Annotated in this window: 334 protein-coding genes and 39 pseudogenes (2 of these 373 only partly in view); 175 read left to right on the top strand and 198 right to left on the bottom strand. The window is 73.3% G+C overall.

Translation table 11 applies throughout. From position 1 onward, the window contains the following. The 12 genes and pseudogenes from D9753_RS32800 to D9753_RS32745 all read right to left on the bottom strand — a co-directional run. Positions 1 to 901: pseudogene (locus D9753_RS32800) on the bottom strand (glycosyltransferase family 2 protein); it reaches 37 nt to the left of the window's first position. Then, on the bottom strand, positions 898 to 1,839 hold the full coding sequence (locus D9753_RS32795) for a glycosyltransferase family 2 protein (protein ID WP_121790292.1): 942 nt from the start codon (positions 1,837 to 1,839) through the stop codon (positions 898 to 900). Before D9753_RS32795 ends, D9753_RS32800 begins: the two are co-directional and overlap by 4 nt. Continuing rightward, positions 1,829 to 2,833, bottom strand: coding sequence for a glycosyltransferase family 9 protein (locus tag D9753_RS32790; RefSeq protein ID WP_240468348.1), 1,005 nt, complete (start codon positions 2,831 to 2,833; stop codon positions 1,829 to 1,831). The genes D9753_RS32795 and D9753_RS32790 overlap by 11 nt, the downstream gene beginning before the upstream one ends. 229 nt (positions 2,834 to 3,062) lie before the next feature. After that, positions 3,063 to 4,481 (bottom strand): PfkB family carbohydrate kinase, encoded by a 1,419-nt coding sequence (locus D9753_RS32785; protein WP_121790291.1) that lies wholly within the window; start codon positions 4,479 to 4,481, stop codon positions 3,063 to 3,065. 49 nt (positions 4,482 to 4,530) lie between these two features. Then, a complete protein-coding gene (locus tag D9753_RS32780) occupies positions 4,531 to 5,271 on the bottom strand; it encodes a D-sedoheptulose-7-phosphate isomerase (protein WP_121790290.1) in 741 nt (246 codons plus the stop codon). Further along, positions 5,268 to 6,500 carry a glycosyltransferase gene (locus D9753_RS32775; protein ID WP_121790289.1) on the bottom strand — a complete coding sequence of 411 codons (1,233 nt, stop codon included), beginning with the start codon at positions 6,498 to 6,500 and terminating at the stop codon, positions 5,268 to 5,270. The genes D9753_RS32780 and D9753_RS32775 overlap by 4 nt, the downstream gene beginning before the upstream one ends. Further along, positions 6,497 to 7,460: pseudogene (locus tag D9753_RS32770) on the bottom strand (glycosyltransferase). The gene D9753_RS32775 and the pseudogene D9753_RS32770 overlap by 4 nt, the downstream one beginning before the upstream one ends. Further along, positions 7,457 to 8,468, bottom strand: a pseudogene (locus tag D9753_RS32765) (glycosyltransferase family 9 protein). The pseudogenes D9753_RS32770 and D9753_RS32765 overlap by 4 nt, the downstream one beginning before the upstream one ends. Further along, positions 8,465 to 9,133 (bottom strand): HAD-IIIA family hydrolase, encoded by a 669-nt coding sequence (locus D9753_RS32760; RefSeq protein WP_121790288.1) that lies wholly within the window; start codon positions 9,131 to 9,133, stop codon positions 8,465 to 8,467. The pseudogene D9753_RS32765 and the gene D9753_RS32760 overlap by 4 nt, the downstream one beginning before the upstream one ends. Next, entirely contained in the window at positions 9,130 to 10,125 is a 996-nt protein-coding gene (locus D9753_RS32755) for a glycosyltransferase family 2 protein (RefSeq protein ID WP_121790287.1), read from the bottom strand. The genes D9753_RS32760 and D9753_RS32755 overlap by 4 nt, the downstream gene beginning before the upstream one ends. Beyond that, on the bottom strand, positions 10,122 to 11,756 hold the full coding sequence (locus D9753_RS32750) for a carbamoyltransferase family protein (RefSeq protein ID WP_121790286.1): 1,635 nt from the start codon (positions 11,754 to 11,756) through the stop codon (positions 10,122 to 10,124). Before D9753_RS32750 ends, D9753_RS32755 begins: the two co-directional genes overlap by 4 nt. Positions 11,757 to 11,784: 28 nt before the next feature. Next, positions 11,785 to 12,792: an NAD-dependent epimerase/dehydratase family protein gene (locus D9753_RS32745; RefSeq protein WP_121790285.1), complete on the bottom strand. Its 1,008-nt coding sequence runs from the start codon at positions 12,790 to 12,792 to the stop codon at positions 11,785 to 11,787. Between the two features lie 713 nt (positions 12,793 to 13,505). On the opposite strand from D9753_RS32745, the gene D9753_RS32740 reads away from it, so the two are divergent. Next, positions 13,506 to 14,069 (top strand): hemerythrin domain-containing protein, encoded by a 564-nt coding sequence (locus D9753_RS32740; RefSeq protein WP_121790284.1) that lies wholly within the window; start codon positions 13,506 to 13,508, stop codon positions 14,067 to 14,069. 88 nt (positions 14,070 to 14,157) lie between these two features. Here the strand turns inward: D9753_RS32740 and D9753_RS32735 are convergent, their stop codons facing one another. Together D9753_RS32735 and D9753_RS32730 are read right to left on the bottom strand one after the other, a co-directional pair. Continuing rightward, positions 14,158 to 14,487, bottom strand: a complete 330-nt coding sequence (locus D9753_RS32735) for a DUF3040 domain-containing protein (protein ID WP_121790283.1) — start codon at positions 14,485 to 14,487, stop codon at positions 14,158 to 14,160. A gap of 523 nt (positions 14,488 to 15,010) precedes the next feature. Continuing rightward, the gene (locus D9753_RS32730; RefSeq protein WP_163010854.1) at positions 15,011 to 18,070 is read right to left on the bottom strand and encodes an nSTAND1 domain-containing NTPase; all 3,060 of its coding nucleotides are present in this window, start codon (positions 18,068 to 18,070) and stop codon (positions 15,011 to 15,013) included. Between the two features lie 182 nt (positions 18,071 to 18,252). Between D9753_RS32730 and D9753_RS32725 the strand changes: the two genes are divergently transcribed. The 5 genes from D9753_RS32725 to D9753_RS32705 all read left to right on the top strand — a co-directional run bounded on the left by D9753_RS32725 (position 18,253) and on the right by D9753_RS32705 (position 22,204). Then, positions 18,253 to 19,248: a hypothetical protein gene (locus tag D9753_RS32725; protein WP_121790281.1), complete on the top strand. Its 996-nt coding sequence runs from the start codon at positions 18,253 to 18,255 to the stop codon at positions 19,246 to 19,248. Beyond that, positions 19,241 to 19,669 carry a peptidase inhibitor family I36 protein gene (locus tag D9753_RS32720; protein ID WP_121790280.1) on the top strand — a complete coding sequence of 143 codons (429 nt, stop codon included), beginning with the start codon at positions 19,241 to 19,243 and terminating at the stop codon, positions 19,667 to 19,669. The genes D9753_RS32725 and D9753_RS32720 overlap by 8 nt, the downstream gene beginning before the upstream one ends. Positions 19,670 to 20,131: 462 nt before the next feature. Then, a complete protein-coding gene (dhaK, locus tag D9753_RS32715; RefSeq protein ID WP_121790279.1) occupies positions 20,132 to 21,124 on the top strand; it encodes a dihydroxyacetone kinase subunit DhaK in 993 nt (330 codons plus the stop codon). Positions 21,125 to 21,192: 68 nt separating this feature from the next. Further along, positions 21,193 to 21,801 (top strand): dihydroxyacetone kinase subunit DhaL, encoded by a 609-nt coding sequence (dhaL, locus tag D9753_RS32710; protein WP_121790278.1) that lies wholly within the window; start codon positions 21,193 to 21,195, stop codon positions 21,799 to 21,801. Continuing rightward, entirely contained in the window at positions 21,794 to 22,204 is a 411-nt protein-coding gene (locus D9753_RS32705; protein ID WP_121790277.1) for a PTS sugar transporter subunit IIA domain-containing protein, read from the top strand. The genes dhaL and D9753_RS32705 overlap by 8 nt, the downstream gene beginning before the upstream one ends. Before the next feature lie 181 nt (positions 22,205 to 22,385). Here D9753_RS32705 and D9753_RS32700 read toward each other — a convergent pair whose 3' ends face one another. After that, the gene (locus D9753_RS32700; RefSeq protein ID WP_121790276.1) at positions 22,386 to 23,135 is read right to left on the bottom strand and encodes a glycoside hydrolase family 75 protein; all 750 of its coding nucleotides are present in this window, start codon (positions 23,133 to 23,135) and stop codon (positions 22,386 to 22,388) included. A gap of 487 nt (positions 23,136 to 23,622) precedes the next feature. On the opposite strand from D9753_RS32700, the gene D9753_RS32695 reads away from it, so the two are divergent. Next, the gene (locus tag D9753_RS32695; protein WP_121790275.1) at positions 23,623 to 24,597 is read left to right on the top strand and encodes a fibronectin type III domain-containing protein; all 975 of its coding nucleotides are present in this window, start codon (positions 23,623 to 23,625) and stop codon (positions 24,595 to 24,597) included. Positions 24,598 to 24,816: 219 nt separating this feature from the next. Then, a complete protein-coding gene (locus D9753_RS32690; protein ID WP_121790274.1) occupies positions 24,817 to 25,356 on the top strand; it encodes a hypothetical protein in 540 nt (179 codons plus the stop codon). Between the two features lie 133 nt (positions 25,357 to 25,489). Here the strand turns inward: D9753_RS32690 and D9753_RS32685 are convergent, their stop codons facing one another. After that, the gene (locus D9753_RS32685) at positions 25,490 to 26,023 is read right to left on the bottom strand and encodes a DUF4188 domain-containing protein (protein ID WP_121790273.1); all 534 of its coding nucleotides are present in this window, start codon (positions 26,021 to 26,023) and stop codon (positions 25,490 to 25,492) included. 80 nt (positions 26,024 to 26,103) lie between these two features. On the opposite strand from D9753_RS32685, the pseudogene D9753_RS32680 reads away from it, so the two are divergent. After that, positions 26,104 to 26,741, top strand: a pseudogene (locus tag D9753_RS32680) (MerR family transcriptional regulator). 22 nt (positions 26,742 to 26,763) lie between these two features. Here D9753_RS32680 and D9753_RS32675 read toward each other — a convergent pair. Both D9753_RS32675 and D9753_RS32670 read right to left on the bottom strand, forming a co-directional pair. Beyond that, positions 26,764 to 27,345, bottom strand: coding sequence for a PadR family transcriptional regulator (locus D9753_RS32675; RefSeq protein WP_121790272.1), 582 nt, complete (start codon positions 27,343 to 27,345; stop codon positions 26,764 to 26,766). Between the two features lie 56 nt (positions 27,346 to 27,401). Beyond that, a complete protein-coding gene (locus tag D9753_RS32670) occupies positions 27,402 to 29,417 on the bottom strand; it encodes an NADPH-dependent 2,4-dienoyl-CoA reductase (protein ID WP_121790271.1) in 2,016 nt (671 codons plus the stop codon). A gap of 140 nt (positions 29,418 to 29,557) precedes the next feature. Between D9753_RS32670 and D9753_RS32665 the strand changes: the two are divergent. Continuing rightward, positions 29,558 to 29,866 (top strand): annotated as a pseudogene (locus D9753_RS32665) (tautomerase family protein); the annotation flags it as partial. A gap of 10 nt (positions 29,867 to 29,876) precedes the next feature. On the opposite strand, the gene D9753_RS32660 reads toward D9753_RS32665, so the two are convergent. Next, positions 29,877 to 30,248 (bottom strand): hypothetical protein, encoded by a 372-nt coding sequence (locus D9753_RS32660; RefSeq protein WP_121790269.1) that lies wholly within the window; start codon positions 30,246 to 30,248, stop codon positions 29,877 to 29,879. A gap of 96 nt (positions 30,249 to 30,344) precedes the next feature. After that, the gene (locus D9753_RS32655) at positions 30,345 to 31,226 is read right to left on the bottom strand and encodes a hypothetical protein (RefSeq protein ID WP_121790268.1); all 882 of its coding nucleotides are present in this window, start codon (positions 31,224 to 31,226) and stop codon (positions 30,345 to 30,347) included. Positions 31,227 to 31,538: 312 nt separating this feature from the next. On the opposite strand from D9753_RS32655, the gene D9753_RS32650 reads away from it, so the two are divergent. Further along, the gene (locus tag D9753_RS32650; RefSeq protein WP_121790267.1) at positions 31,539 to 33,608 is read left to right on the top strand and encodes a SpoIIE family protein phosphatase; all 2,070 of its coding nucleotides are present in this window, start codon (positions 31,539 to 31,541) and stop codon (positions 33,606 to 33,608) included. Positions 33,609 to 33,662: 54 nt separating this feature from the next. Here the strand turns inward: D9753_RS32650 and D9753_RS32645 are convergent. Together D9753_RS32645 and D9753_RS32640 are read right to left on the bottom strand one after the other, a co-directional pair. Then, positions 33,663 to 34,468, bottom strand: a pseudogene (locus D9753_RS32645) (putative protein N(5)-glutamine methyltransferase). 279 nt (positions 34,469 to 34,747) lie between these two features. Then, entirely contained in the window at positions 34,748 to 35,863 is a 1,116-nt protein-coding gene (locus D9753_RS32640; protein WP_121790266.1) for a hypothetical protein, read from the bottom strand. Between the two features lie 125 nt (positions 35,864 to 35,988). Here D9753_RS32640 and D9753_RS32635 point away from each other — a divergent pair, with 125 nt between their 5' ends. Further along, positions 35,989 to 36,393, top strand: coding sequence for a MarR family winged helix-turn-helix transcriptional regulator (locus D9753_RS32635; protein WP_276209469.1), 405 nt, complete (start codon positions 35,989 to 35,991; stop codon positions 36,391 to 36,393). A gap of 61 nt (positions 36,394 to 36,454) precedes the next feature. Here D9753_RS32635 and D9753_RS32630 read toward each other — a convergent pair whose 3' ends face one another. Then, positions 36,455 to 37,222, bottom strand: coding sequence for a GNAT family N-acetyltransferase (locus D9753_RS32630; RefSeq protein WP_121790264.1), 768 nt, complete (start codon positions 37,220 to 37,222; stop codon positions 36,455 to 36,457). 237 nt (positions 37,223 to 37,459) lie between these two features. Here D9753_RS32630 and D9753_RS32625 point away from each other — a divergent pair, with 237 nt between their 5' ends. The 5 genes from D9753_RS32625 to D9753_RS32605 all read left to right on the top strand — a co-directional run bounded on the left by D9753_RS32625 (position 37,460) and on the right by D9753_RS32605 (position 42,368). After that, the gene (locus D9753_RS32625) at positions 37,460 to 38,089 is read left to right on the top strand and encodes a sulfite oxidase-like oxidoreductase (RefSeq protein ID WP_121790263.1); all 630 of its coding nucleotides are present in this window, start codon (positions 37,460 to 37,462) and stop codon (positions 38,087 to 38,089) included. 64 nt (positions 38,090 to 38,153) lie between these two features. Further along, a complete protein-coding gene (locus D9753_RS32620) occupies positions 38,154 to 38,873 on the top strand; it encodes a ferredoxin reductase (RefSeq protein ID WP_121791414.1) in 720 nt (239 codons plus the stop codon). 295 nt (positions 38,874 to 39,168) lie between these two features. Then, positions 39,169 to 40,137 (top strand): acetylxylan esterase, encoded by a 969-nt coding sequence (locus D9753_RS32615; RefSeq protein WP_121790262.1) that lies wholly within the window; start codon positions 39,169 to 39,171, stop codon positions 40,135 to 40,137. A gap of 143 nt (positions 40,138 to 40,280) precedes the next feature. Further along, a complete protein-coding gene (locus D9753_RS32610) occupies positions 40,281 to 41,471 on the top strand; it encodes a serine hydrolase domain-containing protein (RefSeq protein ID WP_121790261.1) in 1,191 nt (396 codons plus the stop codon). 153 nt (positions 41,472 to 41,624) lie between these two features. Continuing rightward, entirely contained in the window at positions 41,625 to 42,368 is a 744-nt protein-coding gene (locus tag D9753_RS32605; protein WP_121790260.1) for a GntR family transcriptional regulator, read from the top strand. On the opposite strand, the gene D9753_RS32600 is transcribed toward D9753_RS32605, so the two are convergent. From D9753_RS32600 to D9753_RS32590, 3 genes are all read right to left on the bottom strand, one after another. Next, entirely contained in the window at positions 42,338 to 43,111 is a 774-nt protein-coding gene (locus D9753_RS32600) for a class I SAM-dependent methyltransferase (RefSeq protein ID WP_121790259.1), read from the bottom strand. The two genes, D9753_RS32605 and D9753_RS32600, sit on opposite strands and share 31 nt — an antisense overlap. A 60-nt stretch (positions 43,112 to 43,171) precedes the next feature. Beyond that, positions 43,172 to 43,666, bottom strand: a complete 495-nt coding sequence (locus D9753_RS32595; RefSeq protein WP_240468347.1) for a hypothetical protein — start codon at positions 43,664 to 43,666, stop codon at positions 43,172 to 43,174. A gap of 92 nt (positions 43,667 to 43,758) precedes the next feature. Further along, positions 43,759 to 44,352, bottom strand: coding sequence for a PadR family transcriptional regulator (locus tag D9753_RS32590; protein ID WP_121790257.1), 594 nt, complete (start codon positions 44,350 to 44,352; stop codon positions 43,759 to 43,761). 72 nt (positions 44,353 to 44,424) lie between these two features. Between D9753_RS32590 and D9753_RS32585 the strand changes: the two genes are divergently transcribed. Both D9753_RS32585 and D9753_RS32580 read left to right on the top strand, forming a co-directional pair. Continuing rightward, entirely contained in the window at positions 44,425 to 44,823 is a 399-nt protein-coding gene (locus D9753_RS32585) for a nuclear transport factor 2 family protein (protein ID WP_121790256.1), read from the top strand. Positions 44,824 to 45,162: 339 nt separating this feature from the next. After that, positions 45,163 to 46,653, top strand: coding sequence for an alpha/beta hydrolase family protein (locus tag D9753_RS32580; RefSeq protein ID WP_121790255.1), 1,491 nt, complete (start codon positions 45,163 to 45,165; stop codon positions 46,651 to 46,653). A 107-nt stretch (positions 46,654 to 46,760) separates the two neighbouring features. Here the strand turns inward: D9753_RS32580 and D9753_RS32575 are convergent, their stop codons facing one another. Both D9753_RS32575 and D9753_RS32570 read right to left on the bottom strand, forming a co-directional pair. Then, positions 46,761 to 47,642 (bottom strand): hypothetical protein, encoded by an 882-nt coding sequence (locus D9753_RS32575; protein WP_240468346.1) that lies wholly within the window; start codon positions 47,640 to 47,642, stop codon positions 46,761 to 46,763. A 105-nt stretch (positions 47,643 to 47,747) separates the two neighbouring features. Further along, positions 47,748 to 49,004, bottom strand: a complete 1,257-nt coding sequence (locus tag D9753_RS32570; protein WP_121790254.1) for a cytochrome P450 family protein — start codon at positions 49,002 to 49,004, stop codon at positions 47,748 to 47,750. A 427-nt stretch (positions 49,005 to 49,431) separates the two neighbouring features. Here D9753_RS32570 and rho point away from each other — a divergent pair, with 427 nt between their 5' ends. Together rho and D9753_RS32560 are read left to right on the top strand one after the other, a co-directional pair. Further along, on the top strand, positions 49,432 to 50,580 hold the full coding sequence (rho, locus tag D9753_RS32565) for a transcription termination factor Rho (RefSeq protein WP_121790253.1): 1,149 nt from the start codon (positions 49,432 to 49,434) through the stop codon (positions 50,578 to 50,580). Between the two features lie 103 nt (positions 50,581 to 50,683). Continuing rightward, positions 50,684 to 51,853 carry a D-alanyl-D-alanine carboxypeptidase family protein gene (locus tag D9753_RS32560; RefSeq protein ID WP_121790252.1) on the top strand — a complete coding sequence of 390 codons (1,170 nt, stop codon included), beginning with the start codon at positions 50,684 to 50,686 and terminating at the stop codon, positions 51,851 to 51,853. Between the two features lie 88 nt (positions 51,854 to 51,941). On the opposite strand, the gene D9753_RS32555 is transcribed toward D9753_RS32560, so the two are convergent. From D9753_RS32555 to D9753_RS32500, 12 genes and pseudogenes are all read right to left on the bottom strand, one after another. After that, on the bottom strand, positions 51,942 to 52,871 hold the full coding sequence (locus tag D9753_RS32555) for a glutaminase (RefSeq protein WP_394346782.1): 930 nt from the start codon (positions 52,869 to 52,871) through the stop codon (positions 51,942 to 51,944). Between the two features lie 121 nt (positions 52,872 to 52,992). After that, positions 52,993 to 54,417, bottom strand: a complete 1,425-nt coding sequence (gene aspA / locus D9753_RS32550) for an aspartate ammonia-lyase (protein ID WP_121790251.1) — start codon at positions 54,415 to 54,417, stop codon at positions 52,993 to 52,995. A gap of 278 nt (positions 54,418 to 54,695) precedes the next feature. After that, positions 54,696 to 55,712, bottom strand: a complete 1,017-nt coding sequence (locus D9753_RS32545; protein ID WP_121791411.1) for an asparaginase — start codon at positions 55,710 to 55,712, stop codon at positions 54,696 to 54,698. Between the two features lie 242 nt (positions 55,713 to 55,954). Further along, on the bottom strand, positions 55,955 to 56,686 hold the full coding sequence (locus D9753_RS32540; RefSeq protein ID WP_121790250.1) for a FadR/GntR family transcriptional regulator: 732 nt from the start codon (positions 56,684 to 56,686) through the stop codon (positions 55,955 to 55,957). A gap of 114 nt (positions 56,687 to 56,800) precedes the next feature. Next, complete coding sequence (locus D9753_RS32535; protein ID WP_121790249.1) at positions 56,801 to 57,637, bottom strand: undecaprenyl-diphosphate phosphatase; 837 nt, start codon at positions 57,635 to 57,637, stop codon at positions 56,801 to 56,803. Between the two features lie 76 nt (positions 57,638 to 57,713). Continuing rightward, positions 57,714 to 58,088: a fluoride efflux transporter CrcB gene (gene crcB, locus D9753_RS32530; protein WP_121790248.1), complete on the bottom strand. Its 375-nt coding sequence runs from the start codon at positions 58,086 to 58,088 to the stop codon at positions 57,714 to 57,716. Further along, a complete protein-coding gene (locus D9753_RS32525; protein WP_121790247.1) occupies positions 58,085 to 58,501 on the bottom strand; it encodes a DUF190 domain-containing protein in 417 nt (138 codons plus the stop codon). Before D9753_RS32525 ends, crcB (D9753_RS32530) begins: the two co-directional genes overlap by 4 nt. Continuing rightward, positions 58,498 to 58,959 carry a fluoride efflux transporter CrcB gene (gene crcB, locus D9753_RS32520; protein WP_121790246.1) on the bottom strand — a complete coding sequence of 154 codons (462 nt, stop codon included), beginning with the start codon at positions 58,957 to 58,959 and terminating at the stop codon, positions 58,498 to 58,500. The genes D9753_RS32525 and crcB (D9753_RS32520) overlap by 4 nt, the downstream gene beginning before the upstream one ends. A 67-nt stretch (positions 58,960 to 59,026) precedes the next feature. Beyond that, positions 59,027 to 59,984, bottom strand: a pseudogene (locus tag D9753_RS32515) (SMP-30/gluconolactonase/LRE family protein). A 14-nt stretch (positions 59,985 to 59,998) separates the two neighbouring features. Further along, positions 59,999 to 60,285 (bottom strand): annotated as a pseudogene (locus D9753_RS32510) (helix-turn-helix domain-containing protein). A gap of 221 nt (positions 60,286 to 60,506) precedes the next feature. Next, positions 60,507 to 62,070: pseudogene (locus D9753_RS32505) on the bottom strand (glycosyl hydrolase 53 family protein). Positions 62,071 to 62,178: 108 nt separating this feature from the next. Next, a complete protein-coding gene (locus D9753_RS32500; RefSeq protein WP_121790245.1) occupies positions 62,179 to 64,200 on the bottom strand; it encodes a beta-galactosidase in 2,022 nt (673 codons plus the stop codon). A 235-nt stretch (positions 64,201 to 64,435) separates the two neighbouring features. Here D9753_RS32500 and D9753_RS32495 point away from each other — a divergent pair, with 235 nt between their 5' ends. From D9753_RS32495 to D9753_RS32470, 6 genes are all read left to right on the top strand, one after another. Beyond that, a complete protein-coding gene (locus D9753_RS32495; RefSeq protein ID WP_121790244.1) occupies positions 64,436 to 65,752 on the top strand; it encodes an ABC transporter substrate-binding protein in 1,317 nt (438 codons plus the stop codon). Further along, positions 65,749 to 66,735 carry a carbohydrate ABC transporter permease gene (locus D9753_RS32490; protein WP_121790243.1) on the top strand — a complete coding sequence of 329 codons (987 nt, stop codon included), beginning with the start codon at positions 65,749 to 65,751 and terminating at the stop codon, positions 66,733 to 66,735. The genes D9753_RS32495 and D9753_RS32490 overlap by 4 nt, the downstream gene beginning before the upstream one ends. Further along, positions 66,732 to 67,637: a carbohydrate ABC transporter permease gene (locus D9753_RS32485; protein WP_121790242.1), complete on the top strand. Its 906-nt coding sequence runs from the start codon at positions 66,732 to 66,734 to the stop codon at positions 67,635 to 67,637. Before D9753_RS32490 ends, D9753_RS32485 begins: the two co-directional genes overlap by 4 nt. Continuing rightward, on the top strand, positions 67,634 to 68,665 hold the full coding sequence (locus D9753_RS32480; RefSeq protein WP_121790241.1) for a LacI family DNA-binding transcriptional regulator: 1,032 nt from the start codon (positions 67,634 to 67,636) through the stop codon (positions 68,663 to 68,665). Before D9753_RS32485 ends, D9753_RS32480 begins: the two co-directional genes overlap by 4 nt. A gap of 231 nt (positions 68,666 to 68,896) precedes the next feature. After that, on the top strand, positions 68,897 to 69,247 hold the full coding sequence (locus D9753_RS32475; protein ID WP_121790240.1) for a VOC family protein: 351 nt from the start codon (positions 68,897 to 68,899) through the stop codon (positions 69,245 to 69,247). 73 nt (positions 69,248 to 69,320) lie between these two features. Next, the gene (locus D9753_RS32470) at positions 69,321 to 69,731 is read left to right on the top strand and encodes a MarR family winged helix-turn-helix transcriptional regulator (protein WP_121790239.1); all 411 of its coding nucleotides are present in this window, start codon (positions 69,321 to 69,323) and stop codon (positions 69,729 to 69,731) included. A gap of 120 nt (positions 69,732 to 69,851) precedes the next feature. Here D9753_RS32470 and D9753_RS32465 read toward each other — a convergent pair whose 3' ends face one another. The 4 genes from D9753_RS32465 to D9753_RS38800 form a co-directional block, all read right to left on the bottom strand. Further along, complete coding sequence (locus D9753_RS32465; protein WP_121790238.1) at positions 69,852 to 70,256, bottom strand: SseB family protein; 405 nt, start codon at positions 70,254 to 70,256, stop codon at positions 69,852 to 69,854. A 317-nt stretch (positions 70,257 to 70,573) separates the two neighbouring features. After that, positions 70,574 to 70,825, bottom strand: a complete 252-nt coding sequence (locus tag D9753_RS32460; protein ID WP_163010853.1) for a hypothetical protein — start codon at positions 70,823 to 70,825, stop codon at positions 70,574 to 70,576. Positions 70,826 to 71,000: 175 nt separating this feature from the next. Next, positions 71,001 to 71,318, bottom strand: a complete 318-nt coding sequence (locus D9753_RS32455) for a DUF2795 domain-containing protein (RefSeq protein WP_121790236.1) — start codon at positions 71,316 to 71,318, stop codon at positions 71,001 to 71,003. Between the two features lie 10 nt (positions 71,319 to 71,328). Next, positions 71,329 to 71,463, bottom strand: a complete 135-nt coding sequence (locus D9753_RS38800; protein ID WP_276209450.1) for a hypothetical protein — start codon at positions 71,461 to 71,463, stop codon at positions 71,329 to 71,331. Between the two features lie 466 nt (positions 71,464 to 71,929). Between D9753_RS38800 and D9753_RS32450 the strand changes: the two genes are divergently transcribed. Further along, positions 71,930 to 72,745 carry a CAP domain-containing protein gene (locus tag D9753_RS32450; RefSeq protein WP_121790235.1) on the top strand — a complete coding sequence of 272 codons (816 nt, stop codon included), beginning with the start codon at positions 71,930 to 71,932 and terminating at the stop codon, positions 72,743 to 72,745. Between the two features lie 57 nt (positions 72,746 to 72,802). On the opposite strand, the gene D9753_RS32445 is transcribed toward D9753_RS32450, so the two are convergent. Next, positions 72,803 to 74,566: a sigma-70 family RNA polymerase sigma factor gene (locus D9753_RS32445; protein ID WP_121790234.1), complete on the bottom strand. Its 1,764-nt coding sequence runs from the start codon at positions 74,564 to 74,566 to the stop codon at positions 72,803 to 72,805. Between the two features lie 228 nt (positions 74,567 to 74,794). After that, positions 74,795 to 75,493 (bottom strand): DUF4232 domain-containing protein, encoded by a 699-nt coding sequence (locus D9753_RS32440; protein WP_121790233.1) that lies wholly within the window; start codon positions 75,491 to 75,493, stop codon positions 74,795 to 74,797. Positions 75,494 to 75,794: 301 nt separating this feature from the next. On the opposite strand from D9753_RS32440, the gene D9753_RS32435 reads away from it, so the two are divergent. Further along, the gene (locus D9753_RS32435; RefSeq protein ID WP_121790232.1) at positions 75,795 to 76,868 is read left to right on the top strand and encodes an NAD(+)/NADH kinase; all 1,074 of its coding nucleotides are present in this window, start codon (positions 75,795 to 75,797) and stop codon (positions 76,866 to 76,868) included. A gap of 217 nt (positions 76,869 to 77,085) precedes the next feature. Continuing rightward, positions 77,086 to 77,586 carry a peptidylprolyl isomerase gene (locus D9753_RS32430; protein WP_121790231.1) on the top strand — a complete coding sequence of 167 codons (501 nt, stop codon included), beginning with the start codon at positions 77,086 to 77,088 and terminating at the stop codon, positions 77,584 to 77,586. 66 nt (positions 77,587 to 77,652) lie between these two features. Here the strand turns inward: D9753_RS32430 and D9753_RS32425 are convergent, their stop codons facing one another. Next, positions 77,653 to 78,432, bottom strand: a complete 780-nt coding sequence (locus D9753_RS32425; RefSeq protein WP_121790230.1) for a thioesterase II family protein — start codon at positions 78,430 to 78,432, stop codon at positions 77,653 to 77,655. A gap of 180 nt (positions 78,433 to 78,612) precedes the next feature. Here D9753_RS32425 and D9753_RS32420 point away from each other — a divergent pair, with 180 nt between their 5' ends. The 9 genes from D9753_RS32420 (at position 78,613) to D9753_RS32380 (ending at position 86,685) form a co-directional block, all read left to right on the top strand. Next, a complete protein-coding gene (locus D9753_RS32420) occupies positions 78,613 to 79,260 on the top strand; it encodes a helix-turn-helix transcriptional regulator (RefSeq protein WP_121790229.1) in 648 nt (215 codons plus the stop codon). 10 nt (positions 79,261 to 79,270) lie between these two features. Further along, positions 79,271 to 80,293, top strand: coding sequence for an alanine racemase (locus tag D9753_RS32415; protein WP_121790228.1), 1,023 nt, complete (start codon positions 79,271 to 79,273; stop codon positions 80,291 to 80,293). A 55-nt stretch (positions 80,294 to 80,348) separates the two neighbouring features. Then, complete coding sequence (locus tag D9753_RS32410) at positions 80,349 to 81,317, top strand: pyridoxal-phosphate dependent enzyme (RefSeq protein ID WP_121790227.1); 969 nt, start codon at positions 80,349 to 80,351, stop codon at positions 81,315 to 81,317. Between the two features lie 189 nt (positions 81,318 to 81,506). Then, positions 81,507 to 81,767 (top strand): GlsB/YeaQ/YmgE family stress response membrane protein, encoded by a 261-nt coding sequence (locus tag D9753_RS32405; protein ID WP_121790226.1) that lies wholly within the window; start codon positions 81,507 to 81,509, stop codon positions 81,765 to 81,767. 125 nt (positions 81,768 to 81,892) lie between these two features. Further along, the gene (locus D9753_RS32400; RefSeq protein ID WP_121790225.1) at positions 81,893 to 82,135 is read left to right on the top strand and encodes an acyl carrier protein; all 243 of its coding nucleotides are present in this window, start codon (positions 81,893 to 81,895) and stop codon (positions 82,133 to 82,135) included. A 111-nt stretch (positions 82,136 to 82,246) separates the two neighbouring features. Next, on the top strand, positions 82,247 to 83,191 hold the full coding sequence (locus tag D9753_RS32395) for a Rieske 2Fe-2S domain-containing protein (protein ID WP_121790224.1): 945 nt from the start codon (positions 82,247 to 82,249) through the stop codon (positions 83,189 to 83,191). A 299-nt stretch (positions 83,192 to 83,490) separates the two neighbouring features. After that, positions 83,491 to 84,690, top strand: coding sequence for a hypothetical protein (locus D9753_RS32390; RefSeq protein ID WP_121790223.1), 1,200 nt, complete (start codon positions 83,491 to 83,493; stop codon positions 84,688 to 84,690). Between the two features lie 11 nt (positions 84,691 to 84,701). Beyond that, positions 84,702 to 85,292, top strand: coding sequence for a hemerythrin domain-containing protein (locus D9753_RS32385; protein WP_121790222.1), 591 nt, complete (start codon positions 84,702 to 84,704; stop codon positions 85,290 to 85,292). A 298-nt stretch (positions 85,293 to 85,590) separates the two neighbouring features. Further along, entirely contained in the window at positions 85,591 to 86,685 is a 1,095-nt protein-coding gene (locus D9753_RS32380) for a carboxylate-amine ligase (protein ID WP_121790221.1), read from the top strand. Positions 86,686 to 86,847: 162 nt separating this feature from the next. On the opposite strand, the gene D9753_RS32375 is transcribed toward D9753_RS32380, so the two are convergent. From D9753_RS32375 to D9753_RS32360, 4 genes are all read right to left on the bottom strand, one after another. Then, positions 86,848 to 87,312, bottom strand: a complete 465-nt coding sequence (locus D9753_RS32375) for an SPW repeat protein (RefSeq protein ID WP_121790220.1) — start codon at positions 87,310 to 87,312, stop codon at positions 86,848 to 86,850. Between the two features lie 108 nt (positions 87,313 to 87,420). After that, positions 87,421 to 88,119 (bottom strand): hemerythrin domain-containing protein, encoded by a 699-nt coding sequence (locus D9753_RS32370; protein ID WP_121790219.1) that lies wholly within the window; start codon positions 88,117 to 88,119, stop codon positions 87,421 to 87,423. Further along, complete coding sequence (locus D9753_RS36790) at positions 88,116 to 88,292, bottom strand: hypothetical protein (protein WP_163010852.1); 177 nt, start codon at positions 88,290 to 88,292, stop codon at positions 88,116 to 88,118. Before D9753_RS36790 ends, D9753_RS32370 begins: the two co-directional genes overlap by 4 nt. A gap of 999 nt (positions 88,293 to 89,291) precedes the next feature. Next, positions 89,292 to 90,326, bottom strand: coding sequence for a GlxA family transcriptional regulator (locus D9753_RS32360; RefSeq protein WP_121791410.1), 1,035 nt, complete (start codon positions 90,324 to 90,326; stop codon positions 89,292 to 89,294). Between the two features lie 132 nt (positions 90,327 to 90,458). Between D9753_RS32360 and D9753_RS32355 the strand changes: the two genes are divergently transcribed. The 6 genes from D9753_RS32355 (at position 90,459) to D9753_RS32330 (ending at position 95,997) form a co-directional block, all read left to right on the top strand. Continuing rightward, positions 90,459 to 91,385 carry an NADP-dependent oxidoreductase gene (locus D9753_RS32355; RefSeq protein WP_121790217.1) on the top strand — a complete coding sequence of 309 codons (927 nt, stop codon included), beginning with the start codon at positions 90,459 to 90,461 and terminating at the stop codon, positions 91,383 to 91,385. Positions 91,386 to 91,586: 201 nt separating this feature from the next. Beyond that, the gene (locus D9753_RS32350) at positions 91,587 to 92,390 is read left to right on the top strand and encodes an alpha/beta fold hydrolase (RefSeq protein ID WP_121790216.1); all 804 of its coding nucleotides are present in this window, start codon (positions 91,587 to 91,589) and stop codon (positions 92,388 to 92,390) included. Continuing rightward, positions 92,390 to 93,679, top strand: a complete 1,290-nt coding sequence (locus D9753_RS32345) for a PP2C family protein-serine/threonine phosphatase (protein WP_121790215.1) — start codon at positions 92,390 to 92,392, stop codon at positions 93,677 to 93,679. The genes D9753_RS32350 and D9753_RS32345 overlap by 1 nt, the downstream gene beginning before the upstream one ends. Then, entirely contained in the window at positions 93,676 to 94,032 is a 357-nt protein-coding gene (locus tag D9753_RS32340) for an STAS domain-containing protein (protein ID WP_121790214.1), read from the top strand. Before D9753_RS32345 ends, D9753_RS32340 begins: the two co-directional genes overlap by 4 nt. Before the next feature lie 124 nt (positions 94,033 to 94,156). Then, entirely contained in the window at positions 94,157 to 95,047 is an 891-nt protein-coding gene (locus tag D9753_RS32335) for an MEDS domain-containing protein (protein ID WP_121790213.1), read from the top strand. Then, entirely contained in the window at positions 95,044 to 95,997 is a 954-nt protein-coding gene (locus D9753_RS32330) for a sensor histidine kinase (protein WP_121790212.1), read from the top strand. Before D9753_RS32335 ends, D9753_RS32330 begins: the two co-directional genes overlap by 4 nt. Positions 95,998 to 96,313: 316 nt before the next feature. Here D9753_RS32330 and D9753_RS32325 read toward each other — a convergent pair whose 3' ends face one another. Next, positions 96,314 to 97,459, bottom strand: a complete 1,146-nt coding sequence (locus tag D9753_RS32325; protein WP_121790211.1) for an RNA polymerase sigma factor — start codon at positions 97,457 to 97,459, stop codon at positions 96,314 to 96,316. A gap of 8 nt (positions 97,460 to 97,467) precedes the next feature. Next, positions 97,468 to 97,875 carry a YciI family protein gene (locus tag D9753_RS32320; protein WP_121790210.1) on the bottom strand — a complete coding sequence of 136 codons (408 nt, stop codon included), beginning with the start codon at positions 97,873 to 97,875 and terminating at the stop codon, positions 97,468 to 97,470. Positions 97,876 to 98,166: 291 nt separating this feature from the next. Here D9753_RS32320 and D9753_RS32315 point away from each other — a divergent pair, with 291 nt between their 5' ends. Next, a complete protein-coding gene (locus tag D9753_RS32315; protein ID WP_121790209.1) occupies positions 98,167 to 99,012 on the top strand; it encodes an RNA polymerase sigma factor SigF in 846 nt (281 codons plus the stop codon). Positions 99,013 to 99,171: 159 nt separating this feature from the next. Here D9753_RS32315 and D9753_RS32310 read toward each other — a convergent pair whose 3' ends face one another. After that, on the bottom strand, positions 99,172 to 99,513 hold the full coding sequence (locus D9753_RS32310) for an STAS domain-containing protein (protein ID WP_121790208.1): 342 nt from the start codon (positions 99,511 to 99,513) through the stop codon (positions 99,172 to 99,174). 285 nt (positions 99,514 to 99,798) lie between these two features. On the opposite strand from D9753_RS32310, the pseudogene D9753_RS38395 reads away from it, so the two are divergent. Continuing rightward, positions 99,799 to 99,927: pseudogene (locus D9753_RS38395) on the top strand (GNAT family N-acetyltransferase); the annotation flags it as partial. A 67-nt stretch (positions 99,928 to 99,994) separates the two neighbouring features. Here the strand turns inward: D9753_RS38395 and D9753_RS32300 are convergent. Both D9753_RS32300 and D9753_RS32295 read right to left on the bottom strand, forming a co-directional pair. Then, positions 99,995 to 100,687: a helix-turn-helix domain-containing protein gene (locus D9753_RS32300; protein ID WP_121790207.1), complete on the bottom strand. Its 693-nt coding sequence runs from the start codon at positions 100,685 to 100,687 to the stop codon at positions 99,995 to 99,997. 145 nt (positions 100,688 to 100,832) lie between these two features. Then, positions 100,833 to 101,711: a universal stress protein gene (locus D9753_RS32295; RefSeq protein WP_121790206.1), complete on the bottom strand. Its 879-nt coding sequence runs from the start codon at positions 101,709 to 101,711 to the stop codon at positions 100,833 to 100,835. Positions 101,712 to 102,031: 320 nt separating this feature from the next. Here D9753_RS32295 and D9753_RS32290 point away from each other — a divergent pair, with 320 nt between their 5' ends. Continuing rightward, positions 102,032 to 102,490, top strand: coding sequence for a Crp/Fnr family transcriptional regulator (locus D9753_RS32290; RefSeq protein WP_121790205.1), 459 nt, complete (start codon positions 102,032 to 102,034; stop codon positions 102,488 to 102,490). 51 nt (positions 102,491 to 102,541) lie between these two features. Here D9753_RS32290 and D9753_RS32285 read toward each other — a convergent pair whose 3' ends face one another. Beyond that, the gene (locus D9753_RS32285) at positions 102,542 to 103,444 is read right to left on the bottom strand and encodes a universal stress protein (protein ID WP_121791409.1); all 903 of its coding nucleotides are present in this window, start codon (positions 103,442 to 103,444) and stop codon (positions 102,542 to 102,544) included. A 270-nt stretch (positions 103,445 to 103,714) separates the two neighbouring features. On the opposite strand from D9753_RS32285, the gene D9753_RS32280 reads away from it, so the two are divergent. Further along, a complete protein-coding gene (locus D9753_RS32280; RefSeq protein WP_121790204.1) occupies positions 103,715 to 105,667 on the top strand; it encodes a PAS domain S-box protein in 1,953 nt (650 codons plus the stop codon). Positions 105,668 to 105,698: 31 nt separating this feature from the next. On the opposite strand, the gene D9753_RS32275 is transcribed toward D9753_RS32280, so the two are convergent. After that, a complete protein-coding gene (locus tag D9753_RS32275) occupies positions 105,699 to 107,471 on the bottom strand; it encodes a sensor histidine kinase (RefSeq protein WP_394346781.1) in 1,773 nt (590 codons plus the stop codon). Between the two features lie 186 nt (positions 107,472 to 107,657). Here D9753_RS32275 and D9753_RS32270 point away from each other — a divergent pair, with 186 nt between their 5' ends. Beyond that, positions 107,658 to 108,071, top strand: coding sequence for a pyridoxamine 5'-phosphate oxidase family protein (locus tag D9753_RS32270; protein WP_121790202.1), 414 nt, complete (start codon positions 107,658 to 107,660; stop codon positions 108,069 to 108,071). A gap of 39 nt (positions 108,072 to 108,110) precedes the next feature. On the opposite strand, the gene D9753_RS32265 is transcribed toward D9753_RS32270, so the two are convergent. The 3 genes from D9753_RS32265 to D9753_RS32255 form a co-directional block, all read right to left on the bottom strand. Next, positions 108,111 to 108,800, bottom strand: a complete 690-nt coding sequence (locus tag D9753_RS32265; protein WP_121790201.1) for a response regulator — start codon at positions 108,798 to 108,800, stop codon at positions 108,111 to 108,113. A gap of 165 nt (positions 108,801 to 108,965) precedes the next feature. Continuing rightward, complete coding sequence (locus D9753_RS32260) at positions 108,966 to 111,350, bottom strand: phosphoketolase family protein (RefSeq protein WP_121790200.1); 2,385 nt, start codon at positions 111,348 to 111,350, stop codon at positions 108,966 to 108,968. A gap of 387 nt (positions 111,351 to 111,737) precedes the next feature. Beyond that, the gene (locus D9753_RS32255; protein ID WP_121790199.1) at positions 111,738 to 112,265 is read right to left on the bottom strand and encodes a winged helix-turn-helix transcriptional regulator; all 528 of its coding nucleotides are present in this window, start codon (positions 112,263 to 112,265) and stop codon (positions 111,738 to 111,740) included. Positions 112,266 to 112,365: 100 nt separating this feature from the next. Here D9753_RS32255 and D9753_RS32250 point away from each other — a divergent pair, with 100 nt between their 5' ends. After that, positions 112,366 to 113,166, top strand: a complete 801-nt coding sequence (locus tag D9753_RS32250; RefSeq protein ID WP_205614320.1) for a crotonase/enoyl-CoA hydratase family protein — start codon at positions 112,366 to 112,368, stop codon at positions 113,164 to 113,166. Positions 113,167 to 113,441: 275 nt separating this feature from the next. On the opposite strand, the gene D9753_RS32245 is transcribed toward D9753_RS32250, so the two are convergent. Together D9753_RS32245 and D9753_RS32240 are read right to left on the bottom strand one after the other, a co-directional pair. Continuing rightward, complete coding sequence (locus D9753_RS32245; RefSeq protein ID WP_121790197.1) at positions 113,442 to 114,371, bottom strand: M48 family metalloprotease; 930 nt, start codon at positions 114,369 to 114,371, stop codon at positions 113,442 to 113,444. Further along, a complete protein-coding gene (locus tag D9753_RS32240) occupies positions 114,368 to 114,739 on the bottom strand; it encodes a BlaI/MecI/CopY family transcriptional regulator (protein ID WP_121790196.1) in 372 nt (123 codons plus the stop codon). Before D9753_RS32240 ends, D9753_RS32245 begins: the two co-directional genes overlap by 4 nt. Positions 114,740 to 114,857: 118 nt before the next feature. Between D9753_RS32240 and D9753_RS32235 the strand changes: the two genes are divergently transcribed. The 6 genes from D9753_RS32235 to D9753_RS32210 all read left to right on the top strand — a co-directional run bounded on the left by D9753_RS32235 (position 114,858) and on the right by D9753_RS32210 (position 120,068). Continuing rightward, positions 114,858 to 115,523: a DedA family protein gene (locus D9753_RS32235; protein WP_121790195.1), complete on the top strand. Its 666-nt coding sequence runs from the start codon at positions 114,858 to 114,860 to the stop codon at positions 115,521 to 115,523. Next, a complete protein-coding gene (locus tag D9753_RS32230) occupies positions 115,520 to 116,125 on the top strand; it encodes a phosphatase PAP2 family protein (protein WP_121790194.1) in 606 nt (201 codons plus the stop codon). The genes D9753_RS32235 and D9753_RS32230 overlap by 4 nt, the downstream gene beginning before the upstream one ends. Continuing rightward, positions 116,122 to 116,850, top strand: a complete 729-nt coding sequence (locus tag D9753_RS32225) for a phosphatase PAP2 family protein (RefSeq protein ID WP_121790193.1) — start codon at positions 116,122 to 116,124, stop codon at positions 116,848 to 116,850. The genes D9753_RS32230 and D9753_RS32225 overlap by 4 nt, the downstream gene beginning before the upstream one ends. Next, positions 116,804 to 117,466: a response regulator transcription factor gene (locus tag D9753_RS32220; protein ID WP_121790192.1), complete on the top strand. Its 663-nt coding sequence runs from the start codon at positions 116,804 to 116,806 to the stop codon at positions 117,464 to 117,466. The genes D9753_RS32225 and D9753_RS32220 overlap by 47 nt, the downstream gene beginning before the upstream one ends. Then, positions 117,463 to 118,827: a sensor histidine kinase gene (locus D9753_RS32215; RefSeq protein WP_121790191.1), complete on the top strand. Its 1,365-nt coding sequence runs from the start codon at positions 117,463 to 117,465 to the stop codon at positions 118,825 to 118,827. The genes D9753_RS32220 and D9753_RS32215 overlap by 4 nt, the downstream gene beginning before the upstream one ends. A 167-nt stretch (positions 118,828 to 118,994) precedes the next feature. Continuing rightward, positions 118,995 to 120,068 (top strand): bile acid:sodium symporter family protein, encoded by a 1,074-nt coding sequence (locus D9753_RS32210; protein ID WP_121790190.1) that lies wholly within the window; start codon positions 118,995 to 118,997, stop codon positions 120,066 to 120,068. A gap of 115 nt (positions 120,069 to 120,183) precedes the next feature. Here D9753_RS32210 and D9753_RS32205 read toward each other — a convergent pair whose 3' ends face one another. The 4 genes from D9753_RS32205 to D9753_RS32190 are packed head-to-tail and all read right to left on the bottom strand — an operon-like array spanning position 120,184 to position 123,941. Next, the gene (locus D9753_RS32205; RefSeq protein ID WP_121790189.1) at positions 120,184 to 120,849 is read right to left on the bottom strand and encodes a response regulator; all 666 of its coding nucleotides are present in this window, start codon (positions 120,847 to 120,849) and stop codon (positions 120,184 to 120,186) included. Continuing rightward, on the bottom strand, positions 120,846 to 122,102 hold the full coding sequence (locus tag D9753_RS32200) for a sensor histidine kinase (protein ID WP_121791408.1): 1,257 nt from the start codon (positions 122,100 to 122,102) through the stop codon (positions 120,846 to 120,848). The genes D9753_RS32205 and D9753_RS32200 overlap by 4 nt, the downstream gene beginning before the upstream one ends. A gap of 58 nt (positions 122,103 to 122,160) precedes the next feature. After that, the gene (locus D9753_RS32195; RefSeq protein WP_121790188.1) at positions 122,161 to 123,000 is read right to left on the bottom strand and encodes an ABC transporter permease; all 840 of its coding nucleotides are present in this window, start codon (positions 122,998 to 123,000) and stop codon (positions 122,161 to 122,163) included. Next, the gene (locus tag D9753_RS32190; protein ID WP_121790187.1) at positions 122,997 to 123,941 is read right to left on the bottom strand and encodes an ABC transporter ATP-binding protein; all 945 of its coding nucleotides are present in this window, start codon (positions 123,939 to 123,941) and stop codon (positions 122,997 to 122,999) included. The genes D9753_RS32195 and D9753_RS32190 overlap by 4 nt, the downstream gene beginning before the upstream one ends. Positions 123,942 to 124,143: 202 nt before the next feature. On the opposite strand from D9753_RS32190, the gene D9753_RS32185 reads away from it, so the two are divergent. The 4 genes from D9753_RS32185 to D9753_RS32175 all read left to right on the top strand — a co-directional run bounded on the left by D9753_RS32185 (position 124,144) and on the right by D9753_RS32175 (position 128,446). Further along, a complete protein-coding gene (locus D9753_RS32185) occupies positions 124,144 to 124,932 on the top strand; it encodes a COG4705 family protein (RefSeq protein ID WP_121791407.1) in 789 nt (262 codons plus the stop codon). Positions 124,933 to 125,192: 260 nt separating this feature from the next. Continuing rightward, entirely contained in the window at positions 125,193 to 125,570 is a 378-nt protein-coding gene (locus D9753_RS32180) for an STAS domain-containing protein (RefSeq protein WP_121790186.1), read from the top strand. A gap of 42 nt (positions 125,571 to 125,612) precedes the next feature. Continuing rightward, complete coding sequence (locus D9753_RS39550; RefSeq protein ID WP_394346780.1) at positions 125,613 to 126,305, top strand: rhamnogalacturonan lyase family protein; 693 nt, start codon at positions 125,613 to 125,615, stop codon at positions 126,303 to 126,305. Further along, the gene (locus tag D9753_RS32175; protein WP_394346818.1) at positions 126,239 to 128,446 is read left to right on the top strand and encodes a beta-L-arabinofuranosidase domain-containing protein; all 2,208 of its coding nucleotides are present in this window, start codon (positions 126,239 to 126,241) and stop codon (positions 128,444 to 128,446) included. Before D9753_RS39550 ends, D9753_RS32175 begins: the two co-directional genes overlap by 67 nt. Positions 128,447 to 128,534: 88 nt before the next feature. Here the strand turns inward: D9753_RS32175 and D9753_RS32170 are convergent, their stop codons facing one another. Genes D9753_RS32170 through D9753_RS32155 form a run of 4 tightly spaced genes read right to left on the bottom strand, consistent with a single transcriptional unit; the run spans position 128,535 to position 132,788 of the window. Further along, the gene (locus D9753_RS32170; RefSeq protein ID WP_121791406.1) at positions 128,535 to 129,452 is read right to left on the bottom strand and encodes a class I SAM-dependent methyltransferase; all 918 of its coding nucleotides are present in this window, start codon (positions 129,450 to 129,452) and stop codon (positions 128,535 to 128,537) included. Positions 129,453 to 129,511: 59 nt separating this feature from the next. Beyond that, positions 129,512 to 130,618, bottom strand: coding sequence for an NAD(P)-dependent alcohol dehydrogenase (locus D9753_RS32165; protein ID WP_121790184.1), 1,107 nt, complete (start codon positions 130,616 to 130,618; stop codon positions 129,512 to 129,514). A 2-nt stretch (positions 130,619 to 130,620) separates the two neighbouring features. Beyond that, the gene (locus D9753_RS32160) at positions 130,621 to 132,024 is read right to left on the bottom strand and encodes an aldehyde dehydrogenase family protein (RefSeq protein ID WP_121790183.1); all 1,404 of its coding nucleotides are present in this window, start codon (positions 132,022 to 132,024) and stop codon (positions 130,621 to 130,623) included. 8 nt (positions 132,025 to 132,032) lie between these two features. Beyond that, positions 132,033 to 132,788, bottom strand: coding sequence for a (5-formylfuran-3-yl)methyl phosphate synthase (locus D9753_RS32155; protein ID WP_121791405.1), 756 nt, complete (start codon positions 132,786 to 132,788; stop codon positions 132,033 to 132,035). A gap of 292 nt (positions 132,789 to 133,080) precedes the next feature. Here D9753_RS32155 and D9753_RS32150 point away from each other — a divergent pair, with 292 nt between their 5' ends. Further along, the gene (locus D9753_RS32150; RefSeq protein WP_121790182.1) at positions 133,081 to 133,281 is read left to right on the top strand and encodes a hypothetical protein; all 201 of its coding nucleotides are present in this window, start codon (positions 133,081 to 133,083) and stop codon (positions 133,279 to 133,281) included. Positions 133,282 to 133,491: 210 nt separating this feature from the next. Here the strand turns inward: D9753_RS32150 and D9753_RS32145 are convergent, their stop codons facing one another. The 4 genes from D9753_RS32145 to D9753_RS32130 form a co-directional block, all read right to left on the bottom strand. Then, entirely contained in the window at positions 133,492 to 135,216 is a 1,725-nt protein-coding gene (locus D9753_RS32145; RefSeq protein WP_121790181.1) for an acyl-CoA dehydrogenase family protein, read from the bottom strand. 153 nt (positions 135,217 to 135,369) lie between these two features. Beyond that, positions 135,370 to 135,948 carry a PadR family transcriptional regulator gene (locus D9753_RS32140; protein WP_121790180.1) on the bottom strand — a complete coding sequence of 193 codons (579 nt, stop codon included), beginning with the start codon at positions 135,946 to 135,948 and terminating at the stop codon, positions 135,370 to 135,372. A 246-nt stretch (positions 135,949 to 136,194) separates the two neighbouring features. Continuing rightward, positions 136,195 to 136,683 carry a GNAT family N-acetyltransferase gene (locus tag D9753_RS32135; RefSeq protein WP_163010851.1) on the bottom strand — a complete coding sequence of 163 codons (489 nt, stop codon included), beginning with the start codon at positions 136,681 to 136,683 and terminating at the stop codon, positions 136,195 to 136,197. 533 nt (positions 136,684 to 137,216) lie between these two features. Next, on the bottom strand, positions 137,217 to 137,525 hold the full coding sequence (locus D9753_RS32130; RefSeq protein WP_121790178.1) for a hypothetical protein: 309 nt from the start codon (positions 137,523 to 137,525) through the stop codon (positions 137,217 to 137,219). A 387-nt stretch (positions 137,526 to 137,912) separates the two neighbouring features. On the opposite strand from D9753_RS32130, the gene D9753_RS32125 reads away from it, so the two are divergent. After that, positions 137,913 to 138,158 carry a WhiB family transcriptional regulator gene (locus D9753_RS32125; RefSeq protein ID WP_121790177.1) on the top strand — a complete coding sequence of 82 codons (246 nt, stop codon included), beginning with the start codon at positions 137,913 to 137,915 and terminating at the stop codon, positions 138,156 to 138,158. A 4-nt stretch (positions 138,159 to 138,162) separates the two neighbouring features. On the opposite strand, the gene D9753_RS39545 is transcribed toward D9753_RS32125, so the two are convergent. Genes D9753_RS39545 through D9753_RS32115 form a run of 3 tightly spaced genes read right to left on the bottom strand, consistent with a single transcriptional unit; the run spans position 138,163 to position 139,969 of the window. Continuing rightward, positions 138,163 to 138,666, bottom strand: coding sequence for a hypothetical protein (locus D9753_RS39545; protein WP_394346779.1), 504 nt, complete (start codon positions 138,664 to 138,666; stop codon positions 138,163 to 138,165). A gap of 32 nt (positions 138,667 to 138,698) precedes the next feature. Continuing rightward, entirely contained in the window at positions 138,699 to 139,547 is an 849-nt protein-coding gene (locus D9753_RS32120) for an NAD(P)H-binding protein (RefSeq protein ID WP_121790176.1), read from the bottom strand. Next, on the bottom strand, positions 139,544 to 139,969 hold the full coding sequence (locus D9753_RS32115; protein WP_121790175.1) for a nuclear transport factor 2 family protein: 426 nt from the start codon (positions 139,967 to 139,969) through the stop codon (positions 139,544 to 139,546). The genes D9753_RS32120 and D9753_RS32115 overlap by 4 nt, the downstream gene beginning before the upstream one ends. Before the next feature lie 87 nt (positions 139,970 to 140,056). Here D9753_RS32115 and D9753_RS32110 point away from each other — a divergent pair, with 87 nt between their 5' ends. The 4 genes from D9753_RS32110 (at position 140,057) to D9753_RS32095 (ending at position 143,932) form a co-directional block, all read left to right on the top strand. Beyond that, entirely contained in the window at positions 140,057 to 140,650 is a 594-nt protein-coding gene (locus D9753_RS32110; protein WP_121790174.1) for a TetR/AcrR family transcriptional regulator, read from the top strand. 422 nt (positions 140,651 to 141,072) lie between these two features. Continuing rightward, positions 141,073 to 141,270, top strand: a complete 198-nt coding sequence (locus D9753_RS32105) for a hypothetical protein (RefSeq protein WP_121790173.1) — start codon at positions 141,073 to 141,075, stop codon at positions 141,268 to 141,270. 461 nt (positions 141,271 to 141,731) lie between these two features. Next, a complete protein-coding gene (locus tag D9753_RS32100; RefSeq protein WP_121790172.1) occupies positions 141,732 to 143,717 on the top strand; it encodes an APC family permease in 1,986 nt (661 codons plus the stop codon). Positions 143,718 to 143,749: 32 nt separating this feature from the next. Further along, positions 143,750 to 143,932: a hypothetical protein gene (locus D9753_RS32095; RefSeq protein ID WP_121790171.1), complete on the top strand. Its 183-nt coding sequence runs from the start codon at positions 143,750 to 143,752 to the stop codon at positions 143,930 to 143,932. 359 nt (positions 143,933 to 144,291) lie between these two features. Here D9753_RS32095 and D9753_RS32090 read toward each other — a convergent pair. Further along, positions 144,292 to 144,582, bottom strand: a pseudogene (locus D9753_RS32090) (type III polyketide synthase); the annotation flags it as partial. 768 nt (positions 144,583 to 145,350) lie between these two features. Here D9753_RS32090 and D9753_RS32085 point away from each other — a divergent pair. After that, complete coding sequence (locus D9753_RS32085) at positions 145,351 to 148,137, top strand: AAA family ATPase (protein ID WP_121790170.1); 2,787 nt, start codon at positions 145,351 to 145,353, stop codon at positions 148,135 to 148,137. Positions 148,138 to 148,238: 101 nt separating this feature from the next. On the opposite strand, the pseudogene D9753_RS39755 reads toward D9753_RS32085, so the two are convergent. From D9753_RS39755 to D9753_RS32035, 10 genes and pseudogenes are all read right to left on the bottom strand, one after another. Next, positions 148,239 to 158,746 (bottom strand): annotated as a pseudogene (locus tag D9753_RS39755) (SDR family NAD(P)-dependent oxidoreductase). A gap of 110 nt (positions 158,747 to 158,856) precedes the next feature. After that, the gene (locus D9753_RS32075) at positions 158,857 to 169,554 is read right to left on the bottom strand and encodes a type I polyketide synthase (protein ID WP_121790169.1); all 10,698 of its coding nucleotides are present in this window, start codon (positions 169,552 to 169,554) and stop codon (positions 158,857 to 158,859) included. Positions 169,555 to 169,646: 92 nt separating this feature from the next. Beyond that, positions 169,647 to 170,927, bottom strand: a complete 1,281-nt coding sequence (locus D9753_RS32070) for a methylaspartate mutase (RefSeq protein WP_121790168.1) — start codon at positions 170,925 to 170,927, stop codon at positions 169,647 to 169,649. Then, complete coding sequence (locus D9753_RS32065; protein WP_121790167.1) at positions 170,924 to 171,376, bottom strand: cobalamin B12-binding domain-containing protein; 453 nt, start codon at positions 171,374 to 171,376, stop codon at positions 170,924 to 170,926. The genes D9753_RS32070 and D9753_RS32065 overlap by 4 nt, the downstream gene beginning before the upstream one ends. Then, positions 171,376 to 172,614: a type III PLP-dependent enzyme domain-containing protein gene (locus tag D9753_RS32060; RefSeq protein WP_121790166.1), complete on the bottom strand. Its 1,239-nt coding sequence runs from the start codon at positions 172,612 to 172,614 to the stop codon at positions 171,376 to 171,378. The genes D9753_RS32065 and D9753_RS32060 overlap by 1 nt, the downstream gene beginning before the upstream one ends. Further along, positions 172,611 to 174,137 carry a class I adenylate-forming enzyme family protein gene (locus D9753_RS32055; RefSeq protein WP_121790165.1) on the bottom strand — a complete coding sequence of 509 codons (1,527 nt, stop codon included), beginning with the start codon at positions 174,135 to 174,137 and terminating at the stop codon, positions 172,611 to 172,613. Before D9753_RS32055 ends, D9753_RS32060 begins: the two co-directional genes overlap by 4 nt. Then, a complete protein-coding gene (locus D9753_RS32050) occupies positions 174,134 to 175,696 on the bottom strand; it encodes an amino acid adenylation domain-containing protein (protein WP_121790164.1) in 1,563 nt (520 codons plus the stop codon). Before D9753_RS32050 ends, D9753_RS32055 begins: the two co-directional genes overlap by 4 nt. A gap of 25 nt (positions 175,697 to 175,721) precedes the next feature. Then, a complete protein-coding gene (locus D9753_RS32045; RefSeq protein WP_121790163.1) occupies positions 175,722 to 175,973 on the bottom strand; it encodes a phosphopantetheine-binding protein in 252 nt (83 codons plus the stop codon). Positions 175,974 to 176,000: 27 nt separating this feature from the next. Beyond that, entirely contained in the window at positions 176,001 to 176,936 is a 936-nt protein-coding gene (locus D9753_RS32040; protein WP_121790162.1) for an ACP S-malonyltransferase, read from the bottom strand. Between the two features lie 38 nt (positions 176,937 to 176,974). Further along, positions 176,975 to 177,871 carry a proline iminopeptidase-family hydrolase gene (locus D9753_RS32035; protein ID WP_121791404.1) on the bottom strand — a complete coding sequence of 299 codons (897 nt, stop codon included), beginning with the start codon at positions 177,869 to 177,871 and terminating at the stop codon, positions 176,975 to 176,977. A gap of 408 nt (positions 177,872 to 178,279) precedes the next feature. On the opposite strand from D9753_RS32035, the gene D9753_RS32030 reads away from it, so the two are divergent. From D9753_RS32030 to D9753_RS32020, 3 genes are read left to right on the top strand one after another with little or no spacing between them, the layout of a single operon-like run. Further along, positions 178,280 to 179,512, top strand: a complete 1,233-nt coding sequence (locus tag D9753_RS32030; protein WP_121790161.1) for a cytochrome P450 — start codon at positions 178,280 to 178,282, stop codon at positions 179,510 to 179,512. A gap of 55 nt (positions 179,513 to 179,567) precedes the next feature. Beyond that, positions 179,568 to 180,803 (top strand): cytochrome P450, encoded by a 1,236-nt coding sequence (locus tag D9753_RS32025; RefSeq protein WP_121790160.1) that lies wholly within the window; start codon positions 179,568 to 179,570, stop codon positions 180,801 to 180,803. A 25-nt stretch (positions 180,804 to 180,828) separates the two neighbouring features. After that, a complete protein-coding gene (locus D9753_RS32020; protein ID WP_121790159.1) occupies positions 180,829 to 181,020 on the top strand; it encodes a ferredoxin in 192 nt (63 codons plus the stop codon). 133 nt (positions 181,021 to 181,153) lie between these two features. Here the strand turns inward: D9753_RS32020 and D9753_RS32015 are convergent. The 15 genes and pseudogenes from D9753_RS32015 to D9753_RS31950 form a co-directional block, all read right to left on the bottom strand. Beyond that, positions 181,154 to 181,908: pseudogene (locus D9753_RS32015) on the bottom strand (thioesterase II family protein). A gap of 120 nt (positions 181,909 to 182,028) precedes the next feature. Continuing rightward, entirely contained in the window at positions 182,029 to 182,673 is a 645-nt protein-coding gene (locus D9753_RS32010; protein WP_121790158.1) for a response regulator transcription factor, read from the bottom strand. Beyond that, a complete protein-coding gene (locus D9753_RS32005) occupies positions 182,637 to 183,935 on the bottom strand; it encodes a sensor histidine kinase (RefSeq protein WP_205614319.1) in 1,299 nt (432 codons plus the stop codon). The genes D9753_RS32010 and D9753_RS32005 overlap by 37 nt, the downstream gene beginning before the upstream one ends. Before the next feature lie 86 nt (positions 183,936 to 184,021). Continuing rightward, the gene (locus tag D9753_RS38795) at positions 184,022 to 186,532 is read right to left on the bottom strand and encodes an FtsX-like permease family protein (RefSeq protein WP_121790157.1); all 2,511 of its coding nucleotides are present in this window, start codon (positions 186,530 to 186,532) and stop codon (positions 184,022 to 184,024) included. Next, the gene (locus D9753_RS31995) at positions 186,532 to 187,335 is read right to left on the bottom strand and encodes an ABC transporter ATP-binding protein (RefSeq protein WP_121790156.1); all 804 of its coding nucleotides are present in this window, start codon (positions 187,333 to 187,335) and stop codon (positions 186,532 to 186,534) included. Before D9753_RS31995 ends, D9753_RS38795 begins: the two co-directional genes overlap by 1 nt. Positions 187,336 to 187,940: 605 nt before the next feature. Then, complete coding sequence (locus D9753_RS31985; RefSeq protein ID WP_121790154.1) at positions 187,941 to 191,804, bottom strand: type I polyketide synthase; 3,864 nt, start codon at positions 191,802 to 191,804, stop codon at positions 187,941 to 187,943. Between the two features lie 26 nt (positions 191,805 to 191,830). Continuing rightward, positions 191,831 to 192,223, bottom strand: a pseudogene (locus D9753_RS39750) (acyl carrier protein); the annotation flags it as partial. Positions 192,224 to 192,502: 279 nt separating this feature from the next. After that, positions 192,503 to 198,299, bottom strand: a pseudogene (locus D9753_RS39745) (type I polyketide synthase); the annotation flags it as partial. 510 nt (positions 198,300 to 198,809) lie between these two features. Further along, positions 198,810 to 199,004: pseudogene (locus tag D9753_RS39740) on the bottom strand (polyketide synthase dehydratase domain-containing protein); the annotation flags it as partial. A 168-nt stretch (positions 199,005 to 199,172) separates the two neighbouring features. Continuing rightward, positions 199,173 to 202,167 (bottom strand): annotated as a pseudogene (locus D9753_RS39735) (type I polyketide synthase); the annotation flags it as partial. Positions 202,168 to 202,193: 26 nt separating this feature from the next. Beyond that, a complete protein-coding gene (locus D9753_RS38350; protein WP_240468539.1) occupies positions 202,194 to 202,400 on the bottom strand; it encodes a hypothetical protein in 207 nt (68 codons plus the stop codon). 386 nt (positions 202,401 to 202,786) lie between these two features. After that, positions 202,787 to 217,582, bottom strand: coding sequence for a type I polyketide synthase (locus tag D9753_RS31960; RefSeq protein ID WP_240468345.1), 14,796 nt, complete (start codon positions 217,580 to 217,582; stop codon positions 202,787 to 202,789). Positions 217,583 to 217,649: 67 nt separating this feature from the next. Then, positions 217,650 to 218,846 (bottom strand): beta-ketoacyl reductase, encoded by a 1,197-nt coding sequence (locus D9753_RS38340; RefSeq protein ID WP_240468344.1) that lies wholly within the window; start codon positions 218,844 to 218,846, stop codon positions 217,650 to 217,652. Positions 218,847 to 219,223: 377 nt separating this feature from the next. Then, positions 219,224 to 222,406: a type I polyketide synthase gene (locus D9753_RS31955; RefSeq protein ID WP_394346776.1), complete on the bottom strand. Its 3,183-nt coding sequence runs from the start codon at positions 222,404 to 222,406 to the stop codon at positions 219,224 to 219,226. Next, the gene (locus tag D9753_RS31950; protein ID WP_121790150.1) at positions 222,403 to 227,958 is read right to left on the bottom strand and encodes a type I polyketide synthase; all 5,556 of its coding nucleotides are present in this window, start codon (positions 227,956 to 227,958) and stop codon (positions 222,403 to 222,405) included. The genes D9753_RS31955 and D9753_RS31950 overlap by 4 nt, the downstream gene beginning before the upstream one ends. Positions 227,959 to 228,636: 678 nt before the next feature. On the opposite strand from D9753_RS31950, the gene D9753_RS31945 reads away from it, so the two are divergent. Beyond that, on the top strand, positions 228,637 to 229,359 hold the full coding sequence (locus D9753_RS31945) for an MFS transporter (RefSeq protein WP_163010849.1): 723 nt from the start codon (positions 228,637 to 228,639) through the stop codon (positions 229,357 to 229,359). Then, positions 229,266 to 229,727: an MFS transporter gene (locus D9753_RS31940; protein ID WP_163010848.1), complete on the top strand. Its 462-nt coding sequence runs from the start codon at positions 229,266 to 229,268 to the stop codon at positions 229,725 to 229,727. The genes D9753_RS31945 and D9753_RS31940 overlap by 94 nt, the downstream gene beginning before the upstream one ends. A 292-nt stretch (positions 229,728 to 230,019) precedes the next feature. Here D9753_RS31940 and D9753_RS38335 read toward each other — a convergent pair. Further along, positions 230,020 to 230,157 (bottom strand): annotated as a pseudogene (locus D9753_RS38335) (FAD-dependent monooxygenase); the annotation flags it as partial. Positions 230,158 to 230,382: 225 nt separating this feature from the next. On the opposite strand from D9753_RS38335, the pseudogene D9753_RS39730 reads away from it, so the two are divergent. From D9753_RS39730 to D9753_RS31920, 4 genes and pseudogenes are all read left to right on the top strand, one after another. Further along, positions 230,383 to 230,532 (top strand): annotated as a pseudogene (locus tag D9753_RS39730) (sensor histidine kinase); the annotation flags it as partial. A gap of 88 nt (positions 230,533 to 230,620) precedes the next feature. Further along, on the top strand, positions 230,621 to 231,562 hold the full coding sequence (locus D9753_RS31930) for a sensor histidine kinase (protein ID WP_240468342.1): 942 nt from the start codon (positions 230,621 to 230,623) through the stop codon (positions 231,560 to 231,562). Continuing rightward, positions 231,559 to 232,254 carry a response regulator transcription factor gene (locus tag D9753_RS31925; RefSeq protein WP_121790147.1) on the top strand — a complete coding sequence of 232 codons (696 nt, stop codon included), beginning with the start codon at positions 231,559 to 231,561 and terminating at the stop codon, positions 232,252 to 232,254. Before D9753_RS31930 ends, D9753_RS31925 begins: the two co-directional genes overlap by 4 nt. 292 nt (positions 232,255 to 232,546) lie before the next feature. After that, a complete protein-coding gene (locus D9753_RS31920; protein WP_121790146.1) occupies positions 232,547 to 232,894 on the top strand; it encodes an anti-sigma factor family protein in 348 nt (115 codons plus the stop codon). A gap of 180 nt (positions 232,895 to 233,074) precedes the next feature. On the opposite strand, the gene D9753_RS31915 is transcribed toward D9753_RS31920, so the two are convergent. Continuing rightward, positions 233,075 to 233,941 carry a COG4705 family protein gene (locus D9753_RS31915; protein WP_121790145.1) on the bottom strand — a complete coding sequence of 289 codons (867 nt, stop codon included), beginning with the start codon at positions 233,939 to 233,941 and terminating at the stop codon, positions 233,075 to 233,077. Between the two features lie 152 nt (positions 233,942 to 234,093). Beyond that, a complete protein-coding gene (locus tag D9753_RS31910) occupies positions 234,094 to 234,930 on the bottom strand; it encodes a COG4705 family protein (RefSeq protein ID WP_121790144.1) in 837 nt (278 codons plus the stop codon). A gap of 453 nt (positions 234,931 to 235,383) precedes the next feature. On the opposite strand from D9753_RS31910, the gene D9753_RS31905 reads away from it, so the two are divergent. Further along, positions 235,384 to 236,637, top strand: coding sequence for a L,D-transpeptidase (locus D9753_RS31905; RefSeq protein WP_205614318.1), 1,254 nt, complete (start codon positions 235,384 to 235,386; stop codon positions 236,635 to 236,637). A 257-nt stretch (positions 236,638 to 236,894) separates the two neighbouring features. Here D9753_RS31905 and D9753_RS31900 read toward each other — a convergent pair whose 3' ends face one another. The 6 genes from D9753_RS31900 to D9753_RS31875 all read right to left on the bottom strand — a co-directional run bounded on the left by D9753_RS31900 (position 236,895) and on the right by D9753_RS31875 (position 243,769). Then, positions 236,895 to 238,472 (bottom strand): PP2C family protein-serine/threonine phosphatase, encoded by a 1,578-nt coding sequence (locus D9753_RS31900; protein ID WP_121790142.1) that lies wholly within the window; start codon positions 238,470 to 238,472, stop codon positions 236,895 to 236,897. Next, positions 238,469 to 239,023 (bottom strand): methanogen output domain 1-containing protein, encoded by a 555-nt coding sequence (locus D9753_RS31895; RefSeq protein ID WP_205614317.1) that lies wholly within the window; start codon positions 239,021 to 239,023, stop codon positions 238,469 to 238,471. Before D9753_RS31895 ends, D9753_RS31900 begins: the two co-directional genes overlap by 4 nt. 146 nt (positions 239,024 to 239,169) lie before the next feature. Then, positions 239,170 to 239,613 (bottom strand): response regulator, encoded by a 444-nt coding sequence (locus D9753_RS31890; protein WP_121790141.1) that lies wholly within the window; start codon positions 239,611 to 239,613, stop codon positions 239,170 to 239,172. Continuing rightward, positions 239,552 to 241,159, bottom strand: coding sequence for a sensor histidine kinase (locus D9753_RS31885; RefSeq protein ID WP_121791402.1), 1,608 nt, complete (start codon positions 241,157 to 241,159; stop codon positions 239,552 to 239,554). Before D9753_RS31885 ends, D9753_RS31890 begins: the two co-directional genes overlap by 62 nt. A 120-nt stretch (positions 241,160 to 241,279) precedes the next feature. After that, positions 241,280 to 242,524 (bottom strand): PP2C family protein-serine/threonine phosphatase, encoded by a 1,245-nt coding sequence (locus D9753_RS31880; protein ID WP_240468341.1) that lies wholly within the window; start codon positions 242,522 to 242,524, stop codon positions 241,280 to 241,282. An 84-nt stretch (positions 242,525 to 242,608) separates the two neighbouring features. After that, the gene (locus D9753_RS31875) at positions 242,609 to 243,769 is read right to left on the bottom strand and encodes a PP2C family protein-serine/threonine phosphatase (RefSeq protein ID WP_240468340.1); all 1,161 of its coding nucleotides are present in this window, start codon (positions 243,767 to 243,769) and stop codon (positions 242,609 to 242,611) included. A gap of 144 nt (positions 243,770 to 243,913) precedes the next feature. On the opposite strand from D9753_RS31875, the gene D9753_RS31870 reads away from it, so the two are divergent. Continuing rightward, positions 243,914 to 244,360 (top strand): MarR family winged helix-turn-helix transcriptional regulator, encoded by a 447-nt coding sequence (locus D9753_RS31870; RefSeq protein ID WP_240468339.1) that lies wholly within the window; start codon positions 243,914 to 243,916, stop codon positions 244,358 to 244,360. 220 nt (positions 244,361 to 244,580) lie between these two features. Here D9753_RS31870 and D9753_RS31865 read toward each other — a convergent pair whose 3' ends face one another. Together D9753_RS31865 and D9753_RS31860 are read right to left on the bottom strand one after the other, a co-directional pair. Beyond that, a complete protein-coding gene (locus tag D9753_RS31865) occupies positions 244,581 to 245,003 on the bottom strand; it encodes a MarR family winged helix-turn-helix transcriptional regulator (RefSeq protein ID WP_163010847.1) in 423 nt (140 codons plus the stop codon). A gap of 381 nt (positions 245,004 to 245,384) precedes the next feature. Continuing rightward, positions 245,385 to 247,202, bottom strand: a complete 1,818-nt coding sequence (locus D9753_RS31860) for an acyltransferase family protein (RefSeq protein ID WP_205614316.1) — start codon at positions 247,200 to 247,202, stop codon at positions 245,385 to 245,387. A gap of 1,300 nt (positions 247,203 to 248,502) precedes the next feature. Between D9753_RS31860 and D9753_RS38325 the strand changes: the two genes are divergently transcribed. The 4 genes and pseudogenes from D9753_RS38325 to D9753_RS31835 all read left to right on the top strand — a co-directional run bounded on the left by D9753_RS38325 (position 248,503) and on the right by D9753_RS31835 (position 252,139). After that, positions 248,503 to 248,985 (top strand): hypothetical protein, encoded by a 483-nt coding sequence (locus D9753_RS38325; protein ID WP_240468338.1) that lies wholly within the window; start codon positions 248,503 to 248,505, stop codon positions 248,983 to 248,985. A gap of 45 nt (positions 248,986 to 249,030) precedes the next feature. After that, the gene (locus D9753_RS31845) at positions 249,031 to 249,372 is read left to right on the top strand and encodes a hypothetical protein (RefSeq protein ID WP_121790136.1); all 342 of its coding nucleotides are present in this window, start codon (positions 249,031 to 249,033) and stop codon (positions 249,370 to 249,372) included. A 296-nt stretch (positions 249,373 to 249,668) separates the two neighbouring features. After that, positions 249,669 to 250,399: pseudogene (locus tag D9753_RS31840) on the top strand (sensor histidine kinase); the annotation flags it as partial. Positions 250,400 to 250,750: 351 nt separating this feature from the next. After that, a complete protein-coding gene (locus tag D9753_RS31835) occupies positions 250,751 to 252,139 on the top strand; it encodes an MFS transporter (protein WP_121790135.1) in 1,389 nt (462 codons plus the stop codon). A 51-nt stretch (positions 252,140 to 252,190) separates the two neighbouring features. Here the strand turns inward: D9753_RS31835 and D9753_RS31830 are convergent, their stop codons facing one another. The 4 genes from D9753_RS31830 to lnt form a co-directional block, all read right to left on the bottom strand. Next, the gene (locus tag D9753_RS31830) at positions 252,191 to 254,110 is read right to left on the bottom strand and encodes a helix-turn-helix domain-containing protein (protein WP_121791398.1); all 1,920 of its coding nucleotides are present in this window, start codon (positions 254,108 to 254,110) and stop codon (positions 252,191 to 252,193) included. 76 nt (positions 254,111 to 254,186) lie between these two features. After that, on the bottom strand, positions 254,187 to 255,023 hold the full coding sequence (locus tag D9753_RS31825) for a 3-hydroxybutyrate dehydrogenase (RefSeq protein ID WP_121790134.1): 837 nt from the start codon (positions 255,021 to 255,023) through the stop codon (positions 254,187 to 254,189). 54 nt (positions 255,024 to 255,077) lie between these two features. Then, the gene (locus D9753_RS31820) at positions 255,078 to 255,557 is read right to left on the bottom strand and encodes an NUDIX hydrolase (RefSeq protein WP_121790133.1); all 480 of its coding nucleotides are present in this window, start codon (positions 255,555 to 255,557) and stop codon (positions 255,078 to 255,080) included. 146 nt (positions 255,558 to 255,703) lie between these two features. Further along, positions 255,704 to 257,314, bottom strand: a complete 1,611-nt coding sequence (gene lnt, locus D9753_RS31815) for an apolipoprotein N-acyltransferase (protein WP_121791397.1) — start codon at positions 257,312 to 257,314, stop codon at positions 255,704 to 255,706. 463 nt (positions 257,315 to 257,777) lie between these two features. Here lnt and D9753_RS31810 point away from each other — a divergent pair, with 463 nt between their 5' ends. After that, on the top strand, positions 257,778 to 258,746 hold the full coding sequence (locus tag D9753_RS31810) for an O-antigen ligase family protein (RefSeq protein ID WP_121790132.1): 969 nt from the start codon (positions 257,778 to 257,780) through the stop codon (positions 258,744 to 258,746). A 299-nt stretch (positions 258,747 to 259,045) separates the two neighbouring features. Here D9753_RS31810 and D9753_RS31805 read toward each other — a convergent pair whose 3' ends face one another. Both D9753_RS31805 and D9753_RS31800 read right to left on the bottom strand, forming a co-directional pair. Then, on the bottom strand, positions 259,046 to 259,591 hold the full coding sequence (locus D9753_RS31805) for a hypothetical protein (RefSeq protein ID WP_121791396.1): 546 nt from the start codon (positions 259,589 to 259,591) through the stop codon (positions 259,046 to 259,048). 177 nt (positions 259,592 to 259,768) lie between these two features. Continuing rightward, positions 259,769 to 260,566: a glutamate racemase gene (locus tag D9753_RS31800; RefSeq protein ID WP_121790131.1), complete on the bottom strand. Its 798-nt coding sequence runs from the start codon at positions 260,564 to 260,566 to the stop codon at positions 259,769 to 259,771. A gap of 39 nt (positions 260,567 to 260,605) precedes the next feature. Here D9753_RS31800 and D9753_RS31795 point away from each other — a divergent pair, with 39 nt between their 5' ends. Next, on the top strand, positions 260,606 to 261,799 hold the full coding sequence (locus D9753_RS31795) for a glycosyltransferase (RefSeq protein ID WP_121790130.1): 1,194 nt from the start codon (positions 260,606 to 260,608) through the stop codon (positions 261,797 to 261,799). A gap of 6 nt (positions 261,800 to 261,805) precedes the next feature. On the opposite strand, the gene D9753_RS31790 is transcribed toward D9753_RS31795, so the two are convergent. Next, the gene (locus tag D9753_RS31790) at positions 261,806 to 263,122 is read right to left on the bottom strand and encodes a TerD family protein (protein ID WP_121790129.1); all 1,317 of its coding nucleotides are present in this window, start codon (positions 263,120 to 263,122) and stop codon (positions 261,806 to 261,808) included. A gap of 279 nt (positions 263,123 to 263,401) precedes the next feature. Between D9753_RS31790 and D9753_RS31785 the strand changes: the two genes are divergently transcribed. The 4 genes from D9753_RS31785 to D9753_RS31770 all read left to right on the top strand — a co-directional run bounded on the left by D9753_RS31785 (position 263,402) and on the right by D9753_RS31770 (position 268,222). Then, positions 263,402 to 263,848 carry a DUF6643 family protein gene (locus tag D9753_RS31785; protein ID WP_121790128.1) on the top strand — a complete coding sequence of 149 codons (447 nt, stop codon included), beginning with the start codon at positions 263,402 to 263,404 and terminating at the stop codon, positions 263,846 to 263,848. 42 nt (positions 263,849 to 263,890) lie between these two features. Then, on the top strand, positions 263,891 to 264,715 hold the full coding sequence (locus D9753_RS31780) for an MOSC domain-containing protein (RefSeq protein ID WP_121790127.1): 825 nt from the start codon (positions 263,891 to 263,893) through the stop codon (positions 264,713 to 264,715). A gap of 228 nt (positions 264,716 to 264,943) precedes the next feature. Next, positions 264,944 to 265,549 (top strand): Rv1733c family protein, encoded by a 606-nt coding sequence (locus tag D9753_RS31775; protein ID WP_121790126.1) that lies wholly within the window; start codon positions 264,944 to 264,946, stop codon positions 265,547 to 265,549. A gap of 228 nt (positions 265,550 to 265,777) precedes the next feature. Further along, entirely contained in the window at positions 265,778 to 268,222 is a 2,445-nt protein-coding gene (locus D9753_RS31770; protein WP_163010846.1) for a right-handed parallel beta-helix repeat-containing protein, read from the top strand. Positions 268,223 to 268,275: 53 nt separating this feature from the next. On the opposite strand, the gene D9753_RS31765 is transcribed toward D9753_RS31770, so the two are convergent. Beyond that, positions 268,276 to 270,681 carry a hypothetical protein gene (locus tag D9753_RS31765; protein ID WP_121790124.1) on the bottom strand — a complete coding sequence of 802 codons (2,406 nt, stop codon included), beginning with the start codon at positions 270,679 to 270,681 and terminating at the stop codon, positions 268,276 to 268,278. Positions 270,682 to 270,970: 289 nt separating this feature from the next. On the opposite strand from D9753_RS31765, the gene D9753_RS31760 reads away from it, so the two are divergent. Beyond that, positions 270,971 to 271,801, top strand: coding sequence for a DeoR/GlpR family DNA-binding transcription regulator (locus D9753_RS31760; protein WP_121790123.1), 831 nt, complete (start codon positions 270,971 to 270,973; stop codon positions 271,799 to 271,801). Positions 271,802 to 271,969: 168 nt separating this feature from the next. On the opposite strand, the gene D9753_RS31755 is transcribed toward D9753_RS31760, so the two are convergent. The 8 genes from D9753_RS31755 to D9753_RS31720 all read right to left on the bottom strand — a co-directional run bounded on the left by D9753_RS31755 (position 271,970) and on the right by D9753_RS31720 (position 279,430). Beyond that, complete coding sequence (locus D9753_RS31755; RefSeq protein ID WP_121790122.1) at positions 271,970 to 272,761, bottom strand: enoyl-CoA hydratase/isomerase family protein; 792 nt, start codon at positions 272,759 to 272,761, stop codon at positions 271,970 to 271,972. Next, on the bottom strand, positions 272,758 to 274,020 hold the full coding sequence (locus D9753_RS31750) for a cytochrome P450 (protein ID WP_205614315.1): 1,263 nt from the start codon (positions 274,018 to 274,020) through the stop codon (positions 272,758 to 272,760). The genes D9753_RS31755 and D9753_RS31750 overlap by 4 nt, the downstream gene beginning before the upstream one ends. A 105-nt stretch (positions 274,021 to 274,125) precedes the next feature. Next, positions 274,126 to 275,475, bottom strand: coding sequence for a cytochrome P450 (locus tag D9753_RS31745; RefSeq protein ID WP_240468337.1), 1,350 nt, complete (start codon positions 275,473 to 275,475; stop codon positions 274,126 to 274,128). A 49-nt stretch (positions 275,476 to 275,524) separates the two neighbouring features. Further along, positions 275,525 to 276,127 carry a GTP-binding protein gene (locus tag D9753_RS31740; protein ID WP_121790120.1) on the bottom strand — a complete coding sequence of 201 codons (603 nt, stop codon included), beginning with the start codon at positions 276,125 to 276,127 and terminating at the stop codon, positions 275,525 to 275,527. Further along, positions 276,102 to 276,476 (bottom strand): DUF742 domain-containing protein, encoded by a 375-nt coding sequence (locus D9753_RS31735; protein ID WP_121790119.1) that lies wholly within the window; start codon positions 276,474 to 276,476, stop codon positions 276,102 to 276,104. Before D9753_RS31735 ends, D9753_RS31740 begins: the two co-directional genes overlap by 26 nt. Further along, positions 276,473 to 276,874 (bottom strand): roadblock/LC7 domain-containing protein, encoded by a 402-nt coding sequence (locus D9753_RS31730; RefSeq protein WP_121790118.1) that lies wholly within the window; start codon positions 276,872 to 276,874, stop codon positions 276,473 to 276,475. The genes D9753_RS31735 and D9753_RS31730 overlap by 4 nt, the downstream gene beginning before the upstream one ends. Beyond that, on the bottom strand, positions 276,871 to 278,073 hold the full coding sequence (locus tag D9753_RS31725; protein ID WP_205614314.1) for an ATP-binding protein: 1,203 nt from the start codon (positions 278,071 to 278,073) through the stop codon (positions 276,871 to 276,873). The genes D9753_RS31730 and D9753_RS31725 overlap by 4 nt, the downstream gene beginning before the upstream one ends. Before the next feature lie 232 nt (positions 278,074 to 278,305). Beyond that, positions 278,306 to 279,430, bottom strand: a complete 1,125-nt coding sequence (locus tag D9753_RS31720; protein ID WP_121790116.1) for an L-cysteine desulfhydrase Cds1 — start codon at positions 279,428 to 279,430, stop codon at positions 278,306 to 278,308. A 307-nt stretch (positions 279,431 to 279,737) separates the two neighbouring features. Between D9753_RS31720 and D9753_RS31715 the strand changes: the two genes are divergently transcribed. From D9753_RS31715 to D9753_RS31690, 6 genes and pseudogenes are all read left to right on the top strand, one after another. Further along, positions 279,738 to 280,061 (top strand): hypothetical protein, encoded by a 324-nt coding sequence (locus tag D9753_RS31715; protein ID WP_121790115.1) that lies wholly within the window; start codon positions 279,738 to 279,740, stop codon positions 280,059 to 280,061. Positions 280,062 to 280,266: 205 nt separating this feature from the next. Beyond that, a pseudogene (locus tag D9753_RS38320) lies at positions 280,267 to 280,746 on the top strand (ATP-binding protein); the annotation flags it as partial. An 815-nt stretch (positions 280,747 to 281,561) separates the two neighbouring features. Further along, the gene (locus tag D9753_RS31705; RefSeq protein WP_240468336.1) at positions 281,562 to 282,137 is read left to right on the top strand and encodes a TetR/AcrR family transcriptional regulator; all 576 of its coding nucleotides are present in this window, start codon (positions 281,562 to 281,564) and stop codon (positions 282,135 to 282,137) included. 5 nt (positions 282,138 to 282,142) lie between these two features. After that, on the top strand, positions 282,143 to 282,538 hold the full coding sequence (locus D9753_RS31700) for a (R)-mandelonitrile lyase (RefSeq protein ID WP_121790113.1): 396 nt from the start codon (positions 282,143 to 282,145) through the stop codon (positions 282,536 to 282,538). A 32-nt stretch (positions 282,539 to 282,570) separates the two neighbouring features. Next, the gene (locus tag D9753_RS31695; protein ID WP_121791393.1) at positions 282,571 to 283,149 is read left to right on the top strand and encodes a DUF4865 family protein; all 579 of its coding nucleotides are present in this window, start codon (positions 282,571 to 282,573) and stop codon (positions 283,147 to 283,149) included. Next, on the top strand, positions 283,146 to 284,069 hold the full coding sequence (locus D9753_RS31690) for a phosphotriesterase family protein (RefSeq protein ID WP_121791392.1): 924 nt from the start codon (positions 283,146 to 283,148) through the stop codon (positions 284,067 to 284,069). Before D9753_RS31695 ends, D9753_RS31690 begins: the two co-directional genes overlap by 4 nt. A gap of 98 nt (positions 284,070 to 284,167) precedes the next feature. Here the strand turns inward: D9753_RS31690 and D9753_RS31685 are convergent, their stop codons facing one another. Together D9753_RS31685 and D9753_RS31680 are read right to left on the bottom strand one after the other, a co-directional pair. Next, positions 284,168 to 285,415, bottom strand: a complete 1,248-nt coding sequence (locus D9753_RS31685) for an ROK family protein (RefSeq protein WP_121790112.1) — start codon at positions 285,413 to 285,415, stop codon at positions 284,168 to 284,170. 73 nt (positions 285,416 to 285,488) lie between these two features. Next, entirely contained in the window at positions 285,489 to 286,139 is a 651-nt protein-coding gene (locus tag D9753_RS31680; protein WP_121790111.1) for an alpha-ketoglutarate-dependent dioxygenase AlkB family protein, read from the bottom strand. Between the two features lie 79 nt (positions 286,140 to 286,218). On the opposite strand from D9753_RS31680, the gene D9753_RS31675 reads away from it, so the two are divergent. Then, on the top strand, positions 286,219 to 287,352 hold the full coding sequence (locus tag D9753_RS31675; protein WP_121790110.1) for a methyltransferase: 1,134 nt from the start codon (positions 286,219 to 286,221) through the stop codon (positions 287,350 to 287,352). A 72-nt stretch (positions 287,353 to 287,424) separates the two neighbouring features. Here the strand turns inward: D9753_RS31675 and D9753_RS31670 are convergent, their stop codons facing one another. After that, entirely contained in the window at positions 287,425 to 288,342 is a 918-nt protein-coding gene (locus tag D9753_RS31670; protein WP_121790109.1) for a class II fructose-bisphosphate aldolase, read from the bottom strand. A gap of 32 nt (positions 288,343 to 288,374) precedes the next feature. Further along, positions 288,375 to 289,256, bottom strand: a complete 882-nt coding sequence (locus D9753_RS31665) for an SIS domain-containing protein (protein ID WP_121790108.1) — start codon at positions 289,254 to 289,256, stop codon at positions 288,375 to 288,377. 134 nt (positions 289,257 to 289,390) lie between these two features. Between D9753_RS31665 and D9753_RS31660 the strand changes: the two genes are divergently transcribed. Then, positions 289,391 to 290,173 (top strand): DeoR/GlpR family DNA-binding transcription regulator, encoded by a 783-nt coding sequence (locus tag D9753_RS31660; protein WP_121790107.1) that lies wholly within the window; start codon positions 289,391 to 289,393, stop codon positions 290,171 to 290,173. Between the two features lie 70 nt (positions 290,174 to 290,243). On the opposite strand, the gene D9753_RS31655 is transcribed toward D9753_RS31660, so the two are convergent. Continuing rightward, the gene (locus tag D9753_RS31655; RefSeq protein WP_163010845.1) at positions 290,244 to 290,639 is read right to left on the bottom strand and encodes a luciferase domain-containing protein; all 396 of its coding nucleotides are present in this window, start codon (positions 290,637 to 290,639) and stop codon (positions 290,244 to 290,246) included. A 220-nt stretch (positions 290,640 to 290,859) separates the two neighbouring features. On the opposite strand from D9753_RS31655, the gene D9753_RS31650 reads away from it, so the two are divergent. Continuing rightward, positions 290,860 to 291,600 carry a maleylpyruvate isomerase family mycothiol-dependent enzyme gene (locus D9753_RS31650; protein WP_121790106.1) on the top strand — a complete coding sequence of 247 codons (741 nt, stop codon included), beginning with the start codon at positions 290,860 to 290,862 and terminating at the stop codon, positions 291,598 to 291,600. Between the two features lie 26 nt (positions 291,601 to 291,626). Here D9753_RS31650 and D9753_RS31645 read toward each other — a convergent pair whose 3' ends face one another. Next, the gene (locus D9753_RS31645; protein WP_121790105.1) at positions 291,627 to 292,025 is read right to left on the bottom strand and encodes a MarR family winged helix-turn-helix transcriptional regulator; all 399 of its coding nucleotides are present in this window, start codon (positions 292,023 to 292,025) and stop codon (positions 291,627 to 291,629) included. 190 nt (positions 292,026 to 292,215) lie between these two features. Here D9753_RS31645 and D9753_RS31640 point away from each other — a divergent pair, with 190 nt between their 5' ends. Beyond that, complete coding sequence (locus D9753_RS31640) at positions 292,216 to 292,497, top strand: DUF6332 family protein (RefSeq protein WP_121790104.1); 282 nt, start codon at positions 292,216 to 292,218, stop codon at positions 292,495 to 292,497. Between the two features lie 128 nt (positions 292,498 to 292,625). On the opposite strand, the gene D9753_RS31635 is transcribed toward D9753_RS31640, so the two are convergent. After that, complete coding sequence (locus D9753_RS31635) at positions 292,626 to 293,318, bottom strand: TetR/AcrR family transcriptional regulator (RefSeq protein WP_121790103.1); 693 nt, start codon at positions 293,316 to 293,318, stop codon at positions 292,626 to 292,628. 125 nt (positions 293,319 to 293,443) lie between these two features. Here D9753_RS31635 and D9753_RS31630 point away from each other — a divergent pair, with 125 nt between their 5' ends. Then, positions 293,444 to 293,899 (top strand): nitroreductase family deazaflavin-dependent oxidoreductase, encoded by a 456-nt coding sequence (locus tag D9753_RS31630; protein WP_121791390.1) that lies wholly within the window; start codon positions 293,444 to 293,446, stop codon positions 293,897 to 293,899. On the opposite strand, the gene D9753_RS31625 is transcribed toward D9753_RS31630, so the two are convergent. Further along, the gene (locus tag D9753_RS31625) at positions 293,883 to 295,136 is read right to left on the bottom strand and encodes a geranylgeranyl reductase family protein (RefSeq protein WP_121790102.1); all 1,254 of its coding nucleotides are present in this window, start codon (positions 295,134 to 295,136) and stop codon (positions 293,883 to 293,885) included. The two genes, D9753_RS31630 and D9753_RS31625, sit on opposite strands and share 17 nt — an antisense overlap. Before the next feature lie 133 nt (positions 295,137 to 295,269). Between D9753_RS31625 and D9753_RS31620 the strand changes: the two genes are divergently transcribed. Both D9753_RS31620 and D9753_RS31615 read left to right on the top strand, forming a co-directional pair. Then, positions 295,270 to 296,625, top strand: a complete 1,356-nt coding sequence (locus D9753_RS31620) for a dipeptidase (RefSeq protein WP_121790101.1) — start codon at positions 295,270 to 295,272, stop codon at positions 296,623 to 296,625. A 61-nt stretch (positions 296,626 to 296,686) separates the two neighbouring features. Next, a complete protein-coding gene (locus tag D9753_RS31615) occupies positions 296,687 to 297,391 on the top strand; it encodes an MBL fold metallo-hydrolase (RefSeq protein ID WP_121790100.1) in 705 nt (234 codons plus the stop codon). A 10-nt stretch (positions 297,392 to 297,401) separates the two neighbouring features. Here the strand turns inward: D9753_RS31615 and D9753_RS31610 are convergent, their stop codons facing one another. From D9753_RS31610 to D9753_RS31600, 3 genes are all read right to left on the bottom strand, one after another. Beyond that, a complete protein-coding gene (locus D9753_RS31610) occupies positions 297,402 to 298,445 on the bottom strand; it encodes an NUDIX hydrolase (protein ID WP_121790099.1) in 1,044 nt (347 codons plus the stop codon). 151 nt (positions 298,446 to 298,596) lie between these two features. Continuing rightward, complete coding sequence (locus D9753_RS31605) at positions 298,597 to 298,788, bottom strand: hypothetical protein (protein ID WP_121790098.1); 192 nt, start codon at positions 298,786 to 298,788, stop codon at positions 298,597 to 298,599. Positions 298,789 to 299,244: 456 nt separating this feature from the next. Then, complete coding sequence (locus D9753_RS31600) at positions 299,245 to 300,198, bottom strand: ROK family protein (RefSeq protein WP_121790097.1); 954 nt, start codon at positions 300,196 to 300,198, stop codon at positions 299,245 to 299,247. A gap of 210 nt (positions 300,199 to 300,408) precedes the next feature. Between D9753_RS31600 and D9753_RS31595 the strand changes: the two genes are divergently transcribed. Then, positions 300,409 to 301,458 (top strand): LacI family DNA-binding transcriptional regulator, encoded by a 1,050-nt coding sequence (locus D9753_RS31595; protein ID WP_121790096.1) that lies wholly within the window; start codon positions 300,409 to 300,411, stop codon positions 301,456 to 301,458. 66 nt (positions 301,459 to 301,524) lie between these two features. Here the strand turns inward: D9753_RS31595 and D9753_RS31590 are convergent, their stop codons facing one another. The 5 genes and pseudogenes from D9753_RS31590 to D9753_RS31570 form a co-directional block, all read right to left on the bottom strand. Beyond that, a complete protein-coding gene (locus D9753_RS31590; RefSeq protein WP_121790095.1) occupies positions 301,525 to 302,823 on the bottom strand; it encodes a DUF6986 family protein in 1,299 nt (432 codons plus the stop codon). Between the two features lie 159 nt (positions 302,824 to 302,982). Further along, the gene (locus D9753_RS31585) at positions 302,983 to 303,945 is read right to left on the bottom strand and encodes an electron transfer flavoprotein subunit alpha/FixB family protein (protein ID WP_121790094.1); all 963 of its coding nucleotides are present in this window, start codon (positions 303,943 to 303,945) and stop codon (positions 302,983 to 302,985) included. A gap of 53 nt (positions 303,946 to 303,998) precedes the next feature. Then, a complete protein-coding gene (locus tag D9753_RS31580; protein ID WP_121790093.1) occupies positions 303,999 to 304,784 on the bottom strand; it encodes an electron transfer flavoprotein subunit beta/FixA family protein in 786 nt (261 codons plus the stop codon). 218 nt (positions 304,785 to 305,002) lie between these two features. Further along, positions 305,003 to 305,512, bottom strand: a complete 510-nt coding sequence (locus tag D9753_RS31575; protein ID WP_121790092.1) for a flavin reductase family protein — start codon at positions 305,510 to 305,512, stop codon at positions 305,003 to 305,005. A gap of 221 nt (positions 305,513 to 305,733) precedes the next feature. After that, positions 305,734 to 306,109 (bottom strand): annotated as a pseudogene (locus D9753_RS31570) (TlpA family protein disulfide reductase); the annotation flags it as partial. Between the two features lie 353 nt (positions 306,110 to 306,462). On the opposite strand from D9753_RS31570, the gene D9753_RS31565 reads away from it, so the two are divergent. Further along, positions 306,463 to 307,188 (top strand): lysophospholipid acyltransferase family protein, encoded by a 726-nt coding sequence (locus tag D9753_RS31565; RefSeq protein ID WP_121790091.1) that lies wholly within the window; start codon positions 306,463 to 306,465, stop codon positions 307,186 to 307,188. A 120-nt stretch (positions 307,189 to 307,308) separates the two neighbouring features. Here the strand turns inward: D9753_RS31565 and D9753_RS31560 are convergent. The 4 genes and pseudogenes from D9753_RS31560 to D9753_RS31545 form a co-directional block, all read right to left on the bottom strand. Next, positions 307,309 to 307,788 (bottom strand): annotated as a pseudogene (locus D9753_RS31560) (transglutaminase-like domain-containing protein); the annotation flags it as partial. Positions 307,789 to 307,891: 103 nt separating this feature from the next. Next, positions 307,892 to 308,962 carry a threonine aldolase family protein gene (locus tag D9753_RS31555; RefSeq protein WP_121790090.1) on the bottom strand — a complete coding sequence of 357 codons (1,071 nt, stop codon included), beginning with the start codon at positions 308,960 to 308,962 and terminating at the stop codon, positions 307,892 to 307,894. Then, positions 308,959 to 309,714 (bottom strand): SDR family oxidoreductase, encoded by a 756-nt coding sequence (locus tag D9753_RS31550; RefSeq protein WP_121790089.1) that lies wholly within the window; start codon positions 309,712 to 309,714, stop codon positions 308,959 to 308,961. Before D9753_RS31550 ends, D9753_RS31555 begins: the two co-directional genes overlap by 4 nt. 38 nt (positions 309,715 to 309,752) lie before the next feature. Continuing rightward, a complete protein-coding gene (locus D9753_RS31545; protein ID WP_121790088.1) occupies positions 309,753 to 311,150 on the bottom strand; it encodes a DUF6421 family protein in 1,398 nt (465 codons plus the stop codon). Positions 311,151 to 311,564: 414 nt separating this feature from the next. Here D9753_RS31545 and D9753_RS31535 point away from each other — a divergent pair, with 414 nt between their 5' ends. Next, the gene (locus D9753_RS31535) at positions 311,565 to 312,248 is read left to right on the top strand and encodes a glycerophosphodiester phosphodiesterase (RefSeq protein ID WP_121790087.1); all 684 of its coding nucleotides are present in this window, start codon (positions 311,565 to 311,567) and stop codon (positions 312,246 to 312,248) included. 27 nt (positions 312,249 to 312,275) lie between these two features. On the opposite strand, the gene D9753_RS31530 is transcribed toward D9753_RS31535, so the two are convergent. Further along, positions 312,276 to 312,815 carry a GNAT family N-acetyltransferase gene (locus tag D9753_RS31530; RefSeq protein ID WP_121790086.1) on the bottom strand — a complete coding sequence of 180 codons (540 nt, stop codon included), beginning with the start codon at positions 312,813 to 312,815 and terminating at the stop codon, positions 312,276 to 312,278. 71 nt (positions 312,816 to 312,886) lie between these two features. Here D9753_RS31530 and D9753_RS31525 point away from each other — a divergent pair, with 71 nt between their 5' ends. Further along, a complete protein-coding gene (locus tag D9753_RS31525; RefSeq protein WP_121790085.1) occupies positions 312,887 to 313,279 on the top strand; it encodes a VOC family protein in 393 nt (130 codons plus the stop codon). Here the strand turns inward: D9753_RS31525 and D9753_RS31520 are convergent. After that, positions 313,276 to 313,884, bottom strand: coding sequence for a MarR family winged helix-turn-helix transcriptional regulator (locus tag D9753_RS31520; RefSeq protein WP_121790084.1), 609 nt, complete (start codon positions 313,882 to 313,884; stop codon positions 313,276 to 313,278). The genes D9753_RS31525 and D9753_RS31520 overlap by 4 nt on opposite strands. Beyond that, positions 313,881 to 315,551 carry an FUSC family protein gene (locus D9753_RS31515; RefSeq protein ID WP_121790083.1) on the bottom strand — a complete coding sequence of 557 codons (1,671 nt, stop codon included), beginning with the start codon at positions 315,549 to 315,551 and terminating at the stop codon, positions 313,881 to 313,883. The genes D9753_RS31520 and D9753_RS31515 overlap by 4 nt, the downstream gene beginning before the upstream one ends. Positions 315,552 to 315,738: 187 nt before the next feature. Here D9753_RS31515 and D9753_RS31510 point away from each other — a divergent pair, with 187 nt between their 5' ends. From D9753_RS31510 to D9753_RS31495, 4 genes and pseudogenes are all read left to right on the top strand, one after another. Then, positions 315,739 to 316,287, top strand: a complete 549-nt coding sequence (locus D9753_RS31510) for a DUF5134 domain-containing protein (protein ID WP_121791389.1) — start codon at positions 315,739 to 315,741, stop codon at positions 316,285 to 316,287. A gap of 224 nt (positions 316,288 to 316,511) precedes the next feature. Further along, positions 316,512 to 317,231, top strand: a complete 720-nt coding sequence (locus D9753_RS31505; RefSeq protein ID WP_205614313.1) for a phosphatase PAP2 family protein — start codon at positions 316,512 to 316,514, stop codon at positions 317,229 to 317,231. 414 nt (positions 317,232 to 317,645) lie between these two features. Next, complete coding sequence (locus tag D9753_RS31500; RefSeq protein WP_121790081.1) at positions 317,646 to 318,314, top strand: TetR/AcrR family transcriptional regulator; 669 nt, start codon at positions 317,646 to 317,648, stop codon at positions 318,312 to 318,314. Positions 318,315 to 318,580: 266 nt separating this feature from the next. Then, a pseudogene (locus D9753_RS31495) lies at positions 318,581 to 319,914 on the top strand (FAD-dependent oxidoreductase). Positions 319,915 to 319,942: 28 nt separating this feature from the next. Here the strand turns inward: D9753_RS31495 and D9753_RS31490 are convergent. Beyond that, the gene (locus D9753_RS31490; protein WP_121790080.1) at positions 319,943 to 320,299 is read right to left on the bottom strand and encodes an ArsR/SmtB family transcription factor; all 357 of its coding nucleotides are present in this window, start codon (positions 320,297 to 320,299) and stop codon (positions 319,943 to 319,945) included. 129 nt (positions 320,300 to 320,428) lie between these two features. On the opposite strand from D9753_RS31490, the gene D9753_RS31485 reads away from it, so the two are divergent. Continuing rightward, entirely contained in the window at positions 320,429 to 321,508 is a 1,080-nt protein-coding gene (locus tag D9753_RS31485; RefSeq protein ID WP_121791388.1) for an NADH:flavin oxidoreductase/NADH oxidase, read from the top strand. Positions 321,509 to 321,598: 90 nt separating this feature from the next. Here the strand turns inward: D9753_RS31485 and D9753_RS31480 are convergent, their stop codons facing one another. From D9753_RS31480 to D9753_RS31465, 3 genes are all read right to left on the bottom strand, one after another. Continuing rightward, entirely contained in the window at positions 321,599 to 325,891 is a 4,293-nt protein-coding gene (locus tag D9753_RS31480) for a cation-translocating P-type ATPase (RefSeq protein ID WP_121790079.1), read from the bottom strand. An 8-nt stretch (positions 325,892 to 325,899) separates the two neighbouring features. Next, complete coding sequence (locus D9753_RS36785) at positions 325,900 to 326,445, bottom strand: hypothetical protein (RefSeq protein ID WP_163010844.1); 546 nt, start codon at positions 326,443 to 326,445, stop codon at positions 325,900 to 325,902. Positions 326,446 to 326,649: 204 nt separating this feature from the next. Then, positions 326,650 to 328,008 (bottom strand): SGNH/GDSL hydrolase family protein, encoded by a 1,359-nt coding sequence (locus tag D9753_RS31465; RefSeq protein WP_121791387.1) that lies wholly within the window; start codon positions 328,006 to 328,008, stop codon positions 326,650 to 326,652. A 457-nt stretch (positions 328,009 to 328,465) separates the two neighbouring features. Between D9753_RS31465 and D9753_RS31460 the strand changes: the two genes are divergently transcribed. Beyond that, positions 328,466 to 329,254, top strand: coding sequence for a pectate lyase (locus D9753_RS31460; protein WP_121791386.1), 789 nt, complete (start codon positions 328,466 to 328,468; stop codon positions 329,252 to 329,254). Positions 329,255 to 329,390: 136 nt separating this feature from the next. Here D9753_RS31460 and D9753_RS31455 read toward each other — a convergent pair. Beyond that, positions 329,391 to 330,156, bottom strand: a pseudogene (locus tag D9753_RS31455) (PaaX family transcriptional regulator C-terminal domain-containing protein). A 71-nt stretch (positions 330,157 to 330,227) separates the two neighbouring features. Between D9753_RS31455 and D9753_RS31450 the strand changes: the two are divergent. Both D9753_RS31450 and D9753_RS31445 read left to right on the top strand, forming a co-directional pair. Then, positions 330,228 to 332,009, top strand: a complete 1,782-nt coding sequence (locus D9753_RS31450; RefSeq protein ID WP_240468335.1) for an acyl-CoA dehydrogenase family protein — start codon at positions 330,228 to 330,230, stop codon at positions 332,007 to 332,009. A 145-nt stretch (positions 332,010 to 332,154) separates the two neighbouring features. Next, positions 332,155 to 334,308, top strand: a complete 2,154-nt coding sequence (locus D9753_RS31445) for a HEAT repeat domain-containing protein (RefSeq protein ID WP_121790076.1) — start codon at positions 332,155 to 332,157, stop codon at positions 334,306 to 334,308. A 174-nt stretch (positions 334,309 to 334,482) separates the two neighbouring features. Here D9753_RS31445 and D9753_RS31440 read toward each other — a convergent pair whose 3' ends face one another. Next, positions 334,483 to 335,076 carry an Rv1733c family protein gene (locus D9753_RS31440; protein WP_205614312.1) on the bottom strand — a complete coding sequence of 198 codons (594 nt, stop codon included), beginning with the start codon at positions 335,074 to 335,076 and terminating at the stop codon, positions 334,483 to 334,485. 272 nt (positions 335,077 to 335,348) lie between these two features. On the opposite strand from D9753_RS31440, the gene D9753_RS31435 reads away from it, so the two are divergent. The 4 genes from D9753_RS31435 to D9753_RS31420 all read left to right on the top strand — a co-directional run bounded on the left by D9753_RS31435 (position 335,349) and on the right by D9753_RS31420 (position 339,442). Continuing rightward, positions 335,349 to 336,440: a WD40/YVTN/BNR-like repeat-containing protein gene (locus tag D9753_RS31435; protein WP_163010843.1), complete on the top strand. Its 1,092-nt coding sequence runs from the start codon at positions 335,349 to 335,351 to the stop codon at positions 336,438 to 336,440. A 206-nt stretch (positions 336,441 to 336,646) separates the two neighbouring features. Continuing rightward, positions 336,647 to 337,324 carry a uracil-DNA glycosylase gene (locus tag D9753_RS31430; RefSeq protein WP_121790074.1) on the top strand — a complete coding sequence of 226 codons (678 nt, stop codon included), beginning with the start codon at positions 336,647 to 336,649 and terminating at the stop codon, positions 337,322 to 337,324. Next, positions 337,321 to 338,289, top strand: coding sequence for an N-acetylglucosamine kinase (locus tag D9753_RS31425; protein ID WP_121790073.1), 969 nt, complete (start codon positions 337,321 to 337,323; stop codon positions 338,287 to 338,289). The genes D9753_RS31430 and D9753_RS31425 overlap by 4 nt, the downstream gene beginning before the upstream one ends. A gap of 226 nt (positions 338,290 to 338,515) precedes the next feature. Then, on the top strand, positions 338,516 to 339,442 hold the full coding sequence (locus D9753_RS31420) for a sirohydrochlorin chelatase (RefSeq protein WP_121790072.1): 927 nt from the start codon (positions 338,516 to 338,518) through the stop codon (positions 339,440 to 339,442). Positions 339,443 to 339,542: 100 nt separating this feature from the next. On the opposite strand, the gene D9753_RS31415 is transcribed toward D9753_RS31420, so the two are convergent. Together D9753_RS31415 and D9753_RS31410 are read right to left on the bottom strand one after the other, a co-directional pair. Continuing rightward, the gene (locus D9753_RS31415) at positions 339,543 to 340,580 is read right to left on the bottom strand and encodes a lactonase family protein (RefSeq protein WP_121790071.1); all 1,038 of its coding nucleotides are present in this window, start codon (positions 340,578 to 340,580) and stop codon (positions 339,543 to 339,545) included. A 215-nt stretch (positions 340,581 to 340,795) separates the two neighbouring features. Further along, the gene (locus D9753_RS31410; protein ID WP_121790070.1) at positions 340,796 to 342,316 is read right to left on the bottom strand and encodes an FUSC family protein; all 1,521 of its coding nucleotides are present in this window, start codon (positions 342,314 to 342,316) and stop codon (positions 340,796 to 340,798) included. Between the two features lie 231 nt (positions 342,317 to 342,547). Here D9753_RS31410 and D9753_RS31405 point away from each other — a divergent pair, with 231 nt between their 5' ends. Both D9753_RS31405 and D9753_RS31400 read left to right on the top strand, forming a co-directional pair. After that, positions 342,548 to 343,024: an Lrp/AsnC family transcriptional regulator gene (locus tag D9753_RS31405; RefSeq protein WP_121790069.1), complete on the top strand. Its 477-nt coding sequence runs from the start codon at positions 342,548 to 342,550 to the stop codon at positions 343,022 to 343,024. A gap of 168 nt (positions 343,025 to 343,192) precedes the next feature. After that, the gene (locus D9753_RS31400; protein ID WP_121790068.1) at positions 343,193 to 344,695 is read left to right on the top strand and encodes an MFS transporter; all 1,503 of its coding nucleotides are present in this window, start codon (positions 343,193 to 343,195) and stop codon (positions 344,693 to 344,695) included. A gap of 127 nt (positions 344,696 to 344,822) precedes the next feature. On the opposite strand, the gene D9753_RS31395 is transcribed toward D9753_RS31400, so the two are convergent. Beyond that, positions 344,823 to 345,605: a LysR family substrate-binding domain-containing protein gene (locus D9753_RS31395; protein WP_121791384.1), complete on the bottom strand. Its 783-nt coding sequence runs from the start codon at positions 345,603 to 345,605 to the stop codon at positions 344,823 to 344,825. A gap of 92 nt (positions 345,606 to 345,697) precedes the next feature. On the opposite strand from D9753_RS31395, the gene D9753_RS31390 reads away from it, so the two are divergent. Continuing rightward, a complete protein-coding gene (locus D9753_RS31390) occupies positions 345,698 to 346,096 on the top strand; it encodes a DUF5997 family protein (RefSeq protein ID WP_121790067.1) in 399 nt (132 codons plus the stop codon). 241 nt (positions 346,097 to 346,337) lie between these two features. Next, on the top strand, positions 346,338 to 347,153 hold the full coding sequence (locus tag D9753_RS31385) for a helix-turn-helix transcriptional regulator (protein ID WP_121790066.1): 816 nt from the start codon (positions 346,338 to 346,340) through the stop codon (positions 347,151 to 347,153). 54 nt (positions 347,154 to 347,207) lie between these two features. Here the strand turns inward: D9753_RS31385 and D9753_RS31380 are convergent, their stop codons facing one another. Then, a complete protein-coding gene (locus D9753_RS31380) occupies positions 347,208 to 347,630 on the bottom strand; it encodes a secondary thiamine-phosphate synthase enzyme YjbQ (RefSeq protein WP_121790065.1) in 423 nt (140 codons plus the stop codon). Between the two features lie 216 nt (positions 347,631 to 347,846). Between D9753_RS31380 and D9753_RS31375 the strand changes: the two genes are divergently transcribed. Then, on the top strand, positions 347,847 to 348,923 hold the full coding sequence (locus tag D9753_RS31375) for an NAD(P)-binding domain-containing protein (RefSeq protein ID WP_121790064.1): 1,077 nt from the start codon (positions 347,847 to 347,849) through the stop codon (positions 348,921 to 348,923). Between the two features lie 12 nt (positions 348,924 to 348,935). On the opposite strand, the gene mltG is transcribed toward D9753_RS31375, so the two are convergent. Both mltG and D9753_RS31365 read right to left on the bottom strand, forming a co-directional pair. Continuing rightward, complete coding sequence (gene mltG, locus D9753_RS31370) at positions 348,936 to 349,832, bottom strand: endolytic transglycosylase MltG (protein WP_121790063.1); 897 nt, start codon at positions 349,830 to 349,832, stop codon at positions 348,936 to 348,938. Between the two features lie 43 nt (positions 349,833 to 349,875). Beyond that, positions 349,876 to 351,678, bottom strand: a complete 1,803-nt coding sequence (locus D9753_RS31365; RefSeq protein WP_121790062.1) for an ABC transporter ATP-binding protein — start codon at positions 351,676 to 351,678, stop codon at positions 349,876 to 349,878. Positions 351,679 to 351,792: 114 nt separating this feature from the next. Here D9753_RS31365 and D9753_RS31360 point away from each other — a divergent pair, with 114 nt between their 5' ends. Next, positions 351,793 to 352,242 (top strand): MarR family winged helix-turn-helix transcriptional regulator, encoded by a 450-nt coding sequence (locus D9753_RS31360; RefSeq protein WP_121790061.1) that lies wholly within the window; start codon positions 351,793 to 351,795, stop codon positions 352,240 to 352,242. Between the two features lie 83 nt (positions 352,243 to 352,325). Here the strand turns inward: D9753_RS31360 and D9753_RS39500 are convergent. Together D9753_RS39500 and D9753_RS31355 are read right to left on the bottom strand one after the other, a co-directional pair. Continuing rightward, positions 352,326 to 352,661: pseudogene (locus D9753_RS39500) on the bottom strand (peptide-N4-asparagine amidase); the annotation flags it as partial. Positions 352,662 to 352,763: 102 nt separating this feature from the next. Further along, positions 352,764 to 354,038, bottom strand: a pseudogene (locus D9753_RS31355) (peptide-N4-asparagine amidase); the annotation flags it as partial. Between the two features lie 343 nt (positions 354,039 to 354,381). Here D9753_RS31355 and D9753_RS31350 point away from each other — a divergent pair. Both D9753_RS31350 and D9753_RS31345 read left to right on the top strand, forming a co-directional pair. Then, positions 354,382 to 355,878, top strand: coding sequence for a M1 family metallopeptidase (locus D9753_RS31350; RefSeq protein WP_240468334.1), 1,497 nt, complete (start codon positions 354,382 to 354,384; stop codon positions 355,876 to 355,878). 263 nt (positions 355,879 to 356,141) lie between these two features. After that, the gene (locus D9753_RS31345) at positions 356,142 to 358,088 is read left to right on the top strand and encodes an N-acetylmuramoyl-L-alanine amidase (protein WP_121790059.1); all 1,947 of its coding nucleotides are present in this window, start codon (positions 356,142 to 356,144) and stop codon (positions 358,086 to 358,088) included. Between the two features lie 156 nt (positions 358,089 to 358,244). On the opposite strand, the gene D9753_RS31340 is transcribed toward D9753_RS31345, so the two are convergent. Beyond that, complete coding sequence (locus D9753_RS31340) at positions 358,245 to 358,982, bottom strand: L,D-transpeptidase family protein (RefSeq protein WP_121791382.1); 738 nt, start codon at positions 358,980 to 358,982, stop codon at positions 358,245 to 358,247. A 266-nt stretch (positions 358,983 to 359,248) separates the two neighbouring features. Between D9753_RS31340 and D9753_RS31335 the strand changes: the two genes are divergently transcribed. From D9753_RS31335 to D9753_RS31320, 4 genes are all read left to right on the top strand, one after another. After that, the gene (locus tag D9753_RS31335; protein WP_121790058.1) at positions 359,249 to 361,117 is read left to right on the top strand and encodes an ABC transporter ATP-binding protein; all 1,869 of its coding nucleotides are present in this window, start codon (positions 359,249 to 359,251) and stop codon (positions 361,115 to 361,117) included. Further along, a complete protein-coding gene (locus D9753_RS31330; RefSeq protein WP_121790057.1) occupies positions 361,114 to 362,895 on the top strand; it encodes an ABC transporter ATP-binding protein in 1,782 nt (593 codons plus the stop codon). The genes D9753_RS31335 and D9753_RS31330 overlap by 4 nt, the downstream gene beginning before the upstream one ends. 408 nt (positions 362,896 to 363,303) lie before the next feature. Then, complete coding sequence (locus tag D9753_RS31325; protein WP_121790056.1) at positions 363,304 to 363,774, top strand: DUF5709 domain-containing protein; 471 nt, start codon at positions 363,304 to 363,306, stop codon at positions 363,772 to 363,774. A gap of 42 nt (positions 363,775 to 363,816) precedes the next feature. Further along, on the top strand, positions 363,817 to 364,080 hold the full coding sequence (locus tag D9753_RS31320) for a type B 50S ribosomal protein L31 (RefSeq protein WP_121790055.1): 264 nt from the start codon (positions 363,817 to 363,819) through the stop codon (positions 364,078 to 364,080). Between the two features lie 50 nt (positions 364,081 to 364,130). On the opposite strand, the gene D9753_RS31315 is transcribed toward D9753_RS31320, so the two are convergent. Next, the gene (locus D9753_RS31315) at positions 364,131 to 364,925 is read right to left on the bottom strand and encodes a metal-dependent hydrolase (protein WP_121790054.1); all 795 of its coding nucleotides are present in this window, start codon (positions 364,923 to 364,925) and stop codon (positions 364,131 to 364,133) included. A 145-nt stretch (positions 364,926 to 365,070) separates the two neighbouring features. On the opposite strand from D9753_RS31315, the gene D9753_RS31310 reads away from it, so the two are divergent. Both D9753_RS31310 and D9753_RS31305 read left to right on the top strand, forming a co-directional pair. Further along, positions 365,071 to 367,584 (top strand): DEAD/DEAH box helicase, encoded by a 2,514-nt coding sequence (locus D9753_RS31310; protein WP_121790053.1) that lies wholly within the window; start codon positions 365,071 to 365,073, stop codon positions 367,582 to 367,584. Between the two features lie 19 nt (positions 367,585 to 367,603). Then, positions 367,604 to 368,470 (top strand): acyl-CoA thioesterase, encoded by an 867-nt coding sequence (locus D9753_RS31305; RefSeq protein ID WP_121790052.1) that lies wholly within the window; start codon positions 367,604 to 367,606, stop codon positions 368,468 to 368,470. Between the two features lie 520 nt (positions 368,471 to 368,990). Here D9753_RS31305 and D9753_RS38315 read toward each other — a convergent pair. Both D9753_RS38315 and D9753_RS31295 read right to left on the bottom strand, forming a co-directional pair. Next, positions 368,991 to 369,827: pseudogene (locus tag D9753_RS38315) on the bottom strand (DUF6397 family protein); the annotation flags it as partial. A 126-nt stretch (positions 369,828 to 369,953) separates the two neighbouring features. Then, positions 369,954 to 370,367: a roadblock/LC7 domain-containing protein gene (locus D9753_RS31295; protein ID WP_121790051.1), complete on the bottom strand. Its 414-nt coding sequence runs from the start codon at positions 370,365 to 370,367 to the stop codon at positions 369,954 to 369,956. A 92-nt stretch (positions 370,368 to 370,459) separates the two neighbouring features. Between D9753_RS31295 and D9753_RS31290 the strand changes: the two genes are divergently transcribed. Then, positions 370,460 to 370,888 carry a PPOX class F420-dependent oxidoreductase gene (locus tag D9753_RS31290; RefSeq protein WP_121790050.1) on the top strand — a complete coding sequence of 143 codons (429 nt, stop codon included), beginning with the start codon at positions 370,460 to 370,462 and terminating at the stop codon, positions 370,886 to 370,888. A gap of 71 nt (positions 370,889 to 370,959) precedes the next feature. After that, positions 370,960 to 371,559 (top strand): class I SAM-dependent methyltransferase, encoded by a 600-nt coding sequence (locus D9753_RS31285; RefSeq protein WP_121790049.1) that lies wholly within the window; start codon positions 370,960 to 370,962, stop codon positions 371,557 to 371,559. Positions 371,560 to 371,573: 14 nt separating this feature from the next. Here D9753_RS31285 and D9753_RS31280 read toward each other — a convergent pair whose 3' ends face one another. Beyond that, positions 371,574 to 372,329, bottom strand: coding sequence for an alpha/beta fold hydrolase (locus D9753_RS31280; RefSeq protein ID WP_205614434.1), 756 nt, complete (start codon positions 372,327 to 372,329; stop codon positions 371,574 to 371,576). A 107-nt stretch (positions 372,330 to 372,436) separates the two neighbouring features. Here D9753_RS31280 and D9753_RS31275 point away from each other — a divergent pair, with 107 nt between their 5' ends. Beyond that, the gene (locus D9753_RS31275; protein ID WP_121790047.1) at positions 372,437 to 372,970 is read left to right on the top strand and encodes a PadR family transcriptional regulator; all 534 of its coding nucleotides are present in this window, start codon (positions 372,437 to 372,439) and stop codon (positions 372,968 to 372,970) included. Here the strand turns inward: D9753_RS31275 and D9753_RS31270 are convergent. Beyond that, the gene (locus D9753_RS31270) at positions 372,947 to 373,852 is read right to left on the bottom strand and encodes an oxygenase MpaB family protein (protein ID WP_121790046.1); all 906 of its coding nucleotides are present in this window, start codon (positions 373,850 to 373,852) and stop codon (positions 372,947 to 372,949) included. The two genes, D9753_RS31275 and D9753_RS31270, sit on opposite strands and share 24 nt — an antisense overlap. Before the next feature lie 107 nt (positions 373,853 to 373,959). On the opposite strand from D9753_RS31270, the pseudogene D9753_RS38310 reads away from it, so the two are divergent. Continuing rightward, positions 373,960 to 374,246, top strand: a pseudogene (locus tag D9753_RS38310) (hypothetical protein). Positions 374,247 to 374,390: 144 nt separating this feature from the next. Continuing rightward, positions 374,391 to 375,278 (top strand): hypothetical protein, encoded by an 888-nt coding sequence (locus D9753_RS31260; protein ID WP_121790045.1) that lies wholly within the window; start codon positions 374,391 to 374,393, stop codon positions 375,276 to 375,278. 130 nt (positions 375,279 to 375,408) lie between these two features. Here D9753_RS31260 and D9753_RS31255 read toward each other — a convergent pair whose 3' ends face one another. Further along, entirely contained in the window at positions 375,409 to 375,591 is a 183-nt protein-coding gene (locus tag D9753_RS31255) for a hypothetical protein (RefSeq protein WP_121791380.1), read from the bottom strand. A gap of 299 nt (positions 375,592 to 375,890) precedes the next feature. On the opposite strand from D9753_RS31255, the pseudogene D9753_RS31250 reads away from it, so the two are divergent. Then, positions 375,891 to 376,576 (top strand): annotated as a pseudogene (locus tag D9753_RS31250) (esterase-like activity of phytase family protein); the annotation flags it as partial. A 66-nt stretch (positions 376,577 to 376,642) separates the two neighbouring features. Here the strand turns inward: D9753_RS31250 and xylA are convergent. Continuing rightward, positions 376,643 to 377,809 (bottom strand): xylose isomerase, encoded by a 1,167-nt coding sequence (gene xylA, locus D9753_RS31245; protein WP_121790044.1) that lies wholly within the window; start codon positions 377,807 to 377,809, stop codon positions 376,643 to 376,645. Positions 377,810 to 377,963: 154 nt separating this feature from the next. On the opposite strand from xylA, the gene xylB reads away from it, so the two are divergent. The 11 genes and pseudogenes from xylB (at position 377,964) to D9753_RS39490 (ending at position 394,142) form a co-directional block, all read left to right on the top strand. Further along, entirely contained in the window at positions 377,964 to 379,409 is a 1,446-nt protein-coding gene (xylB, locus tag D9753_RS31240; RefSeq protein WP_121790043.1) for a xylulokinase, read from the top strand. 51 nt (positions 379,410 to 379,460) lie between these two features. Next, positions 379,461 to 380,669: an ROK family transcriptional regulator gene (locus D9753_RS31235; protein ID WP_121790042.1), complete on the top strand. Its 1,209-nt coding sequence runs from the start codon at positions 379,461 to 379,463 to the stop codon at positions 380,667 to 380,669. Between the two features lie 507 nt (positions 380,670 to 381,176). After that, complete coding sequence (locus tag D9753_RS38305) at positions 381,177 to 381,647, top strand: hypothetical protein (protein WP_240468333.1); 471 nt, start codon at positions 381,177 to 381,179, stop codon at positions 381,645 to 381,647. A 130-nt stretch (positions 381,648 to 381,777) separates the two neighbouring features. After that, positions 381,778 to 382,760: pseudogene (locus tag D9753_RS31225) on the top strand (acetamidase/formamidase family protein). A 47-nt stretch (positions 382,761 to 382,807) separates the two neighbouring features. Further along, a complete protein-coding gene (locus tag D9753_RS31220) occupies positions 382,808 to 383,407 on the top strand; it encodes an N-acetylmuramoyl-L-alanine amidase (protein WP_205614308.1) in 600 nt (199 codons plus the stop codon). An 81-nt stretch (positions 383,408 to 383,488) separates the two neighbouring features. Beyond that, positions 383,489 to 384,793 carry a GAF domain-containing protein gene (locus D9753_RS31215; protein WP_121790040.1) on the top strand — a complete coding sequence of 435 codons (1,305 nt, stop codon included), beginning with the start codon at positions 383,489 to 383,491 and terminating at the stop codon, positions 384,791 to 384,793. A gap of 53 nt (positions 384,794 to 384,846) precedes the next feature. Beyond that, positions 384,847 to 386,370 carry an aldehyde dehydrogenase gene (adh, locus tag D9753_RS31210; protein ID WP_121790039.1) on the top strand — a complete coding sequence of 508 codons (1,524 nt, stop codon included), beginning with the start codon at positions 384,847 to 384,849 and terminating at the stop codon, positions 386,368 to 386,370. Between the two features lie 435 nt (positions 386,371 to 386,805). Next, positions 386,806 to 392,763 (top strand): P-loop NTPase, encoded by a 5,958-nt coding sequence (locus D9753_RS31205; RefSeq protein WP_121790038.1) that lies wholly within the window; start codon positions 386,806 to 386,808, stop codon positions 392,761 to 392,763. Positions 392,764 to 393,025: 262 nt separating this feature from the next. After that, positions 393,026 to 393,298 (top strand): annotated as a pseudogene (locus tag D9753_RS39495) (hypothetical protein); the annotation flags it as partial. A 226-nt stretch (positions 393,299 to 393,524) separates the two neighbouring features. Continuing rightward, entirely contained in the window at positions 393,525 to 393,764 is a 240-nt protein-coding gene (locus D9753_RS38295) for a hypothetical protein (RefSeq protein WP_121790036.1), read from the top strand. A 66-nt stretch (positions 393,765 to 393,830) separates the two neighbouring features. Next, positions 393,831 to 394,142, top strand: coding sequence for a kynureninase/PvdN C-terminal domain-containing protein (locus tag D9753_RS39490; RefSeq protein ID WP_394346775.1), 312 nt, complete (start codon positions 393,831 to 393,833; stop codon positions 394,140 to 394,142). A 240-nt stretch (positions 394,143 to 394,382) separates the two neighbouring features. Here the strand turns inward: D9753_RS39490 and D9753_RS31185 are convergent, their stop codons facing one another. From D9753_RS31185 to D9753_RS31165, 4 genes and pseudogenes are all read right to left on the bottom strand, one after another. Next, positions 394,383 to 394,925 carry a DUF4232 domain-containing protein gene (locus D9753_RS31185; protein WP_121790035.1) on the bottom strand — a complete coding sequence of 181 codons (543 nt, stop codon included), beginning with the start codon at positions 394,923 to 394,925 and terminating at the stop codon, positions 394,383 to 394,385. A 201-nt stretch (positions 394,926 to 395,126) separates the two neighbouring features. Then, a pseudogene (locus tag D9753_RS31180) lies at positions 395,127 to 395,519 on the bottom strand (NAD(P)H-dependent oxidoreductase); the annotation flags it as partial. Positions 395,520 to 395,528: 9 nt separating this feature from the next. After that, positions 395,529 to 396,632: a PP2C family protein-serine/threonine phosphatase gene (locus D9753_RS31170; RefSeq protein WP_163010841.1), complete on the bottom strand. Its 1,104-nt coding sequence runs from the start codon at positions 396,630 to 396,632 to the stop codon at positions 395,529 to 395,531. Between the two features lie 191 nt (positions 396,633 to 396,823). Further along, positions 396,824 to 397,759 carry a LysR family transcriptional regulator gene (locus D9753_RS31165; RefSeq protein ID WP_121790033.1) on the bottom strand — a complete coding sequence of 312 codons (936 nt, stop codon included), beginning with the start codon at positions 397,757 to 397,759 and terminating at the stop codon, positions 396,824 to 396,826. Between the two features lie 132 nt (positions 397,760 to 397,891). On the opposite strand from D9753_RS31165, the gene D9753_RS31160 reads away from it, so the two are divergent. Next, positions 397,892 to 399,175 (top strand): MFS transporter, encoded by a 1,284-nt coding sequence (locus D9753_RS31160; RefSeq protein WP_121790032.1) that lies wholly within the window; start codon positions 397,892 to 397,894, stop codon positions 399,173 to 399,175. 90 nt (positions 399,176 to 399,265) lie between these two features. Here the strand turns inward: D9753_RS31160 and D9753_RS31155 are convergent, their stop codons facing one another. Beyond that, entirely contained in the window at positions 399,266 to 400,081 is an 816-nt protein-coding gene (locus D9753_RS31155; RefSeq protein WP_121790031.1) for a helix-turn-helix transcriptional regulator, read from the bottom strand. A 221-nt stretch (positions 400,082 to 400,302) separates the two neighbouring features. On the opposite strand from D9753_RS31155, the gene D9753_RS31150 reads away from it, so the two are divergent. Next, a complete protein-coding gene (locus D9753_RS31150; RefSeq protein ID WP_121790030.1) occupies positions 400,303 to 401,040 on the top strand; it encodes an SDR family oxidoreductase in 738 nt (245 codons plus the stop codon). 140 nt (positions 401,041 to 401,180) lie between these two features. Here the strand turns inward: D9753_RS31150 and D9753_RS31145 are convergent, their stop codons facing one another. The 4 genes from D9753_RS31145 to D9753_RS31130 form a co-directional block, all read right to left on the bottom strand. After that, positions 401,181 to 402,716 (bottom strand): carboxylesterase/lipase family protein, encoded by a 1,536-nt coding sequence (locus D9753_RS31145; protein WP_121790029.1) that lies wholly within the window; start codon positions 402,714 to 402,716, stop codon positions 401,181 to 401,183. Between the two features lies 1 nt (position 402,717). Further along, on the bottom strand, positions 402,718 to 403,362 hold the full coding sequence (locus D9753_RS31140) for a GOLPH3/VPS74 family protein (RefSeq protein ID WP_121790028.1): 645 nt from the start codon (positions 403,360 to 403,362) through the stop codon (positions 402,718 to 402,720). A gap of 132 nt (positions 403,363 to 403,494) precedes the next feature. Further along, the gene (locus D9753_RS31135) at positions 403,495 to 404,157 is read right to left on the bottom strand and encodes a response regulator (RefSeq protein ID WP_121790027.1); all 663 of its coding nucleotides are present in this window, start codon (positions 404,155 to 404,157) and stop codon (positions 403,495 to 403,497) included. Continuing rightward, positions 404,154 to 405,299, bottom strand: coding sequence for a sensor histidine kinase (locus tag D9753_RS31130; protein WP_205614307.1), 1,146 nt, complete (start codon positions 405,297 to 405,299; stop codon positions 404,154 to 404,156). The genes D9753_RS31135 and D9753_RS31130 overlap by 4 nt, the downstream gene beginning before the upstream one ends. A 518-nt stretch (positions 405,300 to 405,817) precedes the next feature. Here D9753_RS31130 and D9753_RS31125 point away from each other — a divergent pair. Beyond that, the gene (locus D9753_RS31125) at positions 405,818 to 406,162 is read left to right on the top strand and encodes a spore-associated protein A (protein WP_240468332.1); all 345 of its coding nucleotides are present in this window, start codon (positions 405,818 to 405,820) and stop codon (positions 406,160 to 406,162) included. Positions 406,163 to 406,236: 74 nt separating this feature from the next. On the opposite strand, the pseudogene D9753_RS31120 reads toward D9753_RS31125, so the two are convergent. Beyond that, positions 406,237 to 406,425: pseudogene (locus tag D9753_RS31120) on the bottom strand (coagulation factor 5/8 type domain-containing protein); the annotation flags it as partial. Between the two features lie 5 nt (positions 406,426 to 406,430). Here D9753_RS31120 and D9753_RS39725 point away from each other — a divergent pair. Continuing rightward, positions 406,431 to 406,556: pseudogene (locus tag D9753_RS39725) on the top strand (DUF1996 domain-containing protein); the annotation flags it as partial. Between the two features lie 93 nt (positions 406,557 to 406,649). Next, positions 406,650 to 408,145, top strand: a pseudogene (locus tag D9753_RS31115) (discoidin domain-containing protein). Positions 408,146 to 408,518: 373 nt separating this feature from the next. Here D9753_RS31115 and D9753_RS31110 read toward each other — a convergent pair. Next, entirely contained in the window at positions 408,519 to 409,526 is a 1,008-nt protein-coding gene (locus D9753_RS31110) for a YihY/virulence factor BrkB family protein (protein ID WP_121790025.1), read from the bottom strand. Positions 409,527 to 409,709: 183 nt separating this feature from the next. Between D9753_RS31110 and D9753_RS31105 the strand changes: the two genes are divergently transcribed. Beyond that, positions 409,710 to 410,771, top strand: a complete 1,062-nt coding sequence (locus D9753_RS31105) for a YihY/virulence factor BrkB family protein (protein ID WP_121790024.1) — start codon at positions 409,710 to 409,712, stop codon at positions 410,769 to 410,771. A gap of 47 nt (positions 410,772 to 410,818) precedes the next feature. Here D9753_RS31105 and D9753_RS31100 read toward each other — a convergent pair whose 3' ends face one another. The 3 genes from D9753_RS31100 to D9753_RS31090 all read right to left on the bottom strand — a co-directional run bounded on the left by D9753_RS31100 (position 410,819) and on the right by D9753_RS31090 (position 415,754). After that, the gene (locus D9753_RS31100; protein WP_205614306.1) at positions 410,819 to 411,862 is read right to left on the bottom strand and encodes a sodium:calcium antiporter; all 1,044 of its coding nucleotides are present in this window, start codon (positions 411,860 to 411,862) and stop codon (positions 410,819 to 410,821) included. A 180-nt stretch (positions 411,863 to 412,042) separates the two neighbouring features. After that, positions 412,043 to 414,169 (bottom strand): cellulose binding domain-containing protein, encoded by a 2,127-nt coding sequence (locus D9753_RS31095; protein WP_121790022.1) that lies wholly within the window; start codon positions 414,167 to 414,169, stop codon positions 412,043 to 412,045. Between the two features lie 361 nt (positions 414,170 to 414,530). Next, complete coding sequence (locus D9753_RS31090; RefSeq protein ID WP_121790021.1) at positions 414,531 to 415,754, bottom strand: MFS transporter; 1,224 nt, start codon at positions 415,752 to 415,754, stop codon at positions 414,531 to 414,533. A gap of 1,327 nt (positions 415,755 to 417,081) precedes the next feature. On the opposite strand from D9753_RS31090, the gene D9753_RS31080 reads away from it, so the two are divergent. From D9753_RS31080 to D9753_RS31035, 10 genes and pseudogenes are all read left to right on the top strand, one after another. Next, positions 417,082 to 417,705 (top strand): RNA polymerase sigma factor, encoded by a 624-nt coding sequence (locus tag D9753_RS31080; RefSeq protein WP_121790019.1) that lies wholly within the window; start codon positions 417,082 to 417,084, stop codon positions 417,703 to 417,705. Positions 417,706 to 417,710: 5 nt separating this feature from the next. Then, positions 417,711 to 418,118, top strand: a complete 408-nt coding sequence (locus D9753_RS31075) for a hypothetical protein (protein ID WP_240468506.1) — start codon at positions 417,711 to 417,713, stop codon at positions 418,116 to 418,118. Positions 418,119 to 418,565: 447 nt separating this feature from the next. Further along, positions 418,566 to 419,465, top strand: a complete 900-nt coding sequence (locus tag D9753_RS31070; protein ID WP_163010840.1) for a LysR family transcriptional regulator — start codon at positions 418,566 to 418,568, stop codon at positions 419,463 to 419,465. A 225-nt stretch (positions 419,466 to 419,690) separates the two neighbouring features. Then, positions 419,691 to 429,353: an SDR family NAD(P)-dependent oxidoreductase gene (locus D9753_RS31065; RefSeq protein WP_338057994.1), complete on the top strand. Its 9,663-nt coding sequence runs from the start codon at positions 419,691 to 419,693 to the stop codon at positions 429,351 to 429,353. A 215-nt stretch (positions 429,354 to 429,568) separates the two neighbouring features. Next, positions 429,569 to 429,625, top strand: a pseudogene (locus tag D9753_RS39720) (hypothetical protein); the annotation flags it as partial. A gap of 69 nt (positions 429,626 to 429,694) precedes the next feature. Further along, a pseudogene (locus D9753_RS39715) lies at positions 429,695 to 432,135 on the top strand (type I polyketide synthase); the annotation flags it as partial. Between the two features lie 222 nt (positions 432,136 to 432,357). Further along, on the top strand, positions 432,358 to 442,737 hold the full coding sequence (locus tag D9753_RS38285; protein ID WP_240468505.1) for a non-ribosomal peptide synthetase/type I polyketide synthase: 10,380 nt from the start codon (positions 432,358 to 432,360) through the stop codon (positions 442,735 to 442,737). A gap of 116 nt (positions 442,738 to 442,853) precedes the next feature. After that, positions 442,854 to 444,404, top strand: a complete 1,551-nt coding sequence (locus D9753_RS31045) for an MFS transporter (RefSeq protein ID WP_121790014.1) — start codon at positions 442,854 to 442,856, stop codon at positions 444,402 to 444,404. Beyond that, positions 444,401 to 445,483: a flavin-containing monooxygenase gene (locus D9753_RS31040; RefSeq protein ID WP_121790013.1), complete on the top strand. Its 1,083-nt coding sequence runs from the start codon at positions 444,401 to 444,403 to the stop codon at positions 445,481 to 445,483. The genes D9753_RS31045 and D9753_RS31040 overlap by 4 nt, the downstream gene beginning before the upstream one ends. Further along, entirely contained in the window at positions 445,480 to 445,914 is a 435-nt protein-coding gene (locus D9753_RS31035; protein WP_121790012.1) for a hypothetical protein, read from the top strand. Before D9753_RS31040 ends, D9753_RS31035 begins: the two co-directional genes overlap by 4 nt. A 263-nt stretch (positions 445,915 to 446,177) precedes the next feature. Here the strand turns inward: D9753_RS31035 and D9753_RS31030 are convergent, their stop codons facing one another. Next, entirely contained in the window at positions 446,178 to 447,887 is a 1,710-nt protein-coding gene (locus D9753_RS31030; RefSeq protein ID WP_121790011.1) for a long-chain fatty acid--CoA ligase, read from the bottom strand. 143 nt (positions 447,888 to 448,030) lie between these two features. After that, complete coding sequence (locus D9753_RS31025) at positions 448,031 to 448,552, bottom strand: hypothetical protein (RefSeq protein WP_121790010.1); 522 nt, start codon at positions 448,550 to 448,552, stop codon at positions 448,031 to 448,033. Between the two features lie 403 nt (positions 448,553 to 448,955). Here D9753_RS31025 and D9753_RS31020 point away from each other — a divergent pair, with 403 nt between their 5' ends. The 3 genes from D9753_RS31020 to D9753_RS31010 all read left to right on the top strand — a co-directional run bounded on the left by D9753_RS31020 (position 448,956) and on the right by D9753_RS31010 (position 451,357). Beyond that, the gene (locus D9753_RS31020) at positions 448,956 to 449,594 is read left to right on the top strand and encodes a DedA family protein (RefSeq protein WP_121790009.1); all 639 of its coding nucleotides are present in this window, start codon (positions 448,956 to 448,958) and stop codon (positions 449,592 to 449,594) included. A 69-nt stretch (positions 449,595 to 449,663) separates the two neighbouring features. After that, positions 449,664 to 450,131, top strand: a complete 468-nt coding sequence (locus D9753_RS39480) for a DUF779 domain-containing protein (protein ID WP_394346774.1) — start codon at positions 449,664 to 449,666, stop codon at positions 450,129 to 450,131. A 62-nt stretch (positions 450,132 to 450,193) separates the two neighbouring features. Further along, entirely contained in the window at positions 450,194 to 451,357 is a 1,164-nt protein-coding gene (locus D9753_RS31010) for a phosphodiester glycosidase family protein (protein WP_121790008.1), read from the top strand. A gap of 1 nt (position 451,358) precedes the next feature. Here D9753_RS31010 and D9753_RS31005 read toward each other — a convergent pair whose 3' ends face one another. The 6 genes and pseudogenes from D9753_RS31005 to D9753_RS30980 all read right to left on the bottom strand — a co-directional run bounded on the left by D9753_RS31005 (position 451,359) and on the right by D9753_RS30980 (position 455,879). Continuing rightward, positions 451,359 to 451,553: a hypothetical protein gene (locus D9753_RS31005; protein WP_121790007.1), complete on the bottom strand. Its 195-nt coding sequence runs from the start codon at positions 451,551 to 451,553 to the stop codon at positions 451,359 to 451,361. 101 nt (positions 451,554 to 451,654) lie between these two features. Then, positions 451,655 to 451,786: pseudogene (locus tag D9753_RS36770) on the bottom strand (hypothetical protein); the annotation flags it as partial. A gap of 205 nt (positions 451,787 to 451,991) precedes the next feature. Then, positions 451,992 to 453,074 (bottom strand): acyl-CoA dehydrogenase family protein, encoded by a 1,083-nt coding sequence (locus tag D9753_RS30995; protein WP_121790005.1) that lies wholly within the window; start codon positions 453,072 to 453,074, stop codon positions 451,992 to 451,994. Continuing rightward, entirely contained in the window at positions 453,071 to 454,252 is a 1,182-nt protein-coding gene (locus tag D9753_RS30990) for an acyl-CoA dehydrogenase family protein (RefSeq protein ID WP_121790004.1), read from the bottom strand. Before D9753_RS30990 ends, D9753_RS30995 begins: the two co-directional genes overlap by 4 nt. Continuing rightward, positions 454,249 to 455,220 carry an NADPH:quinone oxidoreductase family protein gene (locus D9753_RS30985; protein ID WP_121790003.1) on the bottom strand — a complete coding sequence of 324 codons (972 nt, stop codon included), beginning with the start codon at positions 455,218 to 455,220 and terminating at the stop codon, positions 454,249 to 454,251. Before D9753_RS30985 ends, D9753_RS30990 begins: the two co-directional genes overlap by 4 nt. Positions 455,221 to 455,306: 86 nt before the next feature. Next, the gene (locus D9753_RS30980) at positions 455,307 to 455,879 is read right to left on the bottom strand and encodes a helix-turn-helix domain-containing protein (RefSeq protein ID WP_121790002.1); all 573 of its coding nucleotides are present in this window, start codon (positions 455,877 to 455,879) and stop codon (positions 455,307 to 455,309) included. 164 nt (positions 455,880 to 456,043) lie between these two features. Here D9753_RS30980 and D9753_RS30975 point away from each other — a divergent pair, with 164 nt between their 5' ends. The 6 genes from D9753_RS30975 to D9753_RS30950 form a co-directional block, all read left to right on the top strand. Next, on the top strand, positions 456,044 to 457,582 hold the full coding sequence (locus D9753_RS30975; RefSeq protein WP_121790001.1) for an ATP-dependent DNA ligase: 1,539 nt from the start codon (positions 456,044 to 456,046) through the stop codon (positions 457,580 to 457,582). Further along, positions 457,579 to 458,052, top strand: a complete 474-nt coding sequence (locus D9753_RS30970; protein WP_121790000.1) for an NUDIX domain-containing protein — start codon at positions 457,579 to 457,581, stop codon at positions 458,050 to 458,052. Before D9753_RS30975 ends, D9753_RS30970 begins: the two co-directional genes overlap by 4 nt. A gap of 75 nt (positions 458,053 to 458,127) precedes the next feature. Beyond that, on the top strand, positions 458,128 to 459,513 hold the full coding sequence (locus D9753_RS30965) for an NADP-dependent succinic semialdehyde dehydrogenase (RefSeq protein WP_121789999.1): 1,386 nt from the start codon (positions 458,128 to 458,130) through the stop codon (positions 459,511 to 459,513). 26 nt (positions 459,514 to 459,539) lie between these two features. Further along, the gene (locus D9753_RS30960; protein ID WP_205614305.1) at positions 459,540 to 459,773 is read left to right on the top strand and encodes a DUF6213 family protein; all 234 of its coding nucleotides are present in this window, start codon (positions 459,540 to 459,542) and stop codon (positions 459,771 to 459,773) included. Positions 459,774 to 460,022: 249 nt separating this feature from the next. Beyond that, positions 460,023 to 461,087: a type III polyketide synthase gene (locus tag D9753_RS30955; protein WP_121789998.1), complete on the top strand. Its 1,065-nt coding sequence runs from the start codon at positions 460,023 to 460,025 to the stop codon at positions 461,085 to 461,087. After that, on the top strand, positions 461,084 to 461,373 hold the 5' portion of the coding sequence (locus D9753_RS30950; RefSeq protein ID WP_121789997.1) for a cytochrome P450. Its footprint extends 925 nt past the window's final position; 290 of the gene's 1,215 nt are visible here — the first part of the coding sequence; its start codon is at positions 461,084 to 461,086; its stop codon lies beyond the right edge, outside the window. The genes D9753_RS30955 and D9753_RS30950 overlap by 4 nt, the downstream gene beginning before the upstream one ends.

Raw genomic sequence — 461,373 nt, 5'->3', positions numbered from 1 at the left:
GGGCCCGTTCCAGTGCGGCCAGCCGGTGCTCCAGATCCGGCGGTACGGGGTCGCGGTGGCGCAGCACCCACGGCAGCCCGGCGGCGGCGTGGGCGAACGCCCGGACGGAGGCGGCGTCCCGGGGCACGGTCCGCGCGAGGTGCCCGGTGCGGCGCAGCGCCGGCAGCAGCGGGCGGCGCAGCCAGGTGAACCACAGCGTGTTGCGCAGCCCGAGGACGCGCCGGGCCGTGCTGTCCCGCAGCACGGAGGCGTGGTGGTGGACGGTGAGGTCCTCGGCGTAGGCCAGCCACCAGCCCCGGCGCTGCAGGTCGCAGGCGAGCAGCTCCTCCTCGCCGCCGAGCCACAGCCCGGGGTGGAAGCCGCCGCCCGCGCGGAACGCCTCGGTGCGCAGCACGGTGGCGCCGGCGAGGAAGGAGCCGAGGGCGGGGCCGGGCAGCCAGTCGGGGCCGGACAGCGGGGATTCGCGCAGTTCGCGCACGACCGGGTCCTCGGTACCGTCCGGTTCGACGATGATCCGCGCGGTGACGGCCGCGAGCCGGGGCCGGGTGTCCAGCAGGTCGGCGGCCCGGGGGAGGCTGCCCGGCTCCCACCAGGTGTCGTCGTCGCAGAAGGCGACGTAGGGGGTGCGCACCTGCTGGACGGCCAGGTTGCGGCCGATGGCGCCGAGGTTGCGGCCCGGGCGCAGCAGGATCATCTCGGGGAAGTCGCGGGCGACGGCTTCGGCGGTGCCGTCGGTGGAGCCGTTGTCGGTGACGATCACCCGTGGACGCTCGGGCAGCCGGCGCAGCAGGCCGAGGGTGCGCAGGAGCTCGTCGCGGCGGTTGTGGGTGATCACGACGACGGTCGTGCGGTCGTCGGGGACGGTACGGGCCCGGGTGTCTGGCGCGGTGCTGCCGGTCATCGCGGGGCGCCTCTCCTCGGGCCGCCGGCCGGTTCCCGGTCCAGCAGGCGGGCGGCGCGTTCGACGTGCGGGGGCAGGGTCCGGCGGCGGGCGAGGGCCGCAGGGAACCGGGTGAGGGTCTCCCTCAGGGCGTCGCGTGCGCCGGGACGGCCGGCCGCGGCGGCCAGTGCGAGTCCGGTTCCGGCGCGCACGGCGACCGGCCACGGGCGGCGCAGGCAGGTGGTGAGCACGGCATTGCGCCGGACGAGGGAGGAGCGGCCGGTGCGGCCGTGGTCCTCGGGGTGGTGGCACGCGCTGAGGGACGGCTCGTAGGTGACGCCCCAGCCGGCGGCGGCGAGGTCGTAGGCGAGCAGGGTCTCCTCACCGCCGAAGAAGAGCAGCGGGTGGTAGCCGCCGACACCGAGGAAGGCCTCCCGGCGGACCACGCAGGCGCAGCCGAGGAAGCCGAGCACCGGGCGGCCGGGCAGGTCCGGCTCGGGCGGCAGGGGTGAGGCGGCGAGTACGGCGTTGAGGGGGTCCTCGGTGGCCTCCGGGCCGACCAGGGTGCGGGCGGCGAGCAGGCCGAGCCGGGGATGCCGGTCCAGGAGGTCGGCGGCCCGGGCGAGGCTGCCCGGCTCCCACCAGGAGTCGTCGTCGCTGAAGGCGACGTAGGGGGTGCGGGCGTGCCGGGCGGCCAGGTTGCGGCCGAGGGCGCCGGTGTTGACGGCGGGCCGCAGCAGTCGGGTGATCGCCGGGTGGCCGGCCACGGCGCGGTACGTGGTGTCGTCCCGGGAGTTGTCGACGACGACGACCGGTGGGCGCTCGGGCAGCGCGGCCAGGGCGTCCAGGGTGCGCAGCAGACTGGCGCTGCGGTCCCGGGTGATGACGGCCACGGTGACCCGTGGATCGCGGCCGGCGGGCGTCCCGCGGACGCGGCCGGGAGCGTGCTCAGTGGACATGCGCCGCCTCCCCGTCCTGCCGCTGCCCGCCGCGGACGTCCCGCAGCAGCGTCAGGCAGGCCGCGGCGACCTCGCCGGTGCGGACGCGCAGCAGGCGGGCGTCCGGGGCGCGGCCGTGCGGGTCACCGGGCGGGCCGGGTTTCCACAGGGCGACGTGGTCCGGGCTCGGTGGCGGGCCCCACAGGCGCGGGGAGACGGGCCCGAACAGGGTGACCGAGCGGGTGCCGTGGGCCACCGCGAGATGGGCGAGGCCCGTGTCGCCGCTGAGCACCAGGGACGCCTCGGCGACCAGCGCGGACAGCCGGGCGAACGGCAGGCCGCCGGTCAGCACGTCACCGGCGCGCCGGCCACTGCGTTCGGCGACCGAGCGGACCAGGGCGTCCTCGCCGGGGCCGCCCGTGAGGACCACGTGGTGTCCGGCCGCCCGCAGGCACCGGACGACGGCGGCGAACCGCTCCCCCGGCCAGCGGCGCGAGCCCGAGGCGGCCCCCGGGTGCACGACGACCGCGCCCGGGGCCGGGGACGGCGTGGCGGGCCGGGGCAGCCGCAGGTCGAGGGGGTCGGCCGGGATGCCGTAACCGTGCAGGAAGGCGCACCAGCGGTCGCGTTCATTGGCCTGTGCCGGCCACGGCGGCCCGTCCGGGCAGGCGTGCGCGAGGAGCCGGCGCGGGTGCAGGGCGGCCAGCGCGTCGCGGCTCTCGGGGCCGTTGCCGTGCAGGTCGACGGCCACGTCGGGGGGCGGGCCGGACCAGTGGGTGAGCTGTGGCACCGCCCGGTCCGGTGCCTCGGCCGGGAGCACGGCGTCGACCGCCGCGGTGGCCAGGGCGAGTTCGGACAGGCCCGGCGGCTGGGCGAGGACGATCCGATGCCCGGGGAAGGCCCGGCGGATACCACGCAACGCGGGCACGCCGGCCAGCAGATCACCGAGGCCCAGCGCACGCAGGACCAGGACGCGTGGCGCGTCTGAGGGGCTCGCGAAGTGCTCAGTGCTCACCGAGGAGATCCTCCGGTGGAAGGGGACGTGGGTTCGGCGGGGGGCGGGACCGGGGCCGGGGCTGCCGTCCCCCGGCCGGCGCCGAAGCCGGGACCGGCCGGCGGGGCGTCCGCGCATCGGGCGCGGGCGGGCGGCGTGCCGGCCGCGCGCACCGGCCACGGGCGGGTGTCGCGTCCGAAGGGCCCCGGCACGCCGGCCGTGTGCGCGGTGTGGGAGGGCGGCGTGGAGGTCATCCCGGGTGGCCCGGGGTGGGGGTTCGGGCCGCGCGGCGGGCCAGGACGGTGGTGGAGCGGCCGTCGAGGTAGGGCAGGAGCAGGACCTGGCCGCCCCAGCTCTCCACGAGGGGCTGCTCGGGCAGCCGGGTCCGGGCGTAGTCGCCTCCCTTGGCCCAGATGTGCGGGCGGAGTTCGCCGAGGATGCGTTCGGGGGTGTCCTCGTCGAACACGGCGACCGCGTCCACGCACTCCAGGGCGCGCAGCACCCGCACCCGGTCGGCGGCCGGGACCAGGGGCCGGCCGTCGCCCTTGCGGCGGCGTACCGAGTCGTCGGAGTTGACGCAGACGATCAGGCAGTCGCCGGCCCGGCGGGCGGCCTGGAGCAGGGCGACGTGCCCGGCGTGCAGCAGGTCGAAGCAGCCGCCCGCGGCGACGACGGTGCCGCCCGCGGCCCGGACGCGGGCGGCGGTGCGCACGGCGTCGGCGGTGGTGTCGCCGTCGGCCGGGGCGTCGTCGGCCGGCTCGGTCCGCTCCGGGCCGGCGACCGCGCGGGCGCCGCCCTCGGCGACGTAGCGGGTGGCGGCGTGGACGGCGGCCTGGACGGCGGCCTCGGTGAGGGCGCCGTCGGCGAGCAGCCCGGCGGCGGCGGAGGCGAACCGGTCGCCGGCGCCGCAGGGGTCGCCGGAGGCGGCGGCCGGGGCCGGCACGAGCAGCGGTGTCTCGCCGTGGGACAGGAGGGCGCCGCGGTCGCCGAGGGTCACGGCCACGGCCTGCGCCCGCCAGGCGGCGACCAGGATGCGGGCGTCCCGGGCGGCGGTGCGCAGTCCGGCCGCGTCGCCGAAGTCGTCGCCGTCGGCCGGCTGCCGGGCGAAGGCGCGCGCCTCCTGTGCCGAGGGGGTGACCAGGCGGACGCCGGGCACGGGGGGCCGGCCGCGGACGTGGGGGTCCCAGACGACGGGCGCCGCGGTGTGTGTCAGCGCGGCCCGCAGGACGTCGGCGGTGCCGCGGCCGTAGTCGGCGACGAGGACGCCGTCGGCGGCCGCGACCGTGGACACCGCCTCCTGGGTGGCCTCGCGGGCGCGTCCCTCGCCGTCGTCTAGGCGCAGCAGCGGACGGTCCCCGGCCAGGACGCGGGTCTTGCTGCTGAGGCTGCCCTCCAGCGGCACCTCCACCAGGTCGACCCGGCCGGCGAGCAACTCGCGCAGGGTGTCGCTGGCGGGGTCCGTGCCGAGGGCGGTGACCAGGGTGACGCGGCGTCCGTCGCCCGCCGCGAGGCAGGCGGCGAGGGCGGCTCCGCCGGGGCGGGAGCTGCGCCGGGTGCCGTGGACGACGGGCACGGGGGCGTCGGGGGCCAGGCGTTCGGCCCGGCCGCACAGGTCGTGGTCGAGCAGGGCGTCGCCCACGACGACCAGGGGTGTGTACGAGGCGTTCACGCGTGTCCCTCCGTGCGGGCTACGACGACCAAGGGCGTGTGCGCGGCGTTCACGCGTGTTCCTCCGTGGGGGCCGCGGGCGCGCCGGACGCGGCGCGGCCGACGGTGCGGGCGCGGCCCACGAGCCGGCCGACGACACCCGGTCTGCCGTCGGCCGCGGGCTTGCCGTCGCCGTCGGGCCGGTGGTCGGTCTCGCCGTGCTCGACGGCCAGGTCGAAGGCCTCGCACAGCATGTGGACGGCGACCAGGTGCAGTTCCTGGACGGTGGCGGCGACGGGGGTGTCGACGCACAGGGCCTCGTCCGCGCCGAGGTGCAGCGGGTTGGGGGCCCGTCCGGTCAGCGCCCACACGGTCACGCCCATGCGGTGGGCGCGCTCGGCGGCGGCCAGCAGGTTGGCGCTCGCTCCGCTGGTGGACAGCAGCAGCAGGACGTCGCCGGGGCGGCCGTGGGCGGCGGTCTGGCGGGCGAACACCTCCTGGACGCCGTAGTCGTTGGCGATCGCGGTGGTGGAGGAGGTGTCGGCGTGCAGGGCGACCGCGGAGAACGGCGGCCGGTCGTCGCGGTAGCGGCCCACGAGTTCGGCGGTGAGGTGCTGTGCCTGTGCGGCGCTGCCGCCGTTGCCCGCGACGAGCAGCCGGGCGCCGGAGCCGAGCCGGCGGGCGAGGTCGGTGCCCCAGCGTTCGAGGAGCGGACCGTGGTCACGGAACGCCTCCAGGGCCTTCATCAGGTCGTCGCAGTGGGCGGTGTCGATTGCGGTGGTCCCGTTGGCGGTGCCGGTGGCGGTCTTCATCGGACGACTCCCGAGAGCGAGCGGACGGAGGACACGGCGCCGTACACCCCGGCCACGCCGTCGGCGACCCGGTCCCAGGTGTAGTGGCTGAGGACCCGTTCGCGGCCGGCGGCTCCGTACCGGGCGAGCCGGTCGGGGTCGGCGAGGAGGGTGCGGACGACGGCGCCGAGGTCGTGGTCGTCGTCGGCCGGGACGAGGACGCCGGTGGTGCCGTCCACGACGGTGTCGAGCTGGCCGCCGACGGCGGTGGCGACGACCGGGGTGGCGCAGGACATGGCCTCCAGCGGGACGATGCCGAACGGCTCGTACCGGGGCAGCGACAGCACCAGGTCGGCGCTGGACATCAGCCGGGGCATGCGGGCCCGGCCGACCCCGCCGAGCAGGGTGACCCGGTCGGCGACCCCGAGTTCGGCGGCTATGCCGTACAGGCGCGCGGCCTCGGGTTCGGTGCCGAGCAGGTCGGCCTCCGGTCCTCCGGCGACGAGGAGTTCGGCGTCGGGGACGCCGGCCAGGGCACGGATGGCACGGTCGTAGCCCTTGCGGGGGACGAGCCGGCCGACGGCCAGCAGCCGACGGCGGGTGCCGGCCCGGCGCGGGCGTCCGACGGGCGCGAACTGGTCGGGGTCCACTCCGCAGGGCACCACGCTGATCCGGTCCTCCGGCAGCCCCATGGCCTTCAGTTCGGCGACCTCGTCGCTGCACGTGGCGATGATCCGGGTGCACTCGTGGCCGATGGCCTCCTCGATGGCGAGGCGCTGCGGCGGGCTGGTGTCGGCGGCGCCCTGGTAACGCTGCTTGACCGTGCCGAGTGCGTGGTAGGTCTGCACGACGGGGATGCCGCGTTCGCGGGCGCCGGCCAGGGCGGCCAGGCCCGACATCCAGAAGTGGGCGTGGACCACGTCGGGCGGGTTCTGTGTCCACTGCCGGGCCAGGAAGTTCCCGAACTCGGTCATGTACGGCAGGAGTTCGTCCTTGGGGACGGCTGCGGGCGGTCCGGCGGGCACGTGCACGACCTGGACGCCGTCGATGAGGGTGACCCGGTCCGGCAGGCCCGCCGAGTCCCGCCGGGTGTACACCGTGACCCGGTATCCCTTTCTGGCGAGCTGCCGGGCGACCTGCGCCACGTACACGTTCTGGCCGCCCGCGTCCGGTCCGCCGAGCGCGGCCAGCGGGCTGGCGTGCTCGGAGACCATGGCGACGCGCCCGGCCGTGTGCGGAATGCGGCTCATCGGGTGACCTCCTTGATCAGGCGCTCCCAGTCCTCCAGGAAGCGCCGCTCTCCGTAACGGGCCCGGGCCGCCGCCCGGGCCGCCGCGCCGGTGCGGCGGGCCAGCTCGGGTTCGGCGAGGAAGGCCCGTACGGCGTCCTCCAGTACGTCGAGGCGGTTCGAGACCACCCCGGCGCCGTCGGGTACGGCTTCGCGGATCTCCGTGGTGTCCAGGGTGACCACGGGCATGCCGAGGAACATGGCCTCCAGCAGGGACAGGCCGAGGGAGGTCCAGCGCACGGGGTGCAGGTACAGACGGCAGCGGGCCATCTCGCGGTGCAGTTCGTGCTGCGGCAGATCGCGGGTGCGGCAGCGCCCCGGCGGCAGGCCGAGGTGCTCGGCGAGTCCTGCGGTGCGCATCCCGAAGACGTCCAGGGGCGCGGAGCGGGCGAACCGGGGCAGCAGGTCGGTGCCGGTGGTACGACCCCTGCGTACGGGTTCGTTGACGACGACGGCCGCGCGCCGCTCGGTGCCGGTCCACAGCGGGCCGGGGTCGATGATGCCGTGTTCGACGACCTCGGCCGGGGCCCGGCCGTTGTCCCACATCAGCCGGTTGAAGTGGGTGACGTGCACGACGGGGATCCGGGACTGTCCGGCCAGCGGGTGGGGCTGCCGTTCGGGCGAGGCGTCGGGGCTGTTGTGCTCGACGTACACGGCGGGCACGTCCACACCGGGCCTGCGGCCGGTCCAGCGCGCGGCCAGGCCGATCTCGTGGGGACGCTGCAGGACCATCAGGTCGATGCCGGTGCCCCGCAGTTCCCCGGGGGTGCGTTCCTGGACGGTGGCGGGCCAGTCCCAGGTCACGGCCCGGCCGAGCCCGTCCGGGCCGCGGTCCTCGGTGACCGGGACCAGGTAGGTGTGCGGGCCCCCGCACGAAGGCGGTGAGCCAGGATCCGTGCACGTGCCAGACGAGGATGTTCATGAGTGCCGCTCCTGGATGAGCTTGTGCACCGCGCGCACCACGTCCTGTCCGGTGACCTCGTCCAGGCAGGGGTGGCCGGGCACGGGGCAGGTGAGGGCCCGGGTGTCCGCGCAGGGCGCCGACTGGTCGCCGAGCAGGATGACGGGGACGCCGTACGGCGCCCAGCGGCCGGCCGGCACGACCGGCGCGAACAGCGAGACGACCGGGGTGCCGACGGCGGCGGCGAGGTGGGCGGGGCCGGTGTTGGCGCTGATCACGGCGTCGGCCATGCGCAGCACGCCGGCGAGGGTGCGGGGGGGAGGTCCGGCCGCCGAGGTCCACGGCGAGGTCGCCGCTCACCTGCCGGGTCAGGGCCGTCTCGTCGGAGCCGCCGGTGACGACGACGCGGTGCCCGGCATCGGTGAGCAGGGCGACGGCCTCCGCACAGCGGTACGGGCTCCAGGCGCGGGCGGGGGCGCTGGCGCCGGGGTGCAGGACGACGTAGGGGCCGTGGCCGGTGAGGCTGCCGGTGTCCGGGGGCGGCAGCACGCACAGCCGGCCGTCGTCCTCGGGCGGGAGCGGGAAGCCCAGGGCGGCGGCCGTCTCCAGGGCCGCCTCGGCCTCGTGCCGGCCCTGCTGCCGCCGGTGGCGTACGTCGAGCAGCCGGCCGGGGTGGTCGACGCTGTCGGCGCCGATCCGGCCGACGCCCGCGAGCCTCAGCAGCAGCGCGGTGGGCAGCGGGCTCTGGTGGAAGGAGGTGAGGACGAGCGCGGTGTCGTGGGCGCCGGCGCGCAGCCGTCCCAGCAGGACGTCGACGTCCGCCGGGACGACCGGCGGCGGGTCGAAGCCCTCCCAGGGCGCCGCCCATTCCAGTACCTCGTCGACACCGGGCAGCAGCCGGGCGGCGTCCGCGCCGCGCGGGCCGCAGAGCATCGTGACGTGGCAGGCGCGGGCGGCGACGGCCCGCACGGCGGGGCCGGCGAGCAGGACGTCGCCGAAGCTGTCGAGACGAACGACGAGAACCCTCACAGCGACCGCCTCCCGACGGGGGCCGCGGGGGTCGTGGGAGCCGCCGGGGATGCGGGAGGCGTGGGGGTGGGTCGGGGTTCTCGTGTGGGGGTCCGGCCGTCGGACGGGGGCCTTGCCGGGGTTCGTCCTCCGGCCGGGATGCCGGCCTCCGCCAGTGCCGCGCGTACGGCGGTGAGGACGTCGGGGGCGCTGTCCGTCGCGAAGCGCGCCGTCTCCGCCGGTGCGGTGGCCGCGTTCGGGACGAGCACGCCCCGGGCGCCCGCCGCGCGGGCGGCCAGCACGTCCGCGGCGATGTCGCCGATCACCAGGCACCCGGCGGGCTCGACGCCCAGCCGGGCGGCGGCGGTGCGGATCAGACCGGGCCGGGGTTTGCGGCAGACGCAGCCCGCGTCGGGGGTGTGCGGGCAGAACACCCAGGTGTCCAGGCCGCCCAGCAGTTCGTCGGCGCGCTCGTTGACGCGGCGCACCTGGTCGACGGTGAGCAGGCCGCGCCCGATGCCGGACTGGTTGCTGACGACCGCGGTCGGCAGCCCGGCGGACCGCGCCAGCGCGACGGCCGCGGCGGCGCCCGGCAGCAGCCGCACCCGGCCGGGGTCGCCGTTGTGCGGCACGTCCTGCACGAGGGTGCCGTCGCGGTCGAAAAGGATGGCGGACAGCCTGCTCACCGGGCACCTCCCAGGGGTTCGGCGTGCCGGTGGCGGACGACGCCGCGCACCCAGTGCCGGACGGCGAGGGGCGGGATGAGCACGCTGGTGCCGAGCATCCTGGCGATCTCGCGGGCGGTGCGCGGGCCGGGCAGGATGCGGGCGAGGGCGAACTCGGTGGTGCCCAGCGTCCACAGCGCGGCCCAGGCGGTCGCGGCCCGGCGCCGCCCGGTCAGGGCGCAGGAGGCGGCGGCGAGGGCGGCCGCGGTGACCGCGAGGTGGCGGGGCAGCCGGCCGCGGGGCGCCTGGGCGCGGTCCCACCAGTCGCGGCCGTGCAGCCGGTTCATCAGGGCGTCGTCGGCGTTGCCGCGCTGCACGGGCAGCGAGGCCCACCAGTGGGCCGGGCGGACCGGGTGCCGGGTGACCCGGCCGCCCCGGACCAGGGACCAGCCGGCCCGCTGCACGCGCAGGGCGAGGTCGGCGTCCTCGCGGAAGGCGCGCGGAAAGCGTTCGTCGAAGCCGCCGGTCCGTTTGAGGGCCTCGGTGCGGTAGGCCATGTCGGCCGTGGCCCAGGCGGCGTTCTCCAGGCCCTTGGTCGTGCGTTCCCAGTCGGTGGGCCGGCGGTCGGGGGGCAGGGGGACACGCAGGTGCCCCTGGATGCCGCCGACGTCGGGGCCTGCCTCGCGCAGGTCCTCGGCGAGCCGCCGGGACCAGTCGGGCAGCACCTGGACGTCGTCGTCCAGGAAGACGGTCCAGGGCGTACGGACGGTCTGCCAGCCGGCGTTGCGGGCGGCGGCCGGGCCCCGGCCGCCGGTGCGCAGGGTGCGCACGCGGTCGAGCAGTTGCCCGGCCGGCTCCAGTGGCAGGCCGCCGTCGGGCGCGGGCCGGTCGTCGACGACGACCACCTCGTGCGGCGGATGGTCGCCGGCCGCGGCGAGCGCGCGCAGGCACTCGGCGAGGCAGGGGCGGCCGATCGTGGGGACGACGACGGTGTAGGCGGGTGCGTCGGTCATGCGAACGCCTTCCCGCGGCGGATCGCGAACGGGCCGAGCACCAGCAGGTCCACGGGGGCGGAGCCGAAGCACTCCAGGGCGTCCCTGGGGTCGTCGACCATGGGCCGGCCGGCGGTGTTCAGGCTGGTGTTGACCACCACCGGCAGTCCGGTGCGCCGTTCGAAGCCCTCGATCATGCGGGCCACCAGGGGTTCCTGGGCCCGGTCCACGGTCTGGATGCGGGCCGTGCCGTCGACGTGGACCACGGCCGGGATGCGGGCCCTCCAGTCGGGGGCGACGTCGTGCACGAACAGCATGTGGGGGCTGGGCAGCGGCCCGTCGAAGATCTCGGCGGCGCGCTCGGCGAGGACCATGGGCGCGACGGGCCGGAACTCCTCGCGGCCCTTGACGGCGTTGAGCCGCTCCAGGTTGGCGGCCCGGCCCGGGTGGGCGAGCAGCGAGCGGTGTCCGAGGGCGCGTGGCCCGTACTCGCTGCGGCCCTGGAACCAGGCCACGATCCCGTCGGCGGCCAGCGCCTCGGCGGCCGTCTCGGCGATGTCGGCGGGCTCCTCGTACGGCACGGCCGCCCGCTCCAGCCACTCCCGCAGCTCGGCGTCGTTCCAGCCGCGGCCGAGCGCGGCGGTCGGCATGGGCTCCAGGGTGTCCTTCTGTCCGGCGACGTGCGCCGCCGCGCCCAGGGCGGTGCCGGCGTCGCCGGCGGCGGGCTGCACCCAGACGTGTGCGAAGCCGCTCTCCCGCCACAGCCGGGTGTTGGCCACGCAGTTCAGCGCGACACCGCCGGCCAGGGTGAGCACGTCCTCACCGGTGCGTTCGCGCAGCCACCGGGCGAGGGCCAGCATGGCTTCTTCCAGGCAGAGCTGGGCACTGGCGGCGAGGTCGGCGTGGTCCTGGTCCCAGGCGCCGTGGGCGGGACGCGGCGGGACGAACTCCGCCCAGGGCACCGGGCGGGCCCGGAACCCGCCGCCGTCCTCGGCGTGGACGTACTCGCGCAGCCGGCCGGCGAAGCGCGGGGTGCCGTGGGAGGCGAGGGCCATGACCTTGAACTCGTCGCTGCTGCGCAGGAATCCGAGGTGCTGGGTGAGGTCCTCGTAGAAGAGGCCGAGGGAGTCGGGCAGTTCCTGGGCGCCGAGTACGGTCAGTTCGCGGCCGGTGTAGCGGCCGGCCAGGTGGGAGCCGCACTCGCCGCGGCCGTCCAGGACGAGGACGGCGCAGTCCGGGTACGGCGAGACGGCCCCGGCGGAGGCGGCGTGGGCCACGTGGTGCGGGACGAACCTGACCTTGGCCGGGTCGAGTCCGGGCAGGGCCTCGGCGAGGAACTGCGGGGCCTGGCGGGCGTACTCCTGGCGCAGGTGGTCCCAGGGGTCGTGCAGCCCCAGCCGCTCGGCGGTACGGGCGAGTGCGGGGTCGTAGGAGTAGGCGACGGCGTCCAGGTCGGACGGGGTGAGGCCGGTCTGTGCCAGGCACCAGCGGGCCGACTGCTCGGGCAGCTCCCAGGCGGAGAACGGAACGGGCCGCTTGCCGTGCTTGCGGCGTGAGAAGCGTTCCTCCTCCGCTGCCGCCACGACCTTGCCGTCGGTGATCAGGGCGGCGGCGGGATCGTGGAAGAGTGCGTTGATACCGAGGACGTGCATGCGCTGTCTCCAGGGCCGGGGGCGGGGGTCAGGACTGCGGGGCCGGGACCTCCGTGCGCGGGGCCGGTTCCGGGGGGAGGGCGGAGAAGTAGGCGATGGTCTGCTTCAGGCCCTCCTCCCAGGGGGTCTGAGGGGACCAGCCGAGCAGCTCGCGCGCCAGGGTGGTGTCGGGGCGGCGCCGGCCGGGATCGTCCACGGGCCGGTCGATGAACGCGATCGGCGAACGGGAACCGGTCAGGGCGACCACCCGGCGGGCCAGGTCGGCGACGGTGATCTCCTCGCTGCCGCCGATGTTGACCGGCCGTACGGAGCGGCTGGCGGCCACCCGCAGGATGCCGTCGACGGTGTCGTCGACGTAGCACAGCGAGCGGGTCTGGCTGCCGTCACCGGTCACCGTGAGCGGTTCGCCGGCCAGGGCCTGGCAGATGAACGTCGGTACCGCGCGGCCGTCGTGGGCCCGCATGCGCGGCCCGTAGGTGTTGAACAGCCGTACTATCCCGGCGTTCGTGCCTCTGGTGCCGGCGTGCGCGGTCACCAGGGCCTCGCCGAACCGCTTGGACTCGTCGTACACACTGCGCGGTCCGACCGGGTTGACGTTGCCCCAGTAGCCCTCGTGCTGCGGGTGCACCAGCGGATCGCCGTACACCTCGGAGGTGGAGGCCAGCAGGAAGCGGGCGTCGTCGCGTTCGGCGATGGTCAGCGCGTTGCGGGTGCCGAGGCTGCCGACGTCCAGCGTCTCCAGGGGCATCCGCAGGTAGTCGGCGGGTGAGGCCGGGCAGGCGAAGTGCAGGACCAGGTCGTAGGGGCCCGGCAGCAGTGCGGTGCATCCGGCCGTGGAGACGTCGCAGTGCACGTACCGGAAGCCGGGCCGGTCCTCCAAGTGGGCGACGTTCTCGCGCCGCCCGCAGGCCAGGTTGTCGGCACAGTCGACTTCGGCGCCCGAATCCAGCAGCCGTTCGCACAGGTGGGAGCCGAGGAAACCGGCACCGCCGGTCACGAGGGCGCGCCGCCAGGAGAACGGTGTCTCAGCAGTCATGGGACCGTTCCTTCGTCCACGTCGTTCGCGCCCCGCAGATGCCCTGGCCGGGCACGGGCGCGTACTGCGTCGCCGGGCCGACGTCGTCGGCCCCTGGGAGGGAAGGGAAGGGGAGGGCCGGGTCCCCGCTCGTCCGGAGGACCGCCCTGGCCGGCCGCCGCTTGCCGGACGGCCTCTGGCAGCTTGGTGTCCCCTGCCAGTTGGGTTCACGCGTTGGATTCTGATTCTCCCGGATCACGGGTGCTCGCGCGACTCCGGCGTCCCTCGTACCACGCCGTGAGGGCCCCCGCACGGCGGCGGCCGGGCCCGGCCGCCGCCCGGAAGACCGGTCCCGTTCGGGGGGCCGCCGCCGGAGCCCTCCCGGCCGGGTGTCAGGCCGCACCACCGGCCCGCGCGTTCAGCCGCACGGCGGGCAGGCCACCGCGCCGTGAGACGGGTTCAGAACTTGCAGACGACTCGCGGCCGGAGTGATCGTGGGCGGCCGGTCCGAGGAAGGCCGGGCACCGGTGCGGGCGACCGGCGCGCCGTCCGTGGCGGGGTCCTGTACCACGGCGGGCGGACGCGCTCTGCGGAGCGGGGCCGGATGGCCGCCGCCCGCCACCCGATGTGCTGACCGGGCGGGGCGGACCGTGTAGTGCGCCGTCGCCGGGGCACCCGCCCGGACGACGGCCGGCCGTTCACGGGCCGCCGCGTGTCACTCAGGAGGTATGACGATGGGTCACGGCGGAAACGTCATCCAGGAGCTGACCACCGACCACCGTGAGGTCGAGGAGTTCTTCGGCCGGATCGAGGCGCTGCCGCCCGGTTCCAGCGAGCGCAAGAACCTGGCCGACCAGGCCACGATCGAGCTGGTCCGCCACTCGGTGGCGGAGGAGGCCTATCTGTACCCGGCGGTGCGCGAGCACCTGACGGGCGGGGACGCCCTGGCCGACAAGGAGCTGGAGGACCACGCCAAGGCCGAGCAGATCATGAAGGACCTGGAGGGCTGTCAGGCCGACGACCCCCGGTTCGACACGCTCATGGCGCAACTGATGACCGAGATCCGCTCCCACGTGGCCGACGAGGAGCAGAACCTCTTCCCGCGGCTGGAGGCCGCCTGTTCCGCCGATGCGCTGATGACCCTCGGTGACAAGGTCCGCCGGGCGAAGAAGACGGCGCCCACGCGTCCGCACCCGGCGGCACCGGACAAGCCCCCGGCCAACAAGCTGCTGGCCCCGGGCGCCGGCCTGGTCGACCGGATGCGCGACGCGCTGTCGGGACGGGGCAGGGAGAGCTGACTCGACACCGCCGGGGGGCGGAAGGCGGGGCGGAGTGACGTGCCTGGCCCCGCCTTCCGCCCCCCGGCGGTGCGGGGCCGGGCGGGACTCAGAGCCAGGGGGTGACCCGGGCGCCGGAGCGGGACCGGGTGCGGGTGGCCCGGCACAGCAGCCGGAACACCTGCAAGAGGGTCAGCGGCCACAGCCACGCGAAGCACCACAGCAGCGCCGGGTCCGAGGTGCGGATGCCCATGACGGCCACGAACACCGACGCGGCCGTCAGCAGCACGACGGCCGCCGGCAGCCAGCCCGGACCGCGCGGACAGCCCATCCGGCGCGCGAACCGGCGGTCCTGCCGTAGCCCCGACTCGATCTGCACCAGCGCGAGCCGCTCGCGCGGTGACAGCCGTACCTCGTCGTGCATCTCCCAGTCGTCCACGGCAACGGCACCTCCTCCGCCGGACGGCGGCCCGGTGTTCCGGACCGCCGAGTTCCCCGGACTGCGCGGGCGATGCCGGGCCGCCGCGGACCGCTGGGGCGGGGCCGGGGTGGAGAAAACTCCACCCCGGGGCCGGTGGCCACCCTGACTGAAGAGACGCTCGCGCGCGGCCACGATGGAGGCGGTCCAGTCCCGTCGTCCGCTCACAGGGAGCCACCGTGCCCGAGCCCACCGAGGTGCAGCCTGCCGAGGAACACCCGCTGTGGCCCTGGGTGGTGCTGGTGGCCGTGGTGGCGTGCGTCGTGATCGTTCTCCTCAACGTACTCGTGACGGCGTGACGGCGTGACCGCCTGTCCGCGTGACGACGGGACCGCGTGACGACGGGACGAATCCTCGGCGGCCCTCGATGCGGAAGGGGAGACGTTCTCCCGCGTCACCGGCCGGCCCTCGCCGTACCGGCCGGCCGACCGCCCGGCGGCGGCGGGACCGGCGGACGAAACGGCGCCTGGGAGCACCGTCGGTTTCACGGACGCCGGTCGCTGCCGTCGGCGTCGGGTCCGTGTCGTGGCCGGCTGATCGCTGCGGAGTCGTCCGGGCGGCCGCACGGGGGCGCGTAGGCGACGTACCGCAGGTGGGCGGCCCACTGGGCGCGCGTGATGCGGGGGCCGGTGTGCGCGCAGGCGTGCGCGATGACGCGGGCCCGGTCGGTTCCGGCGAGCCGGACGGTGGCGTCGAATCCGCCGGAGGCCAGCACGGTTCCGTCGGGGCTGAAGGCGACCGAACTGACCGCCGTGCTGTGGCCGGTCAGCGTGGTCAGCGCAGTCGGGTGCGCGGGCCGGACCACGTTCCACAGCCGCACCGTGCGGTCGTCGCTCGCGCTGGCGAGGGTGCGCCCGTCGGGACTGAACGCCACCGAGCCGACGACGTCGGTGTGCCCGGAGAGTCCGGCGAGCGGGGCGGGACGCCGCGGGTCGGCGAGGCCCCACAGCCGTACCGGGTCGTGCCCGCCGCCGGCCGTGGCGAGGGTGCGGCCGTCGGGGCTGAAGGCCACGGAGAACGCCCCGGTGCCGTGGCCGTCCAGTACGGCCAGCCGCCGTGGGCGGCGCGGGTCCGCGATGGCGGTCAGCCGTACGGCGCCGTCCTCGCCGGCACTGGCGAGCGTGCGGCCGTCCGGGCTGAACGCCACCGCACGGACCGCGTCACGGTGTCCGGTCACCCGCGTGAGCAGGGCGGGGGTGGCGGGGTCGGTGACGTCCCAGAGCCCCACGCTGCCGTCGGTGCCGGCGGTGGCGAGCGTACGGCCGTCCGGGTCGTAGGCGAGGGAGCGTACGTCTCCCCCCTGCCCGGTGAGTGAGGCGAGCAGGGCGGGCCGGGTGGGCGTCGCCGTGTCCCACAGCCGCACGCTACCGTCGGCGGACCCGGTGGCCAGCGCGCGGCCGTCCGGGCGGTAGACCACGGTCCGGACGTCGTCCCCGTGGCCGCTCAGAGTGGCTTCCGCGACGGGGCGGTCGGTACCGTGCACCCGCCACAGCCGCGCGGTGTGGTCGCCGCTCGCGGTCGCCAGTTGACGCCCGTCGGGGCGGTAGGCGATGGCGAGGACCTCCTTGGCATGCGCCCGCACGGTGGTCATCAGGGTGCTCACCAGGGCGTCGCGCGTCCTGGTGGTCGGCGCGAGGCGGTAGGCCGTCAGGCCGAGCTGCACCGCCAGCCCCGGATCGGTGTCGATGAGTCCCGTCGCGCTGTCCGCGATGATCTGGGCTACCGCGTCGTTGCGCTGCCGGGTGACCTCGTCCTCGGCGTGCCGGGCGTTGACGGTGGCGATGGCCGCCACCACGACGAGCACGGCCAGGAGGGCGACGAGGGTGCGCAGGCGCCGGGCACGCCGTCGGGCGGAGTTCCCGGCCGCGGCCTCGGCTGCCGTGCCGGCGTCGACGAAGGCCTGTTCCGACGGGGCCAGCCGGATGTCGCGGCTGGTGAGGAGGTCGCGGGCGAGGGCGAGCCGGGCGCCGCGGTAGAGGGCGCCGGGGTCCCGTCCCAGGGTCTCCCAGGTGCGGGCGGCGTCGGTGAGCTGGCGGTGGGTCCGTAACCGCTCCCGGTCGTCGGTCAGCCAGCCGCGCAGCCGGGGCCAGGCCCGGATGAGGGCCTCGTGGGTGAGTTCGACCCGTCCGTCGTCGAGGGTGAGCAGGCGCAGCGCCACGGCCCGGGCCAGCACGGTCGCGGTGTCGGCGTCCTCGCCGAGTTCCTCGCGGGAGACGGGTCGCTTGGTGTCCTCGGTGCCCTCCCCGAGGGCGATGAGGTGCACGAAGATCTGCCGGGCCGACCACTGCTGACGTTCCGTCAGCGAGGAGTGGAGACTCTCCGCGGACTGGGCGAGTGCGCCTTCGAATCCGCCGGCCGCGTGGAAGCCGTCCAGGGTGAGGGCGGCGCCGCGCCTCCTGCGCCAGGTCTCCAGCAGCGCGTGGGACAGCAGGGGGAGGACTCCGGCCTGCCCGTGGGCGTGGGCCACGAGGGTGGCCTGGAGGGCGCCTTCCACGGTCAGGCCGGCCCGCCGGGCGGGTTCCACGACGGCGCACCGCAGTTCGGCGGCGCTCATCGGTCCGACGACGACCTGCGCGTCGCGCAGGATGGCGACGAGGGGGGCGTGGCGGGTGCAGTGGGCGTAGAAGTCGGCGCGGACCCCGAGGACGATCCGGCAGCCGGATCCGGGCCGTTCCGCCTCCTCGACGAGGGCGGCGATGAAGCGGGCCCGCTCGTCGGCGTCGGTGCAGACGGTGAAGACCTCCTCGAACTGGTCCACGACGAGGACCAGTTCGCCCGCCTCGGATCCCGGCCCGGACACCGGCCCCCGGGCCGTCCCGGATTCCGACCCGGAGCCCGGTCCGGAGCCCGACCTGGAGCGCGACCCGGAGCCCATCCCAGAGCCCGACCCGCATCCCGGCCCGGAGCCCGGCTTCGCGGCGAGCGCCTTCTCCAGCCGCTCCCGTGGGTTCGGTCCGGGGGTGAGGACCCGCACCGTGCGGCGCGGTTCGTCGCCGGCCAGGCGCGGCAGCAGTCCGGCGCTCAGGAGGGAGGACTTGCCGGCCCCGGACGCGCCGACGAGGGCCACGGCCCGCCTCCGGGCCAGGGTGGCGAGGAGGTCCTCGACGAGACGCTCGCGGCCGAAGAACAGGTCGGCGTCCTCGGTCCGGAACGCCGCCAGACCGACGTACGGCCCCCGGAGCGGACCTTCCGGCACCTCCGGGCAGGGCTGTCCGTGCGGGCTCCCCGTCCCCTCCGGGCCGTTCCGCTCCTGCGGGGGGCCGGCGCAGGACTCGGTGCGCAGTTCGACGGCGACGGCATGCCAGCGCGCCTCCCACTCCCGTGGGTCGCCACCGCAGGCCCGTACGTACGACAGCGTGACGTCCAGGCTGGGCAGCCGCCGTCCGGAGGCGGCGCCGGACAGGGTGGCCACCGAGTAGTGGGCGCGGTGCGCCAGATCCCGGTACGGCGGGGATCCGGCCTCGTGGCGCAAGCGGCGCAGAGCCGCGGCGAACCGCAGCAGCGGTCCGTCCTCCCCCTCCAGCGGACGCTCCTTGCGGGCCATGCTCCCCATCCCCCGCCCGGACTTCCCCGCCCGAAGCGTTTTCCGCCCTCTGGTGTGGATTGTTCAGCAATTGTTTGTTCACTGCAACAGGCCCGACGGCGAACAACGGACAACGGCTAGACCTGGGTTCACGCACCACGACAGCGAGACCGAGAGCGAGAGCGAGAGGAGGGGCGTCGCCGATGAGGCGTCACCGTGCCACCGCCATGACCGCGGCCCACGCCGTGGCCGCCGGTCTGGCCACCGTCCTGCTGCTGGGCGGATGCGGAGCGGCCACGGGCGGCCCGGCGCCCGGGCCGCATCCGGCGGGTTCGTCCCGCGAGCCGAGCCCGCGGGAGACCCGGGTGCTGGACCGGGCGGAGCAGGTCCTGATCAGCAGGTGCATGGCCGCGCGGGGATGGCGGTACGAGGTCACGGAGGCCGGCGGGGCTTCCGGCGAGGGCGCGCGGTCCTTCCCGTACGCGGTCGACGACGTCGCCTGGGCCCGCGCCCACGGTTACGGCGGCCGGGAGGAGCGCCTCAGGACCGAGGCGCGGCGGGCCGACCCGAACCAGCGGTACTTCCACCGGCTGTCGCCGTCCGCGCGGGCGGCGGCCCGTACCGCGCTGATGGGGTCCTCCGCCGTGGGGCTCTCGGTGAAGGCGCCCACCGATATGACGATCACCGCGTCCACCGAGGGCTGCATCGCGGACGCCGAACGCACGCTCTACGGAGATCTCGAGGACTGGTTCCGCGTCAAGGTCGTCACCATGAACCTGCGTCCCGTCCGGGAGGCGCGCGTGCGCCGGGACCGGCGCTACGTGACCGCGGTGGGCCGGTGGGCCGCGTGCATGCGGGCGGCGGGCCGGCCGTACGCCGACCCCGACGAGTCCCGGCAGGCGGCGGCCCGCTACGGCGAGAGCCTGCCGGCGGCCGAGGCGGACGCGGCCGGGACCGCGCTCGCCGTCACCGAAGCGACCTGCGCGACCGGCACACCGCTGGCGCGGGTCTCCCGGGCCCTGGACCGCTCCTACGGCGAACGACTCCGCACGCAGTACCGGGAGGAACTCGTCGACAGGTGGAGGTTCCAGAACGCCGCGCTGCCGATGGCGCGGCGCCTCGCACCACCTTCTCCATCCGCACCACCGTCATCACACGAACCGGGTGAGACGGAAACCTCTGGAGGGTCCCATGCGTAAGTTCCGCACCATGCTGCTGGCCGGCACGTTCGTGCTGCCGCTGCTGGCCGTTCCCGCCACTCTGACCACAGCGCACGCCGCCACGGCGGACACCGCCGCGGCGAGTGCCTCCGGCCTGGCCGCCGACGGCGCCTACTGGGTGTGGGAGGACACCAATCGCGGCGGCCACTCCTGCGGGTGGAGCGGCAACGACGCCAACTGGAGCACCTGCGGCCCGAACGGCAGCTTCAACATGAACGACCGGGCCTCGGCCTGGTGGAACAACGGCTACGGCGGCGCCTACGGGGACGTCCGCGTCTACGAGGACATCAACTACGGCGGCGCCTCCACCTGCGCCCCCAACGGGGGCCAGGGCAACATCCCGTGGGAGTGGAACGACCGCATCTCCTCCCACAAGTGGGTGACCGCCTGCGGTTACTGACCGCCGCTCCCCCACTGCCGGGCCTCCCGGGCATCACGCCCGTGAGGCCTTCGGCGTGCCGGGCGCGGCCGTCCGCATCCCCACGTCGGCCGGGGGGCGGGACGCGAGAAGCGGCGTGGAGCCGGCCGGAACACCGAGGAGGGTGAGGTAGGACGCCGGCGCCCGACGGCACACATTGCGGGCAGCTCATGGGGCACTACGGAACGTGAGAGCGCCCAGCCGCAGGTGACCTTCACTGCCGCAAGGTCGATACTGCCAGTAGACGGGACGGACGATTCGGCGATCAAGGGGGCCCCAAGACCTGACGTCTCGTCACCGAAGCCGGCCCCGAGTCGGCACCCGACCCGCCGCGATCCGCCTCCGACCGCGCCCGACCGCCAAGACCAGATACCGCCCTCTACGCCGGTGACCTGCGAAGCAGCAGGTCCTGGGCCTAAGCGCCAAGCTCACGAGGAGACACCCATGAGGATGTTGATCAACGTGCCGGAGACCGTCGTGGCGGACGCGCTGCGCGGTTTCGCGGCCGCGTATCCCGACCTGACCGTCGACGTGGAGAACCGGGTGATCGTCCGCCGGGACGCTCCCGTGGCCGGGCAGGTCGGGCTGGTGTCGGGCGGCGGATCGGGGCACGAGCCGCTGCACGGCGGGTTCGTCGGCCCGGGCATGCTGTCCGCCGCCTGCCCCGGGGAGGTGTTCACCTCGCCGGTGCCGGACCAGATGGCGCGCGCCGCGGCGGCCGTGGACAGCGGTGCGGGCGTGCTGTTCGTGGTGAAGAACTACACCGGCGACGTGCTGAACTTCGACATGGCGGCCGAGCTGGCCGAGGACGAGGGCATCCAGATCGCCAAGGTGCTCGTCGACGACGACGTGGCGGTCACCGACAGCCTCTACACGGCCGGGCGGCGCGGTACCGGGGCCACCCTGTTCGTGGAGAAGATCGCGGGCGCCGCCGCGGCTGAGGGGCAGCCGCTGGAGCGGGTGGAGGCCATCGGCCGCAAGGTCAACGAGAACTCCCGCAGCTTCGGCGTGGCCCTCAGCGCCTGTACGACCCCGGCGAAGGGCAGCCCGACCTTCGATCTGCCGGACGGCGAACTGGAACTGGGCATCGGCATCCACGGCGAGCCGGGCCGCGAGCGGCGGCCCATGATGACCTCCGGGGAGATCGCCGACTTCGCGGTCAACGCCGTCCTGGAGGACATGCCGCCGCGCGATCCGGTGCTGCTGCTGGTCAACGGCTTGGGCGCCACGCCGCTGCTGGAGCTGTACGGCTTCCACGCCGAGGTGCAGCGGGTCCTGCGCGAACGGGGGGTCTCCGTGGCCCGCACCCTGGTCGGGAACTACGTGACCTCCCTGGACATGGCGGGCGCCTCGGTGACCCTGTGCCAGGCCGACGAGGAGTTGCTGCGGCTGTGGGACGCGCCGGTACGGACCCCGGCGCTGCGTTGGGGCATGTGAGCCGGGGGAAGCAGACGATCACCGCCCCGGCCGTACCGGCCGGCAGTCCTACCACGCAAGGAGACCCAGTGCTCGACGCCGACTTCTTCCGCCGTTGGATGACGGCGACCGCCGCCTCCGTCGACCGCGAGGCGGAGCGGCTCACCGCCCTCGACTCGGCCATCGGGGACGCCGACCACGGCAGCAACCTTCAGCGCGGGTTCACCGCGGTCACGGCCGTCCTGGAGAAGGAGGCCCCGCAGACCCCGGGGGCCGTCCTGACCCTGGCGGGACGGCAGTTGATCTCGACCGTCGGCGGTGCGTCCGGACCGCTGTACGGCACCTTGCTGCGCCGGACCGGGAAGGCGCTCGGCGACGCCGCCGAGGTCGGCACGGAGCGGCTGGCCGAGGCGCTGCGGGCGGGCGTCGACGGGGTGATGACGCTCGGCGGGGCGGCACCGGGCGACAAGACCATGATCGACGCGCTGGTGCCGGCCGTGGACGCGCTCGCCACGGGGTTCGCCGCCGCGCGGGCCGCCGCGGAGGAGGGCGCGCAGGCCACCACCCCGCTGCAGGCGCGCAAGGGCCGGGCGAGCTATCTGGGCGAGCGCAGCATCGGCCACCAGGATCCGGGGGCGACCTCGTCGGCCCTGCTGATCGCCGCGCTGGCCGACACGGCGGAGGCGGACGGTGAGTGAGGACAGGGCGGTCGGGATCGTACTGGTGTCGCACAGCGCGGAGGTGGCCGCGTCGGTCGCCGCGCTGGCCAAGGGTCTGTCGGGCGGGGCGGCGGCGGTGCCGGTGGCTCCGGCGGGCGGCACCGGGGACGGTGGGCTCGGAACCAGCGCCGAGCTGATCGCCGCCGCGGCGGCCTCGGTGGACCGCGGGGCCGGGGTGGCCGTCCTCACCGACCTGGGCAGCGCGGTGCTCACGGTGAAGGCGCTGCTCGCCGAGGGCGACGAACTCCCGGACGGTACGCGCCTGGTGGACGCGCCCTTCGTCGAGGGTGCGGTGGCCGCGGTGGTCACCGCCGCGGCGGGGGGAGACCTGGACGCCGTGGAAGCGGCGGCGGCGGAGGCGTACGCCTACCGCAAGGTGTGACGGCGGGGGCTGCGCGGGCCGAGTCGCCCGCGATCGCCCGGCCGGCCGCCACCCTGCGCCCCGCCCGGAGCCCCCGCCCACCGCACGACGGAAGGCCCGGGAACAGCCCGCCGGGGCCGCACGCCCTCGACCGGGCGCCGGGCCGGTCCTCCGTCACCTGCGGCGCCCATGAGGCGCGCGCCTACCGCACCATGGGGCGGCCGGAAGCTGTCCGCCAGGGCCCGCCCGTCAGGTCCTGCGTGATGAAGCGGCCGGCCAGTCGCCGGCCCTCCGCCACCGTCGCCGCGTAGTCCTCGATGGGGGTGACGCGGGAGTGGCGGAAGACGATGTAGGTGACGCCGGAGGGTACGCCGCCGGTGCGCGGGTCGGGCGGGATGCCGAGGCTGCGGGCGGTGGCGTAGGAGGCCTCGCCGATGAGGTCGCGCGGGCCGGTGTCGCCGACGACCGCGAACCGCACCCGGTCCCGGTAGACGACGGCCGCCACGGAGCCGCCCCGGACACCGTGCGCACGCTGGTTCCAGCGTCTGCTCGGCGCGGGGACCACGATGTAGGGCAGGCGTTCGGCGTTCAGATGGCGCCCGTCGGACTGCTGGAAGGCGGTGGTGGGGGCGAACAGCGGGTCGGTGCGGTGGTTGCAGCGTGCGGTGGGCCGGCCGTCGCAGTCGACGTCCAGGTCGGCCTTCCAGAAGACGGCGTCCCGGGTGCCGCAGACCCGGACGGTCGCGGCGGTGTCGGCGTCGGTGCGGTACCGGCCCCGGGAGACCGGGGTGCACGTGTCGGTGCGCGCCAGCAGGTCGGCGGCGGTGACCAGGCCCTCGTCGCGGGCCGCCGGCCGTTCCACGGGCGGGACGGCGGTGGCCGGGGCGGGCAGGGCCGCGGGGGCGAGCAGGGCGGCGCCGGCGGCGGCCAGCGTCAGCGACGGGACACGCACGATGAGGAACCCTCTCCTAGGGGACATAGCGGGCATTCAGCCCACTGTGGTGTGCGCCCGGGCGAGTGGACGTCGGGGCCGCTCCGAAGGGGCCGGATGGAGCACGCCCCTGACACCCCGTCAGGGGACACCGGGGCGGACGCCGGCCGGGTTGCGCGGAGCGGACAGCCGGGACAGAGGGGTCCGGGCCCCGCGGACGAGAGGGACAAAGAGGTTGGGCCCCGCGGCAGGGGCCGGGGGCCGGGCTTCCACCTGCCCCGACTCCCCGGCCACCCGCGCCGGCGCGGGATCGGCGACGACAGCGTGTCCGCGCGGACGGCACGAACTCCTGTTCGGGTGACGGGAGTTCGGCCACAGCGAAGCTCAGCTTACGTAACCGCCGGAAGCGGCCCCTCATGCGGCCCCCTTGCTGTGGCCGCACCCGCCGGGCATATTGGTCCGGACCTTTACCGTGCTGGCTCACGCCGTCCCCCGGGGAGGAACAGCCGTGCGACGCGTTCCCGTTCCGCTCGTGCTGGCCTGCGGGGCCCTGCTCCTGGCCGTGTCCTGCGGCTGGGGGCGGACCGGCGAGGCCGACGAGGGGCGCGCGCCGGGCGCTCCGGGCGGGGTCACCGCCGCGGCGGGCAGCGCCACCAGCGTGCACGTCATGTGGAACGCCCTGCCGGACGGTTCCGGGGTCCGCTCCTACGAGATATACCGCGGCACCACGAAAGTGGCGGATGTACCGGATTCGCAGCACATGGTGGACGTCACCAGGCTCAGGCCGTCCACCATGTACGCGTTCACCGTGCGCGCCCGGGACACCGCGGGCCGGCTGAGCCCGCCGAGCCGGTCGGTGCGGGCGCGGACGCCGGCCGCGGTGGCGGCGGACCGCTCGGCGCCGACCCGGCCGCGGGACACCGCCGGGCGGACCGTCGGCAGCCGCGCGGTAAAGCTGTCCTGGGGCGCGTCCCGGGACGACCGGGGCGTGGTGTCGTACGAGGTCTACCAGCGCGGTGTCAAGATCCACAGCGTGGGCGGCCGCCAGACCGCCACGGTGATCACCGGCCTGCGCCCCGGCAGCAGGTACGTGTTCACGGTGCGGGCCCGGGACGCCGCCGACAACCTCTCCCCCGCCGGCGCCCGGGTCCACCTGACCACCCCGGGCAGGGACGACGGCCGGGACACCGCGCCCACCGGGTTCACCGCGACCACCCACCGGTCCGGCGGGGCGTACTACATCGACCTGGCCTGGGATCCGCCGCGCACGGACGGCGTGGTCACCGAGTACCGGATCGAGCTGGACGGCGCCGCGGCCACCTCGCTCGTCTGGGGCGGCACACCGCCGCGCGGCCGGGCGCACCACAGCTTCTACACGGGCACGGCGGCCGGCGAGGAGCACCGGGTGCGGCTGCGGGCGCGGCTGCCGGACGGCACGTGGGGCGGCTACTCGGCGGAGCGGACGGTGACCACGGGCGGCTGACGGGCGGACCGGGCGGAGATGACGCCCGGTCCGCCGGACGGTCAGGCGTCACGAGGACGTCCGGGCGTCACCCGGACAGCGCAGCCGTCACCCGGCCGGGCGTCTCCGGCGTGCGGGCGGTCCCGGGGCGGCGTTGGCTGCGGTTGAGGCGCACGGACGTTTCCCGACCCCAGGCGGCGCATGGGACGTACCGCCAACCGTGCCGCCGGAGGCCAGCCCATGCACACCTCACGACTCCTGCTCCGCTCCGGCCTGACCCTGGCGGCCGCCGCCGCGCTTCCGGCCGGGTTCGCCGGGCCGTCCGCCGCCGCCTCGGGCATCTCGGTCAGCACCACCGGCTCCACCGTCTCGGTGGTCACCAGCGCGTGCACCCAGATCAACGGGAGCTGGGGCACCGCGGCCCTGCTCTCGAACCGTCAGGCGAGCTTCACCCAGGGCAGGCAGGTGGCCCTGTCGGGCACGTCCGTCAGCCAGTCCGCGGCCTGGTCGGCGGTGAGCCCGGGAACGTTCACCGTGGTGGTGGTCTGCTCCAGCGGCAGCACCGCGGGCAGCCAGTCGGTGATCGTCTCCGCCTCCACGCCGCCGACGATCTCGGCGACGTCCACCACGAGGCCCTCCCGTGGTGTGATGGGCGGCCTGGGCGGTGCCGCCCGGGACTACGGCCCGCTGACCCTGGGCGTCGGCGCGGCTCTGGTCGGCGCCGGCGTCGTCGCCACGGGCTGGGTACTGCGCCGCCGCTCGAAGCCCTACCGGCTCTGAGTCCCCCTCACGACGCCCCGGCGGCCGGGACCGGGTCCGGCCGCGCCGGAACGGCGGAGCGGCGGTTGCGCCGAGCGCGTGAACCCGGCCGGCCGCTCGGCCCGGTCCGTCGCGTGCGCACCCCTCGAGACGCTCACGGAGCCCCTTGACCGGAGCGTCCCTCCGGCCGCCGCCGGGCGGCCCCGCTCGCCAGCCGCTGCGCCGCCCGCTCCCCGCGCCGGCCCACGGGTTCCACTCCCCATGCCGCGCCCAGACCGGCCGGCGGCATGTCGACGTAGACCGACTCGTACGAACCGGCCGGGACGATGTACGTCTCGTGCCAGATGCCCACAGCGCCCTTGCCGGCCCGCACGCGGCGGTTGAACGCCGCCCAGGCGGGGTGGTGCTGCCCGGTCCGGTCGGAGGCGTAGGCGAGCAGCTTCTCGTGCGACTCCCAGTACTGCGCGACGGTGTACACGCGGGGACCGCCGCCCAGCCCCCGGTGGCCCAGCAGCCCGATGTCACTGTCCCGCGCGAGTTCCTTGAGCATGCGCGGCATCGCGGTCAGCGCGGGCAGCCAGTGGCGTACGGCCCGCCAACGGTTGATGCGCATCCCGATGAGGAAGACGACCACGTCGCCCTCCGCGGCGGCCGTGACCCGCCGCCCCGAAACAGGTGCAGTACCCATGGGATTCCCCCGTCCCTCGATTGGATAGCCGCGCTATCCATGCTTGGATAGTGCCACTCTTCAAGGGAGGGGGCAAGAGCATGCGGCTGGCGGAGTTGAGCGAGCGCAGCGGTGTGTCCACCGCCACGATCAAGTACTACCTGCGCGAGGGGCTGCTCCAGCCCGGGCGCCGGGTCTCCGCCACCCAGGCCGAGTACGGGGAGGACCACCTGCGGCGGCTGCGCCTGGTGCGGGCGCTCATCCAGATCGGCGGGGTTCCGGTGGCCGCCGCGCGCGAGGTGATCGCCGCAGCGGAGGACGAGTCGCTGGACCACCACCTGCGGCTGGGCGCGGCGACCTGGGCGCTGCCCTGCGCCGAGAGGCCCGCCGGGGACGACCCGGGGCCGTGGAGACCGCCAGCCGCTCGGTGGAGGCGCTGCTGGAGCGGCTGGGGTGGTCCCCCGACCCCGGCCCGGACATGCTCGATCCCGCCCACCGGCGGCTCATCGACTCGGTCGCCGCGCTGGCCCGGCTCGGCTACCCCTGCGACACCGAGCACCTGCTGCCGTACGGCCGGCTGGCCGTGCGGCTGGCGGTCACCGACCTGGACATGATCGAGGAGCAGCCGACCCCGACCGGGCAGATCGAGGCGGCCGTCGCCCTCACGGTGCTGTACGAACCGGTGCTGCTGAGCCTGCGGCGCATGGCCCACGCGCAGGAGTCGGCCCGCCGGTTCTGAGGCGCCCCGCCCCGCGGCGCGCCTATTCCTCCCCGGTGCCGAGGTCCTCCCCGGTGCCGAAGTCCTGACCGGGCGGTTCCGCGAACTCCGCCAGGGCCTGGGTGAGCCACTGGGTCCAGAAGGTCTCCAGGTCGATGCCCGCCCGCAGGACCAGGTGGCGCAGCCGGTCCCGGGGGGCGTCCCGGTCCGGCGGGAAGTCGCGCCGTTCGATCTCCTGGTACTCGGCCAGCTGCCGCCGGTGCAGCTCCAGATGGCGGCGCAGGTCCGGCTCCAGGCCCGCCGTGCCGACCACGGCCGCAGCGCGCAGCCGCAGCAGGAGGACGTCCCGCTGGGGCTTGGGGTCCTGCGCGGCGGCGGTCCAGCGGGCCAGCTCGGCGCGGCCCGCGGGGAGCACCTCGTAGTTCTTCCTCTGCCCGCGGGCCGGCTGCTCGGCCGGCAGCGCGCGGATGAGGCCCTCCGCCTCCAGTCTCCCCAGTTCGCGGTAGATCTGCTGGTGCGTCGCGGACCAGAAGTAGCCGATCGACTTGTCGAACCGGCGGGTCAGCTCCAGCCCCGACGACGGTCTTTCCAGCAGGGCGGTGAGGATCGCGTGCGGGAGTGACATGGGCTCATCCTAGGGACGGCCGTGGGGCGCGCCGGGGGCGCGCCCCACGGCCTCGGCTAGAGGGCCGCCGCCAGCTCGGTGCCCTGCTTGATGGCCCGCTTGGCGTCGAGTTCGGCCGCGACGTCCGCGCCGCCGATGAGGTGCGCGCTGCGCCCGGCGGCCACCAGCTCGTCGTACAGGTCGCGGCGCGGGTCCTGGCCGGTGCAGAGCACCACGGTGTCGACCTCCAGGACGGTGCTCTCCTCGCCGACGGTGATGTGCAGTCCGGCGTCGTCGATCCGGTCGTAGCGCACGCCCGGCACCATGGTGACGCCCCGGTGCTTCAACTCGGTGCGGTGGATCCAGCCGGTGGTCTTGCCGAGTCCGGCGCCGACCTTGGTGGTCTTGCGCTGGAGGAGGTGGACCTGGCGGGGCGGCGCGGGCCGTTCCGGTGCGGCGAGCCCGCCGGGCGCCTGGTAGGCGGTGTCGACGCCCCACTGACGGAAGTAGGTCTCCGGGTCCTCGTGCGCCTTGTCGCCGCCGTCGGTGAGGTACTCGGCGACGTCGAAGCCGATGCCGCCGGCGCCCAGGACGGCGACGCGCTCGCCGACGGGGGCGCCGTCACGCAGCACGTCGAGGTAGCCGAGGACGCGGGGGTGGTCGACGCCCGGGAGGTCCGGCACGCGCGGGGTGACGCCGGTGGCGACGACGACCTCGTCGTATCCCGCCACGGTCTCGGGGGCGACCCAGGTGTCGAGGCGTACGTCGACGCCGTGGGCCTGGAGCTGATGGCGGAAGTAGCGCAGGGTCTCGTCGAACTCCTGCTTGCCGGGCACCTTGCGGGCGACGTTGAGCTGGCCGCCGATCTCGCTCGCGGCGTCGAACAGGGTGACGGCGTGACCGCGTTCGGCGGCGGAGACCGCACAGGCGAGTCCGGCCGGGCCGGCGCCGACGACGGCGACGCGCTTCTTCAGCCGGGTCGGCGAGAGCACCAGCTCGGTCTCGTGGCAGGCGCGCGGGTTGACCAGGCAGGAGGTGATCTGCCCGCTGAACGTGTGGTCGAGGCAGGCCTGGTTGCAGCCGATGCAGGTGTTGATGGCCTCCGGGGTCCCGGCGGCGGCCTTGGCGACGAAGTCGGGGTCGGCGAGCATCGGGCGGGCCATGGAGACCATGTCGGCGTAGCCGCCGGCCAGCAGTTCCTCGGCCAGCTCCGGGGTGTTGATCCGGTTGGTGGTGACCAGCGGCACCGACACCCGGCCCATCAGTTTCTTGGTGACCCAGGTGTAGGCGCCGCGCGGCACGGAGGTGGCGATGGTCGGGATGCGGGCCTCGTGCCAGCCGATGCCGGTGTTGATGAGTGTCGCCCCGGCGGCCTCGACGGCCCTGCCGAGGGTGACGACCTCCTCCAGCGAGGAGCCGCCCGGGACCAGGTCCAGCATGGACAGCCGGTAGATGACGATGAAGTCCTCACCGACGGCCTCGCGCACCCGCCGGACGATCTCGACGGGGAACCGCATCCGGTTCTCGTACGCGCCGCCCCAGCGGTCGGTGCGCCGGTTGGTCTGCGCGGCGATGAACTCGTTGATCAGGTAGCCCTCGGAGCCCATGATCTCCACGCCGTCGTAGCCGGCCCGGCGGGCCAGGCGGGCGGCGCGGACGTAGTCGCCGATGGTCCGCTCGATGTCGGCCTCGGCCAGCTCGCGCGGCACGAAGGGGCTGATCGGCGCCTGGAGCGGACTCGGCGCGACGAGGTCCCGGTGGTACGCGTAGCGGCCGAAGTGGAGGATCTGCATGGCGATCCGGCCGCCCTCGCGGTGCACGGCCTCGGTGATCACCCGGTGCTGTCCGGCCTCCGCCTCGGTGGTGAGCTTGGCTCCGCCCTCGTACGGCCGTCCCTCCTCGTTGGGTGCGATGCCGCCGGTGACGATGAGGCCCACTCCCCCGCGCGCGCGGGCCGCGTAGAACGCCGCCATCCGCTCGAAGCCGTGCTCGGCCTCCTCCAGGCCGACGTGCATCGAGCCCATGAGCACGCGGTTGGGCAGGGTGGTGAACCCCAGGTCGAGCGGGGTCATCAGGTGCGGGTAACGGCTCATCGGGGCCCTCCGTGCGCGGTGACGTCACCTCTTGTTGTAGAGGAACCCCGACGCTTTATGCAACTAGTTGCACAACTGCCCGCACGTGACACCAGCCACTCTGTACCTACTAGTATGTACAGTCGGGGCCCTGGTGGACACCGCCCGAGGACCGCTTCCAGGTGCTGACCGGCCACGACGGCGTCCGCAGCACCCTGCTCCACGACGGCTGCCCGGGGGTGCTCCGGGACGACTCGGCGGTGTCCGTCGCGATCACCCTGCGCGCCGGGCGCGGCGCGGACCTCAAGCCCGCCCTGTACCGGCGGATCGCGGAGCTGGTGCACGAACGCACCGGCACCGAGCCGCGCAATGTGTTCGTCACCCTGACCGAGAACGGCTGCGCCGACTGGTCCTTCGGCCACGGCCTGGCGCGGTACGCCCCGGCCGGCGGCGAGCCGGCCGGGGCGTGACCGCGCCGGGTCAGCGGCTCTCCAGGCGCAGGTGGAGGTCCCGTTCCTGGTCGCCCGAGGCCGCGGAGGTCTCCTGCACGGTGAACATCGAGTCCAGGGTGGTGCGGAACCGGCTGACGGCCCAGGGGCCGCCCTGCACGTCCGCCTGGACGGCCGACCCCAGCCGGACCTCCGGGCAGTCACCCGCACGGGTGTCCGCGACGTCGTACGTGCCGGACCACACCATCGGGCGTGACGTGTGCAGTTGCTGAGGGCTCTCGTCCGCGCCCCGGTCGGAGGCGAAACACGACCCCAGCGCGTCGAAGACGATGCGGGCGTCCTCCGCGGAGCCGCTGAGCTCCACCGTGACGGTTTCCGGGTGCGACCGCTCCGTGTCTGTCATTGATGCCTGTCCTTTCGTAGCCGCGCTGCGGTGGAACGGGTATCCCACCGAACCGCGTCCATCCTCAGGAAAACATCACCGGCCGCCGCGCACACCTCAGCTCTCGGAGAACTTGTACGTCTTGCTGTCCGTCAGCACGCAGAAGCCGGGTGAGACCACGATGACGCGCAGGACGCCGCCGCGGCGGTCGTAGTCGATGCCCTCCGCCTCGAAGTTCCCGGAGCAGGAGCTGCGCAGCGGTAGCTGGCGCAGGGCGGTGACATGGCCGGAGACGTCCGCCGTGCCGTCCGGGGCGGCCGACAGATCGATGCGGAGCAGCGGCTTGGTGAGACCGAAGAGGGAACCGTCCGGGTCGTCGGAGGAGCACAGCAGGGTCGTCGGTCCGGAGAAGTCGCAGCCCTGGACGTCACGGACGGCGTGGTCCAGACGGACGGTCCCGGTCTGCGGGAGGTTCGCCGAGGGGGAGGTGGACGGGTTGACGCCCGGGGTGGGGAAGATCAGCAGGCGGGTCATCGTGCCCCACTCGCCGGACAGCATCCACCGGCCGTCGGGCGAGACGGCCGCCCAGGAGTTGTTCAGCGCCTCGTCCGGGCCGAGCGTGTGGACGTACTCCGACCAGGTGCCGCCGGGCGCCTGCACGCGGAACATCTTCGAGTTGCCGGAGTCCCGCTGGTAGGGCTCGATGTAGTAGCCGCCGTAGGTGGCGTCGGGGTCGCCCACGTGGTTCCAGCCCCGGGCGGACAGGCCGAGGGGGATGGTGCCGATGCCGGTGTAGCGGTTGGGGCTGTTCGCGGGCACCTCCACCGAGGCCAGGCCCTGGCTCTCGGTCAGCGGGTCGGCGCGGTCGGAGCCGGTCTCGGTCCAGGTGCCGGCCGCCGCGGCGGGCGTGGGCGCGATCAGGGACACGACGGCGGCGGTGGCGAGGGCGACGAGGCCGGCGAGAGCTGCGTGACGGCGTTCCCGGGCGGACGCGGGCATGGGCGACTCCTGGACGGGGGGTGGAGGCACTCGGTCGGCGGACAGTCTGGCGTGGCGCGATAGTCATGTACAGGCCAATGCAGCAACATGAGCGTGAACTCTCACGGCCCGCGGGACCGCGCGGTACGGTCCGGCAGCGAGCCCCGCACCGCGCGTCCGCCGGTGCCGGCGCCGGCGGACGCGCGGCGCCGTGTTGAGAGATGGTGGAGGTAGACGGCGAAGGCGGCGGAGACTCGGTGTGAGCGCGGTAGAACAAGGGGAGTCGGCACGGGGGACGACGTGCCGTGCGGACGGGCGAAGGCGGTGCGTGGCATGAGTGCAGCCGAGGCTCCGGTGGCCGAGGGCGACGGGCCGGTGCCCGGGCCGTTGCGGCCGGGCGGGCTGCTCGACGTGCTGGGCGTGGCGTCGGTGGTCCTGGACACGGACGGCCGCATCGTCCTGTGGAGTCCGCAGGCCGAGGAGCTGTTCGGATACACCGCGCGGGAGGCCCTCGGGCAGCACGCCGCCCGGCTGATGGTGCACGAACGGCACATGCGGCTGGTCGGCGCCCTCTTCGCCGACGTACTGCGCACCGGGCAGAGCTGGGCCGGCGGCTTCCCCGTCCGGCACAAGGACGGCAGCACCCGGCTGGTGGAGTTCCGCAACATGCGGCTGCTGGACGACCACGGGGACGTCTACGCGCTCGGCCTGGCCGCCGACCAGTCGACCGTACGGCGGCTGGAGCAGGACGTGGCGCTGTCCGAGCGGATGGTGAAGCAGTCCCCGATCGGGTACGGCGTCCTCGACACCCGGCTGCGGTTCGTCTCGGTCAACCCGGCCCTGGAGAGGATCAACGGTCTGCCGGCCGCCGAGCACGTGGGCCGGACCCTGCGCGAGATGCTGCCGCGGGTGGACGCCGACGCGCTGGAGGCCGCCACCCGGCGGGTGCTGGAGACGGGTGTGCCGCTGGTCGACGGCACACTCGTCGGCCGTACCGCGGCCGACCCGGACGCGGACCACACCTGGTCCCACTCGCTGTACCGGCTGGAGGACGCCATGGGCAACGTGCTCGGTGTGGCGGTCTCGCTGGTCGACATCACCGAGCAGCACCGGGCCTCCGTCGAGGCGGAGGCGGCCCGGCGCCGGCTCGCGGTCATCGCCGACGCCTCCACGCGGATCGGCACGACGCTCGAACTGGAGCGCACCGCCTGTGAACTGGCCGACGTCGCCGTGCCCGAACTGGCGGACGTGGCCGCCGTGGACCTGCTGGACGCGGTCGTGGAGGGACGGCCCAGCACTCTGGGCCCGTCGGAGTCCGCGGTGATCCGGGCGCTCGCGGTCCGCCCGGACGAGGACACGGAGGCGGTACGGGCCGCCGACCCGCCCGGCCAGATCGCCCGCTACGCCTCCGACCGCCTGGTCACCGAGTGTGTGCGCACGGGTGAGGCGGTGCTGGTCCCGCAGGTCAAGGACGACGACCTGCCGCGCATCGCCCGCTCCGCCGAGGCCGCCGTGCTGCTGGGCCGGGCGGGCCTGCACTCGTATCTCGCGGTGCCGCTGATCGCGCGCGGCGAGGTGCTGGGGGCGCTCGACCTCAAGCGCACCCGCAACCCGGCGCCGTTCGACGAGGACGACGTCCTGCTGGCGCGGGAGCTGGCCGCCCGCGCGGCCGTGCAGATCGACAACGCGCGCTGGTACCAGAACGCCCGCAACACCGCGCTCACCCTTCAGCGCAGCCTGCTGCCCGGCCGCCCGCCGGTCACCACCGGCCTGGAGGTCGCCTCCCGCTACCAGCCGGCGGGCGCCACCAGCGAGGTCGGCGGCGACTGGTTCGACGTCATCCCGCTGGACGGCGGCAAGACCGCGCTCGTCGTGGGCGACGTGATGGGCAGCGGCATCGACGCCGCCGCCACGATGGGCCGGCTGCGCACCGCGACCACCACCCTGGCCTCGCTCGACCTCGACCCGGCCCGGCTGCTGGAACACCTGGACAAGACCACGTCCGCCCTGGACCACTCCATCGCGACCTGCGTGTACGCCGTCCACGACCCGCATCTGCGGCAGTGCCGGATCGCCAACGCCGGCCATCTGCCGCCGGCCCGCGTCCGGCCCGGCCGCCCGCCGGAGCTGCTCGACCTGCCCACCGGGGTGCCCCTCGGAGTGGGCGGCGTCGGCTTCTCCACGGTCACCGTCGACTTCGCACCCGGCGACGAGCTGGTCTTCTACACCGACGGACTGGTCGAGACCCGCCGCCACTCGCTGGACGAACGCCTGGACTTCCTGCTGTCCCTGCTCGACGACCCCGAGCGCCCCCTGGAGGAGGTGTGCGACCTCCTCCTGCGCACCCTTCACCACCCGGACAACCACGACGACGTCGCCCTGCTCATCGCCCGCGCACAGTAACCGGGTCAGCGGCTTCCGGCGCGGGTGTGGCGCCGGGGCCGCGGACGCCACGGCCTAGCGGAGCAGACCGATCACCACGTGCGCGTACAGCTCCTCCGACACCGCCAGGCGGGTCGTGAGGCCCGCCCGGGTGAGCACCTCGGCGGCGTCCGCCGCCTGGCGCTCGCTGGTCTCGGTCAGGAGGCAGCCACCGGGTGCCAGCCAGTCGGGCGCCCCGGCGGCCACCCGGCGCAGCACCGGCGCAGCACGTCGAGGCCGTCCGCGCCGTCCGCGCCGCCGTCCAGGGCGACCAGCGGCTCGTGGTCGCGGGCCTCCGGCGGCAGCAGGGGCACGTCGGCGGTGGGGACGTACGGCACGTTCGCCATCAGCACGTCGACACGGCCCCGCAGACCGGCGGGCAGGGCGTCGTACAGGTCGCCCCGGTGGGCCAGGCCGCCGAAGGCGCCGAGGTTGCGGCGGGCGCAGCGTACGGCGGCCGGGTCGATGTCGGCCGCGTGCACCTCGGCACCCTCCAGGACGGCGGCGAGGGCCGCGCCCAGCGCGCCGGAACCACAGCACAGGTCCACGGCGACGGCCGCGTGCGGCGCCGCGGCGAGCGCCTGGTCGAGCAGGAACTCGGTTCGGCGGCGGGGCACGAAAACCCCGGGTTCGACGGTGATGCGCAGCCCGTGGAACCCGGCCCAGCCGAGGACCTGTTCGAGCGGCAGTCCGGTGGCGCGCCGGTCCACCATGGCGGCGGTGTCCTCGGGGGTACGGGCGGTGGCGAGGATCAACTCCGCCTCGTCCTCGGCGAACACGCACCCGGCGGCACGCAGCGCGGAGACGACGGCGGAGGGGGACAGCGGTACGGGAGTGGGCATGGAAGCCGAGAGCCTTTCGGGAGCGCGAAGCATCAGGGCGCTCCCGCGGTCACCGCTGCCGGTGCACCGCGCCGTCACGAGGAGCGAGCACCCCAGCCGACACAGCGGTAATGGGACTCACCTCCTCGTCATCGGGGCCGCGGACACCGCGGCCGGACGGTCACCATACCGCAACGCTCCGACACGGACTTCCCGCCGGGGGAACGGGAACGGCCGCGTGCGTCACGCGGCCGTTGATCCGTCTTCCGGGGGCGCCGGGCGCCCCGCGAGGGCGGTCGGTCAGACGCCGACCGTCTCCTCGATCTCCTCTTCCGCCTCTTCGGCCCCTCCCTTCACGTCAGCCCCGCTCTCGGCCTCGGCTTCGTCGCGGGCCACCGGTGCGGCGGGCGCGGTGCCGGCGCCGGCCCCGGTCTCGGCGCGAGCGGCCTGCTGAAGGGGGCGGCGGGAGCGCTCGTACAGCGCGGCGACCGCGGTCACCACGAGGCCGGCCAGCAGCCAGCCCACCAGGGTCCACACGTTGCGCGCGAGGCCGTCGCTGCCGAAGTAGAGCAGGCTGCGGGCGCCCTCGACGAAGCCGGCGCCGTTCCAGAAGGCGTGCAGGGTGCCGAAGAAGCCGTTCTGCAGCTCGGGCCGGAACAGGCCGCCGGAACTGGTGAAGTTCAGCATCACGAAGAGCACCATCATGGCCAGCGTGGTCCACCGCTTGAGGAACGTGTGCAGACCGACGCCGACGAGGAGGATGCCCGCCGAGTACAGCCAGGCCATGCCCCACATGCCCGCGAGGTCGTGGTGGGCGAGGTGGAACACCGGGCCGGCGAGCAGCGCGCCGATGCCGCCGACCACGGCGGAGACGCCGAGCGCGAGCAGCGCCCGGACGCGCATCGCGAGCGCGGCACCCGCGGCCCCGAGGGCGGCGACCGAGGCGTAGGAGCCGATGCTGACCGCGACCAGCAGGAAGAACAGGCCCTGACCGGTGGGGTCGTCGGCGACCGGGGCGGCCACGTCGGTGACCTTCAGCGGGGCACCCTGCTCGGCGGCGACCGGCGTGAACACCTTCTCGACGGCCGTCGCGCCCATGTCGGAGGCGGCGGTGGCGACCAGCAGCTCGGGCGCCTTCGCGCTCGGCACATAGGCGCCGGTGACATCCCGGGACTCGAGCAGCCGGACGGCGTCGGCGCGGGTGGCGACCGTACGGACGTCGAGCTTGTCCCCCGCGGTGTCCTTCACCGCCTGCGCGAAGACCTTCGTCTGCGGGGCGGTGCCGACGACCGCGACCGGCAGGTGGTGCGGCTCCGGGGTGACGAACGCACCCATGTACGCGAGCCCCATGCCTATGCACATCAGCAGCGGGGTGATCAGGTGCGTGAGCACATGGCGCAGTGCCGGTGACCTCATCGCGTGCGGCCCTCCAAAGGTTGGCTTATACAACTCACGTTCTAGTTGTATTGTACAACTGAACCACCGGAGGAGGTATTCCCGTGAGCGCAGCCGAGTCGGCCGTCGAGACGATCCAGCGCGAGATGACCATGTTCGCCCGCCGGGCCCGGGCCTCGGCGGGCCGTATGCATCCCGAGCTGTCCCTGGTGTCGTACACCTTGCTGGGCCACCTGGAGGAGCGCGGCGGCTGCCGGGCGACCGACCTGGCGGCGCACTACGCGCTGGACAAGTCCACGGTGAGCCGCCAGGTGGCCGCGCTGGAGCGGGCCGGGCTGATCGAACGCCGGCTGGACCCGGAGGACCACCGGGTCCAGGTGCTGCATCTGACCGAGGCGGGCGAGGACATCCTCGCCCAGGTCACCCGCAGCCGCCGGACCGCCTTCCGGGAGCGGCTCGCGGGCTGGCCCGAGGAGGACCTGGTGCGCTTCGCGGCCTACCTGGAGCGGTACAACGCGGCGCCGGGAGACACCGACTCCGACTCCGACTGAGCGCCCGCGGGGGGGGCGGCGCCGGGCCCTTACCGGGCGCCCGTCCCGGTCACGGCACCGGTCACGGCACCGGCACCGGCACCGCCGGCCGGCCGTCCACCAGCCGCTCCGGCACCCGGGCGGCCAGGAACAGGGTGTGGCGGCGCAGCCGGAAGCCCAGGGACTCGTACAGCCGGACGGCCCTGGTGTTCTGCGCGCCGGTGTGCAGGAACGGGGTCTCGCCGCGCTCCCGGATGCCGTGCGCGACGGCGAGGACCAGCCGGGTGGCCAGCCCCTCGCCGCGGAAGGCGGGGTCGGTGCAGACCGCGCTGATCTCGGTCCAGCCCGGCGGATGCAGCCGCTCCCCCGCCATGGCGACGAGCGCGCCGCCGCGCCGGATGCCGAGGTAGGTGCCGAGTTCCACGGTGCGCGGCAGGAACGGGCCCGGCTCGGTGCGGGCCACGAGGTCGAGCATCTCGGGGACGTCCGCCGGGCCCAGCCGGACCGCCTCCGCGTCCGGAGCGGCGGCGATGCCGTCGTCCACGAACTGCACGCCCTCCAGGCGGAAGGTGATCTCCCAGCCGTCCGGCACCTCCCCGCGGTATCCGGGCAGCGGGACCTCGGATCCCGGCCCCGCCAGTGCGGCGAGGTCCGCCCAGTCCCGCGCGTCCGGCGCGTCGGGCAGGGCCAGCCAGGGCGAGACGTCGACGGGGTAGCGCAGCACCCGGCCGCGCCGCTCGGCGAAGTGGGCGTGCGGGCCGGTCAGGGAGGCGAGGGCCGGGTTGTCGAGGACGTGCGGGACGCCGGCCGTGGCCGGACCGGGGCCGCTCGGGCTGCTCACGGTGCTCACGCGGCCACCTCGGTCACTGTCGTCGGGACGTACGGCTGGGGCATCCTCGTCTCCTCGCTCTCCTCGCGCTGTCGCCGGCACCGTCCTCGCGCTGTCACCGCGCGCCGAAGCCGACACTGAGCGCCAAGGAGGCGCGCCGGGCCGCGTATTCCCGGCCCCCGGAAGAGTTCATACCGCCGCAACGATCGGGGCGTGACCAGGGACGGGGCAGCCGGAACGACAGCGTACGGTTGAAGCATGAACGTCACGCGAGGCTTCACGGGCCGCCCGCGCGTCCACCGGCCCGGGCTGCCGCCCGGACAGTACGACGCGGGCGACGACTGGCCCGTCCTGTCCGCCGAGGTCACCCCGGACCTCGGGCCCGGCGACTGGTCCTTCCGGATCGACGGCCTGGTCGAACGGCCGCACACCTGGGACTGGGACGCCGCCCACGCCTTGCCTGCGTCGGCGTACGACGGTGACATCCACTGTGTGACCGGCTGGTCGAAGTTCGGCGTGCGGTTCGGCGGCGTCTCACTGGACGCCTTCTTCGATGTGGTGCGACCCCATGGGTCCGCCACCCATGCGGTCGCCTACTCCCACACGGGCTACACCACCAACCTGCCCCTCGCCGACCTCACCGGCGGCCGGGCCTGGATCGCCTGGGAGTACGGGGGCGGCCCCCTGCCGGCCGAGCACGGCGGCCCGGCGCGGCTGCTGGTGCCGCACCTCTACTTCTGGAAGAGCGCCAAGTGGATCGCGGGCATCACGCTCCTCGACCACGACGAGCCGGGCTTCTGGGAGCGCAACGGCTACCACGCCCGCGGCAACCCCTGGGACGAGCAGCGGTACTCCGGTGACCGAGACGGTGACTCGGACTGTGACTGAGAGGGCGACCGGGGCGCCGGCTGACGCGACGACCGGGACGACGACTCCCGTGACGCGGTTCACGGTGCCCGGGCGGATCGCCGTGAGCGAGGGCGCGGCGGCGGTGTGGCAGACCGCCACCCTGACGGAGATCCGGCGGGAGACACCCCGCGCGACCACGTTCCGCCTGGCCGTGCCGGAGTGGGCGGGGCACCTGCCCGGCCAGCACCTGATGCTGCGGCTGACCGCGGAGGACGGCTACGCGGCGCAGCGCCACTACTCGATCGCCTCGGCACCGGACGACTCCGGGCACATCGAGCTGACCCTCGACCACGTGCCGGACGGCGAGGTCTCCACCTGGTTCCACACCGTGGCCCGGCCCGGCGACACGGTCGAGGTGCGCGGTCCGGTCAGCGGTTTCTTCGCCTGGCCGGGCGACCGCCCGGCGTTGCTGCTCGGGGCCGGCTCCGGCGTCGTACCGCTGATGTCGATGGTCCGGCACCACCGGGCGCGCGGCCTCACCGTGCCGCTGCGGCTGCTGGTGTCCGCGCGCAGCCCGCAGGAGCTGATCTACGCTGCCGAGCTGGGCGCCGAGACGACGCCCGTGTTCACCCGCAGCGCCCCGAGGGGTGTGCCGGTGGGACGTATGGCGGCCGCACATGTGGCGCCGCTCCTGACCGAACCGCCGGAGGGTGGGTGGGAGGCCTATGTGTGCGGGTCCAACGCGTTCGCCGAGCACGCGTCCCGGCTGCTGGTCGCGGCGGGACAGCCGGTGGACCGCATCCGGATCGAGCGCTTCGGCTGAGCGCGGCGCAGGGCGGGGCCGGGCGGGCGTTGGCAGGCGCAGCCCGGCCGCGCACCTGGCCGACCGAAGGACCATCAGCCACTGGTGATCCGATCATCGGTGACCCGACCACTGGCGAAGCGGGCCCTTCCTTCTGCCCCTGGTAGGACAAGCGCTTACTCGCGTCCAGCCAGACCATCTGCCCCTGCCGCCCCGACTTCGGAGAGAACCCTTTCCCGCCCATGACCCTGGCGGGTCGTCCGACCACCCACGTACGGTGAGACGACGCAGTCCCCCTTCACCAAGGCGGTTGTTGATGGCCCTGTTCGATCTCCCCCTCGACGAACTCCGCGCGTATCGCAGTGACTCCCCCGTGCCCGCGGACTTCGACACCTTCTGGGACAAGACGCTCCAGGAGGCCCGCGAGCACGAACTGGACGCGCGGTTCGAGCCGGTGGACACGGGGCTGTCCACGGTCGAGGTGTACGACGTGACGTTCGCCGGGTTCGGCGGTCACCCCGTGAAGGGCTGGCTGCGCCTGCCGGCCGGGACCACCGAACCGCTGCCGCTGGTCGTGGAGTTCCTCGGCTACGGCGGCGGACGGGGCCTGGCGCACGAGAGTCTGCTGTGGGCGTCGACGGGCCGGGCGCACTTCCTGATGGACACCCGTGGCCAGGGCAGCGCCTGGGGCGGCGGGGGCGCCACGGCGGACCCGGTGGGCGCGGCGCCGGCGTATCCCGGTTACCTGACGCGGGGTATCGAGGCACCCGAGAACTACTACTACCGCCGGGTGTTCACGGATGCCGTGCGGGCGGTCGAGGCGGCCCGCTCGCATCCGCTGGCCGACGCGACACGGACCGTGGCGCTCGGTGCCAGCCAGGGCGGCGGGATCACGCTGGCCGTCGGCGCCCTGGTCCCCGACCTGGTCGCGGTGGCCCCGGACGTGCCGTTCCTGTGCGACTTCCCGCGCGCGGCGGTCCTGACGGACCGTCATCCTTACCGGGAGATCGGCCTGTTCCTCAAGACGCATCGTGGACGCCTGACGGACGCGCTGCGCACGCTGTCCTACTTCGACGGGGTGCACTTCGCGGCCCGCGGGCGGGTTCCGGCCCTGTTCTCGGCGGCGCTGGAGGACCAGACGTGTCCGCCGTCGACCGTGTTCGCGGCGTTCAACGCGTGGGCCGGCGACGACAAGACGATCGAGGTGTACGACTTCAACGACCACGAGGGCGGCGGCCCCTTCCACGAGGCGGCGAAGGTGCGCTGGCTGCGGTCGTACGCCTGATCCGCCCCCGCCGCCGTCCTCCCCGCGGACCGGGCGGTCGGGCGGCCGTACGGGCCCTTCCCCATGGTCCGACCAGTCGGTACGTTCGGAGCGCCCGGGTCGCGGTGTCGTGGCCCGGTCTTCCCGGCGACGACGGAGGCCATATGTCCGCGCAGCAGACACGGCAGTCACCCCAGCCGCACGCGATGATCCACGGGCACTGCGACCCGCGGTTCTCCGCGGTGCGGGAGGCGTTCGAGGAGAACTTCCGGGAGCGGGGCGAACTCGGAGCCGCGGTGGCGGTCACCGTCGCCGGGGAGACGGTGGTGGACCTGTGGGGCGGCTGGGCGGACGCGGCCCGCACCCGGCCCTGGGAGCGGGACACCGTGGTGAACGTGTGGTCGACCACCAAGGGCCCGGTGGCACTGTGCGCGCACATACTCGCCGACCGGGGACTCCTCGACCTCGACGCACCGGTGGCCGCGTACTGGCCGGAATTCGCCGCCGCCGGCAAGGAGAAGGTGCTCGTCCGGCATCTGCTGTCCCACCGGTCCGGGCTCTGCGGGCTGCGGGAGCCGCACACTCTGGAGGAGCTGTACGACTGGGAGCTGACCACCGCACGGCTCGCGGCCATGGCGCCCTGGTGGGAGCCGGGCACCCGGTCCGGGTACCACGCGCTGACGTACGGCTTCCTGGTCGGGGAGGTCGTACGCCGCGTCTCGGGGCTGCGGCCGGGGGCCTTTCTGGCGCGGGAGGTGACCGGGCCGCTCGGGATCGACTTCACCATCGGCCTGCCGGAGCGGGAAGCCGGCCGGGCGGCCGAGCTGGTGCGTGCGCCGATCGCGTCGAGCGGCCGGCAGATGGCCCTCTTCGGCCGACTGGCGCCGGCCGCGCTGGCCGCTCTGGCCAACCCCGTGGCCGGAGCGGCGGAGGCGAACAGCCCCGGCTGGCGGGCGGCGGAGATTCCCGCGGCCAACGGGCACGGCACCGCGCGAGCCGTCGCGGCACTGTACGGCGTCTTCGCCGGGCGCGGCACCCACGGCGGCCGGCGGATCCTGTCGCCCGAGGCGGCGGAACGCGTGCGCGAGGGACAGGGTAGCTGCCACGATCTGGTCCTCGGCGCGGGCTTCGAGGGCGAGACGGAGATCGGGCTCGGGCTGTGGCTGAGCGGACCACAGGGCTCGTACGGACCCGATGCGCGGGCTTTCGGCCATGACGGGTTCGGTGGTTCCTGCGGACTCGCCGACCCCGACGCCGGCGTGTCACTGGGTTACGTGATGAACCAGATGGGCCCGCACATAGCCAATGATCCACGGAAAGTCGCGCTGGTCGACGCCCTCTACGGCGCCCTGTGACCCGGTGCCGCGCCCCCGGGTGACCACGCAGCGTTGCGGGCGGGTTTCGGCCGAACCGGCAGACCACTCTTCCCTTGTGGTTTAGACCAATGCTAATTGTGGTCGCGCAACGAACCCGTACGGCTACGTTTTGTCACCGACAGGAGGCGCGGCATGGCCCGCACCACCCCCCACGATCCCCCGCCCAGCGACGGCCGGCCCCTGTACGGGCGGATCGCGGCGCTGCTGCTGGACGAACTGCGCGACGGCACCATCCCGCCCGGCGAACGGCTGCCGGGCGAGCGGCACCTGGCCGCCTATTTCGGGGTCAGCCGGGAGACCGTCCGGCAGGCACTGGATGTGCTGCGGCGCAACGGTGTGGTCACCACCGACCGGCGGGGCAGCCACGCCACGCTGCCCGGCCGACCGGTCGAGGTACCGCAGTCGCTCACCTTTCCGGTCGGCGCCCGGTCCGCGGACCCGTGTGCGCTGGACCGGGCCACGGTGACCTGGGAGGCTCCGCCGCCGGAGCACGCGATGGCGCTGGGGCTGGCCGCGCACCGGCCGACGCTGGTGCACCGCTACCGGTCGGTCGCACCGGACGGCCGGTCCCTGCGGACGGCCGTGACATCGTTTTCCGCGGTGGCGCTGGCCGAGGTGGCCGAGCTGGCCCGCTACCGGGACCGGGCCGACGGGGCCACGCCCGCGCAGTTGCGGCGGGCGTACGACTGGATGCGCAAGGCCGGGCTGACCCTGCACCACCGGGACGCCATCACCCAGGTCGGTGACGCCTCCTCGGTGCGGGTGACCCGGCGGGTGCACGACCAGTACGCGCGTCCGCTGGAGATCACCGACCTGGTGGTGAACGCTGAACAGGACGCACTGGTCTACGAGTTCACGTCGCCGGCCGCCGGCTGACCCGCCGCCTGCCGGGCGTCGGCCTTGCGGGCCACCACCAGTCGGGCCCGCGGGCTGCCGTCGGCTCGCCGGCCGAACCCGGGCAGCACACCCAGTTCGACCGTGAAACCGGCGCGTGTCAACTCCCTTGTCACCGTACCGAGCCGGAAGACCCGGTAGTACATGACGAACGGTGGCCGCCACAGCGCGTTGCGCACCCGCATCACCGCGTCGAAACCGGACAGCAGCCAGAAGTCGCGCCGCGTCGGGCGGGGCGGGGCCGGCACCGGGAAGACGAAGCGGCCCCCGGGGCGCAGCACGGAGTGGACCTGGGTGAAGAGCCCCGGAAGCTCCCGGGGCAGGAAGTGCCCGAAGGCCCCGAAGGAGACGACGAGATCGAAGGCCGCCGTGAAGGGCAGGGCCCGGGCGTCACCGCGTACCCAGGCGATGCCGGGGCCGCCGGCGGGGCGCGGCCGGTGCCGGGCGGCATCGAGCATGCCGGCGCTGAAGTCGACTCCGGTGACGCTGTGCCGGCACAGCCCGGCCAGCATCTCCGTGCCGGCGCCGGTGCCGCAGCACAGATCGAGTCCGTCCGCGAAGGGGCCGAGCGGCGCCAGCGCCCGCGCCGTGGCGTCCAGCACCCGGTCGGACGTCCGGAAGGGGGTGTGGTCGAACTTCGGGGCGAGCAGGTCGTAACCGTGCTCGACGGACGACAGTGCCTGAACGGCGAGTTCGCGGAGCGTGGGGCCTTCGGGACCGAACATCCCGTCAGCCTAGGCCCCGGGCCGGCGGGCGGGCGAGGCGTGCGGCGGGCGGCGCCCCCGTCAGCCGAAGGTCGAGCGGCAGAGCCCCACGACGTCCGGTGCGGCCACGCCGTCCGCCCGGCGGCACAGGTCACGCATCCGCTCCGTGGGCGGCCGGTGGGCGGGGCGGGGGGCGGGGGGCCATGCCGGGGATCGCCGCCTCGGGGGGTGGACCCGCGGGGCGGCGGGCCGCACCCGGTGGGGCACCGCGGGCGCCGCCTTGCGTACCGGCGCGGTGTCGCTCTCCGGGGCGGCGTCCTTCTCCGGGGCGACCGCCGGGGCGTGCCCTTCCCGGTGCCCGGGGCCCGTGCGCACGAGCGCGGCGGGTCCGGACGGGGGGCTGAGCGGCGCGTTCAGGGCCGAGGGTGTCGCCGCCGCGTCCGGTGCGAACGGGCGCTGGGAACGGGCGGGGTCCGGCAGGGCGCCGGGACGGACGGTGGTGCAGCCGGCGACGCTCACGAGCGCGGCGACCAGCAGCGGAAGTAGTCGGCGAGGCACATGACCACTGTGCTGCATGGGGAGCGGTATCGGTGGGCGGGACGCGCACGACCACTCCGACGAGCGAACCGCCGGGCACGGACTGGACGGCGCGGGCGGAGCGCCCGCCGTCAGCGGTCCGGCCCGGGTACGGCACCGCTCGGAGCGGTGTCGCGGCGGCGCGCCAGGACGGCGAGGACCCGCTCGCACCAGCGCAGGTTCTCCTCCTCCAGGGCGATCCCGCCCATGAGGGTGAGGTACGGCCCGACGCGCTCGGCCGTGCGCAGGAACTCCTCCTCCGTGCGCCCGTCGAGCAGCCGGTCGCGCACCCGCCGGTAGCGGCCGAGCTTGCCGCGCGCCCAGCCCATCCGCTCCTCGATCAGCGCCCGGGTGATCTCCGGGTCGCCGCCGTCCATCGCCTGGACCTTGATGAGGAGTTCGTCGCGCAGGGCGGCGGGCCGCTTGGGCATCTGCGCGGCGAAGGCGCTCAGCTCGGCCCGGCCGGCCTCGGTGAGGGTGAACATCCTCTTGTTGGGCCGGCGTTCCTGCTGCACCGTGCGGGCCCGGACCAGCCCGTCGCCGGCGAGGCGCTCCAGTTCCCGGTAGAGCTGCTGCGGGGTGGCGGGCCAGAAGTTGGCGAGCGAGACGTCGAACGTCTTCGACAGTTCGTAGCCCGAGGCCTCGCCCTCCAGGAGGGCGGCGAGAACGGCGTACCTGAGCGACATATGGACAGGCTAACAGTCATTGATTAATCTCATCCGCACTTATTCAACTAATTGACTATACGGAGGATCCGGATGCGCGCGTTCCGTGAGGCGGTCGAGGCCCGGGACATGGCCGCCGTCGAGGCGCTGCTGGCCGAGGACGTCGTCTTCACCAGCCCGGTCGTGTTCAGGCCGTACACCGGCAGGGCGATCACCGCGGCGATCCTGCGCGCGGTCGTGGAGGTGTTCGAGGACTTCCGCTACGTCCGGGAGATCGGCGACCCGGACGGTGCGGAACACGCGCTGGTCTTCCGGGCGGGGGTGGGCGGCCGGGAGCTGACCGGGTGCGACTTCCTGCACGTGAACGAGCACGGCCTGATCGACGAGTTCATGGTCATGGTCCGGCCGCTGTCGGGTGCGCAGGCCCTCGCCGAGGCCATGGGCGCGCGGTTCGGGGAGATCACCCGGGAGGCCGGGGCGCGGTCGGTGTGAGCGGCCGGTCCGCGCGCCCCGGCACGGCCGGGTCGGGGGATCGCCGGGACCAGCCCGAAAGGGGCCACGGCTGATCCCGCAGGGCGGCCGGAATACGCCGGAAGCGTGCCGTGGCCGGTGTGCTCGACGCCGACGGCGAGCGGCGGGGTCGTGCTCAGCGACGTGCCGGGCGTCACGGTAGGCCGCGGGCCCGCCAAGCACATGAGTCCACCGTCTGATGGCACCGCGCCGGGGTACGACCGCAGTCGCACAGGCGAGACGCCTGGATGCGACTCCGGTCGCACGGGGGACAGGCCTCGGATTGCGACTCAGGTTGCATGCGATGGCGACCCGGGATCGATGTGGCATCGCGTGGCCCGCCCTGAGGATGGCCGGGTGACCGAGATCATCGCGGGGCTGTACATGTCCCCTCCGGAATTGCTTGCCTTGCCAGGTGCCGTCGCGCTGGTGGTGGCGCGCTGGCTTCCCCCCGCCGCCCGCCCACGCGTCACGATCGGGGCGGCGGCGGTTCTCGCGCTGTCCGCGATCGTGCTGAGTGTGATGGGGATCCGCTGGCAGATGCTGCCGGTACTGGCAGGCGCTGCCGTCGCGTTGCCGTTCGCCCTCTCTCCCCTGCTGCGACGCCGTACCGGCCGGCCGGCGTGGCGGGCCCGATGGTGGCTGGCGTTGCCGGGGTCGGTGGCCTGCGTCGGCCTGATCGCCACGGGTCCGGTGGCCGCCTGGGCCTTTCCTGTACCCGTGTTCCCCGAGCCGTCGGGCCGTTTCGCGGTCGGCACCCGCGTGGTGCAGTGGACCGACCCACGCCGCCCCGAGAGCTTCAGCGCCGATCCGCACGACCGGCGCACGGTCGTTGTCCAGCTCTGGTATCCCGCGCGGAAGAGCCCCGCAGGCGCGCAGCGGGCCCAGTACCTCGGACGCACGGAGCACGAGGCGCGCACCGTTTCCGATGCCCTCGCCCGCGAGGTCGGCTTGCCTGGCTTCCTGGTCGACGGCGCCCCGCGTGCCCACACCCATGCGGTCTTCAACGCCCCGGTGGCCGGTGGGCGCGGACGGTTCCCGGTCGTGCTGTTCTCTCCCGGGTCGGGCGGAGTGCGTACCCAGAACACCGCCTGGGCGGAGGAACTGGCCAGCCACGGCTACGTGGTCGCCGCCCTGGACCACCCGTACGACTCCGCCGCCGTCGTCCTCGCCGACGGCCGAACGGTCCACGCCGAGATCGCCTCCACCGGAGACCGGGACAAGGACGACAAGCTGGCGGTTGGCTGGACGGCTGTTCGAGCCGCCGACCTCAGCTTCGTCCTCACCCAACTGGACCATCCAGGCCGAGGTGAGATCACCGGCCCGCTGACCGGACGCCTGGACACCGGTCGGGTCGCGGTCACCGGCCACTCCATGGGTGGTGCCGCCGCTCTGCAGGCAGCCCGGCAGGACCGCCGGTTCGACGCCGTCATCGATCTGGACGGCTCCCCCCACGGTCCCACCTCCCCCTCCCTCCACCAGCCGACGCTCGCGCTCACCCAGGCCATCACCCCCGGAACCGACCCGCGTTACATACCCCGCCTCACCAAGGCCCTCAAGCGCAGCACCGTGACGAGCTACCGGCTCACCATCCCCGGCGCCGCACACCTCACCTTCATGGACGGCCCCCTGTACCTGCCGCCTGTGCCCTCGATAGTCGGCTCCCTGGGCCGCACCGAGAGCCCGCGCGTCGTCGCCGCGACCACTCTCGCCTTCCTGGACACCACCCTGCGGCACAAATCCGGTGACCTGGCGGGCGTTCTGTCGGCCTACGGCGACCTCAGCGTCCACCACCCGGACAACAGCCGCTGATCGGCTGTGCCGCGGCAGCCGACGGCACGGCCGTTCCCCTCCCCAGCCGGAGTGCGGTCCGCGGTGCCGCCCCCGCCGCGGACGGCAGTTCAGGGACGGCTCACCGTTCAGTCCCTGAGCTGCCGCAGCGTCGCCTTGGCGTCGGTCTTCAGCCAGTCGGTGATGTCGGCGAGCGCGGGCGGGTTCTTGTCCTGGGAGTACGAGGTGAGGTAGAGGCTGTAGGTCATGATGTACGTCACCCAGCCGTCGCGGACGGCGAGCGTGGCGTAACGGGAACCGCCGGAGGAGCCGCTCACGGTGTCCTGGCTGACCAGGTAGGCCTCGTCACCGATGCCCTCGACCGGGTCGACGTCGTAACCGGAGTGGCTCTCCCCGTAGTTCTTCCAGTTGGCCGTGAACTCGGGTCCGGGGTCGGTCTTCTTGTGCAGGTCGAGCTGGAGCGTCAGGTAGGCGTCCGCGTACGACGATCCGGACTTCTTCAGTCCCAGGCTGCAATAGCCCTCGTCCAGCGCCTTGTCCTTGAGGGAGATGCGGGTCGGCGCGGAGTCCTCCTGGGTGTACTCGCCCTTGAAGGAGGAGTAGTCGGCGCCGGAACACAGGTTGGAGGGCGCCGAGTAGCCGCGCAGATCCGCGCCGTCGCCCCGGCCGCCGACCAGGAAGACACCGGCCGCCCATGCTGCGGAGGCCACGACGGCGCCGACGGCGGCCCACAGCACCGCGCGGCCGGCCCTGCCGCCACCGGACGGGGGAACGGGCGGTACGGGACGGAACGGCGGCGTCTGGGCGTAGGGGTTGCCCACCTGCGGCTGTCCGGGACCGGGCCGGCCGACCAGCGTGGGCTGTGCGTAGAAGGCACCGGCCGGGGGTGACTGCGGGTTGGGGTAGGGATAGGCCGTCGACTGCGGCGGGACGGCCGGTTGCGGGGCGGCCTGCTGGGGCTGTGGCGCGGGCTGGTCGGCCGGCTGCGGGGACTGCGGTGGCGTGGACATGCCGTGAAGGTAGTGCACGGTCGGCGGTCGAGTCCCCTGACGTCCGGGATTGTTATGGTCCAGGGACATCTGTTACGGATTCCGGTCCGACGGGCGGTACGCGGCTCAGGTCCCCGGTGGCGCGAGGCGCACCGGCAGGCTCCGCACGCTGTTGCCGACGAAGCCCGCGTGCGGTGCCAGGTCGTCGTCCGGTACGGCGAGACGCAGCGCCGGGAACCGGGTGAACAGCCGCTCCAGGGCGACCGTGGCCTCGAGCCGGGCCAGCGGCGCGCCCAGGCAGTAGTGGGCGCCGTGACCGAGGGAGAGATGCCGGGCGGCACCGGGCCGGGCGGCCCGGGTGAGGTCGAAGCGGTCCGCGTCCGGGCCGTGCGCCGCCGGGTCGCGGCCGGCGGCCGAGTATCCGGCGAGCACGGGCGTGCCGGCGGGGACGACCGTGCCGGCGACGGTCAGGTCCCGCACCGGGTAGCGGAACGGGAAGTAGCTGACCGGCGCGTCCCAGCGCAGTGTCTCCTCCACGACGTCCGCCCAGCTCGCCTCGCCCGCGCGGACGAGGGCGAGCTGGGCGGGGTGGGCGCACAGGGCGCGTACGGCGTTGGTGATGAGGTTGAGCGTGGTCTCGTGCCCGGCGATGATCATGAGCAGGAGGGTGCCGATCAGTTCCCGCGGGCCGAGCCGGTCGCCGTCCTCGTCCCGGGCGGCGATGAGCGCGCTGGTGAGGTCGTCGCCGGGGTGTGCGGTCCTGGCGGCGGCGATCTCCTCCAGTACGGCGAGCAGTTCACGGTTGGCGGCGACGGCCTCGGCGGGCGGGGTGTCGGTGGCGACGACCTTGCCGCCCAGGTCGTGCAGCCGGGCGCGGAACCGGACGTCCACACCGAGGAGTTCGCAGATCACACCCATCGGCAGCGGCAGGGCGAAGTGCCGTCGCAGATCAGCGACACCGTCGCCCGCGGCAGCGGCTCGCGCCAGAGCGTCGAGCAGCGAGCCGGTCAACCCCTCGATGCGCGGGCGCAGTCCGGCGACCCGTCGGGGAGTGAAGGCCCGGCTGACGAGGGACCGCAGCCGCCGGTGGTCGTCGCCGTCGGCGGTGGTCATGCCCGGGACGGTGGCGAACGTCAGCAGCGGCCACCCCGGGGCGATCCGGCCCTCCCGCAGCGCCGTGAAGTGGCAGGCGTCCTTCGCGACTTCAGGGTGCTGGAGGAACTCCTTCAGCGCCTCGTGCCCGAGCACGGCCATGCCCTCGATCCCGCCGGGCAGCTCGACCGGGGCCACGGCGCCCTGGGCCAGCAGCCGCGCGTTGACGGCGTGCGGGCAGCCGCCGGCGGGGTCCAGGCGGTGCGGGGTGCGCGCGGGTGTGGTCTCCACCGGAGTCTCCTGACGTTCCCCTGACAAGACGGTCGATCGTAGTCATGCGGCCGTACCCTCGTCCGCGCGCCCGCCCGCGACTGTGGACAGTGAGAACCGAGCGCCGGTCGGTCCGGTGGGGTGCGGCCCGGTGGCTCCTTGACATCAGCACGGACATGGCACCCCGGCGAGTGGTACCGTGCCGTCACCACTCGTGCAGGCCCTTCGTGGGCGCCGGTGCCAGTTTCTCTCCTTCACGCTGATCCGTCCGCCGTTCCCGGATTCCCGGCTCCCGGCCCGTCAGCTTCCCAGCACATCCGGCACAGGCGTTCCGTCCCGTGTCCGAGGTGTTCCTCCCGCCGCCCGGAGGCAGCCGTACGCGCCCTCCCTCTCGCGGCCTCATCCCTCCCTCGCAGTCTCGTTTCCGTCCGCGAAAGGACGTCCCCCCATGACCACCACACTCGAACACCCTCACGAGGTCCGGCAGCACCAGGCCGCCCCGACCGTCACCGGTGTCCTGGACATCGACGCGCGCGGCAAGGGACGTCTGAGGGCCGCCAGCCTCCTCTCCTCCCCCGCCGACCCCCAGGTCGCGCCGGCTCTGATCCGCCGGCACGGACTGCGCGCGGGCGACCTGGTCGAAGGCGTCAGGGGCGCACAGGGCGCGCTGGCCGAGGTGGCGCGCGTCGACGGACGCGTTCCCGGTGACCTCCGCTCCCGGCGGCACTTCCGCGACCTCACCCCGCTCCACCCCCACCGGCGCATCCGCCTCGAACACCCCGCCTCCGGGCTGGCCGGACGCGTCACCGACCTGCTCGCGCCCGTCGGCAGGGGCCAGCGCGGCCTGATCGTGGCGCCGCCGAAGAGCGGCAAGACCGTGCTGCTCCAGCAGTTGGCCGCCGCCGTGGCGGGCAACCACCCCGGGTGCCGGCTGATGGTCGTCCTGCTGGACGAGCGGCCCGAGGAGGTCACGGAGATGCGCCGCTCGGTGCGCGGCGAGGTGTACGCCTCCACGTTCGACCGCTCGCCCCGGGAGCACATCGCCCTCGCCGACCTGGTCGTGGAGCGGGCCGAACGCCTGGTGGAGGCCGGTGAGGACGTCGTCGTCCTGCTGGACTCGCTGACCCGGTTGTGCCGGGCCCACAACAACGCCTCCGCCGCGGGCGGCCGCACCCTGAGCGGCGGTGTCGACGCGGGCGCGCTGCTCGGCCCCAAGCGGTTCTTCGGCGCCGCCCGGCAGGCCGAGGAGGGCGGTTCGCTGACCATCCTCGCCACCGTGCTGGTGGATACCGGCTCCCGAGCCGACGGCTACTTCTTCGAGGAGCTGAAGGGCACGGGCAACATGGAACTCCGTCTCGACCGGGAGCCCGCCGCCCGCCGGGTCTTCCCCGCCGTGGACATCGGCGCCACCGGCACCCGTCGCGAGGAACTTCTCCTGACTCCGGCCGAGTTGACGGCTGTCACCGGCCTGCGCCGCGCCCTGCGCTCCCGGGAGTCCGGGCCCGCCGCTCTGGAGACCCTCCTGGCACGGCTGCGCGCCACCCCCGACAACGCCGCGTTCCTGCGGCAGGTCCGGCCCACCCTGCCGGCCGGCTGACACCGGCCCGCAGGACGGCCGGGTGCGGCATCCGGGTTGCTCCGTTGGGCCGAACGGCCCGGGCGGCGCGGCACACAGGGACCGTTCTTCGTACGTTGATCGTATGATCACCGGACTTGCTTATCGGGCAACTGTGTCGGCCTGCTCCCTGTGCGTGACGGGCCTGCTGGTGCTCACGCCGCCCGCTGCCGCCGGCGCCCGGACCGGGGAGCCCGCACCGCCCGCCCCCCGGGCGGCGACGCCCGGGCCCGCCCTGCTCTACCGCTCCGGCACCCAGGTACGGGCGCGCCCGGGCGCGCCCGGGGTGCCGGACGTCTCCGCGCTGTCCTGGCTGGTCGCCGACGCGGGCAGCGGGGAGGTGCTGGCCGCGGGCGACGCCCACCGCAAGCTGCCGCCCGCGAGCACCCTCAAGACCCTGTTCGCGCTCACCGTGCTGCCGACGCTGCCCGGCGACATGCGGCACACCGTGCGGTACGAGGAGCTGGAGGACGTCGCCGAGGGCAGCAGCCTGGTCGGCGTCGAGGAGGGGCACACCTACGAGGTGGCCGACCTGTGGCGCGGTGTCTTCCTCAGCTCGGGCAACGACGCCGTGCACGTCCTGGCGTCGCTGAACGGCGGCTGGGACGCCACGGCCGCGCGGATGCAGGCGAAGGCCCGCGACCTCGGCGCGCTGGACACCCACGTCGTCTCCCCGGACGGCTACGACACCCCCGGTCAGGTGTCCTCCGCCTACGACCTGGCGGTGTTCGGCCGGGCGGGACTGGCCGACCCCGCCTTCGCCCGGTACTGCGCCACTCCCGAGGCCCGCTTCCCCGGTGACGGGTCGCCGTACGAGATCGAGAACACCAACCGGCTGCTGACCGGCGAGGACGGCGTGGCGCCCTACCCGGGGCTCGTCGGCATCAAGAACGGCTACACCAGCAACGCGGGCAACACCCTCGTGGCCGCGGCCCGCCGGGGCGGGCGCACCCTGGTGGCGACCGTGATGAACCCGCAGTCCGGCGGCGGGTTCGCCGTGTACGAGGAAGCGCGTGCCCTGCTCGACTGGGGCTTCGCCGCGGCCGGGCAGGTGGATCCGGTCGGGTCGCTGGACGGGCTGCGCGCCGCACCCCGTACGGCGTCGTCCGCCAGGCCGGTTGCGGCGGCCACCGCGCCGGCTCCGGACGACGGCTCGGGCTGGTCCGGCACGGCCGTGGTCGCCGGGCTGGGGCTCGGCGCGGGAGCCGTGGCGCTGACGCTGCGCGCCAAGGGCGGCCGGACGTCCCGCGGCTGACCCGGCCGGCAGTCCGGGCGGCGCTTCCCGGAAGGAGGACGCGGAAGGCCCCCTGCTCCTCTCGGAAAGGCGCGCCCGGTACGAGCGCTCAGAACACCGACAGGCCGGTGAGCGTCGTGAACCGGTCCAGCGCCGCCACGCCGGCCACCGAGTTGCCGCGCTCGTCCAGGCCCGGGCTCCACACGCACAGCGTGCACCGGCCCGGTACGACCGCGATGATCCCGCCGCCGACCCCGCTCTTGCCGGGCAGGCCCACGCGGTAGGCGAAGTCACCGGCCGCGTCGTACGTGCCGCAGGTCAGCATGACCGCGTTGACCTGCTTGGCCTGGCTGCGACTGAGCAGCCGGCTGCCGTCGGCGCGGATGCCGTGCCGGGCGAGGAAGCCGGTGGCGAGGGCCAGGTCGGCGCAGGACGCGGCCACGGAGCACTGCCGGAAGTACTGGTCGAGCAGGACCGGCACGTCGTTGTCGATGTTGCCGTAGGACGCCATGAAGTGGGCGAGGGCGGCGTTCCGGTCGCCGTTGGCGGTCTCCGACGCGGCGACCTCCAGGTCGAAGTCGAGGGCGTCGTTGCCGCTCTCGGCGCGAAGGAAGGCCAGCAGCTCCCCGGCCGCGTCTCCGGTACGGGTCTGGAGGCGGTCGGTGACGACGAGGGCGCCCGCGTTGATGAAGGGGTTCCGCGGGATGCCGCTCTCGTACTCCAGCTGGACCAGCGAGTTGAACGGGTTGCCGGAGGGTTCGCGGCCCACGTGCTCCCACAGTTCGTCGCCCTCGCGGGCCAGGTCCAGGGCCAGCGTGAAGACCTTGGTGATCGACTGCGTGGAGAACGGCTGCCGCCACTCCCCCACCCCGTACACCGTGCCGTCCGGCTCGGCGACGGCCATGCCGAAACGGCGGGGGTCGCGGGCGGCGAGCGCCGGGATGTAGTCGGCTGACCGGCCGCGGCCGGGGGTGCGGTCGATCTCCGCCATGATGTGGTCGAGGACCGGTCGGAACTGCGAGGACATGATCGTCATCATGCCGCACCGCTGACGCGGGGGCGCCCGGGGCGCCGGCCGCCCCCCGCGGACTTCCGCATGCCCCCACGAAGCCGGCCTTCGCAGGACCGGGCGCGGGTACGGCGCGCGGGGTGCCGCCGCGTCAGAGCGCCGGTGCCGTTCCGGTGCCCGCCAGCACCTCCGGCCGCAGCAGGTCCGTGAGCCGTTCTGCGGGCAGCAGGCCCTTCTCCAGGACCAGTTCGGCCACGCCCCGGCCCGTCGCCAGGGCCTCCTTGGCGATCTCGGTCGCGGCCGTGTACCCGATGTGCGGGTTGAGCGCGGTGACCAGGCCGATGGAGTTCTCGACGGTCGCGCGCAACCGCTCGGTGTTGGCGGTGATGCCGGACACACAGCGCTCGGCGAGTGTGAGGCAGGCGTTCCGCAGGTGTGTGACGGACTCCGACAGGGAGTGCAGGATGACCGGCTCGAAGGCGTTGAGCTGGAGCTGCCCGGCCTCGGCGGCCATCGTGATGGCGACGTCGTTGCCGATCACCTCGAAGGCGACCTGGTTGACCACCTCGGGGATGACCGGGTTGACCTTCCCCGGCATGATCGACGAACCGGCCTGCACCGGCGGCAGGTTGATCTCGCCCAGGCCGGCGCGCGGACCGGAGGACAGCAGCCGCAGGTCGTTGCAGCTCTTGGAGAGCTTGACCGCGACGCGCTTGAGGACGCCGGACATCTGGACGAAGGCGCCGCAGTCCTGGGTGGCCTCGACCAGGTTGGCCGCGGTGACCAGCGGCAGCCCGGTCAGGGCGGACAGATGGCGGCGGGCGGCCTCGGCGTAGCCGGCGGGCGCGTTGAGGCCGGTGCCGATGGCCGTGGCGCCGAGGTTGATCTCATGGATCAGTTCGACGGCCTCGGCGAGACGGCTGCGGTCCTCCTCGATCATGACGGCGAACGCGGAGAACTCCTGGCCGAGCGTCATCGGCACCGCGTCCTGCAACTGTGTACGGCCCATCTTGAGCACGTCACGGAACTCGACGGCCTTACGGGCGAAAGCGTCCTGCAGTACGGACATCGCCCTGAGCAGTCCATGTACCGCGAACACCGTCGCTATCTTGACGGCGGTCGGATAGACGTCGTTGGTGGACTGGCCGAGGTTGACGTCCTCGTTGGGATGCAGGTGGGTGTACTGCCCCTTGGCGTGGCCCAGCAGTTCCAGCGCGCGGTTCGCCACGACCTCGTTGGCGTTCATGTTGGTGGACGTGCCGGCACCGCCCTGGATGACGTCCACGACGAACTGGTCGTGCAGCCGGCCGGCACGGATCTCCCGGCAGGCGGCGACGATCGCGGCGGCCTTCTCCGGTGCCAGCAGACCGAGTTCCTCGTTGGCGAGGGCGGCGGCCTCCTTGACGGCCGCGAGGGCGTCGATCAGGTGCGGGTAGGCGGAGATCGGGGTGCCGGTGATGGGGAAGTTCTCCGTGGCGCGCAGGGTGTGGATGCCCCAGTACGCGTCGGCGGGGACGTCGCGGTCGCCGAGCAGGTCGTGTTCGCTGCGGGTGGGTGCGGTCGTGGGAACGGTCATGAGGAGACGGTCCTCTTTCTGGGGTGCGGAGGTGGCGGAGGTGAGGGCGTCCCGCGAAGGGGCGCGGGGGCCCGCGCGCCGGGCGCGGGCCGTCCGGGGTCACGGAAACGGCCCGCGCGTGCGGTACCGGGGCGGCCCGGCCCGGGTGCCGGGGCAGCTTGGACCGCGGGCCGAGGCGGCTCTGCCCGCGTGCCGAGGCGGCCCGAACCGCGTGCCGGGCGGTCGGGCCCGCACGCGGGCTCCGACCCGCGTCCGTTGCGTGATCCGAGCGGCGGTCTCTAGACGCCGGCCACCGGGTGAACGGGGGCCAGGGCGTCCACCGGCCGCACGCAGCCGACCGGCTTGCCTCCCCCGAGCAGCGGCTCCCCCGCGAATTCGGTGAGCGCGGCCGGGTCTATGCCGGCCCGGGCCAGGGCCGCCGCGGCGACCGGGACACGGGCCCGGTTCGCCCCGTCGGCGATCTTGACGGCGACGGCGCGGCCGTCGGGCAGCGCGGCCACCTGCACGCCCTCGAAGCCGTCCTTGGCGAGCAGCCCGGGCACGGCCCGCATGAGCGCGGCGACGTCCCGGCCGGAGCCGGAGGCCATCTCGGCGTGTTCGCGCATCGCGTCGGCGACGCGCGCCTCGGGCGTGCCGGGTGCCGCGGAGGTGATCCGGGCGACGGCGCGGGCGAGGCCGTGCAGGGAGACGGCGAACAGCGGGGCGCCGCAGCCGTCCACGGTGACCCGGGCGACGCGCTGGCCGGTCAGTTCCTCGACGGTCTCGGCGACGGCCCGCTGGAGCGGGTGCGCCGGGTCGAGGTAGTCGTCCAGGGACCAGCCGTTGAGCCGGGCGGTCCACAGCATGGCGGCGTGCTTGCCGGAGCAGTTCTGGGCGAGGCGGGAGGGCGCCCGGCCCTCACGGACCCAGGTGTCGCGGACGGCCGGGTCGAACGGCATGTCGGGCACGTTGCGCAGGTCGTCCTCGCCGAGGCCGGCGAGTTCGAGGATGCGCCGGGTGCCGGCGAGGTGGCGCTCCTCGCCGGAGTGGCTCGCGGCGGCCAGCGACAGCAGCTCTCCGTCGAGCGGCAGCCCGGCCCGCACCATGGCCACGGCCTGGACGGGCTTGAGCGCGGAGCGCGGGTAGAAGGCCGCCTCGATGTCACCGAGCCGGAACCGTGTCCGGCCGTCGGCTTCGAGGACGACGACGGAGCCGTGGTGGACGCCCTCGACGATCCCGCCGCGGACGAGGTGGGCGACGGGAGCGTGGAGGGGTTCGCGGACGACGGGCGCGCCGGCGGGAGAACTGTCGTACATCACTGCCTGCATCATGGGGTCGGGGTCGGCCGGTACGCGGGTCACGCGTCGGCGCCGGTGGAGGTGTGGGTGGTGCGGGACATGCGGTCGCGGATGCCGCGGCGGACCGGGCACGGTGGTGCGTACGGCGCCGTCGTCGGCGTACCGGAGGACCGGGACGCGGGCGGATGTCGCCCGCCGCACGGCGCCGGTCCGGGGGGAGTCCGGCAGCCGGTACGACGGCCGGACCGGTTCGCCGTCGCTCACGTCCGGGTTCCGCCCTGGGTGGCGGGATCCGTCCGCTGGCGACGCAGGATGTCGGTGAGGGTGGTCTCGACGCGGTCCAGGTGGTGGCTCATGGCCTCCACCGCGTCGTGTTCGCTGCCGTCGGCCAGCGCCTCGAGGATCGCCCGGTGCTCGCGGTCGGACTGCTCACGGCGGCCGCCCAGCTCGTTGAGGAAGGCCGACTGACGCGCCAGCGCGTCGCGGATCTCCTCGATCACCCGGCGGAACACCGGGTTCTGGGCGGCCTCGGCCACGGCGAGATGGAAGACGGTGTCCATGGCGACCCAGGCGGTGGTGTCGGTCTCCCGCTCCATGCGGTCGAGCAGGTGGGCCAGGTGGTCCAGGTTCTCCGGGGTGCGGCGCAGAGCCGCGTAGCCGGCGACCGGGATCTCGATGTGGCGGCGCACTTCGAGCAGGTCGCTGGCCGCGTAGTCGCCGAAGGTGGGGTCCTCCACCGCGTCGGCGACGACGAAGGTGCCCTTGCCGGTCCGGGAGACGGTGAGCCCCATCGTCTGGAGCGCGCGCAGCGCCTCGCGCAGCACGGGCCGGGACACCTCGAGGGTGCGGCACAGCTCGGCCTCGGAGGGGAGCTTGTCGCCGATGGCGTAGGCGCCGCGTTCGATGGCGTCGCGGAGGTGGGCGAGGACCGCCTCCATGGCGCTCACGCGCCGGGGTCCACGTCCACCTGTCTGGCTGTCTGACAGGTTCACAGGACCGATCCTGCGCGGTACGGGCCGGGGCTGTCAAGGCGGGGCAGGAGAGCACGCGCGGGGTGCGGCGCCCGGACACGGGCGCCGCACCCCGTCGGTGACGTGCGTCGTCGTTCAGCTACTGAGCGTGCCGGTGCCGAGCAGGCCGAGCAGGAGGACGCCGACGACGATCCGGTAGATCACGAAGGCGTTGAAGGAGTGCTTGGCGACGAACTTCAGCAGCCAGGCGATGGAGGCGTAGGCGACCACGAACGACACGACGGTGCCGACGGCCAGCGGGGCCGCGCCCACGCCCGCGCCGAGGGCGTCCTTCAGCTCGTACAGCCCCGCGCCGGTCAGGGCGGGGATGCCGAGGAAGAAGGAGAGCCGGGTGGCGGCGACGCGGTCCAGGTCCAGGATGAGCGCGGTGGACATGGTGGCGCCGGAGCGGGAGAAGCCGGGGAAGAGCAGGGCGAGGATCTGGGAGCAGCCGACCCACATGGCGTCCTTGAAGGACGTGTCGTCCTCGCCGCGCTTGTGCCGGCCCATCTGGTCGGCGGCCCACATCACACCCGAGCCGGCGATCAGCGAGCCGGCGACCACCCACAGCGAGGCGAGCGGGCCGTCGATCAGCGGCTTCGCGGCCAGGCCCACCACGACGATCGGGACGGTGGCGGCGATGACCCACCAGGCGAACTTGTAGTCGTGGTGGTAGCGCTCCTCACGGTTGGTGAGGCCGCGGACCCAGGCGGTGACGATGCGCCGGATGTCCTTGAAGAAGTACACGAGCACGGCGGCGATGGCGCCGACCTGGATGACGGCGGAGAACCCGACCACGGACTTGTCGTCGACGGGGATGTCCATGAGCCCCTCGGCGATCTTGAGGTGGCCGGTGGAGGACACCGGGAGGAACTCGGTCACCCCCTCGACTACCCCGAGGAGGACGGCCTGACCGACGGAGATGGCGCTCATGGATTCCAGTTCTGAGGAGAGTTAGGTCGACAGTGCAGTAGACAGTACTGAGTCCGCCCGGCCGGGCGACAGGCGCCTAGGCCCACAGGGCGTCGGCCAGTGAGACCCCGGTAAGGGCCGCCGCGAGGCCCGCCGTCACACTCGCGACGACGTTCAGGGCGGCGTAGAGGCCGGAGCCGGCCTCGGTCAGCCGCAGGGTCTCGTAGGAGAACGTCGAGTACGTCGTCAGCGCACCGCACAGGCCCGTGCCGACCAGGAGCTGTACCGGGTGTCCGGCGGCCCCGGCGGAGACGGCTCCCGTGAGCAGCCCGAGGACCAGGCAGCCGGTCACGTTCACCACGAAGGTGCCCCACGGGAACGGCGAGTCGTGCCGGGCCTGCACGGCGCGGTCGGTGAGATAGCGCAGGGGGGCACCGACCGCGGCCCCCGCGGCGACCAGCAGCCAGTTCACAACGGCTTCTTACCCTCCGGGTCGGGGCGCGCCGTGCCCGGTCCGGGCGGGACTTCGGCGGCCGGGTCTCCCCCGGCCGGGCCGGATGTTGTCCGGGGGCGGACGACCTCGCACTCCTCCAGGGTCACCAGGCCCTCGCCGCTCAGCTTGTCGAGCCGGGGCAGGAAGGCCCGGACGCGCTCCTCGGTGTCCACGACGACCACCGCGACCGGCAGGTCCTCGCTCAGGGACAGCAGACGGGAGGTGTGGATGCGGGAGGAGGCGGCGAAACCCTCGACGCCCCGGAAGACGCCGGCGAGACCGGCGGCGTGCGCGCGGTGCACGATCTGGGAGTGGACGGGCCTGTGGTGCCAGGTGTCGTTCTCACCGGTGTGGACGGTCGGCCGGAGGGCGCGGTGGGTGGGTGATGTCATCGCTGCCTCCCGGTCAGCACACGGCGGGCGGCGGCCGAGGCCAGCCGGACCGCCGCGAGGGCCGCGCACAGGGTCGCGAGGAGGTACGCGGCCCCGAGGCCGGGGCGGCCGGCGTCGACCAGTCTGCGGATGTCCACCGCGTAGGTGGAGAAGGTGGTGAAGCCGCCGAGGACGCCGGTGCCGAAGAACGGCCGCAGCAGGCGGTGGGCGGACCACACGTCGGTGATGAGCATCATGAACACACCCATGACGGCGCAGCCGGAGACGTTGGTCCAGAAGGTCGCCCAGGGGAAGCCGCCCGGGGGTGTGGGCCAGGCGAGGGCGAGGGCATAGCGGGCCAGCGCGCCGAGCGCGCCGCCGGCCGCGACGACCGCGACGACGGGCCCCTGGGTACGCCACCCGGACCGCCGGCGTGCCGCGGAACGGACGCCTCGGGTCTCGGTGCCCGGCGCTGTCATGCTGGTGCCTCTCCTGTCCGGCCCGGTGCCCAGGGGCGGTCACGGCCCGGACCAGCGTACCGTCGGCTCAGCGGGCGGCGGGCCGGGCACAGACCGCCACACCGGGCTCCAGGAGACTGCCGAGCACCATGGGGTCACCGGTCGCGCACACGCTGGTGCCCATGCGGAAGCCGGAGCGGCGGCGGGTGAGGTGGTGGCGGTCCGGCCCCGGTCGTCGACGGCGACGACCCCGACGGTCCCGCTCGGCCGGTACGGCGCGGGGACGGCGGCCCGGGCGGCGCCGCGGCGCACGGCCCGCGGAGTGCGGTGCAGCAGGTCCAGCGGGGGCACGCGGGGGCCGGCCGGGGCGACCCGGACGGGCCCGTCCGGGCCTTCGCGCCAGAGGTTGTCCGGCATGCCGGGGAGGTCGGCGAAGCGGTCGGCGTGTCCGGCGCGGGGGCCGGTGAGCCGGTAGCGGGTGAGGCGGCAGGAGCCGGTCTCGGTGATCACCAGGAAGGAGCCGTCGGCGCTCGGGGCCAGTCCGTTGGCGAACCGCAGGCCGCCCAGCAGGACCTCGGGTTCGCCGCCGCCGGGGGCGAGTCGCAGCGGGCGCCCGGTGCCGCTGTGTTCGACGATGTCGCCGATCCACCGGTGCAGGGGGTGGCGGCGGCTGGAGACGGTGAAGTACACGGTGCCGTCGGGCAGGGTGACGGCGTTGCCGCAGAAGCGGAGCCGCTCCCCCGCCACCGAGTCGGCCAGCACACGGACGGTGCCGTCGTCCGTGCCGACGCGCAGCGGTCCGCGTTCCGCGTCGCACACCAGCAGGTCGCCGTCCGGCAGGAGTTCAGGCCCAGGGGACGGCCGCCGGTCCGGGCCAGCACCTCCGTGCGGGCCGCGCGCGGGCCGCCGGGGTGGTGGACGCGCAGGACGCGCCCGTCCGCCACCCCGGTCAGCACGCGTCCGTGCGGGTCGGCCACGACGTCCTCCGGCCCGCGGGCGCCCGGACGGATGTGGTGCAGCGGGACGAGGGCCGTGGGTCGGTCCATGTGCGGTCCCTTCATCACCAGCCCTTCTCGAACATCCGGGCCACCTCGGCGATGCGGATCTCGTCGCGCCGGTAGTAGGTGCGGCAGCAGACCCGGCGGGTGCGCAGGACGCCGAGGCGGGTGAGGAGGTCCAGGTGGGCGGTGGCGGTCCGGCGCGGCACGCCCAGCTTGGCGGCGACGGCCCGCGCGGTGACACCGGTGCCGCGGCGGCGGCGCGGCGGGAGGCGGGGAAGTGGGCCGCCGGGTCCTTGAGCCACTCCAGGATGGTCTGCCGCATCCGGCCCGAGGGAGTCCCCGTCACCGCCCGCCTCCGCTCCCCGGCCTCCGCCACGCAGTGTTCCCACTGTGACCCGGGGCGACTCCGGCGCGCCCGGGACTCGGCGCCCGTTGTCCGGTACCGGACGGCGGTGTGACCGGGAGCCGGACACACGACCCCGGCGGGACGGCACGGGCCCGGCGGGGGCGGCGGCGGGGACGGCGCGGGCCCGGTCGCCGCGTGCGGCCGGGCCCGCCCCGAACGGCTCAGCGGTGGCTGAACCACGACAGGGAGGGAAGCGCCCGGTCGTCGTAGCCGAACAGGGCCTGGTTCTCCCAGCCGTTGCCGGAGCCGGCGTCGGCCGGGTCCCAGCCGTTGCCGGTGACGGCGGTCCAGGTCGCCTCCCAGTAGAAGACGCCGAGACCCCGGCCGTTCGGCACGGCCTCCACGATGCTCGCCACGTCGTTCATCCACCCTGGCCTGGCCGGCCGTGGTCGCGGGATAGCCGGGGACCAGCTCCGCGGTGGTGTCGATCTGGTTGGTGAGCGGGTCGTCGCTGTCGAGGCGGAAGGGGTAGGCCGTCTCGGCGACGAAGACGGGCTTGCCGTAGCGGGCGGCCGCGTCGTCCAGGGTGGTCTGGAAGTCGGCGAGCGGGCCGTGCCAGTACCCGTAGTACGACAGGCCGATCGCGTCGAACCTCACTCCGGCGGCGAGTGCGTTGTCGAACCACCACTCGGTACCGGCCTTGTCCCCGCCCTTGGCCAGGTGCAGCGCGACGAGGGTGGAGGAGTTGACCGCCTTGACGGCGTCGTAGCCCGAGTTGATCAGTCCGGCGAGCTGGCTCCAGTTGTCCGTGGATCCCTCGGACCACAGCATGCCGCCGTTGATCTCGTTGCCCACCTGGACCATGTCGGCGGTGGTGCCCTGCGCCTTCAGGGCGCTCAGCACGTCGTACGTGTGGTTGTACACGTCCGTCTTCAGGCGGCTGTAGCTGTGGCCCGCCCATGCGGCCGGCTCGGTCTGGGCGCCGGGGTCGGCCCAGGTGTCCGAGTAGTGGAAGTCGACCAGGAGCTTCATGCCCTGCGCCTTGACGCGTTTGGCCATGGCCAGGACGTGGGCCTTGTCGTTGTAGCCGTCGGCCGGGTTCACCCACACCTTCAGGCGGGCGTAGTTCATGCCGGACGACCTGAGGACGGCCAGGGCGTCCCCGGCGGTGCCGGAGCCGGTCCGGTAGACGCCGCCTCTGGCCTCGCTCTTGGCGAGGGAGGAGATGTCGGCTCCGTGGACGGAGGTGCCGGTGGTGCCGGGCGTGAAGGTCACATCGTCGACGTTGATCCAGTTGCCCGCGTGGGCGTCACTGTTGACGCTGATGGTGCACTGGTTGCCGGTCACCTTGACCGGCGTGACGATCCGTATCCACCCACTGGACGAGACGGGCAGATCCGTGCGCTGTTCGGGGCTGCCGCAGTTCTTCAGGGCGAGGTAGGCCGCGTTCTGCCCGCCGCTGGAGCGGACCCACGCGGTGAGCGTGTAGTTGCCGTTGGCGAGTCCGGACAGGTACTGGTAGGTCGCCACCTTGTAGGCGGACGCCGAGTAGTGGCTGAGGCGGTAACTGCCGCCGTGGCCGCCGGACTCGGTGTACGAGGCGCCGGTGTCGCCGTACTCGGACCAGCCGGCGGGCGTGGCCGCGCCCGAACCGCCGGACTCGAAACCGCCGTTGGTGAGGGTGCTCGCGGCCCGGGCGGTCTGGGCGGGCAGGGCGGTGAAGGCGAGCCCGGCCGCGAGCGGCAGCAGCAGGGCCCTGATGGTGCGTCTGGGATGGAACTTCATCGTCCGTCGTCCCTTCGACGTAACTGGGGAGGGTGTCCTCCGGTGGGGCCGGAGGAGGACCCCTCCGCCCGCGGCTCTCGTGGCACACGCGGACGGAGGGGAGCCGGCTCAGCCGTCGAGTCGTACGACCCGGACGGCTCCCGCCGGGACCGCGAGGCGGCCCGCGGCGCGTTCGCCCGTCAGCAGTTCGGTGCCGGGCGTGTCCAGCGGCACCTCGGTGTCGCCGGCGGTGTGGTTGACGGCGAAGAGGTAGGTGCCCGACGTACCGCTGCGGCGCACGACCTCCACGTCGCGGGGCAGGTCGGCGCGCGGGGCGATCCCGGCGTCACCGGCCGCCCGGGCGAGGACCGCGTCCAGGCCCTGGGCGTCGAGGCGGGTGGAGACGTACCAGGCGGTGCCCCGGCCGGTCCGGTGCCGGGTGACGGCCGGGCGGCCCGCGGTGAGCCCGTCGGCGTACGTCCACACGGTCTCCGCGCCGCGCGGCACGACGAACTCGCTCCACACGTCCCCGGTGAGCGCGGGGCCGTCCGGCGCGGTCAGGCGTACGCGTTCGTCCTTGAGCAGCGGCGAGAACTCCTCCACGGTCAGCCCGAGGACGTCGCGCAGCACGCCCGGGCAGGCGCCCTCGTGCACGGCGTCGTGCTCGTCGACGATGCCGGAGAAGTAAGACACCACGAGCGTGCCGCCGTTCTCGGCGTACCTGCGGAGGTTGTCACCGGCCGCTTGCGTCATCAGGTACAGGGCGGGCACGACGACAAGGGGATAGGCCGACAGGTCGGCTTCCGGATGGGCGAAGTCGACGGTGAGGTGGTGGTCGTAGAGGGCCTCGTAGAAGGAGTCGGCGCGCTCGCGCGGGTCGTGGTCCTCGCTGGGGCGCCAGGCGAGGTTCTGCGCCCACCAGGACTGCCAGTCCCACAGCATGGCCACGTCGGCCTCGGTGCGGGTGCCCCCAAGGGCGCTCAACGTGTCGATGGAAGCGCCGAGTTCGACCACCTCGCGCCAGACGCGGGTGTCGGTGCCGCCGTGCGGCAGCATCGCCGAGTGGAACTTCTCGGCGCCGCGCCGGGACTGGCGCCACTGGAAGAACATCGCGCCCTCGGAGCCGCGGGCGACGTGCGCGAGGGAGTTGCGGGCCATCTCGCCGGGGGCCTTGGCGGGGTTGCGGGGCTGCCAGTTGACGCCCGAGGTGGAGTGTTCCAGCAGCAGCCAGGGGGCGCCGCCGGCGACCGAGCGGGTGAGGTCGGCGGCCATGGCGAGGTTGACGTGGGTGCGGCGGCCGTCGGTGATCAGGTAGTGGTCGTTGGTGACGAGGTCGACCTCGCGGCCCCAGGCCCAGTAGTCCATGGAGTCGCACTGGCTGAGGGCGGTCATGAAGTTGGTGGTGACCGGCACGCCCGGTGAGAGGCGGTGCAGGAGGTCCCGTTCGGCGCGGAAGTTCTCCCGGACGGTGGCGTCGGCGAAGCGCCGGTAGTCGAGCGCCTGGCCCGGGTTGCCGACGGTCGGGGTGGCCCGGGGCGGGTTGATCTGCTCGAAGCCGGTGTAGCGCTGGCCCCAGAAGGCGGTCCCCCAGGCCTCGTTGACGGCGTCGACCGTGCCGTAGGTGTCCGCGAGCCAGCGGCGGAAGTGGGCGGCGCAGGAGTCGCAGTAGCAGGCCGAGACGGGGACGCCGTACTCGTTGTGGACGTGCCACATCGCCAGCGCCGGGTGGTCGCCGTAGCGCTCGGCCAGTGCGGTGGTGATGGCCGCGGCGGCGGCCCGGTAGTCGGCGTTGCTGTGGCAGATCGCGCCGCGAGAGCCGAACTCGTAGCGCACGCCCTCCGCGGTGACCGGCAGCGCCTCGGGGTGCGCCCGGTAGAACCAGACCGGAGGTACCACGGTCGGTGTGCCGAGGTCGACGCGGATGCCGTGGTCGTGGAGGAGATCGATGACCCGGTCCAGCCAGCCGAAGTCGTACTCCCCCGGCGCGGGCTCCAGCAGGGCCCAGGAGAAGATCCCGACGCTGACCATCGTGACGCCGGCCTCGCGCATCAGCCGGACGTCCTCCTGCCAGACGGATTCAGGCCACTGCTCGGGGTTGTAGTCCCCGCCGAAGGCGAGCCTGGTGAGGCCCCTGGGGCTGATGTCAGGCATGGCTGCCTCCGGAAGATCGATCATTTGGGAACGTGCACACACATCGTCAGCGGCGCGAGCCCAACATAACCGCACAGCAACAACCATTGACAAGTGTCCGGGATGTTTCTCTACTGTGAACGCTCACAGAAGCATGGCAGGGGCTCTGGGAGTCAGAGCACCCGACTCATGTGAACGTGCACATCTGCATGGCAGGTCTCCGCAGTGGGCGGGGGCCCAGGTCAGGGGAGAAACCATGCCGCACACGAAGCGCCGCCGCCTCGTGACAACCGCCCTCGCCGTCTCTCTCGGTGCCACCGCCCTCGCCGGCTGCGGCTCCGAGGACGGCAGCAAGACCGAGTCGGGTCCCGTCTCACTGACGTACTGGACCTGGACCCCCGGCATGGACAAGGTCGTGGACCTGTGGAACAAGGGCCCGGGCAAGAAGAACCGGATCAGCGTCACCGTCAAGAAGCAGGCGTCCGGCGACACGCTGGTCACCAAGATCCTCACCGCCCACAAGGCGAAGAAGGCCCCCGACCTGGTGCAGGCCGAGTACCAGGCGCTGCCCACACTGGTCAGCAACGACGCCCTGGCCGACATCTCCCAGGAGGTCGGCGGCGCCAAGGACAAGTTCGCCGACGGCGTCTGGCAGCAGACCACGCTCGGCACGGACGCCGTCTACGCGGTGCCGCAGGACATCGGCCCGATGATGTTCTACTACCGCCAGGACCTGTTCGAGAAGTACGGCATGAAGGTTCCCACCACCTGGGAGCAGTTCGCCGAGACGGCCCGCGAACTGAAGAAGAAGGCGCCCGACAAGGACCTGACCACCTTCTCCGCCAACGACTCCGGACTCTTCGCGGGGCTCGCCCAGCAGGCCGGCGCCAAGTGGTGGACCACGTCGGGTGACAAGTGGAAGGTCGCGATCGACGACGCGGCCACCCGGAAGGTCGCCGGGTTCTGGGGCGGACTGGTCAAGGAGGGCGTCATCGACAACCAGCCGATGTACACCCCCTCCTGGAACAAGGCGCTCGACACCGGCAAGCAGATCGCCTGGGTGAGCGCCGTGTGGGCGCCGGGCACACTGACCACGGCCGCGCCGGACACCAAGGGCAAGTGGGCCATGGCCCCGCTCCCCCAGTGGTCGCTGGACCAGGACGCCACCGGTAGCTGGGGCGGCTCCTCGACGGCGGTCACCACCGACTCGGCGCACCAGAAGGCCGCCGCCGAGTTCGCGACCTGGCTGAACACCGACCACGACGCCCTCAACGCGCTGGCCGAGGAGAGCGGGATCTACCCGGCCTCCACCTCCGCCCAGCTCAGCGGCGCCTTCTCCAACCCGCCGGCGTTCTTCGCCAACCAGCCGGACTTCTACACCAGGGCCGCCGCCGTCGCGAAGACCACCGCGCCGTCCGCGTGGGGCCCGAACGTGAACGTCGCCTACACGTCCTTCAAGGACGCCTTCGGCGCCGCCGCGAAGAACAAGTCGGACTTCACCGCCGCCCTGAGGACGATGCAGGACGACACGGTCGCCGACATGAAGAAGCAGGGCTTCGAGGTCTCTCGGTGAGCAGCTCCGCAAGCCGGACGTCGTACGGGGCCGAGGGGGCCCCGTACGGCCACCCGTCTCCCCGCACCGTCCGCCGGGCGCGGAGCGCGCCCTACGTCTTCCTGGTCCCGGCCACCTTGCTGTTCGCCCTCTTCTTCGCGCTGCCCATCGGCTACGCGGTCTGGCTCAGCTTCCGCAAGGTGCACGTCTCGGGCCTGGGCCTCGGCTCGGGTGCCCGCACGGAGGTGTGGGCGGGCCTGCAGAACTACACCGAGGCATTCCAGGACAGCGAGCTGCTGCGGGGCGCGCTGCGCGTGCTCGGCTACGGCTGCGTCGTCGTCCCGGTGATGCTGGGCCTCGCGCTGCTGTTCGCACTGATGCTGGACTCCGAGAAGGTGCGCCTCGCCCCGGTCACCCGGCTCGCGATCTTCCTGCCGTACGCCATCCCCGGCGTGGTGGCCGCGCTGCTGTGGGGCTTCCTGTACCTGCCGGACGTCAGCCCGTTCTACTTCGTGCTCGACCGGCTGGGCCTGCCGCAGCCGGATCTGCTGGACGGCGGGCCGCTCTTCCTCGCCCTGTCGAACATCGCGGTATGGGGCGGCACCGGCTTCAACATGATCGTCATCTACACCTCGCTGCGGTCCATCCCGGCGGAGGTGTACGAGGCGGCGAAGCTGGACGGCGCCACCCCCACGCAGATCGCACTTCGGATCAAGATCCCGATGGTGGCGCCCTCGCTGGTGCTGACCTTCTTCTTCTCGATCATCGCGACGCTCCAGGTGTTCAACGAGCCGACCACCCTGAAGCCGCTCACCAACTCGGTCAGCACGACCTGGAGTCCGCTGATGAAGGTGTACCAGGACGCCTTCGGCCGGAACGACATCTACTCGGCGGCGGCCGAGGCGACGCTGGTCGCCGTCGTCACGCTGCTGCTGTCGTTCGGCTTCCTGCGGGCCGCGAACCGCCGCACCAAGCGGGACGTCAGTCAAGGAGAAGCAGGATGAGTACTCTTGCCGTCCGCAAGGCCGCCCCGGCCGCGGGCACCACCCCGGGTACGGCGCAGGGTCCGCCGCGGCGCCGCCGGATCGCGCTGGTTCCGACGGTCACCCTGCTGTGCGGCGCGGTCTACACCCTGCTGCCGGTCGCCTGGGTGGTGATCGCGTCCACCAAGTCCGGGCACGAGCTGTTCTCCACCTTCACCTTCCTGCCGGGCACCGGGTTCGCCGGCAACCTCGCGGACCTCAACGCCTACCGGGACGGCGTCTACTGGACGTGGATGGGCAACTCCGCGCTGTACGCCGGGCTGGGCGCCCTGCTGTCGGCCGCCGTGTCGGCGGTCAGCGGGTACGCGCTCGCGACCTACCGTTTCCGGGGCCGCGAGACGATGTTCAACGTCCTGCTCGCGGGCGTGCTGATGCCGCCGGTGATCCTCGCGATCCCGCAGTACCTGCTGCTGGCGAAGGCCGACCTCACGGACTCCTACCTGTCCGTGCTGCTGCCGCAGATCCTCTCCCCGTACGGCGTCTACCTCGCCCGTGTCTACGCGTCCGGCGCCGTGCCGGCCGACGTGGTGGAGGCCGGGCGGATGGACGGGGCGGGCGAGTGGCGGATCTTCACCCGGATCGCCCTGCCGATGATGATCCCCGGCATGGTCACCGTGTTCCTGTTCCAGTTCGTGGCGATCTGGAACAACTTCCTGCTGCCGTACATCATGCTCAGCGACGACGAGAAGTTCCCGCTCACGCTGGGGCTGTACACGCTGCTGGAGCAGGGCTCGAACACGCCCGCGCTGTACACCCTCGTGATCACGGGTGCCTTCCTCGCGGTCCTCCCGCTGATCGCCCTCTTCCTGGTCATTCAGCGGTTCTGGAGCCTGGACCTGCTGTCCGGGGCCGTAAAGTCATGACCATGAGCCATACGGGGGGCCGGCGCAGACCGCCGACGATCCACGACGTGGCGCGCGAGGCGGGTGTCTCGCGCGGCACCGTCTCACGGGTGCTCAACGGCGGCCACTACGTCAGCCCCGCGGCCCAGGAAGCGGTCGACGCCGCGATCCGCAGGACGGGTTACGTCGTCAACCGGCACGCCCGTTCCCTGATCACCGGACGGTCGGACTCCGTCGGCTTCCTGCTGACCGAGCCGCAGGAGCGGTTCTTCGAGGACCCCAACTTCAACGTTCTGCTGCGGGGTTGCACGCAGGCGCTGGCCGCGCACGACGTCCCGCTGCTGCTGATGCTGGCGGGCACGCAGGACGAACGGCGCCGGATCACGCGGTACATCACCGCCGGGCACGTCGACGGGGTGCTGCTGGTCTCCAGCCACTCCGGTGATCCGGTGGCCGAGGAGCTGCGGGAGGCGGGGGTTCCGCTGGTCGCCTGCGGCAAACCGATCGGCCTCGGCTCCAAGGTGAGTTACGTGGCCGCCGACGACCGGGACGGTGCCCGGGACATGGTCCGGCACCTGCTGTCGCTGGGCCGCCGCCGGATCGGCGTGGTCACCGGCCCGCTGGACACCCCCGGCGGTGTGGAGCGGCTCGCCGGTTACCGGGAGGTCCTGGCCGAGGCGGGCATCGCGGCCGACGAGCGGCTCGTCGTCTCCGGCGACTACAGCCGGGCCAGTGGTGAGGCGGGCGCGGAGCGGCTGCTGGCGCGGACGCCGGACATGGACGCCGTGTTCGTCGCCTCCGACCTGATGGCGCAGGGCGTGCTGGCGGCCCTGCACCGGGCCGGGAAGCGGGTGCCGGACGACGTAGCCGTCGGCGGTTTCGACGACTCGCCGGCGGCGACCGCCGCCAGTCCGGCGCTCACCACGATCCGGCAGCCGTGGGACCGGATCAGTACCGAGATGGTGCGGGTGCTGCTCGCGCAGCTAGGCGGTGAGGACCCGGCGGCGGTCATCCTGCCGACGGAGCTGGTCCGGCGCGACTCGACGTGACGGCCGGTGCCCGGCTCGGGCGCGCGTCCGCGGCGGCCGGCGCCGCCTACCGGGCGCGGGCGGGACGCCCGGCGTGCAGATCCGGGCGGAGGCCGGGGCTCCGCACCGACCGGCTGCCGCACCACGCCGGTGACCGGTCAGGATCGGAGAAGCCGTGGCGGGCACCGGGGCCCTACGTTGGGAGCACCGGCGGGATCCCGTCGGACCACACATCCCGAAGGAGTGAGTCCCATGACCGCGGGTCTCCAGACGATCATCTACCCCGTGCGGGACCTGGACCGGGCCAAGGCCCTGTTCTCCGCGCTGCTGGGCGTCGAGCCGTACGCCGACGAGCCCTACTACGTCGGTTACAAGGCCGCCGGGCAGGACGTCGGCCTGGACCCGAACGGGCACGCGAAGGGGATGACCGGGCCGGTGCCGTACTGGCACGTCACCGACCTCGACAAGCGCCTCGCTGCTCTGGTGGACGCCGGCGCGGAACTGCTCCAGGACGCGCAGGACGTCGGCGGCGGCCGGCTGATCGCCTCCGTGCGGGACAGCGACGGCAACCTGGTGGGACTCCTCCAGGACCCGGCCGCCTGAGGCCCACGACCGCCCGCTCCGGACCGTTAGTTGCATACTCAACAATTGGCCGGATCGGTGCTACGGTGCCGGTATGGCAGTCAAGACGGCCGAGACCCGGCTCGAGGAACGCTGGCGGGACATCCTCACGGTGCACGCGCGCACGATGTGCGAGATCGACCGCTCCCTGCATCCCCACGGTCTGGGCGCCAGCGACTTCGAGGTGCTGGACATCCTCGCCGCCGAGTCGACCGGAGCGGGCGACCAGTGCCGGGTGCAGAACCTGGTGGGCCGGGTCCATCTCAGCCAGAGCGCGCTGTCCCGGCTGATCGGGCGGCTGGAGAAGGACGGTCTGGTGGAACGCTCGGTGTGCGCGGAGGACCGGCGTGGGGTGTGGGTCGCGCTCACCCCCAGGGGCCGCGCGCTGCACGCCGAGGTGCTACCGCTCCAGCGGGCCGCGCTGCGGCGCATGCTGGCCGAGCAGGAGGTTCCGAGCGCCGGCTGAGCCCCGCCCGCCGGGATCTTCGCACCGCTGCGGGCGGTACGACGCCGGCGGCCGCTCCACGGCACCTCGTCCGGTGACGGGGCGTACCCGCGCCCCCTCCCGGGGAACCCGGGCGCGGGCTCAGCGGACGAGCAGGGTGCGGACGCCCTGCGAGGTGAGGGTCAGCCCGTGGGCGGAGCTGCCGTCGATCGCGAGGGAGAGGTCCTCCTCGGGCCACTGCGAGGCGAGTGCGCCGAGCGGGATCAGGCGGTAGCGCGACACGAACGGCAGCAGCTCGGCCATCTCGCCCTCCGAGGTGAACACCGGGACGATCGGGTCGCCCCCGGGCTGCTCGAGGACGGGCAGCGCCACCGTCGAGGCGTCGGCGCCCTCCCCGTTGACCGCGTCGTCCGGTACCGGGACCAGCACCTCACTCTGGGCGAGGGTGTCCAGGGCGGTCTGGTCCTCGGCGTTCACGGCGAGCGCGTCCAGTGCCCGCTGGGCCGGCGTCGGCGTCGGCAGGTCGTCGTGTGCGGGTGTCTCCATGGCGAATCCCCAGGTCGGCGGTGGTACGGGCCAGCCGGGCAGGCCGGTGCCCGAGCGTGCTCCGCCTCGCGTACCCGGTGGGGTGCGCGGCATGCGTGGGGAGCGACGGGGGGCCGGGCCAGGCGGGCCGGGCCGGGTGGACGTGGTCGCCCCCGGGCGGGCGGCCTGCTCGCGGGGGTCGGGCGCGGGCGGCGGGAAGACGCTTCGTACGCCACCACGGTCCCGTTCCCGACCAGCTCCCGGATCCGCTCCGCACAGACCGGATCTCCGGGGCGAGGATCCCCCGACCCACTGGAGCTCGAACGGGACGACGACGCTCACGGACCGGCCTCCGCGCGCAGGCCGGCGAGGCTGGTGACCCGGATCAGCGGCCGGTACAGCTCCATGGTGCGCAGCGTCCTGACAGGGAGGTCGTCGTCCACGCCGGTGCGGGCGTCCGCCACGACCAGCACCTCGGCGGCGACGGCGAGGGCGGCGAGGGCGGTGGACAGCACGCGGCAGCCGGGACTGTCGCCGGCCAGGAGCATACGGGCGTCCGGCCGACGCGTCGGGCCGGCTCGGGCGTCCACTTGCCGAACGTGGCGACGTCCAGGACGTGGTCCGGCGGCTGACGGGCGAACGACCACGCGTGGTAGTGGGGGCCCGCCCGGCGCCGGACTGCCGCGCGGGAGACAGGAAGCGGGTGACCGTGACGCGGCCGGCGAAGCCGGGCAGCGTCCTGCCCGTGCCCGCCGCGTGCGGGCTTCAGCGGTCGAACTCCTCGTGGATCGGGGTCTTCGGAGCGTCCCGCAGGTGCTGCGCGACCCCGGGTCTGCCGCCGTGCCGCGCCCGTTCCGCCCGCCGCGTCGCGTCGTGACCGAGGTCCGGGTCCGCCCGGACCGCCCGCGCCACGTGCTCCCGGCCGCCGTACTCCTCGGCGGGAATGCCACGCAGGGCCTCGACGACCTCGTCCGAGGCGCCCGCCTCCCGCGCGGCCGAGAGCAACCGGTCCTTGTCCGCCGGGAAGGACACGTCCTTCAGGGCGTCCAGTACGTCGGGGACGCCGCTGTGCGCCGTGCCCATGACGCCTCCCTCACGCGTCGTCCGCGTCCTCGTCGCCCGGGTCCTCCCCCTCGGCCTGGGACGGGGTGGTGCGCGGCGGCTGCTCCGTGTCGAGGTCGTCCTCCTCCCGCTCGCCCTCGGCCTGGGACGGGGTGTTCTCGCTCATCGGGTCTCCTCCCACAGGCGTCGCATACGTGTCACAGGCCCCCGGGTACCCATGGGCCACGCGTCCCTCACCTGGCGGCCTTCCCGTTCCGCTGCAGGCGGGCCGGCACCCCACCGGGCGGGCACGAAGGAGACATCCATCACACGCGAGTCGGCCACTAAGCGCTCCGCATAGTAGAAGCCACGCCCACGACATAAGGGATTTGACCGTCTTGCCGTGGACGCGTCCGCGGTTCGCGCGGAGACGCACCGGCCGCTCGGCACTTCGCCGCGTTCGCCGCCACCTACGTGTCTCTGACGGGCAGACACGAACGCGCAAACATCGCTGTCGCGAAGTCAGCACCTTCCGGCCCGTCTGACAAGGGTCGCCCGAACCTACTAGGCGAGGTAGTGAAAGGGCCTCTTTGCACTGTCTGTGAAGGCGTCCTGAGAATGAGCGCTCGGCGATCACCGAGTGAGGTTGACGTATGGGCCAGCACCGCAAGACGAAGCACTACCGGCGGATAGCCATCACCGCCGCCGCCATCGGCGCCGTGGGCGTACCTTCCGTCGCCCTGGCCTGTTCCGAGTGGCCGTACGGCCCGGACGGGCAGGCGCAGGCCGCCGCGACGAACGCACCCGTCGGGCAGTGGCAGTACGCGCACAGGCATCACCACCGCAACGGCCTCGACGCCGGAGTGCCCCAGACCACCCCGGCACCCGCGCCCCGGGCCACCATCCCTGCGAGCACCACCGAAATGACCACGGCCCGTCCGACGGCCCACCCGAGCACCACGAAGAAGGCCACCTCTCCCCAGCCCGAGAGGACCGCTGCCCCTGGGACCCCGGGGCCCACCACCACCCCCGCCGCTCCCGCGTCCGCGGTCCCTGCCGCGCCGAGCGCCCCGAAGCCCACCGCCACCGCGTCCGGGGCCACCGCCGAGATCGTGCGACTGGTCAACGCCGAGCGCGGCAAGGCCGGTTGCCAGGCCCTGACCCTCAACTCGACGCTGACCAAGGCCGCGCAGGCGCACAGCGCGGACATGGCGGCCCACCAGAACATGTCGCACACCGGCTCCGACGGGACCTCCCCGGGCGACCGCATCACGAGTGCCGGTTACGACTGGAGCAGCTACGGCGAGAACGTCGCCTACGGCTACAGCACGGCGGAGCAGGTCATGGCGGGCTGGATGGCCAGCCCGGGGCACCGGGCCAACATCCTCAACTGCTCGTTCCAGGAGATCGGCGTCGGTCTCGCGCAGCCCGGCAGTTACTGGACGCAGGACTTCGCGACCGCCCGGTGACGGATGCCGGGTGACGGCCGGGTGACGGGTGCCGGGGCCGGGTGCCGGGTGCCGGCCTCAGAGCCGGGCGCCGAAGTCCTGCGTCCACCACGGGCCGCCCGAGCCGTTGTGGACGCCCACGCCGAGGTTCTTGAACGAGCAGTTGAGGATGTTGGCGCGGTGACCGGGGCTGTGCATCCAGGAGTCCATCACCGCCTGCGGGGTCTGCTGGCCCTGGGCGATGTTCTCGCCGTACGTGGACCAGCGGTAGCCGGCCGCGGTGATGCGCTCGCCGGGGCCGGCGCCGTCCGGGTTGGTGTGGTCGAAGAAACCGCGGGCGGCCATGTCGTCGGAGTGTCCCTGTGCCGCCTTGTCGAGCTGCGCGTCCTCGGTGACCGGTCCGCACCCGGCCGCCGCGCGCTCCTTGTTCACCAGGGCGACCACCTGTGCCACCGTGCCCGCGGGCGCCGGGGCCGGCGCCGGCTGTGTCTGCGGCGGCGCCGTACGGGTGGCGCTGGGCTTGACGCGCGCGGTGCGCTCGGCCTTGGGCGTACTGCTGCCGCCGGTCGGACGCGGGCTCTTGGAGGCGCTCGCCTTCTTCGAGTGCGACGCGGACGGTGACGGGGACGCCGACGAGGACGGTGACGGGGACGGGGACGATGAGGTCTCGGCGGCGCGGGGGGCCGCCATGTCGACGACGGGAGCGCCGGTGGTGTGCGCGGCGGCGGCGTCCCCGGAGTGCGGCCCGGAGCCGGCGCCGAAGTACCAGAGGCCGCCGCCCGCCACACAGGCCGCCACCACGGCTCCCCCGACGGCCCGGCGCCGGTTCCGCCGGCGTCGCCGCGCCTCCTCGCGTGCCGTCGTACGCCGGCGAGCGCCCCGGAGTCCGGCCCGTTCCGCACTGGCGTCGCCCGCGCCACCCGCTCCCGATTCGGCGGGCCCCGCGTATCCGGCGTGTCCCGCGTCCGCGGCCGAGCGGGCGGTTTCCGTGTCCGGTGCGGCTGGTGCGGCCGAGCCGGTCGTGGTCATGCCGGCCGTGGTCGTGCCGGTCGTCGCGGACCGTGCCGCCGCGAGCAGCGCCGGTGACACGGCGACCAGCGCCAGTCCGGCCAGCAGCCCCTCCGCGGGCAGCAGACCGCTCCACAGCCCGCTGCACCGCGCGCAGTCGCGGGCGTGCCGGGCTATTCGCTTGCGCCACAGGGCGGACGGCAGACCGTCCCAGGAGTCGAGTACACCGCGCAGTTCCCCGCAGGCGGGCCGGGTGTCGAGGGCCCGTACGACCACACGGGCCGCCTCCAGTCTCGCTTTCATCCGCTGCACCCGTACGGCGGTGTGCTGCGGCGGCACGCCCAGCGCCGCGGTGACCTCGGCCCGGGTCAGTTCACCGGCGCACTCCAGCCACCACAGCGACAGCACCTCCCGGTCGTCCGGCTCCAGCCAGCGGGTGGCGCGCGCGGTCTCCTGGCGCTGGCCGGACAGTTGGAGCCGGACGATGGTCAGGTCCACGAAGTCGGCGCCCGGATCCGCGACGTCGGCGGCCTCCTCGACGGTGCCGGGGGCGAGCTGCCGGTCCTTCCAGTGCGCCCGGACCCGGTTCATCGCGATGGCCACGAGCCAGGAGCGGAAACTCTCGGGGGTCCGCAGGTCACCGAGGGCGTCGAGGGCGCGGAGCATGGTCTCCTGGACCACGTCGTCGACGTCGACCGAACCGTTGAGGGCCCGCCCCACGATGTTGTACACGAGCGGGAGGTAGGAGCTGACCAGGGCGTCCTGGGCGGCCGGGTCTCCCGCTCGGGCGGCGTTGACCAGTGCCGCCGTGTCCACCGTGTGCTGTGTCCTCATCAGAGCTTCCCTGTCGTCGACGCCGAACGATGCTGTCCGTCACCTGGGAGACCGCGGGGTGCGGTACCGATAACAGTTCTTCGGAAAATCGTTCGACGTGAGATTCGCAGGGGCGGTGTCACGACCGCAATGGAGAAGGTCACACGGCGGCCCCCGCCCGGCGGAGAGTGGCAGCCGGGCGGGGGCACCGCCGGGGTCAGGACACCGGTCGGTCAGGTGTCCGCCGGTTCAGGAAGGCTTCACCGACGACACCGCCGTCGCGGTGACCTTGTTGTCGCACTCGGCGAACTGCCCGTCGTCCAGGGCGACCTGGTGCGCTCCCGCACCGGGCAGGCCGACCACCAGCGTCGGGAAGACGGAGGGCGTCGCGCCGGACACGCAGTACCCGTCCCCCTCACCCTGTACCTGCACGAAGGTCAGCTTCAGCCACGCCTTGCCGCCCGGGGCCACCCGCACGGTGGACGCGGTGCCCTTACGGGTCACCGTCAGCGGGACGGAGTGCTGGGGCGAACCGTTGCCCGCCCCGGCCACCGTCGGGTGGCCCCGCAGCACGCACGCCTTCGCGGAGACGTTGGTGAACCGGACGACCGCCGCCCCGGTGCCGGTGCCGGTGGGGCGGTCGGCCGCCTGGTACGCCGTCACCTTCAGCGCCTTCGCCGCACAGACCGACGCGGTGGCGGCCGGGACCGGCACGGCTGACGTGGGCGCGGCTGACGAAGGGGTGGCTGACGCGGGCCGAGTGACGGCGGCGGGGCGGGTGACGGCGGCCGGTGCCGTGGTCGAAGTGGTGCTGGAAGCAGCGGCCTCGGCGGTCGGTGCACCGGCCGCCGGCGCCGCGCTCGCCGACTGACAGGCCGTCAGCGACAGGGTGGCGGCGACGGCGGCCAGGGCCGTCAGGGTGACGCGGCTGGTGTGTCGGTTCTGCATGGGGTCCCCCGAAGTGTGCGGTGTGCGTCCAGGCCGACCGGCGCTGCGCCGGTACTCAGGTGCACAGACCGGGCGCCGGGGCTCCGGGTTCCCGGGTGCCGGTTCTGTGACACGGCGGTGACGAGATCAGGGCCGGTCCGTCACAGCGGCCGAGCCGGGGCGGGAACAAGGTCCCGAGCCGCGTCCCGGGCTGCATGCCGAGCCCCCGGCGGCGTGGCGCGCGTCGGGTGGGCCCGGTCCGCGGCGAGGATGGCAGCCGCGGAGGAGCCGGCTGGGAGGCGGGTGTGCGGGTGTGGCGGGTATGACGGTGAACCGGGTCGGCCTGGTCGTGCACGGCGGACGCGCCGAAGCGGTGGCCGCCGCGCGGGCCGTGCGTGAGTGGTGCGACGAGCACGCGGTGGGCTGTACCGACATCGACGTGTGGCGGGAGGGCGCGCGGCACAGTGCCCGGGAGGAGGTCGACGCCGCGGGCGATCCCGACCTGGTCGTCACCCTGGGCGGCGACGGCACGTTCCTGCGCGGCGCCCGGCTGGCAGCCGAGAACGACGCCATGGTGCTCGGCGTCGACCTGGGCCGCGTCGGCTTCCTGACGGAGGTCCCGGCCACGGCGGTGCGGGCCGCGCTGGACGCCGTACGGGAGCGGCAGATCACCGTGGAGAGCCGGATGCTCCTCACCCTGCGGGCGTCGTGCCGGCTGGAGGTGCCGGCGCAGATGGAGGCGCTGCTGCGGTACGGCCGCGGCCCGCTGCTGCCCCCGCCCCGGGTACGGACGGACTGCCGGGCGGGCGGGGACTGGGGTGTGGCCCTGAACGTCACCGCGCTGAACGACGTGGTGGTGGAGAAGCTGGCGCGGGACCGGCAGGTGTCGGTCGGGGTCTATCTGGCCGGGCGGCTCCTGGCCGCCTACTCGGCCGACGCGCTGCTGGTGGCCACGCCCACGGGATCCACCGCGTACAGCTTCGCCGCGGGCGGCCCGGTGGTCTCGCCCCGGGTGGAGGGCCTCGTCTTCACGCCGGTCGCACCGCACATGGTGTTCAACCGCTCGGTCGTGGCGGCGCCGGATGAGCCGATCGCGCTGCGGGTGCTCGAACGGTCGGGCCAGGCGGCGGTCAGCATCGACGGCCAGCTACGCGGCGTGCTGAGCCCCGGGGACTGGATCGGTGTGTATGCCGCGCCCCGCCGGCTGAGGGCGGTCCGGCTGGGTCCGACGGACTTCTACGGCCGGCTGCGCGAGCGCATGAACCTCACCGACGCGCCGGCCGCGCTGGCCGACGGGGTCGCGGCTCCGCTGTGGCCGGTGACCACACCACCTCCGGACGACCTGGCCCACCTGGCCATGCCACCGGCGCCCGACGACGCGCCGTGGCCGTCCTGAGCTGCCGGTCCGGCCCGAGGTGCTGCGGCCGGCCCTGACCCGGATGGCCGTTCGACGCCCGGGGCGCTGCCGCGCCGGGTGTGCCCTCTGTGGTCATATATTCCCTGGTGTGCGCGAGCGTCCGATCATCGTGGTCGGTCCTCGGTCGCACCGGAGAAACGGCCGGCCGGCCGTACCCGTACGCGTGGGCGAGCCCCACGGGAACAAGGAGATTGTGATGTCGTCCGTCGAGCTGAACACCAACTTCGGCCGTATCGTGCTGGAGCTCAACGACGCCGAGGCGCCCAAGACCGTCGAGAACTTCCTGACGTACGTGCGCAACGGCCACTACGACGGCACGATCTTCCACCGGGTGATCCCCGGCTTCATGGTCCAGGGCGGCGGTTTCGCGCCGGACATGTCCCAGAAGCCCACCCTCGGCGCGATCCAGAACGAGGCCGACAACGGTCTGAAGAACAACGCCTACACGGTGGCGATGGCGCGGACGAGCGACCCGCACTCCGCGACGGCCCAGTTCTTCATCAACGTGTCGGACAACGCCTTCCTCAACTACACGGCGAAGACCCCGAACGGCTGGGGTTACGCGGTGTTCGGCCGGGTCACCGAGGGCCAGGACGTCGTCGACTCCATCAAGGGCGTCAAGACGGGCAGCCGGCAGGGGCACCAGGACGTTCCCGCCGAGCCCGTGGTGATCGAGTCCGCCAAGGTCCTGGGCTGACGCACACCACGCGGGCGGCACCGCTGCGCCGGTGCCGCCTGTGTCGTCCCCGGCCGCCGGCGCCGCTCAGGCCACCGCTCCCGTGGCGGGCCCCAGCCGCCGCAGCGCGGCCCTGACCTCGGCCAGTACGGCCTCCTGCTGCGCCACCAGGTAGAAGTGGGCGCCGGGGAAGACCCGCAGCTCGAACGCCCCGTCGGTCTCCTCCGCCCAGGTCCGGGCCTCATCGGGGGTCAGCCGGGGATCGGCGTCGCCGGTCATCGCGACGACGGGGCAGCTCAGCCGTGGTCCGGGGGCGCGCCGGTAGGTCTCCACCGCGCGGTAGTCGGCGCGCAGCACGGGCAGGACCATCCGCTGCAGCTCCTCGTCCTCCAGCAGGGCGGCGTCGGTGCCGTCGAGCTTGGTGACCTCGGCGATCAACTGCGCGTCGTCGCCCTGGTGGACGGTCTCGGTGCGCACGAGGGACGGGCCGCGGCGGCCGGAGGCGAAGAACGTCACGGGCGGTCGCCCGGCGGCCTCCAGGAGCCGGGCCAGTTCGAAGCCGACCATGGCGCCCATGCTGTGGCCGAACAGGGCCAGCGGTGTGTCCTGCCCGTCGTCCAGCGCACGGAACACCCCCTGCGCGAGTTCCTGGACGGAGCCGGCCAGGGGTTCGTCGTAGCGGTCCTGACGGCCGGGGTACTGCACCGCTCGCACTTCCACCGCGGGCGAGAGCGCCTTGGAGACGGCGAAGTAGAAGCTCGCCGAGCCGCCGGCGTGCGGCAGGCAGACCAGCCGCGGCGCGCCCGGCGTCGACTGGTGGAAACTGCGCAGCCACGACTGGTGTTGCGCGCCGGGCCGTTCGGCCATGGGTCCCCCTCGCTGGACTGTGCTGGAACGGGCTGTGCGAAACGTGCTCGTACAGACGGTACTTGGGCAACGGCTCCGGTGCGGCCGCCGTCCGGCGGGCTGGACACCGGCCGGAGGACTTCTTAGCCTTACTGTCCAGAGTTGGACGTTCGGTCGAAGGCCGAGGGGAGGAGAGCATCCGTGGGCGACCTCGCGGACAGCGCGGAGGAGGCGGACGAGCACCTCGTCCGGGAGGCCGAGAAGATCGCCGTGGCCCTGGGCCGCATGTTCCCGGGGCTGTGCGAGGTGGTACTGCACGACCTGCGGACCCCGCGCCACGCGGTCCGGGTGATCGAGAACAATCTGCCCGGCCGTCAGGTGGGCGATTCCGTCACGGAGTTGGGCCTGGCCCGCATCGCCGACCCGGAGTTCCCGAGCGTCCTGCAGAACTATCCCAACCGGTTCCCCGACGGCCGCCCCGCGAAGAGCACGTCCATCGGCATCAGGAACGCGGCCGGTGACTACATAGCGGCGCTGTGCCTGAACCTCGACGTGTCCGTCCTGTCCCCGGTGACCCTGGCGCTGTCGAACCTGGTGGCCACGGACACCGAGCACCGGGACGCGCCGCTGGAGACCCTGCGGGACCGCACCGCGCGCGAGCTTCGGCAAGCGGTGGAGGCGCACGCCGCCGAGCGGGCCGCGACGCCCCGCTCACTGGGCCGGGAGGACAAGAGGACGCTCGTACGGCAGCTTCAGCGCGACGGCTACTTCGCCTCGCGCGACGCCGCACGGACCATCGCGGACCTGCTCGGCGTGTCGCGGGCGACGGTTTACAACTACGCGAAGTGAAGGCCCGCCCATGACCGCCACCCCTTCCTCCACCACCTCCTCCTGCACCACCTCCAACGCCACCCCCTCTTCCGCCGCCCCGACCCTGGCCGGCCCCGACACCCCGTTCGCCGTGGTCGACGTCCACCGGACGCGGCACGACATCGCCCGCCTGCGGGCCAGGGCCGACCGGCTCGGCGTTCCGCTGCGCCCCCATGTGAAGACGGCCAAGAGCCTCGACGCCGCCGCCCTCCTGCACGACGGCGTCCCCGGCCCCGTCACCGTCTCCACCCTCGCCGAGACCGAGGTCTTCGCCGCCGCCGGCTACACCGACATCACCTACGCCGTCGCCATCGACCCCCACAAACTCCCCCGGGTCATCGCCCTGTCGCGCCGCGGGGTCACCCTGCGCGTCCTGCTGGACAGCACCGAGCAGGCGCGGTGCGTCGCCGCGGCGGCACGCGAGGCCGGTATCGCCGTCCCCGCCCAGATCGAGATCGACTGCGACGGTCATCGCGGTGGGCTGAAGCCGGACGCCCCCGAACTCACCGGCATCGGACGCGTCCTGGACGACGCGGGCTGCCTGGACGGCGTTCTGACCCACGCCGGCGAGTCGTACTTCGCGCACACCGACGAGGAGCGGCGCCTGGCGGCACGCAACGAACGTGACAGCGCCGTCGCCGCGGCCGGCCGGCTGCGCGCCGGCGGTCTGCCCGTGCGCACCGTCAGCGTGGGATCCACCCCCACCGCCCACGCCGCCGAGGACCTCACCGGCGTCACCGAACTGCGCGCCGGCAACTACGTCTTCTTCGACCTGGTGATGGCCGGCCTCGGCGTGTGCACCGTCGACGACCTCGCCCTGTCGGTCGTCGTCACCGTCATCGGCCACCGCCCCGAGTACGGGTGGATCATCACCGACGGCGGCTGGATGGCCATGTCCCGCGACCGGGGCACCGCCGCCCAGCACCGGGGCTACCACGTCGTGGACGGCTCCCGGAGCAGCGCCGGCGTCCCCGTGACCGAGGCGTTCTGGCCCCGCGTCACCGGCTGGTGACCCGTCACCGGCGTCACCCGGTACCCCCGCCCCCTCACCACTCCAAGGACCCCGAATGGCCGCCGTACCGCCCGTTTCGTTCGACGACGTCCGCGAGGCCGCCGCACGCCTGAAGGGCGTCGTCCACCGCACCCCCGTCCTCACCTCCCGCACCCTCAACTCCCTCGTCGGCGCCGAGGTGTTCATCAAGGCCGAGAACTTCCAGCGGGCCGGTGCCTTCAAGTTCCGCGGCGCCTACAACGCCGCCGCCCAACTGCCGCCCCGGCGGCTGGCGAAGGGAATCGCGGCCTATTCGTCCGGCAACCACGCGCAGGCCATCGCCCTGGCCGCCCGCGAACTGGGCACCACCGCGGTCATCCTGATGCCCGAGGACGCGCCCCGCTCCAAGCGGGAGGCGACCGCCGGGTACGGGGCGGAGGTGGTCACGTACGACCGGTACGCGCAGGACCGCACCGCCCTCGGTCACGCCCTGGCCGCGGACCGGGGCCTGGCCCTGATCCCGCCGTACGACGACCCGCACGTCATCGCCGGCCAGGGCACCGCGGCTCTCGAACTGCTGGAGGAGACCGGCCCGCTGGACGCCCTCGTGGTGCCCGTGGGAGGCGGCGGCCTGATCGCGGGCAGCGCCACCACCGCCACCGCGCTGCACCCGGGCATCCGTGTCATCGGCGTCGAGCCGGAGGCCGGGGACGACACCAAACGCTCACTGGAGAGCGGCACGCGCGTCACCGTCCCGGTCCCCCGCACCATCGCCGACGGGCAGGCGCTGGCCACGCCCGGTGAGATCACCTTCCCCGTCAACCAGCGCCTGGTCGACGGCATTTCCCTGGTCGGCGACGCCGAGATCGTCACCGCGATGCGCTTCGCCTTCGAGCGCCTGAAGATCGTCCTCGAACCGAGCGGCGCCACGCCCCTGGCCGCTCTTCTGGCCGGCCGTGTCGACAACCCCCCGCGGCGCATCGGTCTGATCGCGTCCGGCGGCAACATCGACACCCGGCGCTTCACCGAACTCCTCGGCTGCTGAGGGCCCCTGTGCGGGGAGGCGGACCGACCCCGGCCGGTCACGCGGTTCCTGTGCCGTCAGCGCGGGGAGACGTCTTCGAGGCAGCGCAGACATCTTCCCGACAGATGTCTGCGCGATACGCAGGCGTAAGCCTTCTTTCCAGGGGCACGTGAGGACCAACGGACTTCGTGCACTGTGGAAGGAGAAGTCGTGTCGTTCTTGTGGGCCATCATCGCGGGACTGATCATCGGACTGCTGGCCAAGCTGGTCCTCCCGGGGCGTCAGCCCATCCCGCTCTGGCTGACGGTCATCATGGGTATTATCGGGGCGGTCGCCGGTAATGCGCTCGCCACCGCCTTCGGCGTCGGCGACACCGGCGGCATCGACTGGATCCGCCACATCTTCCAGATAGGTGTCGCAGCCCTGCTCATCGCTTTCGTCACCCCGCTCTGGGCCCGACGACACGCGTGAAACCCCGCGTGAGAAGTCCCCGTCAGCGACCCGCTGCCGGGGACTTGCTCATGTACGGGGCGTTTCGGCCCCCGGAATGGTGAAACCCAACTGTTGTCCCATTCCGAAATGGCGCAGGAGGACTCATGGCGACTGGTGAAACCGGATTCAGTGACGTCGTGTTCGACCTCATCTCCGTGCAGTACCACTCCCTGAAGGCCGGACACGACTACGGCCAGTACGTGCGCGACGCGGAGAACGCGGGCAAGACGGAGATCGCCGAGTTCTTCCGCGGCGTGATGGAGCAGGACTCGGAGCGCGCCGCCCGTTGTCACCGGTTCCTGGCCGAACTGTCCGGCACGGAGGACGCCGGTCCGGCGGTGAGCTGACGGCACGGCGCTGCCCGCGCCACGGGCGGGGGGGACGGCGGACGGAAGGCGGCTGCCGGACCGGCAGCCGCCTTCCGTTTGCCGTCCGGACAGCGGGGGACCCGGCCGCTCATGAGCACTTCGCCTCGCCGCCGCGGCCGTTCCCCGCGGCAGAACGCATTCCTTCGGCTGCTGGACCGGCTGGAACGGGACCCGCGGGCCGACCGTGTGATCGACGCCCTGCGGACGGGGACGCGGTCCCTGCCGCTCGGCGCGGCACGGGACGCACTCCACGGCAGGTGGCTGGGCCACCCCGTGCATCCGTTGATGGTGCAGGTGCCGATCGGGAGCTGGCTGTCCGCCGCGGTACTCGATCTGCGGCCCGTCCGCTCCCCCGCGTCGGCGCTGCTGATCGGCGTCGGGCTGGCCACGGCCGCTCCCGCCGCCCTGGCCGGTGCCGTGGACTGGGCTGAACTGCACCCCGAGCAGCAGCGCGTCGGTCTGGTGCACGCCCTGGCGAACACGGCGGCCGTGGGCCTGTACGGCGCCTCGCTCGTCCACCGCGTCCAGGGGCGCGAAGCGGCGGGCCGCGCGTACGGGTTCCTGGGGCTGACCGCGGTCGGACTCGGCGGAGCCCTGGGCGGGCACCTGGCCTATCGCCAGGCCTCCGGTGCCAACCACACCGAAGAGGTGCCGCACATCGTCACCGAGGGCTGGCACCGCGTCGGCCCCGTAGACGCGTTCCCCGCCGGACAGCCCGTGCGGTGCAGCGTGGACGACGTCCCCGTGCTGGTCGTACGGGAGGACGGGGGGACGCTGCACGCGCTGGCGGAGCGGTGCAGCCATCTCGCCGGGCCGCTGTCGCAGGGCACGGTCGCCGACGGCTGTGTCCGGTGCCCCTGGCACGGCAGCGTCTTCCGGCTCTCGGACGGACTGAACGTACGCGGTCCCGCCACCGCCCCCCAGCCCGCGTTCGACACGCGGACCGTCGACGGCCACGTCGAGGTGCGGCTGCGCCGGCCGGGCCGGGACCACGGATCGCCGGCGGACCGGCAGGGGGACGGGCTGGAGACCTGACCCGGAGCGGACACGGGCCGCCGGCCGCGGCGGGTGACCGGCCTGGTGCGCGTACGCGCACCAGGTGCACCGCCCTCGGGCCGGCGGCCGAACCCCCGCACAGCAATCGATCCAGTCATCTCACACCCCGCTCACGCTGTCACCTCAACTGGCCCGGCTGGGCGAACCACGTGTCTCCCGAGCCCCACCGGTGGCTGAAACGCACTGGTAACACCGAGACTCGATGACGGGCCTGTGGCCCTTGTCCCCGGCGGGGTACCCGCCGGCCCACAACCCGCCCTGCCCCTGGAGGCACCTCCATGACGTTCAACCCACTCGAGCAGCGGGGCATCCCGCTCGACCGCCAGCTTCGCAGTTGGCGTGAGCTGAACGTGCAGCCGATCGACCCCGACCGCTGTGACCCCTACACCCGATGCCGGATCATCACGATGAACGGGATCGAGGTGGAGGCCATTCTCTTCAGCCACCAGCTCGCCCGCCACACGCCCGACCCGGAGCTGAAGCGGCAGCTCGCCCGGACCCGGTACATCGAGGCGCAGCAGCAGAAAGTGGTCAACTGGCTGCTGCCGGGGGTCTCCTCGGTGCTGGAGACGACGATCGCCTACGAGCAGGTCGCGGTGGACCTGACGGCGTGGGTGGCACGGATGGAGCCCGATCCGTACCTCAAGCAGGCGTACCAGTTCGGTGTGCTGGAGGACTTCGACCACCTGTACCGGTACGCGAACCTGTACGAGATGATCGAGCACCGCAAGGCGGAGTCGATCGTCGACAACCTCACCGAGGTCATGCCGGGCCGTCCCACCCGGTACCACCACCGCGACCCGGTCGACAACGTCCGTGACCCGTACGACAAGAACACCACGAACCCGCTGTCGAAGCTGCACGCGCTGACGATCATGTCGGCGGAGCAGCAGACGATGAACTTCTACATGAACACCGGCCCCACCTACATGGAGCCGATCGCCCGGCAGCTCTACCAGGAGATCGGGCTGATCGAGGAAGAACACGTCACCCACTACGAGTCCCTCGTCGACCCCGGCGAGACCTGGTGGGAGCAGCTCGTCAACCACGAGTACAACGAGTGTTACCTGTACTACTCCTTCATGGAGCAGGAGAGCGACCCCAGGGTGAAGGCGATCTGGGAGCTGCACCTGAACATGGAGCTGGAGCACCTGCACATCGCCTGCGACCTGATGCGCCGCCACGACGGCCGCGAACCGCAGGAGGTCCTGGCGCCGGAGCTGCCCGACGTACTCACCTTCGAGCCGAACAAGCAGTACCTGCGCGAGCTGCTCGACACCCAGATCGACCTGACCACCCTCGGGGCGGGCTACGTCCGCGAGGCCCACGAGCGGTTCGAGAAGATGCAGGAGCGGATCCACGGCGGCGAGGAGCCGCCGAGCGACCGGGTCATGGCCGAGCACGACGCGATGTTCGGGCGCGAGTACCGCGTGCAGTCCGAGGGCGAGCACCCCGACCCCGCCCAGCGCGAGAAGTGAGGCGGCCGCACATGTCCGAGCTGCACACCCCGCAGGCCGGTGACGACCGCGCGCCCGACATCGATGTCGTCGCCCTGCTGATGCGCCAGCACGGTGACATCCGCAATCTGTTCGACGAGGTCGAGCAGAGCGAGGGCGAGGAGCGCCGTGAGGCCTTCCGTCGCCTCGTACGGCTGCTCGCCGTGCACGAGACCGCCGAGGAGGAGGTGGTCCACCCCTTCGTCCGGCGGGCGGTGTCGGGTGGCGAGCAGGTCGTCGAGGACCGCCTCGCGGAGGAGAAGGCCGCCAAGGAGACCCTCGCGGCGCTGGACGGCATGGACACCGACGACCCGGCGTTCATGCCGCGGCTGAGGGAGCTGCGCACGGACGTGCAGCAGCACGCGCGGGCGGAGGAACGCTACGAGTTCTCCCACATCCGCCGCAGCACCGACGTCACCAACCTCGCCACCATGGCCAAGGCCGTCAAGGCCGCCGAGGCCATGGCCCCCACGCGGCCCCACCCCGGCGTCCAGTCGGGCGCGGCCAACGTGGCCCTCGGCCCGGTGGCCGCGCTCATGGACCGCACCAAGGACGCCGTCCGCAAGGCGATGGGCAAGCACTGAGCCACCTCGCGCACCCGCGGCACCGCGCGCCCGCGCCTGCCGACCGCTGACGGTGATCCAGTGGCCGGCAGGCGCTCTCGCGGTGCCCGGGGTGTCCGGCTGTGCCGGGGCGTCCGGGACCGCCGTTCGCCCGGCACCGGGTGCGCGGGCGGGTTTGAGGGCGAAACCATGGTGGCACTTGGATCGTCGCCCCCCGGACAGGATCGGGGCGGCGCCGGGGACGGAACGGCAGCGTCCCGGCCCGAAGGGCGTGCCCGTTGCCTTGCAGGCAGCGCGCCGCGGGAACGGGAGGCCCAGGATGACGACCGTCGGTGTCGAAGAGGAGTACCTGCTCGTGGAACCGGCCAGTGGCCGGCTGGCGGCGCGCGCGGAGAAGGTACGCGCCGCGGCCGGCCTCGAGCCGTTCGTCGCGCCGCGGGAGATCCAGCCCGAGCTGTTGCAGGCCCAGATCGAGGTGGCCACTCCGGTGTGCGAGTCGCTGGACGAGGTCGGCGGCCACCTGCTGCGTCTGCGGCACGCCGTGGCCGGGGCGGCCGAGGCGCACGGCTGCCGCCTGGTGGCCAGCGGGACACCGCCGCTGCGCCAGGCACTGCCCGTCCCCGTCACCGACCAGGCCCGCTACCGCGCCATGCAGCAGCAGGCACCGCAGCTTGTGGCCGAGCAGATGGTCAACGGCATGCACGTGCACGTCGCCATCCCCAGCCGGCAGGTGGGCGTCCAGGTGCTCAACCGGATCCGGGGCTGGCTTTCCGTCCTGACCGCCATGGCGGCGAACAGCCCGCTGTGGGAGGGGCACGACACCGGATTCGCAAGCTGGCGCACCGTGGTCTTCGACCGCTGGCCGGTCAGTGGCGTCCCGCCCTGCTTCACCGACGAGACGGACTACGACCTGCGGGTGCAGCGGCTGCTGTCGACGGGGGTGATCGGTGACACCGGCCAACTGTACTGGCAGGCCCGCATGTCCGAGACCTATCCCACCGTCGAGGTCCGTTGTCTGGACGTGCAGTTGCGCACGGACGAGGCCGCCATGTTCGCCGGGCTGGTGCGGGCTCTGGTCGACACCGCGAGGGAGGAGGCCGCGGCGGGCCGGGAGGCGCCGGACAGCCCTCCCGAGCTGGTGGATGTGGCGATGTGGCAGGCGGCGCGGTACGGGCTGAGCGGTGATCTGATCCTGCCCGGGGGCGAGCGCTGCCGGGCGGGCGATGCCGTGTACCGGCTGCTGGCGCACATCGGACCGGCTCTGGACGCGGCCGGTGACACCCGCGAGGTGACCTCGCTGGTCCACCGGCTGCTCCAGCAGGGAACCGGTGCGGACCGTCAGCGGCAGGCGCTGGCCGACGGCGGTCTCGACGGCGTCATCGACATGCTCGTCGAGACGAGCGGCATGCCCTGACGGAACGGCGCGTGCCCCGACGGTGCGTGCTTGCTGTATGCGTGCTTCCTACGTGCGTGGCCCATACGTGCGTTGCCCACACGTATGGGGCGCGTCCGCCGGGTGGTTCGCCCGGTTGACGCGCCCCGTGCCGTCAGCCGTGACCGGTCGGCCGGTCAGCGGTCAGCCGCGACCCGATGCGTAGGGCGCGGACATGTCGCGCCGGCCATGGGACGACTCCGCCGCCCGGGCGGCGGCGCTCGCGGCCAGCGCCAGCAGCAGGGCCAGCGCTCCGGCGATGATGTTGTTCACGATGGTCCTGGTGGTGCTGACGTCGCCGGCCACCACCCACGGCGCGACGATGGCCCACAGACCCAGGGCGCAGGCGGCCCAGGCCATGCTGTGGGTCCGCTCGTAGGCGCGGCCGAAGCCGCCGCTCATCAGCAGCGCGTAGGCGATACCGGTGACCAGATTGGTGACGGCCAGCGTCGACAGGTTGTTGAACCCGGTGATCCAGGGCGACGCGGCCAGGTACAGACCGGTGAGCAGTGCCAGTGTCTCGATGGCCTGGCCCTTGGGGGTGCTGGTCGCGCGCTCGGCCATCTCGTGGCGTTGACGCATGTCGATGATGTCCGGGTGCGTCTCCATCGACGGCTTGGGAGAAGTTGCCATGATCCTCACCTTCACAACGGGGGTCTGTCTGGTCTGTCGGGAGTTCCCAGGTCGCGGCCGTGACGGCGCGGGCCCGGCGGTCGGTCACGTGGAACCGCGTGCCCGCCTCGGCCGGCCCCGGACGGCGCGCACCACCAGGGCGACGACGACCGCGGCCACCGCCGTGCCGGTGAGCGTCAAGGCTGTCCGGACCGTGGGGCTGATGCCGGAGACGGCGTCGCGGACGCGGTCGAAGACGCTGAGGGGGACGCCTCGCACCACGTTGGCGGGCGGGCGGCGGGGCACGCCGGGGTGAGGGTGCGTCGGGGCGGTCGCCCGTACGGCTTCCCAGGCCGCGCCGATCCGTCGCAGCCGGCGGTCGTCGAAGGCCTCGCGCAGGCGCGGCAGGAGTTCGTCCTCCTCGTCCCGGATGTCCTGGCGGATGAGAGCGAACGCCTCCTCGATCCAGGCCGTGCGCCGGGGGTCGTCGACCGATTTCTCGACCTGTGCGATCAGATCGTTGATCGCCTGGTGTTCCTCCTCGACCCGGCCGGTGAGGCTCTCCCCGTCGGGGGCGACGCGGCGCAGCACCGGCCACAGAACGGTTTCCTCGGCGAAAGCGTGGCTGAACACGAGTTGCACGATGTCCTGCCACAGCCGCTCCAGGTCACGGCTCTGGCCCTCTGCGGCGGTGTAGCGCCGCATCATCGCGTCGAGCCGGGCGTGATCGCGGCGCTGGCGCATGAGGATGCTGCCGTCGCCTCCCAGCGCCGGGGCATCCTGCCGCGCGATCGAGACGGTCATGTCCCGGCCTGCGTGGACGTGTCCCCGGCGTCCGTGGCGCCGCCGTCCTCCTCGTCGCGGGACGTGCCGGACGCGGACTCGGGCTGCCGGCCCTCTTCCTCGGGGTGCACGTCCTTCTCTCCGGTGACCTCTTCCAGCGGGCTGGAGGCCTCGTTCTCCAGGGGACTGCTCATATCGACTCCTCGCAGAACGTTGTACTGGCGCTCGGGTCCCCACATTTCGGTCAATTCACCCCTGGCCTTCTCTAATTCGATGAGCGCTCTTCACCACCTGTTCCGACGCGCCCGAGCCGTCGCCCCTCTCCTTGCCGCTTCACCCGCGCGCCGACGCCCGGCGCGGGGCACGAGGCCGGGCGTGCGCGGGCCCGGGGGCCGGGTGTTTGCGAGTCCTCGCCGACCGGCAGCTTCACGAGGCCGCCCTCCGCATGCGGGACGCGGACCGCCTGCCTCGGCCTGGCCGCCGCAGCCGCTGCCGCTGCCGCCGCCGGGACCGAAGAAGCCGCCCCGGGGACAGAGGGTGTGCAGTACGTCCCGGCACAGCGCGCGGGTGTTGCCGGCGAACGCGAAGGGTGCCACCGCCAGGTCACCGCGCTGGAGGCCGGATGCCTCGGTGCGGTGGGCGGCCGGTCAGCGGTGCCGGCCGCCGGTCGGCACGGGCACGGCAGCCGGCTCCGGCCGGCCGCCGGCGGTCCGCGCCCTGGACCAGTACCCCGGTGGGCGCCGTCCGTGCCGGAACGGCCCCGCCGGTGCCCGCCCCTCGGAGGGAACTCAGAGCTTCCGGCGGCCGGCGCCGGCGCATGGACCCGACCACGCCGAGACCGTCATGTCCATGAAACGCTCTGCGCCTGTCACGGCCCGGCGTCCCTGTCCGGCGTGCCGTGCGGCGAACACAGGCGGCGGCACGGCGGCGGCACGGCGCCTGCCCTGTGATGGCCCGCGGCCATCGAGCTGACCGGAGGCGTTCTCGTGCGCCTGGGCCCGTTCACCCGCGGCGCGGCCGTCGCCCGCTCCGGCTCCATGGCCTACGCCTGCTTCAGCGTCCACCAGCCCCACGCCCTGTTCCCCATCGACAACGGAGGCGAGCCGGCCGTCCTGTTCTGCTGGCCGTTCCTCCTGATCCCCTGCCTGGGACCCGGTGCCTGCGGCGTCGACGCCCTCCCGAGGAATGCGCGGTCAGCCGCGGGTGCCGACGAGATCGTCGGGGCTGAAGGTCCGACGGTACGCGGCGGGTGACACCCCGAAGGACGTCCTCATGTGCGCGCGCAGGGAGTTCGCGGAGCCGAAGCCGGCCCGGTGCGCGACCAGGTCGATCGACAGGTCGGTGGTCTCCAGCAACTGCTTGGCCAGTTCCAGGCGTTGTGCGGTGAGCCACTGCACGGGGGTCATGCCGACCTCGTCGCGGAAGCGCCGGGAGAAGGAGCGCAGGCTCATCCGGGCGTGCCCGGCGAGCTGGGCCAGGGACAGCGGCTCGCCGAGGTGCTCCAGGGCCCAGGCACGGGTGGCGGTGGTGCTGGCGACGGTGGGCGCGGGGACCGGGCGGTCGATGTACTGGGCCTGCCCGCCGTCCCGCCAGGGCGGCACGACGCACATGCGGGCGGCCCGGTTGGCGGCGGCGGCGCCGTGGTCGCGGCGGATCATGTGCAGGCACAGGTCGACCCCGGCGGCCACGCCGGCGGAGGTCAGCACGTCGCCGTCGTCGACGAAGAGGACGTCCTCGTCGACCTTGACCTTCGGATAGGCCCGGCGGAACTCCGGGGCGAGGTTCCAGTGGGTCGTGGCCGGGCGGCCGTCGAGCAGCCCGGCCGCGGCCAGCACGTAGGAGCCGGTGCAGATGGACACCAGCCGGGTGCCGGGCCGGATGCCGGCGATGGCCGCGGTGACCTCGGGGGGCAGCGGGCCGCCGCGGCCCAGCTCGGGCATGGCGTGCGTGGGCGGGACGATCACCGTGTCGGCGGCGGCCAGGGCCTCGGGGCCGGCCGCGGGCTGCACGGTGAACCCGGCGTCGCTGAGCACGGGGGCGCCGTCGGCGGTGCAGACGGTGACGGCGTAGAGCGGGCGGCCCTCGGCGTCCTGGACGCTGCCGAAGACACGGGAGGGGATGCCCAGCTCGAAGGGCGGGACCCCGGGCAGGGCGAGCACCGCGATCCGGTGCCGCCGGGGCACCGCCTCCGCCGGTTCCGACCCGCCCTCCGCCACCACGCACCACATGTCACTCATGGCCAGATCCTGGCACACTATGGCCTAACGGCCAAAGCCACGGCGGGCCGCGGTGCCGGATCGTGGACCGCGTCGCGCCGGGGAGGTCCCGGCGCCGAGCGAGACGGGAACGAGGCGGACATCATGCGTGCGGTGGTCGTGGAGCGGTGGGGTGGACCGGAGAACCTGGTCGAGCGTGAGGTCGAGCGCCCGGAGCCGGGACTGAACGAGGTCCTGGTGCGCGTCCACGCGGCCGGGGTGAACCCGGTGGACTGGAAGACCCGGGCCGGCGGTGCCCTGATCGAGTGGGGTGCCGTGCCGGCGGTCGGCTGGGACGTCTCCGGCACGGTCGAGACCGTCGGCCCCGGTGTGGGCGTGCTGCGTCCCGGTGACGAGGTCTTCGGCATGCCGCTGTTCCCGCGCCAGGCGGGCGCCTACGCCGAGTACGTGGTGGCGCCGGCCCGGCACCTCGCCCCCAAGCCGGCGAGCCTGACGCACGTGGAGGCGGCGGCGCTGCCGCTCGCCGCGCTGACCGCCTGGCAGGCGCTGGTGGACACGGCGGACGTGCGTCCCGGCGAGCGGGTGCTGGTGCACGCGGCGGCCGGCGGGGTCGGCCATCTCGCGGTGCAGATCGCCAAGGCCCGCGGCGCGTACGTCATCGGCACCGCCAGCGCCGGCAAGCACGGCCTGGTGCGTGAGCTGGGCGCGGACGAGGTGGTCGACTACCGGGCCGTACGGTTCGAGGACGTGGTGTCCGACATCGACGTGGTGCTGGACGGACTCGGCGGGGAGACCGCCGAGCGTTCCCTGCGGGTGCTGCGGGCCGGCGGCCGGCTGATCACCCTGCCCGGCCCGGACGACGTCCCCGCCGCCGTGGAGGACGGGGTGCGGGCGGTGTGGATGCTGGTCGAGCCGGACCACCTCGGCCTGCGCGAGATCGCCGCCCTGGTGGAGCGCGGCGCGCTGCGGCCGGTGGTCGACACGGTCGTACCGCTGGCACAGGCCGCGAAGGCGCACGAGATCGGCGAACGGGGCCGCACCACCGGCAAGATCGTCCTGACGGTCGCCTGACCCGGAGCCGCAGGGGGGCGGCCGGCCCCCGAGCCCCCGGCCGCCCCCGAGCCCCTGTCTTACACGCCGGCGGCGTCCCCCACGCCCCTGCCGTAGAGGCATATGTGCAGGTGATCGGGTGCAGGTGTGAAGGTGTCGGGTGGGCACGTGGCGATCGGGGGCTCTGCGGCATCGGCCGTCGCGGCCTGAGACACTGATGGTATGGATATCGGTCGCAGGAACAACGTCACCATCACCGGCAACCCGCAGGGCCCGACGGTGGTGCTGGCCCACGGGTTCGGCTGTGACCAGAACATGTGGCGGCTCACGGTGCCCGCCCTGGCCGACGATTACCGGGTGGTGCTGTTCGACTACGTCGGCGCGGGCCGCTCGGACGCGTCCGCGTTCTCGGAGGACCGCTACGCCTCACTGGACGGGTACGCCCGGGACGTGGTGGAGGTGTGCGAGGAGCTCGACCTGCGCGACGCGACGTTCGTGGGGCACTCGGTCAGCGCGATGATCGGGGTCCTGGCCGCCGCGGCGGCTCCCGAGCGCATCGGGGCGCTGGTCATGGTCGCGCCGTCCCCGCGGTACATCGACGACGAGGGGTACCGCGGCGGCTTCAGCGCCGATGACATCGACGAGCTGCTGGGGTCGCTGGAGTCGAACTACCTCGGCTGGTCGGCGGTGATGGCACCGGTGATCATGGGGAACGCGGACCGGCCGGAACTGGGTGAGGAGCTGAAGAACAGCTTCTGCGCCACCGACCCGGACATGGCGCGCGTCTTCGCCCGGACCACCTTCCTGTCGGACTCGCGGAGCGACCTGAAGAGCGTGCGGGTGCCGACGCTGGTGCTGGAGTGCACCCAGGACGCCATCGCGCCTCGCGAGGTCGGCGCCTTCGTCCACCAGGCGATTCCCGGTTCGACGCTGGTCACGCTCGACGCGACCGGGCACTGCCCGCACCTGTCCGCGCCCGAGGCCACCAACAAAGCGCTCACCGAGTTCCTGGCGGGCCTGCGGTGATGTGCCGCACCGGGCAGCAGCCCGACCCCTACGAAACCGGTGACGACAAGGCGCCGGACGCCGCCTTCGCCGCCCTGCTGGAGGACAGCGCCGAGGAACTGTACGAGAGCGCGCCCTGCGGGTACCTGTCCACACTGATGGACGGCACCATCGCGAAGATCAACACCACGCTGCTGGACTGGCTGCGCCTGGAGCGGGAGGCGGTGGTGGGCCGGATGCGGTTCAGCGATCTGCTGACCGTGGGCGGCAAGCTTTACCACGAGACGCACTTCGCGCCACTGCTGCGGATGCAGGGCGAGATCAGCGGCATCGCCCTGGAGATCAAGCAGGCCGACGGCGGTCGCATCCCGGTGCTGGTCTCCTCCCTGGTCAAACAGGGCAGCACGGGTGAGCCGCTGTTGATCCGCACCACCGTCTTCGACGCCCGGGACCGCCGCGCCTACGAGGAGGAACTCCTGCGCGGCCGGAAGGTCGCCGAAGCGGCGCGCAAGCAGGCGGAGGCCGACAGGGCCCGGCTCCAGGACGCACTCGCCGTGCTCCAGCAGTCGCTGCTGCCCGACGCGCTGCCTCCCGTGCCCGGGATGGAAGCGGCCGCCTACTACCACACCGCGTCCCCCGACCGGCTCGGCGGCGACTTCTACGACGTCTTCCCCATCGGCGGCGAGCGCTACGCCTTCTTCCTCGGCGACGTGTGCGGCAAAGGCCCCCAGGCCGCCTCGGTGACCTCGCTGACCCGCTACACCCTGCGCGCCACAGCCCTGCACGACTCCGACCCCGTCGCCGCCCTGTCGACGCTGAACAAGGTACTGCACGAGCGTTACTCCGACAGCGGCGACCCGCGTTACTGCACCGCCGTCTTCGGCACGCTCGAACCCGATCCCGCCACCGGGCGGGTCACCGTCCAGTTGGCCTCGGGCGGTCATCCGCCGGTCGTCGTCCTGCGTTCCGACGGCGCAACCGACTTCCTGCCCACCCCGGGCGGTCTCCTCGTCGGCGTCCTCCCCGCCGCGCGCTTCGTCACCGCCTCCACCACCCTGGCCCCCGGCGACACCCTCCTGCTCTACACCGACGGCCTCACCGAAGCCCGTACCGGCGAGGACCGGACCGGCCTCTACGGGGACGAGGCGCTGCTCGCCTTCGCCGCCGGCCACGCGGGAAAGTCCCCGCAGGCCGTCATCGAAGCCCTGGCCGGACTGCTGGACAGCTTCGGCGACGGCCTCGACGACGACACCGCTCTGCTCGCGCTCGGCGTCCCCGCGCCCGGCCCCTGGACCGATGACGCACGATGAGCCCGCTCAAGATCACCGTCCGAGGCGCCGCGACCGGCCCAGTCGTGGAGATCAGCGGCGACCTGGACTACAGCAGCGCCACCGAGCTGCGTGAAACGCTCCCCACGCTCGCCCTGCGACCCGGCGGGCGCCTCGTCCTGGACCTGGCCCGCATGACGTTCTGCGACTCCAGCGGCATCACCGCCCTGATCGCCGCCCGCAACCACGCCCTCGACGCCGGCGCGGACATGGCGCTCGCCGCCGTCCCCGCCCACACCCTGCGCATCCTGCACATCGTCGGCCTCGACCAGATCTTCCCCCTCCTCCCCAGCAGCGACAGCGACAGCGGCAGCGAGAACGCGGCCCTGTCCTGAGCCCCCCCCGGCCGGTACGCGGGTCCCGGGCGTCCGCACGCCGGCTCCGGCATCCGGGGACAGGCGGTAGCCTGGGGAACCTGTGTGGCGGATCCGATCGCGCCATGAAGGGCAGGGTGGTCCGATGTACGCCACATCCGAGAGCGCGAGCGGTGGGACCGCGGCGGACCGGCATGCCGCCGTGGAGTACTCGACGGACGCGGAATGGGCCGGCCACCTCGTCAGCTTCGTCCGGGCCGGGCTCGACCGGGACGAACAGGTGCGGTACTTCGCGGACGCCACCACGCCTGGCCGCGTGACGCGCACGCTCGTCGACGGCGGCATCGACGCCCCCGCCGCCGTACGGCGGGGACAGCTCGTGGTGACCACCGCCGCGGAGACCTATCTGGCCGGGGACCGTTTCGACCCCGATGCGATGATCGGTCTGTGGTGGCAGTCCGTGCGGGACGCCGCGGCGCAGGGATACCGAGGACTGCGGGCGATCGGCGAGATGTCCTGGGGCACCCGGGAGATCGCCGGTGCCGAGCGTCTGCTGGAGTACGAGCTGCGCATCCACCACGAGGTCTTCGAGCGGCTGCCCCTGCGGGCCTGCTGCTTCTACGACCGGCGTCGGGTGCCCGCGGACGCCCTGGAGGTGCTGGCGGCGGCCCACCTGGCGCGGTCGGGCTCCGCCGCGTGCCCGGGCGAGCCGGGACTGTCGGTCGCGCCGCTGGCCGGCCCGCCGGGCTTCCGGCTGTCCGGATCGGCCGGCTGGGAGAACCGGCGCGTCACCGCCGCCGCGGCGGCGGCGCTCTCCGCGTCCCCGGCCGAAGACGTCACCCTGGACCTGTCGGCCCTCGACCACCTCGACGTCGGGGCGCTGACGGACATCGCCCGGGCGGCGCTGCGACGCCCCTCGGACACGCCCGTGCGGCTCCTCGGGGGCCCGCCCGCGCTCCACCGTCTGCTGGAACTCTTCCCGGAGCTGGGCGCCGGCACAGAGCTGGGCGCCGGCACAGAGACGACGGGCCGATGACCACGTACACGACACCGTCCTCCGAGCTGGACCGGTACGCGGCCTTCCACCATCCGGCCCTCTTCTACACCACGGAGGACGACTACCTGAAGGACGTCGGGGACTTCGTCCGCGCGGAGGCGGCCCGGGGCCGTCCCCGGCTGGTCGCCGTGCCCGACAAGCGCCTGAGTCTGCTCCGGGACGCCCTCGGCGCGGAGGCCGAGGACACCACCTGGGTCGACATGCGGCAGGCCGGACGCAACCCCGGGCGCATCCTGTCGATGCTCCAGGAGTTCGCCGACCGGCACGCGGACCGGCACCCGTCCATCGTGGGCGAGCCGATCTGGCCGGGCCGTACCCCCGCGGAGGCACGTGAGGCCACCCGCCACGAGGCGCTGATCAACCTGGCGTTCGCCGGACGTCCCGCGACCATACTGTGCCCCTACGACACCGCTCTGCCCGAGGAGGTACTGGCCCAGGCGCACCGGACGCACCCGGTCATCGGCAGCCCCGGCCACTACCGGCACAGTCCGGCGCACGTGGACCCGTGCGAGGTGGGGCGCGACTGCGACACCCCGCTGCCCGAACCGGCGGACGCGGTCGTCCTGCCCTTCGGTGAGCGGGATCTCGGGCGGGTACGCGACGCCGCCAGGGACTGGGCCGAGGCGGCGGGCCTGTCACCGCGGCGGCGCACCGACTGGCTGCTCGCCGTCAACGAGGCCACGGGCAACTCGGTGCGCCACGGCGGAGGACACGGCACCCTGCGGCTGTGGCGCTGGGACGACACCCTGATAGCCGAGACGCGGGACCGCGGCCGGCTCACGGATCCCCTCGTCGGCCGGCGCCGCCCCGACCCGCTCTCCCCCACCGGCGGCCGGGGCGTGTGGATGATGCACCAGCTCTGCGACCTGGTGGAGATCCGGACCCTGCCGACCGGCCTGACCGTGCGCCTGCACGTGACGGCGGACTGACCGGCGAAGCCCGCGCGACGCTCCGGCGGACCGATCGACTCGTGGGAGCGCCCCTCGGCCGTGCGCCCCAGCACCTCCCGTTCGCCACGTCGGGGCGTGACTCGGCGACCAGGGCGAGCAGCTCGTCCGCGGTGCCGCCTGGCCGACCGCGGCGACGGCGCCCGGCAGTAAGCTCCGCCTCGGGGAACATCTACGCGCGCGAGAGCAGCCAGTGGGATGTCCTGTACTACAGGGGGCTCCTGACGGGGCAGGCCGAAGGGTGCGGCGGGTCCTCGTGGACCGGCAGCGCCGGCGCGCACCGGCCGGCCGGGACGCGTCAGTGGGGCCGGCGGGCGTTGAGCCGGGCGGCCTGACGGGTCAGGTGGGCGCGCTCGGCGAGGTTGGGTGCCCTGCCGGCCGCCTCGGCGTACAGGCGGGCCGCCGTCGTCAGGTCGCCGTCGCGCTCGTGGAGGTACGCCGCCACCGCGGTGTGGCGGGGCAGCGAGTCGTCCAGCGCCGCGAGTGCCGCCAGGCCGGCGCGCGGTCCGTCGGCCTCACCGACGGCCACCGCGCGATTGAGCCGGACGACCGGACTGTCGGTCAGGCGCGTCAGCTCGTCGTACCACTCCACGATCTGCACCCAGTCGGTCTCCCCGGCGGTGGGCGCGTCGGCGTGGAGTGCCGCGATGGCGGCCTGGGCCTGGAACTCGCCCAGCCGGTCCCGCGCCAGGGCCGCCTGGAGGATACCGACGCCCTCGGCGATCGAAGCGGTGTCCCACCGGCCGCGGTCCTGCTCGGCGAGCGGCACCAGGCTGCCGTCGGGCGTGGTCCGGGTGGCGCGGCGGGCGTGGTGGAGCAGCATGAGGGCGAGCAGTCCCGCCACCTCGGGGTGGTCGATCGCGGCCGCGAGCTGCCGGGTGAGCCGGATGGCCTCGGCGGAGAGGTCGACGTCACCGGAGTAGCCCTCGTTGAAGACCAGGTAGAGGACGCGCAGCACGGTGGCGACGTCACCGGGCCGGTCGAACCGCACGCCCGAGACGGTGCGCTTGGCCCGGCTGATCCGCTGTCCCATGGTCGCCTCGGGCACCAGGTAGGCGTCGGCGATCTGGCGGGTGGTCAGCCCGCCGACGGCGCGGAGCGTGAGCGCGACCGCGGACGCCGGCGTCAGCGACGGGTGGGCGCACAGGAAGTAGAGCTGGAGGGTGTCGTCCGTCGCGGGCGTGGGCCCGGCCTCCGCTTCCGCGTCGACGCGGTCCTCACGCCGGCGGCGGGCGGCGTCCGCCCGGGTCGCGTCGAGGAACCGGCGCCAGGCGACGGTGACCAGCCAGCCCTTCGCGTCCCGCGGCGGGTCGGCCGGCCAGACGCGCACCGCCTCGACCAGCGCGTCCTGCACGGCGTCCTCGGCCGCCGCGAAGTCGGCTCCGCGGCGGACGAGGATCCCGAGCACGCTCGGTGTGAGACTCCTGAGCAGGGCCTCGTTCATCGCAGGGGTCACTCCGTGATGGTGGGCGGCGCCGCCATGAACGGGCGCAGCTCGATCCACTCGTGGATCGGCTTCCCGTCCGCCCCGGGGGCGGCCGACAGCTCCCCGGCCAGCTCGACGGCGCGCTCGTGGCTGTCGACGTCGATCATCATCCAGCCGGCGATCAGGTCCTTGGTCTCGGCGAACGGCCCGTCGGTGACCGGCGGGCGCCCCTCGCCGTCGTACCGGACGAACGTCCCCTCCGGGGCGAGCGCCTGGGCGTCGACGAACTCGCCGGTCCCCTCCAGCCGGGCCGCGAAGTCCTGCATGTAGCGGATGTGCGCCGTGACCTCCTCGGGCGTCCACCGGTGCATGGGGACGTTGTTGGCCGGAGCCGGAGCGCCGCGGTAGTGCTTCAGCAGCAGGTACTTGGCCATCGTGTCTCTCCTCGGTGCCGACGCGACCCATTGTGGCCGCGTTCACCTCGGGGACGGAGCCGGTCACGGGTTCTCGACATCGCCGTGCGAAGTTTTTTCGGGACCGGCCCGGGGGGCCGTCGGGCGGTCCGCCGCCGGGGGCGTGATCACACCCGGCACCACCTCGGGTCCCGGTACCCGAATATTGGTGCGGATGGCATGCATGGGTGCAGGATGAGGGGGTAAGCGCTGCGCCGACGGCCGTTCCAGGCGGGCGGCAGCCATGGATCCGAGTGTGGGAGGGGAAACAGTATGGCGCTCATGAGCGTGACGGCGACGGACATACGGACAGCCGGGGTGCCGGAGGTCGCCGACCCCTCCAAGGTGGCCCCGAGGGACGCCCGCGAGCTGTCGCGGCTGTTCTTCGAGCAGCTAGCGGTGCTGGAGGAGGGCACTGCGGCGTACAGCTACGCCCGTAACACGCTGATCGAGATGAACATGTCCCTGGTCCGCTTCGCGGCCGGCCGGTTCCGCAGCCGGGGGCCGGAGGAGATGGAGGACATCGTCCAGGTCGGCATGATCGGGCTGATCAAGGCGATCGACCGGTTCGAGCTGTCGCGGGAGGCGGAGTTCACCTCGTTCGCCATCCCTTACATCGTGGGGGAGATCAAGCGGTTCTTCCGGGACACCACCTGGGCCGTGCACGTGCCGCGGCGCCTTCAGGAGGCCCGGGTCCAGTTGGCCCGCGCCACGGAGGAACTCCGCAGCCGGCTGGGGCGTACCCCGACGGTCAGGGAGCTGTCGGAGCTGCTGAGCCTGCCCGAGGACGAGGTGCGGGAGGCCCGCCTGGCCGCCAACGGCTACAACTCCTCCTCGCTCGACGCCGCGCTCGGCACCAGCGAGGACGGCGAGACCGCCCTCCAGGACTTCATCGGCACCGAGGACGCGGCCCTGGAGCTGGTGGAGGACTTCCACGCGCTGGCCCCGCTGATCGCCGGACTGAACGAGCGCGACCGGCGAATCATCCACATGCGGTTCGTGGAGGAACTCACCCAGGCCCAGATCGGTGAGCGCCTGGGCGTGTCCCAGATGCACGTCTCCCGGCTGCTGTCCCGCACCCTGGCCCGCCTGCGTGAGGGCATGCTCACCAACGACTGACGGCCCCGTCCGCTCCGTCGTACGAAGCCCGCCGCCCCTGCGGCGGGCTTCGCCGTGTCTGCCGACCCGGGACGCCGGCGGGGCCGCCGGACATCGGTGAGGCCGTCGGCCGGGCGGGAGGACAGCTGACGCGTCGCCGGGCCGCCGCTCTCCGCGAGGTCAGCGACCCGAGCCGGCGAGGTTGTCGGCCGCCTCGGTGATGTCGAAGAGCGAATACGCCCCGGTCAGGCGGAGCAGGCCGGACGGCTGCTGGTGTACGCCGGTCAGCACCAGGCGGCCTCCGCTGTCCTCGAGGCGGCGCCGCAGGGTCAGGAGCAGATTGAGTCCCATGGAGTCCATGAACGATATGCCGGACAGATCGAGGCGCAGCGAGGTGTTGCCGGCGGGCAGGGCCGCGATGGCTTCCGCCACCTTCGGGCAGGTGCTCATGTCCAGCTCGCCGGCCGCGGCGATGACGGTTTCGTCGGCATCATGGGCGACTGTCACGGTGAAGTCGGGCATGGTTCGTCCCCAGTTCCGGGATCGAGCCTCTCACGGCTGCCGCCGGAGGGCGGGCCGTCGAGCGCGCGGCGTCGGGCCACGCACAGCCGAGCAAGACCACCCGTACCGTTCTGCGGTCACCGGGGTGGATGACCTGGAGACAGCGCGGGGTCTCTCACCAGACCAGGCTGGCTCCTCGCAGCGTCGCACACACCCTCCTGCTGTGGCCAGCCCGCGCGGGGCCCAGCGCCCGGCAGCGACAAGGATCACCCCTGAGCGCCGAACCGGCGCGTCAGTCTGACGATCATGGCGGATCGCGCGACACGGCCGGCTTCGGCTGCGGACGTCGAGGCCGTGGCGGAGTTGCGGGCCGTGGTGCTGCGGGCCGGTCCGGAGCGGCTCGGGCGGTACGACGGGCAGCGGATCCGGCAGCGGCCGGCTGGGCCCGGGCCGCGCCCCGCGGCGTGCCGCCTTCCGGTCCCCCGCCGGGGGCCGGACGGGCTCACCGGACGTCGATACGGCGGCCGGTCAGAGCGGTGATCCCGATGCGGACCCACACGTCACGCTCCCCGCCGGCCCAGGGCGTGCTGTAGGCGCGTTCGGCGAGACGTCGTACGGCGTCGGGATCGGTCACCGTCTCCGCGGGGCCCCGCACCACGACGCTCCAGCCCTGGCTGAGTGCGTCGTCCAAGCGGTCGACCTCGAAGGCCACCTCGCGGCCGAGTCCCTGGAGGGAGACCGTCCCCGGTCGGGTCCGGAAGACGACGGCGTCGTCGACGACGCTGTAGTTGACGGGCACGATGAGCGGGGCCGCCTCGGTGGACACCGCTATCCTCCCCACGCCGTGCGCCGCCAGCAGCCGGCGGCACTCCTGCTCGCCCAGTTCGCTCAGGCGGGGCGCCCGGGCGGCGTGGCCGATGCCCGGGGGCAGGTCGACGTGGCCGCCGCCGAGTTCCGCGGCGCTGGTCCGCAGCGCCCCGGCCAGCCTGAGGAGGGTGCCGGCTTCCGGTGCCGCCGTGCTGTGCTGCTCCAGGTGCGCCAAGTAGCTCGGGGCCATGGCCGCCCGGAAGGCCAGCTCCTCCTGGGTGAGGCCCAGCTCTGTCCGCCGCCGCTCGATGCGGCGTCCGAGGTCGCCCTGCGGGGGCCGGTCCGCCGCCGTCGACGGGGTCTGTTCCGGTGCTCTCTGTTCGGCCATCGTCCTTCACTCCCCGGTCTGCGGATCCACTGTCCGATGTCCCTCGGCCCATGTCCGACGTCGCCCCGTCTGTCCACCATGACCGATCCCGGTGCACCCGGCTCTGTCACCCCGCTCCCCACCCCAGTCGTAGGCCCCGGGCGGATCACGCCCGCTGCGGTACGACGGCCACCGGGCACAGGGCGTGGTGCAGCAGCGTGTGCGCCACCCGGCCGAGCTTGAGCCCGCGGCGGCCCTCCCGCCGGCGGGCACCGATGACGACGAGGTCGGCGGCGGCCGAACACTCCAAGAGCACTTTCCGGGCCGGGCCCTCCAGCACGGTGCGGTGCACACGGACGCCCGGCCGGCCGGCGGTCGCGTCCCGCAGCAGGGCGTCGAGCAGTGCGGAGGCCTGCTCCCCGTGCCGGTGCGCGGGGCCCCCGGCGAGCAGGCGCGAGCCGGTGCTCCCGTGCGCGGGGCAGCGCCAGGCCCGTACGACGTCCAGGACACAACCGCGGGTCTCGGCCTCCTGGCGGGCGAAGCGCGCGGCCTCGCCGCCGGCGTCCGGTTCCCCCGCGCCGAGCAGGACGCGCTCATGGGTGCCGGTCAGGGCGGCCCGGTCGCCGCGGACGACGATGACGGGACAGTGGGCGCGGGCGGCCACGGTGAGACCGACCGAGCCGAGGAGCATCCCTTTGATCCCGCCCCGTCCGCGTGCCCCGGTCACCAGGGCGAAGGCGTCGTCGCCCGCACGCAGCAGGGCGTCCACCGGTTCCTCGGGGAGGATGTCGGTGACGGTCTTGACGTCCGGGTCGCGCCGCCGGGCCCGCTCCGCCGCGGAGGCGACGAGGTTCTCGGCCATCATCTGCTCCGAGGGGCGGCCGGGATCGTCCGACGGCACGGCGCCCTCGTAGCGCTCCCAGAGGGAGGCGTACACCAGTCGCAGCGGCAGGCCGCGGCGGGCGGCCTCGGCCACCGCCCAGTCGACCGCCGTCAGGCTGGACGCCGATCCGTCCACGCCCACGACGAGGGGCAGTTCCGTCATCGGGCTCACCGCCTTCCGCCGGGCCGGCCACTCCGGCGTTCCGGACCTGCCATCCCACCGTGCCACGCGCCGCGGGCCACCGCGAAGGGGCCGGCCGGCCCGCCCCGCGAGGACCTTCGGCCCGGACCGAGTGGGGCGTTCTTGGCCGGCACGCCGCCACGGGGCCGCACCGGGACGGCCCCGTCGCCGGGCCGGTCGGCCCTCCGCGGGGGCCGGGCGGCCCGTGGCGTCCGGCGCCGGCCGCGCGGAAGCTGGAGAGCAGCAGCCTCGTCGCGTTCCGCCGGCCGGCAGCGGCGGCAGGAACGAAAGGAGCCGGAGTCATGACCTCCACCACCACTGTGTCCGCGGCCCTCCCGGTGGGCCACCGTGAGCGGCTGATGAACCTCGCCCGCGAGGTGTCCTTCCCCCTGGGCACGCGCCTGTTCGAGGAAGGGCGGCGGGCCGACCGCTTCTGGATCGTCCGCACCGGAACCGTCGCCCTGGACCTGCACGTACCCGGCCGCCGCGCCGCCGTGATCGAGACCCTCGGTCACGGTGAACTCGTCGGCTGGTCCTGGCACTTCACTCCGCACACCTGGCAGCTTGGAGCGGAGACCACCAGCCCGGTACGCGCCTGGGAGTTCGACGCGCAGACCGTGCGGGATCTGTGCGCGAGTGACGCCGAGTTCGGCCGCGCGGTCGCCGTGTGGGTCGGCCGCGTGGTGGCCCACCGCCTCCAGGCCGCCCGTATCCGTCTCCTCGACCTCTACGCCCCGTACGGCAGCGGCAGCCGCTCCTGACCGGTCACCGCGTGCGTCCGGACATCCGGTCGTGTGCGTCCGGACGTACGGTCAGTCGTACGGGACGACGGCGACCGGTGCCGTGGCGTGGTGCAGGACGGCGTGGGTGACCGGGCCGACGTGCGGGCCGAGCCGGCCGGAGCGCGCGCGGCGGCCCACGACCACCAGGGACGCCTCCCGCGAGGCGTCGACCAGACGCACCGACGCGCTTGCGGCCCCGCAGTCCTCGACGACCTCCACGGCGGGGTACTTCTCCCGCCAGGGCCGCAGCGTCTCGGACGGCGCGGCCGTCTCCTGCTGTGCGAGCTCCCGGTCGAACGCGGGGTCGACGGCGAGCCCGTAGACGTAGTACGGCGGTGTCGTCCAGGCGTGCACGGCCCGCACGGCCGTCTCGCGCCGGGCGGCCTCCTCGAAGGCGAACGCGAACACCGTGTCGTCCGACGCGGCGATGTCCACGCCCAGTGCGACGGGCCGGTAGGGCGTCGCGGCGGACGGTACGCCGGCGGGGTCCTGCTCGTGTTCGTCGGCGGCCTGTCCCCCGGCCCGTACGAGCACCACGGGGCGCCGGGCGTGTGCGACGACCGCCAGGCCCACGGAGCCCACCAGGAAGCCCCCGACGCCGCTCAGGCCCCGCAAGCCGAGCACCAGCAGTTCTGCCTCGTCGGCCATGGCCGTCAGTACGTCGCCGGGGCTGCCGACGCGCTGCTCGGCGACGACCTCCACCGCGGGATGGCGCAGCCGCAGGCCCTCGGCCGTCTCCGCCGGGATGCGTTCGGTCCAGTGCTGGTGCGTCTCCGCGCCCAGCAGCGGAGCCTCCGCCATGGGGGCCACCGGCTCCGGCACGTGCACCAGCCGCAGCGGCAGCCCGCGCAGCCGCGCTTCACGGGCCGCCCATTCGGCGGCGGTCCGGCTCTCCTGCGAACCGTCGAGGCCCACGGTGACGGTGCGGGACATGGTGTCCACCTCCTGGTGCAGGGATCCCCTCCAGCCTCACGGCCCGCGGGGACGCGGGGCAGGGCCCGCAGGTCCCTGTGCGGGACCGACCGGCCCTGCTCCCCGCCCCTCACGTGACCCAATGTGATCGACAGAGGACGGAGAACGAACATCTCCGTCATCGCTCGAAGCATTCGGCGCACCGTCCGGACAGGACGCGACAAGTCACGGCCGTCGCGTCCCGCATGCGCTGGGATGGCCGCAGCATCACGAACGAACTGGCGGATAGGTATGAACGCTTTCGTGTACGGGCCGGCGCGCTCCGCGGCACTTCCGGTCCCGGGGCAGTGCAAGTGCGGCGCCGACGTGCGGCAGGGTGGTCCGTCGGCGGCCGAGGAACGGTTCCGCGGGCTGCTGGAGGCGGCGCCGGACGCCATGATCATCGTCGACGACACCGGCACCATCAGGCTGATCAACGCGCAGACCGAGGCACTGTTCGGCTACCGGCGCGAGGAACTGCTCGGCCGGCCGGTGGAGTTGCTGGTGCCGCACCGCTTCCGGGGCCACCACACCCGCCACCGCGACGGTTACGCCGCCAACCGCCAGGTGCGTCCCATGGGGGCCGGGCTGGAACTGCACGGACTGCGCAAGAACGGCAGCGAGTTCCCCGTGGAGATCAGCCTCAGCCCGATGGAGACGGCGGACGGTCTGCTGGTGTCGGCCGCCGTGCGCGACGTCAGCGACCGCAGGGCGGCCGAGGCCCGCATCAACGAACTCGCCGCGCTCGTCGAGTCCTCGCAGGACGCGATCCTCGCCAAGACCCTGGACGGGTACATCACCTACTGGAACGCCGCCGCGGCACGGCTGTACGGCTACAGCGCCCAGGAGGCGATCGGCCGGCACGTCTCGCTGCTCGCCCCGGCCGAGATGCAGGACGACATCCGGGCCCTGCTGCGACGGCTGCGCGAGGGCGAGAAGGTCGAGCACTTCGAGACCCTGCGGGTCACCAGGAGCGGGGCCCTGCTGGACGTGGACGTCACGCTGTGGCCGACCCGGGACAGCCGCGGGAAGGTCGTCGGCGCCTGTGCCATCGTGCGGGACATCAGCGACCGCAAGCGCGCGGAGGCCGAACTCACGGCCCTGCTGGAGCAACAGCGGCACATCGCGCTCACGTTGCAGCGCAGTCTCATGGGGACCCCACCCGCCATCCCCGGCCTGGCCACCGCCAGCCGCTACCGGCCGGCGACCCAGGGCGCCGGCGTCGGCGGTGACTGGTTCGATCTCATACCACTGGGCGCGGGGCGGGTCGGGGTCCTCATCGGCGACGTGATGGGCCGGGGGCTGGAGGCGGCCGCCGTGATGGGCCAGCTACGCTCGGCCGCGCACGCGCTCGCCAAGACGGGCATGCAGCCCCGTCAGCTGATGCAGGCCCTCGACACGGTCGTCACGGACCTGGACGTGCCGGACCAGTTGGTCACCTGCTGCTATCTGATCATCGCCCCGGACGCCGGTACCGTGACGGTCTGCTCCGCCGGACATCTGCCGACCCTCGTCGTGGGGCCCTGGGACGGCGTCCGCGCGCTTCCCGCCCCGGTCAACGCCCCGCTCGGCGTGGGCGACGTCCTCTACGAGCAGTCCTGCGCCGACATGACGCCCGGCGCCACGCTCGTGCTGTACACCGACGGCCTGATCGAGACGCCGGACAGTGACATCGAGGCGCGGCTCGCCGAACTCACCACCGTCCTCGACGCCTTCTTCCTCCGGGCGGACGGGCTGGAGGCAGCCGCCGACCACGTGCTCGCCACGCTCCTGCCCGACGCCGAGGGCCACAACGACGACGTGACGCTCCTGCTGGCGCAGCTCCCGGCCGCCCCGCTGGCCGCCGTGACCACCGAGCTGCCCGCCACCGCGTCCTCCGTCCCCGAGGGCCGTGCCTTCCTCCGACGGACGCTGGCCTCGTGGGAGTGCGCGTCGTCGGCCGACGACGCCCTCCTGCTGCTCTCCGAGACCCTCACCAACGCCGTGCAGCACGCCGAGGGCCCGCTGGGCCTCCGTCTGTGCCGCACCGCCACCGACCTCACCGTGGAGGTCAGCGACCACAGCCCGCATCTGCCCCAGCCCCGCCTGGCGGCCGAGGACGAGCAGTCCGGCCGGGGCCTGCTGCTGGTCCGCACGCTCGCCCAGAGCTGGGGGGTGCGGCCGACCGACGAGGGGAAGACGACCTGGTTCACGCTGAAGGTCTGACACGGGCCCGGCCGTACGCCGGACACCCCGGCTAGCTACGCGAGGCCCGCGTCGTCCGCGGCAGAGGCGCGTGCCACACCAGTCGGGTGCCCCCGTCCTCAGGGCGGACCAGTTCCATGTCGCCGCCCAGGCCGCGCGCCCGCTCCGTCATGTTGCGCAGACCGCTGCGGCGGCCCCCGGCCGGGACGCCGACGCCGTTGTCGGTGACGGTGAGCCGCACCTCGTTCCCGTCGGTCCCCAGCGCCACGTCCGCGCGGTCGGCTTGCGCGTGCCGGGCGATGTTGGTCAGGGACTCGGACAGGACGGCCACGACGTGATCGGCGATCTCCGGCGGTACGTGGGTGTCGAGCAGGCCCTCCATCCGGACACTGGGCGCGAAGCCCAGCACCGGTGTCGCCTCGCCGGCCACCCGCACCGCACGGGCTCGCAGGCCGGGCGCCCCGTCACCGTCATGGGTGCGCAGACCGAAGATCGTCGACCTGATGATCCTGATGGTCTCGTCGAGGTCGTCCACGGCCCGCAGCACCCGCTCCGAGGCCTGGGTGTGCTCGATGAACCGGCCCGCGCTCTGGAGCGTCATACCGGTGGCGAACAGCCGCTGGATGGCCAGGTCGTGCAGGTCCCGGGCGATCCGGTCGCGGTCCTCCAGCAGCGCGATCTGTTCGGCGTCCCGACGGCGCTCGGCGAGTTCCATCGCGAGGGCGGCCTGCGCGGCGAACCCCTTGAGGGGCACGGTCTCCTTGTCGGAGAAGTCACCGGCACCCGCCTCCCGGGCCAGCAGGACCACGCCGCGCACGCGGTCCTCCCGGCCGATCGGGACGGCCACGGCCGGGCCCAGGCCGGCGAAGCGTGGCGGCCCCGCGCTGATGCGCTCGTCCCGGGCGACGTCGGGACTGCTCACGGACGCGCCGAGGGCGAAGGCCGCCCCGGTGAGGGTGCCCTCCACGGGGAGGAGGAGTCCACGGTGTGCCTCCGCCCCGCGGCCGATGGCCAGCTCCACCGCGAGGGTGCCGGTGTCCTGCACGGGGATGGCCAGCGTGGCGAGGGCCGCGCCGGTGATGTCGCGCGCCCGCTCGGCGATCAGCCCCAGCACCTCGTGCTGGTCCGCGCCGGACATCAGGCTGCTGGTGATCTCCGCGCTCGCCGCCAGCCAGCGCTCCCGCAGTCTGGACTCCTCGTACAGGCGGGCGTTGTCGATCGCCACGCCCGCCGCCACCGCCAGCGTGGACAGCAGCGACTCGTCGTCCTCGTCGAACTGCCGTCCGCCGCGCTTCTCGGTGAGGTAGAGGTTGCCGAAGACCTGGTCGCGCACCCGGATCGGCACGCCGAGGAAGCTGTTCATCGGCGGATGGCCGGGCGGGAAGCCGTACGACGCGGCGTGCTCGGAGAGCTTCGACAGCCGCAGGGGCTCGGGGTGGCGGATGAGTTCGCCGAGGATGCCGTGACCCTGCGGATAGGGGCCGATGCGGGCGATCTCCTCCTCGCCGACCCCGACCGTGATGAACGCCGACAGCCGTCTGCCGTCGGAGCCGATCACGCCGAGCGCCGCGTACTCGGCGTCGACCAGGGCCGCCGCCGCCTCCACGATGCCGCGGAGCGCCTGTTCCAGATCGAGTTCCCGGCCGACGGAGAGCACGGCCTCCAGCAGGCTGTGCACCCGGTCCTGGGTGCCGCGGGCCGCGTCCAGGCGGGCCTGCAACTCGGTCAGCAGCTCGTCCAGTCCAAGCTGCGGCAGTCGCACGCCTCCCGCGCGAACCTCCTCGGAGCTTCCCACGCCCGTTCCTCCCAGCCCCCCGTACGGCATACCTACGGCCGCCCCGCACCCTTCACGGTAGCCGGGGCCCAAGGGGGACGATACGGGGACCACGACGGGCGACGGCACGGTGATCGCACGCCGGTGCCTTCCCGTGCGGGCACGGCCCCTCTCCCCGGCGGAAGGAGGGCCGGTCGGCCCTACCCCTTACCGGGGGCCCGCGCAGACGATGGTGCGGTGCTTCAAGACGGCGACATCCACGTACTCGGCAGGCAGGCCTGCCTGCGTCTGCTGGGCGAGGTCCCCGTCGGCCGTGTCGTGTACACCAGACAGGCGCTCCCGGCCGTGCTGCCGGTCAGTTTCCGCCTCGACGGGGACGCCTCCGTGGTGCTGGGGACCTCGGCCGGCTCGGACCTGGTCCGGGCGGTCGACGGCGCCGTGGTCGCTTTCGAGGCGGACGAGTTCGACGCGGTGACCCACTCCGGCTGGAGTGTGGTCGTGACCGGCCGGGCCACAGTCGTGACGGATCCCGCCGAGCACGAGCGCCTGTCGCGGTGCGGCCCCGACTCCTGGATGCCCGTGCACGACCGGGTGTTCGTACGGATCGCCGCCGAGCTGGTCACGGGTCGCCGGCTGCCGGGCGGCGGATGAAGCCGGCGGGAGCCGCGACGCGGTCCGTGGCGGCGGCGCTCAGCGTCCCCGGGTACGCGACCGGTCCTGGGCCTGGGTGGCGATGACGGCGGCCTGGACACGGCGTTCGACCCCGAGCTTGGCGAGCAGCCGGGAGATGTGGTTCTTCACCGTCTTCTCGGCCAGATACAGCCGCTGGCCGATCTGCCGGTTGGTGAGGCCCTCGCCGATGAGCGCCAGGATCTGCCGCTCCCGCTCGGTCAGTCCGGGCAGCGCCTCCGGTTCGGCCTCCTGCTGTCCGCCCCGCAGCCTGGCCATGAGCCTGGTGGTGGCGCTCGGGTCCAGCAGCGACTGCCCGCGGGCCACCGTCCGCACGGCCGACACCAGGTCCGAGCCCTGGATCTGCTTGAGGACGTACCCGGAGGCACCGGCCATGATCGAGTCGAGCAGGGCATCCTCGTCGTCGAACGAGGTCAGCATCAGGCACGCCAGGTCCGGCAGGTCCGAGCGCAGTTCCCGGCAGACGGTGATCCCGTCGCCGTCCGGCAGGCGGACGTCGAGGACCGCCACGTCGGGACGGAGGGCGGGGACGCGGACGAGGGCCTGCTCGACGGTGGCCGCCTCGCCGACCACCGTGATGTCCGGCTCGTCGTCCAGCAGGTCGTGCACCCCGCGCCGTACCACCTCGTGGTCGTCGAGGAGGAAGACCCGGATCGGGTGGTCGGATCCGGCCGGCTCGTGCTCCGCCATCGGTCGCTCCTTGTGACGTGTGCGGTTCTCTCCGCCGATCCTTCCCCCATCGTGGGCCCGAGGACCAGGGCCGGTCGGCCCCGGTCCGCTCAACCGGGCCGACCCGGGGCGCGGGAGCCCGGCCCCCGCGCCCCGGGACCGGACGTACTCGCCCGGCCGGACCGTTCAGCCCTCCCAGGCCCAGTCGGCCACCTCGGGCAGGTCCGCCCCGTGCTCGCGGATCCAGACCTGGTGGCGCTGCCGGACGTCCTCCATGCGCTGGCGTACGGCCGCCGCCCGTACCGCCAGGCCGGGGACGCGGTCGATGACGTCCATGACGAGGCGGTAGCGGTCCAGGTCGTTGCGGACCACCATGTCGAACGGCGTGGTCGTGGTGCCGATCTCCTTGTAACCGCGCACGTGCAGGTGGGGGTGGCCGGTGCGGCGGTAGGCGAGGCGGTGGATCAGCCACGGGTAGCCGTGGTAGGCGAAGATCACCGGCCGGTCGGTGGTGAACAGTCCGTCGTACTCGAAGTCGCTCATGCCGTGCGGGTGTTCCCCGGCCGGCAGCAGCCGGGCGATGTCGACGACGTTCACCACGCGCACGGCCAGGTCGGGCAGGTGGCGGCGCAGCAACTGTGCGGCGGCCAGCACCTCCTGGGTGGGCACGTCGCCCGCGCAGGCCAGGACCACGTCCGGTTCGCGCGTGCCGTCCTCGGTGCCGGCCCACTGCCAGACGCCGGCGCCGCGGGCGCAGTGGACCTTCGCCTCCTCCATCGACAGCCAGTCGTAGCAGGGCTGTTTGCCCGCGACGATCACGTTGACGTAGTCGCGGCTGCGCAGCGCGTGGTCGGCGACCGACAGCAGGGTGTTGGCGTCCGGCGGCAGGTAGACCCGTACCACTTCCGGGCTCTTGTTGAGGACGTGGTCCACGAAGCCCGGGTCCTGATGGGAGAAGCCGTTGTGGTCCTGCCGCCACACGTGCGAGGTGAGCAGGTAGTTGAGGGAGGCGACGGGAGCCCGCCAGGACAGGCGGCGGGTGGTGCGAAGCCACTTGATGTGCTGGTTCACCATCGAGTCGACGATGTGGGCGAAGGCCTCGTAGCAGGAGAACAGCCCGTGCCGGCCGGTGAGCAGGTAGCCCTCCAGCCAGCCCTGGCAGGTGTGTTCGGAGAGGATCTCCATCACGCGGCCGTGCGGGTCGAGGTGTTCGTCGACATCGAGGACGTCGGCCTGCCAGGCCTTGCCGCTGGCCGTGTAGACCGCCTGGAGCCGGTTGGAGGCGGTCTCGTCGGGGCCCATGAGACGGAAGTCGCGCCGGTCCGCGGTGGCCGCCATGACGTCCGCCAGCATGTCACCGAGCACGCGGGTCGGCTCGTGCATGCTCGCACCGGGCTCGTCGACGGTCACGGCGTGCCGCTCCAGCGGAGGCAGGGGCAGCTCGCGCAGCAGCAGTCCCCCGTTGGCGTGCGGGGTGGCGCCGAGCCGCCGGTGACCGTGCGGGACGCACGCCAGCACGTCCGCGCGCGGAGCACCGTCCTCGTCGAACAGTTCCCCGGGCCGGTAGAAGCGCATCCACTGCTCCAGTTGCCGCAGGTGCTCGGGGTTGTCCCGTACGGCGGGAAGCGGTACCTGGTGGGCGCGCCAGGTGCCCTCGACCGGCACTCCGTCGACCTCGGCGGGACCGGTCCAGCCCTTGGGAGTGCGCAGGACGATCACCGGCCAGCGGGGCCGGTCCGTGCTCCCCTCCTCGCGCGCCGCGCGCTGGATCACCGCGATGCGGTCGAGCGCGGTGTCCATGGCCGCGGCCATCGCGCGGTGGACGGCCGGCGGGTCGTCGCCGGTGACGTGGATCGGGTCGTGGCCGTAACCGCGCAGCAGCTCGTCCAGCTCGGTCTCGGGGATCCGGGCCGACACGGTCGGGTTGGCGATCTTGTAGCCGTTCAGGTGCAGGACCGGCAGCACGGCACCGTCGTGCACGGGGTCGAGGAACTTGTTGGAGTGCCAGGAGGCGGCCAGCGGGCCGGTCTCCGCCTCACCGTCGCCGATCACGCAGGTGACCAGCAGGCCGGGGTTGTCGAGGGCGGCGCCGTAGGCGTGCGACAGCGAGTAGCCGAGTTCCCCGCCCTCGTGGATCGAGCCCGGGGTCTCGGGAGCGACATGGCTGGGCACCCCGCCCGGGAACGAGAACTGCCTGAACAGCCGGGCCATGCCCGCCGCGTCCCGGGTGACGTCGGGATAGGTCTCGGTGTACGAGCCCTCCAGCCAGGAGTTGGCCAGGACGGCGGGGCCGCCGTGGCCGGGCCCCCAGACGCAGACGGCGTCCAGACCGCGGTCCCTGACGACGCGGTTCAGATGGGTGTGGACCAGGTTGAGACCGGGAGAGGTGCCCCAGTGGCCGAGCAGCCGCGGCTTGACGTGCTCCGGGCGCAGCGGCTCGGTCAGCAGCGGGTTGGCCAGGAGGTAGATCTGGCCCACGGTGAGGTAGTTCGCGGCGCGCCAGTGGGCGTCCAGGGTGGCGAGCTCCTCGTCCGTGAGTCCGGCGGGCGCCTGCTGCGTGTCGACGGACATCTGGGTCCTTTCCCCGGGTCGGGAGGCGGTCGGTGGGTGACGACGCGTGCGGGGGGCACAGCACCTCACCCTCCGGCAGGCCGGCGGGTGGCCGGAAGGGCCGTCCGGCCCACGTCCCCGGGCCGAACCGTCCTCGCCGGGCGCGCGTTCACGGCGCGACGTCCACCCCGTCGAGCCTCCGCCCGCCGACCGGCCCGCGCCCGGTGACCACCTCCGGATGGCTGCGCACGAACACCTCCCCGGGGGACGGAGCGCGGGTGCGCGGGCGATCCGGGCCGGCCGCTGCCGGCACCGGCACGGCACCGGACCACACCGCAACGGCGCGCACCGGACGGCTGCGCGGGCAGGGGTGTGCGACCCGGCCGCGGGTCAGGGGCCCTCGGGGCGTCACCGGCCGGCGGTCGCCTCCGGGCGGCCGTTCCGGTCGAACCGGGCCCGTACCGCGGGGTCGTCGAGCAGGCGGACCGGGTAGCCGGGGCCGGTACGCACGTCGACGTCCTCGTGGCGCAGCGGCTCGCCGCACGCGGAGCAGACCACCTGGGCGTGGGTGTCGTGGTCGCAGGCCGTGTGCCGCATGACCACCGGCGCCCCGGAGTCGTCGGCCAGCCACCGGTCGCCCCAGGCGTTGATGGCGGCCAGGACACCGAAGAAGTCGCGGCCCTTGTCCGTCAGCAGGTACTCGTGGCGGACGGGGTCGGTCCGGTAGGCGCGCCGGTGCAGCAGGCCCGCGTCCTCCAGGCGCCGCAGCCGGTCGGTGAGGGTGTTGCGGGCGATGCCGAGCGAGGCGATGAAGCCGTCGAAGCGTGACTCGCCGTAGAAGACCTCGCGGAGCACGAGCAGTGTCCAGCCGTCGCCCAGGATGTCGACGGTGCGGGCGATCGAGCAGGGCCAGTTGTCGAAGGAGGTCCGCCTCATGCCTCTCACCCTATCGGTTTCATCATGAGATGGACTTGTCGCGGGCACGGCGGTCGACTACCGTCCAGCGAGTCTCATCATGCAACTGACTAGGAGCGCTGTGAATTCCACACCTGCCGACGCCGCCACGGTCACCGTCGAACGGGACGGGCACGTGCTGCTGATGGGCCTGAACCGCCCGGCGAAGCGCAACGCGTTCACCCGGGCCATGCTCGCCGAGCTGTCGGCCGCGTACGGTCTCCTGGAGTCCGACGACGACCTCTGGTGCGGAGTCCTCTTCGCCCACGGCGACCACTTCACGGGCGGCCTGGACATGGTCGACGTGGGCGCCGAACTGGCCTCCGGGAAATTCGACGCGCCCGAGGGCGGCCGGGACCCCTGGCGGCTGGACGGGACCTGGACCAAGCCCGTCGTCGCCGCAGCGCAGGGCTGGGTGATGACCCTGGGCATCGAGCTGCTGCTGGCCGCCGACATCCGGGTGGCCGCCCAGGACGCCCGCTTCGCCCAGTACGAGATCCGCCGCGGGATCTACCCCTTCGGAGGGGCCACCCTCCGCTTCCCCCGTGAAGCCGGCTGGGGCGACGCCATGCGCTGGATCCTCACCGGCGAGGAGTTCGACGCCGCGGAGGCCCACCGCATCGGCCTGGTGCAGGAGGTCGTGGCCGACGGACCGGCCGCCATCGAACGGGCGACCGGGATCGCCCGGGTGATCGCCGGGAAGTCGGCCCCGCTGGGGGTCCGGACCGCCCTGCGGTCCGCGCACCTGGCCCGCGAGCACGGCGACGGCGCCGCGATCGAGCGGCTGCGCCCCGACATCGCACGGCTGCTGTCGACCACCGACGGAGCCGAGGGAATCCGCTCCTTCATCGAACGCCGCGACGCCGTCTTCACCGGCCGCTGACCAGCCCCGCGCCCAGCAGAACCGCCGTGACCACCACCCGGACCCCCTCCGCTCCCTCCACTCCCCCTGCCCTCTTCGGCCTCCCGCCGGACACCGCGGCCGTGATCCCCGTCGACGGCGGGATTCCCGCCACTCGCCGAGACGGCCGAGCAGGGCGGTTGCGGGTGGCCGGCGTCGAGCCGGCCGTGCCGCAGCCGCCCGGCGGACCCCGCCAGACCACGGCCACGGCGTCCGTCGCTGACCGGGTCAACGCGCCCGGCGAGCGCCCGACCGGGTCAGGGACTCTCCTCGCCCTGGGCGACCTCCACCTCGTGATGGACGGCGAGCACGCCGGCGGTCGCGGCGGTGACGGAGAGAGCCGCGCAGGCGGCGAGGAGCAGGGCGATCCAGCGGGTGGCGCGCGGGCGGGAGCCGGGGGGCGCGAGGAGGGCGGCGACCCGGCGCGGGACGGGGCCGGTGGTCGCGGCGGGGGTGAAGGCCGGGCGCGTCGAGCGGGAGTCGTGGCCGGCGAGAGCCGCGCGGGCGATGGCCCGGGCGGTCAGGCGCCGGTCTCCGACAGCGGAGGCCGCAGCCTCGTCGGCGGCTCGTTCCGCGGCGAACCGGACGGTGGCGCGGGCCGCGCGCAGGGCGGGGTGGCAGTGGGCCGCGAGTTCGGCCGCGCCGAGGAAGTAGTGATGGCCACCGGCGTTGTGGGCGCGTTCGTGGGCGAAGAGGGCTTCGCGCTCGGCCGCGTCGAGGCTGCGCAGCATGGCGGTGGTGACGACAATGCGGTGCGGGCGGCCGGGCAGGGCGTAGGCGTCCGGATGGGGTGAGTCGACGACGCACAGGTCACCGGCGGCGGGGCGGCGGTCGGCCTGGCTGCGGGCGGTGCGGAAGGCGCCGACCTGTCGTACCGCCGAGCGCCCGAGGTTCCAGAGGCCGACGGTCAGCACACCGGCCGCTGCGGCGGCGGCGGGCACGAGGACGCCGTCCGAGAGGGTGCGCAGGGGATGGACGAGTTCACCGAGCGCGGCGAACGCCGGGATCTTGAGCAGGGCGGCCAGCACGACGACGCCCAGGGCTGTCACGCACGCCCCCGCCAGCGCGAGGGAGGAGGCGGTCAGTGCCCACAGCGCGGTGACGGGATCGAGACGGTCGAGGGCGTGCCGCGCCAGGGGCGGCGCCGCGAAAGGCGCCAGGAGCGGAACCAGCAGCAGAAGGATCATGCCTGGTCGGCCTCCAGCAGCCGGCGCAGCACCTGCTCGTCGTCCGGACTGAGCTGGGCGACGAATCGGGCCAGCACGGTCTCACGGTCGGTGTCCCGGTCGAGTTCGCCGTGCATGCGCCGGGCGGTGAGCCCCGCCGCGTCGTGGACGGGGTAGTAGGCGTAGCCGCGTCCCTGCTGCCGGCGGTCGACGGCGCCCTTCTCGTGCAGGCGGGACAGAATGGTCGTCACGGTCGTACGCGCCAGTTCGGCGGCGAGTTCCTGCTGCACCCGGCCCGGTGTGAGCGGTGTACCGGCGGCCCAGAGTGCGGCCATGACGGCGGCCTCCAGCTCGCCGGCCGGCCGTCGCTCGTCGTTGGTGTCGCTCATGGGAACGATCCTCACCCCATCATCGTCTACAGTTCAGTAGACCGTCTACAGAATTGTAGTCACCGGTCGGATGCCGTACCGCCGTTTCCGCCGCGTCAGCACGAAGGGCCCACCGACGATGACCACACCCATCCATCTATCGTCGCAGCTCGCTGTCAACGTGCTGGACGCCCGTTCGCTGCTGGCCGCGTTCGGCGTGCTGGGCGTCGGAGTGGTGCTCTTCGCCGAGACGGGCTTGCTGATCGGTTTCTTCCTGCCCGGTGACTCCCTGCTGTTCACGGCGGGTCTGCTGTGCACGGGCTCGGCCGGCCCGGTCAGATTGTCGCTCGGACCGCTGCTGGCCGCCGCCGCCGTGGGCGCGCTCGCCGGTGCGCAGTGCGGTTACCTGCTCGGCCGAAGAGCGGGGGGCGCGCTGCTCGCCCGCAGTTCCTCGGCCCGGCTGCACGAAGGGGCGCGCCGGGCCGAGGAACTGCTGGCCAAGTACGGGTACGCGAAGGCGATCGTGCTGGCCCGCTTCGTGCCGGTGGTGCGGACGGTGCTGAACCCGATGGCGGGAGCGCTTCAGGTGCCCGCGCGGACGTTCACCGTCTGGCAGGCGGCCGGCGGTCTCGTCTGGAGCCTTGGCCTGACGCTCGCCGGTTATGCGCTGGGGTCCTCGATCCCCGACGTGGACCGGTATCTGCTGCCCATCGTCGCGGTGATCGTCGTCGTGTCGCTGATTCCGCTGGCCGCCGAGGTGTACCGCTCCCGACGGGCCGCGAAGGCGAAGGAGGCCCGCGGATGACGCTCGCCCTCGGCGGCTCGGCGGTCGACGGCTCCGCCTACATCGACGTGGTGGATCTCGCCCACCGCTCCCCCGGCTGGCTGGACAGCGTGGTGTCGGCCTGGTCGACGTACGGTCTCGGGGCGTTCGCGCTGCTCATGGTCATCGGCTGGTGGCGGGCCCGGCGCACCGCCGCCGCGGCGGCGGTGCAGGCGCTGGCGGCTCCGGTGATCGTGGTCCTGGCGTACGGCGTGGACGCCGCCCTGAAGCTGGTGGTGCGCGAGGAGCGGCCCTGCCGGAGCCTGCACGTCAGCACGCTCGAGGCGTGTCCGGCACCGGGTGACTGGTCCTTCCCCAGCAACCACGCGGCCATCGCGTTCGCGGCCGCGGTGGCGCTGTTCTCCGTCAACCGTCGCCTCGGCTCGGTCGCGGCCGTCGCCGCCTGCGCGATGGCGGCGTCCCGGGTCTGGGTCGGCGTCCACTACCCGCACGACGTGGCGGTCGGTGCGGCCGTCGGGGCACTGGTCGCGCTGCTCGCCGTGGCCGTACTGCGCCACCCCTCGGACACGCTGGTCCGACAGCTCACGGCCACCCGCCTGCGCGCCCTGCTGGTGGCGTCGTGAGCCGGGACGAGGTGGCCGATGTGGCCGTGAGCGTCGGCCTCGGGGCCCTGGCGGGGTTCTGTGTGCTGACGCTGTGCGTGTCCGGCGACGGGGGCCCGTTGTTCACCGACGGGGGGCTGCACGCCTGGTCGGTGGCCCACCGTCCCGACGTGGCGGTGTCGCTGGCCCGCGGGCTCACCGCCACCGGGACGGGTCCGCTCCCGTACGCGCTCGCCGTGCTGGCCGGGATCGTCGCGGTCCGCCCCCCGCGTCACCGGCTGCTCGCCGCCGGCCTCGCCGTCCTGTGCCTGGCCTCGGGGCAGGCCGTGCGGTACGGCGTGATGACGCTGGTCGCCCGGGCCCGCCCGTCCCGGGCGGACTGGAGGACGCATGCTTCGGGCTGGGCCTTTCCCTCCGGGCACACCACCACGGCGGCTCTCGCCGCCGGACTGCTGGTCCTGGCGATATGCCTGCGCGGGCCGCGCGGGCGGACGCTGTTCGCCAGCGCCGTGGGCTGCTGGGGCGTGCTGGTCGGGCTGACCCGCGTCTACCTAGGAGTGCACTGGTTCACGGATGTGGCCGGCGGCTGGCTGCTGAGCGTCGGCTGGCTCGGCCTGTGGGTGTGCGCCATGGCCTGGTGGCTGCCCGACCGGTTCCTCACAGGCCCCGCGAACACCCCCATCGAGTCGACGGAGGACCATGCGCCACAGGATCCTGGTCGTGGAGGACGATCACATCCTGCGTGACCTGCTGCTGCGAGGGCTGCGGGACGAGGATTTCGACCCGGTGCCCGCCGCGGACGGTGCGACCGCGCTGCGGCTGGCCACGGGTGACGTGGGGGCGGCCGTGCTCGACGTGGGGCTCCCGGACGCGGACGGGCGGGACGTGTGCCAGGCGATGCGCGCGAACGGATTCCTCGCGCCCGTCATCTTCCTCACCGCCCGTCACCGCCTCACCGACCGTCTGGCGGGTTTCTCCGCCGGGGGCGACGACTACCTGCCCAAGCCCTTCCACATCGCCGAACTCGCCGCGCGGCTGCGCGCGGTCGTCCGACGCGCCGCGCCCGGCCCCGCGGTCTCGGCCGGGGACCTGGTCCTGGACCCGGTGGGGCACAGCCTCACCGTGCACGGCGGCCGCGTCGATCTGACCCCGACGGAGTTCCGGCTCCTGGCGCGGCTCATGACGGCGAGCGGGCAGGTGGTGCGCCGCCGCGAACTGGTGCGGGCCGGCTGGCCCGAGGGCGCCCAGGTCAGCGAGAACACCCTCGACCAGTATCTGACCCGGCTGCGCCGCAAACTGCGTGACAGCGGCAGTGCGCTGACCATCGGCACCGCCCGCGGGATCGGACACCGCCTGTCATGATCACGTTCCCGTCATTCGCCTCACGGCTGGCTCCGCGCACCCTGCGTGGCCGGCTCTCCCTCGTGGCGCTGACCACCGCCACGCTCCTGATGGTCGTCCTCACCGTCGTCTTCAACACCGTCGTCCGCCACCACCTGCGACGTCAGGCCGACGACGAACTGCGGGCCCGGGCCGCCGCCGTCGCGACGACCGTCGACACGAGCGGTCCGACGGTGCGTGTCCTGGAGACCTCCGACGACCAGCTCCTCGACGCGAACGTGTGGATCTACGCCGGTACCCGGCTGCTCGAACAACCACCCTCCCCCGCAGCCCCGCTGACCCAGGCCGCCGACGCGCTCGCCGGGCGCGGCGGGTCGCACTGCGTCACCGCCGCGAGGCCGGAACCGGTCCGGCTGTGCTCCCGCCCGGTGCCCGGGGGCAGTGGTGCGGCCACCGTCGTCACGGCCCTGGACCTCTCCCCGTACCGAAGCTCGGCCGACACCCTGCTGTTCGGATCGTTCGCCCTCGACGCGCTGATGCTCGCCTGCACCTACGCGCTGACACGTCTGGCGGTCGGCCGCGCTCTGCGTCCCGTGCGCACGATGACCGATCAGGCGGCCCGGTGGAGCGCCGTGGGGTCGGACGACCGCTTCGGCACCGTGCGACGGCCGGCCGAACTCGCCGGCCTCGGCCTCTCCCTGGACGCGCTGCTGGACCGCATCCGGGCCGTGCTGCGCCACGAGAGGCAGCTGACCGGGGAGCTGTCGCACGAACTGCGCACCCCGCTCAGCCGGATCATCGCCACACTCGACTGGTGGCAGGCCCGCCCGCGCTCGGCCGACGAGACCCACGCCGCCCACCGGGTCATCGCCGACGCCGCCGAGTCCATGCACACCATCTGCGACACGTTGCTGACCGACGCGCGTGAGGGCGCGGCCGTCGTGCCCGGCACGGCCGAGGTGCTGCCGACGCTGCGCCGGCTCACCGAGAGCCTCGACACGCCGGACCATCTGACGGTGACCGTCGTCGGCGAGGGCGCGCGACCGGAGGCAGGGGTCGCACCCGCCCTCCTCCAACGGATCGTCAGCCCGCTGCTGGCCAACGCCCTGCGGTACGCCCGCTCGGGCGTCGTCGTCCGTACGGGCCAGGAGCCCGGCCGCATACGCATCGACGTCACCGACGACGGGCCCGGTGTGCCGGACGCGTTCGTCGCGCGGCTCTTCCAGCCCGGACAGCGGGCCGACCCGGGCGACGGGCACGACGGGGCGGGCCTCGGACTGCCGCTCGCGCGACGCCTGGCCCGCTCCGCCGGCGGCGAGGTGTCCCACGACGCCGGGCACACCCCCGGGGCCCGGTTCGTGGTCACCCTGCCGGCCGGGTGACCTGGTCCCGCGCGGACCTGAACACGTCCTGACCGCCGCGCGGCCCCTCCCGCCCCGCCCGGCCCGGGCGGGAAACATGGGACCCATGTGCCCCCGCGCCCCTCGCCACGCCATAGCGACGCCCCGTCCGCGCCCCGCCCCCACGCCCCCGACGGAGGTACGCCCCTGTGGACACCACGCCCGCCGACCGCGACCGCGCCGATCACGCGACCATCTGGCTGCGCCGACGGCTGGGCCGGGCCGTCGCTCTCGCCTATCTCCTCGCCCTGCTCCTGCCGGCCCCGGGCCTGTGGCTGCGCCACGCTCCCGCCCTGCCGCTCGGCGACGGCGCCGGGCTCCCCCTGCCCGTGGCCCCGTCGCTGCTGGGCCTCGTGCTGTTCTCGGCCGGACTCCAGGTCCCGCCGCACGCGCTGGTCCGGCTGCTGCGCCGCCCGAGGGCACTGGTGGCGGGGCTCGTCCTGCACGTGACGGCCCCTTTGCTGATCATCCCGCTCGTCGCGTTCGCGTTGCACCGCTCTCCCGACGCCGACGGCGGCAGCGGACTGCTGACCGCCATGATCATGATCGTCGCCATGCCGGTCGCGGCCGGGGCCACGGTATGGACCGGCAAGGGCCAGGGCGACCAGCCGACCATGGTGGGACTGGTCCTCGTGTCCACCCTGCTCAGCCCGCTCTCCATCCCCGTCACCGTCGACGCACTGGCCCCACTGCTCGACGGCGGGTACGCCGGCACTCTGACCACGGCCGGGCACACACTGAGCGGCGGTTTCGCGCTGACCGGGGTGGTGGGGCCCTGTGCGGCGGGAGTGCTGTGCCGGCTCGTCCTACCGCGCCGCCTGCTGAACAGTGTGCTGGGCGTCGTCGTCCCGGTGGCCCTGGCCGGCTCGCTGGTCCTGACGTACGTCAACGCCAGCGGCGCCCTGGGTTCCTTCGTCGCCCGTCCACGGCCGCTCCTGCTCGGCGCTGCTCTGGCGGTGGCCACGGTCGTGTGCGCGCTGTCCTTCGCCACCGGCGGCATCGCGGCGCGCGTTTTGCGCCTCGACGCCCCCGTCTCCTCCTCCCTCACTCTCGCGTGCGGAATGAACAACAGCAGCGCCGGCGCGGTGCTGCTGACCACCACGCTGCCCGACAAGCCCCATCTGCTGCTGCCCGTCCTCGCGTACGGCCTGTTGCAGAAGACGGCCGCGAACCGGGTCGTGCGGATGCGCCCTCCGCCCTCGTCCCGCGCGGACCCCGTCTGACGGACGGGGCCGAACGGGGTGCGCGGCCGGATGGAGGCCGGCGAGAACGGCCCCGATGCCCGCCGTCCCGGCCTCCCACGACGCCCCGGAGCCGGCCGGCAGCGCCCCGCTCCGTTCATCCGGTGCCGGGGCGGGCGAGTCCCAGGTCGTAGGCGAAGATCACGGCCTGGATGCGGTCGCGGGCGCCGATCTTGGACAGGACGCGGCCGACATGTGTCTTGACGGTGGACTCGGACACGACGAAGTGGGCGGCGATCTCGCCGTTGGTCCAGCCCTTGCCGATGGCGACGAGGATCTCGCGCTCGCGGTCGGTGAGGGAGGCCAGTCTCGGGTCGTCGCTCCCGCCGCGGTGAGCGGGCACGTGCTGGGCGTACTCGTCCAGGAGGCGGCGGGTGAGGGCCGGCGCGATGACGGCGTCCCCGGCCGCGACGGCGCGGATGCCGGCGAGGAGTTCCTCCGGGCGCGCGTCCTTCAGGAGGAAACCGCCGGCTCCGGCCCGCAGGGCGGCGTGGACGTACTCGTCGAGGTCGAAGGTGGTCAGCACGAGGACACGGGAGCGGCCACCGGTGGCGGTGATCCGGCGGGTGGCCTCGATGCCGTCCATGCCGGGCATCCGCACATCCATCAGCACGACGTCGGGGCGCAGTTCGGCGGCCTTGCGGACGGCCTCGGCGCCGTGCGCGGCCTCGCCGACCACCTCGGTCTCCGGGACGGAGTCGAGCAGCACCCGGAAGCCGTAGCGCTGCAGGGGCTGGTCGTCCACGATGAGCACGGTGGTCACCGAGCGCCTGCCCGGGGTGTCAGGTCGAGGGTGGCCTCCACCGTCCATCCGCCGCCGGCCGCGGGTCCGGCGCTGACGTTCCCGCCGTAGAGCGCCGCTCGTTCTCGCATGCCCACCAGGCCGTGTCCTTCCTCGTTCGGCGGTCCGGGGCGTCCGGCCGGGCCGTCGTCCCGGACCCGGATGACCAGCCGGGTGTCCTCGACGACGACCGACAGGTTCACCCGTGTGCCGGGGCCGGCGTGCTTGAGGGTGTTCGTGAGGGCTTCCTGGACGATGCGGTAGACCGTCAACTGCACCCCGCTGTCCGATGCGTCCACCTCGCCGGCGGTCCGGTAGACGACGTCCAGGCCGGCGCCACGCACACCGTCGCACAGTGCCGCGAGATCCGCGACGCCGGGCTGCGGGCTGAGTTCCGGCGCCCTGGCGGGGTCGTCCGACGCCGCTCGCAGGACGCCGAGCACGCGCCGCAGCTCACCGAGGGCGGTCCGGCCGGTGTCGCCGATGAGTCGCAGGGCCTCCTTGCCGCGTTCGGGAGCGGTGTCCGTGGCGTACACACCGGCGTCGGCCAGAGTGATGATGACCGCCAGGTTGTGGCCGACGATGTCGTGCATCTCGCGGGCCACCCGGGCGCGTTCGGTGGCGGCCGCGAGTCTGCTGCGCTGGTCGCGTTCGATCTCCAGGCGGGCCGCCCGGTCCCGCAGCCCGGCGAGCTGGGCGCGGCGGATCCGTACCACCAGGCCGAGCGCCAGGGCCGCGGTCGCCGTGCTGAGCAGGAAGAACAGCGCGTCCCAGACGGACACCGCCGCCGACGCGCGCACCGCGACCAGCACCATCCCGGCCGATATGGCGCCGCAGGCCCACGGCAACTGCCGCAGCCGCCCGTGCAGGGCCAGGCTGTACAGGGCGATGAACAGGGCGACGTCCGCGCGCAGCGCGGCACCCAGGGACCACTGGAGGACGAAGACGGCCGTGATGACGCCGAAGGCCACCATGGGCCTGCGCCGGCGCCACAGCAGCGGCAGGACGAGACCGGCCTGAAGGAGCAGCGTGGCCGACGGTGGAAGCCGGGTGAAGGCGAGCCGGAACCGGCGCGGACCGTCGCCGTCCCCGGCACCGCCGTGCAGCAGGTCCGGCAGGCAGAACATCAGGAGGACCAGCACCACCACCGCGGTGTCCAGCACCCAGGGGTGCGCCCGGTCCGCGTGCCGCAGCCGCTGGCCGCCCCGGCCCAGCCGGGCGACCAGCGGTCCCATCCCGCTGACGTCTTCGGTGGTGGTGGTCAAGGTGGTCACCTGCCCATGGTGCGGGCGGTCAGACGTCGCTGCGCACCAGCCGGTACGCCGCCCCCGCCAGCGCGAGCGACGTCCACCCGAGGAAGACCAGCAGTCCGGCCGTGGGGGACAGGGCGGTGCTGTCGTGCGTCAGGGCGAACAGCGACCCGCCCGCATTGCTCGGCAGATACGGACCGATGCCGTCCTGCCAGGAACTGGGCAGCAGGGAGACCAGGCCCGGGATCAGCATGAACGTGGCGACCAGCACCGAGATACCGCCGGCCACCGATCGCAGCAGCGCGCCCAGCGCGACGCCGATGACCCCGACCAGACCGAGGTAGAGCCCGGCGCCCAGCAGGCTGCGCACCGCTCCGGCGTGCGACAGGGTCATCGCGGCGGGCGTGCCGGAGACGATGCCGCTGCCGAACCCGAAGGCGACGAACGCGCCCAGGGTGCCGACCACCAGCGCCACCAGCCCGAAGACGGCCGCCTTGGACCAGAGCACGGGCAGCCGGCGCGGTACGGCCGCGAGCGTCGAGCGGATCATGCCGGTGGAGTACTCCCCCGCCGTGACCAGCACGCCGAGCACGCCCAGGGCGAGCTGGGCGAAATTGGTGCCGAAGAGGGACAGGCTCACGGCCGTCGAGCGGGCGAAGTCCCCGTCCAGGTGCCCGGAGTGGATGCCGGACCGGTAGCGGCTCGATGCGATCAGCCCGAAGGCGACGAGGAAGAGCAGTCCGAGGCCCAGCGTGATCCAGGTCGAACGCAGTGACCACAGCTTGGCCCACTCCGAGGCCAGCACGCGCCGACCGGTCACCCGGTAGGCGGGGCGAGCGGGCGCCGCCGGGGGCGCCTCGGCGGTCGTCGTCAGCGTGCTCATGCGGGCCTCCCGGCGGATTCGGGGCTCTCGACGGTGGTGGTGCCGTGATACTCCACGGCATCCCTGGTCAGCTCCATGAACGCCTCCTCCAGCGATACCGTCCGCGCGCTCAGTTCGAACAGCGCGATCCCGTGCTCGGCCGCCTTCAGGCCGATCTCGCGGGCACTCAGCCCGCTCACCTGGAGTCCGTCGGATCCGATACGGCCGGTGATGTCGACGCCCGGACCGGCCAGTACGTCCCGCAGCCGCACCGGGTCCTGCGTGGCCACGTGCACCGTGTCGCCGCCCGCCTCGCGGATGAGGTCGGCCACGGTGGTGTCGGCCAGCAGCCGCCCCCGCCCGATGACGATCAGGTGATCCGCGACCAGGGCCATCTCGCTCATCAGATGGGACGACACGAACACGGTCCGGCCCTCGTCGGCGAGCGACTTCAGCAGGTTGCGGATCCACAGGACGCCTTCCGGGTCCAGCCCGTTGACCGGTTCGTCCAGCATCACCGTCTGCGGATCGCCCAGCAGCGCCGCCGCGATGCCGAGCCGCTGGCCCATGCCGAGGGAGAAGGCGCCGGCCCGCTTCCTCGCCACGCTGCCGAGCCCGGCGAGTTCGATGACCTCCTCGACCCGCCGTCGGGGGATCCCGTGCGTCAGCGCGAGCGCCTGGAGGTGGTTGTGGGCCGAGCGGCCCGGGTGGACCGACTTCGCCTCCAGCAAAGCCCCGACCTCCTGAAGGGGCGCCCGGTGCCGGGCGTAGTGGCGGCCGTTGACCGTCACGGACCCGCTCGTCGGGGCGTCCAGCCCGACGATCATGCGCATGGTCGTGGACTTGCCCGCGCCGTTTGGCCCGAGGAATCCGGTGACCGTGCCCGGTCTGACGGCGAAGTCCAGCCCGTCGACGGCCGTCTTCTCGCCGTACCTCTTCGTCAACCGCTGCGCGTCGATCATTCGCGACCCTTCCTGTCGGGCACCGGCGTCCATCGGTCGCCCCCGACGCCTCACTGACCACGCTAGGCACCGAACCGCCCCGAGCCGGTGGTACCGGGGGACTGATCCGCGGCCGTCGTGTCGTACCGCGGTACTACGTGGCGCCGCCACCGCGGCACGCTGTTCAGGTTGCTTTCAGGCGCGGAATGCCATCGTGCGGATCATGACCACAGAGCACGTCCTCGACGACCGCGCCCCTGCCCCCGTACGCCGGACGGCGGACAAGGTGCCGGAGGTGACCGTCTGCTTCTGGATCGTCAAGGTGCTGACCACCGGCATGGGCGAGACGGCGTCGGACCTGCTCGCCCGTCTGCTCGGACCGGTACCGGCGGTCGCGTTCGGCGGCCTCGCCCTGGTGGCCTCCCTGGCCGTCCAGTTCGCTCTGCGCCGCTACGCCGCCTGGGCCTACTGGACAGCGGTCGTCATGGTCAGCGTGTTCGGCACCATGGCCGCCGACGTCCTGCACGTCGGTCTCGGCGTGCCGTACGCGGTGTCGGCGCCGGCTTTCACGGCCGTACTGGCAGCGGTCCTCGTCCTCTGGTACGCGAGCGAGCGGACGCTGTCCGTCCACACGATCCGGACCCGCCGTCGCGAAGCGTTCTACTGGGCGGCCGTGCTCGCCACCTTCGCCCTCGGCACCGCCGCGGGCGACCTCACCGCCACGGTCGGCTTCGGCTACCTGGGGTCGGTGGTCCTCTTCGCCGCCGCCATCTGCGTCCCCGCGCTGGCCCACCGCTCCGGCGCCCTGAACGCGGTGACCGCCTTCTGGACCGCGTACGTCATCACCCGCCCCCTCGGCGCCTCCCTCGCCGACTGGACGGCACTCGGCCACACCCGCGGCGGCCTGGGCCTCGGCCTGACACCGGTCACCCTCGCGTGGACGGCCGCGATCATCGGCTTCGTGGCGTACCTGACCATGTCACAACGCGGCACACGCGCCGCCGCGGTCTGAACACCGGACCCGCCCAGGCCTGCTTCGCTGAACGAGTGGCTCCATCTGCTCATGGTCACCTCCGTGCGGTCGCCTCTCGAGCCGCGCCCTGCGTTCCGCCGCCCCGGAGCAAACCACCACGAGTCGCCCCAGGAGGTCACCGCACCCCACCTGGACGGCACCCCACCTGGACGGGCGCCTTGGGTGGGGGATCAGGTCCGGGGTAGGAGTTTCCGCGACACAAAGGGACCGAATGGGTTCGAGACGGGAGCGCGTTCAGCATGATCACGGTGCGGATGCAACACGGGGACACCACGGTGGCGCTGCTGCCGGAAGAGATCGACTACGACAACGCGTCCCTGGTCGGCGCCCAGTGCGGGGACCTGATCAGGCAGGGTTGCCGCACCCTGATCCTGGACGCCTCCACCGTCAAGTACCTCGACTCCTCAGCCATCAGCACGTTCATCCTGCTGTTGCGTCTCCTCGACGACCACGACGGCACCTTGCGGCTGGCCGCCCTCGACGACCATTACCGGCACAACCTGCGCATTCTCGGTCTCGACTCGTTGTTCCCCCTCTACCCCACCGTGGAAGCCGCCCACCGCCCCTACGCCATCAGCGAGAACACGGAGATGTCACAGCCCTCCCGCTCCGCCTGAACGGACGCCCTGGTCCAGGCACCCGAAGCGGCGCCGGACAGCGTGGAACCCCGGACGGGGACGGCCCGGGATTGCCTCGCGCTCCCGTGGCGCACGCCGGCGAGGACGCGCTCCCGGTGCCCGGTGCGTGCCGCGACCGCGCGGTTCTACGAGGCGAACAACGCCTCCGCCGGCGACCTGGACGGCACTCGGTTGTGGCGCATCGACCTGGGCCGCGACATCCGCTGCGGCGCGCACTGCACGCAGTTCCAGGTACGACTACGACGAGCCCTTTCAGGCGCCGTGGCGGAGTCGCGGGCCCGACGGGCACGGGCCGGATGCGCTCTCCCTACGCCACCGAGATCCAGGACCAGGCACCTCACGCGACCGCAACAGGGCCCATCCGCGCGGCAATTGGCCGTGTCGGCAACGTTGACTGCCCGCTACGCGCACAACTATCGTCTCGACGCTCGCACGAACGGCGTTCGAAATCACGAACCACAGAGTTGTCAGCCCACCATGCCTCACGGTGGAGCGCCGACAGGCCCCCTCGTCCGTACCGCCCGAACGGAAGGTGCGCCATGTCCTCCCACGTCAACAGACGACGGCTTCTCCAGATCGCCGGGGCCACCGTCGCCGCCTCCGCCGTCGGCCCCCTCTCCGGCAACGCCGCCGCCCGGGCGGCGGCGTTGCCGCCGGTCCGCACCGACATCGGGACCGGGGCGCTGCCCTTCGACCTCGGCCGGGTCCGGCTGACCGCGAGCCGGTGGCTCGACAACCAGAACCGCACCACGGCCTACCTCCGCTTCGTCGACGTCGACCGGCTGCTGTACAACTTCCGCGCCAACCACCGCCTGTCCACGGGCGGCGCAGCCGCCACCGGTGGCTGGGAGGCCCCCGACTTCCCCTTCCGCAGCCATGTGCAGGGCCATTTCCTCACCGCCTGGGCGCAGTCGTACGCCGTGACGGGCGATACGACGGTCCGCGACAAGGCGTTGCACATGGTCGCGGAGCTGGCCAGGTGCCAGGCCAACAACAGCGCAGCGGGCTTCACCCCGGGATACCTCTCCGGCTATCCCGAGTCCGACTTCACCGCACTCGAGGCCGGCACACTGAAGAACGGCAACGTGCCGTACTACACCGTCCACAAGACGATGGCCGGCCTGCTGGAGGTGTGGCGGCGCATCGGCAGCACCCAGGCCCGCGACGTACTGCTGGCCCTGGCGGGGTGGGTCGACACGCGCACCGGCCGGCTGACCACGGCGCAGACGCAGGCCATGCTGGCCACCGAGTTCGGCGGCATGAACGCCGTCCTGGCCGACCTCCACCAACAGACCGGCGACGAGCGGTGGCTCGCCGTCGCACAACGGTTCGACCATGCCGCGGTGTTCGACCCGTTGGCGGCGAACCGGGACGCGCTCGCCGGGTTGCACGCCAACACCCAGGTCCCCAAGTGGATCGGCGCGATCCGCGAGTACAAGGCCACCGGCAACACCCGCTACCGCGACATCGCCACGAATGCGTGGAACATCTGCGTCGGCGCGCACACCTACGCCATCGGCGGCAACAGCCAGGCCGAGCACTTCCACGCCCCGAACGCCATCGCCTCCTACCTCACCAACGACACCTGCGAGAGCTGCAACACCGTCAACATGCTCACCCTCACCCGGGAGCTGTTCACCGTGACGCCGGATCGGGCCGAACTGTTCGACTTCTATGAACAGGCCTGGCTCAACCACATCATCGGCAACCAGAACCCGGCCGATCCCCACGGGCACATCACCTACTTCACCCCGCTCCGACCGGGGGCCCGGCGCGGAGTGGGCCCGGCGTGGGGCGGCGGCACCTGGAGCACCGACTACACCACCTTCTGGTGCTGCCAGGGCACCGGCGTGGAAGCGCACACCCGGCTGATGGACTCCCTCTACTTCCACTCCGGCACCACCCTGACCGTCAACATGTTCGTGCCGTCGGTACTTTCCTGGACCGAGCGCGGTATCACCGTCACCCAGACCACCACGTACCCGGTCGGCGACACCACGAGCCTGCGCGTCACGGGCGAGGCCGGCGGCACCTGGGCGATGCGCGTCCGCATCCCCGGATGGGCGGCCGGGGCCACCATCAGCGTCAACGGCACCGTGCAGGACATCGCCGCCAGCCCTGGCAGTTACGCGACGCTGAACCGCACCTGGGCCTCCGGCGACACGGTCACCGTGCGGTTGCCCATGCGGACCGCCGTACGGACGGCGAACGACAACCCCGGCGTCGGCGCGGTCACCTACGGCCCGGTCGTCCTGTCCGGCGACTTCGGCGACGCCGCCCTGAGCGCCCTCCCCGCGCTGGACGTGGCATCGGTCAGGCGGACCAGCTCCACGACGCTCGCCTTCACCGCCACCGCGAACGGCTCCGCCGTCGGCCTCGGCCCCTTCTACGACGCTCAGGGCCACAACTACACCGTCTACTGGAACACCAGCGGTCTGACCACGGTCCACCTGGTCAACGTGGCCAGCGGCCTCCTGCTGGGCGTCGACAGGATGTCGACCACGGACGGCGCCCGGGCCCTCCAGTGGGACGACAACGGGACCGCCGACCACGGCTGGGAAATGGTCCCGGACGGGGACGCCTTCCGGTTCCGCAATGCCAACAGCGGCAAGGTCCTCGGTGTGTCGAACATGGCCACGGCCGACGGCGCCGCCGTCCTCCAGTGGTCCGACAACGGCACCGCCGACCATCGCTGGCTCCTGCTCGACCAGAACGACGGCACGTACAAGATCCGCAACGTGAACAGCGGCAAGTTGCTCGGCATGGAGAACGGCTCCACCGCCATCGGCGCCTTCGCGGTCCAGGACTCGGACAACGGCACGGCCGACAACCGCTGGCGCATCGTACGCGCCTGACACGGACACCCGCGCCCACAACCGGGGCCGGGCAACGGGTGGTGTCATGCCCGGCCCGGTGCGGATGCCGGCGTGAGCGCTGTGGGCGTCATGGCCGGGGCTTGTGCGCGAACACCCAGCGGTTCCCCTCCAGCGCGTCGTTCGGCTCGGGGAGGGGGCCGCGTCCGTACTGGTGGGTGAAGTCGAAGGGGGTGTGTACCGAGGTGGACCAGCCCTTGGCCGTCAGGTCGCCCGCGGAGTCGGGTCGTGGTCCCTTGTCGAAGAGGTGGAGCAGGTCGATGCCGATCTGTTCGCGTGTCGCCGTGTAGATCGCGCTGTCGCGGTACTCCAGCAGATCCTTCTCCAGCTTGGCCTCGAAGGCCAGCGCGCTGCCTTCCGTGGTCAGCCGGTCCACCGTGTCGATGAGGTACGTCTCCACGGGGCTCGGCAGGTAGAAGAGCAGTCCCTCGGCCAGCCAGACGCTCGGTGCGGCCGGGTCGAAGCCGGCGGTGGTCAACGCGGCGACCCAGTCGGCGCGCAGGTCGACCGGTACGGGGACGCGCTTCACCTTCGGGGTGGCCGGCAGGCCCGTGAGCACCTGGTGCTTGAACGCCAGCACGCCCGCCCTGTCGATCTCGAAGACCACGCAGTCGGACGGCCAGTCCAGCCGGAAGGCACGGGTGTCCAACCCCGCGCCCAGGAGCACCACTTGGCGAACGCTCGTACGGACCGACCGGAGGACGAAGTCGTCGAGGACCCTGGTCCGCAGGCCGAAGTAGCGGGCGAACCGCCCCCACAGCGGGTTGCCGTCCCCGTCCGGGACCCGCTGGAGGCGCACCGGCCAGTCCGCGCACGCCGGGGCGGCCCGCACGAAGTGTTCCGCGTAGACGTCCTGGGCCAGGCTGTCGTGGCGGTGGGTCTCGATCGCCCGTGCCGCGGCGACCAGGAGGGCGGTCAGCCCCACGCCTCCGTCCACGCCTGCGTCCGTGCCCTCCGCGTCCGTGTGCCGCTGCGCCGTGCCGGCCATGTTTCCTCCGTTGCCGGGGGTGGGGACGTGCGGTGGGTCCGCGGTGCCGTATGCCTCGCTCATCGGCTTCTTCCCTCCGGGAGCAGAACGGGTTTGACCACGCGGCCCGCGTCACAGTCGCGTTCGGCCTCGTTGATGTCGGCCAGCGGGTAGGTGCGGACAAGCTGGTCGAAGGGGAAGCGTCCGGCCTGCCACAACCCGGTCAGCAGGGGTATCAGCAGCCCGGGTACGGCGTCGCCCTCGCAGATGTGACGGATGCTGCGGCCTCGGTCGAGCGTGCCCGGTTCGAGCGGCAGCGCGGTGTGGAGGCGTGCCACCAGGCCGAGGCTGCCGGTGGGGCGCAGTGCCCGCAGCGCGTCGTTGATGAGCGGGGCCGAGGCCGTGGTGTCCAGCGCGTACCGCGCGCCGCCGTCGGTGAGCCGCCGGATCCGCTCGGGCAGTCCGGCCGTCCCGGCGGGCAGCGGGATCGCGCCGAACCGTTCGGCCAGCGCCAGCCGTCGGGGATGCCGGTCGACGGCCACGGTCAGCGCGCCGGCGGCGGTGGCCGCCATCACCGCGGCCAGGCCCACCGCTCCCGCGCCGAAGACCGCCAGGGTGTCGCCGGGGCCGGCGCCGAAGGCGTTCAGCACGGCTCCGGCGCCGGTGAGGAAGCCGCAGCCGAGCGGTCCGAGCAGTTCGACGGGCAGTGCGGGGTCGACCCGGACGGCGTTGCGGGCCGGGACGAGCGCGTACTCGGCGAACGAGGACTGGCCGAACCACCGGGGGGCCAGCGCTCCCCCGGTCGCGTCGGTGAGCCGCGGCGCCTCCTCCTTGCGTCCTCCGAAGAGGTTGAGGGAGGCGAAGGAGTCGCAGTAGGCGGGAGCCGCGCCACGGCAGTTCCCGCAGTGTCCGCAGGAGTCGAAGCTCAGCACGACGTGGTCACCGACGCCGATTCCGCTGTCCGGGCCGCCGCCCGCGTGCACCACGACCCCGGCACCCTCGTGGCCGAGCACCGCCGGCAGCGGGCTGGAGCCGGCCGACCGCCGGACCGCGAGGTCGGTCCGGCACATCCCGCAGCCCGCGATCTCGACCAGGATCTCGCCGACGGCGGGTTCCGTGCGCAGGGTCACCTCCTCGATCGCGAACGGGTCCTCGTACGCGCGCAGTACGGCCGCCTGGAACCTCATCGTCATGCCTCCTGCGGGCGGTGGACGACGAAGGGCCGGAGGTTGCCGTACAGCCCCCACGGTCCGCCCGCGACGCCGACACCGCTGTTCTTGACGCCCGCGAAGGGCTGGGCGAGGGACAGCTCCGCATGGTGGTTGATCCAGGCCGTGCCGCATTCGAGCCGGTCGGCCACCGCCTCGGCCCGGTCGGGATCGGTGCCCCAGACGGAGCCGCCCAGCCCGAAGCCGGTGCCGTTGGCCGCGTCGACGGCCTCGTCGAGGCTCCGGTACGGCAGCACCGGCAGGACCGGCCCGAACTGTTCCTGGGTCACCACCGGGCTGCCGGGCGGGACGTCGGTGAGGATCGTGGGAGCGAAGAAGTAGCCCGGCCGGTCCAGCCGGTGGCCGCCGGCCGCCGCCCGGGCGCCGTCCGCCAGGGCCTGCTCAGCGACCTGCTCGACCCGGGCGAGCTGGGGGGCGTTGTTGACCGGGCCCAGCCGGGTGTCCGGGTCGAGGCCGGCCCCGACGGTGACGGTCCTCGCGCGCTGGGCGAGGGCTTCGACGACCTCGGCGTGGAGCCGGGCCGGGGCGTAGACGCGCTTGACCGCCATGCAGACCTGACCGCAGTTGCGGAACGCGGCCCAGAACAGCCGGTCCGCGATCCGGTCCACCTCGACGTCGTCCAGCAGGACGGCGGCGTCGTTGCCGCCCAGTTCCAGGGTGACCCGGGCGAGCGAGGCCGCCGCCGCTGCGGCGACGGCCCGCCCGGTGGGCACCGAGCCGGTGAAGGTGACGTGGCGGATGCCCGGGTGGGAGGCCAGGCGGGCGCCGAGGGGTTCGCGGCCGGTGACGACGGTCAGTACGTCCGCGGGCAGGGCGGTGGCGAGGACGGAGCCGAGCAGTCGGGTGGCGAGGGGGGTGAACGGGGACGGTTTGAGGACCATGGTGTTGCCCGCCGCGAGCGCGGGCGCGAACTTCGCCGCCGCGAGCTGGAGGGGAAAGTTCCACGGCACGATCGCGGCGACGGGTCCGAGGGGGCGCCAGCGGATCTCGCTGTGCACGGGCCGGCCGTCGTCGATCCGCCGCGTTGCGGGGGCCAGGTCCGCGAAATAGCGCAGGCGGGCCGCCGTACGGGTGATCTCCGCGTACGACTCGGCCAGGGGCTTGCCCTGTTCCCGGGTGAGCAACCGGGCGAGGTCGTCGCCGGCCGTCTCCACGGCACCGGCCGCCACGCGCAGCGCGGTGGTGCGGGCGGCGGGGTCGGCGCGCCAGCCGTGCCAGGCCCGGTGGGCCCGGTCGACCACGGCGTCCAACTCGTCCGGCTGCTGGTCGGGGGCCTCGTCGAAGGTCTCCCCGGTGGCCGGGTCGACGACGGCGAAACGCGCGGCCCGGCGTCCGGGGACGCGGTGGGGCTCGGAGGTCGGCATACCGGTGGTCAGTTCACGGCGGGGACGCCGGCCGCGTGCTCCCAGGCCTGCCGGTCCATCTCCGCCCGGAAGGCGGCCACCAGATGCGGCCGGATCCTTCCGGCATTGCGGTCGCCGCCCTCGCAGACCGCTCCGCGTACGCCCACGATGTCCGTGCCGATGCGGGTCAGCGGACCGAGGTCGCTCTGTTTGACACTGCCCGCGAGGGCGGCGAGCAGACCGGAGGCGTGGGCCAGCCGGACGAACTCCGCGCAGGCGTCCGGCGCAACGTGGTCGAACAGTCCCGTCCCGTCCTTGACGGCGGTGTCGAGCATGGCCGCGTCGGCGCCGGAACGGGCGGCGATGTCGGGCAGGGCGAGCGGGTTGACGCAGCCGATGCGGTGGGCGTCGGCGTAGCCGGAGGCGACGACGAGTGCTTCGGGGCGGTGGTCCTTGACCGCCCGGACGACCGCGCGCATGACCTCGATGCCCTGCTCGGGCGTCGTGCATCCGTAGAGGCCGACCTTGATGTACGTGGCGCCGGAGACGACCGCGCCGAGCGCGGCCTGCGCCACCGTGCCCGGCTTGTACGGGACGTCTCCCACGGTGGCGGACACCGGTTTGTCCGCCGGGACCGCGTCGCGGATCTCCCGGATGACCCAGGGGAAGTTGGCGCCGAGGGAGCCCTCGTCGGGTTTCTTGACGTCGACGATGTCGAGGTGTTCCGCCGCCTTCGCACAGTCGAGGGCCTCCTCGACGCTGTCCGGGGAGATGAGAAGCAACACCGTGAGCTCCTTCCGCCGCATGTCCGCCTGGCCGAGGGACAGGGGTGCGGATCACCTGGTTCATGTGCGGTGCGCTCATCATTTCCGCCGCCCGTGGGCACCGGTAGAGCGTGCGGAGGTCTCATGAGGCGCTCGTGGCCACGCGTAACGCGCCGCGCGCACCGGCGTGAACCGGCTGCCCTGCTCCTCTCGACGTGGGTTCGGCTCAGGTTCTCGGTGGTTGTGGACATCCCTCCGCCCGCGTTCCTTCCCACGCCGGCCCGACACCGGGGCGGGGGTTTCTCCGGTCAGTGTGAACTTCTGGGCGGCAGAACCGTCGCAGTCCCGGATCGCCGCCTGCACCCAGATCTCGGACGTCGAGGGTGAGCTGAACGGGCTGACGACGTACGACCGCACGGTCGTCAAGCCCGGTGTGCGGTGGCTCGAAGCGGCCCAGACCGCGCTGACCGGCGACGCGTCACGGGCGACCCCGGCCGGCTGCTCGACCACCTGATGAGACGCAACACCCGTTCCCGTCACGCCGGATACGGTTCCTCTCCCGCTCCTGCATCCCGGAGCGGGAGAGCACGTCTCCGCCCTGCCGGCCCCGCCGCCCTGAACACTCGGTCACGTTGGACCGGCGGGCGGCGCTCCGGCGAGGCGGTGGGCCACTCGCGTCCCTGGGCGAGGGAACCCAGCGCCTCCGGTGATGTGCCCGGCCTGCCTACGGCGCCATCTCGTACGTGCCGGACAGCGCCTCGACCTGCTGCCAGACCCGCCCCGTGCGTGCCTCGTCGACGACCGGCCGCCGGACGGCACCCAGCGCCCACTCCTGCTGCGCCTCGGTCGCCGAGTCCTTGCCGTACAGCTCGACGGCGTGCGCGGAGAAGTCCCGCACGAGAACGGCGAAGAGTTCGTCGAGCACGTCCTCGTCGAGCCCGGTCAGGGCCGCCTGTTCCAGGACGAGCTGCCCGTGCACGACGAGGGCGAAGAGCTGACCGACCGAGAGGACGAGGTCGAGATCGCGGCTCTGCTCCGCGTCGGGGGCGGCGGTGGCGACGAATTCACAGAGCGCGTCGGCCTGTTCGCGGAGGCGGGCCACGTTGGGCAGGTGCGCGTAGGCCTCGAAGGCGGGTCGCCAGTCGTGGAAGCGCACCGCGCCGAGGCCGCGGGCCGGCCCCTGCCGGAACAGGAAGTCGTCGTCGGCCGCGTCGAGGCGGGTCGGCACGCCGGGGTACTCGACCGGGTCGAGGAGGTGGTTGCGCATGAACTTCAGGATCAGCGCCAGGTTGACGTGGACCGTACCCTCCAGCTTCGGCAGGCCGCGGATCTCCACCGCCGCCTGGGCGAAGTAGTTGTCCTTCTCGAAGCCCTTGGCCGCGACCACGTCCCACATCAGGTCGATGACCTTCTCGCCCTCCGTGGTCACCTTCATCTTCGTCATCGGGTTGAAGAGCAGGTAGCGGCGGTCGTCCGGGCCGGCGGAGCGGAAGTAGTCGACGGCACGGTCGCTGAACAGCTTCATGCCGACGAGCCTGACGTACGCGTCGGTCAGCTCGCGCCGCACGTGCGGGAAGGCGGTGACGGGGCGGCCGTACAGGACGCGGTTGTGGGCGTGGGTGACGGCCTCGTACATCGCGTGCTCGCAGATGCCGATCGACGCGGTGCACAGGTTGAACTTACCGACGTTGACGGTGTTGAGGGCGGCGTCGAAGGCGGCGCGGCCCGTGTGCAGGACGTCCTCGGCGGCTACGGGATACCCCTCCAGGCGGAACTCGCTGACGAACTTCGAGGAGTCGACGACGTTCTTGACCAGGTGGTAGGCGGGGTGACGGCTGTCGGCGGCGAAGAACACATAGCCGTCGGGGCCCTCGACGTCGGTGCGGCGGCCGAAGACGGAGACGAGTCCGGCGGCGTTGCCGTTGCCGATGTAGTACTTGGAGCCGGTGGCGCGGAAGCCTCCGTCGCCGTCGGGTTCGAGCAGCATGTCGGTGGAGTAGATGTCGGCGCCGTGGGCCTTCTCGGACAGGCCGAACGCGAACACCTCGCCCCGGTCGAGGAGTTGAGCGGCGCGGGCTCGGGCGGCGGCGTTGTCGCTCTGCCAGACCGGGCCGAGGCCGAGGATCGTCACCTGCCAGGCGTACCAGTAGTCCAGGCCGTAGAAGCCGAGGATCTCGTTGAGCGCGGCTATCCGGGCGGTGTCCCACCGCTTGTCCGGCTCCCCCTCCCCCGCGGTGGACGCAGGCGTCAGGAAGGTGGCGAACAGGTTCTCCTTCGCGGCGAAGTCGAGGAAGTCACCGAGCCACGCGCGGGTCCGGTAGTCCTCCAGCAGCCGCCGCTTCCCGCGCTCCTCGAACCAGTCGACGGTGGCACGCAGCAAGCGGCGCGTCTCGGGGTCGAAGTGCGCGGGGTCGTGGCCGCGCGGGTTGAACAGCAGCTTGTCAGCCATGGTGGGACGCCTTTCGGCTGGTGGACGGGCGGGAATCGGGAGGTCTGACGGCTGGGCGGGCCGGACCGGGAGGACCGGCGTAAGGTCTGGCGCATCGGGAGGACCGGCTAAGGGCCTGGCACATCGGGAGGACGGCGAAGGGCGCGGCGGTGCTCAGCGGCCCGGACCGAACCGGGCCAGCGTGGCGAGCACGTCGTCCAGCCAGTCGGTCATCATCCGCTCGTACGCGATGCCGCCGCGCAGGACGACGTGCTGAAGCTCTCGTTCCGCGTCGAGCGGCGTCTCGGTACCGGTCGCCTCCGCCTCCGCCTCCGGCCCGGTGAAATCGCGTGCCTCGCCCGCCAGATAGTGCGCCAGGCGGTTCCGGTGTGTCTGCCGGTGCCGCTGCACCTCGCGGATCAGAGCGGCCGGGTCGTCGAAGGCGGCACCCCGGATCTTCACGGCCAGGTCGTGGCGGACGCTCTCCGGCTCGATCGGATCGTGCAACCAGGAGGACAGTGCCGCCCGGCCGAGGCCGGCGACGGAGTACTCCTTCTTGTCCGGCCGGCCCTGCTGCGGAACGTCACGGACGTCGACCCAACCGTCGTTCTCCATGCGCTTGAGCACGCGATAGATCTGCTGGTGCGTCGCGGTCCAGAAATAGCCGATGGACCGCTCGAAACGCCGGGCCAGCTCATAGCCGGATCCGGGCTTCTCCAGGAGCGACACGAGAATCGCGTGTTCGAGCGCCATGACCCCGATCCTGCTATGCAACTCGTTGCATAGCAACCCTCGCCCACTCGGATGCGACGCGGCTCACCCCGTTCACCCACCGGGCCACCGGTCGCGCCACCGACCGGGGGGCGTGTGTCGCGCAGAGGGGAGCTGATCCTCACCGGCGAACTGCCCGCCGCAGTCGTCAAGAGCCCTCGGCGGACCGAGGAAACAGGCCGGCCGCCGTGTCGGCGAAGCCGGTGCCTCGCGAACCGGCACACCGCGTCATTCGGGAGTGATGCGGAACTCGAATTCGGGACGGTCCCACGGCACGGCGGGCGGGTTCGCGAACGCGGTCCCGGTACGCACCGCACCGACGCTGTGGTAGAAGTCCTCGGCGGGAAGGTGCGAGACGACCCTGACACGGTCGAGCCCGGCGGCACGGGCCTCGGACTGCATGTGCGCGACGAGCAGCCGTCCAATACCGCGTCGTTGCGCTTCGTCGGCGACGAACAGCAGGTCGAGCTCCGGTGGGGCGAGGATGAGCGAGTAGAACCCGAGGACCCGGCCTCCATGCTCGTCGGCGCCGACGGCTACGAAGGCGCGGTGGGCCTCGATGTAATCAGGACCGACCCGGTAGCCGGCGACTGCTGCTGCGTACTTGCCCTCGTAGGCGCTTGAGCCACGCACCAGCCGCGTGAGCCGTTTGGCATCCCGCGCGACGGCCCTCCGTATCGTGATCGGCAGGCTGACCGGGGAAGTGCGTGAACTCATCGGGAAAGTATTTCGCACCGGGGAGTGCCTTCGTGCGGCGGGTCCGGCCGAGCGGCCCTGCCGTCGCATCGTCCGGTGCCTCGGCCGGCAGCGGCTCCACGGGGATCAGCATGTGGTGTGCGCGGGGATCAGCGTGCTGAACGCCATTCTCGTGGTGCGGGCCGTACGCGGATGCCACGCCCCCTCGCCGCCTACTTCTCCAGCTCATGCAGGCACGGGGCGGCGTTCCATGGGGACATGCCGGTACGGCGGAACACCCTGGCGGCGAGCCGACGGTCAGCGGCGACGTCGACGGCGGGCGGCCGGTTGTCGCGGTGCGCGGCGGCCCACGCGGGGGTCGGCGGGGCAAGGACCGCGGGAGATGTCGGACCACTCCCCCGCCGAGCAGGTGGCCTCGCTCCCTGGGGCTACCCTTCCCGCCTCGTCGCGGCCCGAAGGGTGCCGGGGCTCCTGACGCTACGGGCGGGCGACGGAGCGCACGACTCGCTGGCCGCACGCCCGCCGACTCGTCGGTGGTACGGACGGCGCTGGGCTCAGGGCCGGGGGTTGGTGCGGTGCCACCGTGGGCGTGCGTCGCTGCCGCGGCGTCCGGCGACGGAGGCGCACCGCGGGCAGACGCGCTTCACCCGGTCCGCCGCGCCACCGGACTCCGGGAACGTGTCGACCCAGGTGATGTGCGGGAAGCGGGTCAGCTCGGAGCGGCTGAGAGACAGACCGCAGACCGTCTGGTTCCGGCCCGGTTCCCAGGCGTGGACCTCGCCGGCGGGCAGCCGACGGCGCCCCTCCTCCTCGTCGGTCCACTGTCCCGAGGCGGCGACGGCGTACTGCCTCGTGCGAGCCATGGCGTGCGGGGGCCGGCGGTCAGGCGGCCGGCTGGTCGGCACCGGGCCGGATCCGCCTCACGGCGGGGTCCGCACCATGGTCCGGCATGCGCGTTCGAATGGGGTCATCACGGCACCGTCCTCACTCGGGTCCACCAGGGTCCGTTCCGCGTCCCGCGTGCCCGGATCGCTGGAGTCAAGCACCCAGGGCACCTGTGCCGAGGCCACGCTCACTCGCCCCGCGAAAAGGGGCATTCTCTTGGCTCCCGGTCTGGAAAAATCCTACCGGACTGGCATATTTTGGTCAGCACTCTGCCGGGTCTGCGACGTGTTGCACACGCCGTGCGGTCCCGGCTGCCCGTGGGCTCCGGACCGCACGACCGTGCGTCCGACCAGGTGGAGGGCACTGTGGATTGGCATACATGGGCGGCCTGTCGGGGCGAGGATCCCGAGCTGTTCTTCCCGATCAGTGAGGAAGGCGCGTCTCTCGCGCAGATCGAGCAGGCCAGGCAGATCTGCTGCTTCAGGTGTGTGGTGGTGCGCGAGTGCCGCGCCTGGGCACTACGGCACCGAGAGGACGACGGCGTCTGGGGCGGCCTCACCGCGAAGCAGCGGCGTGCGCTGCGGGCACGGCGGAGCGAGGCCGACGGCTGAGCGCTCACCGGCACACCGGCGCCGTACCGTCCGGTGCACCGCCGAGTGCCGGTCGGGCGGGCAGCGTGCGCGCCCAGACGGCGGGAACTCGCCCGGGCCGCCGTCGGGGCATCCGGGCAGCCGGGCTTCGCCGCGGGGGAGAAGAATGGGCCGTCCGCCGGTGCTGCCGCGCTTCTCGCGGTTCGCGGCCTGGTCCGCCCTCCCCTCCGACCGGCCCGCGCGAGCGCCCGAGCCCGGCCGGTCTGAGCCGAGCGTGCCGCGCCGGCGCGACTGTTCGCGCAGGCGCTGCGGGTGGGAACCGTACCGGCCGATCGGCAAGGACAGCGGGGCCGCCCTGGACGCCCTGCACCGTGATCAGGGGAACCGGGAACTGGGTGTTGAACTCCGGAGCGTTCGCCCAGTCCTCAAGGTCTCGGCGCACCAGGCAGAGGCCGAGTCGACCGTTGCAGAAGGTGCTCGCGATGACGACCTCGGCGTCGAGCTCACCGGAATCATGGCGCCCAAGCACGCTCAGCGCATCCCGTCAGGAGTTCCCGGACATCAACTGTTGCATCCCATCTCCGCTGCCAGGAAGGCGCGGAAGGTCCGCGGGGGACGCCCGGTGATGCGCTGGACGGTGTCGGTGACGCGGTCCTCCGCCCCCTCGGCGATGGCACGGTCCATGCCGGCAAGCATGGTGGCGAACTCCGGTGGCATCAGTCCCGTGAGGCGATCACACATCTCCTCGTACGACAGCCGTTGGTGGACCACGGGTCGGCCGGTGGTCTCGGTGATGATCGCGGCGATGCTGTCGTAGCCGAGCGCCTCCGGTCCGGTCAGCACGAGGTCGGTGTCGGGGGCGCGGGCGTCGGTCAGGGCGTGGACGGCGACGGCCGCGATGTCCCCGGCGTCGATGAAGCCGACCCGGCCGCTCCCGGTCGCGGTCCGGACGACGCCCTCTTCGCGCATGCTCACCGCGTGCGGGTGGGTGCCGGTGAAGTTCTGCAGGAACCAGGAGGGCCGCAGCACCGCCCACTGGTCGAACAGCGCGGGCAGGGCCCGGTGCACCGCTCCTACCGCCGGGCCGCCCTCGGGGACGGCCGAGGAGCTGAGGAGCACCGCGCGCCTCACCCCCGCGGTCCTGGCCCGCCGGAGGAACGGCAGCATGATCGCCGCGGGATCGGGGTCTCCCGGGGGCGGTACGAGGTAGACGCGGTCGACACCGTCGAGCGCGGCGGCGTGGGTGTCGGGGCGGCGCCAGTCGAAGTGGACCGGTTCGGCGCCCGGCACCGGGGTGGCGTGACGGCTGGCGGCCTTGACGTGGTGACCGGCAGCCGTCAGCAGCGCGGTGACGCGGCTGCCGGTGGTGCCGGTGGCGCCGATGACGAGAGTGGTGCCGGTGGCGGTCATCGGTTGCTCCCGGTGAAGTCGGTGCCGGGTTGCAGGACGGCGAGGGGGTTCCAGTAATCGCGGTAGGAGGTGATGCGCCCGTCCCGGACGGCGACGACGGCGATGTAGGTCATCTCGAAGGGCTTGTCGGTCTGCAGCAGGCGGCCGACGCCGCGCATCTCGACCACGATGGTCTCCGGATCGGTGGTCCGGTGGATCCGCAGGCCGGGGAAGTCGTGCAGGTCGATGTGGTCGGGGTAGGGGCGCATGTAGGCGGCGATGGCCTCCCTGCCCTCCAGCCGCCCGGGCCGGCCCTCGGGGGCGAAGGGGAACTCCATGACGCCGTCCTCGGCCCACAGGTCGATCCAGCCGGCGATGTCCTTGGCCAGCAGCAGCCGCAGGCTGTGGCGATAGAGATCCGCCGGAGGAGTCGGTACGGACATGGGTGTCCTCCATCTCGTAAAATGTGGACCTCGGGTCCGCTTTGACGATACGGACCCATGGTCCGCTTTGCAAACAGGAGGAACCGCGTGGCCGAGCGCAAGTCCCGCAAGGACGCCGTCCGCAACCGGGAGGCCGTGCTCGCGGCCGCCGACGCCCTCTTCGCCCGCTGCGACAGTCCCGAGGACGTCACCATGGCCGGCATCGCGGCGGCGGCCGGCGTGGGCAAGGGCACGCTCTTCCGCGCGTTCGGCGATCGCACCGGGCTGCTGCGCGCCCTGTACGAGGCGCGGCTCGAGCCGGTCAGAGAGGCCGTCGAGACCGGCCCGCCGCCCCTGGGGCCCGCCACCCCGCCGGAGCGGCGCGTACCCGCGCTGCTCGACGCCGTCCTGTGTTTCAAGCTCGACAACCGCCGCCTCGCGCTGGCCCTGGAGGAGAGCGGGAGCGCCAGCCCGTACCAGGCAGAGCACTACGAGCGGTGGCACGGCCTGCTCCGAGCGGTACTCGATCAGATCCCCGGCATGGCCGACAGCGACTTCACCGCCCACGCCCTGCTCGCGGCCACCCGAGCCGATCTCGTCGAGCACCTGGCCGGGCAAGAGAGCGTGCCACGGGACGCGATGCGGGCCCAACTGCGGCACTTCGCCACCAGAGCCCTGACCCCAGTCCCCCACGGGGAATGACCGCCGGCGGCCCACACAGCCCCACGGAAGAGCTGTGGCAACGGGCCGTTCCATAGCCTCTGCGCCCTGCATCCGACCACCGGGCACGCGCCGATGTCTCCGGCCGGGCGCAGGGATCCCGCACAGGCATGTCCGGCACTCCGGGTTTTCCCCGGCAGGACAGGAAGGAAGTCCCGGTGCGCTCACTGTCCATCGCCGCCTCCGGCACTCCGCGTTGCCTGCGGTCTGGTCATCGCAACGGCCGCTCTCGCGACGGCAACTGCTTCTTCCGCCTCCGCGGCTCCGGCGGACGTTGCGTACAGGTCCGTGATCCGATCCAACTCCGGTGGAGCCTGGTGGCGGGCCGGCTCCATGTCGCCCGGATCCGTCACTCACCCGCCGGCGGCGAAAAGGTTCGGTCGGACAAGGCATGATCAGGTGCTATGACTGCTGGAGAGATATCTGAGCATCCGCCGATCTACGGCCGTTTGGTCGCGGAACGCGGCGACGTCCTGGCGGAGACACGCAGTGCGGCCGAGCAAGCGCAGCGTCGAGCGCGGCAGGCACTGGACTGGAGCGGTCTGCGGCCGCCCGTGCAGCGCCTGGAACAGGCAGGGGGCACCTTCTCGGCCTTCGGCTGAGTACCGATGACCCCACTCCCTCCCCTCCGTCGCCACCACCGGGTTCAGGCCGGGCGATGGATGGGGTAGGGCTTGCCCGCCGTCGATCTCGCGCTCGGTCAGGAAGCGGCCGAAGCGCGACTGCGCCCCTTGTTCGAGGAGGTCCCGCACCCGGGCGCCGACCCGTTGGCGGCGGGAAGAGGGCCTGCGGTTGCGCGCCGGCCCGGTGCTGCCCGACATCAGCGTCCGCACGTGGTCGGTGTGTGTTCCGCGGGCCAGTCCCACCAGGCGTCCGGACCGCCCGCAGCGACCGGACGGCGGCACGCGCGCTGTTGCCGAGCAGGGCGGAGACGCGGGCAGCCGCATGTGTTCCGGCCCGGTGGGCAGTGGCAGTACCCGGAAGGCCCATACTCGGTGATCGTCGTCCGTGCCGTCGCAGTGGTGGCCGGACCGTAGGGCAGGCAGGAAGGTTGTTGCGGGACATGCGGAACGCCAATGAGAAGTCAGCGGTGCCGGAAGTGGTGGAGAGTCCCGCTCTGCTGCCGCAGCCGAGCAGCAGGGTGGCCCGGTGGCTGCTTCGTCATCGCGTGCAACCGGTCGGCCGGGCAGCGGGCGAGAGTCACAGCGAGCAGCACGCCTGGTGGAAAGTGATGTGCCTGACCGGCGTCGACTATTTCTCCAGCCTGGCGTACGTCCCGGCGATCGCCGCGCTCGCGGCCGGGGCGGTCTCGCCCCTGGCGACGCTGTTGATCGTGGCGCTGACCCTGCTGGGAATGCTGCCGATGTACCGGCGGGTGGCCAAGGCGAGCCCGCGCGGCGCCGGGTCCGTGGCGATGCTGGAGGACCTGCTGCCGTTCTGGTGGGGCAAGCTCTTCGTGCTGGTCCTGCTCGGCTTCGTGGCCACGTCCTGGCTCATCACCATCACCTTGTCGACCGCGGACGCCTCCGTCCACGTGATGCAGAACCCCTTCTTCCCCGCCGCGCTGCACGGTCACGAGGTGGCTCTCACCGTGGCGCTCCTGCTGATCCTGGGAGGGGTGTTCCTGCTCGGGTTCAGCGAAGCGGTCAGCGTGGCCATCCCGTTGGTGGCCCTCTTCCTGGCCCTCAACGCGATAGTCATCGCTGTCGGCCTGGTGGACGTGTTCACCACGCCGGGGGCGTTCTCGGCATGGACGGACGCGCTCGTCGAGGGCGGTGGCGGCTTCGGCGACCTGATGACTCCCGCACTCCTGGCGTTCCCGCTGCTGGTCCTCGGACTGTCCGGCTTCGAGACCGGGGTGAGCATGATGCCGCTCATCTCCGCCGACGGCGCCGACGACGAGCAGCAATTGCGCTCGCGGATCCGCAACACCCGCAGGCTCCTTTCCACCGCCGCGCTCGTCATGAGCGTCTACCTGCTCTCCTCAAGCTTCGTGACGACCGTGCTGATCCCGCACAAGGAGTTCGAGGCCGGTGGTGACGCCAACGGCCGGGCCCTGGCCTGGCTGGCCCACGAACGCGTCGGGGAAGCGTTCGGAACGGTCTACGACATCAGCACCATCTTGATCCTGTGGTTCGCCGGCGCGTCCGCCATGGCAGGGCTGATCAACATCGTGCCCCGGTACCTGCCCGACTACGGCATGGCCCCCGAATGGGGACGTGCGGTACGCCCCGTCGTCCTCGTCTACACCGCCTTGTGCGTCCTCATCACCATCGCGTTCGACGCCGACGTCGACGCCCAGGCCGGCGCCTATGCCACCGGGATCCTGGCCATGATGGTCTCGGGGGCCCTCGCCGTCACCATCGCCGCCGCACGCCACGGCCGGCGGCCGGCCGCGGCCGGGTTCGGCCTGCTGACCCTGATCCTTCTCTACGCCCTGGTGTACAACATCGTCGACAAGCCCGACGGCATCGCCATCTCCGCCTGCTTCATCGGCGGCATCATCCTCGTGTCGCTGATATCCCGTGTCTCGCGCACCACCGAGCTGCGCGCGGACCGCATCGTCTTCGACGAGGCCGCCCGCCGGTTCATCACCGACACTCTCGACCACGACAACGCCATCAACATCATCGCCAACCGGCGTCAAGCCGGCGACAGCGCCGAATACAGCGCCAAGGAACGCGAACAGCGCGGCACCAACCCCGTGCCCGGCCCGGCCGATATCCTCTTCCTGGAGATCGACGTAGTCGACCCGTCCGACTTCAGCGAGACCCTCACCGTGCACGGCGTCGAAGTCGACACCTACCGCATCCTGCGCGCCGAGGCACCGGCTGCCCCGAACGCCATCGCCGCGATCCTGCTCGCCCTGCGCGATGCCACCGGAGTACGGCCGCACTGCTACTTCGCCTGGGCCGAAGGCAGCCCGCTGAGGCACATGTTCCGCTACTTCCTGCTCGGCCGCGGCGACACCGCACCGGTCACACGCGAAATCATCCGCAGCAACGAGGCCGACCCCGAAAAGCGTCCCGGCATCCACGTCGGAAGCTGACAACCCCTCAGAGCTGGTATTCCGGATCGACGGTGCCCGCACGCCGCGCCGTCGATCCGGCTTCGCCCCGGGGCTCCCCAGGCGGCCTGAGCAGCGACGACCACAGCGACGGCCGCCCACTCGCCTTCACACTCACCGGCGGCAACACCAACGACCGCTGCGCCCACTTCACCGCTGCGACGGAGGCGATCCGGGTGCCCCGCATCGGCCCGTGACGCCCCCGCGTGCGGCTCACCCATGTCCTGGGCGGCAAGGGCTACGGCTCCGGAGCAATCGGCGGCCGGCTCCGACGGCGGCCGGAGCCGCGCGGGCAGGTGAGCCGGCCGGCAGCGCACCTGCCGACCGGCACCGAGAGCAGTCACTCGGCGTAACGCACCGGTTCGGCGGCCGATCGGCCACCGAACTCGCGGCAACGACCGGCCGAAGCGACCCGGGCAGCAGTGCGGGCGCCCGCACACATTCCGCGTCGAGCAGGTCACCGACTCCCCGTACGGCGGATGGTCCCCCAGCGCGCGATCCGCCGGTGGGGGCGAAGCGGCCCCCCGGTGCTATTCAATGAGGTGTGCGGTCAGGGATCTCGGGGCCCCGCCGCCAGCCCGGCTGCCTGCGGGGCCCCGCGCGCCGCACGCTCCCCGTAGGACTGCACGGCCTCCCGGGCCGGCGCGGTACGCTCCTGGACCGTCTGCGACGCGGGTATCGCCTTCAGGGCGGCGATCACCCGGTTCACGTCCTGCTCGGTGAACCCGTCGCGTACCAGCGCCCTTCGGGCCGGCCCGACGCCGGCAGCCCGCAGGCCGCTGCCGTTGCCGGACGCCACGGCGGTCTCCACTGGCAGCATCCCGGAGCCGCCGTCCCCAGCACGCATGGACGCCAAACGGACATACACCCTCTGATTCAGATAATTTGGGTGGCCTTGGTGGACGCAATACGGCACACATCGCCAAAACAGCGGCTCCACAGGCCCTACCTGACTTACCGACAGCCGCCGGCGGTCGCTCCCCCTGCCCGACGAGTGATGTCCGGTTCCTTTCTTTAACCGTCCGGTAAATCAACGGACTGTAAATAGACGTCTCGGCGGACCGTCGAGACAGTAGGTAAGGGACATCGACATGACCGTAGTTGCCCCTCACTGACCACAGTTGACCCCTATCGGACGATGGTTGACAACGTTAACATAGACAGATACGGTTTCTACGTGCTATAAGCATCTAATCTTCAATTCGGGACTCGACCAGCAAAGCTGCGGACAATCGAATCAATCTCGGCCAGCAATTGGCTGAAACCGTTCGGTCCGTGGACTTCGGGCCGCTTCGCGGCCGTACCGGCGGTAAGCATCGGAACAACAATGTGACGCAGCATTGGGGTCCGCCCGCGGTACGCGGCATAAACGGGAGACCAGAGGATGCGACGCCTCTCGCGTGATGCGGGCACGGATCACTCCGGCGGACGCGCGCACGCTTCGCCGCCGGTCAGAAGCTGTGCGCCAGAGGCCGGACCGGTGCGGCGCGCCGCCTTTGCCGCGGCGCCGTCGTCCTCACAGACTCTCCCCGCAGCGTTGTGTGGCGCCGCGCCCGCGCGAGGGAAACGGCGCACGTTCCGGCTCGGGGAAAAAAATCCAGGGGGGGGACCCACGATGCACCTTTTCGGCCGTTCGAGAGAACTGCACGCCCTGTCCGAGGCGTTCACCGACACCAGGCGGGGAAACGGCCGACTCGTGATCATCACGGGCGGCCCCGGATCCGGCAAGACCCAGCTGATGCATGAATTCCTCACCACCCTGAACGGCACCGACGTGTGCGTACTGACGGCCACGGCCTCTTCGGCGGAACGAGAACAGCCGATGAGCCTGGTCGGGCAATTAATGCGCAACGCGGAGGCGGAGTGCGCAATATCACACCACGCGTCCTCGGCGGTGAACTCCCCGGCGCAGAACCGACGCTCCTGGGCCCCCGGGCCGCACGCCCTCCCGGCGCCCGCCGCACATGAGGCGACCGAAACGCTGCTGCACCTCGTCCCGGACGAACGTCCCCTGGTCATCGGCCTGGACGACGCCCACACCATGGACCAGGCCTCGCTCCGAACCGTCGTCCACCTGCTGCGCCGTAGCCGCTCCCGGCGGGTGCTCGTGGTGTGCGCCACCTCCGGCCATTTCGGCGAGATACGCTCGGCCGCCCACACCGAGCTGCTCCGCCAGCCGCACCGCCGGGTGCGGCTGGCCCCGCTGTCGGAGGCCGGCGTCGGCGAACTGCTCGCCGCCCAGGCCGGACGGGTCCTGCCGGGACACGTGCGCACCGCCTACCACCGGGCCACCGCCGGCAGCCCGCTGCTCGTGCACGCCCTGCTGGACGACAGCACCCGCTTCGGCCCCGAGATCGGCCGGCCCATCGCCGGCGCCGCCTACCGCCAGGCCGTGCTGTCGCTGCTGCACCGCGGCGAAGCGGGCCAGGTCCGGGTGGCCCGGGCCCTGGCCGCACTCGGCACCCTGGCGGAGACGGTGCCCGTCGGCGAGCTGGCCGGCACCACACCCGCCGGCACCCAGGAAGCCGTGGAGGTCCTCAACTCCTCCGGCCTGCTGGACGGTCACGCCTTCCGGCACCCGACCGCCGCCGCGGCCGTCCTGGAGGACATGGACGCCGCCGCCCGCGGCGAACTGCACGGCCGGATAGCCCACCTGCTGTATCGTTCCGGCGCCCGCGCCGTCGAGGTGGCACGTCACCTCCACGCCGCGGACCTCGTCCCGGCGCAATGGGGCGCCGCCGTCCTGCGCGCCGCCGCGGAACAGGCGCTGGCCGCTGACGACGTGGAGCGTTGCACCGACTATCTCGGTCTGGTCCTGCGCGACTGCGCCGACGAGCAGGAACGCCACGCCCTGTCGGTGGCCCTGGCGCGCGCGGAGTGGCGCACCAACCCGGCGGCGGCCGGCCCCCATCTGGAACCGCTGCGCGAGGCCGCGCTGGACGGCAAGCTGAGCATGCGGGACACCGCCACCGTCCTGCGGTACCTGCTGTGGCGGGGCGACACCGAGCTGGCCGCCCAGGCCGTGACCACGCTCGTCAACGCCCAGTCGCCCGCCGACGCCCAGATCGTCGCCGAGGTGGAATTCGTCCGTCAGTGGTTCTACGGCGTCGCGCTCCCCGGCAGGGGCGCCCCGGTCACCGGCCTCGGCCCACGACCCCGGCAGGTGCGCGCCCACTCCGGCGGACTGACCTCGCGGGTGGCCGCACTCATCGGCGGCGAGGCCACCGACGAGTCCGCGGCGGCCGTCGCCCAGGCCCTCCAAGGGCACCGACTGGACCATCTGAACCTCGAGCTGGTCGCGATGTCGCTGCTGGCGATCGCCCACGCGGACCGGCCCGCGATCGCCGCCGAGGCCTGCGACGGACTGCTGGAGTGCGCCGTGGAGCACCGGGCGACGACCTGGCAGGCCCTGCTCGGCTCCGTCCGGGCGGAGATCGCCCTGCTCCAGGGGGACGTGACCGCCGCATCGCAGGGCGCGCTCGCCGCGCTCGGCATTCTGGCCGCCCCGAGCTGGGGGGTGCTCATCGGCCTCCCGCTGGCGACGGCGATCTGCGCGCACACCGCCATGGGCTCCTACGCCGAGGCGGAGGAACTGCTCCGGCACGATGTGCCGGAACCCATGTTCCGCACCGTGTTCGGCATCCAGTACCTGCGTGCCCGCGGTCACCACTATCTCGCCACCGACCGGCCCTTCGCGGCACTGGGCGACTTCGAGACCTGCGGGCGGCTGCTGCGCGAGGGTAACCCCAGTCTGCAGAAGGGCATCCCCTGGCGGTCCGACCTGGCACTGGCGAACCTGCGGATCGGCAAGGCCCGCACGGCCCGCGAATGGGCCGAGGAGCAACTGCGGCTGCCCGGCGGCCACAGTTCCCGCGCCCGGGCCATGGCACTGCGCCTGCTGGCCGCGACCTGCAAGCCGCACCGCAGGGCCTCGCTGCTGCGCGAGTCGATCGACCTGCTCAAGGCGTGCGGCGACCGCTACGCGCTGTCCCAGGCGTACGCCGACCTGTCCGCGGCCCACTACGAGCTCGGTGAGTACGCCCGGGCCCGGCTGGTGGCGCGGCAGGCGGCCCGGGAGGCCGAGGCCTGCCGCATCGAGTCGCCGGTCGATGCCCACCTGCTGGAGGACCCGGTACGACCCGAGGCCCCCGAGTCCGAGGGCGGCCCCGCGATCCTCAGCGACGCCGAGTGCCGGGTCGCCGGGCTGGCCGCGCTCGGCTACACCAACCGCGAGATCAGTGCCCGCCTGCATGTCACGATCAGCACGGTGGAGCAGCACCTCACCCGGGTCTACCGCAAGCTGAACGTGGCCAGCCGTTCGGAGCTGCCGTCGAAGATGCTGGAGCATCGCATCCCGAAGCTGTCCGACCGCTGGGCCTGCACCAACTCGTCCGCGGGCTGAGCGGGCCCGGCGCCGCACCGGCCAGGGAACAGGGAGAACGGAACGGAGCGCGGCCGCACCGGTGGTGTCACCGGTGGGGCCGCGTCCTGTCCGCCGTACGGTCAGTTGAAGCTCCCGAGTTCGTCGTCCAGGATGTCGAAGAGCTCGTCGGCCGTGGCCGTCTCCAGACCCGTCCCGCCGGTGTGCCCGGTCCCGCTCTCCGGCGACTCCCCGGTGCCGTCCCACCGTGCGCTGAGGGTGCGCAGCCGGGCGGCCACCCGGGCCCGCTGCTCCTCGTCCAGCGCGGCCGAGTCCAGCGCCGCGCCCAGCGCCGCCTCCAGCCGCACCACTTCGGCCTCGATGTCGACCGGCCCGGCGGAGGTGTCGCCGCCCAGCTCCGCGAAGAGGTGCCGGGCGAGGGCGTCGGAGGTCGGGTAGTCGAAGGTGAGCGTGGTGGACAGGCGCAGGCCGGTGTCGGCGCCGAGCCGGTTGCGCAGCTCCAGGGCGGCCAGCGAGTCCACGCCCAGGTCGCCCAGGGAGCGCTGGGGGTCGACGGCGCTGCCGGAGCCGTGTCCGAGGACGTCGGCGACGTGTCCGCACACCGTCTCCACCAGCAGGCGAAGGGCGTCGGCGGCGCCCAGCCCGGCCAGCCGCCGCGGCAGCGGTTCGACGGACGCGGGCGCGGCGGTGGCCGCCACCCGGGCGGTGCGCCGTTCGGCCGCGGGGGCGAGACCCCGGACCAGAGCGGGAGCGTCCTCGGTGACCTGGACCCGGACCGGCAGCAGCAGGGCCCGGTCGGCGGCCGGGGGGCCCTGGGCGGTCAGCGCGCGGTCGAACAGGGCCAGCGCCCGGTCGGCGGGCAGCGGCAGGATGCCGTCGCGGGCCAGCCGGCGCAACTCGGGCTCGCCGAGCCCGGCCGCCATGCCCTGCCCCGTGTCCCACAGTCCCCAGCCCAGCGAGAGCGCCGGCAGCCCTTCGGTACGGCGCCGCGCGGCCAGGGCGTCCAGGAAGGCGTTCCCGGCGGCGTAGTTGGCCTGGCCCGCCGCACCCAGGGTGCCGGCGGCGGAGGAGAACAGGACGAACGCGGCGAGGTCGAGGTCGCGCGTCAGCTCGTGCAGGTGCCAGGCGGCGTCGGCCTTGGGCCGCAGCACCGCGGCCAGCCGCTCGGGGGTGAGGTCGGTGAGCAGTCCGTCGTCCAGGACGCCCGCGGCGTGCACCACGACGGTCAGCGGGTGCTCGGCCGGCACGGACGCCAGCAGGGCGCCGAGCGCGGTCCGGTCGGTGACGTCGCAGGCGGCCACGGTCACCGTCGCGCCCAGGGCGGCCAGTTCGTCCAGGGCGCCGGGCTCGGGAAGCCGCCCGCTCCGGCCTGCCAGCAGCAGATGGCGTACGCCGTGCCGGGTGACGAGGTGCCGGGCCAGCAGCCGGCCGAGGCTGCCGGTGCCGCCGGTGACGAGGACGGTTCCCGCCGGGTCCAGGGCGGGCGCCCGGCCCTGCTCCGGGTCGGTGACCCGTGCCAGCTCCGGCACGTACACCGTGCCGGAGCGCAGGGCCAGTTCGGGTGCGCCGGTGGCGACGGCGGCCGGGAGGGCGGCGGCCGAGGCGGGGTCGCCGTCGGTGTCGGCGAGCACGAACCGGCCGGGGTGCTCGACCGCCGCCGCCCGCACCATGCCCCAGATCACGGCCTGCGCCGGGTCGGGCGCGGCGTCGGCGTGGACGGTGACGGCGGATCGGGTCAGCACCACCAGCGGTGCGTCGTCCGGTGCGTCGGCGAGGTGGCGGCGCAGCGCGGTGAGGGCTTGTACGGCGGTCTCGCGGGCCGCCGCGGGCGGTGCGGCGCCGGGGTCGGTGTCCGCGGTGAGGGTGAGGGTGCGGGGTGCGGGTGCGGATCCGTCGGCGGCGACCGGGAGTTCGGTCCAGCGCACCTGGAACAGGTCGCCGGGCTCCGGCGTGGCCGCGGTCAACTGTTCGGCGGTCACCTGGCGGATGCGCAGCGAGCCCACCTCGGCCACGGGTGCGCCCGCGCCGTCGTACAGGCGCAGGGTCATGTGGTCGGTGCCGTGCGGGGTGAGGCGTAGCCGCACGGCCGTGGCGCCGGTCGCGTACAGGGTGACGCCCTCCCAGGAGAAGGGCAGGGTCAGCACGGTCGGATCCTGGCCGTCGAGCAGGTCGATGGCGTGCAGCGTGGAATCGAGCAGCGCCGGGTGCAGTGCGAACCCGTCGGCCGCGTCGGCGTCCGGCAGGGCGAGTTCGGCCCAGACCTCCTCGCCGAGCCGCCACGCACCGCGCAGGCAGCGGAACAACGGGCCGTATGCATAGCCCTGTTCGGCCAGGTGGTCGTAGGTGCCGGTGATGTCGACGGGGACGGCTCCGGCGGGTGGCCAGTGGGTCGCGGCGGCCGGTTCGGGCATGGTGCGCGGGGCGAGGACGCCGGTGGCGTGCCGGGTCCACGCGCCGTCCGCGCCCTCCGGGCGGGCGTGCACGGTGAGGCGCCGGCGGCCGTCGGCGTCCGGGGCCGCGGCGGCCACCTGGAGGTGGACGGCGCCGTGCTCGGGCAGGACCAGGGGGCGTTCCAGGGTGAGTTCCTCCACGTGCGGGCGGTGGGTGCGGTCGCCGGCGTGGAGGGCCAGTTCCACGAAGGCACTGCCCGGGACGAGGACGACACCCGCCACGGCGTGGTCGGCGAGCCAGGGGTGGGTGGCCAGGGAGAGGCGGCCGGTCAGGGCCACCCGGTCGTCGCCGGCCAGCTCCAGGGCCGCGCCGAGCAGCGGGTGCCCGGCCGGGGCCTGCCCGAGACCGCCCGCGTCCGCGACCGCGCCGGGCTCGTCGTCCAGCCACAGCCGCCGGCGCTGGAAGGCGTAGGTCGGCAGGTCGGTGCGGCGGGCGCCGGTGCCGGCGAACACCCGCCGCCAGTCGACGGGCACGCCACGCACGTGGGCGGTGCCGAGCAGGGCCGCGAAGGTCTGTTCCTCGTCGCGGTCGCGGCGCAGTGCCGGGACGAAGGCCGACCGTTCGGCGTCGGTGACGGCGTGCGCGGCCATGGCCGACAGGACGGCGTCGGGGCCGAGTTCGATGAAGTTGCGCACGCCGTCGGCCTCCAGCGCGCGGACGCCGTCGCCGAAGCGGACCGCCTCGCGGACGTGCCGGACCCAGTACGCGGGGTCGCACAGCTCGTGCTCGCCGGCGCGCGCGCCGGTCACGTTGGAGACGACGGGGCGGGCAGGCGGCGCGTACCGCAGTTCGCGGGCGGTCTTCTCGAACTCTGCCAGCATCGGGTCCATCAGCGGGGAGTGGAAGGCGTGGCTGACCCGCAGCCGTTTGGTGCGGCGGCCGGTGAAGGCCGCGGCGACCGCGTCCACGGCGGCCTCGGTGCCGGAGACGACGACGGCGCGGGGCCCGTTGACGGCGGCGACGGACACCTCGGGGCCGAGGTGGGGCAGCACCTCCTCCTCGGTGGCGTCGACGGCGAGCATCGCGCCCCCGGCGGGCAGTGCCTGCATCAGCCGGCCGCGCGCGGCGACCAGCCGGGCGGCGTCCGCCAGGTTCCAGACCCCGGCGGCGTGCGCGGCGGCCAGTTCGCCGATGGAGTGGCCGGCGAGCAGGTCGGGCCGTACGCCGTGCGACTCCAGCAGCCGGTACAGGGCCGTCTCGACGGCGAAGAGGGCGCTCTGCGTGTAGAGGGTGTGGTCGAGCGAGCCGGCCGCCTCGGTGCCGCGCTCGGCCCACATCACGTCCCGCAGCGGGCGGTCGAGGTGGGCGCCGAGCGCCTCGCAGGCCTCGTCCAGCGCCTGCCGGAAGACGGGGTGGGCGGCGTACAGGCCGCGGCCCATGCCCGGGCGCTGGGCGCCCTGGCCGGTGAAGAGGAAGGCGGTCCCGCCGGTGCCGGGCCGGCCGCGGACCACGCTGTCCGTGGCGGTGCCGTCGGCCAGCGCGGTGAGTGCGGCGAGGAGTTCGTCCCGGTCGCGGGCGACGACGGCGGCCCGGTGGGTGAGGGCGGCGCGCTCCGTGGCCAGGGAGCGGGCGAGGTCGGGCAGCGGCCGGTCGGCGACCGCGCGCAGCCGGGCGGCCTGGGCGGCCAGCGCCTCGGGGGTGGCGCCGGAGATCACGAGGGGCAGCAGCGGGGCCGGCGCCGGCCGCGGGTCCGGCACCGGCTCCTCGGACGGTGCCTCTTCGATGATCGTGTGGGCGTTGGTGCCGCTGATGCCGAAGGAGGAGACGCCCGCCCGGCGCGGGCGGCCGGCCACCGGCCAGTCCCGCTCCTCGGTCAGCAGCCGAACCTGCCCCGCCTCCCAGTCGACCTTCGTCGACGGCCGGTCCACGTGCAACGTCCTCGGCAGCACCCCGTGCCGCATCGCCAACACCATCTTGATGACACCCGCCACACCCGCAGCGGCCTGCGTGTGCCCGATATTGGACTTCACCGACCCCAGCCACAACGGGACACCCGATCCACGACCCTGACCATAGGTGGCGAGCAGCGCCTGCGCCTCGATCGGATCACCCAGCGTCGTCCCCGTCCCGTGCGCCTCCACCACATCCACGTCCGCGGCCGACAACCGGGCCGACGCCAACGCCTGCCGGATCACCCGCTGCTGCGACGGACCGTTCGGCGCCGTCAGCCCGTTGGACGCGCCGTCCTGGTTCACCGCGGAACCCCGCACCACCGCCAGCACCTCATGACCGTTGCGCCGGGCGTCCGACAGCCGCTCCAGGACGAGCATCCCGGCGCCCTCGGACAGGGCCGTGCCGTCCGCCGCGTCGGCGAAGGACTTGGCGTGGCCGTCGGCGGCGAGGTTGCGCTGCCTGCTGAAGTCCACGAACGTCTCCACGGTCGACATCACGGACACCCCGCCGGCCAGTGCGAGGGTGCACTCGCCCTGCCGCAGCGACTGGGCGGCCAGGTGCAGCGCCACCAGGGACGACGAGCAGGCGGTGTCGACAGAGAGCGTGGGGCCCTCCAGCCCGAGGGTGTAGGCGACCCGGCCGGAGGCCACGCTGCCGAGGCTGCCGTTGCCGAGGTAGTCGCGCACGGACTCGGGGACGCGGTGCAGGCGGCTGCCGTAGTCGTGGTACATCACGCCCGCGAACACGCCGGTACGGCTGCCGCGCACGGAGTGCGGGTCGATGCCGGCCCGCTCCAGCGCCTCCCAGGACGTCTCCAGCAGCAGCCGCTGCTGCGGGTCCATGGCCAGGGCCTCGCGCGGGCCGATGCCGAAGAAGTCCGGGTCGAAGTCGGCGGCGTCGTACAGGAATCCGCCCGACCGGGTGGAGGAGTGGCCGGCCTTGCCCGGCTCCGGGTCGTACAGGCCGTCCAGGTCCCAGCCGCGGTCGGCGGGGAAGGCGCCGATGCCGTCGCCGCCGTCGGCCAGCAGCCGCCACAGCTCCTCGGGGGTGCTGACGCCGCCGGGGTAGCGGCAGGCCATGGCGACGATGGCGATCGGCTCGTCCGCTTCCCGTTCCCGCACGGCGACTTCGGTCTCGGCCGGCGCGCCGAACAGTTCCGTCTTCAGGTGTCGCACGAGCGCGCCCGCGTCGGGGTGGTCGAAGACCAGGGTGGCGGGCAGGCGCAGGCCCACCGCGGTGCCGAGACGGTTGCGCAGTTCCACGGCGGTCAGCGAGTCGAAGCCCACCTCGCGGAAGGAGCGGCGCGGGTCGAGCGTCATGTCGCTGCCGTGGCCGAGGACGGCCGCGACCTGGGTGCGGACCAGCTCCAGCAGGGCCGCGTCGCGTTCGTCGGGGCCGAGCGCGGCGAGCCGGTCGGCGAGCGACGCGGAGTCCGTGCGGGAGGCCGCGGTACGGCGGGCACGAGCGGGCACCAGGGCGCGCAGCACGGCCGGGACCTCCGGGGCGCGGCGCAGGACGGCCAGGTCCAGGCCGATCGGGAGCAGCAGCGGCTCGTCGGCGGCCAGGGCGGCGTCGAACAGGCGCAGGCCCTCCTCGGTGGACAGGGGGCGGACGCCCGCGCGGGCCATGCGGGCCACGTCGGCGTCGGTGAGGTGGGCGGTCAGCCCGGTGCGCTGCTCCCAGAAGCCCCAGGCCAGCGAGTGCGCGGGCAGGCCGTGGTGCCTGCGGTGGGCGGCCAGCGCGTCGAGAGGAAGGCGTTGGCGGCGGCGTAGCCGGACTGGCCCGCGCCGTCGACCGTGCCGGCGGCGGAGGAGAACAGGACGAACGCGGTGAGACCGAGGTCGCGCGTCAGCTCGTGCAGATGCCATGCGGCGTCGGCCTTGGGCCGCAGGACGGCGTCCAGGCGGTCGGGCGTCTGGTCGGTCAGCAGGCCGTCGTCCAGGACGCCGGCGAGGTGGACGACCGCGGTCAGCGGGCGCTCGGGTGGTATCCCGGCGAGGAGGGTGGCGAGTTGTTCGCGGTCGGCGGCGTCGCAGCGGGCCACGACGATCTCCGCGTCGAGGCCGGCGAAGTCGTCGGCCGCGGTGCCGCTGCGCCCGGCCAGCACCAGGCGGCGCACGCCGTGTTCGGTGACCAGGTGCCGGGCGACCACGGCGCCGAGGACGCCGGTGCCGCCGGTGACGAGTACGGTGCCCTCGGGGTCGAGCGGCGGGACCCGGTCCGGCGGTGCGGTGCGGGCGAGCCGGGGGACGTGCGCGGTGCCGTCGCGCAGGGCGAGCTGGGGGTTCGCCGCCAGCCGCCGCGGCGGCCACCGCGGCGGCGGCATCGCCCCCGTCCACCAGCACGAACCGCCCGGGGTGCTCGCCCTGCGCGGCCCGGACCAGGCCCCACACGGCGGCGCCCGCCAGGTCGGTGACGTCCTCCTCCCCCACGGCCACGGCGCCCCGGGTGAGCACCACCAGGCTCGCGGAGGCGGTGCGTTCGTCCGCGAGCCAGTCCTGTACGGCGGCCAGCACCCGCTCGGTGGCCAGGCGGGCGCCGGTGACCGGGTCGTCGTGGCCGCCGGCCGCCAGCACCACCCAGTCGGGCACGGAGTCCAGTGCGGCCGGGCCCCGTTCGTCCAGCACGGCGTATTCCGGTGCGGGCGTGGCGGGTAGGGGCAGGGCGGGCCAGTCCAGGCGGTAGAGGTCGTCCACGCGGGCCGTGGAGGTGAGCGCCGCCGCGTCGACGGGCCGGGAGACCAGGGCCTCGACCTCGGCGACCGGGGCGCCCGTGGGGTCGGCGAGCTGGAGGGACAGCGTCTCGCCGCCGTGCAGCCGGACCCGCAGGGCGGTGGCGCCGGCCGCGTACAGCGAGACCCCGGTCCAGGAGAAGGGCAGCCGGGCGGTGTCCTGGCCGTCGGTGACGAGGCCGTCGGCGTGCAGGGCGGCGTCGAACAGGGCCGGGTGCAGGGCGAAGGCGTCGGCTTCCACGGGCAGTTCGACCTCGGCGAAGGTCTCGTCGCCGCGCCGCCAGAGCGCGCGCAGCCCCTGGAAGGCGGGCCCGTAGTCGTAGCCGAGGCCGGCCAGGCGGTCGTAGGCGTCCTCGACCGGTACCGGCTCCGCGCCCGGGGGCGGCCAGGCGGTGAGGTCGAAGCCGGGCGCGGTGGTCCGCGGGGCGAGCAGGCCGGTGGCGTGCCGGGTCCAGGCGGTGCCGTCGGCGCCCTCGGGGCGGGAGTGGACGGTCAGCGCGCGGTGTCCGGTGTCGTCGGGGGCGGCCACGTGCAACTGGAGCTGGATCGCGCCCCGGTCGGGCAGGGTCAGCGGTGCCTGGAGGGTGAGTTCGGCGAGGTGCCCGCAGCCGAGGTCGTGGCCGGCGCCGAGTGCCAGCTCCACCAGGGCGGTGCCGGGCAGCAGGGGGGTGTGCCGGACACGGCGTGGTCGGCCAGCCAGGGCGCGGTGGCGGTGGAGAGCCGGCCGGTGAACACGGTGCCGCCCTCGGCGACCGGGACGGCGGCGCCCAGCAGCGGGTGGCCGGTGGTCTCCAGGCCGGCGGCGGTGACGTCGCCGGTGGTGGCGGACCGGCCGAGCCAGTACCGCTCGCGCTGGAAGGGGTAGGTGGGCAGGTCGGCGGCGCGGACCGGCAGGTCGCCGAAGACGGGTGTCCAGTCCACCGGGACGCCGGCCACGAAGGCTTCGCCGAGGGCGGTCAGCAGGCGCTCGGGGCCACCGTCGTCGCGGTGCAGGGAGCCCAGGCCGGTGATGTCGGCGCCGGCGGCGTCGGCGGTCTCCTCGACGCTGTGCAGCAGCACGGGGTGCGGGCTGCACTCGACGAACACCCCGTACCCGGCGTCCAGCAGGGTCCGTGTGGTCGGTTCGAACAGCACGCTCTGCCGCAGGTTGGTGTACCAGTAGCCGGCGTCCAGGCCGGTGGTGTCGAGCCGGGCGCCGGTGACGGTGGAGTAGAACGGCACCTCGGCGGGCCGGCCCCGGACGTCCGCCAGGTCGGCGAGCAGCCGCTCCCGGATCGACTCGACGTGGGCGCTGTGCGAGGCGTAGTCCACCGGGAGCCGCTTGGCGCGGTCGCCGCCGGCCACGATCGTCTCGTGGAGTTCGTCCAGGGCGTCGGCGTCGCCGGACAGCACCACGGAGGAGGCACCGTTGACGGCGGCCACCGCGACCCGGCCCTCGTAGCGGGCGACGAGGTCGCGCACCCGGGCGTCGGGCAGGGCCACCGACATCATGCCGCCGCGGCCGGAGAGTTCCCGGGCGATGGCCTGGCTGCGCAGGGCCACGACGCGGGCGCCGTCGGCGAGGGAGAGCGCGCCGGCCACGCAGGCGGCGGCGATCTCGCCCTGGGAGTGGCCGATGACGGCGGCGGGCCGGACCCCGTGCGCGCGCCACACCTCGGCGAGTGACACCATGATCGCCCACAGCACGGGCTGGACGACGTCCACCCGCTCCAGCGGCTGCCGCGCCCGCACCGTCTCGACGAGGTCCCACTCGGTGACGGGCGCGAGGGCCGCGGCGCAGTCGGCCATGCGGGCGGCGAACACCGGTGATGTGTCGAGCAGGTCGGCGGCCATGCCGGGCCACTGGGAGCCCTGGCCGGGGAAGAGGAAGGCGATGCGGGACTCGCCGGCCGGCCGGCCGCGCACCACGTTCGGCGCGGTGTCGTCGCCCTCGGCGAGGGTGGTGAGGCCCGCGGTGAGGGCGGGCAGGCCGGCGCCGGTGACGACGGCCCGTTCGGCCAGTGCGGCGCGTCCGGTGGCGAGCGTGCGGGCGATGTCGGGGACGGGGCCGGCGCCGGTGGTGAGGTGGTCGAGGAGGCTGCGGGCCTGGGCGGCGAGGCCCTGGGTGCCGTTGCCGGACAGCACCAGCGGGAGCGGGCCGGTCCAGGCGGGTTCCGCGGTGCGGGGCTCGGTCTCGTCGGCGGCCTCCACGATGACGTGGGCGTTGGTGCCGCTGATGCCGAAGGAGGAGACGGCGGCACGGCGGGGCTCGCCGTCGGCGGGCCAGTCGCGGGCCTCGGTGAGGAGTTCGACGGCGCCGGCCTCCCAGTCGACCTGGGAGGTGGGCTGTTCGGCGTGCAGGGTCTTCGGCAGCCGGCCGTGCCGCAGGGCCATCACCATCTTGATGACGCCGGCCACCCCGGCGGCGGCCTGGGTGTGCCCGATGTTGGACTTCACCGAGCCCAGCCACAGCGGCTCGGCGCGGTCCTGGCCGTAGGCGGCGAGCAGGGCCTGCGCCTCGATCGGGTCGCCGAGCGGGGTGCCGGTGCCGTGGGCCTCGACGGCGTGCACCTGACGGGGCTCCAGGCGGGCGTCGGCGAGGGCGGCGCGGATGACGCGCTGCTGGGAGGGGCCGTTCGGGGCGGTCAGGCCGTTGGAGGCGCCGTCCTGGTTGACGGCGGTGCCGCGCACCACGGCCAGCACGCGGTGGCCGTTGCGCCGGGCGTCGCTGAGCCGTTCCAGCAGGAGCAGGCCGGCGCCCTCCCCCCAGCCGGTGCCGTCCGCGCCCTCCGCGAAGGACTTGCAGCGGCCGTCCAGCGCGAGGCCGCGCTGGCGGGAGAAGTCGATGAAGGTGTCGGGGGTGGACATCACCGTCACGCCGCCGGCGAGTGCCAGGCCGCACTCGCCGGTGCGCAGGGCCTGCACGGCGAGGTGGAGGGCGACGAGCGAGGAGGAGCAGGCGGTGTCGACGGTGACGGCGGGCCCCTCCAGGCCGAGGACGTAGGAGACGCGGCCGGAGGCGACACTGCCCAGGTTGCCGTTGCCGAGGTAGCCCTCGACGCCCTCCGGGACCTCGGTGAGCCAACTGCCGTAGTCGTGGTACATGACGCCCGCGTAGATGCCGGTGCGGCTGCCCTTGAGGGTGTGCGGGTCGATGCCGGCGCGTTCGAACGCCTCCCAGGCGGTCTCCAGCAGCAGCCGCTGCTGCGGGTCCATGGCGAGGGCCTCGCGCGGGCTGATGCCGAAGAAGCCGGGGTCGAACTCGGCCGCGTCGTACAGGAACCCGCCTTCGCGGACGTGGGTGCGGCCGGGGGCGTCGGGGTCGGGGTCGTAGATGCCGTCGACGTCCCAGCCGCGGTCGGCGGGGAAGTCGCCCACGGCGTCCGTGCCGGTGTCGACCAGCCGCCAAAGCTGCTCGGGCGTGCTGACGCCGCCGGGGTAGCGGCAGCTCATGGCGACGATCGCGACGGGCTCCCGCGCCGCCTCGGTGACCTGGTCGTGTCGTTGGCGCAGCCGCTCGTTCTCGAGCAATGACTCGCGCAGCGCCTCGACGATCTGCTCGACGGATGTGTCCACGGTCGGTGTCGCTCCCTGCTGGCTCGGCGGCGCTGGTGACGCGGTGGAGGGTGCGCCGGGTAGGGGTGGCCCGGTGCCGGACGCGGCGCGCCGTCCGGCACCGGATGAGGTCAGGTGCCGCTGCGGTCGAGCGCGGCGCGTACCAGGTCCGCCACGGCCATGGACTTGATGTCCAGGGCCCGGTCGGCGGGTGCCGGGTCCGCGGCGGGCTCGGACAGCTTCAGCAGGCTGTCGAGCAGGCCGGCTTCCCGGATGCGGGCGACGGGGATGCGGGCGAGGAGGGCGCGCAGTTCGTCGTCGCCGCCGGGCGCGGCCTCGACGGGCTCGGGTTCCGGTCGCAGCCGTTCGAGGAGATGGCCGGCGAGCGCGACCGGGGTGGCGTAGTCGAAGATGAGCGTGGACGGCAGGCGCAGTCCGCTGACCGTGTTCAGCCGGTTGCGCAGTTCCACGGCGGCGAGCGAGTCGAAGCCCAGCTCGGTGAAGGCGCGGCGCGGTTCGACGGCGGCGGGTCCGGCGTGCCCGAGGACGGCGGCGGCCTCGGTGCGGACCGCTTCCAGCACGGTGTGCTCGTGGTCGGCGGCGGGCAGTTCGGCCAGGTGCTCGCCGAGGGTGCGGGCGTGGTCGTCGCGGTCCGGGCGGGCGGTGACGCCGGCCAGGGTGCGCAGCACGGCCGGCACGTCGCCGCCGCGCCGGCGCAGGGCGGCGGTGTCCAGCCGTACGGGGACCAGGGCGGGGCTGCCGGAGGCCACGGCGGCGTCGAACAGCTCCAGGCCCTCGTCCGGGTCGAGCGCGCCGATGCCGGTGCGTTCGATGCGCCGGACCTCGGCCGCGTCGAGTGCGGCGCCCATGCCGCCGCCGGACCACAGGCCCCAGGCGAGGGAGGTGGCGGGCATGCCCAGGGCGGCGCGGTGGGCGGCCAGCGCGTCGAGGAAGGCGTTGGCGGCGGCGTAGTTGCCCTGGCCGGAGGCGTCGAGGGTGCCGGCGGCCGAGGAGAACAGCACGAAGTGGGCGAGGTCCCGGTCCCGGGTCAGCTCGTGCAGGTGCCAGGCGGCGTCCGCCTTGGGCCGCAGCACGGTGTCCAGCCGGGCCGGAGAGAGCGCGGTGACCAGTCCGTCGTCGAGGACGCCGGCGGTGTGCACGACGCTGTCGACGGGGTGCGTGGTGAGCAGGGCGTCGAGCGCGGCACGGTCGGACACGTCGCAGGCGACGATGTCGGCCTCGGCGCCCAGGTCCGCCAGGCCGGCGCGCAGTGCGGCGGCGCCGGGCGCGTCGGGGCCGCGACGGCTGGTCAGCAGCAGGCGGGTGACGCCGTGCCGGGCGGCCAGGTGGCGGGCGACCAGGGCGCCGAGCCCGCCGGTGCCGCCGGTGACGAGGACGGTGCCCCACGGGCGGTCCGTGCCCGGGGAGGCCTCGGCGCGGACCAGGCGGGGGGCGTGGGCGCGGCCGTCGCGCCACCGGATCTCCGGCTCCCCGGAGTCGATCAGCGCGGCGAGTGCGGCGCGGTCGGGTACGGGTGCGTCGGGCGCGGCCCGTGCCACGAGGAGGATCCGGCCGGGGTCCTCGGCCTGCGCGGCCCGTACCAGTCCGTGCACCGCGGTGTCGGCGAGGCCGCCGCCGGTGAGGACCACGAGCACCGAGCCGGCGTACCGGTCGTCGGCCGTCCAGGTCTTCAGGGTGTCCAGGGTGCGGCCGAGGGCGGCGCGCACGGCGCCGGGCAGGTGTCCGCCGTCGGCGGGCGGGGCGGTGACCGGCAGGATCACCACGTCGGGCACGGTGGCGCCGAGCGTGTCCGGGCCGGCGTGCACCGGGACGCCGAGGCCCAGGTCGTCGTCGCCGAGGACGGCCCAGCTACGGCGGTCGGGGCGTCCGGCGGCCTCGGGCAGCGGTGCGTCGGTGACGGTGTACAGGTGGCGGCGCCGCCGCGGGGTGAGCCGGTCGGCGGTGACGGGCCGGGTGACGTACGACTCCACGGTGGCGAGGGGCCGGCCGTCGGTGTCCGTCAGTTCGAGGCGGGTGCCGTCGGTGCCCGGGGTGATGCGGACGCGGGCGGTCAGGGACGCCTGGGCGTGCAGGGTGACGCCGGTCCAGGCGAAGGGCAGGGCGATGCCGTCGGACGGCTCGGCGGGCGCGGCCTCGCCGTCCAGGAGGGACGTGACGTGCAGGGCGGAGTCCAGCAGCGCGGGGTGCAGAGCGTGCCGGGCGGCGTCCTGGCGTGCGGGTGCGGGCAGTTCCAGCTCGGCGAGGAGGGTGTCGCCGTCCCGCCAGGCGGCCCGGACGCCGCGGAAGACGGGGCCGTAGTCGTAGCCCTCGGTGTGCAGGCGCGGGTAGAGGCCGGTGACGTCGAGCGGGGTGGCGCCGGGCGGCGGCCAGGCGCCGGACGCGGCCGGGGCCGGGGCGGCGGGTCCGGTGAGGGTGCCGGTGGCGTGCCGTGTCCAGCCCTCGTCGGCGGGGGCGTTCTCGGCGCGCGAGTGGATCTCGACGGTGCCGTCGGCGCCGGCGGAGACCTGGAGGCGTACGGCGGTGTCCGCGGGCAGCGCCAGCGGGGCCTGGAGGGTCAGCTCCTGGAGGACGGAGCGGCCGGTGAGGCGTCCGGCGTGCAGCGCGAGGTCGACGAGCGCGGCGCCGGGCACCAGGACCGTGCCCAGCACGGCGTGTTCGGTGAGGACCGGGTGGGTGGCGGTGGAGATCCGGCCGGTGAGCAGCACACCGGCGTCGCCGGGCAGGTCCAGGCGGGCGCTGACCAGCGGGTGGCCGGCGGCGGCGAGTCCGTGTCCGGCGGCGTCCCCGACGGCGGGGGCGGGCGTGGGGAGCCAGTACCTGCGGTGCTCGAAGGCGTAGGTGGGCAGGTCGACCCGGCGTCCCGCGTAGGTCTCGTACAGCACCGCCCAGTCGACGTCGAAGCCCCGGGTGTGGACGGTGGCCAGGGCGGCGAGCAGGCCGGGTAGCTGGGCGGTGTCCTTGCGGGCGGTGGGGACGAAAGCGGTGTCCTCGGCGTCCGGCAGGCAGTCGGGGCCCAGGGCCGTGAGCACGGGCGCGGCGCCGAGTTCGAGGAAGGTGCCGGCGCCCTGCGCGGCCAGGGTCGCGACCGCGTCGGCGAAGCGCACCGTCTGCCGCACATGCCGTACCCAGTAGTCGGCGGAGCCGAGTTCGGCGGCGGTGGCCGGGGCGCCGGTGAGGGTGGAGACGAGGGGCACGGCCGGCTCGGCCGCCCGGAGGCCGGCCATGACCTCCCGGAACGCGGCCAGTATGGGTTCCATGCGGGGCGAGTGGAAGGCGTGCGAGACGCGCAGCCTGCGGGTGGTCGTGAAGTGCGCGGCGACCTCGGTGACGGCGTCCTCGTCGCCGGAGACGACCACGGCGCGGGGGCCGTTGACGGCGGCGATCCCGCATCGGTCGCCGTCCAGCAGCGGGGTGACCTCCTCCTGCGACGCCTGCACGGCGACCATCGCGCCGCCCTCCGGCAGGGTCTGCATGAGCCGGCCCCGGGCGGCGACCGCGGTGACGGCGTCCTGCAGCGACCAGACCCCGGCGACGTGCGCGGCGGCGAACTCGCCGACGGAGTGCCCGGCCAGCCCGTCGGGGCGCAGCCCGAAGGACTCCAGCAGCCGGTAGAGGGCGACCTGGGTGGTGAACAGGGCGGCCTGGGTGTAGGCGGTCTGTTCCAGGGTCTCGGCGTCGTCACCGAGGACGACCTCGGCGAGGGGCCGTTCGAGGTGCTTGTCGAAGAGCGCGGCGGCGCGGTCGAAGTGCTCGGCGTAGACGGGGAAGGCGTCGTACCAGTCGCGGCCCATGCCGGGACGCTGGGCGCCCTGGCCGGAGAACAGGTAGGCGAGGGTGCCGTCGGTGGCGGAGCCGGTGACGAGCAGCCCGGGGGCCTCGGTGCCGTGGGCCAGGGCGGCCAACGCGGCAGCGGCCTGCTCCTCGCCGGTCGCGAGGAGCACGGCGCGGTGGGGGTGGGTGCCGCGGGTGGTGGCCAGGGCCAGGCCGAGATCGGCGGGGGCGGTGCCGGTCAGCTCCAGCAGGCGCCGGGCCTGGCCGCGCAGGGCCTCGGGCGAGCGGGCGGAGACCGGGAGGGCGAGCACCGGCGGGGCGGTGACGGGGTCCGGCTCCGGGGGTGCGGGCTCGGTGAAGTCCTCCAGTATGACGTGGGCGTTGGTGCCGCTGATACCGAACGAGGACACACCGGCCCGCCGGGCCCGGTCGGTCTCGGGCCACGGGCGTCGCTCGGTGAGCAGTCGCACGGCGCCGGCGCTCCAGTCGACCTGGTGGGACGGCGCGTCGACGTGCAGGGTCTTCGGCAGGACGCCCTGGCGCATCGCCATGACCATCTTGATGACGCCGGCGACACCGGCGGCGGCCTGGGTGTGCCCCATGTTGGACTTCACCGAGCCCAGCCACAGCGGCTCGGCCCGGTCCTGGCCGTAGGTGGCGAGCAGCGCCTGGGCCTCGATGGGGTCGCCGAGGGTGGTGCCGGTGCCGTGCGCCTCGACGGCGTCCACCTCGGCCGGGGTGAGCCCGGCGGCGGCGAGCGCGGCGTGGATGACGCGCTGCTGGGAGGGGCCGTTGGGGGCGGTCAGGCCGTTGGAGGCGCCGTCGGAGTTGACGGCGGAGCCGCGGACCAGGGCGAGCACCCGGTGGCCGTTGCGGCGCGCGTCGGAGAGGCGTTCGACGACGAGGATGCCGGCGCCCTCGCCCCAGCCGGTGCCGTCGGCGGCGGCGGCGAAGGACTTGCAGCGGCCGTCGGCGGCCAGCCCGCGCTGCCGGGCGAAGTCGACGAAGGTGTCCGGCGTCGACATGACGGTGACGCCGCCGGCCAGCGCGAGGTCACACTCGCCCTGCCGCAGCGCCTGGGCGGCCAGGTGCAGGGTGACCAGGGAGGAGGAGCAGGCGGTGTCGACGGTGACGGCCGGCCCCTCCAGGCCGAGGGCGTAGGCGACCCGGCCGGAGACGACGCTGCCGAGGCTGCCGTTGCCGAGGTAGGCGGCGAGGTCGTCGGGCACCTCGGCGAGCCAGGTGCCGTAGTCGTGGTACATGACGCCCGCGAACACGCCGGTGCGGGAACCGCGCAGGCGGTGCGGGTCGATGGCGGAGCGCTCCAGTGCCTCCCAGGACACCTCCAGCAGGAGCCGCTGCTGCGGGTCCATGGCGGTGGCCTCGCGCGGGCTGATGCCGAAGAAGCCGGGGTCGAACTCGGCCGCGTCGTACAGGAAGGCGCCTTCGCGGGCGTAGGTGCGGCCCGGGGTGCCCGGTTCGGGGTCGTAGAGCGCTTCCGTGTCCCAGCCGCGGTCCGACGGGAAGCCGCCGACCGCGTCGACGCCGTCGGCGACGAGCCGCCACAGGTCTTCCGGGGAGCGGACCTCGCCGGGGTAGCGGCAGCTCATGCCGACGATGGCGATCGGGTCGTCGTCAGGGGCGCTGCGGGCCGGGACGGCGGGGGTGTCCTGCGGGCCGGTGCCGAAGAGGGTGTCGCGGATGTGGCCGGCGAGGGCGCGGGAGGTGGGATGGTCGAACACGAGGGTGGCGGGCAGCCGCAGTCCGGTGGCGGTGCCCAGCCGGTTGCGCAGTTCGACGGCGGCGAGCGAGTCGAAGCCGAGGTCGGTGAAGGCCCGGCCGGGGTCGACGGAGTACGGCCCGTCGTGCCGGAGCACGGCCGCCACCTCGGTGCGCACCAGGTCGAGCAGGGCGCGGTCGCGGTCGGCGGCGGGCAGCGCGGCGAGTTGTCCGTCCGCGGCCCGGGCGGGTGCGGCGTTCGCCGTGGCCCGGCGGGTCACCGGCCGGACGAGGGCGGTCAGCAGCGGCGGTATGCCGTCGGGGCGGCGGCGTACGGCGGTCGCGTCGATCTCCACGGGTGCCAGGTGGGGGGCGCGGGAGCGGACGGCGGCGTCGAACAGCTCCAGGGAGCGTGCGGCGGACAGTCCGGGGATGCCGTAGGCCGCGATGCGCTGTCGGGCGGTGTCGTCCAGAGCGGCGCCCATGCCGCTGTCGGTGGCCCACAGGCCCCAGGCCAGGGAGGTGGCGGGCAGGCCGAGGGCGGCGCGGTGCTCGGCGAGGGCGTCGAGGTAGGCGTTGGCGGCTGCGTAGTTGCCCTGGCCGGGGCCGTCGAGGAGGGCGGCGAGGGAGGAGAACAGCACGAAGTGGGCGAGGTCGCGGTCCCGGGTCAGCTCGTGCAGGTGCCAGGCGCCCAGCGCCTTGGCGTGGAAGACCTCGTCCACCATCTCGTCGGTGAGGGTGTCCACGATGCCGTCGCGGACGGTGCCCGCCGCGTGGACGACGGAGTCGACGGGGTGTTCCTCCAGCAGGCGGCGCAGCGCCTCGCGGTCCCCCACGTCGCAGGCGGCGACGGTCACCTCGGCGCCCAGAGCGGTGAGTTCGGCGTGCAGGGCGGGGGCGGTGCCGCGGCGGCCGGCGAGCACCAGGCGTCGCACGCCGTGGGCGCGGACCAGGTGCCGGGCGAGGAGCGCGCCGAGGCCGCCGGTGCCGCCGGTGACGAGGACGGTGCCCCAGTCGGCGGCCTGTTCTTCGCCCGGGGGCCGCGCGGTCAGCCGGGGCACGCCGAACCCGCTGTCCGTGAGGGAGAGTTCGGGTTCGCCGGTGGCGAGGAGCTGACGCAGGTCGGCCTCGGAGGGCAGCGTCTCGTGCTCGACGAGGACGTAGCGGCCGGGGTTCTCGGCCTGGGCGGAGCGGACCAGGCCGCGGACGGCGGCGTGGGCGGGGCAGGCGGGCCGGGTGACGACGACGAGCCGGGTGCCGGCCAGCCGCTCGTCCGCCTGCCAGGTGCGCAGCAGCCGCAGGACGTGGTGGAGGTGGGCGCGTGCCTCGGTGGCGTCGGCGCCCGCCGGGCCGGGGACGCGGTGCACGACGGCGTCCGGGGCGGGGCCGTCGAGCAGCGCCTCCACGGAGTCCGTGAGCACGGCGGTGCGCAGGGGCGAGGTGGTCTCCGGCCGGGGGTGCGGCGACCACCGCACGGCGTACAGGACGTCGCCCGCCGGTACGGGGCGGGAGGTCAGGGCCTCGATGACGGCCACCGGGGCGCCGGTGGCGTCGGCGAGGTGCAGGGCGATGGTGTCGCCGCCGCCGTGGGTGATCCGCACGCGGAGGGCGGACGCGCCGGTGGCGTGGAGGGTGACGCCGTTCCAGGCGAACGGCACCAGCACCGCGGAGCGGGGCGGGGCGTCGACGTCGGCGGCGTGCAGCGCGGCGTCGAGCAGCGCCGGGTGCAGGCCGAACGCGCCGGCGTCGGCGGCGGTGTCCTCGGGCAGGGCGACCTCGGCGTAGACGTCGTCCCCGTGCCGCCAGGCGGCGCGCAGCCCCTGGAAGGCGGGTCCGTAGCCGTAGCCCTGGTCGGCGAGGTCCGGGTAGACACGCGTGATGTCGAGGGGCCGGGCGTCGCGCGGCGGCCATTCGGTCAGGCCGGCCGGAGCGGGCGGGGCGGTGGTGGTGAGGACGCCGGCGGCGTGCCGGGTCCAGGGTGCGGCCGCGTCGGCGCGGGTGTGGACGGTGACGTCGCGGCGTCCGGAGTCGTCGGGTTCGCCGACGGCGACCTGGACGGCGATGTCCTCGTCGGCGCGCAGCACGAGCGGGGCGCCGAGGGTCAGCTCCTCCAGGGTGGTGGCGCCGACGTGGTCGCCGGCGCGCAGGGCGAGTTCGACGAAGGCGGTGCCGGGGAACAGCACCCGGCCGGCGATGACGTGGTCGGCGAGCCAGGGCTGGGTCCGGGTGGACAGCCGGCCGGTGAGTACGACGCCCTCGGCGCCGACGGCGACCACGGCGGCGAGCAGCGGGTGGCCGGCGGGGAGCTGGCCGAGGCCCGCGGCGTCGGTGGCGGGGCGCTGCTCCAGCCAGAACCGGCGCCGCTGGAAGGGGTAGCCGGGCAGGTCGACATGGCGTCCGCCCAGGCCGGCGAAGTGCCGCCGCCAGTCGACGGGGACGCCCCGGGCGTGGGCGGCGGCGAGCGCGGTGAGGGCCTCCCGGGCCTCGGGCCGCTCGCGCCGCAGCACCGGCAGGAAGGCGGTGCCGGGTACGTCGGTGCAGTCCGGGCCCATGGCGGACAGCACCGCGTCCGGGCCGACCTCCAGGAACGTACGGACCCCGGCGTCGGCGAGCGCGCGGACGGCGTCGTGGAAGCGGACCCGGGCGCGGACGTGCTCCACCCAGTACTCGGGGTCGCGCAGCTCGGCGGTGACGGGGCCGCCGGTGACCGTGGAGACGACGGGCAGCGCCGGCTCCGCGTAGTCCAGGACGTGCGCGACGCGGCGGAACTCGGCCAGCATCGGTTCCATCAGCGGCGAGTGGAAGGCGTGGCTGACCCTGAGGCGCTTGGTGTCGTGGCCGCACGCGGCGAGTTCGGCGGCGATCCGCTCCACGTCGGCCGTGTCGCCGGAGACCACGACGGCGGCGGGCCCGTTGACCGCGGCGATGCCCGTGCGCGGGGTGAGCAGCCGTGCCACCTCGTCCTCGGCCGCGCGTACGGCGACCATCGCGCCGCTCTCGGGCAGCGCCTGCATGAGCCGGCCGCGGGCGGCGACCAGGATCGTGGCGTCGAGGAGGGTGAGGACCCCGGCCACGTGGGCGGCGGCGATCTCGCCGACGGAGTGCCCGGCGACCTGGTCAGGAGTGAGGCCCCAGCTCTCCAGGAGCCGGTACAGGGCGACTTCCACGGCGAACAGGGCGGGCTGCGCGTACTCGGTACGGTGCAGCAGCTCGGCCTCGGGGGTGCCGGGCCCGGCGAACAGGATCTTCTTCAGCGGCCGGGCGAGCTGAAGGTCGAAGTGGGCGCAGACGTCGTCCAGGGCGTCGGCGAACACGGGGTGGGTGGCGGCCAGTTCGCGGCCCATGCCGGCGCGCTGGCTGCCCTGCCCGGTGAACAGGAAGCCGAGTTCGCCGTCGGGGCGCGCGGTGAGCGGTGTGGTACCGGAGGCCAGGTCGTGGAGGGCGGCGCGTAGTTCGGCGCGGTCGGCGGCGACGAGGACGGCCCGGTCGGGCAGGGCGGCCCGGGTGGTGGCCAGCGCGTGGGCGAGGTCGAGCGGGTGGGCCTCGTCCACCAGGGGCAGCAGGTCGGCGGCGCGGGCCCGCAGGGCGGCCTCGCCCCGGGCGGACAGGGCGAACGGCAGCGGTGTCCCGGCGGGCGGGGCCGGGCGGCCGTCCGGGGCGGATTCCTCGGGCCCGGGTTCCGGCTGCTCCAGGATGACGTGCGCGTTGGTGCCGCTGATCCCGAACGACGACACGCCCGCCCGGCGGACCCGGCCGGTGTCGGGCCAGGCACGCTCCGCGGTGACGAGTTCCACGGCCCCGGACGACCAGTTGACGTGCGGGGTGGGCGCGTCGACGTGGAGGGTCGCCGGTATCCGCCCGTGCTCCATGGCGAGGATCGCCTTGATCAGCCCGGCGGCACCGGCGGCGGCCTGGGTGTGCCCGAGGTTGGACTTGACGGAGCCGAGCAGCAGCGGGGCGCCGGCGGGGCGGCCCTTGCCGTAGGTGGCGAGCAGCGCGGTGGCCTCGATGGGGTCGCCGAGCCGGGTGCCCGTGCCGTGGGCCTCGACCACGTCGACGTCGGCGGCGGTGAGTCCGGCGTCGGCGAGTGCCCGGTGGATCAGCCGTTGCTGGGCGGTGCCGTTGGGCGCGGTCAGGCCGTTGGAGGCGCCGTCCTGGTTGACGGCGGAGCCGCGCACCAGGGCCAGCACCCGGTGTCCGTTGCGGCGGGCGTCGCTCAGCCGTTCCAGGACGAGCACGCCGACGCCCTCGGCGAATCCGGTGCCGTCCGCGGCGGCGGCGAACGCCTTGCAGCGCCCGTCGGGTGCGAGGCCCCGCTGCCGGCTGAAGGCGGTGAACACGCCGGGACCGCCCATGACGGCCACGCCGCCCGCGAGGGCGAGGGAGGACTCTCCCTGCCGCAGCGAGCGGCACGCCAGATGGACGGCGACCAGGGAGCCGGAGCAGGCGGTGTCGACGGTGACCGCCGGGCCCTCGGCGCCCAGCACGTAGGCGACGCGGCCGGAGATGACACTGCCCGCGTTCCCGGCGAGCAGGTAGGCGTCGAGGCCGTCCGGGGCATCGTGCAGGCGCGGTCCGTACTCCTGGATCTCGGCGCCGAAGAACATGCCGGCCGGGGTGCCGCGCAGCGCCGTGGGGTCGATGCCGGCGGCCTCCAGAGCCTGCCAGGAGGTCTCCAGGACGAGCCGCTGCTGCGGGTCCATGCCGAGGGCCTCGCGCGGGCTGATGCCGAAGAAGTCGGCGTCGAACTCGGTGGCGGTGTCGAGGAAACCGCCGCTGCGGACGTAGGTGCTGCCGGGCACCTCGGGGTCCTCGTCGTACAGGGCGTCCAGGTCCCAGCCGCGGTCGCGCGGGAAGCCCGACAGGACCTCGCCGCCCTCGGTGAGCAGCCGCCACAGGTCGGCGGGCGAGGCGATGCCGCCGGGGAAGCGGCAGCCGATGCCGACGACGGCGATCGGTTCGTCGGCAATGCCGTCACCGGCCGGCTCGGCGGGGGTGTCCGCCCGGCCGTGGACCTCGGCGAGCAGGCGGGCGGCCAGGTCGTGGACGGTCGGGCAGTCGTAGGCGAGGCCGACCGGCAGGTCCAGGCCGGTGCGCTCGGTCAGCCGCCGGTGCAGGTCGACCGCCGCGAGCGAGTCGAGTCCCTGCGCGGCGAAGGGGGCGGCCGGGTCGAGTGCGTCGAGCGTGCCCGGCCGGGCCGTCTCGATCGCCTCGGTCACGGCTCGGCGTACCAGTTCGGTCACCAGCCTGCGGTGCCGGGACGGTACGGCCGTGGCGAGCCGTCGTGCCAGAGCTGAGTCGTGTCCGGGCCCGTTCATCCACGCATCTCCACTTTCGGCCGACACCGGTTTTCCTCACCTTTTTCCACACCGTAGTGACGGCCCCCTGAAGGCCACACCCTTAAGCACCCCTAGGGGCGGGCGGTCTCGCGGGCCCGGGTGTCCTCGGGGTCGCGCCGGTCGAACGAACGGCGCACATAGGACAGGGAGTCGAGCAGTTCCGCGGCGGTGACGGCCTGCGCCGGGCGTACGTCGGCGATGCCGTTCAGCGGCATCTTCCCGATGTCGGCCCAGGCCAGCCGGCCGTCCGCGGCGATATAACTCCGGCTGAATCCGGCGTTGTCCGGATGCAGACAGTAGGGAACGTCGAGACGTCCCTCGGCGAACGCCGTCAGCAGGGCCGTACCGAGGTCGTCGTCCAACTCCAGCACCCCGTTGACCAGGGCAGCGGCCTCGGCGTAGGTCTGGGTGCCGGTGGCGTCCAGCGGGGTGCGGGGGGTGCGCGCGGCGACCGCCGCCGCGTATTCGAGGGCGGCGATGTTCTCGGCCACCGTAGGAATGCGGCGGGATTCCGCGACGGTTTTCACGATGAGCCGTTCCGAGCCGGTGGTGACGGCGAGTTCGGCCGCTTTCCCGAGCAGCCGGTAGGCGCCGTGTTCCGTCTCCGGATACAGCCCCATGTAGGCGTACACGACGACGTGCCATTCGGTGTCCGGCAGGAATCGCGCGCACAGGCCGCGCAACGCGGCCACCGCTTCGGCGTCCTGGCGGGGATCGGTCTGCTGCGCGTAACTCACGGAAATGCTGCGGATGCCGTGCCGGTGGAAGAACAACGCCTCCAGGACGCTGACGGCGACGAGCAGGCTGGGCGGGCAGAGCTGGCCGAGGACGCAGCCGCCGAAGGTCTCCAGGTGCGGTTCGGCCCCCGCCCCGCGCAGGGCGGCGAGCCCTTCGCAGGAGGCGGTCCAGTGGGCGACGGACTCGCGCAGCGGGACCCGGCCGTAGGGCAGGCAGTAGGAGACCGGGCCGCCCTCGGAGGCGTCGAGTCCGACGGCCGTCAGCGCCCGGAAGATGTCCTGCGGCGCGGCCGAGCCGTGCCGGACCTGCACCGGGAAGCCGGGGCCGTGGATCCCGTCGAGCACCTGCCGGGTGGTGGCCGGCACGTGGCTCACGATCGGGTAGCCGTTGAGGGCCACGCCCTCCAGGACGGCGAGTTCGGCCGACTCCAGGTCACCGACCCGGGTGTAGCTGTCCAGGGTGATCGTGCCGACGGTGGTGGCCTCGGCGTCCCGGGTGGCGAGCAGCCCGGCCCGCATCCGTTCCGGGCTGCTCATCCCCATCCGGGGCTGGACCACCAGGTGGCCGGCGCCGTGAGCCCGGCGCACGAACGCGCCGAACCCGCCGCCGGTCACACCAGGGCCCGCTGCGGCAGCGTGCCGAGCATCCGCCGGAAGGCGGCGACGCTCTCGGCGCTGTCGTCGAACACCGCGTCGTATCCGGCGGCGCGCAGCGCGGCCACCTCGTCGGCGCCGCAGGGGCCGGCGATGCCGAGCTTGCCGCCGATGACGGCGGGCACCGCGGCGAGGCCGGGGTGCTCGCGCAGCCGGGTGACGGTCCGCATACCGTCGTGGTAGCCGTGGCCGTTGACGCTGCTGACCACGATGAGGGCGGGGCGGTGGGCGAGGGCCTCGGCGATGAGCAGGTCCTCGGGGACGCAGGGGCCGAGGTTGACCACGCGGTGCCCGTGCTCCTCCAGGAGGAGCTGGAGGTAGACGAGGTTCCAGGTGTGGGAGTCGGAGATCCCGCCGGCCACCAGCACGGGCTGGTCGCCGGGGGCGGGGCGGGCCGGGAAGGGGCTCATCACAGGGCCTGTCCGTGATCGTAGGTGCGGGTGTGCTCGATGCGGGAGACGGAGACGAGGTCGTCGCCGCGTACGACGATCTCGGCGGGGGCTGGCCTGCCGAGGAACATCAGCAGGCTGGCGGTGGGGCCGTAGGCGCCGGCGTTGGGGACGGTGAGCAGGTCGCCCGGTGCCAGTGGGGGCAGCGGGACGTTCCGGCCGAGCAGGTCGCCCGGGGTGCACAGCGGTCCGGCGAGGCTCGCGGGGGTGCCGTCCGCGCCGACGGACTCGTGCGGTTCGACGGACACGGGCAGGATGCGGCCGAGTCCGGACATGCCGCCGAAGGTGTTGATGCCGGCGTCGAGGACGAGATAGCGGTGGTCGCGGCTGTCCTTGACGTTGACGACGGAGGTGAGCAGGGTGCCGCTGTCGGCGACCAGGTAACGGCCGGACTCGCAGGCGATGTGCGGGGCGCCCGCGCGCCAGCCGGGGAAGTGCTCGTCCAGCGTCGCGGCCAGGGCGTCGCGCAGCTCGCCGTAGACGGGGCGTTCGCCCTGCACGGCGTAGGGCGCGGCGAACCCGCCGCCGATGTCGAGGAAGCGGAACGGGACGCCGAGGGCCTGCTGGAGGGTGGCGGCGGTGGCGATGGTGTGCCGGAACTCGGCGATGAGGCTCGCCTCGTCCTTGGCGCAGCTCAGCGGGAAGAAGTGCAGTCCGGCGATGCGGGTGCCGGGGACGTCGCGCAGGCGGGCGGCGAGGCCGGGCAGGGTCTCGCTGTCGAAGCCGAACTGCGAGGGCACGCCGGTCATGCGGATGCTGGTGGCGGCGGCGCCGGTGGCGTTGTTGACCCGGAGCAGGCAGTCGGCGGTGAGACCCAGCCCGAGTGCCGTATCGCCGACGCGGCGGAGGTCGCCGTAGGACTCGGTGGAGAACAGGCGGACGCCGCGGGTCAGCGCCTCGGTCAGTTCCCCGGTGGTCTTGCCGGGTCCGGTGTAGAGGATCCGGTCGCCGGGGAAGCCGGCTCGCAGCACGGCGTCGAGTTCGCCGACGGAGCTGATCTCGGCGCGGCAGCCGCGGGTGCCGCCGGTGCGCAGCTCGCGCAGCAGTTCTGGGTGCGGGTTGGCCTTGGCGGCGTAGAACACCTCGACCTCGTCGGGCAGTGCGGCGAACAGGTCGTCGCGGGCCGCCGCCACCCGGTCGAGGTCGTAGACGTAGGACGGGGTGCCGAAGCGCTCGGCGAGTTCGGTGGGGGCGGTCACGGGGTGGTTCCTTCCAGAAGGCGGGCGAGCCGCTTGCGGTCGTGCTTGCCGTGCGGGGTCAGCGGCAGCTCGGCGACGACGCGGCTCACCCCGGGCACCTTGGCGGGCTCCAGCCGCAGCGACAGCTCCTTGAGCAGGGTGTGCGGGTCGATGTCGCCCTCGGCGAACACGGCGAGGTCACGGCCTTCGGCGGGCGGCAGCACGGCGGCGGCGCGGACGCCGGGGACGTCGGCGGCGGCGGCCTCGATCTCGGTGGTGCTCATGCGCACGCCCTTGTGCTTGAACATGTCGTCGCGGCGGCCCTCGTAGTAGAGGAAGCCGTCCTCGTCCACATGGCCGTAGTCGCCGGTGTGCAGCCGGAGTCCGCCGTCGGGGGCGGGGCGGAAGGCGCGGGCGGTCTGTTCCGGGGCCTGCCAGTAGCCGGGCATGACGTGCGGTCCCTCGACCACGATCTCGCCGGTCTCCCAGGGCGGCAGCGGCCGGCCCCCGTCATCCACGACGAAGGCGCGGGTGCCGGGCAGCGGGCGGCCGACCGAGTCGGGTTTGGCGTCCTGGAAGGCGGGCGGCAGCACGGAGACGCGCTTGCACTCGGTCTGCCCGAACTGGATGACCACCTCCGCGCCGGGGAACGCGGCGCGCAGCCCGTCGGCGGTCGGCTTGGGCAGCGCGGCACCGGTGTTGGTGAACATGCGCACCCGGGACTCGTGGGCCGGTTCGCGTTCGGCGAGGGCGCAGATCATGGTGGCCAGGGACGGCACGACGGGGACGACGGTGGCGCCGGTCTCCCGGATGCGGCGCAGCAGCACCAGGTCCGACTCGCCGTCGGCGAGGACGAGTTCGCTGCGCCCGGCGGCGGTGAGCAGCACCTTGTACAGGCCGTAGTCCCAGGAGATCGGGAAGCGGCAGAACACCACGTCGTCGGGGCGGTAGCCGAGTTCCAGGTTGATGGCCTCGGTGGCGAAGACCATGCGGCCGTGCGGGCAGACGACCGCCTTGGGGGCCGCGGTCGAGCCGGAGGTGTAGACGAGGACGGCGTTGTCCTCGGGGTCGACCAGCGCTCCGCCGGAGCGGGCCCCGCGGTCGTGCAGGGCGGCGATGTCCGGCCACGCCTCGCCGAGCCCGAGGACCGGCACGCCGCCGGTGAGGGCGCCGATCCGCTCCACGGCGGTGTCGGTGACGACCACCAGGGAGGGGTCGGCGTTCTCGACGACCGCCCGCAGGTGGTAGTCCTTCATGCCGGTGTTGACGGGGACCAGGACCGCGCCCCGGCGCGCGGTGCCGTACAGCAGCGCGACCAGTTCCCGGGTGCTGGGCAACTGGACCAGGACCCGGTCGCCGTGGCCGATGCCGCGCGCTTCCAGCCAGACGTCGACGGCGTGGCTGTGGGCGGCGAGTTCCGCGTACGTCCAGCGGCCCGCGCCGTCGGCGACCGCCGGGGCGTCGGGGCGCTCGGCGGTGGCCTCGTCGAGCAGGTCGTGCACCCGGGCGTCGGTGCGGGCCGGCACTGTCGGTTGACCGTTCACTGCGACTCCTGCCGCCTTTCGTGTGTGCCGCCGGCGCCGGCGGACTGCCGCACGGCCGTGGCCTGGGAGGCGAGCTTCCTGCGGTCGGTCTTGCGGTTGGAGTTGAGCGGGAGTGCGTCCAGGTGGTGGTAGGCGCGCGGGACGACCGCGGCCGGCAGTAGCCGGCGCAGGTGGCGGGCGAACCGGGCGGGCGGCACGGGCGCGCCGGTGTGGAAGACGGCCAGTTCCACGGTGCCGTCCACGGGCACCGCCACGGTCACGGCGTCCTCGACGCCGGGGCAGGTGCGTGCGGCGGCGTCCACCTCGGCCAGTTCCACCCGTATCCCGTGCACCTGGACCTGCGCGTCCTGCCGGCCCAGATAGAGCCAGCCGCCGTCGGCGGCGCGGCGGACGCGGTCGCCGGTGCGGTAGAAGCGCCGGCCGTCCCGCTCCAGAAATCGTCCCCTGTCGTCGGCCGGGTCCAGATAGCCGGGGGTCAACTGCGGCCCTGCGATGCACAGTTCACCCTCGTCGGCGGCGGTGGGCGTGCCGGCGGGGTCGAGCAGCAGTGTCTCGTGGCCCGGGTGGACGGCGCCGATGGGCACCATGTCGTTCGGGTGCCGTCCCGGTGTCCAGCGGTGCGCGGTGACGGTGATGGTCAGCTCGGTCGGGCCGTACAGGTTCTCCAGTGCGGCGCCCGGAGCGGCGGCGGCCCAGTCCTCGGCGTCCCTGCAGCCGAGCGCCTCCCCCGCGAAGAAGCTCCAGCGCAGCGACGCCAGGGCGCCCGGCGCGAGCCCGCCGGTGCGGCGCACCAGGGTGATCGCGCTGGGCGTGGAGAACCACACGGTCATCCCCTGTTCGGCCAGGAAGTCCGGCAGGTGCGCGTAGGCCCGGGCCGGTACGGGGACGACGGTGGCGCCGGCGCCCCAGGCGCAGAACAGGTCGAACATCGCGCAGTCGAAGTTGAGGTCGAAGGTCTGCGAGAAGACGTCGTGCGGGCCGAAGTCGTAGCGCCGGTCGAGCAGTCGGAAGTAGTGGGCGGTGTTGGCGTGGGTGACGGGAACACCCTTGGGCCGGCCGGTGGAGCCGGAGGTGAACAGCACGTAGGCGATGTCGGAGGGCCGGGCGGGCATGGGGGCCTTCAGGGCGCTGTCCGGGTCGACGGCGAGCGCCGGCATCGGCTGCCCGCCGGGCGCGAACAGCGTCGGCAGGGTGACACCGGCCTCGTGCAGCGCGGTCAGGGCGGGCAGCGCGTCGTCGTCGGCGAGCAGCGCGCCGACCCCGGCGGCCTCGATCATCTGCCGGGTGCGGGCGGCGGGGAAGGCGGGCTGGAGCGGTACGACGGTGACGCCGCTGTACAGGCCGGCCAGCAGGGCGGTGTACGCCGTGGGTCCCTTGCCGGCCAGTACCCCCACGGCGGGCGGCGGGCCGGGGAGCCCGGCGAGCAGCGAGCCGGCCCGGACGAGGGCGCGTTCGTGCAGGTCGCGGTAGGTGAGGTCGACGCCGTCGGCGCGCAGCGCGGGCCGGTCCGGGGCGACGGCCAGGCCGCGCGCGAACCGGCCGGACAGCGTGCCGTCCATGGTGGGGTCCACGGTGGCCGCCCCGTCAGCTCGCGGTGCTCTGCAGCATGCCCCGCACGGTGTCCCACAGCACGCCGGCGGTGCGGAAGGTGTCCATGGTGAGCGCGCTGTCGCGGAAGCGGACCTGGTATCCCTCCTCCAGCGTGCCGAGGAGCTGGACCGTGCCGAGCGAGTCCAGGCCGAGGTCCTTCAGGTCGGACTCCGGGGTCAGCTCCTCCTGCGGCGGAAGGAACGGCAGGAAGGGGCGGAGTATCTGTTCGAACCGGTCGTCCCACATGGGAGCCTCCAACGGGTCGGGGGGGGGTCAGGCGGCGCGGGTACGGCGCCGGGGGGTCATCGCAAGCCGCGGCTGCGCGGCGACGACGTCGAAGTGGCGGGTGGTGCAGGGCACCCTGCCGAAGAGGCTGTCGGGTCCGGCGACGCACAGGCGGCGGGCGCCGGCGTCCTTCAGGGCCCGGGTGACGCTGGGCCAGTTCATCGGGTGGTCGAAGCCGTCGAGCAGCATGGTGCGCAGTTCCTCGCCCGTGTGCAGCAGCCGGCCGTCCTGGTCGGCGACGACGGGCAGCTCGGGGTCGGCGAAGGAGTAGCGGGACAGCACCTCGCGGGCGGCCTTGTCGCGCAGCGACCGGAACGCCGAGGCGTGCATGGGGGGCCGCATGGTGTACAGCGGGAGGCTGCCGATGGCGCGCAGCCGCTCCTCCATCCAGGCCACGCGGTGCTCGGAGAGGGAGACCATGTAGAAGCCGTCGTCGAGGTGGCAGGAGATCTCGTGCCACTCCCCCGCTTCGGCCAGCTCGGCGAGGACCGCGTCGAGGGCGTCGCGCGGGGCGCGGACGAAGGACAGGGTGACGATGTCCCGGTGCTCCGTGGCGAAGTACTCCTCCAGGCAACGGGCGATCTCGGCGGTCAGCCGGACGGCGTCGGGCAGTTCCAGGGCGCCGGTGTAGGCGAGGGCGGCCTTCTCGCCGAAACTGGGTCCGGCGACGATGTCCGGTTCCACGCCGAGGTGGTCCCGGGCCCAGTGGGCGCAGGCCAGGCAGTTGACGAAGAAGGCGACCTGGGCGGCCTCCGAGTAGTCACCCGGGGAGGTCCGGAAGGCGTCCACGAGCGAGTAGCCGAGGGCGTCGTCGGCGACGGCGACCAGCTCCCGGGCGATGGGGTTGGCCACCATGAACCTGCCCACCTCGGCGAACGGAACGGGTCCCATGCCGGGAAAGACCAGCGCGGTGTCGTGTGCCATGGCGGGCTCGCCGCCCCCTTTCACGAGGCTCCGGAGCGTCACAGGCTCTTGAGGAAGTCGGTCATCACCGCGAAGAACCGCTCCGGTTCCTCCAGGTGCGGAAGGTGGCTGGACTCCTCGAAGATCTCCCAGCGCGCTCCGGGGATCTCGTCGTGGTACGGCTGGACGACGGCCGGGGTGGCCTCGTCGTGGCGGCCGCTGATCAGCAGGGTGGGGGTGCGGATCCGGTGCAGCTCGCCGACGATCGACCAGTTCTTCAGGGAGCCGATGACATGGAACTCGTTGGGTCCGTTCATCGCGTAGTAGACGGTCGGATCGTTGTAGATCTCCATGAAGGAGGACAGGAAGTCCCGGGGCCAGGGCGTCAGGCGGCACACATGACGGTCGTAGAAGACCCGCATGGCGGCCAGGTACTCCTCGCTGTCGTACGTGCCGGCCGCCTCGTGCCGCAGCAGGGTCTCCTCCACGTCCGACGGCAGTTCGGCGCGCAGCCGGGCCATCTCCTTCAGCCACATCGGGTACGAGGCGGGCGCGTTGGCGATCACCAGTCCGCGCAGACCGGGCGGGGCGGTCATGGCGTGCCGGGCGCACAGGGGGCCGCCCCAGGACTGGCCGAACAGCACGTAGTCGTCGGCTATCCCCAGACGCTGGACGAGGTTGGACAGTTCGTCCTCGAAGAGCTCGACCGTCCAGAACTCGGGCCCCTTGCCGGGCAGATGGGTGGAGCCGCCGTTGCCGAGCTGGTCGTAGTGGACGACGGGCCATCCGTCGTCGGCGAGGCGGGCGAGCGGCAGCAGGTAGTCGTGGGTGCTGCCGGGCCCGCCGTGCACGGCGACGACCGCCGGCCGTCCCGCGCCGAGCCCACCGGTCACCCGGTACCAGGTCCGGTACTCCCCGAAGGGGACGGTGCCCTTCGCGCTGGCTTCCGGGGACACGCTGATCACCTCTGCTCGCTGCGGGACGTGGCGGCGGCCGGGACCAGGACACCGGCCGGGACCGGGAGAGCCGGGGCGCGGGGCGACCGCTGTCTCCGCCGTGGTCCGCAGCCGACGCTAACGGCCCCCGCGCCGTCACCGGACCCCTAACCGCCCCTAGGCGACGCACGGCGGACTGGGGGCACCCGGGGGCGCGTTCTCCACCGGCGCCGTGCCGGCACCAGCGGCACCGGCCGCACCCGGCCCCGCACCACGGCATCAGCGGTCTGCTAGGGGCGGCTAGGGGTTGGGGTCCGTCAGGGTGGCTGCCTAGCGTGCCAGGGACGGCCGACAGCGCCGCACCGGCGCCCAGCCCGGACCCGCTCCGATGCCGGCGCGTCCCGTTCCCTCCCGTGCGAAGAGGATCTGATGACTGCACCTGCCGAACCGGCCGACGAGGCCGCGCTGCCCGAGTTCCCGATGCGGCGGTCCTGCCCCTTCAGCCCGCCGGCCGCCTACGCCGAGCTGCGCGAGACCGCGCCGGTCTCCCGGGCGCGGCTGAAGGTCGACGGCAAGCCCGCGTGGCTGGTGACGCGGCACGACCTGTACAAGAAGCTGCTGGGTGACACGCGGGTCAGCGCGAACCTGAAGCTGCCCGGGTATCCCCTCCAGGTGCCGGTGCCGCAGGAGACGCTCCAGTCGGTGCCGCTGACCTTCCTCTCCATGGACCCCCCGGACCACACGGTCCAGCGCCGCATGCTGGCCCCGGAGTTCAGCGTCCGCCGGATGCGCGAGCTGCGCGGCCGGGTGCAGCAGATCGTGGACCAGCAGCTCGACCAGATGCTCGCCAAGGGGGCGGACGGTCCGGTCGACCTGGTCACCGGTCTCGCGCTGCCGGTGCCCTCGCTGGTGATCTGCGAACTGCTCGGCGTGCCCTACGAGGACCACGGCCGGTTCGAGGAGTGGGCGTGGGCCATCATGAACCACGACATCAGCGAGGAGGACCGGGGCCGCGCCCACTACGAGCTGGACCGGTACGTGGACGGGCTGGTCACCGCCAAGGAGAGCGAGCCGGGCGACGACATGATCAGCCGGCTGATCGAGTTCAACCGGCGGACACCGGCGGTGGAGCACTCCGACATCGTCAGCATGTCCAAGCTGATGCTGGTCACCGGGCACGAGACGACGGCCAACATGATCGCGCTGGGTGTGCTGGCGCTGCTGGAGCACCCCGAGCAGCTCGCCGCCGTCCGCGCGGAGCCGGAGCTGATGCCCAGGGCGGTGGAGGAGCTGCTGCGCTTCTTCTCCATCTCCGACGCGGGCACCGCCCGGGTCGCCCTGGAGGACGTCGAGCTGGGCGGGGTGACCATCCGGGCCGGCGAGGGCATCCTGCCACTGAACAACGCGGCCAACCACGACGAACGCGTCTTCCCCGACCCCGACCGCCTGGACGTGCGGCGCGAGGCCCGCAGTCAGCTGGCTTTCGGCTACGGCGTCCACCAGTGCATCGGCCAGAACCTGGCGCGCATGGAGCTGGACGTCGTCTATACGACGCTGTTCCGGCGGGTCCCGACGCTGCGCCTGGCCGCCCCGGTGGAGGAGCTGCGGTTCAAGGATGACGCGATCGTCTACGGCCTGTACGAGCTGCCCGTCACCTGGTGACGCCACGCCGCCCCCGTCCCCCACGTCCGGCACCGACTCCGTCAGAAAGGCAGCCATGACCCAGCCCGCCGAAGCCGCACCCGAGACGGGGTCGCCGCTCCCGCGGTTCCCGATGCGGCGCACCTGTCCGTTCAGCGAGCCGCGCGAATACGCCGAGATGCGCGCGGAGAACCCGGTCTCGCGCGCCGCCCTCAAGGTGAACGGCAAACCGGCCTGGCTGGTCACCCGGCACGAGCACGTTCGGCAGGTGCTGGGCGACAGCCGGGTGAGCTCCAATCTGAAACTGCCGGGCTATCCCCACCAGTTCCACATCCCCGAGGAGATGCTGGCGCAGGTCCGGCTGATGATGCTCAACCTGGACCCGCCGGAGCACACCGCGCACCGCCGCATGCTCATACCGGAGTTCACCGCCCGCCGGGTGCGGGAGATGCGCCCGCGGATCCAGCAGATCGTGGACGAGCACGTGGACGCGATGCTGGCGGCGGGCGGCCCGGTGGACCTGGTCACCGCCCTCGCGCTGCCGGTGCCCTCGCTGGTGATCTGCGAACTGCTCGGCGTGCCCTACGAGGACCACGCCCGGTTCGAGGAGTGGTCGGCGGCGATGATGAACCACGAGCTGAGCCCGGCGGAGTACGGGGCGGCCGTGCAGGCCCTGGACACCTACCTCGACAAGCTCGTCACCCTGAAGGAGAACGAGCCGGGCGACGACCTCATCAGCCGCTTCCTGGAGAAGAACCGCACCGAGCGGATCGCCGACCACGCCGACGTGGTGACGATGGCACGGCTGATGCTGGTCGGGGGCCACGAGACGACGGCCAACATGATCGCCCTCGGGGTGCTGGCCCTGCTGCGGCACCCGGACCAGATGGCCGAGCTGCGGGCCGATCCGTCCTTGCTTCCCCACGCCATCGAGGAGTTGCTGCGGGTCTTCTCCATCTCCGACTCCGGCACCGCCCGGGTCGCGGCGGAGGACATCGAGGTCGGTGACGTCACCATCCGCGCCGGCGAGGGCATCCTCGCCCTGAACAACGCGGCGAACCACGACGAGTCCGTCTTCCCCGACCCGGACACCCTCGACATCCGCCGCAAGGAGGCCCGAGGCCACCTGGCGTTCGGCTACGGCGTCCACCAGTGCATCGGCGCCAACCTCGCCCGGGTGGAGCTGGAAGCCGTCTACGGCACACTGCTGCGCCGCGTCCCCGGCCTCCGGCTGGCCGCCGAGCCGGACGAACTGCGGTTCAAGGACGACGCCATGGTCTACGGCGTCCACGAACTCCCCGTCACCTGGTGACGGCCGACCGAACGGACTCCCCCTCATGCGTGTCACCACCGAACGCGCCCGGTGCGTGGGCTCCGGCCAGTGCGCGCTGCTCAGCCCCGAGGTGTTCGACCAGGACGACGACGGCCTGGTGACGGTTCTGCGGGAGGAGCCGGCCGAGGAGCTGCGCGAGCAGGTCCTGCAGGCCGCCGACCTGTGCCCGTCGCGCACCATCCGCGTGCGCGACTGACACCCTGGCGAACGCGACGGCGGCGGGAGCGTGCGGTACGCTCCCGCCGCCGTCGGGTCAGCGGGAGCCGGCGGGCCGGAATCCGGCCGGGGTGAGCTTCTGCGCGGGCCGTGGCCGGTGTCGACGACCTGCCTCACGACCGCGCCGCCTCCTCCGTCAGCAGGCCGAACACCTGCCGCTGGTGGGACGTGAGGTAGAAGTGGCCGCCCGGGAACACATGGAACTCGGACGACGCGTCCGTGTGGCGTGACCGGGCGCGCGCCTCCTCCACGGTGACCTTGGGGTCGTCGTCGCCGACCAGGGCGCCGACGGGGCACCGCAGGTTCGGCCCCGGCTCGTGGACGTAGGTCTCCGCGGCGCGGTAGTCGGCGCGGATCGCGGGCAGGGCCATGCGGATCGGTTCGACGTCTTCAGGGATCGCCGACTCCGTCCCGCTCAGCCGCCGCATCTCCTCGACGAGCCCGTCGTCGTCGCGCAGAGGGACGGATTCGCTGCGCGGGCAGGAGGGGGCGCGGCGGGCGGAGGCGAACAGCGCGTGCGGGACGACGCCGTGGCCGCGTCCCAGCCGGCGGGCCACCTCGAAGCCGAGGGTCCGCCCATGCTGTGCCCGAGGAGGAGCAGCGGGCGGTCCGTCCACGGCAGCAGCACGGACGTGACGTGGTCGGCCAGCTCCTGGATGCTCTCGGCACACGGCTGGGTGCGGCGGTCCTGGCCGCCCGGGTACTGCACGGCGAGCACGTCCACGGACGCCGGCATGCTCGCCGAGACCGGGTGGTAGAAGCTCGCCGAGCCACCCGCGTGCGGCAGGCGCACCAGCCTGACCGACGCGTCGGGGCGGGGGTGGTAGCGGCGTGTCCAGAGACGGTCGTGCTCCGCGAGCGTGGTCATGGGGCGGGCGTATCCCTTCCTGGCGGTGGCCGCGCGGCGGGGGGGCGCGGCCGGGCCCCAGCAGTCCACGCGCGCGGGGGACGGCCGCGCCCCCTACCCGCCCCGACCGTGGTGCGCCGCTCAGGCGTTGAGGTAGGCGAGCACCGCGAGCACCCGGCGGTTGCTGTCGCTCGACGGCGGCAGCGTCAGCTTGGTGAAGATGTTCGAGATGTGGTTGGCCGCCGCGCCCTCGGTGATGGTCAGCCGCTGGGCGATCGCCGTGTTGGAGCAGCCCTCGGCCATGAGCTCCAGCACCTCCCGTTCCCGCCCGGTGAGCGCGGCCAGTGGTTCGTCCCGGGAGTGACTGGTCATCAACTGGGCGACCACGACGGGGTCCATCGCCGTACCGCCGGCTGCGACCCGGCGTACGGCGTCGATGAACTGCTCGTCGTCCAGGACGCTGTCCTTCAGCAGATAGCCGATGCCGCCGGTGCCGTCCGCCAGCAGCTCACGGGCGTACATCTGCTCGACGTGCTGGGAGAGGACGAGGATCGGCAGGCCCGGCTGCTCCCGGCGGGCCCGTAAGGCGGCCTGGAGGCCCTCGGTGGTGAAGGTGGGCGGCAGCCGTACGTCGACGATGGCCACGTCGGGCCGGTGCTCGGCGAGCGCCGCGGCGAGGTCGGTGCCGTTGTCGACCGCCGCGGCCACCACGCATCCGTACGCCTCCAGCAGTTGGATGATCCCCTGCCTCAGGAGGAAGAGGTCTTCGGCGAGGACAACGCGCACGGCAGCTCCAAGTTGATCACGGTCGGACCCCCCGGAGGGCTGTTGATCTCCAGGATCCCGTCAAAGGATGCCAGCCGCCGCCGGATGCCCGCGAGGCCGCTCCCGGCCGACGCGTCGGCGCCGCCGCGGCCGTCGTCGGTGACGCGGGTGCGCAGGGTGTCGTCCTCGCACCAGGCGACGATCTCCACGCGCCGCGCGTCGGCGTGCTTGAGGGCGTTGGTGAGCAGCTCCGAGACCGCGAAGTAGACGGCGGACTCGACCGGGTCGGGCAGCCGGCCGGGAAGGTCCACCACCGCGGTGACGTCGAGCGGGCTGGCCAGGCCCAGCGCGCGCAGGGCATCGGCCAGGCCGCGTTCGGCGAGAACCGGCGGATGGATGCCGTGGACCAGGTCGCGCAGTTCCCGCAGGGCCTGCACGGACGAGGTGCGGGCCTGCCGCAGCATCCGGCGGGCCTCCTCCAGGTCCTGGTTCATCTTACGGTCGACGGCGCCGAGTTGGAGGCCCAGGCTGACCAGCCGGGCCTGTGCGCCGTCGTGCAGGTCGCGTTCGATGCGGCGCAGTTCGGCGGCCTGGATGTCGAGCGCCCCGGAGCGGGTCTCGGACAGGTGCTGCACACGAGAGGCCAGTTGGGAGCCGCGGGTCGGACCGAGCAGGAACCGGACGAAGTAGGCGTACCACTTGAGCACCAGCGGGCCGAGGAACAGCCAGCCGGTGAGCACGACCAGCGCCAGCAGACCGGCGGCGAAGGCGGCCGGCCAGCTCTCGACGGTGACCGAGGCGTACCAGCGGCCCTGTCCGCCGTCCGCGAGGGGCCGCCACAGGCCGCAGGCCAGGAACAGCCCCTCCCCCGCGTAGTAGAGCAGGGCGGCCGGCACGAAACCGGCGAGTCCGACGACGCAGTTGAGCAGGAGCCACAGCAGGTCCCGCCAGGTCGCGGGGTCGGTGAGGATCCACTTGCAGCGGCGCATCCAGCCGACGATGTCCTTCTCGATCTCCTCCGGTTCGGGCCGGTAGGGCCGCTCCACCGGGACGCCGGAGCGTGCGGCCACCCGCCGGTTGAGGTCGCACAGCCGGCGCACGGCCCGGGTCAGGTAGGGCAGCGCGAGAAAGCCGATGCCGATCAGGCACAGGACGATGAAGTAGGCGGTGGTGACGAAGAGGACGACCGACAGCAGGGCTCCGGTGGCGATGGCCACGCCGACCAGGGTGTCCAGGGTGGCGCGGCCGAGTCGGCCGCGCCACGTGACCGGCACAGTCTTCATGTCCTCATGCTCCCATCCCCGGCCGCCGGTCAAGGAGGGGCCGCCCGCGCTCGGGGGTGGCGGGGGCGGCCCGGCCAGGGGGTGGGTCACGCGGCCTTCACCGTGTCCACGGCGGGGTTGCGCATACCGCGCCAAGAGGGCAGCAGGGTGGCGCCGAAGACCAGCAGCACGGACCCTCCGACGATGGCGAAGTAGATGCCGATGGACCCGGACGGCAGCCAGGAGTCGCTCTTGACGAGGCTGTAGGGGACGATCGTCATCGCCGCGGCGAGGGTGCCGAGGATGGTGGCGATGACCCCGATCAGCACGCCCTCGACGGTCAGCATGCCGATCACCTGGGCGCGGGTGGCGCCGGTGAGCCGCTGGAGGCCGAACTCCGCGCGCCGTTTGCGGGTGACGGACACCAGGGTGTTGACGACGGTGATCGCGGCGTACCCGACGATCATGGCGACGATGGTGTAGTTCGCGGAGACCAGGATCTGCTGGATCTGGTTGTTCCGGCCGGCCAGGGAGGAACTGTCGTCCAGTTCGGTGCCGGGCACCCGGGCGGCCAGCGCGGCGAGGCGGTCGTGGACCTCGGCGCCGCCGCCGCGAGCGGCGCGGACCAGGATCTGGTGCGGCAGCCCGTCACCGGTGTGCGGGGCCAGGGCCGCTGCGGGCAGCGTCAGGTACTGCTGCTTGGGGTTGTCGGTGTAGAGGGCCACGACGGTGGGGCGTACGGCGGTGCCGTCGCCGAGGTGCATCGGCAGCCGGTCGCCGACCCGCACGCCGTACGCGCGGGCCTTCTTGTCGGACAGGGCCACCGTGTCGCCGTGCAGGCCGGTGAGCGAGCCGGCGACGACGGGCAGGTCCAGGCTCCGGCGTACCCCGGCGGCGGAGACGCCACGCAGGTCGACGTCGGCCGGCCCGTCCGGGCGGTCCACGAAGCCGCGGCTGGTGACGAACTCGGAGGCCGCGGCCACCCCGGGCGTGGCGCGGACCCTGTCGACGACGCCCGGCGCGAATCCGCCGGTCGTGGAGTCGAGGACGTAGTCGGCGAGGATGTTGCGGTCGTAGGAGGTCCGGGAGACGTGGTCCTCGGTGGACTGCATGTACAGCGTGCCCGTGGCGATGCCGATGAGCAGGACGATCGGCGCGACGGCGCCCGCCATGCGTACGTTGGCGGTGGCGGCGTTGCGCAGCGCGAGGTGGCCGGAGAGTCCGGACAGCAGCCGGACGGGCAGCCGGAGCAGCGCCACCAGGGCTTTGGTGAGGCCGGGCGCGAGCAGGGTGAGGCCGATGCCGAACAGCACGGAGGCGGGTCCGGCGGTGCTGGCGAGGGTGGGGCCGTCCTCCATCACGGTGGCGGTGGCGACGGCCAGACCGATGCCGTTGGCGAGGAAGAACAGTGCGAGCAGCAGCCGGGGCACGCTGAACCAGCGGGTGCCGGCGGTGGCTTCGGCCAGGGCGGCGACCGGTTCGGTGCGGGCGGCCCGGCGTCCGGCGAAGCGGGTGGCGCCGGCCGCCGCGAGGACGGTGACGGCCGCTCCGACCGCCATCGGCATCCAGCCGGCGTGGTAGGCGATCGCCGACGACACCACGCCGCTTCCGGTCAGCACCCCGAACAGCAGCCGTCCGATGGCATATCCGGGCAGCAGGGCGAGCAGCACGGATCCCACCGACAGCACGGCCGTCTCGGTGAGGATCATCCGGCGGAGCTGCTTCGGGGTGGAGCCGACGGCGCGCAGCAGGGCCATCTCGCGGGCGCGCTGCTGGAGGGAGAGGCCGAGGGTGGAGGCGACGCCGAACATCACGATCAGGACGACCGACGAGCCGAAGACCGCCGCGAGGATGACGACGGTGCGCCGGCTGGAGAGGGTGCCGGGCAGCTCGGCCAGCCCCCGGCGCTCGCCGGTGAGCACCTCGGCGCGGTCGCCGACGGTCGCGCGCACCGCGTCCGCGACGACGGCGACGCTCGTGCCCGGCGCGGGGAGCACGCCGATGGAGTCGATCCGGCCGCCCGCGAGGGCGCGTGCCTCGTCGTCCGTGAAGAACACGGCCGCGTCGGGGTTGTGGTCGCCGCGCTGCTCGGCGATGCCGCTGACCCGGAACCGCCGGGTGGTGCCCTGGACGACGATGTCGACCGAGGACCCCGGGCGGATGCCGGCCCGCCGGGCGAGTCCGGCATCGAGAACGGCCTCGCCGCCGGCGACGGGGGTTTTACCGGCGGCGAGGGTATAGGGGGTGAGCCGGGCGCTCGCCCAGCCGTGGCCGTACGAGGCGGACTCGCCGGTCACCGGCCTTCCGTCCTTGAGGACGGTGGCCGGGAACGACACGTCGGCGACGGCCGCGCGCACACCGTCGGTCCCGGCCACCTCGCCGGCCAGACCGGCGTCGACGCGGTGCCGCTCCGTCAGCGCGCTGGAGTCGTAGGTCTGTTCACCGGTGACGACGACCGGGGCGCCGCTCAGGCGCTGCGGGTCGGCCGCCATGCGGACGCCCGTCTCCATCAGCCCGCCGCAGCCGATGACGATGGCGGCGCCGAGGAACATGGCGAGGAAGGTCGCGACGAAGCTCGTCCTGCGGAACTTCAGGGTGCGCAGTGCCAGGCGCCACATCAGTTTCGTCCCCCCGAGTGCTGCGGCGTGCTCTGCCGGTGGGCGTCGTCCTCCCAGGCGCCGAGCCTGGTCATGCGGGCGGCGACCGCGTCGGCCGTCGGCCGGTGCAGTTCGCCGGCGAAGGTGCCGTCGGCGAGGAAGACCACGCGGTCGGCGTGGGAGGCGGCGACCGGGTCGTGGGTGACCATGACCAGCGTCTGGCGGGCGGTGTCCACGGACTCGCGCAGCAGGGCGAGCACGGAGGCGGCGGTGCGGGTGTCGAGGGCGCCGGTGGGCTCGTCGGCGAAGACCACGGCGGGGCGGGTCACCAGGGCGCGGGCGATGGCGACGCGCTGCTGCTGGCCGCCGGAGAGCTCGGACGGCAGGTGGCCGAGCCGTTCGGCCAGGCCCACGCGCTGGACGACGGTGCGGATCAGGCTCTTGTCGGGGCGCTGTCCGGCCAGTTGCAGCGGCAGCGTGATGTTCTGCATGACGGTCAGCGCGGGCAGCAGGTTGAAGGACTGGAAGATGAAGCCGATCCGGTCGCGGCGCAGTTTGGTGAGCCGGGTGTCGTCCAGGCCGGCGAGGTCGGTGCCGCCGACGGTGACCGTGCCGGAGGTGGGCTGGACCAGTCCGGCGGCGCAGTGCAGGAAGGTGCTCTTGCCGGATCCGGACGGGCCCATCACCGCGGTGAAGGTGCCGTCGGCGAAGCTCACGCTGAGCCCGCGGAGCGCGGCCACCTGGCTGTCCCCTCGCCCGTAGGTCTTCGACACGGCGTCCAGCCGTACCGCCTCCGTCCGACGGAGGTCCTGTGAAGTGTGCACTCGGGGCTCCCCTAAGAGATGACGCGCCTCTCACGCGGTGTCTGCGGACCACATTAGTAACGCCGCGGCCGCGGCACATTGGCATTGACCGGCCGGTTCGAGGTAGAGGTTTCTCTACCTCGACGGGCCAGGTTTCGGCAGGTTCCCGGTGTAATTTTGTGCAGCGGCGTCACCACCCGGTCCGCATATTTGACTCCCCTACGAAAGGGCCGGTTGCCACCCGTGTCCCGGGGGGTCGCTGCGGGTACCGTCGAAGCCGACCGAAGAATCCACGAAAGATGGGAAGTCGCATGGCCAGGAGGCCTGACCACGAGCTGACCGCGCATGTCCGGCCCGACGGCTATCTGGATCTCTCCTCACGGCGCACCGGGAAGCGGCACCGGTGCGGTCCACGTGGCACGACAATGTGGCTGGCGCTCCAGCGCAGCGACTGGCAGCCGGAATTGGCCGCGGACGAAATCGCCTTGCGATTAGGTGTGGACCCGGACAGTATCCGATGCGATATCCAGGCGTGGTTGGTGCATTTCCGTGAGGCCGGCGAGTGAGCTAATTGTGCGGCGCGGGCGGCTTTTCGGCCGCCCGCGCCGGATCACGTTCGTACGGGCTCAGGCGGCCCGGGTGGCCGGTGATGCCGTCAACCAGGACTCGACCGCCTCGGCGGTGGTCGCCGCGAAGTCCTCCAGCAGCGTGAAGTGCGTGCCGGGCACCTCGGCCGGCTGGTGCTCCGCCGGCCAGACCGCCCGCCAGTCGTCGGTGTCGGTGGCGAAGGCCTCGGTGGGCCGCACGAACAGCACGGGTGCCGTCAGGGCGCCCGGCAGGCAGTGCAGGATCAGGTCGCTGTAGCGGCTCATGGCGGCGAGGCGGGCCGTCCCGAAGCCGCCGAGGGACGACTCGCGGTCCAGCATGCCGTCGAACATCTGCCGCCACAGCCCGTCCTTGCCGTCGTCCCCGGGCAGATAGGTGTCCAGCAGCACCACCCCCGAGGCCGGCTGTCCGGCCTTCTCCATGAGCCCGGCCGCCGCGTGGGCGAACTGGCCGCCGGAGGAGTAACCGACGAGCACGTACGGCCGCCCGTCCGGGCAGGCCCGGCGGATGCCCTCGACGACCACCTCCAGCACCGCGTCCACGGAGCGCGGCAGTGCCTCGCCGGGGCCGAAGCCGGGCATCGTGGGGACCAGGACGTCCCGGCGGCCCTGGAAGTGCCGGGCGAAACGGGCGTACTGGTGGGCGCCGCCGAGCGCCATGGGCGAGGGCAGGCAGACGAGCCGCGGGGAGGCGTCGCCCCCGGCCAGCCGTACCGGGTCGGTGAGGCCGTCGAGTTCGGTCAGCGAGGAGAAGCCGGGGAGGAGGTCGGCGACGGTGCGCAGCAGCTCGATGGCCTGGGCCATCCGCCCGTCGGCCGCCGCGCGCCGCACCAGCCCGCCGACCGATTCCAGGTCGTCGGCGCCGGCCGGGTCCGTGACGCCGCCGGCCAGGTGTCCGCGCAGGACGGCCGCGAGGGCGGCCGGGGTGCGGTGGTCGAAGACGGCACCGGCCGGCAGGGTGGTGCCCAGGGCGGTGCCGAGGGCGCCGCGGAGTTCGGCGGCGGAGACGGAGTCCATGCCGATCTCCAGGAAGACGGCGTCGGGCTCGACGGCCTCCGGTCCCGCATGGCCGAGGATCGCGGCGGTCTGGGCCCGGACCACGTCGGTCAGCAGCGCCTCCTGTTCGGCCGGCGGGGCACCGGCCAGCCGCTGCCGCAGCGGCCCGGCGTCCGCGGGTCCGGTCGCGGCGGGCGGCACGGGCTCGGCCAGGGGGCCGGCGGTGAGGGCCACGTCCGCGTTCAGCCAGTACCGTTCGCGCCGGAAGGAGTAGGTGGGCAGTTCGGCGCGGGCCGTACCGGGGAAGAGTGCGGCCCAGTCGGGGGCGAGGCCGTCGGTGTACAGCCGGGCGAGGCCCGCCATGAGGGTCGTGGGTTCGCTGCCGTGGCGCCGGCCGAGAGCGACGAAGAGGGCGCCGTCGGCGTCCGCGCACGCGCGGGCGAGGCCGGTGAGGACGGCGTCGGGGCCGAGTTCCACGAAGCGGCCGGCGCCCGCGGCGGTGAGGGCGGCGACGGCGTCGGCGAACCGGACCGTCTCCCGGACGTGCCGCACCCAGTAGCCGGGGTCACGCATCTCGTCCTCGGCGGGGCGGCCGGTGAGGCCGGACACCAGCGGGATGCGGGGCGCGTGGAAGGCCAGCGTCCCGGCCACGGCCCGGAACTCGTCGAGCATGCCGTCCATCAGGGGTGAGTGGAAGGCGTGCGAGACGGTGAGCCGCCTGGTCTTCGCGAAGCCCTCCGCGGCGGCGAGCACCGCCTCCTCCTCGCCGGAGAGGACCACCGAGGACGGCCCGTTGACCGCGGCGAGTGCGACCCGGTCGTCCAGCAGCGGCCGTACCTCGTCCTCGGTGGCCTGTACGGCGACCATCGCGCCGCCTTCCGGCAGCGCCTGCATCAGCCGGCCGCGGGCGGCGACCAGCGTGCAGGCGTCGTCCAGGTCGAGGACGCCCGCGACATGGGCGGCGGCGATCTCCCCGACGGAGTGCCCGGCCAGGAGGTCGGGCCGGACGCCGAAGGACTCCAGCAGCCGGAACAGGGCGACCTCGAACGCGAACAGCGCGGGCTGCGCGTACCGGGTCCGGTGGATCGCGTCGGTGTCGTCGCCGGCCAGCACCCCGCCCAGGTCGAGGCCGAGCCGGGCGTCGATCGCGTCGAAGGCGGCGGCGAACACCGGGTAGCGGGCGCGTAGTCCGAGGCCCATGCCGAGGCGCTGGGCGCCCTGCCCGGTGAACAGGAAGGCGGTACGGGTGCCGGTCCGGGCCCGGCCGGTGGCGGCCGTGGGTGCGGGCGCCCCGGTGGCGAGGGCGCGCAGACCGGCCAGCAGTTCCTCCCGGTCGGTGCCGGTGACGGCGGCGCGGTGGTCGAAGGCGGTGCGCCGGGTGCCGAGGGCCCGGGCGACGGCCGCCGGGTGCAGCTCGGGCCGGTCCGCCAGGAACGTGTGCAGCCGCTCGGCCTGTGCGGGGAGGGCCGGGGCGGAGCGGGCGGACAGGGGCCAGACGACGGCGGGTGCGTCCGCTTCGGTGTCCGCCGGGTCCGCCGCGGGCGCCTGTTCGAGGATGACGTGGGCGTTGGTGCCGCTGATGCCGAAGGAGGAGACGCCCGCCCGGCGCGGGCGGCCGGCCACCGGCCAGTCCCGCTCCTCGGTCAGCAGCCGAACCTGCCCCGCCTCCCAGTCGACCTTCGTCGACGGCCGGTCCACGTGCAACGTCCTCGGCAGCACCCCGTGCCGCATCGCCAACACCATCTTGATGACACCCGCCACACCCGCAGCGGCCTGCGTGTGCCCGATATTGGACTTCACCGACCCCAGCCACAACGGGACACCCGATCCACGACCCTGACCATAGGTGGCGAGCAGCGCCTGCGCCTCGATCGGATCACCCAGCGTCGTCCCCGTCCCGTGCGCCTCCACCACATCCACGTCCGCGGCCGACAACCGGGCCGACGCCAACGCCTGCCGGATCACCCGCTGCTGCGACGGACCGTTCGGCGCCGTCAGCCCGTTGGACGCGCCGTCCTGGTTCACCGCGGAACCCCGCACCACCGCCAGCACCTCATGACCGTTGCGCCGGGCGTCCGACAGCCGCTCCAGGACCAGGACGCCCAGTCCCTCGGAGAACCCGGTTCCGGCCGCGTCGTCGGCGAAGGAGCGGCAGCGCCCGTCCGGGGAGAGCGCGCCCTGCCGGCTGAACTCCACATATGTGCCCGGCGAGGCCATCACCGTCACTCCCCCGGCCAGTGCGAGCGTGCACTCGCCCTGCCGCAGCGCCTGCGCGGCCAGGTGCAGCGTGACGAGTGACGAGGAGCAGGCGGTGTCGACGGAGAGCGTCGGGCCCTCCAGTCCGAGGGTGTAGGCGACCCGGCCGGAGACGATGCTGCCGGAGCCGAAGCTGCCGAAGTAGTCGTGGTACATGACGCCCGCGAACACCCCGGTGCGGCTGCCGCGCAGCGTGGCGGGGTCGATCCCGGCGTTCTCCAGGGCCTCCCAGGAGCCCTCGAGCAGCAGCCGCTGCTGCGGGTCCATGACGAGGGCCTCGTTCGGGGCGATGCCGAAGAAGCCGGCATCGAAGTCGCCCGCGTCGTGCAGGAATCCGCCCCGCCGGGTGGAGGAGCGGCCCGGCACGCCCGGGGTCGGGTCGTACAGGTCCGGGTCCCAGCCGCGGTCGGCGGGGAACGCGGTGATGCCCTCCCCGCCGTCCGCGACCAGGCGCCACAGGTCCTCCGGGGAGTCGACTCCGCCCGGGTAGCGGCAGGCCATGCCCACGACCGCGACCGGTTCCCGGGCCGCCGCGGTCAGCGCGCGGTTGCGTTCCCGCAGCCGCTCGATCTCCTTCAGTGAGGCGCGCAGTGCCTCGACCATCCTGGTGTCCGGGTTCTCGGACTCGGCCATGGTTCTCTTCCTTGTCGCGGGCGTCGTCACAGGGCGTCGTCGTCCCCGACGAGATCGTCGAGCGCCATGCTGATCAGGCTCTCGGCGTCCATCGCGTCGATCGACGCGCTGCCGGGTCCGCCGTCTTCCGCCGGCTGCGGGGCGGGCCGCAGTCCGGCGAGTTCGAGCAGGCCGTCCAGCAGGCCGGCCTCGCGGAGCCGCGCCACCGGGATGGCGGTGAGCGCGGCCCGCACGGTGTCCTCCTCGTCGCGCGGGCCGTCCGCGGTGCGCGGGGCCAGTTCGGTGGCGAGGTGACCGGCGAGTGCGGCCGGTGTGGGGTGGTCGAAGACGAGCGTGGCGGTCAGCCTCAGGCCGGTGGCCCCGTTGAGCCGGTTGCGGAACTCGACGGCGGTCAGCGAGTCGAAGCCGAGGTCCTTGAAGGGCAGTTCGTTCTCGAACTCCTCGATGCCGAGCACCGCGCGGGCCTCGTCCCGGATCAGCCGCAGCAGCCGTTCGGGGCGGTCCCCGGGGGCGAGCGCGGCCAGTTCGCGGCGCAGTGCGGACGCGGCGGCCGACGCCCCGGGTCCGGTCCGGCGCGGCGCCCGCACCAGGGAGCGCAGCAGCGGGGCGACGCGGGAGGGCTCACGCGGGGCGAGGTCCAGGCGGGCCGGCAGCAGCACCGGTTCCGCGCGGCCCGCCGCCGTGTCGAACAGGGCGAGGCCGGCCTCGGCGTCGAGGGCGAGCACGCCACCGGAGGCGACGCGCCGGACGTCGGTGTCGCCGAGCCGGTCGGCCATGCCGCCGCTGCCCGCCCAGGCGCCCCAGGCGAGCGAGACCGCGGGCAGGCCGAGCGAGCGACGGTGGGCGGCGAGAGCGTCGAGGTAGGCGTTTCCGGCGGCGTAGCCGGCCTGGCCGGGGCTGCCGAGCAGACCGGCCGCGGAGGAGAACAGCACGAACGCCGTCATGGGCCGCTCGCGGGTCAGCTCGTGCAGGTGCCAGGCGGCGTCCAGCTTGGGCCGCAGGACCGTGTCCAGCCGCTCGGGTGTGAGCGAGGTCAGGACGGCGTCGGCGAGGACGCCCGCGGTGTGCACGACGGCGGAGACCGGGTGCTCGTCCAGGACCCGGGCCAGGGCGGCCCGGTCGGCGGCGTCGCAGGCGACGACGGTCACCCGTGCCCCGAGCGCGGTCAGTTCGTCGCGCAGCCCGGCCGCGCCGGGCGCCTCGGGCCCGCCGCGGCTGAGCAGGACCAGCCGCTCGGCGCCGTGCGCGGTGACCAGGTGCCGGGCGACCAGCCGACCGAGGGCACCGGTGCCGCCGGTGACGAGGACGCCGCCGGAGAGGCCGGCCGGGGCGGGCTCGGTCAGGCGGGGGGCGCGCACCAGGCGGGGGACGCGCGCCGCGCCGTCGCGCAGCGCGAGCTGGGGTTCGCCGGAGGCGACGGCGGAGGGCAGCAGGCGGCGGGAGGCTTCCGTGCCGTCCAGGTCCGCGAGGACCAGCCGGTCGGGGTGCTCGGACTGGGCGGAGCGGATCAGGCCCCACGCGGCGCCGGGGGGGGTCGGTGACGTCCCCGGGGCCCGTCGCCCCGCGCGTCGCCACCACCAGGACGGAGTCGGCGAACCGGGCGTCGGCCAGCCACTCCTGGACCAGGGTGAGCAGCCCCCGGACGCCGGCCCGGGCCGTGTCCGCGCCGGCGCCGCCGGTGTACGCGACGACCAGGGTGTCGGGGGCCCGGACGGCGGCCTCCGTCAGGTCGGCGGCGACGCTGACCTCGGCGACCTCGCCGGCCAGGGCGGCGGCCAGCTCCGTGCGGCCGGGGCCGAGCACGGTCCACCGCCCCGCCTGCGGGGCCGCGGGCACGGGGACGGGCACCCAGTCCACGGCGAACAGGTCGTCGTGTCCGCCCGCGACGGCCGCCGCGATCCGCTGCGGGTCCACCTCCCGCAGCGACAGCGACGCCACCCGCGCCACCGGCCGGCCGGTGGCATCGGCGGCCTCGATGCGCACCGCGCCGGGCCGGCCGGGGCGATCCGCACCCGCGCGGTCGCGCCGCTCGTGGCCAGCTCCACGCCGTTCCAGGCGAACGGCAGCGTCATGCGCTCCCCGGCTCCCGCGCGCAGCCCGATGGTGTGCAGGGCGGCGTCGAACAGCGCCGGGTGCAGACCGAACGCGGCGGGGACGCGGGGACGTCGACCTCGGCGTACGCCTCGTCGCCGTGCCGCCAGGCCGCGCGCAGGCCCTGGAAGCGGGGCCCGTACTCGGCGCCCAGCTCAGCCAGCCGCTCGTAGACGCCGTCCAGGTCGACCGGTTCGGCGCCGGGCGGCGGCCAGGCGGTGAGGTCGGGGGGCCGGTCCCCGGCGGGCCGCAGCACGCCGGTGGCGTGGGTGGTCCAGGGGTCGCCGTCGGCCCGGGCTGCGTACACGCGGAAGGCGCGCGCTCCGGACGCGTCGGGTTCGCCGACCGTGCACTGGAGGCGGACGGCGCCGTCCTCGGGCAGGATCAGCGGTTCGGTGACGGTCAGGTCGTCCACCGTGCCGCAGTCGACGCGGGCCCCGGCGGCGAGGGCCATCTCCACGAAGGCGGTGCCCGGCAGCAGCGGCACCCCGCCCACCCGGTGGTCGGCCAGCCACGGGTGGTCGGCGAGGGAGAGGTGCCCGGTGTACAGGGTGCCGTCGGCGCCGGCGAGTTCGACGGCGGTGCCGAGCAGTGGATGGCCGGCGGCCGGGCGCGGCAGGCCGAGGTCGCCGGTCATCCAGTAGCGGGTGCGCCGGAAGGCGTAGGTGGGCAGGTCGAAACCGTCACGGTGGGACAGCAGGGCCGTCCAGTCGACGGCGGCGCCGTGCGCGTGCAGGGCGGCGAGCCCGGTGAGCAGGGCCTCGGTCTCCTCGCGGTCCTTGCGCAGCAGCGGTACGACGGCCGTCCCGTCCGGCAGGCACTCGCCGGCCGCGGCGGTCAGCGCGCTGCCCGGGCCGACCTCGGCGAAGTGCCGTGCGCCCGCGTCGTGCAGGGCGGTGACGGCGTCGGCGAAGCGGACGGCCTCGCGGGCGTGCCGCACCCAGTACTCGGGGGTGGACAGCTCGTCGGGGGCGGCCGGGGCGCCGGTGAGGGCGGACACCAGCGGGATGCGCGCCGTGCCGTACGACAGGGCGGCGGCGACCTCGCGGAACTCCTCCAGCATCGGCTCCATCAGGGCCGAGTGGAAGGCGTGGCTGACGGCCAGCTCCTTGGTGCGCTCGAAGCGGGCGGCCAGCGCGCGGGCCGGTCCGGCCGGACCCGAGACGACGAGGGACGCGGGCCCGTTGACGGCGGCGATGCCCACGCCGTCGCCCAGCAGCGGCCCCACCTCGTCCTCGGTGGCGCGTACGGCGATCATCGCCCCGCCCTCGGGCAGGGCCTGCATCAGGCGGCCCCGCGCGGCGACGAGCGCGCAGGCGTCCCGGAGACCGAGCACGCCCGCGACATGGGCGGCGGCGAACTCGCCGACCGAGTGCCCGGCGAGCAGGTCGGGCCGGACGGCGAAGGACTCCAGCAGCCGGTACAGGGCCACTTGGACGGCGAACAGCGCGGGCTGGGTGTACTCGGTGCGCTCCAGCAGCTCGGCGGAGTGAAGGACGTCGGCGAGCGGCCGGTCCAGCAGCGGGTCCAGGTGGGCGCGGACCTCGTCGAAGGCGGCGGCGAAGGCGGGGAAGGCCGCCGCGAGGCGGGTGCCCATACCGGGCAACTGCGAGCCCTGGCCGGAGAAGAGGAAGGCGAGCCGGCCGTCCGTGGCGGTGCCGAGGACACCGGCCCCGGGGGTGCGGCCCTCCGCCACGGCCCGGACGCCGGCGGTCAGTTCGTCCCGGGTGCGGCCGAGTACGGCGGCCGGTGGCCGAGCCGGGTGCGGGCGTGGGCGAGCGCGCCGGCGAGCCGGTGCGGGTCGGTCCGGGGCGGTGGACAGGTGGTCCAGCAGCCGGGCGGCCTGGGCGCGCAGGGCGTCGGGGGTGTGACCGGAGAGCAGCCACGGCACGGTGCCGGCCGGCGGGGCGGCAGGCTGTGCGGCGGGCTCCTCGGCGGGCGCGGCCGATGATGACGTGGGCGTTGGTGCCGGAGATCCCGAAGGAGGAGATGCCCGCGCGGCGCGGGCGGCCGGGGTCGGGCCAGGGGCGGTTCTCGGTGAGCAGCCGGACGCCCGCGCCGTCCCACTCCACGTGCCGGGAGGGCCGGTCGACGCCGAGGCTGGCGGGCAGGGTCTCGTTGCGCATCGCCTCGACCATCTTGATGACACCGGCGACACCGGCGGCGGCCTGGGTGTGGCCCGATTGGACTTGACCGAGCCGAGCCACAGCGGGCGGTCCCCGGTGTGCTCGGCGCCGTAGGTGGCGATCAGCGCCTGGGCCTCGATGGGGTCGCCGAGGGTGGTGCCGGTGCCGTGCGCCTCGACCACGTCGACCTCGGCCGCCGCGACGCCGGCCGCCTCCAGGGCGCGCCGGATGACGCGCTGCTGGGCGGGCCCGTTGGGGCGCTGATGCCGTTGGAGGCGCCGTCCTGGTTGACGGCGGTGCCGCGCAGCACGGCGATATCCGGCGGCCGTTGCGGCGGGCTTCGGACAGCCGCTCCAGCAGCAGCACGCCGGCGCCCTCGCCGAAGCCGGTGCCGTCGGCGGCGTCCGCGAAGGGCTTGCAGCGGCCGTCCCGGGACAGGCCCCGGTGCCGGCTGAACTCCACGAAGGTGCCGGGGGTGGCCATGACGGTCACTCCCCCGGCCAGGGCCAGCGAGCAGTCGCCCTGCCGCAGCGCCTGGGCGGCCAGTGCAGCGCGACCAGCGAGGAGGAGCAGGCGGTGTCGACGGAGAGGGTGGGGCCCTCCAGCCCGAGGGTGTAGGCGACGCGGCCGGAGACCACGCTGCCGGAGCCGAAGCTGCCGAAGTAGTCGTGGTACATGAGGCCCGCGAACACGCCGGTGTCGGAGCCGCGCAGGGTCGCGGGGTCGATGGAGGCGCGCTCCAGCGCCTCCCAGGAGGTTTCCAGCAGCAGCCGCTGCTGGGGTCGGTGACCAGGGCCTCCTCGTCGTCCATGGCGAAGAACGCCGGGTCGAAGGCGGCGGCGTCGTACAGGAAGGCGCCGTGCCGGGTGTAGCTGGTGCCGGGCCGGTCCAGAGTGGGGTCGTACAGGTTCTCGACGTCCCAGCCGCGGTCGGTGGGGAACCCGCCGACGGCGTCCCGGCCTTCGGCCACCAGCCGCCACAGGTCCTCCGGCGAGGCGATGCCGCCGGGGAACCGGCAGGCCATGCCGATGACGGCGATCGGCTCGTCGTCGGCCGCGCCCCGGGGGGCGGAGGGGGCGGGCGCCTCGGCGAGGGTGCCGGTGAGTTCGCCGAGCAGGTGGCGGGCGAGTTCCGCCGGTGTGGGGTGGTCGAACACCAGGGTGGCGGGCAGCTTCAGGCCGGTCGCCGCGGTGAGCCTGTTGCGCAGTTCCACGGCCGCCAGGGAGTCGAAGCCGAGGTCCCGGAAGGCCAGGGTACGGCCGACGTCCTGGGCGGAGCGGTAGCCGAGGATGGCCGCGACATGGCTCTGCACGAGTTCGGTCAGGAACGGCTCGCGCTCGGCCGCCAGCAGCCCGGCGAGCCGGCCCCGCAGGGCGTCGGCACCGCCTCCCTGCGCGCCCGGCCCGCCGGCCGCGCCGGCCCGGCGTACGGGTACGAGTCCGTGGAACAGCGGGGCCAGGCCGTCGCCCTGGGCGCGCAGGGAGGCCAGGTCCAGCTTCACCGGCAGGACGGCGGGGTCGGCGCCGCGCAGGGCGGCGTCGAACAGGGCGACGCCCTCCTCGGTCTCCAGCGGGGCGACGCCACCGCGGGCGATGCGGGTGAGGTCCGTCTCGCCGAGGGTGCCGGTCATGCCGCCGGCCTGCGCCCACAGGCCCCAGGCCAGGGAGTGCGCGGGCAGCCCGAGGGCCCGGTGTACGGCGAGCGCGTCGAGGTAGGCGTTGGCGGCGGCGTAGTTGGCCTGGCCCGGCGAGCCGAGCGTGGCGGCGGACGAGGAGAACAGCACGAACGCCGACAGGTTCAGGTCCGCGGTGAGTTCGTGCAGGTTCCAGGCGGCGTCGACCTTCGGCCGGAACACCGTGTCGATCCGCTCCGGGGTGAGGGAGGAGAGCACGCCGTCGGCGAGGACGCCGGCCGCGTGGATCACGGCCGTCAGCGGCCGGTCGGCCGGTACGGCGTCCAGCACGGCGGCGAGCGCCGCGCGGTCGGCGGCGTCACAGGCGACGCTCGTCACCTCGGCGCCCAGCTCGCTGAGTTCGGCGACGAGATCGTCGGTGGCACCGCCGCGGCTGAGCAGGAGCAGATGCCGGACGTTCCGCTCGGCGACCAGGTGCCGGGCCAGGATCCGGCCGAGGGCGCCGGTGGCACCGGTGAGCAGGACCGTCCCGGCGCCCAGGCCGGTAGCGGTGGCGTCGTCCGGCTCGTCCGGGGTGGAGCGGACCAGCCGGGGCATCAGCCAGGTGCCGGACCGGAACGCCAGGTGCGGCTCACCGGTGGTCACCGCCTCGGCCAACTGCTCGATGGTCGGCGCCTGTTCGGTTTCGACCAGCACGATGCGGCCCGGGTTCTCCGACTGGGCCGAGCGCACCAGGCCGCCGGCGGCGGCCCCTGCCGGGTCGGCGCCGGTGACCACCACGAGGGTGCGGTCCTCGTCCGCGAGCCGGGTGCGCAGCTCGGCCAGGACCGTGTCGACGGCCGCCCGGGTCTCGGCGGCGCCCACTCCGGCCGGAGCCCGCACCACGTCCGGTGCGGAAACGGTCCCGGTCGCCGTCGAGGACGGGGCCGGGACCCAGCCGACCCGGTACAGCGCGCCCGCCGGGCCGACCGCGCGCCGCGCGAGCGCCTCGGTCCGCAGGGGGCAGGGTGAGCGAGTCGACGGTGGCGACGGGCTCGCCCGGGGGGAGGGGACGAGCGGGGGCGAGGTGAGGGACGGTGCCCTCGCCGGTCGGGCGACCCGGACGCGCAGCGCGGTGGCACCGGTGGCGTACAGCCGTACCCCCGACCAGGCGAACGGCAGCAGGGCCTCGTCGCCCGCGGCGTCGGTGAGGCCGATGGTGTGCAGGGCGGCGTCCGACAGCGCCGGGTGCAGTCCGAACCCGTCGGGTACGGCGTCGGTGGCGACCTCCGCGTACAGTCCGTCCCCGGTGCGCCAGGCGGCGCGCAGGCCCTGGAACAGCGGCCCGTAGCCGAGGCGAGGGCGGCGAGTTCGTCGTACAGGCCGTCGAGCGGGACGGGTTCGGCGCCCCTCGGGGGCCAGAGGGTGAGCGGATCGGCGGTGGCGGGCAGGGTGCCGGTCGGGGCGAGCAGGCCGTCGGCGTGCCGGGTCCACGGCAGCTCCTCGTCGGGGTTCTCCGGGCGGGACCAGATTGACCGGCCGGGTCTCCCCCTCCGGCGGCCCGACGACGACCTGGAGCTGGACGGCGCCGTGGTCGGGCAGCACCAGCGGCGCGCGCAGGGTGAGTTCGGTGAGGTCGCCGCAGCCGACCTGGTCGCCGGCGCGCAGCGCGAGCTCCAGGTGCCCGGTGCCGGGGAAGAGCAGCCGGCCGCCCACCCGGTGGTGCTCCAGCCAGGGCTGGGTGCCCGCGGAGAGCCGGCCGGTGAGCACGGCGCCCTCGCTGTCGGCGCGTACCATCGCGGCGCCGAGCAGGGCGTGGTCGGTGGGGGCGAGGCCGGCGGAGGTGACGTCGGCGCCGCCCGCGGTGCTGTCGAGCCAGTACCGCTCGTGCTGGAAGGCGTAGCCGGGCAGCGGCACGCGGCGTGACCGGTGGCCCTCCGCCACGGCGGTCCAGTCGACATCGGCGCGTGGGTGAACGCCTCGCCGAGCGCCGTCATCAGCCGGTCCCCCGCCCTGGTCGCGGCGCAGGGAGCCGACGGCGGCCACGGCGTCGTCGGTCTCCTGGATGCCGACGGTCAGCACCGGGTGCGGGCTGGACTCGATGAACAGCTCGTGGCCGTCGGCGACGGCGGCGCGTACCGCCTGCTCGAACAGCACGGTTCCGCGCAGGTTGGTGTACCAGTACTCGGCGCCGAGTTCCGCGGTGTCGAGCGGGCCGCCGGTGACCGTGGAGTAGAACGGCACCCGGGTGCCGCGCGGCTCGATGCCGTCGAGGACGTCGGCGAGGCGGGCGCGCAGGGTCTCGACGCGGGCGCTGTGGGAGGCGTAGTCCACGGGCAGGCGCTTGGCGCGGACCTTCTCCGTCCAGCCGGTCGAGGAGTTCGTCGAGGGCGTCGGAGTCACCGGACACCACCGTGGAGGCGGCGCCGTTGACGGCTGCGACCGACAGCCGGCCGTCCCAGGCGGCGAGCCGGGCGCGGATCGCGTCGGCGCCCTCGGCGACGGACATCATGCCGCCGGAGCCGGACAGCAGCTCGGCGATGGCGCGGGAACGCAGGGCGACGACGCGGGCGCCGTCCTCCAGGGACAGCGCGCCGACCGCGCAGGCGGCGGCGATCTCGCCCTGGGAGTGGCCGATGACGGCGGCCGGGGTGACGCCGTACGCGCTCCAGGTGTGCGCCAGGGACACCATCACCGCCCACAGCAGCGGCTGGACGACGTCCACGCGGTCCAGGCCGCCGCGCAGCTCCGTGCGGAAGTCCCAGTCGGTGTACGGCGCGAGGGCGGCGGCGCACTCGGCCATGCGGGCGGCGAACACCGGTGAGGTGTCGAGAGTTCGGTGGCCATGCCGGGCCACTGGGAGCCCTGGCCGGGGAAGACGAACACGGGCCGGGCGCGGCCGGACGCGGTGCCCTGGAGAAGGTTGCGGGCGGTGGTGCCGTCGGCCAGGGCGGCCAGGGCGCCGCGCAGTTCGGCCGGGTCGGTGCCGGTGAGGGAGGCCCGGTGCGCGAAGCGGGCGCGGGTGGTGGCGAGTGACCAGCCGATGTCGGACGGGTCGAGGCCGGGTGGTGTCGAGGTGGCCGAGGAGCGCGGCGGCCTGACCGGCGAGCGCGGCGGGAGTCCTGGCGGTGAGCAGCCACGGGAGGGCGAGGCCCTGGGGTCCGGGGCGTTCCGGTCCGGTGGGGGCGGGCGGGGCCTGTTCGAGGATGACGTGGGCGTTGGTGCCGCTGATGCCGAAGGAGAGACGCCCGCCCGGCGCGGGCGGCCGGCCACCGGCCAGTCCCGCTCCTCGGTCAGCAGCCGAACCTGCCCCCTCCCAGTCGACCTTCGTCGACGGCCGGTCCACGTGCAACGTCCTCGCAGCACCCCGTGCCGCATCGCCAACACCATCTTGATGACACCCGCCACACCCGCAGCGGCCTGCGTGTGCCCGATATTGGACTTCACCGACCCCAGCCACAACGGGACACCCGATCCACGACCCTGACCATAGGTGGCGAGCAGCGCCTGCGCCTCGATCGGATCACCCAGCGTCGTCCCCGTCCCGTGCGCCTCCACCACATCCACGTCCGCGGCCGACAACCGGGCCGACGCCAACGCCTGCCGGATCACCCGCTGCTGCGACGGACCGTTCGGCGCCGTCAGCCCGTTGGACGCGCCGTCCTGGTTCACCGCGGAACCCCGCACCACCGCCAGCACCTCATGACCGTTGCGCCGGGCGTCCGACAGCCGCTCCAGGACCAGGCGCCCAGTCCCTCGGAGAACCCGGTTCCGGCCGCGTCGTCGGCGAAGGAGCGGCAGCGCCCGTCCGGGAGAGCGCGCCCTGCCGGCTGAACTCCACATATGTGCCCGGCGAGGCCATCACCGTCACTCCCCCGGCCAGTGCGAGCGTGCACTCGCCCTGCCGCAGCGCCTGCGCGGCCAGGTGCAGCGTGACGAGTGACGAGGAGCAGGCGGTGTCGACGGAGAGCGTCGGGCCCTCCAGTCCGAGGGTGTAGGCGACCCGGCCGGAGACGATGCTGCCGGAGCCGAAGCTGCCGAAGTAGTCGTGGTACATGACGCCCGCGAACACCCCGGTGCGGCTGCCGCGCAGCGTGGCGGGGTCGATCCCGGCGTTCTCCAGGGCCTCCCAGGAGCCCTCGAGCAGCAGCCGCTGCTGCGGGTCCATGACGAGGGCCTCGTTCGGGGCGATGCCGAAGAAGCCGGCATCGAAGTCGCCCGCGTCGTGCAGGAATCCGCCCCGCCGGGTGGAGGAGCGGCCCGGCACGCCCGGGGTCGGGTCGTACAGGTCCGGGTCCCAGCCGCGGTCGGCGGGGAACGCGGTGATGCCCTCCCCGCCGTCCGCGACCAGGCGCCACAGGTCCTCCGGGGAGTCGACTCCGCCCGGGTAGCGGCAGGCCATGCCCACGACCGCGACCGGTTCCCGGGCCGCCGCGGTCAGCGCGCGGTTGCGTTCCCGCAGCCGCTCGATCTCCTTCAGTGAGGCGCGCAGTGCCTCGACCATCCTGGTGTCCGGGTTCTCGGACTCGGCCATGGTTCTCTTCCTTGTCGCGGGCGTCGTCACAGGGCGTCGTCGTCCCCGACGAGATCGTCGAGCGCCATGCTGATCAGGCTCTCGGCGTCCATCGCGTCGATCGACGCGCTGCCGGGTCCGCCGTCTTCCGCCGGCTGCGGGGCGGGCCGCAGTCCGGCGAGTTCGAGCAGGCCGTCCAGCAGGCCGGCCTCGCGGAGCCGCGCCACCGGGATGGCGGTGAGCGCGGCCCGCACGGTGTCCTCCTCGTCGCGCGGGCCGTCCGCGGTGCGCGGGGCCAGTTCGGTGGCGAGGTGACCGGCGAGTGCGGCCGGTGTGGGGTGGTCGAAGACGAGCGTGGCGGTCAGCCTCAGGCCGGTGGCCCGTGAGCCGGTTGCGGAACTCGACGGCGGTCAGCGAGTCGAAGCCGAGGTCCTTGAAGGGCAGTTCGTTCTCGAACTCCTCGATGCCGAGCACCGCGCGGGCCTCGTCCCGGATCAGCCGCAGCAGCCGTTCGGGGCGGTCCCCGGGGGCGAGCGCGGCCAGTTCGCGGCGCAGTGCGGACGCGGCGGCCGACGCCCCGGGTCCGGTCCGGCGCGGCGCCCGCACCAGGGAGCGCAGCAGCGGGGCGACGCGGGAGGGCTCACGCGGGGCGAGGTCCAGGCGGGCCGGCAGCAGCACCGGTTCCGCGCGGCCCGCCGCCGTGTCGAACAGGGCGAGGCCGGCCTCGGCGTCGAGGGCGAGCACGCCACCGGAGGCGACGCGCCGGACGTCGGTGTCGCCGAGCCGGTCGGCCATGCCGCCGCTGCCCGCCCAGGCGCCCCAGGCGAGCGAGACCGCGGGCAGGCCGAGCGAGCGACGGTGGGCGGCGAGAGCGTCGAGGTAGGCGTTTCCGGCGGCGTAGCCGGCCTGGCCGGGGCTGCCGAGCAGACCGGCCGCGGAGGAGAACAGCACGAACGCCGTCATGGGCCGCTCGCGGGTCAGCTCGTGCAGGTGCCAGGCGGCGTCCAGCTTGGGCCGCAGGACCGTGTCCAGCCGCTCGGGTGTGAGCGAGGTCAGGACGGCGTCGGCGAGGACGCCCGCGGTGTGCACGACGGCGGAGACCGGGTGCTCGTCCAGGACCCGGGCCAGGGCGGCCCGGTCGGCGGCGTCGCAGGCGACGACGGTCACCCGTGCCCCGAGCGCGGTCAGTTCGTCGCGCAGCCCGGCCGCGCCGGGCGCCTCGGGCCCGCCGCGGCTGAGCAGGACCAGCCGCTCGGCGCCGTGCGCGGTGACCAGGTGCCGGGCGACCAGCCGACCGAGGGCACCGGTGCCGCCGGTGACGAGGACGCCGCCGGAGAGGCCGGCCGGGGCGGGCTCGGTCAGGCGGGGGGCGCGCACCAGGCGGGGGACGCGCGCCGCGCCGTCGCGCAGCGCGAGCTGGGGTTCGCCGGAGGCGACGGCGGAGGGCAGCAGGCGGCGGGAGGCTTCCGTGCCGTCCAGGTCCGCGAGGACCAGCCGGTCGGGGTGCTCGGACTGGGCGGAGCGGATCAGGCCCCACGCGGCGCCGGCGGCGGGGTCGGTGACGTCCCCGGGGCCCGTCGCCCCGCGCGTCGCCACCACCAGGACGGAGTCGGCGAACCGGGCGTCGGCCAGCCACTCCTGGACCAGGGTGAGCAGCCCCCGGACGCCGGCCCGGGCCGTGTCCGCGCCGGCGCCGCCGGTGTACGCGACGACCAGGGTGTCGGGGGCCCGGACGGCGGCCTCCGTCAGGTCGGCGGCGACGCTGACCTCGGCGACCTCGCCGGCCAGGGCGGCGGCCAGCTCCGTGCGGCCGGGGGCCGAGCACGGTCCACCGCCCCGCCTGCGGGGCCGCGGGCACGGGGACGGGCACCCAGTCCACGGCGAACAGGTCGTCGTGTCCGCCCGCGACGGCCGCCGCGATCCGCTGCGGGTCCACCTCCCGCAGCGACAGCGACGCCACCCGCGCCACCGGCCGGCCGGTGGCATCGGCGGCCTCGATGCGCACCGCGCCGGCGCCGGCCGGGGCGATCCGCACCCGCAGCGCGGTCGCGCCGCTCGTGGCCAGCTCCACGCCGTTCCAGGCGAACGGCAGCGTCATGCGCTCCCCGGCTCCCGCGCGCAGCCCGATGGTGTGCAGGGCGGCGTCGAACAGCGCCGGGTGCAGACCGAACGCGGCGGGGACGGCGGGGACGTCGACCTCGGCGTACGCCTCGTCGCCGTGCCGCCAGGCCGCGCGCAGGCCCTGGAAGCGGGGCCCGTACTCGGCGCCCAGCTCAGCCAGCCGCTCGTAGACGCCGTCCAGGTCGACCGGTTCGGCGCCGGGCGGCGGCCAGGCGGTGAGGTCGTGGGCGGGCCGGTCCCCGGCGGGCCGCAGCACGCCGGTGGCGTGGGTGGTCCAGGGGTCGCCGTCGGCCCGGGCTGCGTACACGCGGAAGGCGCGCGCTCCGGACGCGTCGGGTTCGCCGACCGTGCACTGGAGGCGGACGGCGCCGTCCTCGGGCAGGATCAGCGGTTCGGTGACGGTCAGGTCGTCCACCGTGCCGCAGTCGACGCGGGCCCCGGCGGCGAGGGCCATCTCCACGAAGGCGGTGCCCGGCAGCAGCGGCACCCCGCCCACCCGGTGGTCGGCCAGCCACGGGTGGTCGGCGAGGGAGAGGTGCCCGGTGTACAGGGTGCCGTCGGCGCCGGCGAGTTCGACGGCGGTGCCGAGCAGTGGATGGCCGGCGGCCGGGCGCGGCAGGCCGAGGTCGCCGGTCATCCAGTAGCGGGTGCGCCGGAAGGCGTAGGTGGGCAGGTCGAAACCGTCACGGTGGGACAGCAGGGCCGTCCAGTCGACGGCGGCGCCGTGCGCGTGCAGGGCGGCGAGCCCGGTGCAGGGCGTCTCCTCGCGGTCCTTGCGCAGCAGCGGTACGACGGCCGTCCCGTCCGGCAGGCACTCGCCGGCCGCGGCGGTCAGCGCGCTGCCCGGGCCGACCTCGGCGAAGTGCCGTGCGCCCGCGTCGTGCAGGGCGGTGACGGCGTCGGCGAAGCGGACGGCCTCGCGGGCGTGCCGCACCCAGTACTCGGGGGTGGACAGCTCGTCGGGGGCGGCCGGGGCGCCGGTGAGGGCGGACACCAGCGGGATGCGCGCCGTGCCGTACGACAGGGCGGCGGCGACCTCGCGGAACTCCTCCAGCATCGGCTCCATCAGGGCCGAGTGGAAGGCGTGGCTGACGGCCAGCTCCTTGGTGCGCTCGAAGCGGGCGGCCAGCGCGCGGGCCGGTCCGGCCGGACCCGAGACGACGAGGGACGCGGGCCCGTTGACGGCGGCGATGCCCACGCCGTCGCCCAGCAGCGGCCCCACCTCGTCCTCGGTGGCGCGTACGGCGATCATCGCCCCGCCCTCGGGCAGGGCCTGCATCAGGCGGCCCCGCGCGGCGACGAGCGCGCAGGCGTCCCGGAGACCGAGCACGCCCGCGACATGGGCGGCGGCGAACTCGCCGACCGAGTGCCCGGCGAGCAGGTCGGGCCGGACGGCGAAGGACTCCAGCAGCCGGTACAGGGCCACTTGGACGGCGAACAGCGCGGGCTGGGTGTACTCGGTGCGCTCCAGCAGCTCGGCGGAGTGAAGGACGTCGGCGAGCGGCCGGTCCAGCAGCGGGTCCAGGTGGGCGCGGACCTCGTCGAAGGCGGCGGCGAAGGCGGGGAAGGCCGCCGCGAGGCGGGTGCCCATACCGGGCAACTGCGAGCCCTGGCCGGAGAAGAGGAAGGCGAGCCGGCCGTCCGTGGCGGTGCCGAGGACACCGGCCCCGGGGGTGCGGCCCTCCGCCACGGCCCGGACGCCGGCGGTCAGTTCGTCCCGGGTGCGGCCGAGTACGGCGGCCCGGTGGCCGAGCCGGGTGCGGGCGTGGGCGAGCGCGCCGGCGAGCCGGTGCGGGTCGGTGTCCGGGGCGGTGGACAGGTGGTCCAGCAGCCGGGCGGCCTGGGCGCGCAGGGCGTCGGGGGTGTGACCGGAGAGCAGCCACGGCACGGTGCCGGCCGGCGGGGCGGCAGGCTGTGCGGCGGGCTCCTCGGCGGGCGCGGCCTCGATGATGACGTGGGCGTTGGTGCCGGAGATCCCGAAGGAGGAGATGCCCGCGCGGCGCGGGCGGCCGGGGTCGGGCCAGGGGCGGTTCTCGGTGAGCAGCCGGACGCCCGCGCCGTCCCACTCCACGTGCCGGGAGGGCCGGTCGACGCCGAGGCTGGCGGGCAGGGTCTCGTTGCGCATCGCCTCGACCATCTTGATGACACCGGCGACACCGGCGGCGGCCTGGGTGTGGCCCAGATTGGACTTGACCGAGCCGAGCCACAGCGGGCGGTCCCCGGTGTGCTCGGCGCCGTAGGTGGCGATCAGCGCCTGGGCCTCGATGGGGTCGCCGAGGGTGGTGCCGGTGCCGTGCGCCTCGACCACGTCGACCTCGGCCGCCGCGACGCCGGCCGCCTCCAGGGCGCGCCGGATGACGCGCTGCTGGGCGGGCCCGTTGGGGGCGCTGATGCCGTTGGAGGCGCCGTCCTGGTTGACGGCGGTGCCGCGCAGCACGGCGAGGATCCGGCGGCCGTTGCGGCGGGCTTCGGACAGCCGCTCCAGCAGCAGCACGCCGGCGCCCTCGCCGAAGCCGGTGCCGTCGGCGGCGTCCGCGAAGGGCTTGCAGCGGCCGTCCCGGGACAGGCCCCGGTGCCGGCTGAACTCCACGAAGGTGCCGGGGGTGGCCATGACGGTCACTCCCCCGGCCAGGGCCAGCGAGCAGTCGCCCTGCCGCAGCGCCTGGGCGGCCAGGTGCAGCGCGACCAGCGAGGAGGAGCAGGCGGTGTCGACGGAGAGGGTGGGGCCCTCCAGCCCGAGGGTGTAGGCGACGCGGCCGGAGACCACGCTGCCGGAGCCGAAGCTGCCGAAGTAGTCGTGGTACATGAGGCCCGCGAACACGCCGGTGTCGGAGCCGCGCAGGGTCGCGGGGTCGATGGAGGCGCGCTCCAGCGCCTCCCAGGAGGTTTCCAGCAGCAGCCGCTGCTGGGGGTCGGTGACCAGGGCCTCCTCGTCGTCCATGGCGAAGAACGCCGGGTCGAAGGCGGCGGCGTCGTACAGGAAGGCGCCGTGCCGGGTGTAGCTGGTGCCGGGCCGGTCCAGAGTGGGGTCGTACAGGTTCTCGACGTCCCAGCCGCGGTCGGTGGGGAACCCGCCGACGGCGTCCCGGCCTTCGGCCACCAGCCGCCACAGGTCCTCCGGCGAGGCGATGCCGCCGGGGAACCGGCAGGCCATGCCGATGACGGCGATCGGCTCGTCGTCGGCCGCGCCCCGGGGGGCGGAGGGGGCGGGCGCCTCGGCGAGGGTGCCGGTGAGTTCGCCGAGCAGGTGGCGGGCGAGTTCCGCCGGTGTGGGGTGGTCGAACACCAGGGTGGCGGGCAGCTTCAGGCCGGTCGCCGCGGTGAGCCTGTTGCGCAGTTCCACGGCCGCCAGGGAGTCGAAGCCGAGGTCCCGGAAGGCCAGGGTACGGCCGACGTCCTGGGCGGAGCGGTAGCCGAGGATGGCCGCGACATGGCTCTGCACGAGTTCGGTCAGGAACGGCTCGCGCTCGGCCGCCAGCAGCCCGGCGAGCCGGCCCCGCAGGGCGTCGGCACCGCCTCCCTGCGCGCCCGGCCCGCCGGCCGCGCCGGCCCGGCGTACGGGTACGAGTCCGTGGAACAGCGGGGCCAGGCCGTCGCCCTGGGCGCGCAGGGAGGCCAGGTCCAGCTTCACCGGCAGGACGGCGGGGTCGGCGCCGCGCAGGGCGGCGTCGAACAGGGCGACGCCCTCCTCGGTCTCCAGCGGGGCGACGCCACCGCGGGCGATGCGGGTGAGGTCCGTCTCGCCGAGGGTGCCGGTCATGCCGCCGGCCTGCGCCCACAGGCCCCAGGCCAGGGAGTGCGCGGGCAGCCCGAGGGCCCGGCGGTGTACGGCGAGCGCGTCGAGGTAGGCGTTGGCGGCGGCGTAGTTGGCCTGGCCCGGCGAGCCGAGCGTGGCGGCGGACGAGGAGAACAGCACGAACGCCGACAGGTTCAGGTCCGCGGTGAGTTCGTGCAGGTTCCAGGCGGCGTCGACCTTCGGCCGGAACACCGTGTCGATCCGCTCCGGGGTGAGGGAGGAGAGCACGCCGTCGGCGAGGACGCCGGCCGCGTGGATCACGGCCGTCAGCGGCCGGTCGGCCGGTACGGCGTCCAGCACGGCGGCGAGCGCCGCGCGGTCGGCGGCGTCACAGGCGACGCTCGTCACCTCGGCGCCCAGCTCGCTGAGTTCGGCGACGAGATCGTCGGTGGCACCGCCGCGGCTGAGCAGGAGCAGATGCCGGACGTTCCGCTCGGCGACCAGGTGCCGGGCCAGGATCCGGCCGAGGGCGCCGGTGGCACCGGTGAGCAGGACCGTCCCGGCGCCCAGGCCGGTAGCGGTGGCGTCGTCCGGCTCGTCCGGGGTGGAGCGGACCAGCCGGGGCATCAGCCAGGTGCCGGACCGGAACGCCAGGTGCGGCTCACCGGTGGTCACCGCCTCGGCCAACTGCTCGATGGTCGGCGCCTGTTCGGTTTCGACCAGCACGATGCGGCCCGGGTTCTCCGACTGGGCCGAGCGCACCAGGCCGCCGGCGGCGGCCCCTGCCGGGTCGGCGCCGGTGACCACCACGAGGGTGCGGTCCTCGTCCGCGAGCCGGGTGCGCAGCTCGGCCAGGACCGTGTCGACGGCCGCCCGGGTCTCGGCGGCGCCCACTCCGGCCGGAGCCCGCACCACGTCCGGTGCGGAAACGGTCCCGGTCGCCGTCGAGGACGGGGCCGGGACCCAGCCGACCCGGTACAGCGCGCCCGCGCGGGCCGACCGCGCCGCCGCGGCGAGCGCCTCGGTCCGCAGGGGGCGCAGGGTGAGCGAGTCGACGGTGGCGACGGGCGCGCCCGTGGGATCGGCGAGGGTGAGGGAGACGGTGCCCTCGCCGGTCGGGCGGACCCGGACGCGCAGCGCGGTGGCACCGGTGGCGTACAGCCGTACCCCCGACCAGGCGAACGGCAGCAGGGCCTCGTCGCCCGCGGCGTCGGTGAGGCCGATGGTGTGCAGGGCGGCGTCCGACAGCGCCGGGTGCAGTCCGAACCCGTCGGGTACGGCGTCGGTGGCGACCTCCGCGTACAGTCCGTCCCCGGTGCGCCAGGCGGCGCGCAGGCCCTGGAACAGCGGCCCGTAGCCGAGGCCGAGGGCGGCGAGTTCGTCGTACAGGCCGTCGAGCGGGACGGGTTCGGCGCCCCTCGGGGGCCAGAGGGTGAGCGGATCGGCGGTGGCGGGCAGGGTGCCGGTCGGGGCGAGCAGGCCGTCGGCGTGCCGGGTCCACGGCAGCTCCTCGTCGGGGTTCTCCGGGCGGGACCAGATGGTGACCGGCCGGGTCTCCCCCTCCGGCGGCCCGACGACGACCTGGAGCTGGACGGCGCCGTGGTCGGGCAGCACCAGCGGCGCGCGCAGGGTGAGTTCGGTGAGGTCGCCGCAGCCGACCTGGTCGCCGGCGCGCAGCGCGAGCTCCAGGTGCCCGGTGCCGGGGAAGAGCAGCCGGCCGCCCACCCGGTGGTGCTCCAGCCAGGGCTGGGTGCCCGCGGAGAGCCGGCCGGTGAGCACGGCGCCCTCGCTGTCGGCGCGTACCATCGCGGCGCCGAGCAGGGCGTGGTCGGTGGGGGCGAGGCCGGCGGAGGTGACGTCGGCGCCGCCCGCGGTGCTGTCGAGCCAGTACCGCTCGTGCTGGAAGGCGTAGCCGGGCAGCGGCACGCGGCGTGACCGGTGGCCCTCCGCCACGGCGGTCCAGTCGACATCGGCGCCGTGGGTGAACGCCTCGCCGAGCGCCGTCATCAGCCGGTCCCGGCCGCCCTGGTCGCGGCGCAGGGAGCCGACGGCGGCCACGGCGTCGTCGGTCTCCTGGATGCCGACGGTCAGCACCGGGTGCGGGCTGGACTCGATGAACAGCTCGTGGCCGTCGGCGACGGCGGCGCGTACCGCCTGCTCGAACAGCACGGTTCCGCGCAGGTTGGTGTACCAGTACTCGGCGCCGAGTTCCGCGGTGTCGAGCGGGCCGCCGGTGACCGTGGAGTAGAACGGCACCCGGGTGCCGCGCGGCTCGATGCCGTCGAGGACGTCGGCGAGGCGGGCGCGCAGGGTCTCGACGCGGGCGCTGTGGGAGGCGTAGTCCACGGGCAGGCGCTTGGCGCGGACCTTCTCCGTCCGCAGCCGGTCGAGGAGTTCGTCGAGGGCGTCGGAGTCACCGGACACCACCGTGGAGGCGGCGCCGTTGACGGCTGCGACCGACAGCCGGCCGTCCCAGGCGGCGAGCCGGGCGCGGATCGCGTCGGCGCCCTCGGCGACGGACATCATGCCGCCGGAGCCGGACAGCAGCTCGGCGATGGCGCGGGAACGCAGGGCGACGACGCGGGCGCCGTCCTCCAGGGACAGCGCGCCGACCGCGCAGGCGGCGGCGATCTCGCCCTGGGAGTGGCCGATGACGGCGGCCGGGGTGACGCCGTACGCGCTCCAGGTGTGCGCCAGGGACACCATCACCGCCCACAGCAGCGGCTGGACGACGTCCACGCGGTCCAGGCCGCCGCGCAGCTCCGTGCGGAAGTCCCAGTCGGTGTACGGCGCGAGGGCGGCGGCGCACTCGGCCATGCGGGCGGCGAACACCGGTGAGGTGTCGAGGAGTTCGGTGGCCATGCCGGGCCACTGGGAGCCCTGGCCGGGGAAGACGAACACGGGCCGGGCGCGGCCGGACGCGGTGCCCTGGAGAAGGTTGCGGGCGGTGGTGCCGTCGGCCAGGGCGGCCAGGGCGCCGCGCAGTTCGGCCGGGTCGGTGCCGGTGAGGGAGGCCCGGTGCGCGAAGCGGGCGCGGGTGGTGGCGAGTGACCAGCCGATGTCGGACGGGTCGAGGCCGGGGTGGGTGTCGAGGTGGCCGAGGAGCGCGGCGGCCTGACCGGCGAGCGCGGCGGGAGTCCTGGCGGTGAGCAGCCACGGGAGGGCGAGGCCCTGGGGTCCGGGGCGTTCCGGTCCGGTGGGGGCGGGCGGGGCCTGTTCGAGGATGACGTGGGCGTTGGTGCCGCTGATGCCGAAGGAGGAGACGCCCGCCCGGCGCGGGCGGCCGGCCACCGGCCAGTCCCGCTCCTCGGTCAGCAGCCGAACCTGCCCCGCCTCCCAGTCGACCTTCGTCGACGGCCGGTCCACGTGCAACGTCCTCGGCAGCACCCCGTGCCGCATCGCCAACACCATCTTGATGACACCCGCCACACCCGCAGCGGCCTGCGTGTGCCCGATATTGGACTTCACCGACCCCAGCCACAACGGGACACCCGATCCACGACCCTGACCATAGGTGGCGAGCAGCGCCTGCGCCTCGATCGGATCACCCAGCGTCGTCCCCGTCCCGTGCGCCTCCACCACATCCACGTCCGCGGGGCTGAGGCGGGCGTTCTCCAGTGCTTCGCGGATGACGCGTTCCTGCGAGGGGCCGTTGGGGGCGGTGAGGCCGTTGGAGGCGCCGTCCTGGTTGACGGCGGTGCCGCGGACGACGGCGAGGACCTCATGGCCGTTGCGGCGGGCGTCGGAGAGCCGTTCCACGACCAGGACGCCGACACCCTCGCCCCACACCGTGCCGCCCGCCGCGTCGGCGAAGGCGCGGGTGCGGGCGTCGGGGGCGAGCGCGCCCTGCCGGCTGAACTCGATGAACGTCTCCGGGGTGGCCATGACGGCGACACCGCCGACCAGGGCCAGGCTGGACTCGCCCTGCCGCAGCGACTGGGCGGCCAGGTGCAGCGCCACCAGGGACGAGGAGCAGGCGGTGTCGACGGAGAGCGAGGGGCCCTCCAGGCCCAGGGTGTAGGCGACGCGGCCGGAGATGATGCTGCCGGAGCCGAAGCTGCCGAAGTAGTCGTGGTACTGCACGCCGGCGAACACGCCGGTGCGGCTGCCCTTGAGGGTGTGCGGGTCGATGCCGGCGCTCTCCAGCGCCTCCCAGGACGCCTCCAGCAGCAGCCGCTGCTGCGGGTCCATGACGAGGGCTTCCTTGGGGCTGATGCCGAAGAAGCCGGCGTCGAACTCGCCCGCGTCGTGCAGGAATCCGCCCTCGCCGACGTAGGAGGTGTCGGGCCGCTGCCGGGTGGGGTCGACGATGCGGTCCACGTCCCAGCCGCGGTCGGCGGGGAACGCGGTGATGGCGTCGGTGCCGTCGGCGACCAGCCGCCACAGGTCGTCCGGGGTGCGGACGTCACCCGGGTAGCGGCAGGCCAGGCCGACGATCGCCAGCGGCTCGTCCGCGCGGGCCCGGCCGGTGCGCCGGCCGCCGCGGCCCCCGGCCCGGGCACCGGCGACCAGGGTGCCGAGGTGGGCGGCGAGCGCTTCGGGTGACGGGTGGTCGAAGACGAGGGTGGCGCTCAGCCTCCGGTCCAGCTCGGCGGAGAGCGAGTTGCGCAGCTCGATGGCGGCGAGCGAGTCGAAGCCGAGGTCCTTGAAGGCCCGGTCGGTCTCCACGCTGTCCGGGTCAGCGTGCCCGAGGACGACGGCGACATGGGCGCGGACCGTGTGCAGCAGCGCCTCGGCGCGCTCCTCCTCGCCCAGGACGGCCATGCGCTCGGCGAAGCCGGCGCCGGCGCCCTCGGCGGCGGCCTCCCGGCGCACCGGGCGGCCGGCCAGCGCGCGCAGGACCGGTGCGAGGCCGGTGCCCTGCGCGCGCAGCGCGGGCAGGTCCAGCCGCACCGGCGCCAGGGCGGGACGGCCGGCGCGCAGCGAACGGTCGAACAGGGCGGTGCCCTCCTCGGCCGACAGGGCGGTCATGCCGCCGCGGGCCATCCGGGCGCGGTCGGCCTCGTCGAGCGAGCTGGTCATGCCGCCCGTCGGCGCCCACGGGCCCCAGGCCAGCGACAGGGCGGGGGCGCCCTGGGCGTGGCGGTGCGCGGCCAGGGCGTCCAGGAGGGCGTTGGCGGCGGCGTAGTTGCCCTGGCCGGGGGCGCCGACGGTGCCGGCGACGGAGGAGAACAGCACGAACGCCGACAGGCCATCGGTCAGTTCGTGGAGGTGGAGGGCGCCGAGGGCCTTCGGCGCGAGGACCGTGTCGATCCGTTCGGGGGTGAGCGAGGAGACCACGCCGTCGTCCAGGACGCCGGCGGCGTGCACGACCGCGGTGAGCGGGTGGCCGGCCGGGATGCCGGCCAGGACGGCGGCGAGGCTCTCCCGGTCGGCGGCGTCGCAGGCGTGGGCGGTCGCGGTGGCGCCGAGGCCGGCGAGCTCGGCGATCAGGTCGTCGGCGGTGCCGGAGCGGCTGAGGAGCGCGAGGTGGCGGACGCCGTACGCGGTGACCAGATGGCGGGCCAGGACCCGGCCGAGGCTGCCGGTGGCGCCGGTCAGCAGGACGGTCCCCTCGGGATCGAGCGTCACGTCCGCGGGGTCGGCGGGGAGTTCGGCGCGCACCAGCCGGGCGGCGCGGGCGGTGCCCGCGCGCACCGCGACCTGGGGCTCGCCGCAGGCGAGGACGCCGGGCACTACGGCGCCTGCGTCCGTACCCGGTTCGAGGTCGAGCAGCACGAACCGGTCCGGGTTCTCCGACTGCGCGGACCGCACCAGACCCCAGACGGCGGCGCCGGCCAGGTCGGGCACGTCCTCGCCGGCGACGCTCACCGCCCCGTGGGTGACGACGGCCAGCGGGCGGGGGTCGTCGTCCTGGAGGGCGGCGAGCGCGGTGCGCAGCGCCGCGCGTACGGCGTCGGGGGTGGTCCCGGGCGTACTGTGCAGCACCCGGTGGCCGGGGTCGGGGGCGTCGGTCCCCAGGGGCAGCGGCTGCCACTGGAGGGTGAACAGGGCGTCGGCGGTGGTGTCGCGGGCGGCGCGCAGGTGGGTGAGCGGGCGGGCGGCGAGCGAGGTGACCGTGGCGACGGGGGCGCCGTCGGCGTCGGCCAGGTCGATGGCGAAGGCCTGGTCGCCGGTGGGCACCAGCCGGGCCCGCAGCACGGAGGCGCCGACGGCGTGCAGGGTGACGCCCGCGAACAGGAACGGCAGCCGCGCGGTGTCGTCGGCGGAGCCGTCGCCGAGCAGGGCGAGGGAGTGCAGGGCGGCGTCGAACGCGGCCGGGTGCAGGCCGAAGCGGGGCGCGTCGGCGGCGGGCCGCTCCGGCAGCCGTACCTCGGCGAACAGTTCCTCACCGCGCCGCCAGGCGGCCGTCAGGGCCTGGAAGACGGGCCCGTAGGCGAGGCCGGCGGCGGCGTGCCGCTCGTACAGGCCGCCGGTGTCGAGGGGTTCGGCGTCCTCGGGGGGCCAGACGTCCAGGCGGGTGCCCGGTGTGCCGGTGCCGGCGCTGAGGAGGCCGGACGCGTGCGGGGTCCACGGCTCGTCGGCGGGCAGGCTCTCGGCGCGGGCGTACACGTGCACCGTACGGGCGCCGGACGCGTCGGGCGCCCCGACGGCGACCTGGACCCGCACGCCGTCGTCCGGGGGCAGCACCAGCGGCGTCTGGAGGGCCAGTTCCTCCAGGTGCCCGCAGCCGACCTGGTCACCGGCGCGGACGGCGAGCTCCACCATGGCGGTGCCGGGGACGACGACCTGGCCGCCGACGACGTGGTCGGCGAGCCAGGGGTGGGTGCGCACCGACAGCCGGCCGGTGAGGACGGCGCCATCGGTGTCGGCGAGCACGGTGGCCGCGCCGAGCAGCGGGTGGTCGGCGGAGTCCAGTCCGGCGGAGCCGACGTCGCCCACGGTCGCGGCCGTCTCGGGCCAGAACCGTTCGCGCTGGAAGGCGGTGGTGGGCAGGTCGACGGTGCGGGCACCGGTGAACAACGCGGTCCAGTCCACGGCGGCACCGCCTGCGTACAACTGGGCGAGGGCGGTGAGCAGGGTCTCGGTCTCGTCGCGTTCACGGCGGGTGGCGGCGGCCAGCACGGCGTCGGTGTCCGTGCCGTCGGCGGTCAGGCACTCGCGGGCCATGGCGGTCAGCACCGCGTCCGGGCCGAGTTCGAGGTAGCGGGTGACGCCCTCGGCGGCCAGGGTGCGTATCCCGTCGTGGAAGCGGACCGCCTCGTGCACGTGCCGCACCCAGTAGCCGGGGGTGGCGATCTCCTGGCCGGCGAGGGCGCCGGTGACGTTGGAGACCACCGGGACGGTGGCCCGGTGGAAGGTCAGGGACTGGACGACCGACCGGAACTCGGCCAGCATCGGTTCCATCAGCGGTGAGTGGAAGGCGTGCGAGACCGCCAGCCGCCGGCTCTTGGCGAACCGGGCGGCCACCGCCTCGGCCTCTGCGGCGTCGCCGGAGATCACCACGGAGCCGGGGCCGTTGACGGCGGCGATGCCGACCCGCTGGGTGAGCAGCGGGCGGACCTCTTCCTCGGTGGCGCGTACGGCGATCATGGCGCCGCCCGCGGGCAGCGCCTGCATGAGCCGGCCGCGCGCGGCCACCAGCGTGGTCGCGTCCTCCAGGTCCAGCACGCCCGCCACATGCGCGGCGGCGATCTCGCCGATGGAGTGCCCGGCCAGGTAGTCGGGCGTGAGCCCCCAGGACTCCACCAGCCGGTACAGCGCGACCTCGAAGGCGAACAGGGCGGTCTGGGTGCGGGCGGTGCGGTCGAGCGGCTCGGGGTCGTCGCCCAGGACGAGGTCGCGCAGCCCGGGGTCACCGGTCAGCGCGCAGATCTCGTCGAAGGCGCGGGCGAAGACCGGGAAGCGGGTGTGCAGTTCCCGGCCCATGCCGGCGCGCTGCGAGCCCTGCCCGGTGAACAGGAAGGCGGTCTGCCCCTTGCGGACCCGGCCCGAGGCCGCGCCCCGGCCGCCCTCGGCGACACCGGCCAGGGCCGTGCGGAGCGCGTCGCGGCCGGCGCCGAGGACCACGGCCCGGTACGGGTGGGCGGTGCGGGTGGCGGCCAGGGAGTGCGCCACGTCGACCGGGTCCAGCTCGCCGACGGCGGCGACCAGCCGGGCGGCCTGCTCCCGCAGGGCGCGCTCGGTCCGGCCGGAGACCACCCAGGGCACCAGCGGAGGCGCCGTACGCGGCTCTGATTCCGCCGGTTCCTCGGCGGGGGCCTCCTCCAGGATGGTGTGCGCGTTGGTGCCGCTGGCGCCGAAGGAGGAGACGGCGGCCCGGCGCGGACGGCCGGGGTCGGTCCAGGGCCGGTTCCCGGTCAGCAGCCGGACGTCGCCCTGCCCCCAGTCGACCTTGCCGGACGGCTCGTCGGCGTGCAGCGTGCGCGGCAGGACGCGGTGCCGCATCGCCATGACCGCCTTGATGATGCCGGCGACGCCGGCCGCGGCCTGGGTGTGCCCGATGTTGGACTTCACCGACCCGAGCCACAGCGGGGCGTCCGCGGGCCGGTCCTGGCCGTAGGTGGCGAGCAACGCCTGGGCCTCGATCGGGTCGCCGAGCGTGGTGCCGGTGCCGTGCGCCTCCAGCAGGTCCACGTCGGCGGGCCCGAGTCGCGCGGAGGCCAGCGCGGCTCGGATGACGCGCCGCTGGGACGGCCCGTTGGGGGCGGTGAGGCCGTTGGAGGCACCGTCCTGGTTGACGGCGGAGCCGCGGACGACGGCCAGCACCTCGTGGCCGTTGCGGCGGGCGTCGCTGAGCCGTTCCAGCACCAGCATGCCGGCGCCCTCGCTCCAGCCGGTGCCGTCCGCGGCGTCCGCGAAGGACTTGCAGCGGCCGTCCGGGGCGAGGCCGCGCTGCCGGCTGAAGGCGATGAAGTTGCCCGGCGTGGACATCACGGTCGCGCCGCCCGCCAGCGCGAGACCGCACTCCTTGTTGCGCAGCGCCTGTACGGCCAGGTGCACCGCGACGAGCGCCGAGGAGCAGGCGGTGTCGATGGTGACGGCCGGGCCCTCCAGCCCGAGGGTGTAGGAGATGCGGCCGGAGATCACGGCGGCCAGCACGCCGGTGCCGAGCGCGGCCTCGCTGTCCTCGGGTGTTCTGGCCAGCAGGTCCTTGTAGTCCTGGCCGTTGGTGCCGGCGAACACCCCGATCCGGGCGCCGTGCACCGAGTCGGGGGCGATCCGGGCCCGTTCCAGAGCCTCCCACGACACCTCCAGCAGCAGCCGCTGCTGGGGGTCCATCGCGACCGCCTCGCGGGGGCTGATGCCGAAGAAGTCCGGGTCGAACCCGGCCGCGTCGGTGAGGAAGCCACCGCGGGTGACGTAGCTCTTGCCGGTGGCGTCCGGGTCGGGGTCGTAGAGCGCGTCGATGTCCCAGCCCCGGTCGTCGGGGAAGTCACCGATGGCGTCGGTGCCGTCGTGGACGAGCCGCCAGAACTGCTCCGGAGTGGTCACGCCGCCGGGGAAGCGGCAGCTCATCCCGACGATGGCGATGGGTTCCCGGTCCTGGGTCTCCACCTCGCGCAGCCGCTGGCGGGTCTGGGCCAGGTCGGCGGAGACCCGCTTGAGGTAGGAGAGCAGCTTTTCGTCGTTGGTCATCGGGTGTCGCCACTCCTGTGCGAAGAGGTGGACTGCGGTGCGGCCGGGGTGTCGTGGGAGGGTCGCCTCACGCCGAGCCGAGTTCGTTGTCGATGAAGGCGAAGACGTCGTCGGCGGAGGCCTCCTCCAGCCGTCCGGCGACGGCGGCGGCGTCCTGGCCGAGGATCTTGTCGAGGTCGCCCAGCAGCGACTGGAGGCGGGTGGTGATCCGTCCCTGTTCGATGTCCTCGGCGGTGAGGTCGCCGAGCCGGGCCGCGACCCGGTCGAGTTCGGCGAGGACCGAGTCCACGGAGGTGCCGGCGCCCGCGAGTTCGGTGCCCAGGTGCTTGGCGAGGGCGGCGGGGGTGGCGTAGTCGAAGATGAGCGTGGCCGGCAGCGGCACCCCGGCGGCGCCGCTGATCCGGTTGCGCAGGTCGACGGAGGTGAGGGAGTCGAAGCCGAGGTCGCGGAAGGCGGTGGTCGGCTCGACCGCGTCGGCGCCGCCGTAGCCGAGGACGGCGGCGGCCTGGTCGCACACCAGCTCCTGGAGGGCGCGGTCGCGTTCGCCGCCGGTGAGGCCGGCGAGCTTCTCGGCGAACCCGTCGGCCGCGCCCGCCCCGGCGGGGCCGCCCGTGCCGGGCCGTGCCCCGGGCAGCGTGGACAGCAGGGGGCTGGGCCGGGTGGCGGTGAAGGCGGGCGCGAACACCGACCAGTCGACGTCGGCGACGGTGACGGTGGTGTCGCCGCCGTCCAGGGCGCGGCGCAGTGCGGTGAGCGCGCGGTCGGGGTCGAGGAGCGACATGCCCATCGCGCGGGCGGCCGAGCGGACGGTGCCGTGGGCGGCCATGCCGTCGCCGCCCCACGGTCCCCAGGCCACCGAGGTGGCGGGCAGTCCGGCCGCACGCCGGTGTTCGGCGAGGGCGTCGAGGTAGGCGTTGGCGGCGGCGTAGTCGGCCTGTCCCGCGCCGCCGACGGTTGCGGTCAGGGAGGAGAACAGCACGAACGCCGACAGGTCCCGGTCCGCGGTCAGTTCGTGCAGGTGGCGGGCGGCGTCGGCCTTGGGTGCGAGGACACCGGCGAACCGCTCGGGGGTGAGGGCGTCCAGGACGCCGTCGTCGAGGACGCCGGCCAGGTGCAGCACGGCGGTGAGGGGGTGTTCGGCCGGTACGGAGTCCAGCAGCGCGGCCAGCGCCCGGCGGTCGGCGACGTCGCAGGCGGCGAGGGTCACCCGGGTGCCGGCCCCGGTGAGTTCGCGGACGAGGTCGGTGGCGCCGGGCGCGTCCATGCCCCGCCGGGAGGTCAGCAGCAGGTGGTCGGCGCCCCTCGGCGGCGAGCCACCGGGCGACGGCCGTGCCGACGGCGCCGGTGGCCCCGGTGACCAGCACCGTGCCGGACGGCTTCCAGGGGGTTCCGGCGCGGGCCGGGGCGTGCTCCAGGCGCCGGCCGTAGGCACCCGACTCGCGCAGTACGACCTGGTCCTCGCCGCCTGCGTCGCCGAGCAGGGCGGCCAGCCGGGCGAGGGTCTGCGGACCGGGCGCGGCGGGCAGGTCGACCAGCCCGCCCCAGCGTTCTGGGTGCTCCAGGGCGGCGACCCGGCCGAGGCCCCACACCCGGGCCTGGGCGAACCCGGTGACGGCGGCGGCGGTGCCGTGGGCGACGGCGTCACGGGTGACGCACCACAGCGGGGCCGTGATTCCGGCGTCCCCCGAGGGCTTGGACGAGGGTGGCGGTGGCGGCCGGTTCGGTGGCGGGCGCCAGCAGGGACAGGACACCGTCGGCGCCGTCCCGGCCGGCGAGCAGTCCGGCGAGTTCCGTGCGGTCGGCCGGGTCCGGCACCGCGAGGGTGTCGACGGCGAGGCCCCGTTCGGTGAGCCCGGTCAGGACGGCGGTCGTCCAGGGGTCGTCGGTGGCGGGGACGACGGCCAGCCAGTGGCCGCCGCGCGCCGGGGTGGCGGCGGGCGCGAGCGGCTCCCAGGTGACGCGGTACCGCCAGCCGTCGGCCGCGGCGTTGGCCTGCCGCTGCTCGTGCCAGGCGGCCAGGGCCGGTACGACGGCGGCGACGGACGTCTCGTCGGTGACGCCGAGGGTGGCGGCGACGGCGGTCACGTCCTGCTCCCGGACCAGTTCCCAGAACGGGTCGGCGGCGTCACCGCCCGCGCGGGCCGCCGCGGAGCGCTCGGCCTGGAGGATGGGAGCGTCCTCCCAGTGCCGGTCGCGGCGGAACGGGTACGTGGGCAGGCCGACCTTGCGGCCGCCGGCGAACACCACCGGCCAGTCGGGGCCGGTGCCGGTCAGGTGCAGGCGGCAGACGGCGTCGAGGAGGGCGGCGTCCTCGGCGCGGTCGCGGCGCTGGGTGCCGATGACCTCGGGCACCGTGTCCTGGGCCAGGTTGGTGAGCACCGAGTCCGGGCCGACCTCCAGGAGGCGGGTGGCGCCCTCGGCGACCAGGGTGGTGACCCCGTCGTGGAAGCGGACGGCCTCGCGGACGTGGCGCACCCAGTAGTCGGGCGAGGTGAGGTCACCGGCCATGCGGCCGGTGACGTCGGAGACGACCGGCAGGGCGGGCTCGTGGAAGGTGAGGCCGGCCAGCACCTCGCGGAACGCGTCGAGCATGGGGTCCATGCGGTGGGAGTGAAAGGCGTGCGACACCTTCAGCCGGGTGGACTTCTCCACCCGCGCGGCGACGGCGAGCACGGCCTCCTCGTCGCCGGAGATCACCACCGCGCGCGGGCCGTTGACGGCCGCGATGCCGACGCCGTCGATGAGCAGCGGGGTGACCTCGGCCTCGCCGGCGAGCAGGGACACCATCGCACCGCCCGCGGGCAGGTCCTGCATGAGCCGGCCGCGGGCGGCGACCAGGGCGACGGCGTCCTTCAGGTTTAGGACGCCGGCGACGTGCGCGGCGACGACCTCGCCGATGGAGTGCCCGGCGAGCAGGTCCGGGCGGATGCCCCAGTGTTCCAGCAGCCGGTACAGGGCGGTCTCGAAGGTGAACAGGGCGGCCTGCGTGTACGCGGTCTGGTTCAGGCGGGCGGTGGCGGGGTCGGTGTCCTCGAACATGACCTCACGCAGCGGCCGGTCCAGATGGGTGTCGAACGCGGCGCAGGTCTCGTCGAAGGCGGCGGCGAACACCGGGAACGCGGCGTGCAGGGTGCGGCCCATGCCCGGGCGCTGGGAGCCCTGCCCGGAGAACAGCACGCCGAGGCGGCCGGGTTCGGGAGGCACCACGGCGGGCCTGCTGCCGTCGGCGACGGCGCGCAGCCCGGCCAGCAGCTCGTCCCGGTCGCGGCCGGTGACGGCGGCCCGGTGGGTGAACACGGTGCGGGTGGTGGCCAGCGAGTATCCGACGTCGTACGGGTCGAGGTCGCCGGCCACCGCGAGCAGCCGCTCCGCCTGCCGCTGGACGGCGTCGGCGCCCTTGCCGGACAGCACCCAGGGGACGACGGGCAGCGCGGCCCGCTCCGGGGCGGGCTGTGCCGTCTCGACGGGCGGTGCCTCCTCCAGGATGGTGTGGGCGTTGGTGCCGGAGATGCCGAAGGAGGACACGCCGGCGCGGCGCGGGCGTCCGTCGGGGGTGTCCCAGGGGCGGGACTCGGTGAGCAGCCGGACGTCGCCGGTGCTCCAGTCGACGGCGGTGGAGGGCTTCTCCGCGTGCAGGGTGCGGGGCAGGGTGCCATGGCGCATCGCCATGACCATCTTGATGACGGCGCCGACGCCGGCCGCGGCCTGCGGGTGGCCCATGTTGGACTTGATGGAGCCGAGCCACACCGGCCGGTTCTCCGGCCGGTCCTGCCCGTAGGCGGCGATGACGGCCTGTGCCTCGATGGGGTCGCCGAGGGTGGTGCCGGTGCCGTGCGCCTCGACCGCGTCGATGTGGTGCGGGGCGAGCCGGGCGTCGGCGAGGGCCTGCCGGATGACCCGGATCTGGGCCGGGCCGCTCGGTGCGGTCAGGCCGTTGGAGGCGCCGTCCTGGTTGACGGCCGAGCCGCGGACGACGGCGAGCACCTCGTGCCCGTTGCGCAGGGCGTCGGACAGCCGCTCCACCAGCAGCATGCCGGCGCCCTCGGCCCAGGCGGCGCCCGCCGCGTCGTCGGAGAAGGAGTGGCAGCGGCCGTCGGGGGACAGCGCGCGGCGCTCGCTGAACTCGATGAACATCTCCGGGCTGGCCATGACGGCGGCGCCGCCCGCCAGCGCCAGGGAGCACTCTCCCCTGCGCAGCGACTGGATCGCCGAGTGCAGCGCCACCAGCGAGGAGGAGCAGGCGGTGTCCATGGTGACCGCGGGGCCCTCCAGGCCGAGGGTGTAGGCGATGCGGCCGGAGACGATGCTGCCGGAGATGGTGCCGCCGATGTAGTCGTGGTGCATCAGGCCGACGAAGACGCCGGTCGGGGTGCCCTTCACCGTGGTGGGGTCGATGCCGGCCCGTTCGAAGGCCTCCCAGGCGACCTCCAGCAGCAGCCGCTGCTGCGGGTCGGTCCCGGGCGCGTCCTTGGGGCTGATGCCGAAGAAGGCGGGGTCGCACTCGGCGGCGTCGTGCAGGAACCCGCCGTGGCGGACGTAGGACTTGCCGGGGGCGCCGGGCTCGGGGTCGTAGATCGCCTCGACGTCCCAGCCGCGGTCGGTGGGGAACTCGGTGACGACGTCGGTGCCCTCGTCGACGATCCGCCACAGGTCCTCGGGGGTGCGCACCCCGCCCGGGTAGCGGCAGCCCATGCCGATGACGGCGACGGGCTCGCGGTCCTGCTCCTCCAGCTCGCGTACGCGGCGGCGGCTGCGCTCCAGCTCGGTCGTGGCCCGCTTGAGGTAGTCGCGGAGCTTGTCGGCCGTGGCCGAGTCTTCCATCACAGGGCTCCCAGTTCGTTGTCGATCCTGGCGAAGAGTTCGTCGTCGCTGGCTTCGCCGAAGTCCTCCGGCGCCACGGGCGCGGGGTGCCGTCCGTGGGTGTCCTGCCAGCTCCGGAGCAGCGCTTCGAGGCGTGCGGTGACGCGGGCGTGGCTGCCGCCTTCGTCGGGCAGGGTGAGCAGCGCGGCTTCGAGGCGGTCCAGCTCGGCCAGCGCGGTCCGGGCCCGGTCGGCCGGTCCGGGCACGAGCGCGGACTTGAGGTGGGCGGCGAGGGTGGTGGGGGTGGGCTGGTCGAAGACGAGTGTCGCGGGCAGGGTGAGCCCGGTGGCGCCGGCCAGGAGGTTGCGCAGTTCGACGGCGGCGAGCGAGTCGAAGCCCATCTCCTGGAAGGCGCGTCCCGGGTCGACCGACTCGGGCGAGGGGTGCCCGAGGACGGCGGCGACGTGGGTGCGGACCAGTTCCAGCAGGGCGCGGTCCCGTTCGGAGTCGGCCAGCGCTGCCAGCCGGTCGCGCCAGGAGCCGGCGGGGGCGCCCGGGGCGGGCTCGGCACCCCGCCGGGCGGTCCGTACCAGGCCGCGCAGCAGCGCCGGTACGCCGTCCGGCCGGGCGCGCACCGCGGGGGCGTCCAGGCGTACGGGCACCAGGACGGCGTCCTCGCCGCCGAGGCCGGCGTCGAAGGCGCGCAGTCCCTGGGCGGGGGTCAGGGGCGGCAGGCCGAGCCGGCGCAGCCGTTCCAGGCCGGCGGCGTCGATGCCTGCGCTCATGCCGCCGGCGCCGGACCACAGGCCGTAGGCGAGGGAGACGGCGGGCAGGCCGAGCGAGCGGCGGTGGGCGGCGAGGGCGTCGAGGAAGGTGTTGGCGGCGGCGTAGTTGGCCTGGCCCCCGCCGACCAGCAGACCAGCGGTGGAGGACAGCAGGACGAACGCCGACAGGTCCTGGTCGCGGGTCAGTTCGTGCAGGTTCCAGGCGGCGTCCACCTTGGGCCGCAGCACCCGGTCGACCCGGTCCGCGTCGAGCGTGGCGAGGACGCCGTTGTCGACGACGCCGGCCGCGTGCACCACGGCCCGCACGTCGTGCTCCGCTAGCAACGCCGCCAGCCCGGCGCGGTCGGCGGCGTCGCACCGGGCGATGACCACGTCGGCGCCCAGCTCGTGCAGCGCGTCGCCCAGTTCGGCCGCTCCGGGGGCGTCCACCCCGCGCCGGCCGGCCAGCAGCAGGCGCCGTACGCCGTGCTCGGTGACCAGGTGACGGGCGATCAGGGCGCCGAGGCCGCCGGTGCCGCCGGTGATCAGGACGGTGCCGTCCGGGTCCCAGGCGAGCGGGCTGCCGGGCTTGGCGCGGGCCAGCCGTGGCAGCCGTACCTCGCCGTCCCGCACCGCGACCTCCGGTTCGCCGGAGGCGAGCGCGGCGGCGAGGGCTGGTCCCGGGGCGGCGCTGCCGTCGCTGTCGACCAGCAGGAACCGGCCGGGGTTCTCGGCCTGGGCCGCGCGGACCAGCCCGTACAGGGGGGCGTGGCCGAGGTCGCCGGCGCGCAGCAGGACGGCGAGCCGGCGGTCGGCGTGGTCCTCGTCGGCCGGCCAGGCGCGCAGCGCGTCCAGCGTGGCGTGCACCCGCTCGCGCACCAGGGCGGGCAGGTCGGTCACGGCGCCGGGGGTGGCCGGTACGGCCAGCACCACCAGGTCGGGCACCGGGCCGGCGGCGGTGAGGGCGGCCAGGCCGGGGTGGTGGGGCGCGTCGAGGCCGGTGTGCGTGACACCGGTGTCGTCGGTCCCGGTGTGTGCTCGGCCGGTGTGCGCGAGGCCGCACACGGCCAGGGCGGGCGTGCTGGCGGTCGCCGGGACGGGCGCCGGGACGAGGTCGACCCGGTACAGCGGGTCGTCGCCGTCCCCGGCGAGCTGCTCGGCGGAGACGGGGCGGGCCACGAGGCTGCGGACGGTCGCGACGGGCGCGCCGGTGGCGTCGGCCAGGGTGAGGGCGACGGCCTCGGGGCCGGACGGCGACAGGTGCAGGCGCAGGGTGTCGGTGCCCGCCGCGTGCAGGGTGACACCGCCCCAGGCGAACGGCAGCACCGCCTGGCCGCCGGGCAGGTCCAGCAGGTTGACGTGCAGGACGGCGTCCAGCAGCGCCGGGTGCACGCCGTACGCGGCGGCGGTGGCGCGGGCGCTCTCGGGCAGGGCCGCCTCGGCGAACAGCTCGTCCCCGCGGCGCCACATGGCGCGCAGGCCCTGGAAGACCGCGCCGTAGCCGTAACCGGTGCGGGCCAGTCCGGGGTAGAGGCCGTCCAGGTCGACGGGTTCGGCGTCCCGGGGCGGCCAGTCGGTCAGGCCCACCGGGCTCGACCCGTCGCCGGTCGTGGAGGTGAGGACGCCGGCGGCGTTGCGGGTCCACGGGGCGTCGGGGGTGTCGGCGCGGCGGGACCAGACGGTCAGCTCCCGCCGTCCGTCCTGTTCCTCGCCGACGGCGGCCTGGACGGCCAGCGCCCCCTGCTCGGGCAGGATCAGCGGGGCGTGCAGGGTGAGTTCGCCGACGGTGTCGCAGCCGGTGCGCTCCGCGGCCCGGAGTGCCAGCTCCACGAAGGCGGTGCCGGGCAGCAGCACGGTTCCGTGCACGGCGTGGTCGGCGAGCCACGGGTGGGAGGCGAGGGAGAGCCGGCCGGTGAGGACCGCTCCCCCGGTGCCGGGCAGGTCGGTCGCGGCGGTCAGCAGCGGATGGCCGGTGGCGCTCTGTCCCAGGCCGTCGGCATCGCCGCTGCCGCCGGCGCCGGCCTCCAGCCAGAGGCGTTCACGCTGGAAGGCGTAGGTGGGCAGGTGGGTGTGCCGGGCGTGGTGCGGGGCGAAGAACGCCGCCCAGTCCACGGCGGTGCCGGCCGCGTGCAGCCGGGCCACGGCCGTGACCAGGTCGCGTTCCTCGTCGCCGGCGCGGCGCAGTCCGGCGACGGTCACGCTGTCCTCGGGCACGCAGTCCACGGCCAGCGCGGTCAGGGCCGCGTCCGGGCCGACTTCGAGGAACGCCCGGACGCCCAGCTCGTGCAGGGCGGTCATGGCGGGGGCGAAGCGGACGGGCCGGCGGACGTGGTCCACCCAGTGACCGGGGGTGGCCAGTTGCGCGGGCTCGATGAGGGCGCCGGTGAGCGTGGACACGATCGGGATGCGCGGCTCGGCGAAGGAGCACATGGCGGCGGCCTCGGCGAAGCCGGGGAGCATCGGTTCCGTCAGCGGCGAGTGGAAGGCGTGCGAGACCTTCAGCCGCTTGCCCTGGAAGCGGGTGGCGAGGGCGGCCACGGCGTCCTCGGCACCGGAGATCACCACGGAGCGCGGGCCGTTGACGGCGGCGAGGCCGACCCGCTCGTCCAGGTGGGGGGCGACCTCGTCCTCCGTGGCGCGTAGCGCGGCCATGGCACCGCCCGCGGGCAGGGCCGCCATCAGGGTGCCGCGCGCGAGGACGAGGTGGACGGCGTCCGGCAGGGACAGCACCCCGGCGACGTGGGCGGCGGCGATCTCACCGACGGAGTGGCCGGCCAGGTAGTCGGGGGTCACGCCCCAGGACTCCAGGAGCCGGTACAGGGCCACTTCGGTGGCGAAGAGGGCGATCTGCGCGTAGTCGGTACGGGTGAGCAGGTCGGCGTCGCCGTCGATGACGTCGGCGAGCGGCCGCTCCAGGCTCCGGTCGGCGAGGGCGCACACCGCGTCGAAGGCCTCCGCGTACACCGGGAACGCGCGGTGCAGGTCCCGGCCCATGCCGATCCGCTGGGTTCCCTGACCGGTGAACAGGAAGGCGGTCCTGCCGCCGGCCGGGGTGAGCGCGGTGGCGGCGGCGAGGCCGGCGAGCAGGTCGCCGGTGTCCCGGCCGACCGCGACGGCGCGGTGCTCGAAGCGGGCGCGGGTGGTGGCGAGCGACAGCCCGAGGTCGGCCGGGCGGGTGCCGGGGTGTGCGTCGAGGTGGTCGCGCAGCCGCGCGATCTGCGCGGTGAGGGCCTGGCGGGTACGGCCGGAGACAATCCAGGGAACGCAACCGCCCCCCCGGCCGGGCGAGTTCTCCCCGCCCCCTTCCCGCACGGGCGCGTTCTCCGCGCCCTCTTCCCCGCCGGCCGGCTTCTCCGCGCTCTCGGGGTTCTCGGGGTTGGCGGGGTTGGCGGGGTTGGCGGGGTTGGCGGGGTTGGCGGCCGGCTCCGGGTCGGCGGGCGCCTGCTCCAGGACGACATGCGCGTTGGTGCCGCTGATGCCGAAGGAGGAGACGGCGGCGCGGCGGGGCCGGCCGGTGGCGGGCCACGGGCGCCGTTCCAGGGCCAGCTCGACGGCTCCCGCGCTCCAGTCCACCTGGTCGGTGGGCGCGTCGACGTGGAGGGTGGGCGGAACCTCGCCGTGCCGCATGGCCAGCACCATCTTGATGACGCCCGCGACGCCCGCGGCGGCCTGGGTGTGCCCGAGGTTGGACTTGACCGAGCCGAGCAGCAGCGGCTCGGCGCGGTCCTGGCCGTAGGTGGCGAGCAGCGCCTGCGCCTCGATCGGGTCGCCGAGCGAGGTACCGGTGCCGTGTGCCTCGACCACGTCGACATCGGCGGCGGTCAGCCCGGCACCGGCCAGCGCCTGCCGCACGACCCGCTGCTGGGACGGGCCGTTGGGCGCGGTCAGCCGGCTGCTGGCGCCGTCGGAGTTGACGGCGCTGCCCCGGACGACGGCGAGCACCGGGTGGCCGTTGCGCCGGGCGTCGGCGAGCCGTTCCAGCAGCAGCATGCCGGCGCCCTCGCCCCAGCCCGTGCCGTCGGCCGCGGCGGCGAACGCCTTGCACCGGCCGTCCGGCGCGAGCCCGCGCTGCCGGCTGAAGTCGATGAACGTCTCCGGTGTGGACATCACGGTGACACCGCCGGCCAGGGCGAGCGAGCACTCGCCCGCCTGCAGCGCCCGCACCGCCCAGTGCAGGGCGACCAGGGAGGACGAGCAGGCGGTGTCGACGGTGACCACCGGGCCTTCGAGCCCGAAGGTGTAGGCGACGCGTCCGGAGGCGATGCTCGCGGCGCTCCCGTTGGCGAGGTAGCCGTCGAGGTCGTCGGGTACGGAGGTGAGACGGGTGGCGTAGTCGTTGTACATCACGCCGGCGAACACGCCGGTACGGCTGCCGCGCAGGGAGGCCGGGACGATACCGGCCCGCTCGAAGGCCTCGTGCGAGATCTCCAGCAGCAGCCGCTGCTGCGGGTCCATGGCGAGGGCCTCGCGGGGGCTGATGCCGAAGAAGTCATGGTCGAAGTCGGCGGCGTCGTGCAGGAATCCACCGGTACGGGCGTAGGTCCTGCCGGGCCGCGCCGGGTCCGGGTCGTACAGGGCGTCCACGTCCCAGCCGCGGTCGGCGGGGAAGTCCGTCACCGCGTCGGTACCCGTCACGACGAGATCCCACAGGTCCTCGGGGGTGGTGACGCCGCCCGGATACCGGCAGCCGATGCCGACGACGGCGACCGGGCCGTGTGCGCGTTGCTCGTTCTCGCGCAGCCGCCGCCGCGCCTCCCGCAGGTCCGCGGTCGTCCGCCTGAGATAGTCGAGCAGTTGCTCTTCGTTGTTCACCAGCGCGCCATCCGATCGAGATCGAAGTGAGGGCCTGGGCCGTGCGGATCGCCTCCGGACGGTTTCCGGTCCGCTTCCCCTCCGCTGTCGGAGGCTAGGCAGCCGGCGATGACCCAGGACACCCCTACGGCCCCCAGGGGCCCCCACGGCGGTTAAGGGGTCCCTCTCCTGGGGCATCGCGCGCGATGATCTTCGTACGGCACTCCCGCGCGACGGTCGTCGACGGCATTCCGCGCGGAAGTCCGCGTACGGCATCCGTCACGAAGGTCAAGACTCCGGCGCGCCGGACCGTTCCCGCCGGCACCGCGGGGCGGCCCTCAGGTCAGCGCGCACTCCCACCGCCGGCACTCCCGCATCGCGGCAGAGGCACCGGACTCGTCGGCGCGGGCGGTCTCCAGGATCGCCGGATCGGGGAGGACCACGTACACGTGCCAACCACTTTGCGGGCTACCACGGACGACGGATCGACGAGTCGGGAAAGAGTTCGCAAAGTCGCCCTGGAGCAGGCGCAGTTGGTTCGGTGCCGGGTACCGAGGCCTGGCGCGGCGCGGCGCGGGGAAGGACCGGCAACCGCCGCGCCTTCCCTGGTCCGCCGACAAGGAAGACACCGGCTTCATGACATTCGGCTCGCGACCTGCCTTCCGTCCGGGTCCTCTTCGTGCGGCGCCACTCAGCCGATTGGTCACCGCCAACGCGCTCGGTTCGGTCGGGGACGGCGCACGGTTGGCGGCGCTGCCCCTGCTGGCGGCGGCCGTCACACACGACGTGTTCTGGGTGTCCGTGGTCGCCGCCGCAGGGCGGGCGGCCTGGCTGCCGGCACCGCTCATCGGCACCCTCGTCGACCGCATGGCGGCGCGCCGGTCCATGGTGGGCGCGGAGCTGGCACGCTGCGCCCTGCTGGCGGTGCTGGCCGCGGCCACGGCCGTCGGGTGGGTGCCTGTCACATTGCTGGTGCTGCTGGCCTTCCTCTGTGGCATCGCCGAGGTGTTCTTCGACAGCGCGGCCCAGGCGGTCGTACCGCGGCTGGCCGCGGACCGGCAACTGGAGCGGACGAACGCCCGGATCATCGGGGCGCAGATCACGGGGACCGGCTTCATCGGCCCTCCGCTCGGGGCGGCACTGTGGGCGGTCGGACAGCCGTGGCCGTTCGCGGTGGACGCGGTGACGTTCCTCGGATCGGCGCTCCTGCTCAGGGGCTTGCCTCTGGGCGCTCCCGGTGAGCGGACGGAGCATGGCGTCGCGGCTCTGCTGCGCGGCACCTGGGCCGGCCTGCGGCTGCTCGGCGGCGACCGGGTCCTGCGCCGCTGGTGGCGGCGGCCCTCGGCAGCCTGGCCGGCGCCAGGACGGCGGCTCGGACGGCGCACCGGCTGGGCACCCCTCGGAGCCTGGTGGTGTCGGTGACCGTGTCCGCGCTCACCTACCTGGTCGTCGCGGTGGTGCCCTGGTGGCCGCTTGTCGCGCTGATGCTGGCCGGGAACAGTGCCGCCGTGGTGCTGTGGAACGTCTGCACGGTCTCGCTCCGGCAACGGCTCGCCCCACCGGACATGCTGGGCCGTGTCACCAGCGGATACCGCCTCGCCGCCTGGGGGACCATGCCCGTCGGCGCCGCGCTGGGAGGCGTCCTGGCCGGACACGTCGGTCCCGGAGCAGCCTGGGCCGCGGCGGGCCTGCTGCTCCTGGGGTGCCTTCCGCTGCTGCGCGGGATGCCGTCGGCGCCGTCGCGGCGCACGGACGACCCCAGGCACCTTCCGGATGGTCACTCCCGGTAGCGAACGAGGTCGAAGACGGCACAGAAGTTCGGTTCGAGGTCTTCGACGGCATCCCGCCCGTCGCCGGACGACCCGGCCGGCCCCGAGGGCGGCCGGAGTGCCTCCCGGGCGACAAGGCGTACGACTGCCTTCGCCCTGCTCCACGAGTTCGAACACCTCGCGCTCCGCTGGGAACGACGTATCGAACTCCGCGACCCCATTCCTCTCGTCGGCTTGCAGCCTGATCCGCTGGAGACGCCTCAAGAAGACCGGAAAGGGTTTGAGCGAGGCGGCGCCCCGCTGCTGCTTGCACGGCGCGGGCCTTGCCCAGTTCAGCGCCGTCGAGCGTGGCCAGGTTGGCGCCTTCGCCGTTCGGAGCCGAAAGATGGGCGGCATCACCGAGCAGGGTCACCCCCGGCACCCGGTCCCACCGGTGCCCGGTCGGCAACGCGAGCGGCGCCTGCCGGGAGCCACGGTGGGCGCCGTCAGCAGGGCGCCAGGACGGTCCCGGCGTTCGGGGCCCACTTCCCATGGTCCACCGGGCTCCTCGGCCAAGGTGGTGGTCGGGCGATGGCCGGCAATGACCATCCGGCAGCACTCGGACATCGCCCCTACGGTGGTGGCATGGCAGTGATCGACGGTCGGCGGCGGGGAGCGGGAGCCGGGGGGCGGCACGATGGACGTGCTGGGGCCGGTTGTGCTCTTCGTGATGTCGGTCGTGGCCGCCTCCGTCATCCCGCACGAGCTCCGGATCTCGTTCCGTTGGCCTGCCGTGGTGCTGGCGGCGGTCGGCTGCTCCGCGTTGCTGTGGCGTCGTCGCCACCCGTTCGGCGTACTGGTCACCGCGGTCGCCTGCGGGGCCGCTTTCCAGGTACTGGGGGTTCGGGAGAGCCCCGCTGGTCACGAGCCCGGTCATGGTGTCCGTCTACACCGTGGCCGCCCGGACCGACCGGCGAACCACCTGGACCGTTGCTTCCGCCTCGGCTGCCCTGCTGGTGGGGGCGGCCATCGTGTTCACCCCTGGCTCGTGGCTGGCCCCGGACAATGCGGCGATGCTGGCCTGGACGGCTCTGCCCGCCGCCGTGGGGGACGGGGTGCGCTCGCGCCGCGCGTACGTGGCGGCCGTGGAGGAACGGGCGGAGCACGCGGAGCGGACCCGTGAACAAGAGGCACGGCAGCGAGTGGCGGCCGAGCGGGTCCGGATCGCACGCGAGCTGCACGACGTCGTCGCACACCACATCGCCTTGATCAACGCGCAGGCAGGTGTCGCCGTCCATCTGGTGGAGCGGCGGCCGGAGCAGCTTGTCACCGCTCTGGAGGGTATCCGGGACACCAGCCGGTCCGCGCTGGACGAACTGCGGGTGACCGTGAGCCTCCTGCGGCAGTCCGGTGACATGGAGGCGCCGCGGGATCCGATGCCGGGCCTGGCGCAGGTGCCGGCGCTGCTGGCGTCCTTCGAGCGTGCCGGCCTGTCGGTCAGGCACACGCGGCATGGCATGGCCGAGCCGCTGGCACCGGCGGTGGACGTGACCGCGTACCGCATCGTGCAGGAGGCCCTGACGAATGTGCGCAAGCACGCCGGGGCCGATCACGCCCGCCTCTACCTGCACTACCGGCCTCAATGGCTGACGATCACCGTCGAGGACGACGGGCGCGCACGACGGCCGCCCGAGCCCCGCCCCGGGACCGGACACGGGCTGATCGGGATGCGCGAGCGTGCGGCGAGCGTCGGGGGGAACCTGGAGGCGGCGGCGCGCCCCGACGGGGGCTTCACCGTCACCGCCGAACTGCCGCTGCGGCCGAGTCCGGCAACGGGAGTACCGCTCGGGCGGACCGCCGAGGAGAGACCGGCATGACGATCCGCGTACTGCTCGCCGACGACCAGGCCCTGCTGCGGGGCACCTTCCGGATGCTGTTCGATTCCGCCGACGACATGAAGACCGTGGGCGAGGCGTCCAACGGCCGCGAGGCAGTGGAGCTGGCGAGGACACAGCACCCTGACGTGATCCTGATGGACATCCGCATGCCCGAGATGGACGGCCTCGTCGCCACGCGGCTGATCGGCGAGGCCGAGGACCTCACGGAGGTGAAGGTCCTCATCCTGACCACCTTCGAGGACGACGAATACGTCGCAGAAGCACTGCGGTCGGGCGCGAGCGGCTTCCTCGGCAAAGGGGCCCTGCCCGAGGAGCTGCTCAACGCTGTCCGCACCGTCGCCGCAGGGGACGCGCTGCTGTCCCCCGCTGCGACCCAAGGGCTGATCAGGCGGTTTCTGTCGCAGCCGGAACCGTGCTCGGCAGCGGTGCACGAGCGGCTGGAATGCCTGACGCGACGGGAACGCGACGTCGTGGGGCTTGTCGCGCTGGGACTGTCGAACGACGAGATCGCCACCCGCCTGTTCGTCAGCCCACTGACCGCCAAGACTCACGTCAACAGGGCGATGACCAAGCTGGCCGCCCGGGACCGGGCCCAGCTTGTGGTCATCGCCTACCAATCCGGGCTGGTCAGCCTGGGGGCGGCAGTGACTCGCCCGTCAGCGTCCGGGTGACCGTCGGCACGGCTGGGAGCATGCTCCGGCCCGGACGTAGCCCGGCCTGCCGCGTACCGCGGCCGTGGTACCCGGGAATCGCTGCACGGGGACGACGCGCGAACGGCCGTCCCTGGGCGATGGTGAGGTCATGAATGGAGCTTCCGTACGAGTGCACCAGCCGTACACCGGCTCCGTTGCCGTTGGCCGCGCTCGGCCGTCGAACATTCTCGGCGTCCTCGGTCCACGCTCACTCCTGAGTCTCGTGGCGCCGACCGCGCGATTCACACCCTGCACGAAGGGAAACCCCGCCATGCTCGCTCCCTCCCAGAAATGCCGCACGATCTGCGACCTGCTGGCGGGACACGCACTCAATGTCCTGGAGCCCGCCGACGCGAGCGCCGTCGGCGCCCATCTGGCGACCTGTTCCACCTGCCGCGACGAGCACGACTGTCTGGCGGCCGTGGCCGCGCACCTGACCTCTCTCCGCGACGCCCTGGCGCGCGACACCGGCCGGCAGCGGCCGTCGTACGTGCCCGGCATGGCCGGGTCCCGCCACTGCCCACGCCACCAGCACCGGGGGCGGGGTTCTGCCCGCGGAGCCGTGGCCGCCTCGCTCACGCTGTCCCAGTGGGTGAGCCGGATCGCCTACGTCAGGTGAGCGCAGCGAGCGCGGCCCGCGGTGTCGCCGGTCCGTCAAGCCGTCCGACCCGGCGTACACGAACCTCTTTGACGCATCGGGGAACGGCACGACGGCGCGGGCCACGGGTTGCCGCTCGCGCGACATCCGGCCCGCGCCGTCGCAGGACACCGACGAGCACGCCCGTAGGAGTACCGCTCCTTACGACGTGGGCACTGCGGTCCGGCGCTCCTGTACCTGCGCGTAGGCCATCAGGCCGAACAGGACGGCGAGCAGGACGGCGGACGAGCCCGCCGTACCGAGATCCAGGCCGCCCTTCGCGGCCGGCTTGGTGAGAAAGTCACCAGCGGTGGCGCCGAGCGGGCGGGTGAGGACGAAGGCGATCCAGAACAGCAGCACGTTCGGCACCGCGGGCACCTTCATCAGCGCCACGAGCACGGCGAGCACCCCGGTCACGAGGAGGGCGCCGCCCAGGTAGCCGAGGCCGGAGCTGTCGGACAGAAAGTCGCCCATCGACGTGCCGAGGGTGTTGGAGACCAGGATCGCCGACCAGAACAGGGCTTCGCCCCTGAAGGTGACGATGTCGCGGATCTGGAACGTCATCCCGCTCAGCTTCCAGGCCAGGAAGATCGCCAGGAGGATCGAGATCAGGATCGCCGCGCCGGTCGGATAGCCCAGGCCGAGCCCCTGCGGACCCCAGCCGAGCGACTTGGCCCCGTTCGAGAGGAACTTGGCGCTGGCGTCGCGGTTCATGAAGTCGGACATCGTGGTGCCGGCCATGCTGGTCGAGAGGATGACCGTCCAGTAGAAGAACGGGTTGTAGCGGCTCGACCGCAGTTGGACCACCAGTGTCACCACGAAGATCAGGAACAACGCGATCGTGGTGAGGAAGTAGCCGAGCTTCAGTGTCTGCGCGAAGAGGTCGCCCGCCGTCTCGCCCAGGGTCGTCGCGGCGACCTTCATGATCCAGAATGCCAGGGTGACCTCGGGCAGCTTCTTCATCACCGACTTGGTCGTACTCGACGTGCTCGCCACGTCGAGGTCGGTGAGGACCTCCTGCTTCTCCAAAGGAACTGCTCCTATCCGGTTGAACGGCGGAGCGCTCGCCCCGAAACGGTGACGAGCGCCCTGTGGAATGAGCCGGCCGTCAGGTGCGGCCGGGACCGTCCACCCTGACAGAGATGGCCTGAACGGTTCCTGAACGTCACTGTTCCCGAAGCTCAGGCTGTGTGCACGCTTGCTTGCTCCGGTTCGTTGACATCCTTTCGGGTGACGGAGAGGTAGACGACCAGGCCGAGGATGACCGCAAGGAACAGGACGCTGGTCACGACGGTGCCCAGGCCGATGCCGCCGTCACCGGTGGGCTGGGAGAGGTAGTCACCGATCGAGGCGCCGAGAGGCCGGGTGAGGATGTAGGCGATCCAGAAACTCCACACCGCGTCCAGGCCCAGCGCGGAGTGCGCGATGGCGACCGCGGCGATGGCCGCCACGAACAGGACGGCGGACAACCAGTATCCGAGGTTCATACGCTCGGAGACCAGGTCACCGGCGGCGGTGCCCAGGGCGAACGTGAACAGGACCGCCAGCCAGTAGAAGGACTCGCGGCTGCGGGTGTCGATGTGATGGATGGACAGCGTCCGCTCGCGCCGGTACCAGATCACGAAGACGACCGCGAGGAGGATCGCGAAGACGGTCGTACTGGTCTCCAGCGGCACACCCATGTTGTCGGTGAGGTTGTCGCTGATCAGCGTGCCCACTACGCTGATCAGCGCCACGGCGAGCCAGTACACGCCCGCCCGGTAGGCGAGCGTGCGGAACTGCACCACCAGCACCACGGCCAGCAACGCGCTCATCAGCACCGACACACCGGTCAGTCCCAGACCGGCCTTCTCGTTCAGCAGGTCTGCCGCGGTCTCGCCGACCGTCGTGCACAGCACCTTGATCAACCAGAAGTAGACGGTGACCTCGGGCACCTTGTTCCAGCGCAGCCGGTGCCGCGAAGGGGCCGCCTGGCCGGCCTCGGGTACCACCTGGTTCGCAGACGTTTCATAGGTCATGGGGCCCGAGGGTGCCACCGGGCACCTGAACACATCCTGACTGCCGCCGTGGACCACTCACCCCCGCCGGTACCGCAGGAAGGCCGATGCCGTGGCTCTGTACGAGTCCGCGCCCGGGGCGACGTACAAGAGCATCGCCGCCGACCTGGGCATCAACCGGGCCACGCTGCGTGAGTCGGTGCCGCGGGAGCGCGGAAGCCGCGGTGTCGCCGGCGCAGACCCGTCGGGCTCGCTGTCCGGTATGTCAACTGTCGGGAAGCCGCCCCCTGCCCTGGCAGCGCCCTCCCCATCGGCTCCCAGGCCCAGCTCCAGATCCGCGACCTCGGCGACGCGCTCGACAATGCGTGGCCTTCACCACAATTTGCTCAAATCTGGACAGAGGCGTGCCTATAAGTGGTTTCATGCTGGTTGCACTCCTTCGGCGATCAGCGCAGCGATGCAAAGACCAGTGGCATGGAGAAGCCTTTGATCACGCTCTACAAACGACGCACCGGGCTGGTGGCCACGGCCGGCGTACTCGGCGGCGTACTCGCGGTCACGGCCCTCGGCGGTACAAGCAACGCTGCCACCAGCGGCAACGATGCCGGGACCCCCCCGAAGACGCAGGCGCGGGTGAATCAGGCGGGCGCCCAGGAAGCCTCGGACGCCCGCATAGAGATCACGCCCGGGCAAGGTGCCCACAACGTCGGGATCAACGGCCCGGTCGGTGTCACCGTCAGCAACGGCAACCTCACCAAGGTGACCATGACCGCCGTCGCGACCGGTGCCGAGATCCCGGGCACTCTGTCCGCGGACGGCACCTCCTGGAAGCCGCACGGCCGGCTGGGGCGTGCCACCAAGTATCAGATCGCCGCAGAGGCCGAGGACGCCAAGGGCCGCTCCGCCACCGGTAACGCCACGATCACCACGGTCTCCCCGGCCAACGACTTCATAGGGCACGTCTCCCCCGAGGACGGCTCGACCGTCGGCGTGGGCATGCCGGTGACGGTCGACTTCGGCAAGGCGATCAGCGACAAGGCCGCCGTGGAGGCGGAGATCCAGGTCAGGTCCAGCAGCGGCCAGCGGGTCGTCGGTCACTGGTTCAACGACCACCGCTTGGACTTCCGCCCCGAGAGCTACTGGAAGCCCGGCTCCACCGTCACCGTCACGCTCAACCGCCACGGCATCCGGAAGACGGTCACGTTCAGGATCGGCCGGAGCCAGATCAGCACCGTGGACGCGAAGACGAAGCAGATGACCGTCGTCCGGGACGGCAAGACGATCAAGACCATCCCGATCTCGTCAGGCAGCCCCGAACACCCGACGTACAACGGTCAGATGGTGATCTCCGAGAAGTTCAGGCAGATCCATATGAACGGTGCGAGCGTCGGCCTCACGGAGAAGGACGGCAAGCCCTCGTACGACATCAAGGCCGTACCGCACGCCATGCGCCTTACCGACTCGGGCACGTTCATCCACGGCAACTACTGGGGTACCGACTCGGTCTTCGGCAAGGTCAACACCAGCCACGGCTGCGTAGGCCTGAAGGACGTCAGGGGCGGCGGCGACGGCAGGCAGCCCGCCGCGTGGTTCTTCGACCACTCGATGATCGGTGACCTCGTGATCCTCAAGAACTCCGAGGACAAGACCACGTTGGCCCCGGACAACGGCCTCAGCGACTGGAACATGTCGTGGAGCGAGTGGGTCGCGGGCAGCCCGACCACCTGACACCAGCCCACCCCGGCCTGCGGCCCCCCACCCGGTACGCGGGGAACGGGCACGCCGGGTTCGGCGAGCGGCACGGAGCAACGGACCGGTGGCAACACCGGCATCACACTCCGTGCCGACTCAACAGGCACCCTCCCCGCAGGCGGCCCCCGCGCAGGGCGCGCACGCCCGATCGCGCCCTGCGCGCGCGGACGGCCCGCGCCCGAAAAACAGGGGCCTGAGCGACCCGTGAGATGTGTCGGAGGCCGCTGCGTATTTCACGGGATGGGCGGAGGCGAGTCCGGTCGGATGAGGAGCAGGGCGCGGTCGTCCGTGTAGTCGGCGCCTGGCTGGTGGTCGAGGAACAGCTCGCACAGGCGGTGCACGTTCAGGCCGGCGCCCCGGCGGGCTGTCTCGGTAAGGCGCTCAAGACCGGTGTCCAGGGGTTCCCTGCGGCGTTCGATCAGGCCGTCGGTGTAGAGCAGGACGGCCTCGCCCTCGGCCAGGCTGGTTTCGCTCTGGCGGTAGCGGGCGCCGGGGACGGGTCCCACGGGCGGGGAGATGGGGCCGTCGAGGTAGCGGCTGGAGCCGTCGGGGTGTACCACGAGCGGCGGGGGATGTCCGGCCTTGACGTAGGTCAGGGTGCGGGTGGGCCGGTGGTAGAGCAGGTAGGCGGCGGTCGCCATCTGGCTGCGGTGGTAGAGGTGCAGGTACTCGTTGAGCTCGCGGAGTACCGCTTCCGGGTGGGTGCCGCAGCGCAGGACGATCCCGCGCAGGGCGGCGATGATCTGGGCCATGACGGCTGCCTGGGGCAGGCCGTGGCCGGCGACGTCACCGATCGACAGACCGATGTGGTCCTCGTCGAGGTCGTAGAGGTCGTACCAGTCGCCGCCGACCATGACCATGTCGCTGCCGGGCGCATAGCAGGTGGCCACCTCCAGACCGGCGATGTCCGGCAGTCGGGGCAGGAGGCTGAGCTGGAGGCGTTCGGCGACACGGTGTTCGTGCTCGTACAGCCCGGCGCGGTGCACTGCCTGGGCGATCTGCATGGCCACCGCGGCCAGATGCTCGGCTTCGGGCATTCCGGCCGCTCCCGGACGCACGGCCAGGGCGCCCAGGACGACGCTGTCGGCTTCCAGCGTGATCAGTGCCGTCCCCGTGGCGGCAGGGGCGGTGCTGTCTTCAGGCTGGTCGAGGTCGTTCCAGGTGATGTCGGTGAGGGCTCGCAGTTCCTCACCGGGTTCCAGCGGGGGCACCAGGCGCTGGGAGTGCAGATGCAAGGTCACATGGTCGACGTCGAGGACCCGTGCGGCGGTGGTCGCCACGGCCTCGGCGACCTGGGCGAGCGTCGCGGCTGATGCCAGCGCCGCGGTCAGCCGATACAGGCGTTGCAGACGGGCGCGGGCGGCCTGCTCGGCGAGCAGCAGTTCCTCACGCTGTGTTTCCGCGGTGCGCCGGATGGCGATTTCCCGGTTGAGCGCGCTGACCTGCTGGCTGAGGACAGCGAACCGGTCGGACTGGTCGAGACGGCGCAGGCTCAGTTGCACCACCGTCCCGGGACCCTGCCACCAGGTGGCACGCACACCGCGGCAGCGAAAACGCACCGGGCTGCCGTCGCTGTCCTTGAGGACGAGCGCTCCCGGCAGCGGGCTGCCGCTGCGCAGCCAGTTGCCCAGGTGCGTGCGCAGGACGCCGGCGTCATCCTGGATCAGGGCGTACAGGCTCGCGCCCGCGCACAGTTGAGGAATCGAGGCGGTGGCGGCGGGGTTGGCTGCCAGGATCGTGCCGTCCCCCGCGCACAGGATGACGGGGTGGGGCAGGGTATGGGTGATGGCCTCGAACAGGCCGGTGTTCACGCAGGTACCGTACCGTTGGCCGGGCCGCCGGAGGGTAGCTCTGCGTCGCCGAAGTACTCACGTCGGGTGGCCGGTCCGGCGCCGGGCACCAGGTTCACGACGACGCGGCAGCCGGCGTCGCCGCGGGCGATGGTCTCGTGCAGTTCGACGCTGGCGTAGCCGAGATTGCGGGCGGCGATGGTCCCGAAGACGTTCGAGGTCATCATGCACATCGACTCACGGCCCAGGACCTTCTCCGCGAACGGACAGGCACGGTTGCCCAGAACGATCTTCGTGTCATCCTGTTCGATGACGTAGAAGTCACCCTTGATGCGCCGCTTGAGGTCCACCAGCGCCTCCGCGACCTGCTCCCGGGACAGCGTGTCGGTACCGAGCGCCTTGAGGTACATATCGTCGATCTGGCTGCCCACCGCCTGGCCCACCAGACTGATGTAGCCGGACGCCTCCTCCAGACCGATCACCGATTCCAGCGACGTCGCCAGCTCGCGCACCAGCGTCCGCAGGAACACATCACGGTTCAGGTCAATTTCCACGTCGACCGGGTGGCTCATTCTTACGTTCCCCTTGTGGGTGTGTGGGGGGTTGATTCGGACTGACTGGCTGGTGGGGCGGGATGGGACGGGAGCTTCATCTCGGCGTCGTGGCCGTCCGCTGAGGCTGCGTCGCTGCTCTCACACGCAGGCGCGAGATGTCTCGGTCAGGTGCGGGGGAGGCGGACGACGGTCACGAAGAATTCGTCGATCTGCCGGATGGCGGAGACGAACTGGTCGAGGTCGACGGGCTTGGTGACGTAGGCGTTGGCGTGGAGGCGGTAGCTGCGCAGAATGTCCTCCTCGGCTGAGGATGTGGTCAGGACGACGACGGGGATGTGGGCGAGGTCGGGATCGGACTTGATGCGTTCGAGGACTTGCCGGCCGTCGTATCTGGGCAGGTTGAGGTCCAGCAGGATCAGGTCGGGGCGCGGGGCGCTGGTGTGCTCGCCCTGGCGGTAGAGGAAGTCGAGGGCTTCCTGGCCGTCGCGGGCGACGTGCAGGGTGTTGCCGATCCTGTTGTCTTCGAAGGCCTCACGGGTCATGAGCTCATCGCCGGGGTCGTCTTCGACCAGGAGGACCTCGATGGGCTGGACGGGCGGGGTGCTCACGCTGGGACTCCTTCACGGTCTGCCGGCTGTTCGTCGTGGGGCGGGGGGGGGGTTGGGGTTGTCCGGGCAGCGTGAAGCAGAGCCGGGCCCCGTCGCTGTGGGCGGTGTCGATCCAGATGCGGCCACCGTGGTGCTCGATGATCTTTTTGCACAGGGCGAGGCCTATGCCGGTACCGGTGTAGGCGTCGCGTCCGTGCAGGCGCTGGAAGATGACGAAGACTTTGTCGGCGAATTCCTCGGGAATGCCGATGCCGTTGTCAGTGACGCAGAAACGCCATGCGTTGTCTTCGGCGTCGCGGGCGACGGTGATGTGTACGGCGACGGCGCGGTCGGGGGTGCGGAATTTGACGGCGTTGCCGATCAGGTTTTGCCACAGCATGGTCAGCAGGGTGGGATCACCGGTGACGTGCGGCAGCCGCTCGGGGCGCTCGATGAGCGCGTCCGCTTCGTCCACGGCCGCGGTGAGGTTGGCCAGGGCCTTGTCCAGGACGGTGTCGAGGTCGACGGGTTCACGGGCGTCGTTGAGCCGGCCGACCCGCGAGAAGGTCAGCAGATCATTGATCAGTACCTGCATGCGCTTGGCGCCGTCGACGGCGAAGTCGATGTACTGCTTGCCGCGGCCGTCGAGCTGCTCGCCGTAGCGTTTGTCCAGGAGCTGGCAGAAGGAGGCCACCTTACGCAGGGGCTCTTGCAGGTCGTGGGAGGCGACGTAGGCGAACTGCTCGAGTTCGGCGTTGGAGCGCCGCAGCTCGGTCGCCTGGGTGTCCAGGTCTTGTGCCTGCTGGGTCAGGCGTTGCTGCTGGGAGCGGGAGGCTGCGAGTTCGTTCACGATGCGCAGGCGCATGTCCTCCACGTCCCAGGCCACGGAGCGCAGGTCGCTGGGGCCGCGGGCGGAGATGCGGTGGCCGAAGTCACCGTCAGCGACCCGCCGGGCGTCGGCGCGCAGGTGGCGCAGTGGCCGGACGACGAAGAAGTGGAGCATGACCGCCAGAGCTGCTCCGGTGAGCAGCAGGGCGGTGAGCATGGCGACAAATGACCAGTTGCGGACAGAACGGGTTTGCTGCAACTGTGCTTCGGTCCGCTCTCCGGCCTGTTCGAGGTGCGCGTTCTGCTGGGTGAACAGGGTGCGCAGGTGGTCGAAAGCCCGGCGTCCCTGCTCCATGTCCGCCCGTTCGCCGGCGCGTGCGGGTCCCGCGTTCGCCCCGGTGATCAGCGGTGTCGCGTAACGGCGACGCCAGTCGTCCGCCGCCCGACGCAGGGTGCGCAGATCCTTCTCCAGCCGCCCGTCATGCGCGAGCAGGCCGCTCATGGTGCGGGCGTGTGCCTTCTCGGACGCGAGGCCGTCGGTGTACGGCTTGAGGAATCGCCGGTCGCCGGTGATCGTGTAGCCGCGCACTCCGGATTCCTGGTCCACCAGCGCCGTCTGGATGCGGAAGGCCTCTGCTCGGGCGGGCTGGACTTGGCTGATGAGCCGGTCGGCGACCTCGGCGGTCCGTGAAAGCTGACGCGAGCCGACGACCGCGGCCAAGAGCAGAATCGCTCCCATCAGTGCCAGGGCCAGGTGGACCCAGCCCTGAACCGTCAGGCGGCCGGCCGGCGTCACGCCCTCGGGCGTGCCGGCAGAGGCGTTGGCCGGCGGGGCGACAGGCGGGCCGGTGGTACTCACTTACGTGTTCCATTCCAGGTGTACGACGGCGCGGTCGTCGAAGTGCCCGCCGTAGGCGGCCGACAGTGCCTGCGTGCGGGTGATCAGGGTGTCCAGAAGTCGCTCGGCCGGCAGGTGCGCGTGGTGCTGGGCGATCTCAAGCAGGCCTTCCTCGCCCAGGCGCTGTCCCGCCGGTCCTGTGCGGCCCTCGAACAGCCCGTCGGTGAACAGAAGGAGGGCTCCGGCGTCAGGCAGGGAAATGCCGGTCTGCGGCCAGCGGGACAACCCCGGGGGCAGCAGGCCCAGGGCCGGGCCTACGGGAGTCTGCAGCAATTGCACCCGGTCCGCGCCGGTGATGAGGAGAGCGGGCGGGTGGCCCGCCCGCACCATGACCGCCGTGTCCCGGTCCGGGCTGAACGTCAGCGTCGTGAGGGTGGCGAAGATCTCGGCCGAGGAGCGCTCGGCGCACAGGATCTCCTCCATCAGGTGCATGAGGTCGTCGCCCCGTGCGCCGGCCATGGTGAAGGAGCGCCAGGCCACCCGCAGGCAGACGCCGAGCGCGGCCTCGTCGGGCCCGTGCCCCGAGACATCGCCGATCAGCGCGTGCACGCTGCCGTCCGCCGATTCGACGGCGTCGAAGAAGTCACCGCCCAGGAGGGCGTCGGCGCGTTCGGACTCGTAACGGGTGACGATGCGGACCGTGTCGGATCGCAGCAGAGGGGAGGGCAGCAGCCCGCGTTCCAGGCGGGCGTTCTCCTCGGCGCGCAGTCGGCTGGCCTGTATGGCGACCGCGGCCTGCTCGCTCTGGCGGCGCAGGACGGCATAGCGGATCGCCCGGCCCAGAGCGGAGGGCTCGATGAGTCCCTTGACGAGGTAGTCCTGGGCGCCGGCCGCTACCGCGGACAGGCCCATGCCCTCTTCGGCGAGCCCGGTGAGCACCACCACGGCCGCGCGCGGTGACGCACGAAGGACCTCGCGCAGCAGATCCAGACCCCGCGCATCGGGAAGATGCAGATCCAGCAGGACGCACTGCGGGGACTGCGCGTCGTCCAGCATGGCTTTAACCCCCGCCAGGGTGCGTGCCCTTCGCAGCTCGGTAGCCGGGTAGGCGTCGTGGAGCAGCTCCTCCACCAGCAGGGCGTCCCCGTCATCGTCCTCGACCAGCAGAATGTGCGCCAAGGCCTCTTCACGGGGCGCGGGGGGAGGCGGGATGTGGTCCTGCACGCCGTCGGCCGCCCGGCCGACGGCGTTGATGGGCCCCACCACGATCCCCTCCACTTCGCCACCCTGCTGGCGGCTCCGCGCCGAGAATACTTGTCGCACCTTAATGGTTGCAACGGGGGTCCGCCCTCACTCCGCTTCCGCGCCCTGCCAGTCCAGGCACACCACCATCGCGTCATCGGCCGGCGCCGGAGTGCCTCTCCAGTCCTCGAGCGCGCGCAGCACCGCGGCGGGGACCTGGGCTGCGGGCAGCAGCCGGGTGTCGGTCAGGGCTCTCGCCAGGGCGCGTTCGCCGTACTTCTCACCCTCCGCCGAAGCGGCGTCGTAGATGCCGTCGCTGACGAACAGCAGCCGGTCCCCGCGCACCACGTCCATGTGCTGGACGTCGTAGGGCGTCTCGTCCACCATGCCCAAGGGCAACTGGGCATCGAAGGGCACCAGCGAGACCGTGCCGTCGCGCAGCAGCCAGGCCTGGGGGGAACCGGCGTCCACCACCTCCACCCGCCCGGTGGAGAGCTCAAAGCGCAGCAGCAGCGTGGAGACGTGCATACGCCCTCGATAGTGGGCGTAGATGGCCTGGTCCGTGAGCGCGGCCTGCCCTGCCAGCGCGGTGCCGCCCCGGCGCGCGTTGCGCAGGGCGTTGACCGCCAGATTCGTCAGCAGAGCGGCATCGATGCCCTCACCCATGCCGTTGGTCACCGTGAGCGTCAGGTAGTCGGCCTCGGCACACCAGTCGAAGTTGTCCCCGTGGATGTTGTAGGCCGGTTCAAGCTGGGCGCCCAGCTCGTACTCGGGACGCGCATAGGCCCGGGCCGGCAGCAGTTGCCACTGCAATTCGGCCGCCAGCGTCAGCCGCCGGGTACGGCGCGCCTGCAAATACAGGTCGGTATCCCGCTCGGACAGCACCAGCTCCCGCCCCAGGACGCCCGCGACCACCTCCAACTGCTCCACATCGCACGCCTCGGCCGGCAGCGTCACGCGCAGAACGCCCAGCCGGTCACCGCGCACCGTCACCGGCACCAGCGCCTCCACCCGCCCCGGCGCGACTTCGCGGACCGTGGAGTCCTGCGAGCCGAACAGGCGCCCCAGCTCCCCGGTGAACGCGGAGATCGGCTTCCCGGTGTAGGGCGGGATCGTCACCGGCTGCAACACGGTCATCCCGTAGTCCGCCAGCAACAGCTCCACCAGCGTCGCGTCCCAGTGCCGGGCCAGCAGGTCACGCACTGTGTCCAGCAACTGGTGCGGGGCCGCTCTTTGCAGAGCCCGCTCCAGGGCGAGGAGAGTTTTCACCTTCGGTGGACCGCCTTCAGAGATCGCCAGCCGCACGGTACGGCTGGAGGAAACGCACATGAACACGCGGATGACTCGTGCAGGACCCCAGCGTCAGGGCGGTCCATGGCAGACAGGCCGACCGCGGGATGACACAGTGAGCACGTGACCCGCCATTCCGCCCTGCCCACGCAAGCCGCCGAGGCTGCCGGCCATGCTCTTGACCTGATGGAGGAGAGGTGGGCGAACACGCCCGAGGTGAACATCGCGCCCCTGTCGCCCTCGCAGTTGCGCGTGCTGTACACGCTCGAAGACCACGACGGCACGAACCTACGCACTCTCGCGCGGACACTGTCGATCACCTCTGCGGCCGTCAGCCAGCTCTGCGACCGCATCGAGGCGGCCGGCTTCCTCGAGCGCGTCCCCAACCCGCACAACAGGCGGGAGGTCCAGGTGCAGCTCACCGGCTCCGGACGCACCTACCTGGAGAGACTGCGAAGCGAGCGCCGCCAAGCCCTGACACCGATCATCGAAGCCCTGCCCAGCCACGACCGCGCTGCACTGCTCGACGGCCTGACCGCTCTCGCGGCTGCCACCACCGTCGCCCGATGACCCCCCTCCCGCGCGCACCGCGCGCGGGGCCTGAGGCCATCTCAGCCATCTCCTGCTCCTCGTCTCGAAGGCGGGCCACGGCCACGCCTTGCTTGATCACGAGGACGCAAGTGTCCGCCCCGTTTTCCGATGCCATTCTGACCCCGGAACAACGATTGTCAAATCTTAACGATCGCCACGCGGAAGCAGCCCTCATCCGCCGAACCGCGCCCCCGCCTGCTCAGTCCCAGAGGGGCGACTGGTTGAACGAGATCAGGCCCCGCAGCAAAGCCTGCCGACCGCGCAGACTCAGCGGCTTCAGCAACAGGCGAAGCTCATCCAGACGCTGCTCCTCCACCTCACGCAACAGCTCCTGCCCGTCAGCGGTCAGCCTGATCAAGGTTTCCCGACGGTTGCTGCAGTTCTCCTCTTTCACCAGCAGGCCAGCACCCTGCAGCCGGCCGATCAGCCGGCTGATCGACGACGGCATCGCGCCGGTCGCCTCAGCGATCTTCGTGGACGTCACGACACCCGCGGTGCCCACCACCCTCAGCACGCGGAACTGAGCGGGCGGAACAGCAGGCGCGACACGGCGGTCGATGCACTCCCACAGCCGGACAAGCCCCTCCGCTACCTCGGCGGTGCCCCCCTCGGACCTGCTCAAACCGACCATCCTCCCGCTGCCGCATTCGCATCTTCACGATTCCGCGCGCTGAGTGCTCTTCCCCCCACGCCGGTGACCTGCCCGCATCATGCTGGCAGGCGTCAGTCAGCGTAAGCCACCCCCCGGGCATCGGTGTGAGCCGAAGATCCTCTGCTGAGCGGCGAGGCCACCCCCTGGGCCGAGACCATGTCCGGTTCACCACCGGCGTGGACAGCCGCGCGTCAGCCACGACGACCCGTTCAAGGAGATTGCACGCCGAACGTAATGCGACGCAGGCGCTCCAGCCGCGTCGCCAGCAGGTACTCGACAGTGCGCTCTGGGCCGCGTCGAGGCGTCGGTCGCCGAGCGGCAGCCGCCGGTAACCAGCGCCGCGGTCCGGCTTCAGCGGGCCGCGTTTCTTAGCTGCGAAGTCAGCCACGGTTGCAGCCAGCGCACTCCTTCCGGTGTCAGATGGACGCCGTCGCTGCGCACTCGAATGCCGTCGACCTGCCAGGTGAAGACGCCGTCGGGACAGAGGCGACGGCCCAGATCCAGGATCCTGACGCCGGGGCCCCTCTGTGCGGCGACCTGGCGGAGCATCCGGTTCCACCGGTCGACGCGCTCGGGACGGTCTTCGGGCCACACACCGCCGTCCGGCCGTTCCCCTCGACGGTTATAGGGCTCCGTAGCCAGCCGTACGAGGGCGCCGTGTGCCGCCGCCGTGCCGACGGCCCGATCAAGCTGCGCCCGCAGATACGCGTCGAACACCTTGTCACCGATGTGCCTCCAGCGTCCGTCCTGCTCGCGGTCCATGGTCTCCCAGCGCCCGAAGAAGAGCACCACGATGTCCGGGTCGTAGTGGTCGACCGCCTGGCGCAGGTCGGCCGGCCATCGCTCGCACCGCCGGGACACCGAGTGGAGGGTGCCGAAGTAGCGGTACGGGCTGCCCAGGGCGAGGCCGCATCCCTGCCGGGTGACGTCATGGACGGCAACACCCGGGGTCGGCGGCAGGTAGTGGAGCAGGGTCCACGCGATGGAGTCACCCATGACCACAGTCGAGACGGGCGTGCCCGGCCGGTGATGACGGCCGGTGGGGCGGGACGTGACAGGGCCGGTTGAGTGGTCGTCCCGCGGCGGCGCGGTGGCGGTGCCGTCCGGCACCGCGACCGTGGACGGACCGAGCCGTGGCCCCGACGGAAGAGCGCTGAGCGTTCCCGTTCGCTCGGCGTCGAGCCACACGAACAGCGGCCAATGCCACAGGTACACCCCGTACGAGGTGCGGCCGAGCAGCACCAGCGGGCCCAGCGACAAGATCCGCGCGGTGATCGAGCCGGTCACCGTGACCACGTGAACCAACACCGCTGCCGTCGCCAGAGAACCCGCCAGCAGACCGCCCGGGTACAGCAGGGCCTCCGTGCCGTCGAAGTGCGACCACAGGCAGACGAGAATGATCGCACCGGACGCCGCCGCGCCGGCAAGGAGAGACCGGTGCCGAAGCCCGTACCCGGTGGAACGTGCCAGTACCACCGCCACGGCGCAGCCGATCAGAAGCGCGAGAGCCCGTGTGTCGCTGCCGAAGTAGACCCTCCCGACGTCGGCTGGGCCCGTGAACAGGGCCCAGCACAGAACCGACGACGCCGCGACACCGGACACGCTGATCAGCAGGAGCATCGCGGGAGTGCGGCACCGGCGTGCGCGGGACACCCGCATCACCGCGATGACGAGCAGCGGCCAGATGATGTAGAACTGCTCCTCGATCCCCAGCGACCAGGTGTGCTGCACCAGCGAGGGGGTGGCCGTCTGCGTGAAGTAGTCCGTGCCCCGGAAGATCATCCGCCAGTTCGCCACGTACATCAGGGCGGCGAGCACATCACCGCGCAGAGCCCCGAGGTCCGTCGACGGCATCTGAAGATGGGGGCCGACCAGGCACACCGCCAGGAGCATCAGCAGCAGGGCGGGGAGGAGGCGACGGCCGCGGCGCGCCCAGAAGGCGGCGAGCCGGACCCCTCCCGTGCGGGTCCACTCCCCCAGCAGCAAGGTGGTGATGAGGTAACCGCTGAGAACGAAAAACGCATCGACGCCCAGGAAGCCGCCGCGGGCCCAGGGGATGCCGCCGTGATGGGCGAGCACCGCAGCGACGGCCAGTCCTCGCAGCCCGTCGAGCGCGCGAATACGGACCGTTCCGTCACCCGGCCGGGAAACGCGGTCCCGGACTGCCATGGCCGGGTCCCTGCCGGCGGCGTCCCGGCTCATCGCCGGAACCGGGGCATGGAGCGCCGGCGGCCCCGTCGCCCGCGTGGGACCCACCCTCCCCGACCTGCGCACGGCACCGGGCCGACGCATTCCGCCGGAGGGAACAGAGTCGACCCGACCGGCCGAGCCGACGGAACCGGCGGGTGAGCCCTGCGGCGGTCCGCCCCGGGTGGAGGATGCCGGACGGCGTCGGGGCGTCCGGGCGCTGCCCGCGCGCGAACGTGCGGAGGTCGCCGCCGCGTCCGGTGGCAGGCCGTGCCTCCCGGTCCCGTCGTCCGAGTCATGACCCCTCCTGCTGCTGCGGTCGGTGTCAGGCCGCGCAGACGCCACGCGCCGTCTCTTCACGCTGACACCGCCCCGCCCGCCCCGCGCGCCGGGTCGGGCAGGCGGAGGAAGACGGCCGCGACTCCGAAGGGCGCCTCGGAGATCCGGCTTCACGGGGCGGGAAGCCGTGCCGTGGCGGAAGGCATATAGGACAAGCAGCGGGGAGGGACCGGTGACGCCGGTCCACGACGGGGCGGAGGAGGAGATACGCACCTTCGACGCAATCCTGGGCTCCCCGCCCGCGGGCAGGGCCTGCTCACCCCCCTGGAGCTGATGCGGGCCGGGCGCCGCGCGCGGGGCCCGGCCCGACTTCGACCTCATCCATAGCGGCTGGCAGCGGCACGTCCTGGGCGCGCCCGGGTCGCCGCCGTCCGCAGCCTGCCCGCCGTCGCCAAGCGACGCCGGCATCGACGCCGCGCTTGTACTCCACATCACCGACCGCAAGAGCTCGGATACTGACTCCGAACTGCGACGACTCGTAGGCCATATGTCCGTGACGTGGAGTTGGGGCCGTTACCGCCACTCGTCTGGCTGATCTCATGCCGGAGTCGGCCACAAGGTAGGACAGCCGGTCGGTCACTCCCCCCGGGTTCAGCTACGTAGCGACTGATGTCTTTGCGGAGCCGAGCACGCTTCTTCGCTGGTCGTTGAGGTGCTGACCGCCCCGCGGCGGACGAGGCCGGGCAGGGTCACGCTCAGGACGATCGGGTAGCACTGACCGCGGAGGGGCGGGCCGTGGGTACGTCGGCGGCGGCGAAGCCGAAGTCGCAGATGCCGGTTGTTGTGATGGGCCCGGTCGGTGCCGTGAAGCCTGCGCCTGGATGGCCTGACATGTATTCAATTGACAGCGTGCAGTCAGCGATGACACGGTGAAACGGCGTCACCAATGAGGCGCTTCGTCCACCAACTCCCCGCTGACCACGGGGAGAACAGAGGGGAACGCATGCTTCACAACACTTCCGTCAAGACAGCGCTGTCCGCTGCTGCCGTCATATCGGCCCTGCTGATTCCGGCAGCCGGTTCCGCGTCCGCCGCGCCCGCCGCCTCAGGGAAGACCGGCACCGCGGCGGCCGACAGCTTCGACGCCAAGTGCAGGAGCCACAGCCGCACCTACGTCCTGAAGAAGTACTACCGCCGTGTGCCCGTTGGCCCTCCCACCTTTTACACCCTGCGCTGCGGCACAAGCACATGGGGCTGGAAGCACATCAAGGCGGGGCACGGCTGGGACAGCACGATGGACCGGAAGATAGACGCGGCCATCGGGTCCGGGGACCCCAATGGCCGCGGCGGTTACTCTACCTACACCCATCAGTGCCCGAACGTGGAGAAGTTCCGCACCATCATCGGTACCCCGGCCGGGAGCAACGACCTCCTGACGGCCTACAAGGTCGACCAGCCGGCCGTCGCCGGCGCTGCTCCCTGCTGAACACGATGTTGGGGTGCGGGCTAGGTGAAAGGGTGGTTGACCCCTGTGGCGGAACAGACACCAGCCGAGCAGGCCCTCAGCCGCTCGTACGGCACCGCTGACGGACTCCGGTTCGACGTCATCAAAATGACGGTCGAGCACCATCCGGACCGTAGCGCGACGTTGAGGTACTGGCTGACTGTAGGCCGCCAAGACCACCCGGACGAACGTTGGGTCGTCGCCCTCTCCTGGGACGACAAGTCCTGGGCGGATGTGCTCACCTCGCCCGCACCCCCTCCCGACCGACTGCTGCAGCTCGTGCACCTCGTCCACGCCCATCTGGAAGAGTGGTGGGACACGAAGGGACACAACCGGCAGTCAGCAAAGATGGGGCGGCGACTCACCTGACCCATCCCGCTCACGCAGCCGACACCTCCCTTCCTCCGGCGAAGTCACGTGTCTGGCGCTCTGCGGCTTCCAGCCCATCCGGGCGGGCCCATGTCATGGCCCGCCCGTGGGGCGGTGGCCGGACTGCGGAGTCAGCCAGGCGGACAAAAACACGTCGTGGTCAGTCGTCGGTGAGGCGGCCCTCGAGTTCGGCGATGCGCCGGTCCTGGAAACGGAGGTGGGAGCGGGCGGCGTCGAGTCGTTCGGCGAGGGTGCGGTTGTCGGTGTTGAGCTGGCGGACGCGCTGTTTGACACACGCTCCCGTCCTTCTGGGCCAGCTCGTACAGGCCCGCCGCGACCTCTGTCAGCGACTCGTCGAAATCTCGGAAGCCCGCGAGCACGAACGGCTGCTGACGGCCCAGAGCGTCCTGGCGAAGGAGCGCGCCCAGCTTGCCCGGGAGATGCACGGCGTGGTCTCCCACCAGGTCAGCCTCATCGCCGTACAGGCCGGAGCACTTCAGGTGGGCAGCCAGGACGCCGAGGCCAGAGACATGAGCAGCCACGATCCGGCAGCTCAGCGTGCAAACCCTCGAGGAGCTGCGGCACATGGTCAGCGTGCTGCGCGCCTCAGGCAGCCACGAGACGGAACTCCCCCCAACCGTCCCTCGCCGACCTGGAGCGCCTGGTCGCAACGAGCGGCATCGACGCGGGACTGAAGACGGACCTGCCTGACGACCTCCCTCCCACCGTCCAGCGCGCCGTCTACCGCACCGTCCAGGAGGCCCTGGCCAACGTCCGCAAACACGCCCCCACCCGGCCCGCCCTCCCCCTGCCCGGCGCCCATCACGGCCTCATCGGCCTGCGCCAACGCGCCGAACCACTCGGCGGCACCATCAGCTCCGGGCCAGCACCCGAAGGCGGCTACGCGCTCAGCCTGGAACTGCTCGTCTCTACGGCTTGCACGGCCACTCCACGAGTCACCACTCCCCAACCGCTCTCAACACGCCGCGCCACTCGACAGGGCTCACCCGATAGGCGCGGTAACTGACACTTCTCTCGCGCTGCGGAACGGACGAACCCGCACCCGAGTCCGAGTACAACGGAGCGTAGTCAGCACCAAGTCAGCACGGGAGGGGTGATGACGCGGGCTTTCAGTCAGCACCGAACCAGCACGGGAGTCAGCACCGCACTATCGAATCACCGCGAACTACGCGTCCCGGACGGTGCTCGTTCAGACCACCTTCGAGGCCCTGAACCGCCCGTCCGCGAGACGGCATGGTGGCCGCACGCATAGCCAAGCCTCGAACTATGTTGCCCCGCCACATGTGCGCCTGACCTGCGTGTTTCTACCGTGTGCCGACACGTACCCGTCCCCACCGCACACGAGGAAGTGGCGCACATGGCATCCCCGACCACCGCTCCCCCACCCCCCGCAAGCCTCCCCCGGATCGTCGCCGCCAGCCTCATCGGGACCACCATCGAGTGGTACGACTTCTTTCTCTACGGTTCCGCTGCCGCGCTGGTGTTCAACAAGGTGTTCTTCCCGGACTCCGATCCGCTGGTCGGGACGTTGTTGTCGTTCCTGACGTATGCCGTGGGGTTCGCGGCGCGTCCGCTGGGGGCGCTCGTGTTCGGGCACTACGGCGACCGGCTGGGGCGGAAGAAGCTGCTGGTGCTGAGTCTGGTGCTGATGGGCGGGGCGACGTTCGCCATCGGGCTGCTGCCGACCCACGCGACCGTCGGCAGTGCCGCGCCCGTGCTGCTCACGGTGCTGCGGCTGGTGCAGGGGTTCGCGCTCGGTGGTGAGTGGGGCGGCGCCGTGCTGCTGGTGTCGGAGCACGGGGACGCGCGGCGGCGCGGTTTCTGGGCCTCGTGGCCGCAGACGGGTGCGCCGGCCGGGCAGCTACTGGCCACCGGTGTGCTGTCACTGCTGACCGCCGTACTGTCCGACGACGCCTTCGGCGCATGGGGCTGGCGCATCCCGTTCCTGCTCTCCGGCGTGCTCGTCGTCGTCGGTCTGTGGATCCGGCTGTCTGTCGACGAATCCCCCGTCTTCAAGCAGGCGTTGGAGCGGGCCGAGTCCCGCAAGGACGGCGAGACGGAGCCGCTGCCGCTCGTCTCCGTGCTGCGGCACCACTGGCGTGACGTGCTCGTGGCGATGGGCGCGCGGATGGCGGAGAACATCAGCTACTACGTCATCACCGCTTTCATCCTCGTCTACGCCACCACCTCGGCCGGCGTCTCGAAGCAGACCGCGCTCAACGCCGTACTCGTCGGCTCCGCCGTGCACTTCGCCGTCATCCCGGCCTGGGGCGCGCTGTCGGACCGGGTCGGACGACGGCCCGTCTACCTGTTCGGGGCGGCCGGTGTCGGCCTGTGGGCGTTCCCGTTCTTCGCGCTCGTGGACACCGGGTCGTTCGGGTACCTGGTGCTGGCCGTGACCGTCGGACTGGTACTGCACGGTGCCATGTACGCACCGCAGGCAGCGTTCTTCGCGGAGATGTTCGCCACCCGGATGCGCTACTCGGGTGCGTCCATCGGCGCCCAGTTCGCCTCGGTCGCCGCCGGTGCGCCGGCCCCCCTCATCGCGACCGCGCTCCTCTCCGACTACGACAGCTCCACTCCGATCGCTCTGTACGTGATCGCCGCCGCCGTACTGACCCTGGTCGCGGTGACCCTGTCCCGGGAGACACGACACCGGGATCTCACCGAGGCCGAGGGGGAGGGCGAGGGCAAGGGCGGGGAGCCTTCCGCGGCGGCTTCGGCCGCGCAGGCGCCTCTCGTCTGACCGGGGCGGTCGTCCTGGGACGGCTCCGGCCGGCTCCCGCGAGGAGGCCGGTCAGAGCCGTCCCGGTGTGGCCAGTCGGTGGAGTCTGAGGGCGAGTTGGATCTCCAGGACGCGGGCGGGTGTCTGCCAGTCCGCGCCGAGCAGGCGGCCCACGCGTTCCAGCCGCTGCGCCACCGTGTTCACATGGACGTGCAGCGCGTCCTTGGTGCGGGCCGGGCTCATCCCGCCGGCGAAGTACGCCTCCAGGGTGCGCAGCAGTTCCGTGCCGCGCTGTCTGTCGTACGAGACCACGGCGCCGATGGTGCGGTCGACGAAACCGGCGATGTCCCGTCCGCCCGCGAGCAGCAGGCCGAGGAAGCCGAAGTCCTCGGCCGCCGCCCCGTCCCCGGCCCGGCCCAGCAGGTGCAGCGCGTCCAGGCAGCGGCGGCCCTCGGCGTAGGCGGTGGCCACGGTCTCGGGGTGCGCGGTGAGGGCGGTGACGGGTGCGGAGGCGCCGACCGTGACGGGCTGGTGGACGGCCGTGCCTAGCTGGCGGGCGGCGCGGCGGGCCACCTCGGTGGCGGTGTCGCCGGTGCCGAGCGGCAGCAGCAGGACGGTGCCGCCGTCACGGGCGGCGGCCAGTCCGTGCCGGGTGGCGGCGAGGTGGGACGCGGCGGACCACAGCCGGCGGCGGGCCGCGGCCTCCTCGTCGGCGTCGGCCGCCGGGCCGTCGAGGCGGGCTGCGAGGACGACGTGGGTGGCGTCGAGGTCGGCGTGCAGACGGCTGGCGCGTTCGCGCAGCAGGCGCGGGTCCCGGTCGCGGGCGTCCAGCAGATCGTCGAGCAGTTCGCCGCGCACGCGTTGTTCGGCCTCGGCGGCGGAGCGGCGGGCGAGCAGGAGCAGCGAGGTGACCATCGCGGCCCGTTCCAGGGTGCGTTGGTCGACCGGGTCCAGTCCGGGGTGGCCGCGCAGGACCAGCGCGCCGAGGAGTTCGCCGCCGGCGGCCACCGCGGCGATCCAGTCGCTGCCGTGCCGTACGGCGTGGCCGTCGGCGCGGGATGCCTCCAGGGCCGCGGCCGGTGCCGCCTGCGCCTCGGTGAACTCCACGGTGCCGTCGAGGACCTGGGAGACGGCCGCGGCCACGTCGTGGACCCCGCCACCGCGCAGGACGAGTTCGGCGAGCCGGTCGTGCACGTCGGAGGCGCGTTCGATGACGGCGCTGCGGTCCCGGATGATCTCGTTGGCGCGCTCCAGTCCGGCCAGGGCCGCTCGGGTCTCGGTGAGCAGGTTGGCGGTGTCGATGGCCGCTGCCGCGAGCGCGGCGAAGGAGCCGAGCAGGGCGATCTGCTCGCGTTCGAAGACGCGGGCCCGCCGGTCCGCCGCGAAGAGGACGCCGATCACGTGCGGGCCCAGCATCAGGGGTACGCCGAGGATGGCGACCAGTCCCTCGTCGCGGACGCCCCCGTCGATGGTGAGGGTGTGCTGGAACCGGCTGTCCTGGAAGTAGTCGTCCGTGACGTACGGCCGCGCGGTCTGGGCGACGAGCCCGCCGAGCCCCTCCCCCATGCCCAGGCGCAGCTGCTGGAAGCGGGCGGAGACGGAGCCCTCCGTGACCCGCATGTAGGTGTCGCCGCGTACCGGGTCGTTGAGGCTGAGGTAGGCGACGTCCGTGCCGAGCAGGGAGCGGGCGCGCTGCACGATCGCCTGGAGGACGGCGTCCAGGTCGCGGAGGCCGGCGAGGTCGTGGGCGGTCTCGAACAGCGCGGACAGCTCGGCCTCGCGGCGGCGGCGCCCCTCCAGTTCGGCGCGCACGCGCAGGGCGAGCAGTCTGGCCTCTTCGAGCGCGGCGATCCGGCCGGCCGGCTCGCCCTCGGCTCGGGCGAGCAGCACGGGCTGCTCGTAGGCCTCCGCGGAGGCGTCGCGGGCCAGCAGGTCGAGGTACGGGGCCTCGGCGCTGCCGCTGGGTGCCGACTGGAGGTGATCGCGGGACATGGTCACAGGATTCCGTATCGGCCGCCCGGCCCGGCAGCCCTGTGGACAACTGCCGGAGCCGGTGCCGGCGGGCTGGTCAGTGGGCCGTCCACCCGCCGTCCAGGACGAGGGAGGTACCGGTGACGAAGGACGCCTGGGGGCTGCACAGGTAGGCCACCGCCTCCGCGACCTCCTCGGGTTCGATGAGCCGCTGCACCGCGCTGTCCTTCAGCAGGACCTCGGACAGTACGCGCTCCTCGGGGATGCCGTGTGCCTCGGCCTGGTCGGCGATCTGCTTCTCGACCAGTGGGGTGCGCACATAGGCCGGGTTCACACAGTTGGAGGTCACTCCATGGGCGGCGCCTTCCAGCGCGGCCGTCTTGGACAGGCCTTCGAGACCGTGTTTGGCGGCCACATAAGCGGACTTGAAGGCCGAGGCCCGCAGACCATGGACGGAGGACACATTGACGATCCGGCCCCAGTCCTGCGCGTACATGTGCGGGAGGGCGCCCCGGATGAGGCGGAACGGTGCCTCCAGCATCACGGTCAGCACCGTGTGGAACACCTCGGGCGGGAACTCCTCGATGGGGCGCACGAGTTGCAGCCCGGCGTTGTTGACCAGCACATCGGTACCGGCGGCGACGCGTTCGGCCGCGTCCAGGTCGGTGAGGTCCACGACCCGCGGTACGACGGTTCCCGCGAGGCCGCCGGCCCGCTGCCCGGCGGCCCGTTCCGCCTGGGCGGCCAACTCGGCCAGGCCGGCGGCGTCCCGGTCGACGGCGCGCACCTCGGCCCCGGCGGCGGCGAGCCGCAGGGCGCAGGCGCGGCCGATGCCACTGGCCGCACCGGTGACCAGGGCGGTACGGCCGCCGAGGTCGAGGGCGAGAGGCTGGACATGGGGGCCGGGGCCGGGCAGGGGGGTGGGCGAGGTCATGTGCCGACCCTAAGCGGAACCCGACGGTCACCACATGTGGCGACGCCCCACACTTCAGCCGACAGTCGTGGGGTCGAACCATGTGGGTGCGTCGGACATGGCCTGCTTGATCCGAAAGAGCCCGAACTCGTTGAGCGGGGGCAGCGCGTCCACAGCGAACCAGCCGACGTCCAGCGACTCGTCGTCGTTGACGCGGGCCTCGCCGCCCACCGCCCGGCAGCGGATGGTGATGTCCATGTACTGGCAGGTGTCGCCGTTGGGGTAGGTGACCGGTTCCAGGGCCTGGACCAGCACGATCCGTTCGGCGACGCAGTGCACCGCCGTCTCCTCGAAGACCTCGCGCACGGCACAGGCGGCGGGCTGCTCGCCCGGTTCCGGGATGCCGCCGATCACCGCCCACTTGCGCGTGTCGGTCCGCCGGCCGAGCAGCACGCGGCCCTCGTCGTCGAAGACGATCGCGCTGACCCCGGGCAGCCAGAGCAACTGCCGGCCGGCGGAGGCCCGGAGCGTGCGGATGAATTCAGGAGTAGCCATGATCCGACCCTAGCGGGGCGGGCCCCGGGGGAACCGGCGCCCCGTCCCCGACCGTTCCCGGCCACTCCCGGCCACTCCCGCAGGCGTACGGCGGTCCTAGGGCAGCCGTTCCGCGAGTCTGCGGCGGTCGTCCGACGCTCGTACGGCTACGCGGCGTCGGTGCGCCGGGCACGCAGGCCCGACCCGACGGCCCAGCCGATCCCGCCCGCGGCGACGAGCACCAGCGCCATCTCCGGAAGGATGCCCAGCTTCGTCGCGGGGGTCGTGGAGGTGCGCAGCGGTACCTTCTGGACGAGGTAGGCGGGCACGAACATGCCGGTCTTCTGGGTGATCCGCCCATCCGGCATGATGATCGCACTCACCCCGCTGGTCACCGGCACGGTCACCGTGCGGCTGTGCTCGACGGCGCGGATCCGGGACATGGCGAGCTGCTGGTAGGTCATCTCGCTGCGGTCGAAGGTGGCGTTGTTGCTCGGCACGGAGATCATCTGCGCGCCGTGTGTCACCGTGTCCCGTACGGCCCGGTCGAAGGCGGCCTCGTAGCAGGTGGCCAGGCCGACCTTGACGCCGTGGAAGTCGAACACGCCCGGTTCGATGCCCGGGCTGATGTCCTGGCGGACCATGCTGGTCCAGTGCGGGTTGATCGCGCCGATGAACGAGCGCAGCGGAAGGTACTCGCCGAAAGGCTGGATCTGCCGCTTGTCGTAGGTCTGTGTGGGGCCCTTGACCGGGTCCCACAGGATCTGCTCGTTGAGCAGCTTGCCGCCCCGCTCCACCACACCGCCGACGGAGATGGGCACGCCGATGTCCTTGGCCGCCTGCTCGATGACGAGGGCGGCGTCGGGATATTCGAAGGGGTCGATGTCGGAGGAGTTCTCCGGCCACAGGACGAAGTCGGGCTTGGCGGCCTTGCCGGCCCTGACGTCGGCTGCGAGCTCGTGCGTCTCGCGCGCGTGGTAGTCGAGCACGGCCCGGCGCTGGGCGTTGAACTCCAGCCCGGAGCGCGGCACGTTGCCCTGGATGACCGCCACGGTGGCCGTGCCGTTCTCCGCGCTGTCACTCACCAGCGCGCGGGCGGCGACCGCGCCGGCCACCGGTACGGCGATGCTCAGCAGCGCGGCGGTCGCGGCGGCGCGCCGCACGATGCGGGTCCGGCGCTGCTCGGCGATCAGGCGCCCCGCCTCGTACAGGCCGAATCCGCACAGTACGACCGCGAACCCGAGCACCGGGCTGCCGCCCACCGCGGCGAGCGGCAGGAAGACGCCGTCCGCCTGGCCGAAAGCGATCTTGCCCCAGGGGAAGCCGCGGAAGGGCACGCGCGCGCGTACCGCTTCGCCGGCGACCCACATGGCGGCGGCCCACACCGGCCAGACCGGCAGCCTGTTGACGGCGGCCACCCCCACGGCGACCAGGGCGACGAAGACCGCCTCCACGGCGGCCAGGGCCAGCCAGGGCACCGGGCCGACCTCCACACCGGTCCACACCAGCAGCGGCAGCAGGAAGCCCAGCCCGAAGAGGTAGCCGAGGCCGAGGGCGGCCTTCCAGCTCCGGCCGCGCAGCACCCAGCCGAGGCCGGCGAAGGCGGGCAGGGCCAGCCACCACAGGGTGCGCGGCGGGAAGCTGACGTAGAGCAGCACCCCGCAGAGCGCGGAGGCGGCGGCCGGGACCAGGCGCAGCAGCCGGCCGCCGCGCGCGCCGGGGGCGGGCTGCGGCTGGAGCTGGTCCGACTGGTCCACGGAAGTTGCGGTGACGGTCACCCGGGTGAGTGTACGGCGGTGGACATCACCGTCGACAGCACGGTTCGGCCCGGCCACCGGTGCGCGGGAACGGTCGCCGACCAGCGACAACCCCCGGGGCACCGCCCCGCCTCGACCGCAGCGCCGGCCGGGCGCGGTGACGCCTGCCCGTGTGGCTGGGGGTAGACGGCACCCGCCCGGGTGGCCGGGGGCGATGACGCCCGTCCTCAGGGCCGGTAACGGCGTCGGAGCCGGCGGGCTGTACTGCGTTTCTGTGGGGACTCGTCCCCGCATCACCTCTCAGCCGCTACGGTGTGCCCAGCCTCGGCGGCGCGGCCGGACCGGCACGCGGCCGTGGCCTGCCACAGGTCGGGGGACCGGGTACGAGGGGCGACGGGTGGGGTCGAGGGGGACGGGATTCGCGGCCGGTGCGTACGGCGCGGATGTCCACGACATGCGGAGGAACTTTTCCGACGGGACGGGGATGGTCCTGTTGGGGGCCTGCGCCGGGTGGTCGCTGATCACCGCGGCGGCCCACGACGGGCGGCCCGAGGGCACGCTGCTCGCGGTGCTCGCCGTGGCCGCCGGTTACGCCGTGGGCCGGGTCTCCGGGGCGCTGCTGCCGGTGGCCGCGCCCTGCGCCGGTGCGGTGGCCGGGCTCGTGCTGGCCGTGACGCTGCCCGGGCTGTCCTCCGGACCCTGGTACGCCGCGCCCCTCGGGCACGCCAGTGCCACGGCCGCCCTCCTGGCGCTGACCGCCGGGGCCGCGTGCTGTGCCGCCTGGGCGACGGCCGTACCGGTGTGGCGGCTGGGGCTGCGGGTGCTGGCCTGCGCGGTCGTGCCGGCCGGGGCCGTGCTGGGGTCGGTGGCCGGATGTGCGGCCGGCACGGTGATCCTGGCGTGTTCGCTGGCCGCGGGTTCGGCGCACCGCCGGGGCGCGTGGCTGGTGGGCGCCGCCATGGCGGCGGCCCTGGTGGCGGGCACGGTGTGGGCGGTCGCCGCGGACGCGCTGCCCGATGGCCTCGTCGGGGCGCTGGAGGACCGGTTGACGCCGCACCGGGTGTGGCTGTGGCGGGGCGCGCTGCACCTGGCGGGCCGGTACGGCGTCCTGGGTGCCGGTCCCGGACGGTTCGGCGCATCGGTGCGGGCGACACCGTTGCCGCCGGGCGACGGCACACCGCACTCGGCCCCGCTCGAGCTGGCGGCGGAGCAGGGCCTGATCGGCTTGTTCCTGCTGGCCGCGGTGTTCTGCTGGCTGCTGTACGCGTTGTGGCGCACTCCTCGCTCCGCTCCGGTCGCGCTGACCGCGGCCGTGACCCTGACGGTGCTGGCCGTCCTCGCCTCGGTGGGCAACGCCCTCAGCTTCACGACGGTGACGGCGGGCGGGGGGCTGCTGGCGGGATGGGCGACGGCCCGGCCGTGGTCGGGCGACGGTGCGACGCCACCGCCCTGAAGGGCCTGCGGGCGGGGGCGGGCCGTCCGCGCCTCCGCTCCCACCACCGCTTCCTCCGCGTACCGACCGTGTGTCTGTGCGAGTCAGCGTGCCGACCGTGCGTCTGTGTGAATCCGGATGGCGATCGCTCACCCTTGTGGGTCCGCGTGGCGACGTCCATCCGTGTGAGTCCGCGCGGTGACCGTTCGGCTGGGTGAGAGAGGGGACCGTCGCGGTCGCCCACGGCCGGACGTGGCGTGCGTACGGCCCGGACATGGCGTGGTACGGCCCGGCGGGGTCAGCGGCCCCGCCCCGGACGGTCAGAGATTCGGTCCCGGTGTGATCGTTCGCAGTCGGTCCCTGATGACCCGCACCGCCGATTCCGCGTTGTCCACGGTGATCGTGAACATGTGGCCGTCCCACAGCCGCAGCACGATGCCCTCGCCGCGGCGTACGACGACCGCGGTGCCCATCTCGGGACGCCAGCGGTAGCCCCAGCCGCCCCACTGCCGGGGAGTGACGAGGGCGGTGAAGTCGGCGCCGGCCACGGCGGAGAGCGGGATGCGGCGGCGCGGCAGCCCTATGTGACCGCAGCGCACTTCCAGGCATTCCCGGTCGAGCTTGAGGTCGACGTGCACGAAGGCGAGCGTGCCGAAGATGACCAGCAGGCCGGCGGCGATGCAGCCCACGACGGACATCGCGAGTGCGGCGACGCCGGAGGTCCAGGCCGAGTCGACGGCCAGCTCGATGCCGAGCGCCAGGCAGGCGGCGCCGACCAGCGCCAGCAGCCACTGGACGCGGTTGGTGGCGCGCCCGGTCCAGACGTCGGGCTGGGGGCCCTCGTCGGCGTGGGGGTGGTCCCTCATGTTCACGAGGTTACTCAGGTTTCGCTGCGGTGGTACCCGCTCGCGGAGGGTGACCGCTCGTCGCGGCTCGCACAGGTCTCGACGCGACGGCACAAGTCTCGGCCTGGCCCTGAGGCGGCGGGGCGGCGGTGGCGCACGCGGCCGGACACGGATGCGTGCGCCCGCCGCCGGGGCGTGTCACCTGTGGTCGGCGACCGAACCGACGAGCGGCAGCAGCCGCCCTTCGGCGTAGTGCAGCGCGGCCTCGGGCAGCCGGCCGCTCTCCCGGCCGCTCAGCAGGACCGTGAGGGTGCCCTCGGCCGGCGCCTCGGGCGCGGGCTGCTCGCCGAGACGGCGCAGGGCCTGGGCGGCCACCGCGCCGGCGGAGCCGTGCAGGACGAGCGGGGCGGCGACGGGCCGCCGGAGGGAGGTGCGGATACGTTCCGCCACCAGTTCGTAATGGGTGCAGCCCAGGACGACGGTCGTCACATCGTCGGGTGTCAGCCGGGCCGCCGCCGCGACCGCGGCGTCGATGGCCGTCTCGTCCGCGTGTTCGACGGCCTCGGCGAGACCCCAGCAGGGCACCTCGGTCACCCGGACGTCGCCGGCGAAGGCCTCGATGAGTCCGCGCTGGTAGGCGCTGCCCGTGGTGGCGGGGGTCGCCCAGATCGCGACGGGGCCGCCACCGGCCGCGGCCGGCTTGATGGCCGGGACCGTGCCGATGACCGGTATGCCGGGCTCCAGACGGGCGCGCAGCGTGGGCAGCGCGTGCACGGTGGCGGTGTTGCAGCCGATGATCAGCGCGTCGGGCCGGTGGGCCGCGGCGGCCTCGGCGACGGCCAGTGCGCGCCGGGTGAGGTCCTCGGAGGTGCGCGGTCCCCAGGGCATGCCGTCGGGGTCCAGGGAGAGTACGAGATCCGCGTCGGGCCGCAGGCGCCGTACCGCGGCAGTGGCCGCCAGCAGGCCGATTCCGGAGTCCATGAGCGCGATCTTCACCCGGCCACGATAGACGATGCGGCCTTGTGCGCCTGTCCGGTGGGGCAGACTGCGGCCGTGAGCGCCTTCCTGTGGATCACCGTCGTGTCGCTGGCCGCCTGGTGCTGGCTGCTGCTGGGCCAGGGTTTCTTCTGGCGCACGGACGTCCGGCTGCCGCGGCGCCGGGAACCGGACGTGTGGCCGCCGGTCTGTGTGGTCGTACCGGCCCGAGACGAGGCCGAGGTGCTGCCCGCCGCCCTGCCGTCGTTGCTGGCGCAGGACTATCCGGGGCGGGCCGAGGTCTTCCTGGTGGACGACGGGAGCACGGACGGCACCGGGGACCTGGCCCGGGAGCTGTCCCGGCGGCACGGCGGGCTGCCGCTGACCGTCGGGTCGCCCGGTGAGCCGCCGGCGGGCTGGACGGGCAAGCTGTGGGCGGTGCGGTACGGCATCGGGCTGGCACGCGCGCGTGAGCCCGTGTATCTGCTGCTGACGGACGCGGACATCGCGCACGCCCCCGACAGCCTGCGCGAGCTGGTCGCGGCGGCCCTCACCGGCGGCTTCGACGTGGTGTCGCAGATGGCGCGGCTGCGGGTGGAGAGTGCGTGGGAGCGGCTCGTGGTCCCGGCGTTCGTCTATTTCTTCGCCCAGCTCTACCCCTTCCGCCGGATCGGCCGGGAGGGTTCGCGCACGGCCGCGGCGGCGGGCGGCTGCGTCCTGCTGCGGGCGGGCATGGCGGACGAGGCGCGCGTCCCGGACGCGATCCGGCACGCCGTCATCGACGATGTCGCGCTCGCGCGCGCGGTCAAGCGCGCCGGTGGCCGTGTGTGGCTGGGGCTGGCCGACCGGGTGGACAGCGTGCGCCCCTATCCGCGGCTGCACGACCTGTGGCGGATGGTCGCGCGCAGTGCCTACGCCCAGCTACGGCACCACCCGCTGCTGCTCCTCGGTACGGTCGCCGGGCTCGCTCTGGTGTACCTGGTGCCGCCCGCCGCGGTCGTGGCGGGCGTGGCGGGCGGCAGTACGGCGACGGCGGTCATGGGTGGGCTGGCGTGGGCGGTGATGGCGGGCACGTACGCGCCGATGCTGCGCTACCACCGGCAGCCGCTGTGGCTCGCTCCGCTGCTGCCGTTCACCGCGTTCCTGTACCTGCTGATGACGGTCGACTCCGCGGTGCGTCACTACCGCGGGCGCGGAGCCGCCTGGAAGGGCCGCACCTACGCCCGCGCGGACGCCGTGCCCGATGAGGGCTGAGCCCGCTCACTTGCGGCCGGGCGTCCAGTTCATGCCCCAGCCGTAGGCCTGGTCCATGGTCCGCTGCGGGCTCACGCCGCGCTCCGGCACCAGGTACCGCGCCTCGCGCTGGACGACGAGGTCGCCGCCGGTGTTGGTGATCAGCGCGAGCGCGCACACGGGGGACGGGACGGTGCACTCGTCCAGCGAGAACTCGACGGGGGCGCCGTACTGCGGCTGGAGGGTGACGGTGGCGTGCAGGTCGGCGAAGGAACGGGCGCCTTCGTAGATGGTGACGAAGACGAGCACGCGACGGAAGTCCCGCGTGTGGTCGAGGTTGACAGAGAGGTTCTCGCCGCTCGCCGTGGCTCCGGTGCGGTCGTCGCCGTCGAGGTGGATGTACGGCGGCCGGTGGAGCGAGCCGAAGGCGTTGCCGAGGGCCTGGACGACTCCCTTGCGGCCGTCGGCGAGTTCGTAGAGGGCACCCAGATCGAGGTCGAGGTTCGGGCCGCCGCCCCACCGGCCGATACGGCTCGGGAACTGTTTGCGCACCTGCCAGTTGAGGTTCACCCGCATGATTCCGGAGCTGCCGCCCTGTTTGGCCAGCGAGACGGAGGGGGCCGCCTTGGTGAGGGTGACCTTGGACAGGCGGACCGGCTGGGCGGCGGGCGCGGGGCGAGCGGTGGACGCGGGCGGAGCAGCGGGAGGTGGCGGCACGGTCGCGGCTGCCGGAGGCGGGGCGGGGGTGGGGGCGGCCGGCGGGGACACAGGGGCCGGAGCCGGGGTCGCCGGTGGTGCGGCACGCTGCGGCTCGTCCACGGTGATGCCGAAGTCCGTTGCCAGGCCCTCGAGTCCGCTGTCGTAGCCCTGGCCGACGGCGCGGAACTTCCAGCCACCCTGGCGGCGGTAGAACTCGCCGAGTACGAAGGCCGTCTCCACGGTCGCTCCGGGGCTGTCGAAGCGGGCGACGACCTGGCCGGAAGCGGCGTCGGTGACCTCGATGTAGAGGCCGGGGACCTGCCCGAACGTCCCGCCGTCCGCGGAGGCGGCGACGACGATGCGCTCGACGGCGCCCTCCACGCGCGCGAGGTCGGCGACAAGGGCGTCGGTGACGCGTCCGCCGGTCGTCCGCTTGCCCTCGTGGCGGACCGCGCCGGAGGGGTGCGCGGGCTGGTTGTAGAAGACGAAGTCCCCGTCGGAGCGGACCTTCCCGGCGGCGAGCAGCAGTGCCGAGGCGTCCGCGTCCGGCGTCCCGGGCTCGGTGCGCCAGCCCAGTTCGACGCGCAGGGCCGCGGTCGCCACAGCTACGTTGGCGCCTTTCGGCATTGACATGTCCGCCCCCATCGGGTATTCGGTCCACGGTTTTCGCCCCGGCGGTCCGGGTCGTCCCTACCCGCACAACTTATTCCCGCGTACGGCGAACGCCCCCGAACGGCACAGGAAGATCGCCGGTCAACCGCCGGTAACCCGGTAAGAACCCGGCCGTTACACGATCCAAACGTGGATCGGTGTCCCTTTTTGCCGAGTTCGCTCGGATTGGGGGTCTCAGCCTGGCGCCGACACGGAAAACAACCCTCTTATCGGTCTCCCCAACCGGCACATCGTGGGCTTAACTTATGTGCCATGACCTCCCCCCGCTCCACTTATGGCGGCGGCTATTACTCCGCCTCCTTCCCGGACACCCCGATCTACGACTCGCTCGTCGCCGAGCGGGGCACCCCGCAGATCGCCCCGATCCGGGTCCCCGCCGCCTACGACACGGGCAGCGGCCTGCCCGCCCTGCCGTCGGCGCTGCCCGCCCTCCCGGCGGCCCCGTCCCCGCAGGCTCCCTCCTACGGCTACCCGCAGGCGCAGCAGCCCGCACCGCTGCAGTACGCGCCCACGGCGTACATCCCGCAGCAGGCGAGCGCCCCGCGTGGCTATCCCGGTCCGCAGGCTCCGCAGCAGCAGCAGCGGCCGATGGCGGCAAGCAACGGGTACGAGGCCATGCGTCCGGCCGCCCCGCGGCCGGCGCCGGCTCCCTACCAGGACCCGTACAACAACCAGCAGCAGCAGTACCGCGGTTACTGACCGGCACACCCGGCCGTCGGTGTCGTTTGGCACGATGGCGGCATGGGAAACGTCGAAGTGCGGTCGCTCCACATCCATCCGGTCAAGGCGTTCCGGGCGCTGTCGCCCGGGGAGGCCGTCGTGGAGCCGTGGGGTCTGGCCGGGGACCGGCGCTGGTCACTGATCGACGACGGGGGAAAGGTCGTCACACAACGTGAGCATCCGCGCCTCGCACTGGCCGCCGCCGAGCCTCTGGCCGGCGGCGGCGTCCGTCTGTCCGCGCCCGGCCGGGAGCCGCTGACGGTCGAGGTGCCGCAGCCGGCCGTGACCGTGCCGGTGAACGTGTTCGGTACGAAGGTGGAGGTCGTCCCGGCCGCCGCCGACGCGCACGCCTGGTGCAGCGCCTATCTCGAGGCCGACGTCCGCCTGGTCCACCTGGACGATCCGGCCACCCGCCGCCCGATCGTGCCCAAGTACGCCCTGCCCGGCGAGACGGTGAACCTCGCCGACGGCTTCCCCCTGCTGGTCACCACGACGGCCTCGCTGGACGCCCTGAACGCGCTCATAGCGCGGGGCGGCCACGCTGACGAGGGCCCGCTGCCCATGACCCGCTTCCGGCCCAACATCGTCGTCACCGGCACCGGCGCCTGGGCCGAGGACCACTGGACGCGGGTCTCCATCGGCGAGGTGGACCTCCGCGTCCCGAAGGCCTGCGCACGCTGTGTGGTGACGACCAACGACCAGGACTCCGCCGTACGCGGCCGGGAGCCGCTCCACACCCTGGCGCGGCACCGCAGGATCGACGGGGAGCTGCTGTTCGGCGTGCACCTGGTGCCCCTCTCGCCCGGCACGATCAGGATCGGTGACCCGGTGCGGGTGCTGTCGTAGCCCCCGCACACCACGGGCACGCGGACGCCGCCGGCACGCGGGCAGCGCGCGGCCGTGGCCCGGGGGCCGGGAACCCCGGCCCGGTCCCCGGTCGTTGAGGGGACGTGAGAAATTCATGAGAGGCCGCGGGCGAGAGCTACGGCGGCGGATGTGAGGCGGTCCTCCCCCGGCCGGGGCCGGGGGTGAGCGCGGAAGCCGGGGTCGTGACGGACCGGAAGGGGGTGGGGCATGCGGGCACTCAGCGGGCTGTGGCGCTGGCGGCGCAATCCGCTGCGCCGGGCGACGGATCTGGCCGAGGCGTGGGTGGCCCTCGTGGCACTGCTGCTGATCGCCGTGGCCGCTCCCCTGACCGGCTGTCTGGTCGGCGCCGCCGCCCAGGACTCGCTCCAGCGGTCCGTGCGGCAGCAGCGGCACGCGCGTCATCTCGTCACCGCCACGGTGGTACGGGACCTGGGCGGGGCTCCGCCGGAGGCCGATCCCGACACCACCACCGCGCGCGACGCCCGCAGCCGCGTCCTCGCGTACTGGCGCGCGCCGGACGGCACCCGGCGGCGGGGGCAGGTCCTCGTGGACCTGGAGTCACCCGGCCGCGGCGACCGCTTCAGGCTCTGGTCCGACCCGCACGGCCGAATAACGACCCGCCCGCTGGATGCCGCCACGGCGACGGCGCACGCCGCACTCGCCGGGTTCGGCGCGGCCCTGGTGATCGCGGTCCTGGTCGAGACCGGCCGGCGCCTGACCGTCTGGCGCATGGTCCGCCGGCGGTACGCACTCTGGGACCAGGCCTGGGACCGGGCGGGTCCGGACTGGGGCAAGGCGGGCACGGGTAGCTGACGGCCTTCCGGCTCTGGTCAACCCGGCGTGCACGCACACGCTACGGTGGACCGGCCGAAGCACTTTCGGCGACGACCCGCGGATGCGTGAACCCCCGGGGCGCGCAGGTTCCCGGGAGTCGACCGCACTCCGGCCCGAGGGCCGGGCGGGGTCGCGGTCCCGGCGTCCGCGGCAGCGCCCCGGCGGGCGGTGAGCATCAGTACGACGAGGTGGGGGCACGGCAACGCCATGGCACAGGGCACGGTCCAGGTGACGCACACCGGTACTTCGCGGTGGCGGCGCCGCACGGGTGAGTACGCGTCGCTCGCCGCCGCCCTGGAGGCCGCCGCCGACGGCGACGTCCTCACCGTCGCTCCCGGCACGTACCGGGAGAACCTCGTCATCGAGCGGGCGGTGACGCTCCGTGGGCCCGAGGGGTCCTCCGGTTCGGTGCGGCTCGCGCCGGTGGACGGGGTGCCGCTCACCGTGCGGGCCTCGGCCGTGGTGCAGGACCTGCACGTGGAGGGCCAGGACGCGGCGGCGCCCGCGGTGCTGGTCGAGGAGGGCACGCCCGAGCTGATGGACGTGCGCGTCGTCACCCGGTCGGCCGCCGGCATCGAGGTGCGCGGCGGTGCCCGCCCGACCGTGCGCCGCTGCACCGTCGACAACCCGGCCGGCATCGGTATCACCGTGCTCGACGGCGGCAGCGGCGTGTTCGAGGAGTGCGAGGTCGTCGCGGCAGGACAGGCGGGCGTGGCGGTCCGCGGCGGAGCGCATCCGCGGCTGGAGCGCTGCCGCGTGCACCACGCCTCCGGCACCGGTCTGACCGTGACCGGCGAGAACTCCGCGCTGGAGGCGGTGGGTTGCGAGGTCTACGAGGTGCGCGGCTCCGGGGTGCAGGTCACCGAGCGGGCCACCGCGCACCTGACCGACTGCGATGTGCACCGCACCACCGGCGACGGCATCACCCTGGACACGGACGCGGTGCTCACGCTCGCCGACTGCCGCATCCACGACATCCCGGAGAACGCGGTCGACCTGCGCTCCCGCTCGGTGCTCACCCTGACCAGGACGACGGTCCGTCAGTTCGGGCGCAACGGCCTGTCGGTGTGGGATCCCGGGACCCGGGTGGACGCCAACCAGTGCGAGATCTTCGACAGCACCGGTGACTACCCGGCGGTGTGGGTGAGCGACGGCGCCACCGCCGTCCTCGACTCCTGCCGGGTGCACGACGTGCCGGACGCGCTGTTCGTGCTGGACCGCGGTTCCCGCGCGGACGTCGTGGACAGCGACCTGTCCCAGGTGCGCAACACGGCCGTCTCGGTGAGCGACGGGGCGACCGCGCAACTGGACGACTGCCGGATCCGGGACGCGGCCACCGGTGCCTGGTTCCGCGACCACGGCAGCGGCGGCACGCTCAACAACTGCAGCCTGGACGGCACCCAGACGGGTGTGATCGTCACCAAGGGCGCGGACCCGACCATCGAGCGCTGCACGGTCGGCTCCCCCTCGGAGGCCGGTTTCTACGTGTCCGCGGGCGGCCGGGGCAACTTCCTGAACTGCCGGGTCAGCGGCAGCGGCGGGTACGGCTTCCATGTGCTCGACGGCTGCCGTACGACGCTGCGCAGATGCCGTACGGAACGGTGCGCCCGCGGTGGGTACGAGTTCGCCGACGGCGGCCCGGACGCGGGGCCCGGCACGGGACCGGTGGTGGAGGACTGCACCAGCGACGAGAGCGGGGGCCCACGGCCGCCCGCGCCCCGTGAGGCGGCCGGGCAGACGGTGCCGCAGGGCACCGGTCTGCTGGGCGCGATCCCCGGGCAGCAGACCGCGGAGCGGGAGCCGCCCGTCGCCGTCGGGCAACCGGAGCCTGAGCCGCCGCAGCGTTCGTCGAAGGACGTGCTCGGGGAACTCGACGCGCTGGTGGGTCTGGAGAGCGTCAAGCGCGAGGTGCGCGCGCTGACCGACATGATCGAGGTGGGCCGGCGCCGGCAGCGGGCCGGTCTGAAGGCGGCTTCCGTCAAGCGCCACCTGGTCTTCACGGGCTCCCCCGGTACCGGCAAGACGACCGTCGCCCGGCTCTACGGCGAGATCCTCGCCTCCCTCGGTGTGCTGGAGAAGGGCCATCTGGTCGAGGTGTCCCGGGTCGACCTGGTCGGGGAGCACATCGGTTCCACGGCGATCCGCACCCAGGAGGCGTTCCAGCGGGCGCGCGGCGGGGTGCTGTTCATCGACGAGGCGTACGCGCTGTCCCCGCAGGACGCCGGGCGGGACTTCGGCAAGGAGGCCATCGACACGCTGGTGAAGCTGATGGAGGACCAGCGGGACGCGGTGGTGGTGATCGTCGCTGGGTACACCGCGGAGATGGAGCGCTTCCTCTCCGTCAACCCCGGTGTGGCTTCCCGCTTCTCCCGCACCATCACCTTCGGCGACTACGGCCCCGAGGAGCTGCTGCGGATCGTTGAGCAGCAGGCGGACGAGCACGAGTACCGGCTGGCCCCGGGTGCCTGCGAGGCCCTGCTGAAGTACTTCACCGCGATTCCGAAGGGGCCCGCGTTCGGCAACGGCCGTACCGCCCGGCAGACGTTCGAGGCGATGGTGGAGCGGCATGCGAGCCGGGTCGCCCAGCTCGCCGACCCGACCACCGACGATCTGACGCTGCTGTTCGGGGAGGACCTGCCGGACCTGCCGTGAGCGGCTCGGCCGGGTCTCTGCTCCGGGGGCGCGGGTGCGGCGCTGGGCGGGGTCTAGCCGTGGACTCGTCCGCCCGGTCCCGGGTGGGGGCGTTGTCCTGGCAGCTCCGGGCGCAGGCGGCTGAGGAGCTGGGCCCGTTCGCGGGCGAAGGCGGGGTCCGCCTGGTAGTCGGAGTGGCCGAGGATCGGGGCCGGGAGAGGGTGCTCGGGGGTACGGCCGTAGGCGAGGGGGTCCCGTAAGGGTTCGTGGTCGACCTCGGGGGTGGTGCCGTCGGAGACGCGGACGGGGCCGCCGATGGGGTCGGTGGGGCGGTGGAGATTGCGCCAGCAGGCGATGTCGTGGTGCAGGGCGGCGAGCGCCGGTGGGCCGAAGTGGGCCGGGAACCAGCGGCCGTAGAGGCGTTCCAGCGGGGAGCCGTAGGTGAGCAGGGCGACCCGCCCGCGTGCGGACGGCGGCAGTTGCCAGGCCGCGGCGGCGGCGAGGACGCTGCCCTGGGAGTGGCCGGACAGGACGAGCCGGCCGCCGGTGTGCCGCGTCCAGGTCGCCATGCGCCAGGTCAGGTCCGGCACCGCGCGCTCGGCGTAGCAGGGCGGCGCGAAGGGGTGGGCGGCGCGCGGCCAGAAGGTGCCCACGTCCCAGAGGATGCCGATGGTCCGCCGGGCGGAGGCGTCCTTGTAGGCGCGCCGGCCCCAGGTGACGAACAGCAGGAAGCCGAACCCCACCAGCCAGGAGCCCAGCGCTTGCGAGGTCTCGGCCACGGCCCGGACGACGTGCTGGGTGTGGCGGGCGGCGCCGTCGGGCGTCTTCCCGGTGGCCAGGGCTCCGGCCAGGGACGCGCTGCCCAGCAGGAGGGTGGCGGCGGTGAGCACGGCGAGGACGAGGGGCGCCCGGTCGGTGAGCGTGGCCATGGCCCGGGCGTGCGCGACGGCGCGGGTGCGGGACGGGTCCTCGGGTTCGCCGGGGTGCTCACGGCGGACCCGGTCGCGTTCGGCGCGGGCGAGCCGGGCGGTGTCCAGGGCGAGCCGGGCGGCGAGGAGCAGCAGGACGGCGAGGAGCGGCGGGATGGCGGACGCCTGCCAGGTGAGCAGGACGGGCGGTCCGGCGAGCAGGGCGCGGGTGCCGTCCAGCCAGTCGGCGACGCGCTGGGCGACCCCGCCGGAGATCACGCCGCCCAGTGCGCAGGCGAGCAGCGCGACCGCGGGGCCGCCGAGGCCCCGCATCCCGGCACGGGGGTCGGGGCAGCGGCGGTACAGGTCCCGGGCCACGGCGCCGAGCGCGACGACGAGCAGGCCCTGGGTGGTCGTGAGGGCGCCGAAGGCCGGGTCCCCGGGCAGCCGTCCGGTGGACTGCCAGCCGGGCCGGGACCAGCCGGCGTAGAGCAGGGTGAGCAGCAGCAGGCCCAGCGCGCCGAGCGGCAGCCGGCGCACGAGGTGCCGGTCGAGGCCCTGGTCGAGGCGGTTCTCGCTGCGGCCCCGGCGGCAGACGACGCCCACGGCCACGCCCGCGCAGACGAGGAGCGCGGCGATGAGCAGCCGGCCGAGGACGTCCAGGGCGGCGGGGCCGTCGGGGTGGTGGTCGAAGCGGGCCGCCGGGACGGCGACGGCGGCGGCCACCGTCAGCAGGCCGACCGCCGTGTGGGCCGCGCGCAGCCGGGCCACCAGGCGGCGTCCGTACCAGAAGCCGGGCCGGGCCAGCGCGCTGCCGTCGGTGTCCGGCTCGGGGGCGCGGGACAGCGGGCGGTGGGACTCGTAGGCGCTCCAGGTGCGGTGTGCGAGGTACCAGAGCAGGCCGGTCAGCGCGGCCGGCAGCGTCGCGGCGAGGGCGAGCCGACGGCCGGGCTCGCTCCACCAGCCACCGGACCCGGCCGGTGCTCCGTCGGCGGCGGGGGCCAGGAAGCCCAGCCAGGAGTGGCGGCGGACGCAGCCGGGGACGCCCGCGCACTGCCAGGCCACCAGGTCCAGGGCGACCTCGCAGGCGGCGCCGATCAGGAGCGCCGTCAGGGTGAGGGCGGCCAGGCGCACGAGGAGGCCGTAGAGCCGGACGGTGCGCTGCCGGCCGGGCGCGGCGGGGCGCATCCAGTGGGCGAGGTTGACGACCATGAACGGCAGCAGCAACAGCCACAGGGCGCGGCTGCCGTCGCCGGAGGTCAGGTTGCACCAGACGTACGCCTCCCGCACCGGACCGCTCCGGGTCCCGCGCCCGGCGGCCCGCGCGCCCCGACCGCCGGCTTCCGCGTCCTGACCTACGGTTTCCGCGTCCTGACCTGCGGTTTCCATGTCCTCGGCGCGCCGGAAGACGGCGGCCGTGTCGTCGCCGGTGACCCGGACCGTGCGCGGGTCGCCGAGCATCTTCTCGGGCGTGGCACCGCCGACCCCGTGCACGAGCAGTTCCAGGTCCCGGCCCGGCTCGGCGGGCCGGTCCGCGTGCCGCTCCGCTGGGCGTTCCTGCGCACGTTCCACTGTTCTCGCACTTCCCCCGTGACGCCCTGACGTCTGTGCCGTGCACGGTCCAGGATCCCGGTCCGGCGGCGTCGTGTCCCACTCCTCACGGAATCTCCCCGATCCGGGGGCGACGGGCGGGCCGTGCGCCCGCCCCGGGGGCGGGTCGCGGCCGGCAGGTGGTGGCGCGACCGGTGCCGTCCCGTGAAAGGATGGAACGCCCGCGTACTGCCGGACCGAGGGAGTTTCCAGGTCGGAGCCGGTGTGCCGAAGGCGTCGGACGGGTGGCGGTGAAAGGAGCGGAGCGTACGTGAGTGAGAATCAGAACCTCCTCGCGGAGCAGCGCCGCGCCCTGATCCTGGACGAGGTCCGCCGCCGGGGCGGTGTGCGGGTCAACGAACTGACCCGCAAGCTGGGTGTGTCGGACATGACCGTGCGCCGCGACCTGGACACGCTCGCCCGGCAGGGGATGCTGGAGAAGGTGCACGGCGGTGCCGTGCCGGTGGTCGAGGCGAGCACCCACGAGCCGGGGTTCGAGGCGAAGTCGGGGCTGGAGCTGACCGCCAAGGAGGACATCGCGCGTGCCGCCGCCGGGCTGGTCGCGCCGGGTGCGGCGATCGCCCTGTCGGGTGGCACGACGACGTACGCGCTCGCCCAGCATCTGCTGGAGGTGCCCGACCTGACCGTGGTGACGAACTCACTGCGGGTCGCGGACGTCTTCCACGCGGCTCAGCGCACCTCGGGGCAGCGGCAGGGGGCGGCGACGGTGGTGCTGACCGGCGGGGTGCGCACGCCGTCGGACTCGCTGGTGGGGCCGGTGGCCGACCAGGCGATCGCCACCCTCCACTTCGACCTGCTGTTCCTCGGTGTGCACGGCATATCGATGGAGGCCGGGCTGTCCACGCCGAACCTCGCGGAGGCCGAGACCAACCGGCGGCTGGTGCATTCCGCGCGCCGGGTCGTGGTGGTCGCCGACCACACCAAGTGGGGCACGGTGGGCCTGAGTTCCTTCGCCACGCTGGCGCAGGTGGACACGCTGGTGACCGACGGGGGCTTGGCCGCGCAGGCGCGCGCGGAGATCTCCGAGCACCTGCGTGTGGTGGTGGCGGGCGAGCCCGGTGTAGGCGACGGGGACATCTGAGGAGCCGTCGGGGCGCTCACGACAGGCCCTGGGCTGGCCCCCTGGAGGCGGTGTCCGCCGCCGACGGGACGGCACTGTCCCGCCGCGTCCTCACGCCGGGCCGGGGGCGGCCCGGGGCGTGCCGTCCGCGTGATGACCTCCCCGGGCAGGCACCGGGCGGGCCGGTGATCAGACGATGCCGCGGGAGTGGTGCACCTCGGCCACGACCGCTGCCATCAGTTCCGCGTCCAGCGCGGAGGTGTCGGCCAGGCGCGAGCCGGCGGACAGCGAGTTGAGCAGGGCCTTGGTGACGCGCAGTGCCGCCGGGGGGCGGCGGACGACGGGCCCGGCCCACGCGTCGACGGCCGCGTCCAGCTCGTGGGCGGGCACGACCTTCTGCAGGACGGACAGGGACAGGGCTTCCGCCGCGGTGAAGGCCCGGCCGGTCAGGACGAGTTCGCGGACGCGGGCGGCACCGACCTCGCTGATGAGGCGGGGCAGGAGACCACCCCAGGCGGTGGGCAGCCCCAGGGCGAGTTCGGGCAGCCGGAAGGTCGCGTCCTCGGACCCGACGCGCAGGTCACAGGCGAGCGCGAGGGCGAGGCCCGCTCCGACGGCCTTGCCCTGGACGCGGGCGATGGTGACGGCCGGGTTCCCGGTCAGGGCGTCGCAGACGCGCCGCGCCTTGGCCCCCGACAGGCGGATGCCGCTGCCCGTGGGGTCGTGGGCGAGGTGCCGGCCGAACTCGCCGCGGTCCCCGCCCAGACAGAAGTCGTCCCCGCTGCCGGCGAGCACGAGTACCCGGACCGCCGGGTCCTGGTCCTGGAGGACCGCCAGAAGGTCGTCCAGCAGGGCGTCGGTGACGGTGTTGCCCTCCGCCGGGGTGTTCAGCTCGACGGTGAGGACGGCGCCCTCGCGGCGGGTCCGCAGGGTCTGCCGTACGGGGCCGGCCGGGAAGGCCGTGAGGGGGAGGGCGGTCATGTCGTCACTTTCAGGGAGGTCACGCGCCGGAAGACCATCCGGTTCGCGTAGGTCGGTCCTGCGGCCGGCCGCAGGGTGGGGAATCGTTCCAGCAGCTCGGTGAGCAGGATCCGGGCCTCCAGGCGGGCCAGTCCCGAGCCGAGGCAGTAGTGGGCCCCGCCGCCGAAGGTGAGGTGGCCGCCCCTGCGGAGCATGTCGAACACGTGCGGGTTCTCGTTGCGGCGCGGGTCGTGGTTGGCGGCGCCGTAGAGGACGTGGACGGTGGCGTCCTTGGCGACGGGCACGCCGGCGAGGACCGTGTCGGCGGCGGCGACACGGGAGTTGAGGTGGATCGGCGGGTCGTAGCGCAACGACTCCTCGATGGCGTCGTCGACGTGTTCGGGGTGCCGGCGCAGCCGGTCGGCCCGTGCGGGGTCCTGGGTGAGGAACCACACCGCGTTGCTCAGCAGGGTCGCGGTGGTCTCCAGGGAGGCGATGGTGATGAACATCGTCAGGTCGTACAGCGTCTGGTCGGCGGTCGTGCGGTCGGCGGGGTACTGGGCGTCCCAGTAGCGGATCCAGCCGCTCAGGACGTCGTCGCCGGGGTGGGCGCGCCGGTGGGCGAGGAGGGCGGTGAAGTAGGCCCGCATCTCCCGGGTGGCCCGCGCCGAGATCGCCAGTTCGCTCTTGGTGGGGAGGAGTTCCTGGGCGTGGACCTGCCGGTGGGTGAAGTCCAGGATGCGTGGGTAGTGCCCGGCCGGGATGCCGAGCCACTGGCCGACGGTGCGGATCGGGAGCCGGTCGCTCACCGTGGTGGCGAAGTCGGCCTCGCCGTGGGCGCGCAGTCGGGCGTCGAGGCGGTCCAGGAGCCGGGTGACGTGGGCGGTGATCCGGGGCCGCAGGGCCTCCAGGGTGCCGCGGTCGAAGAGATTGCCCAGGGCGCGGCGCTGGACGGTGTGCGCGGGGGCGTTGAGCCGGGACAGCGTCCTCGTCATCTCCCGCGTCGACGGGTCCCGCCAGCGTGCCGTGTCCGCTTGGCGCTCCTGCCAGGCGAAGTCCGGTGCGAGCCAGTCCCTGCCCCGCAGGACCTGGCTGCAGGCGTCGAACCCGGTGACGAAGTACCCGCCCCAGGGAGCGGGCACCACATCGCCCAGTGCGCGCAACTCCTGCCAGACGGGGAGGGGGTCGGCCTGTCCTTCGGCCGAACGCAGGCGTCGGAGGAGGGGAATGACGGCTCGGCGGTCCGTGGTGGTACCGCGTATGACGCCGACGGCGGTCACGCGAAGCTCCTCTGATGGCTGGGCGCTACCGTTACCGCCGGAACCTACCCCTCCTCTCACCTCGGTCATGCGCCTGTGCGTGTTGCTCCTGTCACATACGGCACATCAGACCCGGAAGGTGTCCAGGAAGCTGCTCCAGAAACCCTTCTTCTTCGCCGGTTCCGGGCGGACGGTGGCAGGCGCGGTCGTGGGGACCGGTTGCTCGGCCGCGGCGGGGGCGGTACGGCTGCGGAGGGCGGAGGCCGTCCGGGTCGCCGGGGTCGGGCTGAAGGCCACGGGCAGTGCGACCAGCGCCCGGTGGAACGGTCCCGGCCGCCACTGGAGGTCCTTCTCGTGGACGGCCAGGGTGAGGTCGGGCAGGGCGTTGAGGATCTTCTCGATCGCGGTGACGGCGATGACCTGCGCCGGGTCCTTGGCCGGGCACGCGTGCGGACCGGCTCCCCACGCCAGGTGGGCGCCCTTGCTGTGCGTCCGGCGGGCGTCGGCCAGCGCGGGGTCGCTGTTGGCGGCGGCGAAACTGATGACGACCGGTGTGTTGGCCTCGGCCACCACTCCCCCGAGGTCCACGTCCTGCACCGGGTAGTGGGTGGCGTAGTTGGCGATGGGCGTCTGGTTCCACAGCACGTGATCGATCGCCTCCTCGATCAGCATGCCGGAGCCGTCGCCGCCCGCGCCGGGTGCCAGCAGCAGGAGCAGGGCGTTGCCGATCAGGTTCCGCTCGGGTTCGACGCCGGCGCCCATCAGCATGACCAACTGGTCCTTGAGTTCCTCGTCGGTGAGGCCGGCGGGGTGCTGGATGAGCCAGGAGGTGACGTCGTCGCCGGCGCGGCGGCGCTTGAGGGCGATCAGCTCCATGAGGCAGGCGGTGAGTTCCTCGTTGGCCCGCAGGGCGTCCCTGCCGTCGAAGATCGCCGACATGGCGCTGGTGAGGGTGTCACCGATGTCCGCCGGGCAGCCGAAGAGCTGGTTGAACAGCAGCAACGGCAGCAGTTTGGCGTAGTCGTTGAGGAGGTCGGCCCGGCCGCGCTCGCTGAAGCGGTCGATGAGGTAGTCGGCGATGGGCTCGACGTCGCGGCGGATGCGGGTCATGTTGAGCCGGGCGAGGCTGTCGGTGACGGCCTTGCGCAGCCGCAGGTGCACGGCGCCGTCGGTGAACAGGCAGTTGGGCCGGTACGCCATCATCGGCAGCACCGGGTGGTCCAGCCCGACGTGCCCCTCGTTGAGCGCCTTCCAGCGGCGGGCGTCCCGGGCGAAGAGCGTGGTGTTCTGGAGTACGCGCAGGGCCGTCTCGTACCCGACGACCAGGGTGGCGTCGACGCCGGGCGCGAGTTCGACGGGCCCGGCCGGGCCGTGGGCGCGCACCCGGTCGTAGACCTGGTGGGGGTCGGCGGCGAACGCGGCGTCGTGCAGGGGGCATCCTGCGCCGGTGTGGGCGCTGACTGACTGACGGTCCATGAGGTTCCTTCTGCTGGCCCGCGGCCGATGGTCCGGGCGGTGGGGCGTGTCAGGCGGCTCGGGTGAGCAGGTGACGCACGAGCGCGATCAGCGCGTGGGCGGAGGACTGCCGGTCGCGGGCGTCGCAGTAGACGACGGGGGTGTCCGGGAGCAGGTCGAGGGCCTCACGGACCTCCGCCTCCGCGTACGCCGTGTCCGTGCCGAAGCTGTTGACCGCGATGGCGTACTCGAGTCCGTACCGTTCGACGAGGTCGATGACAGGGAAGGTCTCCTCCAGCCGGGCGGGGTCGACCAGCAGCAGCGCGCCCAGCGCGCCACGGGCCATGTCCTCCCACAACTGCATGAAACGCTGCTGTCCGGGGGTGCCGAAGAGGTACAGCACGAGGTCGTCGCTGAGCGTCAGCCGGCCGAAGTCCAGGGCCACGGTGGTGGTGGACTTGTCCGTCACACCCCTGAGGTCGTCCACGTGGAGCGACGCCTGCGTCATCCTCTCCTCGGTGCGCAGCGGGGTGATCTCCGACAGCGAGCCGATGAACGTCGTCTTGCCCACGGCGAAATGCCCGACGACCAGGATCTTGGCCGCGTTGGTCACCGCGCTGGAGACGTAGATGGATCCAGGGGCCGTCTCAGCCGATGAGGGATTGGAGTCCATTCAGAACCTTCTCGAGGGTCGCTCTGTCAACGTTCTGCGCCCGGGGCGGCTCGGCGCGGCGCAGGAGGTGGCCCTGCTCGAATAAGTCGGTCAGCAGCAGCCGGGCCACCCCCACGGGGAGTTCCAGGTGGCCGGCCACCTCGGCGACCGACAGGTAGCCGCCCGCGCACAGGTGCCAGATCGCCGTCACCTCGGGACCGGCCCCCAGCGGAGGGGTCCGCTCGGGGGCGAGGGTGACCAGGGTGTGCAACGCCAGGTCGTCCGAGTCCGGCAGTGTCCGGCCGCCGGTGATGACGTACGAGCGGACGAAGTCGCTGGTGACGGAGGCTTCCTCGACGGGCTTCGTCATGAGCCGACACCGTTGTCCGCACGCGGCGCCACACTCATCGCCTTGCTCAGGGCGGCCACCGTCTTCTGCATGCGGAAGGACACGGCCTCCATGTCGACGTCCAGTGCGGCCGAGACGGCGAGGTAGGAGCCCTGGCCCGCGGCGATGAGGAAGATCCAGCCGCCGTCGTACTCGAGCAGCGTCTGCTTCCAGATGCCGTGTCCCGCTCCGACGAAGCCCGCGACGGCGCGGCTCAGCGACTGCATCGAACTCATCGCGGCGGCGTTCGTCTCGGCGTCGTCCCGTCCGATGTCGTCCGAGCGGTGCAGCAGCAGGCCGTCGCCCGAGACGAGGATCGCGTGGCGGGCTCCGCGCACCCCGAGCACGTCGTTCAGCACCCAGGACAGGTCGGTCTTCACTGGTCGTCAGATCCTTCCGTGGTGTTCGTGGTGCGCCCGAGGTGTGTGCCGCGTGCGAACGCTCCGAGCCGCGACGCGGTCACCTCGCCGGCCGGCTCGGACGTCGCGTCCTGGTTGGTGCTGTCGAGGGCCGGGACCATCGTGACGGGACCCGAGCGCCGACGGCGTTTGGGCAGGCCGCCGGTGGTCGTGCCCACCACGTGCGAGGGGCCCACGACCGGGACGGGCGCCAGTCGCTGGGGGGCCGCCTGCGGGCCCGGGCTGTCCTGGGCGCCGGCCGCGGGAGAAGGGGCGTCGGCCGCGAGGAGGCTCTCGGGTACACGAATCACTGCACGCACTCCGCCGTAGGGGGACACGGAACCGACGGAGACGGCGAAGCCGTAGCGGGCGGCGAGCATGCCGCACACGGCGAAGCCGAACCGCGGCGGATCGCCGAGACCGGTGATGTCGACGGGGCCGTCGACGGTGAGCAGTGCCGTCGCCCGGTCCTTGGTCTCCTGGTCCATGCCGAGACCGGCGTCGTCCACGATGAAGCACACACCGGTGGGCACGGTCTGGATGTTGACCTCGACCGGCGTTCCGGGCGCGCTGTAGGTCGTCGCGTTGTCCAGCAGTTCGGCCAGGACGACGGCGACCGGCTCGACGGCCTTGCCGACGAGGGAGACGTTGACCTGGGAGTGGACGCCGACCCGGTCGAAGTCCTTGATCCTGCCCTGCGCGCTGCGGGCGACGTCGTAGACGGTGGCGGCGCCCTCCCGTCTGCCGAGCCAGCCGCCGCACAGCACGGAGATGCCCTTGGCGCGGCGGCCGAACTGGCTGCCGGTGTGGTCGACCGACATCAGGTCGGCCAGGACGTCGGTGGTGTCGCCGTACTTCTTCAGCAGGTTGTCCAGGAGCACCTGCTGTTCCTCGGCCAGCGACTGGAGCGTTCCCATCGCGGACTTCAGCACCGCCTTGGTCGCCGCCTCCGCGTCCGCCCGTACGTCGGCGAGGTCGCGCCGGTGCTGCGCGGTCAGCGCCGCGACGTGGCTGTGGAGCTGGCCGACGTCGCCGCGGGCCTGCCCGAGTCCTGCCTCCAGGTCCTTCCTCGTTCTTCGGAGCGCCATGTTGGTTCTCCGGGCCCGCATCACTGCGACGACCGCAGCGAGGAGCACCACAAGCAAGATCCACAGCAGTGGATCCCGGGTCAAAGACGTCATGAGACTCTCTTCAAGTCGCAGCGCGCCGGGAACGTGAGCAGCGCGATGGTGCCTTCGAGACTGTCCCCCCGGACGCGTTCATGACACGCCGTCAGCCCACTGAAAAGTGGGATGATCTTATCAGTCGCACGGAGGCAACACGCTTACCCAGAGCCCCAATTGAGACGTCATCAAAACGACACACCCCGGTCACCCACCCGTCGGCGGCCGGTCGCCCCGGGCCGGGGCCGGCTCAGACCGGCCACTCACCCGTCGCCAGGAACGAGTCGATCGCCGTGGCGTACGGCGTGATGTCCAGACCCTGCCCGGTCAGCCACGCGTCCGAGTAGTACTTGTCGAGATAACGGTCCCCCGGGTCGCAGAGCAGCGTCACCACACTGCCCCGGCGGCCCTCCGCCACCATCTCCGCGACGATCTTCAGGGCGCTCCACAGACCGGTGCCGGTCGAACCGCCCGCCTTGCGGTTGATGGCCCGGTCCAGGGCCCGGACGGCGGCGACACTGGCCGCGTCCGGGACCTTCATCATCCGGTCGACCGCGCCGGGCACGAAGCTGGGCTCCATGCGCGGCCGGCCGATCCCCTCGATGCGCGAACCGCAGTCGCAGGTGACGTCCGGGTCGCCGGTCGTCCAGCCGTCGAAGAAGCAGGAGTTCTCCGGGTCGGCGACGCAGATCCGGGTGTCGTACTGCATGTAGTGGACGTAGCGCGCGAGCGTCGCGGAGGTGCCGCCGGTGCCCGCCGTCGCGACGATCCAGGCCGGCTCCGGGAACCGCTCCAGCCGTAGCTGACGGAAGATGGATTCGGCGATGTTGTTGTTGCCGCGCCAGTCCGTGGCCCGCTCGGCGTAGGTGAACTGGTCCATGTAGTGGCCGCCGGTCTCCACCGCGAGCCGGGCGGACTCCTCGTACATCTTCCGCGAGTCGTCCACGAAGTGGCACCGTCCGCCGTGGAACTCGATCAGCCGGATCTTCTCGGCGCTCGTCGTGCGCGGCATGACCGCGATGAAGGGCACCCCGATCAGCTTGGCGAAATACGCCTCCGAGACCGCCGTCGAGCCGCTGGAGGCCTCGATCACCGGTCGGTCCGGGCGGATCCAGCCGTTGCAGAGGCCGTAGAGGAACAGGGACCGGGCGAGCCGGTGCTTGAGACTGCCGGTCGGGTGGGTCGACTCGTCCTTGAGATAGAGGTCGATGCCCCACCGCTCGGGCAGCGGGAAGTGCAGCAGGTGCGTGTCCGCCGAGCGGTTTGCGTCGGCCTGCACCTTGCGGACGGCTTCTTTGAGCCAGCCTCGGTAGGCGGCGTCACTGCGGTCGACGTCGAGAGTGGCGCCGGTCCTGGTCTGATGGGTGGTGCTCACGACGGGGGCTCCTTACGCTGGTCGCCGACGGCGCCTCGCACGGTCGGCACCTTCGAGCATAGGCACCTTTCACACCGCCCCCCACCTGCATAAACGCATCTTTGAGCCACCCAAAGCCACCCCTGGGGCACGACCGTGCGAGGGAGCCGGGGGCGCAGGGGCGCACGCGCTCCCGGTGCCTGTCGCACACGCCCCGCGCGCACTGGTGCTCCGCGCCGCATCCAGGCAGACTGCACGCGACGGGGCGACCGTCGCCGACGGAGGCGCACACGGGACCACGGAAGACACCGCGAGGGGGCGGCAGGACATGGCGGAACCGGAGTTCACGGCCACAGGCGTGCGGATCGGCAAGCGGCTGCGTTCGCTCACCCGGGCCGGGCAGGTCCGGATCAGCGACGGCAGGCTGGAGCTGCTCACCAGCTACGGCAGCGAGATCGACAGCGCGCCGGTGCAGGCGGTGCGCGCGTCCAAGCCGTGGTTCGCGCCGGACGACCGGGCGCTGGCCGACGTCAACGGCACGCGGTATCTGCTGACGCTCGGCGAGCAGGATCCGGCGCCGGGCCGGCCGGGGCCGCCCGCGGCGCGGCGGTTCATCGAGGCGGTGCGCCGGGCCGCGGGAGACCGCGGCTGAACAGCGCACCGTCGCGGCGAGTTGCGTGAGCGCATCCGCTGCGTCACGCTGATCTCACGTCACTCTGGGTTTACCGGCGATAACGCTGCGAACCAGCCCGCCGGCCACGACAGCAGGCGGACGTTTGGACGCAAGCACCCTGCTGGATCCGTTGTTCTCCGTGTTCATCCGGTTCTTTCGGACCTCACATCGGGGAGTCGCAGCCGTGATCACTCACTCAAGCAGGCACTGCACAGTGGAACTCCAGGCTCTGCCGTCGCGGATCGGGCAGGTCCGCAGAATCGTATCTGCGCAGTTGCGCTACTGGCATATGGATCCGTTGATAGACCGGGCCGCGCTCGGTGTGACGGAGTTGCTGAGCAACGTCCACCGGCACGCCAGGCCGGACAAGTCGTGCACCGTCGAGCTGGAACTGCTGGCGGACCGGCTCACGGTCTCGGTACGCGACCACGATCCACGCCTTCCGGTACCGGCCGACGTGCCCGCGACACCGGCCGGCGTCCTCTCGGCCGACGTCACGGGCGCGGTGCCCGTCACCGCGCCCGCCGACATCGCCGACCCGGCGGACGTCACCCCGCTGGCCACCTGCGGGCGGGGGCTGGCGATGGTGGCCGCGGTGAGCGAGAGCTGGGGCGCCCGGCCGGACGGCGACAACGGCAAGATCGTCTGGTTCACCCTGCCGGCACCTCCGGTGACGCACAGCCGTCCGGCGGGGCCTACGCGGGGCACGGCACGGCCGGCGACGGCGGTGGCTCCGGCGGTTGTGGCTGCTGCGGGGGCGGGAGCTTCGGTCCCCGCTTCGGTCCCGGCTTCGGTTCCGGTGCGGACGGGCGCGCCCTCGGGGACTCCGGTTCCGGCGCGGACTCCGGTTCCGGCGCGGACGCCGGTCGGTGCGGGGGCCCCGGTGGCCGCTGGGGCTGCGGTCGGTGCTGGCGCCGCGGTCGCGAGTGCCGGGGCTCCGGTCGGTGCCGGTGGTCCGGTCGGTGCCGGTGGTCCGGTCGGTGCCGGTGGTCCGGTCGGTGCCGGGGCTCCGGTCGGTGCCGGGGCTCCGGTTGCGGGTGCCGCGCACGCGGGGAGTCGCCGCGGCGGCTTGCCCCCGGCCGGGAGTACGGCGCCCGTCGCCGCCGCGACTCCCACGTCAGTCCCGGCCCCTGAGCCCGCCGTGGAGCCCGTAGGCACGACCGGAACACGGACCCCCGCCCCAGCCCCCGCGCGAACGGCCTTGCCCGGCTGACCCGACGGCGACCCTCGCCCCGGTCAGGGCCGAAGACGACCCGGGGCCACCGGCATGAAGCGCGGCTGAACGCGGTCAGCCGCCAACAGGATCACGGCTTCGACACCCGCGCCGACGGACCGCGACAGTTCCCCGACACCACGTCCGGCCGTACCGCTCTTGGCGGTGCGGCCGGGCCGTGTGCCCGGGCCGTCGAAAGCACCGCCGCCACCACGGTCGGCCATCGATGACTAGTCTTTGTAACTACTAGTATGTACAGTGAGCCCATGAGCACCCCGGAACGACTGATCGAGTCCACGCGCGAGCTGCTGTGGGAGCGCGGATACGTGGGCACCAGCCCCAAGGCGATCCTGGAGCGCGCGGAGGCCGGTCAGGGCAGCATGTACCACCACTTCAAGGGCAAGCCCGACCTCGCCCTGGCGGCGATCCGGCGCACCGCCGAGGAGTTGCGGGCCACCGCAGCGGCCGTGCTCGACGGTCCCGGTACGCCGTACGAGCGCATCGAGGCGTATCTGCTGCGCGAGCGTGACGTGCTGCGCGGCTGCCCGGTCGGCCGGCTGACGATGGACCCGGACGTGATCGCCAGCGAGGAGCTGCGCGCACCGGTCGACGAGACCATCGCCGTCATCCGTGAGCGGATCGCCGGGATCGTCGAAGAGGGCAAGCGGCAGGGGCAGTTCGCGCCCGAGCTGGACGGTGCGGAGATCGGCGCGGCCGTCGTCGCCACCGTGCAGGGCGGATATGTGCTCGCGCGCGCCTCCGGCTCCCCCGCCGCCTTCGACGCCGGTGTCCGCGGTCTGCTCTCCCTGCTCGCACCCCGAACTGCCCGACGGGAGAACTGAGTCACGTGCACATCACCAGACGGGGGCCCGACACCTGGCGGGGCCCCGCGGAGCACTTCACCGGCACGGTCTGGCTGGACGAGATCGCCGCGCCCGCGGCCCCGTCCCGGCTGCGCATGCTGAACGTCCACTTCGCGCCGGGCGGCCACACGGCCTGGCACCGGCACCCGCACGGGCAGGTGCTGCACGTCCTGGAGGGCGAGGGGCTGGTGCAGCGCAAGGGCGGGGCGGCCGAGGTGATCCGCGCGGGCGACACGGTGTGGATCGAGCCCGGGGAATGGCACTGGCACGGTGCCGGGCCCCGCACCTTCATGACCCACCTCGCGGTCGTGGAGGCCGCCGAGGACGGCACCACCGCCGAGTGGGACTGCCATGTGTCCGCCGCCGACTACCCCGCCTGAGCATGCCCGCCCCGACGGAGGAGGACCACCTCATGCACGCAATGCAGTACGAGTTGTCCCTGCCCGCCGACTACGACATGGGCGTCATCCGTGCCCGGGTCGCCCGCGTGGGCCATCTGCTGGACGACTGGGAGGGGCTCGGCCTCAAGGCGTACCTGATACGTGAACGCGGCGCGCACGGCTCGCCGGTGAACCAGTACGCGCCGTTCTACCTCTGGAACACGGTCGACGGCATGAACCGCTTCCTGTGGGGCGGCCCCTTCCAGGGACTCGTCGACGACTTCGGGCGGCCCGCGGTGCGGCGGTGGACCGGCCTCGCCCACGCCGAAGGTACGGCCGAACGCGCCGCGTTCGCCGTGCGTCGGCGGCAACCGGTGCCCGAGGGTGCGGAGTTGACAGCGCTGATGGAGGACGCGGTGGCCGGGGCGGAACGGCTGGCCGCCGAGGACGGCGCCGTACTCGCCGCGACGGCCGTGGACCCGGACCGCTGGGAGCTGGTGCACTTCTCCCTCTGGGAGCACGCCACCGCGAAGGCCGACGGGGATGTCTTCGAGGTGCTGCATCTGTCCGCCCCGGGCCTGGACCGGCTCCCGCGCGGACGGCAGTGGTGAGCCACGTCCGTACGGTCCTCGGCGACATCCCGGGCGCGGAGCTGGGCGTGTGCGACGCGCACGACCACCTCTTCCTGCGCAGCCCGCGGCTGCCGGGACAGGAACTGGACGACCTCTCCGCCGCGCGGGCCGAGTTGGCGGCCTTCCGCGCGGCGGGTGGCGCGGCCGTCGTGCAGTGGACGCCGTACGGCATGGGCCGGCGTGCGGCGGATCTGCCGGCGCTGTCCCGGACGACCGGGGTGCGTCTGGTCTGCGCGACGGGTCTGCACCGAGCGGCGCACTACGACGCGGAGTCACTCGCCCGGCTGCGCGGTGGCCGGCTGGCCGCGCTGTTCGTCTCCGAACTCACCGAGGGCATCGGGACGACCGGGGTACGCGCCGGTCTCATCAAGGTGGCCGGCGGCTTCCACGCACTGGACGCGCACGCCCGCTGGACCATGACGGCGGCGGCCGAGGCGCACCACGCCACCGGTGCGCCCGTCGCCGTACACCTGGAGCAGGGCACCGGCGCGCTGGACGTACTCGACCTGCTGTGCGGTGAGTTGGGGGTGCCCGGGGAGCGGGTGGTCCTGGGTCATCTGAACCGCGCCCCCGACCCGGTGGTGCACCGGCAGGCGGCCATGTCGGGCTGCTGGCTGGCGTTCGACGGGCCGTCCCTCGCCCACCACGCCACCGACTGGCGGATGCCGGAGGCCGTACGGGCCCTGGCGGAGGCCGGGTTCGGGGACCGGCTGCTGCTCGGCGGGGACACGGTGACCGCCGGGGCACGCTCGGTGGACGGCGGGCCCGGGATGCCCTACCTGCTGCGCCGGGTGCGCACGCGGCTGACGGAGGCGGTGGGCGCGGACCTGGTGGACCGCATGCTCACGGAGCATCCGGCGCGGGCCTTCGCCGCCGACTGGCCACCGGCCCAGGAGTAGGGAACGTCCGTAAGCACCGGAGCCCGGCGGCTTCGATACCCGGAAGCACCGACCCGTCGTCGCCCGGGCACCCGCGGCCAGCGCACCCAGCGGGGCGTCTAGGCACCCGCCGCAAGCCCACCCAACGGATCGTCCAGGACCGGCTGCCAGGCCAGTTCGGCGGCGCCGACCAGGCTGTTGTGGTCCAGGGTGCACGGGAGGATGGGGACGCCGCCGCTCTGGCCCCACAGGCTGCGGTCGGCGACCACGGCGCGGAGCCGGGCGGGGTCCGCGTCCAGGAGGGTGCGGTGCAGGCCGCCGAGGATGATGCGGTCGGGGTTGAGGATGTTCACCAGGCCGGCGAGGCCGAGGCCGAGACGGTCGATGAGGGCTTCGGCGGCCGTGCGGACGGCCTTGTCGTCGTACCGCGTGCGCAGCAGGTCGTTGGCCTGCTGGAGCAGCGACACCTCGGGGCCGGGTTCGCGGCCGGCCTCCACGAGCAGGGCCAGCGGGTCGGCCTCGACGTCGAGGCAGCCGCGGCTGCCGCAGTGGCAGGGGCGGCCCTCGGGGTTGACGGTGAGGTGGCCGACCTCCAGGGCGAGCCCTGAACTGCCGGTGTGCAGGCGGCCGTCGAGGACGAGCGCGCCGCCCACGCCCCGGTGTCCGGTGGCCACGCACAGCAGATCCCGTGCGCCCCGGCCGGCGCCGTGCCGGTGTTCGGCGAGCGCGGCGAGGTTGACGTCGTTGGCCGCGAACGCGGGCCCGGAGATGCCGGCGGCGCGTACGCACTCGGCGAAGGTCCGCGTGACGGGGGCGCCGACGGGCCAGGCCAGGTGCAGGGGGTTGAGCGCCAGGCCGCCGGGTTCGGCGACGGCCGACGGTACGGCGAGTCCGGCGCCGACGCAGCGCCGGCCGGTCGTGCGCAGCAGCTCCGCGCCCGCCTCGACCACGGAGCCGAGCACCTTGGCCGGGTCGGCCTCGACGGTCTCGCAGCCGGGCGCGGTCGCCACGATCCGTCCGCCGAGACCGACCAGCGCGGCCCGGAAGCCGTCGGCGTGGATCTGCGCCGCGAGGGCCACCGGGCCGTCCTCGGCGACCTCCAGCCGGTGCGAGGGGCGGCCCTGGGAGCCGGCCGCCGAGCCGGGCCGGGCGTCCACCCGGATCAGGCCGAGCGCCTCCAGCTCGGCGGCCACCGCGCCGGCCGTCGCCCGGGTGACACCGAGTTCGGCGGTGAGCACGGCCCGGGTGGGGGCGCGCCCGGTGTGCACCAGCTCCAGCGCGGGTCCGAGCGCACCGCGCCCCCGGTCCAGCCGCGCCCTCGTGGTGGTCCTCTCCCCCGCCGCCCGGGGATCCGCCTCGCCGCTCATAGGGGTGAGTCTCCCATGATCCGCAGCCGGGGTGGTTTGTGCCTGCCGGCCGGGTCGAGTCCGACGACGCCGCCTAGAGGCCACTCACCCGCAAGGTGATGTTCAGCCGGCCGGTGAGGTCCAGTGGGCCCGGTGCCGTGCCCGGCTGGAGGCGCGGCACGCCGTGGTAGGCGAGCCGGGACGGGCCGCCGAAGACGAACAGGTCACCGCTGCGCAGGTCGACGTCGGTGTACGGCTTCGCGCGCGTCCGTGTGTTGCCGAAGCGAAAGACGCAGCTGTCGCCGAGGCTCAGGGAGACCACCGGCGCGTCCGACTTCTCGTCGCTGTCACGGTGCATGCCCATCCGGGCGTCGCCGTCGTAGAAGTTGATCAGTGCGATGTCGTACGGGGCGTCCGGGACGGCGTCCGGGCCGAGGGTGTCGGCCACCGCACGGCGGCCCAGCTCGCCGAGCCAGTCCGGGAACGGCTTCACGGGTGTGCCGTCGCCGTCGACGACCGTGCGGGTGTAGGCGTACGGGTACCAGTGCCAGCCGAGGCAGACCTGGCGCGCGGTCATCGTGCCGCCGCCCGGGGTGCGGACCGTGCGCAGTCCGGCCGGGGGCCGCGCCCACTCCCGGCAGGCGGCGAGCAGGTCGCGCTGCCGCGCCTCGTCCAGCCAGTCCGGGACGTGCACGGCGCCCGCGGCGACCTCCGCGCGCTCCCGGGGGAACAGTTCCACGTCCATGGGCTCCATACTGCCGCAGGTCCGCCCCACCATCCCTGAGCTGCGGCTCGGATAGCCTGGACGCACGATGAGCGACCCTATGACGACACCGTGGGGCGAGGTCGGGCTGACCCGCTTCCCCGAGGATCCCCGCGACCGGCTGCGCGCCTGGGACGCCTCCGACGCGTACCTGCTGCGCCATCTGGCCGAGGAGAAGGTGCCGCTCTCGGACACGGTCGTGGTGGTCGGGGACCGCTGGGGCGCACTGGTCACGGCGCTGGCCGCGCACCGGCCGGTGCAGATCACCGATTCCTTCCTGAGCCAGGAGGCGACCCGGTCGAACCTGGCGCGGGCCGGTGTCGAGCCGGGTGCCGTCCGGTTGCTCACCACGCAGGACCCGCCGCCGGAGCGGGTGGACGTGCTGCTGGTGCGGGTGCCGAAGAGCCTGGCGCTGCTGGAGGACCAGTTGTCGCGGCTGGCGCCCGGCCTGCACGCGGGTACCGTCGTCGTCGGCGCCGGGATGGTGAAGGAGATCCACACCTCGACCCTGGAGCTGTTCGAACGGATCGTCGGGCCGACCCGGACGTCACTGGCGCGGCAGAAGGCCCGGCTGATCTTCTGCACCCCGGACCCGGCGCGGGAGCGGCCCACGAACCCGTGGCCGTACAGCTACGCGCTGCCGGACGGTGTCGGCGCCGTGTCGGGGCGCACGGTCGTCAATCACGCGGGCGTCTTCTGCGCCGACCGGCTGGACATCGGCACCCGTTTCCTCCTCCAGCACCTGCCCGGCCCGGGCGCGGGCCGCGTGGTGGACCTGGGCTGTGGCAACGGCGTGGTGGGCACGGCGGTGGCGCTGGCCGATCCGGCGGCCGAAGTGCTGTTCGTGGACGAGTCGTTCCAGGCGGTGGCCTCGGCGGAGGCGACGTACAAGGCGAACGGGGTGCCCGGGCATGCCGAGTTCCGGGTCGGGGACGGGCTGGCCGGGGTGGCGCCCGGCAGTGTGGACCTGGTCCTGAACAACCCGCCGTTCCACTCCCACCAGGCGACGACGGACGCGACGGCGTGGCGGATGTTCACCGGGGCGAAGCGCGCGCTGCGGCCGGGCGGCGAACTGTGGGTGGTCGGCAACCGCCACCTCGGCTACCACGTGAAGCTGAAACGGCTGTTCGGGAACGCGGAGCTGGTCGCGAGCGACCCGAAGTTCGTCGTACTGAGGGCCGTCAGGAAGAGCTAGCCTCCGCCCCCGGCTCGGACGAGGCCCCTCGGTGACGTTGCCGGCGGACGCTGCCGTGCGTGGGGTCCGGGGTCAGGTCCGGGGGTGCCGCGGGCACGACGTCGGGATGGAGGGCCGGGGGGCGGGCGGCCCGGTGGGGGTGCGGCCCAGGACGCCGATGATCCGGGCGACCTCGCGGGCCATCGCCTCCCGGCCGACGCCGAGGTACTCGCGGGAGTCGACGGCCTCGGGACGGGCCGCGAGGTACGTGCGGACCGCCCCGGTCATGGCGATGTTGAGGGCGGTACCGACGTTGACCTTGGTGATGCCGTCCCCGACCGCCGCGACCAGCCCCTCGTCCGGCACGCCGGAGGAACCGTGCAGGACGAGCGGCACGGCGAGCGCCGCCGAGAGGTGCCTGAGCAGGGCGTGGTCGAGGGCCGCGGTGCGGGTGGTCATCGCGTGCGTGCTGCCGATGGCGACCGCCAGCGCGTCGACACCGGTGCCGCCGACGAAGTCCCGTGCCTGGTCGGGGTCGGTGCGGGCGCCGGGCGCATGGGCGTCGAGCGCGGGCCGGCCGTCCTTTCCCCCTATCTGACCCAACTCGGCCTCGATCCACAGTCCGTGACCGTGCGCCCAGTCGGCGGCGGCCCGGGTCACGGCGAGGTTCTCGGCGTACGGCAGACGGGCCGCGTCGTACATGACCGAGGAGAACCCGGCACCGGGCGCCTGCCGCAGCAGCTCGTCGCTCTGCACATGGTCCAGGTGCAACGCGACGGGTACAGCGGCACGTTCGGCGGCGGCGACGGCGGCGCGGGCCAGCGGCAGCAGCCGTCCGTAGCGGAACCTGACGGCGTTCTCGCTGACCTGGAGGACGACCGGGGCGCCGGTGGACTCGGCGCCGGCGATGACGGCCTCGACGTGTTCGAGGGTGATGACGTTGAACGCGGGGACGGCGGACCGGGCCGCGGCGGCGCGGGTGACCAGCTCGCCCGTGGATGCGAGGGGCACGTGCGTGTCCTTCCGGGACGGGGCCGGTGGGTTCAGGAGGCGAGGATCACCGAGCGGGTCAGATGGCGCGGCCGGTCGGGGTCCAGGCCCCGGGCGGCGGCGACGGCCACCGCGAGCCGCTGTACGCGGACGAGTTCGGCGAGCGGGTCGAGTCCGCCCTCGATCCACAACGCCCCGGTGGCGCGTACCTGTTCGGCCAGGCCTGCGGGTGCCGTACCGAGCATCCAGGTGGCCGTGCCGTCGGTGGTGACGCTGATAGGGCCGTGCCGGTACTCCATCGCCGGGTAGGCCTCCGTCCAGGCGAGGGAGGCCTCGCGCAGCTTCAGCGCGGCCTCGTTGGCGAGTCCGACGGTCCAGCCGCGCCCGAGGAAGGTGAACTGGGCGCGGTCCACGAGTGCGTGGGGCAGCGCGGTGGTGAGGGCGGTGCGCGCGTCGGCGACGACGGCGTCGGTGTGCAGCCCGAGGTGGGCGCGCAGGAGCGTGAGCGCGGTGGTGGCGAACCGGGTCTGGACGACGGAGCGCTCGTCGGCGAAGTCGAGCACCAGGAGATCGTCGGCGGTCGACACGACCGGGCTGTCCGGATCGGCGGTGACGGCGGTGGTGCGTGTCCGTCCGCTCAACTTCGCCAGCACGTCCAGTACTTCGGTGGTGGTGCCGGAGCGGGTGAGGGCGAGGACCCGGTCGTACGACCGCCCGGACGGGAACTCGGAAGCGGCGAACGCGTCGGTCTCCCCCTGCCCCGCGCCCTCGCGCAGAGCGGCGACGGCCTGGGCCATGAAGTACGAGGTCCCGCACCCGACGACGGCGACCCGTTCCCCCGGCTCCGGCAGCGCGCCCCGGTGGCGTCCCGCCTGCTCGGCCGCCCGTATCCAGCACTCCGGCTGGCTCTTCAGCTCGTTCTCGACATGGGTCATGCCCACACCCTCCCCTAGCTGATTGTTTCTGCAAGATATAGCGATCTTTCGAGCACAATCAAGCATTCGAGCGCGATGCCGGGTGCGCTAGGGTCGCCGGGAGATCCAAGACGGTCAGGGAACGGAGGCTGCGGATGTCCCGGGACGCCCGCTGGAAGGCGCTGCTGGAACTGCTCGTCGAACGCGGCCGGCTGGAGGTCGAGGAGGCGGCGGCCGAACTGGCGGTGTCGGCGGCCACGATCCGCCGCGACCTCGACCAGCTCGCCGAGCAGCAGATGCTGGTCCGCACCCGGGGCGGAGCGGTGGTGCACGGGGTGTCGTACGAACTGCCGCTGCGCTACAAGACGGCCCGCCGCGCCTCCGAGAAGCAGCGCATCGCCAAGGCGGTGGCCGGACTCGTCGCGGCGCCGGGCGAGGCGGTGGGGCTGACCGGCGGCACGACCACCACGGAGGTGGCCCGCGCGCTGGCCGTCCGCGGCGACCTGGGTACCGGCTCGCCGGCGCTGACCGTCGTCACCAACGCGCTCAACATCGCCAACGAGCTGGCCGTACGACCCCAGTTCAAGATCGTGGTGACGGGTGGGGTGGCACGCGCCCAGTCGTACGAACTCATCGGCCCGCTGGCGGACGGGGTGCTGGGCCAGATCACGCTCGACGTTGCGGTGCTGGGAGTCGTCGGCTTCGATGTCACGCACGGCGCGGCGGCGCACGACGAGGCGGAGGCGGCGATCAACCGGCTGCTGTGCGAGCGCGCCGAGCGGGTGGTGGTCGCCGCGGACTCCAGCAAGCTGGGGCGCCGGGCGTTCGCCCGGATCTGCGGGGCGGAGCTGGTGGACACCCTGGTGACGGACGCGGCGGTGCCGGCGGAGACGGTACGGCGGTTCGAGGAGGCGGGCATCCGCGTGCTGACGGTGTGAGACCGGTGCGCGCCGCCGGGACGGGCCCGCCGGAACACCGCCGACTCCGGCCCGGCAGCCGGGGTTCGCCTCAGAAGGCGCCGTGGTCGGCGCTCACGAACCCGGCGCCCCGCTGGTCGTTGCAGCCGATCAGCGGCCGGTCGGCCGGGTCGGGCCAGGTCAGCTCCGCCTGGAGGGCCACGCTCACCAGGGTCAGCAGCAGATCGACGTCGCTGGCGGCGTCGAGCCGCAGGGTCACCCACTGCGAGCCGGGCACGATCCTGATCGGCCCCGACCCCCTGAGGTCCTTGGCGAACCGCCGGATGGCCCGGTCGGTGAGCCGTAGGTCGACGTCGCGCTCGGAGTGGAAGTGGGCGATCTCGCCCCGTGTCGAACACACCGCCTGCCCGAGCCCGCAGCTCGGGACGGCCGGTCTCAGGTCCGGCCAGGTCGCCAGTTGCGCGAGCGCGCGGAAGGCCAACGTCATGGGCCCATCATGGCGCGCTCACCCGCCCGCAACCAGGTCGTGCGCAAGCATTAACCGACCTGTATCCACAGCGCGGTTCAAAACCCGCACACGTGTCCGCATCCCGAACGCGACTGCCCCGGACCGGGATCGCCCCGGGCACGCCGCGGCGCCCCGCTGCCCCCAACACACGTGTACCCCGGCCTCGTTGCGGTTCAGTCCATCCGGCACACTCGGCCCCATGGAGACTGCTGAGTATCTCGAGACCCTGCACCGTGAGGGCCGGCTGCTGGCCGCGGCGGCCGGGGCGGCGGGGACCGACGCCAAGGTGCCGACGTGCCCGGAGTGGCAGGTGCGTGATCTGCTGCGGCACACCGGTGTGGTGCACCGGTGGGCCGCCGGCATCGTCGCCGACGGGCACACCGAGGGCAGGCCACCCGGGGAGCCGCCGGAGCTGGACGGCGCCGAGCTGGTGGCCTGGTACCGGGAGAGCCACCGCCTGCTGCTGGACACCCTGACCGCCGCGCCCGCCGGCACCGAGTGCTGGACGTTCCTGCCGCTGCCCAGTCCGTCACCGTTGGCGTTCTGGGCCCGCCGGCAGGCGCACGAGACGACCGTGCACCGGTACGACGCGGAGTCGGCCCGCGGGGGTACGCCGTCCCCGATCGCGACCGACTTCGCGGTGGACGGCATCGACGAGCTGCTGAGCGGCTTCCACGCCCGCTCCCGCAGCCGTCTGCGCAGCGAGGAGCCGCGCGTGCTGCGGGTGCGGGCGGTGGACGCGGGGGCGGACGCGGTGTGGACCCTGCGGCTCACGGCCGAGCCACCGGTGTGCGTGCGCTCGGCGGACGGTGCGGCCGAGGCCGAACTCGCGGGCCCTGCCGACCAGTTGTATCTGGCCCTGTGGAACCGCAGGGAGGTGCCGCAGGTGACCGGCGACCCGTCGCTCGCGGCGTTGTGGCAGGAGCGGTCGGGAATCTGACGTCAGCCGGGGCCGACCGGCGTCGGTCAGCCGGCGTCGGTCAGCATCCGGGCCAGCACCGCGCGCTGGACCGGCCGCACCTCCGCGTGCAGCGCGCGCCCCTTCGCCGTGAGCGACACATACACCCCGCGCCGGTCGTCGGGGCACATGGCCCGCTCGACGAGGCCGTCCTTCTCCAGGCGGCCGATGAGCCGGGACAGCGCGCTCTGGCTGAGATGGACGCGGTCGGAGATCTCCTGTACGCGGTACGAGCAGCCGTGGTCCGCCGCGGCGTCCTCGGCCAGCAGGTCGAGGACCTCGAAGTCGCTGGCGCACAGGCCGTGTACGTGCAGCTCCCGGTCCAGTTCGCACTGGGTGCGGGCCTGCAGGGCCAGGATGTCCCGCCACTGCTCCGCGAGCGCCTGTTCGGCCTTCTTCGCCGCCATGAGCGCACGGTAGCAGAGAAACGGTTTTGTTGCGTCGTAATCAATTGCATTTGCACTCAATGCATGCGCATGCACGGTCGGTCCGGCCTCTACCTCGCGGACCGCCTTCGACAGCTACCGGTCCGGGACCAGCGCGAGCGCCCGGCGGCAGACGCTTGTCCGCCGGGTGCGCGTCTGTGAAACTGACGGAATGTATGCATACGGGGGACGCCGCACCAAGGCCGAACGGGACGCGGCCACGGTCGAGATCGGGTACGCGCTGGTCAGTGCCGCGTTCGCGGCGGCGGTGCTGTTCGGAGCAGTGGCCGGTCCCGCGCTCCTGTTCGACCTGCCGCCCCTGCCGGCCGCGGTGCTGCTCCGGCTGGGCCCGGCCGTCGCCGCGGTGGTCTTCGTGGCCCGGGTGGTGAGCGTGCTGGTGCGCTTCCAGCGGCAGAACGGGCCCGGTCGGCCGGTGCCGCGCGACGAGGGCTAGGCCGGCCGTACCGACCCCGGCGCGCCGAACCGACCCCGGGCGCCCGGACTCTCGGCGTGGGCCGGGCCGCGTGCACACGGATGCCCCCAGGCGGGTCGGCCGCGGACACTCCCCGGCAGGCACGCCGCTCAGGGCCGGGCCAGTCCGACCCCGTGTGCGAGTCGGGCGGCCGCGTGCCGGAAGAACGGGGCGCGGTCCTCGACCACCCGGTTGAACTGTCCGAACACCTCGAAGCCGACCAGCCCGAAGAGCTGGGCCCAGGCGGCCACCAGTGCCGCGGCGGCCTCGGGCGGCAGTCCGGGGGCGAAGTCGGCGGCCATGCGCTCCGCCTCGGGGCGCAGTTCGGCGGGTAGGGGCGGGAGGGCCAGGCCCGTGTCCTGATGGGCCTCCCGGACGATGTCGATGAGGACCAGGCCGACGCGGGCCGCGGCCCGGACGGTGGTGTCGGGGGCGGAGTATCCGGGTACGGGCGAGCCGTAGATCAGCGCGTACTCGTGCGGATGAGTCAGGCCCCAGTCGCGGACCGCCTCGCACACGGCCGTCCAGCGGTCCAGGGGCGGGGCGGGCGAGGCGGCGTCCCGGGCCTGTTCCACCGCCTCGCCGAGGGCGTCGTAGGCGTCGACGATCAGGGCGGTCAGCAGGTCGTCGCGGCTGGGGAAGTAGCGGTACACGGCCGACGAGACCATGCCCAGCTCGCGGGCGACCGCGCGCAGCGACAGCTTGGCGGCACCCTCCGCGACCAGTTGCCCGCGCGCCGCCCCCTTGATGGCCGCGGTGACTTCCTGCCTGGCCCGCGCGCGGGCGCCCTGTGCGGTGCTCATGGCAGCAGTGTGCCACGAATTAGAGCAGCGCACACAAAAGAGAGCAGCGCTCTTGCTCTGGGATGCCGTGTGCCCCACACTGGAGACGAGCGAGAGCACCGCTCTCCCGAATCGTGGGGGTCATCATGTCGTCGTCTTCGCCGTACTACCTCAAGGGCAGCCCGCTGAACGTCCGTCTCAACAGCCTGATCGGCTGGCTCGCCCGGCACGGATTCAGCCTCGCGGGGAGTGCCGAGATGTCCGTGCGCGGCCGCAAGAGCGGCCGGATGCAGCGCGTCCCGGTCAACCCCCACACGTACGACGGCGGGCAGTACCTCGTCTCGGCGCGCGGCCACTCGCAGTGGGTGCGGAACATGCGTGCCGCGGGCGGCGGCGAACTGCGCGTCGGGCGCAAGGTGCGCACCTTCACCGCGGTGGAGCTCCCCGACGCCGAGAAGCTCCCCCTCCTGCGGACCTACCTGGAGAAGTGGGGCTGGGAGGTCAACCAGTACTTCGCCGGGGTGACCGCCGCGTCCACCGACGCGGAGATCATCGCCTGCGCCCCCGACCACCCGGTCTTCCGGATCACCGTCCCGAACTGACGGGTTCCTCTTCCTTCGCGGGCGCGGCCTGCGTCTTGTCCGTCCTGGCCAGGGCACGCTGGGCGAAGGGGTGCGAACGGACCATCTCACCCAGCGTGGTCGAGCCCTGCGTGATGTCCCGGAACGCCCGCCACGCCGGACGGAAGCCGGTGAGGGCCGCGTGGAAGAGGCCGGGGCGCTTCTCGAACACCGCCAGCATCCGCTTGCCGACGCTCATCTCGACACCGAGCCCCGCCTTGATCGCGAACGCGTAGTTCAGGGCCTGGCGCCGGGCGTCGACGGCGTCGTGCGACTCGGCGATCCGCACCGCCCACTCCCCCGCCAGCCGGCCCGAGCGCAGCGCGAACGAGATGCCCTCACGGGTCCACGGCTCCAGCAGTCCCGCCGCGTCCCCGCAGACCAGCACCCGGCCCCGGGACAGCGGCGAGTCGTCGGCGCGGCAGCGGGTCAGGTGCCCTGAGGACAGGGACGGTTCGAAGCCGGCCAGGCCGAGCCGGGCGATGAAGTCCTCCAAGTAGCGTTTGGTGGCGGCGCCTTCGCCGCGTGCGGAGATCACACCGACCGTGAGCGTGTCCCCCTTCGGGAACACCCAGCCGTAACTGCCGGGCATCGGGCCCCAGTCGATGAGGACCCGGCCCTGCCAGTCCTCGGCGACCGTCTCCGGCACCGGGATCTCCGCCTCAAGGCCGAGGTCGACCTGGTCGAGCTTCACGCCGACGTGGGACCCTATCCGGCTGGCACTGCCGTCGGCGCCGACGACCGCGCGGGCCAGCACCGTCTCCCCGCCCTGGAGGACGACGGCGACCGTGCGCCGGTCCGGCACCGCCGAGCCGTGCTGCTCGACGCGCTGCACCGTGACGCCCGTACGCAGTTCGGCGCCCGCCTTCTGGGCGTGCTCGACCAGTTGCTGGTCGAACTCGGGCCGGTTGATCAGCCCGAACAGCATCTGCTTGGAGCGACGGGTGCGGGAGAAGCGGCCGTTGTGGGAAAAGGTGACCGCGTGCACCCGGTCCCGGAAGGGCAGTTCGAAGCCCGGCGGCAGCGCGTCGCGCGAAGGTCCGATGATGCCGCCGCCGCACGTTTTGTAGCGCGGCAGCTCGGCTTTCTCCAGCAGCAGTACGCGCCGTCCCGCGACCGCGGCCGCGTAGGCGGCCGAGGCCCCTGCGGGTCCCGCGCCCACCACGACGACGTCCCACACCTGCTGCACGTCGTCCGCCGAAGAATTGTCGCCGCTCACGATGGTCTACCGCTCCGATCAAGCCGCCGCCGAAGTGTCCCCCCGCATCCTACGGCGGCCGTCCGCGCAGGCCGCTGTGGGAGGATCGGAGTACTCATCCCCGTACAACGTCGCACCCACGAGGAGCGTGCCCATGCCGTCGAATCCGGTCGCCGAGACCGTGGCCTCGCTGCTGCCCCGGGCGAAGGAGGAGCTGGCCGAGCTGGTCGCCTTCCGGTCGGTGGCGGACTTCGCGCAGTTCCCGAAGAGCGAGAGCGAGGCCGCCGCGCACTGGATCACCGACGCGCTGCGTGCCGAGGGCTTCGCCGACATCGCCCTGCTGGACACCCCGGACGGCACCCAGTCGGTGTACGGCCGGCTGCCCGGCCCGGAGGGTGCGAAAACGGTTCTTCTGTACGCCCACTACGACGTCCAGCCGCCGCTGGACGAAGCCGGCTGGACCACACCGCCGTTCGAGCTGACCGAGCGCGACGGCCGCTGGTACGGCCGCGGGACCGCCGACTGCAAGGGCGGCTTCCTCATGCACCTGCTCGCGCTGCGCGCCCTCAGGGCGAACGGCGGCGTGCCCGTGCACGTCAAGGTGATCGTGGAGGGCTCGGAGGAGCAGGGCACGGGCGGCCTGGAGCAGTACGCCGAGCAGCACCCCGAGCTGCTGGCGGCGGACACGATCGTCATCGGCGACGCGGGCAACTTCCGGGTGGGCCTGCCGACGGTCACGACCAGCCTGCGCGGCATGACCATGGTCCGGGTGCAGGTCGACACCCTGGCCGGCAACCTGCACTCGGGCCAGTTCGGCGGCGCCGCCCCGGACGCGCTGGCCGCGCTGATCCGGGTCCTGGACTCGCTGCGTGCCGAGGACGGCTCCACCGCCGTCGACGGGCTGGAGGCCACGGCGGTGTGGGACGGCCTGGACTACACCGAGGAGCAGTTCCGCAAGGACGCCAAGGTGCTGGACGGTGTCGGGCTGATCGGTGCCGGCTCGGTCGCCGACCGCGTCTGGGCCCGCCCGGCCGTCACGGTCATCGGCATCGACTGCCCGCCGGTCGTCGGCGCCACCCCCTCCGTGCAGTCGCGCGCCCGCGCCCTGATCAGCCTGCGGGTGCCGCCGGGCGTGGACGCGGCGGAGGCCACCAAGCTGCTCCGGGCGCACCTGGAGGCCCACGTCCCGTGGGGCGCCCGGGTCACCACCGAGCAGACCGGGCAGGGCCAGCCGTTCCGCGCCGACACCGCCGGCCCCGCCCACCGGGCGATGGCCGACGCGATGGCGGTGGCCTACCCGGGCGAGACCATGCAGTACGCCGGCCACGGCGGCTCCATCCCGCTGTGCAACACCCTCGCCGGCCTCTACCCGCAGGCGGAGATCCTGCTCATCGGGCTCAGCGAGCCGGAGGCGTGGATCCACGCGGTCGACGAGAGCGTGTCGCCCGACGAACTGGAGCGGCTCTCGGTCGCCGAGGCGCTGTTCCTGCGCAACTACGCGGCCGGCTGAACCGTTCTGCCCGCGGCAGAGGGGCCTCGCCGACGGGCGGGGCCCCGCCTACGGTCGGCGCATGGACGTCATTCAGCTCCTCCCCCGCCTCCACCTCCTGCGCTTCCCGGTCGGCCAGGCCTACCTCTGGCGCGACGGTGACGAGTTGACACTGATCGACGCGGGCGCGCTCGGCTCCGGCCGGGCCGTCGCCGACGCGATCACGGCGCTCGGGCGCGCCCCCCGGGACGTACGACGGATCGTGCTGACCCATTTCCACGAGGACCACGCGGGCGGGGCCGGCGAACTGGCCGCGCTGACCGGTGCCGAGGTGCTGGCGCACGAACGGGACGCTCCCTTCGTACGCGGCCGACTCCCGGGCCCGCCCCCGCGGTTCGAGGAGTGGGAGCTGCCGCTCCACGCGGCGGCGGCCGAGCACCTGCCCCAGGGCGAGCCGGTGCCGCCCGCCGCGGTCACCGCCCTGTCGGGGGGCGAGGTGCTGGACTTCGGCGGCGGCGCCCGGGTCCTCCACGTACCCGGGCACACGGACGGCAGCATCGCGGTGTTCCTGCCCGCCGAAGGCGTGCTGTTCACCGGGGACACGGTGGCCGCCGCCCCGGCCGACGGAACGCCGATGCCCGGGGTGTTCAACCTCGACCGCACTCAACTCCGCGCCTCCCTGCGGACGTTGGCCGGACTCGAGGCGGAGGTGGCCTGTTTCGGGCACGGTGACCCGGTGGTGGGAGGCGCCGCCGCCGCACTGCGCGCAGTGGCGGCCACGGCCTGACCGGTGCCGGTCAGCCGACCGGCACCCCGGCCTCCAGATAGAGCGCGGCGCCCCGCTCGCGCGCCCGCAGCGCCCAGCGCAACCGCTCGTAGCGGACCGGCGGCAGCATCGCGGCGGCCTCCTGCTCGGTGGCGAAGCGCCAGGCGCGCAGCTCCGGACCGGGCAGCAGCACCCGCGACGCCTGCGCGGGCGCCAGCCGGCCGCCGTCGAACAGCAGCCGCAGCCCTCCGTAGCCGGGCGGCGCGGGCCGCTCCCAGTCCACCACGAGCAGGCGCGGTACCTCCCGCAGCCGTATCCCGGTCTCCTCGGCGACCTCGCGCATCCCGGCGCGGGCGGGGGCCTCGCCCCGCTCCACCACCCCACCGGGGAACTCCCAGCCCGGCTTGTAGGTGGGGTCGACGAGCAGCACACGGTCCTGTTCGTCGAAGAGCAGCACCCCGGCGGCGAGCGTCTCGGCGGTCGGCTCGGGGGTCTGCACGATGTCACAGGCGGGTACGGCACCGCTGCGGACGGCGTCGGCGATGCGGACGGCGGTGTCGTACGGGGTGAGGGCGCTGGTGTCCACGAGGTGGGCGTCGGCGGTGAGCCAGGAGGCGAGGGCGGCGCGGTAGGGCTCGATGTGGTCGTAGGACCACTGACGGGTCCGCAGCTCGCCGTCGGGGAGGTCGGGCGGTGTCTCCCGACCGGCCGTCCGTTCACGCAGGATCGTTTCCGCCGGGGCGAGGAGCACATGGTGCACGGGGATCCTGCGGGCGGCGAGACCGCCGAAGATCTCGTCCCGGTACTCCTGGCGGAGCAGGGTCATGGGCACCACCAGGGTGCCGCCCAGCTCGGCGAGCATGGCGGCGGCGGTGTCCACCACCAACCGGCGCCAGACCGGCAGCTCCTGGAAGTCGCCGGCCTCGGCCAGGCGCTTGGGCGGCATGAGGTGTGCGAGCGCCCCGCCGATGACCTCGGGGTCGAAGAGCGTGCTGTGCGGGATCAGTTCGATCAGCTCCCGTGCGGTGGTGGTCTTCCCCGCACCGAACGCGCCGTTGATCCAGACGACGGTCACGGACTCCCCCTCTTCTGTTGGCCCCTGTGGCTTGCCCGCTCCACCCTGCCACGGAAACCCCGTCCCGGTGAGGGCGCCTGTCCCCGCACGGGAGCGTGCCGGTGCCCCCTGCGGCGGGGGCACCGGCACGCTCTCCGTACGTGAGCCGGCCTCATCCCCGGCCGAGGTCCTCCTCGTCCATGGCCAGACCGTCCTGGCTGACGAGGTGACCTGCCGTGTCGAGGGTGTCCGGGACGCTCGGGGCACCGAGGGGACGCGCTTCGGCCGCGTGGGACGGGGTGACGGCGGCCACGACGAATCCGGTGGCGAGGGTGGCGAGGGCGAGCATGCTGCGCTTCTTCATGCCCTGTTCAACTACGGAACCGGCCGGGGGTCACGCGGAACCCGCCGGGCATGCGCCCGGTCGGACGATCGTGCGAGGGCGGGGGCGGCCGGGCGGGGGCGGGGGGCTACCGCAGGGGGCCGGGGGCGGCCCGGCGGGGACGGAGGCTACCGCAGGGGGGCGGGGCCAGCCCGGCGGGGGACGGAGACGGCCCGGCGGGGGACGGAAGCTACCGCACCGGGGCGGAGACGGCCCGGCGGGGGCGGCCGTAAGGGAGCAGAGGCGGGGCGTAGGACGCCGGCTGCGGGACGGCCCCCGGCCCGGGCCACCGGGTGCGGGCTTCCTCACCGGCGCGACCCCCGCCCCGGGTGCGGCCTCCCGCCCCGGATGCGGCCTCGCACTCCGGCGCGATCCGCCCGGCACCGGTGGCGCGGGCGGTGTCGGTCCAGGCCGCTCGGGCGGGCGGGCCGGCGGCGCCTACAGACTCACCGCGGTGGCGTCCGTCCTGCTCGTCAGGGCTGCCGCGGCGGCGCCGACCAGGCCCGCGTCGGTGCCCATCTGCGCGGGCACGACGGTGAGCCGCCGCACGAAGGACAGGGCCGCGTAGTCGCCCAGGGCCCGGCGGAGCGGGGTGAAGAGGATGTCGCCCGCCTTGCCGACACCCCCGCCGATCACCGCGATGTCGATCTCGACCAGGGTCGCGGTGGCGGCGATGCCGGCCGCCAGCGCCTGGGCGGCCCGCTCGAAGGAGGCCACGGCGACCGGGTCGCCGGCACGGGCGGCGGCGGCCACGGCCGCGGCCGAGGCGTCGCCGTCGCGGCCGGGCCGCCAGCCCCGCTCCAGGGCCCGGCGGGCGATGTTCGGTCCGCTGGCGATGCGCTCCACGCAGCCGCGCGAGCCGCACGGGCAGGGGTCGCCGTCCAGGTCCACACTGATGTGGCCGATGTGCCCGGCGTTGCCGGTCGGGCCGGGGTGCAGCCGGCCGCCCAGCACCAGTCCGCCGCCCACCCCGGTCGACACCACCATGCACAGCGCGTTGTCGTGGCCGCGTGCGGCGCCCTGCCAGTGTTCGGCCGCCGTGATAGCGACACCGTCGCCGATCAGCTCGACCGGCAGGCCGCCGGTGGCCGCGCGGACCCGCTCCACCAGCGGGAACTCTCGCCAGCCCGGCACGTTCACCGGACTGACGGTGCCCGCCGAGGCGTCCACCGGGCCGGCGCTGCCGATGCCGACCGAGGCGGCGCGTCCCCACAGGGGCGACCCGGCGAGGTCGCCGAGCACCCCCGTCACGGCCCGCATGACCGTTTCGCCGTCCTGCCGGGCGGGCGTGGCGCGCTGGGCCCGGGCCAGGATCCGTCCGTCGCCGTCCACCAGCGCGCCGGCGATCTTGGTGCCGCCGATGTCCAGGGCCGCCACGAGGTCGGTGTGCATCAAGAGTCAGATCTCCCCGTTGAAGCGTGAAAGCAGGATGTCGCAGGCCGGACATGCGATGGGGGCGCAGGCCGGAGACAGCGGTGGACAGTCTCTCCCGCATCTGACAACGTTGTCCAGGCTCTATGCTCGACGCCACATCCTCATACAGGACCACGGATCACGCACCACCGCCGTGGACGAGACGGACGAGAGACAGGACAGCGCCCCGTGCCCGAGACCACCCGCCGCGCAGAACGCCTTCCCGGGAACCGCTACGGCAACCGCCCGACGATGAAGGACGTGGCGGCCCGCGCCGGTGTCGGACTGAAGACGGTCTCCCGCGTGGTCAACGGCGAACCGGGGGTCACCCCGGACACCGAGCGCCGGGTGCAGGAGGCCATCGAGGCGCTCGGCTTCCGCCGCAACGACAGCGCCCGCGTGCTGCGCAAGGGCCGCACGGCGAGCATCGGCCTGGTCCTGGAGGATCTCGCCGACCCGTTCTACGGCCCGCTCAGCCGTGCCGTGGAGGAGGTCGCCCGCGCGCACGGCGCCCTGCTGATCAACGGCTCCAGCGCCGAGGACCCGGAGCGGGAGCAGGAGCTGGCGCTGGCGCTGTGCGCGCGCCGGGTGGACGGTCTCGTGGTGATCCCGGCCGGGAACGACCACCGCTACCTGGAGCCGGAGATCAGGGCCGGGGTGGCGACCGTGTTCGTGGACCGCCCGGCCGGGCTGATCGAGGCGGACGTCGTCCTGTCCGACAACTACGGCGGCGCCCGCGACGGCGTCGCCCACCTCATCGCGCACGGCCACCGCCGGATCGGGTTCATCGGTGACATGCCGCGCATCCACACCGCGGCCGAGCGGCTGCGTGGTTACCGGGCGGCCATGGAGGACGCGGGCATACCCGTCGAGGGGCGCTGGATGTCCCTCGGTGTGACCAGCCCGGAGCGGGTGCGGCGGGCGGCGGAGGAGATGCTGTCCGGGCCCGACCCCGTCACCGCGGTGTTCACCGGGAACAACCGGGTCACGGTGACGGTGATCCGGGTCCTCGCCGAGCACTCCCGCCGGACCGCGCTCGTCGGCTTCGACGACATCGAGCTGGCCGACCTGCTCCAGCCGGGGGTCACGGTCGTCGCACAGGACGCGGCGACGCTGGGCCGTACCGCCGCCGAACGGCTCTTCCGCCAACTGGACGGCGCTCTCCTGGCACCCGAGCGGATCCTGCTGCCGACCCGGCTCGTCACCCGCGGCTCGGGCGAACTGCCGCCCGCGGACTGATCCGCCCCCTCAGGCGGCCGGCCCCTCGTCGGGCCGCGGAGGGTTCGCCCTCGGCCGGCGCGCCCCCTACTGCGCGGAGGCCGTCAGGTCGCCCCGCCGGGGGGCCGCGAAGCTCTCCAGGTCGGCGCGGGTGAGGCCGGTGAGGCGGGCTACCTCGGCGATGTCCAGGGCGCCGCAGTCCAGGCCGCGCAACAGGTAGCCGCTGAGGGCCTTGGCGGTGGCGGGCTCGTCCATGACGTCACCGCCGGCGCGGTGGGCGTACCGGGTCAGGCGGGACGCGGCCTGTTCGAAGCCCTCGCGGTAGAACGCGAAGACGGCCGCGTAGCGGGTGGGGAGGTGGCCGGGGTGCATGTCCCAGCCCTGGTAGTAGGCGCGGGAGAGGGCGCGGCGGGTGAGGCCGTAGTGCAACCGCCAGGCGTCGTGGACCTTCGCGGTCGGACCGACCGGCAGGACGTTGGTGGAGCCGTCGCAGACGCGGACGCCGGTGCCGGCCGCGGCGACCTGCATGACGGCCTTGGCGTGGTCGGCCGCGGGGTGGTCGCCGGCCTGGTGGGCGGCGGAGACGCCGAGGCAGGCGCTGTAGTCGAAGGTGCCGTAGTGGAGTCCGGTGGCGCGGCCCTCGGCGGCCTGGATCATGCGAGCGACGGTGGCCGTGCCGTCGGTGGCGAGGATGGCCTGGCTGGTCTCGATCTGGATCTCGAAGCCGAGGCGGCCGGCATCCGGACCGTGGACCTCCTCGAAGGCCTCCAGGAGGCGGACGAACGCGCTGACCTGCTCGGCGTACGTCACCTTCGGCAGGGTGAGGACCAGGCGGTCGGGCAGGCCGCCGGCCTGCATCAGGCCGGTGAGGAAGACGTCGAGGGTGCGGATGCCCCGGTCGCGTACCGCGGCCTCCATGCACTTCATGCGGATGCCCATGTACGGCGCGGCCGTGCCGTCCCGGTAGGCCTGGGCGATCAGGCGGGCCGCGCGGGCCGCCGTCGCGTCCTCCTCGGCGTCGGGGCGGGGGCCGTAACCGTCCTCGAAGTCGACGCGCAGGTCCTCGACGGGCTCGCGCTCCAGCTTGGCGCGGACGCGGGAGTACACCGGCTCGGCGAGGTCGTCGGCGAGGCCGAGGACGGCCGCGAGGGAGGCGGCGTCGGGGGCGTGGGCGTCGAGCAGGGCCAGCGCCTGGTCGCCCCAGGTGCGCACCGTGTCGGCGGCGAAGGCGTCGCCGGGGACGTAGACGGTGTGGACGGGCTGCCGGGTGCCGGGATCACCGGGGTAGCGGCGTTCCAGCTCCACGTCGACCGGTGCGAGGGAGGCGCGGATCTCCTCGCTGACGGCGCCCGCGAGGCTCGTCGCCACCTTCTCCTGCTGACCCATCCCACACCCTCCGATTTTCCGCTTTCCGGAATCAACAATCCGTAGAATGAAGTTATCCGGCGCGCTTCCCGCTGGTCAACACCGTGTCCAGGATGCGCCGAGGCCCCCGTGACCGCACTGGCGCACTGGTCACGGGGGCCTCCTACAGCGGGGCGGGACTCAGCCCTTGCGGGCCTTGACCTCCTCGGTCAGCTGCGGGACGACGTCGAAGAGGTCGCCGACCACACCGAAGTCGACCAGCTCGAAGATCGGGGCCTCGGCGTCCTTGTTGACGGCCACGATCGTCTTGGAGGTCTGCATGCCGGCGCGGTGCTGGATGGCGCCGGAGATGCCGTTGGCGATGTAAAGCTGCGGCGAGACCGACTTGCCGGTCTGGCCGACCTGGTTGGTGTGCGGGTACCAGCCGGCGTCCACCGCGGCGCGCGAGGCGCCGACGGCCGCGCCGAGGGAGTCGGCGAGCGCCTCGATGACCGAGAAGTTCTCGGCGCCGTTGACGCCACGGCCGCCGGAGACGACGATCGCGGCCTCGGTCAGCTCCGGGCGGCCCGTCGACTCGCGCGGGGTGCGGCCGGTGACCTTGGTGCCGGTGGCCTGGTCGGAGAAGGTCACGGACAGGGCCTCGACCGCACCGGCGGCCGGGGCGGCCTCGACGGCGGCCGAGTTCGGCTTGACCGTGATGACCGGAGTGCCCTTGATGACCCGGGACTTGGTGGTGAAGGACGCGGCGAACACCGACTGGGTGGCCACCGGGCCCTCGTCGCCGGCCTCGAGGTCGATGGCGTCGGTGATGATGCCGGAGCCGATGCGCAGCGCCAGGCGGGCGGCGATCTCCTTGCCCTCGGCGGAGGACGGGACCAGCACGGCGGCCGGGGAGACGGCCTCGTGGGCGGCCTGGAGGGCGTCCACCTTCGGGACGACCAGGTAGTCGGCGTACTCGGACGCGTCGTGGGTGAGGACCTTCACCGCACCGTGCTCGGCGAGCGTGGCGGCGGTGTCGCCGGCGCCGTTGCCGAGCGCGACGGCGACGGGCTCGCCGATGCGGCGGGCCAGCGTCAGCAGCTCCAGGGTGGGCTTGCGGACGGCACCGTCCAGGTGATCGACGTAGACGAGGACTTCAGCCATGGGATTGCTCTCCTGCGTAACGAGGTTGAGGGGCGGTCGGCGGGGGCGAGCCCTTAGATGAACTTCTGGCTCGCGAGGAACTCGGCGAGCTGCCTGCCGCCCTCGCCCTCGTCCTTGACGATCGTGCCGGCCGTGCGGGCCGGACGCTCGGTCGCGGTCTCGACCTTGGTGAACGCGCCGTCGAGCCCGACCTCCTCGGCCTCGATGTCCAGGTCGGACAGGTCCCAGGACTCCACCGGCTTCTTCTTCGCCGCCATGATGCCCTTGAAGGACGGGTAGCGGGCCTCGCCGGACTGGTCGGTCACGGACACGACCGCCGGGAGCTGCGCCTCGAGCTGCTCGGAGGCGGCGTCGCCGTCGCGGCGGCCCTTGACCGTGCCGCCCTCGACGGAGACCTCGGAGAGCAGGGAGATCTGCGGGACGCCCAGGCGCTCGGCGACCAGCGCCGGTACGACGCCCATGGTGCCGTCGGTGGAGGCCATCCCGGAGACGACCAGGTCGTAGCCGGCCTTCTCGATGGCCTTGGCCAGGACCAGGGAGGTGCCGATGGCGTCGGTGCCGTGCAGGTCGTCGTCCTCGACGTGGACGGCCTTGTCGGCACCCATGGAGAGGGCCTTGCGGAGCGCGTCCTTTGCGTCCTCGGGGCCGACCGTCAGGACGGTGACCTCGGCGTCGTCCGCGTTCTCCGCGATCTGGAGGGCCTGCTCCACGGCGTACTCGTCCAGCTCGGAGAGCAGACCGTCCACGTCGTCGCGGTCGACGGTCAGGTCATCGGCGAAGTGCCGGTCGCCAGTGGCGTCGGGCACGTACTTCACAGTGACAACGATCCTCAAGCTCACGCCGGCTCTCCTACTGCATCGTCTATTTCCGGGCTGCCTCTTGCAGGCAGCATAGGCGCCCGAAGCGGCCGATCCCGGTCGGGGCGTCCGCGCGCTCCGACCGAAATATTACTCGTCAGTACACCCAGTTCCTGCCCGCTAAGCAAGCGCTTTGAACTGTGACCTTCGCAACGCAGCGTAACCGGAATTCGACCGCCGCGCAGGCGAGGGCGCCGTGATCAATCCCGCAGGCCGCTGAAGCGGCCCTGGTGGTAGAGAAGGGGACGGCCGGAGCCCGAGGGGTCGCCGAGGACGACCTCCGCGAGCACGATCCGGTGGTCACCCGCCGGGACGCGCCCGACGACCCGGCACACCAGCCAGGCCAGCACGTCGTCCAGCACGGGTACGCCGTCCGGGCCGTCGCGCCACGCGGTCGGCGCACCGAAGCGGTCGGCGCCGCTGCGGGCGAAGGTGGCGGCCAGCTCGCTCTGGTGCTCGCCGAGTATGTGCACGCCGACATGGTCCGCCTCGGCCATCGCGGGCCAACTGGAGGCGCCCGTGCCGATGCCGAAGGAGATCAGCGGCGGCTCGGCGGAGACGGAGGTCAGGGAGGTGGCGGTGAAGCCGACCGGGCCGGCGGCGCCGCGCGCGGTGATCACCGCGACCCCGGCGGCATGCCGGCGGAACGTGGAGCGCAGCAGGTCGGGGGAGGCGAGCCGAGGAGTGCCGAGGCCGGGCGTGGCCGTCATGGAGTTGTCCTTCTGCGAGGGAGGGGAAACGGGCCGTGGCTGCTCAACAGTCCGGACAGCGCGCGCTCGCGGTGCGGGGCCAGGTCGACGTGGACCCGCCCGTAGAGAAGGAGTTCGGTCGGCATACGGTCAGGCTGACGAGAGGTGGCGGGGACAGTCAAGTGGGTTCCGGGATCCGGAAGCCGCCGCCACGTGCGCCGAAACCCCCTCACACCGCCTCCCCCCAGGGCCGCGATGACGTCGGCCCTACGGGGCTGTCCGACGGCGCGCCGCACCACCCGGCCCTCGGAGTCCAGGACCAGGACCGTGGGCGTCCTGAGGATTCCCAGTGCGCGTACGAGGTCCAGCCGGGCCTCCGCGTCGATCTCGACATGGGTCACGCCGGGAACCATCGCGGCGACCTCGCCGAGGACGCGCCGGGTGGCCCGGCAGGGTGCGCAGAAGGCACTGGAGAACTGCACCAGTGTGGCCCGCGCCCCCGGTTCACCGCCCAGTTCGGCCGCTCCCAGCCGCTTGCCGTCGTCCCGCCCGCGCACCCGCGCCCTCCCGCTTCCGCCGCTTGTGCGGCACTGCCCGCGCGCTCGCCGCCGCGAGCACCGCCGGTCCGGTCGTCCTGGGCACAAGCGTTCACGGGACCGCAGAAATTTCCGCCTTCCGGCAGGGTTCCCCGCCGACCGCCGGGTCCATGGGCGGCGCGCGCCGATACCGCCAGGGGTGCGAGTTCTTCCTGCTTTCCAGGAGGGCCACGGTATGGGTGGAATAAGCAGGACATAAGGTTCACGGGCGGGATGTAGGCCGACGTGACGAGGATCTCGCCGCCGCGAGGCAGCAGGACTGGCTACGCGTCCGTTCTTCGGGCACGATCTGCGAGACGCCGTTAACCTACGGCCGCGTAACCTCCCGCCGGGAGCCCCCTTTCCCGAGCAGAGCAGGAAGGGTCCACCCCGCCCATGGCAGAGCTGGTCTACCGTCCCGTCATCGGTCTCGCCAAGACGCTGTTCAAGGCCTGGGACCTGAAGATCGACTGCAAGGGTTCGGAGAACATCCCGCCCTCGGGCGGCGCGGTGCTCGTGAGCAATCACATCAGCTACCTGGACTTCATCTTCAACGGCCTTGCCGCTCTGCCGCAGAAGCGCCTGGTGCGCTTCATGGCGAAGGAGTCCGTCTTCCGGCACAAGGTCTCCGGCCCGCTGATGCGCGGCATGAAGCACATCCCGGTGGACCGCCGCCAGGGCGAGGCGGCCTACGCGCACGCGCTGGACTCGCTGCGCTCCGGCGAGGTCATCGGGGTGTTCCCGGAGGCCACGATCTCGGAGTCGTTCACCCTGAAGAGCTTCAAGTCCGGCGCGGCGCGCCTGGCCCAGGAGGCGGGTGTTCCGCTCGTCCCGATGGCGGTGTGGGGCACCCAGCGGCTCTGGACGAAGGGCCACCCCCGCAACTTCGGGCGCAGCCACACCCCCGTCACCATGAGGGTCGGCGAGCCGGTCGAGGCCCCGCGCGACCAGTACGCGGGCGCCATCACCCGGCGTCTGCGCGAGCGCGTCCAGGAGCTGCTGGAGGCGGCCCAGCGGGCCTACCCCGCGCGCAGCGGCGCGGAGGAGTCCTGGTGGCTGCCGGCCCACCTCGGCGGCTCGGCGCCCACGGCGGAGCAGCTCCGCGCGGCAGAGGCCCACTGAGCCGGCACGGCCACGCGCGGCGCCGGCCCGGCCGGGTTCAGGCGCCGGCGCCGGTCGACACCGGCGCGCGCAGCACGGACCTCGCCGGACACGGTGAGCGTGAAGGTCGTCCGCTTCGCCTCACAGGCTGCCGGGGAGCGCCTTCCACAGGTGGGGCCGGTGGGGAGCGGCCCGCAGGGCGGTGAGAACGGCCGGGTGCGGTTCAGCGTGCGGAACCGGGTGGTCCATCTCACCGGACGCAGGGTCGGGGATCCAGGCCAGCCGCTCCCCCTCCAGCGAGAACCGGGCGTCGAGACCGGGCTTGTTGCCGCGCGGATCCTGCCGGTGCCAGGCGCCGTGGAAGCGCACGGCGACCAGACCGTGCACGACATGCCCGCTCCCGTCGTCGCGCAGCAGCCGCTGGTAGCACGGCGCGGCGGGGATGTCCTCGGCCCGGAGCAGGGCGGCCAGCGCGTGGGACTTGGCGTGGCAGATGCCGGTCCGCAGTGTCAGCACGTCAAAGGCGCGCCAGGTGACGCGGGGGTCGCCGGAGTCCTGGGAGTGCGGAATGGCGTCCCGGACGAACGCATAGGCGGCGCGTGCACAGTCATACGAGTCGGCCGGCGGTGTTCTGGATCAGCTCCATGCCGGCAGAGCATAGGAATGCGATCACCCGAACGTCAATGACTTTTCAGGTGATCGCATAGCTATGCATCCCGGGGAGTCAGCGCGCCATCTCCTCCTTGAGCGCCGCCACGAACATGTCGACGTCGTCCTCGGTGGTGTCGAAGGAGCACATCCAGCGCACGACCCCGGCGGCCTCGTCCCAGAAGTAGAACCGGAACCGCTTCTGGAGCCGCTCGCTCACGTCGTTCGGCAGCCGGGCGAAGACGCCGTTGGCCTGCACCGGGTGGAGGATCTCCACCCCGTGCACCGCGCGCACGCCCTCGGCGAGCCGCTGGGCCATCCCGTTGGCATGCCGGGCGTTGCGCAGCCACAGATCCTTGGCGAGCAGCGCCTCGAGCTGCACGGACACGAAGCGCATCTTGGAGGCGAGCTGCATGGACATCTTGCGCAGGTGCTTCATCTGCCGCACCGCATCCTGGTTCAGGACCACCACGGCCTCGCCGAACAGTGCGCCGTTCTTCGTCCCGCCCAGGGAGAGGATGTCGACGCCGACCGCGTTGGTGAACGTCCGCATGGGCACGTCCAGGGAGGCGGCGGCGTTGGCTATCCGGGAGCCGTCCAGGTGCACCTTCATGCCGTGCGCGTGGGCGTGCTCGCAGATCGCGCGGATCTCGTCGGGCGTGTAGAGCGTGCCCAGCTCCGTGCTCTGGGTGATCGCCACGACCTGCGGCATCGCGCGGTGCTCGTCCTCCCAGCCCCAGGCCTGCCGGTCGATCAGCTCGGGCGTGAGCTTGCCGTCGGGCGTGGGCACGGTGAGCAGCTTCAGGCCGCCCATGCGCTCGGGGGCACCGCCCTCGTCGACGTGGATGTGCGCGCTCTCGGCGCAGATCACCGCGCCCCAGCGGTCGGTGACCGCCTGGAGCGCGACCACGTTCGCGCCGGTGCCGTTGAAGACCGGGAAGGCCTCCGCGGTCGCCCCGAAGTGGCTGCGGATGATCCGCTGGAGGTTCTGGGTGTAGTCGTCCTCGCCGTACGCCACCTGGTGACCGTGGTTGGCCAGGGCCAGCGCGGCCATCACCTCGGGGTGGGCTCCCGCGTAGTTGTCACTGGCGAAACCGCGGACTTCCGGGTCATGATGACGACGCGCGTCGGTCCTGGGGGGGTTCACGGCTTCTCGGTCAGCCACAGACGGTTTCCGTTCACTTCGGCGGCGGACTTGCTCCAGACGCCCTCGACGGCCTCGGCCAGGTCCTTGACGTCCGTGAAGCCCGCGAACTTCGCGTTGGGGCGTTCGGCGCGCATCGCGTCGTGCACCAGCGCCTTCACCACCAGGATCGTAGCCGCGGACGTCGGCCCCTCGGTGCCCCCCGCCTTGCGGAAGTAGTCACCCATGGCCAGCGTCCACGCCTCGGCGGCGGCCTTCGCCGCGGAGTAGGCGGCGTTGCCCGCGGTGGGTTTGCTGGCGCCGGCGGCGCTGATCAGGACGTACCGGCCGCGGTCGCTGCGCTGCAGGGCCTCGTGGAAGGCGAGGGAGGTGTGCTGCACGGTGCGGATCAGCAGCATCTCCAGGAAGTCCCAGTCGTCGAGACTGGTCTTCGTGAAGGTCTCGCTGCCGCGCCAGCCGCCGACCAGGTGCACGAGCCCGTCGACCCGGCCGAAGTCCTTCTCGATGTGGGCGGCCCAGTCGCGGGTGGACTGGAGGTCGAGCAGGTCGACCGTGTCACCGGTGACGGTGGCGCCGCCGGCGGCGTACCGGGCCGCGTCCACCGCCTCGGACAGCCGCTCCGGGTCGTTGTCCGCGCCGATGACGGTCGCCCCGGCCTCGGCCAGCCGCAGCAGCGCCGCGCGCCCCGCGGGTCCGCCCGCGCCGGCCACCGCGATCACCGCACCGCTGAGTGCCCCGTTCGCCCCGTTCCCCATGCTCTTCCCCTCTGCAGCAGTGTGCTGGACGCGGTCGCTCACGCGGCGAGCCGCTCGGCGCCGTCCGCCGTGATGCCCCTGGTGGAGGCGATCACATTCTTCAGCTTCTTGGACAGCGCCTCATAGAACATGCTCAGCGGAAACTCGTCCGGAAGCACGTCGTCCACGAGCCTGCGCGGCGGCTGGGTCAGGTCCAGCGCGTCCGGGCCCTTGGCCCACCGGGAACCGGGGTGCGGGGCCAGGTAGGTGGCGACCAGCTCGTAGCCGGCGAACCAGTGCACCAGCTTCGGGCGGTCGATGCCGTCCTTGTAGAGCTTCTCGATCTCGGCGCAGAGCTGGTTGGTGACCTGCGGGGCGCGCTCCCAGTCGATGGAGAGGCGGTTGTCGGTCCAGCGGACGACGTCGTGCTTGTGCAGGTAGGCGAAGAGGAGCTGGCCGCCGAGGCCGTCGTAGTTGCGGACGCGGTCACCGGTGACCGGGAAGCGGAACATGCGGTCGAAGAGCACCGCGTACTGCACGTCACGGGCCTGCGGGACGCCGTCCGCCTGGAGCTTCACGGCCTCCTTGAAGGCGGTGAGGTCGCAGCGCAGCTCCTCCAGGCCGTACATCCAGAACGGCTGGCGCTGCTTGATCATGAACGGGTCGAACGGCAGGTCGCCGTGGCTGTGGGTGCGGTCGTGGACCATGTCCCACAGGACGAAGGCCTCCTCGCAGCGCTTCTGGTCGTGGACCATCGCGGCGATGTCCTCGGGCAGGTCGAGGCCGAGGACGTCCACGGCGGCGTCGGTGACCCGGCGGAAGCGGGCGGCCTCGCGGTCGCAGAAGATGCCGCCCCAGGAGAAACGTTCCGGCGCCTGGCGGACGGCGATGGTCTCCGGGAAGAGCACGGCGGAGTTGGTGTCGTAGCCCGAGGTGAAGTCCTCGAACGTGATGCCGCAGAAGAGAGGGTTGTCGTAGCGGGTGCGCTCCAGCTCGGCCAGCCACTCGGGCCAGACCATCCGCAGCACGACCGCCTCCAGATTGCGGTCCGGGTTGCCGTTCTGCGTGTACATCGGGAAGACGACCAGGTGCTGCAGGCCGTCCGCGCGGTTCGCCGCGGGGTTGAAGGCCAGCAGCGAGTCCAGGAAGTCCGGCACCTCGAAGCCGCCCTCGACCCAGCGGCGCAGGTCCTGCACGAGGGCCCCGTGGTAGGCGGCGTCGTGCGGAAGCAGCGGGGAGAGCTGCTCGACCGCGCCGACGACACGCTCGACGGCCGCCACGGCGTCGTCCCGCCGCGGGGCGCCCTCGGCGCCGAAGTCGATGGATCCGTCCGTCGACTGCCATGGCCGGATCTGCTCCACGGCATTCTTGAGCACGGGCCAGGCCGGGTGCTCAACCACCCTGATCAGCGAGGGAATCTGCTCCTCCGCACCGGCCTGCACAAGAATTTCCGTCATTTCCCATCCTCCACGGGAGAACCTCGCGTGGGGACACCGTATGCATAGCCGGTTTCTCTCAGCAAGTGCCTGACCGGGAAAATATTCTGTCTGACACCCGAGTGACCGACATTTTTCCTGCCTCAAACCGTGACGACGCTCACTTCCGCCGCGCGGAAGGGCGGTCCGGGCACCGCCGCGATCCGGCCGGCCGGCCCGGTCGGCCGGAGCGGGGACTCGCCCACGGGAGGGTGACGGCCTCGGGCGGGCACCGGCCCGGCGGTGCACCATCGGTGCTCCCGTGCTCCGCGCGCATGCGGGTTCATCCCGGGGCCCGGCCATTAGGCTGCGAGCCTGCCGCGTGGACGACGACGTCCTACCGGGGCCGCCGGTCCGCGCGTCGCCGAGCCGCCGTCGACGGAAGCGAGTTGAACCTTGAACTTCCTTACCATCGGTCACCGCGGGGTCATGGGCGTCGAGCCCGAGAACACCCTCCGCTCCTTCGTCGCCGCGCAGCAGGCCGGCCTCGACCTGATCGAACTCGATCTGCACCTCAGCAAGGACGGCGCCCTGGTCGTCATGCACGACGCGGACGTGGACCGCACGACGGACGGCTCCGGGCCGATCGCCGAGAAGACGCTCCCGGAGCTGCGCGCCCTCGACGCGGGCCGCGGGGAGCGCGTACCCGTCTTCGAGGAGGTCCTGGAGGCGGTGCACTCCCCGTTGCAGGCCGAGATCAAGAACGTGGCGGCGGCCCGGGCGCTGGCCGAGGTGATGCGCGCGCGGGATCTGACCGCGCGGGTGGAGGTGTCCTCGTTCCACGACGAGGCCGTCGCCGAGATGTCGCGGCTGGTACCCGGGGTGCGGACCGCGCTGATCGCGAGCCGCTACGGCCCCGACGTGGTGGACCGCGCCGTCGCCGTGGGTGCCGCGACCGTGTGCCTGAACATCCGGCGGCTCACTCTGGAGACCGTCGAGCACGCGCGCGCGTCCGGGCTGCGGATCATCGGCTGGGTGGTCAACTCCCAGCCCCAGCTACGACTGGTCCGCGCCCTGGAGCTGGACGGCGCGACCACCGACTACCCGGACATCAAGCGCACGGGCCGCTTCACGGCGTGATCCGGCGCCGGCCTTCGCGCGGGGGCGTCACACCAGCGGCTTGACCAGCACCTCGAACTCCAGGTCGTCGCGCTGCGGGATGCCGTGGCGCTCGTCGCCGTACGGGAACGGCTCGGTCTGTCCCGTACGGCGGTAGCCGCGGCGCTCGTACCAGGCGATCAGGTCGTTCCGGACGGAGATCACCGTCATCCGCATCTCGGTGACGTCCCAGGTCTCACGGGCCAGGCGCTCCGCCTCCGCCATGACGGCCCCGCCGAGCCCCGAGCCCTGTTGGGCGGGGTTGACCGCGAACATCCCGAAGTAGGCGTGGTCGCCGCGGTGCTCGAGCTGGCAGCAGGCGACGACACGGCCGTCCTGCTCGACGGTCAGCAGCCGGCTCAGGGGCGCCTTGAGCACTGCCAGCACGCCCTCGGGGTCGGTCCGCCGCCCCTCCAGGATGTCCGCCTCGGTGGTCCACCCGGCCTGGCCGCCCTCTCCCCGGTACGCCGCCTGGATCAGCGCGACCAGGGCGTCGACATCGGCGTCGACGGCGTCGCGGAACGTGAGTGCGGTGGCGGGGGTGTCCATGGGTGGCGGTCTCCGATCTCGGGCGTGGCTGAGCCAGGCACGAGGGTAACCCTGCCACTAGCCTCCCGTGCATGGTGCATGTGCTCAGCAGCCGGACACTTCTCCGGCCCACCGACCCCGAACGCTCCCGCGGCTTCTACGGCGGACAACTCGGGCTGTCCGTCTACCGGGAGTTCGGTACCGGCCCCGAGCGCGGGACGGTCTACTTCCTCGGCGGCGGTTTCCTGGAGCTCTCCGGCCGCTCCGAGGCCCCGCCGTCGCCCGCGGTGCGGCTGTGGTTGCAGGTCTCGGACGTGACGGCCGCGTGCGAGGAGCTGCGGGCACGGGGCGTGGAGATCGTACGGCCACCGGTGCGGGAACCGTGGGGTCTGATCGAGATGTGGATCAACGACCCGGACGGCACCCGGATCGTCCTGGTGGAGACCCCGGCCGACCATCCCCTGCGGTACCGACCCGAGGTCTAGCGTGCGGCCGCCCGCGACGGCGGGGGTGGGGGCGAGGCGAGCGCGTTCATTCGGCCCTCCAGTCGGCTGAGCAGCTCGGCGAGCAGGCCGGCGAGGCCGTCCTGGCCTTCCGGGTCGAGGACGGACAGGACGGCCGTCTCGTAGGCGAGTTGCTCGGGGAGAATGCCGTCGACCAGGTCGCGGCCGGCGTCGGTGAGGCGGACGTGGGCGACGCGGCGGTCCCGGGTGTCACCGCGCCGTTCGACCAGAGCGCGCTCGGTCAGCCGCTTGAGCCGCTTGGTGACGGCGGCCCCGGAGGAGAAGGTCTCCCGGGCCAGCTCCCCCGGTGTCAGCTCGTGCCCGGTGCGGCGCAGCGCGCCCAGCAGGTCGAACTCGGCACGGCTCAGGCCGGCCCGGCGCAGCGGCGCGTCCTCTGCCTGCTGGAGCAGGGCGGCGCAGCGGTTGATCCGGCCGATGACCTCCATGGGCCCGGTGTCCAGCTCGGGGTGGACGGCCTGCCACTGGCGGACGACGGCGGCGACGGTGTCGTTCCGCACGGGACCGGGACCGGTGCCGGCACCGGTCGCGTCGCTCGCGGGCGTCGCCGCGCCGTTCGTCGCCGTCATGGCCGTATGTCCTCCGTCGTCCTGCCCGGGTCCCGGTCCCGGTGCCGCGGTACGAGGCCCTGACGCCGTACCGTCGCCGCGAGCGTACGGTGTCCGGACTGCTCGGTGAGCACGACCCGGTCCTCGGGCAGGGCCCGCTGCCACCACTCGCCGGCCGCGGCGTCGGCCGTGGCGCGCAGGTCGACCAGGGCGGCGGCCAGGCCGCGGCGGGCGGCCTCCAGGGCGTGCGGCGCCGGCTGCGCTTCGGCGAGCAGCCGGGCGGCGTTCTCGCGGGCGCGTTCCGCCGTGGTCAGCGCCAGTTCCAGCCGGTCGCCGGCGCGCCGGTTGGTGACGACGACGGCGGCGACGAAACCGGCCGCTGCTCCCACGAGCGTGTCCGCGACCCGCTCGGTGATCAGCTCGGTGGAGTCCTGGACGTGGGCGAACTCGGTGACGAGGAGAGCCATCGGGGTGACACAGACGGTGCCCAGCCAGTAGTTGCGGCCTATCAGCGCCTCCGCCGCGCAGTTCAGCACGAGGGCGCAGAGCACCAGGGCGGCCGGGTGGAGATGGGCGAGCGGGACGAGGGCGGCGAAGACGAGGACGCCGACGAGGTTGCCGACGACGCGCTGGACGCCCCGGCTCCAGGTGAGGGTGACGTTGGCCTGGTACAGGGAGGCCGCGGTGACCAGCGCCCAGTACGGGCGGCCCACACCGAGGGCGAGGGAGGCGTAGCCGGCGAGGGCGCAGCCGGTCGCGGTGCGGGCGGCGAGCGGAGCGAGCGGAGCGAGGCGGTTGCGGAGCGAGGGGCGCGGGGCGGCCTGCTCGACAGCCACGCCGAGCAGCTCGTCGGCGTGCTCGCGCGGTGCCGCGACGCGCGGGACACGGCCGGTGCCGCGCAGGTCGCGGGCCCAGGCGCGCAGCGGGGCGGGGTCGGTGTCGGCGGGTGCGGCGAGGGCGACCTCGGCACGGACGAGGAGCTGTTCGAGGGCGCGGCGGGTGCGGTCGGGGCGGGCACCGGTGGCGAGCAGCGACTGCCAGGCGGCGTGGATGGCGGCGGCGCCGGCGGCGCGGGCCCCGGCGTGGCCGTCGCCGGTGCCGCGGGTGTCCGCGTACGCGGCGGCGGCCCGCATGGCCTGGGCGGTGGCGCGGCGCTCGGGGCCGTGGGGGCGCACCAGTCCGGGCGCCATGCCGACGAGCCAGGCCCAGGCGCCCGCGGCGAGGGCCAGTCCGAGATGCCCGGGGAGCTGGCCGGGGGTCTGGGGCGCGAACAGCGAGGCGGAGCTGATGAAGGTCAGGACCACATTGCCGGGCGGTCCGACACGGGTGGCGTCGCAGGCGGCCTTCTGCACCGCCGCGAGCACGGCTCCGACGGCGACCAGGACGACGGCGTGCTGTGTGAACGCCGCGGCGAGCAGGGCGACGGCCAGGCCGCCGACCATGCCTAGCACCACCCAGGCCAGGAGGCGGGCCCGGGCGGCGTAGGGGCGGTTGTGGCCGTAGAGCGCGCAGAGCGATCCGGCCATCGTGTACATCGCGAGGTCGAGGCGGCCGAGCGCCAGCAGGATCAGGTTGGGCGGGGCGACCGCGACGGCCACGCTCAGCGCGGGCTTGAACCAGATGTCGGAGGGCCGCCCGAGGCGGAGCACTCCGGCGAGGGGAAGACGGTGGGGTGTCGCACTGCTCATATCATCAACTTAACATGTGTTTTACCCATAAAATAATTGGCCTCCAGTCGGCCCTGCCTGCGGTCCCTGCCAGCGGTCACCGTTCGTGCTCCCCCGCATGCTCCCCGTGTACACCCTTGCGCTCGCGTGCGCTCCGCCTGCCCTGGGCATCGCATCCCTCGACCGACCGTCGAGCGTGGAGGTGCGCGTGCACGGACCGGTGTCGGCAGCCTGGCTGCTGGTCGCGCTCTGCGGGGCGACCGGGGCCTACTGCCTGCTGCGGCTGCGCAGCGGTGTCGAGGAGCAGCGCCGGGCCGCCGGCGGTGAGGCGCTGATGGGCTTCGGCATGGCCGTGATGGCCGTCCCGGCGGCGGTGTTCACGCCGCCGAGGTGGGCGTGGCCGGTGTACACCGCGGTGTTCGGCGCCGCGGCGCTGCGCGCGCTGTGGACCGCGCGCGGCGTGCCCCGCCACCTGCACCACCTGGTGGGCAGTGCGGCGATGGTCTACATGGCGGTGGCGATGGCCGGGGCCCCGCCCGCCGCCCACCACGCGCACGGCGGCGGCGTGCCGCTGGTGACCGGCGCGCTTCTGCTGTACTTCACCGGCTACGTACTGCTCGCCGGCGCGCGACTGGTGCCCGCCACCGGCACGGCGGACGCGGCCGATCCGGCCCGCTGGGGCGACCGCCCCGAACTGGCCCGGGCGTGCCGGCTGTCGATGGGCATCGGCATGGTGACCATGCTGCTGACGATGTGAGCGCGGGAGCGGGGGCGGCGTCACCGGCCGGGGAGACGGGGTTCGTGGGGCCGGGATCGGCGGGGGCCGAGGAAACGGGGTCGGCGAGGCCGGCCGGCCACGCCGTACCGGTCCGGGCCGACCGGCATGCCCCGTCCCATCCCGTCACCGAGACGGCTCGGCCTCACCCCGCCCCCGCACCGGGACGGCTTGGCCACGGCCGTCCCGTCGACCAAGATCGTGGTATGCGCCCACGCCCCACCGCTCCCCCACCCGTTCCCTCCCCCCGCCCGTCGACGACCTTCCGCACGGCCGTCCGCGTGGCCGCCGCCCTCGGCGTCTGCTCCCTCGTGCTGCTGGTCCTCGTCGCGGTGCGCTGGCACCCCCTGGTCACCGCGGACGGCGACATCTCCCGCACCACCCACCGGTGGGCGGTCACCGACAGCGGGGTCACACACGTCTTCCGGGTGCTGACGGACCGGGTGTGGGACCCGCTGACCATGCGCCTGGTGTGCGCGGCGGTGGCGGTGTGGCTGGTGTGGCGGCGCGCGGCCTGGTGGACGGCTGTCTGGCTGGCGGCCACCTGCGCCGCGGCCGCGGTCGTGCAGCAGTCGGTGAAGGCCGCCGTCGGCCGGCCCCGCCCGGTCTGGCCGGACCCCGTCGACTCCGCGCACTACGCGGCCTTCCCCTCCGGTCACGCCCTGACCGCCACCGTGGTCTGCGGCCTGCTGCTGTGGCTGCTGCACCGCCACGGCCCGGGCCGCGCCCTGTGGCGTACGGCCGTGGCGGTGGCGCTGGTCTCGGTGGCGGGCGTGGGCGTGACCCGGATCTGGCTCGGCGTGCACTGGCCCTCGGACGTGCTGGGCGGCTGGCTGCTGGGGGCGCTGCTGGTGGCGGTGGCGGTGGCGGTGCACGAGCGGCCGTGGACCGACCGGGCGGGGGTGCGGGCGGACCGGCGCGGGTAGGACTCCGGCGCGTCCGGACGAAGATTCCTGGCGCCCGGTGCGGGCGGACCGGCCCGGGTAGGGCCCGCGGCTGGTTCCGGTGCTCTGCGAGGCGCCCGGCGTTGTCGGGGCGCACGGTCCGCAGCCCGTCGCGACAGGCATCACGAGGCTCGCCGTTCGCACAGCGGCTGGAGTCTCACTTCCAGTAAGGCTCTCGGCTGCACGGCAGTTGAGGTCACCCGTCCTGCCCGGCCCGGCGGGGCATCGCGCCGAGCCGTCGGCGAAGGCCTCGGGCCGTAGCCGCGCGCCGTCCGTCTGAGACGATCCCCCGCGTCGCCCCAGACGGACAGCCGCCCTGGGCAGACCCCAACTCACAGGAATGCCCGCCGCGTTGAGTATAGTTGGCTGGCAGCCAGTCAACGCAGGAGTTACAGGATGTCCCCGCGCAGCGCCTCGGTCAATGAAGAATTGCGGCGGCGTTCCCGGGAACGGCTGCTCCAGGCCGCCGTCGAACTGGTCGGCGAGCACGGGTTCGAGGCCACGACGCTGGGCGACATCGCGGACCGGGCCGGTTCCGCGCGCGGACTGGTGTCGTACTACTTCCCCGGCAAGCGGCAGTTGGTGCAGTCCGCCGTGCACCGGCTGATGCACCGCAGCCTGGAGGAGGCGCTGGAGCGGGAGCCGCGCACCGAGGACGGCCGCGAGCGGCTGGCCCGGGCCATCGACGTGATCCTGGGTCTGGCCCGGGACCGGCCGGTGCTGATGCGCCAGCACATGGCGGGCCTGCTCCAGGCCGAGGGCTTCGTGCAGTGCCCGGAGCAGCGCCGGCTGTCGGAGCTGCTCAGCGACACCGTCGCCCGGTACGGCTCGCAGGACGTCGCCGCCGGCTACCCGGTGCTGCGGGCCCTGCTGATGGGCGCGGTGTACGCGGCGCTGGTGCCGGGTGTGCCGATGCCGGTTCCGCTGCTGCGGGGCGAGCTGTTCCGGCGGTACGGGCTCGACTGGGAACTGGGAGTGCCGCCGGAGCGTGACCCCGGCACGGCGGCGCAGCAGCGGGACCTGTCCCGGTTCTTCGCCACCGAGGAACGTCCGAGCAGCCCCTGACAGGGCCCGGCGTCCCCTCCCGGCACGGCGCGACGGGGCCGGCCCCCCTCCGCGATCACGCGCTCACACCCCTCGTCGCGTCCCGGTCACGCGCTCGCACCCCGCGTCCCCGGTCCCACCGCGCACCCCGGGCAGCGGCCGGCGCGTCCCCACTGCCGCGAACGGACCCGCGTCCGTGTCACCCCGCCGGCCCCTGCCGTCCCGCGCCGGGCGGTGCCATGCTGGAACTGTCCGCACACCCCCTCCTTCGGGCGAGGAGTACCGCCGTGCTGCGTGTCGCCGTCGTCGGTTCCGGGCCGAGCGGGTGCTACACCGCCCAGAACCTGGTCCAGCGTGACGCCGATGTCCGGGTGGACGTCCTGGACCGGCTGCCGTGCCCCTACGGCCTGGTCCGCTACGGTGTCGCCCCCGACCACGAGAAGATCAAGTCGCTTCAGGGCAGTCTGCGGACGGTGCTGGAGCACGAGCGCGTGCGGTTCCTCGGCGGGGTCCGGATCGGCGGCCCCGACGGCCTGCCCGTGGAGCGGCTGAGGCGGCTCTACGACGCGGTGGTGTACTGCGTGGGCGCCGCCACCGACCGCCGGCTGGGCATCCCCGGCGAGGACCTGCCGGGGAGCTGGTCGGCGACCGAGTTCGTGTCCTGGTACAGCGCCCATCCGGACGCGGCCGACGCGGGCTTCCTGCGCGGCGTGCGGTCGGCGGTGGTCATCGGGGTCGGCAACGTCGCGGTGGACGTCACCCGGATGCTGGTCCGCGGCGCCACGGAGCTGCGTCCGACCGACATCCCGCAGGCGGCACTGGACACGCTCACGGCGAGCGGACTGCGCGAGGTGCACATGGTGGGCCGGCGCGGGCCCGCGCAGGCCCGTTTCACCACCAAGGAGCTGCGCGAGCTGGGCGGGCTCCCGGGCACCGAGGTGACGGTGGACGAGGACGAGCTGGCGCTCGATCCGGTCGACCCCGGCATACTGCCGGCGGTGCAGCGCCGCAATGTGGAGGTGCTGCGCGGCTGGGCCGCACGGCCCGCCTCGACGGCCGTCCGGCACATCCGGCTGCGGTTCTTCCTGCGCCCGGTGGAACTGCTCGGGGAGGGCGGCGGCGTGGGCGCCGTCCGCTTCGAACGCACGGTGCCGGACGGCCGGGGCGGGGTGACGGGCACGGGCCGGGTACGAGGAGGTGCCCGCGCAGTTGGTGCTGCGCTCGGTGGGCTATCGGGGCGTACCGCTGGACGGGCTGCCGTTCGACCCGGCCGGTGGCACGGTCCCGCACGAGGGAGGGCCGCGTCCTGCGGAACGGCACACCCTCTCCCGGCGAGTACGTCGCCGGGTGGATCAAGCGCGGCCCGACGGGTGTCATCGGCACGAACCGGTCCTGCGCCAAGGAGACGGTGACCTCCCTGCTCGCGGACGCCCCCGTGCTCGGCCGTGCGGAACGACCGGATCCGGTCGAGGCGCTCCGGGCGGCCGGGATCGATCCCGTGCCCTGGACGGGGTGGCTGGCGATCGAGCGGGCCGAGGCCGAGCTGGGTGCGCGGCTGGGGCGGAGCGTGGTCAAGCTGTCCGACTGGGCGGCGCTGCTCGGGGCGGCGGGGGCCGCGTAGCCCGTCTCCCGGGGGAGCGGGCCGGGGCTCAGGCCGCGTCGCCGAGGCGGCGGGACTGCCGGTCGGCGGCGGACAGGAGGCTGTCGAGCAGCCCCGGGAAGAGGCCGTCCAGATCGTCCCGGCGCAGGGCGTTCATCTTGGCGGTGCCCCGGTAGACCTGCCGGACGACCCCGCTCTCCCGCAGCACCCGGAAGTGGTGCGTGGTGGTGGACTTGGTCACCGGCAGGTCGAACTGCGAGCAGGTCAGCTCCGCTCCCCTGCCGGCCAGTTCGCGCACGATCCGCAGCCGCATCGGGTCGGAGAGAGCGTGCAGCACGGGCTCCAGCCGGATGTTCTCCCGCTCCGGGTGCGGCAGGTCGCGGCCGGTGGCGGCGGTGTCGGTCACGGCGGCTGCCCTTCGTCGCGGAGGCGCTGACTTCACGATTGTACGAGAGCCGTCGTAGTTTGACATCTCTCGTAGTACGAGGTCTATCGTACGAGTCGACCAACGGTCCCGTGACGAATGGAGTCCGTCGTGAGTACGCTCTTCCAGCCCCTCACCCTGCGCGAAGTGACCATCCCGAACCGGGTGTGGATGGCCTCCATGTGCCAGTACTCGGCCGAGTCGGAGGGGCCGCTCACCGGCGCCCCGCACGACTGGCACTTCGCGCACTACGCGGCGCGGGCCACCGGCGGCACCGGCCTGATCGTGACCGAGGCCACCGCGGTCTCGCCCGAGGGCCGGATCTCCCCGTACGACCTCGGCCTGTGGAACGACACCCAGGTGGAGGCCTTCCGGCGGATCACCCGCTTCCTCGTCGCGCAGGGCACCGTGCCGGCGGTCCAGCTCGCGCACGGCGGCCGCAAGTCCTCCACGGAGCGGACCTGGAAGGGCGGCGCGCCGATCGGTCCGGAGGCGCACGGCTGGCAGCCGCTGGGCCCGAGCGCGGTGCCGTTCGACGAGCACCACCCGGTCCCGACCGAGCTGACGACTGATCAGATCAGCGAGATCGTCGGGCAGTTCGCCGCCGCCGCGCGCCGGGCACACGCCGCCGGCTTCGAGATCGTCGAGGTCCATGGCGCCCACGGCTATCTGATCAACGAGTTCCTGTCCCCGCATTCCAACCACCGCACCGACGCCTACGGCGGCTCGTACGAGAACCGCACCCGGTTCGCCCGGGAGGTCGTGGACGCCGTACGGGAGGTCTGGCCCGAGGACAAGCCGGTGTTCTTCCGGATCTCCGCGACCGACTGGCTCCAGGAAGGTGGCTGGACCGTCGAGGACACCGTCCGCTTCGCCCGCGACCTGCACGCCCACGGCATCGACCTCCTGGACGTGTCCACCGGCGGCAACGCCTCCGGCGTCACCATCCCGACCGGGCCGGGCTACCAGGTCCCGTTCGCCGCCCGGGTGAAGGCCGAGACCCCGCTGCCCGTCGCCGCCGTCGGCCTGATCACCGAGGCCGAGCAGGCCCAGAAGATCCTGGCGAACGGCGAGGCCGACGCGGTCCTGCTCGGCCGGGAACTGCTGCGCAACCCGTACTGGGCCCGGCAGGCGGCGCGCGAGCTGGGCGGCGAGATCCGGGTCCCGGACCCGTACCACCGCTCGGTCTGACCCCGGCCGGCCCGCAGCGGCCGGCAGCCAGGACCACCCCTTCGACCGATTGCCGACGGGCCGGGTGCCGGGCGGCCGGTGGGTGGTCCGTCAGGTCGGGAGCAGGCGTCCGACCGTCTGCTCCAGGCGGGGCAGGGTTCGTTGGCCCGCCAGCGCCAGCGCTATCGCGGCCACGACGCCGGCCCAGGCGACCGGGCCCAGCGGCGTGCAGCCGACGAGCCGGCTGACGCCCGGGGTCTGGACCACGGCGACGAGCGCCAGCGCCGAACCCAGCGAGGTGACCTGCACCAGGCGGCTGTCGCGCCGGTCGAGAAGGGTCTGCACGAGCTGGGTGCCGACGACCCCGCACAGCGCCATGGTGCTGGAGCGGCGGGCGGTGCCCGGGGTGAAGCGGCCGATCAGCCAGGCGGTGACCGCACCGAGGCAGGTCGTCAGGGCGCGGTGCCGGATCTGCCGCAGCAGCGGCTCGCCCAGCACACCGGCCGCCTCCTCCACGTGGCCCAGGTCCGCCTCGCCCTCCTTCTCCGTCACCGCGACCGCCATCGACGGGAACAGGTCGGTGAACAGGTTCACCATGAGCATCTGCCGGGTGGACAGCGGCGCCCGACCGGACAGCAGCGTGCCGATGATGCCGAACCCGACCTCGCCGGCGTTGCCGCCGATCAGGATGGCGATGGCGTCGGCCACGCTGTGCCACAGGGCGCGGCCCTCGCCGACCGCGTCGATCAGCACCGTCAGGTCGTCGGCGGTCAGCACGATGTCCGCGGCGTTGCGCGCGGCGGCCGAGCCCCGCGCGTTGATGCCGACGCCGATGTCGGCGGCGCGGATGGCCGCGGCGTCGTTGGCGCCGTCACCGACCATGCCCACCACCCGGCCCGCGTCCCGCAGCGCCTCCACGACCTGGAGTTTCTGCTCGGGCGCCACCCGGGCCACCACACCCGCGTCGCGCAGCATCCGGGCCCGCGCCGCACGGTCCGCCGCGGCCAGTTCGTCCCCGGTGACCACCACGGTGTCCTCGGGCCAGCCCAGGTCGGCGGCGATGGACCGCGCGGTCTGCGGATGGTCGCCGGTGAGCATGACGGGTCGCACACCGGCCCCGTCGAGGCCGTTCACCAGCGCCGTGGACGTCTCGCGCGGGACGTCGGACAGCGCCAGCAGTCCCGTGAACTCCAGCCCTTCCAGCTCCCGTTCGAGGGCGTCCGACTCCCGCTCGTCCGCGCCGAGCCGCCGTTCGGCCACCGCCAGGACCCGTAGGCCACTGCCGGCCAGCGCGTGCGCGGAGTCGGCGGCGTGCTCCGGAAGGCCCGCGCAGGCGGGCAGCACGGTCTCCGGGGCGCCCTTGACCACGAGCACGGGCGGCCCGTCGCCGCCGCGGCCCACGGCGGCGGCGTAACCGCGCGCGGCCTCGAACGACAGGTCGGCGAGCTGGGTCCAGTCCGGGTCGGGGCCGGCCGCGGCGAGGACGGCCTCGTCGGTGGCGTGCACCGGCCGGTCGGAGCCGCCGTTCAGCCGGGGACAGGCCCGTGCGGCGGCCCGCACGGTGCCGGCGGACCCGGGGTCGTCCACGCCGTGGACCGTGCCGTCGGCGTCGCAGGTCCGCACCAGACGCAGCCGGTTCTCGGTGAGCGTGCCGGTCTTGTCGAAGCAGATGGTGTCCATGCGGCCCAGCGCCTCCAGCGTGCGCGGGGTGCGGACCAGTACGCCGCCGCGGCTCAGCCGGCGGGCAGCCGCGAGCTGGGCGACGGTCGCCACCAGGGGCAGCCCTTCCGGTACGGCCGCCACGGCCACCGCGACCCCGCCGCTGACCGCCTCGTGGATCGGGGTGCCGCGCAGCAGTGCCAGGCCGGTCACCGTGGCACCCCCCGCCAGGGTCAGCGGCAGTGCCTTGCGGGTCAGTTCCTGGAGCCGGGCCTGTACGCCCGCGGACGGGGGCGTCCGGGACGCGAGGTGGACGGCGCGGGCGGCCTCGGTGCGGTCACCGATGTCGACCACGACGGCCCGGGCCTGCCCCGCCACCACGGTCGTCCCCTCGAAGACCATGCAACTGCGGTCGGCGACGGGGGCGTGCGGGGTCGGGTCCGTCTGCTTCTCCACCGGCAGCGACTCGCCGGTCAGGGCCGACTCGTCCACCTCCAGGCCGTCCTGCCACAGCAGCCGGGCGTCGGCGGGCACCACGTCGTCGCCCTTGAGCTGGATCACGTCGCCGGGCCTGAGCCCGCCCGCCTCCACGGTGCGGGTGCCGCCCGCCGGGGCCTCGCTCTCCGGCGGCACCAGCCGGGCCTTCCGCTTCTGGTCCGCGACCAGTCCGGAGAGCGCCCGCTCGGCGCGCAGCCGCTGGATGCCGCCGACCAGGGCGTTGAGATCGAGGGCGCCGACGACGAGCAGCGCGTCCGCGACGGAGCCGAGGATCGCCGACGCCGCCGAACCGACCGCCAGCACCGGGGTGAGCGGGTCCTGGAGTTCCCCGCGGACCGCGCGGCCGAGCTGGTAGGACCAGCGGGCGGGGGCGACGGCCGGATGCCGGGTGACACGTCGGGTCGCCCTGCGCACCCGGGTGGTCAGTTCGTCGAAGGGGCCCGGCGCGGCTTCCGGTTCGTGCGCGAGCCGTTCCCGCGCCTGGTCGGTGTCCAGTTCGTGCCAGTGCACGCGGGGGCGCGGGTGCGGGGCGCCGGCCGCCGCCACGGAGAGCGCGGCGCGTGCCCCGGAGATCAGGGCCGCCGCGGCACCGGCGTCGACGGGTGCGTGCCGCAGCCCGGGCAGGAGCGAGCGGCGTCCGCGTCCACCGCCGGTCTCGCCGACGGCCACGAGCAGCCCGGACAGCGCGGCTCCGGAACGGGCCAGTGTCTGGGCGCGCCGCCCGACCGAGCGGGCGGCCGGGATCGCGGTCAGCACCCGCCACACGTCCGGCAGGCCGTGCAGGGCCAGGATGTCCGCGCCCCACACCACGGCTCCGTCCCGGTCCGTCAGGGCGACCGCGATGTCGGCGGCGCGCAGCGCGGCCAGAACGTCGTGCCGGCCGGCCTCGCGGACCCGGGCGACCACCAGCACGGCGCCCCCGTCGCCGCGCGCCTCGCACACGACGTCGTCCAGCGGCCGGCGGGCGTCGACGACCTGGTCCGCGAGTCCGGTGAAATCCTCCAGCGCGGGATCGTCCACGACCACCACCCGCAGACCCGCCCGGCGGGCCGCGTCGAGTACCGGCTCGGTCCACGGATCGGCCTCGCCCTCGTCGGTGCGCAGCGCCCCGGCGTGCAGGACGATCGCGCCGGCCATCTCCAGTTGGCGCAGCCGGGCCGGGTCGCGGACCAGCACGCCGGTACGGGCGAGCGCGGCGCTGAGCACGGCGTGGAACGCGGCGGGACCGTAGCGGGCGGCCTTCGGGGAGCCGGCGAGCACCGCCTCCGCCGCCTCGGCACCGTCGTGCTTGACGAGCAGGGTCGCCGCCGCGCCCAGCAGACTGCCCGCCGAGGCGTGGGAGGCGTACTCCAGGGCCGGGGACTCCCGCAGCGGCGGACGTGGCAGGCCCTCCGGAGCGAGACTGATCCGCTCCGGTGCGCACAGCTCGTCGTGCACCGCGTCGAAGGCGGCCGAGCGGGACACCGTCTCGGCCACCTGGCAGGCTCGCAGGACGCCGTCGAGCACCAGGGAGGTGGGGGTCTGCCCGACACCGTGCACGGCGGCGTTCGCGCAGGCCAGCACGAGGTCCATCCGGGAGTCACCGAGCCGGGCGCGCAGCCAGGCGCGGAAGCGTGGGTTCTCCCGCAGCAGCGTCACCACCGCCGTCACCATCCGGGGTGAGGGCGGCAGCCGCAGCGCGTACGCCGCGAGGGCGACACCGATGCCCGCGCCGTCGGCCGCGAGCGTGGCCGCCGCGGCCCGCACACCGGCCGGGTCGGCCGGATGCGTCGTCTCCTCCACGTCCCCGCCCGCCAGGACGAGGCCGTGTTGTCCGGCCAGCTCGGCCGCGTGCTCCACAACCCGGTCCGTCGCCTCTTCCTCGGTGGCGGTCACGACGAGGCGGGCCAGCCCCTGGTCCCAGTAGGCGACGAGTACGTCGGGATGCTCCGCCAGCGCCTCGGCCAGCCGGCGCGCGCGGTGACCGGTGCCACCGGCGCGGCGCGCCTCCTCCTGGTCGACGGGTCGCAGCGCCAGGTGGGCGCGGGCGCCCGACCGCCAGTGGTCACCGGCGCCGGGCAGCGCGTTGCGGGCCACGCGCACGACCCGCGCGGCGGCGTCCGCGCCGCGCACGCCCGCGCGTGCCGTCCCGGCGGCGGCACCGGCGGCCATCCCGGCCGCCGGTGCCGCCGCCCGCGCGAGCAGGCGTGGCGCCGCCGGGAGCAGGCGAGCGGCGGCCGAGGGTTCCGTCAGCAGGCCGAGGACCATGACCCTCCTCAGAGCGTGGTGCGGTCGGGTCGCGCGGTCGGACCGAGCGGCCCGGGGGACGTCGTGGGTGTCGGCACCGCGTCACCAAGGGCGGCCTCCGGCTGAGCGGGCGCTCCGCTGTCTCCGGCGTCATCGGCCCCGGCGGACGTTCCGCGCCGCTCGGACGCCTTCTCCTCCGCCGAGGCCGGCCCCTGACCCTCCCCGCCGGAGCGGAGGGCCGCCGTGCCGAGATCGTGCGCGGGTTCGGCGGTGGGCATGTCCACCTTCCCGGCTCCCGGCCCGCCGTCCGTCCGCGGGGCGGGACGGGGCTGGGTGAACCAGGCGACGGCCGCGCCGGTGAGGGCCACGGGCCACTCCACCACGCCCGCGGCACCGAGCAGCCCGGCCCCGGCGTACACCGCGATACGGCGTCCGCGGGGCGAGACCGCGCCGACCTTGTCCAGAGTTTCCTCCGCCGCCCTGCCCACCGTCCCGGCGCCGGGCACCCTGCGCAGTACCGAGGCCGCGCCGTGCAGGGGCGCCGTGAGGACCGACGACGACTTCTGCTCAGCCATGACTCTCCTCGGGTTGATTCGTCCCGTATGTCCCACCGAGTGCCCACGACTGCACCGGTCATCCCCTCTCCACCCAGGGAACGTCACCGATCCCGCCCGCGCCACTGTCCCGGCAAGTCGCTGAATCCGAAGCCCGGGTCGCCCGAAGCCGGGGGCGCCCGGAGTCGGGCCCCGAGGCCGGGGTGTTTCACCGGGTGGGGCGTCTCACCGGGTGGGGCGGAACAGCCCCTCGGGTACGGCGGCGGCGAGGACCCGGTAGCCCTGCGGGTTGAGATGGAGCCAGTCACCGGCGTGCAGGGCGGGCAGCAGCCGGTCCGGCGCCGCGGGGTCCCGTACCGCCCGGTCGAAGTCGATCACCGCGTCGAAGTGGCCGGGGGTACGGATCCACGCGTTGACCCGCTCCCGGGAGGCCTCCCGCTCCCGCGCCGGGTCGTCGTACAGGGTGTTGCCGCCGAACGGCGTGAGCGTCGCGCCGTAGACCCGGATGCCCTGGGCGTGGGCGCGGACCACTATCTGCCGGTACCCGGCGACCAGGTCGGCGGTCACCGCTCGCTGGGCCTCGGAAGTGGCCTCGGCGGTGCCGATGTCGTTGACGCCCTCGAAGAGGATCAGCCAGGCGACGCCGCTTCGGGAGAGGACATCACGGTCGAGGCGGGCGAGCACGTTGGGGCCGAGTCCGTCGGCGAGGACGCGGTTGCCGCCGGCCGCCTGATTGAGTACGGCGACGCCCGACGTGTCCGGGCGCGTCCGGAGCCGGTCGAAGACCTGGTCGGGCCAGCGGTCGTTGCCGTTGGTCGTGGAGCCGCGCCCGTCGGTGAGCGAGTCGCCGACGACGGCCACCGCCCCGGCCCGGCCCGGCGCCAGCACCTCGACGTCGCTGAGCAGGTACCAGTGGTCGACGCCGGTCGCACCCGGAAGGTCCTCGTCGCACGTGCGGTCACCGTGCACGAGGTACGACGTGGTGCGCGAACCGGGATGCGAGGTGAGCGCGAGCGACGCCTGACCGGGCGCGGTGTACGCCGTCACCGTCAGCTCGGTGCCGGCGCTCAGGGCGAAGTCCAGCGGGTCGGAGACCAGCTCGGCACCGACGGGGACGGTGGCGGAGTCCCGGCCCGCGAAGGTCACCCGGCGCACACTCCCCGGCACGACCGCGCTCACGCCGGCCCTGCCGTCCCTGGGCAGGGCCACGGTGACGGCGGTGAGCGGCAGCGGGGTGTCGCCGTACGCGTTGGAGAAGCGCAGCCGGATGCGCGGCCCACCGATGGTGACCCGCACGGTCTGCCGCAGGGTGGTGTCCACGAGGACGGACCGCGCACCGGTGTACGGCGCGGGCGGCAGATTGGCCGGCTCGGTCGGCTGGGGCATCCCGGTCCACGTGTTCACCCAGTGCCGGCCGGGGCGCGCGGCGGCGGCCGGGGCCGTGCCGGTGGTCGGGGCCGTGCCGGTGGTCGGAAGCGTGCCGGTGACCAGCGCCGTGAGCGCCGAGGCCGTCACGACCAGGGCCAGGACGAGGACACATGTGCCGAGCAGCGGGGCGAGGGACGCTCTGGTGGGCGGCTTCACGGACACCTTCCTGAGGGCGGGAGGTCGGCGGAGGTCGGGACGTCCGGAGGTCGGCGAGTGCGGACCGGGCGCCTGGCGCGCCGGGAGACGCCGGACCCGGACCCGGATCGGACGCCGGAACCGAACACCGGCCGGACCGAACACCGGCCCGGACGTCGGGCCCGGACGTCGGGCCCGGACGTCGGTCATGGTGGCATGCACACGCCCGCCATGGAAGCGCTCCCACCACTCCTCGCACAAGCGCTCCCAGTTCCCACTCCGGCGACCGAGAACCCACCGCGCGAGGCGTTGACCAGAAAGCGCTTACCGTCTACGGTCCGTTCAGCAGCGTGACCGCCGAGCCGCAAGGCGGCCCTCGTTGCCGCACAACCGCGCTCCGCAATGCGCTGCGCGTTCCGTGGAGCGTATGCGCTTCACGTACATGTCCGATCCCCACTCGGAAGAAGGCATCCGGGACATGACCTCACACACATCCCCACACGCCCTGCTGGGCGGACTGGCCGCACTCGGCCTCACATTTGGCATGATCATGACATCTGGAGCGCCCGCCGGCGCGGCCACCTGGCCCTCGGCCAACGGCAGCCAGGCCGTCTCCTCCACCATCTCGGTATCCGGCACCAAGGATTACGGGATGAAGCGGCTCTACGGCAGCGGCGACCTCGGCTCCGACAGCCAGGACGAGGACCAGGGCCCCATCCTCGAGCTGGCTCCGGGCGCCGTCGTCAAGAACGTCATCATCGGCGCCCCCGCCGCGGACGGCATCCACTGCCTGGGTAGCTGCACGCTCCAGAACGTGTGGTGGGAGGACGTCGGCGAGGACGCGGCCACCTTCCTCGGCTCCTCGTCGTCCAACGTCTACACCGTGACCGGCGGCGGGGCGAAGGAGGCCAGCGACAAGGTGTTCCAGTTCAACGGCGCCGGCACACTGAACGTCTCCGGCTTCGCCGTGAAGAATTTCGGCACCTTCGCCCGGTCCTGCGGCAACTGCAAGACGCAGTACAAGCGGACCATCAACCTCAGCGGCATCGAGGCCACCTACAAGGGCAACAAGCTCGTCGGCATCAACACCAACTACGGCGACAGCGCGACCCTGAAGAACATCACCATCGTCGGGGACACCAGCAAGAAGATCACCCCCTGCCAGAAGTACATCGGCAACAACACCGGCAAGGAGCCCACGACGAACGGCTCCGGCCCCGATGGCACGTACTGCAAGTACTCCAGCTCGGACATCACCTACAAGTGAGCGCCGGCTGAGCTTCCGGGGGCGTCACCGGCGCCCCCGGAAGAGGCGGCGCCGCTGACGGCCCGCTTCCGGTTCACCGTCCGGCCCAGGCCTCCGACAGCATCCCGCGCCCACCCCTCGGCGCCCCCTTGCCCCGTCAGCGCTCCCTTTCGTCCCGCCGCCCGCCCAGCGTCCCGGCCAGTTCCCGTCGGTACGCGGCGTAGGCCGTGCGCAGGGCGTCGCCGGGCCAGTCGGCCGGCAGCAGCGCGGGCGGCAGCACAGGGTCGGTGAGCAGGTGACGTACGGCCGCCGCGTAGGCGGTGAGACGGCCGGCCGGGTGGCCGGCACAGGCCGCTCGGGCCAGCAGGCCACGCGCCCTGTCCGCCCAGTCCGCCAGCGGCCAGAGCCGCCCGGCGAGGTCTTCCGGGACTTCCTCGGGCCGTGCACTGTACGTCAGGGCCACCTCGCGCAGGCCGGCCGGCAGGGAGCGGTCGAGGTTGGCCGGGCGCAGCCCACACGCCTTCGCGCAGTTCGGCCAGGCGCAGGGAGGTCAGCCGGGCGCGCAGGTCGGCACGTGCGGCGGGGCCGCGTCCCGTCGCCGTGATCACCACCATCTCCCAGTCGCCGTGCCACGCGCGCGTTCGGGGGTGCACCGCGTCGTCCTGGCGGCGCTGCCGGGCCAGCAGCCGGTCGCTGAGCCGGTAGACGGCGTCCGTGCGCCGGAGGTCGCCGGCGGCGACCATCCGGCTCAGCGCGGCCCGCAGCGTGGAGCCCCCGACCCCGAACGGTTCGACCAGCCGCACCAGATCTTTCACCGGCAGCTCCGGCGGGTGCGCGCCGAGCAGCAGACTGAGGACGACGGACCGGGCGGACAGCGGTCGCAGGCCGGCCGGATCCGGCTCGGCCGAGACGTTCATGCGCATGGGCCCGTACTGTACGCGCGCTCTCTTGTTGCAAGATTGCTACAGTCGCAGGAAGAGTGCAACATGCTTCTATGGCCTCGATTCCCGCGCAGCCGCAGCCGCAGTCGCAGTCACAGCCCTCGTCGCAGCCGCAGTCGCAGTCACAGCCCTCGTCGCAGCCGCAGTCACAGACGCGACCCTCATCGCACCAGCAGCCGCAGCCGTCGTCGCAGCTCCAGTCGGCGTACGCCACGCACGACGTCACCAACCAGGCCCCGCCGCTCGCCCCGTACGACGCCGCGGCGGACGCGGCCCTGCTCGAAGGGCTGCGCCGGGAGGGCGCAGGCTGGGCCGAGGAGGGCGTCCGGCGGCTGGGGGCGCGGGCCGGCAGCGTAGAGGCGCAGGAGTGGGGCGAACAGGCGAACCGGCACGAGCCCGTGCTGCGCACCCACGACCGCTTCGGCCACCGCGTCGACGAGGTGGAGTTCCACCCTAGCTGGCACCACCTGCTGCGCACCGCGGTGGCCGAGGGCCTGGCCGGCGCCCCGTGGGGCGATGACCGACCGGGGGCGCACGTGGCCCGGACGGCGGGCGGGCTGGTGTGGGGACACACGGAGGCCGGACACGGCTGCCCGACATCGATGACGTACGCCGCCGTCCCCGCCCTGCGCACACAGCCGGATCTCGCCACGGTGTACGAGCCGCTGCTCACCAGCCGGGAGTACGACCCCGAGCTGCGCGTCCCCACCGACAAACCCGGACTGCTCGCCGGCATGGGCATGACGGAGAAGCAGGGCGGTTCCGACGTCCGGACGAACACCACCACGGCCACGCCCACCGGCGAACCGGGTGTGTACACGCTGCGCGGGCACAAATGGTTCACGTCGGCGCCGATGTGCGACGTCTTCCTGGTGCTCGCGCAGGCCCCGGGCGGGCTGTCCTGCTTCCTGGTGCCGCGCGTCCTGCCCGACGGCACCCGCAACACGTTCCGCATCCAGCGCCTGAAGGACAAGCTGGGCAACCGGTCCAACGCCTCCTCGGAGCCGGAGTTCGACCGGACGGTGGCCTGGCTGGTCGGGCCGGAGGGGCGGGGTGTGAAGACCATCATCGAGATGGTCAACTGCACCCGGCTCGACTGTGTGATGTCCTCGGCGACGCTGATGCGCAAGACACTGGTCGAGGCCGGGCATCACACCCGGTACCGCAGCGCGTTCGGCGCCCGGCTGCTCGACCAGCCGCTGATGCGCAACGTCCTGGCCGATCTCGCGCTGGAGTCGGAGGCCGCGACGACACTCACGCTGCGGCTGGCCGGCGCGGCGGACCGCGCGGTGCGCGGGGACGCCGGAGAGCGGGCGTTCCGGCGCATCGCCACCGCCGTCGGCAAGTACTGGGTCACGAAGCGGGGCCCGGCCTTCACCGCCGAGGCCCTGGAATGCCTGGGCGGCAACGGGTACGTCGAGGAGTCGGGCATGCCCCGGCACTACCGGGAGGCCCCGCTGCTGTCGATCTGGGAGGGTTCCGGGAACGTCAACGCGCTCGACGTGCTGCGCGCCCTGGGTCGCGAACCGGACAGCGCCGAGGCCCTGTTCGCCGAACTCGCCCTCGCGCGTGGGGCGGACCGCCGCCTCGACACGGCCGTGGCCGCACTCAGGGACCAATTGGCCGGAACCGATCAGGCAGGCGCCCGCCGGCTGGTCGAGCGGATGGCGCTCGCGCTCCAGGCCTCGCTGCTCGTCCGGCACGCTCCGCACCCGGTCGCGGACGCCTTCTGCGCGACCCGGCTGGGCGGCGACTGGGGACACGCGTTCGGCACGCTTCCCGCGGGCACCGACCTCGACAGCATCCTGGAGCGCGCCCTTCCCGGCCGGAACTGATCCCGTCACGCGCGCGTGCGGGCAGCCTCGCCGGGGTGGCCGGTGACCGCCGACGGATCGCACACAGTCAGCGTCCGCTTCCGGACCGCTGTCAGTGCCGTGGTGCACACTCGCGATCAGAGGGCGCTCGCGCGGGGAGGACAACGTGTTCACGGGGATCGACGAGGTCGACTGGGCCACGCTGCGGCACGCGCACGGCAGCGCGGAGGACATGCCCGGATGGTTACGGGCACTGGCGTCCACGGACGCCGCCGAGCGGGCGGCCGCGCTCGACCGGATGTACGGCGCGGTGCACCACCAGGGCAGGGTGTACGACTCGACGCTGGCCTGCGTCCCCTTCCTGTTCGCGCTCGCCGCCCGCGCGGACGTGCCCGACCGGGGTTGCATCGTGGAACTCCTGGTCAGCATCGGCGGCCTCGGCGGCAGCCACGGGACCGGCGGCGTCAGCGGCGTCGACGGGGCCGGCGGCCTCAGCGGGACCGAGGGCGTCGAAGGCGGCGTCCGCAGCGTCGGAGGCGGCGAGATCGGTGTCAGCGGGGCCGGTGGCAGCCACGGCATCGGTGACATCGACGGGGAGAGCCCGGCCGACGAGGGCCCGGACCGGCGCGCGCGGGAGGCGGTCCGCGCGGGTGCCGCGTCCTTCGCCCGGCTCGCCGCGGACCCGGATCCGGCCGTGCGCCGGACGGCGGCCGGCGCTGTGGTGCGCTTCCTGGACGAGCCGCTCAGGGTCCTGGAGCTGCTGCGGCAACGGCTGCACGACGAACGGGACGACTGTGTCCTGCTCGCCCTCACGGAGGCCCTCGGCCTGTTCGCGCACCGGTACCCCGCGCACGCCGACACCGCGATGGCGCACCTGGCGGATCACAGCGGCCCGTCGTCCTCGCCCGCGCTGCGGCTCGCGGCACTCGGACAGCTCGCGCTCCACGCCCCGGGCCGGCTCCCCGTCGGCCTGGTGCCGACGGTGGTCCGCCTGTTGAGGGAGCGGTCCGCGCGGCGCGTCCTCGCCCGGGAGCACCGCGGCCCGGACACCCTGGTGGGTCGCATACGCCGGCTGCGGCCCTCCGACGAGGAGGGCGCCGTGCTGCTACGCACGCTGCACGGCGCGCTCGGTGACCGGGTGATGGCCCGGCTCGCCCTGCTCGCCGGGCAGTTGACCAGTCCGGACCCGGTGGACCGGTGCAACGCCGTGTGGATGTCTGCGGGGCTGTTCCGCGGCTGGCGCGGCGACCACGGCGGAGTGGTGCGGCTGCTGGGCACCCAGCTCGGCACCGAGGAGGACCGGTTACGGGACGCGGCGGTCTCGGTCCTGGCGGAGTTGTTCGCCCTGGCCGTGCCCGCCGCGGACGACCTGCACGCGCTGGTGGCCACCCGGCCCGACCTGTGGACGCACCGCTGGGAGCGCTGTCCGCCGACGCTGGGCGGCCCGCTCAAGGCCCTGACCAGAGCCGGTGATCCCCGCGCCGTCCCGGCCCTGGCGCAACTCCTGGCCGGCCCGGCGGCGCCCGTGGGCCTCGGCTTCGAAATCGCCCACCTGGGCCGGGCCGCGGCTCCCCTGGCCCCCGCGCTGCGGCACCGGCTCGGCCGCGTCCCGCTCGCCTCCCCCACCGCGGCCCGGCTCGCCGCCCCGCTGCTGACGGCGGTGAGAGCCACCGGTGACACCGACGCGGTCCCGGAACTGCTACGGCTGCTGTCGGACCCGCCCGGCGGCCCGGAAGCGCGGGACGCGGTCGTCGGCCAGGTGATCGGGACGCTGGCGGCCCTGGGTGCCGCCGAGCAGGCGAGGCCGCTGCTCGGCCGACTGCTGGACACTCGGCACGCGGCCGTCGCCGCGGGCGCGCTGTGGTCGGCGGACGGGGACGTGTCCGCCGTACTCCCCGTCCTCGTCCGTGAGTTGACGCAGGCCGATCCGGTCGCCCGGCACCACGCCGTCCGCGCGCTGGGCAGCATGGGGCCGGCCGCCCGAGCCGCCCTGCCCGCACTGCGCCGGCTCGCCCGGTCGGGGCCGGCGCGCGAACGGGTTCCGGCCGCGTGCGCGCTGTGGCACATCACCGCCGAGCCGGGGCCCGTCCGGCCCGTGTTCCGGGCGGCCTGGGCGGAGGACCCCCGCACCCGTGTGCCCGTCGCCCGCTGCCTCACCACGATGGGCTCGGCCGCCGCGCCGCTACGCGACCTGGTCACCTCGGAACTGGACGCCCCGCGTCGCCACATGGCCACCGGTGACGGCGCTTACGGAAGCCAGGACATCCCGGCGGACGAGGAGTTGATACGGCTGTGCCGTGAGGTGCTGGCGAGCCTGTAGGGGCGCACCGGGGCCCACTGCGGCCATGGGGCCACTGCGGCTACGCGGCTACTACGGCCATGGGGCGGCTGCGGCCACCGCGGCCACCGCGGAGCCAACCGGCCGGAACCGGCTGCCTCATCGCACAACCGAAGCATCCCCCGACACCGAACCGGAGTTGTGCCACCGGCCGGGTCAGACCGTGCGTCCCCACTGTGGGCCCAGGCGGGCCCATTCCGTGTCCCAGGCGTCCAGGCGGCGGCGTTCCAGGCGGGCCCGTGCGGCGAGGCCGCCGGCGAGGGGTACGGCGGCGGTGCTCACGCCGACCAGGAGGCCTATCAGCGTGGCCCGGAAGGCGGCCTCGGACGCGGTCGTGGGGCGGCTGACGAGGTGGCCCCGCGGGTCGGTCCAGACGGTGACCGGTGTGCCGGCTCTGATGTCGGGCTCCACCCGCACCTGACCGGTGTGGGCAGAGCCGTCGGCCGCCGTCCAGCGGACCTCGGCCCAGATCCGTTCACCGGCGGAGGCGTGGCTGCCGGAGGGGCGGGACGGCCCCGGGACCCGGGCGGCGACCCGGGCGACAGCGGGGTGCCAGGTGGCGCGCTGGCGGGCGAGTCCGTGCTCCACCGAGCGGGCCGCCGCGAGGCCGGCCGGCACTCCGGCCAGAACGGTCAGCAGCAGGGTGCCGAGCACCACCCAGGCCTCCAGCACGTCGGCCCGGCGTTTGAGCGGGTTGCGCCGCCAGCGCCACAGCCACACCTTCGGACCACGGAACGCCTTCAAGGGCATCCTCCTCACGAGCGCACCGACCGGCCGGACCGCCCTCCCATACGGGAGAGATCGCTCCGTTGCTCACGACGAGCCGTCTCCCCGACGGTCGCACGAGACACCTCTCTCGCGCAGGCGCATGCCGGAACGGACCCGGCCGGTCTTCGCCCCAGGCCGGCGACACGACGGTGACCTGCGATGACACGTCCACCGGGGGAGAGTGTCAGGGGTGGGGTGCACACTGGCCGATATCTGGCGACTACCTGGACAAAGACGTCCCGGAGGTGAGCGGCATGGCCGAGGTACTGCTCGCGGTGGGCACCCGTAAGGGCCTGTTCATCGCGCGGAAGCGGGGCGGTGGTGGCCCCTGGGAGTTCGACGGGAGTCCGTATTTCAACGCGCAGGCGGTGTACTCGGTCGCGATCGACACCCGGGGCCCGCGGCCCCGGCTGCTGGCGGGCGGTGACAGCGCGCACTGGGGCCCGTCGGTGTTCCACTCCGACGACCTGGGCCGCACCTGGACCGAACCGGCGCAGCCGGCCGTCCGGTTCCCCAGGGACACCGGTGCTTCCCTGGAGCGTGTCTGGCAGTTGCACCCGGCCGCCGCCGAGCCCGACGTGGTGTACGCCGGCACGGAACCGGCGGCGCTGTACCGCTCGGCGGACCGCGGTGAGAGCTTCGAGCTGGTCCGGCCGCTGTGGGAGCACCCGACCCGCTCGCGGTGGGTGCCGGGCGGTGGCGGTGAGGGGCTGCACACGGTGCTCACCGACACGCGCGACCCGCGGGCGGTGACCGTGGCGGTGTCGACGGCGGGGGTGTTCCGCACGGCCGACGGCGGGGCGAGCTGGGCCCCGTCCAACTCCGGTGTGTCCGCCGTCTTCCTGCCGGATCCAGACCCGGAGTTCGGCCAGTGCGTGCACAAGGTCGCCAGAGACGCGGGCGACCCGGACCGGTTGTACCTCCAGAACCACTGGGGGGTGTACCGCAGTGACGACGCGGCCGGGCACTGGACCGACATCGGTGAGGGCCTGCCGTCCACGTTCGGTTTCGCGGTCGCGGCGCATCCGAGCCGGTCCGGCACCGCGTACGTCTTCCCGATCAACGCCGACGCCGACCGGGTGCCCGCCGGGCACCGCTGCCGCGTCTTCCGTACCGCGGACGCGGGCGGCACGTGGGAGCCGTTGACCGAGGGGCTGCCGGAGGAGGACCACTACGGCACGGTGCTGCGGGACGCCCTGTGCACGGACGACGCCGACCCGGCGGGGGTGTACTTCGGCAACCGCAACGGCGAGGTGTTCGCGTCGGCCGACGACGGCGACAGCTGGAGACTGCTGGCCGCACACCTGCCGGACGTGCTGTGCGTCCGGGCGGCGGTGGTCGGCTGAGCGGGCGCGCAGTGACGGTGGCCGGCCGAGCGACGGCGCACCGGCGGCGGTGGCCGGCGAGCGGGCGCACGGGGGGGCGATGGTCGGCGAGCGGGCGTATGGGGGACGGTGGTCGGCGAGCGGGCGGGCGGGATCGTGGGTGTCTGCGGGTCGTGCTTCGGCCATCGGTTGATCGTCGGCGGGTGTACCGCAGTAGGGTGACGCCCGTGGCACCACGACCCTTGCACGAAATCGTCGAAGCGGGCTGGGCGAAGGCCCTGGAACCCGTCGCGGGACGGATCGCCGAGATGGGAGACTTCCTGCGCGCGGAGATCGCCGCGGGACGCACCTACCTGCCGGCCGGACCGAACGTCCTGCGGGCCTTCCAGCAACCCTTCGACGAGGTGAGGGTCCTGATCATCGGTCAGGACCCGTACCCCACCCCCGGGCACGCGGTGGGTCTGTCCTTCTCCGTCGCGCCCGAGGTGCGTCCACTGCCGCCGAGCCTGCTCAACATCTTCCGCGAGCTGAACAGCGACCTGGGGCTGCCCCAGCCGTCCACGGGCGACCTCACCCCGTGGACGCAGCAGGGCGTACTGCTGCTCAACAGGGCGCTGACCACCGCGCCCCGGCGGCCCGGGGCGCATCGGGACAAGGGCTGGGAAGCGGTCACCGAGCAGGCGATACGAGCCCTGGCGGCGCGCGGCAAGCCGTTGGTGTCCATCCTGTGGGGCCGCGACGCCCGTAACGTGCGTCCGCTCCTGGGCACTCTGCCGGCGGTCGAGTCCACGCACCCCTCGCCCAGGTCGGCGGACGGCGGGTTCTTCGGCTCGCGCCCGTTCAGCCGGGCCAACGAGCTGCTGATGCAGCAGGGCGGACAGCCGGTGGACTGGCGCCTGCCGTGAGCTCGCCGGGGTTTCTCGCCGTGGACTCCGGCGGTTCCGGCCTCCGGGTCGCCGTCGGTGTCCCGGGGCGGGAGCCCCCGGTCCGCCGGGAGATCGGGGAACCGGTCCGCACGGGTGCGCGGGGCATCGACCCCGCCCACCTCATGGAGCTACTCCTCCCGCCGGCCCGCGCCTTGGCCGCCGAGGCGGGGGTGGGGGAGCTGGGCACGGCCGTCGTAGGCGCCGCCGGCTTCGCCGGCCTGGGCGACGCCCTGCGCGCCGAGCTGCCCGACGCCCTCGCGCGGGAGCTGGGTGTGCGGACCGTGGCGCTCGCCGCGGACGCCGTCACCGCGTACGTCGGCGCCCTCGGACCGCGTCCGGGCGCGGTGCTGGCCGCGGGCACCGGGCTGATCGCGGTCGGTACGGATCTGCGGGGCTGGCGGCGGGCCGACGGCTGGGGGCACCTGCTGGGCGACTGCGGCAGCGGAGCCTGGATCGGACGGGCCGGCCTGGAGGCGGCGCTGCGCGCCCACGACGGCCGGGACGGCGGCTCCCTGCCGCTGCTGGCCGGTGCCGAGCGGCAGTTCGGGCCGGTGCGCGGGCTGCCCGGCCTGCTCTATCCCCGCACCGACCGGCCCGCCGTACTCGCCTCCTTCGCCCCCCGGGTGGCCGCGTGCGCCGGGCACGATCCGGTCGCCGCGGGCATCCTGCGCGCGGCGGCCCGGCACATGGCCGAGTCCGCGGCCGTCGTGTGCCCGGTCGGCGGGACACCCGACGTGGCGCTCACCGGTGGTCTGTTCACGATGGGAGACCCGCTCCTCGTACCACTGCGCGAGGAGTTGGCGCGCAGGCTGCCGCACGCCAGGCGGGTTCCGGCCGAAGGGGACCCGCTGGACGGCTCGGTACGGATCGCCGAGGCGCTGGCGGCGGGCCGGCTCACCCTGCCGACCGAAACAACCATGCTCTGCGTGAGCCGGGATGTGTGAACCGTGCCGTGTGATGTGTGAGCCGTGCTGGGTGACCGCTGGTGTGCGGGGGGGGGCCGCACGACCCTCACCAGCGGTTTGTTCCCGGTCGCGGCCCGTGATGCGCGGAGCGCGCCCCGGATCAGACGTCAACCGTACGTAACTCATCAGACAAAACCGGACGGATACCGCTCACCTGCACCCTCCCCAAACGGCGTAGCCCGATGAGCCAGTAACATTCGGCGCCATGAGCTCCCCCACTGGACCCGCGTCCGGCCTGCCCGTACGAATGCCGCGACCCCGCCAGCCCGGACGCCACCGCCGCCCGGAACCGCTGGTGGCTCCCGAGGGCGCGCCGGCGCTCGTCCTCGCGGTGCCTGGCGTGCCCAGCGCCGCCACGCGCAGCCTCGCCGAGGAGGTCGTGAGCATCGCCCGCTCCGAGCTGCCCGGCCTGGATGCCCGGATCGGGTACCTGGACGGGGACGACTCGGAGTTCACCACGCTCCGCTCCGTGCTGGCTCACGCCGCCGAGGAGCGCACCGCCCGCTACGAGCGGGCCGTCGCCGCCGGTGTCGAGGGAGTCCGGGAGCCGGACGGCCCGGTCGCCGTCGTCGTCCCGCTGCTGGCCGGTCCGGACGGTGCGCTGCTGCGTCACATCCGTCAGGCCGTGATGGACAGCCGGGTCGCCGCCGAGCTGACCGATGTCCTCGGACCGCACCCGCTGCTCGCCGAGGCGCTGCACGTGCGGCTGTCCGAGGCGGGTCTGGCCCGCGCCGACCGCGCCCGGCTGTTCACCGTGGCCACCGCCGCCGACGGCATCATCCTGGCCTCCGTGGGCGGTGAGGAGGCGGTGCAGGCGGCCGGCATCACCGGCATGCTGCTCGCCGCGCGTCTGGCGGTGCCGGTGATGGCCGCGGCGCTGGACCAGGAGGGCTCCATCTCCTCGGTGGCCGAGCAGCTACGTTCCTCGGGTTCGCACCAGCTTGCCCTGGCGCCGTATCTGATCGGCCCGGAGATCGACCCGGCGCTGACGGCAGAGGCGGCCGCGGAGGCGGGCTGCGCCACGGCGGAGGCGCTCGGCGCGTACCCGGCGATCGGCAAGCTGGCGCTCGCCAAGTACACGACGGCGCTGGGCATCGCCCCGCAGCAGGCACAGGGCGCGCCGGTCCGCTGACCCGTCGGCCTCCGTACGGCGAAGGGCCCGCTCCCGTTCCGGAGCGGGCCCTTCGCCGTTCCGGGGCCCGGCAAAGACGTTGCGCCGGGGCCCGCGCCGCTCAGGCGAAGACGACGCAGGAGGCCGCGGCGACCCGCACCGAGCCGTCGTAGCGGGGCAGGCCCGTCGCCTCGTCCACGGTGAACCAGGTCACGTCGCCGGAGCGTTCGTTGGCGGCGTACAGGTAGCCGTCGTGCTCGGCCAGGGCGCGCGGCCAGTGTCCGCCGCAGGGCACCGTGCCGGTCAGCCGGAGGCCGTCGGCCACGACGGCCAGTACCGACAGGACGTCCTCGCCGCGGGTCGCGGTCCACACGAAGCGGCCGTCGGGCGAGACGACGATCCCGGACGGGTAGGCGTCCCCGGCGGGGGCGCCGGGCAGCAGGGGGACCTCGGTGAGCGGCTTCAGGGAGCCGGTCCCGGCGTCCCAGCGGCACACGGTCACGGTGGGAGTCAGCTCGTTGACGACGTAGGCGTGCTCGCCGTCCGGGTGGAAGGCCAGGTGACGTGGGCCGGAGCCCGGGCGCAGGGCGGTCTCGCGGTGCACGGCGGGGGTTCCGTCCGCGAGGATGCACGCGCGGACCGAGTCCGTGCCGAGGTCGACGCTGACGGCCCACCGGCCGCTGGGATCGGCCTGCACCTGGTGGGCGTGCGGGCCGCGCTGGCGCCGTTCGTGCGGTCCGGAGCCGGTGTGCTGGAGCCGGCCGGAGGGCCTGGCGGCGAGGGTGCCGTCGGGGCGCAGCGGCACGGCGGTGACACTGCCGCAACCGTAGTTGGCGGTCAGCACGTGCCCGGCGTACAGGCCGAGGTGGGTGGGGCCGCTGCCGTCCACGGGCACGGGCGGGCCGGCGGGTTCCGGCCGGTCACCGGTGACGCGGTAGGCGGCGACGGCACCCTCGGCCGTCTCGCTGACCGCGTAGAGCGTGCCGCCGTCCGGTGACAGGGCCAGGTAGGACGGGTCGGGTACGTCTTCCGCGGCGGCGACGACGGTGAGGGCGCCGCCGTGCGGTGCCACCTCGGCGGTCACCAGTCCGGGGCCGCCCGCGGCCGTGAACGAGCCGATGAACGCCCGGCGTCTGCCCGGCCTGCCGCCCTGTGCCACCGCTGTCCCCTCTCGGTCGAGCCAGTCCGGGGCCGACGGTAGCAGCCCGGCACTGGCGGTCTAGACCAAGAGGCGGCGGCTGGCCGGTTGTTCACGCGGACGCGGTGCTCGACGGCCTCGGGAGAACATCGACACCGTCGCCGGCACGGGCCCCCCGCGCACACCCTGCCGTACGACGCCCTCCACCGGCGCACGCCAGGGTGCGCCGGCCGGTGTCAGAAGCCGTCCGGCCGTCCGGCCAGGGCCTCCGCTTCCGCCGGCCTCGCTACGAACGGTGTCCGCAGCGGTTCGGCGAGGGCGGCGAGCGCGCGCTCCAGGCCGTGCAGATGGGCCAGGACGGGCTCGGCGGGCGAGTCGGCGGGGCGGTGGAGGGGTTCCCAGCGGCCGGCGGTGAGGGCCTCGACAGCGGTCTCGACGCGCCAGCAGGCGGCGGCGAGACGGGCGTCGTGGGAGGCCTCGGGGTCGGCAGCGACCGCCACCAGGCCCCTGATCTCACGGGCACAGTCGTCGAGCAGTGCCAGGACCCGGCGGGCGCGCGCCTTGCGGGCCGGCATCGGGTTCAGCGGGTGCACCAGCGGGGCCACCGAGAGCCGGACACGGCCGAGCAGCCGCTCCAGTTCGGCCACGCGCGGCGCGGGGTCGGCCGTGGCGGAACCGGCGAGGCGTGCCGCGGCCTCGGCCGTGCAGGCGTGGACGCAGCGCAGGGCCCGCTGGATCCAGGCGTCGGTGGTGGCGTGCGTGGTGACCGGCAGCACGAACAGGACGGCGAGCGCGGCACCGAGTGCGCCGACACCGGTCTCGGCGAGCCGCAGGGCGAGGAGTCCGGGGCTGAGGACGCCGAGCAGGCCGTAGAGGCTCTCGGCGAGCAGCGTCACCCAGAGCATCATCCAGGTGTAGGAGACGGCGGCCGTGTAGAAGATGCCGAAGACGCTGGCCGTGACCAGGGCGGCCGTCGGGACGGGCGCGCCGTGCAGGGGGACGGCGACGAGGAGGCCGAGGCCGATGCCGATCACAGTGCCGAGGACCCGGCGGAAGCCGCGTACCAGCGTCTCGCCGCGCGAGGCGGTGTTGACGAAGATCCACCAGGTGGCGCCGACGGCCCAGTACCAGCGCTGTCCCGACAGGAGCTGGCCGGCGACGAGCGCGAACCCGGCGCCCGCGGTCGCCTGGATCGCCTGCCGCGTGGTCACCCGGGCCAGCCCGGTCGCACCGGGCGGGGCGGGTACGACGGCCGGGGGCAGCCGGCGCTCGTAGCACCACACGCCGAAGCGGACCGCCGCCGCGCTGAGCACGGACAGCAGGACGGCGGCGTACAGCTCGGGCAGCCGGGCCGGTGTGGCGTGCAGGAACTGGGCCACGAAGAAGGTCATGAAGGCGAACACGCCGAGGCTGTGCCCGCGCGGCCCCCAGCGGCGCGCGTACACGCCGGCGCCGACGACGGCGAGGAAGGCCAGGTCACGGGCGACGGGGACGTCGTGCAGCCCGGCCGCCACGGCGAGCACCGGCACGCCCACGGCGGGCAGCAGCGCGGTGGTGACCGCCTGACCGCGCACGGTCGGGTCGGCCACGGTGAACAGGGCGAGCAGCGCGGCGAGGCCGCCGGTGACCGCGCCGGCGAGGGAATGCCCGGCGCCGAAACAGACCACGACGGCCAGTCCGATGCCGAGGACCGCCCGTGCGGCGAAGCGCAACCGCCCACGCCCCGGGTCCGGAGCCACGAACATCCTCTTCAGCACTGCTGCCCTCCCCTGGGAAACACCGGCACGGAAAAGGCGCCGCGGGGATCCGCAGCGCCATCGACACCCCCATGAGAGCATCAGGAAGGTCACTGGCTCAAGTGTTGCCCGATTCACTGGGCCATTGGCCAGTTGCCGAACGGGGAGCGGCGCCCGCCGGAATGCCAACGGTCCAGGTCGGGCGGGTCACGCCCCCTGCGGCGACCTGGACCATTGGTACAGTCGTACGTCATGGCCGTGGACGAACTCGACACCCGCATCCTGCGACTGCTCCTGGAGCAGCCGCGCACCAGCGTGCGCGAGTACGCCCGCATCCTCGGTGTCGCCCGCGGCACGCTCCAGGCCCGGCTGGACCGGATGGAACGCGACGGCGTGATCACCGGTACGGGTCCTTCCCTCTCCCCCGCCGCCCTTGGCCATCCGGTGCTGGCGTTCGTGCACATCGAGGTCACCCAGGGCCACCTGGACGACGTTGGCGACGCGCTGGCCGCCGTACCGGAGATCGTGGAGGCGTTCTCGATCACGGGTGGCGGGGACCTGCTCGCGCGCGTGGTGGGCCGGGACAACGCCCATCTGGAGGACGTGATCCAGAAACTGATCAGTCTTCCCGGCGTGGTGCGCACCCGCACGGAGGTGGCGCTGCGCGAACGCGTTCCCCACCGGCTGCTGCCGCTGGTGGAGTCGGTCGGCCGGACGGCGCGCGCCTGACGGTCGGCATCAATGACTCCCCCGAGGCCACCGGGGCGGTCCTCGGCGGGCGAACGCGTCCAGGCCCGGCGCGGCGCGCTGAACCGGTGCTGCCGGCAGGCGCCGTTGCGGGGCCGGCCCGTCGATTCTCACCGTGCGCGGTGGGCCATGACTGCATAGCGTGACCCCATGAGCACAGTTCAGGCCCGGCCCGCCCCCGACGACCGGCGATGGAAGGCGCTCGGGGTCTGCCTCGCAGCGGGTTTCATCTCGCTCCTCGACACCTCGATCGTGAACGTGGCACTGCCCTCGATGGAACACGGGCTGGGAGCCTCCCAGGCCGCCCAGTCGTGGGTGGTCTCCGGGTACGCCCTCACCTTCGGGCTCGCCCTGGTCCCGGCGGGCCGGCTGGGTGACATGCACGGACGGCGTCGGGCCTTCCTGTTCGGGCTCGCCCTGTTCACGGTGGCCTCGGCGGCGTGCGGGCTGGCGCCCGGCCCCTCCTGGCTGGTGCTGTTCCGGCTGATCCAGGGCACGGCGGCGGGCATGGTCGCGCCGCAGACCTCGGGGCTGATCCAGCAGATGTTCCAGGGCGCCGAGAGGGCCAAGGCCTTCGGACTGCTCGGCAGCGTCATCGGCGTGTCGACGGCGGTGGGTCCCCTGGCGGGCGGCCTGCTGATCGACGCCGTCGGCACCGACGACGGCTGGCGCTGGGTCTTCTTCGTCAATCTGCCGATCGGGGCGGCCGCCTTCGTCGCCGGGCTCCGGCTGCTGCCCCGTTTCGCGGCACCGGCGGGAAAGCGCGAGGAGTTCGACCCGTTCGGCGTACTGCTCCTGGGCGCGGGGGTTCTCGCACTCATGCTGCCCCTGGTGCAGGAGCAGCAGTGGACCGGGCGGGAGAAGTGGGCGCTGATGCCGGTGGCCGTGGTGCTGCTGGGCGCGTTCTGGGTCTGGGAGAGACGGCAGGGGCTGCGCGGGCACGCTCCGCTGGTGGACCTGGCGCTGTTCTCCCTGCGCTCCTTCACCCTCGGCGCCCTGGTCAGCCTCTCGTACTTCGCGGGCTTCACCACGGTCTTCTTCGTCTACACCCTGTATCTCCAGAACAATGTGGGATACAGCGCGCTCGCCGCGGGCCTGAGCGTGCTGCCCTTCGCGGCGGCCTCGGCGGTCGGGGCCGCGATCGGCGGCCGGCTGGTGCTGCGCTTCGGCCGCACGCTGGTCGTGATCGGTCTGAGCGGAGTGGCGCTGGGGCTGCTCGGTGTGGTCGCGGCGGTGGAACTGGTGCCCGGGCGGGGCGTGGGATGGGCGTCCGCGCTGCCGATGCTCATCGGAGGCATCGGCAGCGGCCTGACCGTCTCCCCGAACACCACCCTCACCCTCACCCGCGTCCCGGTCCACCGTGCGGGCGCGGCCGGCGGCGTCCTCCAGACGGGCCAGCGCGTCGGCTCCGCGGCCGGGATCGCCGTGGTGGGCGCGGTGTACTTCGCTCACCTCGCCAACCATGGCAGCGCCGGCACGGCGGTCCAGCTCGGGCTGCTCACCGCCGTGGGGATCATCCTCGTCGCCCTCGTGCTGGCAATCGCCGACCTGCGGGAACGCCATGTGCATCCGGAGCCGGGCAGGACCGGGGAGGCGGTCCGGCGGGGCTCACAGGAGGGCGGGACGGAGGAACGGGTCCGGGGCGCCTCCTGAAACACCCGGGCGGCGCGGCGGAGTGCGGGAAGAGGGTTCGACGCGCGGGCGGGCAACCGGCTCGGTGCGCAAGTACGCAGCCGGCTCGACGAGCGTGCGTGCGGCTCGGTACAGGCGCCTGCCGGGCTCAGGACCTGCGGCGCGGCTTCCCCCGTTTGGCGGCCTTGGCCGGCTTGCCGGCGCCCGTGCGGGCGCGTGCGCCGCCCGCCGGCTTGGCCCGCGCCTTCGCCGCGGGGGTCTGCCGGCTGCCGCCCTGTTCGGACCCCTTGCGCGTCCGGTCGGCCGGAGGGGTCGCCGTCGTACGTCCCCGGGTGCTGTTGACCGTGCGGCCGCGGACGATGCCGATGAAGTCCTCCACCAGGTCGGTGGTGGCGTCCTCCGGCCAGGACAGGGCGACACCTGACTGCGGCGCGTCGGCGACGGGACGGTAGGTCACGTCCCGGCGGTGGTGGAGGCGGGCCAGGGACTGCGGGACGATCAGGAGGCCGACGCCGGCCGCGACCAGCTCGATCGCGTCCGCGGTCGTGGCGGGCCGCTCGAAGGCCGGTTCGCCCGGCGGGGCGTCCCAGTCGAAGAGGTCGTCCAGGGGATGGAAGAGCACCTCGTCGGCGAGGTCGGCCAGGGTCACCTCGTCCACCGCCGTGATCACGTGATCCTTGGGGACGACGACCACGGAGGTCTCGGTGTACAGCGGGATCGCGCTGAAGTACGTACGGTCGACGGGCAGCCGGACCAGCCCCGCGTCGGCCTCGCCCGCGCGCAGTGCCCCGGGCGCCTCGGCGGCCGGAACCTGGACGAGGGTGAGCGGGATGTCGGGCCGGCGCTCGTTCCAGACCTTCACCCACTTGGCGGGCGTCACTCCGGGAACGTAAGCGAGCCGGAACGACGGTGATTCCTCCGAGCCTGTCACCACGCCAGGTTACCGTCCGCCACCGGGCCTCCTCCCCCCTGCCCCCGCCGGCGTGGTCGGGCCTCCCGTACGCGGCCGATACCCTTGACCTCATGAAGTCGCAGCAGAGCACCCAGACGATGAAGCCCGCGACCGCGGCGAAGAAGCTGGGTGTGTACCTCCCCGCCACCCCCGCCTCCTTCCAGGAGGGCGTGGTCTCGCGTGCCGACCTGAACGAGCTCCAGGCCAACCCGCCGGAGTGGCTGCGCGAGCTGCGGAGCAACGGTCCTCACCCGCGTCCGGTGGTCGCCGCCAAGCTGGGCGTGTCCATTGCGGGCCTGGCGCGCGGCGGGGTCACCGAGGCGCTCACCACCGAGCAGATCGAGGCGCTCAAGCAGGAGCAGCCCGAGTGGCTGGAGAAGGAGCGCGCCACCCAGGCCGAGGTCCGCAAGGAGGCCGCGCGGATCAAGAACCTGAAGCAGGAGAAGGAGAGCGGCGCCGAGCGCGGCTGACCCGCTCGCCCGTCCGCGACGCCCTTCGGCTCTGCCGGGGGGCGTCGTCCGTTGCCGGGCGCGTCGCCGACGGCACCGGACGGGCCGCCGTTCCCCCGTGCCGGCGGCCCGTCGGACGCAGTGCGTCCGCAGGCCGGTGTCGCCGGGTTGAAGTCTGCACCCGCCGGGGACCGCGGGGGTATACGTACAAGTGCGTACGCCGGTGGGAGGACGGGCGGCTACGGCAACCGGAGGGGACCACGTGCGGCTGGACAGGGCCTACGAACGCATGGCGACGGTCGCGGTGGCGGCGCTGCACGAACGGGAGCCCGAGCGGCTGTGGCCCCTGCTGACCGGGACGCTCGCGGACCTGTGCGGCGGTGAGGCGGCCATCCACAAACCGGACGACTGGAGCGAGAGCGAGGGCACGATCGGTACGGTGCCCGACGCCGCCGCCGCGGAGCTGGCCCGGCTCGGCGACGCCGACCTCGCTCTGCTGCGCGCCGGCTATCCCTTCGCCCGGCACTACGCGCTCCGGTCCGACCGCACGCCGGTCACCGCGTACCGGGCGGTCGGCGGAACCTGGCCGGACAGTCCGACCGCCCGCCTGCTCGCCGGGGCCCTCGACGTCGACCACGTGCTGGGCGTCCCGCTGCCGGGCAGCGCCGCCCCGATCACCGGCTGCCTGGTCTACCGCGCCGGAACGGACTTCACGGACGACCACCTGATGATGGCCGAGCGGGCGCAGCCGCTGCTGGCCGCCGTCGAGCGGCAGCGGCAGTTGCTCCAGGAATGGCGGCGGGCGCTCGGTGCGGCCGGGGCGCCGGACCAGCGCGCGGCGGACTGCGCGCTGACCCCGCGCGAGACGTCCGTCCTGCTGCTGCTCACCGACGCGCTGAAGGCCGACGCCATCGGCCGTCGCCTCGGCATCTCGGTGCGCACGGTGCACAAGCACGTCGAGAACATCTACCGGAAGCTCGGCACCCGCGACCGCGTCGGCACCGTGCTGCGCGCCCAGCGACTCGGCCTGGTGCCGGCGCCCCGGCCACCCGCGTCCGCCCGAACCCGCTCCACGTGACACCCGGGGCGGGGTGGCGGCGCGCGGGGTGGCGCCGGGAAGGAGCCGGTCGGGTCAGCCGAGGAAGCTCAGCCGTACCCGGCGGTCGGGATTGTCCTTGTTGGTGTCCACCAGGCACACCGACTGCCAGGTGCCCAGTTCCAGACGCCCGCCGATCACCGGGAGGGTCGCGTGCGGCGGGACGATGGCCGGCATGACGTGGTCGCGGCCGTGGCCGGGGCTGCCGTGCCGGTGCTGCCACCGGTCGTCGGCGGGGAGCAGGGTGTGCAGGGCCGCGAGGAGGTCGTCGTCGCTTCCGGAGCCCGTCTCCATGACGGCGATTCCGGCGGTGGCGTGCGGGACGAAGATGTTGAGCAGACCGTCGCGGCCGGCGGCGGCCTCTCGCAGGAACTCCTCGCAGTCGGCGGTGAGGTCGACGACGCGTTCCCGGGAACCGGTGGAGACGTTCAGCATGCGCGTGGTGAAAGCATCGGACATGCCCCCATCCTGACCCATGCGCCGGTTTCCACACGCCGTGGCGGCCTCGAGTTCAGGTGTCACCGAAGCCGCCTGACCGGATCACCGGCCTGCACCCGGCCGACGCGCTCGCCGCGTTCGCCTCCGGCACGGTCGAGGCGTGGGTGGTCCGGGTGAGCCGGTGCCGGGCCGGGCCGGGCCGGGAAGATCCGTGTGTGCCGGCCCGTTGAGGGAGGCGTGAACGCAACGCGCGAGGTCGAGGTCGTCGTCGCAGGTGCCGGTCAGGCGGGTCTGGCCGGCGCCTATCATCTGCGCCGCGGCGGTTTCGAGCCGGACCGCGACTTCGTCGTCCTCGACCGCTCCCCCCGGCCGGGCGGTGCCTGGCAGTACCGGTGGCCGTCCCTGACGTACGGCAAGGTCCACGGGATGCACGCGCTGCCCGGCATGGAGCTGACGGACGCCGACCCGGCGCGGCCCTCGGCGGAGGTGATCGGGGAGTACTTCGGCCGGTACGAGCGGGCGTTCGACCTCCGGGTGCGGCGCCCCGTCGACGTACGCGCCGTACGCGAGGGCGACGGAGGACGGCTGCTGGTGGAGACCTCGGACGGCGTCTGGTCGACGCGGGCGCTGATCAACGCGACCGGCACCTGGAGCCGTCCGTTCCGGCCGCGCTACCCCGGCCAGGAGGACTTCCGCGGGCGGCAGTTGCACACCGCGCAGTACGCCGGACCCGAGGAGTTCGCCGGGCGGCGGGTCGTGGTCGTGGGCGGCGGGGCCTCGGGCACCCAGCATCTGCTGGAGATCGCCCCGTACGCCGCCGCGACCACCTGGGTGACCCGACGGCCCCCGGTGTTCCGGGAGGGGCCGTTCGATCAGGAGGCGGGTCGCGCGGCGGTCGCGCTGGTGGAGGAGCGGGTGCGCCGGGGGCTGCCCCCGCGCAGCGTGGTCTCCGTCACCGGACTGCCCCTGACCGACGCCGTCCAGCAGGGCCTGGCCGACGGCGTGCTGGCGCGGCAGCCGATGTTCGACCGGATCACCCCCGACGGCGTGGAGTGGCGGGACGGCCGGCACGTGGCCGCCGACGTCATCCTGTGGGCGACCGGTTTCCGGGCCGCGCTCGACCATCTCACTCCGCTGCGACTGCGTGAGCCGGGCGGCGGCATCCGCGTCGAGGGCACCCGGGTGGTCGCCGACCCGCGGATCCATCTGACCGGTTACGGCCCCTCGGCGAGCACCGTCGGCGCCAACCGCGCCGGGCGCGCGGCCGTCCGGGACATCAGGGGGCTGCTGGCCGGGGAGCCGGTCGCCGCGTGACCTCCCGCCGGCTCAGCGGACCGGGGGCTGCGCGGAGGCCGGGGACTGCTGCGGGCTGCCGCTGGGCGGTTGTGCCGTCCCCACGCGCCGGTGCAGGGCGTTGAACTCCGCCACGTTGCTCAGGTGTGCGGCGTAGTCCGCGGTGAAGCGGGTGTCCCCGGGCTTGACGGTGACGAAGTACAGCCAGTCGCCCGGTGTCGGGTTGAGCACGGCGCGCATCGCGTCGTCGCCGGGGTTGTCGATCGGTGTCGGCGGCAGGCCCATGCGCTGGTAGGAGTTGTAGGGGCTCTCGATCCGGAGGTCGTCCTGGCTGGTGCGCAGGGTGCTGCGGTTCAGCGCGTAGTTGAGGGTGGAGTCCATCTGGAGCGGCATCCCGCGGTTCAGCCGGTTGAGGACGACCCGGGCCACCTTGCCCATGTCCTCCTTCGTCGCGGCCTCGGCCTGGACGATGCTGGCGATGGTGACGGCCTGGTAGACGTTCATCGCGCTGCGCTGGGCTCCGGCCGCGACCGGTGCGCCGTCGTACTTCTTGTTCGCGGTGTCGACCATGAGCTGCATCAGGGATTGGGGCGTCGCCCCTTTCCGGATGGGATACGTCGCCGGGAAGAGATATCCCTCGGGGTTGCCCTCGGCCTCGCCCGGCAGTTTCAGGGCGGCCTTGCCGAGGGACTTGCGGGTGCTTCCCGGCGGCAGTTCGAGTGCCTTGTCGACCGCGTCGTAGACCTGGTTGGCGCGCCAGCCCTCCGGGATGACGAGCGTGGCCGGCTTCGCCTCCTCGTGGTAGCTCACCAGTGTCAGCAGCGGCACCGCCACGGCGGTGCCGGCGACGACGGCGCCGGCCACGACGAGGGCGAGTCTGCCCCGGCGTGTCAGTCGGATCGTGCTCCGTGGCGGAGTCTTCGTGCGCATGCGGGCACGGTAGTACGCATATCGTCACAAACCTGGCATCTGTTCAGCTTGTCGGTTGCAGTTGCGCGTCCCGGCGCACCAGGGCCGCGTACCGGCCGTCCAGTTCCAGCAGTTCCTCGTGCGTGCCGCGTTCGGCGACCCGCCCCGAGTCCAGCACCACGATCTGGTCGGCACCGCGCACCGTCGACAGGCGGTGGGCGATGGTGATCGTCGTCCGGTCGGCCGAGAGCGCGTCGATGGCTTGCTGTACGGCGGCCTCCGTGCGGGTGTCCAGTGCGCTGGTCGCCTCGTCGAGTATGAGGACCGGCGGGTCGCGCAGGATGGTGCGGGCTATCGCGAGGCGCTGCTTCTCACCGCCGGAGAAGCGGTGGCCGCGTTCGCCGACGATCGTGTCGTAGCCGTCGGGCAGCGCGGCTATGTGGTCGTGGATCTGTGCCGCCCTCGCCGCCGCGTACAGCTCCTCGTCGTCGGCGTCCGGCTTGGCGAAGCGGAGGTTGTCGGCGACGGAGGCGTGGAAGAGGTACGTCTCCTGCGAGACGACGCCGACCGCGCGGGCGAGGGTGTCGAAGTCCAGGTCGCGGACGTCGACGCCGTCCACGGTGACGCGGCCACCGGTGACGTCGTACAGGCGGGGGACCAGACAGCCGAGCGTGGACTTGCCTGCGCCGGTCGGGCCGACGACGGCGAGGCTGCCGCCGGCGGGGACGGTGACGTCGACGCCGTCGAGGACGGGGCCGCCCTTGCCGTCATAGTGGAACTCGACCTTTTCGAAGCGGACTTCGCCCTTGATCCGGTCCAGCCGGACGGGCCGCTCGCGTTCGGTGATGTCGATGGGCAGGTCCAGGTACTCGAAGATGCGCTGGAAGAGCGCGAGCGAGGTCTGGATCTGGACGCCGGTCGCGAGCAGGCTCACGGCCGGGCGGAACAGGCCCTGCTGGAGCGAGACGAAGGCGACGATGGTGCCGAGGGTCACCTCGGGGCCGCCGAACCGGAGGGCGAGGCCCGCGGTCCAGTAGATGACGGCGGGCATCGCGGCCATGACGACGGTGATCACGGCCATGCGCCAACGGCCGGCCATGTTCGACCGCACTTCCAGGTCGACGAGGCACTCGGACTCCTCCGCGAAGGACGCGGTGAGCGAGTCGGAACGGCCCATGGTGCGGCCGAGGAGGATGCCGCTGACCGAGAGCGACTCCGTGACCGTGGCCGCCATCGCGGCCATCTGTTTCTGCCGCTGGGTGGTGATTCTCTTGCGTTCGTTGCCGACCCGGCGGCTGATCCAGACGAACGCCGGGAGCAGGAGCAGGGAGACGGTTGTCAGCCGCCAGTCCAGGGCGGTCATCGCGACGATCGTGGCGACCACGCTGGTGACGTTGGAGACCAGGGAGGTGGCGGTGGAGGTGACGGTGGCCTGCATGCCGCCGATGTCATTGGCGATGCGGGACTGCACCTCGCCGGTGCGGGTGCGGGTGAAGAAGGCCAGCGACATGCGTTGCAGCCGGCCGTAGACGGCGGTGCGCAGGTCGTGCATGACCCGCTGGCCCACCGTGGTGGAGATGAGCGTCTGGAGCACACCGAAGACGCTGGACAGGACGGCGCTGAGGATCATGCCGAGCGCGAGCAGGCTCAGCAGTCCGGTGCGGCCCTCGGGGATCGCGACGTCGAGGGTCTCCCTGAGCAGGAAGGGGGTGGCCACCGACGCCAGTGACGAGGCGCCGACGAGCAGGCCGACGATCAGGAGGCGCCCGCGATAGGGGCGGAAGAGCTTCAGGATGCGGCGCACCTGCCGGGGCTGTTCGCCGGCGTCGGCAGGTGGGGTCCAGGAGGGTTCACGGTCGGGGTGCATGGGCTCCTACGGAGGTGAGCGGGCGCCGGTCAGGGGTCGGCCGGCGATGTCTGATGGATCGTAGCTCATTGTTACCTATACTCACAATGAACGGCGTCCTGATATTGTTCCCGCATGACCACCCCCGATCCCGACGGCCTGCTCGCCGAGCAGTTGCTACGGCTCACCCGCCGGGTGCACCGCATCCAGAAACGTCATCTGGAACAGCATGACCTGGGCATCACCCCGGCGCAGTCCCGGTTGCTGCGCACCCTGGCGCACTACGCCTCACCTCCACGCATGGCCGATCTCGCCGAGCGCCTGGAGGTCGTGCCCCGCGCGGTGACGACGCTGGTCGACGGGTTGGAGGCGAGCGGCCGGGTGCGGCGGGTGCCGGATCCGGCGAACCGGCGCGTGACCCGGATCGAGCTGACGGACGAGGGTCGCAGCACCCTGGGTGAGCTGCGTGCCGCACGCCGCTCGGCGGCGGCGGAGATGCTCGCCCCCCTCACCGAGAAGGAGCGCCAGGTGCTCGGGGTACTGCTCGACACACTGGTCGACGGGGACGCCCAGCAGTCCTGCTGACCACCCGTGACCCCACCCCGGGAGACGGGGCGGGGCCGCCGGCAGCGACCTCGGCGAGGCCTGTCACCTCCGCGCCGCACGTCTCAGCAGCGGCTGCGGTCCTGCGTCAGCACGCCCTGGACCGCGGTCAGGGAACGGTCGTGGCAGCCGTCCGGGCCGAGGAGGCGGTAGCGCTCCGTCGACGTGCCGATCGCGTGCCGCTGGTCGCGCGGGACGTCGGTCGTGTACGCGGCGTCGCCGCTGTAGGTGTCGTCGAGCCGCCACCACCCGATGCGCCGGCCGCCTTCGCGGACCGTCGCCGAGGCCCGGTCACCGAGGGTCAGCACGGTACGAAGCCGGCCGTCCGCGCCCAGGGTCGTGGCGCCGTTCATGGTGTACGTCCGGTGCGTGTGCGCGGTCCGCACTGTTCCGTGTCCGGGCCCGTGCCCCGCACCGCGTCCGTGTCCGGCACCGCGTCCTTGTCCGGACCCCGGCCCGGAGCGGAACCCGGACCCGGACCCGGACCCGGACCCGCCGACGGTGACGGTGACGGTCTCGTCGTCGGTCCAGGTCGCGTCGAGGCCGTCCGTGGTCTCGTCGTCGGTCCAACGGTGGACGGAGTTGTCGGCGAGCGTCCGGGTGACGGTGGTGGTCACGCGGCCGTGCGAGGTGTCGAGGTAGCCGGAGACGGCGAGCCGGTGCCCGGCCTCGGTGCGCACCCGGTTCTGCGGACCCGGCGTGTGGACGGAGGAGTTGGTGAGACCGGTCGCCCTGTCCGTGGTGAGCGCGCCGCTGAGCCGGGCGCGCCGCGCGTCCTGCCAGACCAGTACGTTCACGGGCGTACTCCAGCCCGACCGGCCCGCGGGCACGCCCACGACGGAGACCTCGACGCGGTGCGGGCGGCCGTCGTCGAGCAGGCCGGCGAAGGGCGTGAGGTCGTACTCGATCGGCCGCACGTCGAAGGCGCGTGGCGCCGGGAGCACATACCACAGGAAGGGATTGGACCAGCCCCCGGTCCACACGTTCGGGTAGGGCGCGGCGATCCCGGCGAGCCGGCCGTCGACCGTTATCTGCACTTCGCGGTACGGGCCCTGGTCGGCCTTGCAGGAGTACGACGCCGGGTCGGCCACGGTCAGGTACCAGAACTCCTCGCAGCCGCCGCCCGACCCGGTCGCGTAGACCTCGGCGACGATGCGTTCGCTGTTGCGCGGCGTGGTGAGGGTCGTGCCGTCGGAGGTGTCGGCGAGGGTGAGGACACGGTCCGGGGCCGGGGCCGCCGGGCGGCCCGCGTAGAAGGTCAGAGTGACGTGTACGTCGATGACACCGGTGTACATGTCGTCCACGACGTTGCCGATCAGCATCTCGACATCGCGAGCGCGGCGGAAGGTGTCGCTGTAGTGGGTGACGTCCTTCTCCACGTGCCACTCGATGCCGTCGGGCGAGGGCTCCGGGGTGGAGGTGCGCAGCACCTCCACCCCGCCGACGCGCAGATAGCCGAGACGGTCGTACTGACGGCCCTTCACCTTGCCGTCGAGGCGCAGGACGACCTTGCTCCAGCGGTCGCCGCAGCCGTCGGGGGGTGCGTACGCGCCCCGGTAGGGGGTGAAGTCACGGAACCGGACATCGGCGAGAGTCACCTGGCAGGACGGGGTGTGCGGCCGGCCGACGGGCGGGGCCGCGGTCACCGGGTCGTGCCAGTCGGTGCCGAACTCGGCGGGTACGTCGGCGGCCCGGGCGGCCGGGGTTCCCGCGCCGACGAGCGTGCTCGCCAGCAGGGTCGCCCCGGCGAGCATGGACATGACTATCCGTCTTCTCATGGCCGGTGTTCTACGGGCCCGGGGCGGCACCCGCAATGACGCCTCGGGCAGACCGGCGCGATGAGGACGGCCCCCCTGACCGCCGCACGAGTGTCACTTGACGGACATTCAGCAATATAAGCTGATCTTCCTGTCATAGTGCCGTCATGGAGATCATGACCGCCGCCAGTCCAGCGGGGCACACGGCTGCGAGCCCGTCCCTCCGGCGCCGCGACGTCCACGAACTCCGCCGGTGAAGGCGCCGCCCACGCACCCGGCCCCCCGGCGTCCGCGTCGTCGTCAGGTCCTCCGCGCACGTCGAAGGGCGCTCGCCCTCGCCCTCACCGGAGCCGTCGCACTCACCGTGGCGATCGCACTGACCGGATCCCTCGCCCTCCCCGGATCCTCGGCGCCCCCCGGTGGCGGCCTCTTCACCGACGGAGACCGGCACGCGGGCCACGGCACTCCCGCCCCCGGCGCCTCGGCGGGCCCGGTCCCCTCCCCCGGCGCGCCGGGCATCGGCGACCCACTGATGCCGCTGGCCGGCAACGGCGGTTACACCGTCCGCCGTTACACGCTCGACTTCGACTGGCGGGCGCCGCGGACACCGTTCGAGGCAGGCGCCACCATCAGCGCCACCGCCACCCAGGCGCTGTCCCGCTTCGACCTGGACTTCGCGGGCAACACGCTGCATCACGTCACCGTCAACGGCGCGCGGGCCACCGCCGAACGCAGGGCCGACGAACTCGTCATCACGCCCGCGAAGCCGCTCCCCCGCGGCAGCGCGTTCACCGTCCGCGTCACCTACACCGCCGATCCGGCCCGCAGCCGGCACCGCGACGACGCCATCCAGGACTACGGCTGGGTTCCCACGCCCGACGGCACCCTGCTCTGCGCACAGCCCGACGGCGCCAGGATGATCTTCCCCTCGAACGACCACCCGAGCCTGCGGGCACCGGTCACCTTCCGGATCACCACCCCCGCGGGGCTGACCGCGGTGGCCAACGGCCGGCTCGTCGGCACCGTCCGGCGGTCCGACGGCCGCGTCCGACGGACCTACGACTCCGAACAGCCGATCGCCGCACAACTGGTCCAGATGGCGATCGGGAGGTTCACGCTCGTCGACAGCAGCGGCCCGCACGGACTGCCCCTCCGGGACGTTGTCCCCGACACCCTGGTCACGGACACCGAGGCCCACCGCGCGCTCACTCCGGAACACCTGGCGTGGCTGGAACGGCGCCTCGGCCCGTACCCGTTCCGCCGCTACGGCGTGCTGGTCGGGGACACCGACCTGCCCGTGGCCCTGGAGACACAGTCGCTGTCCGTCCTGCCGAAGGACGACCTGCTGGGTGACCGGGTCGACGCCGAACGCAATCTCGTCCACGAGCTGACGCACCACTGGACGGGAGACAGCGTCGCCATCCGGCGCTGGTCCGACCTGTGGCTCAGCGAGGGACACGCCCGCTTCTACGAACGTCTGTACTCCGACGAGCACGGCGGCGTGAGCCTGGAGTCCGCGATGCGGGCGGCCTACGAACAGCACGACCAGTGGCGGCACGACGACGGCGCGCCGGCCGAGCCCACCGAGGCGACACTCTTCAAGGTCATGCGGTACGACGGCTCGGCGCTGGTGCTGTTCGCACTGCGGGAGAAGGTCGGCGCGCAGCCCTTCGGCAGGATCGAGCGGGCCTGGGTGACCGAGTACCGGGGTCGCGCGGCCGGCACCCGGGACTTCATCGCGCTCGCGTCCCGGATCGCGGGCGAGGACCTGCATCCCTTCCTGACCCCGTGGCTGTACGGAGCGCACACCCCGCCCATGCCCGGCCACCCCGACTGGCAGGTGGATCCGGTCGAGGACTGAAGCCCGCCCGCGGTCGCGCGTGGTGCCCCGGGAGGCGCAGTCACTGCCGCCGACCGGGTGGCCTCTGCCTGGCCGCTGGTCCACCCCGGTGACGCTCGCCACGACGCGGCGCGCCGGGCACGGAAACCTACGAGGGGTGGTGTGACGGCAGGGCAACACCTTTGTCCTGGTTGTGCCGAGCCTGGTTGGGAGCCTCCGCAATGAGAAGAACAGTCGCTGCACAAGTGCCCAGGGTCGTCCGGAGGTGCCGCAGGACGGCATGCGTGATCGCGTCGGCGGCTGTGCTGTCGCCCCTGCTGATCCTTCCGATGTACGGCACCGACGATGCGGCGGACCAGCGTCTTCAGGACGCCTTCACGGACGCCGCGCGCGAGTTCCACGTACCGCGCAGCGTGCTCATGAGCGTGTCCTACATGCAGTCCCGGTGGGACTCCCATCCGGGCGCGCCCAGCGTCGCGGGCGGCTTCGGGCCGATGCATCTGGTGGACGCGCAACGCGACCGGGCCCCGGCGCGCGAACCCAGCCCAAGGCCGCCCGAGGGCGGCCCCACCCCGCCGCTCGTGGGGGCGGCGGGCCCGCTCGTCGAAAACACCGCGGACGCCTCGTCCACCCGCGCCGTACGGCCCGCGGACCTGCGACAGGCGGCCCGGCTCATCCGGTCCCCCGCCGGACGCCTGCGCACGGACGCCGCCGCCAACGTGCGCGGCGGCGCGGCCCTCCTGGCGGCCACGCAGCGCCAGCTCGGCAATCCGCTCAGCACCGACCCGGCGGACTGGTGGGAGGCGGTGGCCCGCTTCCCGGGCACACGGGACGTCACGTCGGCCGCGACGTACGCCGACGACGTCTTCGCCCTCATCCGGCGCGGAACACACCGCACCACCGCCGAAGGGCAGGACGTCACCCTTCCCGCCTCCCCCGGCGTGAAGCCGCACACCCGCCCGCACAACCCCCCGCAGCCGAAGAACGTCGAGTGCCCCGCCGAGCTGTCCTGCGACTGGCTCGGCGCGCCGTACGAGGAGATCGACGACAACGAGTACGGCAACCACGACCTCGCCGACCGGCCCCGCGACCAGTCGATCGAGTACATCGTCATCCACGACACCGAGGCCGTGCTGCCGAACATGCTCAAGACCGTGCAGGACCCGACGGAGTCGTCCTGGCACTACTCGATCCGTTCCAGCGACGGTCACGTCATCCAGCACGTCAGGACGAAGGACGAGGCCTGGCACTCCGGCAACCAGTTCGTGAACGCCCGCTCCATCGGCATCGAACACGAGGGTTTCCTCCGGCAGCCCGGCACCTGGTACTCGGAACCGATGTACCGGGCCTCGGCCCGCCTGGTGCGGTACCTGGCGAAGAAGTACGGCATCCCGCTCGACCGGCAGCACATCTTCGGCCACGACAACGTGCCGTCCCCGACCGCCGACTCGATCCCCGACATGCACGACGACCCCGGCCCCTTCTGGGACTGGCGGCACTACTTCGACCTCCTCGGCGCGCCGCTGCGGGCGACGGCCGGACCGGACAGCGACATGGTGACCATCCTGCCGGACTTCGCCAAGAACAAGCCTCGGTACACGGGGTGCGCCGACAGCGGTTCACCGTGTCCGCCGCACGGATCCAGTGCCGTACGGCTGCACACCGAACCGGACGAGAACGCCCCGCTGATCCAGGACCCGGGCCGCAAACCGGACGGCGACGACTCCACGGAGGACGTCAACGACCTTGGATCGCGCGTCTCCACCGGCCAGACGTTCGCCGTCGCCGGCCGCAGCGGTGACTGGACCGCCATCTGGTACCAGGGACACAAAGCGTGGTTCAGCAACCCCGGGAAGCAGCCGACCGCCGTCGGTGCGGCCGGGCGCATGGTCACACCGAAGCAGGGCCGGGACGAGATCCCGGTGTACGGACGTGCCCTCCCGGAGGAGGAGGCCTACCCGGAGGACGTGCCGGAGCAGCCCGAATCACCGCTCCCGTACAGCCTCCTCGCGGGCCAGCGGTACGTCACCCAGTCCCGCGTCGGCAGCTCCTACACCGCCCGGTCGTCCTTCACCGACGTGCCCAACCCGGTGGTGTGGGGCCGGGAACGCTACTACGAGATCCAGTTCGGCCATCGGCTCGCGTACGTCCGGGCAAGCGACGTGGACGTGGTGGACACTCCTCGCACGGCGGGCCCACCGGCACGCAAGGACAGCCCGGCGGACCGATGACGCGGCGACAGCCGGAACCGGCGGGGCGCGGGACGGCACGAGACCGCACCGGCCGGCCCCGCACGGCATCCGGGTCGGACGACACGGCATCGGGGGCGGCCGGCGCGGGATTCGGCACGGGCGGCAAAGCCAGGCTGATACGGCCCGGCGCCGTCGCTAGGCCCTCAGGGTCGCCCTGTCCCCCATCACCACTACGGGTTCGCGAGCGGGGTCGAGCGTGCGCAGCAGGTACTCCATGGCCTCCTTGGAGACGCTGACGCAGGCCGAGGTGCCGCTGCCGTGGTCCATGTGCAGCCAGATGCCGCCGCCCTTGCTCCGACCCCGGGGGCGGGTGGCGTCGCGCGGCGGGGTGCCCTTGAGGCGGTTGTAGTCGATGGCGATGACGTAGTCGAAGTCGTGCTGATGCGCCTCGTCCCACTCGGCCGGGGGCGCGTAGGCATCCTCGTCCTGGTCGTAGGGCAGCCGGGTGCCCGGGTCGGGGAGCACACCGCCCGCGTCGGTCAGGGTGAACACCCCGGTCGGGCTGCGCTCGTCACCCTCGTGATGTTCGGTGGTCCAGCCACCGCGCCCGTTGTGAGCGGGCCAACTGCCCGCCGGACGCCACGCGGAGGCCCGCCGCGTGTACAGCACCAGCCGGGACTCGGCCGAGTCGTCGTCCTCGCCGTACACGGCCACGACCTGTCGGGAACCGGCGGGAATCCGCCGATACAGGTGGTCGCCGACGCCCGGGATGCGCGTCGGATCGGTCGAGGGGGCGGAGGACACGGTGGGAGTCCGCCCGAGCGGGCCCTGAGCGCCGTGCCCGCTGCGGGCGGGGGCGGGTCCGGAAGTGGCCGTGCCGCAGGCGGAGAGCGTCGCGAGGAGGGCTCCGAAAGCCGCCGCCGCGAGCGTCATGCGCCGCGCACTGTCGATCTGCACCCGCCCATGGTGGCATCGCACTCCGGTCGATCGTGCGATCTTTCGGGCATTCACCGTGTCGGGTGACGGACCTTCGAACAACGCGCCACCGATGTGCTCCCGGCGCCTGGCCGGAAGCCGGTGGCACCGCGGGGCCGGTCAGGAAAACCGGTTGAAATTCACCTCCTTGCGACGCGAACCTTTCACGGCTTGCCGCCGCTCATCGCCCTCTCCCCCTCCCTGACACGAGCCACTGGGACGTCATGCAGATTCAAGACCTTCCGTATTCCGATCCGGGCGTTCCCGACGCGCGTTCGGGTCCCCGATTCCTGTGGTGGCTCTGGCGCAACCAGCTGGGCGGACAGCTAAAGGCGCTCGCCTGGGGCCTGCTGCACTTCGTCGGCGTCTCCGCGCTGCCCTTCTGTGTCGGTCTGGCCGTGCAGGCCGTCATCGACCACTCCGGCACCCGGCTCGCGCTGACGGGTGGTCTGATGCTGGTCTGCGGCACGGCCATCGCGGTCGGCGACACCTTCCTGCACCGGTCCGCCGTCACCAACTGGATCACCGCCGCCGCCCGCGTCCAGCAACTGCTGGCCCGCAGAGCCGCCCTACTGGGCTCCGCCCTGACCCGGCGGGTCGCGGCCGGTGAGGTCGTGGCCGTCTCCACCGGTGACGTGGAGAAGATCGGCTGGTTCGTCGAAGCCGTCTCCCGTTTCACCGCCGCCGCGCTGACCGCCCTGATCGTCTGCGTCGCCCTGCTCGTCTACCAGCCGGCGCTCGGCGTGGTCGTCGCCGTCGGGCTGCCTTTCGTGGCGCTCGCGGTGCTTCCCCTGCTGCCCCGGGCGACGCGCCGCGCCGACGAGCAGCGCGCGAAGGCGGGCCGTGCCACGGAGCTGGCCTCGGACACCGTCGCGGGGCTGCGGGTGCTGCGCGGCATCGGTGGCGAGGAGCTGTTCCTCGACCGCTACCGCAGCGCCTCGCAGGAGGTACGGCACGCCGCCGTGCGCAGCGCCCGTATGTGGTCGCTGATCTCCGCCGTCCAGGTGCTGCTGCCCGGTCTGCTGCTCATCGCGGTCGTCTGGCACGGCATCCACCTGGCCCGCCAGGGCCGCATCACGGTCGGCGAACTCGTCACCGTCTACAGCGCCGTCATGATCCTCAACTACCCGCTGCGGCACTTCGAGGAGATCGCCATGGCGTACTCCTTCTCCCGTCCCTCGGCCAGCCGGGCCGCGCGGGTGCTGTCGCTGGAACGGTCCACCACCCTCCGCACGGACAAGGACGGCCACCAGAACTCGGCCGAGGCCGCAGCCGAGGCCGAGATGCCGGCCGGTGACCTGTACGACCCGGTGACCGGTCTGCTCGCCCCCGCCGGCCGGTTCACCGCCGTGGTGTGCGGCGACCCCGACGCGGCAGGCACACTCGCCGAGCGGCTGGGCGGCCACCCGACGGAACCGGACCGGTCGGTGCTCCTCGGCGGGGAGCCCCTGGACGAGCTGCCCCTCGACACCGCCCGGACCGCCGTCCTCGTCCAGGACAAGGACCCGGTGCTGCTGTCCGGTACGCTGCGCGAGCTGCTCGACGTACCCGCCTCCGGAGCCGTAGGAGCCGCGGACGCGCTGGCCGCAGCCCAGTGCGGGGACGTGCTGGACGCGCTCGTACAGGGCTCGCTCGACACCGCCGACCCGATGGACGCCCGCATCACCGAGCGCGGGCGCTCCCTGTCCGGCGGCCAGCGCCAGCGCCTCGCACTCGCCCGATCGCTGATCACCGATCCGGAGGTGCTGGTGCTGGACGAGCCGACCTCCGCGGTCGACTCGCACACCGAGGCACGCATCGCGGACGGTCTGCGCCGGCTGCGGTCGGAGCGGACGACGGTCGCGTTCACCTCCTCCCCGCTGCTGCTCGACCGCGCGGACCGGGTCGTCCTCGTCCATGAGGGCGAGATCGTCGCGGTCGGCACGCACCGGGAACTGGTCGACAGCGAGCCGCGGTACCGGGCCGTGGTGACCCGCGAGACCGACGAGGAGCCGGCCGGGACCCGTGAGGAGCCGGCCGGGACCGGCGAGAGGGCGGCCGGTTCCGACGACGGCGTGCTGATGGAACTGGAACACATGGAGGAAAGCGCATGATCGGCGTTGCGCCACCGGCCTACGACCCGGCGGCCCCGACGACCGCCACGACCCTGCCCGTCGGCACCGCCGCCACCGTGCGCGCCTATGTCAGCGAGCTGTTCCGCCGGCACCGCCGGGCCTTCCTGCTGCTCGTGACCGTCAACACGGCGGCCGTCATCGCCTCCATGGTGGGTCCGTACCTGCTCGGTGACCTGGTCCAGCGGGTGACGGACGGCTCCCGGGAGCTGCACCTGGGCCTGACCACGACGCTCTTCGTGCTGGCACTGGCCGTGCAGGCCGCCTTCGTCCGGCAGGTGCGGCTGCGGGGCGCGATGCTGGGCGAGCGGATGCTGGCCGACCTGCGCGAGGACTTCCTCGTCCGGTCCGTCGGGCTGCCGCCCGGCGTGCTGGAACGGGCCGGCACCGGTGACCTCCTCTCCCGGATCACCACCGACATCGACCGTCTCGCCAACGCGATGCGCGAGGCCGTACCGCAGTTGGCCATCGGTTTCGTGTGGGCACTGCTGCTGCTCGGCGGACTCGTGGTGACGGCCCCGCCACTGGCCGCCGCCGTGCTGCTCGCGGTACCGGTACTGGTGGCCGGCTGCCGCTGGTACTTCAAGCGGGCACCCTCCGGCTACCGCTCCGAGGCCGCCGGGTACGCCGCCGTCGCCGCCGCGCTCGCCGAAACCGTGGACGCCGGCCACACCATCGAGGCGCACCGCCTCGGCGCCCGCCGCATCGCCCTTTCCGAGCGACGGATCAAGGAATGGACCGCCTGGGAGCGCTACACCCTCTGGCTCCGCTCGGTGCTCTTCCCGGTCATCAACGCCGTGCACGTCATCGTGCTCGGCTCGGTCCTGATGGTCGGCGGAGTGCTCGTCCTGCACGGCTGGCTGGACGTGGGCCGGCTGATCACGGGGGCGCTCATCGCGCAGATGCTCGTCGACCCGGTGAACCTGATCCTGCGCTGGTACGACGAGGTGCAGGTCGCCCAGGTCTCGCTGGCCCGCCTGGTCGGCGTACGGGAGGTCGAGCCCGACGCGGGGGACGCCGCACTGGTGCCCGACGGGCGGGACGTGCGCGCCGACCGGGTCCACTTCGGCTACCGCGAGGGCGTCGACGTCCTGCGCACGGTCTCCCTGGAGGTCGCGCCGGGCACCCGGCTGGCCCTGGTGGGCCCGTCCGGCGCGGGCAAGTCGACCCTGGGCCGGCTCCTCGCCGGGATCTACGCGCCCCGGGACGGCCGGGTCACCCTGGGCGGGGCCGAGCTGTCCCGCATGCCCGCGGAACGCGTACGCTCGCACGTCGCCCTGGTCAACCAGGAACACCATGTCTTCGTGGGCTCCCTGCGTGACAACCTCCTGCTGGCCCGCACCGGTGCCACGGACGCCGAGCTGTGGGCGGCGCTGGGCGCGGTCGACGCGGACGGCTGGGCGCGGGCACTCGACGACGGCCTGGACACCGAGGTCGGCTCCGGCGGACTCGGCCTGACCCCGGCGCAGGCCCAGCAGATCGCGCTGGGCCGGCTGGTGCTGGCCGATCCGCACACGCTGGTCCTGGACGAGGCGACCTCGCTGCTCGACCCGCGCGCGGCCCGCCATCTGGAACGCTCGCTGGCGCGGGTCCTCGACGGCCGCACCGTCGTCGCCATCGCCCACCGTCTGCACACCGCCCACGACGCCGACGTGATCGCGGTGGTGGAGAACGGCCGGATCAGCGAGCTGGGCAGCCACGACGAGCTGGTCGCCGCGGATGGGGCGTACGCGGCGCTGTGGCGGTCCTGGCACGGGTGACGGCGGGGCTGTTCCACCGATGCCCGGGCGGGTACAGGTGCCGGGACCGGTGCCTGGGTCGGCGGCGGCAGGCCGGCCCGCGGCGCCGGTGTCCGCACCGATGGCGGTACGCCGGCCCGGGGCGCCAGGGCCGGCACGGCCGAGGCGGGACGGGCCGGCCGTGCCGGTGCAGCCCCCGTACCGGTGCCCCGCAGGTCGCGCCCTGCGCCGGTGCGGATGCGTGGCTCCTCGCCGGGGTCCGTGCCGTTGCGCGGTGCCGAGCAGGGGTGGAAGGCTGGAAGGCGGCACCGGCCGGAGGAACGCGCGAGGACCACTCGATTCACGGCGCGTAACCCCCGTGCCGGGCGTGCCGACGGCCCGCCGTCCGCTGGGGCGGCACCCGGCCGTCCTCACCACCTGGAGGTACTCGTGGACAGCGCCGACGGCTGGGGGGACGACGTCTATCAACCCGATCCATCGGAGATCCCGGAGGATTCGGGGGTGCTCGACGTCGAGGACACACTGGACTTCGACGGCATCGCCGAACCGCTCGACCGCGGCTGGTCCCCTCCCGAGCGACCGTGGGCGGTGGAACACATCGGTGTGACGGCTGCCGAACGCAAGGCCGGTGAGAGCCTCGACCAGCGGCTCGCCGAGGAGCTGCCCGACCTGGCCACCCCGAGCGGCGACGGCATCGGTGACTGTGACGGCACGGACGGGGAACTCCTCGACAACGAGGTCGGCAACCTCCGCTCCGGCCGGCTGGTCGCCCCCGACGAGGGTGCACACGAGGATGAGGAGCCCGCTCTCGTCGCCACCGACGTCGGGATCGACGGTGCCGCCGCCTCCGCGGAGGAAGCGGCGATCCACATCGTCGACGAGGACTCGCTCCCGGGCTGACCCGCGCACCACCGGCCCGACCGCCCCGCACGAGGAGCCGCCATGCAGCAGGACAAGCACCCCGACTACCACTCGGTCGTCTTCCGCGACCGGGCCGCCGGATACGCGTTCCTGACCCGTTCCACCGCGCGGAGCGAGCAGACCATCGAGTGGGACGACGGCCGGACCTACCCGGTGATCGACGTGGAGATCTCCTCGGAGAGCCACCCCTTCTACACGGGCAAGGCCCGCACGGTGGACACCGAGGGCCGCATCGCCCGGTTCGAGCGCCGGTACGGCGGGGCGGGCACGGATGAGGCGAGCTGATCCGGCAGGGTTGCGCGGACCACGTCGAGGACAGCGTCCGGTGGGCTCCCTCAGATCACGTTGAGAGCCGCGGCACAGCCCACACCCCCGAGCAGCATGAACACCGGCATCAGTACGCGCAACTCGACCCAGCTTCCGGCCCGGAACCGCATCGGCTTCGGCGGCCCGATCGGGTACCAGCGCTTTCGGCCCACCGGGATGGGCCACAGGATCGGGCAGCCGGACACGGTCAGCGCATCCCCGATGTCGTGCACCAGCGCCCCCAGCACGACCGGCAGCCCCAGCCACATGTACTCCTGCCCGGGCGCGGTGAAGAGCCAGTCGGAACCGTTGCCCGGCTTGTCCAGCACCCCGGCGATGATCCACGCGCTGGTGGCCGCCAGCAGCCAGACCAGGACGTCGCTGCTGGAACCGCGCGCCGCCCGCCACAGCAGGCCCTCGATCGCCAGCACCATGTGTACGAACAGGATCGCCAGCACCGCCCAACGGCCTCCCGTGATCGTCGCCGCTGAGCAGCCGGCGCCTATCAGCACCGCCCAGAGCCAGGTGTGGGTCAGTGTGCGGTGACCACCGGAGCGACGTGGGTCGCCCTGCTTCCTCGTCGCCTTGTAGACGGCGTACGACAGCTTGTCCACGATCTCGCAGATCCAGCGGGAGATCGGCCCGAAGGCCCGGGAAATGGTGGCCGCCTTGTGGTCGAGGTCCGGGGCGAGCGCGGCACCGGCGCAGATCAGAGCGCCGGTGAGGAGGACCGGCCAGGGCATCGTATGACCGGCCGCGGCGGCGGCCGCACCGACGCCGAGCCAGGCCGCGGCCCCCGACAGTGAGTGTGCTGGTCCCATCATGGCCGCTTCCCGCCCCATCCCTCGTGTGCCGCTGTCCAGTTGGCCTGGTGCACCGACGCTGCGTCGGCGACACAGCGTAGCGGCCGTGATCTTCGTGGCCGCAGCCGATTCCCCGCTCAGGCGGGAGGCCAGGCAAGATGGGGGCGTGACCCTCATCGATCAGTTGCCGCCGACCGCCGACCCCGACGCCCTGTACGAAGCCTTCGAGTCGTGGGCGCGGGAGCGGGGCCTCACCCTCTATCCGCATCAGGAGGAGGCGCTGATCGAGGTGGTCTCCGGGGCGAACGTGATCGTGTCGACGCCCACCGGTTCCGGTAAGAGCATGATCGCCGCGGGTGCGCACTTCGCGGCGCTGGCGCGCGACGAGGTCACCTTCTACACGGCACCCATCAAGGCGCTGGTGTCGGAGAAGTTCTTCGAGCTGTGCAAGATCTTCGGCACCGAGAACGTCGGCATGCTCACCGGTGACGCGTCCGTGAACGCCGACGCACCCGTGATCTGCTGCACCGCAGAGGTACTGGCGTCGATCGCGCTGCGCGACGGCAAGGGCGCGGATGTCGGCCAGGTCGTCATGGACGAGTTCCACTTCTACGCCGAGGGTGACCGCGGCTGGGCCTGGCAGATCCCCCTGCTGGAACTGCCGCAAGCGCAGTTCATTCTGATGTCGGCCACCCTGGGTGACATGTCCTTCTTCGAGAAGGACCTCACCCGTCGCACCGGCCGCCCCACGGCGGTGGTCCGCTCGGCCACGCGCCCGGTGCCCCTCTCCTACGAGTACCAGCTCACCCCGCTGACCGAGACTCTCACCGAGCTGCTGGAGACCAGGCAGGCGCCGGTCTACATCGTGCACTTCACGCAGGCGCAGGCCGTCGAGCGGGCGCAGGCGCTGATGAGCATCAACATGTGTTCGCGCGAGGAGAAGGACCAGATCGCCGAGCTGATCGGCAACTTCCGCTTCACCACCAAGTTCGGTCGCAACCTTTCCCGTTACGTCCGGCACGGTATCGGCGTGCACCACGCCGGCATGCTGCCCAAGTACCGGCGCCTGGTGGAGAAGCTCGCGCAGGCAGGCCTGCTGAAGGTCATCTGCGGCACGGACACGCTCGGCGTGGGTGTCAACGTGCCCATCCGCACGGTGCTGTTCACGGCGCTGACCAAGTACGACGGCAACCGCGTGCGCACGCTGCGGGCCCGGGAGTTCCACCAGATCGCGGGCCGGGCCGGCCGGGCCGGCTTCGACACGGCCGGGCTCGTCGTCGCGCAGGCGCCGGAGCACGTCGTCGAGAACGAGAAGGCGCTGGCGAAGGCGGGCGACGACCCGAAGAAGCGGCGCAAGGTGGTGCGCAAGAAGGCGCCGGAGGGTTTCGTCGGCTGGACGGAGAACACCTTCCAGAAGCTGATCGAGTCGGATCCGGAGCCGCTGACCTCGCGGTTCCGGGTGACGCACACGATGCTGCTGTCGGTGATCGCCCGCCCGGGCAACGCGTTCGAGGCGATGCGCCATCTGCTGGAGGACAACCACGAGCCGCGCAGGCAGCAGCTCCGGCACATCCGCCGGGCGATCGCGATCTACCGCTCGCTGCTCGGCGGCGGCATCGTGGAGAAGCTGGACACACCGGACGCCGAGGGCCGCATCGTCCGGCTCACGGTCGACCTCCAGCAGGACTTCGCGCTTAACCAGCCGCTGTCCACGTTCGCCCTCGCCGCGTTCGAGCTCCTGGATCCCGAGTCGCCGTCCTACGCCCTCGACATGGTCTCCGTCGTCGAGTCCACCCTGGACGACCCGCGGCAGATCCTGGCCGCCCAGCAGAACAAGGCGCGCGGTGAGGCCGTGGCCGCCATGAAGGCCGACGGTGTCGAGTACGAGGAGCGGATGGAACGCCTCCAGGACGTCACGTACCCGAAGCCGCTGGAGGAGCTGCTCTTCCACGGGTACGACACCTACCGCAAGAGCCACCCTTGGGTGGGCGACCACCCGCTGTCCCCGAAGTCGGTCGTCCGGGACATGTACGAGCGGGCCATGTCCTTCACCGAGCTGGTGTCCCACTACGAGCTGGCCCGCACCGAGGGCATCGTGCTGCGCTACCTCGCCAGTGCCTACAAGACCCTCGACCACACCATCCCGGACGACCTGAAGTCCGAGGACCTGCAGGATCTGATCGAGTGGCTGGGCGAGGTGGTGCGCCAGGTGGACTCCAGCCTGCTGGACGAGTGGGAGCAGTTGGCCAACCCGGAGGAGATGACCGCCGAGGAGGCCCAGGAGAAGGCCGACGAGGTCAAGCCGGTCACCGCCAACGCCCGCGCCTTCCGCGTCCTGGTCCGCAACGCCATGTTCCGACGCGTGGAGCTGGCCGCCCTCGACCACGTCGAGGAACTGGGCGAGATGGACGCCGATTCCGGCTGGGACGCCGACGCCTGGGGCGAGGCGATGGACAAGTACTGGGACGAGTACGACGACCTCGGCACCGGACCCGATGCCCGCGGCCCCAAGCTGCTCGTCATCAAGGAGGAGCCGGAGAACGCCCTGTGGCGCGTCCGCCAGATCTTCGACGACCCGAACGACGACCACGACTGGGGCATCAGCGCCGAGATCGACCTCACGGCCTCGGACGCCGAGGGCCGTGCGATCGTCCGCGTCACCGATGTCGGCCAGCTCTGAGCACAGGAGAAACCCACCGATGACGAATCCGGCCGAGAGACTCGTCGACCTGCTCGACCTGGAGCAGATCGAGGTCAACATCTTTCGTGGCCGCAGCCCGCAGGAGTCCCTCCAGCGGGTCTTCGGCGGCCAGGTGGCGGGCCAGGCACTGGTCGCCGCCGGCCGCACCACGGACGGCGAGCGCCCGGTGCATTCCCTGCACGCGTACTTCCTGCGCCCGGGCCGGCCCGGCGTGCCGATCGTGTACCAGGTGGAGCGGGTCCGCGACGGGCGCACGTTCACCACGCGCCGGGTCACGGCCGTGCAGCAGGGTCGCACGATCTTCAATCTGACCGCCTCCTTTCACAAGCCTGAGGAAGGACCGTTCGAGCATCAGCTCCCGCCGGCCCGTGAGGTGCCGGACCCACAGTCGCTGCCGACGGTCACCGAGGAGATACGCAAGCATCTCGGGTCGCTGCCCGAGCAGTTGGAACGGATGGCACGCCGCCAGCCCTTCGACATCCGGTATGTCGACCGCCTGCGCTGGAACGCTGACGAGATCCAGGGCGCCGAGCCGCGCAGCGCCGTGTGGATGCGCGCGGTCGGCCCGCTCGGCGACGATCCGCTGGTGCACACGTGCGCGCTGACCTACGCCAGTGACATGACCCTCCTGGACGCGGTGCGCATCCCGGTCGAGCCGCTGTGGGGACCGCGGAACTTCGACCTGGCGTCTCTGGACCACGCCATGTGGTTCCACCGGCCGTTCCGGGCGGACGAGTGGTTCCTGTACGACCAGGAGTCGCCGATCGCCACCGGTGGGCGGGGCCTGGCCCGCGGTCGCATCTACGACGTACGGGGGCGGCTGCTCGTCTCGGTAGTCCAGGAAGGCCTGTTCCGGTCCCTGTGACACCCGACGGCGGGTGCCGGCGGCGGGCCTTTCAGGCCCGTGCGGGTCGTGGTCCTCTCCACCGCAGCCAGGCACGCAGACCACGGGACGGCCGCGCGGCTTCCGGCAGTGACTGCGGCACCGGCTGTGGCGTTCGCCGTACAGCGGGGGGCGCCGCCCGGCCGGTCCGTCGGGTCTCGTGCCCCTGCGGGAGGAGCGCGGCTGCCGGTCGCACCGGCACCGCCCGCGGCCGGGGCCGTGCCGCCGCCGGTGACGGCCGGGTCACCGATAGCGGCGGTCGGGTTGCCCGCCAGGGCGGCCGGGTCACCGATAGCGGCGGTCGGGTTGCCCGCCAGGGCGGCCGGGTCGCCGGCCGGGTGGCCGACCCGCGTGCGTGTGCGGGCACCCCAAGTGGTCGTGTCGTCGGCGCAGATGGCCGCGCTGTCGGTCCGGGCGGTCGCGGCGCGTGGTGCTCGGAACGCGTCGCCGTTCCCGGGAACCTCGTCGCGTCCTCCATGGGCCGGGTGACCGTGCGCGTCATCGGCGGGATGGGCCGCGCCGCCGCTCGGATCGCCGGCGGAGCGCGGCGGGCGGCGGGGCGCGGGGCGGGCGCGAGGGTGCGGGCCTCTTCCATCGCGCGCGCCAGGTCGCTGCGCAGCCAGCCGAGCTCATCCGCGTCCTGGGCTGTCATGATCCGCTCGGCAAACTCCGCGGAGGGCGTTCCGGGAGCGCCTGGGCCAGGTGGGGCGGGGCGGAACCGGTTCAGGTACGCACGCTCGTACGGATCCCGGACGATGCCGACGACTTCGGCGGGGGTGAGGAAAGCGGCCACTGCCCCGGCGCGGGCCCAGGGGTGCTCCGCCTGCCGAAGCAGGGTTCCCAGACGGCGTCCGCGCCAGTTGCGGGCCCGGAGATCCACTCCGGCCGCGAGCTGGCCGCGCAGGCTCTCGGGCGTACGCCCCTTCAGGAGGCTCGTGTTCTTCGCGTCCGCGGCGAACTCGCGCAGTTCTTCCGCCAGATAGAGCCAGACCACGGCGCGGTAGCGGTTGAGGTAGAACTTCACGGGCACGAGCAGGCCCAGTCGGGCGAGCCGGGTGAAGCGGCCGGCCGAGATGTTCATGAGGGCGGCGCCCTCCGCGGTGCCCATGACCCGCAGCCGCTCGCGCAGGGCATCGGGAAAGCCGTCCTGCGCACGGAGGCGATCGATCTCCGCCCACTCCACCCGACGGTCTCCGCCTCCCCCGTCGTCGGGCACGGTCCGGATGCGGCCGAGGTGGACGGCGAGTTCGAACTCGCTTCGCTTGACTTCCAGTTCGTGGGCCGCACAACTCGGTGTGCAGTGGCTGGGGCGGGTCGGGCCGACGGTGTTTGCCGACATGGTCGTACTCCCCCGTGGAGTGAGTGGCGCACGCCCTGTGCGTTCGCCGTGCACACACCGTAGCTGTTTCGTCGCCGACCGTGTCAGGCCTGTGGATAACTCCAGGCGAGTGGGAGAAGTCGCTGGTCAGGCGTCCGTGATGCGCGTCTTCTCGGGTTGTCTGGCGTCGACGCCGAGGTGTTCGCCGACCCGGTTGACGAGCAGCGTCATCTCATAGGCGATCTGCCCGATGTCCGCCTCCGCCCCGCTGAGCACGCACAGACAGCTGCCGGCGCCGGCCGCGGTCACGAACAGCACGGCGTCGTCGTACTCGATCATCGTCTGGCGGACCCTGCCCGCACCGAAGTGGCGTCCCGAGCCCTTGGCGAGGCTGTGCAGTCCGGACGCGACGGCGGCCAGATGCTCGGCGTCCTCACGGCGTAGCCCCGTACTCGCTCCCGTGACCAGTCCGTCGTTCGACAGGACCAGCGCGTGGCGCACGTGGTCCACCCGCTCGGTCAGATCGTCCAGGAGCCAGCCGAGTCCCTGGTTCTGCGGCATGTCCCTCTCCCCGTGTGATGTCTCCCCCTGGCTGGAGGAACCTCTCCGCCAGCCTTCCCCACGACCGGCGCGCGGGCAAGCAGGATGGGCCCATGGCAGAGAAGATGACCGATGAGGAGTGGCGGGCGTTCGTCTCGGACGGGACCCGCACCGGCAAGCTGTCCACCGTTCGCGCAGACGGGAGCCCGCATGTGGCTCCGATCTGGTTCGTGCTGGACGGGGACGAACTGGTCTTCAACACCGGCAATGGCACGGTGAAGGGACGTAATCTGGCCCGTGACGGCCGGGTTGCCCTCTGCGTGGACGACGACCGTCCGCCCTTCCACTTCGTGGTGGTGAGCGGCCGGGCCCGGTTGTCGGAGGACCTGGCCGAGGTGCGTCTTTGGGCCACCCGGATCGCGGCCCGGTACATGGGCCAGGAGCGCGCCGAGGAGTACGGCGCCCGCAACGGCGTGCCGGGCGAACTGCTGGTCCGCGTCACCATCGACAACGTTGTGGCCGTCCGGGACCTGGCCGCCTGAGCGGCGGGGCACGTCCCGCTCGGACATGCGCGCAGCGGTGCCCCTTGTGGCGGTGAGAGATCATGCGGAGCATGAGCGTCGACCACACACACGTCCAGGAGTTCTTCACCGCGCGGGCGGCCGACTGGGACAACCGGTTCCCGGACGACGGGCCGGCCTACGCCGCCGCCGTCACCGGTCTCGGGCTGAAGGAGGGGGACCGCGTACTGGACGCCGGCTGCGGCACGGGGCGCGCCCTGCCGCCCCTGCGCGCCGCCGTGGGCCCCTCCGGGGTGGTGCTGGGCGCCGACCTGACCCCGGCGATGCTCCAGACCGCCGTGCGGGCGGGCAGGGACCGCGACGGCCGACTGCTGCTCGCGGACGTCGCCGCGCTGCCGCTGCGCCCGGGTTGCCTGGACGCCGTGTTCGCCGCCGGCCTGATCGCCCATCTGCCGCTTCCGGCGAAGAACCTGGGGGAACTGGCTCGCGTCGTCAGGCCGGGTGGCACGCTCGCGCTCTTCCATCCCATCGGTCGCGCGGCCCTGGCGGCACGTCAGGGCCGCCGGATCACCCCCGACGACCTGCGCGCCGAGGGCAATCTCGGTCCGCTCCTGGGACGTTCGGGATGGCGCATGACGTCGTACACCGACGAGGACGCGCGGTTCCTCGCGCTCGCGGTCCGCGAGGACTGACGACCGGGGTGGGGTCAGCCGGTTCGGGCGATCGCTGCCGCGAAGGCATCGGGGTTGTCGAACATGACGTTGTGCCCGGCTCCGGGCACGGTCACCACCCGCACCCCGGCCGATTCCAGGCGGTCCCGTCCCTCGAGTTCACCGGTGTGCGCGCCCTGGAGGAAGACGCGGTCGACGGGTGACTCCTCCAGGAGCGTGCGCATCACCGGATCCGAGCCCCGGCGCAGACCGACGGCACTGCGGTGCAGGGCGCGGGGGTCGGTCAGCCGCATGGTGGCCGCCCACAGCGGGCCGACGGCGTCCAGCACGCGCGCGTATCCGCTCTCGACGAACTCGTCCTCTTCGTAGGAGGCGATGGCGCTGCTGCCCGCGGTCGCGGGTGGGAAGGCGTCCAGGTTGGCCTCCGTGAGGACCAGCCGGGAGACGAGGTCGGGCCGCCGGTGGGCGAGCACGACGGCCACGGCGCCGCCCATGCTGTGCCCGATCATTTCGGCACCGGCGGCTCCCGCCGCGTCCAGGGCGGCCGCGACCGCGTCGGCGTGTTCCTCGAGCGTGTAGCCGAAGCCTTGGGGACGGTCGCTCGTGCCGTGTCCGGGGAGGTCCACGAAGAGACTGCGCCGGCCCGTGAGATCGGGCCTGGCCGCGATGTGCGCGTGGTAGGCGGTGGACATCGACCCGAGCCCGTGCAGGTACACCCGGGCGGGCTCCGATCCCGGCGTCTCGGTCCACCGGATGTGGCTTCCCCTGCTGTCGAACGCGGCCTGCCGCACCATGCCCCTCCCTGACATCGTTTCGAGAACCCAGAATACATCGATGGCGAGGTATGTCGTCGACGTGCTAGTGCCAGGACGAGGTATGTCTGAGAGAGAATGCGGCCATGCTCGAACTGGCCATCCTGGGATTCCTGTACGACGCCCCGTTGCACGGGTACGTCCTGCGCCGTCACATCGCGGCGCTCACCGGCCATGTGCGCCCCGTCGCCGAGAGCACGCTGTACCCGGCGATCAAGCGGCTGGAGAAGGCCGGCCTGCTGGTGCGGGCCACCGAGCCCGGCGCCGTGGCCGCGCCGCGCCATGTGCTGAGACTGACGGAGGAGGGCGGACGCGAGTTGAAGCGCCGGCTCGCCGAGCCCACGCAGCGCGAGATCACCGACGAGAACCACTGGTTCACACTGCTGGCGTTCCTCCGGCACCTGGCGGATCCCGCCGCGCAGGCAGCCGTACTGCGCCGCCGGCTGGACTTCCTGGAGGAGCCGGCGAGCTTCTTCTACGAGGGCGACCGGCCGTTGCGCGCCGAGGAACTGGACGACCCGTTCCGGCGGGGTGTGCTCACCATCGCCCGGGCCACGAGCCGGGCCGAACTGGCCTGGCTGCGCGACACGCTGGCGTCACTCGACGGTGTCGGCCGCTGAACCGTCCCGGTACCGCACCGGGCAGCCACGCAGCCCGGGGACCGGGCAGGTGCCGAGGTCGGCCACGCGGTAACCGTTCGGATATCCCTTGATCTCCCGGTTCTGGCGTGCGAAGTGCGGAACGCGGCGCGGCGGCAGCAGCCGGACCAGCCGGCCACGCGTCCGTACGGCGCGGCGCACCAGCGCGGTGGTGGCCGCGCCGGGTCGCGGGTAGCGGAAGGCGCGCAGCAGCGGCTCGTCGAGCAGGGCGAGCGTCGCCGTGCGCAGCAGCGGCGCCATGGGCCGCGGGTACCAGGACGCCATCAGGCCGAGGGTGGCGTCGGAGACACGGCGGGCTTCCTCGTCCCAGCCGAAGTGGGCTGCCTCGTAGCCGTCGAGCAGGGCTTCGAACTCCTCGTAGGTCTCAGGGATTCCCGGGATGCCCATCAGCCGGCCGAGGGTGCGGTAGTACTCCGTGGTGGCGACGACCTCGTGCCGGGACAGCCGGCGCCAGCCGTAGGTGTCGATCCAGCGCCGGGGCACCACCACGAAGGTGCTCAGCACGTACCGCATGTCGTCGTCGCTGATGTCGAAGCTGCGGTGCATCTGGTTGATGCGGCGGATCGCGGTACGTCCCTGCTCCGCGGTGAAGCCGTGTTCCACGATGGTGTCGAGGAGCAGCGAGGTGTCGTCGTACCGCTTCTGCGTGCGGTCGGTCAGCTCCGCCGTCCGTGCGAGCAGCCGACCGATGCTCGGCACCGCGTAGGTGCGGTAAAGGGCCAGCTCGAGGGCACGCGTGTAGTCCCAGGGGAGCTCGAGGGTGACACTGATCCGGTAGATCTCCGATGCGTCCGTCACCGGGTCCAGCCGGCGGATCCGGCCCAGCCGCTCGAACCGCTTCACCGCGTCGTCCCCCTTATGCCGTCGAAACCGCAACTCTACGTTGAAGAGCAGCAGATGAGTGATGGAACTGATCCTGCTACGGGGAGAGGGTGGTCCACGTGTTCGCCATGGTCCGCAGGTACGCCGCCAGGCTCCGCACCTCCACGCACGCGCGGCCGGCGGGTGGCCAGGAGCGGCGCGCGCACAACTTGTTCGAAGCTGCGGCCGTCTATGTGGTGGCTCGTGCGCTGGACGACGAGGACGGGGTCGAGGAGGCAGCGGCCTGGGTGTCGCCCGAGGCGCTGTCGTTCGGCGTGAGCGAGCTGGCCTGCCGGGCGGTCGCGCGCTGGCCCGGGAGTGCGACGAGCCGCCCGGTGCGGTGGCCCGCGACCTGCTCGGGCTGCCCGCGGCCTGAGGGGAACACCACTTCCCCAAGGGTGGTCGTTTCGCCCCTGTCCAGGTGGGAACCTGCTGCTCCGCGTGGTGTGCGGACCCGTGACAAGCGGCTTCCGCTCGCACTAGGGTGCGCGCCGATGGACGAACCACTGGGGAGGCTGGGATGGCCGGGACGGACGATGAGGCCGTCGCCGCCGCGGACGACGCGCTGTACGTGCTGACGGCGGTGCTGCTGACGCCGGCGCAGTTCCCGAGCGTGCTGGGCGACGACTACCCGGAGGCCTGCGCGGCCCTGGGTCTGGCGCCGCGCGCCGACGGGTACGGCCTGGTGCTGGGCCAGGACGGGGACGGCGCCCGCTGGACGGTAGTCATCGACGACGTCTCGCTGGTCGCCGTGGCGATCGCGTCCTGGGACTGCGGCATGGAGTACGAGTTGTCACCGGACGAGCGCGCGGTCGTGACCGCCCTGCCGGGGTGGCCGCTGGCGGTGGCAGTCGCGGCACCCGGCGTGCCGGCTCCGCACGACCCGCCTCCCGAGACGGCGGGCGGGCCGGCGCTGCGCCCACCGGACACCCGTGTCTGGGGGTCGGCACAGCGACGTCTCGGTGCCGATGAGATCGCGCTCCAGTGGGCGGCCTGGCGGGGGCAGATCAACGACGCCGACTTCTCCGCTCCCGCTGAGCGCGCGGAGGCCACCGGATCCTCGCCGGAGGGCGAGGAGGGCACACCGGACGCGAAGGGCACACCGGGTACGAAAGGTGGCGCGGGCGCTTCGGCGGGCGGTCACGCGGGAGTCCGCCGGGTACTCGCGCAGGCGCGCGCCTACGTCGACTCGCCGCCACCCCTCGGCCGGGTACGCTCGTCGTTCGCTCCGGGTGACGCCCGTACGCTGCGCGCCGACGGTCCCGGCTGGTCGATCGTGGCCCGCACCGACGACATCGCGTTCGTCCTGCTGGACGACGAACCCGGCGGGGTCCTGCCGGTGGGCCGGGGCCCGGAGCTACCGGGTCTGCTGGAAGCGCTGGACAAGATGGCGGTACGACCCCTGTGAGCCGGGCCGCACGGACGGTGACCGTCGTGTGCCGCCGGGAACCGCGCCGCGCGAGCTGACGCGACCCCTGGCGGCCCGGCGCGTCCGGGCAGACACACGCGCGAGCGTTCCCCGGCGGCACGTCGGTGCGTCAGCGGCCGATCTCCTTGCGGGTGACCCGGCGCAGTCTGCGCCGCTGGGACGGGTCCAGCGTCAGGTACGCGGCGACCGGAACGCCCACCACGATCAGGAACGCCACCCACCAGGGCAGCCACATCAGCAGGATCAGCCCGACCGCCACGCCCCCTGCGGCGATCTTCGCGTTCTTGGACATGTACGTCGCCTCCTTCGCGGCCACTGCCGCTCTCTGCTCTGAGAACGGCTGCCCGCTCCCCCCGGTTCCGGCCGCGAACCCTGAGACATCCCTGAGACCCACCCCCTCCGGGTCGAGTAGTCAAGCTTGAGGAGGCGGGCAGAGTCGCGGAGACCCTCCCCTAGGCACCCGCGTCCGATCCCTCCGCCGGCCCGCTGCTGTGCCCTGCTTCTTCCGTCCGATCCCGCGCGGGCGGGCCGGATCGCGTTCTGGCGAGCGGACGGTGCAATTCCCGCCCGACGTGGCAACGGGCTCCACGGCTCGGTCTGGACGGTGCCGACTATCCGGTGGTGGAGGCGTTGCCGTCGGTCCTACTGCACTACTGCAAGGTCAACGGTGGCTTCGAGGGGCTGGCCCAGCTTGCCGACGGTGACCTGGTGCTGGCGCTGCAGAGCTCGCTCTCGCTCCCGGACGCGCGTGCCGGGGACGCGTCGCGCACCACCCGCCTGTTGCGTTGCTCGCCGCACAAGAAGGCCGTGACCGCCGAGTACGCCTACCGGTCCGACCCGGTCGGCGTGGTCGACCCGGGCCAGGACGACACTCCGAGCTGAAGATCTCATCGGTGGTGGCGGTGGGTCGCGACCGGCTGCTGGTCGAGGAGCACACGGACCGGGCGGCTCGTCTGCAACGCGTCCGGCTGCGGCGCACGTCGGACATTCTCGGTGGCCCGTGGACGCCGGGACCTCTCCGTCGCTGGAGCAGTTGGACGACCCTGCGACCGCGGGTGTGCCGGTGCCGTCCAAGCGGCTCGTCGTGGATCTACGCGCGGTCGACGGGGTGCCGGGGAAGATCGAGGACATCGCGCGCGTGGACGACGACACGCTCGCGCTCGTCAACGACAACGACTTCGGGATGACCGACGGGCCGGGTGCATTCCGACGCCGAGGGCCGCCCGGTCGACAGCGGAATCAGGACGACCGTGACGTACGTTCGGCTGCCCCGGGGCACTGACACCCGCCTCGGGACCGGGCGGGCCGGGGCGAGCTGCTGCTCGTACCGGCCCGCCCCCGTTTCAGCCCCGCGCTCCCAGCAGGTGGTCCATGGCTAGCTGGTCGAGTCGTTCGAAGGCCATACCGCGCGCGGCGGCGGCTTCCACGTCGAAGTCCTCGAAGGACGCGCGGTCGGCGAGCAGGGCCTCCAAGCCGTCGGCCGCGGTCGGCTGGGCTAGCTGGTCCAGCCGCGACGCGCGCAGCGCCTCCTGCACCTCGGGGTCGGCACGGAAGGCGGCCGCACGCTCCTTGAGGATGAGGTAGTTGCGCATGCAGCCCGCCGCCGACTCCCACACGCCGTCGAGGTCCTCGGTCCGCGGCGGCTTGAAGTCGAAGTGGCGGGGCCCGTCGTAACCGGCGGTCTCCAGGAGATCGACGAGCCAGAAGGCGGAACGCAGGTCTCCGGCGCCGAACCGCAGGTCCTGGTCGTACTTGATGCCGGACTGGCCGTTGAGGTCGATGTGGAAGAGCTTGCCCGCCCAGAGCGCCTGCGCGATGCCGTGCGGGAAGTTCAGGCCGGCCATCTGCTCGTGGCCGACCTCCGGGTTGACCCCGTACAGCTCGGGCCGCTCCAGACGCTCGATGAAGGCCAGCGCGTGCCCGACCGTGGGCAGCAGGATGTCGCCGCGGGGCTCGTTCGGCTTGGGCTCGATGGCGAAGCGCAGGTCGTAGCCCTGGGAGACGACGTACTCGCCGAGGAGGTCGAAGGCCTCCTTCATGCGGTCCAGGGCGGCGCGAACGTCCTTGGCGGCCCCGGACTCGGCGCCCTCGCGCCCGCCCCAGGCGACGTACGTCCGCGCGCCCAGCTCGGCCGCCAGGTCGATGTTGCAGATCGTCTTGCGCAGCGCGTAGCGGCGCACGTCGCGGTCGTTGGCGGTGAACGCGCCGTCCTTGAAGACGGGGTGCGTGAAGAGGTTCGTGGTGGCCATGGGAACGGCCATGCCGGTGGCGTCCAGGGCCTGGCGGAACCGCTTGATGTGCGACTCGCGCTCGGTGTCCGAGGAGCCGAAGGGGATCAGATCGTCGTCGTGGAAGGTCACTCCGTGGGCGCCCAGCTCGGCCAGGCGCTGCACCGTCTCGGCCGGGTCGAGGGCACCGCGGGTGGCGTCACCGAACGGGTCCCTTCCCTGCCAGCCGACGGTCCACAGGCCGAAGGTGAACCTGTCCTCGGGGGTGGGCTGGTAGTTCATGCCGCGGCTCCTTGCTGCGTACGACTATTCGTCATGGCGGTTTACAAATTAGTATGCGCACGCACCGGTGGGAAGAGACAAGATGTCTTCGACCACGAGGTGTCTTCGCCAGCCCACCGCACATCCCGCGCAGCCGCGGAAGAGGGAGAGCCCGATGTCAGCAGCCGAGGGTCCGCTCGTCGTCGGCGTGGACACGTCCACCCAGTCCACGAAGGCGCTGGTCGTCGACGCGGCCACCGGCCAGGTCGTGGCGAGCGGTCAGGCACCGCACACCGTGACCGCCGGGGCGGGCCGGGAGAGCGATCCGCGCCAGTGGTGGGACGCGCTGTGCGTGGCGTTGCGCCAGTGCGGCGACGCGGCGCACGAGGCGGCGGCGGTGTCGATCGGGGGCCAGCAGCACGGTCTGGTCACGCTGGACGGGCACGGTGAACCGGTGCGGCCGGCGCTGCTGTGGAACGACGTCCGCTCGGCGCCGCAGGCCCGCCGTCTGGTGGCGGAGCTGGGCGGGCCGAAGGCGTGGGCGGAGCGCACCGGCAGCGTGCCCGGGGTGTCCTTCACGATCACCAAGTGGGCGTGGCTCGCCGAGCACGAGCCCGAGGCGGTCCGCGCGACCAAAGCGGTACGACTCCCCCACGACTACCTGACCGAGCGCCTGACCGGGCAGGGCACGACCGACCGCGGCGACGTCTCGGGCACCGGCTGGTGGGCGTCCGGGACGGAGGCGTACGACGAGGACACCCTCGCGCATGTCGGCCTCGACCCGGCGCTGCTGCCCCGGGTGGTGCGGCCCGGCGAGGTGGCCGGCACCGTGCGCCACGGCCACGACCTGCCGTTCTCCAAGGGCACTCTGGTGGCCCCGGGCACCGGTGACAACGCTGCCGCCGCGCTGGGCCTCGGCCTGCGTCCCGGCACTCCGGTGCTGAGCCTCGGCACGTCCGGCACGGTGTACGCCGTCTCCCGGCACCGCCCGGCCGATCCGACCGGCACGGTGGCGGGCTTCGCCGACGCCCGCGGGGACTGGCTGCCCCTGGCCTGCACCCTGAACTGCACGCTCGCCGTGGACCGCGTCGCGGCCCTGCTGGGCCGGGACCGGGAGGCCGTGGAGCCCGGCGGCTCGGTGACGCTGCTGCCCTACCTGGACGGCGAGCGCACCCCGGACCTGCCGCACGCGTCCGGTCTGCTGCACGGACTGCGGCACGACACGACCGCGGGCCAGCTACTCCAGGCCGCCTACGACGGCGCCGTGCACGCGCTGCTGGAAGCTCTCGACCTGGTCCTCGACGCGGACGCGGACCGCGGCGTTCCGTTGCTGTTGATCGGCGGCGGAGCCCGGGGAACGGCCTGGCAGCAGACCGTGCGCCGGCTGTCGGGGCGGCCCGTGCAGGTGCCGGAGGCCAGGGAACTGGTCGCCCTGGGTGCGGCGGCGCAGGCGGCCGGACTGCTGACCGGGGAGGATCCCGCGGCGGTGGCCCGCCGCTGGAACACCGCGGCGGGTCCGGTCCTGGACGCCGTGGAGCAGGACCGGACGACGCTGGACCGGATCACCGGGGTACTCTCCGACGCGGCCCCGCTGCTGGAGCGGGGAACCCAGACCCAGTGACCCGGCCGCCCGCGCGGAGCCGGGCCGCGGACACCGAGGATTGACGGAGGCATGACCGAACCGCTGCACGAGGCGCGCCCCCCGGGCGCCGGTCGCACCCTGCCGGACACCCAGCAGGGCATGCGCCGGCGCAATCTCGCCCGGGTGATGCACGCCGTCAGCGCGGCGGGTTCGCTGTCCCGGGCGGCGGTCGCCTCGCGGATCGGTCTGACGCGGGCGGCGGTGTCGACCCTGGTAGACGATCTGATCCGCTGGGGGCTGCTGGAGGAACTGGGCCCGGAGCGGCCGGGCCGGGTGGGCCGGCCCGGGTCGGCGCTCGCGGTGAGCGCCCGGGGCCCGGCCGGCATAGGTGCCGAGATCGGCGTCGACCATCTCGCGGTGTGCGCGGTCGACCTGCGCGGCGAGGTCCGCGCGCGGGCGGTCCGGCGCGGCACCAACCGGGGCCGGGCGCCCGAACCGGTGACCCAGGAGCTGACGGCGCTGATCCGCCAGGTCGTCGCGGAGGCCGAACGGGCGGGGCTCTGGCCCGCCGGTCTCGCGGTCGCCGTTCCAGGACTGGTGGCGAGGGACGGACACACCGTCGTACGAGCCCCCAACCTCGACTGGCACGACACCGACCTCGGCCCGCTGATGCCGGGCAGATGGCCGCTGACCGTGGACAACGAGGCCAACTTCGGCGCCCTGGCCGAACTGTGGCTCGGAGCCGGCACACCCGGGGACTTCCTCCACGTGTCGGCGGAGATCGGCATCGGTGCCGCGGTCGTCGTGGACGGCCGGCTGCTGCGCGGAACCCGGGGATTCGCGGGCGAACTGGGCCACATGCCCGTCCGGCCGGACGGTCCCCCCTGTCCGTGTGGTGGCCGGGGCTGCCTGGAGCAGTACGCGGGCGAGGAGGCGGTACGGCGCGCGGCCGGGCTGGAGCCCCGCGAGGATCTGGTGGGGCTGCTCGCGGAGCGCGCCGAGGAGGGCGACGAAGGGGTACGGGCCGCACTGCGGGAGGCGGGTACGGCCCTCGGGATCGCCCTGACGGGGGCGGTCAACCTGCTCGACCCCGAGACCGTGGTCATGGGCGGCGCCCTGGCCGGACTGTCGCCCTGGCTGCTGCCGTCACTGGAGACGGAGCTGTCGGGCCGGACGGCGGGGCCGGCCTGCCCGGTGAAGGTTTCCCGGCTCGGCCCGCAGGGTCCGCTGCTGGGTGCCGCGCACTCGGTCGTGCGGGCGGTGCTGGACGATCCGGCGGTGGTGGCGCAGCGAGCCTGACGCTGCTCGGAACGGCGACTCCGGGAGGCCGGACTACAGACCCGGGGTGCCGCAGGGGCCGGACGAGGGACCGGGCGCCGCGCAGGCCGGACGAGGGACCAGTTACCGCGCAGGCCGGACGACGGACCGATGACGGACTGGGTGCTGCGCGAGGAACAGGTCAGGCCGCAGGCACCGACGCTACCTGCCTGATGCGTGCCGATGCTGCACGGCGGGAGTGCGTTCCGCTGCCACGGTACGGCCCGGGGCCACCCTGACGTACGGCTGGGACCAACAGCGCCGCGCCCCTCGGACGCCCCGTCATCACCCGATCGAGTGCTTGAGTTTTCCACATGCCACGGGTTGTCCACGGAACCGTGGCGGACCCTTCTGCGGGACCGACCCGCGCCGTACCGTGAATTCACGCGAGGCGCAGCCGACGGACCGTCACGTCCCGTCGGGCGCATGGGCGACGAGAAGAACACGCGGGCAGCAGGTGGCAGCGGACCGACACGTATCGGGGGACACATGCACGGGGAGACGACCGGGACGCCGCGGCGCGACGCCGTCGGCCTGCGCGAGGTCCTGTTCCAGAGCGTCACGGCGATGGCGCCGGCCGCCGCGGTGGCCGCGTCGATCCCGTCCGGCGCCGCCTTCGCGGGCGGAAGCCTGCCGCTGGCGGTGCTGGTCTCCTTGGTCGCCTGTCTGTTCACCGCGTCGTGCGTGGCGGAGCTGGCTCGGGAACTGCCCGCGGCCCGCTCGGTGGCGACCTACGCGGCGCGCGGTCTGCGTCCAGCCGTCGGCTTCCTCGTCGTGACCCAACTGACGGCCCCGGTGTCCTACGCCGGTCCGGTCGTCGGCGTGTGGATGGCAGTGGGTGTGCTGGTGCTGCTCATCCTGGTACGGCGCCACCCCGAGCGGATAGCCGAGACCGCGCGGGTGCATCTCGACGAGTACGACCCGATCGCCCACCGGCAGGTCGGCACCGTGCCCCGCTGACGTCCCGTCACGCCAGGGACGGCGGCACCCGGCCGTGACGATTCCGCCCCTCCAGCGGGCCGAAGCATCGCGGCTGCGGCCACCCGGCCCCGAGCCTGACGACCACCCTCGAGAAGGGAGCCAAGCCACGATGACCGACCCCCGGATCCTGACCGTGCGCCCGGAACCGGACCAATGCGCCTGGAACTTCGGTGGAGCTGCGCCCGTGGCGCGGATCGCCCCCGGCACGGTTCTCGACCTGTACACGGAGGACTGCTTCGCCGGCCGCGTCCGCTCCGAGAAGGACCTCGTGACGAAGGCGTGCGAGTTCCCCTACCTCAAACCGCAGACGGGTCCCTTCCATATCGAGGGCGCCGAGCCCGGCGACACCGTGGCCGTGCACTTCATGTCGACCGAACCGGCCCGCGACTGGGCGGCGGCGACGACCGTACTTCTCTTCGGCGCGCTCACCTCCACGCACGCCACAGCCACACTCCAGCCTCCGCTCCGGGACAAGCGCACCGCCCTGTTCCAGGCCCAGGACAGCGACATCCGCCCGGAGCTGCCCCTGGACCCCGTGCACGGCACGGCGGGTGTGGCCCCCGCCAACCTGGAGGTGCGCCCGGCCCTGGTCCGGACGCCCACGGCGGGAACATGGACACGCCCGAGATGCGGGCCGGCGTCACCTGTTACCTGGGGGTCAATGTCGAAGGGGCCCTGCTCAGTCTGGGCGACGGGCGCGCCCGGCAGGGCCAGGGCGAAACCTGCGGCGTCGCCGTGGAGTGCGCGATGAACACGGTGGTGGTCGTGGACCTCCTCAAGGACGTCGCCACACCGTGGCCCCGGCTGGAGTCCGACACGCACATCATCTCGACCGGATCCGCCCGCCCGTCGGAGGACGCGTTCCGGATATCGCAGCTCGACCTGGTGCAGTGGCTCATGCGCGACTACGGGTTCAGTGAGCTGGACGCGTACCGATTCGCCACACAGACGGTCGAGTCACCGTCGGCCAACGTGTGCGACACGAACTACACGTGTGTGGCCAAGCTGCGCAAGGAGTGGCTGCCCGCGCGCACGACGTACCGCGGCGTGCACGCACGGCTGCGGGACACCGCGCGGGCCCTGCACCTCTGACGTCTCCGTCGTACCCCCGGACCTCCGAAAGGCTTTCCGCGATGGACATGGACCGAGTCAGACCCCGGCTCAGCCGGCGCCGGCTGCTGAAGGGCGCGGCACTCGCCGCCGTCCCCTACGCGCTGCTTCCCGACCCGCTCGCGGGTGCGCAGACCGCGGCGGTCGACTACCCGCCCGCAGAATGGCAGCCGGCCACCACTTCGAACTACACACTGTCCGGCCGCCCCGCCAGTTACGCCATCGACCGTGTGATCATCCACGTCACCCAGGAGACGTACAACGACACGCTGGCGATCTTCAATGATCCGCAGAAGCAGGTCTCCGCGCACTACCTGGTGCGCTCGGTGGACGGGCACGTCGCCCAGTGTGTGCGCGAGGCCGATGTCGCCTGGCACGCGGGCAACTGGACCTACAACACACGCAGCATCGGCATCGAGCACGAGGGCTGGGTGGACCAGCCCGGGTACTTCACCAACGCGCTCTACGCGGAATCGGCGAAGCTCACGGCGGCGATCTGCGCGAAGTACGGCATCCCCCGGGACAGGCAGCACATCATCGGCCACTACCAGGTGCCCGGCACCGACCACACCGACCCGGGGCCGAACTGGGACTGGGTGCGCTACATCAGAATGGTCAATTTCGCCTAGCCGACACCCGGCGGCCGTCGCACAGTGGTCTGCGTACGCCGCATCATCGCCGATTCACCGTTCACCGACCGGGGAGGCCGAGTGACCGATCCGTGGGTGGCCCTGGAACCGGGGGCCGATCCCGCCGAGCGCGTCCGGGCGCTGCGCCGGGCGCACGAGACGTTCACCTCGGTGGGCACGGTGCCGCGTCCGGTGCGGCCGGTGGTGGCGGAGTCGTGGCGGCGCAGCGCACGGGCCGGCGTCGGGCCGGACGGCACCGCCGGTGTGGAGCTGACCGGCGGCGACCTCGGCGCGTACCGCGCGGAGCATCCCCTGGCCCGGGTGATGCCCCTGTTCCGGGAGCTGATGGGCACGTTCGCGGCCGACGGAGAGCATCTGCTGGCGGTGTGCGACGCGCACGGCCGACTGCTGTGGGTGGAGGGGCATCCGGCGACCCGGCGCCGGGCGGACGCGATGAACTTCGTGCCGGGGGCGCGGTGGTCGGAGAGCGCGGTCGGCACCAACGCGCCGGGCACCGCGGTGGCCGTCGACCGGCCGGTGCAGGTCTTCGCGGCGGAGCACTTCATCCGGCGGGTGCAGCCGTGGACGTGCGCGGCCGCTCCGGTGCACGATCCGCGCACCGGACGGGTTCTGGGCGCGGTGGACATCACCGGCGGGGACGGGCTCGCCCATCCCCACAGTCTCGGTTTCGTGCAGGCGGTGGCGCGGGCCGCCGAGGCACAGCTCACGCTGCTCACCCCGGCATGTCCCGGGGAGACAGCGCTGCTGACCGCCCTGGGGCGGGACGAGGCCGGACTCGTCCTGGACGGCCGGCGGATCAGGCTCAGCCGCCGGCACAGCGAGATACTCGTGCTGCTCTCCCGGTATCCGGCAGGGCTGAGCGGTGACGAGCTGCTGTGCGCGCTGTACGCGGACGAGTCGGTGACGCCGGTGACCCTGCGCGCCGAACTGGCGCGGCTGCGGCGGCTGTTGGGCCTACAGATACTCGCCTCGCGGCCGTACCGGCTGACGGCAGCGGTCGAGTCGGACGTCACCGTGGTCGAGCGGCGGCTGGAGGCGGGTGCGCTCACCGCGGCGGCGGAGGCGTATACCGGCCCCTTGCTGCCCGGCTCGCAGGCCCCGGCGATCGTCCGGCTGCGGGAGCGGTTCGCCGGCGCGCTGCGTGCGGCGCTGATCGCGCACCGCGACCCGGACCTGCTGGCGCGGTGGGCGCACGCGCCGTGGGGTGAGGACGACGTAGAGGTATGGCGGGCTCTCGCCGCGGTGCGCCCCACGGCCCCGGTGCGTGCCCGGCTCGCGGCGTTGGAGACCGAGCTGACGGCACCGGTCGTCCGGGCATCGGGGCGGACCCGCGGCGCAACGTACTTGCAACGTCCCCCTGCCTAGCCTCGCGCCGGAGCTGTCCGACGGCGGGCAGCGCGGCGGGAAGCAGGGACCAGATGACTCGATACGCGGCGCCTGGCACCGAGGGTGCGATCGTCTCTTTCCAGGCACGGTACGACCACTTCATCGGCGGTGCCTATGTGCCGCCGTCGCATGGGCGGTACTTCGAGAATCCGTCGCCGGTCAACGGGCAGCCCTTCACCGAGATCGCGCGTGGTACCGCGGAGGACGTCGAGCGGGCTCTGGACGCGGCGCACGCGGCGGCACCCGGGTGGGGCCGTACGCCGGTGGCGGAGCGTTCCGACATCCTGTTGAAGATCGCCGACCGGATGGAGGCGTACCTGGAGCCGTTGGCGGTGGCCGAGAGCTGGGAGAACGGCAAGCCGGTGCGGGAGACGCTGGCCGCGGACATCCCGCTCGCGATCGACCACTTCCGCTACTTCGCCGGGGCGATCCGGGCGCAGGAGGGGTCGTTGGGCGAGATCGACGACGACACGGTGGCGTACCACTTCCACGAGCCGCTCGGGGTCGTCGCGCAGATCATCCCGTGGAACTTCCCCATCCTGATGGCGACGTGGAAACTCGCGCCGGCACTGGCGGCGGGGAACGCGGTCGTCCTCAAGCCGGCCGAGCAGACCCCGGCCTCCATCCACTACTGGCTGAGCCTGGTCGCGGACCTGTTGCCACCGGGCGTACTGAACATCGTCAACGGCTTCGGTGTGGAGGCGGGCAAGCCGCTGGCCTCGAGCCCGCGGGTGGCGAAGATCGCGTTCACCGGGGAGACCACGACCGGGCGGCTGATCATGCAGTACGCCTCCGAGAACATCAGGCCGGTCACCCTCGAACTCGGCGGGAAGTCGCCGAACATCTTCTTCGACGACGTGTGGGCGCACGACGACGACTTCAGGGACAAGGCACTCGAAGGCTTCACCATGTTCGCCCTGAACCAGGGCGAGGTCTGCACCTGCCCGTCCAGGGCCCTGGTCCAGCGCGGCCACTACGCGGAGTTCCTGGAGGCGGCGGTCGAGCGCACCGGGCGGATCACACCCGGGCACCCGCTCGACACCGAGACGATGATCGGCGCCCAGGCGTCCAACGACCAACTGGAGAAGATCCTCTCCTATCTGGACATCGGCCGGCAGGAGGGCGCGAAAGTCCTGACGGGCGGCGAGCGGGTGCGGTACGACGGCGAGTTGGCGGGCGGATACTACGTCCAGCCGACCATCTTCGAGGGCGACAACCGGATGCGGATCTTCCAGGAGGAGATCTTCGGCCCGGTCGTGTCGGTGGCCTCGTTCGACGACTTCGACGACGCGATCAAGATTGCCAACGACACGTTGTACGGCCTGGGGGCCGGCGTGTGGACCAGGGACCTCAACACCGCCTACCGCGCGGGCCGCGCGATCCAGGCGGGCCGGGTGTGGACCAACTGCTACCACGCCTACCCCGCGCACGCGGCCTTCGGCGGCTACAAGCAGTCCGGGATCGGCCGCGAGACACACAAGATGATGTTGGAGCACTACCAGCAGACCAAGAACCTGCTGGTCAGTTACTCACCCAAGAAGCTTGGGTTCTTCTAGGAGTATCGAGTCGGCTGCCTGGAGGGGTTGTTTTCCCTCCAGGCAGCTCCAGAGGGGTGCGCCAAGCACGTTCAGGTGCGCGTACTTGACGACGCGGCCCAATCGGATCGATCAGGAGTTCCTCGGTCATCGTCCCCGGCCCCGCAGGGACAGACGCCGGGGCGAGCCCACTGCCGCACGTCCCCGCCTCCCAGGCGCGGGGCGTTGTGGAGCCCCTGCGTGCGGTGCGGGCGGCGGAGAAGGCATCCACGCATGGCCAGTGAGGGAGTCCGCGGGATCGGTCGCCGCCCACTCACGAATCCGTCCACTGGTCACCCATGTGGGGTGGTACAACCATTTGAGTGGTCGGGGCATGGCAGGATGTGACCGACCAGCTGAGGCTGGGGGGAACCGTTGGACAAGGGGCTGCGTCTCACCGATGCCGCATATCAGGAAATGGCGACTGAGGCCCTGAACCTCTGGTTACCCTCCGCGCGGTTTCTCTTCGAGCCGATGCCAAGGGGCCGCTCGGGTGCCGAGCTGGTGAGCGTGGACATCAGCGGCGACACCGGAGGCTTCCGGTCAGGCACCTACGTCCTACGCGTCGGCCCGGCGGAGGAGGACCTCGCCCAGGCCAACGAACGGGCGGCCCATCACCTGATCCGCGACGCCGACCCGGACTTCGCCGAGCGGCACATCCCTCGTCTGCTGCGCATCGACCAACGTCGCCACGGCGACGTCCGGCTGGTGGTGTCGCTGCACCAACTCGCCGGCGGCAGCCTCAGCCGGTACAGCCCGCCGCGCAGTGGTTCGACGGGGCTGCTGCGCTGCGCGCACTCCATTTCCCACGACGTGCTGAACGCCTGGGCGGACCCGAGCGACATGACGCAGATGAGGCCGCACGACCTGCTGCCGGCGGTCACCGGAACGGCCAGACTCGCCGAGTGCCTGGCCGTTGTACCGTCCTTCTTCCGGGGCGAGGTCCACCACGAGGACGGGCACGCGTTCCTCAATCCCCTCGCCGTCCTCGGCGAGGCCGACGGCGGCGAGCTGCCGATCATGGGGGGCATCTGCCACGGGGACCTCAACACCAGCAACGTGCTCGTGCCTCGGGACGAGGTGACTGCCGACGACAACTCCTACTGGATCGTCGATCTGGACCAGGCGCGCCGGTCCGTCGCCGGGTTCGACCTGGCCTACCTCGAGGTCAGCGTCCTGGTGAACATACTGCCGGCCATCCGCCGCCCCGTGCTCGCCCGGTGCCTGGAGGCCGCTGAGGACGTCCCGGTCAAGCCGGTTCCGGACGACTGCCAGTGGCTCGTGGACTTCCTGCAGCGGTCACGCGCCGGCATCTCGGAATGGGTCTCCGGGCAGACCGGGCGGGTGGACCGCCTGTACCAGCAGTTCACGCTGGTACGCATGGCGACCGCACTGGTGTGGGCCCGGCGCTTCCCCCATGACGACGAACGCACCCGGCTCTGCCTCGCCTATGCCGGCTGGTACGCCCTGCGGTACCGCAGGACCTTCGCCGACGCCGCGCGGCAGCAGCCGCCGCAGCCGAGCGTTCCCGTGGCCCACACCCCGCCGGGGGAGGTGGAGCGGGTCCGCGAGGACCTGTGGGAGTCATTCTGGGGGACCGTCTCCGGGTTCTCCCCGCACGCGGCCCGGTACGTCCTCGTCGCGGAGCAACTCCCCCGCACATCATCCATCTCGGCGCTCGGCCGCATCCCCTGGTCGTTGATCGTCGACCTCGACCCGGCCTCGGACGGCGACGGACTTCACCACTGGGCGAGCCCGGTCCTCAACGCGCAGCGCGCGGTGCATCTCTTCACCGAGGAGCGCCCGGTGATCGACTATGCGCGCGGCACGGCCTGGCTGCTGGCCGCCGGTTCCGTGCTCCGCCGGGAGCCCGCCCTGGAGGGACGCGAGTGGGTGCTCCGTCGCCTGGACACCGTGCGTCGGCTCACCTCCTCATTCCACCAGTTCGTCGGCGATACGCCGGTGTACGTCCTGGTGCTCGAGGGCGGCACCGAGTCCGCGCCGGAAGGGGGCCGGAACAGACTGCCGCGGGTCATCGAGACCATGGACGAGATGTTCCAGGGGCAGGCGATCTTCCTGCACGTGGGACTGGCCGACCTACAGCCCTACGTTCCCGTGGTCCAGGTGCCGCTGCCCGTGCGCGACCTGCTGGACCGCCTCACCGCGACACTGGGCAGCAGCGCCGAGTACCTCGACTACACGGTGCCCGCCCTCGACAACGGCACGGTGGCGATCTCGCCGGAGACCATGCAGAAGCTGCACGAGCACCTGGTGATCCTGCATGACGGGATCGATGCCGCCACTCCGCCCGGCGACAAGAGCGACAATGACGCTTTCTGGCGCGGCGGCCTCATCGGCTGGGATGATCTGGACGCTGGTCGGGACGTGGTGCGCGCCGTCAACGACGGCATCGTGGCCGCCCTCCGTGACAGTCTGAGGCAGCATCGCACCCGTACCGTCGTGGTCGAGCACCGGCCGGGCGCCGGCGGCACCACCGCGGCCCTGCGCGCCGCCTGGGACCTGCACCAGGAGTATCCGGTGGCGGTGCTCCCGCACGGCGCACCGATCGGGCCGTCGCGCGTCCCGCTCGTCGCCGACCGACTGCATCTGCTGTACACCATCACGCAGTTGCCGGTGCTGCTGGTCGCTGAGGCGGGCGACCTGAGCGAGTCCTACCGGGAGGTGCTGTACCGCGAGTCGGCCAGGCGCAACACCCCGCTGACCATTCTCTACGTCAGGCGGGGGGTCGCTCAGTCAAACCGGACCGCCCTTCAAGTGTCGGAGCCGCTGGAACCGGCGGAGACCGCCGAGTTCTTCGGCCGCTACTCCGCGCTGACGAACGACCAGCATCGGATCGACGAGCTGCGGCTGCTGGGCACCAAGCACTACGAGCACTACCGCACGCCCTTCTTCTACGGCCTCGTCACCTTCGAGCGGGAGTTCACCAAGCTCTCCACCTACGTGCGCACCCATCTCGACCATGTACGCGGCCGAGCGCGCGAGGTCATGCAGTACCTCGCCCTGGCCACCATCTACTCCAACACCGGGTTGCAGCGGGAGCTGGTGCAGAAGCTGATGCACGTCTCCACACCGTCGGCAGAGCTCGACCTCTCCGATGTGCTGGGCCCGGAAGCGGCACGGCTGGTGGCGGTGCGCAACGGCCGGGTACGCCTCCAGCATCAGCTCCTGGCCGAACAGGTACTGGCCGAACTCCTCAACGACGACCGGTGGAAGCAGCATCTCAAGGAGGTGTCGATCGACTTCATCCAGGCTCTGGCGATCACCACCGACGTGGCCGCGGACCCGGTGCGGGTGCTGCTCCGCCAGATGTTCGTGGACCGGCAGGGCGGCACTGCGGACGGGATCGAGGATCGGCGGAAGTTCGCCCCGTTGATCGAGCAGCTTGATCTCAACTCCGCCCACCAGGTGCTCAAGTCCCTCACCGAGCACGTGCCCGACGAGCCGCACTTCTGGAACCACCTGGGCCGACACCAGATGTACCGCCTCAACCGGGAGCTCGACAAAGCAGAGGAGTACGTCACGCGGGCGGTGGACCTGGCGGAGTGGGATTTCCTGCATCACCACACCCTCGGTCTCGCGCGCCGCAGCCGGATGCGCCAAGCGCTGCGCGGCGCCAAGCGGCGCGGGGTTCAGTCGGTGATGGCCGTCGCCGACCGATGGTTCGCGCAGACCGTCGAGTGCTTCGCCACCACCCGGAAACTCAATCCGGAGAACATCTATGGTTACGTCACCCATGTGCAGGCCATCGTCGACGTCGCCAAGGCCATCAAGGACGCGGCACGGGTCTCGTCCATCGCGGAACTCAGCTCCGACGCGAGCGAGTGGGTCGCGGAGAACGTGGCCGAGGCCAACTTCCTGCTGAACGAGGCCGCCCAACTGTACGGGACTCTGGACCAGCACGACGACTACTTGGTGCGGTGCCAGGCGGACATCAAGCGGCTGTACGGAGACCTCGACTCGGTGGTCGAGCTGTGGGAGCTCGCCGTCGCCGGCGACCGCAGCACACCCATGATGCAGCGGGCGCTCGCTCAGGCGTACTACGTACGCGGCGGCCGTAGCTGGCGGGAACTGGACGCCGCCGAGCTGGCCCGTATCGTGGAGCTGGCCCGGCAGAACCTCTCCAGAACGGGCTGCAAGGAGGAGGACTACCGGCTCTGGTTCGAAGCGTACAAGCTCCTGCCAGAGTTCGACATCGACGAGGCGCTCTCCCAGCTCCAACTCTGGGCGGACCGGTTCCCCTCGTGGCGCGCCCACTACTACCGGTACTGCCTCTTCTTCCACCTCTGGTTCACGGGGCGCAGCAACGACGTGGAGGCTTTCCGCGTGGAGCAGCAGCAGGCCGAGAAGTACGTGGTGGGCCGCTCCAACCGCTCCTATCTGTGGCTGTCCGCCGGCCCCGAGTGGTATCCGCTGATCGCCGACAGCGACCTGGGCGAATGGAGCCGCCGGGACATGTTCTGGACGAACACCACGCATCTGCAGCGGGTGAACGGCGTCATCGACCTCATCCGCGGGCCCCAGGCGGGCACCATCCAACTCGAAGGCGCGGTCACCGCCTTCTTCGTCCCCTCCCGGGGCAAGTTCCTTCCGGAGAGCGACGAGAACACCCCGGTCAACTTCTTCCTCGGCCTCAGCCCCGAGGGGCCCCGCGCGTGGGACGTCAGACGGGGGCACGTCGATCACGCCCTGCGGGCACGGCAGACGGTGTCGACAGGCCCGGTTCGCACGCTCGCCGCCCGGCAGCCCGTGTACCTGGCGCCCGCCCAAGTCGCGGCGCAGGCTGCCACGCTCACCCGGCAGCGCAAGCTTGATTTCTGCATCTCCCTGCTGGAGGCATGGCAGACGGTCGGCGACACACCCCGGCTGTCCCGGCTCACCCAGCGGGTCAGCGCCCGCTTCCGGTACGACGGCGCGGACGCCGCCGAACTCCTCGCCGAGTCGGGCCGGGTCTACTTCGACGCCGACGACAACGATCCTCTCGTCCAAATGCTCCGCGGCCCGGGCCAACCGGTCGGGTCGACACCGGCCGGCCATGGGCAGTCCTCCGACGGCCGGCAGGAGCTGGGCCGCATCACTTTCGTCAATGCGACCCAGGGGCACGGCATCGTTGAACTGGTGAACCACGGGTGGGCGCGCTTCACGACCGGCGATGTCCGGACGCCGCTTGTGGACGGTCCGGTCCGCGGCCAGATCGTACGGGCGGTCATGGTGGAGATGGACCGCAACGGTGGGCGCAACGCGCGGGGCCTGGAGCTGTTGCCCCTTACGGCCACGCTGGTGGGCACCGAGGTGGTGGACGCGGAGCAGCTCCGCGGGCGCGTCGAGACCGACCTGCGGTACGAGGTCGAGGAGCGGCTTGCGCAGAGCGTGCGCGCGGTGCCGACGCGGGAACTCGAGGATTGGCTGGAGGAAAGGTTCAAGGGCTGCCAGCCGCTCGCGCGCCGTCTCGGGCTGCCGTCCCTGGAGCGGTTGTGGGCCGAGCTGGACTGGCTGAAGCAGAGCGGGCCCCCCGGCAACAGGATGCTGAGCCTGACCAGCGGGAGGGTGTTCGGGCGCATCCCGGACGGCCGTGCGAAGGATGCGGGGCAGGACAGACGCGCCGATGAGCGGGACGACTTCGGCACGGCGTTGGATTCCGTGGTCGCCGCGCTCCAACAAGTCGACAAGGGCAAGGCGCCCACGTTCTACAGGGTGAAGAACGGGCTCGTGAAGCATTTGAAGAGCAGGTACGACGCCGTAGTCGGCGGTTCCCTGCAGAGGCGGATAGAACGGCAACCGGGGTGGGAACTGCGGGAACTCAAGCCGGGTGTGCAGTTGGTCCACCGAGCCAGTGCTCCCGCGCCGCCCGCCAACACGTCGGAGCCCTTCACCACCGCGCTCGCCCACATCGTGGACGAACTCGCCGGGCAGGGAAAGCCCCCCAACCTCCAGACGATCGGGTCGAACCTTCGATCACGACTCGGCGACGCGTACGCGAACGTCGTCGGCTCCTCGTTGAAGAAGCGGATCGAACGTGAACCCGGTTGGTGGTTGGAGGAGATCCGTCCCGGCGTGCACCTGGCCCATCGAGCCGGCGCTCCCGGGACGGCGCAGCGCCCGGCGGCGGAGGTGGATGTCGCGGCGGACCTGAACACCCTGATCGGAGAGTTGCTGACGCGTGACGGCGAGGCTCGTCTCACCGACCTCGGGAACGCGTTGCGGGAGCGGTGGGGACCTGAGACCTACCAGGCGGTGACCGTCGGCCGCACGCTCCGTCGGTTGGCCGAGGCGTACGGCTGGGAGGCCTACTGCCCGAGGCCGGACACCTGGGCTCTGCGTGCCCGCGACGCCCAGCCCTCCGACGGGGAGGGATGAGCTGTGGCGGACGACGAGGCGACTGCGGTCGCCGCGCTCCTGGAGGCCGTGGCCGAACATGCCGGGCCTCCGGTCCCGCTGTCCGAGCTCTGTCGACGGGCGGGCCTGAGCGGACCGGCTGCCGAGACCGCACCGCCGATGGTGCTGGTGCTGCTGCGTGCGTTCGGCGTCCTGCGGTCCGAGCACGAATCGGCGGGCGGTCAGGACGGCGTGGTCGCGGTCAGCCCGCAAGCGCGCTATTTCCTGCACAGCCTTGCCTCCTATGTGCGGACGGGCCGTTCCATCCTGGACCAACTGGGAACGGCCGGGAACGGCCGAGCCGCCGTACACCAGCCGCCAGGTGCTGTCCGGACCGCAGTTCCTCCACCTGGTGGAGGAGCGGCGGCTGGCCCTCGATCCCGACGCCGCACCGCTACGCCGCACCGAGGTCGTCCAGGTGGTGGTCAAGTGCCGCCTCCGGGGCCGCGGTGGCCGGGCCCAGTACCTGCTGCTGTACGACGATCGAGCCCGGCAGTACCAATTGCCGGGCGGCCACATCCGTGCCTCGGACACTGATGCCCGTGCCGCGGCCGTCCGGGAACTGGAGGAGGAGCTGCCGGGCTATGACCACACTGCGGGTCGGGACGAGCTGAAGGAACTCGGTACGGTCTCCGTTGTCCAACTCTCCCCGGACGTTCGGCGCGGTTACGGAGTACCAGGTCGTACTCTTCCGACTCGAGTCGAAGGCCCGGTCGATACCAGTGGGCCCTGGCGGACGCTGGGTGCCCGAGGATGCCCTGCTCGACCGGGCGACCTCACTCGACGGCACCACCCTGAACGTCACCGCCCTGGAGCGACTCGACCAGTCGCTCCCCGGGGGCCTCCGCGGCCTGCCGTGGAGTCTGCCGGACGTCCAGCGCAGATCGCTGCGCGACGTGGTCCGGGACAGACCGTGGGAGGCGGTCGGCCTGGTCATCGGGATCCTCGGCCTCATCCTGTCCGTCATCCCGCTCGTGGGTTAGGAGTCTCCGGCGGCGCGGGCTGTGTCGTGTCGTGACGGCCGTCGTGGGCTGCGCTATGCCGGGAGGATGACGTATACCGATGGCGGTGGTCTTCCCGCGCTGCGCCGACGGACTTCTCACCCCCTTCGGTTCACCTCCGTCACCCCGTCCGGCCCCGGCCGCCGCGGCAGCCAGGGCTCCCTGCGCCACCCCCACGCCCTGGCACGCGCGCTCGCCGACCACGGCGTGATCGCTGACATGCGCGCCCCGACCTGCTGCGCTTCGGCTTCAACTCGCTCTGCACCACCCACGGGGAACTGCTCACCGCGGCGCGGCGCCTTCGGGGCATCGCCGCCGGGGCCGCGTACGACCCGACGCCGCGGAGGCCGTGACCGGTGACGGGACACCACTTTCGCCGCCTCAGCGCCAACGTGTGACGGTTCCCCGAGCCGGTTGTCATCGAGGGTCCGGGCCCGGGCAGTGGCCGGTTCGCCGACGAGGCCGTGTCGTTGGACCGGCCGAGCGACCGCATCGTCATCGTGCGAACCTGGGACGAGCCCCTGGCCGCCCCGTGCGTTCTCGTCCCAGCGGTGGCGGCCGCCAGGGACACTGAAGGGAAGCTCAGGGGCTGTCCGTTGGTTACAGCCCGACCGGATCGAGGTAGGTGGCCGGGTGGGTGGCGCCGTCCTGCTTGAGGATCTGGCCGCCGAACGGCCACTGCAGGGTGAAGTGCTCCGTCTCGCTCGGCGGGGTGACCAGGAATGTGGCCGGAACGAACTTCTCGTTCCGCGGCGTGGACTTGGCCACCGGGAGCAGGGTGATGCTGAAGTCCACCGTGTCCCCCTGCTGCAGGGTCATCTTTACGGGCTTCTTGGAGGAGCGCGCCAGCGACCAGGTGCCGTCGGTCTGCTGAGCGCCGGTCATGTCGACGCCGGCGAAGCCGGACAGGGTGCAGGTGCGCTTGCTCCGGTTGGTGAACCAGACGTACGCCTGGGTCTGCTTCTCGGTCTGCCCCATCTCCGGCTTCGCGTCCTCCCCCGTGGCGAAGCCGGCCTTCAGGTCGGTGGTGTGGCAGCGGGTCGGCTCGGCCTTGGCGGGGGCGGCCGAGGCCGGGACGGCCGCGGCGGCAGTGCCGGCGACGACGACGGCGGCAAGGGCCACGGCGGTCAGCTTGCTCTTCATGAAGTTCGGGTTCCCCTCGAATACGAACCGGCGCGCGAGGTCACTGCGCGCTTACACATCTGGAGACGCGCACCGCCCGGGAATGGTTCGGTGTGCCGGAGACCCTGTTTCCGTCCGCCGGGCTCCCGATCGGCGTCCACGGGGCCGGACAGCGGATGCGCGCCACTTCCGAGTCACCCCGGGCGGCGGTCGTTCCGGCGGTCAGCCGCATATGTGCAGCCCGAAACCCGTACGGCCCGCGGGCTCCAGTCCCTCCTTCAGGTGCAGCGAGGGGATCTCGTAGTCGCCGAAGTTCTGCCGCCGGAACGCGATCGGCTCGGTCGACTCCCGGGTGAGCAGGCGCTGCTCCCAAGCCTTGGCGGCGTCCGGGAAGTCCTCGCCGGTCATCCGGTCGGCGCCGTACAGCACGAACGGTGGCACCACCTCGATGCCCGGGTAGTAGAGGATGCCGTGGTGGATCGGGAACAGCAGGTCGTCCGCGGCCCCCGGCAGCCCCGCCGAGGACGGGCTGCGCCTGCTCGCGGGCTTGGGTGCGGGCGCCGGCTGCTTGGCCGGCCGTCCCATGTAGCCTTCACGCACTTCCCTACCGAGCCTGGCGGCGGCTTATCGCGACGTTTCGCACAGGCGCACGGCGAGCGCGGCGATGTCGTCGTCGAGGCGTCCCCTGCTGTAGCGGAGGAGGTCGCGATGGAGAGCCGTGAGCAGCTCTTGGGGCGGCGCCGGGGGCTGTCGGCGCAACCAGGCCGTCAGCGGGAAGAACTCACCGTCGTGGGCGCGGGCCTCGGCGACCCCGTCGGTATAGAGAAGCAGCAGGTCGCCGGGGGCGAAGTCGAAGGTGTCGACGGTGTAGTGGTCGCCGATCAGCTCAGCGAGATTGAGCAGTGGCGAGGGGGTGGTGGGCTCGAGGGCACGGACTTCCCCGTGGTTCAGGAACAGCGGCGGGGGGTGTCCGCAGTTGAGGATCTCGATATGCCTGCCCCCGTGCGGGATCTCGACGAGAAGGGCGGTGGCGAAGCGCTCCATCGGCCCCTCGGGGGGAAACGAGGCGTTGTAACGGGTGCTGCCGGCGTCCAGCCGTCGCGCGACGCTGACCATGTCAGCCTCGTCGTGGGCCGCCTCCCGGAAGGCGTTGACGATCGCCGCGGCTGCCCCCACGGCCGGCAGGCCCTTGCCCCGCACATCACCGATGAGCAGCCTGACCCCCCAGCGCGTGTCGACCACCTCGTAGAAGTCCCCGCCGATACGGGCCTCCGCCGCGGCCGCGAGATACAGCGACTCGATCTCGACGCTCCCGAAGCGGCGCGGCAGGGGACTCAGCACCACCTGCTGCGCCGCGTCGGCGACGAGGCGCACCTGGAAGAGGGTCCGCTCCCGCTGGAGCCGGATGTGACTTCCGTACGCGGCCGCCACGGTGACCGCGATGATCCCCCCGGCCGTCCACCACGTCCCCAGGCCGGGGAACACGAGGCTGAGGCCGATCATCAGGAAAAGGCAGACCGTCCCCAGCAGGACGGTGGGGAGCACCGGCCACATCGCGGCGGCGAGGGCCGGAGCCGCGGGCAGGAGGCGGCTGAAGGCCATTTGCGGGGGTGTGGCGTATGCCAGGCTGGCGATGACGACGGTCAGGATGACCGGCGACAGCCGCACAAAGCTTCCCCGGCCGTAGCTGCCGAGGAGACGTGGCCATCCAGACTCGATCACTTTCATAGAATATCCGGGCAATAGGGACATAGCGTTCCGACGGATCGGAGTCGAACGTCCATTTGATTCCGGACGGCCGGCAGCGCCCTACGCCACTGCTCGCCCCCCGACCCACGTCACCGACGGCCTCGGCCCGGACGGCGGCGGCGACGGTTCGATGAAGTGGTCCCTCCGGCGCATCGGTCGACGCGGCGGCGTCAACGCGGAATCACCCAGTTCGGCATCCAGGTCCCGGCGGCGTCGCGGCCGGGCGTCGCGGCGGCGAGGTGGGCGCGGAGGGTGGCCAGCGCCGGGTGGGGGTTGTCGCGGTGCCAGAGGAGCGAGTGCGGGTAGACGGGCGTCGGGTCGGTCACCGGGATGCGGCGCAGGCCGTGGCCCGCGGGCCAGACGAGGCGGGTCTGCTCACCCATGAAGGTGGCGAGGGCGGGGGTGTCGGCGATGGTGTCGAGGAGCGCGTCGGAGCCGAAGTTGGGGCCGGTGGCCTCGATGGTGAGACCGAACTCGGCGACGAGGTCGTCGTAGTAGGCCGCCCACTCGGTGCCGGGGACGATGCCGGGCATCCAGATGCGGTGGCCGACGAGCTGGGCGACGGTGACCGACCGGGCGTCCGCCAGCGCGTGGGCGGGGCCGGTGAGGAGCTGGAGCGGCTCGTCGAGCACCCGGACGGACTCGATGTCCTCGGGCAGGGGCCGGCCGGGCACGGCGACGGCGCGGAAGGAGGCGTCGATCGCACCGGAGCGGATGGCGGCGACGGCCGTCTCGATGTCGAACAGCATCATCACGTCGAGGTCGATGGCGGGGTGCGCGCGGTGGAAGCCGCGCATCAGGCCCGACGCCGCGACGCGCGAGGCGATCACGTCGACGCGCAACGGGCGGTGGCCGGTGCGCACGGACGCGACCGCGCGTTCGGCGACGCGCAGCAGCTCGCGCGCGTGGGGCAGGAACGCCTGCCCGTCGATGGTCAGCTCGGCGCCGCGCGGGGTGCGGGTGAACAGCCGCACCCCGAGGTCGCGTTCCAGCGCGGCGATGCGCTTGGAGACGGCCTGCTGGGTGACCGCCAGCTCGACGGCGGCCTCCTGGAACTGTCCCGCGTCGGCGGCGGCGACGAAGGTCCGGACGGTGTCGAGGTCCATACCGACACCCTAGGGCCACAACCACTGGTTGTGACCGACGGCTGTGTGGTTGTTTGATCGCAGGCCACGGCGGTCGCTTTGATGCTTCCGATCACGAAACGGTTGTGCGACGAGTGGCTAGGGGCGCCGAGCGTGAGAAGCGGGTACCGGACGGGACATCGGCTGGGGCGACGGTTCGGATGGCTCTGGGGGGCGTACGGAACCAGCGCGCTCGGCACGTGGCTCGCCTTCGGCGCGTTCCCGCTGATCGCCATCCGGGTGCTGCACGCCGGACCGGCCGAGGTCGCCGCGCTCTCCTCCGTGGCAGCCGCGGTGGGCGCTGCCGTGGCGGTGCCGCTCGGCCCGTGGGTGGAGTTCCGCCGCAAGCGGCCGGTGCTGATCACGATGGACCTGTCGCGGTTCGTGGCGCTGCTCACCATCCCCGCCGCGTACGCGCTCGGTGTGCTCACCTTCCTTCAGCTCCTGCTGGTCTCGGTCGTCGTCGCGGCGGCCGACATCACCTTCCGCGCCGCCTCCGGCGCGTACCTGAAGACGCTGCTGCCGGCCGAGGACCTGCTCGTCGCCAACGTCCGCTTCGAATCCACGGCCTGGACGACCACGATCATCGGACCACCACTGGGCGGCGCGGCGATCGGGCTCCTCGGTCCGCTGGCGACGGTGGTGGCCGACGCGGTCAGCTACCTGCTCTCGGCCCTGGGCATCCGCGCGACGGGCGGGGAGGAGCCGCCGCCCGAGCGCCGGGAGGCCGCGCGCATGCGGGCCGGAGACCTGCTCGACGGCTGGCGGTACATCCTCACCGACGCGACGCTGCGTCCGCTGTTCTTCAACACCGCGCTGTTCAATGGCCTGTTGATGGCCACCCAGCCGTTGCTGGCCGTCCTGATGATCGGCCGGCTCGGTTTCGCGCCGTGGCAGTACGGTCTCGCCTTCGCCGCGCCCTCGGTCGGCGGACTGCTCGGTTCTCGGCTGGCCCGGCCGCTCGTCACCCGGTTCGGGCAGCACCGGATCCTGGTCCTGGTCGGGGCCCTGCGCGCGCTCTGGCCCGTAGGCCTGGCCTTCCTGGGGCCGGGCACCGGCGGGCTGCTGCTGGTGATGGGCGTCGAACTCGGGCTCATCTTCTGCTGCGGGGTCTTCAACCCCGTGTACGCCACCTACCGCCTCGAACGCACCCCGACCGACCGGGCCGCCCGCACACTGTCCGCCTGGGCGGTGACGACCAAGGCCTCGACCGCGCTGCTGACGGCCGTCTGGGGTGTGCTGGGCGGCCTGCTCGGTCCGCGTACGGCCATCGGCCTGGCCGGCGTGCTCCTGCTGGCGACCCCGCTGCTGCTCCCCCGCCGCACGGCAGCGCCTCCCGCCGAACCGGAGCCGGCACCGGCGCACGCCCCGGCACGTGCTCGGCGCGCGCACCCCTGAGAGGTCGGGCTCCTGCCCGCCGGCCGAGCCGAGGCGGGCGTCGGTCAGCAGGCGCGGACGTGGGGTCGGGATCGACCGGGCCGGTCACGGCTACGCCCCGTCGGGCAGTCCGCCGCTGTCGAAATAGACCACCAGCGTCCGTTCCGGCTGCTCGGCCAGGTGGAACGCGGTGTACACGTAGTCGATCGCTCCCCGCCGCGGATGCCGCAGCCGTTTCCGACCGCTGTGCCGGGCCTGCACCTCGTACCGGGGCCACCAGTCCCGCACCTCCGGGCTGCCCTCGTTCAGCTCCTCGATCAGCCGGGTGTACCGCGCGTCGCCGGTGTGGCGTGCGGCCAGCGTCCGTAGCCGGGCGAGCAGGCCGCGGGCCTCGGGTTCCCAGTCGAGCAGCACCTCCCGGGCCACCGGTTCGAGGAACACCCAGCGGACGAAGTTGGCCGGCCGGTCCGCCCCGGTGATGAGCTTCGGGAACAGTTCGCGGGCCGCCTGGTTGTGGCCGAGGACGTCGTAGGTGCCGTCGATGATGTAGGCCGGGTGCGGCTGGAGCAACAGGGGGACGGCTCCGGCCCCGGCCGTCAGTGGCTCGCGTTCCCCGGCTTCGGCCGCAGGCGCGTGACCGGCGAGCCGGAGGAGATGGTCACGCTCGTGACGGTCGAGCCGCAGCGCCGTGGCGAGTGCGTTCAGCACCTGTTCGGAGGCGCGGATCTCCCGCCCCTGCTCCAGGTACGTGTACCAGGTGGCGCTGATTCCGGCCAGCAGCGCCAGCTCCTCCCGGCGAAGCCCCGGGGTCCGGCGGCGGCCGGTCCGGGGCAGGCCCACCTCGTCCGGGGTCAGGCGCTCTCTCCGGCTGCGCAGAAACGCACCGAGCTGACGGTGTCGGTCGCTTCGGCCCGGCTGCGTGGGCATGTCGGATAGCACCCCTGGTTCCAGGATAAGTACGGTCTGGATACCAGGCTACGGCTCCTGAAGACTGGCGAGCGAGCACAAGGCCACGGCGCCGCCGACGGCCTCTCAGGGTCGCACCGGCACCCGGCCGTCCAGTGCGCGGCGACTTGCGCACGCTCCACTCGGAGCCGCTGCCGCCCCCTACCCCAGGCCCGGTGCCGAGGAGGAAAGAGGACGACTTCATGTCCGGGATCAAGGGCAAAGTGGTGGCTGTCACGGGAGCCGGCAGCGGCATCGGTGAGGCGACCGCGTTGCTGCTCGCCGAACGCGGCGCGCGGCTCGTCCTGGGCGCGCGCCGGTCCGAGCGGCTGGCGGAACTGGTGACCCGGATCGAGAGGGCGGGTGGCACAGCCGTACAGATCCGTACCGACGTGACCCGGCGGGACGACCTGCACGCTCTGGTCGCGCTGGCCGGTGAGCGGTTCGGCCGGCTGGACGTGCTCGTCAGCAACGCGGGAGTCGGCACGATCTCGCCGCTCGACGATCTGCGCGTCGAAGAGTGGGATCACATGGTCGACGTCAACGTGAAGGGTCTGCTGCACGCGATCGGCGCGGCGCTGCCGGTCTTCCGGGCACAGGGCGCCGGGCAGTTCATCACCATCGCCTCCACGGCCGCGTTTCGCATCGTGCCGGCGATGGCGGTCTACGCCGGCACCAAGTTCGCGGTCCGGGCGATCTGCGAGGGGCTGCGCCAGGAAGCCGGCCGCTCGCTGCGGGTGACCACCGTCTCCCCCGGGCCGACGGTGACCGATTTCGCCGAGGCGTCGACCAACAGCCAGGTCAGAGCCGAGATCACAAGGATGCGGGACCACATCGCGATCCGGCCCGACGCGATCGCCCGGGCCATCGCCTTCGCGATCGAGCAACCCGCCGAGGTCGACGTCAGCGAGATCGTCGTACGGCCCACGGCCCAGAGCTGACCTCCCCGGCCCTACCGGTGCGGATCACGCCTACGACGGGGCTGCACCACGGATCGCATGGCGCACGGACCCACCGTTCGGGTCCTGACGCCGACGGCGGAGCCCCGCGCGGCGGCGTGGGGTGGCGTTCCTCGGTGCCGTCAGGGCCGTTCGGACCAGATGTCGCAGTGGTGGCCCGTGTCCGGCCGGGTCGGGCCGGTGTGGTCCGGCAGCAGGGTCTGTACGCCGGTCCGTGGCCAGCGGGGCGCACCGTCGCCGTTGGGGTCGCCCGAGCGGGCGAAGCGCGTCCAGTAGCCGGTCATCGTGTCGGACAGACGTCTTTGGGGTTCCGTCAGGGCGCGGGGTCTGCCGCCCAGGTCGAACAGGTACGGGAGTTCGGTGGTGTGGGTGGCGGCGAGCGGGAACGGCGGCTCGGTCGTCGTGGGGCGCGGCGCGTCCGGATCGGAGAACTCGTAGCGCCACACGGGCATCCGGCCGGCGAGGCGCCGGGCCGTGCTCGCGGTCGGGCAGGCGTAGTTCGAGTCGCCGATGACGGCGCCGAACACCGGACCCGCGCTGTCGGCCGTGACGGGGTAGGCGTGGACGACCTCCGGGGTGCGTGCCGGGTCGGGGAGGTAGCTGCCGACGACGTCCGGCCAGGTCGTAGGAGTGATGACGGTGCCCGCCCGCATGATGCCCGCGGCCCAGATGTTCCCCTCGTCGTGGTTGCTGCCGAGCAGGACCGGCATCCGCCGCATGTCCCCCGTGGCGAGCGCGGCGGCGGGATCACGCGGCAGCAAGGGCGTGCCATGGGCGGGGTGCTGGTCGATCCCCTGGTGCGCGAGCAACTGCGAGGGCGACACCTCGCGCAGGCAGGCGAGCGGATGCGCCACCTCGGCGCAGCCCACGTCCGCGGTGAGTTCGGCACCGGCTTCCTCGGCCGTGGCGCGCGGGTACGCGGAGGGCGCGAAGGGCTGCTCGGGCCGCCCGGAACACGGTCCGCTCTCGATGACCGCCCGGTGGAAGAGCCCCGCCGCCGACGGAGAGGCGAGCTGGGCGCAGACGCTGTAGGCCCCTGCGGACTGGCCCGCCAGGGTGACGTTGCCGGGATCGCCGCCGAAGGCCGCGATCCCGGCCCGGACGTAGCGGAGCGCCGCCTGCTGGTCGGCGAGGCCGAACGTGCCGGAACCGGCGAGGCCCGGCCGGGCGAGGAACCCCAGTGCTCCGAGGCGGTAGTCGACGGTGACGACCACGACGTGGCCGCGTACGGCCATCCGGTGGGCGTCGTAGGAGCTGCCGGCCCCGGTGGTGAAGCCGCCGCCGTGCAGCCACACGACGACCGGCTGGGGACGGGCGACGGTGGCGGTGTCCGGTACGGTCACGTCGAGGTACAGACAGTCCTCGGCCGTGCTGCCGCCGCGGACCTCGCCGTCGGGCTGGGCGCACGCGGGCGCCGGGTGCCGTGCGTCCCGTACTCCCGTCCAGGGCGACGGCGGCCGGGGCGCGGTCCAGCGCAGCGCGCCCACCGGCGGCGCCGCGTACGGGATGCCTTCGAAGGTCCGGTAGCCGTCGCGGACGCTGCCGCGTACGGCGCCGTCCCGGGTGTGCACCACCGCCGGCGCGGTCGGTGCCGCCGTCACGGGCAGGGGGGCGAACACGGCCAGCGCGCTCGTGAGGACCACCGCCAGAGAGCGCATGTCAGCCTCCGCCCATCCCGCCCCGCGCGGCCACCAGCGTCATACCGAGGCCGCCGACCGCCTTGCCGAGACCGGGGGCCACGGCACCGAGGCGTCCCGTCAGCTCCTCGATGCGGTCCTTGCGGACGCGGGCGTCCGAGCGGGAGACGACGGACCGGATGCCGCCGGCCGCGGCCAGGGCCACCAGCGCGGCGTCGGCGGGCGCGATCCGCGCGGTGGCCCCGGTGCCGTGCAGCAGCCCGGTCACCGTGGCCCGGAGCGCGGTGACGGCCGAGATGTCCGTGACCGTGACCGCGCGCCGGGACCGGCCGAGGGACCTCTTCTCCTCGACGGTCAGCACGCCCTGGGCGACGAGCCGGTCCTCTACCGCGTGCAGCGTCTCCTTGCGGTCGTGCCTGATCCAGGAGATCCAGTCGCGCCGGTCGCTCGCGACGCGGTCGAGCGTCAGGTCGAGGACCGGGTCTCCGGCCGGCCCCGGCGACGCGACCAGCGCATCGCCGTCGGAGTCGACGAGGTTCCCCCGGATCGCCAGCTCGGCCAGGACGGCGGCCCGGAGCAGGAATCCGGTTCGGGTGCGGTCGTAGAGGTCGTCGGCGGAGGTGTCGTAGGCCGTGAGGTACATCCGGCAGTACAGAGGCTGCGTCATGACGGCGACGCTACGGTGATCACGACCGGGCGTGATCCGTCCAGCGGGTGGAACTCCCCTGGGTACAAGGGATGAGCGGGCCGGACACTCATCCTGAAGGATGAGCCGGGCGGACCTGTGCGGTGCCGGGTGTCAGAGGTCGCGTGGTCGTACGATCCGGTGGTCGTACGCGGCGACCGCGGCCTGTACCCGGTCCCGCAGCCCCAGTTTGCGCAGCACCGCCGAGACATGGCTCTTGACGGTCGCCTCCGACAGGCTCAGATGTCGGGCGATCTCCGCGTTCGACAGTGCCTGCCCGATCAGGGCGAGGACCTCCAGCTCGCGTGCCGAGAGTTCGGACAGCGCGGCGGGTGTCGGCAGTTGGGCCGGACCGGTGGACGCGAAGCGGTCGAGCATGCGCCGCGTCACGCTGGGGGCGAGCAGCGCGTCACCGCGGGCGACGACCCGGATGGCATCGGCGAGTTCCACGGGCCGGATGTCCTTGAGCAGGAAGCCGCTGGCACCCGCGCGCAGCGCTGTCAGTACGTGCTCGTCCAGGTCGAACGTGGTGACGACGAGGACCCGGGTCGTACTGCCCGACGCGATGATCTCGCGCGTGGCGTCGATGCCGTCCATCACGGGCATCCGGACATCCATCAGGACGACGTCCGGGCGGAGCTGCCGGACCAGCCGCACCGCGTGTCGTCCGTCGGCCGCCTCGCCGACGACCTCCAGGTCGTCACGCGCGTCGATGATCATGCGGAATCCGCCCCGGACCAGCGTCTGGTCGTCGGCCACCACCACCCGGATCGTCACGGTCCGCAGCCTATCGGCAGCTTGGCACGCACCTCGAAACCGCCGTCCGTCCCGGGCCCCGCCTCGAGGGTGCCGCCGAGCAGGGCCACCCTCTCGCGCATGCCGAGGAGGCCGCGCCCGGCTCCGGGGGACCGGACCGCTCGGGCCGGGGGCCGCCCGTCGTCCGTCACGGTGAGGTGCACGGTCGAGGCGTCGTAGCGCACGCGGATGCTCACGCGGGTGGCCCGGGCGTGACGCAGGGTGTTCGTCAGCGCCTCCTGCACGATGCGGTACCCCGCGAGGTCCACCGCGGCGGCCGGGGCGCGCGTGCGCTCCCCCGACGTCAGGTCGACGACGAGACCGGAGGCGCGGGTGTTCGCCGCCAGTTCCTCCAGGTCCGTGAGCCCGCGCGGGGGCCTGCGCCCGTCGTCGCCGTCAGGTGGGGGCTCGGCGCGCAGAAGCAGGCGCAGCTCGCTCAGCGCGGACCGGCCCGCGCCGTCGATGGCGCGCAGCGCCTGGCGTGCCCGCTCCGGGTCCCGCTCGAAGACATCCTCGGCGGCGCTCGCCTGGATCACCATGACGGACACGGTGTGCGCCACCACATCGTGGACCTCGCGGGCGATCCTGGCGCGTTCCTCCGCCGCGGCCCGATGGGTCTGCGCGACGAGACGCTCGTGCTGGGCCCGGCGCCACTGGCCACCGGTCCAGGCCAGCGTGACGGCCAGCAGGTACGCCGCCAGGCCCAGCGCTCCGCCGCCGGCGAACGCGCCCGGCGCGAGCGCCAGCAGGCCGAGCAGCCACCACCGCGAGACCCGTGGGGGCGACTGCGACGACAGGACGCTCAGCGCGATCTGGGCCGCCAGCAGCGCGCCGGTCAGGCTCACCGCGGGAAGCGCCAGCCAGAGCCCGACGCCGGTCAGCGCGGTGACGGCGAGGACGGTCCGTGGACGGCGGACCACCCACCACAGCGCCGCGACCTGGAGCGCCGCGAGCAGGAGCGCGGCGGCGGACCGCCACGGGCCGTGTTCCTCGGTGCCCGCGACGACGGCCGCGGGCACCACCACGCCGAGCACGAGCACCGCCGAACCGATCCGCAGCGCCCTGACAGCTCGCGCGGACGGAGAGAAGTAGCCGCTGCCGTCCGAACCGGGCCCCTGATCCACATTCTGACGCTACCAATTCCGGCGGGCCCCGGACGCCGGGCGGCCTGGAGCCGGCCCCGGTCGGGACGCGGAAGCCGCCCCGAAGGAGCGCGGCGCCTCGGGCAGCGGTCGCGCCCTTTCGCCGGCGCGGATGTGTTCTGACACCACCGGGCGGAGCGGGCGGGTGCGTCAGGCGGCCAGGTCGTGGAGGCGTCAGGCCGCCGCCGATGAACACCGAGGGCTGGACGATGGGGGCACCGTCGAAGGCGGTGAGGTCCTCGCAGTCGCGGTCGGCGGCAGACCAGTGCGTTCGCCGACCCGGCAAGCACGGCACCGGCGCCGGTGCCGGCCTGACGCGCATGTCGCCCAGGGGTGACAACCGGCACGAACTCGTCACGGTGGCAGCGCGCAACCATCGGTGACGGCGGCAGATCGTACCGGTCGTCATGAACAAGGAGGACGGCGGCCGTGCCGCCGGTCCCCGCGGACGCGACCGTCAGGCCGTTCGCCGCGACGACCGACATATGGGGGAAGAACCGATGTCACACCTGACCCGCGCCCGGCGCGTCCTGGCCGCCGTGGCGGTGGCGGGAACGGCCACCGCCGCACTCCTGGCCGCCGCTCCCGGCGCCTCCGCCGTCGCCCGGGCCGCCTACGACGGCGCCTGCGGTTCCGGCTACACCGTGGTCAACTCCGCACCGGTGGGGGACGAAGCCATCGCCTACCCGACGTGCAGCCGGGGACGAGATCCACGACAACTACGACAACGGCACGTACCGGTCGTACGCGGCCCGCTGTACCTCAGCGCCAAGGGGCAGTTCGTCGACCGGTACGGACGGCTGGACGGCGTGTCGTTCGGCGAGAGCGGCACCAACTGCGGCTGACCCGGCGGCCGTGCCGGGGACGGCGACGGACCTGACCCGGACGGAGGCCGGGCCCGTCGCCGTGCGGTTCCGGGTCAGGGGTACGACAGCACCGTGGAAGGCGTGGTCGACGTGCCGGACGTCGGTGCCCCGGTCTCGTTGATGACGTGCTCGTACTGGCCCTGGCCGCCGAGGGAGACCACGAGCAGGTCGTGGAACCTCACGCCGGAGGTGTTCGGGGCGGCGAAGCCGTGGTGCTGCACGATGCCCGGATCAGCCGTGTAGTTGCGACGCCACACTCAGGGCGCTGGTCGGCCACTGCATCGTGGGCGGACTCCAGTGCGACGCGCGTGGCTCCGACCAGACGCATCCCGAGGCGGGCGCGGCACTCGACCAGAACTACCGGCTTCCGTGACCGTGCCGCCGCCATGAACCCTGATCCGGGGCGGCCCGCTCGCCCGCCCCGCCGCGGCCGGGCCGCCCCGTCCCCACCCGCGAAGAGGACCCCATGACCCCACCCCGCGCCCGCACGCGCCGTCTCCTGGCTCCCCTGACCGCCGGAGTGCTGACCGTCGGCGCCCTGGCAGCACTGCCCGCCACCACCGCGCACGCCGCGGGCAGCGTCGTCAAGGTGGCCGGCACCCAGGGCAACTGGCAGACTGACCGTGGACGGGAAGCCCTACCAGATCAAGGGCCTGACCTGGGGACCGGCCGTCGCCGACGCCGACCGGTATCTGCCCGACCTCCGGTCCATGGGCGTCAACACCATGCGTACCTGGGGCACCGACGCCTCCAGCAAGCCGCTGTTCGACTCCGCCGCGGCCCACGGCATCAAGGTCGTCGCCGGCTTCTGGCTCCAGCCCGGCGGCGGCCCCGGCGCCGGCGGCTGCGTCAACTACCTGACGGACACGACGTACAAGCACCAGGTGCTCGACGAGTTCCCGAAGTGGGTGCAGACGTACAAGGACAACCCGGGCGTCCTGATGTGGGACGTCGGCAACGAGTCCGTGCTCGGCCTCCAGAACTGCTACAGCGGCGACGAACTGGAACGGCAGCGCACCGCGTACACCACACTCGTCAACGACATCACCGAGAAGATCCACGGCATCGACCAGGGCGTGGGGCTGTGTCACGGGGCACAAGGGTGTCGCGCTGGGCGCGACGATGTTCCACTACGGAACGGAGTACGACTTCGGCGGCATCTGGTTCAACCTGCTGCCGGCCGGCCAGAAGCGGCTCTCCTGCTACGCGGTGAAACGGGCCTACGGAGGGGACACCTCGCACGACAACACCCCTCCCGTCATCTCCGACCTCACCGTCGAGGGCGGGGCGGGCAGCGTACAGGCCGGCCGCGACCTGACGCTGTCGGTCAAGGCGAGCGATCCCGACGGCGACCGGGTCGGCCACGGGGTCCTCGACAACAGCAACTATCTCGACGGCAGCAAGCAGTTGGTCTCCCTCCCGTTCACCGACCTGGGCGGCGGCCGGCTGAGGTTCACGGCCCCCGACCGGCCCGGCGTGTGGAAGGTCTACGTCAAGGCCACGGACGGCCACGGCAACGTCGGTGTGGAGACCCGCTCGATCCGAGTCGTGCCGCCGGCGGTGAACGGCACGGACATCGCACTCGGCAAGCCGGCCACCGCGTCCTCCTTCCAGGCCGGTTACGGCGACTGCCCGTGCACCGCCGCGAACGCGGTCGACGGCAAGCTCACCACCCGCTGGGCCAGCGACTGGAGCGACCCGCAGTGGATCCAGGTCGCCCTGGGCGCACGCATCTCGTTCAAGCACGTGCAGTTGGTGTGGGAGTCCTCCTACGCCAAGGCGTACACCGTCCGGACCTCCGACGACGGACGGAACTGGCAGACGCTGCGCACCGTGAGCGACGGCAACGGCGGCGTGGACGACCTCGACGCCAGCGGAACCGGCCGCTACGTCCGTGTCAACGGCACGGCACGCGGCACCGGTTACGGCTACTCACTGTACGAGTTCGGCGTCTACAACTGACATCACGGCAGGACGAGGGGGGCGGGGATGTACGACGAGGACGAGCTGGATCGGCTGATCGACAAACTCACGCTGCGGGCCAAGGTCCGGCTGCTCACCGGTGCCGACACCTGCCGCACGGCGGCGGAGCCGGCCGTCCCGCTGCGCCCGATGGCCATGTCGGACGGCCGAACCCACGTCCGTCATCTTCGACCCCGAACTGGTCGTACGGGACTCCGCGTGAACGCCGGCCTCCTGCCCCGGTACTTCACCCCCACCGACACCCGGCGACTGTCCTTCCTCGCGTCCTGCCGCGCCGACGGACGCTGTCCCACCGACCGGCGCACACGCGGACGCCGGCCGCGCATCGCACCGGCGGGCATCTCGCACGAGGTCACGGCGGTCCCTTGTCGCCGACGGCCGGCGGTGGGGGTTCGCCGAAGCGGACGGAGACTTTTTCGAAGCCCTTGAAGGACTCGGTGGCCGCGTAGGAGCGGTAGGCGCGCAGGTCACCGGTGGCGAGGTGGACGTGGTCGGTGAACGGCGTGAGCAGGCTGCGCGGCCACAGCCGCAGGCTGCGTACGGCGATGATCTCGGCGGTGGCGAGATACACCACGGCGGCGAGGTAGATCCAGGCGAGCAGGCCGAGCACGATGCCGAACATGCCGTAGGTCGCGGTGGCGCCTCGCAGCACGTGCCCGACGTAGTACGAGCCGCCCCACTGCAGTGCCTGCCAGGCGGACGCGGCTCCCAGCGCGGGGCCGTACATCACGCGCAGCGGCAGTCGGCGCCGGGTCATGAGCCGGTAGCTCAGGAGCAGCAGCGCGGCGTTGACCACCACTCCCGCCACGCCGATGGCGACGCGGACCCCGACGGCCAGGCGCGTGCCGAAGATGTCGGCGGCGGACTCCGCCGTGGACAGCGCTGTCGTCAGAACGAGGCCGACCGCGAGCAGCACCAGGAAGGACAGGCCCCTGGCCCGGGAGCGCAGCGGATCGGGCCGGGCGTGCCGCGGTACGGCGAAGATCTTGTTGAGGGCGTGCTGGACCGCCTGGGCGACCCCGAGGGCGCCGTAGAGGCTGCCGATGACACCTACCGCGAGGGCGGCGCCGTTGCCGTGGAAGGAGTGGATGTTGTGCCCGAGCTGGTCCCCGATCACCGGGATCTCGCCGAGCGCCGAGTGGAGTACCGACTGCTGCAACTGCGGGTTGCCGTGCAGGGCGGCGCTGAGGATGGCCACGAGGAACAGCAGGAGCGGGAAGAGGGAGACGAAGCCGTAGTAGGCCAGCAGAGCGGCGAGATAGGCCGCCTGGTCGTCGAAGAACTTGTACACCACCGCGAGCGGCATACCCGCCCACCGGTGCCGTCGCTGATATCGGTCCAACCGGGCCAGCACGTTCATGTGCCCTCCCACACCGTCGGCGGTGTCCGCGCCTCCGCGGACGCCGCAGCATTCCCGTGCCCCTCCCGGGCGATCCCACACCGGCCGGCGTGACCGGCGGCCCTGCTGTTCCTCGTGGACAGAGCCGGGAACGGACTGCCGCCGAGCCGGCGTAAGCCCACGGGCCGGGGTAATCCGGTGCGCATGGCGAATCTGCATCTTCCCGGCCGTGACCACCACGATCACGGCGAGGACCGAGAGCGTGAGGTGCCGGACCCCGAGCAGGCGGGGCCCGGCCCGGAGGTCGAGCGGCGGGCGCCGGACACGCCGACGAAGCTGCCCAAGGGGGCGTGGGTCCGGGTGCTGAAGGGCTCGCTGAAGGAGTTCCAGGACGACGAGCTGAGCGACCGGGCCGCCGCGCTGACGTACTACGGGGTGCTGTCCCTGTTCCCGGCTCTCCTGGTGCTGATCTCGCTGCTGGGCATCACCGGTAAGGCGGCCACCGACACGGTACTGTCCCACCTCAAGCAGCTCGCCCCGGGCTCGGCCCGGGACATCCTCACCCGGGCCGTGGAACAGCTACAGAACCGCGCCGGCACCGGTTCGGTCATGGCGATCGTCGGTGTGGCGATCGCTGTCTGGTCCGCTTCGGGCTACGTCGCCGCCTTCATCCGCGCGGCCAACGCCGTCTACGACATGCCCGAGGGCCGCCCCGTGTGGAAGATCCTCCCCGTGCGTCTCGGTGTGACGGTCGTCCTCATGGTGCTGGCGGTGGTCAGCGCCCTGATCGTGGTGTTCACCGGTGGCCTGGCCCGCCAGGCGGGGGACGCGCTCGGGATCGGGGACAGTGCGCTGACGGTGTGGTCGATCGCGAAGTGGCCGGTGCTGGTGGTCCTGGTCACCGTGATGATCGCGACCCTGTACTGGGCGACGCCGAACGCGAAGGTGAGGGGCTTTCGCTGGGTGACGCCGGGCAGCTTCCTGGCCCTGGTCATCTGGCTGATCGCCTCCACGGGCTTCGCGTTCTACGTGGCCAACTTCGCCTCCTACAACAAGACGTACGGCACCATGGCCGGCGTCATCGTCTTCCTGGTGTGGCTGTGGATCAGCAACCTGGCCGTCCTTCTGGGCCTGGAGTTCGACGCCGAGACGGCACGGCAGCGGGCGATCGCCGGCGGGCACCCGCCGCGGGCCGAGCCGTACGCCGAACCGCGTGACACCCGCAAGTGGGACGAGCAGGACCTGCGCCGGCTGGACGATGCCTGACCGGTCCGCGCCCTGCGCCCCGACCTGCGGTGTGGTCGTCCGGTGGTTCAGGTGGCGATGGTGGCCAGTCCGGCGATGCCGACGAGATAGACGACGACGGCGGTGATGCTGTCGATGCCCATCCGCGCGTACTGGCGGCGGGGACGGAAGACGAGTCCGGTCATGTAGATGACGGTGAGGATGATGCCGAGCGCGGTGAGGTAGATGTCCGTGTCGTGCGCGGCCGGCAGGACGGGCTTGCCGGAGATGAGGGTGGCCAGGAGGAAGAGGACGGGCAGGAACGCGTTACCGCCGAAGATGTCGCTGACGGCGAGCTGGTAGTCACCGAGCCGGGTGGACGTCAGGCCCGTGCTGACCTCGGGCAGGGAGGTGGCCGCGGCCAGGACGGTCGCCCCGAACAGCACCCCGCTCAGCCCCTGGCGGGCGAAGAGCTGCTCACCGCTGCGCTCGATGACCACGCCCGCCACCAGGGTCGCCAGCGCCGCCGCGGCGAAGACGAGCACGGCGCGGCGGGAGCCGACACCCCGGTCGGTCGCGGCCTTCTCCTTCTTCCCGCGGGAGTGGCCGCGCGGCTCGGGCTGGCTGTCCGGAGCGTCACCGCCCTCCCGCCACGGCAGCCCCCGGCCCGCCCGGTTCAGCAGCACCAGCCCGATCACCCACAACACGGCGATCGCCACCGACGCCGGGGCCAGCCGCGCGGCATGCAGATCCGGGGAGAGCTGGGTGCCCATGACCACCACGGCCAGGATCACCACCACGAGCGCGCCCTCCAGTACCAGCTGGAGGCTGGCGGCCAGCCGGGTCAGCGGCGCGCGCGGACGCACCCCGGCGGCGTCCAGGATGGCCAGGACGACGGTCTGGATGGCGATACCGCCGAGGATGTTGCCGACGGCGATGTCCAGTTGGCCGGCCAGGGCGGCCGAGACGGTGATGGCGATCTCCGGAAGGTTGGTCGCGATCGCCAGCAGGACCAGCCCGCCCAGGGCGCTGCCCATATGGAGCCGTTCGGCCAGGACGTCGGTGGTGTCGGACAACTTGATGCCCGCGTACCAGATGACGGCCGCACTGGCCACGAACAACACGAGCAACACTGGTGAAGTGAAAGATCCCATGCGGCTGCGGGTACCCGCCCTCGGCGTGACTTGGCATCCCCCCTGTCCTGCTCGGAGATCAACCCGTCGGACCGGGGGCGGGCGGGCCGCCGCGGGCGTCCGCCTCCCGCCGCGCCGCGGGTCGGCCCGGGGCGGGCCGCGTCCCCCTGCCCTGGTCGGTCAGCCGCCCGAGCAGACGGTGCCGTTGAGGCGGAGGACCGTGGGGTCCGGGTTGGGTCCGTCGTTGGCGCCGACGAATCCGAAGGAGGCCGTCGATCCGCCGTCCTGGGCCAGCGGTCCCGCGCCTTCGGGGGCGGTCACCCGCACGTGCGAGCCGGTCTGGTGGAAGGTGGCCCCCCAGCCGGAGGAGACGGACTGATGGTCGGTCGGCCAGTCCCAGTCCACGGTCCAGCCGGTGATCGGCGTGTTCGAGAGGTTGCGGACGGTGACCGTGGCCACGAAACCGTTGCCCCAGCCGGAGTCGCGGTGGTAGGTCACCGCGCAGGTGGCGTCCGGTGGGGTGCCGGTGGTGAAGGTCAGCGGAGAGGACGGGGCGGAGAGCCGTCCCGAGGCGTCGGCCGCCAGCACGTCGACCGTGTGGGTGCTGCCCGGCGGCAGGTTTCGCAGGGTCACGGATGTGCCGGTGGTCTCGCCGACCAGGCGCGTGTGTACGCCGTCGCGCTCCTGGACCAGGTAGCGGGCGGCGCCCGCAGCGCCCTCCCAGGACAGGCGCGCGGTGGTGTCGGTCACCGCCTCCGGCTTCGGGGTGCCGGGCGTTCCGGCGGCCGAGGCCCCGGGGCCGGTGCCGGCTCGCGGTTCGAGGGTGACGGTGAGCAATGCGTACGGCGGCACGGTGACCTGGGACGCGGACGCCTCCCCGCCGGTGACCTCGGTGATGTCGCTGTCGCCGCGCGCGTAGCGGCTGACCGCGGGTGCGGTGGTGGACGGGGTGAAGCCCGCGTAGCCGAGATCCACGGTCCGTGCGACGTCCGGGTTCTTGTTGACGAGCAGGACGCTCAGGCGCCCGTCGCGACGGAGCACGGCGTGTGCCGAGACGTCCTGCGCGGAGGACGTGGCAGCGACCATGGTGTCGCCCGCGGTGCCCAGTTCGCTGGTCATCTTCATGCCGTAGTAGGGGTGGAACGGCGTGTTCGGCGCCGGTTCGCACACGTCACCGGTGCAGGCGCCGCTGGAGAGCATCCCCATGTCGCCGTAGTCGGTCTCGCCGTCGACGGTGGTGATCTGGCCCGCGCCGTTGTGGGTGTTCCACCAGTCGACGCTGAACACGCCGTTCTCCATGGCCGTCATGAACGCGTCGGCGGCGAACAGGCCGTTGGGGCGGGCGGTGAGCCGGGCGCCGCCGGTGTTGGCGTTGATCTCGGTGAGGGCGATGCCGATGCGCGGCGAGTCGGCGCCCGCGTACCGGTCGATCTGGCCGCGTACCTCACGCAGTTCACCCGGCAGCCTGGCCAGCCTCGCCGTGGCGTCCTGGGCCGTGGTGTCGGACCCGCCCGCGTACCAGTGGACGCTCACGAAGTCGATGGCGTCGGTCACTTCGGAGAGCACGGTGTGGTTCCAGTCGCCGGGATCGCCCTCGCCGACCACGCCGTCCGGCCACTCGCCGGGAGCGGTGAGGACCGCGCCGATCTTCACCGTCGGGTCGGCGGCCTTCATGGCGGCGGCGTAGGCGCGCACTTGCCGGGCGTACTCCCGGGGGCTCTTGTCGTCGTGCTCGTCGTTCTCCCAGCCGCTGCCGTAATGGCCGTTGCCGTAGATCTCGTTGCCGATCTCCCAGTACTTCGCGCCGTAGTTCTTGGTGACGTTCGCGTACCGGACCCAGCCGGCCGCCTCCTCGGGCGTGCCCGAGCCGTAGTCGGCGATCAGGATCGGCTGCGCCCCCGTGGCGCGGACGGTGCCCATGAAGGAGTCGAAACCGGTGCCCGGGGCGACGTAACCCCCGGGTGCCGTGTGCGTCTCCCAGTGGTAGATGTCCGCGTACGAACCGCCGGGGTAGCGCATCGCCCCGACGTCGGCCGCCTTCATCAGGCGGGCGACCTCGGGATCGTTCATGTGCGAGTCCCAGACGGCGGTGTTGACGCCGCGGGCGGTGCCGGACAGCCGGCCCAGCGCCGCCTGGGCGTTGACCTGGACGCCGACATCCGCAGCGCCGGCCGCCCGCGGTGCGGCGGGTGCGACGCCGGCCAGCGGGGACAGCAGGGCGAGCGCGGCGGCGAGGACGGTGGCGCCGCGTGCGAGGGGGCGAAAGCCGGCACCGGCCGGCCGGCCGGGTCTGCGCAGTGGGGACATGCGGGGTCCTCCCTAGGTGGTCCGGCGGTGCGGGTGGGGCAGCAGGTGTCGGATCATGCCGCCGGACGGGCGAAGTGCCCCGCGTCAGCCGGACGTTCGGCGCAGGTGGCACGGAGAGCGGGGCGGGGCGCGGTGGCGATCGTGCACGTGCGGGGGCGGCGGCCGATCCCGCTGTGGGAGCGCTCCCATGATGGGAGGGGTGCGACGTCTTGTCAACGCCCGTGCAAGGGGGGCTGTCGAGCCTCCCGGCGACGCCGTGAGGCCCCCGGCCACCGCCCCGGCCGGGGACCTATTCAGTACACGCGCGGGACAGTCACTGGTCGAGGCGGTGCCGTGTGCCCGACTGCCGACCCGCTACGGCTCACGCCTCGATCGTGTCGGCCCGGACCGCGCGGGCGCGGACGACGAAGGGCCGGGAGAAGACGGTGACGGTGACGGAGAGCGCGGCCACAGCAGTGATCGTCGCCCCCGGGGCGAGATGCTGGGCGATGCCGCCGGCGATCGCCGCCCCGATGCCCTGCCACGTCATCCGGCCGGCGGACTCGACGCCCTGGACCTGGCCACGGACCGGGTCCGGGGTCAGTGCGAGAAGCTGTTCCTGGAGCGGCAGGGTGGCGGCGAACCCGGCGCTGGCCACGAACACCGCGGCAGCCGCCACCGGCGTGGAAGGGTTGAGGGCGAACAGCAGGTACGGCACGGCGAGCAGCAGTCGCAGGGCGAATGCGTAGCGGCGGCGCTGCTCGGCGTCCAGCAGGCGCCCGACCGTCAGGTCCCCGAGGAGCATGCCGGCCGATCCGGCTGCCAGAAGGGTCCCCGCGTCGTCCGGGGCGTAGGAGATGAACAGGGCCTCGCAGCCGACGATCAAGCCGTTGGGGATCCACAGGTTCAGCAGCAGCGCCCGCTGCCCGGAGTGGGCGAAGAGCGCGATGTTGGTCGTCCAGGTCTGGCGCAGTCCGGGGCGCCGGGTCAGCCGGATCGAGCGTTCCCGGACGGTCGCCGCCACGACGCCCAGTGCGAGTGCGGTCAGGCCGGCGGCGACGACGAAGACCTCCTGCGGGCTGAGGTGGCGCAGCAGTACGGCGCCGATGGCGTACCCGAGGATCGCCATGCCGCCCGACGTGATGTTCATCAGCGACCGCGCGAGCGCGTACGTGGAGGCCGGCACTATCTCGGCGAGCAGGCCCATCCGTGTTCCTGTGCCGAGGGACTGGAAGAAGCCCAGCACCAGGAGGAGACCGAAGCGGACAGCCAGCGGTAGCCCCGGGACCGCCTGCGCGGCGACGCCCAGCAGCGAGACGGACTGGAGCACGACGAGGGTCCGGCGAGGACGGTTGCCGTCCGCGACCGACATCAGCGTCAGCGCACCGAACACCGTGGCGAACGTCGCGCCGTACATGCTCACGGCTGTCAGGAACGGGGACCGGGTCTGGTGGTTGACCAGCGTACCGAGTGCGAAACCCGACAGGGTGCTCGCGGCGGCCGTCAGGGTGAAGCCGGCGTACAGGCCGGCGAACTCACGGTTGCGGAGCAGGGCGTGGTAGCTGGTGGGGGGCGGCGTAACGGATGCTGAGGTGTCAGAAGGCATGAAAAAAGCCTCCGCGCGCACCCGTTGGGGCGCCGAAGGCCAACGTCATCATTCTAGCATCCGAGTCAGTCGGTCGGTGCGGTTCCTGGCTTACGCCGCTGTCCTACGCCGCCGGAATCGGCCGTCGCAGCAGGCGTACGCCTGTCGCGGCATCGTGGCCCGGGCGCAGGGGAGTTGGACGGCTACGGCGCTGGCGTAGGCGCCGTCGCGGTCGCGTCCGTCGGTCAGACAGAGGTGGGGCGCGGCGGCGGGGTGGATGGTGACCCATCCGTCGGCGGGAGCCCGGGAAGCGACGGCCGGAGGAGTCGGTGCACCCGTATCAGTGGAGTCGTCCGGGAGTAACGCCCAGGCGGCCAGGGCGAGCGGGGGGATCACGAGTGCGGTCGCGAGTGCGACCGCCGGGCGCTTGGTCCGGCGGGACCGTGGGGTCGTGAATTCTTCGGTTCGCGGTCGCGCCGTGGCTCCGTCCTCGGGCTCGGGCTCGGCCCCGGGTCCGGATCCGGGGCTCGACGCCGCGGCGGACACGGCGGAGTCAGCCGCGGCGATCCGGTCCCTGGCCTCCAGCCAGGTGTCGACCCGCTGGTCGTCACCGCCGGCACGGACGAACGCGGCCAGCACGTCGGGGCGCGGCAGGTCGTCCGTCGCAGGACGTCGGCCGGCGTGCTGCGCGCCGGCACGTCGCCCTGTCGGGCCGCCTGCTCCTCCAACTCCCGGTACGTCAGCCCTGACCGCTCCTTGAGCTGTTGCATCAACTCGACGAACTGGGCGGCGTCTCGGGCTTCGTACGGTGAAATCTCCCCCGGGTTCCCCACGCACGTCATCCTGCTGCGACCACGGTGCGAGGGACAACGGCCGATTCGGCCATGCCCCCACTGCCGGACGCGATCGGGACGACGTCCCGACCGGGCCCGGACTGTCCGGAGGCCGTCCTCGGCCAGGACCCGTCTCACGGGGCGCCCGACCGGCCTGGCCGGACACCACCGGGATCGTCCGGGCCCCGGCCGCCGGCCGTGCCGCCAGGACCCGGCCGCCGTGCCGCAGCCAGGCCCGTCGGCCAGGGGCCTCGGAACCCCGCCGCGGCCGGTGGTGAGCCGGCCCGCGAACTTTCTTCGGCCGGAGCTGAATCCTTTTCGGGTGTCCCCCTCTCTTATCCGTGTACCGGCCGCGAGGGCCGGCGGAGACCAGGAGGACACACCATGATCATCGGCATCGTAGTGATCGGCGCAGTGCTCGTCGGCGCGTGCAGCTGGCACCTGACGAAGCGCATGAGGAGCCGGAGCTGACCAGTGCCTGCGGGCGCGGCGCTTTGCGGGTATGAGTAGGACGCATGAACCGTAGCTTCTCCTGGCCGGACGAGCGGCTGATCAAGGCTGCCCAGGACGGCGACGTCACCTCGCTCACCACCGTCGTCATGGAATCGCAGCCTCATGTGCGCAAGTTCGCCATATCGCTGTGCGCCTCACCGCAGGACGCGGAGGACGCGGCACAGGAGGCGCTGATCATCCTCTACCGGAAGATCGGCACCCTACGGGCCTCCGGTGCGCTCGCCGCATGGATGTTCCGGATCGTGCGCAACGAGTGCCTCCGGCAGGTACGGCTGCTCGTCTCGCGGAGCGACGAGATGAGGGCCGAACCGGAGGCCTGCGCGGAGCCGTCCGCCGAGGACGCCGTGCTGCGCCGGATGGAGGCGGAGCGGGTCGCAGCCGCGATCAGTGCGCTCCCCCGCGACCAGCGGCAGGTCCTGATCATGCGGGATGTGCAGGGCCTGCCCGGTGGCGTCGTCGCCCGGTCGCTCGGTCTGAGCACCCCCGCGATGAAGTCGCGCCTGCACAGAGCCCGCGCGACCCTGCGTCACTCGTTGGCCCTGACCGACCAGGGATCCGATCAGGGTCCCGATCACACACCCGATCAAGCAGTCGATCGTCCAGCCGGAGGAGAGTTACGACCTTGAACACCGTGAAGCTCACGAAGAGCACGAAGGCCTCGGCCGCCGGGAAGCCCGCGGCGCCCGAGCTGAACTACGCGAGCAAGTCCGTCACACGCCATCTGGTGCGCGGCGCCATCGGCTTCGGGCTGGTCATCGGGTCGATCGCCCTGGTGCCCGTCGTCGGCCCGGTCAGCCTGGTGGCGGCCCCCCTGGGTCTGGTCGCCTTCCGGGGCTGCCCCACCTGCTGGATGGTCGGCCTGGCGCAGACCATCTCCCGCGGTCGGCTGGAGCGGAACTGCGTGGACGGCGTCTGCACGCTCACCAAGGCGGACCCGGCGAAGAAGTCCACGGACGAGCCATCGGCCGGCATCACCGTCCCGGCACACCTGACCGTGTCGACTCCGATCTCCGCGCACAGCGAGCGTTCGAACCTCTGACCTACCGCACGAGAGAAATCCGGCCAGGGAACCAAGGCCGCCATACGCGAAAGCCCTCCCGGCGTCGACAGCATCCGGGAGGTGTCTTTCTGGGTGCCGGGCATCACATATGGCGGATACCACTGAAGCGGACTCGGTGGGGGTAGCGCCCTGGCGTCGGCGCGAGAAAGTCACGTGACCCGCCACCCGCCGCTTCCCACGGCGTGCGCATAGGCGTACACACACACACGTCGAACACGTATGCCTATAACACCATGTCGGTCAGATAATTTACGGGACTTAGGCGTTCCGTTTCCAGCGGCGCGGCGTGCAGTGATCGACACAGCGGGCGCATGACCGGAACAGGCGATCGAAGAGCTTCTTCATGTCTTGATCTCAGCACGTCTTTGCGCGGCGATCCAATATCTTTTCGCTACCGGCGGCAAAGGATTCGGTATCGTGTCGGCCATGGACTTACGGGGGTTGCGTTACTTCGTGACGGTGGCAGAGGAAGGCAATGTCAGTCGGGCGGCCCGGCGGTTGCACATGTCCCAGCCGCCGCTCAGCCAGCGAATCCGTGAGCTGGAGACCGAGTTGGGCTGCGAGCTGTTCGTCCGGGGCCCCAAAGGAATGCGCCTGACCCCGGCCGGCGACGTGCTGCTGGAAGAGGCCAAGATGCTGCTCGCGGGAGCCGACCGGGCCAAGGAGCGGGTGGTGCGGCAGGTCACCGGCGCGCGGCTGCTGCGGGTCGGGGTGCTCGGCCCCGGTGAGGCCACCCTGTCGAGACCCGTCGCACAAGCCTTCGCACGCAGCCGGCCGGAGGCCGTGGTGAGCCTGCGGCAGGGCGATCTGACCGACCCGACGATGGGTCTAGCGGCCGGTGCGATCGATGTGGCGATCACGTGGACGCCCTTCGACGTGACCGGCCTGGCGGTGCGCGCCATCCAGGAGGACCGCTGCTTCGCGGCCGTCTCCGCGGACAGTCCGCTCGCCGGGAGGCGCGCCCTGACGAGGGGCGACATCGACCACAGCGACTCCATCCGGTTACCTGCCGGGGTGGACGCGATCTGGCGGGCGCATTGGCAGCCGTCCCTGTCGGGCGGCGGTCCCGAGGTGCACTCCCTCGACGAGTGCCTGCACGCGGTGCTGTGGCAGCACTCGATCGCACTGGTACCCGAATCGGCTCTGCGACGGCACGCGGTGGAGGGCATCGCCTACCGGCTGGTAGCCGACCTCCCGCCCACACGCCTGGTTCTCGCCTGGCGGCGCGACGACCGGTCGCCGCTCGTGACGGCGTACGTCGAGGCGTTCTCCACGGCGCGAAAAAGAGGTCCCGCGCCCCGACACGATCGAGTTGTTTACACGTAGTTAACATCGCAGGTGCGAGACACACTCATCTCCCGTGATTATGCGGTATATCGAGTTCCGGATATTCGGAAGCCCGTCCACCCGCTCTGACACGAGCGGTGTTACCCGGTGGATACCGGAAAACCGTTGAGAGGTTCTGGGTGGTTTTGGTTTACGGAGCCCGCGGCTCGGTGCTACCGTCCGAAGCCGACTCGAAGTCCGGCCAGACCTCAAGTCGGCAGCACGATGATCGCGCTTCACGGGGGGAGCAACCGAGCAATGATCCGTCACGCCCAGATATATGCAGGACCGCCACAGGCTGACACGACTCGAAACACGTCGGGCGGTGCGGAAGAAAATGCGGAACAGCCGGTCCGGGGCCGGGAACAGCAGCCGGCATTCGATCACGTGGACGACCGGACCATTGCCGTCGTCGGATTTTCCTGCCGCTTTCCCGGCGGGTCAGGGCCCGCCGAATTCTGGGACCTTCTGCGCAACGGCCGGGACGCCATAGCGGATCCGCCCCCGGACCGCGCCCACCTCGCCGCCTTATCGGACGGGTCGCCGCGCCGCGGTGGTTTTCTGCCCTCCGTCGACACTTTCGACGCCGGGTTCTTCGGCATATCCCCACGTGAAGCCGCCGCGATGGACCCGCAGCAACGGCTCGTGCTGGAACTCGCCTGGGAAGCGCTCGAGGACGCCGGCATCGTCCCGGCCACACTCGCCGGCAGCGACACCGCCGTCTTCGTCGGCGCGATCGCCGACGACTACGCGGCGCTCACCCGTGCGGCCGGACCCGGCGCGACCTCGGCGCACACGGTGACCGGACTGCACCGGGGCATCATCGCCAACCGGGTCTCCTACGTCCTCGGCCTGCGGGGCCCGAGTATCGTCATCGACACCGCGCAGTCGTCATCACTGGTCGCGGTGCACCTGGCCTGCGAGAGCCTGCGCCGCGGCGAGTCCACCGCGGCGCTGGCCGGCGGCGTCAACCTCAACCTCGCACCGGAGAGCAGCCAGGCCCTGGCGGCCTTCGGCAGCCTCTCGCCGGACGGCCGATGTTACGCTCTCGACGCCCGCGCGAACGGCTACGTCCGCGGTGAGGGCGGCGGCCTGGTGGCACTCAAACTCCTCAGCCGCGCCATGGCCGACGGCGACCGCGTGCACTGCCTGATACGCGGCGGAGCCGTCGGCAACGACGGCGCCAGCGAAACCCTCCCCACCCCGAACGGACAAGCCCAGGAACGTGTGCTGCGCGACGCCTGGAAGCACGCGGGAATCCCGCTGGACCAAGCGCAGTACGTCGAAATCCACGGATCGGGCACCCGGGTCGGGGACCCCGTCGAAGCATCTGCTCTGGGCGCCGTTTTCGCCCCGTCCCGCACACCAGAGAACCCGCTCAGGCTCGGCTCCGTCAAGACGAACATCGGCCACCTGGAAGGGGCCGCCGGCATCGCCGGACTCGTCAAGACCATCCTGTGCCTCAAGGAGCGCCGGCTCGTCCCGACCCTGAACTACCGCACCCCGAATCCCGGCATACCGTTCGCCGAGCTGCGCCTCGCCGCCACCACCGCCACCGGTCCGTGGCCGCGCCCCGACCGCCCGCTCGTCGCGGGCGTCACCTCCGTCGGGATGGGCGGCACCAACTGTCATCTGGTGCTCAGCGAGTGGCCGGAGGCAGGTGCGAAGACCGACACGAGCGCACCGCAGGGAGGACAGCGTTCGCGGCGGGAGGCCGGTCCCGTCCCGTGGGTGCTGTCCGGACGCGGTGACGCGGCGCTGCGCGCGCAGGCCGCCCGGCTGCGCGAACACCTCGCCGCACACTCGGACTTCGGTGCCACCGAGGTCGCCCGGGCCCTCGCCCACGACCGCACCGCGTTCACCCATCGGGCCGTTCTCGTCGGTGCCGGCCGGGACGACCTGCTCACCGCCCTGGACGCGGTCGCCGACGGCCGGGTCAGCCCGGCCGTGGTCGAGGGCAGCAGCCTCCGTACCCGCCGTACGGCGGTGTTCGTCTTCCCCGGACAGGGCTCTCAGTGGGCCGGCATGGCCGCGGAACTCCTCGACACCGCACCGGTGTTCGCCGGTGTCATCGAGGACTGCGAGCGCGCGCTGCGCCCGTACCGTGACTGGTCTCTGCTTGACGTACTGCGCGCCCGCCCCGGCGCGCCCGCTCTGGAACGCGATGACGTCGTACAGCCCGCCCTGTGGGCCGTGATGGTGGCCCTGGCCGCCCTGTGGCGGGCGGCGGGTGTCGAGCCCGCCGCGGTCGTCGGTCACTCGCAGGGCGAGATCGCCGCCGCCACCGTCAGCGGCGCCCTCGGCCTCGACGACGCGGCCCGGCTGATCGCCGTACGCAGCGCGGCCCTCGGCGCACTGGCCGGCCACGGCGGCGGCATGCTCACCGTGTCGCTCTCCGCCGACCGGGTGCGGGAGGACATCGCCGGCCACCCGCAGCTCGGCGTGGCCGCCGTCAACTCCCCCGGCATGACCGTGGTGGCCGGTGACGGGGAAGCCCTGGACGCGCTGGCCGCGTACTACGGCGAGGACGTCCGCACTCGGCGCGTCCCGGTCGCCTACGCCTCGCACAGCCCGCACGTCGACGCCGTACGGGGGACGTTGCACGCGGAGCTGGCCGGGATCGCGCCGCGCGCCGGGCGGGTACCACTGCACTCCACCGTGACCGCGGCAGCCCTGGACGGTCCCGGCCTCGACGCCGACTACTGGTTCCGCAACCTGCGCGAACCGGTGCGGTTCCAGCCGACCGTACGGGGGCTGCTCGACGCGGGGCACGGTCTTTTCATCGAGATGAGCCCGCACCCCGTGCTGACGCTCGCCGTCCAGCAGACCGCGGAAGCCGCGGACCTGCCGGTCACCGCGCTGGGCACGTTGCGCCGTACGGAAGGCGGCCGGCAACGGTTGCTGCTCGCGTTCGGCGAGGCCTTCTGCCACGGCGCGGAGGTGGACTGGTCCGCCGTCCTGCCGGCCGGCACCGCCCGCGCCGAACTGCCGACGTACGCCTTCCAACGGCGTCGGCACTGGATCTCCGGGCAGCGCACGGACGCTGTCGCCGCGTCGGCGGCGCGCACCGGGTCGCCTTCGAAGGCTTCGGCGCTCGCGTCGGGGGCTTCGGCGCTCGCGGAGGACACCACGGAGGCGGTGGAGGCCGCGCCGGCCCGGTCGCTGTCCGGCCCGGCCGCCCTGGAGCTGGTGCGGGCGCACGCCGCCGCCGTCCTCGGCCACCACCGGGCCGAAGACGTCGAACCACGACTCAGGTTCAAGGAGTTGGGCTTCGACTCCTCGATGGTCGTCGAGTTGCGCAACCGACTCGTCACCGCCACCGGACGCACCCTGCCCACCACCGTGGTCTACGAGCACCCCAGCCCAGCCGAACTGGCCGCGACTCTCAGCGACCCGCAGGCCCCGATGCTCACCGAGCCGATCCGCAACGCGGTTGACTCCAGGGCTCGTCCGGGCCATGACGACCCGATCGTGATCGTCGGTATGGGGTGCCGTTTCCCGGGCGGAGTGGACTCGCCGGAAGGGCTGTGGCAGGTCGTCGCCCAGCAACGCGACGTGATCTCCGGCTTCCCGGTGGACCGGGGCTGGGACCTCGACGGCCTCTACCACCCCGACCCCGCACAGGTCGGCACGACCTACGTCCGGCACGGCGGCTTCCTGGAGGGCGCCGCGGAGTTCGACGCCGAGCTGTTCGGGATCTCGCCGCGCGAGGCGCTGGCGATGGACCCGCAGCAGCGGGCCTTCCTCGAGGTGTGCTGGCAAAGCCTGGAACGCGCCGGCATCGCCCCGGACTCCCTGCGCGGCACCCAGACCGGCGTGTTCGCCGGCGTCATGCCCCAGGAGTACGGTCCTCGGCTCGGTGAGGCGGCGGCCGGTGCCGCCGGATTCGGCCTCACGGGAACCACCTCCAGCGTCGCCTCCGGCCGGGTCGCCTACACCCTCGGGCTACAGGGCCCCGCCCTCACGGTGGACACCGCATGCTCATCATCCCTCGTCGCCCTGCACCTGGCCGTGCGCGCCCTGCGCTCCGGCGAATGCTCCCTCGCCCTCGCCGGCGGCGTCACCGTCATGTCCACACCCGGCATCTTCATCGAGTTCTCCCGCCAGCGAGGCCTGGCGGCCGACGGCCGGTGCAAGTCGTTCTCGGCCGACGCCGACGGCACCGCCTGGGCCGAAGGCGTCGGAATCCTCGTCGTCGAGCGACTCTCGGACGCCCGACGACTGGGCCACCACGTACTCGCCGTCGTCGCCGGGACGGCCGTCAACCAGGACGGCGCCTCCAACGGCCTCACCGCACCCAGCGGCCCCGCCCAGGAACGCGTCATCCGAGCCGCCCTCGCAGACGCCGGCCTCACCCCCTCGGCCGTCGACGCCGTCGAAGCCCACGGCACCGGCACCACCCTCGGCGACCCCATCGAAGCACAAGCCCTCCTCGCCACCTACGGCAGCGAACGCGACGGCCAGCCCCTGCTGGTGGGCTCCCTCAAATCCAACCTGGGACACGCCCAGGCCGCCGCAGGAGTCGGCGGCGTCATCAAAATGGTGATGGCACTGCGCCACGGAGAACTGCCCGCCTCACTCCACGTGAACAAACCCAGCACCCTGGTCGACTGGAACACCGGCGGCATCCGACTGCTCACCCAGCCACGCCCATGGCCCGCCGACGAGAGCAAGATCCGACGGGCGGGCGTCTCGTCCTTCGGGATCAGCGGCACCAACGCCCACGTCGTACTCGCGGAGCCACCCGCCGAGACGCACGTGCCCGAGGTCGGCGCCGGGCAGGACGACGCGGCTGCCCTGTGGGTGCTGTCCGGCCGTACGGAACCGGCTCTGCGCGCACAGGCCACCGTGCTCCTCGACGCCCTGGACACCTTGGACGAGGTACCCGCCCGGGACCTCGGCCGCGCCCTGGCCACCACCCGCGGCGCCCTCGACCACCGTGCGGTCGTCACCGCCGATACCCGTGCCGAGGCCCGGGCGGCGCTGGCCGCGCTCGGCAGCGGCGAACCGCACTCCGCGCTGACCGTCGGCGCCGCCCGCCCCGACGACGGGCTCGCCTACCTCTTCACCGGTCAGGGCAGCCAACGTGTCGGCATGGGACACGAGTTGTACGAGACAGAGCCGGTCTTCGCCGCCGCCCTGGACGAGGTGTGCGGGGAACTCGACGCCTGCCGTGAGTCCGTGTCCGCCACCTCGCCGATCCGCGAGGTGATGTTCCACGACGCCGAGGCGCTCGATCGGACCGAGAACACCCAGTGCGCCCTGTTCGCCCTCCAGGTCGCGCTGTTCCGGCTGCTGGAGCACCGGGGGCTGGTGCCGGACGCCGTACTGGGCCACTCCATCGGCGAGTTCGCCGCCGCGCACGTCGCCGGGATCCTGACTCTGCCCGACGCGTGCGCCCTGGTCGCGGCGCGCGGCCGGCTCATGCAGGCTCTGCCGGCCGGCGGCACGATGATGGCCGTCCAGGCTTCAGCGGACGAGGTCCGCGCACTGCTGGAAGGCCGCGAGCACGAGGTGAGCGTCGCGGCCGTCAACGGACCCGCCGCCGTCGTCATCTCCGGTGACGTCGAGGCCGTCGAGCAGATCGCCGCCGTATTCGCCGCCGACGGCCGTAAGACACGCCGGCTCGTGGTGAGCCACGCCTTCCATTCGCACCGCATGGAGGGGATGCTCGACGCGTTCGGCGCCGTCACGGCGGGGATCCCGTACGCCTCGCCGCGCATCACCATGGTGTCCACCGTGACCGGGCGGCCCGTCGAGGTCACCGCCGACTACTGGGTCCGGCAGGTGCGTCGGGAGGTACGGCTGTCCGACGGTCTGACCGCGCTGCGCGATCTGGGGATGCGGACGTTCCTCGAACTCGGCCCGGACGGTGTGCTGTCGGCACTCGGCCAGGACTGCCTCGACGACGACACGACGGCGTTCGTGCCGGTGCTGCGCCGTGGCCGGTCCGACCGCCGTGGCCTGGCCGCCGCACTCGGCGCCCTGCACGTCCGCGGCCGAAGCCCGGACTGGAACGCCGTGTTCGGCCCGGGGCGGAGGCCGGACCTGCCCACCTACGCCTTCCAGCGGGAGCGCTACTGGCTGACCGCGAACGGCGGTGGAGGACCGGCCGGCCACCCGTTGCTCGGGCCCGTCGTGGAGCTGGCCGCGTCCGGGCAGGCCGTGCTGACCGCGCGGCTCGGCCGCCGCACGCATCCGTGGCTCACCGACCACACCGTCCTCGGCTCGGTCCTGCTGCCCGGCACCGCCTTCCTGGAACTCGCCGTCCGGGCGGGAGCGCAGACCGGCGCTCCGAGGGTCGCCGAACTCACCCTGACGGCACCGCTGGTGCTCCCCGAAGACGGCAGCACCGAGGTGCAGTTCGCCGTCGCCGCGCCCGACGACGAGGGGCAGCGCGCCCTGACCGTGCACGCCCGCGCCGCGACGCCGGACGGCACCAGCGCGCCGTGGACCCTGCACGCCACCGGCCTCCTCGCCCCGCACACAGGGGCGCCCACGGCTACCGTCGGCCGGCCCGCCGCCGCCTCCGAACCGCTGCCCCTCGACGGCTGCTACGACGAACTGGCCGCCGCCGGTTACACCTACGGCCCGGTCTTCCGCGGCCTGCGCGCCGCGTGGCGGCACGGCGCGGACCTGCTCGTCGAGGTGGCCCTGCCGGCGTCCGTCACCGACGCGGCCTCCTACGGACTGCACCCGGCTCTGCTCGACGCGGCCCTGCACCCGGTCGTCACGACCGCGCTGGGCGAGGGCGGCCGTCGGCTGCTGCCCTTCTCCTGGCGCGGTGTGTCCGTCCACCAGCCCGGGGCGCGCACCGCCCGCGTCCTGATCACCGCCAGTGGGCCGGACGCGGTGGCGCTGACCCTGCTGGACGAGTCCGGCGCGGTGATCGCCGAGATCGAGGAGCTGCTCCTTCGCCCCGCCGGTGACGACCCCGTCGTACCACGGTCGCTCCACCGCCTGGCCTGGAAGCCGGCCGCGGCGGACCGGCAGCCACCACCGGACGCCGCCGTACTGGGCATCACCGACCTGGGCGTCGGCCCGCGCTACGCCGACCTCGCGGCACTGGGCGAAGCCCTCGACGCGGGGTTGCCCGCCCCCTCGGTGGTCCTCGCACCGCTCGTGGAGCTGTCGCCCGCCGCGGACGGCACGGTGGGTGACGCCCGGCCCACGGTGCATCGCGCGCTCGCCCTGCTTCAGGCATGGCTGGCCGACGACCGGCTCGCGGATTCGCGGCTCGTGCTGGTCACCCGGGGTGCCGTGGCCACGGCACCGGACGCGGACGTGGCGGACCCCGCCGACGCGGCCGTATGGGGTCTGGCGCGGTCAGCGCAGACCGAGCACCCGGGGCACTTCGGGCTTCTGGACGTGGAGTGGGCGGCCGACTGCCGCGCCGCGCTGCCGCTGGCCGGCTCGGAGTCACAACTCGCGGTGCGTAAAGGGGCATTGCTGGTGCCCAGGCTCGGTCCCGCGACGGCCGACGGCACCCTCGTCCCTCCCGCCGGGGTGGCGGCCTGGCGGCTGGCGGTCCGCGAACGTGGGACGCTGGACCATCTGGCGCTCGAACCCTGCCCGGAATCCCTGGCCCCGCTCGGCGACGGTGAGCTGCGCATCGCGGTGCGCGCCGCGGGCGTCAATTTCCGTGACGTACTGAACACCCTCGGTCTCTACCCCGGCGATCCCGGGCTGCTCGGCCTGGAAGGGGCCGGTGTGGTCACCGAGGTGGGGGCGGACGTCACCGGTTTCGAGGTCGGTGACCGGGTGATGGGCCTGTTCTCCGGGGCGTTCGGCCCGGTGGCCGTGGCCGACCACCGGCGGGTCGCCGCCATGCCCGCGACCTGGACGTACGCCCAGGCGGCGTCCGCGCCCATCGTGTTCCTCACCGCCTACCACGGCCTGGTCGATCTCGCCGGCCTGAGTGCGGGCGAGCGTGTGCTGATCCACGCGGCGGCGGGTGGTGTCGGCATGGCCGCCGTCCAACTGGCCCGGCATCTGGGAGCGGAGGTCTACGGCACGGCGAGCCCCGGCAAGTGGGGCGCGCTGCGTGCCCTCGGCCTGGACGACGGGCATCTCGCGTCGTCGCGCACCCTGGACTTCGAGACCGCGTTCGCCGCGGCCACCGAGGGGCACGGCATGGACGTCGTACTGGACTCCCTCGCCGGTGAGTTCGTGGACGCCTCACTGAGGCTGCTGCCGCGCGGTGGCCGCTTCGTCGAGATGGGCAAGACAGATGTGCGAGACCCGCGGGAGGTCGCGGCCGAGTACCCCGGGGTCGCCTACCAGTCCTTCGACCTGCTCCAGGCGCATCCCGGGCGGATCACCGAACTGCTCAGCGAAGTACTGCGGTTGCTGTCGTCGGGGGCGTTGTCTCCGTTGCCGGTCAGTGAGTGGGACGTGCGACGGGCACCGGAGGCGTTCCGCCACGTCAGCCAGGCCCGGCACGTCGGCAAGGTCGTCCTCACCCTGCCGACGGCCCTCGATCCGGCCGGCACGGTCCTGGTCACCGGGGCCACCGGCGCCCTCGGCGGACTCGTCGCCCGGCACCTGGTCACCGAGCACGGGGCCCGCCGTCTGCTGCTGGTCAGCCGCCGTGGTCCCGACGCACCCGGAGCGCCGGAACTGGTCACGGAACTCACGGGGTTGGGCGCCGAGGTCAGCCTCGCGGCCTGCGACGCGGCAGACCACGAGGCGCTCGCACACCTGCTGACCGGCGTACGGCTCACCGCCGTCGTACACGCGGCGGGGGTGCTCGACGACGGTGTGATCACCGCGCTCACCCCCGAACGCCTCGACACCGTGCTCGCGGCCAAGGCCACGGCGGCGTGGAACCTGCACGAACTGACCGCCGACCAGGACCTCGCGGCCTTCGTCCTGTTCTCCTCCGTCATGGGCGTCATCGGGGGCGCGGGGCAGGGCAACTACGCGGCTGCCAACGCCTGTCTGGACGCCCTCGCCCAGCACCGCAGAGCCCGTCGGCTCCCGGCTCTGTCCCTGGCCTGGGGACTGTGGTCGGACCCGGCGGGAGGGCCGGGCACCGGGGAAGGGGCCGGGGTCGGCGGGGTGGCCGGCGGTGCCGGGATGGCCGGGGCTGCCGGGATGGCGGGCGGCCTGACCGAGGCCGACCGGGGGCGGCTCGCCAGGACCGGCCTCTCCCCCATCGCCCCGGCGGAAGGTCTGGCCCTGTTCGACGCGGCCCTCCGCATGGACAGCGCCGCACTCGTGCCCGCACGCATCGACCGGGCCGCGCTCGGCACGCTCGGCGCGCAACTGCCGCCCGTGCTGCGGGACCTGGCTCCGGCCGCGCCGCGCCCTGCCGACGCGCCGGTCACCGTCACCGCGGTGAAGTCCGCTTCGCTCCGTGACAGGCTTGCCGCACTGAGCCGGGCCGAGCAGGACGAGATGCTGCTGGACCTCGTCCGGGTGCAGACCGCCGCCGTACTCGGCCGGGCCGAAGCGACCGGCATCCCGGCCCACCGGCCCTTCAAGGACCTGGGCTGCGACTCGCTCACCCTCGTGGAGCTGCGCAACAGGCTTCAGACCGGCTCCGGACTCCGGCTGCCCGCCACCTTCCTCTTCAACTGCCCGACGCCCAGGGCGGTCGTCACCCATCTGCACGCCGAACTGGCACCGGCCGAGGCCGGAACCACCGGCCCCACCGCCTCGCCGGCCACGCCCGGCCTGGCCGAACTCGACCGGCTCGAAGCGGCACTCGCCGAACTCGCGGACGGCTCCGACGACGGCACCCGGGCCGAGATCATCCAACGACTCCAGGCGCTGCTCGTCCGCGTACCGGTCCAGCGGTCCCAGACCAACCACAACGATCTGACCACACGGGTCCAGTCAGCGTCGGTCGACGAACTCCTCGCGTTCATCGACTCCGAACTCTGACGCCACACCGAGCCACACCGCACGCACAGCACCGCCGAACGCACCGCACCGCATCGCAGCCGGGCGGCTCGCCGCGTTCCTTGGCGTCCCGCCGCCCCTCACCCTGCTCACTCGGTTCGCTCCGCCCGGCCCGCCCGGGCACAGCTCGACACCAGCGACGCAGGGTCCACGCACACAAGGCACAGCGTCACGACGTCTACGGGGGCACCACCATCATGAGCACGAAGGACTACGACAAGCTGGTCGACTACCTCAAGCGCCTCACCGTCGATCTCCACGAGTCCCGTCAGCGGGTCCGCGAACTGGAGGACGGCACCAACGATCCGATTGCCATCGTCGGTATGGGGTGCCGTTTCCCGGGTGGGGTGGACTCGCCGGAAGGGCTGTGGCAGGTCGTCGCCCAGCAGCGCGACGTGATCTCCGGTTTCCCGGTGGACCGGGGCTGGGACCTCGACGGCCTCTACCACCCCGACCCGGACCACTCCGGCACCTCCTACGTCCGGCACGGCGGCTTCGTGGACCGCGCCGCGGAGTTCGACGCCGAGTTGTTCGGGATCTCGCCGCGCGAGGCGCTGGCGATGGACCCGCAGCAGCGCCTGCTGCTGGAGGTCTCGTGGGAGGCCCTGGAGCGGGCCGGTATCGCGCCCGGGTCACTGCACGGCACGTCAACGGGTGTGTTCCTGGGGGCCATCGCCCAGGAGTACGGTCCTCGGCTCGGTGAGGCGGCGGCCGGTGCCGCCGGATTCGGCCTCACGGGAACCACCTCCAGCGTCGCCTCCGGCCGGGTCGCCTACACCCTCGGGCTACAGGGCCCCGCCCTCACGGTGGACACCGCATGCTCATCATCCCTCGTCGCCCTGCACCTGGCCGTGCGCGCCCTGCGCTCCGGCGAATGCTCCCTCGCCCTCGCCGGCGGCGTCACCGTCATGTCCACACCCGGCATCTTCATCGAGTTCTCCCGCCAGCGAGGCCTGGCGGCCGACGGCCGGTGCAAGTCGTTCTCGGCCGACGCCGACGGCACCGCCTGGGCCGAAGGCGTCGGAATCCTCGTCGTCGAACGACTCTCGGACGCCCGACGACTGGGCCACCACGTACTCGCCGTCGTCGCCGGCACCGCCGTCAACCAGGACGGCGCCTCCAACGGCCTCACCGCACCCAGCGGCCCCGCCCAGGAACGCGTCATCCGAGCCGCCCTCGCAGACGCCGGCCTCACCCCCTCGGCCGTCGACGCCGTCGAAGCCCACGGCACCGGCACCACCCTCGGCGACCCCATCGAAGCACAAGCCCTCCTCGCCACCTACGGCAGCGAACGCGACGGCCAGCCCCTGCTGGTGGGCTCCCTCAAATCCAACCTGGGACACGCCCAGGCCGCCGCAGGAGTCGGCGGCGTCATCAAAATGGTGATGGCACTGCGCCACGGAGAACTGCCCGCCTCACTCCACGTGAACAAACCCAGCACCCTGGTCGACTGGAACACCGGCGGCATCCGCCTGCTCACCCAGCCACGCCCATGGCCCGCCGACGAGAGCAAGATCCGACGGGCGGGCGTCTCGTCCTTCGGGATCAGCGGCACCAACGCCCACACCATCCTCGAAGAGGCACCCGCCGACGTCAGGGCACCGGAATCGCAGGACCTCCTGGACGGTGGTCAGCTACCGTGGGTGCTGTCGGCGCGGTCGGCGGACGCACTCGCCCAGGCGGCGCGACAACTCGCCGATCACGTGCGGGCGAAGCCCGAACTGGTCCCGGGCGACGTGGCCTTCTCCCTCGCCACCGGGCGCTCCGCGTTCGAGTCCCGGGCCGTCGTCCCGGGCACCGACGGACGCGACGGGCTCCTCGCCGGCCTCGACGCACTCGCCTCCGGCGAGGCCGGTGGCGAGCAGGGCGTGTCTCCTTCCCGAGCCGTGTTCGTGTTCCCGGGGCAGGGGTCGCAGTGGCCCGGCATGGCCGTCGAACTCCTCGACACCTCACCCGTGTTCCGCGACACCATCACCGCATGCGAGACAGCCCTCGCCCCCTACGTCGACTGGTCCCTGACCGCCGTACTCCACGGCCACCAAGACGCACCCGGCCTCGACCGCGTCGACGTCGTCCAACCCGTCTCCTGGGCCATGATGCTCGCCCTCGCCGCACTCTGGCAGGCCAGCGGCGTCACCCCCCACGCCGTCATCGGCCACTCCCAAGGCGAGATCGCCGCAGCCGTCACCGCAGGCGGACTCACCCTCCAAGACGGCGCACGCATCATCGCCCTCCGCTCCAAAGCCCTCCGCGCACTCTCCGGCACCGGCGCCATGGCCTCCCTCGCACTGGCCGAAACACAGACCCAGGACATCATCACGCCCTGGACCGGCCAGATATTCATCGCCGCGGCCAACGGCCCCACCTCCACCGTCGTCACCGGCCACCCCCACGCACTCGACGAACTCCTCACCCACTGCGAAACCACCGGCATCTGGGCCCGCAAAATCCCCGTCGACTACGCCTCCCACTCCCCCCACGTCGAAACAATCCGCCAAACCCTCGCCCACGACCTGGACGGCATCACCCCCCGCACCGGACACACCCCCTTCCACTCCACCGTCACCGCCGGCCCCTCGACACCCACCAACTCGACGCCACCTACTGGTACCGCAACCTACGCAACCCCGTACAACTCGCCCCCACCATCACCCAACTCACCACACCCGACACCGTCTTCATCGAAATCAGCGCCCACCCCGTCCTCACCCCGCCCACCGAAACACTCGACACCACCGGCACCGCACTCCCCACCCTCCACCGCAACCAAGCAACCCTCACCCACTTCACCCAAGCCGCCGCCCAAGCATGGACACACGGCATCACCATCAACTGGCCCACCCTCCTCACCCCCTACAACACCCACCCCACCGAACTACCCCCCTACCCCTTCCAACGCCACCACTACTGGCTCACCCCTGAACGTGGTGGGGCCGACGCCCGTGGGCTGGGTCTGGCGTCGGCCGGGCACCCCCTGCTGGGTGCGGTGGTCGAACTGGCTGAGGACGACCGGCTGGTGTACACGGGGCGGCTCGCCCTCGACACGCAGCCGTGGCTGGCGGACCACGCGGTGCAGGGCACCGTGCTGCTGCCGGGCACCGCGTTCCTGGAACTGGCGATGGCTGTGGGCAGCAGGCTGGGCTGGGAGCGGCTGGCCGAACTCACCCTCCAGACGCCGTTGGTGCTCGAACCGGATGCGGCCGTACAGCTCCGGGTGACCGTCGAACCGCCGGCCGCGAACGGACAGCGGGAGCTGGCCGTGCACTCCCGGCCGCAGGACGCCGGCCCGGGCAGCGCGTGGACGCGGCACGCCTCGGCGCTGCTCGACGTGGGGGACGACGCCCCCGGCTTCGACCTGACCGAGTGGCCGCCGTCCGGTGCCCGCGAGATCGACGTCGACACACGCTACGACACCCTCGCGGAGTCGGGCTACGACTACGGCCCCGCCTTCCAGGGCCTGCGGGCCGCCTGGCGCACCGACCGCGACGTCTATGCCGAGGTGAGCCTGCCGGCCGACCTGGACGGCACCGCCTTCGGTCTGCATCCCGCGGTGCTGGACGCGGCTCTGCACGCGGTCGGCCTGCTCCGCGAGGACGGCGGCACCGTTCTGCCCTTCTCGTGGTCCGGCGTCACCCGCTGTACCGAGGGCGCGGACACCCTGCGGGTGTGGCTGAGCGCGGCCGGCGAGGACGGGGTGAGCCTGCGGGCCGCCGACGGCACGGGGAAGCCGGTGCTGTCCGCGGAGGCGGTCACGATGCGGCCGTACGCCGCCGACCCCGCCGCCGGCCGCGGCACGGACTCGTTGTTCCGGCTGGAGTGGCAGCCGGTCCGGGCCGCCGCGGCCGATGTCGACGCGTGTCCGGTGGCGGACCTGGCCGAGGTGCCGGAACCCGTCCCACAGGTGGTCGCCGTGCGATGTCCGGTCGGGGCGCAGGACTCGGGTGGCACGGGGGCCGGCCTCGCCGGGGACGCGCACCGGGCCGCAGACTGGGCGCTGGGTCTGGTCCAGGGGTGGCTGGCCGATGCCCGTTTCACCGGTTCCCGACTGCTGGTGGTGACCGACGGCGCCGTCGGCCCCGGTGCGGAGCATCCCGCGCAGGCCACGGTGTGGGGTCTGGTCAGGACCGCGCAGTCCGAACACCCCGACCGTTTCTCCCTGTTGGACACGGACCCGGAGCATCCGGTCGGCACGGTGCCCGCGGCCGTACTCACCGAGCCGCAACTCGCTCTGCGTGACGGTACGGCGCTCGCTCCCCGGCTGGTGCGGCACACCGTCGCCGCCGGCCCGACCGGTGGCGCCCGGCTCGACCCGGACGGCACCGTACTCGTCACCGGTGGCACCGGAGTGCTCGGCGCGCTGGTGGCGCGGCGCCTGGTCACCGAGCACGGCGCCCGCCGCCTGCTGCTGGTCAGCCGCCGCGGCCCGGACGCCCCCGGCGCGACGGAACTCGCGACGGAAATCACCGGGTTGGGCGCCGAGGTCACCCTCGCCGCCTGTGACACCGCCGACCGTGACGCGCTCGCGCACCTGCTGAGCGGCGTACGGCTCACCGCCGTCGTACACACCGCGGGGGTGCTGGACGACGGCATGATCGGGTCGCTGACCGCGGACCGGCTGGCCGCCGTTCTACGGCCGAAAGTGGACACCGCCGCGCACCTCGACGAGCTGACGGCCGGACAGGACCTGGCGGCCTTCGTCCTGTTCTCCTCGGTGGCGGGCGTGCTCGGCAATCCGGGGCAGGCCAACTACGCCGCGGCGAACGTCTTCCTCGACACGCTCGCCGCCCGCCGGCGCGCCGCCGGGCACCCGGCGCTGTCGCTCGCCTGGGGCCTGTGGGACGAACGTACGGGGCTCACGGGGCACTTGGACGGTGAGGCCCTCTCGACCCGCGGTGTCTCCCCGCTCTCCACCGAGCAGGGGCTCGGGCTCCTCGACCGGGCTCTCGCCGACGACAGCGCGGTGCTCGTGCCGGCCCGCCTCGAACCGGCCGCGCTGCGCGCCGACGCGCTCGCCGGGACCCTGTCCCCGGTGCTGCGCTCGCTGGTGCGGGTGCCGCAGCGGCGCCCCGGCGAGTCCGGACTGCGCAGCAGGCTCGGCCGGATGTCCCAGGAGGAGGGCCGCCGACTGCTGCTCGACCTCGTACGCGCGCAGCTCGCCGCGGTCATCGGCCGCGACTCCGCGGACGGGATCGCCCCGGACCAGCCGTTCAAGGGCTTCGGCGTCGACTCGCTGCTCGCGGTGCAACTGCGCAACCGCCTCCAGTCCGTCACGGGCCTGCGTCTTCCGGCCACCCTCGTCTTCGACCACCCCACACCGGCCGCCGTCGCCGACTTCGCGCTCGCGCTCGCCCACGAGCGCGCCGGGCGGTCCACCCCGCCCGCCGCTGCCGCCACCGCCGTCGTACCGCGTACGGACGACGACCCGATCGTGATCGTCGGTATGGGGTGCCGTTTCCCGGGCGGGGTGGACTCGCCGGAAGGGCTGTGGCAGGTCGTCGCCCAGCAGCGCGACGTGATCTCCGGCTTCCCGGTGGACCGGGGCTGGGACCTCGACGGCCTCTACCACCCCGACCCGGACCACTCCGGCACCTCCTACGTCCGGCACGGCGGGTTCCTGCACGAGGCCGCCGACTTCGATCCCGCCTTCTTCGGGATCTCGCCGCGCGAGGCGCTGGCGATGGACCCGCAGCAGCGCCTGCTGCTGGAGGTCTCCTGGGAGGCCCTGGAGCGGGCCGGTATCGCGCCCGGGTCACTGCACGGCAGCGACACCGGTGTGTTCGCCGGGGTGATGTACCACGACTACGGCGGTGGCGGCCGGATGCCCAAGGAGGCCGAGGGCCACTTCCTGACCGGCACGACCGGCAGCGTGGCCACCGGCCGGGTGGCTTACACCCTGGGCTTGCAGGGCCCCGCGATGACGGTGGACACCGCGTGTTCGTCGTCCCTGGTCGCCCTGCACCTGGCCGTGCGTGCCCTGCGCTCCGGAGAGTGCTCCCTCGCCCTCGCCGGCGGCGTAGCCGTGATGTCGACTCCGAACACCTTCATCGAGTTCTCGCGTCAGCGAGGGCTCGCGGCCGACGGCCGGTGCAAGTCGTTCTCGGCCGACGCCGACGGCACCGCCTGGGCCGAAGGCGTCGGAATCCTCGTCGTCGAACGACTCTCGGACGCCCGACGACTGGGCCACCACGTACTCGCCGTCGTCGCCGGGACGGCCGTCAACCAGGACGGCGCCTCCAACGGCCTCACCGCACCCAGCGGCCCCGCCCAGGAACGCGTCATCCGAGCCGCCCTCGCAGACGCCGGCCTCACCCCCTCAGCCGTCGACGCCGTCGAAGCCCACGGCACCGGCACCACCCTCGGCGACCCCATCGAAGCACAAGCCCTCCTCGCCACCTACGGCAGCGAACGCGACGGCCAGCCCCTGCTGGTGGGCTCCCTCAAATCCAACCTGGGACACGCCCAGGCCGCCGCAGGAGTCGGCGGCGTCATCAAAATGGTGATGGCACTGCGCCACGGAGAACTGCCCGCCTCACTCCACGTGAACAAGCCCAGCACCCTGGTCGACTGGAACGCGGGCAGTGTCGAGCTGCTCACCAAGCCCCACCCGTGGCCCATGGCCGACGCCAGGACCCGGCGGGCCGGCGTGTCCTCGTTCGGGATCAGCGGCACCAACGCCCACACCATCCTCGAAGAGGCACCCGCCGACGTCAGGGCACCGGAATCGCAGGACCTCCTGGACGGTGGTCAGCTACCGTGGGTGCTGTCGGCGCGGTCGGCGGACGCACTCGCCCAGGCGGCGCGACAACTCGCCGATCACGTGCGGGCGAAGCCCGAACTGGTCCCGGGCGACGTGGCCTTCTCCCTCGCCACCGGGCGCTCCGCGTTCGAGTCCCGGGCCGTCGTCCCGGGCACCGACGGACGCGACGGGCTCCTCGCCGGCCTCGACGCACTCGCCTCCGGCGAGGCCGAGGTCGTGACGGCGCCCGTGTCCGGTGCGAAGCCGGGCCGGGCACCCGAAGCGCCTGTCGTGTTCGTGTTCCCGGGGCAGGGGTCGCAGTGGCCCGGCATGGCCGTCGAACTCCTCGACACCTCACCCGTGTTCCGCGACACCATCACCGCATGCGAGACAGCCCTCGCCCCCTACGTCGACTGGTCCCTGACCGCCGTACTCCACGGCCACCAAGACGCACCCGGCCTCGACCGCGTCGACGTCGTCCAACCCGTCTCCTGGGCCATGATGCTCGCCCTCGCCGCACTCTGGCAGGCCAGCGGCGTCACCCCCCACGCCGTCATCGGCCACTCCCAAGGCGAGATCGCCGCAGCCGTCACCGCAGGCGGACTCACCCTCCAAGACGGCGCACGCATCATCGCCCTCCGCTCCAAAGCCCTCCGCGCACTCTCCGGCACCGGCGCCATGGCCTCCCTCGCACTGGCCGAAACACAGACCCAGGACATCATCACGCCCTGGACCGGCCAGATATTCATCGCCGCGGCCAACGGCCCCACCTCCACCGTCGTCACCGGCCACCCCCACGCACTCGACGAACTCCTCACCCACTGCGAAACCACCGGCATCTGGGCCCGCAAAATCCCCGTCGACTACGCCTCCCACTCCCCCCACGTCGAAACAATCCGCCAAACCCTCGCCCACGACCTGGACGGCATCACCCCCCGCACCGGACACACCCCCTTCCACTCCACCGTCACCGCCGGCCCCCTCGACACCCACCAACTCGACGCCACCTACTGGTACCGCAACCTACGCAACCCCGTACAACTCGCCCCCACCATCACCCAACTCACCACACCCGACACCGTCTTCATCGAAATCAGCGCCCACCCCGTCCTCACCCCCGCCCTCACCGAAACACTCGACACCACCGGCACCGCACTCCCCACCCTCCACCGCAACCAAGCAACCCTCACCCACTTCACCCAAGCCGCCGCCCAAGCATGGACACACGGCATCACCATCAACTGGCCCACCCTCCTCACCCCCTACAACACCCACCCCACCGAACTACCCCCCTACCCCTTCCAACGCCACCACTACTGGCTCACCCCGGAGCCTGTAGCCGTCACGGTGGGTGGACCGGGTCCGCAAGGACAACCCGTGGAACCGGCGCGTCTGTTGGGTGTGCGGCTGCCGTCGCCGCTCGCGCAGGCGCAGTTCGCCGCCCGACTCGACCCGGCGGCGCATCCCTGCCTCGGTGACATCGTGGTCGGTGGACGGCCGGTGGTCGGTGCGGGGGTGTTCCTGGCGTCGGCGATCGAGGCGGTCACCGAGCTGGCCGGGCCGGGGTCGGTGTCCGTCGAGGATCTGGAGCTGCCGCTCGATCTGGTGCTCGCCCCGGCCGGCGCCGATCCGTCCGCGATCAGCGAACGCGCCGTCCAACTCGTCGTGGACGACGGGGCGTTCCGTTACTACGCGCAGGATGCGGCCGGTGGTTGGCAGCTACACGCGCAGGGCCGGGCCCACTCGGGTGCGCCGGCCGCGCCGACGGTGGCGCTCGCGGTGGTGGAGTCGGGCCGGGAGCTGACCGGGGACGAGCTGTACCGGGTGCTGTGGCAGCGCGCGTTGTATCTGGGTTCGGCCGTCCGCTGGGTGGAACGGATCAGGCTCGGCCGGGACGAGGCCACGGCGGTGATCCGGGCCGCCGTGTCGGGTGAGGCGGAACCCTATCTGCTGCATCCGGGGCTGGTCGACGCGATGTTCCATACCGCCCTGGCCTGCTTCCCCACGGGCGGACCGGCCCTCGTGCCGGTCGGGCTGGACCGCTTCGTCCACTACCGCCGTGGTGGTCCCGGGGACGGGCTGCGATGTCACGCCGAACTGTTCGACGGTGGCGCCCGGGCGCGGATCCGGCTCGTCGCGGGAGACGGGCGGCTGGTGGCCGAGGCCGACGGCGTGCGGTTCGCTCCGGTCGCGACCCGGCCCGGGGCGGAACCCGCGGCCGTACCCCCGTCTGTGGTGGTGCCAGGGCCGCGCGAGCGAGCCGCGACTTCGACGGCCCCCGTCGCCGCCCCTGCCCCGGCACCGGTGGACGTGGCCGGAGAAGTGCCCGCCGTGACGCCCGAGGCGGTGCGGGCGTTCGTGGTGCGGACCGTGGCCCAGGCGCTGGGTATGGCGGCGGCCGGGTTCGACGGGCGCCAGCCGTTGCAGGCGCTCGGTCTCGATTCCCTGATCGCGATGAAGATCCGGCTGACCCTGAGCCGGCGGTTCGACGTCCTGCTGCCGATGACGGCTTTCCTCAACGGCCGCAGCAGCGACGACCTCACCGACGAGGTCCTCCGCGCTCTCGGCGCCGCGCCCGAGGCGGAGCCCGCGCAGCAGGACCACGAAGCCGGCGCCGACGCGGACGCCGGGCAGGTCACCGAGGAGGCCGGCACCGCGCCCGGAGGCGAAGAAGCGGAGCGCTACGAGCCGTTCGGCCTCACCGACCTCCAGCAGGCGTACCTCGTCGGTCGCGGTGACGTCTTCGAACTCGGCGGCACCTCCACCTACTTCCAGATCGAGATCGATCTGGAGAACGTGGACACCGGCCGTCTCGCCGCCTCCTTCCGGGCGATGATCGAACGGCACGACATGCTGCGGGCGGTCTTCACGGCCGAGGGTGAGCAGCATGTGCTGCGGGACGTTCCGGCCTACGTGATCCGGGAGAGCGACGTCCGTGCGCTGGACCCGGCCGGGCGTGAGGCCGCACTGACCGGCGTGTACGAGGAGATGCGGCGGCAGGTGTTCGACACCGCCCGCTGGCCGCTGTTCGACGTGCGGGTGACCCGGGTCGACGACCGGGTGATCCGGCTGCACGCCGGCTTCGACGCGCTGATCATCGACGGTTTCAGCACGTCGATCCTGTTCAAGGAGTGGGCCGCGCACTACCGCGGTGAGGAGCTGCCCGAACTGCGGCTGCGCTACCGGGATTACGTCCGGCAGGCGCGTGCCCTGGAGAGCGGGCCCGAGCACGACCGGGCGCTGGCCTACTGGCGGGACCGGCTCGAGACGCTGCCGCCCGCGCCACAACTGCCGCTGGCGGTCGACCCGTCGACCCTGGACCGGCCGGTGTTCAACCACCGGGGCGCGACCCTGTCGAGCCGGGACTGGTCCCGGTTCAAACGGCACGCGGCGGCGGCCGGGGTCAGCGCGTCCGCGGCCCTGTGCACCGCGTACTCGCAGGTGATCGGGGCGTGGAGTGCCACCCCGGACTTCTCGCTGAACCTGCTGTTCTTCAACCGGCTGCCGCTTCACCCGCAGGTCGGTGACGTCGTCGGCAACTTCTCCACCACCCTGCTGCTGGAGATCCGCGACGCGGCCACCGAGGCGTTCGCCCGCCGTGCCGAAGAGGTGCAGCGCCGGCTGTGGAGCGACATGGAGCACAGTCAGGTCAGCGGGGTGCAGGTGCTCAGGGAGCTGAACCGGGCCCGGGGCGGTTCGGTGCGGGCCGCCGCGCCGGTCGTCTTCACCAGCCTGGTGAACTTCACCGGTCAGCAGGACACCGAGCAGCGGGGGGTCGTGCAGTACCTGGCGGGGATCGGTGAGAACGGCCGCCAGGTCAGCAGTTCGGTCCGCACCCCGCAGGTGTGGCTGGACCACCAGGCGGTCGAGGAGGCCGGTGAGCTGGTCCTGAACTGGGACGTGATCGAGGAGCTGTTCCCGGCGGGCTGTGTCGACGCGATGTTCGCCGCCTATCTGAGGTTGCTGCACGACCTGTCGCGCGACCCGGCGGCCTGGCAGCGGCCCGTGCCCGTTCTCGTCCCGGCGGCCGACCTGGACGTGCGGGCCGAGGCGAACGCCACCGACGGGCCCGTCCCGGCCGGGCTGCTGCACGAGGGGGTCCTCGCCCAGGCCGCGTCGCGCCCGGACGAGCCCGCGGTGATCACGCCGGCGCTGACACTGACGTACGCCGGTCTCGACCGCCGGTCCAACGAGGTGGGGCACCGGCTGCGCGCTCAGGGGGCCGGTCCCGGCGATCTGGTGGCCATCGTGATGGACAAGGGCTGGGAGCAGGTCGTCGCGGCGCTCGGCATCCTGCGGGCCGGGGCGGCGTACGTCCCGATCGACGCCGCCGTGCCCGCCGAGCGGCTGCGAGTGCTGCTGGACAGCGGCGGGATCAGCCACGTCGTCACCCAGCCGTGGGTGGAGGACACCGCCGTGTGGCCGCGGGGCGTGGCCAGGACCGTGGTGCGGGCCGGCGACGCCGGTGACGACCGGCCGCTCGGCCCGTGCGGCGCCGGGCCCGCCGACCTCGCCTACGTGATCTTCACCTCGGGCTCCACCGGGTTGCCGAAGGGCGTGATGATCGAGCACGGGGCGGCCCTGAACACGGTGGTCGACGTCAACGAGCGTTACCGCGTCACCGCGGCGGACCGGGCGCTGGGGCTGTCCGCGCTCAACTTCGACCTGTCGGTCTACGACGTCTTCGGCATGCTGTCGGTGGGCGGCGCGCTCGTCCTGCCCGAGCCGTCAGCGCACCGCGAGCCGGCCCGCTGGGCGGAACTCGTCGCCGAGCACCGGGTGACCGTCTGGAACAGCGTGCCGGCGCTGATGGAGATGTTCACCGAACACGCCCTCGCGGGCGGGCTGACCGGGCTGCCGGTGCGGCTGGTGATGATGAGCGGGGACTGGATCCCGGTGACGCTGCCCGGCCGGATCCGGCTGCTGCTGCCGGACGTCGAGCAGTGGAGCCTCGGCGGTGCCACCGAGGCGTCGATCTGGTCGATCTGCCAGCCGATCGGGCAGGTCGGGGACGACTGGGTGAGCATTCCCTACGGCAGGGCGATGCGTAACCAGCGCTTCCACGTCCTCGACGGCGCGATGCGGCCCTGCCCGGTGTGGGTGCCGGGTGATCTCTACATCGCCGGTGTCGGTCTGGCCCGCGGGTATCTGAACGACGAGGCGAAGACCCGGGCCGCCTTCGTGCACCACCCGGTCACCGGTGAGCGGCTGTACCGCACCGGCGACCTGGGGCGTTTCCTGCCGGACGGCACCATCGAGTTCCTCGGCCGACAGGACTGCCAGGTGAAGATCCAGGGGTACCGGATCGAGCTGGGCGAGGTGGAGGCCGCCCTCACCCAGTGCGAGGGGGTGCGGGCCGCCGCGGTCGTCGCGGCGGGCGAACAGCACGGCCCCAAGCGGCTGATCGCCTACGTCGTCCTCGACGACGGGCGGGAGGACACCGAGGCCGGGATCACCGAGGCGCTGCGCCGTGCGGTGCCACGGTATCTGGTGCCGCAGCGGATCCTCGTCCTGGACGAACTGCCGCTGAGCGACAACGGGAAGGTCCTGCGGGCGGCGCTGCCCGCGCCGGACGAGATGGCCCGCGAAGGCACCGGTTTCGTCGCGCCCCGCGACGACGTGGAGCGCCGTCTGGCCGAGATCTGGGCGGAGTTCTTCGGTCTGGCCGAGGTCGGGGTGACCGCCGGCTTCTTCGAACTCGGCGGTGACTCGCTGCTCGCGGTGCGGCTGATGGCCAGGATCGCCCGCGGTCTGGGCCGCAGCCTGCCGCTGTCCACGCTCTTCGCCCGGCCGACCATCGAACTGCTCGCCCAGGCGGTCCGGGAGGCCGGCAGCGGGGAGGCCGGTCGCACGGCGCTGGTGCCGGTGCGCACCACCGGTTCGAAGCCCCCGCTGGTCTTCGTGCACCCGGTCGGCGGTGACGTGCTCTGCTACGCGGAACTCGCCGAACTCCTCGGCGAGGAGCAGCCGTTCTACGCGCTCCAGTCGCCGGACGCCGAGCTGCTCAGTGTCGAGGCCATGGCCGCGCACTACGCGGCGGCGGTCCGTGAGGCGCTGCCCGAGGGCCCGTACCGGCTGGGAGGCTGGTCGATGGGCGGGGTGATCGCCCTGGAGACGGCGGTCCAGCTCACCGCGGCGGGTGCCGAGGTGGACCTGCTGGCCGTGGTGGACCTGCTGGAGCCGCCCGGGCCGGCCGACGCGCCCGTCACCGACGAGGTGCTGCTGTCCTGGTTCGCCCGGGACCTGGCGGGTCTGGCCGGCGTGGACTGGGAGCTGCCGCCCGAGGCGTTCGACGGCCGCCCGCCGGTGCGGGTGCTGCACAGCGAGGCGTGCGCGGCCGGGGCGTTGTCGGACGACGTCGACCTCGACACGCTGAGCCGCATCCTCACCCGGTTCCGGAACAACTACCGGGCCCTGTTGAGCCATTCGCCCCGCGGGTTCGCGGGCCGGGTGCTGGCCCTGCGGGCCGCGGACGGCGGTGCGACGGCCGAGACCGCGTCGCGCTGGATGGCGTACTTCCCCGGTGACGCCGACCTCGTCGACGTTCCGGGCGACCACTACACGGTGATGCGCGGCGAGGGGCTGCGCGTTCTGGCCGGCGAGCTGCGCCGGGCACTCGACGCCGGCTGACCGGCCGGCCGGGCCGTCACACCGGCGGCCCGGCCGGTCCGCCCCGGACAGGTCCTGCGGGGCCGGCGGGCGCGGTGGGTCCGGCGGGTCCAGTCCAAGGAGTGAGGACAATCGGTATGCGAACTGATCAGGCCGCCGACCCGAAGCGGTGGCTGATACTGGGCGCGATGGCGTTGATGATGTTCATCGCGACCATCGACAACACGGTGATGACCGTGGGCCTCGCGTCGATCCAGAGCGGACTGGGCGAGTCCAACGCCCAGTTGCAGTGGTCGATGGACGCCTACACGCTCACCTTCGCGGCGCTGCTGTTCACCGCGGGCATCCTCGGTGACCGGTTCGGGCGGCGGCGGGTGCTGCTGGCCGGTCTCGTGGTCTTCCTCGGCGCGTCCCTCGCCGGTGCGTGGTCCTCCAGCCCGGCCGAACTCATCGGCTGGCGAGCCGTGATGGGCGTCGGCGCCTCCGTCGTGCCGGGCTGCACGATGGCCGTCATCGCGAGCGTGTTCCCCGCCGGGGAGCGGGCCAGGGCCATCGGATACTGGTCGATGTCGGCCGGTATCGGCATCGCGGCCGGGCCGGTCGTCGGCGGCGCGCTGCTGTCCACCTTCTGGTGGGGGACGCTGCTGCTGGTCAACGTGCCCTTCGCGGTCGTCGCGCTGGCGATGGTCGGCGTGCTGGTGCCGGCGAACCGTGGCATCGGGGCTCCCCGGGTGGACGTCGCCGGGGTGCTGCTGTCGGTCGGCGGTGTCGGCGCCCTCGTCTACGGGGTGATCGAGGGCGGTGAGGAGAGCAACTGGCTGGAGGGGGTCGTGCTCGGTCCGATCCTGCTGGGTCTTGCCCTGCTCACCGTGATGGTGCTGGCCGCCCGCCGCAGGGACCAGCCCGCGTTCGACCCGTCGCTGTTCACCGACCGGCGGTTCGCGATCGGCGCGGCGGCGCTGGCCGCGTCGTTCTTCGTCGCGACGGGGGCGACATACGTCCTCTCCTTCTACCTCCAGCAGTTGCGCGACTTCACGCCCGTGCAGGCCGGGCTGCTGACGCTGCCGCTCGCCGTCGGCTCGACGGTGTCCGGTGCCGCCGCCACCCGGCTGATCGCCCGCTGGAGACCCGCGGTCGCGCTCGGCGGCAGCGGAGTGCTGATGGCCGCCGGCTGTGTCTTCTACGCGGTGCTGGACGCCACGACACCGGTCTGGCTCTTCGAGGTCGTGCACGCGCTGTTCGGGCTGGGCTTCGGGGCGACGTTCGCGGTGGGCATGGCGGCGACGATGTCCGCGGTGCGGCCCGCGAAGGCCGGCGCCGGGTCCGCCGTGGCCAACACGGTGCGGCATCTGGGTACGGCCTTCGGTGTCGCGGTGCTCGGCTCCGTCCTGGGGTCGGTGTACCGGCACTCCCTGGGCGGCGCGGCCGGGGCACTGCCGGCCGGGGCGCGGACCTCCCTCGGCGGCACCCTGCGGGCGGTCGTACACGCTCCGCCGGGCCTGCGCGGAGCCGTGGCGGCCGACGCCGACAGCGCGTTCCTGACCGGGCTGCACGCCGCGATGTGGGTCGCGGCCGTGGTGTGCGCCGCCGCCTCCGCCGTCGTCCTGGCCGGCCTGCGCGGCGGCCCCGCCCCGGCCCGCCCGGTCACCGGCCGGCGACCGCGCGCGGTCGCCGGAGAGACCCGATGAGCGCCCTGCCGGCCACCGTGCCGGTCGCCGTCGTAGGAGCGGGCCAGTCCGGACTCGCCGTCGGGTACTACCTGCGGCAGGCCGGCGTGCCCTGCGTGCTGCTCGACGCCGGGAGCGCGGTCGGGGAGACATGGCGGCGGCGCTGGGACTCGCTGAGACTGTTCACGTCCGCGCGGTTCTCCGCGCTGCCGGGCCTGCCCTTCCCCGGCCCCGGCGCGCGCTACCCCGGCAAGGAGGAGGTCGTGGCGTACCTGCGTGAGTACGCGCGGCGGTTCGACCTCCCCGTGCTGCCCGGCCACCGCGTGCTGGCCCTGCGCGGTGACGGCGACGGCTATCTCCTGACCACCCCGCACGGCGACTGCCGGGCCGGCCAGGTCGTCATCGCGACCGGCGCGTTCGGTACCCCGCGGATCCCGGAGTTCGCCGCCGCGCTCAGCCCGGAGATCCCCTCCCTGCACACCGGTGACTACCACGGCCCCGCGCAGATCCCGCCGGGCACGGTGGTGATCGTCGGTGACGGCAACTCCGGGCGGCAGATAGCCGTGGAGCTGGCCGGCACCCACCGGGTGGTGCTGAGCTGCGGGGACACCGTCTCACCGCGGCTGCCGCAGACCGTCGTCGGGCGGGACATGTTCTGGTGGATGAGCGTCCTCGGCGTGATGAGCATGCCGGTGAACATGCAGGCACCGGACCCGGTCGTCGGCGACCGGGTGCCCGCGCTGGTCGCGGACGGCCGTATCCGGACGGTGGGCCGGATCACCGCGGCCCGGGGCGCCGAGCTGCTGGTCCCGGACGGCGAGCGCCTCAGGCCGTCCGCGGTGATCTGGGCGACCGGCTACCGCACCGACTGGAGCTGGCTCGACCCGGCGATGCTCGACGAGTCCGGGCAGCCCCGGCACACCGAGGGCGTGGGGGTGCTGCCCGGCAGCTACTACCTGGGCCTGTACCGGATGCGCACCCGCGGTTCGGCGCTGCTCGGCTTCGTCGGCCGGGACGCCGAACGCATCGCGGCCGCGGCCGTCACCACAGCCCGAGGCACTCCGACCGCTTCCCCCGCTGCGAAAGGCGAACCGGCATGACCACGATCCTCGTCACCGAACTCGACGTGCTGGAAGCACTGTTGGCGTTCGACTTCATCGGGTTCGCGCAGAAGTCCACCACCCTGGATCCCGCCGACCCCCACTACGGGCAGGCGGTCGGCGCCGCGTTCGCACTGGCGGTCCGCCGCCGGTTCCCGCGCGGCGCGGCACCGGAGGAGATCAGCGGCTACGTCACCGGCGTACTCGGCTCGCTGGAGGCCGGCGCGGAGGACTTCCCCCCGGCGTTCCTCGAAGGCCTGGTCACCGAGGGGCTGTACGGTCGGGAGGCGTCCGACGGAGGGCACGCGGACCCCGAGACGGTGCTCCAGGCCCGGCTGCTGCTGACCTTCCGATTGGTACGGGAGCTGGGTCTCGACGCGGACGCGCAGCGGGAGTTGCTGACCGAGGCGGCCCGACGGGTGTCCGTCTGAAAGGTACCGGGGCGGGCACCGGGTGACCGAGTGCCCACCTGAGGCGTGTCGCGGTGGCGCCCCGGACGGCCGGGGCGCCTCCTGTGGTGGCCGCTGGTGACCCGGGCGGCGCGAACACCACAGCCCGCTCACGGCACGGACGCAAACCCGGGAAGCCGCGGTGCGGCCTGACCCCGGGCCGCCTGGGCCGTGCCACGCCTCCCGGACGCCCGCGTTGCGCCGCGCTCCCCGCACGCCCGCGCCCTGCCTCGGTTCTCAACCGCCTACGCCGCGCCGCCGTCCCCCGGTGCCTGCGCCGTGGTGCCGTCCCCGGATGCCGTGGGCGTCTTCGTGGCGGAGCCCTGCGCGGCGGACGAGACGTGCAGGGCGCCCTCCGCGTACATCGCCCGCACCGACCGCTTGTCGTACTTGCCGACACTGGTCTTCGGGACCGCGTCCACGAACGACCACCGCTCCGGGACCCACCAGCGGGCCACCCGCCCGGCCAGGAACTCCCGCAGCTCGTCGGCGCCGACCTCGGCGCCCGGCACCAACGACACGCAGGCCAGCGGGCGTTCCTCCCAGCGTGGGTCGGGCACACCGACCACGACGGCCTCCAGCACCGCGGGGTGCTCGATGATCGCGTTCTCCAGCTCGATGGTGGAGATCCACTCGCCGCCGCTCTTGATGCCGTCCTTGAGCCGGTCGCTGACCACCACCCAGCCGCCCGGCTCGATCACTCCCAGGTCGCCGGTGCGCAGCCAGCCGTCGTGGAACTTCTCGGCGGAATCGGGGGTGTTGTAGTAGGAGCCGGTCACCCACGGCCCGCGCAGCTCCAGTTCGCCGACCGAGGTGCCGTCCCACGGTTGTTCGGTGCCGTCCTCCGCGATCAGCCGCACCTCGACGCAGGGCATCAGCCGGCCGCTCTTGGCGAGCCAGTCGACCTCCTCCTCGTCGGGGGTGCCGTGCGGCGGGACCGCGAAGGTGGCCAGCGGACTGGTCTCGGTCAGGCCCCAGCCCTGCTTCAGCCGGATGCCGTAGCGGTCCTTGAGCTGCTGGAGCAGGGCGCGCGGCGGGGTGGCACCGCCGCAGCCGGCCAGCCGTACGCCGCTCAGGTCCAGCGGGTGGTGTTCGCCGTGGTGCACCAGGCTGTTCCAGATCGTGCAGATCGCCGCCACCCCGGTGGGCCGCTCCTCGTTGATGATCCGGGCCAGCTCCGGGGGGTGCAGCAGCCGCCCGTTCATGATCAGGTCGGCGCCCGCCAGCCAGGCCGCGTACGGCCAGCCCCAGGCGTTGGCGTGGAACATGGGCACGATCGGCAGGATCCGGTCGCCGTCGCGCATCGCGAAACCGGCGCCGGCCGACACCCCGAGCGTGTGCAGGAAGATCGACCGGTGGCTGTAGGCCACGCCCTTGGGGTGGCCGGTGGTGCCGGTCGTGTAGCAGAGCGCCGCCGCCTCCCGTTCGTCCAGGTCGGGCCAGGCGAAGCCGGGCCGCTCGGCGGCCAGCAGCTCGTCCCAGCGGTGTACGGCGATGTGCCCGGGGAGGTCCGGCTTCGGGGTGTCGCCGATGACGACGACGTGGCGCACGCTGCCCAGCCGGTCCCGCAGCGGGGCGAGTGTCTCCAGCAGGGTCGCGTCGACCAGGAGGACGGCGTCCTCGGCGTGTTCGACGATGTAGCCCAACTGGTCCGGATGCAGGCGGAGGTTGAGAGTGTGCAGCACCGCGCCCATGCTCGGTACGGCGAAGTACGCCACGAGGTGTTCGGGGATGTTCCAGGCCAGCGTGGCCACCCGTTCTCCGGGCCGCACCCCCAGCCGGTTCAGCGCCGCGGCGAGCCGCTCGGCCTGGGTGGCGATGCCGGCGAAGGACTGTGAGGAGCGTGCGGCCGGCCCGTCGGCGCAGCGCACGACCCGGCTGTCCGCGTAGACGCGCTGCCCGTGGCGGAGGATGTCGCGGACGAGCAGTGGACGGTCCTGCATCGTGCTCTTCATGGCGGCCCCTTGGAGGTGCGCGGTCAGAAGGTGCTCCGGCGTCGTACCCCGCCTGTCGTCCGGGAGACCCGGACGACAGGCGGGGGCCGCACAGGGAGCCCTGACGGCGGGCGGCAGGCCGGCCCACTGCCCGCCGCCCGGTGCTAGTAGAGGGTGCCGTGCAGGCTCGCGGTGACGTGGGACGTGTCCTTGAGGTTGACCACGGAGTTCATTCGTCCGCCACCGGTGGCGGACGCGTAGGCACCGGTGCCGCCGATGACCAGATACGTGCCGGACGGGTGGACGACGGGGTTCTCCGTGAGCGGCGCGGTGAGGTGATAGGTAAGGGTGATCGTGTTTCCGGCACCGGCGCCGATGACCGCCGTCCCGTTGATGTCGTACTGCCCGGGAAGGCTCAGCGTGCAGGCCTTCTCCTGGTCCTGCCAGGTGCCGTTGCCGCCGATGGGCGTGCCGGCGGCGCGCCCCTGCGCGGTCACGTCGAAACCCCCGCAGGTCACGGTGTCCGGGTCCGCGGAGACGGTCGCCGCGAAGTGCGCGGTGATGTTCATGTCGTGACCGTGCTGGTCGGCTGCGTGCGTGGCACCGGCCGTGTACCCGGCCAGCAGCAGTGCTGCGGCCGTCGCACCGGTGGAACGCGCCAGCCATTGACGGACAGCTTTTCTCAAGACGTCCTCCGTCTGTCATGAACAGTCAGGTCTGGGGTCGGCAGGCAGCACCGGCCGGTCGCTGTCGACCGGCCGTGGCCTGCTGTGGGATCTCGCGCGTCAGTCGCCCTGTCGGGGTCTCCCCCTCCCCGGGGCACGCGACACGGCCGTCCTCCACGCCGGCGTCAGTCGGGCAACGGAGCGCGGGCAACGTCCGTTGAGGACATTTTCCCTGCCGATGTCCCTTCCGTCGAGGCGTTTGACACATTGTCCTGCTTTCGGATCTGCGTTCTATGCGACCGGCCGAGCAGCCTTCGCCGGTCCGGACCGCACCGGCGCGCCGCCCCGCTGACGCGCACGGCCGTGCCGGGCACGCGATGCTGGTGGACGGAACAGGTCCGTGCGAGGCCAGGAGGCTCGGCCGGTGATCGCCGTCAACCCGACGAACAGCGCCTCGGTACTGGCCGCCTTCGGCGCGCTGGGCGTCCTGGCGGTGATCTTCGCCGAGTCCGGTCTGCTCGTCGTCGGCTTCTTCCTGCCCGGTGACACGCTGCTGTTCCCGGCCGGGGTGCTGTGCGCGGGCAGTGCCGGGCAGCCGCCGCGCCTGGAGCTGTGGCAGGTGCTGGTGTGCGCGGCGGTCGGGGCGGTGGCGGGCGGCCAGGTGGGGTACGTGATCGGGCGGCACGGCGGGCGGGCGCTGCTGGCGCGCACCTCCAGCCGACGGGTGAAGGACGCGGCGGCGCGGGCGGAGGAGCTGCTGGCACGCTACGGCCACGGCAAGGCGCTGGTGATCGGCCGGTTCGTACCGGTGCTGCGCACTGTCGTGCACCCGGTGGCGGGTGCCCTGGGCGTGCCCGTGCGGGCCTTCACCCTGTGGCAGACCGTGGGCGGTGTCCTGTGGTCGCAGACGCTGGTCCTGGCCGGCTACCTCCTCGGCGCGTCCGTGCCGCACGTCGACGACTACCTGCTGCCGCTGGTCGCCCTGGTGGTGGTGCTGTCACTGCTGCCCCTGCTGGCCGAAACCCGCCGCGCCCGCCGCGAACGACGCGGCCCCACACCCTGACCCCGCCCACACCCTGACCCCGCCCACACGCTGACCCCGCCCAGGCACGGCACGCGGCCGGCGGGGCCGGTGTCAGCGGGGCTCGCGCGGCGTGCGTCCCTCGGGGCGCGGGCGGTCCGGGCGGCGCGGGCGGTGGACCGTGTTCGTCTCCCCCCGGCCGCGCGCGCGTGCCCGGGGCCGTCCGGTCCGCCGGTCCCGCCGCACCACCGGGACGGGCGTCCGGCGTGCCCGGCCAGGTGCACCCCGAGCCCATGGAGGGGGCCACGCCGGCCACAGGCACTCCTGTCCGTGGAGGGTGTCGAGGAGCCGGTCACGTTCTGGATCTCGCGCGGCCGGTACGAGGTGTGGAGCCGCACCCGGCTGATCGTGGACGTCGTACCGGGGCGGGGCAGCGGCTTCTCGCTGGAGGCGCCCGAGAGCGTGCGTTTTCTCACCCGTTCTCGCGTAGTAGACGCCTGGTCGGCCTGTCGGCCGCCGGAGTCTGGTGCACTGGCTCTGCCCGAGGGACGGTTGACGAGACATCAGGGGGCACGGTGACGAGACGTCGCAGGCGTTCGGCAGCGAGCAGAGCGGTTCTCACGACGGTCACGGCGTTCGGCATGCTGGCCGGTACGGCGTCGGCGGTGGCGGCCGCGGACCCGGCGGGCCGGCGGATCGCGCCGGGCGTGACCTACCGGCAGTTCGACATCGACGCCCGCGCGGGGACGGCCCGCGCTCATCTGCTCACGGTCGACCTGGCCAACCCGCACGTCCGGGTCGACCTGCTCTATCCGGGCGCGGTGGCGGCCCGGGCCACCGTCTCCCGGCTGGCGGACTCGGCCGGGGCGGTCGGGGGCGTCAACGGTGACTTCTTCCACGTCACCGAGACACAGCATCCGGGCGTGCAGGCCACCGGCGCGTCCGTCGGACCGGCCGTCGCGGCCGGGCAGGCACTCAAGGCGGCCGTGCCCGAGGGCCAGCGGTTCGGTCCGGCGCTGCCCTCCGGGACGACCACGCAGGACGTCTTCGGCGTGGGCATGGACCGGCGGGCCCGCCTGGACCGGCTCTCCCTGGCGGGCACCGTCGGCACGCCGGACGGCCGGCTGGCCCTCAAAGGTCTCAACCAGTACGCCCTGCCGGTGAACTCCGTCGGCGCCTTCACCGCGAAGTGGGGCAGCGCCTCCCGGGCGCGGGCCGTCTGCGGCACCGACACCCAGCGGTCCGCGCCGTGCAGCGACGACACCTACGAGGTGCAGGTGCGCGCCGGCCGGGTGGCCTCCGTCTCCGGCGCGCCGGGCAGCGGCGCGATCCCGGCGGACACCACGGTCCTGGTGGGCCGGGAGGAGGGCGCGCGGAAGCTGCGCACGCTGTCGGTCGGGGACCCGGTGGAGGTCACGCACCGCCTGGTGGCGGCCGCGTCCGGGGTGCCGTACACGTTCGCGATCGGCGGCTTCCCGGTGCTGCGCGGCGGTGCGCCGCCGGCCGGGCTGGACGACGTCACCTCGGCGGTGCGCACGGTCGTGGGCTACAAGGGCGCTGGACAGCAGTTGCTGCTCTTGGCGCTGGACGGCTCCGCGGACTACCGCGGCGGCCTGACCGTCGCGGAGGAGGCGGACACCATGCGGTCGCTGGGCGCCTCCGACGCCTTCAACCTCGACGGCGGCGGCTCGACGGAGCTGGTCACCCGCGCCATGGGCGCCGACGCCGTGTCGGTCCGCAACCACCCGAGCGGCGGCGCCGAGCGTCCGGTGCCGAACGGCATCGGCGTCTTCTCCACCGGGTGACTCAGGGCCGCAGGCTGCTCACCAGGTCGGCGGTCGCGGTGAGCCCGCTGTGGATGGTGGGCGCCATGCTGGTGCTGGCCAGGTAGAAGCCGAGCATCATGCAGACCAGGGCGTGGGACACCTTCAGCGCGCCGTTGCGCATGAAGATCACGGCCAGGATCAGGAGCAGCAGCACCACAGAGATGGAAATGGCCATCAGAACCTCCTCCGCCACGCCCCATGTGCGGCGTTCGGCCGCAAGTGTGGCGTAGCGGAGGGTCTGTCCGGGTCGCTGACGTGTCCGCCGTTCGTGTGGTGTCACACGGAGGGGTGGGCGTCCAGGAAGGCTTTCAGGCCGACGGGGTCGTCGGTGGTGAGGTGGTCGACGCCCGCGGCGAGCAGTTCCGTCCACAGCGCGTCCCGGGCGGGGCCGGCCGTGTCGGGGGTGGCCCCCGGAAGCGGACCGCCGGCCCTGCGCCATCCCGTTGTGGGCGTGGGCGTGCCACGGCGGGAGTGGGCGGTGCCGCCTCCCGGGGGATGCCGGATGGGACCGAAGGGAGTATGCGTTCGGCATCTCACAACAGGCCCCATCCGGCGGGAAGTCCGCGCTCTGTGTGTTCCGCCGGGGACCCCGCGCCCGGCCCGCGCCCGGCGGTCAGGGTCCCTGGAGACCGACCAGTTCCGCCAGCGCCGAGCGGTGTGCGCCCGCGGTGCCGTAGGCGATGGAGTCGGCCTTGGCCCGCTTCAGGTGCAGGTGGGCCGGGTGTTCCCAGGTCATGCCGATGCCGCCGTGGAGTTGTACCGCCTCCTCGGTGGCGCGGACGGCGACGGGGGCGGCGTAGGCCTGGGCGACGGCCACGGTGACGTCGGTGTCCTGACCGGTGGCGAGGGCGTCCGCCGCGGCGCGGGCGGTGGCCCGGAGGTGGACGACCTCCAGCCATAGCTGGGCGAGCCGGTGCTTGAGCGCCTGGAACCCGCCGACCGGCCGGTTGAACTGCTTGCGCTCCTTCAGGTAGCGGACCGTTTCGGTCAGCGCCCAGTCGGCCACGCCGAGTTGCTCCGAGGCGAGCAGTCCGGCGGCGGCGCGCAGGGCCCGGCGTACGGCGGGTCCGGCGTCGCCGACGCGGCGGCCGGCCGCGCCGGCCAGGGTGACGGTGGCGAGGGGGCGGGTGAGGTCCAGGGAGACCTGCGGGGTGACCGTCACGGCGTCGGCGGTCACGGCGTACAGACCGTCGTCATCGGCCGGGACGAGCAGCACGTCGGCGACGGCCGCGTCCGCGATGCCGGTCAACTCGCCGTGCAGGGTGCCGTTCTCGACGCGTACGGTGGCGAAGGCGGCGTCCGGGGCGTGGTGCAGTCCGACGGCGAGGACGCCGATGGTGCGCCCGGAGGCCAGCCGGCCGAGCAACTCCTCGTCGGCGCAGGCGAGCAGGGCCTCGGTGGCCACGACGGCGCTCGTGAGGTACGGCACGGGGGCGACCGCCCGCCCCAGCTCCTCGAGCACGACCGCGGCCTCGCGGGCGGAGGCGCCCTGGCCGCCCTGCGCCTCGGGCACCAGGAGGCCGGCCAGGCCCATGCCGTCGGCGAGCAGCTTCCACAGGGCGAGGTCGTGCGGGGCGTCCGACTCGGTGCGGCTGATCACGTCGGCCGGGGCGCAGTGGTCCGTGAGCAGGTCGCAGACGGCGGCACGCAGCGCCTCTTCCTCCTCGGAGTAGAGGAGATCGGGCTGTGTACTCATCGGGCCAGGTCCTTCCAGGCGACGTCCTTGTCGGTGCGCGGCTCGGCGGGCAGGCCCAGGACGCGCTCGGCGACGATGTTCAGCAGGACCTCGCTGGTCCCGCCCTCGATGCTGTTGCCCTTGGAACGCAGGTAGCGGTATCCGGCGTCCCGGCCGGTGAAGTCGACGAGTTCGGGGCGGCGCATGGTCCAGTCGTCGTACAACAGGCCCTCCTCGCCTCGGAGTTCGACTTCGAGGCCGCTGATCTCCTGGTTGAGGCGGGCGAAGGCGAGCTTCATGCCGGAGCCCTCGTAGCCGGGCTGGCCGGCGACGAGCTGCTGACGCAGGCGTTCGCCGGTGAACCGGGTGACCTCGGCCTCGACCCACAGCCGCAGCAGGCGCTGGTGCAGGTCGTGGGTGCGCAGTCCGGGACGTTCGCGCCAGGTCCGGGCGACGGGGCCGATCATGCCGCCCTCGCGGGGCACGGCCATGCCGCCGATGGAGACACGTTCGTTCATCAGGGTGGTCTGCGCGACCCGCCACCCGTCACCGGCCTCGCCGAGGCGGCGGGTGTCGGGGATGCGGACGTCGGCGAGGAAGACCTCGTTGAACTCGGCCTCGCCGGTGATCTGGCGCAGGGGCCGGACCTCGACGCCCGGATCGGTCATGTCGCAGACGAAGTAGGTGATGCCCTGGTGCTTGGGCACGTCGGGGGCGGTGCGGGCGATGAGGATGGCCCAGCGGGCCACGTGCGCGCTCGACGTCCACACCTTCTGCCCGTTGACGATCCACTCGTCGCCCTCGCGCACCGCGCGGGTGCCGAGCGCGGCCAGGTCGGAACCGGCGCCGGGCTCGCTGAAGAGCTGGCACCAGACCTCCTCGCCGGTCCACAGGGGCCGCAGGTAGCGCCGCTTCTGTTCCTCGGTGCCGTACGCGAGGATCGTCGGCGCGGCCATGCCCAGGCCGATGCCGATGCGCCGGGGGTCGTTGTCGGGGGCGCCGGCGGCCTCCAGTTCGGCGTTGACGACGCCCTGGAGGGAGCGCGGGGCGCCGAGCCCGCCGAGGCCCTCCGGGTAGTGCACCCAGGCCAGCCCGGCGTCGAAACGGGCCCGGAGGAAGTCCAGGCGGTCGGTGCTCGCGGGCGGATGCTGCGCCAGCAACTCCTGTGTACGGCGGCGCAGTTCCTCGGTGTCGGTCATGCGGCGGCTCCCTTCTCCAGGACGACGGCCACCCGGCCGGTGGTCACTCCGTCGGCGACCCGCTGCACGGCGTGCGCCGCCTCGGTGAGCGGCACGCGCTCGCTCACCAGCGGCTTGATCGCGCCGCGGGCGGCCAGTTCGGTCAGTTCCTCGTGGCAGCGCCGGATCAGCTCGGGGTTCTTGGTGTTGTACAGGCCCCAGTGCAGGCCGAGGATGGTGTAGTTCTTCACCAGGGCGTGGTTGAGGGCCGGGCTCGGAATGGTGCCGCTGGCGAAGCCGACGACGACGATCCGGCCCTCGAAGGCGGCCAGCTTCGCGGACTGTGTGTAGGCCTCGCCGCCGACCGGGTCGTAGATCACGTCGGCGCCCCGGCCGCCGGTCGCCTCCTTGACGGCGGCGACGACGTCCTGGGCACGCCGGTCGACCACCACGTCACAGCCCAGGTCGCGGGCGACGGCGGCCTTGTCCGCGCCGCCCACGACACCGATCACGGTGGCGCCGGCGGCCTTGCCGAGCTGTACGGCGGCGCTGCCCACACCGCCGGCGGCGGCGTGCACCAGCAGGGTCTCCCCCGCCTCCAGGCGGGCGCGGCGGTGCAGGCCGAACCAGCCCGTCTGGTAGCCGATGTGCAGCGCGGCGGCCTCGGCGTCGTCCAGCGAACCGGGCGCGGGGAGCAGGGCCCGGGCATCGGCGAGGGCGTACTCGGCGAAGCCGCCGTGGGGCAGGGCGGGGGTGGCGAGCACGCGCCGGCCGTCCTCGGTCTCGCCGCAGATCTCCACGCCCGGGGTGAAGGGCAGGGGCGGGCGCATCTGGTACTGGCCCCGGCACAGCAGCGCGTCCGGGAAGTTGATGTTGGCGGCGCGCACCCGCAGCAGCACCTGGCCGTCGCCCGGCGTGGGCGGCTCCACGTCGGCGATGCGCATCACCTCGCCGGGCTCGCCGTTCTCGTGCACTTGCCATGCCTGCATGGGGGGCCTCCACGGGACTGCTTCGTCTGACCGGGTCCGACGGCATACTAAGCGGTCGCTTGCCAATCAGGGAACAGTCGGGTGCGTCACGTACGAGCCGGCCGCGCCCGTACGTGCATCCGCTCGCCCTGCGGCCCGAAGAGGCTGAGGAACTCCACGGGCCCCTCCCCCGCCGACCCGAACCAGTGCGGCACCCGCGTGTCGAACTCCGCCGCCTCCCCCGCCGTCAGCACCACGTCGTGCTCGCCGAGCACCAGCCGCAACCGCCCGGACAGCACGTACAGCCACTCGTAGCCCTCGTGGGTGCGCGGCTCCGGCGGCCGGCTGCGTTCGGGTTCGCGCACCTTGTACGCCTGGAGGCCGCCGGGCTGACGGGTCAGCGGCCAGAACGTGCGGCCGTTGCGCTGGACGGGCTTCGCCCGCACCCGGGGGTCGCCGGCCGGCGGGGCTCCGACCAGCTCGTCCAGCGGGACCTGGTGGGCCTCGGCGATGGGCAGGAGCAGCTCCAGGCTGGGCCTGCGCAGGCCGGACTCCAGCCGGGACAGGGTGCTGACGGAGATGCCGGTGGCCTGGGACAGGGCCGCCAGGGTCACCTCCCGCTCCTTCCGGATCCGCCGCAGCCGCGGCCCCACCTCGGCGAGGACTTCGTCGGTACTCATGCCCGTATTGCAGGTTCGGCAAGGACGTTTGTCAATACGGCACATCCCCGGCGGCGGCCGGGAGCGGGGTGGGCGTCGACCGGCCGGCGGGTGGGTCGGTACCGCTCCTCGCCTGCCGCGGCCGTCCGGGTGTGGGCGGCGCACCCGCGGTGCACCATAACTGCATGCTGCTGACCCGGTTGGCCGAGGTGTCCCGGGAGGTCGCCGCGACGGCGGCCCGGTCCCGCAAGACGGCGCTGCTCGCGGAGCTGTTCCGCGACGCGGAGGCGGACGACGTGCCCATCGTCATTCCCTACCTGGCCGGACGGCTGCCGCAGGGCCGGCTCGGGGTCGGCTGGAAGGTGCTGGGCCGCCCGGTCCCGCCGGCGGCCGAGCCCACGCTCACCGTCCGGGAGGTCGACGCCCGCCTCACCGAGCTGGGCAAGGTCTCCGGGCCCGGCTCCCAGGCGGAGCGGGCCCGGATCGTCGGCGAGCTGATGGGCGCGGCCACGGAGGCGGAACAACGCTTCCTGCTCGGCCTGCTCAGCGGCGAGGTCCGGCAGGGCGCGCTGGACGCGGTCGCGGTGGAGGGGCTGGCCCGGGCGACCGGCGCGGACCCGGCCGACGTACGGCGGGCCGTGATGCTCGCGGGTTCGCTGCGGACGGTGGCCCGGGCACTGCTCGGCGAGGGCCCGCAGGCGCTGGAGGGGTTCCGGCTCACCGTCGGCCGCCCGGTGCTGCCCATGCTGGCGCACAGTGCCTCCTCGGTCGCGGAGGCGGTGGAGAAGCTGGGCGCGTGCGCGGTGGAGGAGAAGCTGGACGGCATCCGGGTCCAGGTCCACCGGGACGGCGACACGGTACGGGTGCACACCCGCACCCTGGACGACATCACCGACCGGCTGCCCGAAGTGGTCGCCGCAGCACTGGAGTTGCGCGGTGAGCGCTTCGTCCTGGACGGCGAGGTGATCTCGTTCGACGCGGGTGGGCGGCCCCGGTCCTTCCAGGAGACGGCGGGCCGGGTGGGCTCGCGCACGGACGTGGTGAGGGCCGCCGGCCGGACCCCGGTCTCCCCCGTCTTCTTCGACGCCCTCTTCGTCGAGGGCCGCGATCTGCTCGACCTGCCCTTCGCCGAGCGGCACGCGGAGCTGGCCCGGCTGGTGCCCGAACCCATGCGGGTGCGCCGGACGACGGCCTCGGACCCGCGGGACACCCCGGAGGCGGAACGGTTCCTCGCCGACACCCTGGCCCGCGGCCACGAGGGCGTGGTGGTGAAGGCACTGGACGCGCCGTACAGCGCGGGCCGGCGCGGTGCCTCCTGGCTCAAGGTCAAGCCCGTCCACACGCTGGACCTGGTGGTCATGGCGGCCGAATGGGGCCACGGCCGCCGCACCGGCAGGCTCTCCAACCTCCATCTGGGCGCCCGCAACCCGGACGGCACCTTCACGATGCTCGGCAAGACCTTCAAGGGCATGACCGACGCGATGCTCACCTGGCAGACCGAACGGCTCCAGGAACTGGCGGTCGAGGACGACGGCTGGGTGGTCCGGGTCCGCCCCGAACTCGTCGTGGAGATCGCCTACGACGGCCTCCAGCGCTCCTCCCGCTATCCGGCCGGTGTGACCCTCCGCTTCGCCCGCGTGGTCCGCTACCGGGAGGACAAGCGCCCGGAGGAGGCCGATACCGTGGAGACCCTGCTGGCGGCCCACCCGGAGGTCACACCGTGACGGTGCGCGCGACGAAGCGCAGTGCGGGACTGCTGTTGTTCCGGCACACCGAGGACGGGCTGGAGGTGTTGCTCGGCCATATGGGCGGCCCGCTCTGGGCGAAGAAGGACGCGGGTGCGTGGACCGTGCCCAAGGGCGAGTACGAGCCGGACGAACCGGCCTGGGAGGCGGCCCGGCGGGAGTTCCGGGAGGAGCTGGGGCTCGCACCGCCCGACGGGGAGGCCATAGCACTGGGTGAGGTCGTGCAGCGCAGCGGGAAGATCGTCACCGCCTGGGCGCTGGAGGGGGACCTCGACCCGGAGGCGATCGTCCCCGGCACCTTCACCATGGAGTGGCCGCCGAGGTCCGGCCGCAGGCAGGAGTTCCCGGAGCTGGACCGGGTGGCGTGGTTCGCCCCGGACCGGGCCCGTGCGGTGATCATCACGGCGCAGGCCGCGTTTCTGGACCGGCTGGCGGAGCACCAGGGCTGAACAGGCGACCACGCGTTGCGATCGGCCGCGCCGCGCGCGAAGGTCGGAACAGGCCCGCTCCCAGGGAGGTCAGCCATGCCCATCGCGACGGTGAACCCGGCGAACGGTGAGACACTCAAGACGTACGAGCCCATGGGCGAGGAGGAGCTGGAACGCCGGCTCCAGCTCGCCGAGGCCACGTTCCGCACGTACCGGACGACGACGTTCGCCGACCGCGCCCGCCTGCTCACCAGGGCCGCCGACCTGCTGGACGAGGACCGGCAGGAGATCGGCCGGATCATGACGACCGAGATGGGCAAGCCGGTCAAGCAGGCCCGCGCGGAGGCCGAGAAGTGCGCCAAGGCCATGCGCTGGTACGCGGAGCGCGCCGAGGGACTGCTGGCCGACGAGGAGCCGCCCGGGCAGGACGTGCGGGACTCCGGCGCCTCCCGGGTCCGGGTGCGCTACCGCCCGCTCGGCCCGGTCCTCGCCGTGATGCCCTGGAACTTCCCGCTCTGGCAGGTGATCCGGTTCGCCGCGCCCGCTCTGATGGCCGGCAACGTGGGCCTGCTCAAGCACGCCTCCAACGTGCCCCGGACCGCCCTGTATCTGGAGGACCTCTTCCACCGGGCGGGCTTCCCGGAGGGCTGCTTCCAGACGTTGCTGATCGGCTCCGCCGCGGTGGACGACATCCTGCGCGACGAGCGGGTGAAGGCCGCCACCCTGACCGGCAGCGAACCGGCGGGCCGGGCGGTCGCCTCCAGCGCCGGGGAGATGGTCAAGAAGACGGTGCTGGAACTGGGCGGCAGCGATCCCTTCGTCGTCATGCCCTCCGCCGACCTGGACCGCGCCGCCGAGGTCGCGGTGACCGCGCGCGTGCAGAACAACGGGCAGTCGTGCATCGCCGCCAAGCGGTTCATCGTGCACACCGACGTCTACGACGCCTTCGCCGAGAAGTTCGTCGCCGGCATGCGGGCCCTGCGGGTCGGTGACCCGCTGGAGGAGGACACCGAGGTCGGGCCGCTCGCCAGCGAGCGGGGGCGGACCGATCTGGAGGAGCTGGTCGACGACGCGATGCGGGGCGGCGCCGAGGTGCTGTGCGGCGGACGGCGGCCCGACGGGCCCGGCTGGTACTACCCGCCGACCGTGCTCGCCGGCATCACCCGCCGGATGCGCGTCCACCGCGAGGAGACCTTCGGACCGGTCGCCACGCTCTACCGGGCCGGTGACCTGGACGAGGCGGTCCTCATCGCCAACGACTCGCCGTTCGGCCTGAGTTCCAACGTGTGGACGCGGGACGAGAGCGAGGTCGACCGGTTCGCGCGCGACCTGGAGGCCGGTGCCGTGTACGTCAACGGGATGACCGCCTCCCATCCGGCGTTCCCGTTCGGCGGGGTCAAGCGCTCGGGGTACGGGCGTGAGCTGTCCGGGCACGGAATCCGGGAGTTCTGCAACATCACGACGGTTTGGCAGGGTGCGTGAGCGCCACGCGGCTAACATCCCGTTCTGTGAACCGCGAAGTGACCCTGCCTCTGATCGTCGACGACCGCGGTACCTTGCAGGTGGCCGCGGCCGACGTGAGTAAGTTGTTGCGGACCGTGGGCGCGCGGTGGCTGCACCTCGTCGACGCCGGGGAGCAGCCGCTGGACGAGGACACGGTCGCCGCTCTGACCATCGAGCTGGCGAAGCTGGCGGACCGGATCGACGTGGCCTGTATCGCGCACAGCAGCGGAGCGCCGTAGGAGCGTCTGCGCGGCACCGGGCGCCCTGCCCCGCCGGGCCGTCGGGTCGCCGTAACGGCCGGCACGGTGTCTTCCCTCGTCCGGCGGCGGAATCCGCCCTGGTCGCCGTATCCGGGGTCCCCGATTCGGAGTAATCCAACGAGAGATCGTGGGCCTCCCGGGTGACGGTGGGTGGAGCACCCACAGAGGTGAACCACCTACGGACCGGTGGGCGAAGGCCCGCCGGCACGCGGAAAGCAGGGACGGTTCATGGCGACTTTGTGCAGACCCTCGGTATCGGTCCCGGAGCACGTGATCACGATGGAGGAGACGCTGGAGCTGGCGCGCTCCCGCCACGAGGACCACCCTCAACTGCCCCTCGCGCTGCGGCTGATCGAGAACACGGGCGTGAAGACCCGGCACATCGTGCAGCCCATCGAGGAGACCCTCAAGCACCCCGGCTTCGAGGACCGCAACAAGCTCTACGAAGCCGAGGCCAAGGCCCGGGTCCCCGAGGTGATCCAGCGCGCGCTCGACGACGCCGAGCTGCTCACCAGCGACATCGACGTGATCATCTACGTATCGTGCACGGGCTTCATGATGCCCTCGCTCACGGCGTGGCTGATCAACGAGATGGACTTCGACAGCACCACCCGTCAGCTCCCCATCGCCCAGTTGGGCTGCGCGGCCGGCGGTGCGGCGATCAACCGGGCCCACGACTTCTGCTCGGCCTACCCGAACGCCAACGCGCTGATCGTGGCCTGCGAGTTCTGCTCGCTGTGCTACCAGCCCACCGACCTCGGCATCGGCTCGCTGCTCTCCAACGGCCTGTTCGGTGACGGCATCGCCGCCGCCGTGGTGCGCGGACGCGGCGGCACGGGCGTCCGACTGGAGCGCAACGGCTCGTACCTGATCCCGAAGACGGAGGACTGGATCGCGTACGACGTCCGGGCCACCGGGTTCCACTTCCTGCTGGACAAGCGGGTCCCCACGACCATGGAGCCCCTCGCCCCGGCACTGAAAGACCTGGCGGGCCTGCACGGCTGGGACGCCTCCGACCTGGACTTCTACATCATCCACGCGGGCGGTCCCCGAATACTCGACGACCTCAGCAAGTTCCTCAAGGTCGAGCCGCACGCGTTCCGGTTCAGCCGGGCCACGCTCACCGAGTACGGCAACATCGCCAGCGCCGTCGTCCTGGACGCGCTGCGCCGGCTGTTCGACGAGGGCGGCGCCGAGGAAGGGGCGCGCGGACTGCTCGCCGGGTTCGGCCCCGGCATCACCGCCGAGATGACGGTGGGCCGCTGGGGCTCCTCGAACGGGGACGGGCGATGACCGAGGAGACCCTCACCGCGTGCCTGCCCCCGGTCCGGCACTGGCCGGCGCTCGACCTGACCGGGACGGACTTCGACCCGGTGCTGGCCGAGCTGATGCGGGAGGGCCCGGTCAGCCGGGTCCGACTGCCGAACGGCGAGGGCTGGGCGTGGCTGGTCACCCGGTACGACGACGTGCGCGCGGTGGCCAACGACCCCCGCTTCGGCCGGGAGGCGGTGATGGACAAGCCCGTCACCCGGCTCGCCCCGCACTTCATCCCCGACCGGGGCGCGGTCGGCTTCCTCGA

The sequence above is a fragment of the Streptomyces dangxiongensis genome (assembly GCF_003675325.1).
GTDB classification, from domain to species: domain Bacteria; phylum Actinomycetota; class Actinomycetes; order Streptomycetales; family Streptomycetaceae; genus Streptomyces; species Streptomyces dangxiongensis.
Note: the sequence above shows the minus strand (reverse complement) of the source record. Positions and strands in the feature narration are given on the sequence as shown.

Coding starts and splice junctions, on each gene's coding strand:
- D9753_RS32795 (WP_121790292.1), bottom strand. CDS start 1,839: ATGTCCACTGAGCACGCTCCCGGCCGCGTCCGCGGGACGCCCGCCGGC.
- D9753_RS32780 (WP_121790290.1), bottom strand. CDS start 5,271: ATGAAGACCGCCACCGGCACCGCCAACGGGACCACCGCAATCGACACC.
- D9753_RS32775 (WP_121790289.1), bottom strand. CDS start 6,500: ATGAGCCGCATTCCGCACACGGCCGGGCGCGTCGCCATGGTCTCCGAG.
- D9753_RS32755 (WP_121790287.1), bottom strand. CDS start 10,125: ATGACCGACGCACCCGCCTACACCGTCGTCGTCCCCACGATCGGCCGC.
- D9753_RS32750 (WP_121790286.1), bottom strand. CDS start 11,756: ATGCACGTCCTCGGTATCAACGCACTCTTCCACGATCCCGCCGCCGCC.
- D9753_RS32745 (WP_121790285.1), bottom strand. CDS start 12,792: ATGACTGCTGAGACACCGTTCTCCTGGCGGCGCGCCCTCGTGACCGGC.
- D9753_RS32740 (WP_121790284.1), top strand. CDS start 13,506: ATGGGTCACGGCGGAAACGTCATCCAGGAGCTGACCACCGACCACCGT.
- D9753_RS32730 (WP_163010854.1), bottom strand. CDS start 18,070: ATGGCCCGCAAGGAGCGTCCGCTGGAGGGGGAGGACGGACCGCTGCTG.
- D9753_RS32725 (WP_121790281.1), top strand. CDS start 18,253: ATGAGGCGTCACCGTGCCACCGCCATGACCGCGGCCCACGCCGTGGCC.
- D9753_RS32720 (WP_121790280.1), top strand. CDS start 19,241: ATGCGTAAGTTCCGCACCATGCTGCTGGCCGGCACGTTCGTGCTGCCG.
- dhaK (WP_121790279.1), top strand. CDS start 20,132: ATGAGGATGTTGATCAACGTGCCGGAGACCGTCGTGGCGGACGCGCTG.
- D9753_RS32690 (WP_121790274.1), top strand. CDS start 24,817: ATGCACACCTCACGACTCCTGCTCCGCTCCGGCCTGACCCTGGCGGCC.
- D9753_RS32685 (WP_121790273.1), bottom strand. CDS start 26,023: ATGGGTACTGCACCTGTTTCGGGGCGGCGGGTCACGGCCGCCGCGGAG.
- D9753_RS32675 (WP_121790272.1), bottom strand. CDS start 27,345: ATGTCACTCCCGCACGCGATCCTCACCGCCCTGCTGGAAAGACCGTCG.
- D9753_RS32670 (WP_121790271.1), bottom strand. CDS start 29,417: ATGAGCCGTTACCCGCACCTGATGACCCCGCTCGACCTGGGGTTCACC.
- D9753_RS32660 (WP_121790269.1), bottom strand. CDS start 30,248: ATGACAGACACGGAGCGGTCGCACCCGGAAACCGTCACGGTGGAGCTC.
- D9753_RS32655 (WP_121790268.1), bottom strand. CDS start 31,226: ATGCCCGCGTCCGCCCGGGAACGCCGTCACGCAGCTCTCGCCGGCCTC.
- D9753_RS32650 (WP_121790267.1), top strand. CDS start 31,539: ATGAGTGCAGCCGAGGCTCCGGTGGCCGAGGGCGACGGGCCGGTGCCC.
- D9753_RS32640 (WP_121790266.1), bottom strand. CDS start 35,863: ATGAGGTCACCGGCACTGCGCCATGTGCTCACGCACCTGATCACCCCG.
- D9753_RS32635 (WP_276209469.1), top strand. CDS start 35,989: ATGACCATGTTCGCCCGCCGGGCCCGGGCCTCGGCGGGCCGTATGCAT.
- D9753_RS32625 (WP_121790263.1), top strand. CDS start 37,460: ATGAACGTCACGCGAGGCTTCACGGGCCGCCCGCGCGTCCACCGGCCC.
- D9753_RS32615 (WP_121790262.1), top strand. CDS start 39,169: ATGGCCCTGTTCGATCTCCCCCTCGACGAACTCCGCGCGTATCGCAGT.
- D9753_RS32610 (WP_121790261.1), top strand. CDS start 40,281: ATGTCCGCGCAGCAGACACGGCAGTCACCCCAGCCGCACGCGATGATC.
- D9753_RS32605 (WP_121790260.1), top strand. CDS start 41,625: ATGGCCCGCACCACCCCCCACGATCCCCCGCCCAGCGACGGCCGGCCC.
- D9753_RS32600 (WP_121790259.1), bottom strand. CDS start 43,111: ATGTTCGGTCCCGAAGGCCCCACGCTCCGCGAACTCGCCGTTCAGGCA.
- D9753_RS32595 (WP_240468347.1), bottom strand. CDS start 43,666: ATGCAGCACAGTGGTCATGTGCCTCGCCGACTACTTCCGCTGCTGGTC.
- D9753_RS32590 (WP_121790257.1), bottom strand. CDS start 44,352: ATGTCGCTCAGGTACGCCGTTCTCGCCGCCCTCCTGGAGGGCGAGGCC.
- D9753_RS32585 (WP_121790256.1), top strand. CDS start 44,425: ATGCGCGCGTTCCGTGAGGCGGTCGAGGCCCGGGACATGGCCGCCGTC.
- D9753_RS32580 (WP_121790255.1), top strand. CDS start 45,163: ATGTGGCATCGCGTGGCCCGCCCTGAGGATGGCCGGGTGACCGAGATC.
- D9753_RS32575 (WP_240468346.1), bottom strand. CDS start 47,642: ATGTCCACGCCACCGCAGTCCCCGCAGCCGGCCGACCAGCCCGCGCCA.
- rho (WP_121790253.1), top strand. CDS start 49,432: ATGACCACCACACTCGAACACCCTCACGAGGTCCGGCAGCACCAGGCC.
- D9753_RS32560 (WP_121790252.1), top strand. CDS start 50,684: ATGATCACCGGACTTGCTTATCGGGCAACTGTGTCGGCCTGCTCCCTG.
- D9753_RS32555 (WP_394346782.1), bottom strand. CDS start 52,871: ATGATGACGATCATGTCCTCGCAGTTCCGACCGGTCCTCGACCACATC.
- aspA (WP_121790251.1), bottom strand. CDS start 54,417: ATGACCGTTCCCACGACCGCACCCACCCGCAGCGAACACGACCTGCTC.
- D9753_RS32545 (WP_121791411.1), bottom strand. CDS start 55,712: ATGTACGACAGTTCTCCCGCCGGCGCGCCCGTCGTCCGCGAACCCCTC.
- D9753_RS32535 (WP_121790249.1), bottom strand. CDS start 57,637: ATGAGCGCCATCTCCGTCGGTCAGGCCGTCCTCCTCGGGGTAGTCGAG.
- D9753_RS32525 (WP_121790247.1), bottom strand. CDS start 58,501: ATGACATCACCCACCCACCGCGCCCTCCGGCCGACCGTCCACACCGGT.
- crcB (WP_121790246.1), bottom strand. CDS start 58,959: ATGACAGCGCCGGGCACCGAGACCCGAGGCGTCCGTTCCGCGGCACGC.
- D9753_RS32500 (WP_121790245.1), bottom strand. CDS start 64,200: ATGCCTGACATCAGCCCCAGGGGCCTCACCAGGCTCGCCTTCGGCGGG.
- D9753_RS32495 (WP_121790244.1), top strand. CDS start 64,436: ATGCCGCACACGAAGCGCCGCCGCCTCGTGACAACCGCCCTCGCCGTC.
- D9753_RS32485 (WP_121790242.1), top strand. CDS start 66,732: ATGAGTACTCTTGCCGTCCGCAAGGCCGCCCCGGCCGCGGGCACCACC.
- D9753_RS32480 (WP_121790241.1), top strand. CDS start 67,634: ATGACCATGAGCCATACGGGGGGCCGGCGCAGACCGCCGACGATCCAC.
- D9753_RS32475 (WP_121790240.1), top strand. CDS start 68,897: ATGACCGCGGGTCTCCAGACGATCATCTACCCCGTGCGGGACCTGGAC.
- D9753_RS32470 (WP_121790239.1), top strand. CDS start 69,321: ATGGCAGTCAAGACGGCCGAGACCCGGCTCGAGGAACGCTGGCGGGAC.
- D9753_RS32465 (WP_121790238.1), bottom strand. CDS start 70,256: ATGGAGACACCCGCACACGACGACCTGCCGACGCCGACGCCGGCCCAG.
- D9753_RS32455 (WP_121790236.1), bottom strand. CDS start 71,318: ATGGGCACGGCGCACAGCGGCGTCCCCGACGTACTGGACGCCCTGAAG.
- D9753_RS38800 (WP_276209450.1), bottom strand. CDS start 71,463: ATGAGCGAGAACACCCCGTCCCAGGCCGAGGGCGAGCGGGAGGAGGAC.
- D9753_RS32450 (WP_121790235.1), top strand. CDS start 71,930: ATGGGCCAGCACCGCAAGACGAAGCACTACCGGCGGATAGCCATCACC.
- D9753_RS32445 (WP_121790234.1), bottom strand. CDS start 74,566: ATGAGGACACAGCACACGGTGGACACGGCGGCACTGGTCAACGCCGCC.
- D9753_RS32440 (WP_121790233.1), bottom strand. CDS start 75,493: ATGCAGAACCGACACACCAGCCGCGTCACCCTGACGGCCCTGGCCGCC.
- D9753_RS32435 (WP_121790232.1), top strand. CDS start 75,795: ATGACGGTGAACCGGGTCGGCCTGGTCGTGCACGGCGGACGCGCCGAA.
- D9753_RS32430 (WP_121790231.1), top strand. CDS start 77,086: ATGTCGTCCGTCGAGCTGAACACCAACTTCGGCCGTATCGTGCTGGAG.
- D9753_RS32425 (WP_121790230.1), bottom strand. CDS start 78,432: ATGGCCGAACGGCCCGGCGCGCAACACCAGTCGTGGCTGCGCAGTTTC.
- D9753_RS32415 (WP_121790228.1), top strand. CDS start 79,271: ATGACCGCCACCCCTTCCTCCACCACCTCCTCCTGCACCACCTCCAAC.
- D9753_RS32410 (WP_121790227.1), top strand. CDS start 80,349: ATGGCCGCCGTACCGCCCGTTTCGTTCGACGACGTCCGCGAGGCCGCC.
- D9753_RS32400 (WP_121790225.1), top strand. CDS start 81,893: ATGGCGACTGGTGAAACCGGATTCAGTGACGTCGTGTTCGACCTCATC.
- D9753_RS32395 (WP_121790224.1), top strand. CDS start 82,247: ATGAGCACTTCGCCTCGCCGCCGCGGCCGTTCCCCGCGGCAGAACGCA.
- D9753_RS32390 (WP_121790223.1), top strand. CDS start 83,491: ATGACGTTCAACCCACTCGAGCAGCGGGGCATCCCGCTCGACCGCCAG.
- D9753_RS32385 (WP_121790222.1), top strand. CDS start 84,702: ATGTCCGAGCTGCACACCCCGCAGGCCGGTGACGACCGCGCGCCCGAC.
- D9753_RS32380 (WP_121790221.1), top strand. CDS start 85,591: ATGACGACCGTCGGTGTCGAAGAGGAGTACCTGCTCGTGGAACCGGCC.
- D9753_RS32375 (WP_121790220.1), bottom strand. CDS start 87,312: ATGGAGACGCACCCGGACATCATCGACATGCGTCAACGCCACGAGATG.
- D9753_RS32370 (WP_121790219.1), bottom strand. CDS start 88,119: ATGACCGTCTCGATCGCGCGGCAGGATGCCCCGGCGCTGGGAGGCGAC.
- D9753_RS36790 (WP_163010852.1), bottom strand. CDS start 88,292: ATGAGCAGTCCCCTGGAGAACGAGGCCTCCAGCCCGCTGGAAGAGGTC.
- D9753_RS32360 (WP_121791410.1), bottom strand. CDS start 90,326: ATGTGGTGCGTGGTGGCGGAGGGCGGGTCGGAACCGGCGGAGGCGGTG.
- D9753_RS32355 (WP_121790217.1), top strand. CDS start 90,459: ATGCGTGCGGTGGTCGTGGAGCGGTGGGGTGGACCGGAGAACCTGGTC.
- D9753_RS32350 (WP_121790216.1), top strand. CDS start 91,587: ATGGATATCGGTCGCAGGAACAACGTCACCATCACCGGCAACCCGCAG.
- D9753_RS32345 (WP_121790215.1), top strand. CDS start 92,390: ATGTGCCGCACCGGGCAGCAGCCCGACCCCTACGAAACCGGTGACGAC.
- D9753_RS32340 (WP_121790214.1), top strand. CDS start 93,676: ATGAGCCCGCTCAAGATCACCGTCCGAGGCGCCGCGACCGGCCCAGTC.
- D9753_RS32335 (WP_121790213.1), top strand. CDS start 94,157: ATGTACGCCACATCCGAGAGCGCGAGCGGTGGGACCGCGGCGGACCGG.
- D9753_RS32330 (WP_121790212.1), top strand. CDS start 95,044: ATGACCACGTACACGACACCGTCCTCCGAGCTGGACCGGTACGCGGCC.
- D9753_RS32325 (WP_121790211.1), bottom strand. CDS start 97,459: ATGAACGAGGCCCTGCTCAGGAGTCTCACACCGAGCGTGCTCGGGATC.
- D9753_RS32320 (WP_121790210.1), bottom strand. CDS start 97,875: ATGGCCAAGTACCTGCTGCTGAAGCACTACCGCGGCGCTCCGGCTCCG.
- D9753_RS32315 (WP_121790209.1), top strand. CDS start 98,167: ATGGCGCTCATGAGCGTGACGGCGACGGACATACGGACAGCCGGGGTG.
- D9753_RS32310 (WP_121790208.1), bottom strand. CDS start 99,513: ATGCCCGACTTCACCGTGACAGTCGCCCATGATGCCGACGAAACCGTC.
- D9753_RS32300 (WP_121790207.1), bottom strand. CDS start 100,687: ATGGCCGAACAGAGAGCACCGGAACAGACCCCGTCGACGGCGGCGGAC.
- D9753_RS32295 (WP_121790206.1), bottom strand. CDS start 101,711: ATGACGGAACTGCCCCTCGTCGTGGGCGTGGACGGATCGGCGTCCAGC.
- D9753_RS32290 (WP_121790205.1), top strand. CDS start 102,032: ATGACCTCCACCACCACTGTGTCCGCGGCCCTCCCGGTGGGCCACCGT.
- D9753_RS32285 (WP_121791409.1), bottom strand. CDS start 103,444: ATGTCCCGCACCGTCACCGTGGGCCTCGACGGTTCGCAGGAGAGCCGG.
- D9753_RS32280 (WP_121790204.1), top strand. CDS start 103,715: ATGAACGCTTTCGTGTACGGGCCGGCGCGCTCCGCGGCACTTCCGGTC.
- D9753_RS32275 (WP_394346781.1), bottom strand. CDS start 107,471: ATGCCGTACGGGGGGCTGGGAGGAACGGGCGTGGGAAGCTCCGAGGAG.
- D9753_RS32265 (WP_121790201.1), bottom strand. CDS start 108,800: ATGGCGGAGCACGAGCCGGCCGGATCCGACCACCCGATCCGGGTCTTC.
- D9753_RS32260 (WP_121790200.1), bottom strand. CDS start 111,350: ATGTCCGTCGACACGCAGCAGGCGCCCGCCGGACTCACGGACGAGGAG.
- D9753_RS32255 (WP_121790199.1), bottom strand. CDS start 112,265: ATGAGGCGGACCTCCTTCGACAACTGGCCCTGCTCGATCGCCCGCACC.
- D9753_RS32245 (WP_121790197.1), bottom strand. CDS start 114,371: ATGATCCTTCTGCTGCTGGTTCCGCTCCTGGCGCCTTTCGCGGCGCCG.
- D9753_RS32240 (WP_121790196.1), bottom strand. CDS start 114,739: ATGAGCGACACCAACGACGAGCGACGGCCGGCCGGCGAGCTGGAGGCC.
- D9753_RS32235 (WP_121790195.1), top strand. CDS start 114,858: ATGACCACACCCATCCATCTATCGTCGCAGCTCGCTGTCAACGTGCTG.
- D9753_RS32230 (WP_121790194.1), top strand. CDS start 115,520: ATGACGCTCGCCCTCGGCGGCTCGGCGGTCGACGGCTCCGCCTACATC.
- D9753_RS32220 (WP_121790192.1), top strand. CDS start 116,804: ATGCGCCACAGGATCCTGGTCGTGGAGGACGATCACATCCTGCGTGAC.
- D9753_RS32215 (WP_121790191.1), top strand. CDS start 117,463: ATGATCACGTTCCCGTCATTCGCCTCACGGCTGGCTCCGCGCACCCTG.
- D9753_RS32200 (WP_121791408.1), bottom strand. CDS start 122,102: ATGGGACCGCTGGTCGCCCGGCTGGGCCGGGGCGGCCAGCGGCTGCGG.
- D9753_RS32195 (WP_121790188.1), bottom strand. CDS start 123,000: ATGAGCACGCTGACGACGACCGCCGAGGCGCCCCCGGCGGCGCCCGCT.
- D9753_RS32190 (WP_121790187.1), bottom strand. CDS start 123,941: ATGATCGACGCGCAGCGGTTGACGAAGAGGTACGGCGAGAAGACGGCC.
- D9753_RS32185 (WP_121791407.1), top strand. CDS start 124,144: ATGACCACAGAGCACGTCCTCGACGACCGCGCCCCTGCCCCCGTACGC.
- D9753_RS32180 (WP_121790186.1), top strand. CDS start 125,193: ATGATCACGGTGCGGATGCAACACGGGGACACCACGGTGGCGCTGCTG.
- D9753_RS32170 (WP_121791406.1), bottom strand. CDS start 129,452: ATGGCCGGCACGGCGCAGCGGCACACGGACGCGGAGGGCACGGACGCA.
- D9753_RS32165 (WP_121790184.1), bottom strand. CDS start 130,618: ATGAGGTTCCAGGCGGCCGTACTGCGCGCGTACGAGGACCCGTTCGCG.
- D9753_RS32160 (WP_121790183.1), bottom strand. CDS start 132,024: ATGCCGACCTCCGAGCCCCACCGCGTCCCCGGACGCCGGGCCGCGCGT.
- D9753_RS32145 (WP_121790181.1), bottom strand. CDS start 135,216: ATGGCTGACAAGCTGCTGTTCAACCCGCGCGGCCACGACCCCGCGCAC.
- D9753_RS32140 (WP_121790180.1), bottom strand. CDS start 135,948: ATGGCGCTCGAACACGCGATTCTCGTGTCGCTCCTGGAGAAGCCCGGA.
- D9753_RS32135 (WP_163010851.1), bottom strand. CDS start 136,683: ATGAGTTCACGCACTTCCCCGGTCAGCCTGCCGATCACGATACGGAGG.
- D9753_RS32130 (WP_121790178.1), bottom strand. CDS start 137,525: ATGGCTCGCACGAGGCAGTACGCCGTCGCCGCCTCGGGACAGTGGACC.
- D9753_RS32120 (WP_121790176.1), bottom strand. CDS start 139,547: ATGACCGCCACCGGCACCACTCTCGTCATCGGCGCCACCGGCACCACC.
- D9753_RS32115 (WP_121790175.1), bottom strand. CDS start 139,969: ATGTCCGTACCGACTCCTCCGGCGGATCTCTATCGCCACAGCCTGCGG.
- D9753_RS32105 (WP_121790173.1), top strand. CDS start 141,073: ATGACTGCTGGAGAGATATCTGAGCATCCGCCGATCTACGGCCGTTTG.
- D9753_RS32100 (WP_121790172.1), top strand. CDS start 141,732: ATGCGGAACGCCAATGAGAAGTCAGCGGTGCCGGAAGTGGTGGAGAGT.
- D9753_RS32085 (WP_121790170.1), top strand. CDS start 145,351: ATGCACCTTTTCGGCCGTTCGAGAGAACTGCACGCCCTGTCCGAGGCG.
- D9753_RS32075 (WP_121790169.1), bottom strand. CDS start 169,554: ATGAACGGGCCCGGACACGACTCAGCTCTGGCACGACGGCTCGCCACG.
- D9753_RS32065 (WP_121790167.1), bottom strand. CDS start 171,376: ATGAGCCCCTTCCCGGCCCGCCCCGCCCCCGGCGACCAGCCCGTGCTG.
- D9753_RS32050 (WP_121790164.1), bottom strand. CDS start 175,696: ATGGACGGCACGCTGTCCGGCCGGTTCGCGCGCGGCCTGGCCGTCGCC.
- D9753_RS32045 (WP_121790163.1), bottom strand. CDS start 175,973: ATGTGGGACGACCGGTTCGAACAGATACTCCGCCCCTTCCTGCCGTTC.
- D9753_RS32040 (WP_121790162.1), bottom strand. CDS start 176,936: ATGGCACACGACACCGCGCTGGTCTTTCCCGGCATGGGACCCGTTCCG.
- D9753_RS32030 (WP_121790161.1), top strand. CDS start 178,280: ATGACTGCACCTGCCGAACCGGCCGACGAGGCCGCGCTGCCCGAGTTC.
- D9753_RS32025 (WP_121790160.1), top strand. CDS start 179,568: ATGACCCAGCCCGCCGAAGCCGCACCCGAGACGGGGTCGCCGCTCCCG.
- D9753_RS32020 (WP_121790159.1), top strand. CDS start 180,829: ATGCGTGTCACCACCGAACGCGCCCGGTGCGTGGGCTCCGGCCAGTGC.
- D9753_RS32005 (WP_205614319.1), bottom strand. CDS start 183,935: ATGAAGACTGTGCCGGTCACGTGGCGCGGCCGACTCGGCCGCGCCACC.
- D9753_RS38795 (WP_121790157.1), bottom strand. CDS start 186,532: ATGTGGCGCCTGGCACTGCGCACCCTGAAGTTCCGCAGGACGAGCTTC.
- D9753_RS31985 (WP_121790154.1), bottom strand. CDS start 191,804: ATGGCCGAGTCCGAGAACCCGGACACCAGGATGGTCGAGGCACTGCGC.
- D9753_RS31960 (WP_240468345.1), bottom strand. CDS start 217,582: ATGACCAACGACGAAAAGCTGCTCTCCTACCTCAAGCGGGTCTCCGCC.
- D9753_RS38340 (WP_240468344.1), bottom strand. CDS start 218,846: ATGGACGCGCCCGGCGCCACCGACCTCGTCCGCGAACTCACCGGGGCC.
- D9753_RS31930 (WP_240468342.1), top strand. CDS start 230,621: ATGGTGTCCGTCTACACCGTGGCCGCCCGGACCGACCGGCGAACCACC.
- D9753_RS31925 (WP_121790147.1), top strand. CDS start 231,559: ATGACGATCCGCGTACTGCTCGCCGACGACCAGGCCCTGCTGCGGGGC.
- D9753_RS31920 (WP_121790146.1), top strand. CDS start 232,547: ATGCTCGCTCCCTCCCAGAAATGCCGCACGATCTGCGACCTGCTGGCG.
- D9753_RS31910 (WP_121790144.1), bottom strand. CDS start 234,930: ATGACCTATGAAACGTCTGCGAACCAGGTGGTACCCGAGGCCGGCCAG.
- D9753_RS31905 (WP_205614318.1), top strand. CDS start 235,384: ATGGAGAAGCCTTTGATCACGCTCTACAAACGACGCACCGGGCTGGTG.
- D9753_RS31895 (WP_205614317.1), bottom strand. CDS start 239,023: ATGAGCCACCCGGTCGACGTGGAAATTGACCTGAACCGTGATGTGTTC.
- D9753_RS31885 (WP_121791402.1), bottom strand. CDS start 241,159: ATGGGAGCGATTCTGCTCTTGGCCGCGGTCGTCGGCTCGCGTCAGCTT.
- D9753_RS31860 (WP_205614316.1), bottom strand. CDS start 247,202: ATGGCAGTCCGGGACCGCGTTTCCCGGCCGGGTGACGGAACGGTCCGT.
- D9753_RS38325 (WP_240468338.1), top strand. CDS start 248,503: ATGCTTCACAACACTTCCGTCAAGACAGCGCTGTCCGCTGCTGCCGTC.
- D9753_RS31835 (WP_121790135.1), top strand. CDS start 250,751: ATGGCATCCCCGACCACCGCTCCCCCACCCCCCGCAAGCCTCCCCCGG.
- D9753_RS31830 (WP_121791398.1), bottom strand. CDS start 254,110: ATGTCCCGCGATCACCTCCAGTCGGCACCCAGCGGCAGCGCCGAGGCC.
- D9753_RS31825 (WP_121790134.1), bottom strand. CDS start 255,023: ATGACCTCGCCCACCCCCCTGCCCGGCCCCGGCCCCCATGTCCAGCCT.
- D9753_RS31820 (WP_121790133.1), bottom strand. CDS start 255,557: ATGGCTACTCCTGAATTCATCCGCACGCTCCGGGCCTCCGCCGGCCGG.
- D9753_RS31810 (WP_121790132.1), top strand. CDS start 257,778: ATGGTCCTGTTGGGGGCCTGCGCCGGGTGGTCGCTGATCACCGCGGCG.
- D9753_RS31805 (WP_121791396.1), bottom strand. CDS start 259,591: ATGAGGGACCACCCCCACGCCGACGAGGGCCCCCAGCCCGACGTCTGG.
- D9753_RS31790 (WP_121790129.1), bottom strand. CDS start 263,122: ATGGGGGCGGACATGTCAATGCCGAAAGGCGCCAACGTAGCTGTGGCG.
- D9753_RS31785 (WP_121790128.1), top strand. CDS start 263,402: ATGACCTCCCCCCGCTCCACTTATGGCGGCGGCTATTACTCCGCCTCC.
- D9753_RS31780 (WP_121790127.1), top strand. CDS start 263,891: ATGGGAAACGTCGAAGTGCGGTCGCTCCACATCCATCCGGTCAAGGCG.
- D9753_RS31775 (WP_121790126.1), top strand. CDS start 264,944: ATGCGGGCACTCAGCGGGCTGTGGCGCTGGCGGCGCAATCCGCTGCGC.
- D9753_RS31770 (WP_163010846.1), top strand. CDS start 265,778: ATGGCACAGGGCACGGTCCAGGTGACGCACACCGGTACTTCGCGGTGG.
- D9753_RS31755 (WP_121790122.1), bottom strand. CDS start 272,761: ATGACCGCCCTCCCCCTCACGGCCTTCCCGGCCGGCCCCGTACGGCAG.
- D9753_RS31745 (WP_240468337.1), bottom strand. CDS start 275,475: ATGGACCGTCAGTCAGTCAGCGCCCACACCGGCGCAGGATGCCCCCTG.
- D9753_RS31740 (WP_121790120.1), bottom strand. CDS start 276,127: ATGGACTCCAATCCCTCATCGGCTGAGACGGCCCCTGGATCCATCTAC.
- D9753_RS31735 (WP_121790119.1), bottom strand. CDS start 276,476: ATGACGAAGCCCGTCGAGGAAGCCTCCGTCACCAGCGACTTCGTCCGC.
- D9753_RS31725 (WP_205614314.1), bottom strand. CDS start 278,073: ATGACGTCTTTGACCCGGGATCCACTGCTGTGGATCTTGCTTGTGGTG.
- D9753_RS31715 (WP_121790115.1), top strand. CDS start 279,738: ATGGCGGAACCGGAGTTCACGGCCACAGGCGTGCGGATCGGCAAGCGG.
- D9753_RS31705 (WP_240468336.1), top strand. CDS start 281,562: ATGAGCACCCCGGAACGACTGATCGAGTCCACGCGCGAGCTGCTGTGG.
- D9753_RS31695 (WP_121791393.1), top strand. CDS start 282,571: ATGCACGCAATGCAGTACGAGTTGTCCCTGCCCGCCGACTACGACATG.
- D9753_RS31685 (WP_121790112.1), bottom strand. CDS start 285,415: ATGAGCGGCGAGGCGGATCCCCGGGCGGCGGGGGAGAGGACCACCACG.
- D9753_RS31680 (WP_121790111.1), bottom strand. CDS start 286,139: ATGGACGTGGAACTGTTCCCCCGGGAGCGCGCGGAGGTCGCCGCGGGC.
- D9753_RS31675 (WP_121790110.1), top strand. CDS start 286,219: ATGACGACACCGTGGGGCGAGGTCGGGCTGACCCGCTTCCCCGAGGAT.
- D9753_RS31665 (WP_121790108.1), bottom strand. CDS start 289,256: ATGACCCATGTCGAGAACGAGCTGAAGAGCCAGCCGGAGTGCTGGATA.
- D9753_RS31660 (WP_121790107.1), top strand. CDS start 289,391: ATGTCCCGGGACGCCCGCTGGAAGGCGCTGCTGGAACTGCTCGTCGAA.
- D9753_RS31655 (WP_163010845.1), bottom strand. CDS start 290,639: ATGACGTTGGCCTTCCGCGCGCTCGCGCAACTGGCGACCTGGCCGGAC.
- D9753_RS31650 (WP_121790106.1), top strand. CDS start 290,860: ATGGAGACTGCTGAGTATCTCGAGACCCTGCACCGTGAGGGCCGGCTG.
- D9753_RS31645 (WP_121790105.1), bottom strand. CDS start 292,025: ATGGCGGCGAAGAAGGCCGAACAGGCGCTCGCGGAGCAGTGGCGGGAC.
- D9753_RS31640 (WP_121790104.1), top strand. CDS start 292,216: ATGTATGCATACGGGGGACGCCGCACCAAGGCCGAACGGGACGCGGCC.
- D9753_RS31635 (WP_121790103.1), bottom strand. CDS start 293,318: ATGAGCACCGCACAGGGCGCCCGCGCGCGGGCCAGGCAGGAAGTCACC.
- D9753_RS31630 (WP_121791390.1), top strand. CDS start 293,444: ATGTCGTCGTCTTCGCCGTACTACCTCAAGGGCAGCCCGCTGAACGTC.
- D9753_RS31620 (WP_121790101.1), top strand. CDS start 295,270: ATGCCGTCGAATCCGGTCGCCGAGACCGTGGCCTCGCTGCTGCCCCGG.
- D9753_RS31615 (WP_121790100.1), top strand. CDS start 296,687: ATGGACGTCATTCAGCTCCTCCCCCGCCTCCACCTCCTGCGCTTCCCG.
- D9753_RS31605 (WP_121790098.1), bottom strand. CDS start 298,788: ATGAAGAAGCGCAGCATGCTCGCCCTCGCCACCCTCGCCACCGGATTC.
- D9753_RS31600 (WP_121790097.1), bottom strand. CDS start 300,198: ATGCACACCGACCTCGTGGCGGCCCTGGACATCGGCGGCACCAAGATC.
- D9753_RS31590 (WP_121790095.1), bottom strand. CDS start 302,823: ATGGGTCAGCAGGAGAAGGTGGCGACGAGCCTCGCGGGCGCCGTCAGC.
- D9753_RS31585 (WP_121790094.1), bottom strand. CDS start 303,945: ATGGCTGAAGTCCTCGTCTACGTCGATCACCTGGACGGTGCCGTCCGC.
- D9753_RS31575 (WP_121790092.1), bottom strand. CDS start 305,512: ATGACGGCCACGCCCGGCCTCGGCACTCCTCGGCTCGCCTCCCCCGAC.
- D9753_RS31565 (WP_121790091.1), top strand. CDS start 306,463: ATGGCAGAGCTGGTCTACCGTCCCGTCATCGGTCTCGCCAAGACGCTG.
- D9753_RS31550 (WP_121790089.1), bottom strand. CDS start 309,714: ATGGGGAACGGGGCGAACGGGGCACTCAGCGGTGCGGTGATCGCGGTG.
- D9753_RS31545 (WP_121790088.1), bottom strand. CDS start 311,150: ATGACGGAAATTCTTGTGCAGGCCGGTGCGGAGGAGCAGATTCCCTCG.
- D9753_RS31530 (WP_121790086.1), bottom strand. CDS start 312,815: ATGGACACCCCCGCCACCGCACTCACGTTCCGCGACGCCGTCGACGCC.
- D9753_RS31525 (WP_121790085.1), top strand. CDS start 312,887: ATGGTGCATGTGCTCAGCAGCCGGACACTTCTCCGGCCCACCGACCCC.
- D9753_RS31520 (WP_121790084.1), bottom strand. CDS start 313,884: ATGACGGCGACGAACGGCGCGGCGACGCCCGCGAGCGACGCGACCGGT.
- D9753_RS31515 (WP_121790083.1), bottom strand. CDS start 315,551: ATGAGCAGTGCGACACCCCACCGTCTTCCCCTCGCCGGAGTGCTCCGC.
- D9753_RS31505 (WP_205614313.1), top strand. CDS start 316,512: ATGCGCCCACGCCCCACCGCTCCCCCACCCGTTCCCTCCCCCCGCCCG.
- D9753_RS31500 (WP_121790081.1), top strand. CDS start 317,646: ATGTCCCCGCGCAGCGCCTCGGTCAATGAAGAATTGCGGCGGCGTTCC.
- D9753_RS31480 (WP_121790079.1), bottom strand. CDS start 325,891: ATGGTCCTCGGCCTGCTGACGGAACCCTCGGCCGCCGCTCGCCTGCTC.
- D9753_RS36785 (WP_163010844.1), bottom strand. CDS start 326,445: ATGGCTGAGCAGAAGTCGTCGTCGGTCCTCACGGCGCCCCTGCACGGC.
- D9753_RS31460 (WP_121791386.1), top strand. CDS start 328,466: ATGACCTCACACACATCCCCACACGCCCTGCTGGGCGGACTGGCCGCA.
- D9753_RS31450 (WP_240468335.1), top strand. CDS start 330,228: ATGGCCTCGATTCCCGCGCAGCCGCAGCCGCAGTCGCAGTCACAGCCC.
- D9753_RS31440 (WP_205614312.1), bottom strand. CDS start 335,076: ATGCCCTTGAAGGCGTTCCGTGGTCCGAAGGTGTGGCTGTGGCGCTGG.
- D9753_RS31435 (WP_163010843.1), top strand. CDS start 335,349: ATGGCCGAGGTACTGCTCGCGGTGGGCACCCGTAAGGGCCTGTTCATC.
- D9753_RS31420 (WP_121790072.1), top strand. CDS start 338,516: ATGAGCTCCCCCACTGGACCCGCGTCCGGCCTGCCCGTACGAATGCCG.
- D9753_RS31405 (WP_121790069.1), top strand. CDS start 342,548: ATGGCCGTGGACGAACTCGACACCCGCATCCTGCGACTGCTCCTGGAG.
- D9753_RS31400 (WP_121790068.1), top strand. CDS start 343,193: ATGAGCACAGTTCAGGCCCGGCCCGCCCCCGACGACCGGCGATGGAAG.
- D9753_RS31390 (WP_121790067.1), top strand. CDS start 345,698: ATGAAGTCGCAGCAGAGCACCCAGACGATGAAGCCCGCGACCGCGGCG.
- D9753_RS31380 (WP_121790065.1), bottom strand. CDS start 347,630: ATGTCCGATGCTTTCACCACGCGCATGCTGAACGTCTCCACCGGTTCC.
- mltG (WP_121790063.1), bottom strand. CDS start 349,832: ATGCGCACGAAGACTCCGCCACGGAGCACGATCCGACTGACACGCCGG.
- D9753_RS31365 (WP_121790062.1), bottom strand. CDS start 351,678: ATGCACCCCGACCGTGAACCCTCCTGGACCCCACCTGCCGACGCCGGC.
- D9753_RS31360 (WP_121790061.1), top strand. CDS start 351,793: ATGACCACCCCCGATCCCGACGGCCTGCTCGCCGAGCAGTTGCTACGG.
- D9753_RS31340 (WP_121791382.1), bottom strand. CDS start 358,982: ATGACGCTCGCGGCGGCGGCTTTCGGAGCCCTCCTCGCGACGCTCTCC.
- D9753_RS31335 (WP_121790058.1), top strand. CDS start 359,249: ATGCAGATTCAAGACCTTCCGTATTCCGATCCGGGCGTTCCCGACGCG.
- D9753_RS31330 (WP_121790057.1), top strand. CDS start 361,114: ATGATCGGCGTTGCGCCACCGGCCTACGACCCGGCGGCCCCGACGACC.
- D9753_RS31320 (WP_121790055.1), top strand. CDS start 363,817: ATGCAGCAGGACAAGCACCCCGACTACCACTCGGTCGTCTTCCGCGAC.
- D9753_RS31315 (WP_121790054.1), bottom strand. CDS start 364,925: ATGATGGGACCAGCACACTCACTGTCGGGGGCCGCGGCCTGGCTCGGC.
- D9753_RS31305 (WP_121790052.1), top strand. CDS start 367,604: ATGACGAATCCGGCCGAGAGACTCGTCGACCTGCTCGACCTGGAGCAG.
- D9753_RS31295 (WP_121790051.1), bottom strand. CDS start 370,367: ATGCCGCAGAACCAGGGACTCGGCTGGCTCCTGGACGATCTGACCGAG.
- D9753_RS31290 (WP_121790050.1), top strand. CDS start 370,460: ATGGCAGAGAAGATGACCGATGAGGAGTGGCGGGCGTTCGTCTCGGAC.
- D9753_RS31285 (WP_121790049.1), top strand. CDS start 370,960: ATGAGCGTCGACCACACACACGTCCAGGAGTTCTTCACCGCGCGGGCG.
- D9753_RS31275 (WP_121790047.1), top strand. CDS start 372,437: ATGCTCGAACTGGCCATCCTGGGATTCCTGTACGACGCCCCGTTGCAC.
- D9753_RS31260 (WP_121790045.1), top strand. CDS start 374,391: ATGGCCGGGACGGACGATGAGGCCGTCGCCGCCGCGGACGACGCGCTG.
- D9753_RS31255 (WP_121791380.1), bottom strand. CDS start 375,591: ATGTCCAAGAACGCGAAGATCGCCGCAGGGGGCGTGGCGGTCGGGCTG.
- xylA (WP_121790044.1), bottom strand. CDS start 377,809: ATGAACTACCAGCCCACCCCCGAGGACAGGTTCACCTTCGGCCTGTGG.
- xylB (WP_121790043.1), top strand. CDS start 377,964: ATGTCAGCAGCCGAGGGTCCGCTCGTCGTCGGCGTGGACACGTCCACC.
- D9753_RS31235 (WP_121790042.1), top strand. CDS start 379,461: ATGACCGAACCGCTGCACGAGGCGCGCCCCCCGGGCGCCGGTCGCACC.
- D9753_RS38305 (WP_240468333.1), top strand. CDS start 381,177: ATGCACGGGGAGACGACCGGGACGCCGCGGCGCGACGCCGTCGGCCTG.
- D9753_RS31220 (WP_205614308.1), top strand. CDS start 382,808: ATGGACCGAGTCAGACCCCGGCTCAGCCGGCGCCGGCTGCTGAAGGGC.
- adh (WP_121790039.1), top strand. CDS start 384,847: ATGACTCGATACGCGGCGCCTGGCACCGAGGGTGCGATCGTCTCTTTC.
- D9753_RS31205 (WP_121790038.1), top strand. CDS start 386,806: ATGGCGACTGAGGCCCTGAACCTCTGGTTACCCTCCGCGCGGTTTCTC.
- D9753_RS39490 (WP_394346775.1), top strand. CDS start 393,831: ATGACGTATACCGATGGCGGTGGTCTTCCCGCGCTGCGCCGACGGACT.
- D9753_RS31185 (WP_121790035.1), bottom strand. CDS start 394,925: ATGAAGAGCAAGCTGACCGCCGTGGCCCTTGCCGCCGTCGTCGTCGCC.
- D9753_RS31170 (WP_163010841.1), bottom strand. CDS start 396,632: ATGAAAGTGATCGAGTCTGGATGGCCACGTCTCCTCGGCAGCTACGGC.
- D9753_RS31165 (WP_121790033.1), bottom strand. CDS start 397,759: ATGGACCTCGACACCGTCCGGACCTTCGTCGCCGCCGCCGACGCGGGA.
- D9753_RS31155 (WP_121790031.1), bottom strand. CDS start 400,081: ATGCCCACGCAGCCGGGCCGAAGCGACCGACACCGTCAGCTCGGTGCG.
- D9753_RS31150 (WP_121790030.1), top strand. CDS start 400,303: ATGTCCGGGATCAAGGGCAAAGTGGTGGCTGTCACGGGAGCCGGCAGC.
- D9753_RS31145 (WP_121790029.1), bottom strand. CDS start 402,716: ATGCGCTCTCTGGCGGTGGTCCTCACGAGCGCGCTGGCCGTGTTCGCC.
- D9753_RS31140 (WP_121790028.1), bottom strand. CDS start 403,362: ATGACGCAGCCTCTGTACTGCCGGATGTACCTCACGGCCTACGACACC.
- D9753_RS31125 (WP_240468332.1), top strand. CDS start 405,818: ATGTCACACCTGACCCGCGCCCGGCGCGTCCTGGCCGCCGTGGCGGTG.
- D9753_RS31110 (WP_121790025.1), bottom strand. CDS start 409,526: ATGAACGTGCTGGCCCGGTTGGACCGATATCAGCGACGGCACCGGTGG.
- D9753_RS31105 (WP_121790024.1), top strand. CDS start 409,710: ATGGCGAATCTGCATCTTCCCGGCCGTGACCACCACGATCACGGCGAG.
- D9753_RS31095 (WP_121790022.1), bottom strand. CDS start 414,169: ATGTCCCCACTGCGCAGACCCGGCCGGCCGGCCGGTGCCGGCTTTCGC.
- D9753_RS31090 (WP_121790021.1), bottom strand. CDS start 415,754: ATGCCTTCTGACACCTCAGCATCCGTTACGCCGCCCCCCACCAGCTAC.
- D9753_RS31080 (WP_121790019.1), top strand. CDS start 417,082: ATGAACCGTAGCTTCTCCTGGCCGGACGAGCGGCTGATCAAGGCTGCC.
- D9753_RS31070 (WP_163010840.1), top strand. CDS start 418,566: ATGGACTTACGGGGGTTGCGTTACTTCGTGACGGTGGCAGAGGAAGGC.
- D9753_RS31065 (WP_338057994.1), top strand. CDS start 419,691: ATGATCGCGCTTCACGGGGGGAGCAACCGAGCAATGATCCGTCACGCC.
- D9753_RS31045 (WP_121790014.1), top strand. CDS start 442,854: ATGCGAACTGATCAGGCCGCCGACCCGAAGCGGTGGCTGATACTGGGC.
- D9753_RS31040 (WP_121790013.1), top strand. CDS start 444,401: ATGAGCGCCCTGCCGGCCACCGTGCCGGTCGCCGTCGTAGGAGCGGGC.
- D9753_RS31035 (WP_121790012.1), top strand. CDS start 445,480: ATGACCACGATCCTCGTCACCGAACTCGACGTGCTGGAAGCACTGTTG.
- D9753_RS31030 (WP_121790011.1), bottom strand. CDS start 447,887: ATGAAGAGCACGATGCAGGACCGTCCACTGCTCGTCCGCGACATCCTC.
- D9753_RS31010 (WP_121790008.1), top strand. CDS start 450,194: ATGCTGGCCGGTACGGCGTCGGCGGTGGCGGCCGCGGACCCGGCGGGC.
- D9753_RS31005 (WP_121790007.1), bottom strand. CDS start 451,553: ATGGCCATTTCCATCTCTGTGGTGCTGCTGCTCCTGATCCTGGCCGTG.
- D9753_RS30995 (WP_121790005.1), bottom strand. CDS start 453,074: ATGAGTACACAGCCCGATCTCCTCTACTCCGAGGAGGAAGAGGCGCTG.
- D9753_RS30990 (WP_121790004.1), bottom strand. CDS start 454,252: ATGACCGACACCGAGGAACTGCGCCGCCGTACACAGGAGTTGCTGGCG.
- D9753_RS30985 (WP_121790003.1), bottom strand. CDS start 455,220: ATGCAGGCATGGCAAGTGCACGAGAACGGCGAGCCCGGCGAGGTGATG.
- D9753_RS30980 (WP_121790002.1), bottom strand. CDS start 455,879: ATGAGTACCGACGAAGTCCTCGCCGAGGTGGGGCCGCGGCTGCGGCGG.
- D9753_RS30975 (WP_121790001.1), top strand. CDS start 456,044: ATGCTGCTGACCCGGTTGGCCGAGGTGTCCCGGGAGGTCGCCGCGACG.
- D9753_RS30965 (WP_121789999.1), top strand. CDS start 458,128: ATGCCCATCGCGACGGTGAACCCGGCGAACGGTGAGACACTCAAGACG.
- D9753_RS30955 (WP_121789998.1), top strand. CDS start 460,023: ATGGCGACTTTGTGCAGACCCTCGGTATCGGTCCCGGAGCACGTGATC.